The organism is Acinetobacter sp. CS-2 (genome assembly GCF_016599715.1).
Lineage (GTDB): Bacteria > Pseudomonadota > Gammaproteobacteria > Pseudomonadales > Moraxellaceae > Acinetobacter.
Genome location: NZ_CP067019.1, coordinates 288,356 through 749,728 on the forward strand (window position 1 = coordinate 288,356; position 461,373 = coordinate 749,728).

Genomic DNA, 461,373 nt, shown 5'->3' on the forward strand with positions numbered 1-461,373 from the left:
TCCGTATGCCTATTTAAGTGATGTGCTGAAAAGGCTGCCGACGCATAAAGTGACCCAAATAGAAGAATTACTGCCACACCGCTGGAAATCCGACCAAAATTAAAAAATAGGCATGGGATTCAGCGGACGCTTACTTAATTTTTTTCTTCTTTTAAAGTAATAGTAGTAATCCCAATTTTTCTTAGAGCATTCAATAAAGTTGATTCACCCTCTGACAAACCAGCAGATTTTGAGTGTCTAAAAACAAATAACTGGGTAACCATATTGGAGCCCAAGATGGTTGTTGTATAAGAGCCTTCTGATAAAGGCAGACTTTCCATGAGATCAGAAATATACTGTTCAAATTGTTCTAGGGTTCTTGACCTAAATATTACTCCAGCATGTCCACGTTCCTTTAGGACGCTTTCTCCATATACAGTTGAAACATAAGTCGCTGGTTGTATATCGAAAATATAAACTGGTGGGGAATTTACAAGAGATAATCGAATGACCAATGCCCCACGGAGTGCTGTCTTGGATGAATCAGCGTAACACCAGTTTATATGAGCTTGTTCTTCTGAACTTGTAATAAAGGCCATAAGAGTTGGTTTATCATCGTAATCAAATTCTTCCTCAAAAGTGTAATAGTGTACTGCATTGACAATACTGGGATTTAATCTGCGTGCTTTTAAGCAAGCATTCCAAAGGCCCATAATTCTTCCATGATCTGGAGCTTCAAACTCCGTTGCCTTATCTTCATCAGTAGTTGGCTTGATTTGGGAGTTAAGAACGTCTTTAGAGCTATCTGGTTGCCCTGTACCAATTGTATTTGTTTCCTTTGTATTTTTCTTTCTTTGTGGTTGGGTGATGGTTTTTTCATGTTTTGTTTTACTTTTCTCTCCTACTGGTCCTGTTCCTAACCAGGTGAATTCATGACCTAAAATAACTGATTGTGATAATGGTTTGCGCCCCCCTTGATCTTCAGATACGTTAATCTGACCAGGACCTAGTTGCAATTGAGGAGGATTAGGTGAGTTAACATCTACAGGTTTTTTAATGCGGTGAATTACTTTTGGAACGCGTCTGATGAGTGTTTGATCAGGTAATTCTATTCCAAGAATAGTCAAGGCTAAAAAGGCATTGGTGTTAGGGAGACAGAAACCTGAAACCCTAATTTTTCTCGTTTCCTCATGCCACGGCATTACTTTAGGATATATATGATTTCTTTGAGTAAAATCATCATGTTTTGCAATACTGCTAAATAAGATCCTTACGGCATCCTGGGTATATTCGCTGTATTTATAGTAGGCAATAAATACATGATCATCTAATGTGAGGCTATCACCTATAAGGATAGTCCAGATATTTTCCTCTTCTGGGTGAGGGGTGTAAAGCCGTTCATGTCTTTCGGCCTCATCATATGTCGTCAGAATTCTAGGAAGTTCTGTAGAGATACCATATCCTCTCACCAGAAATTCAAAACAAGGTACGAGAAGCTCCTTATATTCCTGATCCTTTAAAGAGAAAGAAATACAATTCTCACGTTGGCCTGGATTAATATAAAATTTATTCCTATCTGAGAAGAAATGATCTATTTTCCCTGTCTTTTCGTCTCGCTTATATGTTTGAACATAGGTATGTTTAAAATCCGTATGGTCAATATCAAATTCCCGTATTTCCAAGGGAATATATTTAACCAATCGTTCATGGTGCCAAACTGTGCCAATAGGCCAAGACACCAAATCTGTTATATTGGCATCAATAAAAATAAAATTATCTGTGGGTGTGTCATCTTCCAGAAGTTCCCTAAAAGCAACATGAACTTTAGGTTGAATAGTTCTACGATCAGCTTTTGCGTAAGCGTCCGCTGAATCCCATGCCTATTTTTTAATTTTGGTCGGATTTCCAGCGGTGTGGCAGTAATTCTTCTATTTGGGTCACTTTATGCGTCGGCAGCCTTTTCAGCACATCACTTAAATAGGCATACGGATCCAGTCCATTCAGCTTTGCTGACTGGATTAAAGTCATGATATTGGCAGCTCGTTGGCCGCTGCGCAGCGAACCTGCAAACAGCCAGTTCTTACGTCCCAACGCCCAGGGGCGCATCTGATTTTCAATCCAGTTATTGCAAATCGGTAGATTGCCATCATCCAAATAGCGGCTTAAAGCTGGCCAACGCTTCAGAGTGTAATTGATGGCCTTGGCGGTGGGAGAACTCGATGGCACCGTCAGATGATGTTGGTTGAGCCATTCATATAGTTGTTGCATCACCGGTTGGCTATGCTGTTGTCGGTATTCGCGGCGGTCTTCCGCTGTACCATCCGTCTTTTTCCTGAGTTCTGCTTCTATGGCATACAGTTTCTGAATCAGCACTAATGCCTGTTCAGCGACCTGACTTTTCCCGGTCACATGCAGTTCATGGAATTTACGACGTGCATGGGCCATGCAGCCCACCTCAATGACCTGGCCTGATTTAAAGCGTGCTTTATAACCACTGTAATCATCACAGACCAGATGACCCTGCCAGCCTTTCAGGAACTCTTCAGCATGCTGACCTGAACGACTATCCTGAAAGTCATAGATCACCGCTTGAACTGGATTGTACTGTGTGGTGGCATAGGCCCAGACATAACCTTTCTTCGGTTTTTTCTCATCATCACCCATCCGCATGATGGTGACCGGCGTTTCATCGGCATGGATCACCCGCTGTTGCAACACCACCTGTTTTAAGGCATTAGCCAGAGGTTCCAGTTCCACACCGCAGCGACCAATCCAGTCAGATAAAGTGGATCTGGACAGATCAATGCCAGCCCGCTGATAGATCAGGCGCTGACGGTACAGCGGTAAATGATCGGCATACTTCGATACCAGCACATGGCTGAGCAGTTCAGGTGAAGCAATGCCTTTATCAATCACATAGGCAGGCATCGCTTGCTGAGTCAGGGTGTCACACTGATCACAGACCCATTTGCCACGGACATGCTGTTCCTTGTAGAACTGTGCCGGTCTGAAATGCAGTTTTTCACTGATATCTTCGCCGATACGACGTAACTGGCAGCCACAACTGCATTGGGTTGATGCAGGTTCATGCTCAATACGGATGGTGTGTAGATGATCTGGCAGCAGTCGACGTTTAGGTTTGTTGACTGTGGCTTTCTGTGTCGCTGCATGGGTTTTATCTGCATTTAATCGTTCTAATTCCAGATCAACGGCTGCGATATCTTCTTCGACCGCCTCATCCCATAGATGGATTTGTTTTGCGGTGAGATGTTCGTTTTTACTGCCGAATTTATGCTTTTTAAACAGCGCCAGTTCATGCTCGTATTTTTGATTGAGAATAGAAAGATGCTGAACTTTGGCATCCAATTGCTGGTTTGATTTTTCTAATTCTTGATTTGATTGTGCCAGAGACTGATGCTGCATCGCCAACTGCCGGGTAAATTCCAGCAGTTGTTCATGGGTCAGTTGGCTTAAATCAGGCAGCGTATTCATGACCGCAGTATGCCTGAGGTCATGAAGAGAATGAAATAGAACGTTTGGAGGATGGCAGAATAGCCGAGCTTGGTTTAGAGCATCGTGACCACCTGCTGTCGTCCAATGCGCTGCCAAGGCAAACCCTGGATTAATGCCTGTAACTGTTCCGGGTTGAGAGCTACGTTTTCACCCTGGTGAACTTTAGCCCAGTGGAATTTTCCCTGTTCCAGCCGCCTGGCACACAGCCAGATGCCCAGTCCATCATGTACCAGCACTTTCATACGATGGCCACGTTTATTACAGAACAGGTAGGCGCAATGCGGTTTGATTGAGCCAAAGGCTTTCATAATCTGCGCCATGGCCGTATCCATTCCTGCACGCATATCCATGGGCTGAGTAGACAACCAGATTTCATCGATACGGATCATGTTGCCAGCACCTTGAGTAATTCTGCCAAGGCAGGTATTTCTGATACTTGCCATTTCAAGCCAATTTCTGCTTTTGAGTGGGGTAAAGTAATTTGAACTTTTAACATGTCAGTAGGAGTAGGATCTAATGGTGCAGAGCAAGATAAGGCAATAAATGCAGGTTTATTCGGTAGTGGTGAGCGATCACTCCCTGGCTTAGCATCAATTAAGCGAATCCATTTGGATACAAGATTTGTATTCAATCCATGTTGCAAAGCGACTGAAGCAATTGAAACGTCCGGTGCTTTACAAGCCTGAACGATCTGCTGTTTAAATTCAGCACTGTATGTTCTTCGTTTTTTCGCAAGAGGTGCGATGGATGTCTGATTATTTGTAGTCATAAATTTAAGTCCCCACTTGTTTCTAAGTGGGGACTAAATTAAGGCTTATAGGATGAATTCAGAAGGTGTGTTCAGCGGACGCTTACGCTTTTGCTAACGCCCCATACCACCAAACCATTAAGAACTTTTCAGCATTGGATTCAAGAACTTTGAATGCGGGTGATTTTTTTTTATCTGAAGAGTTATCCGTATTTTCTTCATTAGAATGATTGTTCATGATCAACCTCTCTATTGGTAATATTATCGACTAGTTAATTCTTCTTATAAGTTCAGTTCGGCTGTAGGGATGTATTGCCCATCTACCCAATCGTAAAGCTGGATATCACAAACACCATTCAAGCGATGTCCCAAGGCCATGGCAAAAACTGAGGGTGCTTTAATAAAGAGGTGTAATTTAGATAACTTATTTTCAGATTTGAATGAAACTAAAGCGGATTTTGCCTCTCTGATAGCAAGATTTAGAGTTTCCATATTATCAATGGCATGAGAGCTTTCTAAATTCAGTCTAGGTAAGCTCTTTACTTCATTAGTCGTAGAGTCAATGTCTTTACCTATCGCTGTAGGAAATCCAATAGTGACTATGGCTTCAGTTTCACTCTGTAGCTCAACAGAGTCGATTTTAGTAAAAAATTGTCCCTCTTTCTGTTTATGGTCATCAGTGCGATAAATGAGGCCATTATGTTCTATTTCGAGTAGGAAATTACGTGTGGCACTAAAAACATAGCCAAGCATACATGCAGTGGATATTCTTTGTTTGCCATCTATAAGGAGGGTTCTACGGTCACCACTATTATGAATGAAATCCCCAATCGATACTGCTTTTTTGATTAGGCTGTTCCAGTCGCTGGAGGTTTTTTGAGCACGATCAGGACCATTGAAATCACTAATATCTAAGTTTAAGTCTTGGTGCTGACTGGATGACGCTGAAAGATTAATTTTAATAGGATCTGATAGCCATTGGGTTCTATCTTCTTCAAGAGCATGGCAAATAAAATTTTCAAAGTCTTTGCGATGTATTGGACCAAAAGAAGAACGAGAAATCAGGTTTTTAAACTGATCTCTTAACTGTTTGGCTTTACGTGTAGTGAGTTCGATATTGGATAATTTCTCTTCTATTTCGCCTATAAATACAGAGTCGCTATCTTCCGCATTGAAAGACAGGAAATCAACATGATCAAGTGCAAACTCAGCAAGTGAGGTTTCGAATCCCTTATCGCTACACCACTGAAGAATATCCTGACGACTTTTTTGTAAAATCACAGAATCTGCACTGTATGAAGAGCCAACTCCTCTAATTCTTTCAATCTGGGCAAGAAATGGGTGAAGTGTAGAGGTATAGAGTGGGCATACTAAACCAAAGCGAGTAAATTCACTTGATGGAATATCAAACGCCTCCTTGAAGCGCTTAATTTCTTTCCAGAAGTCTGTAGAAGTCAGCGAATGATTTTTAGCTTCATACATGACACGCTGGAAATCTTTCTCTGAAGAGAAGTAGCAAACCTCAACATCACCTATTGATTCACTCACAATGTGACTAAAAGCACTTTCAGATAGCCATAGTGGCAAGTTCTTTAATACAAAAGCATCTTGATATTCAAACCCTACTCGTGCAATTGCACCACCAGTTGATTGTTTTTCTAACAGACTTGCACTCATTATTATCTCTCTAAATCTAGGTTGGATCGGTAACAGGAACCATCTGGTAGGTAGGTGTGGGCGCTGCCCTCAAGATGATTGTTTTTTAAATGGAAAATCAGTAAGACTACAAAATTTGCACCCACTTTTGGATCGGACACCAATTCCCTCATGGTGTGATGGTCTTTACTGCTGGGTTGTACACTAAAGAGAGGATGGCTATGCCATTCACCTAAATAGTTAAATTTTTGATAATTATTGTTTGTTGATTTATGAAAAAGGCGGATTGCTTTAATAGCATCCGTAATTCCACGTACAAAGGATGCTATTGTTCCACTCTTTTGAACAGTTAATGAGCTAACTCTAAAATGGTTTGTACCTATATGCTCACCCATTAAAACACCGCCACATTCGTGGGTTCCAGACTTCAAAAGGGCTTTTATCAGTAAAATTTGTATATCAGTAGGAATGGATATTGTCAGCATCAGTATTAACCTTTCATCGGTTCAGGTTCTTCAATAGAATTGCCATTTTCACTTTCAGATATCTGTTTATCCGTAGGAGATTCTGTTACTAACGCACCTGAACAATCGATAGGATGAGTATCAAAAGGACATTGAAATATCCAATATTTACGGAACCCTATTAAATATGCTGAATAGGGATAAGAGGATTGTTCATCAATTGTACATAAAGTATCTAATGTGAACTGCGTCATAGACGCTGCAAGAGCCGTTACATCTGCATCTGATGCAATATATGTTTGGCTTTGTGTTTGAAAACCGTAATTATTAACTTTGCCCTCTGGAATTGGTTCCAACGTTTGTAAGACACCATAAATATGATTGCGAAGTTCTAAGGGGGAGGCATCTAACGTTGGACGACTACGGGCCATCATTGCGCCACCACCGCCACCAAAGATTTCACCCCATACCATTGGAATGTGTTTTCTTTTAGCAATTGCAGCTAATGTTAAGAACGTATGTGTATTTGCTGTCGCATCAATAATCAGATCACATGTGGCAATGGCATTAGCGATATTGGAATTTAAATGAGGATTTTCCTGTCCACCAATTTGCATTTCATACGTTTCAACTTGCATGTCTAATACTGTTCGTTTTAATGCTCTTTCAACAGCATGGGTTTTAGCAAAGCCAACATCTAACCAGTTGAGTTCATTACGGACAAGATTGTGTGGGGCCAGAATATCATCATCAATAAGTAGAAAGTTTTTACAGCCCGACCGTGCCAGTGAAATTGCAATTTTACTTCCTAACGATCCAAGACCTACAATTGCTATCCTTGTATTATTGAGATGGCTAAATTGTGCTGGCAATCTTTGATTCTGATCATCATGTAGATTAATAGCAGGATAACTTACGAAAAGTGGTGCTGTATTATTAATCAAGAATAGTTCCAAGTTACCCTTTAAGTCATATAACAATATAGGCTGTATGGAATTTGTGAATTCCTCCTGAGCAGGCCATAAATTGCCTAAAAAGGATTCTAATGAAACTCGGTCATTTACGGATTCCTTTAATTGAGGAACAGAATCAATTCGTATTGCCCATCCAGACAATTCAAATCTTTCATTAGAAAACGATGGTACGATGTCAGGTAGAGGTTTGTTCTGAATATTTGTTGGAACAATAACGGTTTTGTCTCGAAAGCTTGAGATGGCAATCTTAAAGTCCATTTTCTCAGAATCACTACCCAAGAGTATGTGACGTAACATAGGTGTTTCAATGAACCTTTCTGAAACACCTCTTAATTTTTGACCTATTGTTTCAGAATGCCTAGATGGTACAGGTTCTACATTCATCTCCAATACAGTCATTGCATCTGTTAATAAAAGAAGCTGGGCACTTCTAACTAGATCCACTCCACTGATATTGGTATTCCAATTATCTGGGCCATATTCTAGACACAGCACTCCTGAACCACCATACTGGTGTAAGATACTCCATCTTTCACCAGATTTTTGTGGGCGTATATATGCTGGTAGCTCTGGGAAAAGCTCTGGATATACTAAAACACCATTAAAATCTATAGTTCCTATCTTTAGAGAGAAGTTCAAATGCAGTTCATTTGTGTCTGTTGAGTTCCACTCCTGAATCTTAAAACTATTTTTCTCTTTCTCAAGATCAGTCAATAACTGCCGTTCTTGAGCTAGGCGTTCTAATGGTGTTTTTAGCAGTTCCATTACGCAAAGCCTCCTGGTTTATTTGGATAAACAGGGGTTGATGGAAATGTTAATCCCGCACCTAGAGCAGAACGGATTAAAGAGCTGGCCATATCAGCAGAGTTTGCACTTTTGTGTGATGCCGAACGTGGAAAACGATTACCCAGAACCTGCCGCCATAGGGCTAATGCTTTATCATCATCTGTTTCATTTAAGGCGTTTCGTGCAATAGCAGCTTGTTCTTCTACCTTTTCATAAAAAGTTTTGAACTCATCTGCTGTGACCGCAGAAAAAACATTATTGCCTGCAACACCAGGATCTTCTAAATGTGGGATTATGCCAAGTGACGCATAAATTCTATAAGAATCCCTGATTGTTTCTAAAAGAGAAACAAACAACTTTTCATAATTGGATTCGTAGTAATTCATATGCTTGGCAACCAGGCATTCTAAAATGAATCCTTTTGGTCGTTTTAAATCAGATAAGTTCTCACGACGCCACCATTTAAATAGCTTCACAAGAGGCTTAAATCGACCATTTGCATTTTTATTCACCTCAACAGTCCACTCGGTATGGGCTGGAGGATTGGTAACTAGCCATTCTTCAAGATGAATGTCTGGAATCAGATAGCCACCATATCCGTCTGAAATGATAGGGACAACATCCATATCAACTTTTTTCAACTTAACATTTACTGAGCGACGATTAACTGTAAGATCGGTATATCCAATATCCTTTAATGCTGTATGGACTGTATCTAGGACAATTTGGGGATCATCGTTAATTGTATGGTTGGTGCGAGCAATAATATCTACATCTGGTCTTTGTGTAATCCCGCCTATGGTGGTCGGACGTACTGCCGTATTTCTTTTATAAGAACCTGATAAGAACGTATGCACATGTACTTTGCTGAATTCATTATGCACTTTTAAAGCATCACGAAGCGTATTATGTGCGCTTGAACAATCATTAACCGTTGTTGTAGATGGTTCAATATCGGAAAGTAGGTCAAGAAACTGCTGTTGAGTTGTCATAATTCTCTCTGAGCCCATGTATTAAAATGGGGCATAAAATTAAGTGCGATCAGAAAAATTAAGTAACCTACTACTGTGAACTTTGTTGCATAGCAGTAGGTTATTTAACCTTGTTTACGATATTGAGTTTGAGTTATCAGGATCATCCGATTTTTTATTACGGATAGTATCCTTTTCTTCTTTCAATGGCCGAGTTCTGGGAAATTTAAAATATCCAGTTGGATGGACAATAATTTTTCCAGATTTATGGCGATAAGATTTACAAAACACGAAGTCTTGATTTTCGGTAGGCATTGTTAGCCCTCCTATTTTGGCAGCTCGTTTTTCAGGGCGCATACCAAAATAAGCGGGTAAATCTTGAGATTTACGGGCCTAAATGTTAGAATGGGGTTCTGACAGCCAGATCTAACATGAGGTATGCGTAGGGCTTAGAGCCATATGCCTTTCCTGTGTGAAAATCTATCAAGCCGACTCTACCCAATAGAGTCGGCTTTTTAATTTATGAAACCATCTCAATAGTCTCCATTGAATCTAGGTCAAAATAATATAGTTTTTTAAAGTCATCTTCATATAAGTCAAATAATTGCGATAACTCACTAATGACAGATGTTGATGTTTTTTTTGCATCTATTGCGTAGTCAAAGAGCATTGAAGCTACTCTATATGTCGGTTCTCGATCTAATTCATTTGGTTCAACTTTACGATAACCACGCATAGCCATCTGCCGCCATAAATTGGCACTTTGACTTGAAGTTATAGTTCCTAACTCTGACGCCCTATAGATTAAGGCCGCCATTGAGGTTTTCCATTCCTTTTTAAGTCTTAGGTAATAAGCTAAATTGGTTGAACCTAATTGATCAATAATTTTTTCTTCTGGCATTAAGAATTCGGCAGCAAAGTCATTTGCTTCTTTTTCCATGAATTCAGATGGCTCTTCATGGAGGACCAAATGCCCAAGTTCATGTGCTAATGTGAAGCGTATTCTGTCATTTGGCTGGTTTGCATTTAGAAATACGCATGGAGATACACCATGCATTTTTAAGGATACGCCATCAACATTGTTATCTTTAAAGTCGCATAAAAAGACTAAAACCCCTGCATCTTCCACAGTGGCAGTTAGGTTTTCAAGAGGTTCATTTCCTAACGCCCACAATGATCTAAGCTTTTTAGCCGCTTCTTGAGGGGTGTTTACATCTAGACCAATTTTAAAAGTTGGTAAGGAGTTTTTTCTTTTTGGTACATTTGTGAACAATTCTAATGTTTGTACATGGCCCATTTTTAACATCATTTCAGCATTCATGCGGCTCAATGCTTTAGCTGTGGTAGAGCTTTTTTTTCTGTATGCATGCAAACTAATTGGCAGTGCATTTAGCTTTTCAATATGTTCGAAAAATCGTACAGGGAAATGTAGGGCATTGGATAGATTATGGATAACTTCATCGGAGGGTTTTAAGTCCCCACTTTCAATTTTAGATAATGAAGCCTGGGTAATAGACTGTCCCATTTCAGCAATTAGTTCAGTTTGACTAAGACCACGAAAATTTCGTGCAATACTAAGCATGTCAGGATTGAAATGAGTCATATTTACCTCCAAGATCATTGACTTACAGATCAAGTTAATCGAATGATAACTGAACAAAAAAGCTTATGCAAATTTTTCTTCAAATTATTCCTAAATTGTTTCTTTTTTATCTTGTGTTGCTTTATGTAGTGGTAATTTTGGTTTTTAGCACAACATATAGTGTTTTTGATTTTACATTTTATTTGAAAGATTTTAATTTCGCTATAGAATCTTATGTCAAAATTTGAGCATTAAAATATTTGGGTAAAGATAGAGGATGATCAGTGTTCTTATAAGGGGCAGTTTGACTTTCGATTATTTAGAAAATGTATTTTTATTAAATATTTGACCATTTGGAGGGAATTCTAAAGAGATTTATTCTTGCTAAAATTAGGTTTAAGGACGATTGCTTCCTTTTCTCCCAGAGTGTAATTAAATAAAGGATTTAAAATGAAGATGAATTTGAATAAGGATGGAAAAAAACGTATTCACTTTATAATCAGAGAGCTTGATAAGACTCAGAATGAAGTAAATAAAATTTCAGCTTCAGTTCAGATAGACGAGGATGATCAATATCAGCGTATTAATAGAGCATATTTTCAGTTGTTCCAAACACATTATCTTTCCTTTAAATTACTTATGAAAGAAGATCATTTTTCCTCCGCTGTCGTCGTAGCTCGTACGATGCTAGAAATATATGTTAGGTGTTTTTATTTAGAGTTTATAGAACAGCCTAAGGGGACAGATGTTGAAACGTTAATTACTCAACCAAAAGACTTTGCTAGTTTTTTTCAGATGAGTACAGCTTTAGATAATTTTGAAGACCCAGACAATGGAGATTTTCATAAACACTTCAAGCAATTCACAAAGCAAGGTAAAGCTTTGTACGAGAAGTATTCAACTTTCACACATGGTCGTGGTGAGCTACTGAATGTGCTATTTAAAGGTAAACAACCTGTCTGTGCCTATGAGGATATTGAAAGTATATTGCTGACCCTTAATGGCATGTTACAGGTGTTTGCAATGCAATTTCTACATATGAATGCTAATGAAGCATTGAAAAAAAGATTGCTTGATAGAATGCTTAAAACTGAAGAAACTTTTCTTAATCATGGTATAGGCCAACCAGACTATTATTCTAATTTAACCTCTTGGTGAACTAAATAGGAAATGAGAGAACAACAGTGCAAAACTGTTTTTCTCTCAATATACTATCGCTTCCATTTTCTAAGTCGCATAGTTGTTTGGAATGTCGCATAGTTGTTTGTAAATGACAACCCCCTCCCACCAAGGCAATTGCGGAAGCAGTATGATGTGGTGCACGAAAAGGGCGCTGCCCAAAAGGATGCGAGCTATTGGCAACCGAGTAAATACTGGCTACTTCCAGATTTTCCTGCATGTCCAGAGGGGGCAAAATACTGGCCAGCCGTGAAGCCAACAGTGTTTTTCCTGTACCTGGTGGGCCTTTAAACAATAGTGAATGTCCACCAGCGGCAGCAATTTCCAAAGCCCGTCGCGGGCGCAATTGACCTTTGATATCGGCTAAATCAAATTTGTACTGATTGATTGGATTGCTGCTAGGGGCTTGATATTGCTGAAGCGGATGTTGTCTGGATAAATGTTCACAGACATTTTTGAGATGGTGGGCAGCAAACACTTCAAAATTGGGCAGTTGCGAAGCATCTTGGGCATTCTGTTCTGGCAAAATCAGTTGATGTCCAGACTGCTGGCAGGCAATGGCAATGCTTAAAATACCGCTGATGGGACGAAGTTGACCATCCAGGGCCAGTTCACCAATAAATTCCAGCTGATCTGTCACATTTTCAGGTAGTTGGCCTGAAGCGATTAAAATTCCTAAAGCAATGGGCAAATCCAGACGCGAGCCATCTTTGGGTAAGTCTGCAGGCGCTAAATTGATGGTGAGACGTTTGGTGGGGAATTGGAAACCACTATTAATAATGGCAGAACGTACCCGGTCTTTACTTTCCCGAACTGCTGCTTCAGGCAACCCAACAATGGTTAAAGAAGGCAAGCCCTGACTGACATGAACTTCCACCTCAATTAAAGGTGCATGAAGTCCAAGCAGACCTCGAGTGTAAATTTTAGCAAAAGACATTTATTATTGTTCCATTGTGGTGCGTTATTTTTAATCGTTTTTGGTCTTTTTATGCACTAAACAAGTGCTTATTTATTGTTCTTGATTTTAATTTCTAAAGCTTCAACCTGTTTAAGCAGTTCATTCAAGCGTAGGTTGGCATTATTTAATGCAGTACGTTGACGTTCAATTTCTTCTTTGGAAACCAGATCCATCTTGCTGACTGCTTCGTTCAGTAAGGCACGTAAATTATGCTCAACATCTTTTTTCGGTTGATCGAGCTGTTCCATTATGGCTTGTAATAAGGTTTCAATCATTGCAGTACCCATATAAGGATGGAGAAGTGGTGCTAGTGTAACATTGCTGCTACCTGGACCATAGTCCCACTCAACCGGATATAGCTTTATCCGATGTTTAAAATCGTTAATTTTATAGTAAAAATGTCTAGTTTCTGGAATTCAGACTACATGTAAAAGGATAAAATAGGTTATAAAGAAAACTCGCGTCAAAGTTTCTATTTCCCCCAACCTTAGAATTTTTGGCACGGAATTTGAACATAAAACCTTACTGGTGAAAGAAGCCGAAGGAAAACAAACATGAAGCTCGTAACTGCAATTGTAAAACCCTTTAAATTGGATGATGTGCGTGAAGCACTCTCTGACATTGGTGTTCAAGGGATCACCGTAACTGAAGTCAAAGGCTTTGGTCGTCAAAAAGGTCATACTGAACTTTACCGTGGTGCAGAATATGTTGTTGATTTTTTGCCTAAAGTAAAAATTGAAATCGCGATTAGCGATGAAATGGTTGATTCAGTCATTGAATCGATTACCCGTGTAGCAAGCACAGGAAAAATTGGTGACGGTAAAATTTTCGTTACTAATTTAGAACAAGTCATCCGTATCCGTACCGGTGAAACAGGTGCAGATGCTGTTTAATTTGGCATGAAGTTTGCTGAGTAGCTAATAACTCACAAAACTAGGTTGGGGGATACGAATGAAAAAAATGCTTATTGCGCTGAGTTTATCTGGCGCACTTTTAGGTGGTTCTGTTGCATGGGCTGAAGAAGCACTAACAGCAGCATCCACTCCTGCTGAAAATGTCGCAGCGACTGAAACGGCTGCCTCGTCTTTAACAACAAATTCTGAATTAGCTGCGGCACCTACTCCAGCTGAACAAACAGCAGCGCCTGTCGAAGAAAAACCAAAATTAGATACAGGTGACACCTCATGGATTTTAGTGTCTACAGCACTGGTTCTATTGATGACCATTCCCGGACTTGCATTATTTTACGGCGGTATGGTTCGTAAGAAAAACGTACTTGGTACCATGGCACATAGCTTTGTTGCAGCAGCCATTGTCAGTATTACCTGGGTGGTGATTGGTTATAGCCTGGCCTTTGGCAGTGGCAATGCTTTCATTGGTAACCTGGATAAAATCATGCTATCCGGCATTACCACAGATGCCTTAACTGGAACGATTCCGGAAGTTCTGTTTGTGATTTTCCAAATGACTTTTGCCATCATTACTGTAGCTATTATTACTGGTTCGATTGCAGAACGTATGAAATTTGGAGCTTTCGTTGCATTCATTACACTTTGGAGTGTGATTGTGTACGCGCCAATTACTCACTGGGTATGGGGTGGCGGCTGGTTAGCGAATGATGGCGCATTAGACTTTGCTGGCGGCACGGTAGTTCATATTAACTCGGGTGTTGCAGGTCTGGTTGCTGCATACATGCTCGGTAAACGTATGGGCTTGGGCCGTGAATCAATGGCTCCCCATAACCTGACTTTAACCGTGGTGGGCGCAAGCCTGGTATGGGTAGGCTGGTTCGGTTTCAATGGTGGTTCTGCACTCGGTGCCAACGGTTCAGCCAGTTATGCACTTATTGCTACACAAGTTGCTGCTGCCGCTGCTGCAATTTCCTGGTTAATTACTGAAAAAGTGATTCGTGGTAAAGCTTCGGTATTGGGTGGTGCATCTGGTGCAGTTGCTGGCCTGGTGGTCATTACACCAGCAGCAGGTTTCGTGACTGTAGGCGGTGCTTTAGCTATGGGCTTGATCGGTGGTGTGGTGTGCTTCTGGGGTATTACTGCACTTAAACGTGCACTGAAAGCGGATGACTCTTTGGATGCTTTTGGTCTGCATGGTGTGGGTGGTATTGTCGGTGCAATTCTGACTGCGGTATTTGCCAGTGAATTTATTATGGGTGATAAAGTGCCGACAGACATGATGCATCAATTATGGGTGCAACTTGAAGGTGTACTGGCAACTATTGCTTACTCTGCAGTATTGACCTTTATCATTCTAAAAGTGATTGATCTGGTCATCGGTATCCGTGTTGCGAGTGATGACGAACGTATGGGTCTTGACCTAAGTCAACATGGCGAACGTGTAGAATAATATAAAAACCAATAATCAATATATTGTGTAAAACAGCCCGTCAGGGCTGTTTTTTTTCCATATCTTGCGTAAGTCTCTACAAAGGGCAGAATTTTTGCTACACTCTGAATCCGATTTGATTTGTTCAATTAAACCGCTATGCACTGTCCATTTTGCAACGCTGCAGATAGTAAAGTGATCGATTCGCGTTTGGCTGCCGAAGGCTGCCAGATTCGTCGACGTCGTGAATGTATCAGCTGCGGAGAACGTTTTACTACCTTTGAAACCTATGAAGTGGTGATGCCCCGGGTGATTAAATCTGATGGTAAGAGTGAACCGTTTGACGAAGCAAAAATGCGTCGTTCCCTGATGCATGCTTTGCAAAAAAGGCCGGTGACCCAGGAACAGATTGAAACCGTACTCAGCGATATCCAATTACAGATTCGCCGTTTAGGTGAGCGCGATGTAAAATCCCGCACCATTGGCGAAATTGTGATGCAGGCTTTATTTGCCCTGGATCATGTCGCTTATGTCCGTTTTGCTTCAGTCTATCAAGACTTTCAGGATGTTGAAGCCTTCCGTCGTCAAATTGAACAGATGCAGCAGCGCGAACACTAAATCGAACACTAAGATTTTATTTTTCCAAGAGTCATGCAATGTCCGAGTTAAAAGAAGATTCCATTCAGCCAGATCAGCTTTGGATGCAACGTGCAATCGAATTGGCACGACTTGGACAATATTCCACTAAACCCAATCCCAATGTCGGCTGTGTCATCGTCAAAAATGGTCAACTGGTCGGTGAGGGCTTTCATCCGAAGGCCGGGCAACCGCATGCCGAAGTGTTTGCCATGCGCCAGGCTGGTGAACAGGCACGTGGTGCAACAGCGTATGTCACTTTGGAGCCATGTGCACATTATGGCCGTACACCGCCGTGTGCCAAAGGTCTGGTCGAAGCTGGAATTGCAAAAGTGATTGTGGCCTGTCCGGACCCGAATCCCTTAGTGGCGGGTAAAGGTGTGCAGATTTTAAAAGAGGCCGGTATTGACGTCAGTGTTGGTATTTGCGAACAAGAAGCAGAAAAACTCAATCTGGGTTTTTTAAAAACCATGGCCACTGGCATGCCTTATGTGCGTTTAAAAGTCGCTTCCAGCCTGGATGGTCGAACTGCCATGGCATCGGGTGAATCGAAATGGATTACCGGAAGCGAGGCCCGTCAGGATGTACAGCACTGGCGTGCCATTTCCGGTGTGGTGATTACTGGCATTGAAACGGTACTTGCCGATGACTGCCAGCTGAATGTGCGTCAGCTGAATGGCATTGCCGATATCAGTACGATTGTTCAGCCCAAACGTCTGGTACTGGACCGTCAGGGGCGTTTACCTCTGACTGCAAAAATACTACAGCAGCCTGAAACAGTCATGGTGATGGGACCGTTTCGTCAGGAACTGGCCGATTTAGGCGTGTTACAATTGCCAGTACAGCCTTTAAAAGACCTGCTACAGACCTTATCTACCCAATATCAAATTTATGATGTGCTAGTGGAAGCAGGGGCAACATTATCCACAGCCTTTTTGCAGCAGCAACTGGTGGATGAAATGATCAGCTATGTTGCACCGACCTTTTTAGGTCAAACCGCTCGTGCGATGTTTAATGCGGAATTCGACCGTATGGCAGAGCAACTTCGATTTAAGCTCATCGACCTGGTTCAAGTCGGGAATGATGTGCGCTTAAGGTTAATCCCTTCTCAAGAGACAGTATGAATTCAGAGTCTTCAGTTTATCATAAACGTCGTCATTCAGCACGTACTACAGATGAATACCTTTTCAACCAGCTTGTTCCGTATTTAGGCAATAAGCGCCGGTTACTGCATCTGATTTTGGAAGCCCTTGAGAGTACGGGAACCTTAAATAGCCACAATGGCCGGGCGCCGATTTTTGCTGATTTTTTCGCCGGTTCCGGCGTGGTTTCGCGTCTGGCGCGACAAAATGGCTATCGGGTCATTGCCAATGACTGGGAACCCTACAGCCATGCGTTAAATAGCGCGATTTTGTCCTGTGTCGAAGCACCGGCATTTAAAGAGTTGGGCGGCTATCAAAAAGCGATTGATTATCTGAACCGTTTGCCGGAAGTCAAAGGCTGGGTGACGCATAACCTGTGCCCGCGTAATGACGAAATCTATGATCCGACTCGCGACCGTCTGTTCTTCAAACGTCGTAACGGGATGCGTATTGATGCCATCCGTCAGCAGATTGCCACTTGGCAGGCACAAGGTGCGATTGATGATGTAGAAATGTCGGCTTTGCTGGCACCCTTGCTGTATTCGGCCAGTTTCGTCAGTAATACCTCAGGGGTATTTAAAAGCTTCCACCATGGCTGGGGCGGTAAAACCCAAACTGCTCTGGAACGGATTGAATCCTTACTCTGGCTGACCCCAAGCCGTTTCTGTGAAATCGGCGACCCGAAAAAACCGGCCGCGGAAATGTGGTGTGTTGATGCACAGCATCTGGCCAACCAGATGAGTCATTTTGAAGTCGATATCGCTTATCTGGATCCGCCGTATAACCAGCATGCCTATAGCAGTAACTATCATGTATTGAATGCCTTGACGCTGTGGGATCAGGTCGATTTGCCGAGTCCAGACACCAAAGGCTTTAAAAGCGGGATTGACCGGGCATGGCGTAAAGAACGTCCGAGCCAGTACAATTCTTCCAAGCATGCCAAAGAAGCCTATGAAAAATTATTGGCAACCATTAATGCACGTTATATTCTGACCAGCTATTCGACCGATGGGAATATTGAAGCGGGCGATTTGCTGCAGGCTAACTTGAAGCGTGGTCGCGTCACCTTGCTGACCCAAGATGTACCGCGCTACCGGGTGAGCAAGCAGCGCCAGTCAGAACGTGCACGTGTGCTAGAATTTATTGTCATCACCGATACCCATGCCAAATCGGGTCCGCCACTGCGCCAGCTCTTGGGTCAGCTGTATCATTTTGCTGAACTGGGTGGAGTAGATACGACCGGTGTAAGTACGCAACTGGCATTGTGGTAAAACAACGACAGCATTAGAGAAAAAGTTATGTTTACAGGCATTATTGAAAGTCTAGGTAAAGTGGAAAGCTTGCAAAGTGTGGGTGGTGATGTGCGTCTGCGTATTGGCACCGACCTCGACATGTCTGATGTGCATTTGGGCGATTCGATTGCCACCAACGGGATCTGCCTGACTGTGATTGAATGGGGCGAAAACTGGTATGCCGCTGATGTTTCACGTGAAAGTCTGAATCGAACTACTTTAGGCACTTGGAAAGTGGGGCAGCCGGTCAATGTGGAAAAAGCCATGTTGCCAACCACCCGTTTTGGTGGACATATTGTCAGTGGTCATGTCGATGCGGTCGGTGAAATCACGCTGGTACGTGAAGATGCGCGTTCCATTTATTATGAGGTCACGGCTCCGGCGGAAATTGCCAAATATCTGGCAGAAAAAGGCTCGGTGACGGTAGATGGCATTAGTCTGACCATTAACCACCTGCGTGGCAATATTATCAGCCTGAACCTGATTCCGCATACGGCAGAACGAACCAATATTGGCACCTGGAAAACCGGGGCGAAAGTGAATCTGGAAGTCGATGTTTTAGCGCGTTATATCGAGCGTTTAATGCTGGGGGATAAAGCTGCTGAAGTCAAAGAGCAATCCAAATTAAGCATGGCATTTTTAGCAGAAAATGGCTTCTTGAAGTAAAACATCTTAGAATAGAAAACAGTCTGATTGAAAAGTCAGGCTGTTTTTTTTGTTTTTAGTTTTTATTTTTAATAAGTTATGAAAATAATGTGGTTAAAGTGAGTAGCTGAAGATGCTTGATTTTCTAATGCATATTGAACAATGGTTGCCTACTTTGCTGGATCAGTATGGTCTGTGGATCTATGCTATTTTATTTCTGATTATCTTTGCAGAAACTGGTTCCGTATTTATGTTCTTCTTGCCGGGAGACAGCCTGCTGATTGCGATTGGTGCCCTCTGCTCAACCACAGATGTGATCCATTTAAATACCATGGGACTGTTGCTGTTTAGTGCTGCGGTACTGGGTTATATTGTCAATTATTATACCGGGCAGATTTTGGGGTTTAAGTTTTTCCATGAACATTCACGTTACTTAAAACCGGCCTATATCGTAAAAACCAACCATTATTTTACCAAGCATGGTGGTAAAACCATTTTGATGGCTCGCTTTGTTCCATTTGTACGTTCATTTGCTCCCTTTGCTGCAGGGGCAGGGCATATGAATCTCTTGAGTTTTATGCTGTATAACGTAGCCGGTGGTTTAATCTGGATTGCGGTATTATTGAGTATAGGCTACGGTGCAGGGAATATACTGGGTCTAGCGGTGGACCTGTTTTAATTTTGAATACTTTGAATTTCAGCCTCATTCCATATGCTGAAGTCAAAAAAAAGTCCACCGAAATGGACTTTTTTTTTGTCATGGCAACGAAATTAAAAAATACCTGAAGTCGCCATGCTGAAACTCAAGTGCCAGGTTTTTCCGAAGATAAATTAGAGTTCTTTAAAATATAGTCAATTTCTTCCTGACTGGCTTGATGCAACTTGGCGCGAAATACAGTCACCGCTTGCTCAATCAGCGTTTCAGCTTCCAATTCCAGACGTAAACGCAGGCTTTCCAGCTCCGATAATATTTCATGGTCAGCAATCGAGAACATGCCCTTGGCAAAATTCAAGGCCGGGCCCGCAGGGTTCTTGTGATAACGTGCAGTATAGGTTTGCATTTCGTGCTCTATATTTTGACGTATAAAAGCCAAGGTATGAACCTGCTCGGCAAATTGTCTTTCTTCGTCTAGCTGTAATGCCTGTGCATAAGCCGCCTGTTCGGCACGCTTATTTTCCAGCGACTGTTCCAAGGCACGCTGCTTGCGCAAGCGCGCTTCTTCAATCAGCTGGGCCTTACGTTCGGCATAGGCATGTTCAATCTTTTCATAAGATTGCTGCTGGGCTTCTTTGTCTTTTTCTAGCCACTTCTGAATATTGGTTTCAGGTTTGAGGACATTGCAGACGCGGTGTAGGTCATCAATAAATGCCTGACGAACAGCCTCAGGTACGTTTAACCAGCGCTGTTTAAAATCTTGACCGACATTTAATGCCACCACATCTCTCCTTATTTCCATTGATCGGCTAAAGCTTGAATGTTCGCGGCTCAATACCTAAGCGTCGATATTGTTTAAATTTTTCACGACCCAGTTGTTTTGCCGATTCATTATTTTCGATGATTTCTATAATGTGACTAAATTTATCAATCTGTTCAAGGGCTTGATTGTTAAAATTAAACACAATCCAGTCAGACTCTTGCGGCAGGCGGGATGAAATGCAAATGCTGGCCTGTTCCTGATCAATACCATGCGGAATAAAACTGCCAGGATCAAAACTCCACAACTGTTCATCAAGCTGCTGCTGCAAGTCGGTATTTTCGCAATATAACCAGATCTGTGCCGGCTGTTTCAGAATCTTGCGGCACAAACGGCAAGTGCTTTGCACTTGCCGTTCATTGCTTTTTTCAAACAGATAAAAGCTGACTTTAGCCATTCGACTGCACACGATTGGCCAGGAACTGAACCAGTAATGGCACAGGACGACCGGTTGCATTTTTGGCTGTACCTGAGTTCCATGCTGTACCGGCAACATCCAGATGTGCCCAGCGGTATTCACGTGTGAAGCGTTGCAAGAAACAAGCAGCCGTCACAGAACCGGCTTTCGGTCCACCAATATTGGCAATATCGGCAAATGGTGAATCCAACTGTTCCTGATAGTCTTCAATCACCGGCATGCGCCATACCCGGTCAAATGAAGCCTGGCCTGCAGCGGTAATTTCAGTAGCCAATTCATCATCCGGGGTAAATAAACCTGACAACACTGAACCCAAGGCCACCACGCAGGCACCGGTCAAGGTTGCAATATCAATCACCAGCGCCGGATTGAAACGCTTGATGTAAGTCAGAGTGTCGCATAGTACCAAACGGCCTTCTGCATCGGTATTTAAAATTTCCACCGTTTGTCCACTCATGGTGGTTACGATATCACCTGGACGGGTGGCATGACCTGAAGGCATATTTTCAGCAGCGGCAATGGCACCGACCACATGAATTGGCAGTTTTGCTTCACATAGCGCACGCATGGTGCCTAGCACTGATGCCGCGCCGCACATGTCAAATTTCATCTCATCCATGCCCAGACCTGGTTTCAGTGAAATACCGCCTGTATCAAAGGTGACGCCTTTACCGACCAGTACCACAGGGGTCTGTTCAGTATGGGCTTTATATTCGAGGGTAATGACACGACCCGGACGGTCTGAACCTTTGCTCACCGCCAGGAAGGCATTCATGCCCAAGTCTGCCATTTGCTGTTCATTAATCACAGTGACTTTCAGCAAGTCCGGATACTGTGCTGCCAAAGCTTGAGCCTGTTCAGCCAGATATTCAGGGAAACAGATATTACCTGGACGGTTGCCTAAATCACGGGCCAGGTTTTGACCGGATTGCACGGCATGAATCAGAGACAATTGTTGCGGGTTTAATGTACTGTTTTCGGCAATCAGATGAATTTCTTCAAGCACAAATTCATTTTTCTTCGATTTGTACTCATCAAATGCATAATTTGCCTGAGTAAGCGCCAGTGCAAATAAATAATGCTGTTCAGGGGCTAGGGCAGAAATATCAATACTGATCTGTTTGAATTTTTTTTGTGACTCTTTGATAATATTTTGTGCGATTTTTGCTAATTTGGTTGGCTGAATTTCAGCTGCTTTATCTAGGCCAATCAGCGTGGTATTGGTACAGGCAGCCACTTTGCCGATCAGGGTTAAAGATTCGCATAGACTCGCCTTGAATTGTGCTGCTTCGAATAAACTATTTAAATCATTGATTTGATAAGTGGTCGAGGCCTGTTGCAGCTGCTCGGAATCTACTAATATCAATAAACATGGGCTAGATGCATTCTCTTGGAATGACGTATTAATGGTCAGTTTCATGTGTTGTATTCATGCCTTGGAAAGATTGCAAATCATTAAACCATTGAAACATTTCTATGAATAGGGTTTCAACGCGCAACAACAGTATAGGTTTTATATTTTCACCATTCGGGTAAACTAGCGCTAGTTTTATTTGTTTCTTTTTTGGGAAGAATTAATTTGATTATTCGGCGTTATCTGGTCAAGCAAGTGCTGTCTACCTCCCTGGTGGTCATTGCTTTATTGACCTTAATCATGATGGGTGGTCGGCTGATCAAGTTTTTTGGTGTGGCGGCACAAGGTCGTTTAGATACCAGTATTTTGTTTAGCATTATTGGTTATCGACTGCCAGAATTTTTAACATTAATTCTTCCGCTCGGCTTTTTCATTGGTCTGATGCTTGTGTTTGGCCGTCTCTACGTCGATCATGAGATGGCAGTCATGAATGGTAGTGGCATCAGCCGTAATCAGTTGGGACGTTTGCTGATTCCACTGACGGTGGTTTTTCTTGCGGTTCAAACAGTATTGATGGTGTGGATGTCCCCTTGGGGACTGCGTCACTTTGAAGAACTGATCACCAATCAGGCGGTGAGAACCGGTTTCGATTTGGTTCGCCCCAAAGAATTCATTTCCTCTGGTCCCTATACTATTTATGCTGGAGATTTGTCGGAAGATCGTCACAATTTAAAAGATGTGTTTTTCTATCAGCGTGCCGAAAAACCGGGCAAACCTGATGTCATGATTTTGGCGAAGGAAGCCACCCGTGTAGATGTTGCTAATGAAACCGCCAGTATTGTGGATTTGGTAGAAGGGCGCCGTTATGAAATTTTCCCGGGAACACCAAAATATACACAAGCAGAGTTTCAATCTTATCGTTTACGTTTAGAAAGTGATCAAGAAGCAAAATTTGAAAGCGCTGAAGTGGAAGCCTTACCAATTGCCAAACTTTGGAACAACCGCAATGATCCTGTCGTTGTGAGTGAATTGGGCTGGCGTCTCTTCGTACCATTTTCCATTGTGGTTGCCTTAATGCTGGCGATTGCACTGTGTGAAGTAAGCCCGCGTCAGGGACGTTATTTAAAACTGTTCCCGGCCTTACTGATTTTTGCCAGTCTGATTGTGGCCCTGATGGCGGTCAAAACGCGCATTAGTAAAGATGAAATGGGCATCTGGGCCTATCCTTTGGTGTTGCTGGCCTATGCTGTTGCCGCAGCACTGTTTTCCCGGAAACAGAAACTGGCACCAAAAATCAAGAAACGAATTCAGCAGGTGAGGTCTTAAAATGTTAGCACGTCGAATAGTCGCCAAACATGTGACCAAAACTACGGCACTTGCCATGCTGGGTGCAACCGCAGTGCTCTCTGTTTTACAGGTGCTGTTCACCTATTTGGGTGAATTGGGTTCGCTGAACGAAAACTATGGGGCCTGGCAGGCATTTCTCTATGTATTATGGGGTGCACCGCGTTATCTCTATGAAATTTTGCCGATCTCTGCCCTGATTGGGGCGGTGCTGGGTTTAGGTACTCTGGCTTCCAATAGTGAGCTGGTGGTGATGCGCTCGGTGGGCATCAGCCTGTGGCGTATTGTGGGCTGGGTGATTCGTTCAGCGCTGATTCTGGTGGTGTTATCCTTTGTCTTAAGTGAGTGGGTGATTCCGTATACTAATGAACAGGCCAAAAGTGTCAAAGATCACCGTAGCGCCAGTGCATTGGGTGAGGTGAGGGGTTACTGGACCCGTGAAGGTCAGCGTTTTATTTATATTGATTATGCCAATGCACAAGGCCAGCTTCAGCGTGTTCAGGTGGTTGACTTTGATGACAATTATTATCTGAAAGGTGTACTGAATGCAGAACAGGGCCAGTTCATTAAAGATGGTGACTGGAAGCTGCAGCAGGCAACCCAGATGGATATTTTGCCACAAGGAAATTCTACTCTGCTACAGAGCGCACAGCTACCGCTGGCTTTAGCCCTGCAACCGAAATATGTGCATATGGTCACCATTGATCCGGAAGATTTATCTCCAAGTCAGCTGGTGAGTTTTATGAGCTATATGCATGAATATAGCCAGGTGCCGAAAACCTACCAGCTGGCATTCTGGCAAAAAGTCGGTTCGCCATTTGCCTTGATTGCCTTGGTGCTCATTGCCTGTTCCTTTATTTTTGGTCCCTTACGTCAACAGTCGATGGGTTTCCGTCTGGTCATTGCCTTGTTTATTGGCTTGGGATTCTTCTATCTGCAGGACTTTCTGGGCTATGCCAGTCTGGTCTATTCACCATCACCAGCCTGGTTCGTGTTTGTGCCGATTGTGCTGATGCTGCTGGTCGGTGGTTATTTGCTGCGCCGTGCACGTTAAACTGCTCCGACAGTGATAAAAAGAATGTGCATGATCAGCTTTAGTCATGATCTGCACATAGAGTCTTGACCGAAAATTCGGTAAGATATGACGATGAAATTGTAAACAAAAGAGTGTTCATTATGACGGATGCAACTGCTGGCAAAATCCCTCACGTATTGGTAATTATGGATGGTGTGGGTCATCGCGAAGCGGTCGAAGACAATGCTTTCCTGGCAGCAAAACGACCTAACTTAACGGCTATGCAACAAAAGCATCCACATGGTTTGATTTCAGGTTCAGGTGAAGATGTCGGCCTGCCTGATGGTCAAATGGGCAACTCTGAAGTGGGTCATATGAACCTGGGTGCAGGTCGAGTGCTGTATCAGGATTTCACTCGCATTACCAAAGACATCCGTAGCGGTGCTTTTTTTGAGCACGAAGTGCTGGTCGATGCCGTTGAAAAAGCCAAAGCCGCAAATAGAGCAGTCCATATTTTGGGCTTGCTGTCGCAAGGTGGCGTGCATTCGCATGAAGACCATATTGTAGCCATGGCTGAACTGGCACTGAAACGTGGTGCAAAAGTTTATCTGCATGCTTTCCTGGACGGTCGTGATACACCGCCTAAAAGTGCACAGCCATCTCTAGAAAAACTCGATGCATTGTTTGCCCAATATCCGGGTCAAGGCCGTATCGCCACCCTGATCGGCCGTTACTTTGCCATGGACCGTGACAACCGTTGGGATCGTGTAGAACAGGCCTACCGTCTGCTGACTGAAGGTGAAGCAGTACGTACCGCTGCAACAGCCGTTGAAGGTCTGGAACAGGCTTATGCAGCTGAAGAAAGCGATGAATTTGTCAAAGCCACCCGTATCGGTGATGTGGCGAAAATTCAGGATGGCGACAGTGTAGTGTTTATGAACTTCCGTGCCGACCGTGCGCGTGAAATCACCAAGGCCTTTGTCGAAAAAGATTTTGCTGGTTTTGAACGTAAAGTGGTTCCAAACCTGTCTAAATTTGTGATGTTGACCCGTTACCAGGCGACCATTGATGCACCTGTGGCCTACATGCCTGAAGCGCTGAAAAACTCGATTGGCGAGTATTTATCAAGTCTGGGTAAAACACAGCTGCGTATTGCCGAAACAGAAAAATATGCCCATGTGACTTTCTTCTTCAGTGGTGGTCGTGAAGATGAATATCCAGGTGAAAAACGCATTTTGATTCCATCTCCAAGCGTTGCCACTTATGACCTGAAACCGGAAATGAGTGCTTTCGAGGTGACTGATGAACTGGTTGCTGCGATTAATTCGGGTGAATATGACTTATTGGTTGTGAACTATGCCAATGGTGATATGGTGGGGCATACCGGTGTATTCGATGCCGCAGTGAAAGCAGTGGAAGCAGTAGATACATGCCTCGGTCGTGTCTATGAAGCGGTGATGGCACAAAAAGGTCATATGCTGATCACCGCCGATCATGGTAATGTAGAGCAAATGCAGGACTACCAAAGTGGTCAGGTCCATACTCAACATACCACTGAACTGGTTCCGTTTATTTATGTCGGCCCAACTTCTGCAACCATTGCTGAAGGTGGTGTACTTGCAGATGTCGCACCGACATTGTTGAACCTCATGCAAATTCCTGTACCTGAAGAAATGAAAGGTCGTAATTTGATTACTTTAAAATCATAAAAAATTTCGTATAAACAGGTGGATGGATGGCTTTACAGCGCTGGAAAAAGGTTGTCATTTTAACAACGTTATTCATGTGTGTGAGCCATTCCGCTTTTGCTGCGGTAAAAGGCAAGGGCCAGCCTGTTTTAGATTTTGATGATGAAGCTGAACAGAACTATGCTGAAGTTCCGGTGGAATCGATTCAGCAGTTCGTGCAGATTTATAGCATTGTCAAAGAAAATTATGTCGATGAAAAAAATGATGAAGCCTTATTTCAACAGGCGATTAAAGGTCTGGTCAGTGGACTCGATCGTTATTCCCGTTATTTAAGTCCAGAAGAATATAAGCAGTTATTACAATACACTGAAGGGGATATCGCCTCTGTCGACTTTGAACTGACCTATGATCCGCAATTGCATCAATGGGTCATTCAAGGCTTAAAGGAAAATGCAGATTCAACCAAGCAAGGTTTGCACAATGGGGTCAGTGTATTCAAGATTGATGACCAGGAACTGAAAAAATTCAATCATGATCAGGTGAATAGCTTGCTGAATGGTTCGATTGGTTCGACCTTAAGCTTACAGCTGGCACAAAATAGCAAGCCGTTGATTTTAGTTCGTAATAAAAAAATAGAAACCGATATTCAGGCAACCTTATTGCATAATCAGGTGCTGGTGATCAAGGTCAGGGTGTTTCAGCAAGATACAGCCAATGAAATCAAACGCTTGATTGAAGAGTATTCTTCTTCACGCTTGAAAACGGTGTTATTGGATTTAAGAAATAACCCTGGCGGATTGTTGTCCGCTGCGGTTGAATCGGCTGATCTGTTTTTGAACCAGGGAATCATTGTTTCAACCAAAAGCCGTTCCGAAGGCGACCAGCAGTTTCAGGCCCTGCCCAGTTTTGAGTTTCAGAATTTAAAGTTGGGTATTTTAATCAATAACCGTTCTGCCTCTGCCGCTGAAGTCTTTACTGCCGCGATGAAAGATCATGGCCGTGCCTGGGTGATCGGGGATAAGAGTTACGGAAAAGGGGTGGTACAAAAACTGTTCCCACTTTCCAACGGTGCAGCTTTACAGATGACGGTATCGCATTACTACACTCCTAAAGGGCAGATGATTGAAGGGGTAGGTATTCAGCCCAATCAACACTATCTGCAACATGAAATGAAAGAAGAAAACTATCTAGAACATGTTGCAGAGATCATTTTAACTCATAAATAAAACGGCCTGATCCTTAAAAAATGGTCTAGTCCTCGTCGGTATCTAAACCAAATTTTTTCAGTCGATAACGCAAGGAACGGAAAGACATGCCCAGTTTCTTGGCAGCCAGTGTTCTGTTCCAATGGGTTAAATTTAATGCATTGAGTAAAATATCTTTTTCCTCTGTACACGACAAATTTCATAGGATCCTTGTCCTATCAGGCTTTTTCTTTCTTAAAATTGCTAGCACTTTCTTAAATTCTTCTTTTTTTCCAAAACCAATCAAACGTAGAATAGCCATTTGAACATAGTCCAAACCGTAGCGAAATAAACTTACTGAAAGTCGTCCATGCTTCTTTATTTTTATCGCTTTTTTCCGATCATGTTGCCATTCACCTGTTAAATAGCACCAACAGAAACCGATAGCTAGCACTGCTATCAATTTCTTGACTCGTCTAGGGTCTGTTAAACGAGTATTTTCAAGATTGAATCCACGTCCTTTGAGACAACTAAATAACGTTTCGATTTCCCAGCGTAATGCATAATCACGAATAGCAGAAGCATTAAACATAGGAGAAACAACAAGTAAAAGCTCTCCATCTTCTAATCGTAGCGCACTAATATACAGTTTCACTCGACCAACCCAAATACGTCGTTTACGACATTCAGTTTGACCAACTTGAAGATGACGAAATAAATCACTAATTTTATGATTCTTGGCTAAGTGATTGGTCACAATAAAGTTTTTTTAACACGTATACAGAAGTTAATGTCATTTTCAATTAACCATGTAAACCATTTCTCACCGATAAATTCTCTGTCTGCAAACACATTCACAATACGATCTTTACCAAAAATGGAGATAAAGCGTTGAATCAAAGCAATACGCTCTTTTGTATCTGAATTTCCACGTTTATTGAGCAATGTCCAAACAATAGGTATCGCTATTCCACGATAGACGATGGCTAACATCAAGATATTAATATCTCGTTTTCCCCATTTCCAATTAGTTCTATCCAAAGTTAATTGGACTTTATCGAATGAAAATATATTGAAAATTAACTGAGAAATTTGACGATAATCGAAATACTGATCTGCAAAGAAGCGTTGTATACGTCGATAAAATGATTGTGGTAAGCACTTGATGGGTAAGGCTTTAGATGCAGAAGAAAGATTACATGTCTGTTTTACAATTAATGCAAGCATAATCAGTGTAAAACATTTTGCATGTGACTTGTTCCACTTTAGATATTTGTTTAAGATGAGATGTAACTCATTGAAATGTGTCATCATATTCGTCGTCAGAAAACAAGTATTATGCCATTATTTCAATGAGTTATCTTTTTTTGTCGTGTACAAAGATCTTTTTCAATATTTTCCAGATAAAGCTCCAAACCTTCATCGGGTAATTTCTTGGAAGACATCACGATGTCACTGCGCAAGCTGTGCGGGTCTTCCGTTACCTCTGGCACTGCTACAGTAGGGTAGCGTAAAGGTGCGCTTTGCAGGTGTTGCAAATCGATTCTTTCATCATCGCTTAAGGTAATGGCGCGTTCAATAATATTGCGCAGTTCGCGGACATTGCCGGGATAATACTGACTCAGTAAAAAGCTTTTCGCACGATCAGTCAGCTGTTTTTGCGGAATATCCCATTCCTGACTAATTTTCTGAATAAAGTGATGCGCCAATAAAATAATATCGTCACCGCGGTCACGCAGTGGAGGCAAGACCAGATCCATGACATGGATACGGAAAAACAAGTCCTGTCTAAAGCGGCCTTGCTGAACCAGGGCTTCCAGATCCTGGTGGCTGGCACTAATCACCCGGAAATCGACATCAATTTCACCATCTGAGCCGACTGGACGAATCCGTTTTTCCTGTACGGCACGCAGCAGTTTAACCTGCATGTTTAAAGGCAGTTCGGCAATTTCATCCAGAAACAGACTGCCGCCGTGGGCAGACTGAATTAGACCCTGTTTGTCTTGTGTAGCGCCGGTAAAGCTGCCTTTTTTATGCCCGAACAGTTCGCTTTCCATCAATTCAGTCGGAATGGCGCCGCAGTTAATGGCAATAAAAGGACCTTCATTACGGTTACTGAGGCGATGCACCAGATTGGCAATGACTTCTTTTCCTGTTCCGGATTCACCGGTAATAAAAACAGGTGCCTGAGAGCGGGCAATTTTATTTAAGGTCACCCGTAACTGTTGAATTGGCAGTGACTGTCCAATTAACAGTTTTTGCTCCAGGCTATCTTCCTTGATCTGCAAATGATCTTGTGGTTTGTTAAAGGCTTTTTGCAGGAGCTGTTCCAGATGCTTCTGATTTACGGGTTTGCTGACAAAATCGAAGGCACCGGCTTTGAGTGCTGCGATGGCGATTTCCATATTACCATATGCCGTCAGTACCGCCACGGGTACGGATGGAAAGTGCTGGTTAATCCATTCCACCAGTTGCAGTCCATTGCCGTCCGGTAAATTTAAATCGGTTAGACAGGCATCATAGCGGTATTCGGACAAGAATTTTTTGGCCTGTTCCAGACGATAGGCAATATGGGTTTTAATTCCAATACGAGATAACGACATTTGCATGAGGGTACACAAATCTTCCTCATCATCCACCAATAAGACAAGTGGTTGTTGTTCCACAATACACCCCAGCAATTTTCATTTATAAAGCAACTTGCAGGCATTCTATCCGAAAGCATGCTCCCTGTTCTTGTTTTACATAGTTCAGTTTTGCCTGATTGGCTTCACAAAAACTATGTGATAAGTACAATCCTAAACCTGTTCCTGTGATTTCGGTACTAAAAAAAGGTTGAAATAAATAAGCCAAATCCTTGGATGCAACGCCCGCGCCAAAATCACGAACATCAATACGCACATTGTTGTCATGTAAGTAAACATTCAACTCGATATGTGAATGCTCTGGTGCATTATGTCGAATGGCATTGCGAATCAGGTTAATCAGCACTTGACGAAGTTGTGCCTCGTCAAAATGCACAAAAATTTTACTTTGAACAGTATATTTAATTTGGGGCGCAATATCAGCCAAATCTTCCAGAATTAGTAGGGGAATAAACTGTTTCAACTCAATGGTTGAGGGGTGGGTTTCTTTATTGCGCACCATATTCAGCGTGTCTTGTACAATCCGGTCAATACGCTGTGTCTGCTTGGCAATCATTCGGCTCAATACCGCCTGTTGATGCGGGTCGCTATCACTCAAAAGTTCATTAGCCTGAACAATCGCGGCTAAAGGATTGCGAATTTCATGAGCAATACTGGCGGACAGTTGCCCGAGTGCCGCGAGTTTTAATTGTTGTACACGTTGATTGAGCTTGGTGGCATCCTGCAATACCAATAATGTCAGGGTTTGTTGTGGCACCATGAGTTTTTGCACTTCAATATGCATATGATAATGGCTGAGCTGTGACTCAAACTGAAATTTTTCCCCATCCCGCAGTTGATCAAATTTAAGCAATTCAAATAAATCCGGCTGAGCCTTGTATAAGGGATATTTGTCATAAGCATAGAGTGGAGGAATGCCTAAAAGCAGGCAGGCAGCCGGGTTGCTCAGCACAATATGACAGTTTTCATCTAGAACCAGATACCCCAGTTCGATCTGTTCCAGAATATAGCGATTCAGGTTTTGCAGCCGGTTTAATTCCAAAGACTGCGAAAAATTTAAATTTTCAAGCAGTTGAAAGCGTTTTACTGCAATTTGCCCACTGCCATACACCACTAAAAACAGAAAAGCCAATATCGCACTGTTGCCAATATTATTCAGTGAAGAAAAATCAAAAATACTGCCTAAAAAAAGCTGATAAATCACACTGATCACGGCAATCAGGGTAATGATCAAAGCCTTTTGGGCATCAAGTAATAACGAGGCCGCGAAGATAGTAATCACAAACAGCAAACTCAATTGCAGGTTCGGGCCATCTACCGCGAGGGTGAGCAAGCTTAAAGCAATGACATCGACAACAAATAACAGCGGGAGTTGCTGGGCAGTTTTAAAGCGTATGCTTTTGAGTATGATTAACTGGATAAAACTTGCCGATACGTAGCCGATTAGCACGTAAAGATAAAGTTGCTGATAGTGGTAATCTAGACTTAAGCGCTGATACGTGAGTAAGAAAATCAGCAGAAGACTGGTCGCAATAATGAGTCTATAGGTGCTATACCAAATACCTAAATGATATTGGTTAAACTCTAAAGTATAGCTATTTTGCGTCATGCAAGTCTTCTAGCAAGCCAAAGGGCCTTAAGGTTTAATCAGGCCATAGCGAATGGCCAGATGAGTCAATTTGACATCACTATCCAGATTCAGCTTTTCGAAGATGCGGTAGCGGTAAGTATTCACCGTTTTGACACTGACAAAAAGTTTATCGGCAATTTCCTGGGCACTAATACAATTTACCACCATCATTGCGACCTGCATTTCGCGTTCCGACAAGGCATCGAAAGGAGATTGCTGTGTGTCGGAAAGGTAAGAACTGGCCAGTTGTTCGGCAATGTCGGCACTGAAATATTTTCCGCCTTGCATGACCTTGTTGATGGCACGTACCATTTCGGAAACCGGTGCACCTTTGGTGATATAGCCTTTCGCCCCGGCTTTCAGTAATAAGGAAGGATAGGGTTCCTCCGCCAGACCACTGACGGCCAGTACTTTGGTTTCAGGGGCTGTTTGCAATAGGCGTCGGGTAGTTTCTACCCCGCCAATGCCCGGCATGTTGACATCCAGCAAAACGACATTCGGATGATGATGACGGACTAAGTTAATCGCTTCTTCACCAGATTCAGCCTGACCAACCACTTGAACATCCGCATGGTCTTCGAGCATACGGCAAATTCCGGTACGTACCAATTCATGGTCATCTACCACTAAAACTGTGATCACCTAGTTCTCCCTCATCTCAAAAAAATGCATTTTTTTGTTACATAAAGCAAAATAAGCTTGCAATGAAATGACAAAATTAGCAATCCTATTCTTTATCTTTCCATTAAATGTTATACACAATGTTGTGAGTAACAAAAAGTGTTCATATTTGTATTTAAATGTAAGCATTTTTGAGGGAATATACAAATGTATATTGCCTTCTTGAGTTGAGTAAATCACCGTGAAAAATTCGAAAAAATCTTTAATGCATGTGCTAGGCATATCGATTCTGCTAGGCATAAGTTCAACCAGTTTTGCTGAGCTGGTGATGGATGCGTCTAAAGGGGCGGGACAAGCGACGTTAAACTGGTCCTCTGAAGATGTGAGTCAATTATTAAACGGTGATGCTTCAGCTGAAGAAGTCTCTCCACAAGGTTCAACAAAAGTAACCACTTCTGTACGCAGTTCAAATGCTGCAGCTACTCATTCTGCACCCAAGGCTGTACAGATTTTAAATAATTCCAGCTATGGCAATCAGCCTTCGGTGAATGCCCGTGCTGCTTTGGTGATGGATGGCCAGACAGGTGAGGTTTTATACAGTAAAAATAGTAATACTGCCTTTCCAATTGCCTCTCTAACCAAGCTGATGACTGCTGTGGTCATTGCTGATGCGCGTTTAAACATGTCTGAGACAATTACCTTACAACAGGCTGACTTTTCTTGTTCAGGCTGTAAGAGTTCAAGCTCAACGCTCCGTGCGGGTGATAGCATGAATCGTGCTGAAGCTTTACTGTTTGCTTTAATGAAGTCTGAGAATCCAGCTGCTTCTGCATTGGCACGTACTTATCCAGGGGGACGTTCGGCTTTCATCGCAGCGATGAACAAAAAAGCCAAAGCACTTGGAATGAATTCAACCCATTATCTGGAGTCAACAGGTTTGAACCCGGGCAATGTGTCTTCAGCACGTGACCTTGGTATTTTGGTCAATACTGCATCGCAATATGGTTTGATTCGCCAGTTCTCGACCACTCCAAGCTATGACTTTAACCTTGGTTACCGGGTATTGAAATCTAATAATACCAATGCGTTAGTCCGTAATGGTGGCTGGAATATCAATATTTCCAAAACCGGTTATATCAATGAAGCAGGACGTTGTGTAGCCATGCATACCACTTTAAATAACCGTCCGGCTGTGGTTGTACTGCTTGGAGCAGATTCTTCTGCCGCACGTACCAATGATGCCACCCGTTTAATGACTTGGGTTAGCCAGTTACCCAAGCGTATTTAAGGCTGAATTTGGAGAAGTCTTCAAATCTACTCAACGTTTGAATGCTTCTAAATGAAAAAACCCTGCGATTGCAGGGTTTTTTTTCTTCGGTCTAAATATGCATTACATATTAGAAAGAATAGAGTCTTTCACTTGATCCATAGAGGCATCGATAGACAACATTACGGCATCAGAACATTGTTTGATTGCTGTATCAGGGTCTTTCAGGCCATTACCGGTTACTGTACATACGATAACAGAACCTTCAGCAATTTTACCTGCTTTAATGTCACGAATCGCACCACCGATAGACGCTGCAGAAGCAGGTTCTACGAATACACCTTCATACATCGAAAGTAAGCGTTGCGCTTCTAAAATTTCCGTATCAGTCAGTTCATCGAACCAGCCTTTTGAATCACGTACCACCGCTTTGGCATGATGCCAGCTTTGCGGGTTACCAATACGAATCGCTGTAGCTACAGTTTCAGGGTTTTCAACCGGTGCACCACGCAGGAACGGCGCAGCACCAGATGCCTGGTAACCGACCATGGTTGGCAAGCCTTCAGGTTTAGGACCGGTGAACTGATCAGTTGCAGCATCATAAACCACCTGTTCAAACTGCTCTTTAGGCTGGTTGGCAACAGCTTCGGTATAACCCATCCAGTGAGCCGTGATGTTACCTGCATTACCCACTGGCAAGCAGTGGTAATCAGGCGCACGACCTAACTCATCCACGATTTCATAAGCAATGGTTTTTTGACCTTGCAAACGGTAAGGGTTGATTGAGTTTACAATCGTCACAGGTGCTTGGTCAGCCACTTCTTTGACCAGACGCATACCGTCGTCGAAGTTACCGCGGATTTGCATGGTGACAGCACCATACATCATCGCTTGTGCCATTTTGCCCATGGCAATTTTGCCTTCTGGAATGAGCACAAATGCTTTGATACCAGCACGGGCAGCATAAGCGGCTGCAGCAGCAGAAGTGTTACCGGTAGAAGCACAGATAATCGCTTTAGAGCCTTCTTCAACTGCTTTAGTAACCGCCATGGTCATACCACGGTCTTTAAATGAACCAGTCGGGTTTAAGCCCTCGTACTTCACATAAATTTCAACATTTTTGCCAATAATGCGTGGAATGTTCTCAAGCTTGATCAGTGGCGTATTCCCTTCGCCTAAAGAGATTGCGCGAGTAGTTGCAGACACTGGTAAACGGTCGCGATAGCGGTCAACTAAACCAGTATAACGATTGGCATTAGACATGATGATGTTCCAATTGTGTGTAGAGCTTGGCAAGGGGAATACTCCCCTCAACCCGATTAATTATCAAGCGATTCTAAACGAATTCGTACAATTTCGCCATGAATGACGGGCAATGCTTGAATTTGCTGAAGGGCTTCATCCATTTTTGATTCCTTGACTGGATCAGTCAGAATCACGATAGGAATAAGGTCTTTTAAGCGCGGCTGTTGCATGATCGCGTCAATGCTAATACCGGCACGGCTTAAAATGGTGGTGACATCTGCCAGAACACCTGTTTGATCTTCGGCATTAATGCGGATGTAATAGCCCGTGGTCATTTCTTCACGCGGCAGAATTGGCAAATCTGTCAAAGCTTCAAAAGCCAGCTGTGGAATGGTTCCGGCACCATCTTCGGTATAAATAATATCACGGACAATATCCACGATGTCTGCGACTACCGCAGAAGCAGTAGGGCCAGCACCTGCGCCAGCACCATAATACAGTGTTGGACCAACCGCATTGGCTTGAACCAAGACTGCATTTTTCACGCCATTAACATTGGCAATCAGTTGATCATCTGGAATTAAAGTAGGATGAACACGTAATTCAATACCAGATGCAGCACGACGGGCAATTCCCAGGTGCTTGATACGGAAGCCTAGGTCTTCGGCATATTTCACATCTTGGGCAGTCACTTTGCTGATGCCTTCAGTAAATACCTTGTCGAACTGTAGCGGAATACCAAAGGCACATGAAGCCAGAATCGTCAGTTTATGTGCAGCATCAATACCTTCAACGTCAAAGGTTGGATCTGCTTCGGCATAACCCAGCTCTTGCGCTTCTTTCAGCACGTCTGCAAAAGCACGCCCTTTTTCACGCATTTCACTTAAAATGAAGTTGCCTGTACCGTTGATGATGCCCGCTAGCCATTCAATCTTGTTGGCAGCCAAACCTTCACGAATGACTTTAATAATTGGAATACCACCAGCAACGGCGGCTTCATAGGCAATTTGCACGGCATGGTCTTCGGCTGCTTTAAACAGCTCATTGCCATGTTCAGCGAGCAGGGCCTTGTTAGCTGTCACAATGTGCTTGCCGTGTTTCATCGCTTCCATGATGACTTCATAAGCAGGGTGAATGCCGCCCATGACTTCTACCACGACATCGACATCCGGTTGACGAACAATATCGAGCAGATCAGCACTTTGTTTCACCGAAGCAGGCAAATCCAGATCAGGACGAGGGCGACGAGTACCGACATGGGTAATCTCAATTTCACGACCGGTGCGACGCTTAATCTCAGCAGCATTTTCTTTTAGTAGTTTAAGGGCACCACCACCCACAGTACCTAGACCGAGGATTGCCAGACGAACTGGTTTCACGTCACACTCCAAATATGTATTCAACTTTAAGCGAATCTAGATCATAGCTAAAAAAACGGCCAGACTCTAGGGCAGAAATCACTTTATCTCTACCTATTAAATTTAGTAGATGAACTGATAAAAATTAGTTATTTAAACGCTCTACCAATTCTTCAGGCGAGAGATATCCACCCAGATAAACGCCCTCGCTGTTATAAATGGCCGGAGTGCCGTTGACGCCCATATTTAGCCCCAGCTGATATTGATCTCTGACCGGATTCTTACAGGTCGCTGGAGCAAGCGGTGCCCCGGCAATCGCCTGATTAAAAGCCGCCTGACGGTCTGCACTACACCACACGCTTTCCATGGCTGGCATGAACTGTTCGCCACGTGGCCAAGCGATATAGCGTACTTCGATGCCCTTGGCATTAATTTCGCTCATATGCTCATGCAGTTTATGGCAATATGGGCAACTGGCATCGGTAAACACATACACGACATGTTTGGTTTCGCCTTGGGCTTTATAAACCAGCAAATCTTCGACTTTTAAGTTAGCCAGCAGCTTTTTATTAGCTTCAGATTGCAGGTTTTCACTGACATTGTGAATTTTACTGTCACCTAAACGCAGCACATCACCCTGAATAATGTATTTGCCGTCGGCTGTTGCATATACCGAAGGCATGCCTTCCAAGTTGACCCAATACAGATTGGGAACTTCAGTCGCTTTAATATTTAAAATCTTGGCATTGATATTGGCTTTCTTAAAATGCTGCTGCAGCGTGTTTACCAGACGTTGCTGTGCATTGCGTTCCGAAAGGTTCGAGGCCTGGCCGGTGGCTGGGGCACTCGCGGTTAAGGTATTTTGCTTTTTTTCATCGTTATTTGCATTGGAACAGGCAGTAATGGCTAAGCTGCTGGCCAAAGTACAGGCCAGAAAAACTTTTGAACGGGTAAATGACATAAATAACCCTTTTTGTAGGTATAAAGACAGGTGCCTAAGCATAACAAAAAAGCGTCTTGCTGGTTAAACTTCTTGGTCTTAGATATCGGATATCAAAAATTAGGCACGCGGGTGATAAGTGGCATGCAATTGCTGCATGCGAACCTGAGCCACATGGGTATAAATTTGTGTGGTCGATAAATCACTATGACCAAGCAGCATCTGCACCACACGCAAGTCGGCACCATGATTGAGCAAATGGGTGGCAAAGGCATGGCGTAGGGTATGCGGCGAAAGTTCGGTTTGAATACCTGCTTGCAAGGCATAGCGCTTAATGGCATACCAGAAATTCTGCCGGCTCATGATGCCGCCATGCTGGGTTAAAAAGACATAGTCAGTGGCAGTTTTATATAAATGGGAACGCGCTTCATTAAGATACTTTTCAATCCATTCGCAAGCGACTTGTCCCAAAGGCACCAGACGTTCCTTGTTACCTTTACCGACAATGCGCAAATAACCTTGTTTTAAATTAATCAGTTCCAGTCTTAAATTGAGTAATTCAGATACCCGCAAGCCGCAGGCATAGAGGACTTCAAACATGGCCCGGTCGCGTAAGCCCAGAGCCGTATTAATGTCTGGAGCGTTAATGAGGGCTTCAACATCGGCTTCAGATAAATCTTTAGGCAAGGCCCGGCCAATCTTAGGTGTTTTATGGGTTGCAACAGGATTATCGCTACGTAATTTTTGTTCACGTAAAAATTTATAAAAGGATCGCAGTGCAGAAAGTGAGCGGGCAATCGAGCGCGGACTTTTGCCCTGTTTGGTCAAATTCAATAAAACATCGGAGATGTCATCACTATTCCAGTCTGGCATTGAAACCGCATGACATTCACTACATTGAATTAAATCAGATAGATAAGCATTACGCGTATGCGGACTGACGGTTTGAGCAATTAAATAATCTCGAAACCCCTGTAAAAAACTTAAATGTTCAGGAATATTTACCGGTGCAGGAATACGAGGCTTTTTATTGAGCATGTCACTTCTACATTGAATGAAAAATCCAAGTTTTTCTTGGTGTTGATCAATGTAGACCAATTTTTTTGCAATGTCGAACGCTACAGACAAGATGAGAATTGGAATCAAACCTTACTTGGTAATTATTCTCATTTGTTTGTATACTGTAGCAAATATTTTAGGGTTAGATGCGGTGCGATTATCTGATTTGAAAGTGAAACAAACGGCCATCATTCGCAAAGTCAACCGTACTTTGAATGGTGATACAGCTCAGACTGATCTGGTGGCGAGTCGTTTGGAAACTTTGGGCTTTGTACCGGGAACAAAAGTTCAGGTCATTACCAAAGGTATTTTTGGTGGTGATCCTATCCTGATACAGGTGGGGTTTACCCGTTTCGCACTGCGCAAAGTTGAAGCTGAAAAAATTGAAATTGAAGAGGGGATCACTGCATGAGTGATGCGCTACGTATTGCCCTTGTAGGTAACCCGAACTGCGGTAAAACATCATTATTCAACCATTTAACCGGAACACGGCAGAAGGTTGGTAACTATGCTGGGGTCACGGTTGAACGTAAAGTAGGGCAGTTTATTTTACCTTCGGCTCGTGCGGTTCGTGTACTGGATTTACCTGGGACCTATAGTCTGAATGCCACTAGTCCGGACGAAGCCATTACCCGCGATGTGGTGCAAGGCAAAATTGCAGAAGAAGGTCAGCAAGATGCCTTTCTATGTGTAGTCGATGCAACTAACCTAAAATTGCATCTCGGTTTGGTTCTGGAAATGATTGAGCTGGGCCGTCCGATTTTACTGGTCTTAAATATGATGGACGAAGCACGCCGCCGTGGCATGCAGATCAACACGCAAAAACTATCGCAACGTTTAGGCATTCCTATGGTAGAAACCGTTGCAGTACGTAATGCAGGGATTGAAAACCTGATGGGTGCACTGGATGCGGAAACGTTTAGAACGCCCAATGCTGAACTGAGTGATGTCAAAATTTCGGGTTCAAATCATGAAAAAATTGCTCAGCTGCTAAAAGATGTGGTGGTTTTTGTTGACCATGAAGACAAACGCTCTGATTTTCTGGACAAGATATTTTTACATCCGGTGGGGGGGCTGGTCAGTCTGGCCGTGATGATGTTTATTGTGTTTCAGGCGGTATTTGCCTGGGCTGCACCATTCATGGATGGCATTGAACGCTTTTTTGGCTGGCTGGGTGAAGTGGTCAGTGCACAGATTTCTCATCCCTTACTCAACAGTCTGGTGGTGGATGGCATTATCGCCGGTGCCGGTGGTGTGGTGGTGTTTCTGCCCCAGATTTTAATCCTGTTCTTTTTCATTTTGGTGCTGGAAGAATCGGGTTACCTACCGCGTGCGGCATTTTTGCTGGATAAGCTGATGTTTAAAGCCGGTCTTTCAGGTCGTGCTTTTATTCCGCTATTGTCCAGCTTTGCCTGTGCGGTGCCGGGCATTATGGCAACCCGCAGCATCAGTGATCCGCGTGACCGTTTAACCACGATTTTTGTGGCACCGTTGATGACCTGCTCGGCCCGTTTGCCGGTCTATGCCTTGCTGATTGCCGCTTTCATTCCGGAAAAAATGGTTTGGGGTATATTCAATTTACAGGGTTTGGTGCTGTTTGGCTTATATATGGCCGGGATTGTTAGTGCCTTGATTGTGGCGACCGTGCTGAAATTTTTCCAGAAAGACAAGTCACAGCATATGTTGTTAATGGAGTTGCCAAGCTACCGTTTTCCTGATGTCAAAAGCGTTTGGATTGGTCTCCTGGATCGCGCCAAAATCTTCCTGAAACGTGTCGGTGGCATCATCTTCGCCCTGTCCATTTTACTGTGGTTCCTGTGTACATTCCCGCAAGCGCCGGACGGTGCAACTGCCCCGGCAATTGATTATTCCTTTGCCGGAATGCTGGGTCATGTGATGCAGCCAATTTTTGCCCCACTGGGCTTTAACTGGCAAATCTGTATTGCTTTAATTCCTGCAATGGCGGCTCGTGAAGTGGTGGTGGCAGCACTCGGTACCGTATATGCACTTTCTGCGGTAGATGAAGATGCCATGTCACAGGGTCTGGCTTCTATTATCGGTGGCACAGGTGAATTGGGCTGGTCATTGGCGACAGGTTTGTCATTGCTGGTGTGGTTTATCTATGCACCGCACTGTCTGGCCACTCTAGCGACGGTGCGCCGCGAAACGGGGTCGTGGAAAACCATGTCTTTAATGACCCTGTACCTGTTTGGTCTGGCATATCTGATGTCATTCCTGACCTATCAAATTGCTTCACATTACTTTGGATAGTGTGATTTAAGGCTGTGAAAGGAGACTGAAATGATTGAAATTCTGATTGTGGCTGCTTTGGTCCTTTGGAGTGCTGTCGTGGTGTTTAAGAAAGTTTTTCCCAGAACATCAAATTCAGTCTTCATGGCATTGTCTCAGCACTGTGAAAAGCAAGGCTGGGCAGCTTTGGCAAAGTGGTTAAAACCGGCGATGGTTTCAGGTTGCGGAGGAAGCTGTGGCTGTGCTGCAAATCCCGACCCGGTTCAGAAAAAACCTGAAGTGCAAGCGGTAAAATGGAAATAACTTTCAGGTCATATTTCCATCTTCAATAAGAATTTTGCAAAACCGTCATTTTTATGACGGTTTTTTTACGCGCTGACACAAAAAAGCCGAGATAAAGTCAAAACAGAAAAAGCATTCAAAACAGCAAAGTGCTAACATTTTGTCAGTTTTAAAAACAGACCATAAAATGGGGTAAAAATGTTAATACAGCGTGGTGGATTAAAAGTTGTTGCAGGACTCGGAATTTCAGGTGTTGCAGCAGTCAATTTCTTACATGAACATGGCTACCGCGTTGCAGTAACAGATTCTCGAAAGACACCTCCCGGACATGATCAGATTCCTGCCGATGTTCAGACCAGTTTTGGTCAGCTTGATCAAGATCTGTTATTACAAGCTGAAGAAATTGTGATTAGTCCGGGGCTTGATCCAAAGATTGCAGAAATTCAGGCAGCGATTGCCCAAGGCATTCCGGTAATCAGTGAAATTCAGGTTTTGCGCCGTGCCACCGATAAACCGATTGTTGCAATTACCGGTTCAAATGCCAAAAGTACCGTAACGACTCTGATTGGCCTAATGGCTAAAGATGCCGGCAAGAAAGTGGCGGTAGGCGGTAACCTGGGTCGTCCTGCACTGGATTTAACCAAAGATGACCCTGAACTGTATATTCTGGAATTGTCCAGCTTCCAGTTGGAAACTACCTCCAATTTAAATGCCGAAGTGGCAGTGGTACTCAACATGAGTGAAGATCATCTTGATCGTCATGGCGATATGTTTGGTTATCACACTGCAAAACATCGTATTTTCCAGGGCGTGAAAAAAGTCGTGTTTAACCGTGATGATTCACTTACTCGTCCACTGGTTCCAGATACGACACCCATGCAGAGCTTTGGTCTGAATGCACCGGATTTAAATCAGTACGGCATTTTAAAAGAAGATAATGGCACGATCTGGCTGGCACGTGGTCGTGAACGCCTGTTAAAAAGCACAGATATGTACATTCAAGGGACACATAATGTAGCCAATGCCTTGGCTTGCCTGGCTTTGGGTGAAGCGATCGGTTTGCCGCTGGACAGCATGCTGGAAACGCTGAAAAGCTTTAAAGGCCTAGAGCATCGCTGTGAATTTGTTAAAGAAGTCAATGGTGTTCGTTATTATAACGACTCTAAAGGCACCAATATTGGCGCAACCTTGGCGGCGATTGATGGTCTGGGTGCAGCAATTGAGCCACAACAGGGTAAAGTGGCGATCATTCTGGGCGGGCAGGGTAAAGGTCAGGATTTCACTGCTTTACGCGAGTCTTTAAGCAAATATGCCAAAGTCGTGGTGTTAATTGGTGAGGATCGTCCGATTATTGAAGCCGCCATTGAAGGAACCACGACATTGCTTCATGCCGAATCTTTAAAAGAAGCGGTGGAATTATGCCAGCAACATACCCAAGCCCATGATGTGGTGTTATTGTCACCTGCATGTGCAAGTTTTGATATGTTTAAAGGTTATAGTGAACGTGGGCACCAGTTTGTTGAATGTGTGAACACACTTGCTTAGAAGAACGATAAGGAAAGTTGTATGGCTGGGTTAGCTCAGACGACCATAAATAAAATTAATCAGGTCTACAATGAGTGGGGAGCGAAAATTCCCGCTGAAGTTACGCCACGTAATGTGCTGATTTTTTGTGTGATTACCTTGCTTTGTATCGGTTCAATCATGGTGGCATCGGCATCGATGCCCTATGCCGACCGCTTACATGAAAATGCATTTCATTATGTAATCCGACACGGCATTTCCATTTTTGTGGCAGGTGTAGCTGCATTTCTGGCTTATAAAGTATCGCTGAATGTTTGGTTTAACAATACCTTTCCCCTGTGGATTATGACCATTCTGCTGCTGGCTGTGGTGCTGGTTGCTGGCACCGAAGTCAACGGTTCCACCCGCTGGATTCGTATAGCCGGTTTTACCTTGCAGGCCTCGGAAGTGGCCAAGGTCATGATGGCCATCTTTACTGCGGATTATGTGGTACGACGGGCAAAAGAGGTGCGAAGCAGTGCATCCGGCCTATACCGCTTGGTCGGCGTGATGATCATCACTGTAGGCTTAATCCTGCTGGAACCCGATCTGGGTGCGACTGCGGTGATTGTCCTGATGATTTTAGGTGTTTTCTTCCTGGCTGGTGCACCGCCGATTCAGTTTATTTTCTTCCTGATCGCGATTATATTTGCTTTGGCCGCCGCAATTATTTTTGAGCCTTACCGTTTACAGCGTGCCTTATCATTTACCAATCCTTGGGCTGACCCCTTGGGTACCGGCTATCAGTTGTCTAATGCGCTGATGGCCTTTGGTCGGGGTGAATGGATGGGAGTCGGACTGGGTCATAGTATCCAGAAAATGTCTTATCTGCCTGAAGCGCATACTGACTTTATGCTGGCGATTTTAGGTGAGGAATTCGGCTTTTTCGGTATCAGCACCGTATTGATCCTGTCCTTCATGATGGTGGTCTGCTGTATCAAGATTGGGCACCGTGCCTTGCAGTATCAATATTTGCGTGCAGGTTATCTGGCTTATGGCATCAGTATTATTTTCTTGCTGCAAATCCTGGTGAATGCCGGGATGAATATGGGCATGTTACCGACCAAAGGTTTGACCTTGCCGTTTATCAGTTATGGTGGTTCATCGTTAATTATGTGTGCCGTGATGATCAGCCTGATTTTGAAAATTGATGCCACGACACAAAAAGCCAATCCAAGCAAAGAAGAATCAAGCTTCTAGTGTTGATTCGGACAATTATTCTGGCTGAGCATGGTTTAACACGGTGCTCGGCATTTCCGTTCCACAATGTAAGCATTGCACAAATTCTCCTTTCGCCTTGGAAAGGGGAATCAGTGGGATAAAAAATATAGAAAAAAACTGCGTTGTTGTTTCAATTCCTAAGCGCTGCGCGTTCTGCATACCGGGCATAGAAACTGATTTTTCTCGACCACTTTGGTTTTAGGGCCAATACCAAAGATAAAAAACATTTTAAGTCTGCCATGTCTGGTGTAGATGTTTTTAGCTTAACGATAATTTGAGTTTTATAAATAGCTGCCTTGTAGCTCAGTTGTATGTGGAATGAAGTCTGTATTCCACTGGACAATGGCCTGTTGCAGCATATTTTGGGGCGTGTCTAAATCGACTTCCGCTTGGTGCAAAGCGCGAATGGCTTGCTGTAATAATTCAGGAGCACGCTTGAGATCGAGTGCTTGAGCCAGATTCTGTTTAGAAAGTTTTTGTCCCTGAGCATTCATCGCTAAAGGCAGATGCATATAGTCAAGTTGCGGATAACCCAGCAGCGAACCGAGCCAGATTTGCCGTTCGGTATTGTCTAGCAGGTCTGCGCCACGCACCACATGAGTCATGCCTTGCAGATAATCATCAACCACTACGGCGAGCTGATAATTGATAATGCCATCACGGCGCTTCAGCACAAAATCGCCCAGGTCCTGTTGCAGGTTGGAACAATGCGTTCCTTGCAGGCGATCGGTAAAGCAGATCTGTTGATCTGATACTTTCAGACGAATGGCTTGCTGCTGAAAAGGCAGGTTTAAATCCCGGCAGGTTCCAGCGTAGATATGATTGGACCCGAGCATTTTACGGGTGCACTGGCAGGCATAGACCCAGCCTTGCTGATGCAGCTGTTCTATCACAGATTCATAAATATCGAGGCGGTCTTTCTGGAAAATGATCTCGGCATCGGGCTCAAACTGGAACGCTGCAATTGAACGCAGGATATGTTCTTCACTACCGGGATAAATACGCGGCATGTCAGTATCTTCAATCCGGATCAGCCATTGACCCTGATGGGCACGGGCATCGCAATAACTGGCTACCGCTGTAATAAGCGAGCCAAAATGCAAAGGGCCGGTTGGCGATGGCGCAAACCGACCCACGTAATTCTCTTCAGCTTTCCCTCCCTTTTTTAAAGGGAGGGTCAGGGAGGGATTACTTAACACAGTATTAACCGTTATTTTGCTTCTCTTTGATTTCTGCCAGGGTTTTGCAGTCAATACAAAGGGTAGCAGTTGGACGTGCTTCAAGACGACGCAGACCAATTTCAATACCACAGGTTTCACAGAAACCGTAATCGTCGTTTTTAATCGCTTCGATGGATTGCTCGATCTTGCGAATCAGCTTGCGTTCACGGTCACGGGTACGGAGTTCAATCGCAAACTCTTCTTCTTGTGTGGCACGGTCATTAACATCAGGCAATGCGGTATTTTCGTCTTGCATGGTGTTGAGGGTACGGTCTACTTCAGACATGAGCTCTGCTTTCCACGCCAATAAAATCTGGCGGAAATGCTCAAGCTGTCCTTCAGACATGTATTCTTCATTTTTTTTAGGCTGATAAGGTGCAATACCAAATAAGCTAGCAGTAGAACCACTTTCTGACGCTTTTGGCTTTGTTTTACGCACGCGTTTGGTAGATTTTTCATCTACCACATCAGTTTGTTCGTCCAAGACTTGATTTTGGTTGTCATTCGCCATATAGGGCATTCCTCATCATATGCGTATTATCTATACGCAAAAAATATGGTGATATGCAAGTGTTTTTATCCAACCCTAAGGAGATTCTCCTTCGAGGGTCGTCATCATATAGACTTTTTGTGCTTTTTGATAGTCTTTGATGCTTGGATTCTATCGATCATGCTTCCTTCGGAAGCCATAAAGTAATAGAAAAAAAGCAAAATGAAAAGTTAGTAACCTGAAATTTCGCTATTAATTTGTTGCCGTACTGTTTGGACACGCTGAATTCGGGTTTCAAGCTCACCATTGGCTTTCAGATGCAGGACACGAAACCCCGGGGCCTGGTCATCTAGGGCAAAATTTTCACTGAAAGGTTTGAACTGGACACAGGTCGACGGAGTTGAGAAAAACCGGATGTGCTGCCATTCATGACACGAATCCTGATGCACATGACCAAAAATAACCGCTTTAACATGACTATGCCTGGCTAAAACAGCGGTCAAGTTTTCAGGGTTTTTCAGTTTATGTTGATCGATCCATTTTGATTGCATGGCAAAAGGATGATGATGACATGCCACAATGACAAATTGCTGTTGCAGTTCTGCCAGTAGTTGATCTAGCTGTTGTAATTGCTCTGGTTCAATCCGGCCATCTATTCTGCCGTCTACGGCTGTGTTTAGCAGCAGCACGCTCCATCTGCCAAAATGAATGGCGTGTACCTGATTTTTATGCTGATAGAAAGGGAACAGATCAATATCATCATGATTGCCTGGAATTTGATAAAAGGGAATACCAAGATTCTGCATATAAGATAAATAACGTGTATACGTCTGTTTGACCGGTACTTGCGCCAGATCCCCAGTATGAATAATGGCATCGGTACTCGGATATTGCTGCTGAATCTGTTGCATCACAGCATGAAAGCTCTGTTCCGGATTCATCTCTACAAATTCCAGATCGTCCTGATCCATTAAATGCGTGTCTGAAATCTGAATAATGGTCCAGTCTTGCTGGTCTTCATTGGGTTGGTATAAAGTCATGTCCGACTCCCTAGACATTCCTTGTTGTTTTAATATGTTGTTGCAACCATTGCAAGGCCATAATGACTGGCGCATTCCTTAATCGGCCATTACTCAATAAGGTAGTGATTTCACTATAATCAATGATATGCAGCTGAATATTTTCCCCTTCATCCGGCATGCCAAACACTCCGCCATGTTCAGGAAGATGTGCTTGGGCACTATATAAATGAAACAGTTCAGAACAGGCCCCAGCCGAAGGATAAAAGCTGAATAAATGCTGTAACTGGTCAATCTCGCAGCCAGATTCTTCCATGCTCTCACGACGTATACAGCTTTCCGGCGATTCATCACCATCGAGTACACCGGCAATCACTTCTAGTTGCCAGGGGGATTCTGGATCATCCATTGCACCGACACGGAATTGTTCAATTAAGGCAAATTTTTGCTGGGTATCATCATAAATCAGTACACCGGCAGCTTCAGGGCGGTGAATCAGTTCACGCTGCATAACAGGAGTGAATTTGCTCTGGTTAAATAAACGATGGCAGAGATTGACTTTTTCAACCTGAATGAAGCCACGAAAAAGATATTCACGCGACTGAATTTTGACTTGGTCGTTGTTATATGTGGCTTGTTTAATAATATTCATATAGCTCAGTCAGGATGAAAAGCATACATTCATCCTAACTGAGAATTTTATGAAAATAAAAGATTTTTTTTTAAGAATTACAGCTTGTGGTACAATTTTTGACCATGTTCATGATAGCTGGTTTTCATGGCATTCAAACCTGCTTCAATCTCTGTATCCTGTCCCTCGTTAGTTTGATTTTTCGCATAATCCCTCACATTTTGAGTGATTTTCATGGAACAGAATTTAGGACCACACATGGAACAGAAATGCGCAGATTTGTGCGCTTCCTTCGGCATGGTTTCATCATGCATGCTACGTGCCGTATCCGGGTCCAGACTCAAATTGAACTGATCTTCCCAGCGGAATTCGAAACGCGCTTTGGATAGGGCATTATCACGCACTTGCGAACCCGGATGGCCTTTGGCCAGATCGGCGGCATGGGCTGCAATTTTATAGGTGATGATACCGTCTTTGACATCTTTCTTGTTCGGTAAGCCCAAATGCTCTTTTGGCGTGACATAGCACAGCATGGCGGTACCGTACCAGCCAATCATGGCAGCGCCAATTGCCGAGGTAATATGGTCATAACCGGGAGCGATATCGGTGGTTAAAGGCCCTAGGGTATAGAAAGGCGCTTCTTTACAGACTTCCAGTTGCAAGTCCATATTCTCTTTGACCATGTGCATCGGTACATGCCCCGGACCTTCAATCATCACCTGTACATCATGCTCCCAGGCACGATGGGTCAGTTCCCCCAAGGTACGCAGTTCACTAAACTGCGCTTCGTCATTGGCATCCTGAATACAGCCTGGACGTAAGCCATCCCCCAGACTAAAGGATACATCATAGGCCTTCATGATCTCGCAGATCTCATCAAAATGCGTATACAGGAAGTTTTCCTGATGATGCGCCAGACACCACTGTGCCATGATAGAGCCGCCGCGAGAAACAATTCCGGTTAAGCGGTTAGCCGTCAGCGGTACATATCTTAAAAGCACGCCGGCATGAATGGTGAAATAGTCCACGCCTTGTTCTGCCTGTTCAATCAGGGTGTCTTTAAAGATTTCCCAGGTCAGGTCTTCGGCAACACCATCAACTTTTTCCAGTGCCTGATAAATAGGAACCGTCCCAATTGGAACAGGAGAGTTGCGGATAATCCATTCACGGGTTTCATGAATATTTTTGCCGGTCGACAAATCCATAATGGTGTCAGCACCCCAGCGGGTGGCCCAGGTCATTTTCGCTACTTCTTCATCAATGCTGGAACCGAGTGCGGAGTTGCCGATATTGGCATTGATCTTGACCAGGAAATTACGTCCGATGATCATCGGTTCAATTTCAGGATGGTTAATATTGGCCGGAATAATGGCACGGCCTTCGGCTACTTCCTGACGCACAAATTCAGGGGTAATTTCCGTCAGATTCTTGGCCCCGAAGTTTTGACCGGCATGCTGGCGTGCATCAACACCTTCCTGCTGGCGCTGGTTTTCACGAATGGCGATATATTCCATTTCAGGAGTAATGATGCCCTGACGTGCATAGTGCATCTGGGTGACATTTTTGCCCGCTTTAGCACGGCGCGGCTTTTGAATATGGGCGAAACGGATTTCTGCCGTACGAATATCTTTCAGACGTTCCTGTCCAAAAGCAGAGCTCAGCGTCTCTAAACGTTCCGTATCCTGACGTTCCTCAATCCATGTTTCACGCACATTGGGCAAACCTTTATTCAGGTCAATGGCCACGTTCGGGTCGGTATAAACGCCTGAAGTGTCATAGACCATAATGGCCGGATTGTGTTCTCCACCCAGACCGGTTGGGGTCTCGGTCAGGGAAATTTCACGCATAGGCACCTGAATGTCACTCCGCGAACCTTGAATGTAGACTTTTCTGGAAGCGGGTAAAATTCGGGTGAGATCTTTGGCATCTTGCTCATGCTGAGCGGAAATATCTGTTGCAGAGCGATTCGTTAATTGGTCCATGGTAATGATCCTTGTGAATAACATCAACGAATCAAGCACGACCAAAAACGTGGCAGATTGATCTGATTGAATGATTTTAAAATCAACACAAATCAATTGAAGGCTTAGGTTTTTTGATGGCTTGATTCCTACGCAGGTCTTAACCTGATCAGGTTCAACGGTACTCACCCTCAAATGCCATATTTGCATATAGAATTTAGGCGATCTCAGCGAGTTGTTACTCGCGCTCCGTCAAGCTATGAATCAATACTACCATGTCCATGTACTAAAAAACATTCACATAAAACATCGCTTTTCGGCTGGCGTCCAGATCGGAGACAGACAGGCAGCTTAAACACAAACGGCATCACTAAAACAGTCACGCGGGTTGGAAAGGCTCAGATTTTGTAAACCCAAATATTCATCTAACTGTCTGAGTGCGAGCTGTTTTTCAGACATCGACAGTTGTTCTTTAAGGCTAAGCTGAACAGGAATTTCTTGTAAGCGCTGCTGTTCGGATAACTGTAGAAATTGCAGAAACTTGCTCGCTTGAACGGCTAAATGCGAGTTTTTGACCTGGGCTAATTTTTCAATTTCATCCATTGAACTGCTTTGTACTGCATATTTATCCAGGTAAGTATCCGAGACCGGCGAATCATGCATGCCTTTAAATAAAAACAGGCTATACATCTGTAAAAGATATTCCGCATCTTTACGATAGCTACTTTTCGGGTATTGATTTAAATATTCTTCCCAGAATAAAGCCCGGGTCACAATTTCATGCGGTTCAATCATCAAGATATGCTCTGAAAATACCGGCAGCGTATTTTGTGCCGCCAGATTTTCGATAAAGACCTGTTCGGCTTGCGGCATATAAGGCGCAAAAATTCTGGCTAAATATTCGGGGCTACGGCGATAATTGATCTGGCCTTTACCGCGATCATACAGCTCTATATAAGCTTGCCCTTTATGTTTTAATAAATATTGATCACGTAACGTCAGTTGTTCAAAACGGTTTTGTTGAATGGTCGGATGCTGCGATAAATCAAAAGCATACTCTTCGAAAGCAACTTGCTGTGGCGCTGTTCTATCCACGCTAAGGAAGTTGTTGTACATTTGATTGGACAGTTTTAATAAATGTTGTTGTTCTGCTAAGGTAGACAGCGGCAAGCATAACTTGAGATCCTGATTAATCTGTTCCAGGGCAAAAGTGGTGCGTTCCGCATTAATGGCCAGCATGTTTTTCTCAAGATTTTTGCATAATAGGTTTAAATCTACCGTTTCATCTTGTTGTGATTGTTTTTGTACCGGTTCTTGAATAGGTTGAGGTTCGGGTTTTTGACACCCGATAAGAAGGATAAAAATAAAGAAAGGGAAGTATTGCTTAACAGAAAATTTTGTTTTTAACGGCACAGTCATTCTATATCGGGTACATGCGGCAATGATTTGCAGGGTATGCGGGTATTGTATAACTGAAAAAGTCTTTGTCTGTGTAGTGTTGTGAAGGATTTTGGTTACGTGCTGTGATGATGGAGCAGTCATGTGGAGGTTGATGAATAACAGCTGAGCAGATGGCAAAAATTAATAAAAATCATACGGAAAATTGAGCAGATCATTTTAATATTGCATAGCTTTTATTATAAATATGCATGTCTATGGATGGTCGCAGGTCGGGATTTACGATAAAAAATGGATATTAAAATAGTCATTGGTGCATGTGTGTTGCTGTTCAGTCCCTGGAGTCATGCTCTGGATTTGGTGCAAGCCTATCAACGGGCGAAAAACAGCGATCCCAACTGGCAAGCCAATCTTTTACAGTATGAAGCAGATCAACTCAATCTGGGTATTGCCAAAGGGAATTTATTGCCAACGGTGACTGTTTCTGGAAATGTGATGCGTAAAAGCCAGCAGAGCAGTGATAGCAGTATTCCGGGTTTTCCGGCAGATGCATTTACGGCTTCCCCGTCTACTACTCGACAAATTGCCATTACTGCTCGTCAGCCACTATTTCGCTGGGATGCCTGGGAAGGTTTAAAGCAGATCAAAACTTCCGTTAATCTGAGTGAAATCACTTTACAATTACAGCGCCAGGAACACATTTTAAACGTCTCGGAAAGTTATTTTAATATATTGCGTCAGCAGAGTTTAACCCTAGCCAATCTGCAGGAAGAAAAAGCCCTGTTTGAACAGCTGAATGTGATGAATGCCAAATTAAAAGAAGGACTGGTAGCAAAAAGCGATGTCAGTGAGGCCAATGCGCAATATCAAAGTGCCCGGGCCAACCGGATTGCCACGCATGTACAACTGGTTTTGGCACAGGAACAGCTGACCCAGTTAATCGGGCCTTATCAAGAAAATTTGGCCGTACTCCGAGACGATTTTCAATTTCAAAAGCCTTATCCTGCTGATCTGGATGCCTGGACAGCGCTGGCACTGAGTCAGAATCTCTCTGTTCAGCAGGCACGTATCCAGCAGCGTTATGCAGAAGACCAGAAACGGGTAGAAAAAGCTGCCTTATATCCACAAATTGAGGCAGTAGGGACGTATGGATATATCAAGCAGTCCCCGCAAAATGTGGTATCCAGTGATGGCCAGTTTGACCAGATTGGCGTAGAGATGAACTGGAATGTTTATACCGGGGGCAGAACGCAAAAATCCATTCAAAAAGCCACGGTAAATGTGAAGAAAAGCGAATCCCAGCTGGAGGCTACAATTCGCAAAGCCAGTACCGATGTGAAAAAATCTTATATGCAGGTAGAAACTGATCAAGCCAAATTACAGGCACGAAAAGCCGCAATGGACTCTTCGGAAGTGGTTTCCCAAGCCTCTAAAGCACAATATCAGGAAGGTCTAAAAACCATGGTCGATGTGCTGCTGGCACAACGCAACGCTTTTTCTGCCAAACAGGATTATTTAAATGCAAAATATGATTATTTGATTAATGTGCTGCGTTTAAAAGCATCGGTCGGTAAATTGACCGAAAAAGACCTTGAAGAAATGAATACCTGGCTGGTTGACAAGTCGTTCAAGCCAGTCAGCTAATCTTGCAGTTTTTGTCATAAAAACTTCATAGTAGGTATGCTTTAATATTAAACAAGATCATTCATTTTAAAATCGCTGTTGTGGAGTACGTCCCTTGCCAAACAATCCGGTGTTAAATCACCATATTTCTTCGCAATTTAATGAAGATTTGCAAGATGTAAATACCAAGTTTATGACCATGGGGGGCTTGGTCGAGCAGCAAGTGGCCAACAGTATTCATGCCCTGTTAGACACTGATGCCGCTTTAGCGATTGAAGTGCAATTTCAGGATAATGTAGTCAATCGTATGGAAACCGAGATTGATGAAGCCTTGACCCTGATTCTGGCACGCCGTCATCCTGCGGCAATTGATTTACGTATGGTGATTGCCATGTCAAAGGCCAATACCGACCTGGAACGTATTGGCGATGAAGCTGCAAAAATTGCCCGTATTGCACAAAATTTATGTGAAGAAGGCAGTTCGCCACGTGGCTATATGGAAACCCGTCACATTGGTAATCAGGTTCGTGTGATGATTCATGATGCGCTGGATGCCTTTGCACGTCTGGATGTTGATCAGGCTTTACGAGTATTGCTTGCGGATGCCGATATTGACCGTGAATACCAGTCTGCGACCCGTACCTTAATGACTTATATGATTGAAGATCCGCGTCATATTTCACGGGTCATTAATGTGATGTGGGTGTTGCGTTCTTTGGAGCGGATTGGTGACCATGCACGTAATATTTCTGAACAGGTTATCTATATGGTCAAAGGGCTAGATGTTCGCCATACCAGCGTCGAAGAGATTGAACAGAAAGTTCAGCGTTAATTACTCTCATAATTAAATAAAAAGCCTGCAATTTGCAGGCTTTTTTTATTGCTCATGACTTCATGACTAGGTGGTTATCAGCTATGGTTTGGGAATGGAGCCAAGCGGAAAGACCATGTTTCTATGAATGATTTATTTTAAAATTTAATTTTGCCCTAAGAAGAAGTAAACGAGTTTCGCTCATAAAAGGGATCATGTGAGCACGCTGTTATAAAAATATTCATAATATAATCAACTATGCGTTTCTTGCTTCAGCATCCGCTAATACGCAGCTTTTCCCCATAAAATTGTTGCCCTAATTGCACTAAGGCATTGATGACTTCTTTAGCCAGTAAAATGGCAGAGATGGTGATCAGAATATGGCAGCCTTCAGGCAGCCCCAACCCCCGATTCAATCAGTCGATTAATACTATTAACCGCATATTGCAATTAGCGCCTTGACCTGAGCGGTGAAGGAAGCAATCAGGGTCAAATTCGATGACCAGTAAGCTGTAGGTTTGGACAAAAGGCTGAATTTTTTGAAATAAGTGTCATAAATTCATATGCAATTTTTTTGAGACTAAGCCTGATAGCCTATGTCACAAGCGCATACAATATTCTCAATTGTGAACAGAAATCATTCGTTAGAATAAAATGAATTTTAGATTTATTTTTGCCGATGAACTTTGAATTGTTTGAGCCTGAAGTCCGAGCCAATCTGTTGCCCTATGACGGCATTGTACAAGACTATGGCCTGATTTTAACGCCTCAGCAGAGCGAGCAATATTTGCAGTATTTTTTGACTCATCTGGCCTGGCAACATGATGAAGTGCTGTTGTATGGAAAACACTATAAAACTGCACGTAAAGTGGCCTGGTATGGCGATGAAAATTACCCATATCATTATTCCGGCACATTCAAGCAAGCCCATGTCTGGACACCCGGATTATTCCGTTTAAAGCAGCATATCGAAAATTTGGTCGGCTATGCGTTTAATTCATGTCTTGCTAATTTGTATGAAGATGGCACTCAAGCTATGGGCTGGCATAGTGATGATGAGTCTACATTGCAACCCAATACAGGTCAGGAAACCGTGATTGCCTCCTTAAGTTTTGGGGCAACCCGGAAATTCAGTTTTAAGCACAAGCAAAAGCCAGACAAAGTTGATGTGCTGTTACAGAGCGGTCAGCTGATTGTGATGCGTGGCAAGACTCAGCAGTACTGGAAGCATACTTTAAGGAAATCGGTGAAAATTATTGAGCCACGGGTGAATCTGACGTTCCGTTATTTTTATCCGCATGAGAAGCAATAGAATATTGGAAATAAGCGCATAAAAAAGCCCATCCTGTGATGAGCTTTTTTAATTTGGGGAGAGTTTTTAACCTGGCATCACGTTATCATGGAACACTGGATGCTGAAGAACGATAATCATATTATGAGAATATAATAATGAATTCAACATTTTTTAGATTAAAATGTATTGTTGTTCCTCAAGTTAAAATATGTCTTCCTGATGGGTCAAGGTCATAAATTTCTTTTCGATTAAACTGGCATTGTCGCGTAATATTTCGATCAACTTCTGGAAATTGGTAAATTCAAAGCGGTTTTTCGAGCCTAACAGGGTCAAGGCCAAAGGCGGTTCCTTAGTGGAAAATTTCACTGGAATAGAAAGACTGGCCAGATTGGGATCGACTTCTCCACTCGAGAAATAATAGCCCTGTTTTTTAATCTGTTTCATTTGCAACAGGAATTCTTCTTCGCTATGTGCAAAGCCAACTTCAGACAGTTCAGTCACAAAGCGCCGATAATAATCCAAAACGCGCTGTTTGGGTAAATGTGCCAAAATCACCTTGGCAGAAGAACCTTTATAGATTGGGCGAGGACAACCACGACCATAAATCAGCGTGGTCAGGTCTTTATATAGTTCGTGATGAATATCGATACATGAATCGTAATTTAAATGCGTGAGCAGACAGCCGAATTCGGTACGTTCTACAATTTGCTGCATAAAGGGAATGCTGATCTGTACCAAAGGGTCTGTGGTACGGGAAATGTAATCCAGTACGGCAATTTTAGAACCTAGTGTGTAGTCACCTGAAGTTCCACTGAGGCGTTGTAATAATTCTGCCGAAACCAATTCTTTTAAATAACGGTAACTTGTGGGTTTAGAGAGTCCTAATTCCTCACTAATGATATCGACATTAATGATCGGGCGAGACACTGAAAAGAGATCCAAAACGGTAAGAATTTTACCAAAACTAGAAAGTGCCATAAGTACCTGCTTGGTCAAAGCATATAAAAAGAAAAACGAATAAGTATTACTTTATAACAAAAAATTAGGTAGAGCAGGGCTTTTGTGAAGCTAATGTTGTATTTGTACCTCATCTAAAAATATTTTACGGTGAGCATGAGAAAATCAGGCAATATTCATTTAATAGGTCTTATTAATTTATGTTTAATTATCACAATAAGATATTATTATTGACTTTATGGGCTTTGTTTGAAAAAATAATCAAAATAAATGTCTAATGGTGAATTTTCAACCTTTCCAGGCTGACTGTTTTCCTGTGTTATTTCACATCAACAGGATGATGTGAAATCTTCTCCATTCGTTTTGAATGACGCTCATCTGAGGCATGTTTAAACCTCCCTATTTTTACACGATCCATCTTCCAGGTAGATCGTGCATTGTAGTCGTCATTCCAAAATCAGGCAGAGGAAGTAACCCCCTAATTTGAGATCAACCCATGCTGCTTACTAAACAAGTACTCGCATTTCGTCCCAACAAGATGGACTGGATTTTTGCGACTAAAACGTTTCTGGCAGGCATGCTTGCGCTGTATGTGGCTTTTGCACTGAATTTGGCCTATCCCATCTGGGCAATCGGGACCGTCTTTGTGATTGCCAATCCCTTTTCCGGGATGACTTCTTCCAAAAGTGTGTATCGTGCACTGGGCACCTTGTTGGGTGCGGTAGTTTCGGTGGCAGTGACTCCGCTACTAATCAACACACCGTGGCTGTTCACTTTATTTTTAGCTGCATGGGTAGGAGGTTGTTTATATATCTCGCTGCTCGACCGGACTCCGCGTAGTTATGTATTTATGCTGGCGGGATATACCACCGTCATTATCAGCTATAACATTATCTATAGCATTGACACGGCGTCGATGTTTGATATGGCCGTGGGCCGCTTCTTAGAAATTCTGGTTGGGGTGGTTTGTAGTGCTATTGTGACTACGACAATTTTTCCGCTGCATATTGGGCCAGCCGTGGCGGCACGTGTATCTAAAACCTTTAAAGACACCAAAACTTTATTTGACCAGATTTTACTCAATCCCTCCGAACTGGGAAATTACAGTACCGCACTCAGTCAGATTACCCGTGATATTGCTGAAATTCATGTCATGGCAGTGCACTTGTCCTATGAGAAATCGACCTTGCAGGGCATGACCAAACCCCTACAGGAAATGCTACATCAACTGAGCATGCTGGTAGCGAACCTGGTGGCGATGGCCGAACGGATCAAACAGCTGGATCAAATGGATCGCCAATACCGTGTCCAGCTTCAGGTGATTCATGATCATAGCGCCACATTTTTAAAAGATGATCAGGATATTCAGGAACAGACCCTAAATCTGTTGCCTGAAAATTTTGAGCAGGATTTTACCCGTTTAATGGCCACCGTATCTGCTGAACAGCAGGTGATTTTGGCCAGTCTGAAAATGGATATCCGTCATTTCATTCAAAATATTCGTGCCATTAGATTGATTTGGCAACGCATCCAACAGGGCGATGCTTCATTGCCAGAAAGCGTCACACCCCTGAGCACCACCTATCCCAATTTACACCGTGACCATGGGGTTGCGGTGCGGGGCGGAATTTCCGCTTTTATTGTGGTGATCATCGCGACAGGATTCTGGATACTCAGTGGTTGGAAAGCCGGTTTTATGATGGCTGAAATGGCAGCGATCAGCGCCTGTATTTTAACTGCCATAGATAACCCGGTACCGGCATTGAAGATGTTTGTGCGTGGCAATATTTATGCAGGGATGATGGTGTTTATTTATGCCTATGGCATTTTTCCGCACGTGACCTCGTTCTGGGAATTGGCACTGGTACTGGCCCCTTTTGTGATCTATTGCCTGATGATGTTTCCTCATCCGCCACTCACCGGGATTGCCTTGCCCTTATTGATGGGAACCATCATGGGCTTGAACTTGCAAAACCATTACACGCTGGATCAGGTTTTTTTCTTTGATGCCACCATCGGTTCGGTGCTGGGGCCGATTATTTCGATTTACATCATTCATCTGGTTCGGGCGATGTCTCCTGAAATTACGGTACAGCGGATTCTGTCGCTGCATTACAAGGCCATTCGTCAGGCTTTATATCTTCCTTATGGCGTGCCGTTTCGTATTCATTTACGCAGTATGCTGGACCGGATTGGAATATTGAATACCAAGATGGTGCAGTCGGAAAAATTAAAGACTCAGATTAATTTGGCCCTGGTGGAAACCAGTGCCGTGATTGACCTGACCCGTCTGCAAGAGTTGATGCATCGACTTGATTCAGAGCAAGCCATTTTGGTGAGTCTGGAAGATCTGCAACAAGGTCTGGATGACTATTTTCGTGCCAAAGAAAATGCGCAACAACAGCTGATTACAGAGCTTCATCAGCAGGTTATTTTAAAAATCAGCCAATTGAAAAAAGAGGCACAACAACTGGAACATGCTGAAACTTCCTGGCGAATACAGATGTCTTTAAACAATATTCGCAGCAGTTTATGTCATGAACCAGCGCAGCTTAAAGAAGAGATACAACTTGGAGAAGTTGTCCATGGGTGAGTTAAATGTCTATGGGGTATATGTCCCGATTCTGCTGATTCAGGCGGTTCTGGCCTACGTTGTACTGCGTGTAGTGATGCGCGTGCTTGACCGTGTTGTGGAACAGGGCTGGATTCCGCTGCCGAATATTTTTTATCTCTGTATTTATCTTGCGCTGCTGTGGTTAATGCATTGGGGTTTTATTGTCTGCTTGGGCTAAGCAGACATTTTTTGAAATGAATGAGGTTTTCCATGACATCTTTAGACTTGCGTAAAGTCGTCCGACCGGTGCTATTTACTATAGTCGCTGTCGTTGCAATTTTGGCGGTAAAACATATCTGGGATTATTACAATTCTGAGCCATGGACCCGTGATGGCCGAATACGCGGCGATGTGATTCAAGTCTCTTCAGATGTTGCGGGTTTGATCACCGAGGTCTTGGTGCAAGATAACCAGACTGTGAAAAAAGGGCAGGTGCTGTTTAAAATTGATGTGGCCCGTCAAGCCCTGGATGTGGAACAGGCCAGATCGGACCTGTCTAAAGCCAAGGCAGGCCTGGCTGCTGCCGAAGCAGAACTGGCTCAGGCCAAAGCCAATCTGGTGAAATCTCAAGCCAATATCAATCTGGCGGATAAAAATGCCAACCGCTATGCCAACCTTATGGAGGGTGCGATTTCAAAACAGGAACAGGACCAGATGTTTGCAACGCGAGATCAGTCACATGCCGAACATGAGCAAATGCTGGCTGCGATTGATCAGGCCAAAGCCAATATTGTGCAGCAAAAAGCCTTGATTGAAGTAGCCAACAGTAATCTGCACCTGTCCGAACTAAATTTAAACCGCTCTGAAGTGGTGGCACCGGCTGATGGCACCTTATCCAATTTTGAATTACAACAAGGCAACTATGTCAAAGTCGGGCAGGCAGTGGCTGCACTGTTAAACCGTCAGCAGCTGTATGTGGTGGGGTATTTTGAAGAAACTAAACTCGACAAGATTTATGTTGGTGCTCCTGCAACGGTCCAGCTGATGGGCGATTCACAAAAACTCAAAGGTCATGTTCAGGGCATTGCTTCCGGGATTGAAGACCGCGAACGTACATCCACTACGGGATTACTTGCCAATGTGAATCCAACCTTTAGCTGGGTGCGTCTGGCACAGCGTGTACCAGTAAAAATTATGATTGATGAATTGCCGAAGAACCAGCTGGCCTTTGTGGCAGGACGTACTGTAACCGTACATATCCTGAAAAAAGATCAGCCATAACTTAGCCCTTGTTCATTTCAAAAAAAGCATACGAGAGATTAATGCTGATCTAAGGAGTTGGTAACAACGCCTTAATTTTTTAAGTGGTTCACGACAGAGTCTTGCTTCCTTAAATCAAATTTTTGGAGCTCGTATGTTACTTTTGTTTTGGCAAAAGTAACCAAAACCATTTGTCATCCGCAAAACTCGTCCATTACCATCAACTAAAGAATGTATCGCAGAAACAACCACTTTTTTATGTAATCTTGCCTCAAACAATTGCGGATGACGTTTCCGTGTATCAAACAGAATGCTGAATTTATAATAAAAATGCCAGTCAATTATTGAACGGACTGGCATTATTCTAAAAGATATTTTTTATCTTTAAGGTGCTACCCCTTGTGGATTGCGATACCAGCTTTCGATGAATAGCGCAGCTGCAATGCTGTCAGCCGCCAGTTTTTTGCCACGACCTTGAGACTGATACTGGTCAAGTTCATCACGTGCTTCACGGGTAGTCAGACGCTCATCGACCATCAATGTTTCAATATTGGTCTGATGACGCAAGCGTCGGGCAAATTTGCGTGAACGCGCAGAAAGTTCAGATTCACTATCATCCATATTTAACGGTAAACCGACCAAAAATAAGCTCGGTTGATACTGTTTGACGATTTTCAGCAAAGCATCCCAGTTCGGGATGCCATCTTTCATCGGAAACAAGGCAAGCGGATTGGCACTTTCAATCAGCGATTGACCGACTGCCATGCCCATTTTCTGGGTACCGAAATCAAATGCCATAATCATGTGCGGTTTTGATAAATCAGGCATGTCCAATCTCTGATGATAGCCAGGTGCGGTCTAGGCCCATTTTTTTATAGGCAGCATCCCAGCGGTCATCATAAGGTAAGTTAAAAATCAAATCCATATCAGAATCACAGATCAGCCAATCACCACGTGCGATTTCCTGTTCTAACTGGTTTTTGCCCCAGCTGGCATAACCCAAAGCAATTTGGTAACGTCCAACGCCTTCATTGTGGGCGATGGCATCGAGGATATCTTTGGACGTGGTAATACAGACATTTTCGCCCACAGCAATGGATGAATGCCAGGTCGGTTGACCGGTATGCAGCACAAATCCGGCTTCAGGACGCAAAGGTCCCCCTTGCAAGACTGCATGAGGATTGACATTGTCCGCTTCAATTTCCAGATCATTCAACAATTCCTTGATTGAAAGACCGGATGGGCGGTTAATGATAATGCCTTGTGCACCATCTTCATCATGGCGTGCCAAATAAATTACCGTATTGGCAAAAAAGTCATCGGCTAAATCAGGAGGTGCAATGAGACAGCGATGTGTCAGATATTGTTTAGTCATCTAAGCCATTCCCCCTTAAAATCAAAAACTGATTAAATTAACTAAGCGCTTATGACCAAGTTACTAAACTAATTGGGTTTCGCCAATCATTTTTTGTGATTTAAACCTCAAACCTATACCTGTTGAAACTTAAGTTGACGTAACTGCTTGGCATGTTGCAGGGTCGTATCATTAATTTCGACGCCGCCGGTCATACGGGCCAGTTCATCAATGCGCTGTTCTTCTGCAAGATTAATGATGGTACTGCTGGCCGGATCGGTCTGACGCTTTTTCACCAGTAGATGCTGATCGGATTGTGCTGCCACCTGAGCCTGATGGGTAATACATAAGATCTGTACATGCTGGGCCAAATCAGCCAGCAAACGGCCGACCATTTCTGCAGTACCGCCACTAATCCCGACATCGATTTCATCGAAGACCAGCACTTCCGCTTCGGTTTTTTCCGCATTCATGACTTGCATCACTAGGGCAATACGCGACAGCTCACCTCCGGAAGCGACCCGTGCCAAAGGCTGTGGCGGAATACCCTTGTTCGCAGTAAACAGCAGTTGAATAAAGCTAAGCCCTTCGGCACCAACCTGTTCCAAAGGTTCAAACTTGAATTCAAAATAGGCCTCTGGCAAAGCCAGCTGCTTGACCTGTTCAGTCAGTTGTTTTGCCAAGGGGATTGCGGCTTCACGGCGAATTTCATCCAGATATTGTGCTTTGGCTAAAAATTCCTGATGCGATAACTCGACCTGTTCAGCCAGGGTTTCCGGGTCTTCCAGCTGATGCAATTGTTCCAATTCTGTCTGCCAGGCCTGGTATTCTTCTTTTAGTGTCTCTGGCTGAGTGCGGTATTTACGCGCTAAACGGTGGAAAATTTCCAGTTGTGAGTTCAATTCTTCCATCCGTTCAGGATCGAAGCTTTGGCGATCGATAAACTGACGCAAGTTTGCCGTTGCATCATCAATTTCACTTTGTGCATTGATCAGTGAATTATAGATTTCAGCAAGCTGCTCACTACGACCAGCATGTGATTCCAGACGACGAATAATTGAAGAAAGTTCCTGGGTCAGGTTTTGTTCGGCTTCATCCAGCACATTTAAGCTATAACTGCAGTCAAGCATGATATGTTCATGATGGCTTAAACGGTCAAATTCCTGTTCAATCTCTTTATAGTCAATCTGGGTAATGTATTCGAGTTCTTCCAGTTGCAACTCTAAAGTTTCGATCCGCTGTTTGCGGGTTGCTTGAGCATCCAAAGCGGCTTGATGCTGGCGAATGTCTTTTTGCCAGGTGCTATAGGCATTACGAACATCTTGCGCAGGCTGATAAAAGTTGCTGTAACGGTCGAGCCAGTGCTTGGGATAGGGCGGTTCTAACAGTTGCTGCTGACTGTGCTGACTATAGAGTTGTACCAGCAAACGCCCAATTTCTTTCAGCTCTGACAAGCTGCTTGGACGGCCATTAATCCAGGCTTTGCTACGACCTGTAGCAAAAATCACCCGACGTAAATGAATTTCGCCTGACTCATCATCCAACTCGTGTGCTTTTAACCATTGGGCTTCAGGGCTGTGTTCCTGATAACTAAAAATGGTCGTCACATCGGCTTTATCCGAACCGAAACGTACATAATTGGTATCGGTACGTTCACCCAGGCAGGCAGACAGGGCATCCAGTAATAACGATTTACCCGCCCCGGTTTCACCCGTCAGGACATTGAAACCTTTTTCAATATCAATGGCTAAGTGATCAGCTAAAGCAAAATTGATGAGAGTTAAATGTGTCAGCATAAACGCATCCAAGCTGCGAAAAGTTTTAATCTAAGATAGTGAAATTTTGTTTTGGTCACAAGACAGCTTTTATTTTAAAAGGATTTAAAACATCAATATCTTACCTTATCTGAGTGCAGAAAATAAAACGCGCAGTTGAAAATAGCCGATAAAATTTGCCATCGATCAATAGCCTCTTATTTTAGAAAAAAGATAAAAAACTGATGCGCAGCTCGATCCAGTCCCGCAAAACCTGAACCATATAATGCGGATGATTTGAAGGTAGGATTAATGCTGGGGAATATTATTCACCTTTGGTTGGGAAGAAATTGGCAATAATTTGAGCTTAGCATTTCATTTATGCAGAAGTTCGTGCATCACTCTCCAGCTTTTCTTTGAAGTTTATAGAAAAAATATTTGTAAAAATTTGAAAAATATTGATTTGACTGGAAGAAACAATGATTGATTAGTTTAATACTCGGCTTTAAACTAGCTCGGGCAAAAATTATAAATGCGCATTATCTGGAGAATACGCATGTCAAATCAGTTTGATCACGTTTCGGTTGTCAAAAAGTCGAATGTTTATTTCGATGGGTTGTGTATCAGTCATACCGTACAGTTTGAAGATGGCACCAAAAAGACCTTAGGGGTAATTTTGCCAACAGAACAGGCTTTGACCTTTCAAACACATGTACCTGAACGTATGGAAATTATTTCAGGTGAATGTCGTGTCCAAATTGGTGACAAAACTGAAAGTGAACTGTTCCGTGCCGGTCAGTCTTTCTATGTACCAGGCAATAGCCGTTTTAAAATCGAGACTGATGAAGTGCTCGATTATGTCTGTCATTTCGAAGGTTAAGCATTCGTCCCGGATAAGACAAAGAAATTTTAACCTGAATCGGTTAAACTAGATTCAAGCATCAATCCTGTAAAGCCTGCTTTGCAGGATTTTTCTTTTTGTATAATTACCCATAGTCACCATAGATTTTAGAGGCCGTTCATGGCAAAACCAGAATATTATTATGGCGTTCACTCAGTGGAGTCATTATTAGAACTCGAGCCTGAGCGCGTACTGACTTTATTTACCTTGAAAGGCCGTGATGACCAGCGTTTGAAAAACGTCTTGGCTCTGGCTGAACCTTTTGGTATTAGCGTGCAACAAGCCAGCCGTGACAAACTGGAAAAACTGGCAGGCCAACCTTTTCATCAGGGTGTAGTTGCGGCAGTGCGTCCGCATCCGGTATTGAATGAACAGGATCTGGATGCCGTGCTGAAGCAAAATCCTCAAGCGCTTTTGCTGGCACTGGACCAGGTCACCGATCCGCATAATTTGGGCGCATGTATCCGTACAGCTGCTGCCATGGGGGTTGAAGCCGTAGTGGTTTCGCGTGACCGTTCTGCAAGCCTAACGCCAACTGCGCGTAAGGTTGCTGCCGGTGGCGCAGAAAAAGTGAAGTTTATTCAGGTGACCAATCTGGCGCGTACTTTGGGCCATATCAAAGATGAATTTAATGTACGTGTAGTTGGAACCATGCTGGATGAAAAAGCCTTACCGATTGATCAATTTGATTTTACCGGTACGGCAGTGTGTGTCGTGATGGGGGCTGAAGATACAGGTCTGCGTCCAATTACCCAGTCACAATGTGATCAGAAGGTCTATATTCCAATGGCAGGGAACTTGCAAAGCTTAAATGTCAGTGTGGCGACGGGGATGGCACTGTATGAAGCCTGTCGTCAACGTAACCTGTAATTTTTTCTTTGCTATTTAAAAGTTGTTTGCTATGTCTCCCCGGTCTCAAGGTTATCTTTATGTCGCCATTACCATGTGTATTTGGGGTGGATTTACCATTACTTCTCGCCTGAATGCCCAGTGGGGAATTAGTGCTTGGGATATTACCGCCTTACGTTTTGCCTTGGCATTTTGTATTCTCATGCCCATTTTACTCTATAAAAAAGACACCGCTTTTTTATGGAAAAAAGAACCTTTTATTCTGGCAATGATCGGTGGGGTAGCGTATTGTCTGACCTCTTATAGTGCCTTTCATTATGTACCAGCAGCGCATGCAGCCATTTTCCTGAATGGCTGTATTCCGCTGTGTACAGCTTTAGCTGGATTGGTATTATTTAAACAGCCTTTAGATAAACACATCCGGATTAGTTTGGTGATTATGCTGAGTGCGATCACTGCAATGAGCTTCTTGATGTATCAGGAAACCGGTGTGGCCTTTGGTTTTGGTGACATGCTATTTTTCTTGAGTGCGATCTGGTGGGGTGTATTCACCGTATTGTTACGCCAATGGAAACTTTCTGCCTGGCATTCTATGGCAGGCGTTGCCATCTGGTCGGCGATTATCTATGTACCGATTTATCTGCTGTTTTTACCGAAAAATTTAACGGCACCTGAACCTGTGCATTTAATGGTACAGGTGATTTTTCACGGTATCTTTGTGGTCATTGTGGCAACACTGACTTATGTAGAAGCGATTAAGCGTTTGGGTGCATTCAAGACCGGAAGTATCGTGACTTTGGCCCCGTTTATGGCGGCCATTCTGGCTGTACCGCTATTGGGTGAACCATTAAGTCTGGCCATTATTTGTGGCTTGATCGGGATGGCGATTGGTGCATTACAGCCATGGCGCTGGATAGGTCATCAAGACAGTTTGCAGCAGCAACTTGATCAACAAAAAAAGCAGTCCTAATCGACTGTTTTTTTTAATTTCAGCGTTTCAAATAAGCTTCATGCAGCGGTCTTAAATGGCTGTATAAATGGTCAAGATGACCGTCATTCAGCACAATATCATCAGCCAAACGACGCTTTTGTTCACGTGGCATCTGGGACTGAATAATTTTTTCAATTTGTTCAATGGACTGGTGATCACGCATAGCAGCCCGCTGAATCTGCAAATCAATCGATGCATCAATCAGCAGGGTATGATCAGTCAGTTCATGTTGGTTGGTTTCAAACAGCAGGGGAGAGACCAATATTACATAAGGGCTGGTCGCAGCCTGCAGCTGTTGAATAATAGACTCTCGAATTGCAGGATGGGTAATACTTTCCAGCGTTTTACGTGCTTTAGGATATTTGAAAATATGTTCGCGTAAAGCCCGACGATTCAGCTCGCCATTGTCTAATAGAACCCAATCGCCAAAAGTCGTATGAATCTGTTGTAAGGCTGGCTGTCCTTTGGCTACTATCTCGCGCGCGACAATATCGGCATCGACCACAGTAATGCCCTGGGTTTCAAACCAGTTGCTGGCGGCCGATTTTCCACTGCCAATCCCTCCAGTTAAACCCAAGATAAAAGTCATATATATCCCTAAAAATTATTGTCCTAAATAGATTTTCATAATCTGCTCACCCCAAATAAAAGCAATCCATCCGGCAATGGCAATATAAGGACCAAATGCAAAAGGCTGGTTCTCTTTGCGTACTTTCAGCAGAATAATGCCAATCACGGCACCTACGAAAGAAGAAAGCAATACGATCAATGGGAGCATCAATGGCCCCATCCAGGCACCTAAGGCAGCCAGAAGTTTAAAGTCGCCATAGCCCATACCTTCTTTACCTGTAATCATCTTAAACAGATAATAGACAATCCACAAACACAGGAAACCAATAATATAGCCCCAGATGGCAGAGGTTGGACTGGTATAGATACTATAGCTATTGATTCCCAAACCTAAGGCGGCCAGAGTTAAGGTATAGCGGTCTGGGAGAAGCTGGGTATCAAAATCAATAAAGGTGAGTGCGATCAGTACCCAGGTGAGGATCAGGCCAAACAGCATCTGCAGGGTAGGGCCGAATACTGCCACAATAATCAGGGAACATGCTGCAGTTAACAATTCAATGAGCGGATAGCGAATACTGATCGGATTTTTGCAAGAACCGCATTTGCCCCGTAAAAACAGCCAGCTGATGACAGGAATATTCTGATACCAGCGAATGGGCGTTTGGCATTTCGGACAGGTAGAATCTGGCTTGCTGAGGGTGATTTTTGTTTCGTCAATAATGACCTGTTCAGAATGCAGCAATATTTGACAATCCTGCCGCCACTCTTGCTCCATCATTTTCGGCGTTCGATAAATCACGACATTGAGAAAACTGCCGATACAGAGACTAAAAAGCCCAACTGCAATATATAAAGCAGTTGGGTTGATCATAAAATAAGAAATGAAATCTTGCATTAAACCACAGAACCCATTTGGAAAATTGGAAGATACATGGCAATCACCAGACCACCAACCAGCACACCCAGCACGGCCATAATGAGGGGTTCCATCATGGAGGTTAAACCATCGACCGCATTGTCGACCTCATTTTCAAAGTGGGTGGCAACTTTATCCAGCATACTGTCGAGGGCACCCGATTCTTCACCAATCGCCACCATCTGTACAGCCATGGATGGAAATTTGTTGGTAACCCGCATGGCAAATTGTAGCTGTTGGCCTGTGGCTACATCATCACGGATTTTCATCACCGCTGCTTCATAAACACAATTGTTAGTTGCGCCTGCAGTGGATTCCAAGGCATCAATCAAGGGAACACCAGCAGCAAAGGTGGTTGCTAACGTACGACTATAACGGGCAATAATGGCTTTATAGACCAGGTCACCAAAAATAGGCGCTTTGAGGGCTGCTTTATCCAGAAAATCACGGAATTTTTTACTGCGTTTTTTTGCTTCAAGAAATCCGGCAATCATTGCACCAATGGCAATAATCAGAATAAACCAGTACTTTTGCATCCATTCCGACATATTTACCACCATTTTGGTAAAGGCAGGTAAATCGGCACCAAATGAACTAAAGAGGTCCTGGAACACAGGTACCACTTTAACCATCAAAATAATGGTCACGATCACGGCAACTACAATGACAGCTGCCGGATATTTCATGGCTTTTTTGATTTTTTGCTTTAAAAGTTCGCTTTTCTCTTTATAGATCGCGACACGATCTAGCATGGTTTCCAGCGCACCTGACTGTTCGCCAGATTCGACCAGTGAGCAAAATAAATTATCAAAATATTGAGGATATTTTTTAAGTGCACCAGCAAAGGTATTCCCGCCTTCAACTTCACCTTTAATACCAAGTACTACTTCACGCATCGCTGGGTTTTCCAAGCCTTCCGCAACAATTTCAAAGCTTTGCACAAGTGGTACACCGGCTTTCATCATGGTGGCCAGCTGGCGGGTAAAAATCGTGATATCCAAGGTGGACACTTTCTTTTTCATTAAACCTTCGAGAATATTTTTACGTTTTTCCCGAATATGTTTAATGGTGATCCCCTGCTTACGTAAAGTCACTTTAGCAAGTGCCATATTCCGCGCAGGAAGTTCCCCTTTAAGTTTTTCCCCTTTACGATCAACACCTTCATAACTGAAGACGGGCATCATCTGTGCTTTTTTGACAGCCATGCGCTTATCCTTATTTTAAATTTTCATTTATTCACTGGTTACACGATTGACTTCCTGAAGGGAAGTCACCCCCTGCATAACCTTAATTAATCCTGAACGGCGTAAATTATTAAACCCCGATTTTTCAGATGCTGCTGCAATTTCAAGTGCATTACCATCCTCCATAATGATTTTCGAAATTTCAGGGGTCACTTTCATGACCTCATAAATACCGACACGACCTTTATAACCTTCACGGCACTCGGAACAGCCTACCGGTTGATATACCTGAAAGTCTGGATGTTTCAAATCTTCTTCGGTAAAGCCCATTTCCAGCAGGCTGGGTCCAGGAATCTCTGCCGGAATTTTACACTGAGGACATAGACGACGTGCTAAACGTTGTGCAATCACTAGGTTGACAGAAGTTGCAATGTTAAAGGAAGGAACACCCATATTGCGTAAACGGGTTAAGGTTTCTGGTGCACTGTTGGTGTGCAGGGTCGACATCACCATATGACCGGTCTGGGCCGCTTTTACGGCAATTTCAGCTGTTTCCAGATCTCGAATCTCACCGACCATGACAATATCTGGATCTTGACGTAAAAATGATTTAAGCGCAGCAGAGAAGGTTAAACCGACTTTAGCATTAACATTGACCTGATTAATCCCTTCCAGGTTAATTTCTACCGGGTCTTCAGCTGTGGAAATATTGGTATCTTCACGATTCAGAATATTCAAACCCGTATAGAGAGATACGGTTTTACCGGAACCTGTCGGACCTGTAATCAGTAGCATGCCTTGAGGTTTTTCCAGCGCTTGCATAAACAGTTCTTTTTGCTCTGGTTCATAGCCCAATGCATCAATACCCAGCATGGCACTGGATGGATCCAGAATACGCAGGACCAGTTTTTCCCCAAATAGGGTAGGTAATGAGTTAACACGGAAGTCGATGGCTTTGGTTTTTGAAAGCTTAAGTTTAATCCGGCCATCCTGAGGTAAGCGTTTTTCAGAAATATCCATCTGCGACATGACTTTTAAACGTGAGGCTAAACGTGTGGACAGCTGTAACGGCGGATTGGCAATTTGACGCAGCACGCCATCAATACGATAACGCACCCGATATGACTTTTCATACGGTTCGAAATGTAAATCCGAAGCACCCATACGAATGGCATCAATTAACAGTTTATTGATGTACTTAACGATGGGAGCTTCATCCCCTTGAGGACCATCATCTTCATCTTCTTTTTGACTTAAATCATCTTGCTCTAGATTTAGATCGATATCTTCATCAGAAAACTCAAAACTGTCCGCCTGGGTAAAGTTTTGTTCAATCAGCTGGTGTAATTTCTGGTGCTCTACAATAATCGCTTCGATATTCATCTTACTGCTGAAGCGGATCGCATCCATGGCTTCTATATTGGTGGGATTACTGGTTGCGACGTAGAGTAAATTCCCGCGTTTAAAAATGGGCAGAATACAATGTTTGCTAATGATCTTTTCATCCAGCCCTTCTCGGATAATTTGAGCAGAGTCATAGGCACTCAAATCAAAAAGAGGTTCTCCAAATTCTTGAGAAATTTTTTCTGCAATAGCCAAGGAGGAAATTTTCAATTGATCAATTAAAAAAGGCACAATATCTTGATTGGCTTTTTTTGCATTCAATATTGCACTCTGCATATTTTCGGCAGAAACTAAGCCATCTTCGACTAAACATCGAATAAAACCCGTAAATCTTGGTGAACCTTGTAATGCTGCCATGCTCTAATATGCCTGCTTAATCAATTTGTTTATAATTGGTATCATTGAATTATACTTTTGTTATATAAAAATACCATATCTTAAAATGTTGTCATCTACTTAATATCAGATAAAACTTTGAACCAGTCGTATTACAGGGTGAAGTTTTTCTTGAGCGTAAAAAAGGGGATTGCAAAAAAATAAGAATCGCATAAAAAAGCCATGTGAAAATTTTCTGAAAAATCTTGAATTCCGTGTAGAATGTGCGCGGTTTAATGAATTGTTTTTAATAGGTTACTGTATGTCGGGTTCGGCTATTACTCCTTGGGTTGTCGGCAATTGGAAAATGAACCCAATGCAGGCAGATGCAAAAGCGTTGCTGCAAGATTTTAAAAAATTATTGCAAAATAATGAAATTAAAGAACAAGATTGTTATTTGGGTATTGCACCGACCATGCTGGCTTTGAGTAGTGTTCAGACAGAATTGGCAAGTTCAGTGCGCTCTATTTATACTGTTGCACAGGATGTTTCCCGTATTGCAGGTACAGGAGCATATACCGGTGAAGTGAGTGCCGAACTGCTCAAAGATCAGCAAATTGGTTTTGTATTGATTGGTCATTCAGAACGTCGTGAGATTTTTGCTGAAACTGCCCAAATTTTGAATGAAAAAGTTAAAAATGCTTTAAATGCAGGATTAACCATTATTTATTGCGTAGGTGAAAGTCTAGAGCAGCGTGAAAATGGTCAGGCCGAGCAGGTGGTGTTGCAACAAATTTGTGATATTGCCACAGTTGTTCAGGCTGAACAGTGGAAAAATATAGTGGTGGCTTATGAACCCATTTGGGCAATTGGTACGGGTAAAACAGCTTCACCTGAAGACGCACAGGCAATGCATGCCAAAATCCGTGCAGGTTTAACCCAAATTACCCCTTTGGGTACAGGCATGGCAATTTTATATGGTGGTAGTGTTAAGCCGGAAAATGCAGTAGAGTTGGCAGCCTGTCCAGACATTAATGGTGCGCTGGTTGGTGGTGCATCTTTAAATGCAGAGTCTTTTTATAAAATTGCCCAGGCTTTTGCAAATACAAAATAATTAGGAGTTCAGCATGCATGCATTTGTGCTGGTAGTACATATTATCTTAGCCATTTTAATGATTGTATTGATTCTGGTACAACATGGTAAGGGTGCCGATGCGGGTGCATCATTTGGTGGTGGTGGAGCAGCAACCGTCTTTGGTGCTTCAGGTTCGGCTAATTTTTTAACACGTTTAACGGCAATTTTAACAGCCTTGTTTTTTGTCACCAGCCTAAGTTTAGCGGTGTTTGCTAAAAAGCAAACTACTGATGCCTATAGCTTAAAATCGGTACAAACGACTGCTCCGGCACAAAGCCAATCGACTGAAACTTCACCAGTTGCACCAAAAACTAGCGAATAAATATATTTAGTTCTTTCTTTTTGGGTCTGATCCGACTAGAATGCGTCACAGCTGCGGTGGTGGTGGAATTGGTAGACACGCTACCTTGAGGTGGTAGTGCCTTCGGGCGTGGGGGTTCAAGTCCCCCCTTCCGCACCAACTTATAATCCAGAGCATAAGTTGGTGTAAGCAGCAAATCTGTTGATGCGGGATGGAGCAGTCTGGTAGCTCGTCGGGCTCATAACCCGAAGGTCGTTGGTTCAAATCCAGCTCCCGCTACCAATCTTATTTTAGATGCAAACTAAAATAAGCACTTTGATAATTTAAGGTGAGATTAATTTTTTGTAATGTTGTTGCGGGATGGAGCAGTCTGGTAGCTCGTCGGGCTCATAACCCGAAGGTCGTTGGTTCAAATCCAGCTCCCGCTACCAATCTTATTTTAGATGCAAACTAAAATAAGCACTTTGATAATTTAAGGTGAGATTAATTTTTTGTAATGTTGTTGCGGGATGGAGCAGTCTGGTAGCTCGTCGGGCTCATAACCCGAAGGTCGTTGGTTCAAATCCAGCTCCCGCTACCACTATTTGATTAGGGTGCAACTTAATCAAGCAATCACTGAACAGTTTTTGATTGAAAATGATCAGCAGATTGTATATAATTTTTGCACGTTGATGCGGGATGGAGCAGTCTGGTAGCTCGTCGGGCTCATAACCCGAAGGTCGTTGGTTCAAATCCAGCTCCCGCTACCAAGTTTCTAAAAGGCTCACAAAAAGGTGGGCCTTTTTGCACAGTGGACTTTGGTTTTTCTGTGTAAATAGGGGCGATTACGCCCTTTTTTATTGGCTATCGTGTAGTGTCCGACATTTATTGGTCAAATCGTCATGTTTCACTACTAATATAGTTGAGTTAGTCTGAACCGGTCACCGCGACCATTGAATCGCACCATAATGACGAGAGTAAATGAAGCTATCAAATAAAACTCAAGCACTCCAAGACCTAATCGCTCCTGCAGTGCAAGCATGCAATGTCGATCTTTGGGGAATTGAATTTCTTCCTCAGGGTAAACGTTCTTTATTGCGTATCTATATCGATAAAGCAGATGAAAATAACGAACAACCTGTCATGAATGAAGATGGCGAGCTTGAACAGGGTCGAGGTATAGGCGTACAAGACTGTGTTCGCGTAACACAGCAAGTGGGTGCTATGCTTGATGTACATGATCCAATTTCTGGTGAGTATTCACTTGAAGTTTCTTCTCCGGGTTGGGACCGTCCATTTTTCCAGCTTGAACAGATGGCTGGTTATATCGGACAAACCGTTGCGCTGCGTCTGATCAGTGCTGTAGATAACCGTCGTAAATTTCAAGCCAAACTGATTGCTGTTGATCTTGAAAATGAACTTATTCAAGTGGAAGTTGAAAAGCAACAAATCCTTGAAATTGATAGTCATAATATCGACAAAGCAAATTTGATTTACCAAGATTAATTTATCCAAATAAATAAGAATCTGAACGAATAGGTGACTTATGGCACGTGAAATTCTTACCGTAGTAGAAACGGTTAGTAACGAAAAAGGTGTACCTCGTGAAGCGATCTTTGAAGCGCTAGAACAAGCGCTTGTTGCTGCGACTAAAAAGAAATTTTATGAAGGCACAAACTCGGAAGAAGCACGTTTACGTGTGGAAATCGATCGTAAAACAGGTGATTACCGTACTTTCCGTCAATGGGAAGTGGTGGCTGATGAAGATCACGAAATGCCGGCATGTCAGGATGCAATTTCGGATGTGGATCCTGCCAAATGGTCTATTGGTGACATTCGTGAACTCGAAGTGGAATCGATCGACTTCGGCCGAATTGCTGCGCAAATTGCCAAACAGGTGATCGTGCAAAAAATTCGTGAAGCTGAACGTGCTCTGGTTGCTGATGCCTATGAATCTAAAGTCGGTGAACTCATCTACGGTGAAGTGAAAAAGCAAACCAAAGATGGCTTTATTATTGACTTGGGTGACAATGCGGAAGCTTATCTTGCCCGTGAAGAGATGATTCCTAAAGAAATTCTTCGTCCGAAGCAACGTGTAAACGCGATTTTATATAGCGTGAACCGTGAAGGTCGCGGTGCACAACTGTTATTGTCACGTGCACGTCCTGAAATGCTGATTGCATTGATGAAAAAAGAAATTCCTGAAATTTCTGAAGAAATCATCGAAATTAAAGCAGCTGCACGCCAGCCGGGTGTTCGTGCTAAAATTGCTGTGAAAACCAACGATCACCGTATTGATCCTGTAGGTGCATGTATTGGTATGCGTGGTACACGTATCCAGGCTGTACAGTCAGAACTCAATGGTGAACGTATTGATGTGGTGGTGTGGTCTGATGATCCGGCACAGTACATTGCTAGTGCGCTAGAACCTGCAGATGTATCCAGTATTGTGATTGATGAAGATGTTCACAGTGCAGATATCATTTTTGCGGCGAGCGATCAGTTGGCACGTGCTATTGGTTCACAAGGTCAAAATGTCCGTTTAGCCTCTGAATTGACTGGCTACAAATTGGATATGATGCTCGAAGAGGAATTCTACGCACGTCAACAAAATGAAGCTCAACAATATCTCGACATGTTTGTCACCCGTCTGGATATTGAAGAAGACTTGGCAATGGCTTTGGTTGAAATGGGCTTTACTTCTTTGGAAGAAATTGCTTATGTTCCAGCTGAAACATTTGATGAAATCGAACTGGATGCTGAAACAGTTGAATTATTGCAAAGCCGTGCGAAGGAAATTACCTTGGCTGATGCATTGAAACAACAAGAAAACATTCAAGAACCAAGTGCTGAACTTGTGGCAATGCAAGGGATGACACAGGAAATCGCATATGCCCTTGCGGCTCGCGGTGTGGTGACTGTAGATGATTTAGCTGACCAAGCCACTGACGATATTGAAGACATTGAAGGTTTAGGTACGGAAAAAGCGGGTCAACTTATTATGAAAGCGCGCGAATCATGGTTTAACTAGGAGGAAATATATGACGGACAAGTCGATTAAAGAGTTGGCTCTCAGCGTGGATCGCCCCGTTGAGAAGCTCCTAGAGCAGGTTCGTGACGCAGGTTTACCCCAACGTAAAGCTGAAGATATTATTTCCACTGAACAACAAAATACCCTCGTTAACCATTTGAAGAAAGTTCATGGTCAGGACGATGGGAATGCAGGAAAAATCACGTTGAAACGTAAAACAACCAGTACTGCTAAAGTGGCCAGTACATCAGGTAAGGCGAAAACAATTAATGTAGAAGTTCGTAAGAAGCATACATTTGTTAAGCCAGATCCGGAACAGATTAAAGCTGAAGCTTTAGCGAAGGCACAAGCCGAACAGAATTCGCGTGAAGTTGAGCAAAAGCCAGCAGCGAAAGCTGAAGAACCTAAGCAACAACCTGAATCTAAAGCAAAACAGGCTTTAGAAGCAATGCGTGCAGCAGCGAAGCAAGAAACTGCGAAGCAAGAAGTACCAAAAGCAGCGGTTGTGGTAAAACGCAAGTCAAACAACAAGCCGATTGTAAAACAGCCGGTTAAAGTGACTGAAACACCAGAACAGAAGAAAGCACGTGAAGCACAAGCTGCACAGTTAAAAGCAGTTGAAGAAGCAGCACGTCGTAAATCGGCTGAAGAAGCACAACAACGTACGCTTGAACAAATGCGTCAAATGGCTTCCAAGTATTCTTCTGAAGATGCCACGGCAACAATTCGTGTGATTGATGATTCTCCACTGGCTGCCGGTCTGGTTGGTCAGGCGTATGAAGATTCTTTTGCGAAAGAAGACCGTGAAATTAAACGTGGTGGCAATACCACCAATGCGCGTGCACCGAAAAAAGGTGGCCGTCGTGGCGAAGAGCAATCTTTCCGTGATAACTCGCATAAACGCGGTTTAAAATCAAGTCAGGCGAACAAGCATGGCTTTGAAAAACCAGTTAAAAAACAAATTTATGATGTTGAAATCGGCTCAACCATCATCGTAGCTGACTTAGCTGCGAAAATGGCAGTGAAGGTGCGTGAAGTTATCAAGGCACTCATGAAAATGGGTGAATTGGTTACTCAGAATCAGGCGATTGATCAAGAGATTGCAGCGCTTGTGGTGGAAGAAATGGGTCATAACCCAGTTCTAGTTTCTGATACTCAGGCTGAAGACAACTTGCTTGAAGCAGCTGAAGAAGCACGTGGTGCTCAAACGACTCGTGCTCCTGTCGTAACCATCATGGGCCACGTTGACCATGGTAAAACATCGCTGCTTGACCGTATCCGTCGTACCAAAGTGGCTGCAGGCGAAGCGGGTGGTATTACCCAGCATATCGGTGCTTATCACGTTAAAACGGATAAAGGCATTATCACTTTCTTGGATACCCCGGGACACGCAGCGTTTACCGCAATGCGTTCACGTGGTGCGAAAGCGACTGATATCGTGGTGCTGGTTGTTGCAGCGGATGATGGTGTAATGCCACAAACTGCGGAAGCGATTGACCATGCACGTGCTGCTGGTACGCCAATCATTGTTGCAATTAACAAGATGGATAAAGAGTCTGCCGATCCTGACCGTGTATTGAATGAATTGACCACGAAACAGATCGTACCTGAACAATGGGGCGGTGATGTACCTGTTGCCATGGTTTCAGCACACTCAGGTCAAGGTATTGATGAACTTCTAGACCTGATTTCAATTCAAGCAGAATTGCTAGAGTTGAAAGCATCTGAAGAAGGTGCTGCTCAAGGTGTGGTCATTGAAGCACGTGTAGACAACAGCCGTGGTGCGGTAACGTCTATCTTGGTTCAAAACGGTACATTGAATGTAGGTGATCTTGTCCTTGCAGGTTCATCTTACGGTCGCGTTCGTGCGATGGTGGATGAAAATGGTCAACGTATCAAATCTGCGGGTCCATCAATTCCTGTAGAGATCTTGGGTCTTCCGGAAGCACCAATGGCCGGTGACGAAGTTCTTGTTGTGAATGACGAGAAAAAAGCACGTGAAGTTGCCGATGCGCGTATGGATCGTGAACGTCAAAAACGTCTTGAACGTCAATCTGCAATGCGTCTTGAGAACATAATGGCATCGATGGGCAAGAAAGATGTGCCTATCGTGAACGTTGTACTCAAAACTGACGTGCGCGGTACTTTGGAAGCATTACACGTGGCACTTGCCGAACTGGCAACTGATGAAGTGAAAGTACGTATTATTGGTTCAGGTGTCGGTGCAATCACTGAGTCTGACGTAACGCTGGCTGAATCTTCTGAAGCGGTATTGCTTGGCTTTAACGTTCGTGCCGACAATACTGCGCGTCAAAAAGCCGATGAAGACGGTATCGACATTCGTTACTACAGCATCATCTATCAATTGATTGATGACGTGAAAGCAGCAATGAGCGGTAAACTTGCTCCTGAACACCGTGAAACAATTCTGGGTGTGGCTGAAGTGCGTGAAGTGTTCCACTCAAGCAAATTCGGTGCGGCTGCAGGTTGTATGGTACTTGAAGGTGTATTGCACCGTAATAAACCAATCCGTATTCTTCGTGATGACGTGGTGGTGTTCCAAGGTGAGCTTGAATCTCTTCGTCGCTATAAAGAAGTGGTGGAAGAAGTTCGTGCCGGTATGGAATGTGGTCTTGCAGTGAAAGGCTATAAAGACATCAAAGCACAAGACAAGATCGAAGTGTATGATGTTCAATTGATTAAACGGAGTCTTTAATGGCGGGTAGTCAACGTCTGAAGCGTATGGCCGATTCAGTTCAGCGCGAGTTGTCTGAACTGATTCGCCAAGAGCTGAAAGATCCACGCCTGGGTGGTCTGGTGACCATCTCTGCGGTGAAAGTTAGCCCAGATTTAGGATATGCCGAAGTTTATGTGACCGTGATGGGGCGTGAGCTGGGCGATGAGCAAAGTGAAGCGGCAAACAAGGAAACGTTAGATGTCTTGAATAAGGCATCCGGTTTCCTGCGTCACGAACTCAGTCGTCGTATCAAGACACGTATAACGCCTCGCTTGCGTTTCCATTACGACAAAACCAACGCGTATGGCAACTATATGTTTGGTCTGATTGCAGAAGCAGTGAAGGATTTACCTCCAGCTGATGATGCAAAAAAAGATGATGAATAATCGCTAAAAAGAAAAGCCACCTTCGGGTGGCTTTTTTGTGGCTGAAAATTCTGCTCAGAAGAATAAATTTGTGTAAAACGGTATAAAATTTTAAGTTAAGTTTAGAACAACAAGAACGGTTTTAGCTGACATCATTATGTGAATCATTTTCTGTTTTGGGATTGCGACGCCGGGTACGCTGCCAGGGTAAGGGACGTTCAAGTGCTTCAGGTACTTCACCACTGGTTGAGCGTAAACGTAAATGCAGTGCTGCCTGTGCCATAAGATTTGCAGACACGGGTGCAGTAATGAATGCCAGCAAAGTCAATAACAGTTCGGCAAAACCAACGCGTCCCTGAAAGGCTGAAAAGATCATGGCAGCAATCAGGAAACTGCCCAGACCCAGGGTACTGGATTTGGTCGGCGCATGCAGGCGCATAAATAAATCGGGCAGACGAACCATCCCAATGCCGCCCACCAGCATGAAGAATGAGCCAATCAACAAAAAAATTGAGACCAGGATTTCCATGAGAAGTTGCATCGCTGTTGCTCCTAGTCGACCACATGGCCAGTGGTAAAGTAGCGTGCCAGCGCTGCGGTAGACACAAATCCAAGCATGGCAACCAATAAGGCACCTTCAAATAAGGAGGTACTTGCCCAGTAGATACCCAGAATGACCACCAGACAGGTCGCATTCAGAAACAGGGTATCCAGTGCTAAAAGCCGGTCCACGATGGAAGGGCCGATTACCATACGGATCAGGCAAAGAAACATGGAAATGGTGATTGCGACCATACACAGACCAAGTGCATAAGGCAAAATACTCATGAATCTTCTCCTAATTCCACATCAAAAATTTCGATCAGTGCTTTTTCATAACGATTTTTAATTTCGATAATATCGATCTCGGCATTATCAGTACTCAGGGCGTGAACCAGAATATCACCACGATCGTGATCGATCCCTGCGGTCACGGTACCCGGCGTGGTGGTAATAATCAGGGCCAGTAAAACATTGACCTGTTCATGCTGGGTTTCCAGAGGCACACGAAACCATTTCGGATGCAGTTTATGGGTGGGACCAAGCACCTGTTTGGCTACTTTAATATTACAAACAATAATGTCCCATAACACCACAAAGAATAATTTTATGGCCAGAATCCAGTGAATATTTGGGGTGTTGCCAATAAACGGTTTGACTAGATATGGAATGGCAATGCCCAGCAATAAAGCCATCAGCAAGGTTGCCAGATCCAGACTATGCGCCAGCATGATCCAGCTTAAGGCCACAATCACGGAGACGAAGGGATGCGGCAGCCAGCGGTCCAAAAACGATGTTTTTTGCATGTTTAAGGCTCCATAGGCTTGAGTTTGGCATCATCCGGATCAGTGGCTTGCTGGTCTTGCTGCTGTCTGATCTGGCGTTGTTTATATTCTGAAATGTGCTCACCTTCTAAAGTCTTTTTCGAGATGATATACGGAATCAGATGTGCATTTGGATCGACGGTTTCACCGCCATATTTGGTTTCAGGTAAATTTTCAGGATTATAAGGCTGTACGCTAATCACCTGATTCAGGTCATCTTTGTGTAAAATGACATCTTCATACACAGCATTATTCTGGATCTGTTCAGCCGTTTTAAACATGTATTGCTGAATCGGATTTGCGCAAACCATATAGAGTACCAAGCCTGACAACAGCAAATAAATGGTTTTGTCATTGCGTATCGGGGCATGATTGGGTATGGCTTGATATGCTTTAAATGCTTCGGTTTCCGCTTGATCTTCAGGTTTGCTGGCACGCCAGAACAGAATGAATCCCACCCGGGTAAAGGCAATAATGCTGAGTAAACTCACCAGTAGCACCACCGCAATAATTACACCCTGATAAGGGGAATGTGAAGTCGCCTGCAAGATAAAAACCTTGCCTAAAAAGCCGCTAAAAGGCGGTAAACCCGCCATCATCAAGGCAATGAAAAAGAAGGTCAATGACACTGCTTTGTGCTGTTTCATTTTCGGAGCGATGTTGAAATGATCTTTGAATGTACTGCGCTGTGAGGTAATCCAGCCACAAAGCAGATAAAAGGCAGCGCCAATAATGGTGCTATGCACCAGATAGTACAGTCCTGCAGCCCAGGCCAAAGTATTAAATAATGAAATGGCAATCAGCAGCGTGCCAATCGAAGATAAAATCATAAAGCCGACAAAACGGCGTAAACGCTCCGCGCCAATGGCACCAATCACGCCATAAATCGAGGTGACCAAACCGATCGGAAGTAACCAGTTTGCCAGAATATCCTGACTGAAATCATCATCAAAAATCGTGCCATTGACTCGAAGAATGGCATAGATCCCCACTTTGGTCATAATGGTGAAAATGGCAGCGACCGGAGTGGTGGCTACGGCATAGGTTTTCGGTAGCCAAAAACCGACTGGTAACATTGCAGCCTTGATGCCAAAGACCACAAATAACAACAAGCCGCCTGCAACGGCCAGGATATGCTGATCTGGTTCTAGCAGCGGGATTAAACGTGCAATATCGGTCATGTTTAAACTGCCGATACTGCCGTAGATCATGCCTAGACCAATCAGGAACAGTGCAGAGGCCAACAGGTTTATAGTGACGTAGTGAATACCGAGTTGAAAACGGGCCTTGCCTTGTCCGTGTAGCAGCAGGACATAAGAGGCCATCAACAGGATTTCAAAGAATACGAATAAATTAAATAAATCCCCGGTCAGGAATGCACCGCACAAGCCCATGAGCAAAAAATGGAACATGGCATGGAAATAACGCCCTTGAGTATCCCATGCATGACTGGCAAACCATAAGATGGGTGTAGCCAGAGCGTAGGTCAGCACCAGCATCAGTGCGGAAAGCTGATCCAGAACCAGCACAATACCGAACGGGGCAGCCCATTCACCGAGGTTATAGGTACTGATTTGTCCGCTGCTGGCGAAGATTAAATACACGATGGCAGTGCTTAAGCCCAGGATTGACGAGACATAACTAATGCCACGACGCCAAGGTTGTCGCCAGTCGTGTGCTAATGAACCTTTGCCGGGATTGCCCAAAAGAACCAGTAAGAAACCGGTAAATGCCGGAATTAAAATGCTAAATATTGGGGTGTGTTCAGTCCAGAACTGGATGAATGCATTCATTAAGGCTCATCCTCGCGCGGGTCAATCGGGGTGATTTCTTCTTTTGAGTCGACATGGTCGGTACCGCTTTCATAACGGCTGCGTAAAGCCAGCTGGACAATAAAGGCCGTAGTGGCAAAACCGATCACAATGGCTGTCAAGACTAGCGCTTGAGGTAAAGGATCGGTCACTTTGCTGGTTTCAGTCAGTATAGCCGGGGCATTGACCTGAATCCGTCCCATGGCAAACAGGAACAGATTGACCGCATAGCCAATCATGGCCAGTCCTAAAACCACGGGAAAAGTACGTGCACGCAAGATCAGATAAATTCCCGTGGCAACCAGTAAACCAATGGCAGAGGCAACTAAAAACTCTAGACTAATCATTTTATTCCCCCTTCAATACTGGACCAGACATGCTGGAGTGGCGTGAGTCACCCAGGACGGAAATCATCAACATGGTGGCACCCACGACGGTGACATAGACCCCGACATCAAATAATGCAGCGGATGCCAAATGGATATCACCTAACAGGGGTGGAGCGATATGCACATGGGCACTGGTCAGGAATGGACGTCCCCAGAACCAGGCAGCGAGTCCGGTCAGTCCTGCAATGCTTAGACCTGAACCAATCCAGATTTCATATAAGCGGCCGGATTTGGCTCTGAGCATCTGTTCAGCCTGGTCTTGTCCTAAGGCAATGTACTGGATCACCAGGGCCAAAGCGGTAATCAGACCGGCAATAAAACCACCACCGGGCAAGTTGTGGCCACGCAGGAAGATATACAGGCTCACCACCAGCGCCAGAGGCAATACCCAGGATGCAGTAATACGAAACATCAGCGGAGAGGGATTAAAGCGGTAGGTCAGGCCCTGGGTAATGGTGGTGCCGTGCGCACGCATGCCATCCATTAAACACAGTGCGCCAATTGCAGCAATACCCAGTACGGTAATCTCCCCAAAGGTATCGAAACCACGGAAGTCGACCAGAATTACGTTGACCACATTGGAACCGCCACCGAGTGGCAGTGACTGCTGCAGAAAGAACCATGAAATCGAGTTGTGGTCACGGGTCAGCATTAGCCATGTAATCCAGCCAATCCCCAGACCACCACCCATGGCAATCAGGGCATCGCGCCAGCGCCGTGACACACTGGACTCATAAGGAGTGAGTTGTGGTAGTAAGGACAGGCTCATCAGCAGCAATACCGTAGTGACTACATCTACCGTGATTTGAGTCAATGCCAGATCAGGTGCAGACAAGGTCACAAACACTAGGGTCACGACAAGTCCGACAGCACCGCTAATCAGCACGGCCTTAATCCGTTCATGGTGAAACCACAGCATCATCCAGCAGGCTGAGAACAAGAGCAGCCACAACACAATGGCAATTGCTGGCGCATGGATGAGTTCACGTGTACCAGTGGTCAGGCCTTGATTGATAAAGGGCATAGTCAGCAAAGCACCACTAAACAGTACAATCCACATCAGATAGCTTTGCAGTGAACCATTTTCAGTTTGCCGTTTGAACTTGCGTGAACTCAGTAACAGATGTTTTAAAAATAAATCAAACAGCACTCTACCCTGGAATTTGCCCAAGATAGGATCAAGATCAATTTCCCGAATGCGACCGCCTTTGGCCAAAGCAAAATAGAAAATGATCCCGCCCAGCAGTGCCACAATACTCATCACTAAAGGCAGGTTAAAACCATGCCAGATGGCTAAATGGCTACCGGCAAAGTCAGACACTTGAGTGCTGGCACGTGCAGTTGCATTGACAATATTTTCCACCAGCAGCGCAGGTACAAGGCCGACCAGAATACATAAAACCGCCAGCAGTATGGCGGGTATACGCATGCCCAGCGGCGGCTCATGTGCTTGCCGGTTCGGGACCCCTGCACCAATTGGACCATCAAAAAATACCCCATGCACTAAACGGACCGAATAAGCCACGGCAAAAATTCCGGCCAGGGTTGCCAGAATGGCAGAAACAATAAGCACAGGACCTGAAAGACTGGCCAATAGTTCAGTAAAGAACATTTCCTTCGACAGGAAGCCATTGGTCAGTGGCACACCGGCCATAGAGGCGGCGGTGATCATGGTCAGGGTGGCAGTAAAGGGCAGGAGTTGCCAGATCCCACTAAGTTTACGCAAATCACGGGTTCCGGTTTCATGGTCAATGATCCCGGCAATCATGAACAAAGCCGCTTTAAAGGTGGCATGGTTAATAATATGGAAAATGGCAGCAGCAATTGCCAGTGGTGAACCTAATCCCAGTAAGCACACAATCAAGCCTAAATGACTGATGGTGGAGTAAGCCAATAAGCCTTTTAAGTCTTCCTTGAAAATGGCAAAGAAGGCAGCCATACATAAGGTGAACAAGCCCACGAAAGTCACGATATTGTGATACAGCGCTGCACCGACAAAAATTGGCGTAAAACGTGCCAGCAGGAAAATTCCGGCTTTGACCATGGTGGCAGAGTGCAAATAGGCTGAAACTGGCGTCGGAGCTGCCATGGCATTCGGCAGCCAGAAGTGAAACGGAAACTGTGCACTTTTAGTAAAGGCACCCAGTAAAATCAGCAGCAAGCTTGGAACAAATAATGAGTGACTTTGAATTTGATCCTTCATCGTCAAAATCTGGTCAATCTGATAGGTTCCGGTGATTTGGCCGAGCAGAATGAAACCGCCCAGCATGGCCAGACCGCCCATGCCGGTAATGGTCAGAGCCATACGTGAACCGCGCTGTGCCGCTTCGTAATTGCTCCAGTAACCGACCAGCAGAAAGGAGGAAATACTGGTCAGTTCCCAAAAAATAAGCAGTAAAATTAAATTGTTAGAAAGTGATATCCCGAGCATGGAGGCCATGAACAGCATCAGCAGAAGATAGAGTTTGCTCAGAGAATTTCTAGGATTTAAATAATAATAGGCATAAATATAAATGAGCGTTCCGATCCCGCTAATCAGCAAGCAAAACAACAGGCCTAAGGCATCCAGACGAAAGCTTAAGTCAATGCCTAACTGGGGTAACCAGGCCCAGGTTTGTGTGATGGTTACGCCATTAAACACATCTTTGGCTTCCAGCAGTAACAGGGTCAGACTACTCAGGCTGACCCCTAAGGCGGCTAAAGCCGTTAGCCCGCGTGAAAATTTCAGCCACGAGACAAGGGTTGTGCCTAGTACTAACGGTAGCAAAATAATAATCGGTAGCACACTCATATCCAAAGTCGTGAGTTAGGCTATAAACACCTAAGCGTGAATCTTATCTTCCAACGATTACAGGAATGCAAAGAACAATCCAAACTTCTCAATCTTGAAAGCCGGTTTGAGTTAAAAAATGAAAAACAAGCTGTGTTGCGCAACCTGTAAAAAAGTCATAGTAGAATCGGATTTTACTATTAAACTTTAAATATACATGATCTTATTGCATGAGTAAAACAACATCAATTATTTTTGCGCGCACACTTGGGTTTGTTAACATTTCATAAATACTTGCCTGACTTATTATACGCCCCTGCATGCTTGAGGGGCGTAGCGTGTTTAGCCAGATACAATGCTAAACAGGATTTTTTAAAGAGATACTGAGTATTTTCGAATACCATTCAAATTGTTGTGTCATGAGATAGGATGAGAGGAAGAGGTGTCATCCTGCTGTTGCATTAAGTGCAATAATTCTGTTTGTTGTTCGGGTGTTAAATATTGCTGGATCTGCTCTAACAGGCTTTGTGGGGTCATGCTTTCTGGTACAGGCTCGGTTAAGGCATCGGTTTCAATCACTTCCTCATTAAACACCAGATTTTCATAAATTGAATCAAATTCTTCCTTGAGCGGTTGCAATTGCATATCAAACAGCTGCTTATGTTCCAGTTTTAAACATTGATATTCCACTGCATGTTCTAGTAATTCCATGCGGTTGCCGGTGGCAATAATCTGCAGACGCGGAAACGCCTGATGCAGGCGTTGTAAAATTACTTGCGAGGTATTTTGATCCAGCTGGTGGTCAATGGCATCAATTAGCAAAATACCGTCGCCTTCCAGACAGGGATATAAACTTTTGGGATTTAGCAGGCACAAACGCCGTACAATATCTCCCACCAGGGCGATCCAGTTTTTAACACTGTTGGAAAGTTGCTGATAGAGCATGGTTTTTCCCGCATAACTCACCAGCAGTTGCAATTTAGGCTGATACTGCACATAAATATCTTCAAAATTGGGAAGAACGGTGCTCAAAACCTGTTTTAAAGCGTCCAGACTCGGCGCGTTCATTTGCTTTTGGGCATTGACCAATTGTTGTAAAAAATCTTTGTCTTTATTTTTCTGGATGGACGAATTGGTAATGAGCTGCTGAAACAGCTGCGCAATCTGGGCATTTTCAATATCGCTGATTTCACGAAACCATTCAAAGAAACGGCTAAAGGTGGTATAGGGAATGCTGGAAATTTCATAGGCATGTGAAGTCTGAAACACCACCGGATTATTTTTGCTCTGAATATTCATTTCATGGACAAAACGTTCTGCCGGGTAATAGGCAATCAAGGGCAAGCCTTGCTGCTGATCGTGCTTCAGCGCGTTATGATAGAGTTCCACCAGATTGTCCAATTGCTGGGTTTCGGCTTTGCTGGTGCCAATGCCATGACTATTTAAAGTTTTATAAATCTGCCAGTCACACGTCGTCAGGGTCTTGTCTGCAGCTTCGCTAGAGGCATTTAAAGTCCCAATATCGGGAGGAATCTGAACCCGAATATCAATTTTGGATTGCAGGCGGGTAAACATGATGTCCTGATCCTGCATGACCACACCGGCAGCACGCGAGTCTTTATAACGGGCTGCAAACCAGGTGAGTGCCTGATAGGTGAATTTTAAAATGCCAGTTTTACCGGAGCTTTGATCGCCCAGAATCAGGGTGATGGGCTTGTCATTAAAGTTCAGCTTGAGATCGGCAAAATGAAGCGCGTGTTTGAGTTGAATGGAGTCAATTTTCATAAAACACCTGCCTTGCAGCTAAAGCGAAACTTATTCTCCCACAGCTTTACGCAGCGAGACCGGCATTTGCTTTTTCAGCTGTTGTACCAGATCGTAAATGTGGTGAATATTTAAACTTACTTTAGCACGTGTACAAGCCACGTAAAGCAATCTTAACTCTTCGTCACTAATTTTATGGTCTTTTTCATTGACCTTAAACTGATAGTCATCTTCGATATGCACACGGTCCCATTCCAGGCCTTTGGCCTTGTGGGCGGTCGAGATAATGTAGTCGGCCTGTTCAATCGGGGTAATTTTGGCTAAGGCTCTTTTGAGTGGGTCGGTGCCGTGATCATCCACCAGTTTGACCAGCGGTTTAATGTCACTGCCATCATTGGTTTCACAGTATTCATGCACATCATGCCAGGAATTAAACCAAGCCAGTTCGGGTACATCGGTGACACGGCGGCCCTGTTTCAGCATACTGGCTGCATCGACAAAACGGTTTAGTCTGACATGATCGGCCTGCAAGCTGACTTTGTCGCCATGCACCAGTCCGGAAAGCAGCAATTCCATGGCGCGGGCATTGGTGCGGCACAAAATCGCATCACGCTGTTTGGTATGCGGTTTATTCACCACTTTAGAATTCAGTAACGGATTGCCGAGCAAGGGCACGGTTTCGTTTAATGCACCTAAAATAGCGTTGGCATTTAAGGCAATCTCTTCACCAAAACGGAACGAGGTGGTCAGGCGTGATTCAGGTAGCGGCAGCTGTTGCATGGCATTGACCGCACCACGCCAGGCATAAATCTGTTGATGGGCATCGCCGACATAAATCACCTGGGTATTTCTTTGACGTAGCAAAATTCCGAGCATCAGCGGGTCAGCATCTTGTGCTTCATCAAACAGCACATAGTCTGCAGGAATATTCGGTTCAGACAAGGCCCAAAGTTTCAGGTAAATATCATGCCCTATACCGGCTTGATGATTGGGATCAATCGACTCCAGCCAGCGCCGTTCAATGGCCGGATAAAGATGCTTCTGCAATTCTTCAATATCGTCCGGATGTAACCAGCTCGGTGCCTGCAGATGTCGCGGTGCCGGATACTGCGAACTGGTCGAGCAGAAATAGCTGACCGCATTGGCCACCAGACTGGCGAGACGCGACGGCATCATCACATATTTTTCATAACGGCCGCCCATCATCCGGCGCAGGGTAATCGGTTGTAGCCGGTATTCCTTGGCAATAAAGCTCGGACTTAAACGCGGCAAGCGCAGTTTGTCGGTGATACCACGCGGCACACTGCGAAAAGCCAGCGAGTGAAAGGTTCGACAGTCGACATTGCGATGAAATTTACTTTGTGCTTCTGCTGCAATGGCTTTGTTAAATGCCAGATACATGCCACGCCGTTCTGGCATGGCATCACTGATCATTTGCAGGGTGGTGGTTTTACCTGTGCCAGCATAGGCAATCACCTTGAAGGAATTGCCCAGACGCGCATTATCTATAGCAAGCGCTTGCTCGTAGGTGGGATTGGGCTTTTTAGATACTGACACGGTAAAGACTGAATTAATGCTGACGATTGGCTTTTTCCACCAAGCCAGACAGGCCTTGGCGACGCGCCAGCTCGTTTAATACCAGTTGTGGATCGAGGTCGAAATAACCCAGCATCACAATGGTATGGAACCATAAATCGGCAACTTCGTAAATCAGGTCGTTTTTATTGTCGGTATTGGCTTCAGATTTAAAATCTTTGGCTGCGATGATGGTTTCAACGCTTTCTTCACCGACTTTTTCCAGAATTTTGTTCAAGCCTTTGTGATACAGTTTGGCGACATAAGATGAATCCGGATCGGCTTTTTTGCGCTCTGCCATCATCTGGCCCAAATAATCCAGAACTTCGACCTGTTCAGACTGGGCAGTCGAGGCATTCATGGCTAGGGTATGTGGATTGGTTGATTTTTCAGCATAAATCTGGCTTGGATCTTTCAACTGTGCATCGACAATTTCCCAGCCATTTGCGGTCAATTTGCGATAAAAACACGATTCACGACCAGTGTGGCAGGCAATACCACCGTGCTGTTCAATCTGCAAAATAATCACGTCGGCATCACAGTCCAGACGGATTTCATGCACAGTCTGGAAATGACCGGATTCTTCACCCTTGTGCCATAACTTGTTGCGTGAACGGGAGAAATACACGGCCTGATTTTTCTCGGCAGTGAGCGCCAAAGCCTCCCGGTTCATCCAGGCCACCATCAGGACACGTCCGCTTTGATGATGCTGGGCAATGGCAGGGATCAGACCTTGTTCGTTAAATTTTACTTCATCGAGCCATTGCGCGTTGTTCATGAGAATTTCACCAAAAATATGTTCAAAATGGAAAACAGCGAATCAAAATCGCAGCTGTATAGTGTACGTGATTAGCGACTGTTTGAGAAAAAAATATACGTATGAACCTTTTGATTTCTGATTCAAGAGGTTCAGGTGCTTTATTCACCCAAGATTTTATAATATTCCAAGCATAGGAAAATAAACCGGTTCACTTAATCAAGCGCCTATAGTTTTTCCTCTACTTGATTTTATAAATCCTGCATCAGCTGCGGAAAATTCTGTTTTTCCACCATTTCCAAAAACTCATCCCCCATGCGCTGGCTTTCTGCTACAGACTGATTCCACATTTGAATCCGCTGTTTTTGGTCCAGCCCTTTTAGAGTGAAATCTTTACGATCCGGCAAGCGACCGAGCGGTAAGGACTGTAAATATTCGATTGAGGGGGAAAGTAGTAAAGTCCGTGCCTGATTTTCCGGATTGGCCTTGCGCTTTTTCAACATCTTGTCAAACCAGCCCGGAGTAATGCTGTCGCTAAAATGCGGATACAGCACAATGCCCTGGCTCTGAAACGGCAGATCAAGGTGATAATCAATTAAACCGCCATCACGGTAACTGCCTTTCGGGGCATCGGGAATATCTCGGATTGCCGCCATCACTCCGGGAATAGAAGCTGAAGCCATCAGCCAGGAGGTGACATTGCTGAGATTTAAAGGCTGATAATGCGTGGTAAAATCATCCTTGACTTTAAATTGTGTCCCCATTTCCGGTTGGCTGATTACCCTTTGCATAAACAGACGGTTGTGTTTACGTGCCACGGCATTACTGCCAATAATGCCGGCAACCGATGCCAGTAAAGGCAGGGATCTGTCACTCTGGAAAATGTGCTGGGCTTTGACCGAGATGACGGTCAGATGATAGTCCGGATGCTCAACCAGCTGCTGTTCTTTGCCTTGCATCAGATCGAGCAGCATGTTACGGCAAATTTGCCCTACTTCCTGCCGTGACATTTTTTTATGGAAATACAGGTTGGTATAAAGCTCCGCAAGGCGTTCGGTGCCTTCTTTTGCACCCCATGCAGCAATACTGGCAAAACGCCAGCTACCGATGGATGAACCAATCAGGGTTCTGCGCTGTGGCGCTTGTGCCAGAAAATCGCCAAAAATGGCTTGATCGAGGCCTTGAATGCCAAGGCCTTTGGGGCCACCTGCTGCACCGGGAACAATATCGACAAAATTCGCCTGCAAACCTTCTTTTTCAATGAGTTGGCGTGCCAACCGGCCAGCACGGACATTTAGAGAAGAAGGGCGTTTTTGCAAGATTTGCATCATGATCTATCATTCAATCTACAGGTGTACTGTTATTCTAATCTGTCTGGGGTACGCAACAATGGCGAGATCATTCAGTGAATGACTGATGAGTCAGTAAAAATAAAAATCCGCATCTTACGTAAAGCTGCGGATCGATAAACGGTTTTTTAAAAGGATTTTAAGCCTAGAACATACGGATATTGAGCCCTAAAGAAGCCAGTCCATAACGTTTATCTAGGCGTGATGCCGTGACCCCGTTATAGAGAAAGGGAATATTGCCAACAAAGTTGTTCTGATAGATTTCACCCTGCAAGAAAGCAGTGATCTGTGGAGTGAAATCGTAGCTGAATTTTACGCCAAGTGTATGGTTGTCTTTAATCGCGGTATTACCAAAATTACTCACGCGATCATCAATATCGTTACGCCATAAACGCTGATATTGATAGGCAATTTGGCTTTCAAACTGTTTATAGCGCCAGTTCCATGAGCCGCCTAGGCCTGCATAATAACTATCGTAATTCAGGTCTTTCTCGATATCAAAACCAAACTCGTTGGCATTACCTTGAATGTTCAACTCATTGATAGTAATACCATCTTTTGAGCAAGGCTGAGCCAACTGTGCATTATATTGATTACTGTCATTGACTGAGATGTCCATTAAGCAGCCTGCCAGCTTAGCCTGAAGGTCAACATTGCTGACTTTTACTTTGCTATAACCTACACTGGCAAAAGCATTGAGCTGGTTCATCGGATCAAGTTTACGCGAGAAGATGGCATCGAGCTGTAGCTGAAGGTCTTCTGGGCTGTGTACCTGAACCTGATTAAAGGTTTGCTGATTCACCAAGGTTGGACTGGATTTAGATAGGGTATCTGCAGTATTACCCCAGAGGCTGGCACGGAAACTTAATGCATCGCGCTTTTTCAGCTGTAGTTCCGGCGTGTAACGTAAGGCGAGCAAGGCACTGTCAATTTTGTTGCTATCCTGACGGTATTCAATTTCACGTTGCCAGTAGCTTGCTTCAATGGACCACTGGGGATTTAGTTCATACTGACCAGACAAATGAAAACCTTGGTAATCTCCAGCTGAGCTATCACTGACCCCTTCGCTTTCACGCATATTAAATATATCAATGCTGTCATTGACTGCGTCCACGGCAAGATCTATTTGCAGTGTAGAAGCAGGAGCATTAAAGTTTTTTGCATTTAGATACGGATCATTCGGAGCAGCGTAAGCAATAGCAGTACCACCTAAAAATAATCCCAGAATGGCAGATATTTTCTTCATATTTTTTCCAGATGATAAAAAAGAGCTGCTTTGCAGCAGCTCTTTAGTTTCAATTATTGCGTTACTTTAAATTTAGCCGATACACCTGATCCATCAATTGTACCTAAAGTATATTTAGATGCGAGGACTGGAGAACCATCAGCTTTAGTAATAGCGAAAACAGGTGTTGCTTTAAGGACTGCAGTCATGGTAACTGTGTCACCTTTTAAGCTAAAATTGTTGAGCTGAGTTGCTAAAGATGCTGACAATGAACCTAAAGTCGCTGTATTTAGCGCAATTTTACCGTTACTCAGTACATCTTTATCAGCGTTTATGGTGAAAGTAGTTTTTAAGCTATTGATTGTTGAATCAACCTTAATCTCTGTACCTGCTGGAATGGTAGCTGCAGTTAATGTACCTGCATTAAAGTTAAGATTTAACTTATTTGCAGAGATCGTTAATGTTTTAGTACCAGTATTAATGTTTAATGCAGCAGTAGCAACAATTGGGCTAGCCGTTGTTGCATATGTACCTTTAGGAGTGATACCCACCAAAAGGTTATTTAAACTTGCTACTTGAATCGGGTTAGTGAGAGAAGCATTTAGTGCTGTAATCGTTTGGTTTACACCCTGTACATTAAAGCCATTCAATTCTAAATAGTCTGCATAGAAATCATTTGCATTTTGAACAGATGTAGTTGTTTCAGCTGGAAGAGTCACTGTTGGAACGTTAGTTTGAATCTGCGTAATTGCATTCGCAATGGCAGTATTAGATGTTGGAGCAGTAGGATCGGCAACAGCTGTACTGATTGCTTTAAGTGAATCTTCAACTTGAGCAGGTGCTTGAGTTAGGACAGGTGCCAAAGCAGTGACAATTTTTTCCACAGCAATAGACTCTTTGGCTTCAACAACTACGGTTTCAGTCGCTGCCTTAATACTCTCAGTACCTTGACTGAATGTCGCAGCAGGTACATTTTGAATCGCAGTTTCTACAGATTGAACATTGCTTGAAATGACTTCTGCACTTAAAGCTGCGAGGTTGGTTTGTACATTTGCCAAGTTTGCCGCAGTTTCGGCTGGTAAATCTTCTTTTACTGCTTCTACAGTTGCCGAAATTGCAGCTGTAATTGTAGCTGTGCTTGTTAAGTTATTATCTGAGGTAGGAGCAGATAATGCAGTTTGTAATGCAGAAAATGCTACAGTATTTAAGTCCGCTTGAGTGGTGCTACCGCCTAGAGACGCGACAACGGTTTGAATCTGTTCAACCATTTGTTGTACTGCAACCGTCTTTGCATAGACAGCCTGATCTTTCATTGGATCTACTGAAAGTAAATCTTTACCTGCTAAGCCCAAAGCCGTTGCAATTTTTGTGGTTGCTTCTTCAGGTGTAGCACCCGCTGTGATACTGGCTTGAATGAGTGTAGTAATTGGCGAAACTACAATGGTGTTTTGCTCATTTGATGTACGTTTTGGCGCTTTAATTTCTCCAGTAAACGGTAAATCAGTCGCTGTGTCGATACCACCAGTGATGGTTACAGGACTTGATGTACAGCCTTGAGGGAAGGTGAATGTACCGTCACTTTTTGTTGTTGTGGTAGCATTATTACATTCAGTGAAAGTTACTGTAGCACCTGCTAGTGGCCCATCTACAGCCAGACCGCTAATAGTGGGTGCAGCAGGCGTAGACGAACTACTTCCCCCACCACCACAAGCCGCCAATAATGAAGTTGCAATTGCTAATGTTGTTAGTTTAAAAGTTCGATTGAACATAGTATTCCCTAAAGCCTAAGTTTTAGTTATGAGTGATGCTTAACTTTATAAGAACCTATCCAGAATATTTTCTATGCAAAAGTAGCCTTAAAAAGGCTAAATTAATGAACTGAAGGCTCGTATTTAGGTGCTTTTCACAGTTTTTCCAGAGCCTTCTGCATTTTTCTAACCAAGCAAATGATCTTTCCACAACCCAGCGTTGTGGAATGACTGCAAATTTATGTAATTCACTTCGTTTAGCAACTTCAACTCGGGCTCTGATTAAATTCTTAACAGCCAAATAAAAGGGTTCGCCTGTATAACCACCATCAACAAGTACAACCTCTACATTTTGTAAGGTATCTCTATGTATAGTTATGGCATCTAATGCACCTTGGCGATCCGTTTTATCTGCTGTCGTAACCAATATTCCATGCGGGAGACCTTGAGTATCAACAATAATATGTCTTTTAATGCCTGAAACTTTTTTACCAGCGTCATAGCCTTTATCACGTGCAGTATCTGTGTTTTTTACACTTTGTGAATCAATGATGATAAAGCTCGTTTGTTCTTTCCGTCCATTGCTGATACGGGCCTCGCCAACCACATTTTTTTAAAGCTTGCTCAAGTATGCTAGGTTCAGTTTCTGATGGTTTTTTATTCCAAATCGAGAAGTAATAATGCACAGTGCTTTTAGCTGGGAAGTCTCGAGGAAGCATACTCCATTGGCATCCACTTTTTAAAATATAGAGTAAGGCGCAAAATATTTCATAGACATCAACGACTCTTGGACGTGTTTGTTTTCTTCCGCTCAATAGTAACGGTTCAATTTCTTTAAAGGCTTCTCGACTAATGTCGCTGGGATATGGTTTTCTCATTGAATAATTTTAACAAATTCTTTTTTTAAGTGCTAAAAAAGAATGAAATTAATACTGGATAGGCTCTAACAAAAAAATGGTTAAAAAATAAGTGAAAAAAACACCTAAATTGAACTAAATGCAACAAATCATTATAAATAATAATTGAATAATCACTTTAGATATTATGAAAAAAATCAGCCCATTATAAACGGGCTGATATTATTTTTGAATAGAGAATCTTATTTCGCAATTCGCCAGACAGCCAGCAAGCTCACAAGTATGATCAGAATAATAGATACATACCATGGTGCAATAATCGCAATGGATAGCAAAATGGCCATAATGCTGCCAAAAATCCAGCTGCGTTTTTGCTGATGTTCCATTTGCAGACGCATGCTTTGCAGTTCATGCAATTGTTTGGAATGCCAGGCGGACTGGTTTTTTAAACCATTCAGGCTGTCAATCATCAGACTTGGTAAATCCTGTGCACCCAGCAGAAGGTCTGGAATTTGCTGACCAATTTCCTTCATGTTTTTCACTGGATTCATATTGACTTTAATCCAGTCAGTTAGAATCGGTTTCGCCAGTTTCCAGATATCAAGGTCCGGGTAGAGGTCGGTGCCCAAACCTTCTACATGAACCAGTGTTTTCAGCAATAACATCAGCTGCGGAGGAATTTCCAGATGGAAACGGCGGGCGATATCCATCACTTGAATCAGGATGCCGGCAAAGTCCAACTCGCTCATCGGTTTTGATACCATTGGACCTACGGTGCGACGCATTTCACGGGCCAGAGCATCCTGGTCGGTACCCGGTGGAATCCAGCCAGCTTGGTGCACAATCTGAATCAGCTGCATAAAGTTACTGTTCATGACCGCAAGTAACATGCGTGCTACGGTCATCTGGTCATGCTTGGAGAGCTCACCCATAATCGCACAGTCCAGTGCAATAAAGCGTGGATTAGCTGGATTAATGGTTTCGACAAACACGTTACCAGGATGCATGTCGGCATGGAAGAAGTTGTCACGGAACACTTGGGTAAAGAAAATGGTCAGGCCTTTTTCTGCCAGGTCCGCACGATTCATACCCATCTGGTCAAAAGTCGCGGTATCAGAAATCGGAACCCCGGTGATGCGTTCAGCAACCATGACATCTTTGCTGTCCATATACACTTCAGGCACATACATCATGCTAGAGCCGGTGAAGTAATGGCGCATGCGACGGGTATTGTCGGCTTCTAGGGTCAAATCCAGCTCATTTAAAATGATCTGACGATAGTCCTGAATAATTTCCGATAAATGCAGGGCACGTGCTGCTTCCAGACGTTTTTCCAGCGCTGCTCCCAGCCAGTCCAAAATTTCAAAATCTTGCAGAATTTGAGTGCGGATATTGGGGCGTGTAACTTTCACCACCACTTCGCGACCATCATGTAACGCTGCAGTATGTACTTGTGCAATCGAGGCAGCGGCCAAGGGTTGCGCATCGAAGCGGGCAAACAGCGTGTTGACATCGGCTTTGAGCGATTCTTGAATGCGGGTTTTGGCAACGCTATTGTCAAATGGTTTGACTCGGTCTTGCAGTAATACCAGCTGTTGTAACACTTCAGGTGGCATCAGGTCGCGACGAGTAGAAAGTAGCTGTCCCAATTTAATCGCCAGCGGTCCCATTTCCTCTAAAGCCTGTTTCAGCTTGAGGGGATTTTTACGTTCACGGCTTGACCATGCCGCAGGGTGCATGCGAATGAAACTTAAAGCATGGCGGGCTTTTTCCGGTAATTCTTCCGCAGGAAACAACGTGTCGAGTCTATAGTGCGCGGCAATGCGCCAAAGTTCGAGTAAACGTGAAACGTGCGGAATCATAAATGTAATTACCTAGTCTTGAGATGAAGCGGGTGTATCTGAATCAGCATCAATCTGTGCCTGAAGCTGTTGAATCTTGGCTTCAGCACGGTCTAAATTTTGATTGAAAATTCGGGTATCTTGTTGCAGATCGTCCATTTGCCAACGTGCAGCAAATAAACCTGTATCTTCTTTTAACGCATCTTCAGCAAAGAATAAATAACTTTCTAAGGAACGTTTTAAATGTTTTGGTGCCAGCTGGATTTTACCCAGTTCATGTGCAAGGGCAGGACCAATCCAGGGACTTAAATGGGCAGCAAGATCAGGTTCAGCTTGTTGCATGATGCGCTGAATATCCTGTAGCAGGTGATAGTCACCCTGTAGCGGAATATTGCCCACATTATCTGCCAGCAGCAGTTTGATCAGCTCAACCACATTTTTAACCTGTAAGGTTGCGGTGGCTGGCATAATAGATGTTTGTTGCGGGTCAAACGGGCGTTGCTCAAAAATGGACGGACGTTCTGCCTGACCGGTGACGGTCGGTTTTAGGCGCACTTTATTTTCGTCAAAAAACACATCAACAGAGAGTTGCGGTGAGTCAATCACCACCCGCAGCATCTTGCCTTGCAACTGATTCAGCTGGATGCGGGTAATGGCATCCAGATCAATCACATGATGAATTAACCGTTCAACTGCACCCAGTGCCAGAATCGACCACATAGTATAAAACCTTAAAGTTTAAAGCCGCGGTGAACCGCCACAATACCACCCGTCAGGTTGTGGTAATCACAGTTCTGGAAGCCGGCATTTTCCATCATCCCTTTTAATGTGCGTTGGTCTGGGTGCATACGGATGGATTCGGCTAAATATTTATAACTTTCAGAATCGTTGGCAATAATTTTACCCATAATCGGTAAAGCCGTGAATGAATACAGGTCATACAGTTTAGAGAATGGCTCAAACACCGGTTTAGAGAATTCAAGTACCAGCAAACGGCCACCTGGCTTAAGCACGCGGTACATGGCAGCCAGCGCAGCATCTTTATCGGTCACGTTACGTAAACCGAAGCTGATGGTCAACAAGTCAAAACTGTTGTCTGCAAAGGGTTCCAGTGTTTCAGCATTGGCCAAAACGAAGTCTACATTGGTACAGCCAGCATCAGTCAGGCGGTCACGACCGACGTTCAGCATAGACTCGTTAATGTCAGACAATACCACATGACCGGTAGGACCGACTTCACGGCTAAAGACTTTGGCCAGGTCCCCTGTACCGCCGGCAATATCCAGCACATGCTGACCACGGCGTACGCCTGACATATTAATGGCAAAACGTTTCCATAAGCGGTGAATACCGAATGACATCAGGTCATTCATGATGTCGTATTTGCTGGCGACTGAATGGAAAACTTCCGCCACTTTCTGGGCTTTATCTTCACTGCTGACGGTCTGGTAACCGAAGTGGGTAGTCGGACCGACATTACCAGTGTTGGCGCCACGAGGCAGATTGTATTTGGGTACTGAACCGGTCACTGGCGTATCGGTTAACTGTTGTTGTAAAGATTGTTGCTGACCTTGGGCAGTGCCTTGCGGAAGAGGCTCAGTTAAGAAAGGACTCACTTTGTCTGTATTTTGTGCCGACTCAGGGGTAGAGGGAGGCGTTTGCTTTTCGTTAGACATTAGAGTCACTCCTAACATAAAAATAGGGTTAATGTTGCAGTGCTTGCATGATGACAGATTCTAGGACGTTGTACAGCAATCCGCATGCAATTGTTATGAATAATATACATAAAATCTGCTCTGTGTTTTTATTCACTGCGCAATTTGTTATTTCCATCACAACATAATTTACTGAAACGGGTGAGGATCGCCTGCGTGAACCTTATGGATAATCTGACGTTCAACTGCGGTAAAATCCTTCACGAATTTCTCAGCTGACTTTAACGGTTTCATGGCCAAAAAGCCATCCTGCATAAATTCATACATGATGTTGAAATTATATTTGCTGGCTGCTCCCTTACACATTTTAAATGCAGCCTGAACCATAAACGAGCGCATGTATTTATCCAGGCTAAAACCCAGCTGGTCGAGTAAATCCAGCTGTTTTAAACGAGACTGCCCCTGATCGAGTTTAAGATAAGTCAAACGCATCATCTCATCATTTAAAGCTTCGTGCGGATGATAATCTTCAAGTAGCTGCATGGCCACTTGTTCATCCAGCTGTACCGCCAAAATGGCTAAAGATACCCCTGATGTGCCTGTTTTCACCGCATTTTCAGGAATCAGCTTTTCAGCCTTGTGTGCATATTTCATCAAGCGGGCAATCTGCTCAGCCAGTGCGTCAAAATCTGGACCGCCATAGAGACGGTTCAGAAAATACTCTGACATCAATACATTCTGCTTTTCAGCAAACTGTTTACTATGGGTGGCCTGCATGCGCTGTTTTTGCCAGGCCTGTACATCTTGCAGGCGCCGAAAAATGTCAGGATTTTGATGATAATTCAATTGATAATACAATTCTAAAAGATCATCCAATGCAGCCAGTTTAGACATGCTGTGTCTCTATTATTTTTTAGATGGCTAAATATTAGAGCGAGACGGGCAAAGTCGCTATGACAAACAGCAAGAAAAATGGTTTAAATTAAGTCAGTTTGCCGGGAATCGCAGCAATTCTGAGCAACATAAACACTATGTGGTCAAATTTAGTCTAGGATTATGCTTGAATAGACTGAAATTTAGAAAAAAGGATAGGGGAAAAGATGACACTGAAAAAAACAAAAAATCTGCTGCTGGATGAAGATGAACTTTCCCTGAATTTGATTGAAGCACAATATCAGTTAAGAAATACCCGTGGTCAGAGTAATGCCAAAAGCGTACTGGTGCTGGTCAATGGCATTGAACTGGCTGGAAAGGGCGAGGCGGTGAAGCAGCTGCGTGAATGGGTCGATCCGCGTTATTTACTGGTTAAGGCTGATGCCGCCAACATGTTCAATAACACACAGACCTACTGGCAGCCGTATGCAAGCTTTATTCCTGCCGAAGGCCAGCTCATGGTGTTGTTTGGCAACTGGTATAGTGATTTGCTGGCCACCGCCCTGCATGTATCCAAGCCTCTGGATGAATCGCAGTTTGATACCTATATTGCCAATATGCAGGCTTTTGAGCAGGACTTAAAAAATAATCATGTCGATGTGGTGAAGGTCTGGTTTGATCTGTCTTGGAAATCTTTGCAAAAGCGAATGGATAATCTGGATCCCCATGAAGTGCGCTGGCATAAATTACATGGTCTGGACTGGCGTAATAAAAAGCAGTACGACAGTTTGCAAAAGCTCAGCCAGCGTTTTACCAAGGATTGGAACATCATTGATTGCGAGGATGAAAAATTACGTAATCAACAATTTGCACAGATCATTTTGGCGGCTATGAAAAACTGTCCGGAGCATTTGAGCGAAGTAGAAACCGAATGGGAACAGGCGCCTGTTCCAGAGTTGTTGCTGCATCCAGAAAATCAGTCCACGACCAAAGAAGACTATAAAAAAGAGCTGAAAGAACTATCTGTAAAAGTGGCCGAGGCGCTACGTTTTGATGACCGTAAAGCCATTATTGTATTTGAAGGTATGGATGCGGCAGGCAAGGGCGGTACCATCAAACGGCTGGTGAAAAATCTTGATCCGCGGGAATATGACATTCATAGTATTTCGGCTCCTGAACGATATGAGATGCGTCATCCGTATTTGTGGCGTTTCTGGACCAAGTTGCAGACTGATGAAGACATCCGGATTTTTGACCGTTCCTGGTATGGACGGGTGCTGGTGGAACGCGTGGAGGGACTGGTCAGTGAGCATGCGTGGCAGCGGGCGTATGATGAAATTAACCGCTTTGAAAGGGATCTGGCCAATAGTCAAACTGTAGTGATCAAATTCTGGCTGGCGATTAGCAAGGATGAGCAGGCCGCCCGTTTTAAAGCCCGTGAAGAGACGCCAAACAAACGCTTTAAAATCACTCCAGAGGATTGGCGCAATCGGGAAAAATGGGATGCTTATTTGGATGCAGCTGCGGATATGTTCGAACATACCAGCACCACTTATGCACCGTGGCATATTATTGCCAACGATGACAAAAATACCGCACGTTTAGAAATATTAAGAACCATTTTAAAGCAGCTGAGAACCAATTAGGTTCTCAGCTGCAAGCGGAATTTTTTATTAATAGAGCGAGGGATGATTAACTCGCCGCTTGGGCTTGCTGTTTTTGTTGAATCCCTTTGGCAATTTTGTAACAGTCTTCTACGTGAGCTTCGGCGACTTTCTTCATCACAATGTAGCCTAAACTTGCAGCAACAAGTTGACCACCTAGCGGAATAAATTTAGTCACCTGTTTGGTGATGACCTTTGCTACCACATTGTTGAGGGATTTTTTCACTGCGGTACGTGCCACCACCAGGCCGGAAAATTCTACCCCCCGTTTACGCAGTTCATGCCAGTGTACTTTTTTGGTTTCAGGGTCATAGACACTGATTTGTTCCGGAGCCAAACCAAAACGTGCATTCACTTCCGGAATGAGTTGTGACAAAATTCCGACATCGATGACCACATCCAGAAATGGAACCGGAATGACGGCTGCACCTGCAGAACAGTAAGCACGTTTTTTGACAAGTTCCAGGCATTCTGCCCGAATGCTTTCCAAGTCTAACTGAGGATCGATTGCGTCTGGAATTTTATCTATTTTCATCATGTAAATACCTTAAATTTTGTGTTATTTGTTCTATTCAACCATCATTAAGGTGTGAATTTCAAAGCCTTTTTAAAGCTAATGTGCAGTTAAAACTGACATAGACAGACGCCGTTGTATAGTAAATAATCTTTATGCTTTTGTAGGCGTTTCATTTTTTAAAAAATATTGGGGTAATGCAGTCATGGCCATTCATGTGATTCAAAGTCAGCGTATAGACGTGCTGGTGCACGCCATGCTGACGACCGTGAATAAGCCTGCCACAACACCTTTTCAGCTGCTGCAAACTCAACACTTTATTGTGCCGTCGCATGCGGTTGAAGCCTGGCTGACCCAAAAGCTGGCAGAGCAAAAAGGCATCAGTGCCAATACCCAGTTTCATCACCGGATTCGTGGTTTCCAATGGTCAGCCTATCAATGGGTGCTGGTCGATCAAAAAGAGCAGGTGCGTAAAGCCAATATTCCACGAATTATTATCAAGTGGCGCGTGTTTCAGGCATTAAAAGCCTTTATTCAGGGCGAAAAAAATTCTTTACAGCTTGATCATCCTTTATATTCCATCGTACAGCGGATTTATGACAGCGCCGACCGTTTGGAACAGGGCATTGAAAAGCAGCTGAAAAAGCAGGGCATGCTGTATTGGGTGGCAGAGCAGGTATCACGCCTGTTTAGCCATTACATGGAATATCGCGGCCATTGCCAGAAAAATTGCCCTCCCAATATGTGCAGCTGTCCAACTAACTGGCTGCAGGCTTGGGGACAAAATAAAGAACTTCCGATTGAGGACATGTTCTTTAAAACCAATAGCGACATTTCTGAATTTACCCTGAATCAGGCGCGTGAACTGGAAGCCTGGCAGCGTTGGCTGTGGCAGGAAGTGTTTCATCAGGACTTTGAACAGATGCAGAGTATTGATGCTATGTTCTGGGAAACGCTGGATCATCCTGAGACCCGCAAGGCAGCATTAAAAAAATTGCCACAACAACTGGTAATTTTTACCCTGCTGGATTTGCCTCCCATGCAGCTGGAGTTTTTACGCCGTCTGGGGCAGTACCTTGATATTTATATTCTGCATTACAACCCTTCACAGGAATATTGGGCCGACAGTGTCGATCCGAACTGGAAAGCACGTTACGACCTCAGGGTCAAAGAACGCTTTATTGCGAAAAACCCCAAAGCCAGTGATGCCGACATTGAACAGTTTTTCCAGGAATTTACTTTAAATTTCAATGCAGAACAGCGCGAGTCGCGTCATCCTTTGTTGACCCGTTTTGGCAAGCAGGCGCGTGACCATTTCTCCCTGTTATCGAATTTATCTTCGGGGGAAGATGGGGTCTGGGCAGATGCCTTTATTGATGAATATAAAGCGAATTTACTCGGTAAAATCCAGTCTGATATTTTGTATCTGGTGGAGCCAGAGCAGCATCAATATGTACTGGATGAACAGGATGATTCGATACAAATTCATGTTTGCCATTCCAGTTTGCGCCAGCTGGAAGTGTTAAAAGAACAGCTGATTCACTGGCTGGCACAGGGCACCAAAGAAGCACCGCGTAGACCCAGTGATATTTTGGTGCTCAGCCCAAGCTTAAGCGAGCTTGAACCGCTGATCCGCAGCGTATTTGCACCGCCACCCAGCGAACGTGACCTGATTCAGCATAAAGCCGGCAGCAGTCATCAACTGTCCAAAGACAGTGTATATCTGCCCATTCAAATTGCCGGTGTGGCACAACTGGATGCGTTGAATGCTTGGCGAGCGGTACTGGGCCGGATTGAACTGATTCAGGGGCGTTTCAGTATTGAAGATTTTGCCGACTGGCTGAGTTTAAGCGCGACCCAGCAGCGTTACAGTCTGGACGTCAATGCCATTGAACGCATTACGGAATTGCTGATTGCTGCCGGTTTTAAACGCGGACTGGATGCCGAGCATTTAAAGCGTAGCCTGTGCGAAGGCGATGAAGACTATCGTTTTAGTTTTAAATTTGCGCTCGACCGTTTGGCCTTGGGGATTGCCATTCCTGAGCATCGCCTGTTTCAGGGCACGCTCAGTTTTGCCCAGGTCCTGCCCAGCGATTTTGAGCTGATTGGCAAGCTGATCCAGATTTATCAGGATTTTGACGCGCGCCGGGACTGGATGATTGCGCATGAGCAAGGACAAAATGTCCCTGTAGAGCAGTGGCTAAAACGCCTGATGCAGGATCTTGCCGAGTTTGAAGAAACTGGCGTCGAGTCATTATCGACCGTGTATAAAATCATTAAAAAACAGGAACGAATGCTGACACTGGCCAGTTTCTACGATGAGCACGATCATCATGCCTTGCGCAGTTTAAGCCTGCCTCTGCCTTATCTGTTGGCAGAAATTAATAACACCTTGGAAATGCAGCTGGACCATGCTGAACCGACCGGGCAGATTACTTTTAGCCAGATCGGGCAGATTCGTCCTGTGCCGTATAAGCTGATTGTGATGTTGGGACTGGACAGTGGTAAGTTTCCCAATCGTAGCCAGCATTTACCTTTTGATTTGATGGATTTGCTCAAACCGCAGCTCGGCGACCGTTCCCGTCTGGAAGATGATCAGGGGGCATTTTTAGATCACCTGCTATTGGCGCAGGACAACCTGTGGCTGTTTTATAATGGCTTCGACATTAACGATGGTGAAGTGCGTGATCCATCCACTGTGGTACAGGAACTGGTACAGCATCTGGCCTATATTGTGCAGAACAAAAGGCCCGATGCGGAAGCCGATGAAACGGTAATCATCGGCGGTGTAGAGGTGCCTGAACAACTACGCTCGCTGTATCATGTGCATCCCTTATTACCTTTTGATCCACTGGGCTTTGAATCGGCCCGACCGGTGCGTTATCAGGATCAGTGGTTTTGTATAGCGGGACAGATTCGGCATGCCACCGGACAGCGTTCATCTTGGGTGAATACGCCTTATCAGCATCTGCAGCAGGATGTCTTGGTGCTGGACAGTCATCAATGGATTCAGGATGTGACGTTTCCGGCACGTTTATATTTAAAAACCTTGGGGGTGGAAAACCTGCGCCCTGAAGATCTGCCTGCGGTACAGGAACCCTTGTTGCTGGATGGTTTGGGGCGTTATGCCGTGCGCCAGTTTCTGCAAAAACAGGAGGGGACTGCTCAACCTGAATTGTTGATGGATCAGCTGCCGATAGGCAAACTGCAACAAAGCAGCTGGCAAATGAGTCTGGTTGAACAGCAGCGTTTAAAAGACCGCTTGCTGAAATATGCCCCTGAAGTGACTCCGACCACACAGCAAGTGTGGAAGGTGAATGATCACATGTATATGAACATTCATTTGCCGAAAAATGGCGCAGAAAAATGGGTCAGTCTGGATGCTTCAAGCGCGCGTGCCAAGCGCCGTGCCAAAGTCTGGCTGGAATATCTGCTCTGGCTGGCTTATCTGAATCTGGGTGATGGTGGCGAAAAACTGGCGCGGATTGTGGTGTTTAGTGACCGGACCATCTTGTGTCATGGCGTGACATCCAATAAAGCCCGTGAATGGCTGGATCACTGGCTGGCGGCCTGGAAATATGGACAAAGCCAGCCGTTGGTGTTGCCTGCGGCCTTGCTGCTTAAAATTGCTGAGAAAGACAAACAGCATAACTGGCAAGCCAATGAGCAGAACCAGATGTGCATTGACGATATGGATGTGATCTATAAAGACTGGCATGAAGATGGCAAGTTCAGCGGCTTTTCTGTGGCGGATAATGAAGCCACCCAAATGCACCGCGACTGGCAGTTTATTTTACAGGAACAGGATGCAACTGCATTGCTGGAAGATGCCTGCGCACAATTTTCCTATCAGCTCTATCAACCGGTATTTATGCATCAACAGGCCATTGAAGAATAAAAAATAAGATGAATTCTCCCCAAATATTAACTCAAATGTCTTTTAACCCGATTGTCGACATGCAATTCCAGGGTTTGCACTGGATTGAGGCTTCGGCCGGTACCGGAAAGACCTTTACCCTGTCCAGTCTGATGGTGCGGATTTTTCTCGGGCCATATCTGCCTAATCAGGTGATTGCCACCACCTTTACCCGTGCCGCCGCTGCAGAACTGAAAAACCGTATTCGGGCACGTCTGGTGGAAACCTTGCGTTATTTTGAACGCTGTCAGACCCTGACCGAGACTGAAATTCAGGCCAAAATTGCCGCTGAAACAGATCCCTTATTTCAAAAGGTGCTGAGTGACTATGCTACGCGAGTGGATTTTGCCCGGGAACGTTTAAAACTGGTGATTGACCAGCTGGATGAAGTGTTTGTCGGTACATTGGATAGCTTTAGCCAAAAGCTGTTGCGCGAGTTTTCTTTTGAAAGCGGCAAAATTGAACGGGCCGATATTACCGATGATGCCAAAAGCTATACTTACCAGCTGATTCATGATGTGCTGCGTGAATGGATTCAGTTGCAGCCACAAAATGTGGTGGACTATTTGCTACTGAATCAAAAGCTGAAGTCACAGGAAGCTTATGTGCCAGTAGTGGAAAATAGCCTGAACTTTGCTTCGGCACAGTTTCAGGAAGTGCAGGCGCCCGAGCTGGATTTAAAGCAGTTTGAGCAGTTGGTGGATGAGTTTATCCAGCTGGATTTAAGCCTGATTGCCGGATTGAGTGAATATTATTCCGCAGATGGTCAGTATCATTCGGTCATTGGCAAAAAATGGCGCACTGATAGCATGATGCAGCGTACGCTGTGTGAGGATTTACCGGCTTTTATTCAGGCTTTGGCTGAACAGCGCAGCTATGCCTTATTTGCCCCGCATTTTGAAACGACCCTGAAAAATCTGACCGATCTGGCAACGAAAAAAGTCCTGAATAAATGTGCAGAAGAGGTATTGCATCAGTTTGAACAGCACTCAGTGATGCAAGCGCTAAAAAGTTTTTGCGAAGCTTTGTCCAAGCTCAATCTGGATCTGGATTTGCTGGATGCCTATCTGAAGTTTTATTTAAGTAAAGAAGTCAAAAAACGCTTGCCGCAAGTGCTGCAGCAAAAAAGCGAAACCACTTTTGCCCAGCAAATTCGTACTCTTTCAGAAGCCTTGCAAGGTGAGCAGGGACTACGCTTTGCCAAGTTTGTGCAGGCACGTTATCCCCTGATTTTAGTAGATGAATTTCAGGACACCAATCAGGATCAGGACAATATGTTGGCGCGGATCTGGCGCGACCAGAAGCGCTATATGCAAGGTTGCATGATCATGGTCGGTGACCCGAAACAGGCGATTTATGGTTTCCGTGGCGGCGACATGCTGACCTATAACAAAGCCCGTGCCGATGTGCTGTCCAAACAGGGACGGCAATACAGCCTGCGCCATAATCACCGTTCGGTTAAAGTGCTGGTGCAGGCGGTGGATGCCCTGTTTCAGCGGCAGATGGACTTTGGTGAAGAGGTGATTTATAGCCCAGTTGAAGCCGGCTCGCGTCCTCATCCGGCACTCATCGATGCAGAGGGTGAAAATCATCAACCGCTGCGCTGGCTGTTGCTGAATGATAAAAAGGACGAGCCGATTCAGGTCGCCTGGAAAATTCGTGATTTACTCAATCAGGGCATTGAAGAAAAACTCTATCTGGCGGAAAAAACTGGTCCCAGATATCTGATTGAAAATGACATCGCAATTTTATCGAAAAACCATGATGGTCTGGATAAAGCCCAGTATGAATTGGAGCGTCTGGGCATTCGGGTCAATCGTCCATCGAAACGCAGTGTGTTTGATCATGCTATTGCCAAAGATGTTGGGGCGGTACTGGCAGCCATTATGCATCCTTATGACGAAGGCAAAATCAAGCGGGCTTTACTCAGCCGTCTATTAGGCTTTAATTTGCAGCAATTGATACAGCTTGCAGCCCAGGCCGATGGTTTGAGCCAGTTCATTTACAACTTTGATTGCATTCGGGAAATGTGGCTGCAAAAAGGCTTTTTAACCGCGTGGCAATATTGTCTGAATTTATTTCAGGTCTGGAAAAACCTGGTGGCCACCCAGAGCCGCGATAATGAACGTAGCGTGGTTAATCTGCGTCATCTGACCGAATTATTATGTCAGCACAGTGAACAGTATCAGGGCGCGCAAAAGCTTTATCACTGGTATCTGAAACAGCTGCAATCTCCAGCGGAACGTGAGTGGGAACTGGAACGCAAACTGTCCAATGAGGCAGGGGTGCAACTGATGACCATTCACCAGTCTAAAGGACTGGAATTTAAAATTGTGTTCCTGCTTGGGGCAGATAAAGATTTTAGGGAAATGAACAAAACCCTAAACTTTTCCACGGTAGAACATGTTCATCCGGTGACCGGGAAAGTGGATATTCAGCGTGTGGTTGCGGTGAATGACAAGCATTTGCTCGATCAAAACGCAATTGATCAGCACAATGCCCGTGCTGTCGCAGAGCAGCATCGGCTTTGGTATGTGGCCCTGACCCGGGCCAGCCATCGGGTTTATGCCTTGTTACAGGATCAGGAAGGCAAGTCCAATCATGGTTTGGCTTTCTGGCGCGGGCAAGACTTTGAGCATCCCGCCAGTGCTGAAGAAGCATTACTGATTGAAAGACCGGTCAAGCTGCAAGCCAAGCAGCAGGAACTTTTGCCTTTACAGGCTTTGCAATTCCCTAGTCAGCGCTTTTATCCACGTTCCAAAACCAGTTTCAGTGCCTTGGCCCAGCATTTAAGCCGTAAACAGGCTATGGATGCGCTGGCGGTGAATACCGAGCAAATGCCAAGTGCCGCAGATGAAATCCATGTGATTGAAGTAATTGAGATTGTTGCCAACCAACCGTTGGCATGGATCAAACGCAATTTTCCGATGGGCACAGTGGCAGGAACATTCCTGCATGAAATTTTCGAACATATTGATTTTAAAGATCAGCAAGACTGGTCTTTGGAAATCCGACGCCGTTTTAAAAATGATTATCCTGCTTTGTGGCAAGAACTTTCGTTAAAATATGAGCAGGAGTTTCAGCAGGTCGATGAAGAACAGCTGATTGGCTGGATGAGTGAATGGCTAGCCGAGGTGTTAACGACACCCTTACATCAGGATTTTCAGCTCAATCAACTGAATGAACATGAATATCTGGCTGAATTTCCGTTTTATCTGTCCTTGTCAGATCATGTTTTGGCCATCCAGCGTATTCATCAGCTCTATGCAGAACATGGTATTGAGATGCTAGATTTTAACCCGGCCAATTCTGCACGCTATCTCACCGGTTCCATCGATTTGGTGTATTTTGATGGCCAGCATTATCACATCGCCGATTATAAAAGTAACTTTTTAGGCACCGATCAATCGCATTATGTTGAGATGGAAATTAAGCAGAGCATGTCGCATGCCAGCTATTGGCTACAGGCTGGTTTGTATCTGGTTGCATTGCATCGCTATTTAACGGTACAGCTGCAGGATTATGACATTGAAAAACATTTGGGTGGCGCAAGTTATCTGTATTTGCGCGGCATGAATGGGCAGGCGCAACAGGGCTTTTATCATTGGAAGCCGGAGGCCGAATTTATACTACGGCTTGATGCTATTTTAGGCAGTTTTACTGAAGATAAAAACAGCAAAATAGCCTGATTTATGAAAATTAATGGCTTTTAAACAATAGATTAATCTGTGGATAACTTTGAGGATAACTGTGTGGAAAATAAACAATATAAAGATGATCAAAGCGCTGCATGGATCAGCACTTGGAGTCAGTTTATTCGCCAGCAGCCGTTTAGCTATGTACCGCAGGACGAAGATAGCAGTGATATTATTGAACAGGTTCTGCAAGCGGTTCAACACGGTGACAGTTGTATTTCTGCAACTCGGCAGCAAGCGGATATGCTGCATGATTTAGTGGTTTTGGCTGAAAATGTCGAGCAAAATATCGCGCCTTTTGTTTTTGATCAGCAGCATCTGTATCTGTACCGTTACTGGGCGATGGAGCAGTCTCTGGCCCAGCAAGTGGTACGTCTTAAACAACAAACTATTCCCCCTGTTGATCTTGCAGCTTATCCCGATTTACTCACTGACCCCTATCAAATTCAGGCTTTGCAGATGGTGGCGAAGCAGGCACTGAATATCATTACTGGCGGACCGGGAACCGGAAAAACCTATACCTTGGCGCGAATTATTGCCGTGCTGAATCAGGCGATGCCGAATATCCGCATTGCCATGGCTGCGCCGACCGGTAAGGCTGCACAGCGCATGAAAGAAGCGCTGCAAAACTCGCTGAATGATGAAAAACTGCAAGACTTAGTAACGGATGAGTTAAAGCAGCTCAACCCCATCACCATTCACCGTTTATTGGGGCTAGGAAGTAGTTATCAGCCACGCTTTCATGTCCAGCAGCCTTTGCCCTATGACGTGATTGTGGTTGATGAAGCCTCGATGTTGGATCTCAGTTTGGCCAATATGTTGTTGTCTGCGGTGCCTGATCAGGCACGGTTAATTTTATTGGGCGATGCTGACCAGCTGGCTGCGGTGGACGTGGGCGCCGTACTGGCCGACTTACAGCAAGTCCCGGCTCTGGCTGAAAATCGGGTCAATTTGGTCAACAGTCGCCGTTTTAAAGCAGGAGCATTGATTGGGCAAATGGCACAATTCATTCAGACCCAGCAAGCTGTGCAAACCAGTGCAGCCTTACTCGACCAGTTTGCACAGCAAGTGGTTAATCCGGGTGAAATCCAGGCAGTGTCATTGCAGGCAAAAATGGCGGATCAGATCCAACTTGAGTATTTTCCTGCTCATTTGACCGGGCAATTTGACCGGACAACTTATTACGACAAGCTGATGTTGGGCTATCACCCCTATATTGAAGTGCTGAAAAGCTATTTAACCGCCGATGAACCTGAGCTTTGGGTAGCACCGGTGATCAAGACTTTTGATGATTACCGGATTTTGGCGGCAATTCGTCATGGTGCCTTCGGTTTAGACCAGCTGAATCAGCAGATTGAAAAGCGCTTACTGGAGGCTTTATCGCTACAGATGAGCAGGCAAGGTGATTGGTATGTTGGTCGACCAGTGATGATGACCTATAACGATTATCAACTGGGCTTGTCGAACGGGGATATCGGAATCTGCTTTAAGCGTAACCGCGATGGACAGTCACAGTTTGAAGTCTATTTCCCGAGTTTGGAAAAATGGGTACCTGCTACTCGCTTACCGAAAAGTATTGAAACGGCATTTGTACTGACCATTCATAAATCACAAGGTTCGGAATTTACCCATACCGCAGTGGTATTGGATGAGGCTGCGAAAAATTTACTCAGTAAAGAATTGCTGTATACCGCAATTACCCGCGCCAAAAAAGTAGTGAGTGTGCTGGCTGATCAAGAGGCTTTTGTACAAGCCTTAACCATTAAAACCATAAGAAAAAGCGGAGTATTAGATAAAATTAATAATTTGCTAAATTGTTAATCGTAAATAAATAATTTAAAGATTTGTACGAAATTGCTTACATCAATTCGAGAAATTGGCGCATAGAGCTTTAGGAATGTTTTTGAGATGATGGCTGCACATAAAAAGCTCAACACGGAAAGTTGGGTAAAATCGCCATAACATAATAATAATGCCGAAAGGCAGCGAACTTACAATGAAGTAAGTATAAAGAGGAAACTTACAGCCGCTAAGCCTTGTAGTTTTGGGAGAGACTACAGGGCTTTTTTATATGCACAATTAGGCGATTTATTACAAAAATGATTGGCTGAAATGACCACTATTGAACTCTGGTTGTAGCGCTAAAAATCAAATACGGTAGATAGAGGTGTTTTTGTATGAATTACATCTTTGGTTTGTATTAACATATTTGATTTTATTGGATATATTTAATTTTTTTGGTTACATGAAATATAAGAAATAATAATTAATGTACGAAAAGACTTACAAGGAGATACGAGAAAGTCGACTTTTTTACACAATGTTTTGTGGCAGAATCTACCACATAAGGAAGTAAAGCTTCACACAAGGAATGTTTATAACGATAAACGCGAAAAGCGTAAATTATGACTATAAATAAAAGAATAATAATTAAAACATAAGAAACTACAGCGCAAAAAAAGCCCAAGCCCAGCTTGGGCTTTTTTTTATCTTCAATCCGTAACGGGAAAATAAAAAGAGGCGCTTTTCATGGGTAACACAATTTTCCCAGTTTTTAGAATGAACGTTAAGCGTTAAGGTATCAATTCAAAGTGGAAGGGATAAAATAAAAAATGAATAATTTTCAATGAATTGATATAAAAAAATGAAAAGCGGTTTCTCTTTTTGCAATCCCCCGGATTTTCCCTTAAAATAACGCACTTGCTGTAGTGATGCACGGCAGTCAATTGAGAAATCAATTGATTTCTATCAAATGTAATTTTTAAGCATCTCGGAGAAATCGAATGGCTTTAACAAACGCAGATCGCGCAGAGATCGTTGCTAAATTTGCTCGCGCTGAAAACGACACTGGTTCACCTGAAGTTCAAGTAGCTCTTTTAACTGCCCAAATCAATGATTTGCAAGGTCACTTTAAAGAACACAAACACGACCACCATAGCCGTCGCGGTCTTATCCGTATGGTTAACCAACGTCGTAAGCTTCTTGACTACCTTAAAGGTAAAGACGCTACTCGTTACAGCGCTTTGATCGCTGCTTTAGGTTTACGTCGTTAATTCGATTAAACTTATTTTTTCGGACTATTGCATGTTAAATGCTGTATTGCTGAAAATTAAGAATATACCTGGCTTTGGTTAGGTAATGGGGAAGGGGCGATTGTTTCGCTCCTTCTTTGTGTTTAAAAATAGTGTATTCATACATTTTATAGTCTAGTGAGGTCGGCTTCTAAGCTTTGTCATTTATGCAGTTGATGTGAATGCCAAACCTTAGGGGTCTCCACTAGAATAACTGTTCAAAAGAACTAGGAAAGAAAAATACATGTCAATGTTTAATATTGTTCGTAAAGAATTTCAATTTGGTCAACATCAAGTTGTACTAGAAACAGGTCGTGTTGCGCGTCAAGCCAACACCGTTCTAATCACTATGGGCGGTGTAACCGTACTGGTTGCCGTGGTTGCTCAACCGACTGCTAAAGCAGGTCAGGACTTCTTCCCACTGACTGTTAACTATCAAGAAAAACAATATGCTGCTGGTCGTATCCCGGGTGGTTACGGTAAACGTGAAGGCCGTGCGTCTGAAGCTGAAACTTTAATTTCACGTCTGATCGACCGTCCAATCCGCCCATTGTTCCCAGAAGGTTATTACAACGAAATTCAGGTCACTGCGACTGTGGTATCTTCTGATAAAACCATGGAAGCTGATATTGCAGCAATGCTCGGTACTTCAGCAGCACTTGCCATTGCAGGTACGCCTTTCCGTGGTCCAATCGGTGGTGCGCGTGTTGGTTTAATCAACGGTGAATACGTTCTTAACCCGAACAATGAACAGTTAAAAGAATCTGACCTTGACCTTGTGGTTGCAGGTACGGAATCTGCAGTATTGATGGTTGAATCTGAAGCGAAAGAACTTTCTGAAGACCAAATGTTAGGCGCTGTGCTTTTCGGTCATGACGAAATGCAAATTGCAATCCAGGCCATTAAAGAATTCGCTGCAGCTGCGGGTGCAACAGAGTCTACTTGGACGGCTCCTGAGAAAAATGAAGACCTTCGTGTAAAATTAAAAGAAGCATTTGAAGCGAAAATTTCTGAAGCCTATACCATTGCAGTGAAACAAGACCGTTATGCGGCATTGGATGCACTTCAAGCTGAAGCAGTTGCTCAGTTCGTTCCAGAAAATGACGAAACTGGTATTGCAGATGACTTGAATGAATTGTTTGAAGACCTTAAATACCGTACCGTACGTGACAACATTTTGTCAGGTAAACCACGTATTGATGGTCGCGACACCAAAACAGTTCGTGCACTTGATGTACAAGTTGGCGTTCTAGACCGTGCTCACGGTTCTGCATTATTCACACGTGGTGAAACTCAGGCCTTGGTAACAACGACTTTGGGTAATACACGTGATGCGTTAATGGTAGATACATTAGCGGGTACTAAAACTGATAACTTCATGCTTCACTACAACTTCCCTGCATACTCGGTAGGTGAAACTGGTCGTGAATCTGGTCCTAAACGTCGTGAAATTGGTCACGGTCGTCTGGCGCGTCGTGGTGTTCAAGCCGTACTTCCTGCAGCTGACCGCTTCCCGTACGTGATCCGTATTGTATCTGACATCACAGAATCAAACGGTTCATCTTCAATGGCTTCTGTATGTGGTGCTTCATTATCACTTATGGATGCAGGTGTTCCACTTAAAGCACCAGTTGCCGGTATTGCAATGGGTCTAGTGAAAGAAGGCGAGCGTTTCGCAGTACTTTCTGACATCTTGGGTGACGAAGACCACCTTGGCGACATGGACTTTAAAGTTGCAGGTTCTGCAAACGGTATTACTGCACTTCAAATGGATATCAAGATTGAAGGTATCACTGAAGAGATCATGGAAGTTGCGTTAAATCAAGCATATGCAGGTCGTATGCACATCCTGAATGCGATGAACCAGGTGATTTCACGTGCCCGTCCTGAAATTTCTATGCACGCGCCGACATTCCAGGTGATCAGCATCAACCCTGACAAGATCCGTGACGTGATTGGTAAAGGTGGTGCGACCATCCGCGCAATTACTGAAGAAACCAAAGCAGCAATCGACATTGAAGACAACGGTACAGTTCGCGTATTTGGTGAAACTAAAGCTGCTGCGATGGCTGCAGTTGCGAAAATCCAGGCGCTTACTGCTGAAATCGAACCAGGTACAATCTACACAGGTAAAGTGATTCGTATCGTTGAATTCGGTGCATTCGTGAACATTCTTCCGGGTACTGACGGTTTGCTTCACATCTCTCAAATTTCGAACGAACGTATTGCCAACGTTTCAGACGTATTGTCTGAAGGTCAGGAAATCAAGGTTCAAGTGGCCGATGTTGACAACCGTGGTCGTATCAAACTGACCATGAAAGACATCGAACAAGCTTAATGGTTTGAATTTCACATGACTAAGCTCATGTGAATGAAAATGATTAAAAAAGCCTTGAGCTTCGTCAAAGCAATCACTTTGGCTGGCTCGGGGCTTTTTTGTGGGCAGCGAAAAAATTCGGTTTAAAATATGTAAATCCAGTTGTATGTTATTGCTTAACACTTTCGCACAGCTGATAATTTCATCGCAGATAGTATGATTAAATTATTGAAATTTCCATTAATTAAACAATAAAAAAGTACCCTAGAGAATTGTTGATATGCAGGTTTATTATTTCTACCAACATCCCACTGAACAGCATATTTTTGTACAGAAAACCCAAAATGTTACAGCTGAACCGGTCTTTTTGTGGATTGATTGTACTCGGGAAGATGTCGTGAATCGTGCGGATGAGTGGCAAAAAGAAATCTATCAATATACTCAGCTGATATTAAATGAATTTCATGTGAAAGATATTTTAAATCTGGAGCATCCTTGTAGTTTCGATACCCTGGAAGATTATGACCTGCTGATTTTCCGTAAACTGATTAGCCCGGATGATGATATAAAAACCGGAGCACAAGCGCTGGAACAGCATGAAAAGATGTTTGGTTTAGCCACCACACCGGTGAGTTTTATCATTACACCTCAGGCGCTGATTACGGTGCGTGAACAAGGCAATAGAGCAGTTGAAAATTATATTTCCCGGATTGAAATGAATTTCACCCGTTCTGTGCAAGATCAGAACAAATCGCGTAAGGCTTCTACCACACCTTTAGATTTAGCTTTACGCTTGCTAAATAGCATGATCGATGGTTATTTAGATTTGCGTGTACCTCTGACCCGACGTGTCGAGTTCTGGCAGCAAGAATTACTGCAAGGCCATCGCAGATTTGCCAAATGGAATCAGTTATTACAGGAAAGTATGTCTTTTCAACAAGTGGAGAATCTTTGCGAAGAACAAATAGATGTCTTACAAGAACTGCGGGACGAAATTGTCGATAATTACCCTCATTTAAAAGGCAAGAAGAAGTCTGAACGGCAGGATATTATGCTGGTACGGATGGACGATCTGGTTAGCCATGTGGGTCGAATTCAAAAACATACGGTTCGTCTTCGTGCTTCCATTCAGGCAGCCATCGATTTACATTTTTCTGCAATCGCCAACCAGACCAATGAAAACATGCGGATTCTGGCCATTATTACCGCGATATTTGCCCCTTTAACCTTATTGACCGGGGTTTACGGAATGAATTTTGAGTTTATTCCAGGCTTAAAATCTCCGACCGGGTTCTGGAGCATGCTGATCGTGATGCTGATCACGACGATACTGCTGGTTTATTATTTTTATCGTCGCCATCTGGTGGGTCGTGGGGAAAAGAGCGTCATTGATTTACTGGCCCAACAGCATCAGGATCAACGCGTGAACCTGTTCTGGTTTTTAAACTATGAGCCGATTAAGCACTCGGTCAAAGAAACCATGAAAGAAGTTGAAAAACTGACCAAGTTTAAATAAAGGTCAGTTTTCAGCAAATTTTTATCCATATTCACTGTGTTCGATGCACAATCAGCACAGTTCAATTAAATTCAAAAAATGCTCTCGGCCATTTTCTGTATGCTGCCAGATCAACTGACCTGAGCATTTTGAGTCAATATTCTATAAATTTCATCTTTCATTTTCAGCTTCTTGCGCTTCAATAAATCAATATCCTCATTAACTAAATTAACCGGATTAAGCTCAAGTTGAGCGATTTCTTTATCCAGTTCCTGATGACTCTCAAATATTTTTGCGAAATGAGGATCATCATGACGCAATTTGTGGATGAGTTCCTGATGCTCAGGAAACATGCGCTTCACTTTTTTATTACATTCTTTGGTTTTCATAAGCCTAGATTATTCTCCAGCATTGAATTTCAGAACAAAATAGTCAGTCATCACCTACCTATCTATAAAAGATAGCAGGGAGACTGAAAAGTACCTTTAAGCATTTTTGACATTCAAGTGTCTGACCTGTTTACGTAATTGCTGTACCTCATCAATTAAATCCAGCATCATTGCCACCGCAGAAAAACTGGCATCAAAGTCGCGCTGCAAACGGTAGGCCCGACGTGCACGCGAAACATCGTGACCAAAAAATTGATGAATTCTTTCTTCTGGGCGCGTGTCTAAAATATCGTATTCAAGTAGCTGTAAAACCCACTCCGGACTTTGTCCGCATGCATCCGCGAAGTGCTTTAAATCAAAACTGTAATGTTCATCAATGATATCTGCAGGATTAAATTCATCAGATATAATTTCACGATAATGAATGGTCGTCATGATGTTCTCCTTAATCATTGCGAGGCTTAAATTTGGTAAAGGCTTCGGAAAAAGCCTGGTAAGCCTGCTGTTCATGTTCAGTTTGCGCAGTTGGGTAAACAATATTTAAAACCAGATAGAGATGACCGGGTACTTTGCTTGGAACCCCTTGGTCCTTGAGTCGTAGCTGTTGACCGGTTTTGGCATTTTTAGGCACGTTTACCTGAATTTTTTTACCTTCAGGCGTAGATATTTCAATGCTTTGACCTAAGGCGGCTTCCCAAGGGGCAATATTCACATTGTAATAAATATCGGCACCTTCAACCCGTATCCGTGCAGTATCCTTATAGTGAATTTCAATGTACAAATCACCATTTTTACCGCCATTGATGCCACTTTGTCCTTGTCCAGAGAGACGGATATTTTGTCCTTCTTTCATGCCTTTAGGAATTTTGACCTGCAAAGTTTTGCGTTGAACCTCCGGCTCGCCATAGGCATTTAAGGTCGGAATCTGCAAGGTAATCTGCTGAGTGGCTCCCTGATAAGCAATTGCCGGATCAACCTCTATGCTGGCATGTTGATCTTCACCCTGATAACTGCGTTGTTGTTGGCGCTGTTGCTTTTGATATTGGTAGTTTGCTCCGCCAAAACCAGAACCAAAACGTCCAAAAAGGTCTTCAAAACCACTAAAATCGGACTGCTGCTGGTTAAAACCCTGACGGTAAAATTGGTTATGGTCAAAACCTCCTGTGCCAGTCTGTGCTCCAGATTGATAAAAAGCTTCAGGATGATCCAGCTGGAAATCGTATTCAGCTTTTTTCTCTTCATTGCTTAGCGTGTCATAAGCGACATTAATACTTTGCATTTTTGTTTCAGCATCGGTTTCTTTGCTGACATCGGGATGATATTTTCGAGCCAATTTCCGGTAGGCTTTCTTGATTTGATCTTGGGTGGCATTTCGGTTAATGCCAAGAACTTCATAATGATTTTGAGGCATATAATGGGAATCTGGGTTTGATCATGTTTTAATCATTATTATGCTTTTCATAGTTCTGAAACAGTATTGATCTGTGCCTTATTGTTTCAAATTATGACAAAAAAAGGCTCCGTAACCGGAACCTTGAAAAATGCTGAATGCGATTAATATTTAATCCAGGTCACACTACGCCCAATCACGGAAATTCCGACATAACCGCGCAGATTCAAATGCTTGCCACTGGCACTAAGACGTGCCTTGCCTTTATAGATTTTGCCGCCAACCGGATCAAGTACACGGCCATTGTTAAATTCACGAGGATTGTCCGAATTTTGGGTAAAGCCCCAAATAAAAGGTAAGCCAATAAAAGGCTTATTTTTTAAGTTGCCCGGGCAACTGGAACAGATGACCATTTTTTCTGTACCGGGTACATTGCGGGTTGCGACGATGATTCCTTCATAAGTGCCATCTGGCTTTTTACTGATTTCTACATCCGCACGAGAATAGCCGGTCCGGTCATCAATGGTTTTCCATTTGCCCACCAATGGATCATTTTCAGCAAAACTGAAAGATGAAACAGCAGCTAAAATTACCCCGGTCAAAATCCCTTTATATAAATTCTTCACTAATTTCCCCTGTTGAATGAACTATTTTTTAATTTTAGAGTAAAACGCCTAATTTATAGCGATAAGTATCTATAAAATCAAATGATTAAATTGATGAGTAAGTCACATAAATAATTAATAGTGCTAAGGGAGTTATTTTTTAATTTCTTTTTGATTAAAAAGTATTCGATTTAGATATTAAAAATTTAAATTTTTATTTAATTAATATTTTAGCTGAATGCCAAAATACAGTTTTTTATGAAGAAATTATTATTCTTATAATTTTTAGTAAGGGAGTTTATCTTTTAGTATATCCAAGTTATTAATAAAAAATAATTTATTTCATAGTTCATAAATGAGACTTGAACTGACTCTTAAGATTATAAATCTGGAGGATGCACAAGTTTTTAACAGGATGGAGATAAAAACTTGTGCTGAATGAAAAGCATGTTAATTCACTCTAATCCAGGACACGGTGCGGCCCAGCAGGCTAGTACCAATAAAGCCACGTAAGGTTAGGACATTGCCTCGTGTATTGAGACGTCCCTTACCTTGATAGACATGACCTGAAAGGGGATCAAGTACTTGACCATCAATAAATTCATCTGTCTTTTTAGGGTTTTGCTTAAAGCCTGACAAGATCGGTAAGCCAATCAGAGGCGCATTTTTGAGTGCTCCTTTGCATTTTTCACAATGATCAATAGCACTACGGTTTGGAATGGCATGGACTTGGATAATTGTTCCCCGATAAGCTCCATTTTCTTGCTTAGTGATGAGAACTTCAGCACGGGCATATCCTGTTTTATCATCAATCGTTTTCCATGTTCCCACCAAGTCAGGAGCTTTTGCATGAATAAAAGGACAGGTCAGCAGTAATAATAGACTAAGCATTATTTTTGTGTTCATGTGGTCAATATTTCCAATTATTAATTTATTTTTATGCATTAGAAATAAAGCATTATTTGAGATAGTTTTGCTTTATTTTAAAAGCGGATTTTACGCTAAAATATTTAAAATACAAGTGTAAAAAAACGCTATAAAATAAAGTAAAAAATGATGTATTTTATTTTGGAAAGATAAAAAAAGAGCAGTAATTATTATTGCTGCTCTGATTTTGTTTACTTGATCAAATTAACTTAAGTGTTTGCCAAATAAACCAAAGGCTTCTTCCGCAGTAAATGTGTAGCGGGTACTACAGAACTGGCAATCCATGGTAATGGGATTCTGGAACTCTAAAGTTTCACGTACTGCTTCCACACCAATTTGAATCAAGGCATTGGCGCAACGCTCTTTAGAACAGGTACAACCAAAGCTTAATTGTTCAGCTTCAGGTAAACGCACATCTTCTTCATTGTACAGACGGTAAAGAATTTCAGTCGGTTCCAGATCTGTGAGTTCCTCCGCTTTCAATGTCTCGGTCAGTATGGTCAGGCGTGGCCAGAGGTCTTCATCCACACGTTGCTGCTCTTCTTCACTATTGCGTGGCAAGAGCTGAATCAGCAGACCGCCAGAACGTTCAGCTGTGCTGGATAAAACGATTTTTGTTGGAATTTGTGCAGATAAATCATAGTACTGCATCAAACAGCCAGCCAAAGTATCATGCTCAAGCGCAATAATACCCTGATAGCGTTCACCGAATTCAGGCTCAATATTAATAAACAGTATCGGATTGACCAGGGCATTAAATACCGTGCTGCTGTTTTCTGCCTGAAAAAAGCGTGGATCTTCTTCATAATCGGCTGATGCACGTAGCTGGCCTAGATGGTTACATTCAGCCATAGCCCATTTAAAAGTGCCAGCTGCCTGAATTTGTAGGCTGATCCGGCCTTTAATTTTCAGGGTACTGGCTAACAATGCGGTAGCGCTGAGCATTTCCCCCAAAAGGATTTGAATGGCTTGCGGATAGTCACGTTGCGCGAGAATCGTTTGCAGAACGCTTTCCAGATGAACCACTTCACCACGAATCGGGCAATTTTCAATATAAAAGCGTTGACGTAATTCAGACATAAATTTCTCCAATAGCCCGTGTTAATGGTGTCTATATTGTAAAACACAAGCTAGTTACTATCATCTCTTGTGACATCAATACGCTGATGTGCTAAGCCGCGTTGTAAATTGACGCCAGTGGGTTCTTGACGAATTTGAGCATCACTTTCAAATAAATGCTCAAGTTCTGCCAGTGCATTACGATGGGTCTCATAAATTTTCTGTTCATCAGTATAAACCCGTTGCTGTTGAAGCAATAATTTCTCATCGTAATCACGAAACAGTTCAATACTCTTATACGCATCTTCTTCGCTAATCTCTAATTCGCGTAAAGCGCGATAAGCCATACCTAGCGATGATAAATAAGTTTCACGCCAGATCTGTTCGACACCTAAATCGCGCAGTAAATGCACATGATGACGGTCTCGGGCACGCACCAAAAGTTTCAGATTGGGATAGTTTAAACGAATATGACGTGCCACATTCATGGAGTCTTCAATATCATCAATCGCCAGAACAAAAACTTTGGCGTGTTCAATGCCTGCGGAACGTAAAATATCGGGTTGTGTCGCGTCCCCATAGTATACCGTGCCGCCATAGTTGCGTACGAAATCGACTTTTTCCAGGTTACTGTCAATCGCGGTAAAAGACTGGTGTTGTAAATGGGCAATACGAGCAATAATCTGTCCGAAACGGCCAAAACCGGCAATGATCATCGGGTTATGGATGTCTGGAATTTCATCATAAACTGGCGTTTTTTCTTTATCTATTAAAGGAATAATCCAGCGACTGATCAACCAGTAAAACATCGGGGTGAGCACCATGGAAAGGGTCACAATCAGGGTCAAAGGCTCAAGCATGGCTTGAGTAAGAACTTTTTCACTCGTCGCGACTTTCAGCACCACAAAGGCAAATTCACCGCCTTGGGCCAGGCAGGTCGCAAGTAGTAAGCTGTTACGCCATGAGTATTTTAAATAACGGGCAATCGCCGCCAGGGTGATACTTTTGACCAGCATTAAAATGAGGGCACCGCCAATAATCAACCAGGGCATATCTACCAGAAGGGATAATTGTGTGGTCATACCCACCGTCATGAAGAATAAGCCCAGCAGCAGTCCTTTAAACGGTGCAATACTAGCTTCCAGTTCGTGACGGAATTCAGAGTCGGCCAGCAACACCCCGGTTAGGAAAGCGCCCAGGGTGGTACTGATGCCGAGTACATCCATCAGCACCACGACACCCAGTACAATAAACAAGCCGACTGCGGTAATCAGTTCATGCGCCCCGCTTTTGGCCACAAAGCGGAAGAATGGCCGCATCATATAGCGGCTAAACAGGAACAAACCGCTAAAGGTGGCAATAATGGCGGCAAAGTAGGCCACTCCATGGTGGGTCGATTCAGTACCTGCCAGTAAGGGAATAATCGCCAGCAGCGGAATGGCCGCAATATCCTGAAACAGTAAAATGGAAAAAGATTGTTGCCCGAAGGTGGTGTTGAGTTGCTGCTTTTCTGAGAGCAGCTGTAACACAAAGGCAGTGGAGGATAGCGCCAGCGCCATACCAATCACAAAACTGGCGGCCAGGTTCTGCTGTAAGGCAAAAAAAGTCACGACTGCCAGAATAACTCCGGTAATGCCGACTTGTAAGCTGCCCATCAGAAAAATGGATTTACGCATTTCCCACAGCCGTTGCGGACGCAGCTCCAGACCAATAATGAACATCAGCAAGATGACACCAAATTCTGCCAGTTCCTGAATCGCCTCCGGGTCACTGGCCATATTCAATACGCTGGGACCGAGCAAAATACCTGTAAACAAATAGCCGAGTACTGTGGCAATGCCAAAACGCTTGGCGAGCGGCACCAAGAGCAGCGAAGCACCCAGAAAAATCGTAATTTGTAACAGTAGCGACATCAGTTTGTCCTGGAATTTATTTTAATGTCAAAAGAATTAAGCAACGTCTGACCTTTGATTTAGCTTAATTCCTGAGGATCTATATCGAGTGTCAGTTTCATGTTTGAGGGCTTTTCATGCAACATATTTTGCCACCAGGTACGGATATAAAAATGTAATCGGGCACGATCTTGTGACAGCAGCACCATATGCGCCTGATAACGCCCGGCCTTACGTTCCATCGGGGCAGGAATCGGTCCCCAGATATCAATCAGGTTTTCCGAAACCTGTCTTAACGCCTGAGCATGCTGCTGTAAAAATTCCTGGTTCTGTTCCTGACTTTTCGATTCACAGCGTATTAAGGCTGCATAACGAAAAGGCGGTAAAGCAGCGGCCTGACGTTCTTTTAAGGTCTGTCTGGCGAAATGCCGGTAATCTTTGTCAATTAAGGTATTTAATAGTGGATGATCCGGTCTCAGGGTTTGTAAATAGACTTCACCTTTGCGTTCACCGCGTCCGGCACGACCAGCGACCTGTACAATCAGTTGTGCCGTGCGTTCGGTGGCACGGAAATCGACACTGAGCAGGCCGGAATCAATATCTAAAATAGCCACTAAAGTGACATAGGGAAAATGATGTCCTTTGGCCAGCATCTGGGTGCCGAGCAAAATCACCGGTTCACTTTTCTGGATTTTGTCATAAATTTTTTGCCAGCTGCCGACCCGGCTGGTGGAATCGCGGTCGACCCGGATCACATCGAAATGGGGGAACAGTTGTTGCAGGTTTTCTTCCACTTTGGCGGTGCCCAGGCCAATCGGTTTTAATTCACTATGCTTGCACTGCGGGCATTGTTCCGGTAGACGGTGAATGCTGCCACAGTGGTGACAATGCAAATGCTGATAAGGCTGGCGATGCACGGTAAAGTTGGCATCACAATGCGGACATTTGGCTTGCCAGGCACAGCTTTCACAAATCAGTACCGGGGCATAACCGCGACGGTTTAAAAACACCAATACCTGTTCTTTTTTATCCAGACGTTTTTGAATTTCATCAATCAGGCTTTGGCTCATGCCATTCTGTTTTTGTGCAATTTTCAGGTCAATCAGATGAATTTTTGGCATCACGGCTGCACCGGCACGCTGATTCAGTTCTAAACGGGTCATTTTCCCCATTTCAACCAGTGCATAGCTGTCAATACTTGGGCTGGCTGAGCCTAAAATAATCGGACAATTTTCCAGATGGGCACGGTACATTGCGACATCACGGGCATGGTAGCGAAAGCCTTCCTGCTGTTTGAAAGACAGGTCGTGTTCCTCATCCAGAATGATCAGGCCCAGATTGGGCAGCGGCGTATAAATGGTTGAACGGGTCCCTAAAATAATCGAAGCTTTGCCAGTTTGTGCAGCCTGCCAGGCTTGCAGGCGCTTTGAATCGTTCAGTCCTGAATGCAGTAGTACAATGTTGCCATGAAAACGTGACTGGAACCGGCTGATGGTCTGCGGGGTCAGGCCAATTTCAGGCACTAAAACCAAGACCTGTTTACCCTGTTTCAGCACCTCTTGCATGATTTGCAAATACACTTCGGTTTTACCGCTCCCGGTCAAGCCATCCAGTAAAAAAGCCTGATATTTTTTCTGGGCTTTCAACACCTGTTGAATGGCTTTTTTCTGATCTTCATTTGCGGTTAAGGGCATTTGTGCCAGGGTGACCGGTTGAGGACTAAAGTCCTGATGTTCCAGAATGCATTGCACAATCGCCTTTTTTTCCAGTGCCTTGAGTGTCGCCGTTTCAATTCCGGCTAAATTTAAAATATTTTCTGTGGTGCCTTGAGGATGTAATTTCAGCACTTTATAGGCTTGTTGCTGTTTTTCAGAGCGCATCAGCTTGTCTTCAGCATGCAAATCCAGAACTTTCCACATGCGGGCCAATAAATTATAGGGTTTGCCCTGACGTAAAAATGTCGGCAGGGCACTCTGAAATACTTCACCAATCGGAAATTGATAATATTGCGCGGACCAGGTGAGCAAGCTTAAAATTTTTTGATCTAAAAGCGCTTGTTCATCCAGCAGTTCAGTGATGGCTTTGAGCTTAAAATGTGGATCAATCGGGGTATCGGCCGTTAATTTTTCAACAATAATGCCCACCAGATTTTGCCGTCCAAACGACACGGCCACACGTGCCCCAACTTCAGCTTGCTGATATTGTTCAGCCGTTAAAGTGTAGTCAAAACAGTCATAGAGATGTACAGGTACGGCAACACGAATGCGATAAATGTCGGCTGGAGTCGGTGGTGTATTTGGCATAAATAAAGGTCAAATGGTCCTGATCAAATTTCGTCGTGCTAAGGATAGAGTTATGTTAGAGTGAGCAAATCATTTATAGCTAAGAATATGAATGATTTTGGTGGTCAGACGCAACCGCGCTGAAGCAAATTTTAGAAAATTAGAGCATCACAATGCCTGCATATCAATTTACTGCCATTGATGCTTCAGGGAAGCAGCAAAAAGGCGTGTTAGAGGGTGATTCGGCACGTCAAATCCGTCAACAGCTCAGAGACAAAGCGCTTATTCCTGTGACGGTTGATCCTGTTGAGCAAAAAGACAAGCATAACTCAAAACGCTGGTTTCAGAAAAAAATCACGGCTTATGATTTAGCCCTGTTTACCCGTCAACTTTCAGTTCTGGTGGCAGCTGGAATTCCTTTGGAAGAAGCGCTGCGGGCGGTAGGCAAGCAAAATGAAAAGGCTCATGTGCAAAACCTGTTGATGTCAGTGCATTCCAAAGTAATGGAAGGTTATTCACTGGCCAATGCCTTGCAGCAGGCCGGACGCTTACCGGATTTATATATTGCCACCATTGCAGCGGGTGAACGCTCGGGACATCTGGATTTAATTCTGGATCAATTGGCCGATTACACCGAAAACCGCTTTGCCATGCAAAAGAAAGTGCAGGGCGCGATGATTTATCCGATTATTCTCATGCTGATGTCTTTTGCCATTGTGATGGGGCTGATGACCTATGTGGTTCCCGACATCGTCAAGACTTTTGATCAAAGTAAAGATGCCTTGCCGTGGATTACGGTTGTGCTGATGAAAGCCAGTGATTTCATCCGTGTGGCCTGGCCGTTTTTACTGATCGCCAGTGTACTGGGTTTCATCACTTTGGCACGTTTTTTAAGAACGTCTGCCGGGCATTATGCCTTTGATCGTTTAACGCTCAAATTGCCATTATTTGGTAAATTATCGCGTGGTATAAATGCAGCACGTTTTGCCAGCACCTTATCGATTTTGACCCAGTCTGGTGTACCTTTGGTTGATGCACTTAAAATTGGCGCCGCGGTAAGTAATAACTGGGTGATCCGTGACTCTGTTAACCAGGCAGCCGAGCGTGTCACTGAAGGTGGTAACCTGGCGACACAATTGGAACGCAGTGGTTATTTTCCAGCGATGATGGTACAAATGATCAAAAGTGGTGAAGCATCCGGCGAGCTTGATCGTATGCTGCAGCGCGCCTCGACCATGCAGGATCGGGAAGTGACTACACTGATTTCCACTTTACTGGCATTACTTGAGCCTTTAATGCTGGTCTTGATGGCAAGTATCGTGCTGGTAATCGTGATTGCTGTGATGATGCCAATTGTGAATATGAACAATATGATTTAACTGATTTTACATTTTATAAAGATAATGATTGTGCGAGAGAGTGAGATGCAAGGGAAACGATATCAAGTGAAGCAGTCTGGCTTTACCCTCATTGAAGTGATGGTGGTGATTGTAATTTTAGGTGTATTGGCTGCACTGATTGTTCCTAATGTGATGGGGCGTGGTGAAAAGGCCAAGGTTGATACCACTTCCATTACCTTAAAAGGCGTTGCTGGTGCTTTAGATCAATATAAACTGGATAATGGTAAATATCCGTCTATGCAAGATGGTGGTTTAGATGCACTGGTGAATCAGCCTGCTTCGGCTAAAAACTGGATGCCGGGCGGATATGTTAAAGGTGGTTATCCGAAAGACAGCTGGGACAATGATATTCAATATGTGATTCCAGGCGCTGAAGGCCGCCCATTTGATTTATATTCTTTTGGTGCTGATGGCAAAGAGGGTGGTGAAGATACGGATGCCGATATTTATTATCAGCCTTAATTAGAAATCACTATTTATTTTAATTTATCGAATATATCACTTCACTTCATCTGAATATTCAATAGAAGCTGAAGTGATAATAAATCTTAATTATAAAATATATATTAAAATATTGAATTTAAACAGAATATATAATAATCATTATTTGAGAGTTATAATAAGAATTATTCCCATATTTATTGATTACAAGAATTGTAAAATATGAATAAATATAGTCTTTTTATTTAATTAAAACTGAGCATAATATCCTTAATGGTATTTTTTAGCCAAGGAGAATGGAATGAAAGCATTAATAGTATCGGATGAAATTAACCAATTTCACTGGGCAATGCTCAAGTCTGTTCTTTTGATTTTGAGCTTGCTTCCCATTAGCCAGGGCATTCTAAGTTTATGGAATGCAACCGAAGGCAGTAGCCAGATCATGGTTGGCTTTTTTGCCATCAGTGTATTTAGCACATTATTTGTATTGTGTTTTTGGTCTGCATTAAAAGCCACTGTACTCAACTTAAAACAACAACAGTCTTCAACTTTAGAACAGGGTGTGGTGAAAGTTTATCGTTATATGCCGATGCTATTTTTAGCAGCCATGATGTCTTATTTGGTGACTCAGCTATAAATTAAAGGTAATAAAAAACCGAGGTATTGACCTCGGTTTTTAGTGCCTTTTTATTTCTTCTCCCTCTGGGATGAGGAATATATTCCGCAAGAGGATGAGGGTGATTAATCATAAATAATTAACCTCTCCCTAGCCCTCTCCTAGAAGGAGAGGGAACACTTAAAGCTAGCGCCGTGATTTAAACGACACATCCACCTTACGTGGACGGAAGCGCCAACCCAGTAGTAATAGCAATAATGACACAATCAATACTGGCCAATCACTTAAGCGCATATACAAGGTTTCGCCCTGCATGGCAGGTAGTTCACCACGAAGAATCGCAGTTTGATCGGTCGGTGCCTGTTTGACAATATGTCCGTGATGATCAATAAATGCCGTCACCCCGGTATTGGTAGCACGAATAAACCAGCGTCCATTTTCCTTGGCCCGCATCTGTACCATCTGCAAATGCTGCCAAGGTCCCGCCGTTCCGGTAAACCAGGCATCATTGGACACCGTAACCAAATAATCGCTTTGACTGGCATTACGACGGGTCAGGTTAGGATAAGCGACTTCATAGCAAATGGCCGCACCCAGCGCATGATTTTTCACATTTAACGGTTTCTGGTCGCGTGCTCCGCGAGAAAAACCGCTCATAGACGGGTCATTCTGTAATGCAGGCAGTACCCAGCTGAGCCAGCCCGATAAAGGTACATATTCGCCAAATGGAACCAGACGCTGTTTTTTATACAGACCATGCGACTCATCACCACTTGCCATAATGCTGTTGTAGTACATGGGGTGTTGTTCAACTTGTGATTCTTTTAAATCCCAGTAGGGGATACCCGTCACCCACGCTGTTCCGGTTTTATTGGCCTGAACTTTCATGGCATCCAGAAAGGGTTCAATATCAGTCTGGAACATTGGAATGGAAGATTCCGGCCAGACGATCAGATCCCGTCCCCATTCAGTCCGGCTTAAACTGGCGTAGATCATCAAGGTTTTGACCTGGTATTCGGTCAGCCATTTCAGGTCTTGCGGAATATTGCCCTGAATCAGGGAAACGGAAAGCGGTTTCTCACCTTTTTTTTCAACAAATTGAAGATAAGAAGCACCCCAGGCACCCAGCAGTAAGATGGCAGAGGGGATGATCCAAAACACACGTTTATTGATGATTTCCACCAGCGCACAGGCCAGTATAATCACCACAAACGATACACCGAAAATACCGAATAAGGGTGCATAGTTATCTAGGAAACGTTCGGTAAAGGCATAACCGACAAATAGCCATGGGAAACCGGTAAATACCCAGGTTTTAGCCCATTCGAAGAATATCCACAGCGGTGCAAAAGTCAGGGGTGTTTCCGGGAAAAAGCGGCGATAGATCCAGGTTTGCAGCGCGGTAAATAGTCCCATCACCAAGGCCATAAAGACAATCATCAGTACGCTTAGGAAAGCACTGGTATCGCCATAGACATGGATTGAGGTATACAGCCAGAAGGCACCGACAAACCACAAGCCAAAGCCATAAGCCCAGCCAATAAAAAAAGCCTGTGGAGCAGAGCGTTTACGCAGTGAAGCATAGAGCAAAGCTGGAGACAATATGGCCAGCCACCAGTAATAATAAGGTGCCAGTGCAAAACTGAATAAGGCACCTGAAAAAAGCGAAATGAAAAAGGGATAAATAAAAGGGAGCTGCTTGTGTTGTTGAGATGAATTTAACAGCTTATCAAAGTAAGTTCTCATTTACGGACAGCTCGAATCAGATGAATAGTACGTGCATCTGCTTCTAAAATGGTAAATTCCCAATTCTCAAGTTCAATCACTTGACCTTGTAAATCGCTGACTAGACCCATTTCTTGAAGCAATAAACCGCCGACAGTTTCTACTTCATCATCGGAAAAATCAGCATCTAAAACATTGTTAAAGTGTTCAATTGGTGTAAGTGCCTGAACCAGCCAGGTATTCGCCGTGTGTGGATCGTTATCGGGAATAATGTACTGGGCTTCTTCATCGACCTTGTCGTGTTCATCTTCAATTTCACCGACAATTTCTTCCAGAATATCTTCTAAAGTGACCAGACCTGAAGTGGTGCCATATTCATCAATCACTACTGCAATATGGGTCTGGGTGTTTTTCAACATCCGCATAACCTGATCGGAACGCGCACTTTCCGGTACAAACAGCGGTTGGCGCATGAGTGCGCGGATATCTACTTTAGAGGTGGGTTCGGTCAAAAAAGGCAGCAGGTCTTTGGCCAATAAAATGCCGACCACATTATCCGGTTGATCAGATGAAAAAACAGGAAAACGTGAATGTGCAGATTCCACCAGAACATGCAGAATATCGAGCAGCTGATCATCTTCTTGCAAGCTGATCATGGCGGTTCGTGGGGTCATGACCTCGCGAATTTTGGTTGCCGGAAGGTCAAGTACGCCTTCAAGCATGGCAACAGTATCGGGTTCTAAAAAACGACGTGAATCTTGTACTAATTTTAACAGTTCGTCGCGAGTTTCGGGTGCTGTACCCAGCCATTTGCGTAAGCCGCGCATGCCCCACGACGGGCCTGATTCCTCGTGCATGATCTTTCCTAAAGACGCTTAATATCTAAAAAATGTAATTTTAATCATACCGTAGAAAATACAGTTGTCTATCGCTAATCTTCATCTAAATCACAGGCAATTGAGTCAGAAAACCAGGCTATCTCCTTCATTTTCCTGTATATCACCGGACCTGTATGTTTATGCTAAAATAACCGCAGCTTTTAAACCTGAGTTTTCTGATGTCTGAACCCTCTGTTACGCCAAGCATTCAATTAAATACCCGTGGACTACGTTGCCCGGAACCGGTGATGATGCTGCATCAGGCCATTCGTAAATCCAAGTCTGGCGATGTGGTGGAAGTATTCGCAACGGATAATTCAACTTCTTGGGATATTCCAAAATTCTGTATGCATTTGGGACATGAGCTGTTATTACAAGAAGAACGTTTAGATGAAAATGGCAATAAAGAGTTTCATTATCTGGTACAGAAGGGTTAATGATTTTTTATTTAAAACACGTGATTAGAGATGTGTGATTGAAAGATTGATTCATCACTTACGACTTAAATTTTAAGTTGTTTTAATCTCTCAAAAATAAACCCGCTTTTTAGCGGGTTTATTTTTATCTTATATGAGGATTACATATTCGGGTAATTAGGACCACCGCCACCTTCTGGTGTTACCCAAGTGATGTTCTGTGAAGGATCCTTGATGTCGCAGGTCTTGCAGTGTACACAGTTGGCTGCATTGATCTGGAAGCGTTTAGAACCGTCATCATTTTCCATGATTTCGTATACACCCGCAGGGCAGTAGCGCTGCGCCGGTTCATCCCATTTTGGCAGGTTCACATTCACTGGAATTGAAGCATCGGTCAGTTTTAGGTGAGCAGGCTGGTTTTCTTCATGCACAGTGTTGGATACAAACACCGAAGACAAACGGTCAAAGGTCAACTTGCCATCCGGTTTTGGATAGTTCGGCTTAAAGTTCACCGCATCCACGGTTTTCAAGGCACTGAAGTCTGTTACCAGGTCGTGCAGGGTAAACGGTACTTTAAATACGTTCTGGTCGATAAAGTTAAACGCACCACCGATCCACTGGCCAAACTTGTGCATCGCGGGGCCAAAGTTACGCGAGTTATACAGCTCTTCTTTTAGCCAGCTGTTGTTGAACTTGTCGGTATAAGCCGTGAGTTCTTTGGCAAATAAGTCTTCACCTTCAGTCACACGCGCAACCGCCAGATCACCACCTTTTGCTACACCGGCAGCAATTGCTTCAAACACTGCTTCACCGCAGAGCATGCCGGATTTCATCGCGGTATGTGAGCCCTTGATTTTGGCAAAGTTCAGGAAGCCGGCATCGTCACCAATCAGCGATCCGCCCGGGAAGGTAAATTTCGGTAGCGAGTTAAAGCCGCCTTTGGTCACGGCACGCGCGCCATAAGAAATACGTTTGCCACCTTCCAGATACTGCTTGATCAGCGGATGGGTTTTCCAGCGCTGCATTTCCATAAAAGGATACATATGCGGGTTGGTATAGGATAGATCGACAATCATGCCTAAAGTCACCTGATTGTTTTCCGCATGATACAACCACCAGCCGCCTGAAGAGCCTGTTTCAGACAATGGCCAGCCTGCACCGTGCATCACCAGACCTGGCTTGTGTTTCGCAGGGTCGATTTCCCACAGCTCTTTGATCCCGATACCATAATGTTGTGGATCTGAATCTTTATCGAGGTTGTATTTGGCAATTAAACGCTTGCCGAGGTGGCCACGACAGCCTTCAGCAAACAGGGTGTATTTGGCATGCAGTTCATAGCCCGGAGTAAAGTTATGTGTCGGTTCGCCATCCTTGCCAATGCCCATGTCACCGGTTTGAATGCCTTTCACCGAACCATCTGCATGGTACAGAATTTCAGCAGCGGCAAAACCCGGGAAGATCGATACTTCCAGCTCTTCCGCTTTTTGACCCAACCAGCGCACCACGTTGCCGAGCGAGATAACATAGTTGCCATCGTTATGCATGGTTTTAGGCACCATCCAGTGTGGCGCTTCTTGTGATTTTTCATCCGAGAGCAGGAAATAGGTCTTGTCTTCGGTCACTGGAACATTTAAAGGTGCACCTTCTTCCTTCCAGTTCGGGAACAGCTCATTCATGGCACGTGGTTCCAGTATCGCACCGGACAAGATGTGCGCACCGACTTCAGAGCCTTTTTCCACCACACAAACCGACAGATCGTTCAGGTTGTTTTCAATTGCAAGTTGACGGATCTTGATCGCTGCAGAAAGACCGGCCGGTCCTGCACCTACGATGACGACGTCAAACTCCATCGATTCACGTTCGATGTGTTCCATGTAGGATTCCTCATATCATTAGAAGGTGGCGACCGTCATTATTCCGGTGCTGCCATGAGTGTTCTGTATGCCCAGACACAATTTTAGTATCGTGCCTTTTATATTGTGGGCTAGTATAGTTTTAAACCTTGATCTAGCCAATTGGCTGAATCATATTATTTTTCCGTCAGCAGGGTCTTTAGTCATGATTAATCAAAATAATTCACCAAATTCGACGAAAAAAGTAGCTATTGGCGATGATAAAAATTTAAAAGGCATTGCACAATACTTAAAAGATGCACAGGCCGGTCACAAAAGGTCAATCCCACCTCTGGATCAATTCAACCCAAAGCATTGTGGGGCAATGGATTTAAAGGTAAAAGCCAATGGAGAATGGTGGCACGAAGGTCAATTGATCAAACGACAAGCCCTGATTGACTTGTTCTCAACCGTGCTCTGGAAAGAACAGGGCAAAGTCTACTTAAAAACCCCGGTTGAGCAGGTTGAGATTGAGGTGGAAGATGAGCCTTTATTTGTCAATCAGGTCGACCAGATCGAGATTGATGGAAAGACCTATATTCAATTCACCACGACCACCCAGGATATAGTGATTGTCGATCAGGAGCATGCAGTTTTTATGCGTGAATATGAAAGTGAATTACGTCCTTATGTACACGTGCGTTTCGGGATTAACGCCTTAATTCAACGCTCTGCTTTTTTTCATTTAATTGAAATGGGAGAGCTGCTTGAAAATGACAAAAATGAAACCATTTTAAGCTTACAAAGTGGCGATTTTTACTTGCAATTAGGCACCTGAGGTTTAAGCTTTGATTTTCCGATTTCTTGAACTGCTGAAAGTGAAACCATGACAGCCATTCATCCTGTTTATCCTTTAATCGATCCAATGCCCAAGGCACAAGCTGATGCACCCATCGGGATTTTTGATTCTGGAATAGGTGGCTTGTCTGTAGCACAAGAAATTGCCAGACATTTACCCAAAGAACGTATTGTTTATTATGCCGATACTGCACATGTGCCGTATGGGCCGCGAAAAGATCAGGAAATTCGTGAGCTTACGGCGCATGCAATTGAATGGCTGTATCGGAAAGGATGTAAAGTCGCGGTGGTAGCCTGCAATACTGCTTCTGCATTCAGTCTGGATTATTTACGTGATCATTATGGAGAAAATTTTCCAATTATCGGTCTGGTACCAGCACTGAAACCGGCCGTTTTGCAAACTAAATCCAAAACCGTGGCGGTGCTTGCCACGCCTGCAACCTTTCGTGGTCAGCTGATTAAAGACGTCATCCAGCGTTTCGCAATTCCTGCTAATGTGAAGGTTATTCCTGTCACTTGTCTGGATTTGGTGCCCTTTGTGGAAAGTGGTGCACAGATGAGCCAGGCATGTTTAACCACCTTAAAAGAAATTTTGCAACCGGTGGTCGATCAGGGGGCCGACTATTTAGTTTTGGGGTGTACACATTATCCCTTCCTAAAACCTGCAATTCAGTCTATATTTGGTCAGAAACTGACATTAATTGACTCTGGGCTGGCAGTTGCGCGACAAACCGCCCGTATTTTGATTAAAAATCAATTGTTATTTGAGCAAGATCGAAATAATGGCTTAGCTATTGAGTGCTATGTGAGTGGCAATAATGCAGAACATTTAAAAACCGTGTTGCAGTTCCTCATTCCAGAAGATTTAACGTGGAATTTGAGCAATATGGGTGTTGAATAAGTAAAGAAATACAGCTAGTGTTCTGAAATATATTAGAAAAATATTTATATTGGGGTGTTGAATTATATTGTGATTGCTCAGAGATGAGTTTGTCAGGATATAATAAGCAATTGGAAGAGGATAACCAATGCTCGATAAGCGTTATCAGGTTTTTATTACCACTTCTGGTAGTGAAATGCAGCCGGAACGAATTGTTTTAGCTCAAACTTTAGTAGGCATGGGGTTCTTTTCCTGGGGCTTAGAACAACGGACACCTTTAAGCACCGCGTTTGCACGGCGTCAGATTGATGATTGTGACTATGTGATCCTGCTGCTGGGCAGTCAATATGGTGAACAGTCTGTGTCAGGTGTAGGTTATATGCATCTGGAATATATTTATGCAGTCACCAAACAGAAACCGATTATTGTGTTTATGCATGAAGATCCTGCCTCACGTGATGAGTCTTTGCATGACCAAAAACCTGAATTGCGCGAAAAATTTTTAGAATTCCGCAAATTATTACAGCAAGAAGTGGATCAGGTTTTTACTTACCGTAGCCTGCGTGATCTGGAAATGGCCGTGCGTTTGAACATGCCACAAATGCTGGAGCGTTATCCGGTATCGGGATGGGTTAGACCGCAAAACACCCAGGCTTTACATGATGAAATTGATCAACTGAAAGCTAAAATTGAGCAGCTTGAAACCGAAGTCGGAAAACGGGAAGTCGACCCGTTCCTGTCCTTGCCTAAAGTGTCCATGCAAGAAGTATTTTCTTTTGAATATCGTATGCATGCCTATCAAGATGGTAATTTTAAGGAACTGAAAATTCAGAAGAAGCTCACTTGGGCTCAGCTCCTGTCTATTTTGGGCAGCATGTTTGTCAATCCAACACCAGAAGAATATTTTTCCAAATGTATCAATGATTACTTGAATGATACTGGGCTGGCTGATGCCCGGGTGGAAATGCCACGTGCCCATGCCGTTGCCCGTGCACAAATTAATATTCGTGCCTTACACAGTATTAAACTGCAAATGCGTCAAAATGACTGGATTGTCCCGTCAGGCCGTGATGACCGTCAACGGATGCTCTGGCAGCTGACCCTCAAGGGACAAAAGCTACTTGAAAGTAATTTGCTTGATAATGATCGTGTTTTTCAATTTAAATCTGCATTTTAATCCATATAAAGAAAGTGCAGAAAGCTGTTAAAGTAAAGCAGTTCATTTCTATTGGAAAAAGGTCTGATGTCTTCTGCAGCTAAAACAAAAGTCACGATTATTTTGGCCAATTTGGGTACGCCGGATCAACCCACGGTCCCTGCAGTTCGTCGTTTTTTGAAGCAGTTTCTGTCCGACCAGCGTGTCATTGAAATCCCCAAGCCAATTTGGCAAATCATTTTACGGCTGTTTATTTTACCTTTTCGTCCCAAGCGTGTGGCCCATGCCTATGAAATGGTGTGGCAGAACGATTCTCCCATGCGTGAAATTTTGTTGGACCAAGTCATTGATGTAAAAAAAACATTAACAGAGCAATATCCTGAATTTGAACTCAATGTCATTCCAGCCATGACCTATGGCAATCCAGGCATTGATTCTGCCTTGAATCGCTTGTCACAGGATATTCCAGATCACATTATTTTATTGCCTTTATTTCCGCAGTATTCGGCCACCTCAACAGCACCTTTATATGATGCCCTCGCAAAATGGATTTTGACGCAGCGCAATTTGCCAGGTCTGTCCATCATTCGTGATTATTATCAGCATCCCGCATTTATTCAGGCACTGGCACACAGTGTCTGGGACTATCAGGCCGTACATGGCCAGCCAGAAAAACTATTGATGTCATTCCACGGCATCCCTCAGCCTTATGCAGATAAAGGCGATCCTTATGCCGATCGTTGCCGTATCACGGCACAATTATTGGCAGATGCATTAGGCTTATCCGAGGAGCAATGGGCCATCAGTTTCCAGTCGCGTTTTGGAAAACAGGAGTGGGTAAAACCCTATACTGATGCCTTGCTGGAAGAATGGGGCAAGCAAGGGGTGAAATCGGTTCAGGTGATGAGTCCTGCTTTCTCCGCAGATTGTCTGGAAACCCTGGAAGAATTAGCGCTGCAAAATGCTGAAATGTTCCAGTCGGCAGGTGGTGGAGAATATGCTTATATTCCGGCATTAAATTGTCGTCCAGATCATATCGCCTTGCTCAGCACACTGCTTCAGGCTAATCTTGATGGATTAAAGCATACATTCGCTCACTAATTTTTCCGAGGTTTCATTCTTATGCTGCAAGTCAAAATTGTGCCGGTCACCGCATTTCAGCAAAACTGTTCAATTGTTTGGGATGCAGAAAGCAAAGAAGCCATTTTGATTGATGCTGGTGGTGAAGCGGAAAAATTAAAAGCCGAGGTGGAAGCTTTGGGGCTAAAGGTAAAGGCCTTATGGTTGACGCATGGGCATCTGGATCATGCTGGTGCAGTCGGGGCTTTAAGCAAGGCTTGGAATGTACCGGTGATTGGTCCGCACAAGGAAGATGTCTTTTGGCTCGACATGATTCAGGAAGTATCGCAACGTTATGGTTTTCCTGTTCCTGAAAAGGTAGATGTGACTCAATGGCTTGAAGGCGGAGAAGTGTTAATGCTGGGAGAGGAAGAGTTTGAAGTTCGTTTTGCTCCAGGTCATACGCCGGGTCATGTGATGTTCTATAACAAAAACTATGGCCTGCTATGGACAGGAGACGTATTGTTTAAAGGGTCCATTGGACGTACCGATTTCCCGCGTGGCAACCACCAGCAGCTGCTTGATTCGATTCAACGTGAATGTTTTAGTTTGCCGGATGAAACCCAATTTATTTCCGGTCATGGTCCCTTAAGTACCATTGGTTTTGAAAAACAGCATAATCCTTTTGTAGCAGGTAAAGCAGGTTAATTTTTCCTGTAAGAGATTGATGAATTCATTTCATTAATCTCGATGAAAGGGTCCACTGCGCAGCTGTTTTAATTCCAAGGCAATAATAATGGCTGCAAGCATGAATAAAATGCCAATCGCAATAATAATGCCATCGTGGATATACAAGCCGAAAATCAGCCCCACAATACTGAAGCTGACAAACAGAAAAAATAGAATTTTTAAGCACCAAAGACCCATGGGGCTCTCCTTTTTATAGCTTTTAAAATTTATTGGTGTTCGTTTTTATCGTTATGAGGCTGTTATAGCCCAACTGTACTGTTTTTAAGTTTAGTTTTAAGTGTTCAATTAAGAAAAATTTTATTGCTATTCTTGTAGAAGGATTATAGTTTAAAAAGTGAGTACGGGTTATTCTTTTTATCGGTAAATGAGAGAAATTTAACAGTTGTAAAAAACTGTTTTTAAGTCGTTTTTGTGGGTAAATTTGAATTACGTAATGAAGAAAATAAGAAACAAATTTATAGGCACATGAACATTTCTCTATAAAAGGCTGACTTGTATCACGTAATTTATAGCTTATTATTTTGAGGGATGAATTGTGAAGCGACTATTGATAAAAATAGCCCTGTTTATATTTACTATTCTCATGTTGGCATGTTTGGGTTTGGGGATTTATAGTCAAGATTTGCTGATCACGGCGATTGGTATCCTTCTGATTTTTTGTATTATTCTTTTGGTTTTAGAATATAAAAATATGCTTTCCAATCCATTTGACTAAGGTGGATCAATCCATTTTATCCACCTTTAGACGAGTTTTCCTGCGGATCACGCAAGACGATTAAAATTCATCTTGTTCGCCACTGTTATCTGCTTGCGGTGCATCCTGAGTCGGCAGTTTATATTCATCACTGGCCCAGGCTCCCAGATCAATCATTTTGCAACGTTCTGAACAAAAAGGACGAAATTCATTGCCTTCCCAAGTGGATGGTTTGCCACAGAGGGGACACGGAAAAGTACGCGGCATGTTATTCTCCGAAGAAAAATAAGGATTCAATTAGGCAAATACAGTCGCTCTTGCTAGACTTGAGCGGATTTTTGTTAGTTTGATCTGATTATGCCAATTCGTCAATTTCAAGCACAGCGTATGCATGCGCCTCGTGATTTTCAAATGATTCGCCCAGATCCCGTTTGTGTGGAAATTGGTGCCGGTAAAGGTAAACATGCCTTACTGTTTTCAGCTCAAAATCCTGAAAAAAAATTGATCGCCATTGAGCGCACACGTGAAAAATACCTGGCCATGCAAAAACAGCATGCTCTGGAAGGACAAAAGAATTTACAGGCGATTCATGCCGATGCCATGCCGTGGATTGTGCATGCCTTATTGCCTGCTCAAGTACAGCAGTTTTTTATTCTCTATCCGAATCCCGAACCGCATAATCCGGCGCAACGCTGGTTAAACATGCCATTTTTTGAGTTTCTGCTGTCACGCTTACAGCCGGGTGGTACCGTCACATTGGCCAGTAATATTCCTGAATATATTGCAGAAGCACAGCAGCAGTTGATTGAAGTCTGGAAATTGCCTTTTGTCAAAGAAGTGATTCCAGCTACATCGGCGCGTACCCATTTTGAAATTAAGTATCTGCAGCGTGGTGAGTTGTGCCAGCAACTGATCATCAGCAAACCTGAAAGCTACCCGACACGTTTTGATGAGTTTATGCCTTTACAAGGGCAAAATTCGGTTCAAGCGGGAGCAGCAGAAGCTGATATTAAAAACGCTGAATGAGTTGGTTATGAAAAAGCGTGTTGCAATTATTGGAGCGGGCCCCGCCGGTTTAATGGCCGCGGAACTGTTAAGCCAATATGGTTATCAAATTCATGTCTATGAACAAAAGCCGTCTGCCGCACGCAAGTTTTTGATGGCGGGTAAAACCGGGCTGAATATTTCCCATGCTGAGCCAATCGAGCAATTTATCCAGCGCTACGATCAGGCAGAATGGCTCGCCTCTTGGGTAAAAAAATGGGATGCGAACTGGATTCAGCAATGGATGAAGGGTTTGGGGATTGAATCCTATATCGGCTCATCAGGACGGGTGTTCCCGGTAGAAATGAAGGCGGCCCCTTTACTGCGTGTCTGGTTGAAACGTCTTGCTGAACAGGGTGTGATATTTCACTATCGCCATCAGGTCTTGAATTTAAACGGTCAGCAATTGTGTATCCGGGATTTAACCACCCAGCAAGACAGCCAGCAGGTTTTTGATGCCATCATTATGGCTTGTGGCGCGGTATCCTGGTCGCAACTGGGTAGTGACGGCGCATGGCAGCAATGGCTGTCTCAGGGCGATATTGAAGCCTTTCAGGCCAGTAATGCCGGGGTAGAACGTATCTGGTCCAAGTTTATGCAGCCGGTCTTTGGCCAGCCTTTAAAACGTGTAGAAGCCTGGGTAGAGGGTCAAACTAAAAGTATGGGCGATATTGTGATTACCCATTATGGTCTGGAAAGCGGGTTGATCTATAAGCAAGGGCGTGCACTGCGTCAGCAAGTGAAAAATGGTCAGGTCATGCAACTGTATCTGGATTTGCTTCCCGATCAAGGTATTGAGCAATTGGCGACAAAATTACAGCCAAGTAAAAAGCAGTCGTTGAGCAATGTCTGGCGTAAGGCAGGACTGGATGCAGCCAAAGCCAATCTGGTACGTGAACTGGTTAAAAAAGACGTATGGAACGATCCGCTGGCTTTAGCCCAGCAGATCAAGCATTTGCCTGTTGTTTTAGTGGGATTCCGTCCGATCGAAGAAGCGATCAGCTGTGCGGGTGGCGTAAAACGCGATGTTCTATCGGAACAGTTGCAATTGAAGTCCAATCCGCATGTGTTTTGTTGCGGCGAAATGCTGGATTGGGATGCACCGACTGGAGGCTATTTGCTGACTGCCTGTTTTGCGACAGGTCGTGCTGCAGGCGAGGGTGTGCATGCCTATCTGGCTGCACAAAAATAACAGTGCATCATGCGGCCAGTTTTGAACTGTGATTTAAAACCTGCTAAGTTGCAGATTCAATCCTTATAAAAAATGCAGCAGTTATGTCAGAACAAAAGCGATATACAGGAAGTTGTTTGTGTGGCGGTTTGCGCTATGAAATTCGGGGCGAAATTGGCGACATCGTGCAATGTCATTGCCAACGTTGCCGTAAGGCCAATGGGACGGCCTTTGCCACCAACGCTCCAATTCAAAAAGCCGATTTTCACATTGTGCAAGGTGAACATTTACTGAAAAAATTTCAGTCCACCGAAACCACACAGCGCTGTTTCTGTAGCGATTGTGGCTCGCCGATTATCAGCATTAAAACTGATACGCCCGATCTGTATCGCCTGAGAATAGGCACGCTGGATACACCGTTGCAGCAAAAGCCGACGCAACATATTTTTGTGGCCTCCAAGGCCGAGTGGGATACCATCTGTGATGGTCTGCCACAATATGAAGAACGACCTTAGTCATACTGAAACTAGTGATTAAAAGATCAAGGGATTACAGTATCCCTTTTTTACACACAAAATTTTAATAGCCAGATTCAGTTGTCCCAGATTTGGCTACTTCAGCTTTTTTTGTTTCGGCTTGGTTCATGTCTGGATATTGTGATTGCCAGTGTTCCAGCTGTTCCTGAGCATGTAAAAATTCACCCAGGCCTTTGGCTTGATCTGCTGAATTTTTAATGGGTTCTGCTTTTTTATCTTTGTGCTCATCATAAAGCTTGGCTTGAGCTTGCCAGTATTCCGCCATCAGCCCCTGAATATAGCGTCCCTGTTGCGTTTTTAAATTCAGTTGTTTGAGCATGTTCAGGGCAGACTGGATATTGTCACGTTTACGGTTGTAGGCAAATTCCTCTGTTAGCGAACCGTTCTCCTGCATTTTCACCAGTTCATCTTCCATTTCATCGCTCATTTGGGTAAAACGCGTGTCAAAGTCAGTCAGCATGGCGATATCATGCGGATCATCCGGGGTTTTTTCAAAGGCTTTCACCGGTTCAGTAATCAGCTCCTGCATCACTTTATCTTCAGATTGAACTTTATCATTTGGAGATGGAGTACCGTCACGGTCATTACAGGCCGTCATCAGTACACTTGAGCACAGTAAAACAGGAAGAGCAAAATGTTTGAATTGACGTTGCATCATGATGGTTCCTTTATTTCTGATCGAGTGTTTTAAAGTCATAGGCATAGGTCACATAGGGGAATGCGATTTCATCTTGAGGATGCTTGCCTGTATACTCTAAAACGATCTGTTCAAATTCAGCTTTTAACTGCTGCTGTTCATGTGCTGACATGGCGGCAATAAAACTGGTAGAGAGCAGGCGTTTAGACACCACCTGTTCCACAGTGCCGACATGTTGCTGCTGAAACGTTTCGGTATTTTGTAATTGAAACAAGGCTTGCTGTTCAAAGACCTTTTTCCATTGACCGCTATGATAACGTGGCGTATTGCCTTCCAATGGCTCAATACGGTCTGCCAGTGCTTTGACCCAGTCGACCTCAACATCGCGCTGATTCCAGATCAGTGCCAGATGTCCGGCCGGTTTGAGCACTCGATGAATTTGTGTTAACGATTCAAGATTGGCAAACCAGTGAAAGGATTGTGCACAGACCACAGCATCTATACTATGGGCGGTTAAAGGCAGAGATTCACTCGACGCCTGTAGCGTTTTAATGTCGGGATAGGCGAGTTGCAATTGTGTCAGCATGGCCTGAATTGGCTCAATGGCAATGATGTGTGAGGTCAGCTGTTTTAAGTAAGGTAAGAATTTGCCAGTACCTGCACCCAGATCAACCACCTGCGACTGTTCACCCAGTTGGAGCTGATCACGTAGCCAATTGACGATGTCTTGTGGATAACTCGGACGAACTTGTTGATAAAGTTCAGCGGCAGAACTGAAGCCTTTTTGAGCAGCAGGATGAAGTGATTGTGTCATATTTTGCGCTTTTTAATCTTCATGGCATCTATAAAATAACATATTCGCTTTTCGTAAATAGGCAAGGTGTCTATTTGTAGCATTGATTCTGATAAAGGGCCGATTTGCTTCGGTGTGGAAATGGATAAACACATTATTTTTGAAGACGAACAAATTCGTGCAATCTTTCTGAAAGGCTCATCGGATGAACTGATTTTTTCTTTTGGCGATTTAATTACCCGCGCCAAAGGACTGTCGATTAATGCGGAAAAATCACTGCATAAGTATAACTTTAACGTGATTGGCATTATGCCGAAGCAGAAATCCTGGTTTCCTGAAAGTTCGATGCGCGAGATGTTTGCCCAAATTCAGGAACTGATTGCACCGTTTAAAACCCGGATTGGCTATGGTGGTTCCATGGGCGGGTATGCGGTTATCAAGTATTCCAATCTTCTGGATTTAAAGCGCGTAGTGGCGCTGGTGCCGCAGTATTCCATCAATCCTGAAGAAGTCGAAGACCCGCGCTATAACATGTTCTTTCATCCTGAACAGAATGCCTATATGCGCATTCAGCCTCAGGATGTTGCAGCGGAACGTGAATATATTGTGGTCTATGACCCTTACTGTCCAGAAGACCGTGCGCATTATTTAAAACTTGAACAGGTGCTGCCAAAAATTCAGACCCTGAACCTGCCTTTTACCGGACACGATGCCATTGCGGTACTGGCCAATTCAGAACTGCTGCATGACTTTTTATTGCATGAGTTTGATGCTAGCTATTTTTATCGCAAAATCCGTCAGGTGAAAAAGAACAGCAAGTTTTACTATCGTAAAGTCATTGAAAACCTGTTGCCCCGACACCGCAATGCCTTGGGTTCGATTTTGGTGAATAATGATTTGCAGCTGGACAGCCAGTTTTTTGATGCCAAGTTAAAGAATAATTTACTCAGGGAATTGCTGCGCAATAAACAGGTCAGTCAGCAAGATTTACTGAAATTGGGCATACAGGTCAATTTGCCGCAGGAAAATCGCAGTCAGTTACTGGACTGTTTTGGTCATGGTCTGGTATTTAATGTGATTAGCCAGAAGATTGAAAGCTATGCGGCCAGTGCCATCGCCCTGAATCATAAATTTCTGATGCCGATCTTTGCCAAGGGCAGTGGATTGGTACACATTTCAATGAATGACGAACGTTTTATCGTGGCCATGAATGACCGGCAAGTGATGAAACTGTTCAGGGAACAGGAAGCTTTAGCCGCTGGGATGCATCCCTTGGTCATTAAAAAATATAGTGATTTTTATCTGCTTAGTTATAAGCATTTAAACTTGAGCAATAACGAATATGGTAGTCATGAGTTTGTGGAAGATGCTCCTGAAACTGCGCAATTTGTGACCCAGCCTGACCCGTTATCTGCGCTATAGCCTATAGATTCAGGGTTTAGCATGCACCCCAATTTGTTTTAATTTTGATCACTTTCTTTATCTTTAAATCGGTCTAAGATAGAACGGTAAGGCAAGTTCTTATGACTCAAAATTAAACAATAAATAACGGGTGCTTCAGGATGAAACGTGATTTTATACCGGCTGTACTTTTAACCCTCATCTCTATATTCATACCTTGCTATGCTTTCGCAGACAGTCTAGATCCGACTTATATCATTATGGGCGGGGGAATGCTTGTGGTGTTTGCCCTGGCAATTTATGTATTTTATGAAATCTACAAGTCGATTCAGCTGCATATCAACAAACCCACTAAATAGTGGGTTTTGTATTTTTCATCTCTAAATTTGGTTGAAAAAGAATGTAAAACTGGCTTTTAATGTCTGGGCAATAATTTTTAGATATTCATCAAACTCAGCCAAGGGAAGCAGCATGAAAGCCGTATTTTTAGATTATGAATCGCTGGATAAAAATGATCTGGATTTCAGTCAGCTTGAAGCTGTATTTGATGAGCTGAAACTTTTTCCAACGACGACCCAGGCACAGCTGCTCGAACGTGTACAAGAGGCAGAGGTCATTATCAGTAATAAAGTCGTGGTCGATGCTGCTACCTTGCAACAATGTCCACAGTTAAAACTGATTTTAATTTCGGCAACGGGCACCAATAATATTGATCTGGTTCAGGCACGTAAACAAGGCATTGTGGTATGCAACTGTCAGGGTTATGGCACCGCGGCAGTGGCACAGCATACTTTAAGCTTGATGCTGGCTTTAGCAACTTCATTACTCAAATACGACCGTGCCGTAAAGCAAGGCGAGTGGAATAAGGCTTCACAGTTCTGTCTGCTGGATTTCCCGATTATCGAGTTGTCTGGCAAAACGCTGGGTATTGTCGGTTATGGTGAATTGGGACAGGCTGTGGCAAAGCTGGCTGAAGCTTTTGGCATGATGGTTTTGGTCGGATCATTGCCGAACCGTCCAACTGATGCGAGCCGCGTACCTTTTGCAGAACTGTTGCCGCAAGTGGATTTCCTGAGTCTGCATTGTCCCTTAACTGACGATACCCGTGATTTAATTGATGCCCAAGCTTTCGATGCCATGAAACCAAGCGCATTTTTAATTAACTGCGCACGCGGTGGAATCGTCAATGAAGCTGCGTTGGCTGATGCCTTGCGTCAGGGCAAAATTGCCGGGGCTGCCACCGATGTGCTCACGGTTGAGCCGCCTAAACAAGGTAATGTGCTGTTAGCCGATGATATTCCCAACCTGATCATTACTCCGCATAGTGCATGGGGCAGTGTCGATGCACGGCAACGGATTGTGCAGCAGATGCAGCAGAACGTACTGGCCTTTAAAGCAGGACAGCCGATTCGACAGGTCAATTAATTTATCTTTTCAATCAGTCTCTCACACAGAGGCTGATTGCTTATAATCAACTTGATTTATAAATCGGCGTTGGTTTTACCTATACAGCTTGTACTTGAGCAGCCAGTCATATGTAGGTGCAAATTAATTACTGGTTGAAGACTCACTCAGCGGATGCGAAATAATCGGTGCAGGCTGATCATTTGGACTGCCGATAATATGATCCTTAGTTTCAGTTATTTTTTGATTGACCGTGGCTGCTGCGTGTTGTGACTTTTCTTTGGCAATGGCTGATTTTTCAGTGGCAAAGTCCTTGGTTTCTTCCCAGGCATTTTCGACTTTGGGTTTGACTTTGGCCACACCTTTTTGCGCCGCTGTATCCACCTTTTCCGCCGTGTTCTGAACCTTCTGCTGGGCCTTATGACCGAGCACTTTAAAGATATTGGGGTTATCCCCATAAGGTGCAGGGTGGCTGTGTGCTGGAGCTGTAGTACTGGTTTGAGCCAAAACAGAGGTGGATGCCAAAATGGCACTTGTAATCAATACCGTTTTCATCATTTTCATTGTAAGGATAATTCCTGTTCGAGTAATGGCTGCAATCTAATTCAATTTTCTATTGGATTTTATTCTAAGAGTGAATGATGGGGAAAATGTGGAATGTGGCGAAATTAATACAGATTCATTACATTTAAGCTCAATCTTCCGATTGTTTTATCCAAGAAAAAAAGCCCGTGAAAATGAGCTTTTTATACAGTCATTTAAAAAGATACCTTATTTTTCAATTTCCTGAGTGGGATCGGCTGAAGCTGCTTTTTCAGAATATGGATTCAGTTCCGCATGGGTTTGACCGTTAATATCCATATTGCTGGGATGTGAATGGTTGCTATTTTTACTTGGGATAGCATTTTTAGCGGCAAAGTTCTGGATGTTTTCTGGGGAGTCTGGCTTTGCAGTTCGAGTTTTACTCATCTCTTCTTTACTGCTATGAACGATGTCAGCAGTATTTTGATCACTGTGTTTAACTTTTAGCTCTGAAGTTGCTTTGGTGTCCGGGTTAGCAAAAAGGGAAGTACAAGCTAAAAGTGCTGTGCTCATCACTATTATTCTGATTGTTTTCATAGCCCGATTTATCCTTACATGATAAAACTCGAGTGTTTACCGAGTTATAAGAGCACCATCATAACCAGTTTAATGCGGGAGTTCGGAATCAGAGATTAAATTCACACGTTTTTGCAACACCGAATAACAATCTGCCTCGATATGTGAAAATGATTTACAAACTAAATTATATACGTTTTTGATTTTTATTCTTTTATAAGAATCGTGCTGCTTTAAGCCATACACTTGGAAGTTTAGTTTCTCTATCGCTTTGACTGTATAAAAAGAAAGAATCACCAAGTCCCAATAGATTCAGTGATTCTGATGGGGAGAGTTAGTTACATTGGGCTAAGGCATCTTTATGGAAATGATGGCGCAGGGCAAGGAAGTTTTTTTGTACTTCTGGGCTATGCAGGTCAAAATTATTGGCGGTGCTTGAGCCATCTTGGGCAAAGGTGGTTGCACCACCCGAAATTAGGGTATTGCCTTTAAATGACCAGTGTTCTATGGATTTTCCTGCTTTGAGGTTGCCGGTAAATTCAATCACGCATTTATCAATAAATTTAGTCAGTTTGGCTTTGTTATCCACTGTGTCTGGATAGACTTCCAGATTCTGAACTTCTTGTAATACGCCGGTTTCAAGTTGTGGGATTTTAGGCGCAGTTGTACACGCCGTAACAGCAATACCCGCAAGACCAGTCAAAATAAGCATTTTAAATTTCATATGATTCTTTCTTGTTGAGTGTTGTTAGTTTGAGTATAGGGAATCGGATGAAAATTGGCTATAAAAACTAGTTTTCAATTACTTCGAATATAGCTTCATCATAATTTATTTGGATTAACATTTTTTCACCTTTTGAGGTCGGCTCAATCTTAAGTAAAAACAATCCACTATTCAGTAATAAGTCATTAAGATTTTTGAAGCCATACTCTGTTTTGATTTTCTTATTAGCATTAGGAAATTTTTTGTTAATTGATACGCCTACTGTTGTAAGTGAAATCCAACCGTCATTTTTTTTATTGTTAATGATTAATTTTTCAATCTCTTTGTAAATCTCATCTGAAGGAAAGATGAAACGTGCTTTGAACAAATCAGATTTTAAAAAATCAATTTGAGTCTCTAAGCTTTTTTGAGCATTCAAACAATATTGCTCAAATTGATCTAAAAAAGGTTTATGTTTTTTCTCCAGATTTAATAGAAAATCGACAGCTTCTTTAGATTCATCGAGATTAGATAAATTATATTTTTCTTGAAAGTGATGTGCTATAAAATTTCGATCAGTAACAAATTCTTGAAATTGACTGTTTAGTCTTTGATGGTTATGTTCGCATAAATTAAAAGATATTTTCATATCTAGACGAAGAGTATTGTTAGGTTCAGTAATGATTGTATCTTCTTCTAGGGGATTCACGAGAAATAATGAATTTAAGGCTTTTGTACTTAAGCCACCTAAAGTTTGATTTTGAACAGATGGTTCTATAACCAGAGGTGAATTATTGGGCTTAGAAATAATAGTTTTATTTATCTTCATGAGGGTTTTTAGCCTCATTTCTATTGTTTGAAAACGAATAAGATGTTTTCCAAGTAAGGAATAAATTCTCTCTCTAATTTCTTCAATATTTTGCATTCTAAAAAATCATAAAAAACCCCACTCATTTATAGCGGGGTTTTTTATGATTTACAACCAATTATAGCTTAGTGCTGAAGCACCGAAATATCCGCAACCGCAGTAAATAAACCACGAAGCTGAGCGAGCATACGTAAACGGTTAGCTTTCAGGTCAGCATCATCAGCCATCACCATTACGCCATCAAAAAATGCATCCACTGGTGCACGAAGCGCAGCTAAAGCTGACAATGCAGCAGTGTAGTCCTTGGCAGCAAATAACGGCTCAACCACAGGCGTGATTTTCGCAAGTTCAGCGAATAATGCTTTCTCAGCATCTTCAACCAGATTCGCTTCAACCACAGCACCCTCAGGTGTTGCTTCTTTAGCCAAAATGTTGGCAACACGCTTGTTGGCAGCAGCAAGCGCAGCCGCTTCAGGCAATGCACGGAAGTGATTTACCGCAGTTACGCGTTTGTCAAAATCAAGTGGAGATTTTGGCGACAATGCTTGAACAGCTTGAATCACATCAACAGCCACGCCCTGGTCTTCGTATTTCGCACGGTAACGACCTTCCAGGAATGCAACAGCATCTGCCAAAGTCTTGTCATGGTCTTTCAATACATCGCCATATGAAGCTAAAGCAAGTTTGATTAGGTCTTCAATCGACACATCCAGCTCATTTTCAGTCACAAGACGTAAGATACCAATTGCAGAACGACGCAGTGCAAACGGGTCTTTAGAACCTGTAGGCGCTTGACCAATACCGAAAATACCGGTCAAGGTATCCAAACGGTCGGCAAGGGCAATGGTTGTACCAGTCTTGGTTTTCGGTAACACGTCACCTGCGAATTTAGGCAAGTATTGCTCACCCAAAGATTCAGCAACTTCAGCATTTTCACCTTCAAGACGTGCGTAGTAAGTACCCGCAATCCCTTGAAGTTCCGGGAATTCCCCAACAAGCTCAGAAGTTAAGTCACATTTCGCAAGCAGGGCGGCTTTTTCAGCGTCAGCAGGGTTCGCACCTGTGATCGGCGCTAACGCTACAGCCAATTTTGCAATACGAGTCGATTTATCCCAAAGTGTACCCAATTCAGCTTGGAACACCATGTTGGCCAGTTTTTCTTTACGCGATGCCAGCGGTTGCTTTTGATCTTGCAGGAAGAAGAACTCAGCATCTGACAAACGTGGACGAACCACTTTCTCGTTACCTTCAATAATTTGTGTCGGATCTTTCGACTCAATGTTTGACACAGTAATGAAGTAAGGTTGCAGTTTGTTGTCAGCATTTACCAAACAGAAGTACTTCTGGTTGTCCTGCATCGTCGTGATTAATGCTTCTTGCGGAACAGCAAGGAAACGTTCTTCGAAGCTTGCACGTAACGCAACAGGCCATTCAACCAATGCAGTCACTTCATCACGAAGGTCAGCTGGAACAATGGCAATAGCATTCACTTCATCAGCCAATGCTTTGACTTGCTGATCAATGATGGCTTGGCGTTCTTCAAACGACGCTACAACGTGCGCTGCTTTTAATTTAGGTAGATATTCATCTGCATTGGCTAAGCTAATGGCTTCAGGCGCATGGAAACGGTGACCATAAGTCACGTTGCCTGCTTTGTGATCCTGAATAGTTGCATCAATCACGTCGTTGTCTTTAAGTAACACTACCCATTTAACTGGACGTACGAATTCGGTACGGCTAGCCGCAGAACGCATGCGTTTAGCAATTGGTAGGTTGTCTAAAGCAGTTTGTAAAATTTGTGGCAGTAAAACGTCAAGGCTTTGACCTTTCACGTCTTTTAAATAGCACACTTTTTCAACTTTACCGGCCTGGAAAGTCGATACTTGATCAACCGTAATGCCTTGACCACGCATAAAGCCTTCAAGTGCTTTGGTTGGTTTGCCTTCAGCATCAAACGCTGCTTGTTTAGCAGGGCCGTCAAAACGTTTTTGTGTATCTGCTTGTGCGCCTTCTACATTGACAATTTTCAATGCCAGGCGGCGTGGTGCTGCATAAGCTTCAATTGAGTCGAAAGCCAGACCAGCATCTTTTAAGCCTTTTTCGGTTTCGGCCTGAAGGGCATCACGTAATTTTTTTAAGCTTTTTGGTGGGAGTTCTTCACAGCCAAGTTCAAATAAAACAGTATGTTTAGACATTATTTGTTCTCCGCTGCTTTTTCTGCTTGAGCTGCTTCTGCTTCAACTTGTGCTTTTAACTGCGCCAATACTTCGTCACGTAAATGTGGTTCTGCCATTGGGAAACCCAGTTTCGCACGTGCTGCCACGTAACTTTGCGCAATGGCACGCGCCAATGTACGGACACGTAAAATATAACGCTGACGTTCAGTCACCGAAATCGCACCGCGAGCATCCAGCAGATTAAAGCTGTGTGATGCTTTAATCACCTGTTCATATGCAGGCAATGGCAGTTCAGCTTCCATTAAGCGCGTTGCTTCAGCTTCGTAGAAGTCGAACAGCTCGAACATTTTGTCGACTGGTGCATATTCAAAGTTGTAAGTGGATTGTTCCACTTCATTTTGATGGAATACATCACCGTAAGTTACCGTACCGAACTGGCCTTTGGTCCAGACCAGATCGTAAACCGAGTCTACACCTTGCAGGTACATCGCCAGACGTTCCAGACCGTAAGTGATTTCGCCTGTCACCGGGTAACATTCAACACCACCGACTTGCTGGAAGTAAGTGAACTGGGTCACTTCCATACCGTTCAGCCAAACTTCCCAGCCCAAGCCCCAAGCACCGAGAGTTGGTGATTCCCAGTTATCTTCCACAAAACGGATGTCGTGGGTCAGGGTATCAATACCAATGGCTTTTAACGAATCGAGATAAAGCTGCTGGATATTGTCCGGGTTGGGCTTAAGCACCACCTGGAACTGATAATAATGTTGTAAACGGTTCGGGTTTTCACCATAACGGCCATCTTTCGGACGGCGTGAAGGTTGTACGTAAGCCGCGTTCCATGTTTCTGGTCCTAACGCACGAAGGAAAGTTGCAGTGTGGAATGTCCCTGCACCCATTTCCATATCGTAAGGTTGTAACACTACACAACCTTGTTCAGCCCAGTAGTTTTGTAAGGCAAGAATTAAGCCTTGAAATGTATCAATATGCGATATGGCGCGACTCATGTAGCATCCATTAAAATTAGAGAAAAATTGGCTCTAAGTATAAGGATTTTGCAAAGGTGTGGCAAAGGTTTCAGGACAAGAAATCAGCTGTTTAAAAATGATTCACAGATTTATTGATAAATATAAGATATAAAATAAATACATCTTTAATCGTTAGCATTCTATAATTTGCAACTTCTTCCCCAAAACAATAAAAGGCGTGCTGTGTTTCATTCCCGACTCGAATGGCTAAATACCCTAAAACCCAATTTCAAGATTCTTCCTTTGAAAGATCGCCTGCTATGCGGTTTGGGTGCATTACTTGGACTGACACTTTCATCTTTCATAAGTTGGTGGGTGTTGGGAGATATCAATGCATGGTATATCGCGCCGATGGGTGCATCTTCAGTATTACTGTTTGCCGTGCCTGCCAGTCCTTTGGCACAGCCGTGGAATATGGTGGTTGGCAATATCATTGCAGGAGTTATTGGGGTGACTTGTGCGGCCTATATTCCAAACCTGACTGAAGCCTTTAGTGTGGCGGTGGCATTGTCTATTTTTCTGATGATGACCACGGATTCCTTACATCCCCCGAGTGGGGCGGTGGCGATTACTGCCGTTTTAGGTGGCGAAGCGGTCCATGAGCTGGGATATTACTTTATTTTTTATCCGGTTTTATTAAATTCGGTCCTGTTGATGTTTGTAGCGATTATCTTTAACCGTCTTTTAGGAAAACAGTATCCACAAGTAGCACAAATCAACCAGCGTTCCAAAGACCCAACGCCCACGCAAAAAGTCACCATTCAACCGCAAGATATTCAGGCCACATTGGATCAGCAGACCGAGCTGCTGGATATTAGTGAATATGACCTGCAAAAAATTATTTTGGCCGCTCAGGAGAAAGCCAATGCCCGGGGTGTGAGCCAGTTCAAGTGTCAGGACATCATGACCAAAGACGTGATTAGCCTGAATGCAAATGATGATATCCATTCTGCACTGGATAAATTCAAACATATGAATTTGATGAGTCTGCCTGTGATCAATGCCCAGCAGCAACTGGTCGGTACGCTGGCTTTATATGAAGTGGTGGAATGGTTTAAGCGCGCAACCGATTTAAGAACCACATGGCAGCGTCAGGTCAAGGATATTATGGTTCGCCAAGTGGTCACCGTAAAGCCGGAGCAACCGATTCAGGACCTGGTGCCTTACTTTGTTGAGCGTTCATTTAACTATATTCCAGTGGTGGAAAAACAGAAAATGGTCGGCATTATTAGCCGTGCCGATATAATTGCGGCATTGAACCAGCAGTTGAATGTAGCGGCATAAAGCAGAAATGAAGCAAAAAAAAAGCTACGACTGATTGGGGGAAAAGTCGTAGCATAAAACGAACTCAACTCATGGAGTTCAACGGGATGTTAGCTATTTTGATCCGGATTTACCGTGCGGATCGGGTTGTTATAGGCTGATGTCTGACCAAACATGGTATTGGGCTGTTTAGGAATCACCAGCCACAAAATTAAATACACCAGGATTCCCGGAAATGCTGCGCTCATGACAGAAACCAGAACGAAAATAATGCGCAGTAAAGTCACATTCCAACCAAAACGTTCAGCAATACCGCCCATTACACCTGCAATCATGTTCTGACGCTTAGAACGATATAAACCAACATTGGCCATCTAGGTCTCCTTAATAAAAATAACAAAGCAGTTAAAACAACATGCTTATAATAAAAAAATGGAGATGAACCCTTCTTTTTAAAGGGGCATGCCATAAAAAATAGTTAATTTATGTAAAGCTAAGGGCTTAATTGCGAGGTCGTCATTTAAGATATGTTTTGTTGAATAAGTTGATTTATATGAATAAAAATCAACAAAATATTCCCATATGTGTGAGGGTAAAATGATGATCCGTGCTTTAGTCTTTATTGTGTACATCGGCAAATATGGCTATGGAAAGCCAAACAAAATTTAACTCTCAGGAGGGAGAGCGGTGTTTCGAAAAGCGAATTATTGTGGTTTTTTCTTGGGGGTGATTTGTGCAGCTTTGGTGGGTTGCAATAAGCCTTTAGAAGACTCTGTCGCGCAACAAATAAAAAAAGAAACTCCAACGAATAGCGATGAGCAGGCTAGAAGCCTGACTGATGTTGCAGGGCGGGCGACTGTTCCGGTGGAACAGGCAGAATCTAGAATCAAAAAAGCCATTCCAGACTGTGCCGAGCCTTATATTGGCCGTTATCAAGCCACGATCAGTTGTGATGATCCTTTTGTCAGATGTAAAGATGGTACAGCAGATTATATTATTAATTTACAGGAGGATGGAATTGCCCATCGCACCCTGATCCATTCGGGGCAAATCAGCTTCGCTTCAAATCTGTATCACCGGCAAGATCGCTGGTCTTATGATAGGCAAAATCATCAGGTGATTTTGCATCGCTCAAATGGGGTGGAATTTTTCTATGATATTGATAAAGATCAAAATCTGGTCATGGATTTGGACAAGATTGCGCATGCTTCTGTCTTAAACGAGCAATATTTTGCCGAAGGCAATCCCTTTCCACAACAGGCATATCGTTTGGTTAAAGAGAAAGTCAGTTAAAGAAAAATTGGATGTTGTTTTCATTTAATCAGACTTGCAATTCAAAAGGGGAGAAATGCTGCAAATGTGGAGCACTTTTTATTATATGGGCGTGTAGATATAAGATGAATAATAAAAAATCTGGTGGGTTGTGAGGGGCTCGAACCCTCGACCAATAGATTAAGAGTCTACTGCTCTACCAACTGAGCTAACAACCCTGAGCAAGGATTAGTGAACTTAAAGCATCGCTTTTAGGGTTCACCCGAGTGCAAGAAAAAATCTATGATTTTTAAAGGCGCATTAAAACACCGTATTTTGCAACATCGGTACAGCAAAATTTCGAGAATGGCGAATCAACCGAAACGGTGTGGTTTGTCTTGGTCGGAATATTGCAGGTTTCGTTTCTATTGTAGTACAGAAAGAAGCCCTAAGAAAGAATGGTGGGTCGTCCGCGATTCGAACGCGGGACCAACGGATTAAAAGTCCGCTGCTCTACCAGCTGAGCTAACGACCCATTCAGAAAAGGTGCTTTAAAAGCTAAAAAAGCTTCATGTCAGAAGCCTTTAAGAAGATGGTGGGTCGTCCGCGATTCGAACGCGGGACCAACGGATTAAAAGTCCGCTGCTCTACCAGCTGAGCTAACGACCCATTCAGAAAAGGTGCTTTAAAAGCTAAAAAAGCTTCATGTCAGAAGCCTTTAAGAAGATGGTGGGTCGTCCGCGATTCGAACGCGGGACCAACGGATTAAAAGTCCGCTGCTCTACCAGCTGAGCTAACGACCCATCTCTAGATCAATCAAAATAAGTGGTGGGTCGTCCGCGATTCGAACGCGGGACCAACGGATTAAAAGTCCGCTGCTCTACCAGCTGAGCTAACGACCCTGAACCAACATTCAGAACTTGTCCGAATGTGCAGTGCAAGAAAATAAAGAGTTTTCTCAACACCACTTCGTTTTGATGGAGCGTATTGTAGCAAGTTATCAAACGAGCGCAAGTAAAAATTAGCAAACTTGTTGATGTTTGATTATAAATACAACAAATTTGCCTAATCTTATAAAAAAATAGCGGTTCTGCAATTAGAAACGGTATTGATAGGCTTGAATATTGCTGAAGATTTCCGCAGTTAAATCACAATATTCTATCGCATTTGGCAGCAGGACCAGTAAACGCTCATCGGTCTTGTTGGGGTCGAAAGCCTGTTCTTTGAGGGTATTTTTTTGATATTTAAATGTGCCAGTCGTTTCTACTTGAGACTGAACACGTAAAAATACCGGAACAGCATAAGCCGGCAAACATTTTTTGAACTCGCTTGCCATTTGCTTTAAGTCTTGGGCAGTTAATTCTGCACCCTCATTCAAGGTAACGGCTGCCATGCCGGCACGACCATTGGTATGGGGAATTTCTACCCCGTAAACCACTGCCTCAGCAATTTTTTCATATTCACTGACTACATTTTCAACTTCAGTGGTAGACACATTTTCGCCTTTCCAGCGGAAAGTATCCCCGAGGCGATCTACAAACTGGGCATGACGGAAACCGATATCGCGTACTAGATCACCGGTATTAAAGAAAGCATCTCCATGTTTAAATACATCTTTCATAATGACGGATTTATTTTTTTCCGGATCGGTATAGCCGTCAAAAGGTGAACGGCGGGTAATTTTGCCCACCAGTAAGCCGACTTCACCTTTTTTCACTTTTTTACACCAGCCTTTGGCATCTCTCACCGGCTGATTACTTTCCTTATCAAATTCAATAATCGCATAAGGTGTTGGAGAGAAGCCGACCGTGTTGTCAAAGTTAAACACGTTACTAAAGCCTACATTACCTTCACTGGATGCATACAGCTCCAGTACCTCTTCAATGCCGAAGCGTTCCTTGAATTTATCCCAGATATTCGGACGCATGCCATTACCGATCATTTTGGTGACACGGTGGCCTTTTTCCAGTTCAGACGGGGGAGCATCCATTAAATAGCGGCAGAGTTCACCGACATATCCAATGGCTGAGGCATCAAATTTTTTGACATCTTTCCAGAAGGCAGAGGTTGAGTATTTGCGGCGTAATGCAAATGTTGCACTGCTTGCAATCACGCCACACCAGCACACCACAATACCGGTGGCATGATACAGCGGCAGGGTGCAGTACATGACGTCATCATGTTTTAAATCCAGCACGTGACCATAGGTGCCATAAGCCAAAGTCCAGCGGCTATGGGTGAAAATGACCGCTTTAGGCAGGCCGGTTGTGCCTGAGGTATAGATGTAAAATAAGCCATCTTTACCTTGAATGGTGTGCGTGGTCGAAGTATTAAATTTTGGAAATTGGTCGGCTTTTTCCGCCAGGTTGGTCCAGCCCTGAGGTGCTTTGCCGGCATCCACCTGTGTAGCTTGATCGGCAAACCAGTGAAAACGGTCTGTTGCCAGTTCTAGATCCTGACGAACGTCTTCTACAGCTGCACGGCATTCTTCACCGGCAATTACGGCAATCGGCTTGACCAGATTGATACTGTGGGTCAGTGCTTTACCGCTTTGTGAAGTGTTGACCAAAGCAGAGGTGACGCCAATTTTTGCCAGGGCGATAACTGTAGCAATCAGTTCCGGACGGTTTTCTACCATCACCGCAATCACATCGCCTTTTTGTGCACCGAGTGATAAATAGAAGTGTCCAATTTGGTTGGCCCATTCATTCAGTTCCTGATAACTGAATTTCTGATCTTCAAATAATAAAGCCATGCCGTGCGGATTATGTTTTACCGCTTTTTCAAAGGCAATACCCAAGCCTGCTGGAGTATTGGATGTGCGCAAATAGGCTTGTTTGAGACCACTCAATAAATGAGGGACTTTGCTGATGAATTTAGGTATTTTTGCTGCAACATCCGCAATACCAATAAGATCGCTCGGTGTAGTGTGGTTCATATGAATCCTATTTATTTTTTCATAATCCAATACAGTCTATTTGTTCGCAATACGCTTGCTGTGATTTGTACACTTGTCTTTTAATCGTTTCAATCTAGTGCAATCAACCTAATCTGACAAAAGTATCAAAAAAAACCTAGTCACCGGAATGACTAGGTTTTTTTATTTCACTGCACTAGAGCTAATTTAAAACAAATTACGACTCATTTACAGGTGTTGCTTTCTTTGGTGGACGACCGCGAGGACGACGAGGACGGACAGGTTTATCTCCATCTTCCCCTTCGGTTTTTTCAGCTTCTGCGGTTGGCTCGACCTGAGTTTGTGCGTCCTGAGTAGCTTCTACCGCCAATTCAGCCTGTACGGGTTCAGCAGCCTGTACGGTTTCCTCTGTAGCAATTACCGTTTCAGCAGCAACAACAGTTTCTGCAGTAGGTTCAGCAACTACTTCAGTCACAACAGGCTCGGCCACTTCGGCTGGCGCTGTTTCTGCTTCTGTTACAGCAACAGTTTCTGTCGGCATTGCTTCAGTTGGAGCAGTTTCAGGTTGACTATGCGCCTGCTTTGCTTGCTCTAAAGCTTGTTCAGCAGCCTGTTTTGCCAGACGGCGACGTTCACGTGGATCATTTGCTACACGTTTGTCAGACACCGGTTTTGGTGGTGTCAAGTCCAACACTGGTGCAGGTTCTGCTTCAGGTGCGGCTTTGGTGACTGCTACATCGCGTGTTACCGGGTGTGCTGGTGCTTCAGTTGCCTGAGTCGCGATTGTTGCAGCATATTGCTCGGTAAATTTCACCAGGGCACGGTTGAACGTTGGAATTAAACCAAATTGTTCAATCAGTACTGAACAATCTTCACCATAGACATGGCGAATGAGACTGATCACGGTGTATTGACCCAAAGTTGGAACCTGAGAAGGGCTTAGCTTCGGTGCCTGAGCCTGTCTTGCCTGAGCTTCACGTTTTTGGCGACGACGCATACGCGGATCGTTGCTGGCACGTTTTTCTGCAGGACGTGGCTTGTGTGGTTCATGAGTTTCAGCTGCAGCAGGTTTTTCTTCCTGCGCGACCACTGGTTTCTCGATGACCGGCACTTGTGCTTCAACCGTTACAGGAGCAGCCTGAGTAATTGGTGCTTCAACTACAGCAGGTGCTGAGTTTAATGCAACAATTTCGGTTTTTGCCTCATCAACATTGACCAGCAATGCAGTTGGCAGAACTTCCTGACGAGGTGTATCAATCACTTCGACTTTAGGTTCCCGTTCATTTACGACTACAGCAGCTGCGGTTTGTTGCACTGACTGTTCGTTTAATACGCTCTGATCGCGGTGGCGATTTGGGCGTTCTGGACGTTGCTGGTTACGACGGTCACGGCGTGGTACAGCATTTTGCTCGGTTTGCTGGTCAGCATGTTGTTCAGCGTGTTGACGACGAGAAGGGCGCTTGTTTTCACGTGAATCCTGGCGCTGTTCCGGACGTTGTTCTTGACGTTGCTCATGACGGGAAACCTGAACAATTTCTTCATGCACTTGATTTTGCTGATTGTCGTACTGAACTTGTTCACGTTGCTCTTTAGGCTTGTTACGCTTTTTATTGTGACGTTGCGATTTTTCTTCCTTGTCAGAATATTTATCTGCAACTTCACGCTGTTCCTGTTTGTTACTGGCAGGAACATTTGGCGTTAAGTAAGCATTGCTGCTCGTTGCCGCAACAGGTACGGTCTCGACAGCTGTTGCCATCTGACCGAATTGACCGCGGCTCACGGCACCCGCATTGACCATTTGCTCGATGGCAGCAGCAGCGTTGTTAGCAGTGCGTGCTTGATCTACAGTGGTTGCCTGTTTTTGTACAAACAGGTTTTCTAACCAGGCACATGGACTTGTAGACGGTGCAGCAGGGGCAGCGGCTTGAGTTTGTTGCTGAATAGCAGGTTGCTGCTGTTTTTTCTTGTTGTTGCGCTCTGGCTGGCTTGAAGCTTGTTGAGCAGCTTGCTGGACTTGTTGCTCTTCACCTAAATGCCATTCAGATGCTTCATAACCCAACTCTTTTTCACTTGAACGGGTTGCTTCGGTACGTTCATAGCTGGTTGGGGCAAAACCTTCAGGATTATAGGAAATTTCGTAATGTGGTGTTTCCAGATGCGGGTGAGGCAATACGGTTACACGGACATTCGATGTTTGTTCTAAGTAAACCAGGCTGTGACGCTTTTCATTCAATAAGAATGCGGCAATTTCAACTGGAACTTCAACTTGAACTTCACCGTGGCGTTCACGTAGTGCAATTTCTTCCACTTTACGCATAATCGACAATGATAAAGAGCGTAAGTCACGTACCATGCCTGTACCATGACAGCGTGGGCAAACGTAACCGGTTGCTTCTTCCAGCGATGGACGCAAGCGTTGACGGCTCATTTCCATTAAGCCAAAACGTGACAATTGACCGAACTGGATGCGGGCACGGTCGCTTTGGGTGGCTTCACGCAGTTTCGCTTCCACCATGCGCTGGTTGCGGTCTTTGGTCATGTCGATGAAATCGATCACCACCAAGCCACCGATATCGCGTAAACGCAGTTGACGCGCAATTTCTTCTGCTGCTTCTAAGTTGGTGTTTAAAGCAGTGTCTTCAACGTCGTGACCACGGGTCGATTTAGCCGAGTTAATATCGATCGACACCAAAGCTTCGGTCTGGTCAATCACGATTGAACCGCCAGAAGGAAGTTTTACTTCACGTTCATAAGCGGTCTGAATCTGGCTTTCAATACCGAAATGGGCAAATAAAGGCTCATTTAAAGTATAGGTTTTGAGTTTGTCGATTTGACGTGGCATTACTGCTTTCACGAAGTTATAAGCTTCATTGTAGGCTTGTTCTGAGTCAATCAGGATTTCTGCAACATCATCACGTAAGTAGTCACGAATTGCGCGTGTTACCACACCGGCTTCTTGATGGACCAGCATGGGTGATGGGCCAGAACTTGCGGTGTTTTGGATTTGTGCCCAAAGATCCATCAAGTGCTGTAAATCAAGTTGCAATTCTTCTTGCGAGCGGCCAATACCTGCGGTACGCACAATCACGCTCATGCCACGCGGAATATTCAGTGAGGCCAACATTTCTTTCAGTTCTTCACGCACTGAACCGGAAATTTGACGGCTGATACCGCCACCTTTCGGGTTGTTTGGCATAAGCACCAAATAACGGCCAGCAAGCGAAATGAAGGTAGAAAGGGCAGCACCTTTATTACCACGTTCTTCTTTTTCCACCTGTACTAAAAGTTCGGTACCTTCAGTGATCAATTCGCGGATATTTGAAGTTTGGCGAGGATCTGCCTTGTAATACGAGTTTGCGATTTCACGCATGGACAGGAAGCCTTGACGGCCTGCACCATACTCTACAAAAACAGCTTCTAAAGAAGGTTCAACGCGAGTGACGTGACCTTTATAGATATTGGATTTTTTTTGTTCACGGGTACGATTTTCTAGATCGAAATCGTAAAGACGCTGACCAGTGACAAGTGCAACGCGAATCTCTTCGGCATGTGTTGCATTAATCAACATACGTTTCATGGGTGTAACACCTAATAGTGATACACAGCAGGACATCGCTATACACGTAGCGAACATCACACATTACGGATCAACACCCAGATCTCAAAATGACGCAATTGTGGTCTGAGCTTTTTTACCGGCCTTTTTTTGGGCTGCGGTTTTTTGATTCACGTATTGAAGATGGCAATACGGCTTCAATCTTATAAACGATTAAAGTCACCTGAACGATTCACTGGCGGACAAACGGTGCATTAGATGTGAGTAACTTTCACTGTCACGTAGCTTGAAGATCGTCCCTTCATTAATTCATGATCGGGCGTCTTGATACGGAATTATCATCGTATCTTTGCTTTATGTGCAGATCCAATGCATCAACGTTGTAGCCTGAATGCGACTTCAGGGTGCGACTAATCTGATGTGTATCAGTTTACGTTTAAAAACCAACTAGGTTGGCGACATATTTTTTAGGGCAAACTGATTTATGTACGAAGTACAATTAAACGCAACAGTTTGCTTTTTTGCCGATATAATAAGCCTTCGGCGTCGGCATATTCTTTAGGGACCTTTCCGTATTTAATGTGAATGGTGAAATTTAATATTGAGCTTCAAAAAAGATTGAAGTGATTAAATTTTTTCACACTAACGGTGGTATCCGTGCGCTGACTATATCAAACCTTGCATCATCTGCCTATGGGCTAAGCTTATCTTTCTTGTGTAAAGCATAGCCCAAGTGATCAGTTTTTAATCAATTTTAGTATTTTTTGGGTCATCGTAACTGTATGAATTCTACGCAAGAATGGCAAAGTGTCACCTGGTTTGAAGTGGACGAGCATCAATTGGGTCAACGCATCGACAATTTTTTATTTTCCAGACTCAAAGGTGTGCCAAAAAGTCGGATTTATCGTTTAATCCGTGAAGGACAGGTTCGGGTCAATAAAAAGCGCGTTAAGGCGGAAACCAAACTGAATATTGGCGACCAGATCCGCGTCGCACCGATTCGTTTTGAACCTAAAGATGAAACGGCGGCACCGGTATCGGACAAGGTGGCACAAAGCCTGCTTAGCCGTGTGGTCTATGAAGATGAAGGGCTGATGGTGATCAATAAGCCTTCAGGCATTGCTGTGCATGGTGGTAGCGGTGTGGCCTATGGGCTGATTGAAGGTCTGCGTGCAGCCACTGGTAAGAAATATCTGGAGCTGATTCACCGTATTGACCGCGACACGTCTGGTCTGGTAATGATCAGTAAAAAACGCAGTACCTTAAAAACGCTGCAAGATTTATTGCGTGAACACAAAATCAAAAAAACCTATGCCGCGATTGTGAAAGGACAGGTGAGTCTGGATCAGCAACTCATTGATCAGCCTTTGCATCGTTATGAGCTAGCCAATGGCGAACGTCGGGTCCGTGTTTCTAAAGAAGGCAAGGACAGTAAAACCCAGTGGAAGGTAGCAGAGCGTTTCATGCATGGCACATTGGTCTATGCTTCACCGCTATCAGGCCGTACTCATCAGATTCGTGTACATGGTTTAAGTATTGGTCATCCTTTAATTGGCGATGATAAATACGGTCATGAGACTGAATATAAGGGGCCAAAGCCGCGCCGTTTATGTTTACATGCCATGCGTCTGGAAATTCCGGGTTATCCGATCATTGAAGCACCTTTGCCTGAAGATATGCAGAGTTTGGTGGCGCAGTTAAGAGCGCAGAAAAAAGATAAACCGGTCGTTACTTTTGACGACTAGTAAGTTTTAATCCTCTCCCTGAGCAGCATTGCTGCGCAAGTCTCCTTTCTTGCACGTCGTTTAAAGCAGTGCTTTAAACTCGTTCAGGAGAGGGGACATCACCTAAAATATTCTGTCATTAACTCAGACTTTGTGTAGTCAGTATTTTGATTTAGTAAAAAATGAATGACTAAGCAAAAGGGTTTCCCTCTCCTTGTAGGAGAGGGCTAGGGAGAGGTGAACAATTAAATACTGAATCAAATACTAGGAAAACATTTATGAACACACCTGTAAAACTGGTCATTTTCGATTGGGATGGCACTTTATTTGATTCGGTCGGTCAAATCGTGGCGAGTTTGCAGTTCGCGGCACAACAATTCCAGCAACCTTTAACCGCTGAAGATGCCAAAAGTATTATCGGGCTAGGTTTACCGGAAGTCGCACAGCGTTTATTTCCGGCTGTGCCTAAGTTACATGCCGATATTTTACAGTCCTATTCAGAGCACTATGTTGCCAACTCAACTGGTGATCAATGGTTCGCTGGTGTTGCCGACATGTTAGAAGCATTGGCTCAAGCGGGGGTGAAACTCGCAGTCGCTACAGGCAAAAGCCGTAAAGGTCTGGATCGTGTTTTGAAGCAGACACAAAGCATGGAGCTGTTCGCGGCGACACGTGCGGCCAGTGAAACCCGATCTAAGCCACATCCTTTAATGCTGGAAGAAATTCTGACCCAAACTGGTGTCCAGGCTGAACATGCGATCATGGTTGGTGATACTTCCTATGATCTGGAAATGGCACAAAATATTGCCATGCCGCGTATAGGGGTAAGTTATGGGGTACATACTCCGGAAGTCCTTGCCCGCTATCATCCGCTGGCCATTGCAGATGAGGTCGCAGATTTGCATCAGCTTTTATTAAACCATGTGAATTTGAAACAGGCGGTTTGATCCAAGCTGAAGACTAAAAAGGGTGATGTAAAGTCACCTTTTTTTGAACTTCTTTCATAAGGGTCTTTTATTTACCCCGATGGAAGAAATAAAGAGGGTCTCGGTAGTGATGCAACAAGTTTCATCTTTATTTCATTCTAAATTTTTGTAGTTCCGGTTTGTGATTTCCCCAGCCAGTCCAGTAATCGGTAACAGTGACCGTTTTATTCTGAATACTCATGATTTTATAAATATAGTTACGGGGCGGTGAAATTTCATTGGGACGAATCACTTCAGTCATGACAAAAATTTCTGGTGCAATCCAGGTAATACGCCAGGCATCTTTATTATAGTAGCCGTGGCTGCAGTCCATTTCATTTTGCCATGCTGCAGCAGTCGCCTGGGCATTAAATTTTAAGCCTGCGCATTCAGCATCCGCTAAAACAAGGTATTTGCCTTTTAGTGACTGCTGATAATTCTGTGCGAAAGTTGAGCAGGAAAGGATGCTCAGTAAAATTGTACTGAAAATGGTTTTATGGTTCATAAAGTAGCTGTAGTTTGTTGATTTTAAAAAATATAAATAACATTTTTAGGTCTGCTGAAATAGGGTTTTTGTACTCAAAATAAGCATTCAATCTAGTCTTTTAGTCGTAGATCGATGGTTATTTCATGAATCTGACAATCTGACATTAAGTTCATATGGGAAAACAGTTTTTATATTTGGTTCATATGGCTGTTTTTTTTAAATAAAACCAAGTTAATTTATAGGAATTAGCTATTGTCATAAATAAAATAAGTATTGGCATAAAAAGCGCAATTTTCCGATTCTAAAACTGTTTATACATATACGCGTTTGCCAAGATGGGCAGCAGCCCTTTGCTGATGGCTTTGATCAGTTCACAGATTTCTTCTTGTTGTTCATCGCATTTCCATCGATAACGGTATAAGTCCAATTTTTGCAGTTTAAGGAAACATTGATGTCGAATTCTGCTGTTGTTGAATCAGTTGCGCAAGCATTACGTAACGCTGAATTATCAAAAACTGCGATTGCCCCTGTTCGCCCGCAACTTGGTGGCGAAAGTGCTGACGTGGATATCGCATACGCCGTTCAGGAAGTAAATACAGAGCGCGCATTATCTGAAGGTCGTCGTTTGGTTGGCCGTAAAATTGGTTTGACCTCTAAAGTTGTGCAAGCGCAGCTGGGTGTAGACCAACCGGACTTCGGTATGTTGTTTGCTGACATGGCTTATGGTGATGGCGAAGCGATTCCAGCGGGTCTATTGATTCAACCCAAAGTTGAAGCAGAAATCGCGTTAATCATCAACAAAGATTTAACCCAAGAAAAACACACTTATGCAGACATTATCAGTGCGACTGAATATGCACTGCCTGCTGTAGAAGTAGTCGATAGCCGGATTGAAAACTGGAAAATTTCATTGATTGATACGGTTGCAGATAACGCTTCTTCTGCGGCTTATGTTTTGGGTTCACGTCCTGTGAAACTTGAAAATCTTGATCTTGTAAATTGCAAAATGACCATGAAACGCGGTGAAGAAGTCGTGTCTCAAGGCGTTGGTAAAGCATGTCTGGCTAACCCGTTAAACGCTGCGGTTTGGCTGGCGGATGAAATGGTACGTCGTGGTCGTCCTTTACTTGCAGGCGACATCATCCTGACAGGTGCATTAGGTCCTATGGTTGTCGCTAACCCGGGTGATGAATTCGTGGTTGAAATTGAAGGTTTTGGTTCTGTAACTGCTGCATTCGCTGCTGAATAAGTCCAGATTTTAAGAGCGTTTTTTAAGAGAAATTGTTCATGAAGAAGATTAAATGTGCATTGATCGGTCCAGGCAACATTGGTACTGACTTGCTATATAAATTACAACGCAGTGAATTTCTAGAGCCAGTATGGATGGTGGGTATTGACCCAACTTCTGAAGGTTTGGCACGTGCTGCGAAAATGGGTTTAAAAACCACTGCTGACGGTGTAGACGGTTTACTTCCTCACGTTCTGGAAGACGACATCAAAATTGCATTCGATGCAACTTCTGCCTACGTTCACGCTGAAAACAGCCGCAAGTTGAATGAACTTGGCGTGTTGATGATTGACTTGACGCCTGCTGCGATCGGTCCATTCTGTGTACCACCAGTAAACCTGGAAGCTTTGTTAGACGCGGGCGAAGTACCAAACGTAAACATGGTAACTTGTGGTGGTCAGGCAACGATTCCTATGGTTGCAGCAATTTCACGTGTTCAAGCAGTTGAATATGGTGAAATCATTGCTACTGTATCGACTAAATCTGTAGGTCCAGGTACACGTAAAAACATCGACGAATTCACTCGTACTACAGCCGGTGCGATTGAAAAAGTTGGTGGTGCTAAAGCGGGTAAAGCGATCATCATTATTAACCCGGCAGAGCCACCACTGATGATGCGTGATACGGTTCACTGTCTGGTTGAAGGCGAACCAGATCAGGCGGCAATCACAGAATCTGTGCATGCGATGATCAAGGAAGTTCAAAAATACGTGCCAGGTTACAAACTGGTAAACGGTCCAGTATTTGATGGTAACCGTGTATCCATCTTCCTGGAAGTTGAAGGCCTGGGCGATTACCTGCCTAAATATGCCGGTAACCTCGACATTATGACTGCAGCAGCTGCGCGTACCGCAGAAATGTTTGCAGAACGTGTTTTAAACGCAGTTGAAGCATAAGGAGCATCTTCATGTCTAAGATTATTATTAATGATATGACTTTACGTGATGGCATGCATCCTATGCGCCATCAAACTACACCTGAGCAAATGGTTGCGATTGCAACTGCTCTGGATGATGCAGGTGTCCCTTTAATTGAAGTTACACACGGTGACGGCTTGGGCGGTAACTCTGTGAACTACGGTTTTGCAGCGGCAACCGATGAAGAATATTTGAAGGCAGTGATTCCAAACCTGAAACAGGCAAAAGTATCTGCACTTTTACTGCCGGGTATTGGTACGGTTGATCACTTGCAAATGGCGCATGATGTTGGTGTTTCTACCATTCGTGTGGCAACGCATTCAACTGAAGCTGACGTTTCTGAACAGCACATTACTGCTGCACGTAAACTCGGTATGGACACTGTGGGCTTCTTGATGATGGCACACATGGCTTCTCCAGAAAAACTGTTGGAAGAAGCACAAAAAATGGTGTCTTACGGTGCAAACTGTATCTATGTAACGGATTCTGCAGGTTACATGCTTCCTCAAGACGTGACTGACCGCGTAGGTATTTTACGTGCCAACCTGGGTTCAGACATCGAAATCGGTTTCCATGGTCACCATAACCTGGGTATGGGTGTTGCAAACTCTGTATCTGCTGTGACTGCTGGTGCAACGCGTGTTGACTTGGCTTCTGCTGGTTTAGGTGCAGGTGCAGGTAATACACCACTTGAACTGTTTGTTGCGGTTGCTAACCGTATGCAAATTGAAACCGGTGTAGACTTGTTTAAGGTTCAAGACGTTGCAGAAGATCTGATCATTCCAATGATGACCCATCAGATTCGTGCTGACCGTGACGCAGCGACTTTAGGTTATGCGGGCGTTTACTCTTCATTCCTGTTGTTTGCTAAACGTGCAGAAGCGAAATATGGAGTATCTGCGCGTGAAATCCTGATGGAACTGGGTCGCCGTGGTACTGTAGGTGGTCAGGAAGACATGATTGAAGACTTGGCATTGACCATGTCTAAAGCTAAAGAAGCTAATGCTTAATCTGCTTTAAGTTGAAGCAAAAAAAAAGCGTCCGAAAGGGCGCTTTTTTTATGGCTAGACCTTGATTTTACACTTGAGTTTATAGATAAAAAATATCATATCATAGGATAGTTATATTAATATAATCAATTATTTAAGTGGTTTTAGTTCTGGGTTAAACTTAAAAGCGATTAATCAATTTTTTTTTGCGGTCAAAAAGCCTAGGTTATTTAAAAATAAACACTGAAACAAAGGTTTAACAAAAATGAAATGAAAGGAAGATAAAATGACTTATTGTTTAAAGTTCTTAACGTGATTTGAATCACTAAAATAAAAAAAAGCAGAAATAGCCATAAAGGCAATAAATCTTAATACTCTGGTCGGATTTCGTTTTTTGTGATTGTTTAGCATGATGGCGTCATAGCTTAATTTGATTACTAGGGAATTCAGCCATGCGTCGTCAAAACTTATGGATAGCAATGCTTGCTGCGACAGCAACTTTAGGAACAACTGCATCGAATGCAGATTTTGTTGACGACAGTAATGTCCAATTAAAATTTAAAAACTTTTATTTAGACCGTCAGTATGCGGATCTTCCGCAAAACAACTGGGGTTCTTGGTCTCAAGGCATCACCCTGGATGCCAAATCGGGTTATCAGGACATTGGTGGCGGTATTCAAGTGGGTGCAGACCTTTTGGTGCAGCACGCATTTAAATTGAATGGCCGTGATAAAAATGCGGACTGGGTTTTGCCGCATGATGGTAAAGAGTCGAAAGACAATTTTGGTAAAGTTGGTGCAACTTTAAAAGCCAAAGTTTCACAAACTGAATTAAAAGTCGGTGAGTTATTACCGGTATCTCCAGTACTGGTATTCGATCCATCACGTCAGTTATTGACGACTTATAGCGGTGCATGGTTAGAGTCTAAAGAGATTAAAGATACCAAACTGACAGTGGCTTATATTGATAAGATCAATAACCGTTATGACAACCAGTTCCGTGACTTAACTTTGTTTGCACCTGCTAAGGGCAAAAAGTATTACGATAATGGTGATGCTTCTGATGGCATGTTGATTGCGGGTGTTGATCATCAGTTTACCCCTGAAATTGGCGGTAGCTACTGGTATGCAGATGTTGAAGATATTTATCAGCAGCATTATGTCGGTGCAAGTTACAAAACCAAGCTGGGTGAAAAAGCCAAGTTAGACAGCCATATCCGTTACTTTGATAACTCGGAGTCAGGTGACAAGCTGTATGGTGATATTGATAACCAGGCGTTGTCTGTAGGCGCTAAAGTCAATTATGGCGCACATACTGTTGGTTTGGGCTACCAGCAAATGTTTGGTGATTCTCCGTTCCCGACATTGGGTGGTTGGGTGCCGCAGCCGTACTTGGTCAACTGGGGTGTCGCAACCTTTACCAATACCAATGAAAAATCATGGGGCTTCACTTATGGCTATGATTTCTCTGGGTTGGGTGCCAAAGGTTTAAATGCTACGGCAGTATACTTCACCGGTTCAGATGCTGAGGTTAAAACCTCGGCAGGGATCTTAAAAGACCAGAAATCGGATGAGCTGAATTTGATTCTGAACTACACGGTTCCAGAAGGTAAACTTAAAGGCCTAGGCTTCCAGGCGATGTATATCGATACAGATTTCGACTGGAAATCAGACTTAAAAGAGTACCGTGTAGCGACAACTTATACCTACAAGTTCTAATTAAACAGTGTAATAAAAAAGCGACTTTCAATAAGTCGCTTTTTTTCTATGGAGAGCACTATTTTATTATTAAATGCCTTAATAAAAATAAGAGTTTTGATTTTAATAAAATTTTAAAAAACAAATAGTTAAATTATCGTTTTTTTATAGTATTTGATCGTAAATTTGTATCAGTTTGACTGCTTTGAACAGGTAATATAAGGCAGTAAAAAAGTAAATTTCACCGAGTCAACTTGACGTTAAATTCTGAATCAAGATGGAAACGCAAGCTAAAGACTGTACGAGGAGTATGTATGAGCACTGTTCAAATCCCTGAATATACAACAGATCCATTCTTTGGCTTAGAAGACAAATGGATTGAAACTGCAGAAGGTGAGTTGACTCACTATCACGAAGTGGGTGAAGGTACACCTATCCTGTTCTTGCACGGTTCAGGTACCGGTGTATCTGCTGCGGCAAACTGGTGGTTAAACTTGCCATCAATTGGTGAGCAGGCACGTTGTATCGCTATCGACACTATTGGTTATGGTCAAACTGTAGTTGCACCAAACACAGCTTACGGTATCCGTGCCTGGGTAGACCATGCAGTTCGTACTTTAGATGCATTGGGCATTGAAAAAACCTGGCTGGTGGGTAACTCACTGGGTGGCTGGTTGGCATTCCAATTGGCACTGGATTACCCTGAGCGTGTTCTCGGTATTGTATCTATGGGTACGGGTGGTGCAAAACAGACTGCTGCACTGAAAGCGCATGCGAATCCGGTATTGACGGAGGAAGGCATCAAGAAAACATTGTCTATGTTTGTAGTGAACAAAGACCTGATCACAGACGAACTGGTGAAAGTACGTTTTGCTTCTGCTGCAAATGACTATGCATCGAACCGTTTGATGGACGTAGTGGGCGCACGTGACCGTGACCGTTTCGAATTCCCATTAGACTTCGAAAAAATGAAAGACATCACTGTTCCTGTATTGTTAATTCACGGTACTCAAGATGTGGTGATTCCAGTTTCTCGTACCTGGGATATCCTTAACATTGTACCAAATGCTGATGCACACATTTTCAGCCAGTGTGGCCACTGGTCTCAAGTGGAAAAAGCGGAAGAGTTCAATACAGTGATTAAAAACTATTTAACTGCTCGTGGCGTTTAATCCCGCCGTCTAGCAAATAAAAAAGGACGACCGAAGTCATCCTTTTTTATGCTCTTGCTCAAGGACTGATAAAGTTCGCTGCCACATTGATCGTGATGGCCAGAATGGTGGTATTAAATCCGTAGGCCAGCAGCAGGTGCAGGGTGTTTAGAACCCGCATTGCGGAGTGGGTAATGGAAACATCCGCTGTTTGTGCGGAAGTACCGACGATGTAACTAAAATATAAAAAGTCGGGATAAGTCGGTCTAGGGGTTTTGGGAAACTCCAGCCCCCCTTCATTATTTTTGTCGAGTGCCAGATAAAAGTCATGCGCATAATGAATCGCAAAAATGGTATGCATCAGGAACCAGGCAGAGGTAATGGTCACCATGGATAAGATGACATGAGCGGTTTGAATGAGCGTATTGCTCGGCAAATTATTCACTTCAATAATAAGCGCAATGAAGCAGATGATTAAGGTCAGCAGGACCAGAAAAAGAATCAGCCATTTACTGGCATCTTGTTCCTTCGCACGTTGCAGGATATGCGCATGATCAATGCGCCAGAGTTTTTTCAGAGTGAAAAATAAATAAGCATAAATGACCAGATTCCAGCTCATTAACAGGCTGGTTGACCAGTTCCATGAGGTCATGAACTGAAAAGTAGCATACAGCACAGCAATAAACGGAAAGGTTAGAAAGAAATAAAGATGGTGCTGAATCCCTGTTTTTATACGGCGTAATAGATGCATGAGGGGGCAACCTTTTATCGTTATTGTTGTTTTTTAACATTTTAAAAAGTTTGTGGGAAATTTATTAGACTTAAGTTGTAATTCTCGATGATGAAATGTGATTTATAAATGGCTAAAGAAAAAGTTATGCGTTATTCCCTATAAATAGCGTGTTAATGATAAGAAAAAAGCGTAAGACTTAAGTCTAATCTGGACTAAAAATATAGGACTTACGCATTGACGGATTCAAAAAAGTATTAAAATACTTTATAAAGTATCTGTGATCAGACGAATTAAACATGCTTCTACAGCAACTTGTACATTACCCATTTATATGGGCTTTCTCATGACAGAACCGAACTCTATTAGCTGCACACAACTTGCCGAGACTTATAACATCTCGCATGATAGTGTAAATCGCTTTCTAGAACGTGAAGACTACACACCTCACGACCTATATCAAGAAGCAATTCAACATATTGATAATAATAAACTTATAGTCAGTATTGATGATACTGTTTTAGATAAACCCTATAGTCAACATATGGACTTGGTTAGCTATTTTTGGTCAGGCAAACACCACCGATCCGTCAAGGGTATTAATCTCATTACCTTGTATGCGACAGATCAGAATGGTCAAAATATTCCAATTAATTTCCGAATTTATGACAAATCTGAAAGTAAAACCAAGAATGATTACTTTATGGATATGTTAAGTGAAGTACTCAGTTGGGGTGCAAAGATTCAATTTATTACAGGTGATAGTTGGTATTCATCGACTGGAAATCTAAAAACCATAAGAAAATATGGTATTCGATTTATGTTTGGTATCGACTGTAACCGTAAGGTTTCCCCAGAAAAAGGACAATGGTTTCAACTGCGTTTATTGCCAAATTTCCATCAGGGTCAAGTGGTCTGGCTCAAAGATTTTGGCTTTGTACAATTATTTAAGACTCAGTTAAAAGAACAGCAGAGGTTTTATATTGTGCATCAAGATGAAGATGATTTATTGTCCTTTGAGGGTTTTCATGAATTACATTCAAGTCATTGGAAAATAGAGCAATATCACCGGGTGATTAAACAGGTTTGTCATATTGAAAAGTTTCAAGTAAGACGATCTAAACTGATTTTGAATCATATTTTTTCAGCCTTGATGGCCTACGTCGAGATACAAAAGAACCAGTTTGAGCGGATCTTTGAAAATGTATATCGTTGGCAGAAGAAATTATTTAGACCAGTTATCAAAAACTTCATTGATGACTTTATTCTCGATAAAAATCATCTGCTACCACAGAGAATCTATAAATAATAGTGCGTAAGTCCTAAAATACACAAATTGAAATAAAAAAAACCACCATTATTTATTAGCAAAATAATGGTGGCTTCAATCCGGTGCAAAAGCATAAAAATTTTTTTAAGTGCGGTTTATATTTAGATAGAACACATGGGTCAGCAATTCAATAAATTTCTTCACTGCGATAGAGCTGCTGTTTTTATGGTAACTCACATATAGGTCAAGGTAAGGCAGTTCTACATCTAGGGGGCGAATCACGGTATTTTCCATGGTCAGTGGCGCAACATAGCCCGGCAGAATGGTGCAGCCTAAACCCATCCCTACAGAATTGATGTTAAACAGGATGTTATCGGCCTTTTGTACAATATTGAATTCAATGCCATTGGCATGGGAAAAATCTATAATTGCATTATGTAATGTTAAGGACTGTTCTGCAGCAGGAATAATAAAGTCTATACCATTCAATTCTTTAACAGGAATTCGTTCATACTTAGCCAAGGGGTGGTCTTTCGGTAAAATAAAGATCAGTGGCTCACGTAACACAAATAGACTTTCAATTTCATCACTATTGAGATTGTGCCGGGTAAAGGTGACATCCAGTTCCCCTTTTTTCAGCAACTTCATTTGTTCACTGTTGTTTAAGCTGAGCAAATCGATTTTTAAATCAGGGTTTTGCACGCGTAGATTTGGTAGTACATAAGGGAAAATTTTCATTTCCGCCACTGGAACAAAGCCGATGCGCAGCATTTGCTGTTTAGCTTGCGAAACCTGGCGTGCCATGGCAATCGCTTTATCTGCCTGTGCTAGGGTTAAGCGCGCCTGCTCGAGAAATACGGCACCTTCTTCAGTCAGCTCAACCTTACGTTTGGTACGATAAAGTAGTTTTACCCCGACATCTTCTTCCAGATCTTTAATTTGCTGACTTAAAGAGGGCTGTGCGGTATAAAGCTTTAATGCAGCCTTACTGAAGTTAAGTTCTTCTGCAACGGTGATAAAATAGCGTAGGTGTCGTAATTCCATATAACTCGTCCAAAAGAGTAATCCAAAAAATGTCTTACTATATTTTTGTAGCAGTATAATCTATAAACAACTATTAGGTGAAGATTATTCTGCCATTTAGAAAATAAATGATCTTGTATTTTTCATTAGTGTTTAAATATATAAGCTACAGTTTTAAGTAATTCATAAAATATCTTAATTGAAACAAAAAAAATATTTCCCCAAAACTGGCTAAAAATCCATTATCGCTGAAAAGTTGAGTCTATTTACTTTGTGCCGTTACTGGTCACAGGAGAGCTTTTCATGAGTGGAAAAATTGATGTGCGCGAAATCGACGCTTTAGTCGATGCACAAAATGGACGTATCTCGCCATCTATCTATACAGACCCAGATCTATATGAACTAGAACTTGAACGCGTTTTTGGTCGTACATGGTTATTCCTTTGTCATGAAAGCCAGATTCCTAAGGCGGGTGACTTCTTCAATACCTACATGGGTGAAGATCCGATTATTGTGGCACGTCAAAAAGACGGTTCAATCAAAGCATTTTTAAACCAATGTCGTCACCGCTCTATGCGCGTAAGCTTCGCAGACTGTGGTAATACGCGTGCATTTACTTGCCCATACCACGGCTGGTCTTACGGTATTGACGGTTCTTTAAAAGACATCCCGCTTGAAGAGCGTGCTTACCCACAGGGTGCATGTAAAGAGCAATGGGGTCTGGTAGAAGTTAACCGTGTTAAATCTTACAAAGGCCTGGTATTTGGCTGCTGGGATGAAACAACACCTGACCTAGAAGAATACATGGGTGACATCGCTTGGTACCTGGATGGTGTTCTTGATCGTCGTCCTGGCGGTACTTGCATCGTTGGTGGTGTACACAAGTGGGAAATCGAGTGTAACTGGAAATTTGCTGCTGAACAGTTTGCATCTGACCAATACCATGCATTGTTCTCTCACGCATCTGCGGTACAAGTTCTTGGTGCAAAACCGGATGATGACGCGTCTAAACAGTTAGGTGCGGCACAAACGGCCCGTCCAGTTTGGGAAACAGCGAAAGATGCTCTTCAATACGGTCAACGTGGCCATGGTTCAGGCTTCTTCTTCACTGAAAAACCAGATGCAAACGTTTGGGTAGACGGTGAAGTAGCAAACTACTTCCGTGAAACTTATGAAGAAGTAAAAGACCGTTTAGGTGAAATCCGTGCGCTACGCCTTGCTGGTCACAACACCATGTTCCCGACATTGTCTTGGTTGAACGGTACTGCAACACTTCGTGTATGGCACCCACGTGGTCCAAACAAAACTGAAGTTTGGGCATTCTGTATCTGTGATGCTGACGCACCACAAGACGTAAAAGAAGCATTTGAACGTTCTGCAACCCGTGCTTTCGGTCCTGCTGGTTTCCTTGAGCAAGATGACTCTGAAAACTGGGTAGAAATTCAAAAAGTATTACGTGGTTATAAAGCGCGTCAAAACAAACTCATTATGGAAATGGGTAAAGGTAACGAAAAAGTACGTGAAGATGGTATTCCAGGTATTACCAACTACATCTTCTCTGAAACTGCTGCACGTGGCTTATACCGCCGTTGGGCAGACCTGCTGATCCATGAAAAATGGGAAGATGTTGAGAAAGCAGCTGAAGCATATGAGAAGGAGCTTGTGAAATGAGTCAAATCAGTTTAGAACTTCATCACGAAATCAGTCAGTTCCTTTATCGTGAAGCAAAATTGCTGGATGACTGGAAATTCCGCGAATGGCTGGACGTAATGGCGGAAGATATTTCGTACACGCTACGTACCACGCCAAACGCACAAACCCGTGACCGTCGTCGTTCAGTTGAGCCACCAACAACTTGGGTGTTCAACGACAACAAACATCTGTTAGAACGCCGTGTAGCGCGTCTGGAAACGGGTATGGCCTGGGCTGAAGAGCCTCCATCACGTACCACTCACATGGTGAGCAACGTGATTGTTGAACCAACTGAAGTTGCAGGCGAATACGATGTATACGTGACTTATCTGCTCTACCGTTCTCAAAAAGAGAAAGATATTACGATTTACTGTGGTAAACGTCACGACAAGATCCGTAAAGTCGAAGGTGGTTTAGGCTGGCAAATCTTTGACCGCAAAATCACCCTAGACCAAGTGACCTATACCTCACATAACCTGAGTGTGTTCTTCTGATGAATAAGATTTTTGTTTGCCAAGTTGACGAATTGGACGAAGGCGAAGCATTGAAAGTGGATTGCGGCGTGAACGGTATCGAAGCGCTTGCAGTTTTTAACAATGGCGGTGAGTTCTTTGCAATGAACGACCGTTGTTCACACGGTAATGCTTCTATGTCGGAAGGTTATCTTGAAGATGACGGCACTGTGGAATGTCCACTGCATTCAGCACGTTTCTGTTTGAAAACTGGTCAAGCATTATGCTTACCAGCAACTGATCCAATCCAGACTTTCCCGGTGATTGTGGAAGATGGTCAGTTATTTGTAGAGATGGCAGGAGAGTAATCATGGGTTGGCTACAAGGTGAAGTTGCACTTATTACGGGTGGTGGTTCAGGCTTAGGCTGGGCACTGGTCGAACGTTTCCTGGAAGAGGGTGCACAAGTTGCTGTTCTTCAACGTTCACAGGCAAAAGTTGATGCATTGAAAGCCCATTTCGGTGATCGAGTATTAGCAATTGCCGGTGATGTAGCCAGCTATGAAGACAACGTCCGTGCCGTAAACGCAACAGTTGAGCGCTTCGGCAAGCTTGACTGTTTCGTTGGCAATGCTGGTATCTGGGATCATTATGCAGATATCGTCAATACATCGGGTGAGCAACTGGAAAAAGCCTTTGATGAAATCATGGGTATTAACACCAAGTCTTTAATTCTTGGTGCCAAAGCTGCGCTGGATGCATTGATAGCTTCTGAAGGTTCTATCATATTTACTTTGTCTAACTCTGCACTGTACTCGGCAGGCGGAGGCCCTGTGTACACGGCATCCAAGCATGCTGGTGTGGGTATTATGAAAGAACTGGCTTACGAGCTTGCGCCTAAAGTACGAGTGAACGCCGTTGCACCGTCAGGTATGAATGTCAATATCAAAGGGGCAGCATCATTAGGTCAGGAAAATCTTGGCCTGCTGGATGCGCGTGATCCTGAGAAAATTGCACGTGGCATGCCACTGAACTTTTTGCCTGAACCGGAAGACATGACGGGTTCATACGTGCTGTTGGCATCTCGTCAAAATAACCGTCCTTTGACTGGTGTTCTGATCAATGCAGAATGTGGTCTGGGAATTCGCGGCTTACGTCAGCCTCGTGCCGGTTTCTTTGACGAATAAAAATCTAGTCTAAATCAAATGGACTTATCGGCAGCCTGTTCTGGCTGCCTTCCTTTTAAGGAGTCTCTCATGGCCGTTAAACTTATTTGTGCTTCGCACAGTCCGTTAATGGAATTTGCTTCACCACAAGATCAGTCTAAAGAGCAGAAAGTCCGTGCTGCTTTTGAGAAATTGTCTGCTGAAGTCAAAGCTTACGACCCAACCCTGATCATTACCTTTGGTCCAGACCATTTCAATGGTTTCTTCTATGACCTGATGCCAAGTTTCTGTGTGGGCATTCGTGCCAAAGCGGCAGGTGACTGGGATTATGGTAAGGACAATGATCATATTGATGTGCCTGAAGACAAGGCGCTGGCGCTGGTTCGCCGCGTATTGGACGAAGGTGTGGACGTTGCATACTCATACCGTATGCAGGCGGATCATGGTGTGACTCAGCCTTTACATTTCCTGTGTGAAGGTCAGCTTGATCGTTATCCAACGATTCCAGTTTTTATTAATGGCGCTGCAGCACCCATGCCAACCACCAAGCGTACCATCGCTTTAGGTCGTGCTGTAGGTCAGTTTATCAAGTCTTTAAACCTTGAAAATGAACGTGTTCTTGTACTGGGTACTGGTGGTTTGTCACATGATCCACCGACTCCGCAAATGGGTTCTGTTCCACCAGAAGTGGAAGAATTCCTGATCGCGGGCCGTAACCCAAGCCCTGAAGCACGTAATGCCCGTCAGGCCAAAGTGATTGCTGTAGGACAGAAGCTTGCTGCAGGGGATACCTCAGTTTCTGTACCATTAAGCCCGGAGTGGGATATTGCATTGCTGGAGAAATTCAAGAATGCAGATTTCGCTGCACTTGAAGCCATGACTGAAGCTGACATCCGCCGTGACGGTGGCCGTGGTGGTCAGGAAGTCCGTTCATGGATGGCTGCATTCGCTGCCCTGCATGAAATGGGTGAATATGACATGACGACACATTGCTACGAAGACATCAGTGAGTGGATCGCTGGTTTCGGCATCGTATCTGCAGAGTTAAAAGGTTAATGACATGAGCAACATCGAAACCATCGTAATTGTAGGTGCTGGACAGGCAGGTGCAAGTGCGATTTTAGAACTTCGTGCCAATAAGTACGAAGGCAAAATCATTTTGATTGGTGATGAAACGCATCTGCCTTATGAGCGTCCACCATTATCCAAGGATGTGATTCTAAAACCTGAAGAAACCAAGATTGAAATTCTGTCAGAACAGAAACTGGCTGAACTTGGTGTAACAACTATTCGTGGCAATGGCGTTGCTAAAATCAATGCCGAGGCTCATACAGTTGAACTTCAAAACGGTGACGTTGTTGCTTATGACAAGCTATTGCTTGCAACAGGCGGTGCAGCACGTCGTTTGCCAAACTTTGATGCGCTGGGTAAACATGTGTATACCCTGCGTAATCTTGAAGATTCACAAGCACTGGTACCTGTGCTTCAAGCCGGTCAACGTATTGTGTTGATTGGTGGTGGGGTGATTGGTCTTGAACTGGCATCATCTGCACGCTACAAAGAATGTGAAGTGACTGTGATTGAACAGGGTCCAATGGTGATGGGTCGTTCATCGCCACGTATCCTGAGCGAATTCTTGTTGGCACAGCAACGCCGTGCTGGTGTAGATGTGCGTCTGGAAACCAAGATTGCAGACTGCAAGCTAGACGGTGAAGAGGTTGTCGTGACCCTTGAGGGTGGTGAAGAGCTTCGTGCCGATGCAGTGATTTACGGTATTGGTATCGTACCGAATGCTCAGCTGGCGGTTGAGGCTGGCCTAGACGTTGATTTTGCGGTTAAAGTCAATGAAAACTGCCAAACTTCAAATGCTGACATTTATGCAGCAGGTGATGTCGCGACTCAGCTTCGTGAAGATGGTGAATACCGCCGTGTCGAAACCTGGGAAAATGCCAACCTTCAGGCAGGTATTTTCGCGCGTCATGTGATGGGTGTAGAGCATCCGAAAGCCAATCCGGCATGGTTCTGGACCGATCAACTCGACATTAACTACCAGTTCGTGGGCGATATGGCTGCAGCTGAATGGCATGTTCGTGGTGAAATGGATGCAGCCAAAGGTGCAGAGAATTCATTTGTGATGTATGGTGTGACTGACGGTCAAATCGTTGCCGGTATTACGGTCAATGCGGCCAAAGAAATGCGTCATTTGAAAAAAATGATCAGTAAAAATACCGCTTTTGAAGCGGAAAAACATCTTGATTTAAGCCTGGATTTACGCAAAGTGGCTTAAGTTTTATTGAGATATTTTTGGACAGACCTATGTTTTGCATAGGTCTGTTTTTTTATGTCTTTGCCTTCATTGTCATGACTTCATGTGTCAGTGTGATTTAATATATTTTCGTATAGGTGATTGTTATTTTTCAAAGAGGAAAAGTAACAAAAATCTTCTGTAGTGCTGAGGGGGATGTCTATATCCCCCAGTACCACAGGCGGCATCCATGCTGCCATCAGTGTTGTTGATTGCGGATTTGAACATAAATTTGGTTCGCTTCTTTTTGATAAATTTTAATTGAGCAATTTATGAGTTCAAATTCATCTTCCATGATGGTCATGGCAAGTATTTACGCTTTATTGGTATTCATCTGGGCAACTACGCCACTGGCAATTGTCTGGAGCGTGCAGGAAGTCCACCCGATGTGGGTGCTGATCATCCGTTATTTCGGCGCGTCGCTGATTGCCTTGTTCCTTTTAAAGCTGATGCGTGACCCGCTGCCTTTTGATCAGACTTCTTTAAAAAGTTATGTGGCGGGTAGTCTGAATTTAATTGGTGCGCAGCTGTTTATCTATCTTGCAGCCAATTATCTGACTTCCGGGTTAATGGCCCTGATCTTTGGTTTTTCACCGCTAATTGCAGGCTTGATCGGACATGTGATTTTAAAAACGCAAAAACTGATCTGGCTACAATGGCTGGGTATGGCGATTGCGGTTTCCGGTCTGAGCTTTGTCTTTGCCGATTCTGCCGACAGTAAAGTCAACCCGATTGGTGTAGTGTTGATGCTGATTAGCATGGTGTCTTATATCAGCTCGATTTTCTGGGTCAAACAGATTAATGCTCCACTCAAACCGATGTCACAAGCGACCGGTTCACTGATGGTCTCAGCCGTGGGTTCACTGCTGATCATTCCATTTATCTGGCAGCATTTTCCAACGGCGCTGCCAAGTGGACGAGCCATGATTGGTTTTATCTTTACCATGATCATGTCTTCCATTGTGGCCATGCTGTGTTATTTCTGGCTGATCAAGCGTTTGAATGCCTCGACCGTGTCGTTGAGTAATGTCATGACCCCGGTGATTGCCCTGATTTTAGGTGCCACCTTGAATAACGAACATATCAGTCCGAATGCCTTTTTTGGCATTGTGGTGGTGATGTTCGGCATTGTGATGTATTTCTGGAAAGAATGGCGCCAGCAGTATTTTTCTAAGCTGCGTTAATACAGCAGGATAAATAATATAAAAAAAGGAAGTTTAGGCTTCCTTTTTATGAGCTTGCAATCTGCGTGAATTGTGAAAATGCATTATATTTCATCACAGCGTTTCACATGAAACATCAATATACGCACTGGCGAAATAATCAACAGTTACGCTAAAAACAACAAAAGAATAAACCACGACAGCAACCACATTGAGTACTATGCAAAGAGCTATAAAAATCAAATAGATCTATTTGATAACAATAACGCTTAACAAAAAAACACCCGGGACAAATTTGAATGTCTGATTCGAATAAGATTGTGGTCTATGCAGCACTGGCAGGTAATCTGGCGATTGCGCTGGTCAAGTTTGTGGCTGCCTATATCACCAACAGTTCGGCCATGTTCAGTGAAGCTATTCACTCGGTGGTAGACACCTTGAATGAAATTTTGCTGCTGTATGGCATGAAAAAATCCCAGCAGCCTGCCAACTATAAGCATCCTTTTGGTTATGGCCGTGAGCTGTATTTTTGGGCCTTTATTGTGGCATTGATGGTTTTTGCACTGGGTGCGATTGTGTCGATTTATCAGGGCATACAACATGTACTTCATCCTGAAGCAATGCTGAATCCCACCATCAACTATATTGTGTTAAGCATCGCCATCTTGTGTGAAGGCACCTCGTGGTTGGTGGCCTTAAAAGCATTCCGTAAGGTGAAAGGCAAGCAAGGTTATTTCGAGGCTTTTCGGCACAGTAAAGATCCCACTACCTTTACCGTACTGTTTGAAGATACTGCCGCGTTATGTGGTCTGTTGATTGCCCTGATCGGGATATATCTGGCCCATGCCTTGAATATTCCTGAACTGGATGGCATGGCCTCGATCTTGATTGGTCTTGTATTGGCGGTTTCTGCTATTTTACTGGCACGTGAAACCAAGGGTTTATTGTTGGGGGAAACGGCCGATCCGCAACTGCGTAATGATATCTTGCTGATTGCCCAGGAAGATGAAGCGGTACAGTCAGCCAATGGCGTGCTGACCGAACAGATGGGCGCGCATCAGGTGCTGGCATCGTTAAGCCTGGAGTTTGAAGACAATTTAAGCTCGGATGACATTGAAGCTTGCGTCAATAGAATTGAAGCGAAAATCAAACAGATTCATCCGGAAATTGTGGCATTGTTTATCAAACCGCAAACTAAACAGGTGTGGTTGGAACGTATGCAAGGACGTTTAGAATAAAACGTGATATATATGTCAGTGCATTCAGAATACCGGATTTTGAATGTTGAGGTCAGACTAAGAAATTGAATCTACATGAAGCAGAAGCCTGAGCAATTACACTTTCAACTCCCGACCAAAGCATGCTGGTCACATACCTGGCGTCAGCCTTCATTTCAGTTTATGCATTCCAATCATCATGATGGTGAACGGTTCTTCAATGCCTTGCCCAGTCCTGCAGGGCGTGGACGGATCGAGCTGATCAAGTGGCTGCTTAGCCGCAAGTCATCGACCTGGAATGTCGATATAAACAAAGAACAAGCCGAATTCCATGCCAGCAAACGCACCATTCCCCAGAACCGTCCAAACGCCAGTATAGACGACTGGCAAGTGTGGTTTGTCGGGCATGCTACGGTACTGTTACAAATCGGGCCCTATAATCTGCTCACCGATCCGGTCTGGTGTGAACATGTCAGTCCCCAGCAGGGCAAAGGTCCGAAGCGGGTCATTCCGGCGGGAATTGCCCTGGAAGAATTACCGACCATTCATGCGGTGCTGCTGAGTCATAATCATTATGACCATATGGATCTGGCCAGCCTGGAATGGCTGCATGATCAATTTGCCATGCCGATTTATACCGGACTGGGCAATGCGTGGTATTTGCCGAAAATTTTTCATGTGCTGGAAATGGACTGGTGGCAATCTTCCTTATTGCAGGATTTAAAAATTATTTATACCCCGGCACAGCATTTTTCCGGTCGCGGCTTGCGCGATCACAACCGGGCACTGTGGGGTGGTTTTTCAGTGTTAGCCGGAAAAGATCATTGTTTCTTTGCCGGAGATAGCGGCTATTCACCGCATTTTAAAGAGATTCAAAACCGTTTGGGGGCACCGCGTATTTCATTGTTACCGATTGGCTCCTACCAGCCGCGTGAGCTGATGAACTATATGCATATGAACCCGCAGGAGGCTTTTCAGGCGCATCAGGATTTACATTCCAAATGTTCGCTGGCGATTCATTACCGAACCTTTCAGCTGACCGATGAAAGCCGGGAACAGCCCGAACTGGACTTAAAAGTGGCCATGAAAAATACCTCCAAATTAATGACCCCCTTTTACTGCATTCGCGAAGGACGGCGTCTGGTGGTTTGATCTTGTTTAAGATGTTTATTTCTTAAGATGACGCTTGGCTCAGCTTTAACAGTTGAATAGCAAGTATTGAAAGGCAAATCATCGCCATATTCATCACGACCGGGTTAAATGCGGAGCTGAGTTGCAAGGGACTGGTGAGTGCAATCAGCACTAATAATCCGGCTAAACCTAAAATATTCAGCTGATGGATGACGGCTGCTTTTTGCCAAATAAGGAAAGTACAGCCAAACATCATTTCAATTATGCCTGACAGGGTAACCGCCATTTTTGCCAGAGGGAGTTCTAAACCCATGCTTTGCCAAATGGCGATTTCTGCAGCTGACTGAAACAGAATTTTCGGAACCAACCCCTGATAAATCCAGAGTGCAGCAAGCGTGATCTGAATGAGCCGAAGCGGTTTTTCCAATAGAGGCTGATGATTCACGAATGGCAGGTTCCAGAAAATACGGTCTGTTCTCAGCAATAGCGATCATGCTTGATCGATATGATGTGAGGTATTCTTGCTTGTTACGACTTCACTATAGCACATTATTTTTAATCAGAAATATTGTCCAAAATCTCAAATCCTGATCGTCTTTATCACCAATTGATAAAGCAGTTCTAAAAATTTGATCTCTTGTTGTGAGGGTTGATAAATCCTGTTTTTAAGCCCGTTTTAGAATAGGCTTTTTCGATCGTTTTCATTCGTATAACTTGCTTTCTATTGTCATAAAAAACAGCTATTTTGATGATGAGTTAGAAATTTTTAACGGTTCATGACAATCGTCATTTTATGATTAATTTGGAGCTCAGATATGAATAATGATACGAAAACTGCAGGGAAATGCCCGTTCCACCAAGAAGGTGCGAATACCAATGCCGCCAGCTCAAATGCGGCTTGGTGGCCGAATGCTCTAAATCTTGACATTCTTGCTCAACACGATAAAAAAACCAATCCGATGGACCCGGATTTTGATTATGCCAAGGCATTCAATTCACTGGATTTAGAAGCAGTGAAACAGGATTTACGCGAACTGATTAACAGCAGCCAGGACTGGTGGCCATCGGACTATGGCAGCTACATTGGCATGTTCGTGCGTACTGCCTGGCATTTGGCAGGTTCTTACCGTAAGCAGGACGGTCGTGGCGGTGCCAATACCGGTAACCAGCGTTTTGCGCCACTCAACAGCTGGCCAGATAACGTTAACACCGATAAAGGCCGCCGTCTGCTTTGGCCGATTAAGCGTAAATATGGCAATAAAATTTCCTGGGGCGATCTGATCATCCTGGCCGGTACAGTGGCGTATGAAGAAGCCGGTCTGAAAACCTTTGGTTTCGGTGGCGGTCGTCAAGACATCTGGCATCCTGAAAAAGACGTCAATTGGGGTTCTGAAAAGAAATGGCTGGATGCCACCAAAAATCGTTATGAAAATGATCAGGACCGTAAGTCATTAGACAATTCGCTTGCTGCCGTGCAGATGGGCCTCATTTATGTCAACCCTGAAGGGGTAGATGGTGTACAGGATCCGCTGCGTACTGCACAGGATATGCGTGTAACCTTCGACCGTATGGGCATGAATGACGAAGAAACTGTGGCCTTGACTGCAGGTGGTCACACCATTGGTAAAGCACACGGTAACGGCAAGGCTGAATTGCTTGGTAAAGACGTTGAAGGTGCAGATGTCGAATTCCAGGGCCTAGGCTGGCATAACCCTGAAGGTACAGGTAACGGTGCCAATACCATGGTCAGTGGCCTGGAAGGGGCTTGGACCACGCATCCAACCAAATGGGACAATGAATTCTTCTATTTATTGTTCACCTATGAGTGGGAAAAAACCCTCAGCCCGGCAGGCGCGAAACAATGGGAACCGATCAACATCAAAGAGGAAGACAAACCTGTTGATGCACACAACCCGAATGTCCGCCGTAACCCGATGATGACCGATGCCGATATGGCACTGAAAATTGATCCTGAGTATCGTAAAATCTCTGAGCGTTTCTATAAAGACCCAGCTTATTTTGCTGAAGTGTTTGCGCGTGCATGGTACAAGCTGACTCACCGTGACATGGGGCCAAAATCGCGTTATTTAGGTGCCGATGTTCCTGCTGAGGATCTAATCTGGCAAGACCCGATTCCATCGGTGAACTACGTGTTGTCTGAAGCGGAAATTGAAGACCTCAAAGCGAAATTGCTGAACAGCGGTTTAAGCACAGCCGAGTTAATCAACACCTCTTGGGACAGCGCGCGTACTTTCCGTGGTTCCGACTATCGTGGTGGTGCGAACGGTGCGCGTATCCGTCTCGCTCCGCAAAAAGACTGGGTAGGTAACGAACCTGAACGTTTGGCGAAAGTGTTGGCGAAACTTGAAGAAATTCAGGCCGGTCTTGAGAAGAAAGTCAGCATTGCCGACCTGATTGTACTGGGCGGTACGGCTGCTGTTGAAAAAGCAGCTCAGGCTGCGGGTGTGGATATTCAAGTTCCATTCACGCCGGGACGAGGGGATGCCACCCAGGAACAAACTGATGTCTATTCATTTGAAGACTTGTTGCCGAAGCACGACGGTTTCCGTAACTGGCTAAAAGAAGACTACATTGCGCAACCTGAAGAATTGCTGTTAGACCGTGCCCAGTTATTGGGTTTAACTGCACCGGAAATGACGGTACTTGTTGGTGGTATGCGTGTACTTGGCACGAACTACGGTGGCGCGAAAGAGGGTGTATTCACGGATAAAGTTGGTGTGCTGAGCAATGACTTTTTCGTGAATTTAACTGACATGGCATACAACTGGAAACCGGTCGGTAAAAACCGTTATGAGATTGTAGACCGTGCAACGGGCACAGCGAAATGGACGGCAACACGTGTAGATTTGGTGTTTGGTTCGAACTCGATTCTTCGTTCCTATGCAGAAGTGTATGCGCAAGATGATAACAAAGAAAAATTCGTGACAGACTTTGTTGCTGCCTGGACCAAAGTGATGAATGCAGATCGTTTTGATGTGAAAAAATAATTTACATTGAGATGTAAAAAACCGCCTTGAGGGGCGGTTTTTTTGTGAAACATTGATACCTCATGTAAAACCTGAATTTTTAACCATTCAGCTTTTTATTGATTATAAGTTATTGATATTATTTAGTTGCTTTTGTATGAGGTGTATGATGTTAATTTTAGAAAAACTATAAGATGTTTACATAATTAGTAGCTATTCATTTATGGGTTTTTATTTCAATGATGTATTGTTCAACATAATTTTTCAGAATAAGAACTCTTATTCTGTTTAAGCTATATTTTCCCTAGGCAATTCTCAACTGTTTCTACTCTTAAGCTATTAATTTGTTGAAGTTTTAATTCATAGTTCTTAGGTTTAGGATATTGATAAACCTTATCAATAATATTATTACTTATTCTAATAAATTCTTGGGGATCAGGAAAATTCGGAGGGCAGAGTAAAACTTGAAGTGCGACATAAACCACCTAATTAATTTAAAGGGTTTATGGAGTATATAAAATTGTCATACCATCATCTTAACTTTGAAGATCGTACTGCATTAATGCTTGAGTCAAGAAAAGAAGGCTTTTCAGCCAGAAAATTTGCTGAACTCATTAAAAGACATCCTAGTACGATCTATCGTGAGCTTAAAAGAAATAGCATCAATGACGTTTATCAAGCTCAATATGCTTCTGATAACACCTTCGCTAGACGTAGACGTGGTCACAGAAAACTCAAAATCGATTCAATCCTCTGGAAATTTATTGTTGAAGCGATCCGTTGTTTATGGTCTCCTCAGCAAATAGCAAAGCGTTTAAAGACATTTCCTGATTTGGATCAAACAATGAATGTAAGCCATACAACGATTTATTCAACGATACGAGCATTACCAAAGGGTGAGTTGAAAAAAGACTTATTATCCTGTCTGCGTCATGAAAATAAAAAGCGAAAAGCTAACGGTGAACCTAAAAAAGATTCTATATTACAGGATATTAAAACTATTCATGAGCGCCCAGCCGAAGTTCAAGAAAGAAAAATACCGGGTCATTGGGAAGCTGATTTAATTAAAGGTAAAGACAATAAAAGTTCGATAACAACACTTATTGAACGAAATACACGGCTCTGTATCTTGGCAACATTACCTGATGCAAAGGCAGAATCAGTGCGCAAGGCTTTAACTGAAGCTCTGAAATATTTACCTGCAGAACTGCGTAAAACGTTGACCTATGACCGTGGACGCGAGATGGCAGAACATAAAATACTTGAAGAAGATTTAGGCATAGATGTATATTTCTGTGACCCACATTCACCCTGGCAAAAAGGCACATGCGAAAATATGAATGGTTTAATTAGGCAATATTTACCTAAAGGGATTGATTTAAATCAGGCAGATCAGCATTATTTAAATCAAGTTGCCATGTCACTGAATACTCGTCCTAGAAAAGCGTTAGATTGGCTTACACCATTAGAGAAATTTGCTCAGCTTGTTGATTATCATAAGACTTTTCAAACTGTCGCACCTCATGTTTGAATTCGCCAAGTGTTATTTATAAGACTGATAATTTTAGCTATTACTTCATCTTTTGATAATTTTTCTTCTATCCTAGATCTGTAGATGAGATCTGACATCTTTCCCATCCCTATACATTTTTTCGCAACTTGTTCACTATATATTATTTCAGCCTTAGCTATTGAAAAGGATAAAAAAATTACAGCTATTTTTATTATATTTTTCATATTTATAAAGTAAAAAAAATAATTTATCTGATTCTATTTTAATTAGTGTATAAAATAAACAGAAATCAGTTTTGTAAATGCTTTTTAATTAGATAAGGCTTGGAATAATCCATCCATTTAGCATTATAGATGTTATACGAAGTGTACTTTTATATTGATTTAAATATCAGTAACTTAAAAAATTAATACTGTACAAAAAACGTAAAAATCCGGCTTTGAAATAAGTCAGTTTTTTTATGAGCGGCTTTGATATGTTATTGCCAATAAAAAAGGATCTTTAACTTTAAAAAAGAACATTTCTACTAGATAGAAGTTAAGTTGATCAAAGTTTGGATAATATCCCCCTCCAACTCATTCCACTCCCCAAAATCAGGCTCCACCAACAAAGTCTGCGACACAAAGCCATAGCAGACTCGCTGCACATTTAAACTCATCCGTTTCAGCTGTTCAGTATCCTGAATAAAAGGTGTAAGAATGCTTTGCCACATCTGCACCATCATCTCATAACTCTTTCTATAACTCTCAATATTCGAAATCTGCCGTTCCAGAAAAAACGTCTGTGCCCATAAAAACTGCTGCGCCTGAATCTGCTCAAGTTGGTAATGAATCACCTGCTTTAAATAATACTGCAAAGCCAAATCTGTGGATAACTTGATCAGGCTGTGTGCATAAGTTTTTAAGTCCTCGGCATTGTTTTTTACGTGTCTGTGAATGGTCAGCGCAACCAAATCTTCCTTTTTAGAAAAATATTCATAAAACGTGCCCAAGCCTACACCGGCCAAATCGGTAATTTCCCGAATGGTAATGTCATGTGCAGCACGCTCATGCAAAAGCCGAACAAAACTGTCCTGCAAGGCTTCCTGTGTCAGCTTGGCTCTGGACTGACGCGGCTTACGCCGTACTTGAATCTGTGGATTTTTCATAAAAAGTTTGACCCAACAAAGCCGAACATCCCGTGGCTATTTTTTCTCTATACTGGAATGAAAAGCCCAGAACAACAAGCAGGAAATATAGACGATGCATATATCTAATCAGGCATGGATGACCCATCAAATCAGCAACCAGTTTGACGAACTGCAAGATTACAATTTATTTTCATCAGATACGGTTTTACATGAAATATTGAAGCGTTATGGCAGCCATGATCAAGCAACCTTGTGTGATATGGGTAAAGTGGTGGGATTAGCCGAATATTATCAATATGCCGATTTAGCCAATAAGCACACGCCTATTTTACATGCCTTCGATGCCCGTGGACGCCGTAAAGACTACATTGAGTTTCATCCTGCCTGGCACAAATGGATGGCTTTAAATCGCAAGTTCGACAGCCATGCCCATCCGTTTAACCATGCAGAATCATCTGCCAAATGGGTGGACTGGGCAGCACGTTTTTACCTAAGTGGGCAGGTTGAGTGTGGCAGTCTGTGCCCAACTTCAATGACCCTTGGCAGTATTCCCCTGATTCAGCGTGAACCTGAACTGTGGGCCAAGATTGGCGAGAAACTATTATCTACCGAATATGACGAACGTGACCTACCGATTGCACAGAAAAAGTCGATCTGGCTCGGTATGGGCATGACCGAAAAGCAGGGTGGTTCCGATGTGCGTGCCAATGAAACCTTTGCCGTACCCGTTAGGGAATCAGGTCGAGGGCAGGCTTATTTGCTGACCGGGCATAAATGGTTTTTCTCAGCTCCGATGTGTGATGCACATCTGGTGGTGGCGAAAACTGAGCAGGATGGCTTGGCCTGTTTCTTTGTCCCGCGCTGGCTGGAGGATGGAACCAAGAACCATATTCATGTGCAGCGCCTCAAAGAAAAAGTCGGCAACCGTAGCAACTCCAGTTCGGAAGTCGAATTTAAGGAAGCTTGGGGCATCATGATCGGTGAAGCAGGTCGTGGCATTCCGACTATTATTGAAATGGCGAATTATACCCGTCTGACCTGCTCTGTGGGCAGTACCGCCATGCTACGTCAGGCTTTGGTGCAATGCATTGCCTATACCCGTCAGCGCAAAGCTTTTGGTAAACATTTAGTCGAACAGCCGTTGATGCAAGCAGTACTCGCGGATTTAGCCCTGGAAACCGAAACCGCGATGCACTTAAGTTTTCATCTGGCACATTGTTATGAACGTGATGATGCTTTGTCTCTGGCATGGAAACGTATCATGACACCAGCCTCCAAATTCTGGATCTGCAAGCGTGCAGTCGAATTGACTGGCGAGATGATGGAAGTGTTTGGCGGCAATGGTTATGTCGATAACGGCATCATGGCGCGTATTTTTAAAGAAGCCCCGGTGAATACTATTTGGGAAGGTTCAGGTAATGTCATGTGCCTCGATGTATTGCGTGCCATTGGTCGTGAACCTGAATCCATTGAGTTATTGTTTAAATATCTGGCATCAATTGCAATGCAAGATGAAACCCTAAAACAGGAACTGCAAGAACTGTTTAAACTGTTTCAGCAGCCTGCAGATGAGCTGCAATTTATGGGACGCAGTCTGGTCAGCCGGTTAGTCATTTTAGCCCAAGCGGTCTTGTTGAAACGCTATTCACCTGATTTTGTCGCAAACGGATTTATCAAGTCCCGCTACAGCAAGTTTCATGGGAGAGTGGTGGGGATGATTGCCGCGAAGCAGGTGGATGTAGAGCGGGTGCTGGAAAGGGCTTTGGCAAGTTAAATTATTTTTATACCTCTCCCTTGCGTAGCCGTGCTACTCATCTCCTAAAAGGAGAGGGGATTTTCATTTTAAATTAGGGATTCATTTATATATTAGCCAGATCTCTATTCGCTTCTCTCAATTCTACTTTGCTCAGGCTTGCACAAGCATAAGGTTGAAACTGCAAAATTTATATTCATTTAAGAAAACTTATTTAACATGTCATTTATAAATTTTTGATTTTCAGTACCGGTATGTATCAAAAAATTAAACAATGGGCCAAAACCATTAAAAAAGACGTTCTGGTGGTTTGGCTGGTTGCTAAAGACCAGCGCACACCTGTCTGGATCAAAATACTGGCACTGATGATTGCGGCATATGCGCTATCGCCGATTGATCTGATTCCCGATTTTATTCCAGTGCTGGGCTATCTGGATGATCTTATTATTGTGCCCTTGGGACTGTTATTGGTGATGAAGCTGACACCAAAAGAAATCATCGAAGATTGCAGAATTCGTGCCTCGTTATTGGCAGAACGGCCGGTCAATCGCTGGGCGGCAGCTATGATCATTTTAATCTGGCTGCTTTTTCTGGGCTATTTGGCTATGCATTTTTTAAATATGCCGAAATTCTAATGCTGAGTCCGGGTAAGTACTTAAAATATGATATTAAGTATATGAAATAAATGATTTTTTAATAATTCTATCTAATCTGAAAAACTGCTTGAATTCTATACAAAAAAGCGTAATATCAGCTTGCTATCCAATCTGGATGGTGAATGAAAACAGGTGAGTAAAATGGCAAAGAAAAAAGCTCTGCCAGAGGTTGTGATTCACAACTTTGTGGCAAAACACATGCATGAGGTTAACAAAAGCCAGGTCTTTGTGGACCGCAAGAAAAATGCAAAACGTGGCTATGACAAGCACAAAAAAGGGAGATACTCAAATGACTATCTCCCTTTTTATTTCACTGTATTTTCTTACATCTGAATAGAATTAAGCACCCACAATACGGGTTGCCGATTTCACCATATCGCCCAGACCATGGGTCTTGAAATAATACTCCATCCAGCTTTTCACCATTAGTGGATTACTCATTTTTAATACACGTTCCAGTTGTTCCTGTGCATCGCTCATCGGCACATGACAAATGGCCTTACGCACCCGCAAAATATTGCTTGAACTCATCGACAGGGTATTAAAGCCCATCGCCATCAGCAGCACAGCCGCCAATGGGTCGCCAGCCATTTCTCCACAAATGCTCACCGGTTTGTCATATTTATGACATTCCTGAACCAAACGGCTTAAAGCGCGTAAGACGGCAGGGTGGAAGTGGGAGTAGACATTGGCAACCCGAGGATTATTACGGTCTACAGCAAGTAAATACTGGGTCAAGTCATTTGAACCCACCGAGAAGAAGTCCACCAGCTCAGAAAATTCTTCAATCTGTAATAGCACACTCGGTACTTCAACCATAATGCCAATTTTGGGTTTGGTAATTTTAACCTGTTCTTCTTCCTGCACTGCGGTCCAGTCACGATCCAGCAGATAGAGGGCTTCTTCCACTTCACTGACACTGGTGATCATGGGCAGCAAAATATGCAGGTTATTCAGACCAATACTGGCTTTCAGCATTGCACGAATCTGGGAAGAGAAAATTTCAGGATGATCCAGGGTAAAACGGATGCCACGCCAGCCCAGCGCCGAGTTTTCTTCTTCAATCGAGAAATACGGTAAATCTTTATCTGCACCAATGTCGAGGGTACGCATCACCACAGGTTTATTGGCAAAGTGACTGAGCTGCTGGCGGTAAATGGCACGCTGTTCTTCTTCGCCGGGGAAGCGATCACGTAGCATGAACGGAATTTCAGAGCGGTATAAACCTACGCCTTTAGCACCACGCTGTACGCCGCGAACGACATCAATCATTAAACCGGTATTCACATACAGTTTGACTGCCACACCATCAGGTGTAATGGCATCTTTGGTTTCGTATTGTTTTAAGTCTTTCGCCAGCTGTTCTTCTTCTTTTTGGATTTCTTTATAGCGTGTACGTAAACGGCGCGGCGGATTGATGAACACCCGTCCCTGATGGGCATCGACAATCATCTCCACATCATCCAGGGTATTGATTGGCAGTTCAGTCACACCGACCACGGTTGGAATGCCCAGTGCACGTGCCACAATCACCATATGTGAGTTCATGGCACCTTCGGTGGTGACAATCGCGGCAATTTTATCCACCGGTAATTCAACCAGTGCCGCGGTTGAAATGTCTTCCCCGATCAGAATGCTTTCATCGGTCAGTTCACGATGGCTGGCATCGGCTTCCTGTAAAAATGCCAGAATACGACGACCGAGATCTTTCAGGTCGGACACACGTTCGCGTAAATAGTCATCTTCCATTTGTGCGAACAGGGCAATGTGATTATCAATGACAATACGAACCGCACCCTGTGCCCAGTTACCATCGCGGATTTCAGCCTTAATTTCAGCAGGCAGGGAATTTTCATCCAGCATGCGCAAGAACACGCTAAATAAAGCTCGCTCTTCAGCCATTAAGGCATCCTGCATTTTTTCATCCAGTGCCTGAATTTCCTGACGCACTGCATTTAATGCGGCATCCAGAAGTTCTAGTTCTTCACTGATGTCATCTGCTTCACGATCAGGTACAGCCGCCAGATCTGCAGGCGGGTAGAGAATTACCGCACGCCCTAAAGCAATCCCGCCTGAACCGGAAACGCCCTGAAAGGTTTTATAAGCAGGCAGATTGCTTGGCTTGCGGAACACATCGATATTGCCGACGGCATGGGCATGAGCAATCACACCGGACAGCTGGGCACACAGGGTGACCAGGAACGATTCCGCTGCTTCGCTAAAATCTTGCGGTTCCTTATTTTGCACTACCAATACGCCCATAACCTTACGGCGGTACATCACCGGAACACCCAGGAAGGAATTATAAATTTCCTCTCCGGTTTCAGGCAGGTACATAAAGCGTTCGTGCTTCGGTGCATTATCCAGATTGACGATTTCTTCGCGTTGTCCCACCAGTCCCACCAGACCTTCGCTGGTATGTAAGGAAACATGCCCCACAGCTTCAGGATTTAACCCTTTAGATGCCATGAGCAGATAACGCTGGTTACGCTCATCGAGTAGATAAATGGAGCAGACATCCACGTGCATGGCTTCAGCAACCTGATTGACCATGATGTCGAGTGACTCATGCAAACTGGTGGACGCATTGATTTCTTGCACAATGCGTCTTAAGGTGTCCAGTTGCATATTCGACATAAAATCTGCTCCAAAATAAGTTTAAAACTGTTTTTATTTATAACAACATGCTACTAAAAAATCTGCATTTTCATGCAATTTTTTCGAGCTAGAGCGAGGGTAACTGCTGACACAATTCCACCATCGCCCTTCGGTATACATCGCGTTTAAAATTCACGACCTGACCTAATGGGTACCAGTAACTTACCCATTGCCACTGGTCAAACTCTGGTGGGTCTGACAGGTCCAGCTGAATATGCTTTGCTGGCGCTGTCAGCCTGAGTAAAAACCACTTCTGTTTTTGACCAATACACACCGGGTCCGAATCCGGGCGTATATATCTTTGCGGCAAACGATAACGCAGCCAACCTTTTGTTTGCGCTACAATTTGAACATGTTCGGGCAATAAGCCAACTTCTTCTCTCAGCTCACGATAAAGTGCCTGTTCGGGGGATTCTCCAAACTGGATTCCTCCTTGCGGAAATTGCCAAGCATTGTGTCCAATGCGTTTTGCCCATAAAACCTGTCCAATGTCGTTTGCCAAAATGATCCCGACATTCGGTCGGAAACCTTCTGAGTCGATCATTTGGCTACCTAAATCTTCTGTAATGTATGGCTTTTTGTTCGGGGATTGTTATTTCTATATCCATCTCGAAAAAAAGCACAGCTTAAATGTTAAAAATTGCTATGATCTTAACGAATTTCTATCGACTAGCGGAGATAGATTTACAATTTTTTTCTTAAATTTCAGTTTTTACGAGTATTTTCATGAAATTGGCTTTATTTGACCTCGACCACACCTTATTAAATACCGATTCAGATTATTCATGGGGTGAGTTTTTAGTAAACGAGGGTTTAGTCGATCCAATCCGACACCGTCAAATGAATGACAAGTTTTATGAAGACTATAAAGCAGGGCAACTTGACCCGATTGCCTATAACGAATTCGTCTTTGAATTTTTAACCCAGCATGATAATGATTATTTGACTGAATTACATGAATTATTCATGAAAAAAGTCATTCGTCCACAAATGCGCCCAGAAGGTTTTGCTGCCATTCAAAAACACCGCGATGCGGGACACGAGCTGGTCGGGATTACCGCAACATCCGATTTTATTACGGCACCGATTTTTCACGAGTTTGGTATTACTGAAATTATTGCCACCAATGCAGAAGTGGTGGATGGCAAATATACGGGTAAAGTCATCAATACTGCATGTTATCAAAAGGGTAAATTGATCCGTCTGGAACAATGGCTGCAAGGGCGCGATATTGATGAGTCATGGGCCTATTCGGATTCATTCAATGACCGTTTCTTGCTGGAATATGCCGATCATGCCATTGTAGTCAATCCGGATGAGCGTTTGGAGGCTTTGGCCAAAGCGCAAAACTGGGAAATTCAGGACTGGTCAATTTAGGCAATTTGTTTTGATGGAGGGGAGAGCTGTATGGAATATGGTTATTCTCTCTGCTTTAAAAGTTAAAAATAAAAAAGGATTGCACCGAAGTCCTTGCATGTTTGTAGATAGTGTCTACCGATCTACTAAACCGGATGGAATGTTTTATATCGACTAAGGGACGATAAAATAAGCCTTACTATGATTATGCCTTTACCGTATAGTAGACTGAAAGCAAAAGGGTAAAAGACAAAATTTATAGTTTGAAATTGAAGAAGAATGGGAGAGAAGAATGAGCCAAACACGTCCAAGAATGACCAATCTTTTTGAGCAGTTAGGGTTAGATTCCAGTGAAGAAGCGATTGCCCTGTTTATTGCCACGCATCAGCTCAATGCCCAGACCAAAATTACCGAAGCGGAATATTGGACTGAAGCACAGCGCCAGTTCCTGGCAGAAAAAATCAAGTCTGATGGTTCATGGGCCATTATTGTTGACCAGTTAAATGAATCCTTACATGAAGATTCAGTGATTCAATAAAGATCAAAGCGAAATAAAGCCAATCCTCAGATTGGCTTTTTTGATAAAGGGTTTATTTTACCCGTTTCCATAAGGTCACTTGAGACAGGCTATGTTGATATTTACGTGCGGTTTCACGAATCACAAATGCCACATCCTGCGGCTCTGCAAGCATTTCAAAGTGTTCTTTTAAAAGTTCAGTCATACCCTGTAGCGTATACAAGTTTTCCCCATCTTTCTTAAAGCCCCCGAGCCATTCACTGCGTGCAGTATGTTCCTCTAGCCAGGTATAGGGGGAGGCCAGCATTAAAATGCCACCCAGTTTTAAACGTTGATGGATTTCGGCTAAGAAATCTTTGGGATGATGCAGGCGGTCAATCAAATTCGCAGCCAGAATAAAATTGTAATCAGTAAAATGAGGTTTTAAATTGCAGGCATCGGCCTGGAAAAATTCGACCCGATCTGCATGGGTATCCAGACCCAACTCTTTTAAGTTACAGGCTTTATATTCCATCAGTTCACCTTCAATCGGCAGGGTATAACGTAGCGTTTCACCTTGTGCCAGCTGTACCGCCTGCTGAATAAAGCGCGCAGAAAAGTCCAGTCCTGTGACCTGATCAAAATAAGCTGCCAGTTCAAAGCTGGCCCGACCTGTGGCACAACCGATATCTAATGCCTTCTCGATAGCAATATTCTTAAAATAGGGGTGTGCAAGGTTAATCAGGATTTGGGCAAAATTGGGCACGTTAAAATATTCTGCACCGTACTGAAATTCCAGATATTGCGAGATCATCTGGTCAGTTTCATACTGCGATTGAAACTGTTGAAGTTCTTGGGAGGCAGCGACATAGCGGAATCCGGCATGCTGGAAAAAATGCCGACGGAAGGCATAACGAGAGCTGTGCAAAGCCTCATTGCCAGCCGAAATCCAGGAACCTCCTTTGATTAGATTGTGTTGCTCGTCAAAGGTTGGGGTGCTGAAATCATCATAGATCGGATGCACCTGAAAACCGTCAAAAGGGTAAATTGGGGTTTCAGTCCATTGCCAGACATTGCCCTGAATATCAAAAAAATCACCCTGCTGAAAATGATTGACCGGGCAGGGACTGCTGCCATATTTCAGTTCGATGTTGGCCTGTTCAGGACTGGGCAGGTCAGGATCCAAACCGGCCACATCATACAGCCGATACCACTCATCTTCTGTTGGCAAGCGAATGCTTTGACCGGTTTTTTCGGCTTTCCAGTTGCAGAAAGCTTTGGCTTCAAGATAATTCACTTCTACCGGCCAGTCCCAAGGCATGGGGATTTCCTCCAGCATCAGCCGCAGTGACCAGCCATCAAGGGTTCTTCTCCAGAAGCTGGGGTGCGTGGCTTGAGAGAATTTCAGCCAGGCTTGTCCTTCTGCTGTCCAGTAGCGGTCAGTTGTATAACCGCCATCTTCCACAAAACTGAAGAATTCCTGATTGGAAACCAGATATTGTGAAGCCTGAAAAGTGGGAATATCCGCCTGATGCCGGCCATATTCATTGTCCCAGCCATAAAAGCTACTCTCGAAAGTCTTGTGCAGACTTATTTGTCCTGCAGGCACAGCAAGCAGGACATTTTCTGGAGCAACTCCAGTCATAACCTTGGCACGCCATTGTGGAAGATTGTAGACATAGTCCAGCCGCTGCTGGCGAATCAGGACTGATGAGGTTTCAAGATGAATCTGTTCATGTTCAATACCCATGAGGATCGACCACCATGGATGATTCCAGTTCAAGGGTAACGTCAGAGGGGCATGCTCAATCAGATTCAGTACCAGTGCTCGTACCTGAGCACGATAAGCCCGTACTTTTTCTACACTCGGCCAGTCATAATGCTGGTCATTCAGGTCGTCCCAGCTCATTTCATCGACCCCGACAGCAAAAATGCTTTCCAGCTGTGGGTTCAAACGTGTACTAATCAGTTTGCTGAGCAGCAGTTTATTGATAAAAAAGGTTGCCGTATGACCAAAATAAAAAATCAGCGGATGACGTAAAGAAATGGGCTTAAGGTAATAGGCTGCATCATTTCTTAGACAGTCAAAGAGAAGTTCATAGCTATCAAAAGTATTGAGGAAATAATCATGCAAGCTACGCCGTGCCGTGGCTTCATCAGCAAAGTTTAAATCCGGCGTAGGCAGCAAAGAAATTTTAGCGCTTTGCCATATATGTGGAGCATCTATATCGGCTTTGACTGGGTTGGTTTTAGATTGGGTTGTTTCGGGTGAATTTGTTGTAGATATTGTTGGTGATGAATCCCTCAGCATAGCCCCATACTCCTTCGAATTCTTTTGCACATTTAAAACATCTTGTTTTATGTGTTTTATTTAAAAGTACTCGAAAGCTGTGCCGCTGTGCTGAGGATTAAGGTAACAAAATGCTGCATCCAGGCAGATGCAGCACTAGAGCTGGTTTTAGTTGAGATGGGAGTTTTTCATCATGGCCACCAGTTCCTGTACGGCACGTGACTGGGTACGCCCCGGATGCCAGACCATGCCCAGTTGACGTTGCATTTGCACATTAATATCCAGCATTTGCAGATCCTGATTCAGCAGGGTTTTCGGTAATACCGACCATCCCAAACCAATTGAAACCAGCATGCGGATGGATTCAAGCGGATTGTTGCTCATGGTGATTTTCGGTTTAACGCCTTGCTTTTCGAATTCTGCCAAGGTGATTTGCGTGGTATAGGTTTGCGAGGCTGGCAATAGGCTTGGATATTGAATCAAATCTTCCAGACTCAAATGCTTTTTTTGCGCCAGTGGATGAAAAGGTGCCACCACAAAGACCAGCGGATCATTCCAGATGGTCACATAACTCAGGCGTTCATCACCTTTCGGCGGGAGGGTTAAAAAGGCCAGCTCCAGGTCACCCGCCAGTACCTGTTCATGCGCCTGTTCCGAGTCAACAAAATGCACATCTAAAGTAACTTCAGGAAATTTTTGCACATAATTGCGCAGATGCTGCGGCAGGTGATGCAAGCCAATATGATGACTGGTGCCAATTTTAAGTTTGCCTTGCACCTGTTCCTGTTCGTGACTGAGGGTATGGTGAATATCACCCAGTTCATTGAGCCAGTTTTTCACTTTCGGTAATAAGGAATGGGCAGCATGCGTCGCCTGAACGCCACGACCGGCAGACTCAAACAGTTTTACGCCAAAGTATTCTTCCAGGCTATGAATTCGTTTGGTCACAGCAGGCTGGGTAATAAACAATAAATCGGCGGCCATAGAAATAGAACCGGTTTCCATGACTTTAATGAATGCTTCAAAGGCAGCAAGATTCATAGGGAGATATCTGGTTATATTAAAGTTAAATAATTATAAAATATTTTTATACCAAAGGGGTGTTTCATCTTAAAAAAGACCGTAAAAAAAATGTATACAGATGTGAACTTAAAAGGTAAAAATAAAAAAATCACCCCATATGAATGGAGTGATTATAAAGCGGAAGCGGGCAAGCCATGATCTCTAGTTTGGGCCGATGCAGCCTTTAGATGACTATATTATTATTGCTATTCTGTCTTTGAGCTGGCTTGGCTTCCCAGATTTTTTCATGGAAGAAGAATGCGATTGCCTGAATCGTCGGCTCAAGTAGGCTGAGGGTTACTGCCATCCAGATACTTCCTGTGACGAAATAACCGACCAACATGGCAATGGTGATGTGCATAATGTAATAGCTAAAGGTTTTCTTGAACATACGCTGGTTGTTATTAACAAATTTTTGAATATGAGCCATGGTTTGTTCCTCAATCTTTGCCTCGGGATATAGCTAAATGATAATCAGTCTTATTTAATTTGTAAAAACGAACATTCTTATATTTTTAATCGGTTTTGTGAATTACTTAACTGGCTAAACTGAACCATCAATACAACAACAGGGGAATGGTATCGTCTGGAGATATATGTCTAGATATACTTTTCTGGCAGGGTGAACATATGGATATTAAACACATCAAATACCTCCTTGATATTTTTGAGGAAGCGGTGGAAAAACGCAGTCAGGTCTATGAAATTGCCGATGATGAAAATGATGAAAATCAGGCTGCCGCCGAATGTGGTGCAGCGAAAGCAGAACTCATCCGGGCAATTGAACAGCTTATCGCAGTGAAAGAAAACCCGTCGGGCTAAATCCTATCTGTATCATTCCATGCACGGCGCTTTAAATATGCCTGATTTGTTAAGTCTGAGCATAAGGGAGATAGCCGTGTGGTTTAAAAACCAAGAGAGGAAATTTTGCCGAAATTCAGGGTTTTAATAAGGTTAAAATTAATTCCAAAAAGTTTTTAAACTAATAAAAATGATAAATTAGATTTATGTGAATACGTGGTTATAATCGAAGTTAATGAAAGCATTACCCAGTTCTATGGAGCGCGTCGACATGGCAGGCAATACCCCAAAAGCAAAGACTTTATACGATAAATTGTGGGATGACCATTTAGTAAAACAACGCGATGATGGCTCAGCCTTACTTTATATCGACCGTCATTTATTACATGAAGTAACGTCACCACAAGCTTTTGAAGGTTTGCAGCTTGCAGGTCGTCAACCTTGGCGTTTAAGTGCCAATGTAGCTACGCCAGACCATAATGTGCCAACTTCAAAAACCGAGCGTGAGCAGGGTATTGCCGGTATTGAAGATGATACTTCGCGTATTCAGGTGCAAACGCTGGATGACAACTGTAAAACTTTCAATATTGTTGAATTTGATATTAACGATATTCGCCAAGGGATCGCGCACGTGGTTGGGCCTGAGCAAGGTTTGACCTTGCCGGGTATGACTGTGGTGTGTGGTGACTCGCATACGGCAACTCATGGTGCATTTGGCTGTTTGGCGCACGGTATTGGGACTTCAGAAGTTGAACATGTATTGGCGACCCAGTGCCTGGTTCAAAAGAAAATGAAGAACATGTTGGTGCGTGTTGACGGTAAATTGGGTCAGGGTGTTACACCGAAAGATGTGGTCTTGGCGATTATCGGTAAAATCGGCACTGCAGGCGGTACTGGTCACGCGATTGAATTCGGTGGTCAAGTGTTCCGTGACATGTCGATCGAAGGCCGTATGACTGTGTGCAACATGGCGATTGAAGCCGGTGCCCGTGTCGGTATGGTCGCTGTCGATGAGAAAACCATTGAATACGTGAAAGGCCGCAACTATGCACCGAAAGCTGAGCAGTGGGATGCTGCTGTAGCCTACTGGAATACCTTGCATTCTGATGAAGGCGCGCATTTCGATACCGTCGTGGTGTTACAGGGTGAAGAAATTGAACCGCAAGTCTCTTGGGGGACTTCTCCTGAAATGGTGATTCCGGTGTCCCAAGCGGTTCCAACGTTGGAACAGGCCAAAGATGACGTGCAACGTAATGACTGGACCCGTGCTTATCAATATATGGGTTTAAATGCTGGTCAGGCATTGGCAGACATCCAGTTAGACCGCGTATTTATCGGTTCTTGCACCAACTCGCGTATTGAAGATATTCGTGCTGCTGCTGAAGTGATTAAAGGCCGTAAAGTGGCTGCTTCAATCAAACAGGCGATGGTGGTTCCGGGTTCTGGTTTGGTCAAACAGCAGGCTGAAGCTGAAGGCTTGGATAAAGTATTCTTGGAAGCTGGTTTTGAATGGCGTGAACCGGGCTGTTCAATGTGTTTGGCGATGAATGCTGACAAATTGCAACCGGGTGAGCACTGTGCCTCAACTTCTAATCGTAACTTCGAAGGTCGTCAGGGCAATGGCGGTCGTACGCACTTGGTGAGTCCAGCGATGGCAGCTGCTGCAGCAATTGCCGGTCATTTCGTTGACGTACGTACGTTTTAATTTCGGCTAAAGGAGCAAAGACATGAAAAAATATACCGTTGAACAAGGTATCGTTGCACCATTAGACCGTGCCAATGTCGATACAGATTTAATTATTCCAAAGCAGTTTTTGAAATCGATCAAACGTACCGGTTTTGGTGACAACTTATTTGATGAATTGCGTTATCTGGATGAAGGCTATCCGGGTCAGGACAATTCAAAACGTCCAAAGAATCCTGATTTCGTTTTGAATCAGCCGCATTATCAAGGTGCGACTGTGTTGATTTCTCGTGCCAACTTCGGTTGTGGTTCTAGCCGTGAGCATGCGCCATGGGCGTTGAATGAATACGGTTTCCGTACCGTGATTGCACCAAGCTATGCCGACATTTTCTTCAACAACAGCTTTAAAAATGGCATGTTGCCGGTGATTTTGTCTGAAGAGATCGTCGATCAGTTATTTAAGGAATGTGCTGCGAAAGAAGGTTATCAGTTAACCATCGACCTGGAAGCGCAGGAAGTGCGTACACCATCGGGTGAGAGCTTTAAATTTGAAGTCGATCCGTTCCGTAAACACTGCCTGTTAAATGGTTTGGATGATATTGGCTTAACTTTACAAGCTGCAGATGATATTCGTACTTATGAAGAAAAGACTAAACAGTCACGTCCGTGGGTATTTCAGGAAATTCACGGTTAGTTGCTTGAATTTTCAGCGCTAGTAGTATCAGAGCCTAACTCTTGCTAATATCGGATCCATAAAAATATTTAGTTGGCTTTATTTGGTGAGGGTTGGGCTCGAACAATGACAAAAGTTTACGGTCAGCTTGCTGTACTGGGTCTTATGGCCGCATCCTTAAGTGCATGCCAAAGTATTGATACAGTACGAATTAAACATGTAAAAGAAACTGAAAGTAGCAAAACAAATGCCTTAATTTACTGTGCGGGTACTGCAAACTGTGAATTTGAACGTTTAAACAAAATTCAAATTATTGATGCAGCACAGCGCCGTGTAAATAGTGCTGCGGTTGAATCGGGTATTTTACGTTTACAGGCGAATTCCTTAAGTCAGCCGAATGCGTTATATCTTTCAATCCCTCCCGGGCAACATGAACTGGTGATCCGCTTTTATCCGATTTCCAAGGATCGTGCAGAAACCCTTCATGTTTTTCACCAGTTTAAGCCGAAGCAGCGTTACATTTTTAAAATGTACCGTGAACGCAACAAACAGCAGGGCAGCTTGCTGAATGTATCTGCACCTGAACCCTTATGTGTAGATCTCCTGCAAGAACACAAGACAATCCGACGTTTCTGCAGACCCTATAATGCCTTGACCGGTCTGGGCGAGTTTGTGGAAAAGAAAATTTAAAATCCCGTCGATTTAATCTATCGACTTCATAAATGGAAACACTCATGTCAAAACATATTTTGATTTTACCAGGTGATGGTATTGGTCCTGAAATCGTAAAAGCAGCTGAACAGGTGCTTGCACGCGTGAATGAAAAATTCAATCTGGGTTTGACTTGGGAACAGGGTTTATTGGGTGGTGCAGCGATTGATGCACATGGCGAACCGTACCCTGCCGTTACGGCAGAACAGGCAAAACGTGCGGATGCAATCCTGCTCGGTGCTGTCGGTGGTCCAAAATGGGATACGATTGAACGTTCAATCCGTCCTGAACGTGGTTTATTGAAAATCCGTTCTGAATTGAATTTATTTGCAAACTTGCGTCCAGCCATTCTTTACCCACAACTTGCCGGTGCTTCAAGCTTAAAGCCTGAAATTGTTTCTGGTCTGGATATCCTGATTGTTCGTGAACTCACTGGTGGTATCTACTTCGGTCAGCCACGTGGTATCCGTGAACTGGAAAATGGCGAGAAGCAAGGTTTCAACACTGACATTTATAAAGAGTCTGAAATTAAACGCATTGCCAAAGTTGCATTTGAACTTGCCGGTCTTCGCGGTGGTAAAGTATGTTCAGTCGACAAAGCCAACGTCCTTGAAGTGACCGAGCTTTGGAAGCAAACCGTGACTGCACTGAAAGAAGAGCAGTACCCAGAGATCAACCTGTCACATATGTATGTCGACAATGCCGCAATGCAGCTGGTACGTGCGCCTAAGCAGTTTGATGTGATTGTGACCGGTAACCTGTTCGGTGACATCCTGTCTGATGAAGCAGCGATGCTTACAGGCTCTATCGGCATGTTGCCATCTGCATCACTGGATGAAAACGGTAAAGGCATGTATGAGCCATGTCATGGTTCAGCACCAGACATTGCAGGCCAAAACATTGCCAATCCGTTAGCGACCATTCTTTCTGTAGCAATGATGCTGCGTTATACCTTCCGTGAAGAAGCCGCAGCGCAAGCCATTGAAGATGCAGTCGGCAATGTACTGGATCAGGGTTTACGTACTGGCGATATCATGTCAGAAGGCAATACTCAGGTAGGTACAGTTGAAATGGGTCAAGCAGTGGTTACTGCATTGAACTAAGTTCGCCTGACAGAAAAAACGCAGCCATGAGCTGCGTTTTTTTATGGCTTTTCAGAGGGTTTTAACAGGTATGGCCAGTGTAATGAACCGATGTGGCAATGTTGTGTTCTAGGCGATAGATAATTTTACATTGCAAGTTGATATCATAACCTGAGTTCGATGAAATCCACTTAACCTTTTAGCATATTTTGGAAAGTTGGCTTATTGGGGTTCAAACAATAAGCCACTACAGCAGCCATGATATTCACCATGAAGTTATTTACCGAACGATGACGTGAATGTTCAAGTTGATGTAAATTTTTTAATTGATCATTCACTGTTTCGATCAATCCTCTTCTGCAAAGTAATTGTTTTTCTTCTTCAGTTTGGATGGGTTTATTTTTCATATTCCGACGTGATGGGGTCAATATTTTCAGTCCTCTTGCTGCTAAAGCTTCGGCTTTTGCTTTGCTCAAATAGCCTTTGTCTCCGAGTAGGATCCCTTTTAATTCTTGAGTTAAAGATTCTAATATAGCAACATCATGAACATTTCCCGATGTCAGCTTGAGATTAATAGGGTCTGTTGACACTTACTGTTCATAATTAACCCTATAACGGTAGCCATAAAAATATACAGGCTAAGGCAACAGAACTTTGATAATTTCTTTTGAGCTTGTCATATCGAGTAGCTATTCCTCTAAATTGCTTTAATCTACAAAACATATTTTCAACTAAATGCCTGATTTTATATAAATACCAGTCCATATGGTCATTGTTCGATTGGCTATTCGTTTTCTTTGGTATATTCGCTTTAGTCCCTGTTTTCCTGATCTGTTCACGCAGTGGTTCTGAATCATAGCCTTTATCTGCGCATACCACTTTTGTCTCTTTTAAATCTAATGTTGATATTAAATCAGGCGCAACTTTAACATCATGTGTGGTTCCATCGGTAATCATGAAATCAATAGGATTGCCATGTGCATCAACAATCAAATGTATTTTTGAGGAGTTTCCTCCTACACTTTTAGAAATAGATTGATTCGCTATGCCGGCAGAATGTTGATGAGCACGTACATGAGAGCCATCAATAAAAATCCATTCCATATCGGGGCATGAGGCTAGTAATTTGAATAATCTAAGTAACTTACCGCTGCTTGACCAACGATTAAAACGTTTGAAAATAGAGTTTGAATGACCAAAACAAGAAGGAATATCTCGCCACGGACAACCTGTTCTAATTCTATAGAGAATAGCTTCAATAAAATTGCGTAAATTTGAGTTGTGGTGAATGGATAAATTACGCAGAATAACTTTCAACTTTTGCCAGTGTTGATCTGTCAGCATGGTACGAGGCATAGCGAATAGTAAAATTGGGTTTGGTGATTTGATTTTACTACTTCGCTATTTTTTTAAGCTAAAAGTGTCAACACACCCTAATTTCACCTAAATTATTGATAACGAGATGTAATTTAAAACCATAAAACCAACCCGTACTACTTTTTCCACGACCGGCCAAGCCTTTAAATACACGATGCCTTTTAATCCGAAGATTATGGCAAACTACCAATTTAGTGGAGTCAATGATACTGATTCCCGTATCTTTTCCTTTCACCTGATGGAAGAAACTACTCAGAGCTTGCAAACAACGGGGCATGATTTCAATAAATCGGTTGTAGCTAAGCAGTTTAGGAAAAGCAGATTTCCAGAATGGAACGATCATTTGGCAATAAAAATATTTGAAGAATCTAAAACCGGATTGATGAAATAAAATGACAATGGTCATTGCTTCAGACAAGCTTAAAGCTGACTTTTTCAACCTGGTTTTTTGATTAGAAATTAAAGCTTTCTCTAAAGATTCATTAAATTTTTTGCAGAAATCATCCAAAATACAAAATAATTCGGTAATATGATCCATTGAGAAGCCTTGTTTTATAACATTTTGTCTTGAGAACCAATATGTTACAAAAACAGGGCTTTTTTTCTACTCTTTTTTTATATCGAACTCAGGTTATCATAGCTTTGTGCTCGGGGTGTAACTTGTATAGGGATATAACCTGCATCGATATCGGCAGGATTTTGTGCCATTGGTACCGGAATGGTGACGGGACGAATGACGGTATAAGTGAGCGTCTGATCATTTGCGACAGGTGCTAGCACCTGCTGGTAACCTATACTGGTCAAATCTAGCCTAGCCTGAATGTTTTGACTGGTCTGCCCGATAAACTGCTGTAAATAGGCATCACGCTGCATAGCGGTTGTCGTAGATGTTGTCGTGCATGCAGTGAGTAAACTAAAAACCGTACAGCATCCCAAAATCAGTGTGAATTTCATGAGTTGTCCTCACACCAAATAAAATCAGTTTAAGTTAAGCAAATTGCAGGCAGAAATACTGTTGTGATTTGATACACGGTACAGAGAGGTGTAGCCATGATGCTAAGCCCTTATTCAATCTGATATAGACCCTTAACTTATGCTCTTGGAAATTAGCAAGCTCTACCAGTATAGTGAATGGATTGAACTATTTCGTCTTTCAGGTTAAATCCTACCTGACATTCCATCTTGATATTGTAGCCACCATTTGAAGGGGTAGGCATCGGTGCACCCATCGAAATACTGTGACTAATATTGGGTGTACCTATTGGAATATTCATATCACGAACAATGGTATAGCTGAGCAATTCTGTTGTCTGAGTCGGCTCTTGAGTGGTTTTAAATCCCATTTTATTCAGGTCAAGCTAGCTACGAACTTGTGCTGCAGTTTGACCAACATATTGTTGTAGAGACTGGTTAAGACGATGAGAATCACCTGTTTCACATGCTGCGAGCATCAGGCAGGAAAATAGGGTTAAATATTTTATTTTCATTTTTTTTAGCATATCTGTTTAATTTTAATTAAATTATAGTCGTGAAATTATCAAACTGTGTCAAATTGTTTTATTGAATAATAAAAACTGAAGGTAATAAAAAAGCCACTCAAAGGTGGCTTTCATGCTTTCGCTAAAACTTAGCGTGCACGGTAAGTAATACGACCCTTGGTCAAATCGTAAGGCGTCATTTCTACTTTCACACTGTCGCCAGTTAAAATACGAATATAGTGCTTACGCATTTTACCAGAGATGTGGGCAATCACTTCGTGACCGTTCTCTAAACGTACACGGAACATAGTATTAGGAAGCGTCTCGGTGACAACGCCTTCGAACTCGATGAGTTCCTCTTTATTGGCCATAGCCTACCTGAATGAATAAATTGGAAAGGCGCAAATTATAGTCAATTTTTTTGCATAAAACAAGGCGCAATGCGGCTTTGCTCGTTCATCTGTCAGTTAAATAAGCGAACCCTCCGTATACAGATTTTCTGTAAAAAAGCCCATTGTCATGTTGTCAGTTTGGTCAATCGCAGTTAATCTAAAATCAATCTTTTTAAGTATAAATGAAGAACATACAAGGAAGGTCTTTGCGTGGGTCAGCTAACTGATGCATCAGTTGTTTTACGATTGGGTTATCAAGCCATCCGTCGTGCAGGTTTGCCAACTGAAGAAATTTTAATGAAAGCTGGTGTGGCCTTAAATCAGGTCGAAACCAATGACCGTACCCCGCTTAGTGCTCAATATGCGTTTTGGGTGGCTGCGGAAGAGGTCAGTAAAGATCCCGATATTGGTTTGCATTTGGGCGAACACCTGCCTTTATACCGGGGGCAGGTGATTGAGCACCTGTTTATTTCCAGTGAAAACTTTGGTGAGGGGCTAAAACGTGCACTGGCTTATCAGCGCCTGATCAGTGATGCCTTCCATGCCAAACTGGTGATTGAAGATGACCGTTGCTATTTGACCAATGGTGAGCAACCTTGGGGCGAAAATATTGTTAATCGGCATTTTTCCGAATGTGCACTATCCGGCGTATTGCGTTTTTTCAAGTTTATTACCGAAGGTCGTTTTCAGCCCATCTATATCGATTTTAATTTCAGTCAGGGTGCACCTGATGATGAATATTTCCGGGTCTATGAATGTCCAGTCAGCTTAGGGCAAAAAGAAACCCGTTTATATTTCGATCCTGCAATTTTAGATTACCAGTTATGGCAAGCAGAGCCAGAACTGTTACAGTTACATGAGCAACTGGCGATTGAAAAGCTGCAGGAACTGGCGCGTTATGATCTGGTCGGTGAAGTACGCCGTGCAATTGGTTCAACTCTAGAAAGTGGTGAAACGACCTTGGAAACCGTAGCCACACATTTAAATATCACGCCGCGCCGTTTACGTACCCAGCTGAGTGAAGCCAATACCAGTTTTCAGCAAATTCTGTCCGACTATCGTTGCCGGTTGGCAAAGAAATTATTGGCCAATACGGCAGAAAGCGTGGAACGGATTGTGTATCTGACTGGGTTTTCCGAACCCAGCACTTTTTATCGGGCTTTTAAGCGCTGGACCAATGAAACACCAGTGGAATATCGTAAAAGAAAGCAGCGGTAATTTTTGAATCCTCCCCTAACCCCTCCTTTAATAAAGGAGGGGAACTCCTCCCTTTAAAAAAGGGAGGTTGGGAGGGATTTCTTATTCCGGCATATTCAGCCAATGCGGGCCTAATGGCATTTTCGGCAGATCAAACTGTTCCGGATAATCAGCGTGGATAAAATACAAGCCATCCGGTGGTGCGGTAATTCCTGCTGCTTTACGATCTTCAGCGGCAAAAATATGGTCAATATGGTCAACTTCATACATGCCCTGACCGATTTCCAGTAAACAGCCCATAATGTTGCGTACCATATGGTGCAAGAAGCCATCTGCCTGAATATCTAACACCAGATAACAGCCATGTTGAATGAGGCGACAATGTTTGACATGCCGAACCGGCTGATTGGACTGGCAGGCTGCGGCACGGAAACTTTCAAAATTATGCGTGCCTTCAAACTTTTTCGCCGCTGCAATCATCTTCTCCACATCCAGCGGATAGTAGGCATGCGTGACCTGTTTATGCAGAAGTGCAGGGCGCTGCGGATTGTTATAGACGACATAGCGATAACGGCGTGCCTGAGCTTTAAAACGAGCATGGAAATCGCTGTCCATTTCCTTGATCCACTGGAAGGCGATATCTTTAGGAAGCTGACTGTTTGCCCCCATCAGCCAGCCACGAATCGGGCGAATAGCATTAGTATCAAAATGCGCGACCATATTGGTGGCATGGACCCCGGCATCGGTACGACCCGCACCATGTAAGATGATCGGTTCATCGGCAATTTTGCTCAGTACTTTTTCAATGGTTTCCTGCACGCTTGGTACGCCAGGCTGTTGAGTTTGCCAACCTCTATAACGAATGCCACAAAACTCAATACCGACTGCAAAACGTTGCATATTTACCTCAAATTACACGTGATCATGCCAATGTGCCTGCCATTGGTCTACAGTGTCGTATTGTAAATACATTTTCAGTGCTTTTGCATAAAGATCTGCATGTCCCAAACAGTCATTCAGAAGAATATGGGTTTGCTGGATCCATTGGCTGATGGCATAACGCTGATCAATACTCCCAAAAGGAACTTGAGTGGTGAGAATGACGACGCAGCCTGCTTGTTGTAATTTTTGAATGCAAGCAATGAATGGTTCATTCACTGCCAGGTTGCCTGTGCCGAAACCTTGCAAAATCAGGCAGTTTGGCGGTGCTTGGCAAATGGTTTGCAGATTGACAACTTGCTGAGCTAAATCCAGCGGTTGCATCATCAAGCTTAAAAAGTTAAACCTCGATGCCTTGTGGAGATCATTGTCATGAACTATATAGATGGAGCTGTGGGAAATGGGTTCCGCTGCGTTTTTACCGCTAAAGGCATCCAGTTCTGTTGTATGGATTTTTAATGCTGTCTGTGCATGTATTAAATGATGATGAAAGGCTAAATAAACTCCCACCGGGTATTTAACTACACAGTCCAGAGCAAAGTTTAAATTATCAATGGCATCGGTAAATTCACGGGTATTGTCTCCCGCAGTATTTAACAGGGGATACTGGCTGCCGGTCATGACTACATGCGAGGATTGACCCAGAAAGCGTGACAGCACGGCACTGGCATAACTCAAGGTATCAGTCCCATGAATAATTACAAAATGCTGAAACTGCTGTAGCTGAAGTTGTTGAATAGATTGAACCAGTTTCAGCCAGTCTGTGGCTGTGCAGGCACTGCTGTCCTGAATGACTGGTGCAACAAAACATTCGATCTGCTGATCGAGAGGGAGAACATGTTGCAGTTTCGGAATAAATTGCTCAGCTGGCATAGGGCTGAGTGGATCACCAATACAGCCAAATGTACCGCCCATATAGATTAACGCTATTTTTTTCATCATAAAAAAAGCAGCCAAGGATGACTGCTTTATAGTAGATCGAAATTGCTTAAGATGCTATTTGATTGCGTAAATGATCTGCCTGTTGGCGTTGTTCAGGTGTATAGCCAGCTTCTTGCTCTGCCAGTAATTCACGTGCCGATTCGAACGCACCAAGCTGGATATATTGCTGTGCCAGTTCTAGATTCAGGTTAATTTCATTGACTTCAATCAGTTCGGGGAAGGATTGAACCAATGGATCATTTTTATCTGCTTTGGCAGCAGATGAGCTGATATTGCTAATATCAAAGTTTAGGCCTGCGGCTTTTGCTGGCGCTACTTCTGCAGCTGGCTCTTCAACCGTGCTTGCTGACTCTAAATTAAAGTCCAGTTCCAGGCTTGGCGTAATTTCTTCAGTTGCAACTTTTGTTTCAGCTACTGGAGTTTCTGCAACGGAAAAATCAAAATTAAATTCAGGTTTTTCTTCTACAGTAGGTTCAATGCTAGCAGCTTTCTCTGTTTCTACTTGCCCGGTTGTTGCAGTGTCTAAACTAAATGAGAAATCCAGAGGCTGAATTTCTTGAACTGGGGCAGCTTCCGGCTTGGTTTCTGCCACAGGTACAGGATCAAGCTTAAAGTTAGTAAAATCTAAAGGCTTGATTTCTTCAGCTGGTGCAGTTGCTGCTTCTGCCGCTGAATCCAGAGATAGACTGCTGAAATCAAGGGGTTTGATTTCTTCCACCGGAGTAGCTGCTATTTCTGCTTTTGGTGCTGTATTTAAAGATGCAGAATTGAAATCAAGAGGTTTGATTTCCTTAATGACTTCCGGCTGAGCCGAACGCGATTCCTGCTGTAACTGATCAAAGGCAAGATCATTTTTTGTTGCAGCGGGTGCAGCATCACTCATTAAAGCATCAAAAGCAGCCGTATTTTTTGTTTCTGCAACCGCTGGTTCAGCTGCTTTAGCAACAGTTGATGATGGCTTAAACTCAATGGTATCTTTAGAACCTAGTGTTTGTTTTTCATGTGCTGCTTTTTTAGCAAGTGCCTGTTCTAAAAAATCATCCAGTTCTAATGAGCGCAGGTGATTAATCAGCTGGCTGATGGCAAATTCATCTTTTTGCAAGATGTGAATGTCCAGCAACAACAAATACAATTCATGCTGTGAATTGTCCTTATTTAAAGCCTGATTAATCTGTGCTTCGGCCGAGAAAAAGTTCTTTTCGTGAATCAGGGCTTCAATTTTACTGCGGACATCGGCAGCTAAAGGGGTGGTTTTTTTCTTTGCAACAACCGAGCTTTCCACAATTTGAGTTTTTTGCGGTGACTTTTTGGTTGAAGTGACTTTTTTACTTTTCGTCTTTGGTGTTTGTTCTGTTTGTTTACTTGCCTCGCGCTTTTTTAATACAACTGCGATCACTAATAACAATATAAACGGAATCACATAAAGCAGCATGTTGTTACCCCTTGCAGGATTGAGTTTTTATCCATGAAACCCATCCTAAAAAATCAAATTGTATAACACCCTTAGTGCGTTGGCTTTTTCTGTACTTGTTGTGCTTTCAATTGTTGCTGCAATTGGGCAAGACGAGTATTTAATAATTGAATTCTGTGATCCTTGTTACGCAATGCCAATTCTAACTGTGTTACGTTTCTCTGTAATTTAACGGTTTTTTCACGCGATGTCATAACTTTTAATGATAATTCATTTGAAGTTTGCCTTTTTTCTGTGTTCTTTTTGGCAGAACCGCTGGCTGAATCTTGTTCTTTCTCTGCAACCAAGCTCATTTCTGCCTGATTCAAGCGATATTTGGCTTTAGCCGACTGATTGGACGGTTTGGAAGGGGCTTGGGCTAAATGGGCAACTTTTGCTTTTTGCTCTTCTTTAGGGCTGGTCACAGTATTTAAATTCAAAGCAGCGCCACGGCGTAAACGGTTCACATCACCTTGAATAAATGCATGTTCATTATTGGCCTTGATTTGTTTCATGACTTCGCCAATTGGACAATTTTGTTCAGTGGCCACACGTGAGGCAATTGCCCACAGTGACTCATTCGATTGCACTACATGCTGGTTGGCTGGTGCTGTAGCCGCAGGCTGAGGTGATGGTGTAGGTGCTGTTTCTGATTTAGCTTTTGGTGCAGCGGCTGCTACAGGTTCTGCCGTTACTTTTGCTTTAGCCACATGTTGATGTGCAGATGCTGCATATTGTCTGACTAAAGGGTCTGTGGAGACATTGTTATTCGAGTTGTTTGAATTAGCTGAAATTTTCGCTTCATTTTTTATCAAACGTTGTGCCGCAAAGGAATTCTTGGTTTTGACTGGCTCATTTTGTGGAGTTTGAACCGGCTGGGCAGATGGTGTCGCCATTGCTGCAATGATGATGGGTGCAGCAGAGGTACTATTTAAAATCGGTGGTGCCGCTTTATGTACCATTAATGGTGCTTCAAATGATTGTGGTAGTGCCGTTTGTGGTTTTTCAATCCGAAATTGCGTACTTTCAGGCAGTTGTAAGGCAATATCTTTTTCATTCACAATGGTGATAGGCATTAAAGGTTTTTCATTGCCTGAGACCCGTGCCTGAGTATTTACCTGGCTGCGCTTCAGAGGGGTCTTGATATGCTGTAAACGTGTCGCATTACCTTCCTGAATTTTAACAATAATGTTTAATTCAGCATCCGTTAAGGGGCGTGATGAGGTAATGGTAATGACACCATTGCCCGAGCTATCGTGACGGGTAAAGAAATTAAGATGTCCGGGAGCATGATAGACAGCGCCTAAAGTTGCGATATCTTCTGCATCAGCCAGGCTGGCCTGGATTTGTGCATGAGGATCAGCATTGCGAAAATTCATTTCCGCATACAATAATTCACCTGCTGCAGATTGAACTTGAATAGGATCAATAGTAATCGCATGAATATTCTGCGAAGCAATAATGGCTAAAATGGCTATCTTTAATTTGTTATATACGGTCATCTTAATCTTTAGCTCGGTTTCTTATCGTATTGCGAAAGTTATACATTAACGAGGTGTTGAAGAATTGTAAAACATTTAACATAAAGGATACATAAAAAAGCCGATCAATTGTGATCGGCTTTTCTTTCATTTAGCACTTAAGCATTTTTGTAATCAATCAGGATACGTAACATACGGCGTAAAGGTTCTGCAGCACCCCATAGCAGCTGATCGCCGACAGTGAATGCGCCAAGGTATTCTTTACCCATATTCAGTTTACGCAAACGACCCACTGGAACAGACAGGGTACCTGTAACAGCCACTGGCGTCAGATCGGTCATCGATGCTTCACGGGTGTTGGGAACGACTTTTGCCCAATCGTTTGCATTACGGATAATGTCTTCGATTTCATCAAGCGGTACATCTTTCTTCAATTTCAATGTAAGTGCTTGAGAATGGCAGCGCATTGCACCGATACGCACACAGTGACCATCAATAGGAACAATCTGCGAGTTACCCAGAATCTTGTTGGTTTCAACCTGGCCTTTCCATTCTTCTTTCGACTGACCGCTTTCAAGCTGTTTGTCGATATACGGAATTAAAGAACCTGCTAAAGGCACACCAAAGTTTGCTGATGGGAAACCTTCGCTGCGTTGTAAAGCCGCAATTTTAGAATCGATCTCTAAAATTGGAGAGCGAGGGTCATCTAACAAATCTTTAGTATTGTTATACAAGTAACCCATACCGTTGATGAGTTCACGCATGTTTTGCGCGCCCGCACCAGAAGCGGCCTGATAAGTCATCGAAGTTGCCCATTCCACTAAATTGTTTTGGAACAGACCACCTAAGCCCATCAGCATCAAGGAAACGGTACAGTTACCACCAACGAATGTTTTAGTACCATTCACCAGGCCATCTTTAATCACGTTCATGTTGACCGGATCAAGCACGATGATGGCTTCATCATCCATACGTAAGGTAGAAGCTGCATCAATCCAGTAACCATTCCAGCCTTCAGCTTTCAGTTTCGGGAAAACGTCAGTGGTGTAATCACCACCCTGGCAGGTAATAATGACATCCATTTGCTTCAGACTGTTAACGTCTGTCGCATCCATAAGTGCTGGGGCAGTCTTACCGCCAAACGCAGGCGCTTCACCACCTGCATTACTGGTAGAAAAATAGAATGGCTCAAAATGAGCAAAATCATTCTCTTCAACCATACGTTGCATAAGGACGGAACCTACCATCCCGCGCCAACCGACCAGACCTACTTTCATGCCACTTCGCCTCGGTGCGTTAAAAAAAATCAAAAGGGATTCGAGTGTATCAAAAAGGGACGTGACTGCAAGTACTACATAATGAAAACATCAATATTATTGAGAGAAATCTCTTGTTTATGTTACATACAAAATTGATAAAGTTTTTCAACTGCAGATCGAATTACCAAGATAAACAGAGTAAAGCTGATGATTTGGGTGGAAATAATTGCAGTTTTAGTGATATGGCTGACATTCTGGTCACTGATTCCACGGGATGAGTGGTGGATTCGAGGTGCTGATTTTCCACGGCTACAAATTCTGGTTTTAGGACTGATTGCTTTTGTTCTGCTGCTGGTCTGGGAGCAACCCTGGAATTTAACACGGGAAATTATTTTTATCGGTCTGATTGCGGCACTGGCGTACCAGCTCAAAATGGTGCTGCCTTATACCTTTCTTTGGAAAAAGCAGGTTAAGCATGTCCGCAAACATCAGCTGAATCCGGACAAGCAAATTTCCCTGATCATTTCCAATGTACTAACGTCAAATACCCAATACCAGTTGTTGATTGAGCAGATTCAAAAGCATCAGCCAGATTTGCTGTTAACGTTAGAATCAGATCGGGTCTGGCAAAAAGCACTTTCCACGATTGAAAAAGATTATCCCTATCGGGTGCCTGTACCTCTGGATAATTTATACGGCATGCATCTGTATAGCCGTTTAGAGCTGAACAGTACCGAGGTCAAGTTCATTTTAAGTGATGAGATTCCTTCCATTCATACCACAGTCATTTTGCGTTCAGGTCAGCCGGTCCAGCTTTATTGCCTGCATCCCAAACCGCCGAGCCCTACTGAAGCGAAAGATTCGACGCTACGGGATGCGGAACTATTAATTGTGGGTGACCAGATCAAGGATCTGGATGAAAGCTGTATTGTGATGGGAGACTTGAATGATGTGGCTTGGTCGCGAACGACCCGACTGTTTCAGCGCATGAGTGGTTTGCTCGATCCACGGGTGGGACGTCACTTTGTCAATACCTTCCATGCCGATTATCCCTTATTGCGTTGGTCACTGGATCATATTTTTCACAGTACCGATTTTGCTTTGGTTCACATGAAACGGTTGCCTCATGTCGGTTCAGACCATTTTCCGGTTTATGTGGTTTTACAGACAGGACGTGTTTTTGAACGGGTGCAAGAAGAACTGGAGCAAACGGATGCTGATGAACAGCAGGCACAAGAAACAATAAAAGAAGGTATTGAAAAAGCTGAAAAAGAAGAAAAACCAGTCACCGATGAAATTGCCCAGAGCTATAAAAATGCAATCAAGCAGGCAGATTAAATAATAGAAAAGTGTACGAAATGGCTTACATTGATTTAGGTCAATTGCGAATGTTTCTTTTTTATAAACTAGCTTAATCTGTACTCATCAGCCAAGGAGCCGGGAAAGGAAAATCCCATTATGGAAGATCAAACACATGGCTGATAGAAAGTCATCATGGATATGATGCAGCAATGGATAGCAATAACAGAATAAAAATAACATTTGAAAGCACAACCTCATGTACCCGAGTTTTGCAGGATGCAGAACTCGGGTCTATGGTTTTATAGAACCTCTTGAAAATAAAATTTCAGCCATGTATTTATCAACATTTCAAGAACTTAAAATTTATGTTGTAAATTTTACTGAACTATCACGTGATGCTTTACATATTTATGCAGGGCTGACGCTATTTTTTATCGTGGCGTTTTTCTACCATCGTCAGTTGAAGTCGAAGTGGGCGATTTTGGCTGTGCTTATTGTTGCAATTGCTGCAGAGTTGTTGGATGCCCGTGATGATTTAATCAATTATGGGCTGTAGCGCATTGGTGCCAGTGTGCACGATATCATCAATACCATTTTCTGGCCGCTGCTCATTTGGCTCATGGCACGATTTCGGGTGTGGAGAGTTTAATACGTTATGGCTTTCGAAATATCAATGCCTGCCATCCTCATCATATATCCAATTATTCAATGTTTACGAAAATTTGCTTTTAATTTCGGTATTACTAACAGCTTGTCGCCATTGAAAAATGACTCATCAATGAAGTCTATTTCAAAACTTGCTTATATAAGTGAAGCGTTTGATCACACATCTCTTTCAAGCTAAACGTTGTGACTGGCTTTACTTGTTGCGGTTCATCCAGATGATTCTTGACTGCATTGAACAGTGCAGCGTGATCATCCACGGCAATTAAACCTTGTGGATACAGCTGCGATAAGATCTCCGCAACCCCGCCACGGTTCCAGCCAATCACCGGAGTGCCTACCGATAGTGCTTCTAAAGCAGTACGACCAAAGGTTTCTGCCTGATTGGAAAGGGAGAGCACCACATCGCTAAATGCCAGCCATTCACGAATATCTGAGCGATGACCAACGAAAGTGATTTTGTCAGTTAAGCCTTTGCCTTGAATGGTGTCCTGCATTTCTTTCAAATAAGCGGCTTTTTTCGGATCGGCTCCACCCACCACTACCGCATGCAAGTTGGGGTATTGTTGCTGTAATTTTTCGACCAATCCAATCAGGGTTTCATGACCTTTTAAACGGGTAATCCGTCCTGGAAGACAGAGTAAAAACTTGTTTTCCAGTTCAGGAAAGTCTTTAAAGGTTTGATTCAGCCATTGTACAGACGGTTGATAGCCATGCGGAAATGCTACAGGGTCTATACCACGGTAAATCCGCACGATATCTTGTGCTGGGCAATTTTTATAATTGTCGGTGATGTATTTGACCACACTGTCCGATACGGCAATGACTTTTTCAGCCTGGGTCATAATTTGACTATAACGGTTAATCGAATAGAAGCCATGCACGGTACTGATTAAATGTGGACGACGCGCAGCAGGAATGCCTTTTAAAGCAAAATGGGTCAGCCATGCAGGCACGCGGGAACGCACATGCACGATATCTGGTTGGTGCTGTTCAATCAGCTGACGTAGCGGACGAATTTGCCATAAGCTCGACAGGGCTTTTTTATGAATGGCTAGAGTCAAATGTGTTGAACCTTCCGCTTCAAGCTGGGTCACCAGCCGGCCACCATTCGACACCACCAAAGATTCATGACCTTCTGCAACCAAGGCACGGGCGATTTCTAAAGTACCGCGTTCTACGCCACCGCTATTCAGTTCAGGAAGAAGTTGCATCACTTTCATGGTTTTTTGCCTTTAGGGTTGTCGCAAAGCGGAGTTTTACCGTTCATTTATCCAATATTAGGAGTTTATTCTTTACTTTTGTTTCGGCAAAAGTAACAAAACCATCTGTTGGACTGATGATACATCCATGATATCGCAGTCCAACGGGCGACATCCTTGTCGCCTTTACACGATAGTAGATTCTGTGCGAGGTTTCTTAGTTATCTTAATTATCTTATTAATAGATTTTCTCAAAGCCTTCCGGACGAGTTTTAAAGCGACGATGGAACCACATATATTGGGTCGGGGCAATACGCAGCTGACGTTCAATAATCTGGTTGACACGGGCGGCATCATCTACTTCATCTTCACTGGGCAGATTATCCACCACAGGTTCAATCAGTACATGATAACGCGGATCTTTTAGATCACCGCTACGATAAAAATATAAAGGAATCGGTACGGCTTTGGATATTTTCAGTAAACGGCGATGTGCCGTTACCGTGGCAGCAGGAGTACCGAAAAACGGTGCCATCACACCCTGTTTTAAACCAAAATCCTGATCCGGGCTATACCAGATGGCATGACCCTCTTTCAGATTGCGGATCAGGCCGCGCATGTCGTCATGGTCAATCTGGTGGGCATAAATAGTGGCACGACAGCGGTAAATCAGCATATCGAGCAAAGGATTGTTCTGCGGACGATAAACCACATCCGGTTCGAAATACTGGGCACACAAGTAGCCACCGGCATCCAGCAAAGTAGAATGCGTACCAAGCAGTAAAACCCCTTTTCCTGCGGCTTGGGCATTTTGAATATGTTCCAGACCTTCAATCGTGACGCGGTCTTTAAACCACTGAGGGCAATACCAGGCATTTAAGGTTTCAAAAATACCAATCATCTGGTCGATAAAAACCTGACGTGCATTCTCCTGAACTTGCTGTGCAGACCATTCAGGAAAACAGACTTCCATGTTACGGACTGTGGTTTTGCGGCGCGATTTCAGCTTATCGAAGGCCAGATTGCCAATAAAAGTGGCCAGACGGTACTGAATCGCCCAAGGTAAGATCGCCAAAATCATCAGCAAGACAATCCCAATCCAGATGCCCCAATATTGAGGTAGCAGGAAAGACCATTGGAATTCTCCGGGAGTGTAATCTGGCTTTTTACTCATAGTGACCATTTTGAACAAAAGTTTTTTGCAAGTGTAACATGAAGTTATTTTTTAAATAAAAAAGCACCTGCAACGCCAATTACAGGTGCTTCAAGCATGAGGAAAATCAGTTGCCGTTAACCAGCTTTTCTAATTCTTCCCAACGCTCTAATTTTTCCAGTAACAGATCATCAATTTCAGTCAGGCGGTTGGAAAGTTTCATGGCTTTGTCTGCATCGCTCACAAACAGGGAACCATCGGCAAGTTGAGCGTTAATTTCAGCTTGCTCTTTTTCCAGCGCTTCCATTTCAGCAGGCAGTTGCTCTAAAGCACGCTGATCTTTATAGCTGAGTTTCACTTTCTTTGCCGGAGCAGGTTCAGCCGCTTTGGCTTCTGCTTTGGCCACGGCTTTTTTGACATCACTTTTCTGATCAACCACAGTCTGATCAGGACGTTGTTGCAAGTAATCCTGATAACCGCCGATGTATTCATCGATATTGCCTTTACCGTCAAATACCCAGGTGGATGTCACCACGTTGTCCATAAAGGCACGGTCATGCGAAATCAGTAACAGGGTACCTTTATAATCGCCGAGCATTTCTTCCAGTAGTTCAAGCGTCACCATATCCAGGTCATTAGTCGGTTCATCCATCACAATCAGGTTGGATGGTTTGAGCAATAGTTTGGCGAGCAGAATACGGTTACGTTCACCACCAGAAAGCGCTTTAACCGGTGTACGCGCACGTTCAGGTGAGAACAGGAAGTCCTGTAAATAGCTATAGATATGACGGCGGCCACCGTTGACATCGACAAAGTCCGAACCTTCAGAAACGTTGTCTTTAACCGATTTCTCTAAATCAAGTGCATTACGTAGCTGGTCAAAATAGGCAATTTCAAGCTGGGTGCCTGTTTTTACCGAACCACCGTGTTCAATCTCGCCTAGAATAGCTTTGATCAGCGTGGTTTTACCGACACCGTTATCACCGACCAGACCTATACGGTCGCCACGTAATACCAAGGCAGAGAAATCTTTGATAATCGGTTCCTGATTGCCAAAGGCCACACGTAAATGCTCAATTTCAAACACGACCTTGCCTGAGCGGTTGGCATCCTGAGTGGCCATGCTCACTTTGCCTTGCTGTGAGCGACGTGCTTTTGATTCTTCACGCAATTCTTTTAAGGCACGGACACGGCCTTCGTTACGGGTACGGCGTGCTTTAATGCCTTGACGAATCCAGACTTCTTCTTCAGCTAAACGTTTGTCGAATAAAGCATTTTGCTTTTCTTCTGCTTCCATTTGCTGAGCTTTTAAGTCAAGGTAACGTGAATAGTTGCCTTCAAAACTGCGCAATTGACCACGGTCCAACTCGACAATACGGGTGGCAATACTGTCGACAAATGAACGGTCATGCGAAATAAATAACAGGGTTAGATTATTTTGATCGAGCAGGAATTTTTCCAGCCATTCAATACTTTCAACGTCCAGATGGTTTGTCGGTTCGTCGAGTAAAAGTACATCGGGTTGAGTGAGTAGGGCACGTGCTAAAAGAACACGACGTTTACGACCACCGGACAAATCGGCTAAATCGGCATCCGGGTCTAAACCCATTTTGCTTAAAATTGAATTTACTTTGTTCTCTAAAGCCCAGCCATCGACTTGATCGAGTTTGTGCTGTAAGTTACCCATGCGGTCGCAGGCTTCCATATCTCCCAGTACGCAGGCATCACTGGCTTCATGATAAGCTTTCAGTACTGCTGCCGCTTCACCTGCACCATCGGCTACAATGTCGGCGACTTTGCCGGAATCCATCGGAACATCTTGGGCCAGCATGGAAATGGTGATGCCATTTTGTATAGAAACTTCACCACGATCTGGCAGCAAACTTCCTTCGATGAGTTTAAGTAAGGTAGACTTACCCTCACCATTACGGCCAATCAAACAGACTCGTTCACCGCGTTCCAGATTAAAGTTCGCGCCGTCGAGCAGGGACGGTCCGCCAAACGCAAGTTGGACATCCCTTAAAGTAATATAGGCCATACTGTTTCCTGAAATCCCCAATGAGGACTTAAAATGACTAAACAAAAAAATCTTAATGATCAGGCGTCATTTTCCGCACACTTGGAAGATTTGCAAGTCCGAATTACATTTTTAGATGATTTAGTTGAACAGTTGAATGAACAGGTAACACGTCAACATATTGAAATTATGGATTTAAAGAAGCAAATGCAGCTGCTTTATCAGCGTGTGGAATCTGCCGATTTATCGGAAGGCATTGCTGCCTTTGATCCGATGTCCAACCGGCCACCGCATTATTGAGCTGAACCCGTCCGTGTATTAAAGCCTTGGTGTTGATCAGGGCTTTTTTATTTGAAAAAGAACTTAACTTATCCTTTCCTTCGCTATTGAATAACCTTCTAAAATTAAAGCACTAGGTCGAGTCATGCCACTGAGTAAAAAACCAGAAGCATAAAGTATTTGACCTTTGCCATGGTTCCCGTTCTAATGCACCGCATCTGCCTAGCCGAACTGTTTATTCGAAGATATGAGTCATAAAGTCGTTCTTCTTGATCTTGAAAATAATATGCCGACTGCGCAATTGTTGCGTAACATCATTCCGCATTATGCAGCAATTTACCTGTTTAATTGCCAGGGAAAATTTGAATATTCTCTGCAAGATTTAACGGAATTTTCAAGTTGGGTCAGCAGTGGGCAAGTGGTCATTCTGGAAACGGCAGAAGTCGAGCACAAAGAGTTTGAGTATGCGGTTGTGGTTGGGCAACTGCTTGCGCTGCTAGATGCCGATGCTTCTATTGAACTCATATCTGCCATGCCAAGCAGTGAAATGCTGCTCGAAATGCTACAGTCTTCCAACCTGAACTGTAGTCTGATCCAGGTTCAGGCTGAAGAACCGGCGTTAAATACCAAGTACAAAATTCCCAGTGTCGAGACCATTCTGCAAAAACCGGATTTGTTGCTTGTCAAAAAGTATTGTGATGCTTTAGGGAAAATGAAGGGCAAACCGAATACGCTGGAGAAATTGAAGAACTCGCTGGCGAATATTTTGCAAGTCGAAAATGATCAGCTTCAGCATCTCACTGGCTTATTGATTAATCTAAAAATTGTGAAACGTTTTGACCAGCAAATCAGTTTCCGTAAAAAAGTCATTAAGCAATGGATGCAACTGGACTTGGAGCAGAAAACATCTTTAGAAAAATCGCAGAACATGTCCTCTGCTTTTGCGGAGTTATCCCCTGAATCTTCACAAGAAGTAGAAGAAGTGCAGGCCAAAACATTGCATCAGGCACAAAAAGAGTTATTTAAAAACTTTTCCAAAATTGATCCGGTACAGGTGATTGTGGCGCAAAAACTACGCGAATTAAAATCCGATAAACCCAAAGACATTTATGCTTTGCGCGATTTGCTGGAGCAGCTTTTCCCGAAATCGGATGTGCGGTTATTGCTTAAGGAATTGATTGAGAAAGGATATATTTACTGGAATGGTAGTGAAGTCCTGTATAGTCATGAGCTGTTCCTGAATTAATTTCATCGCTGTAACTTGCGTTTTATATTCAGCTTATGCAACTCTAATAAAGGAATAAAAAGGTTGTGCTATGGAAAATACTGGAATTTGGATTACAGTCTTCATTGTGCTGTTTGTACTCGGCTCAATTTTTGGGCTACGTGTCAGCCCAAGGGAGAAAGCATTAGGCCTAATGCGTGAAAAGGCGCGCAAGATGGCTTTACATCCGCGTTTAGTGGCTGCTCCCGATTGGACCAAAGTGCCCATGGCAACAGAAAAACGCGCCAGTATGGTGGCCTATTACAGTGTTTTAATTCCAGATGCCCGACTGCCATTGATGCGTGCACGTGTGGAAGATCAGAAACTCAAAGTTGTGCAAGGTGATGAGAAGTTTAACGATTTTCCCATTGCATTAAAGGGCATTTATGCTATTGATATGCAGGCAAACTGTGTAGGACTCTATTGGGATGAAGAATCAGACCTTCGAGCAACTCAGTTAGATGACATCAAAGCTTATTTAACATCTTTGGCTGAATTTTAATTTATAAACCCATCAAACAGGATTAACGGTTAACTATGGCGAACGCTCCTCGGTCCACATCCAAAAGCACCACAGCAAAATCACCGAGTGCTGCGAACAAACGTGCCTTAGTGATTGTGGAGTCGCCTGCAAAAGCGAAAACAATCAACAAATATCTGGGTCCAAATTACATCGTGAAATCATCGGTAGGTCATGTTCGTGACTTGCCGACTGGCGGTTCTAAAACGGCAGAAAAAAAACCGGCAACCCGTACCAAATTAACCGATGAACAAAAAGCGGAAAAAGCACAACAGGCTTTGGTCAACCGTATGGGGGTTGATCCTGAGCATGGTTGGAAAGCGCATTATGAAGTGCTTCCTGGCAAAGAAAATGTCGTGGCGGAATTGAAAAAACTGGCATCGCAAGTCGATGAAGTCTACCTCGCAACGGATTTGGACCGTGAAGGGGAAGCCATTGCCTGGCATTTAAAAGAAGTGATTGGTGGGGATGATTCACGTTACCAGCGTGTAGTCTTTAACGAAATTACCAAAAATGCCATTCAGGAAGCGTTTAAACAGCCGGCACGTCTAGATATCGATAAGGTCAATGCTCAACAAGCCCGCCGTTTCCTTGACCGTGTTGTGGGTTTTATGATCTCGCCATTACTTTGGGAAAAAATTGCCCGTGGTCTGTCGGCAGGTCGTGTGCAATCGGTTGCAGTTAAACTAGTGGTTGAGCGCGAACGTGACATTCGTGCATTTATTCCTGAAGAATACTGGCAAGTTTTTGCAGATACCAAATCTCAAAAAGATGACATCCGTCTTGAAGCAGTGAGACAGGGTGGTAAAACCCTCAAACTGCACAATAAAGCCGAAACCGATGCTTTATTAAACCTGATTAAAAATGCTGAATATAAAGTTGCCAGTCGTGAAGATAAACCGACCAAGGTCAACCCGAGTGCACCTTATATCACTTCAACCTTGCAACAGGCAGCAAGCACACGTCTAGGTTTCTCTGTGAAGAAAACCATGATGTTGGCCCAGCGCTTGTATGAAGCGGGTTTCATCACCTATATGCGTACTGACTCCACTTTCTTGAGTGATGATGCAGTCAATATGGTGCGTGGTCATATTGAAAATGAGTATGGCGCGAAATATTTGCCTGCCAAGCCTAACCGTTATGGTAACAAGGCGGGTGCACAAGAAGCCCACGAAGCGATTCGTCCTTCCAATGTGGCGCTGAAAGGCGATAGCCTTGCAGGTGTGGAACGTGATGCACAACGTTTGTATGACCTGATCTGGCGTCAGTTTGTAGCCTGTCAGATGACTCCAGCAGAGTACCTATCATCTACCATTTTAGTCGATGCCAATGGTGTGGAACTGAAAGCCAAAGGTCGTACTCTGGTCTTTGATGGTTTCACCAAAGTTCGCGGTGCAAATAAAGCGGATGACGATATTTTGCTACCTGCGGTAAAAGTCGGTGAAGTACTGAAACTGGAAAAACTCGATCCTTCTCAGCATTTTACCAAACCGCCTGCACGTTTCACTGAAGCATCTCTGGTAAAAGAACTGGAAAAACGTGGTATTGGTCGTCCATCGACCTATGCTGCGATTATTTCTACCATTCAGGACCGTGGTTATGTGAAACTGGAAAACCGTCGTCTCTTTGCCGAGAAGATGGGTGAAATCGTGACCGATCGTCTCGATGAAAGTTTTAACAACCTGATGAACTACGACTTTACTGCGGATCTTGAAGGTCAGCTGGATAAAGTGGCAGATGGTCAGCGTAACTGGAAAGAGTTGCTGGATAACTTTTATGGCGACTTTAAAAAACGCCTCACCACAGCCCAAGGCGAACACGGTATGCGCCGTAACCTGCCGGTGGAAGTGGAAGCGGTACATTGCCCTGAATGTTCACGTCCGATGCAGATTCGTACAGGAACCACAGGTGTGTTTCTGGGCTGTTCGGGCTATAACTTGCCGCCTAAAGAACGCTGTAAAGGTACCCTGAATTTAACACCGGTAGAATCCTTGGCAGCACTGTCTGATGATGATGCTGCAGAAACTGCAGACTTGATGTCGAAAAAACGTTGCCCGATTTGTGAAACGGCAATGGACAGTTATGTGATTGATGGTGGTCGTAAACTGCATATCTGTGGTAACAACCCGGATTGTGCCGGTTTTGAACTTGAAGAAGGTGAGTTCAAAATTAAAGGTTACGATGGTCCAACCATTCCATGCGATAAATGTGATGGCGAGATGCAGCTGAAGACTGGCCGTTTTGGACCTTATTTTGCCTGCACCAGCTGTGACAATACCCGTAAAGTGTTAAAGAATGGTCAGCCTGCACCTCCGCGTGTAGATCCAATTAAAATGGAACACTTGCGTTCAACCAAGCATGATGATTTCTTTGTACTTCGTGATGGTGCGGCAGGTTTATTCCTGGCAGCGAGCAAATTCCCGAAAGTGCGTGAAACACGAGCACCTAAAGTTGCTGAACTGCGTTCGGTGGCCGAGCAGCTGGATCCAAAATATCAGTTTATTTTGCAAGCTCCGGATGCTGACCCTGAAGGAAATCCAACTTTGGTGAAATTCAGCCGTAAGAACCAGGCGCAGTATATTGGTTCGGAAACGCCTGAAGGCAAGCAAACCAAGTGGAGTCTGGTGTTCCAAGATGGGAAATGGATTGAAGCTTAAGTTTTAAGTTCTGAAAAATGCTGACAAAAGTCGGCATTTTTTATGCCAAAATGATTTATATAAGAACTGAATCAAATATTTAATTGGGGTAATAGTGGAAATCCAAACAAAAAAGTTTGCAGTATTAATCGATGCAGATAATTCATCAATTAATGCCATTTCATCTGTACTCGAAGAAGTTGCTAAATATGGAATTGCAAGTGTAAAAAGAGTTTATGGAGATTGGAGTAGTGAGTCGTTAAAAAAATGGAGAGATGTTCTATTACCCCATGCAATAACTCCTGTTCAGCAATTTGCTTATACAAAAGGCAAAGATGCAACAGATATGATCTTAATTATTGATGCCATGGATTTATTATATGCAGGTGCATTAGATGGTTTTTGTATTGTATCAAGTGATAGTGATTTTACCCCTTTAGCTTCACGTATTCGTGAAAATGGTCTGAGTGTTTATGGTTTTGGTAAGAAATCGACTCCTGAAGCTTTTAAAAAGGCATGTGATAAATTTATTTATGTAGAAAATCTCCTAACGGATGCAGATGTTAAAAATGGTGAGGATGAAGAATTAGCATTAGTACAAGATAAAAAAATAGCAGAAACTGTAAAGACAATAGAATCTAAAGCTATCCAACAAACTAAAGAAAGTACTTTACCCGAAGCAATGGATAGGGCTACTTTAAATTTGATTTATAAAGCTGTTAAAGATAACGCTGATGAAAATGGCTGGGCAAATTTGGGTATGGTTGGACAATATATTAGTGCAGTAAAACCTGATTTTGATTCACGAAATTATGGTCGAGCTAAATTATCAGGTTTGATAAAAACGCTTAATTTATTTGAAACTAAAATTGAAATGAGTCAAATGTATTTAAGAAAAATAAAAAAGCAGAGCATTGGATAATATGTGGAAAAACATTCGGATACTGTGTTTACTTATCATTTTATTGATTGTGGCGGTGAATGCGTATCGTGACCAGAATCAGGACTGGTCCAAACCCATTATTGTCATGCTGCATCCCATCAATGCAGATGGGCGGGCGGCTACTCAAAATTATATTCAATCTTTGAATTTTTCTGAACTGAATGGGGCACAAGAATATCTGCAGCAAATGTCGGCGCAGTATCGTGGACAGCCGATTGCAATTTACTTTCAGTTGGGCCGTGAACTTAAACAAATTCCCCCTAAAGTACCTGAACAGGGAACCATGCTGGATACCATTTTATGGAGCCTGAAATTTCGTTTTTATGCCTGGAAACAGCATGAGGGTGCTGATGGTTCACCCAGTGTGACTTTATATTTAAATTATTATGATCCCCAAACAATTAAAGAATTAAAACATTCTACTGCTTTACAAAAGGGGCGGATTGGTTCAGTCAATTTATTTGCATCCAAAAAACAGTCAGAACAAAACAAGATTGTACTGGTGCATGAATTACTGCATAGCTTTGGCGCAAGTGATAAGTATGATTTGTCCACAGGACAGCCTGCCTATCCGATTGGATATGCTTATCCAAACCAGCAGCCTTTATTTCCTCAAGCCAAAGCAGAGTTGATGGCCGGACATATTCCACTGTCACAACAAAAAAGCAGGATGCCGGATTCATTGAAACAGACTTTGATTAATGAAATAACCGCAATTGAATTGGGCTGGAAAAAATAACCCTTGGGGATAACGATGCTTTTATCCACAGTTGCATATCGGGCTGTGGATTAAAATGCAGAGAAATAACAGACTTTTGACCGAAAATCAGCTAAAACTACAGGTATTCCTCAACAAAAGACTTGAGAAAAAACATGAGAACAGTAGGAAATGATTTAGTTCGACATCAGCTGCATGAAAATCGAAAGTGGTATTTAGGTCTGGGCATTGTGCTGACCTTGTTTGCTCTTGTACTGCTTGCTTCACTGCCTTTTGCTACGCTTTCTGTGGTATTCCTGTTTGGCATACTGATGATGATTGGCGGTATTCTGCACTTTATTGCTGCTTTCAAAATTTTTGAAGGGGGGACTCGCTGGCTATGGGCCCTGTTTGGCGTTCTGTATCTGGTCGCTGGTTATTATGCTTTTAGCACACCGGTAAAAACCGCGATTGTATTGACCAATCTGTTGGCAATTGTATTGATCGTGGCCGGTATCATCCGTATTTTTAGTGCCATTATTTTTAAAGTGTATCAAGGTTGGGGCTGGATCTTATTTTCGGGCCTGTTAACCTTGGTGACCGGGATTATGATTTTAAAATCACCTGATGCTCCGTTCTGGGTACTGGGTCTGTTTCTGGCGATAGATGTTTTATTTCAGGGGATTAATTATTTGACTTTAGCATCTTATATCAAACGTGAAGTACCGCAAAGTTCGGCAGATGTATAACAGTGAAGTAGGAGAAAAGGGCGCATAGAGCGCTCTTTTTTATTGTATAAAGATTTATTGCTTTCATTTTTTGTTGATTATGCCTAAAACCTTTGTGCTTGCCCCCGATTCCTTTAAAGAAAGTATGACCGCCGAACAGGCCTGTCAGGCGATGCAGCGTGGCATTCAAAATGTATATCCAGATGCGGTGTGTATTTCGGTGCCCATGGCAGATGGTGGTGAAGGTACTGTAGATGCCCTGATTGCTGCACAAGGTGGACAAAAGATTGAGTGTGAAGTGACTGGTCCATTAGCCTCGCAAAAAATCCAAACCTACTTCGGTTTAGTCGATGGGAGAAAAACAGCCATTATCGAAATGGCAAAAGCCAATGGCATCCATCTTTTAGAACCCGCCCAGCGCAATCCTTTACTCACGACTACCTTAGGTACAGGAGAAATGATTAAAGCAGCGCTGGATTTAGGCGTATCCAAGATCATTATCGGTTTGGGGGGCAGCGTGACCAATGATGCCGGTGCGGGTATGACACAGGCTTTGGGTGTAAAATTTCTCGATGCTACAGGCTGCGATGCTGCGGTAGGCGGTGGTCAGCTTGACCAGATTAAAAAGATTGATCTTTCCGGTTTGGATGCGCGTTTAGCACAAACAGAAATCATCATTGCCAGCGATGTGAATAATCCTTTGTGTGGTGCAAATGGTGCATCTTATGTTTTTGGTCCGCAGAAAGGGGCTACGCCTGAAATAGTGAAAACTCTGGATAACAACTTAAGTCATTTTGCTAAGCTTGTTGAGCAGCAACTTGGAATAGATTGTCGGGAGATTGCGGGTGCAGGTGCAGCAGGCGGTCTGGGCTTTGGTTTGATGGTGTTTACAGGTGCCAAGATTCGCTCAGGTGTAGAGCTGGTAATTGAACAGACCAAATTGGCAGACAAAATTGCTCAGGCTGATTATGTGTTGACGGGTGAAGGAAAAATTGATTTTCAAACAAAATTTGGCAAAACGCCGTTTGGGGTGGCGCAGGTCGCAAAGCAATTCAATAAGCCTGTGATTGCTTTTGCGGGTGTAGTTGGCGATGGTATTGATGAACTATATGACTTAGGTTTTAGTCAAATTATCGGGATTAATCCTCCTGAAATTTCAATGGAACATGCAATTGTGCATGCTTCAATGTATTTGGAAGAAGCAGTTGAGCAATATGTAAGAAACTATAATTTTAATGAACTTATTTAAATAATTAAGACATCATCAAATTTGTGAAGTTCCTTCTCCCTCAGGGAGAAGGCTAGGATGAGGGGAGTTTTAAATAGTAACCTCTCCCTAACCCTCTCCTTAAAAAGGAGAGGGAATAACGATGGGCATTTGATTGAGTAAACACAGTATTCAGTTTTTGAAAAAATGCTTAAGGAATAAAAAAATGAATCAAGGCGCATTACTCAGGTTTTACTAAAACCTCTGTTAAACTATTCATCTCCCTAGCACGATGAGACACCATGAGTTTAGCCACCCTGATTAATGAATTAAACCCGCAACAAAAACAGGCTGCCACGACTGAATCAAAGCACAGTCTGGTTCTTGCAGGGGCAGGTTGTGGCAAAACCAAAACCATTGTGGCTCGGGCAGCCTATCTGATTGATCAGGGCGTTCCAGCGAATCAGATTCAAATTCTGACCTTTACCCGTCGTTCCGCCAGTGAAATTGTGGCACGGGTCGAATTGGCTTTGGGTGAGCAGGCCAAAGGTTTACGCGCATCCACCTTTCATACTTTTTGTATGTATCTGCTGCGCCGTATTCCGAAAGCTTTTGGTCTGGAACAGTTTTCGATTATCGACCGGGATGATCAGTTGATGATGTTCCGTTTAATTCGTGGCAAGGATGATAAGAAAAATCCCAATGCCTTGCCCAAGCCGCAGCAGCTGTGTGACCTATATTCCTTTGCACGAAATACGCGGCAAAAACTAAGTCTGGCTCTAGAAAAGCAAATGCCAGAATTTCTGGAATATAAAGATCAGATTGCTGACATTATGAAAGAGTATGAGGCACGAAAACGTGTGCGCAGCTTTCTGGATTATGACGATATTCTGGCGGTGGTAGCATCGGCACTGGCTCAATCGGAAGGACTGAGTGATTATGTAGCTTCTATCTGTCAGCATATGCTGGTAGATGAAATGCAGGATACCAATCCCTTGCAATGGGCTTTGCTGGAACCTTTAAAAGATAAAGTCAGCCTGTTCTGTGTCGGGGATGATGCCCAGTCGATTTACGGTTTTCGTGGTGCAGACTTTGAAAATATCCATCATTTTAAAGAACGCGTACCGGATGCGCAGATTTTTAAACTGGAACAGAATTATCGTTCTACACAGCAAATTCTGGACCTGTCTAACTGGTTGCTTGATCAGAGCCCAATCAAATATGACAAGCGTCTGGATGCACATCGTGGCGAGGGCATTAAACCCAAACTGCATATCTTCCCGAACGAGTTTGATGAAGCCAAATGGATTGCCATTGATATTAAAGAGCGGCATTTTCTGGAAGGCACGCCGTGGCATGATCATATGGTGCTGGTGCGTTCCAGTTTTGCCGCACGTCACATCGAAGCGGCCTTTATTCAGGCCAATGTGCCTTACCGTTTTATCGGTGGCATGAAACTTCTGGAAACTGCACATGTCAAAGACCTGCTTAGTTTATTGCGGGTGATTGCCAATCCGCTGGATGATATTGCCTGGATGCGTTTTCTGACCTTATGGAATGGCGTGGGAGATGTTGGAGCCAGCAAGCTGGCGCAGCAATTATTGCAGCAGGACAATCCAGAACTGATTTTCGACAAACTGGAAAAATTTGGCCGTATTCCCGAGAAAACGCTGCTGATCATGAAGCAGATGTCGGTATTAAAAGATCAGGTGCAGGCTTGTGTCACTTTGGGGATAGAAGCACTGCTGGAGCAGCTTGAGGAAAACTACGCCAAGAAAGACTGGTCGAAACGCATGGGTGATTTTGATCTGGTCAAGCAGCTGGCCACCAAACATGATCAGCTGAGTGAATTTCTGGAAGAATATGTACTCGATCCGGTCTCGATCAGTGAAATTGAACGCCAGTCTGAAGATGATGTGGTGACGCTGATTACCATCCATTCGGCCAAAGGCACAGAACAGAAAATTTGTTATGTGGCCAATGTTTCTGCCGGACAGTATCCGCATGCACGTGCTCAGGGTAATTTTGACGAAGTTGAAGAGGAGCGTCGGGTTCTCTATGTAGCATTAACCCGCGCCAAAAATGAACTGATTTTAACCAAGCAAAATCTGAATCTCTGGGCGCGGGATCAGGTCGATGAACAGGGACGAAAAATTGAAAGCTATTTCCTGAATGACCTGACCCGCAACCTGTGCATGACCGAGACCCATTACAAGCCGCGTCAGCAAACCGTAAAAAGTGCCTTAATTGAGCGGCAATCGATTAATTTAGATTTTGGTATCGATCTCGATTAAACTATCTCAATATTGAAGTGCAAAAAGTAAGTAGGCGAGTGCTTTTTGGTTTTTTTAGCCTATTTAAAGGTCATCAGATGAAAATTTTAGTCCGTAATTTAGAACGTACAGTGACAGAAGCTGAATTGCTGGAATTGTTTAAGCAATATGGCACGGTAGATTCATGCACCTTGGTTTTAGATGCTGCCACAGGTAAATCAAAGGGTTTTGCTTTTGTGGAAATGCCACATGGCCGTGAAGCGGTGAAAGCGATTAAAGGCTTAAATACCCTGCGTTTGCATGGACAGGGTATTCGGGTCAAGCAGGCTGAAGACAAGTCAGCGGCAGAATAAAAACTAAAAGGAGCGATGCTCCTTTTTTTTATGGATAAAATAACCAGGCTTTGATCAGGTTGAATTGGTCTATTGAATCCCCATCTCTTGATCTGGAAGGATGTAAATTATTCTGGCTGAAATCATCCATGATCATTGAAGTGACACTCGATATCTCACTCATTGAAATTAATCTTCCACAATTTTTATTGTAATTTTTCTGAAAGACCGTTTAATCTTAACGGTGTAATCACGCCAAATCTTAGGAAATCACCATGTCTCGTGTTGCTCGCTTTCATGCCGATCGTACCAATCAGAAACTGTATTTTGCACGTCTTGCATGTCAACAAGCAGAACAAACCGACCATATTCAACAGGCTCAGGCACATCGTGAAGCGGCGGTATTTCATTTGCATGGTGCGGTATTGGCATTTTTGCAGGAACTGGTTCGTTACTACCGGTTAAATGACTTTGCTCCGACCTTGAAATCGATTGAAGAACATATGGCAGAAAAAGGACAGATTTCGCCTGAAGTGACTGTGATGCAGCAGTTGGCGAAACAGGGTTTTATTGCCGAGCTGAAACGTGCCTACCGTATGTGTCAATATGCACCGGAACCGAGTGCGCCGGAACCTGAAGATGAAACCTCTTCCAACCTGATTATTAAAGTGACCCAAACCCCTCAAGCCTGGTTGCCGGATACCAAAATTCTGCGTGAATGGCACCGCGACCTGACCCAGCTGATTGACGGTTTTCGTAATGAGATGGTTGAATTTTAAACTTTACGACCAGTGCTCTTGAAGTTTCTGTCATTGACCTTATATAAATAGTCTAAGTAATGCAAAGTGCAACAGCCCTTTGCCACCATGTTGAACATGGAGGATATATGTCTATAGAACATTTGAAAGAATTATTTGGTAGTCAAGAAGCGATTTTAGAACTTGTTCAACTTGAAGGTGGTGAGTTGGCATTGCGAAATGCAGGCTCTGAAAAAGAACCGCTGGTCAAGATTCAATTTAATGATCAGGTCAAAGCGTTACTTGGTGATCAAACACAGGTAATTGCCCAGCACATGATGCAGGCGGCTTTGTTTGCCATGATGGAAAAGCAGGTCAATGAGTGGCAGGCTGAAGTCATGGATGAACAGCCGAAGTATCTGAGCTAAACTTGTTTAAACCTAAAAAAGCGCACTTTGGTGCGCTTTTTTATAGGCTGCTGATTAGTGTGTTGGTGCTTGATGATGCGCAATCTGAATCTGATTTAAAATATGATTGGTCATGTTGATGGCCATTTCTTCTTTGGCAAAATAAACCTGACCAATATTTTCACGGCGAATCACTTCAGCTTCTTCCTTGCTTTCGGCACATACCAATACCTGAATTTGTGGATTCAAGGTTTTGGCAATGTCGACAATTTTATGGATATCCAGAATATCCATTGGAGACAGTACCAGCAGGCGTGCATGTTGGATATGCGCCTGAATGAGTACCCCTGCTTCGGTCGCGTGTCCCGATACCGCCGCAATGCCTTTGTCACGTAGGCTTTCAACGATCTCACGGTTTTCCTCGGCAATTACCACTTTAATTTCTTGCTGCATTAAGGCTTTGGTAATGCGGCGTCCCACCTCACCATGACCAACAATCACCACCTGATCACGCAAGTATTCTTGTGAGACTTCATCTGGCAACATCGATAGCGGGTCACCACTACGTTCAAGCAAGCGGGCCAAATGTGAGCGTTCACGAATCCAGTTTTGTACCGGTTCAATGGCAGAGAACACAAATGAATTTAAGGTAATGGAGGTAAGTGCACCGGCTAAAATCAGGTTTTGTCCTTCTAAAGACAATAGATTTAGTGAAACGCCTAAAGTTGCCAAAATAAAAGAAAACTCGCCAATTTGTGCAAGGCTGGCACCCACTGTTAAAGCGGTGTTAATTGGATAACGGAAGAACAGCACCAGTGCCATTGCCGCGATAGTCTTGCCAACCATAATAATGGCCACCACGGCAAGCACATGCCACGGTTGCTGCACTAAGATCATGGGATCAAACAGCATTCCCACCGAGACAAAGAATAAAATGGAAAAAATTTCGCGTAGTGGAAGCGTTTCTTCTTCGGCACGGTGGCTAAAATCGGACTCTTTGACCACCATCCCGGCGAAAAATGCACCCAGTGCCATCGACACCCCAAAAACCTTATAAGCACCAAAGGCTATAGAAACTGCAGCGGCCACTACGGTCAAGGTAAACAGTTCACGCGATCCCAGACGGGCAACGATCTGCATAATCCAGGGTACCAGACGTTTACCCACAATCAGCATAAAGGCAATAAAGCCGGCTACTTTAAGCAGGGTAATCGCTAAGGTCATCCAGATATTGGCATTTGGGTCTGAGCCGGAAATTGCTGTTCCACCCAGTAAAACTGCAGTGGCAGGGAGCAGTACCAGTACCAGTACCATGACTAGATCTTCAACCAATAACCAGCCCACGGCAATCTTGCCGTTTACAGAGTTAATCAGACCTTGGTCTCCCAAGGCTTTCAGGAGGACCACGGTACTGGCACAGGACAGGCTTAGACCAAACACCAGTGCCGAGCCAAAACTCCAGCCCCAGATCATCGTTACGCCTATACCAAGCAAGGTTGCTACAGCAATTTGCAGAACTGCACCTGGTAAGGCAATACGGCGTACCTGCATCAGGTCGGTTAAGGAAAAGTGCATCCCGACACCAAACATCAGGAACATGACCCCAAGTTCAGCCAGCTGGTTGGCAAGATGAATATCGCCCACAATGCCTGGTGTATTCGGGCTAATCACAATACCCGCAACTAAATAGCCAATTAGGGGAGGAAGACGAATACGTGCAGCAATATAGCCAAAAATGAGTGCCAGTCCAAAGCCAACGGCAAGTAATATAATCAGATCTACATCATGAGGCACTAAAGACTCCTTAAGCTTGAGCCAAAGTTAAGGGTAAAAAAGAATAAGCACAAAAAATGCCAAAAAAGAATGCCTAGAAGTGTAACAAGTCGAATAAAAAAAATGCAAAAAAAAACGACCCGGAAGGGCCGCTTTTTTCAAGAAGTCAAAATTATTTAATTTTAGCTTCTTTGAAGATTACGTGTTGACGGATTTTTGGATCAAATTTTTTGATTTCCATTTTTTCCGGCATAGTACGTTTGTTCTTAGTCGTAGTATAGAAATAACCTGTACCAGCTGAAGAAACTAGGCGAATTTTATCACGCATTGTACTGACTCCTTAGATCTTTTGACCTTGAGCACGAAGATCAGCAACAACCTTTTCAATGCCCAATTTGTCGATAATACGCATACCCTTAGTGGTTAAACGAATACGTACGAAACGTTTTTCGCTTTCTAACCAGAAACGGTGGTGATGCAGGTTCGGCTCGAACCGGCGTTTGGTTTTGTTATTGGCGTGCGAGACATTGTTTCCAACGACTGGACGCTTGCCGGTAACTTGGCAAACCTTAGACATGGTGAACTCCATTGCTAGACAGCACCGATTGTGCGGCTAGTCATTAAAAGTAAACGGATGAAATCATTCAAGGGGCGTTTTATACCAAAAATACGCTTAAAAGACAAGCGAATTTAAGAAAAACGCGGCATGATCATGTGTGATAGATCATGCCTTGATCAGTTAGCGAAGAAGGGTCTTGGAAATCAGTTTGTGAATCGGCTTGTTAAACGGTGGGAGAATGAATTTTAAGCTATACAGCTTTGGATTAGACATTACTGACCGTTCATGCGACAAACTGAAGAAACCTTCTGGACCATGATATTTGCCCATACCTGAAGCACCGACCCCACCAAAAGGTAAGTCATCCTGTGCTACATGGGTTAATACCATATTCTGTCCGAAATGCCCTGAATGAGTATGCTGTGCGACATAGTCGGCACGCGCCTGATCAAAGTCGAAATAGTATAATGCAAGTGGACGAGGACGGCTATTAATAAAGTCAATCACATCGTCAATTTGATCATATTCGAGAATAGGAAGGATCGGACCAAAAATTTCTTCTTTCATAATCCGCATTTCCGTTGTGACACCGGTCACGACAGTTGGCGCAATTTTTCGAACCTTGCTTAAATCTTCATGTGCCGGATTTAATTCAATAATTTTAGCCCCATGGGTACGGGCATCTTCCAGATAGCCCTGCAGGCGGTTGTATTGTTTGTCATTAATAATCGAGGTGTAATCCTGATTGTACTCAATACTCGGATACATCTCTTCCACACAGGCTTTAAAATGCTCAATAAATTCGGCGGTTTTACCTTTAGGCAGGAACATATAGTCCGGTGCCACACAGGTTTGACCTGAATTCCACAGTTTACCTGCAGCCAGGCGCTGTGCCACATCTTGCAAATCAATAGAAGGATGAACCAGTACCGGTGATTTTCCGCCCAGTTCTAAAATTACCGGCACCAGGTTTGCTGCGGCTGCTGCCATGACGGTTTTACCAATTTCGGTTGAACCGGTAAAAACAATTTTATCAAAGGCTAAATGGCTAAAAGCATCGGAAACTGGTCCGCCACCATTAATCACGGCAACCAGTTCGGTCGGAAATGCTTCACCTAATGCTTTTTCCAAGGCACGACCAAAATGGCTGGAGGCACTAGAAATCTTGATCATGGCATGGTTACCGGCGGCAATTGCACAAATCAGTGGACCAACCGACAACAATAATGGGTAGTTCCATGGAGCAATAATCCCGATCACACCCAAGGGTTGATATTGCACCCATGCTTTTGCCGGCTGATGGATAATTCCAACATGGCGCTTCGAAGGTTTCATCCAGCCGGTCAAATGCTTGCTATAATATCTGATCTGTTCAAGGCAGGTGAGTAGTTCACCGATTTTGGTTTCACCAATAGAACGGTTACCATAGTCCTGATTAATTGCTTCAGCAAATTGATCTTGATATTTAACTAAGATACGCTTGAGGCGTGCTAAACGGTCAATCCGCTCTTTTGCCGATGGAAAGGAATGACGCAGGTAAGCGTGCTTTTGCTGTTCTAGTACGTCGTGTAAGTGCTGAATATTAAACGAATGTGGTGTCATTGAAGTTGTTTTTGTCTGACTGTTCATGACCTGCTACCATTGAATAAAAAGCGATTAATTTAATTTTTAGAGTAAAAACTCTAAATAGTCAAGTTACTTTATGTGTTAGTTCGCTAACCTATTGAATGAATGGTTACTTTAGGATGTCTCACTCCAAAACGGTGAAAACCAAAGAACGTATTTTACAGCTCAGCTTACAGTTATTTAATGAACGCGGTGAGCGTTCGGTAACAACCAATCATATTGCAGCTGAACTAAATATGAGCCCGGGTAATTTGTATTACCATTTTCGCAATAAAAACGAAATCATCAAAGAGTTAATGGAGCAGTATCAAGGCGAAACTCTGGAGATGCTGGCATTGCCTGATGATCGTCCGCTTGATGCCAACGATAAAATTCGTTATTTTCAGGTGCTGAGCAGCCAGCTTTGGGCCTATCGCTTTTTGCATCGTGATGTCTATCATTTGGTTGAAAATAATGAAGATTTTAGAAAAATGTATCCACGCTTTGCCGGACAGGTGATGCAGCAGGGGCAAAAAATCTATAAAGCTTTCGTGAATGCGGGCTTAATGGAAATGACAGACTCAGAAATTGAAGCCCTGATTATTAACTTGTGGATTGTTTTGACCAACTGGACCAACTTCCTGTATATGTCAGGTCATATTACCGATTCGAACCATCTGGAAGAAAAGTGGGTCTGGCAGGCATTACGTCAAATGGTATTTCTGGAAGGGGCTTACCTGCGTGGTGAAAGCCGTCAAACCTATGAACATTTACTTGAAACGCTTGGCCCTTCAGAGCTTTTTGAAAGTTTATCGTCCAGTAAAAAACATGATGCAGGCTAGCCTATTTAGAAAGCCTAAAAAAAGCGTTAGAATACTCGGCTTGTTTTTCAATTTAACTGATTAGTGATATTAACCAACATGAATATGTCCACTGCTAACACGGCACGTTTACTGATTACTTGTGAAGATAAACCAGGTATCGTGCAAGCTGTTTCGAGCTTTTTGTATCATCAGGGAGCAAATATTACCGCACTTGATCAATACGCGACTGAAGCTCAGGGCGGACGTTATTTCATGCGTGTTGAATTTGAACTGGAAAATTTGCAAAGCCGTAAAGAAAGTTTAACCCAGACTTTTGCCACCAATGTGGCAGAACGCTATGACATGCACTGGCGTCTGGCACTGGTCAGTGATGTGAAAAAAGTCGGGATTCTGGTTTCTAAAGTCGATCATGCCTTGCTTGAGCTGTTATGGCGTCATGCGCGTGGCGGTTTACCATGTGAAATTACCAAAGTGGTTTCAAACCATGACACCTTGCGTGAAGCAGTAGAAAACTTTGGTATTCCATTTGAAGTGGTGCCGGTGAATAAAGAAAATAAACGTGAAGCCTATGCCAAAATTGATGAAATCATGCAGGGCAACGATTTACTGATTCTTGCGCGTTATATGCAAATTCTGGATGAAGAGTTTGTTAAAAACTGGGAAATGAAAATTATCAACATCCACCATTCTTTCTTGCCAGCCTTTGTTGGTGCGAACCCGTATAAACAGGCCTATGATAAAGGGGTGAAACTGATTGGTGCAACAGCGCATTATGTGACTGCTGACCTCGATCAGGGCCCGATCATTGAGCAAGATGTAGAACGAGTAAATCACGATTTTACCGTCGATCAGCTCCGTGAACTCGGACAAGATGTGGAACGTAATGTTTTGGCTCGTGCAGTGAAATGGTATCTGGAAGACCGTATTATTGTGGATGGCAACAAAACAGTTGTTTTTCAATAAATATTGCTAAAAATACCAGTTTAAAAGGCATGTTTTAGGCATGCCTTTTTCGTTTTCGATTCAAAAAACTCATCAAAACGGGCATTTTAATAGTTGCAAATGAAAACACTTCTCATTTATTATTGGCATGCTTTAATTGTACTAACCGATGAGCCTGATTGCTGCAATCTTTATAGATCTACAATCGCTTAAATTAGGTAACTGATTTTAATGAGTCAATCCTCCGCTCTAAAGATGCAAACTCCCAATCCAATGAAAAAGAAAATGATCACTGCTTTGCTTGCGGTGGTGGTGGGTCACATGGGCGTGTTGTGGGCGGTAGGGCACATGAAAACTCCGGAACTGAAACCGATTGAAAAAGAACCGTTAAAGGTGCGTTTTGTAAAAATTCAAGAGCCAGCAAAACCGCTACCACCAAAGCCTAAAGCGGAACCGAAAAAGGAACCCCCAAAACCGAAAGAAGTGAAACAGGTTGAAATTGTAAAAAAACAGCTTCCACCCCCACCGAAAAAGGTAGAAAAGGTTCAACAAGTTAAAAAAGCAGAAACACAGAAACCCGTGATCAAACCGGTGGAAGCACCATCCAAACCGACAGTAACGACCGCGATTTCTGAAACCAAAGTGGTGAAACCTGTTCCGGTGACACCTCCACCTGCGCCAGTTACACCGCCTGCACCGGTTGCGCCTCCTGCATTGCCATCACCAAAAAATGTTTCGATTGGTGGTTCAGGCGTGCAATGGAGTCGTTCTCCTAAACCATCCTATAGCAATAGCGACCTGCAAGGGCAAACGCGTACAGCCATGGTGTATATTGAAGCGAATGAAAAAGGGGTAATTACCTCAGTGCGTATGGTACGTTCGACCGGTGTTCCTGCTTTAGATGAAAAGATTTTACGCTCAGTGCGTAGTTCCAAATTCAAACCGTACAAAGAAAATGGCGTGGCTTATCCAATCAAGGCTAACCTCCCATTGGAATTGACAGTGAATCCACGCGGCTAACATTTATTAGGAGTTCGAGTATGAACTTTTCAGTTTATTGGCAACATGCTGATGCAGTGAGTAAAACCCTGTATTTCGTGTTATTGGCAATGTCGATTGCGACATGGACCATCTTCATTTTACGTATAATGGGGACTCGCCAACTGAAGCAACAAGCTTATGCTCAACTTTCTCAAGCGTTAAGCAAGTTAAAAGCAAAATTTGCAGCTTTGAATTTTGAACAACGTAAAGCGGTCGCTGAACAGGCGTTGTTGCGTCAAATTTCAGTTGAAAAATCCAATGCTGAAAAAGGTGTGGCAGTTTTGGGTACCATTGCTTCACTGGCACCGTTTGTGGGTTTGTTTGGTACGGTTTGGGGTATTTTCCACGCGCTGGTTGCAGTAGGTAAGAGTGGTCAGGCAGGTCTGGCACAAGTGGCGACACCTGTTGGTGAAGCCTTGATTATGACCGGTCTGGGTTTGGCTGTCGCGATTCCTGCGGTACTGGCTTATAACATGTGTACCCGTGCCAATCGAAGTTTGTCACATGAGTTACAAGATCAGGCACACAGTTTGTTGATTGATACCATGTTGCAACAGGACAGTGCAGCTCAGGTAGAAACTAAAGCAGCAACAAACAATCTGGTGGGAGGTCAGGCTTAATGGGCTTTCAATTGGGCGAAGACAACGATGTAGGTATGAATGAGATGAACCTCATTCCACTAATCGATATTATGTTGGTATTGATGATCATCTTCCTGGTGACAGCAACCGTTGCTAACCCGTCAATTCCATTAACCTTACCTAAAACAACAGCAGATATTACGGATTTGCCGCCTAAAAACGTCACCATCAGTATTAATGCCAGTGGAGAGGTTGCCTGGAATGGCAAGGTGCTCACGCTTGATGAATTGCAGACGAAATTTAACCAAGCGGGTCAGGAACAGCATCAGCCAACCATTATTCTGAAAGCAGATAAAGAATCACGTTATGACACGGTTGCTCAAGTGATGTCTCGTGCGAGCGAAGCCGGGCTCAGCGATATTGCCTTTGCGACTGATAACTAATTTGATCCTTAAAAAAAAGCGACCTTTAAGGTCGCTTTTTTTATGGCTAGAATTTTCTACACAGTCGCTTATTCCGGTTTCAGCAGGTCCTGAAACTTGCTGCGCAATTTCATTAATTTCGGAGGGATGGTGAAATTGCAATAGCCTTGCGCAGGATTGCGGGCAAAGAAATTCTGGTGATATTCTTCGGCAGGGTAGAACTGCGGTGCAGGGCTTAGCTCAGTCACAATATTGAGACCTTCTGCTTTCAGGGCATTAATTGTATGTTGTGCCTGCTGTTGCTGTTCATCATTAAAATAATAAATCACAGAACGATATTGAGTGCCGATGTCATTACCTTGACGGTTTAAGGTCGTTGGATCATGCGTGGTAAAAAAGACATCTAACAGCTGAACGAAGCTTATTTGCGTTTCATCATAATCAATCAGAATGACTTCGGCATGGTTGGTATCGCCACGGCAAATATCATCATAACTGGGATGTTCAGTATGGCCACCAGCATAACCACTGACCACTTTTTCCACACCTTTTAACTGTAAAAAAACGGCTTCGACACACCAGAAGCATCCACCACCGAATAAGGCCTGTTGCATAGTTTGATCCTGTATTTGCTTATTGTTTTTAATATAGAGGCTTTCTATGAAGCTAAAATGTATTGAAACATTTTAAACACAAAAGCCTGAGCTTTCAGGCTTTTATTTGAGCAGTTTAACGTAGTTGCACCGGACTGGTAAATTGCAGCAGTACGTTGCCGTAGCGATCAAGCAATTTAAGCGTTTTCCCGAAAACCTGATAGTGGGCTACTTTAGCCAAGGCTGCATTAAATTGTTCAGACGGATTGTTATTGTCCAGACAGGCCATTTTAGTCCCTGCCATTTGACTGAGCACCAGGGTATCTCGACCTGCTGCATAGCTGCCCATAATACGATTGCAGCCATCGGCACCGCTGACACGTTTAGTTATGGCATCAAATTGTAAACTTGGAATATTGTGTGCAGTCGGTGCTGTCTTGATTGCGGTATTGCCAATATGGGTGGCAATCCAGCTACGGTTTTGCAGTTGCACTAAATTGGCAGTTTCAATGGTAGCAGATGCACTTGGTGTGGTTTCACAACCCGTCAAAGCAATAGCAGTGCCCAGTATGCCAACAGCAAATATTTTTTTTAACATATTGGAGTTCTCATTCTTGGTTTAACTTGGAGTCTATATAAACAAAAAAACAGGCTTTTCACTAGGATTAAATGGATGTTTTTTATATTTTTAATTTTGAAATTCAGCTGATTCGTCTGTTATCGCTGCGGGGATGCCCTGACGAATCAGGCGTGAGTATTGTGTGCTGGAGATATTCTTTAACTGGTTGACGCGCGGGTTAATGTAGGCAATCTTATACCACTGTTTCATGCTTAAGTCATGGGAAATGGCATTCAAGTCATAGAGGTAATTAGGTAAATATCCTGAAGCCAGCAGGCGGTAATCTGTTGGAAAATGTCTTTTGGATATTGCCTGCACCATGTCAAATACCAGGGTGGTGCAGTTACTGGTTAGGCTGTTATACCATTTTGGCTGATGTTTTAATTCATTGGCTTTATGCAGATATTCTTCAAACAGGGCACGTATTTCACTTTTTGGCATATTAATTGGAAAAAAATAGACCTGTTCGCCACGAATATTGCTGCGGGTATAAATCAGATCCTTTTCATCTGCTGCAATCAGGCTGAGTTCATATTTTCTGAAAAAACCGCCATACGTGGAAAATTCTTCATTTTTCTGTTTGCGAATTTCAATTGAAAAGGTCAGCGGCGGGCTGTTGGCAAAATCGAAACTGACCAGCGTATGGGCAATGCGTGGTCCCATCCAGTACGATGTAATGATATTTACACTGTTAATCTGGTTTAAATCAAACTGCCGGGTTTCCCAACGTTCATCATAACTGCCATCCGCATGCCAGTTAAAATGACGCACATTGTGCAGTGTAACCAGATTATCCTGTTGCTCATAAGACAGTATCTGGGCAACTTCCGGATTCCACTCACGATCCTGTCTGGCTTGCAAACCAAAATACCAGGATAAGCCGACAAGAAAGAACAGAACATAGATCAGAACATCAGTCTGACGGTTCAAAACATATTGGGTGATATAAATACTGAGTATGCTTAAGGCAAAAGCGATCCAGATGCCGATCAGTACACGGGTGACTAAGCCGCCAAAGGGTTGCTGAAACCATAAGGCCAGACACAGCCAAATAGAGGACATAATAACGAACAGACCAAACGCAGTGTGGAGTAGCACCATGCCTAAGGCAAGAAGGAATTCTCTTGTTTCAGTATTATGCATATTTGACTGTTATCTATAATTATTGCCTTTATTTTCTGTAAGTTGCGAACTCAAAAGCAATCCCGGTTTTGTCGTCAATATGTTGTTCTGAGACGACTTTTTTAAATTCAGCTGGAATTTCCGGATAGTAGGCATCGCCTTGAACGTCCAGTTCAACATGGGTCAGCTCTAAACGGTCGGCAATGTTCATGGTTTGTTTAAAAATTTCACCGCCGCCAATCACAAAGATTGATTCAGGTTTCTCTGAAGCTTTGACATCGGCAAGCGCTTGAGCCAAGGCATCTTCAATCGAGTAGGCCACTTTGGTGCCTTCAAATGACCAGTTGCTGTCACGGGTGATAACCCAGTTGACCCGTTTAGGCAGAGTGCGACCCATAGACTCCAAGGTCTTGCGTCCCATGACCACCACACCGCCTTGGGTGATTTCCTTAAAGTGTTTCAGGTCAGCTGAAATGTGCCAAGGCAGGTCATTATTTTTGCCAATGCAGCGCTGTTGATCCATGGCCACAACATGCACAACTTCTAAATTTTGGAAGGTCATAATTTTTCCCTGTATTTTTTATACTCAGATAAGTTTTCCCCCTTTGGAAAAGGGGGAATTAAAGGGGGATTTTAGAAATTAAACTGCTACTGGCGCTTTAATGCCGGGATGCGATTCGTAACCGACAATTTCAATATCTTCAAATTTAAACGCGAAGATATCTTTAATTTCTGGATTCAGTTTCAATTGGCAAAGCGGCAAAGGTTCACGGCTAAGTTGTAATTGAGCCTGTTCAAAATGGTTCACATATAAGTGAGTATCGCCACCAGTCCAGACAAAGTCACCGACACCTAAACCGCAAACTTGCGCAATCATGTGCGTGAGCAGGGCATAGCTGGCGATATTAAATGGAACGCCTAGGAACACATCGGCACTACGTTGATAAAGCTGGCAGGATAGCTTGCCGTCCTGTACAAAAAACTGGAACAGGGTATGGCAAGGTGGTAGGGCAACTGTTCCCGCTTCTTTAGGGTTCCAGCCTGACACAATTAAACGGCGTGAATTGGGATTGGTTTTAATTTCGTTGATCAGCCATTTGATCTGGTCAAAACCATCCTGTTCATATAAACCATTTTCTTTTTTGCTTGCGCCAAAATTACGCCATTGATGACCATAAACTGGACCTAATTCACCTTCAGGACGACCAAAACGCGCCGTTTGTTCTGCAGTAGCCCATTCATCCCAAATCGTGACTTTGTTGTCTTGCAGATATTTAACGTTGGTATCACCTTTTAAAAACCACAACAGTTCAATCACGATGGAACGAAAATGCACTTTTTTGGTGGTCAATAAAGGAAAACCCTGAGAAAGATCAAAGCGCATTTGGTGACCGAATACTGAACGTGTACCTGTGCCCGTGCGGTCGCCTTTATCGCCACCGTTGTCAAGGATATGTTGTAAAAGGTCTAAATATTGACGCATGTCTCTCTCATAATATTGTGAATTTCTTGTGGCACATATTAGCCTTTTTTTACCGGGGAGGAAACTGTATCCATTGAGGGAGAAAGCAAGTTTAAATTATGGTGATAATTTTTATAAATAAATGATTTATATGTTTTTTTGTTGGTGTTTGCAAAGTGGTATAAATCCTAAGGCCTAATCTTGGCGGTGTTTGATTAAAAATTATAAGGGTAAGGAAAATGGATTACATTTTATTGAATATATTTTTCCCGAGCTTGATACAAAATCTGATAGGTCTGCCAATAGCCAAGAATAAAAACATGGGTTCATCACTTAAATGAAGTAAAGTAGGACTTACGCACTATCATTTATAGATTCTCTGTGGTAGCAGATGATTTTTATCGAGAATAAAGTCATCAATGAAGTCTTTGATGATTGGTCTAAATAATTTCTTCTGCCAACGATATACATTTTCAAAGATCCCCTCAAACTGGTTCTTTTGTATCTCGACGTAGGCCATCAAGGCTGAAAAAATATGATTCAAAATCAGTTTAGATCGTCTTACTTGAAACTTTTCAATATGACAAACCTGTTTAATCACTCGGTGATATTGTTCTATTTTCCAATGACTTGAATGTAATTCATGAAAACCCTCAAAGGACAATAAATCATCTTCATCTTGATGCACAATATAAAACCTCTGCTGTTCTTTTAACTGAGTCTTAAATAATTGTACAAAGCCAAAATCTTTGAGCCAGACCACTTGACCCTGATGGAAATCTGGCAATAAACGCAGTTGAAACCATTGTCCTTTTTCTGGGGAAACCTTACGGTTACAGTCGATACCAAACATAAATCGAATACCATATTTTCTTATGGTTTTTAGATTTCCAGTCGATGAATACCAACTATCACCTGTAATAAATTGAATCTTTGCACCCCAACTGAGTACTTCACTTAACATATCCATAAAGTAATCATTCTTGGTTTTACTTTCAGATTTGTCATAAATTCGGAAATTAATTGGAATATTTTGACCATTTTGATCTGTCGCATACAAGGTAATGAGATTAATACCCTTGACGGATCGGTGGTGTTTGCCTGACCAAAAATAGCTAACTAAGTCCATATGTTGACTATATGGTTTATCTAAAACAGTATCATCAATACTGACTATAAGTTTATTATTATCAATATGTTGAATTGCTTCTTGATATAGGTCGTGAGGTGTGTAGTCTTCACGCTCTAGAAAGCGATTTACACTATCATGCGAGATATTATAAGTCTCGGCAAGTTGTGTGCAGCTAATAGAGTTCGGTTCTGTCATGAGAAAGCCCATATAAATGGGTAGAGTACAAGTTGCTGTAGAAGCATTTTTAATTCGTCTGATCACAGATACTTTATAAAGTATTTTAATACTTTTTTGAATCCGTCAATGCGTAAGTCCTATAAAGCATGTGTGGAGAAAGCAATACACGATCTGCTAAATGCCAGATTGTGTATTTATTCTGTTCAATCCCAGCAATTTATCAATTGAAAATCCGGATTTCAATGACAGCGCAATGTGGATGGAGTGAGGATAAAATAAATTTATCAGCAGTATTGGATGATAAAAAACTACAAAAAATAGTCAGTTAACTCACTTATCGGTAATTTATTTATATTTAATTACATTTGTTATATGAAAAATCACATTTTAGGGGTTACCATCTTGCCGTCGAAATGAGTGAAAAGCCGGTAGTGTCAGGCTTAGGAGTGTTTGGTAAAGAATGGTTTATGATCATAATGTAAACATGAGTGAAGTTCATGCTCCTGTTCAGGCAAACATCATAATTCGTTCCCAATCGGGTAAAAATTCGAAAAAATCTTCAGAATTTCAGACTGGGCAGGCCATAGCTAAAAAGAATGTGCTTGCAAAGAATGGACAGCGAATTGATATCAGTAAATTCACCGATTTCTTGCAGTCCGTTTCTTCAACCAGCAGTTCACAAAAATGTGCCAAAAGTATCAGACTTGCTTTGGAGTCAGCGGGTGCAAGATTTCAAAGTCATCCCGTCGCTGCGGCAGACTGGGGAAATACCCTGATGAAAATTGGTTATCGAGAAATTAATCCTAAGTTCGATGCCCCGAAAGAAGGTGATATTTATATTATTGATCGAACCGGCAAACATGTGTATGGACATATTGCAGGATTTAACGGCAAGCAATGGGTATCTGACTTTAAGCAAAGAAGTTATGATGTTTATAATGAAAAAGGCCTGATCTATAAATATTACCGCCCGAGCTTTTAACTTTTTAAAAAGTTAAAAATAGCTAAACAGAACATTTTCTCAGAAATTTTTCTGAAATAAAAAAGATGCCCCAATGGCATCTTTTTTATTTCACCTTTAACTTAAGGCAACGGTTTGACTGGACTGCCGCCTAAAGCCTGCATCAAGGTGACATAGGCATTGTATTGGCTCTGTTTGGTCTGTACCAAAGACAAACGGGCGTTACGCGTGGTTTCCTGCGCATCGAGCAGGTTTTTCAGGGCAATGGCACCATTGCGGTAACGTACTTCAGTTAGATGCTCGGTTTTCTCTGCAAGCTGTACATTGCGTTCTTGCAGTGCCACCTGTTTGTTTAATTCGGTACGGGCAGATAAGGCATTTTCCACATCGGCAAAGGCCTGATAGAGGTTTTGACGGTACTGGACAATCGCTTTTTCATAATCCAGGTTACTGATCGCCAGATCTTTTTTCATATCGTTATATTGCAGGAACGGCAGGCTGAGATTGGCACCCAAAGTTAATACCGGATTTTGCAATAGACTGGTTAAAGATGTGCTGGAAGAGCCCAGGTTTCCGGTCAGGTTAATGGACGGATAATAGCTGGCTTTGGTGGCATCTTTGGTGGCAAGTGCCTTGCGTAAACGCAGTTCACTGGCTTGTAAATCCGGACGACGTGACAACAGCTCTGCTGGCAAACCTGCAGAAATAGCCGGTAGGGCAATACGCGGTAAACGTTGCGGTTCGGCAATATTGAGCTGCTGTATAGGTTGATGCATCAACGCTGCTAATGCTGTTCGGGTTTCGACTTTCTGCTGTTCAATCTGACTTAAGGTCGCTTTTTGGCTTTGCACCGATTGTTCCGCTGAGGTTAAGTCCAGACCGGAAACCGCGCCTGCACGATATTGGCTGCGCACCAGCTCAAAGATTTTTTGCGTACTGGCTAGGTTTTGTCCGGCAATTTGATAGCGTTCATTTAAGTAACCCAACTGCCAGTATAAATTTGCCGTAGTGGCAATTAGGCTTTGTGCGGTAGCTTGCAAGTCCTGTTCAGTCGCTAAAGCTTCCCATCTGCTGGCTTCGGTTTGACGAGCCAGCTTTCCGAATAGGTCCATTTCATAACTCACGCCGCCACTTAAAGACAGGCCACGTGAAGCATCATCACCGGAATTCAGATCAACGGTATGTCCAGCGGAAACACTGGAGTTGACCCGTGGACCTTGCTGGTTTTTCGCTAAACCGGCCTGTAAACGTGCCTGCTGCAAATTAATCCCTGCAACAGCCAGATCGCTATTGCTGGTTAAAACCTGATTGACCAGTTGGTTCAGCTGCGCATCGCCAAATAAGGTCCACCATTGATCGGCATAGACATCGGCATGCACCTGCTGACTGAGTGCTTTGCTATTCTGGAAGCTGCCTGGAATATTCACGGCAGGCTGTTCGTACGGTGTTTTAACCACCGCAGCACAACCCACCAATGATCCAGTTAAAATAAGGCTAGCAACAAGTTTGGTAAAATTCATTTGCATTCTAGGTATCCTTATTCGCGAGAAAGTGCATCGACAGGATTGAGCTGTGCTGCATTACGGGCAGGGATAAAGCCGAAGATAATCCCGATCATGCTTGAGCAGACAAAGGCCGCTACAATAGAGGTGGTGGAATAGGCCATCTGGAAGGTACCGCCAGCAAAATGGCTAAACAGCTGTCCAATCCCTAAAGATAAAAGCACCCCCAATATTCCGCCTAAAATACAGACCAGTACCGCCTCAATCAGGAACTGCTGCAAGATGTCACTTTGCCGTGCACCGACGGCCATACGCACGCCAATTTCCTGAGTACGTTCAGTTACAGAGACCAGCATGATGTTCATAACCCCAATACCGCCGACAATCAAGGAAATTACTGCAATTGCAGACACCAACAAGGTCATGGTTTGCGTGGTTTGCTGAATAGTTTCACGGATACTGTCTGCATTCTGGGTAAACACATCCTGTGCGCCGTGACGTTGTACCAATAAATTTAAAATGGCATTTTCAGCTGCCGCACTTGGGTATTCGTCTTTGACCCTGATAATGATGCTACGTACATTTGCCTGTCCTAACATACGGCTCATCACTGTGGAATAGGGTAGGTAAACATTCAGGCTGTCTGAATTACCCATCATCGATTTTTGTGCTTCAACTACGCCAATGATACGACTGGGAACACTGCCCAACAGAATGACCTGACCGACAGGGTCGGTACCATCACTAAAAAACGTCTTTTTGGTATTGTCATCAATCACCACGTCCTGAGCACGTTCAGTCACGCCTTCTTTGTCAAAAGGCTGTCCTGAGGCAAAGTTCATACCTTTTACATAAAAGAAGTCTTCACTGACACCATTCACTGTGGCAGAAGCTTCGGTATCTTTAAAACGGGCAGTGACGCTGCTATTGACTGAAGGACTGACCCCATCGACATAGGGCTGTTCGGCCAAGGCATCAGCATCGGCAGGAACCAGGGTTTTTGCCTGGGAAGTTTTGGAGTTATCCCCAAATCCACGACCCTGATAGACGGTAATGGTGTTGGTACCGAGGCTACTGATATTGTCCAGAATCTTTTTTTGTGAACCATTGCCCAGCGCGACCACGGATACCACCGAGGCAATCCCGATAATGATCCCGAGCATGGTCAGGAAGGTCCGCATACGGTGGGCGTTCATGGCCAGTAAGGCCATGTGGAAAGCTTCGCCTAGCCGGTCGGCAGCAGAGCGCCAAGAAGATGTTTTTTTCTGTGCAGTTTGTTCTAAGATCTGTTTTTCCAAAACTTCATCTGAGGCAACTTTAGGCACATTCAGTTTATCTGAAATAATGTTACCGTCACTAATTTCAATAATACGCGAGGCATTTTTGGCAACGTTATGATCGTGGGTAACAAGGATGATGGTATGACCTTTGGCATTCAGCTCGCGCAAAATACGCATCACCTCAATACCACTGTTTTTATCCAGTGCACCGGTCGGTTCATCGGCCAGAATCACGTCACCGCCGTTCATCAAGGCACGTGCGATGGAAACACGCTGCTGCTGGCCACCGGAAAGTTGACTGGGGCGGTTTTGGGTCTTTTCAGCCAATCCCAGGTCCGAAAGCAGCTGGGTTGAACGTTGCTGACGGGCAGAGGCATCGACACCTGCATAAATGGCCGGAACTTCTACGTTAGCTGCCGCGCTTAAATCGCCCAACAGGTGATAACGCTGGAAAATAAAACCGAAATATTCCCGGCGCAATTGTGCCAGTTCATCTGCTTCCAATTGACGTGTTTCACGCCCTTTGACCTGATAGCTACCTGAGGTGGGTTGATCCAGACATCCCAAAATATTCATCAGGGTGGATTTACCCGAACCGGACTGTCCGACAATGGCGACCAGTTCTCCCGGGTAAATCTCAAGATTAATGCCCTTTAAAATCTGAATGGTGCTTTCCCCGGCAGGGAATTCACGAGTCAGGTCTGTGACCTTGAGCAAAGGCTGTTGATCTTGACTCATCATTACATTCTCACTGGACCGGCACCACCACCTACACGGTTACTGCGTTTGGCAGCATCATTTGAGGTATCGGAAGCATCTGCAATTACGACTTTGTCACCTTGTTTCAAGCCTTTAATCACTTGAGCAGTGACACGGTTGTTCAGGCCGACCAAGACAGGTTGCGGTTTTGCAGTACCGTCAGCCTGCACTACACGGACCATCGAAATGGAGGCCTTGCCTTGTTCAATCAGTGATTTTTCTTTCGCAGACAGTTGCAAGCGTTTAGGGCGGTCAGTTTTAATTTGATCATGATCAGTCTGATTTTGTTGTTTTACCTGGTCTGCATTACGATCAGCACGTTTACCTTGCGGGCGATTTGAACTTTGCAAGGCTGCTGCTGGTACAGTCAATACATTTTTTGCTTCAGCCAGGACTATATACACTTGCGCAGTCATATCAATACGTAGTTTGCCATCTTCATTGGGTACATCAAACAGGGCGTTGTAATACACAGCCGTGTTTGAAGACGAAGTGGATGAGTTATTGCTTTCTGTATTGATAGAGTTCGGTGCCGGTTCTACCTGGCGTAGTTTGGCATAATGTTTTTTATCGCTATTGCCCAAGGTGGTGAAATATACGGTTTGACCTTCTTCAACTTTCATCACATCAGCTTCAGAAATTTCAGCTTTAATCGTCATGTTGTCGAGCTTGGCCAGTTTGACAATGGTCGGTGCGCTTTGATTGGCGTTAACGGTCTGACCTTCTTCAGTCACAATTGCCACGATGGTGCCATCCATAGGCGCAACAATCCGGGTATAGCCCAAATCTTCTTTGGCTGTTGCCAGGGTTAAGCGTGACTGTTCAATCTGTGCATTAATGGCCAAAATTTCCGCTTGGGCAGTTTTATAGCTGGCCAATGCAGCCTCAAGTTCTGCACGAGAAGTTGCATCTTGCGCATACATGGCTTGCTGGCGTTGATATTCAGCTTGGACTTTAGCCAAGTTTGCCTGTTTGACTGCCAGTTGAGCCTGCTGGTTTTTAATGCTTGCTTCAGCCGTTTTCAGGTCATTTTCCTGACGAATCGAATCAATTTGCGCAATCAGCTGACCCTGTTTCACCTGGTCACCCAATTGCACATACATTTTTTTCACCTGACCTGAAACCTGCGCCCCGACGCTGACCATTTTGGTGGCTTCAAGTACACCGGTTGCAAGTACAGAGTCTTCAATATCGCCACGAGTGACTTCACTGCTAATGTATTGCGGCGCTTGTTCTTTTGGTTTTAAAAAGAACCAGGCGGTGACCGCAATAACAAGAATACTGACTATGGCGACAACTATTTTAGACGGTTTTATTTTTGGCATAGTGAGCTGATAAATGAGGAAAATTGCAGCAATTATAAAAGCTAAATAAGGATAAAACGTGAACTTTTTAAAAACAAATGAGAATTATTTTCTTTTTGAAGTTCTCTTGAAAATTTACTAAACAGAGAGTTGATTCCTTTTTAACAAAACTTTTAGCATGAATGAATAGAGCAGAGAAATTTTATTAAATTTCGATTCCATCAATTTTCTAAAAGATGGTTTTCAGCCTGATGCTTGAGTTTTTCAAAACGCTACTGAGAAAGTGGAATGTCGTTCACTGAATCCGTGGTATCAAGATGCATTGGATTTTAGTCGAATGATAATGGATTTATTTAATGATTTTTATTTAAATAGCTTTTTCGTGCTGGAGATGTTGATTTCTTTTTTACCTTCCTCCCTCCTGAGTTTCCAACTGGTAGACATAATTTAAAAAATCTTTGTTTTATCTCTAGATTTAAATAAAAAAAGTTTGTAGTATTAAATCCATAAAATAATTATGGGTTTAATAATAAGAGCATTAATCCCCATAATTATGCGAAAAAGATCATAACTTTAATATTAAAATTTGTAAGAGGTAAGTGATGGAATGGAATCAAACCTATAATATTGGGATTGATGTGATTGATAATCAGCATCGTCAGATCTTGGATTATATTAATGCTTTGGAGCAGGTGAAAAACACGGGGCAGCGCGACAAAATTAAAGAGGTTTTGGAGGATTTAATTGACTACACCCAGTCGCATTTTAGCTTTGAAGAAAATTTGCTGGAACAAGTCAGTTATCAATACTTACCATCACATCGTGGTATCCATGACTTATTTGTAAAACGTCTGAATGATTACCGCCTGAAATTTGAAAAAGGTGAATCGATTGAAAAAGACTTGTATCGTCTGCTGTCCAAGTGGCTGATCAACCATATTCAGCATGATGATCAGGACTATGTCGATGCAGTGCGAGACAATATGTTGAGCTATCTACGTAAACAAGAAGAGAAAAAAGGCAAAAGCTGGTTTTCACGTTTCTTTAGTTAGGCACTTGGCGATAAAAATAAGGTTTGACCACACATACTGCTAATTGCTTGCAGAACCAGATGTTCGGGGGGTTCTTTGCCTAAACCTTTTATTGAAGCATCAATGCGTAACAACAGGGATGGCCAAGTCAGGAAACAGTTCGGATTGAGCCGTCTTAGAGCTTGTTGATATTGGCTAACTTTATTTTTCCAGATGCCCAACTGTAAGGCATTGTGTGGCTGTTCAAAAAGTTGCATCAGTAAACGCATTTCTTTGCTGATGCTCCACAAGATCAGGCTCATCGGTTCACCCGAGGCAATTAAATACTGGAAAATTTTAATTGCCTGAGCCAGATTGCCTGCAAGCAGGGCATCATTTAAATCATAAGTGGTGTAGCGCGACTGATCTTGTAGACATGAATACAAATGCTCAATCTGGATGATCTCCACATCGGCAAAAGTATCGCTGACGCGCATGAGGCTGTTTTTTGCAGCCAGCAGATTGTGCTCGTGGTGCTGTTCCAGCCAGGCCCAGGCATCAGGGGCCAGTTTAATGCCCAGCTTTTCGGCCTCAATACTTAAAATCCGTTGCCGGTCTTGCGGATAATTGGCCGCAAGTGCCACTGTCACGCCATTGGCATCCACCACCTGAAAAAAACTGGATTTTAGGCTGCTGCTGTCCTGTTTCGGCATTACCACCAATAGCAGGTTTTGTTCATTATGCTGGATATAGCTTTTCAGCTGCTTGATGCCATTGGCATCGGGCTTGATATTGCCATGTACTTCAACAGCCAGTTGTGTGGAAAACAAGGACAGGCTGTTTAAAGCATTAAAGACATTTTTCCAGTCACTGACATTGCCAATATCATAACGCTGACGTTCAATTTCCTGTTTTTGCCAACTCTGCCGGAAAGCATCAAGTAAATTTTGTTCGAGCAGAGGTTCCTGACCATACATAATCCAGGCACCGCGAGCTTCATCAACACGTTTGAGTGCTTGGGGATAGTCAAGTTTCATAGCGTTATTTTCTATATTTAAGGTTGGGTCGTAGAAACCGCTGGTTTGGTCACGACTTTGGGTAAACGATTGGATGAAATCTGACGCACAATTTGCTGTGCCACATCATCAACAATCACCTGATTGAGGTACTTCTGTTCCTGATCATCCGTGTTTACCGTAGCCACATCATATTGATAGCTGCGTGAAGCTATGATGGCACGCGGTTCAGTAACCGGATTACCTTGTGCATCTTCAATACGGAAAGTCACGGTTAAGCGCAATAGGGTTTCCACCAGTTTGCCATTCAATTCATGACGCTGTGGGGTGTAATCCAGTACACGCAACACATAAGCATCGGGACTATTGCTCAGCTGAATACCTGTTGCACCCAAATAAATTGCAAGTTTTTCATGCAATTGTCCTGCATTATCCGGCAATGCCAATTTCATTTTAGAATAAGCCACAGGAGCAGTTGTCGGGTTGGTCCCTTTTAAATGAAAGCCACAGCCCACTAAGCCTGCACTTAGACCACAAGTTAAAACAATTGCTGCTAAACGTTTGCCCAAATGCATCTGTTGTCCTCTGTATTGTTCTTCAAAGCAAAAAAGGAAGATCGAAAAATATGTAGTGATTGTATGTGCAAAGCCCGTTGATTGACAACGGGCTTTGTTTGGGAATTGTGAAATCTCCCCTAACCCCTCTTTGATAAAGAGGGGAAAGCCTCCCTTTTTCAAAGGGAGGTTTGGAGGGATTCTTAAACCACCAAGTTCACTAACTTATTCGGCACCACAATTTCTTTCTTGGTTGGACCGGTCAAGAATTGTTGTACTTCAGGCAATGCTTTGGCTTGTGCCAAGATGTCATCTTTAGATGCATCCACAGATACTTCGAGCTTGCCACGAAGTTTACCGTTGATTTGAACCACGATCGTTTGCGTATTACGTGTTAATGCAGCTGTATCCACTTCTGGGAAGGTCGCTTCAGTTAATTCAATACCAAACTGAGCCAATAAAGTCTGGCTTAAGTGTGGCGCAAATGGAGCCAATAAAGTCAGAAGTGTGGTGATGGATTCACGAGCAACAGCAACATCGTTGTCATCTTTCGCTTCGAACTTGTTGTTCGCATTTAACAATTCCATCATCGCTGCAATGGCAGTGTTGAAGGCATGACGACGTTCAATGTCATCACCCACTTTCTGGATAGTTTCATGCGTTTTACGGCGTAAGTCTTGCGCAGCCGTTGAAAGTGCCGCTTTGTCGATTGTTGTAGCCGCATTGCCTTGTTCAAGGAAACCTGTTGCCAAACGCCACACGCGTTTCAGGAAGCGGTTTGCACCTTCTACACCTGCATCCGACCATTCAAGTGATTGATCTGGTGGAGCAGCGAACATCATGAATACACGTGCAGTATCTGCGCCGTATTGGTCAATAATCGCTTGCGGGTCGATACCGTTGTTTTTCGATTTCGACATTTTTTCCTGACCGCCAACCACGACTTCTTGACCATCACCAGTGTATTTTGCAGACAGCACACGACCTTTTTCGTCTTTTTCCAGCTCGATATCCGCAGGGTTAAACCAGGTTTTCTTGCCTGATTCTGCTTCACGGTAGTAAGTATCAGCCAGTACCATACCTTGTGTTAACAAGTTGGTGAACGGTTCGTTGCCTTGTACCACGCCTTCATCACGCATCAATTTGTGGAAGAAGCGCGCATAAAGTAAATGCAGAATCGCGTGTTCAACACCACCGATGTATTGATTCACAGGCAGCCAAGTTTGACCCGCTTCTGGTTTGACCATGCCATCTGTAAAGTCAGGAGATGCATAACGTGCATAGTACCAAGATGATTCTACGAATGTATCCAAGGTATCTGTTTCACGACGCGCGTCGCCACCACAGCATGGACATTTGGTTTCGTAGAATTCAGGCATCTTGTTGAGTGGGTTACCTGAACCATCTGGAACGACGTCAGTTGGAAGAACCACAGGAAGTTGCTCTTCTGGCACTGGCACTTGACCACAGGTATCACAGTTGATCATCGGAATTGGACAGCCCCAATAACGCTGACGAGACACACCCCAGTCACGTAGACGGAATTGAACTTTAACGTTGGCAAGACCTTGTGGCTCAAGTTTTGCAAGGAAGGCATCAAATGCACCCTGGAAATCTAAACCGTCAAATTCGCCTGAATTAACCAGTTTACCTTCTTTAGAGCCGTACCATTCTTGCCATTGAGTTGCATCAAAGTCAGCATCATCTGCGCCTTTGGCATCAATCACTTGCTTGATGATCAAGCCGTACTTATTGGCAAATTCGAAGTCACGTTCATCGTGTGATGGAACTGCCATCACCGCCCCTGAGCCGTAAGACATCAGAACGTAGTTGGCAATCCAAACTGGAACTTCTTCACCCGTCACCGGGTGTTTTACAGAAAGACCGGTTGCCATGCCTTTCTTCTCGGCAGTCGCTAGATCTGCTTCTGCCACAGAACCCATACGGCATTCTTCGATGAATGCTTGTAATTCAGGGTTAGTTTCAGCTGCTTTCAGCGCCATAGGGTGTTCTGCTGCAACAGCAACATAAGTCACGCCCATTAAAGTGTCGGCACGAGTGGTAAATACAGTTAAACCATCTGCATAGACGTCTGGGCTCGCTGAAGGGAAGGTGATTTCCATCCCTTGTGAGCGACCGATCCAGTTACGTTGCATGGTTAAAACTTGTTGTGGCCAACCGTCTTTTAAAGTTTCTAAATCGTCAAGTAATTCTTGTGCATAGTCTGTGATGCGGAAGTAGTACATTGGAATATCGCGTTTTTCAACCAATGCACCTGAACGCCAGCCGCGGCCATTTTCAACTTGTTCGTTTGCTAAAACAGTCTGGTCGACTGGATCCCAGTTTACGGTTGAAAGCTTACGGTAGATCAGACCTTTCTTATAAAGCTGAACGAATAACCATTGTTCCCAGCGGTAGTATTCTGGTGTACATGTTGCAAATTCGCGATCCCAGTCAATCGACAGACCGAGTTTTTTCAACTGATTACGCATGTAATCGATGTTTTCAAAGGTCCATTTTGCAGGTGCAACCTGATGGGCAATCGCTGCGTTTTCAGCAGGTAGACCGAATGCATCCCAACCCATAGGTTGCAGCACGGTTTCACCTTTTAGACGGTGGAAACGGCTGATTACGTCACCAATCGTATAGTTACGCACATGACCCATATGCAGTTTGCCACTTGGGTAAGGGAACATCGAGAGGATATAACGACGTGGACCTTCTACAGTGTCGGCAACTTTAAAGGCTTTGCGAGATTCCCAATCCTGCTGGACTTGAGGCTCAATCGCACTGGCTTGGTATTCAGAGTCAATGTGAGTAGTCATATACGTAATACAAGAGAACGGTTAAAAAATTTAGCCCACAGCATAGCGCAAAATGCGATGCAATGTCAGTTTTCAGATCAGGATTTTATCTTCCTGGTCACCAGAAATGGAACTTTTAAACATATCCTTTAATGATCTAATGTTTTTGAATTTGTGAGTTTCTCTTTGTTTTTTAAATAAGCTGCTTCTATTGATGTGTGAATTTCTTGTTATGTGATCGTACCAAACATGCTTGCATAAGGATCTTGCTTATATGTTGTCTGGACAATGCTACTACTTTTTCAGCTTTTTCAGCTTTTTCAGTTTTGTGTTGAAAGGTTGATATAAGTCTGGTCTCTATGCACGTTTCGGCGGAGATGCTTTGCCAGCATGCGTTGAATCCTTGGTATCCAATCCTTTATAAAAATCTTCAGCATGCCTGGATGGGGAAAAATAATATGAGGGATAATATTATTTGCAGCATCAACAAGCAGAAGTACTCATCTATTCATTACAGCGAATAATGCTTAAGCATTTGTGACCCCTTTTTTCTAGGGTGAATATAGGGTTTTGTTATCGCTATTTTCATCTTTATAGTTTTTTAGATTATCTAGAGTGATTACCGGTTCGTAATCACTCCTGGGCACAATATAATATTATTGGACTTTAGGTGTTGCAGGAATGCTGCCTTCTGGAATTACAGGAATTGTAGGATTAACTGGCTTATTTTCTTGAACAGTATTCTTGGCCTCTTTCGAAGCATTATTTTCTTGAGTCGCAGGACTAGCAGAATGTGCCATGCCATAAGTCTCCACTTTCCCTTTCTTCTTTGCCGATTTTGGTGGTGGGGTGGTGGTGTAGTGCGTAGACCCTTTGGCATCCACCCATTTGTAATATTCTTTAGCAAAACTTGTGGTTGAGCTGAGACTGAAGCTCAGGCATGCAGCCATGAATGCAATTTTGATGAAAGATGATGCCATAATAATCAAGTCCTTATTGTCATAATCAGTTGGATAGAGTGTGGGATAAATAGAACTCCTGATTGCTTCAGTATTTTATATGATCTTGATCGTTTTGCAGAGAAAAAAGATAAACTGCCCCAAAATGCAGATAAATGAATGATTAGGCAATCGTACTATTTGATCCTCATTTAATTAGAAAGATACTCCTGATTCGCTACGGTGTTGTGAATCTGAATACAAAAATATATCCAGATACAAAATCAAAGTGTAAGAAATACATTTGAATTAATAAAAACATTTTTTAATAAAATAAATATTCATTCCATTTTATTATAATTTTTATATTTATTTTTTATGAAAATATTTTTTAATTATTTGAAAAATATAAAAAAGTTGATTTTTTTTGATTGTGGTGTGTACCGCTAAATACAAAACTGATGAATAAAAAATGAATAATTTAAAATTAAGCTATAAAAAGCTAATTTTTAAACTTGACTTTAATACTCGAAACCACAAAAATGCTGCTTTAGTTTTATATGCCTTAGATCGATCACCCTTCGAATAAGCGCCTTTTAGCAATGGACTTCTTCTCTAGCCGAGAAGCTGAACAAAGCCAACAAAATATGTTTATCCCAACATGTTTTAGACCTCATATTGCTCAAACAGCGACCAGGTCAGATTTTTTTCTTATTGCTATGAAAACTATGAAATTTGTGTGCTATAACAGAGCACACAGTGAATGAATGAATCACCACAAATGCCCTCCATTTGTGCGTGAAAAAAGATTAGGGTGAATCACGTTGGAACTTTTATCTGGTGGTGAAATGCTTGTTCGCGCATTGGCGGACGAAGGCGTTGAACATGTTTTTGGATATCCAGGCGGCGCAGTACTGCATATTTACGATGCGCTCTTTCAACAAGACAAAATTAATCATTACCTTGTACGTCATGAACAGGCTGCCGGTCATATGGCCGATGCTTATTCGCGTGTAACAGGTAAAACTGGTGTGGTGCTTGTCACGTCAGGTCCAGGCGCAACCAATACCGTAACGCCAATTGCAACGGCTTATATGGACTCAATCCCAATGGTGATTTTGTCTGGTCAGGTTGCAAGCCATCTTATCGGTGAGGATGCGTTCCAGGAAACCGATATGGTCGGTATTTCTCGTCCAATCGTAAAACACAGTTTCCAAGTGCGTCATGCCAGCGAAATTCCTGCGATTATTAAAAAAGCATTCTATATTGCTTCTTCAGGCCGTCCGGGTCCTGTGGTTGTCGATATTCCTAAAGATGCCACTAATCCTGCAGAAAAATTTGCCTACGAATATCCTGAAAAAGTGAAGATGCGTTCGTATCAGCCACCACATCGTGGTCATTCAGGCCAGATCCGTAAAGCAATTGACGAATTGATCAGTGCTAAACGTCCAGTGATTTACACTGGCGGTGGTGTGGTACAGGGTAATGCCTCAGCATTATTGACTGAATTGGCTCATTTATTGGGCTATCCGGTAACCAATACTTTGATGGGCTTGGGTGCATTCCCGGGCAATGACCCTCAATTTATCGGTATGTTGGGTATGCATGGTACTTATGAAGCTAACATGACCATGCACAATGCAGACTTGATCCTGTGTGTAGGTGCACGTTTTGATGACCGCGTGACCAATAATCCGGCAAAATTCTGTCCAAATGCCAAAGTGATTCATATTGATATTGATCCGGCAACCATTTCTAAAACCATCATGGCGCACATTCCAATTGTGGGTGCGGTAGAGCCGGTACTTCAAGAGATGCTGGTACAGTTGAAACAAATGAATGTTTCAAAACCGAACCCTGAAGATATTGCAGCATGGTGGAAGCAAATTGATGAGTGGCGTGCAGCACACGGCTTAAAAGTTGTAGCCCCAACTGATGGCACGATGAAGCCACAACAAGTCGTTGCCGCTTTAGATAAAATCACCAATAGCCAGGCCATTATTACTTCTGACGTGGGTCAGCATCAGATGTTTGGTGCGTTGTATTATAAATACACGCGTCCACGTCAATGGATTAACTCAGGTGGTTTGGGAACCATGGGGGTAGGCCTGCCTTATGCCATGGCTGCGAAATTGGCATTTCCGGACCAGCAAGTGGTATGTATTACCGGTGAAGCATCGATTCAGATGTGTATCCAGGAATTATCAACATGTAAGCAATATGGCCTAAATGTGAAAATTCTTTGCCTCAACAACCGTGCCTTGGGTATGGTGAAACAGTGGCAGGATATGAACTACGAAGGTCGCCATTCAAGCTCTTATGTTGAATCATTGCCTGACTTTGCCAAGTTGATGGAAGCTTATGGTCACGTGGGCATCCAGATTAATCATGCTGATGAACTTGAATCCAAGCTTGAAGAAGCCATGGCCATCAACGATAAATGCGTATTTATTAACGTTATGGTTGACCGTAGCGAGCATGTATATCCAATGCTGGTTGCGGGTCAGTCGATGCAAGATATGTGGTTAGGAAAAGGGGAGCGCACTCAATGAGACATATCATCTCTGTTCTCGTAGAAAACGAAGCGGGTGCACTTTCACGTCTGGTGGGATTGTTCTCTCAACGTGGTTATAACATTGAGACTTTGAACGTTGCACCAACCGAAGACCCAACCATGTCACGTTTGACGCTGACCACGTATGGTGATGATCATAAAATTGAACAAATCACCAAACAGCTGAATAAACTGGTTGAAGTGGTTAAAGTGGTTGATTTGTCTGAGGGTGCGCATATCGAGCGCGAACTGATGCTGATTAAAGTGAAATCACTTGGATCGGCACGTGCAGAAATCAAGCGTACTGCTGACATTTTCCGCGCACAAATTGTGGATGTGACCCCGACGACTTATACCATTCAAATTGCCGGTACAACTGAAAAGCTTGACGGTTTCATTGATGCACTTGCAGAAAATACCATTCTTGAAGTGGTGCGTTCAGGTGTATCGGGCATCGCACGTGGCGAAAAAGTTTTAACAGTCTAATTTTTTAACACATTCTACTCATCGTGGAGATGAGGATCCAGGTCAATGAATACCAATAACATCATTGACCTAGATAAAAGAAAACATAAGCATTTAAGCGGAGACAGCAATGCAAATTTTTTACGATAAAGACGCAGACTTATCGATCATCCAATCTAAGAAAGTAGCGATCATTGGTTATGGTTCACAAGGTCACGCGCATGCGCTTAACCTTAAAGACTCTGGCGTTGACGTAACTGTGGGTTTACGTGCTGGTTCGACTTCTTGGAAAAAAGCTGAAAATGCTGGTCTTAAAGTTTCAGAAGTTCCTGCTGCTGTTGCTCAAGCTGACTTAGTCATGATTTTGACTCCAGATGAGTTCCAATCTCAACTTTACCGTGACGTGATCGAGCCAAACATCAAACAAGGCGCGACTCTAGCATTTGCTCACGGTTTCTCTGTTCTTTACAATCAAGTTGTGCCACGTGCTGACTTAGACGTAATCATGATTGCGCCTAAAGCACCAGGTCACACTGTACGTTCTGAATTCCAACGTGGTTCAGGTGTTCCTGATTTAATCGCGATTCACCAAGATGCTTCTGGTAACGCGCGTAATGTAGCACTTTCTTACGCTTCAGGCGTAGGTGGCGGCCGTACTGGTATTATCGAAACTTCATTCCGTGAAGAAACTGAAACTGACTTATTCGGTGAGCAAGCGGTTCTTTGTGGTGGTGCTGTTGAACTGGTTAAAATGGGCTTCGAAACTTTGGTTGAAGCGGGTTATGCGCCTGAAATGGCTTACTTTGAATGTCTACACGAACTTAAATTGATCGTTGACTTGATGTTTGAAGGCGGTATCGCGGACATGAACTATTCAGTATCGAACAATGCTGAATATGGCGAATACGTAACTGGTGTTGAAGTGATCAACGAACAGTCTCGTGAAGCAATGCGTAATGCGCTTAAACGTATCCAATCTGGTGAATATGCGAAAATGTTCATCCAGGAAGGTGCGTTGAACTACCCATCTATGACTGCTCGCCGTCGTCAAAATGCTGCTCATGGTATCGAAGTAACAGGTAATAAGTTACGTGCAATGATGCCTTGGATTCAAGCGAACAAAATCGTTGACAAAGAGAAGAACTAATTTTTTAGTTTAATCTTTAAAAAACCCTTGTTGATACAAGGGTTTTTTATTGTCTAAAGTATTTTTAGTTTTTTGATGAAGATCAGTCTATTAATAATTCGCAACAAAACACAGCGGCTGAGGATAGATCAAATGTAATTTTAATTGTGATAGAGTAGACATAATTTATTGTTAAGTGTGGCTGAGTAATGAAAACTCAAATCCTGCTATGTCTTACCACTTTATCTTTTGCATGTTTAAGTTTTGCAGAAACAGTGCCTGTAACCAGGATTGATCACCTCAAATCTTTTACAAATGTTCGAGTCTCTATGCAGCGAATGTTGCGTTCAGATGATGGACGCTATTTTCTTGATTTATATGCAGGGATCTGGAATCCACACGGCAAATTCCATGATTTGAACGAGAAAAAAACGATTGCTTTTAAAGGCTTGCAAAAAGGAGATCAGCTTAATCTTAAATCGGTAAGTGTAGAGGGGGAGGCAACAGCATCTGAACAATATCAGTTAAATGGAAATTTAAATGCCAATACAGGACAGATGTCATCAGTTTTGATCACAGCAAAGAATAATGAAAGTATTCCAATTCAATTTGGGCCTGCATTTACAGCAGTAGAAAAGCCACTGTTCATATTTAAATTTTATGGTCTTGAAAATCCCCAACAGCCTTATGGACGAGCCTTAAAACAAGTGGATGTATGGAATAAAACGACCAATACAGTCGTTCAAAGTTTGTCAGGGTTTACTGCTTATCCCAAGAGTATTGGTTATATGGATATTAATCTTGATGGCTATTATGACATCGTGCTTTCAGATACTTCCAATGAACGAAAAATTGAAGATAAGCGCTTTATCTACTGGATGTATAACCCTAAAACCCATCAATTTCAACGCTCCCCCCAATTAGAAAATATTACTGGATTTCCAGCTATTCAGGGAGAAAAACAACAAATTGATTTCGGTTATGGGCAGGTCTATCAAGTAAAAGATGGCTTATTAAATCGGGTAGAAAATAATTGAAAAATATTTTATAAAATATTTTTTTAAAAAATATAAATAAAAAAATGAGTTTGCATTAATTATTATTAAAAGAAAAATATTTAATTGGATGAATGTTTATCTTATAAATTCCTTAAATATTCATATGAATAATATTTTTTACTAAATGGTTATATGTTAAATTTTTATAACCATAAAATATTACATGTTGTATTAAATAAAGTAAGATACATTACGGTTGAGAAAACATTGGTATTAAATAAAAACAAGACTAAAAATAATTTTTTCGCCTTCTCTTTTTTATAAAAATAATTTATATAATTTTTATTTCTGTTTAAATGGTTATTTTCTAAATGAATTTATTTTTTGATGGAATTTTGAATTAGATCTATTGTGCCTAAAGAACAGTATTAATGTTTGAAAAAGAAAGTAAAATTATCGATAAAATCATGCATATTCCTGCATAAACCTACCACCTATTCCTATTCGTTCCCTACCACTCATTCCTATTCCAAGTCGGCCACTTAGGGTTTATTCAGTAATAGAATTACAAGAAGAATGAACCTCATAAAAAGTATTCAAATGCCAATATTGCACAACAGCGCTACTTATATCATTTAGCGATGAACTGATTTACGATTACGTTCGATGATCGATTAAAAAATTGGGTGGTGTATCAAAAAGTATGCTAAAAAAAAGCAGGTTGAATTTTGCTAAAATAGAGAAATGCAAATAACTCTAGAAATCAAATGTCCAACCTGCCTCAGTGACAGTATAAAGAAAAATGGCATCAAAGTAGATGGGAAACAAAACTACCAATGCAAAGACTGCAAACGTCAGTTTATTGGTGACCATGCTCTGAGCTATCTAGGATGTAATTCTGGCATTACTCGTAAAATATTACAGTTAATGGTCAGAGGCAGCGGTATACGAGATATCGCTGAAGTTGATCGCATTAGTATCGGTAAAGTCTTCCGGACTTTAACTGAATCGGCCTATCAAATTCAGCCTAAACAAAGTCATTATGAATCTCTCGAAGTAGATGAATTCTGGACTTTTGTTGGAAATAAAAATAATAAACAATGGCTTATTTACGCCTACCATCGAGAAACAGGTGAGATTGTTGCTTATGTTTGGGGTAAGAGAGATTTAGCTACAGTCCAAAGGTTGAAGACAAAGCTTAAACAATTAGGTATTCACTACACCCGAATTGCAAGTGATCATTGGGACAGTTTCATCACTGCTTTTAAAAACTGCAAGCAAAGTATTGGTAAGTTGTTTACTGTAGGAATTGAAGGTAATAATTGCAAAATAAGGCATCGAATAAGGCGTGGTTTTAGAAGAAGTTGCAATTTCTCCAAAAAGCTTGAAAACCATTTTAAAGCCTTCGACTTAACCTTCTTTTACATCAATAATGGCTTCATTTAATGTCAGCATACTTTTTAAAACACCACCAAAAATCGAACTTACACAAAATAATTTACAGGCTCTAAAATACGTTTAGTACTTTTAGCAGTATCAATAACAATACCACCACCTTTCTTCGCAACCGTTACCATCCCTGTACTAATCGCTGCTGAAAGACCATTGAGTGCTGTTGTCATCTCCTAATTTTGGTGGGTATTTAGCCTTATCGACTACAGCCCCTTAATTAATTACTTCAAGAAAATCATCTATTAAATTGAGTAAATCTAGACTTTTACATTTAGAAAAAATTACCTTATTTACAATGTTATCTTTGTATTCAAAAAAATGATCTTCATATAAAAACCAAGTAAAATAAATAGTATTATTATTCCTTGCTGCCCTTTTACTGAAATCATCAAAGGTTTCTTCTAAAGTGATTCTGTAATTCTCAGATAATAAACCTTTAGGATAGAAAAATTTTTTACAATTTTCATCATTTATCACATTGCTATAATAGTAATTATCATTTAGTAAGTTTTTTAGTGAATTTATAAAGCTAGTCACATAAGTAGGAGAGTCTAAAGTTCCTAGATACTCCCCCTCAATACATAAACGCAATGGGATGAAATTACTATTCTGATAATTTCCATCAAACTCTATAAAAACTTGATCGTTTCCAATTCTATTCATTTGCTATCTACCATTTTTATCAAGTCAGAAGGGACATCAGAAATCTTGATATTTCGTTCCTTTCCTGAGGACGTAATACCTTTTGTCGAACCATTCCAATGGAAATTGCCATTACCATCATCTTGAAACCTATGATAAATGACCTTCCCATCTTTATTTTCAATTGCCCATCTATTTTTTGGATCACTATCAATTTTTACACTGTTTTCCCATAATTTTACATGATTGTCAGGAATTATTGCTTTAGTAGAGTTATAAGGCATATTTCCATCTTTCAAGTCATGATGTCCTGGATTTTCATAATATTGTGTTTCAACATTAATAACTTTATCTTTAGTTGATGGCTTGGTGCCTTCGACTATGTAATTACCAATAGTATTATTACTTTCGTCCTTATGTATGCCTAAAATCTGATGTCCAGTTATGGAATTATTATCCCCTATTTCAAATCCAGATTTAGAAACTTCAAGTTCTGAATCTTTCCCCTTAACAACACCTTTACCTATTCCAGCACCTACAACTCCAGCCACAGCATTAATTAAATATTCTGCACCTTGTTTATTCTTTTCAATTTCATTTGCAAATTTCAATTCATCTAATTTATTTTCAGACGTAGAGTTTTCAATTTCTTTAACTTTCTCTGGATTAGTCCAATTATTAATCGTATTTGAATTGGTAAGATGAGCGGCGGCAGTTAATGATGTTGCTAGAGCATCAAATCCTTGAGCTATTTCAGCTCCTGCTACATTATCTAAAGCTAAAGACTTTCCTGTCTCAATTACTAAACGAACTGGACCTGAAATCATTAAACCTACCGCAAGTTGAACAGTACCTAAATCAACACCTAAATCATCGCTAATCTGTTTTATATTATTCCCTAAATCTGCAATATTGCTTAAAATAGTCATACCAACTGTTGTTTGAGTCGTAACTTTTGTCTCAAAGTCAGTCCCTTTTGCATAAATTGTTTCTTGTTCGCTTACGCCTATTTTAGGTTGTTTAAAAATCGTTTCTAAATCAACACCAGATTGAGCTAATGTATCTAATTGATTCTGAATCTCACTAAATTCTTTTGCTGCATAGAAAAAATCTAATTTAGAAAATAATGCTTCTACTTCTTTGGGCTCTATCCCTCGTTTGAGTAATTCACTTGCAACTTTGTCACCAACTACGCCCGTTTCTTTATATTCACTTGGTAAATTATAAAGCCTTGCCTGAATATTATTTAGCGTTTGTAAAGCCTTATCTTTGTACTCACCCTCTGGTAATGCTTTCGCTAAATTTTCAGCACTTTGACGGAAATTTTCAGGTAGATCCTTTTGCTGCTGAATAATCTCCGCACGGCCACTTTCTGTCAGTAAACGATGATCAACCGTCACCGATCCATCAAGCATGCCTGTGGTTTGGTCTCGGGTAATTTCTTGCGCGTTGTTAATGTCTCGATTGGTCGTATCGGTCGTATTTTTTACAGTACCTTGTCCCATCGTTGCTTTGGTCAACTGTTCTGTTTCCTGTCCACTGCTGTTGAGGCCAATGGTCGTTGAACCTTTTGGTGCAGTAGAGGCTTCTGGTGTACCTTTTTGTGGAATACCGATATTGGTCGAGACATTAAAGCCGCTGCTACTGTTGTAGTTGTGGTCCTCAAGATCTTTCAGCTCAAGTTCGCCCGAGTAATTTAACTTACCATGATCACTTAATGAACCATCAGTTTTCTTTGTCGCATTCGCAATCACACCACCAATATTAGTGACATTTTTCACACCCATTGCATCCAAGTCTGCATCGTTTTGTGCATTACCTATCAGCAACTTACTGGTGTCATTCACCCATGCACTGTCACTATTACCTTTAGCTTGGTTGTAGCTGGCCGTAATATTCTTTGAACCCGAACCATAACCGCCGCCAATAGAACCGCCTTTACTGCTATTGCTGCTGGATGCTGTATCCTGCAAGCTTTCTACATGAATTTCCTTAACTTGCAGGCTACCTCGATCAGCAATGCTCACCGTACCGCCTTGAACATTCAATTTATCAATAGCACCTTCAGTACGATTCAGTACAACTTCACTATTTACGTGGGTGAGGCTTTCGTTTTGTGATTGGCTGGTTTGCTTGCCTATTGAAGCACTGCCGCCACCGCCATAGGTATAGCTCACACTTTGGCTATTGGTTTTACTATTACTGTCTTGTTTACTATGCTCGACGCCTGCAGTCACATTGAGGTCTTTGCTGCCATCAAAGGTCGTGGTGCCTGTTGCATTCACTCGGCTGCCTTGGATATTGATATCTTGACCTTCTGATTTAAGCTGAAGGTTGTTTAAATCTAAGTTGCTGCCTTGCCATTGGCTTTGTTCTGTATTCGTGGTGCTTGTGGTTTCTATCCGTTCACCATTAGCGCCAATGGTAAAGCCATAGGTTGCACTGCTTGCAGCCGCAGATGCGGCTGCTGCCCCTACAGCAATCTGTGCACTTGCCACATTGGCCGTTGCCATTGCGACATTGGCTTTGCTGTCATCTAAGGCTCCTTTGGTAATTCGGCCCGCTGCATAGTCACGTTGTGCTTGGCTATACTCATCTTTAGCTTTAGATAAGGCTTTAGTTGCATCTGCAACAGCTTCTACCGCTAAGATTGCATCTAAATAGGCATTGCGAATGCCGACTTCTGTACTCACAGTTTCAGTATGGGTCTTTTCTTCTGTGGCGGTTTTATTTTCATAACCGCCTATGTTGAGATTTCCTCGACCATGATCAATGATCGTATCACCTGCAGCCGTGATATTTTGGCCGAGGAGATCTACACCTTCAGCACCTTGAATCATTAAGTTTTCAGTATTGATGTTGCCTGACTTATGCGTTGTGGCTGTAGTTTTAACGGTATTCTCTGTGTCTTCAAGTACAAAGCCGCCCACTCGAATGCTGTCTTTATTCAGCTTTACCCCAAGACCTTGTACCGTTTCTTTGCTGTTTGAACTTACCGTTTTTTGTTGTTCTTCTGCTGCATCGAGCGTGACTTTTTTGCCCGCTAAGATCGTGTTCTGTGCATCAATGTTGCTGCTGGTCAGTGTCGTTTGACCTGCTGAACCCACATAGACATTATTGGCACCAAGATCGGTCCCTGTTTGTGTTCTTTTCTCAGTCCGTGTGCTCGATGATTCTCCGATCGTGATCTTCGGTGCTTTTAATCCCGGAGCTAAAGCCTCAATACCTGCTAAGCCAACAGCAGTCACTTTCATTAAGTCTTTGGCAATGCCTCGATAGCCCTTTTGTGTTTCATCCCATTGCTGATCATTGGTTTCTAATGTCGTCAGACTGACATTTTCGGGCAGGGCATTACCATCTTTGGATTTTAAACTGCCATCCGCTTGGCGTTCGAATTGGGTATTGCCAATATAAATATTGTCTTGAGCTTGTATATCATTGGCTTGCAGCTCGATATTTTTACCGGCATTGATATCAACATTTTTGCCAGCTTTGAGCTGTGTTTGTGCAACGTCTTCGTCGATATATCCTGATTGACGGTTTTTAAATTGAATTGTATTTTTCTTGGCTGTTTCCGTGCTCTTCATGTCAGTATCAATATCTGACAAAAGTTTGACATTACCTTGGTTTGCCGTAATTTGAATGCTGTCTTTCGCACCTGCTTGCAGGTGTGTGGCTTGAATATCTCCTGTTTGGCTATTGATCAGGATATTGCCACCCGATTGGATGTCGGTTGCAATCGATTGACTGGTCGAAGATTGGATTTTTTTATCTGTTGTAGAGAAGCCACCTTTTTCTTGGGCGGCAAGCTGAGAACTGCGTTCATCTCGTCCATTTTCGCTCAAGACATTTTGTCTAGCATCAATCACTACATTGCCCGACGTACTCTTCAATGTGCCGACTTTAATCTGAGTATTGGCAACGCTTTGCAGAGAGATATTACCTTTCGCCTGAATCTGCGTCCCTACATCTCGACTCGAAGCATTCAGAATCTGATCCTTGTCACCTGCTGAGCTTAAATCACTGCGACTGACATTCACCGTAGAAAGATTCAGGTCTTGTCCCGCTTTGATGGTAACACTGCCTTGGCTTTGTAGATCTGATGCAGTCAGATTGATATTATTCTTGGCATTAGCAACCAGCTGACCATCCGCCTCTTGTACATACAGCCCAGCAACACGGCCAATGTTTTCAGCGCTAAATTCACTTAAACCGTGCTTATTTTCAGTTTTAATCGTCGTGGTGATGTTGTTAATGTCTCGGCCCGCATCAAGGGCAAGGGTTTGATTGGCGGTCATTGTCCCACCAATATTATTGATATCGGTGTGTGCTGTCGCAAAGACGTCTCGACCTTGTATTAAGCCGCCCACGTTATTCATGTTATTGGCTTCAAGATTCACCAATTGGCGTCCAGCAATGCTGCCTTGGTTGTTTAAATCCCCACTCAGTTTTAAATTGACCGTCTCGCCTGCAATCAAGGTACCTTTGTTGTTTAAATCTCCCGGCTGTACTGCAACATACACTTTCGGTACCAAGACTTGGATTTTTTCGCCATCAACGGTAATGGTTTCTGTCACCAGCCACACCATATCACTGGTCAATCGAGCAATCTGTGCTTCTGAAAGTTTCACCCCAACACTTAAATTAAGATCTTTGGCGGCACTCACCCCAGAATCCATCAAGGCTTTGAATTGATCCTCGAAGTTCGTATAACCATCTAAATAAACTTGACCCGTCAGTTGTGCAATTTGGTCATTGACCAGTTTTTGCTCGTAATAACCATCCCCTAAACGTTTTTGCATGTTTTGCGGGTCGGTCGCGAACATTTGCAGCATGTAATCACTGCCTAACCATTTTTTATAATTAGTAAAGGCATCGCTGCTTTCAATCAAAGGGCGGTTATTATTTTCTTTATTCACGCTGTATAAGGATTGCAGCGGTAAGCTGAGTTCTGAGGTATCACCATTTAATCCACCTTGATGAGCACCATCATATTTCACCACATCAAGTTTGATCGGTGTCACAATGTCCGCAGGATTATAGGCACGAACACCATTCCATTCGCTTTTTTTGCTGGTACCTAAAGAGTTCCATCCTACATAGTGATACTGCGATGTCCCATTTTTAATCACACGATGCTCACCCTCAGCATCAATATTATTCACCTCATTTTGTTCAATAGTGATGCCTTTCGCCGCTAGAATCTGACTCTTGTCATTGGTCAGGCTTTGGCCTTTTAGCGTCAGTGCACCGCCTGAAATAATCTCCGCAGGTGCACTGGAATCCACATAATGTTTAGTTTCGTACTGGTTATAGATATATCTGGTATAGTCTTCATATTTTTGACCGTCCAGATAAATGGTGTCATGACCTCCATAACCTGTAATATGCGATGAATCAAGAATTTCAGCGCTTCCAGCACCTTGATAAGCGGTCACATCTTTGCGGGTTTCCGGTATTTCTTTAACACTTGAACTGAAGTGTAAATTTCGGTTGGTCAATGTATCCAAACCTAGGTACATGTCACCCACAGATTGAATACGTGCGCTGGCATTATCTAAGGATGCGGCAGAGCCCTCTGCCATATGGTTTACATTCAGTTGCCCACCAACGGTCAGCGTACCTTCACTGGCGATTAGGGCTTGTTCTCTATTTTCAATTTTTCCGCCTGCAATATCTAAGCGTTGACGTGCCGCAATCGTGCCTGCTTTGACACCTTCGCTGGTTTGTTGTTCCGCATTGAGAAGATGCGCGGTTTGCAGGGCAATATGGTCACCATAGATTTGACCTGTACCCACGTTTTGAATGCCTTGACTGGCATCAATACGCGTCAAACCTTGGCTATTAATGAGGCCAGTATTATTGACGTTTTCAGCCTGAATGCGTTGATCGCCCAGACTTAATATCTTGCCGGTATTGTTTAAATCTTTTGCTTGAAGATTTAAACTTGCTGGGGCGCTATCAACTTTATTTTCTGCAACGACTACACCGCTATTTTGCAGCTCACCATTGGCACTGATTTTAATATGCCCGGCTGAGGCAAACACTTGCCCCGCGTTGTTAATTCCAACCCCTTGTTCGGTACTGATTAAACTGATTTTGCCCGCATACATCCCGCCTAAGCTGCTGGTATCAATGGCAAACTGTGGCACAGTACCTGCCGATCCCGAAGCGGCCTGTATCGCACCAGCCTGCGGATTGCCTTCAATATCATTTTGTCCAGCAACCACCGTTAATTCTTTAGCCCAAACGCCTGCATTAATCTGTGCAGCACGGCTGAGCAGTTGGGTATAATCGGCTTTACTGGTATCCAAGCCCTGACCTGTGATGTTAATCACTCCGTCACGGACTTGATAACCCGTGACTTGTCCATTTTGAATATTCGGATTAGCGGTACTTAAAGTTACCCCACCTGCATTGATAAAACCGCCGCCATCGACATTAATCCCAGCTTGGTTGGCAATGATCACATCCGCTTTACGCCCACCGACCTCTACATAGCCATTTAAGTGACTAGGATTGCTGCTGTTGACCTGATTGACAATAACTTTGGCTTCACCGCCTGCAAGCCAAGGATTGGCTTGAATATACCCCCCAAGCTGCGTTTGAGTATTTTGGCGACTGTTATTTAAAATAACACCATTCTGATTCACATCAAATTGCTGGTAGTGATTCACCGATACCCCAGCTTTGCTTGGGGTTTGAATATTCACCTGTGTTGTGCCATTGGCGCTGTTCAATATCGTTGGGCGCTGATTGCCTGCCGCATTCGGGTCTGCAACAACATTACTGTGCGATACACCGATCGATGCACTGATCAAGGCAGTGCCTGTAATCAGCATCAATGAAAATGAAAGAACTTTTAAACCTAAACTTTTTTCAGAAGCAACGACTGCTGTTTCAAGATCAACCGCTTTATTATTCTGTGTTGAGGCTTGTCCTGCAGCTGAGGCATTTTCTGCAACGGCAATCATCTCACCACGGGTTTGACTAAAAATCGTTTTATAACAGTTCTTATTCATTTCTCTTTTACCAATGCTTTAAATGTTTCAATATTTTCAAATGTCTTTAAGGACTCAATATTTTTATTTTGAATGATCAAAATCAAAATGAGTAATTCAGGCTAATCCCATAATTCATATCGTAATTTTGGAAGTGGTCAGGTTTCTGCAGCGGCTTGCCTACAAAAAAGTCATAATAAAAGCTGCCGCCTGCCTGTACTTGGCCTCTAAAACCCATGGCTGCGCCAATTAAGGTTTGGCCCAATAGCCATTCTGCTGATTGTCCATCGACATGACCCGCATCTAAAGCAATATAGAATTGGTGTGTGGGGAAAATAGACATGGCTAAATCATTGCGCCAGTAAAATCCACGGTCTGCTGCTAAGGTTAGGTCACCGTCAAAACCGCGTACCGTATACCTTCCACCAATAGAAAGCCGGTCTTGAATGGTCAGTGGCGTGTCGTTATATTGCGCTCTAAAGGCACTTGAGTAGCTATATTGCTGATTTTCAAATTGGAACGGAACATTCAGATTGGCATCCAGCGTCCAGATCTTCATCCGTGATGTACCTTCGTTCAGCGCTTCCTCAACTGCAGGTAATGAATCGAATGCACCTGTGCCGCGCTTATACCCTAGGCTCAAATCCAGCACTGCAGATTGAATATATTCACGATGATCAAGATTGAATTGCCAACCCGCAACATCTCTGCGCTGTATGGTCAGTTCGGCATCATCAATATAGCTTTTAGATTCTCGATGCCAGCCTTTCAAGGTCGCTGAGGTTTTACGCTTTGCATCCCGATAAAGCAATCGGGTCAAACCTAAATCTTGAGTCTGACTTTCTCCATTATAGTTATAAACATTATTGGCACCAGCCACCGCTTGATCGTAGTTGTATCGACTCGCATTGGCGCTGATCAGCCAGTTTTTATAAGGAACAGAATAATGAAGGGCGTAGTTATGGGTTCCGCTCTTCACAGTGGTTCCATTTTGATCCGTGATCTCTTGCTGGTCTGCTAAGTTGCGGCCAACGGTGACGTAAAATAAGTCACTTCTAAATAAAGGGTTATCCACTGAAACGGTAATGTTCCCTTGATATTTACCAGTTTGACGGCTCCCAGCATCATCAGCACTTAAGGTCACGCGAATTGGAATTTTTCGCTGTTTCCATTTGACGATCACATCACTTTGATTGGGCGCATCTGCAGGGACAATTTGAATATCAGTTTCCGCTGTAGGCAACCTTTTTAAGTTTTCTAAGCCTTGCTCTAAATCTCGTAAATTGAGAATATCGCCACGTTCAATGGGAAAGATATTTTTGGCATATTGAATTCGGCCTGCTCGGGTATTTTCCTCATCCCTTAAATCGAGTTTGATTTCTCGAACCAGTCCCGGAATGACGGTGAGTTTTAATACACCTGTGCTTAAGTTTTGAGGTTCAGCCAGTATACGTGTCGTGGTAAAGCCTCGGCCAATGATGATGTTCTGTGCTTGCGTCATCAACAGATTAATTCGCTGCTCACCCATGCATAAACCTGAAGTAAAGCCTAAATCCTTTAACGCTTGTTGCACATCGTGATCAAATTGCTGCCTCATTTCTCCATGAAGTTCAACTGTTTTGATTTCAAAACAGTTCTGATCTTCAATGTCTGTGAGTTTTACAGCTTCTTTTTTTTGAACAACCTCTAAATTTACATCACGTTCAGGTTGTATAATTTTTTCTAATTCTGCTTGGCGCTGCTGGTTTCGAATCAAACCATCTATCGCTGGGTCAAATGTCTCTGCAAATGTAACAGGAGTAACAGCAAAACCACTCAAAGAAAGCAAAATGCTTTTTAATACTCTATTTTTTTTGAACATAAATTTATTGCATGCTAAATTTTGCGCAGAAATTAACAAAATCTCACCATATATTCAATGGTATTTTATTTTTCAATTTCTCCCATTAGATTTTACCCCTCAATAGACACTTAACTTTCAACTTTCATTCTGCAGGACACCCTCACTTGCCACATGTGTCGTTGATAGCCAATCTGACCATTGTTCCTGATATAACTGTGCCATATGAGCACTTGGCTGTTTTTTCCATATTTCTTCCCACCAAAAGGAGGTTTGGGTCGTGCGAAGAATAGATAAAGGATGAACATAAAGCTTGCGAAGCTGATTAAATTTTTCATCTTTGAGCAAATAACTATACACAGCATTGCGGTGTGGGCTGTTATAAAGATAACACCATAAACGTGCAAAATTTTGCAACATTCTTCGCCCACCATCGCCAATGACTGTTGAGATATGAGCTCTTGTTTGCAGAACATCTACTCGCTCGTCTTTGTATTCACGAACGATCAGGAGTTCGCCTTCAGGGGAAATATTTCGAACGAAATGAATTTTCTTAACTTCGCTCATAAAAATTTCATGATCTGTGATTCCTTGAGTTAAAAATAATTCAGGAATATCTTGTTCTGGAATACCAGACGCATCAAATGATGAATTGGGGGTTGGATAACCATCTCCGTGAACCAGCCAGTCTTGATTGAGCTTTAAAAAATCTGCAATACTTCGAAGTTGAGAAAATGTAGGTTCTTGCTTTCCTTGCACCCAATCGAGGAAGATTTCAGCGGTGTCATAACCCAGCCGCTCTGCAATATGTGAATACTTAAGCTCTTTTGCATTTGAGTAATTAGACCACTGAATCGCATGAACCAATCGATCTGACAATTCCTTCTTGCGGTCCATGAGCTGGTATGGGCCTAAAATAGTTTGTTCACTTCCTTCGATTTCCAGCTTTTTAAAATTAAAGCTATTTTCTAAGCGGGCAACCACTTCAGCATTCATGGACCGCTTTGAATCCTGCGCTTCAGCCTCTATTTTTTGTTTTAGCTCTGTCGGTAATCTTAATTTTATTTGAGAATCGCTTAAAAGACTCATCTTAGAGTACCTCATTATATTGACAATAAACCACTATGGTTTATCATTGCTAAACCATAGTGGTTTATTTGAGGTCGATATGAACCCCAATACTGAATTTGCTCAATTAAAAATACGCATCCCTGTATCGCTGAGAAAGCAGCTGCAAGCAGAATCTAATGCCCAACAGCGATCTTTAAATGCTCAAGTTAACTTTATTTTAAAGAAGTTTATGCAATTCTCGGACAATGTACAAATGAAAGATTAGTACAGTCATCGGCAGAAAAAAATAAAGGCTCATGATGGTGCATGAGCCTTTAAGAGTTGTCTTAATTTTGCGGTCAAGACAAGATCATTGTATTGAACATTGATTCTTTTATCAATGTTCAATGAGTGGTTTCTGCCTCTTTAAGTGAACCAAAGAGGTCTATAATTTATGCGTATCGAAACCGATAAGATTCGGCAGGCAGTCAGACTGCTCAATTTAGAATACAGTCAAAGGGAAACGGCTAAACAAGTCAGTATTTCCAGAGATTCTGTTAAAGTGATTTATGAAAAGTTAAAACTTTTTCCAATCCACAATAGTGAACTTAATTTATTTACTAACCTTGAATTGCTCGACTATTTTGAAATCTCTAGGGTCGCTAACTACCCAACAAGAAAAATATATCCAGATTTTGAGTATGTGAATCAAGAACTAAAAAAACGTGATATGACCCTTGAATTACTTTGGCAAGAATATATTGCTCAATATGCAAAGGGGCTTTCTTATTCACGTTTTTGTGAAGTATTTAGAAATTTCCAAAAAAAACGGCATTCATCCATGCGCCAAAGTTTTAAAAGTGGTGAAGCGCTGTTAGTGGATTTTTGCGGTCGTACAATGGAAATCACATCGCCATTAGATGGATCAAAAAGTTATGTTCAGGTATTTGTAGGTGTTTTAGGGGCATCCGCGTATACGTTCGCTTATGCAGTTCCGAGCCAAAAAGTGGAACATTGGCTCGAATGTTTTATTCAGGCATTTAAGCATATCGGCGGTGTACCAGACACAATTATCACTGACAATTTAAAGTCAGCCGTGATCAAGAACAATAAGTCGGGTTTAGAGTTTCAGAAGGACTTTGAAGATTTTGCTGCGCATTACGATTTTGCGATTATGCCAACTCGACCCCGTCATCCAAAGGATAAAGGGCTAGCGGAAGTCAGTGTACAAATTGTTCAGCGTTCAGTTCTTGCATCTTTACGCAATCAAAAATTTTTCTCTATTGACGAACTCAACCAAGCAATCCAACAAAAAATGGATATCATAAACCGTAAAACGACTCGCCGATTTACCATTAGTCGTTATGAACAGTTCTTGGCTTTGGATGGCAAAGACCTCAATCCATTACCTCTTTACCCATATGAATTGTGTACTTGGAAACGTTCGGTGCGGGTAAGTGAGTTCTATCGCGTTGAGTATCAATCTAACCAATATTCTGTTCCCTATACATATGCGCATTTACAAGTTGATATCAAGATCATGCAATCCGCCATTCACGTTTTTTATGAACGTGAAAAAATAGCTGAGCATACGATCAATCAGGGGATCCATCAGGATATGTGTTTAGATGAGCATATGTCACCAGAGCATCTTGCGCAAAAAGGCCTATCCAAAGACGAAATCATTTTTTGGGCAGATCGTATGGGGTCACATACTTCACAGTATGTTAATCATATCCTCAGTCAAAAAAGAGACCTTGCCAAAAATATTAAATCATTAAATAAATTCAGAGAATGGATCGTAGATAAACAAAAATCACATTGTTTGGAAGGCGCTTGTCAATTTGCAATGGAACGCCAGATTTTTACGCTTAAGCGGCTTGAAAGCATTATCACGAATAATGCTTTCCTCATTCAGAAAACGTCAGACATTCAACCTCGTCCACCAACGCCACATCAAAATATTCGTGGTGCAGATTATTATTTGCAGCATTCAGGAGTAACGGCACATGCTTAAAAAGTCAGTAAAAGATAAGCTGGAACAGCTTAAGCTCAAAGGTTTTCTTCGATCAGCAGAAAGCTCACTGGATCAAATGATCAGTCAGGAGGCAAGTATTGAAGAGTTCTTAGATTATTGTCTAGATGCTGAATTGAATGATCGAATAAATCGGAGAATTGAACGGTTATTTTCTCAAGCCAAATTCCGATATCCAAATGCAAGATTAGAACATATCGACTATGCAGCGGAACGGCAAATTAAAAAAGCAGATATTCATCGCTATGCGAGCTGTGAATGGATTAATGATGGTCGCGGACTTATTATTTCAGGCTCAACGGGTGTAGGAAAATCATGGCTAGCTTGCGCTTTTGGAGCAGAGGCTTGTCATCGCAGTTACAGCACGATGTATTTTAATGCGATTAGCTTATTTGATGAAATTGCCAATGCAATCACTTTAGGTGAAATCAAAGACTTCAAGAAAAAAGTATGTACTGCAAAATTGCTTATTATTGATGATTTTGGTTTAGGTGGATTTAATCAATCATTAGCACCAGCTTTTCTTGAAATTATCGATAAGCAATCTCAGAGCGGTGGACTTTTAATTACAAGCCAAGTTCCTAAAAAATTATGGTTTGAGCAGTTTCAAGATCCTACCATTGCAGATGCAGTCATGGATCGGATTTTACATAGATCTTATGAACTTGAGATTTTAGGCCGGTCGTACAGAGAGAAAATCTTTTCTCAAAAATAAAAGCTTATTTTTTTTAATTTGAGTGGCCGACTTGGAATAGGAATGAGTGGTAGACCACGAACAAGAATGGGTGGCCGACTTATCCAGTAATTTGCAAAATCACATATTTTTTAAATAATAAGCTGTAATTTACAAACTTTTGTAAATTATGTAACTTTATTTTAAGCTAGTGTAAGTTGAGATGATTTTAAAAATAATAATAAAATTAGTGATTTAGTTATTTTTATGTATTTTGAATATTATTTTATTGTTTTTATTTTGAAATAATTGGAAACATTTCTAAATTGTATCATTTTATTTTGTATCGTAACCTTATTATAAATATAGAATTAAAGTTGTAAAACAAATAAAAAACAAACATTAAAGTCGTGTATTGTGAATAATAACATTTTTGCATTTTTTAAAATTAAAGATAATAAGATAGGTCAACGGTTACGTAACCTTACTCACAATAAAAAGAGTTACATCGTAATCGTTAAAATAACTATACACACATATTCTTTTAAAAAAAGAAATGGAGAAAATCATGAATAAAATGACCCAAGCTGCATTAGCGGCATTAGTACTTGGCGTTTGTGCAACAGGCGTGTATGCAGAAGATGATTTGGCAAGAGGGATACCAACTCCACCACCACCTTCAGGTTGTGATGTAGATTGTAGTGGTAAAATTGATATTAAACTTAAAGTTGAACCGCATTGTGAACTACAAGTACTTACTCCTACTTTGACTTTACAAGATAAAGTGGGTGGCGATACTGCACAGGGCAGTTTCCGTGTTGGGGCAAATGCACAGTTTAAGATTGGTTTAACAACTGCAAATGGTTCTAAACTTAAAATGGGTGCTAATGAAATTCCTGTTACAATTACCACCAAACGTAATGGTACAACCACTATTCCTTTGAATGCGACAACAGCAGGTCAACCATTTACGCCAGGAGGGTGGACGCCTTATGATGTTACTGTTGTAAGTCCACAAGTTGGTGTATCTAAACCAGTAGGTACTTATACTGAAGAATTGCGAATTGCTGTTTCATTCTAATTTTTAATTAGAAATAAAAAAAGTTGGTATCACTTTATAGTGATGCCAACTTCACTATAAAAAGATCAAAATTTAAAAATAAAAAATAATAGGTAGGGGAAAATGAATAAGTTATTTTCGATGTTCGCTATTTCTATTGTGTTGGCATGTTCACAGACAATTTATGCAGGACTAAAAATTACGCCTATTCAACTATATATATCGGATGTTAAAAAACAGCGTAGTGCTACCGTTACATTAGATTATAGTGACTCTGATCAAGCTAAAATATTTGAAGTTTCTGCCGTTAAATGGGGACAAAATGCAGAAGGGGAAGATGTTCTAGAGCCTGATAATTCCGTAGTGATTAATCCTAAAAACTTTGTATTACAACCCAATAGTAAGCAGATTGTTCGGGTAGGGTTTACTCAAATGCAAGCCCCAAAAAAAGAAGAAACTTGGCGAATCATTTTTAATGAAATTGCACCTACTGTAAAAGAGTCAAAAGTTAATTTCCTGTTTAATATTTCTGTCCCACTATTCGTAGGGGTACAAGAAAAAGTGAAGCTAAATTTTAACCCGGTATATAATGGATCACAGCTTTCATTAAATGTGAAAAATAATACCAATACACATGTTCAAATTAAAAAAATAACCATTCTAGATGACAAGAAAAAAGAAGTTGCAGTCACTACAGATATGAAATATTTACTTAATAATCAGCAACAAAAATTTAATTTTGGTGAGATTAAGTTGGGGGATTTCAATAAATATAAGTTAATTATTGAAACAGATAGAAGTGAATTGCCGATGGAATTTAATTTGTCAGGGTGAGGGGTTATGCAAAAAATCATATTGTTTTTGCCATGTATATTTTTAAACATAGTCCTACCTATTCAGCGGGTAAATGCAGAGGAGAACAATGTTTTTTTTAGTAACGTCTGGTTAAATGGTATAGATAAAAATATAGAAACATTAGTATTTGAAGAAGATAAAAAAATATATATAGAGTGCCAATCTTTAAATGCTTTAGAGTTGAAAGGAGATTATTTTCCTGTCCATCCCATAAAAAAAGAGTTTTGTTTGGTTTCACTGAACCCAGCTCTTGCTGAAATAGATACACATGTACAGTCAGTAAAACTAACAGTACCCGCAGAGTATTTTCAAGCTAAAGAAATAGATCAAGAAAAATTGATTATGCCTAATAGGGCAGCTTTGGGTGCTTTTTTAAATTATGATCTTTTTTATGAGCAGACTTCACAGGATGACCAATTTAATTCATTAGCAGAATTAGGGGTGTTTAAAGATTATTGGTTATTTCAAAATTCTACGCTTATACGAAATTTAACTGAGAATGAACTGGCTCTGGCACCAGAAGAGGTAAAACAAGAAAAAATAGTTCGTCTAAGGTCCGCTTTTGATCTAGATTTTCCTGATAAGTTTTTAAGTTTAACCGTGGGTGATACCACCACTATTTCCAACCCCTTCGTTAATTCAGTACGTTATGGTGGTTTAAGTTTTGGAACAAATTTTACAGATCGGCCTGACTATATTTATTGGAATATGCCGACTTTAAAAGGAAGCGCTGTTTTACCCTCAACTGTGGATTTATATATTAATGGGGTGAGTATTTCTCAACAAAGAATTACTCCGGGGAATTATACTTTACAGCCTGGTGCATTGATTCAACAATCTGGAGATGCTCAGGTAGTGGTAGAAGATATTTTGGGTAATAAAACAGTCCAGAGTTTTCCTGTATATATTAATAATAAACTGCTTAAACCTGAGTTAAATGAATATAATATTTCTTTAGGTAAGATTAGATATAACTATGATCTTCAAAGTAATGATTATAGGGAATTTTTTTCTAATATCTATTTTAGGCGGGGGATAAGTAATTTAACTACCCTTGGGTTTAATGCTACATATAGTGAAGAAGTAAAGAATCTTGGTTTATTATGGACTCAAGCGATTAGTAAATATGCATTATTAGACGCTTTTATTGCAGGAAGTGATAGTAATGATGGATCTGGCTATTCGGTAGGTGGCTCGATTAGTCGTACTGTAAATAATATTTACTTGGGTTTTAGTGGGCAGTATTCCACTGATAATTATAAAACTTTGGGCTATAGCAATGAAGTACTTATTCCAAAATATGATTATATTTTTTATTTCAGTATGTATGATTTGCCAATAATAAATAATTTTAATTTAAATTATTTAGAACGAATTTATTATGAAAATGATAATTTTAATATTTCAGATAGCCGTATATTAAATCTAAGCATTTCTAAAATGCTGCGTTCAAATCTTTCATTCAGTATTTCAGGTTTTAAAGAGTTTGCTGGTGATAAAAATTCTGGTGCATATTTATCTTTAAACTATAGCTTAGGTAATAACAAGAATGCTTACTTCTCACATTCAACAGATAATGAAACAAGGGTGCAATTTGTTAAAGCATCTCCAGCACAAACTGGGTTTGATTATGTTTTGGGGGCAAATCAGCGTCGTGGAAATTTAGCTTATCAAGCTGCGGGTTTATTAAAATCAAATGTAGGTGATTTACGTGTTCAATTGGACCAATCTGATGAATATGAAAATAATCAGGTGATTTATCGCGGGGCTATTGTCTGGTTGGGTGGAAAAGTAGCATTAACAAAATCTGTTGATAATGCATTCGCTTTAGTTAAAGTTCAGGATTCTCCAGACATTGATGTTGCAAGGTCATTATCTCCTGTAGGAAGCACCAATAAAAATGGCTATGTGTTTGTACATAATATTATTCCTTATGTGCCCTATGATATTTCGTTTGACCAAAATCAGTTAGCAATTGAAGATGCTTTTGATTATTCGAGCCAAAAAATGATTGGCTTAAATCAACGGGGCTATATTCTAGATTTTCCTGTATATCATACCCAACAAGTCATTTTGCGTTTATTGGATCAAAATAATCAACAGATGCCTCGTACAAGCGAAGTATATATCAATGGTGAAGAGAGCCAGTATTTCCCTGTGGATGCCCAGGGTAGGGTGTATTTATATGGATTAAAACCGAATAAATATCGGTTTTTAGCGAAAGCCAAGGGTGGCGAGACATGTCAGGGTACTTTTGAGGTGTCAAATCAGAACCAAAAAACGCTAGAGCAGTCAGTTATGGATGTTATTTGTCGCTAGAAAGGGTTATTACAATGAAAAAAATTATCATGATCATTTTACTCTATGCAAATTGTGCTTTCGCTTATGCGGGACAATGCTATTTAAATGCTATATCAGAACCGGTCATGCATTTGGCAGATTATTATCATAGTTTTGCTGCAACTTCCTTTAAAGTCTTTTGTGACCAGTCCTATGCAATTAAATTTAGCAGTCAAAATTTGCGTAGCTCGGATGGTTCGAGTTATGTATCAAATGGTACTTACCGCTTGAAAACCCGAATGAATATTTCGGGTCCTGTGAGAAATCAATGGAATGTGCCTCTTTCTCAGTCGGGAAATTCAAAAGATAGTAAATATGTCATTGCGGTACGATTGGAAGAACAGCCTTCTATACGTACGCCAGTTGGCATATATAGCGATGTAATATACGTAAACCTATTATTTTAATTATTTTGTATGCTAGTGAAGGACTGGGCTGTAATTGAACGTAAAATTGAAAAGAGCTGTTTAAAATAGCTGGCTTTGGAAGAGGAGCGTGTTTTTTATTGGCTGTTAGCGTTATACAACGTTTCAATAAACAGTCATCTAAAAATCATCAAACTGAAAGAATTAACATCTAAGCTAAATCAAAAATAACGATATAGGTGCTGTATGGCAAATTTGTATGCGAGCAACCTGCTAAGACAACAAAATTTTCCAGAAAATTTCCAATTTTATTTTAAAAAAAATAAGCAAGACCGCATTTTTGATGATACAGCGACACTCAATGGGTTAATTCGCCCACGGCTGAAAATTGCCATTGTGACAGAAACCTGGTCTCCGGAAATTAATGGCGTGGCACTGTCTCTATTGCAACTCTGCAAGGGTTTGCAGAAACAGGGCCATAAAATTTTACTGATTCGGCCGGAACAAAAGCAGCTGTGTGATCAATTTTCGCCAAATCAGCAGTGTTTAGTCAAAGCCCAGGCTATTCCTCAATATCCAAGCTTGCAATTTGGTTGGCCACAATTTTTAAAAGTCTCTCAGGCATTGGATCAGTTTGCACCAAATGTTGTGCATATTGTTACAGAAGGACCATTGGGATTAAGCGTTTTGCAGGCAGCGAAGACAAAGGGCATACCTGTTTCAAGTGCTTTCCATTCACCTTTTCAAGAATTTAGTCGCTATTTCGATTTAGCCTTTTTAATTAAGCCCATTCAGCGTTATTTACGTTGGTTTCATAACAATACACAACTGACCTGTATTCCCAGTAAAGATACGGAATATATTTTAAGAGAATTTGGCATTTGTTGTCCTTTGGTTGTGGTGGGGCGTGGCGTGGATGTTACGCATTTTTCACCCCAACATTACTCCAGCATTTTACGTCAACAATGGCAGGCAACACCGAGTACTCAGGTCATGCTTTATGTGGGACGGTTGTCACCTGAAAAGGAGATAGATGTTCTGGTTCAAGCCTATCTCTCCATGAAGAAAAATAACCCGGATATCAAACTGGTGGTTGTTGGGGATGGTCCGGAGCGTGGTCGTCTCGAAACATTATGTCAAGGACATAATGTTATTTTTACAGGAAATTTATCAGGTCAGAAACTTGCCCAAGCTTATGCAAGTGCAAATGTTTTCGTATTTGCCAGTCAGGTTGAAACCTTTGGCAATGTGGTGCTGGAGGCCATGGCAAGCGGTTTGCCAGTGATTGCCTATAATTATGCCTGTGCACATTTGCATGTTAAACACGGCTTGACAGGTTGGTTGAGTTCTTTGGGTGATAAGACAGGTTTTATGCAGTCAATTTATCGCTTGCCGAGCAATCAGCAATTGAAACATATGGGACTGGAAGCTCGAAAGGCCGTGCAACATATAGGTTGGCAATATCCAGTGCAACAGTTTGAGCAAGCACTGTATACGGTAGCGATGGAGACAGCAATGACATCCTAAATTTTAAGCGACAGCTTAAAGGAGCATCATCATGGATTTAAAAAAAGCAAAAATAACGATGTTGGATCTGGATTTAAAAGGTTGCTTGTATTTGAATAATTTTTCACATTCACATACGGTAGCCCACTTTTTTAAAATAATCAGCCGTTTTGGCAATGGTTTGTTCTGGTTCATTATGCTGGCCAGTCTATGGGTGCTGGAAGGGGTATTTTATATTGTACAAGTGTTATATCTGCTGGTTAGCGGATCTATAGGTACCGTAATTTATAAAATCTTAAAACAAAAAACGGTACGTCCTCGACCTTATCAAGTACATCAGGTGATTCGATTGCAAGAACCGCCGCTCGACCATTTCAGTTTTCCTTCTGGTCATACCCTGCATGCTGTCATGGCCAGTACGGTCATGGGTTATATTCAGCCCATGCTATTGATTTTGATGTTGCCTTTTACCATTCTGGTGGCGATATCGCGGATGGTATTGGGGCTACATTATCCGAGTGACGTGCTGGTAGGCGCATTGATTGGTGTCGTGATTGCCGGTGGCATTATTGAGAGTGCGCCTTTTTTTAATATCATGTTATAAAAATGCATGCTGATCAATCAGGAAAATCACGCGATTTTCCAAAATTTGCTAAAGTATTGCCACTGATTTGAATATATTAGGAATAGCCATGGGTTTGCGTTGGACAGATACTATTGATATTGCGATTGAGCTTTCTGAAGCACATCCGGATGTTGATCCGCAATGGATTCGTTTTACCGATTTGCATGCCTGGGTATGCGCGTTACCAGACTTTAGCGATGACCCAACCAAATCGACTGAAGGTTTGCTGGAAGGAATTCAAATGGCCTGGATTGATGAAGTGCGTTAAGCGCTACATCGAAAAAAGCAATTTTTTTACATATCAAAAGCAGAAAAAAGCCCATTATTCGGTATAATGCGGCAAATTTTCATGTCAACAATTGACTTAAGGAGCCAATCAATGGCTATTGAACGTACTTTATCTATCGTTAAACCAGACGCAGTTGCTAAAAACCACATCGGCGACATCTTTGCTCGTTTCGAAAAAGCTGGTCTTCAAATCGTTGCAACTAAAATGAAACACTTGACTCAAGCTGAAGCTGAAGGCTTCTATGCTGAGCACAAAGAACGTGGTTTCTTTGGTGATTTAGTTGCGTTCATGACTTCTGGTCCAGTTGTTGTTTCAGTTCTTGAAGGCGAAAACGCAGTTCTTGCTCACCGTGAAATCCTTGGCGCAACTAACCCTAAAGAAGCTGCTCCTGGTACAATCCGTGCAGACTTCGCTGTAAGCATCGATGAAAACGCTGCTCACGGTTCTGACTCTGTAGCATCTGCTGACCGCGAAATTAACTATTTCTTCGCGCAAACTGAGATTGCTCCACGTACTCGTTAATACGCAGTATTCAAGCCAGATAAGTGTTATTATACTTATCTGGTTTTTTTATTCTCTGAATAATTCTCTGCTCAGATATTGAGCTTCTCCTTTCATCTTTAGGCATGGTTTAGGTAATACACATGAGTACTGAAGTAGTCGCTACATCAGCAATTTCTGATGCACAGCAACCATCTCCATCCGCTCCGACGCAGCAAAATTCTGTGGAAAAAGTGAACTTACTTGGCATGTCACGTCCGCAAATGGAAAAATTCTTCGAAGATATGGGAGAAAAGAAATTCCGTGCCGGGCAGGTGATGAAATGGATTCACCAATTTTTCGTAACAGATTTTGCTGAAATGACCAATATTTCCGGCAAACTGCGTGAAAAATTGGAAAAGATTTGTGAAATTAAAGCCCCGGAAGTGGTGCATAAAAACTATTCTAAAGACGGTACCCGTAAGTGGGTGTTCCGTGTCGGGGATGGAGATGGTTCTCTGGTTGAAACCGTGCTGATTCCGGCAGAAGACAAAACCGGTTCACGTAAAACCTTGTGTATTTCTTCACAGGTCGGCTGTGCACTGGACTGTTCATTCTGTTCTACCGGCAAACAGGGTTTCCAGCGTGATTTAAGCCAGGCTGAGATCATTGGTCAGCTGTGGATGGCAAATTATTCCTATATGGAAGATGTGCCTGTGGCAGAGCGTGAGCGTTCTGTGACCAATGTGGTGATGATGGGCATGGGTGAGCCATTATTGAACTACGATGCCGTGCTGAATTCAATGCGTATCATGCTCGATGATTTTGCATATGGCATGTCTAAACGCCGTGTGACCTTGTCGACTTCGGGCGTGGTGCCAAAAATTGACCAGTTGGCGCAAGATATTGATGTCGCCTTGGCGATTTCATTGCATGCCACCAATGATGAGCTGCGTAACGAGCTGGTGCCGATCAATAAAAAATATCCTTTAGAGCAGTTGATTGCAGCCTGTCAGCGCTATATTGCCAAAGATGGTAATGAAAGTTCACGTAAACACGTGACCATTGAATATGTGATGCTGGATGGCGTAAATGACCATCCTGAACATGCTCAGCAAATGATTAAGCTGCTTAAAAATTTACCCAGCAAAATTAACCTGATTCCATTTAATCCGTTCCCGCATGCACCCTATGGGCGTTCCAGCCGTAACCGGATTATTTCTTTCCAAAAAACTTTGTCTGATGCCGGTTTTGTGTGTACGATTCGTCAGACGCGTGGTGATGATATTGATGCCGCGTGTGGACAGTTGGTTGGACAAGTGGCTGACCGTACCCGTCGTGCGGAACAGTGGAAAAAGAAAGTGGCGCAGCAGAATGAGATTCTGCGCACTCAAGGATAATAAAGGGGATGTCAATTGAGAAAGCCCACATATAAATTAGCTTTTATTACAACAATTTGTATGTCCGCGATTTTTGTTGCCGGGTGTCAGACACCAGCAACAATCGGGAAAAAAGATCCTGAGAAGGCAGTGAAAGTTCGCACTCAATTGGCGGCAGAATATATTAAGTCGGGTGACCTGGATTCAGCAAAACGTACTTTGGATCAGGCACTGGAAGTAGATTCACGTGATTCAACAGCAAATATGATGATGGGGGTTTTACTGCAACAAGAGGGCAGTAAAATCAGCATGGACAAAGCAGAGAGCTATTTTAAGCGCGCAATTTCTGCTGATCCGAAAAATGCACAAGCGCGTAACAACTACGGTACTTATTTGTATCAAATTGAGCGTTATAATGACGCGCTTGAACAACTCAATGTGGCCGGAACTACGTTGGGCTATGAACAACGCTACAGAGCATTGGAAAATGCGGGACGGATTTATTTAAAGCAAGGCGATATGGTGAATGCTGAAAAAACATTCAAACAGGCTCTGCAAGTAAATCGTGACTCTTATGTTTCAATGTTAGAGTTGTCAGAAATTTTTTATCTCAAACAGCAGACCGCCGCTGCAACACAATTGTATGAACAGTTTGTGCGCAGTGTCGGTCAAAAGAATCAAGGTGCGCGTGCGCTTTGGATTGGTATCCGAATTGCGCGGGCAAATAGCGACCCAATGGGAACACAGGTGCTTGTCAATCAGTTGCGCGCGCTTTTCCCCGAGAGTCCGGAATACCAACGTTATCTGCAATTACAGTACAGTACTGAGGCCGTATGGAAGTAAATCCTAATTCACCGCAATCGAATGGTTCAAGCGTAGTACCCACTGCGTTAGGAAATGTTCAGCGTCCAGGCGAGTACTTACGTCAAGTTCGAATTGCACAAAAGCGTGAATTAAGTGAAGTTGTCAAAGATTTAAATATCCCTATAAAGACTTTGACTGCTTTAGAACAAGATGATTATAAGGCTTTGCCAGAAGCTACCTTTATTAAGGGTTATTATCGTACCTATGCGAAGTACCTGAAGGTGGATGCAAGTTCTATCATTCAACGTTTTGATGAAATTTATCAAAATGATACAGGATTGTTGCCCAATCATGCCTTAAACAATTCACCAATTAAAATCATGGGTAAGCTACCGGGTTCTAATCGTGATCGTAACAAGAAATGGTTAAAACGTATTCTACTTGCTTTGGTGGCATTGGTTGTCATCGCTGCTGTTGTGATGGCGATACAAAACTGGTCATCCAGCAAAGATGCCCAGAGCCCTGAAGCAGCACCTGCCGAATCCGATGTGCAGGTGCTGAATCTGGATAACTCGACTGTGGTTTCGGGCGACCAGCTTGAGTTAGAGTTTAGCCAGCCAACTTCTGTGCATATTGTAGATTCAACGGGTAAAGTGTTGGCAACAGGCCGTCAGGCATCTACCTTGAAGCTGAATGGTGAAACCCCTTTCCAGATTCGTCTGGATGATGCAGCAGCGGTAACGTTGAAGTTAAACAATGAAAATATTGCATTGTCACCTTATACCGTCAACGGAAAAGCAGATTTCCGTTTGTCACGTTAATGAGTCAAGAATAGAGCGATAGCAATGATTGAAAATCCGATTAAGCGCCGTCCCACTCGTAAAATTCGTGTCGGTTCTGTGTATGTAGGTGGTGATGCTCCAATCAGCATCCAGAGTATGACCAATACCGAAACCTGTGATGTTGCTGCAACTGTTGCACAAATTCAGCGTTGTGTGGATGCTGGTGCCGATATCATGCGTGTTTCCGTACCTAGTATGGAAGCAGCGGCAGCATTCGGTGAAATTCGTAAGCAGGTGAATGTTCCGCTGGTGGCTGACATTCACTTCGACTATAAAATTGCTTTAGCAGTGGCGGATGCGGGTGCAGACTGTTTACGGATTAATCCGGGCAATATTGGCTCGGAAGCAAAAATTCGTGAAGTGGTGGCTGCGGCGAAACATCATGACATTTCTATGCGGATCGGGGTGAATGCCGGTTCACTGGAAAAAGATATCCAGAAAAAATATGGCGAACCAACCGGTCAGGCACTGCTTGAATCGGCCATGCGTCATATCGATATTTTAGACCGCTTAGACTTCCATGAGTTTAAAGTGTCGGTGAAAGCTTCGAACGTATTCCTGACTATGGATGCATATCGTCTTTTATCTCAACAGATTGATAATCCACTGCATTTAGGCGTGACCGAAGCGGGTATCTACCGTACCGGTTCAGTGAAGTCGGCGATTGCTTTAGGTGGTCTACTGATGGAAGGCATTGGCGATACCATGCGTATTTCGCTGGCGGCCGAGCCTGAAGAAGAAATCAAGATCGGTTTTGATATTTTAAAATCACTGGGTCTTCGTTCTAACGGCATTAACTTCATTGCCTGCCCAAGCTGTTCACGCCAGGAATTTAACGTGATTAAAGTGATGCAGGCACTGGAAGAACGTCTGGAAGATATTCGTACTCCAATGGATGTATCCGTGATTGGCTGTAAAGTGAATGGTCCGGGTGAAGCCAAAGAAGCCGATATTGGCGTAGTAGGTGCAAGTCCGCGTTCACTGGTGTATCGTAATGGCGAGAAAAGCCATTTAATCGATACCAATCAATTGGTTGATGAAATCGAATCTATGGTTCGTCAACGTGTTTCCGAGCTTGAAGAAGCTAAATCCAAAGAGATTATTCGCACAGGTTTTTCTGAGTAGATCATGAGTTCAATTGTCGCAATCAAAGGTTTTAATGACATTCTTCCAACGCAAACGCCTGCGTGGAGACGTCTTGAGCAACATTTAGCATCACTTATGGATGCTTATGGTTACCAGCAAATCCGTTTGCCGATGGTTGAGCAGACCAATCTGTTCAAGCGTTCAATTGGTGATGCAACCGATATCGTCGAAAAAGAAATGTACACTTTTCTGGACAAAGGTAATCCACCTGAGTCTTTGACGCTGCGTCCAGAAGGCACTGTAGGCTGTGTACGTGCCATGCTTGAGCATAACTTGCTTCGCGGCGCCACTCCACGTGTGTGGTATATCGGGCCAATGTTCCGTTATGAAAAACCGCAAAAAGGCCGTTACCGCCAGTTCCACCAGTTTGGTGTGGAAACGTTTGGTGTGGCAACGCCAGATCAGGATGCTGAATTGATTCTGATGACGGCACGTTTGTGGAAACGTATGGGTGTGGCGGACAAAGTTCAACTTGAACTCAACACTTTAGGTGAGTCGGATGAGCGTGCAGCATACCGTGCAGCACTGGTTGAATTTCTGGAATCGCATAAAGCCGATCTGGATGAAGATTCTCAGCGCCGTTTAACCACGAATCCGCTCCGTATTCTTGATTCTAAAGATGCGAAGACACAGTCGATTCTGGAAAATGCGCCGAAACTGCATGATTTCATGGGTGAAGAAACCTTGGCGCATTTTGCTCAGCTTCAGCAATATTTGACTGATGCTGGCGTAAGCTTTGTCATTAACCAGAAGCTGGTACGTGGTCTGGACTACTATAACAAAACAGTCTTTGAATGGACTACGACGCATTTAGGTTCACAAGGCACCGTATGTGCCGGTGGCCGTTATGATGGTCTGGTGGGGCAATTGAAAGGCAAGGCTGATCAATCAGTACCCGCCGTTGGTTTTGCCATGGGTATGGAGCGTTTGTTGCTGCTACTTGAACAGGTGGAAGACAATACGCCCGTGCGTGACTGTGAAATGTTCCTGGTTTCAGACCCTGCAACTCAAGGTCAAGCCTTGGTGCTTGCCGAACAGATCCGTGACCAGCTTGAAGCAGCCAATAGCCGTATCCGTTTAAAAACCGGTTCACAAGGTTCAATGAAATCTCAGATGAAAAAAGCCGATCAGGCGGGTGCTGTTTATGCTTTAATCTTTGGTCAGCGTGAAGCTGAAGCGCAGCACATTCTGGTCAAGGAACTGGCAACAGCAGAACAGACTGAAATTGCAGTGACTGACTTTGTGCCATTTATCATTGAAAAATTTTCTTCAAAATAAGCCGAATAACATAAGGAAAAGGTAATCCCATGAACGCATTGAGTGATGCAGAACAACTTGATAGCTTAAAATCTTTTGCTAAAAAATATGGTTCTGCCATGATGAGCGGAATTTTAATTGCGTTGATTGCCTTTTTCGGATGGGAATATTGGCAGAAGAACAACCTGGCTGAGTCTCAAATGGAAACAGCCAAGGTTCAACAGTTGATGGATGATGCAAAAAGTGTCTCAGGCGATGCCAATGCATTTAATGCCTTATCTGCAACTGCGGACAAAATTGTTAAAGAAGCTCCGGATTCTGTGCAGGCCATTCAAACTCAATTGTTAATGGCCAAACTGGCTTATGACAAAGCCGATTATGCACATGCAGAACGTGCCTTGAAAAAAGTTGAAAATTCAAAAGTGGATGATGTCGGTCTGGTACAGGTGGTTAAGCTGCGTTTGGCTTATGCCCAGCTGGCACAAAAAAAATATGACGATGCCATTAAAACACTGGCTGCAGTGACCGATTCTGCCTTTAAGGCAACTGCTGATGAAGCACGCGGTGATGTCTATGTGGCTAAAAATGATATCGAAAATGCTAAAAAATCGTATATGAGCGCATGGGATGCGTTACTTAAACGTAAGCAAGAACGTCAAATTTTACAAATTAAACTCGAAAGTGTTGGCGTTTTAGTTGATGATCCTGATGTTGAACGCCCAATTTTAGAAACACAAGTGGATGAGTCGTAATGGATAGAAAATACAAAATACCGTTTGCACTAACAATTTTAACATTTGCACTTGCCGGTTGTTCGACCAATAAAATCAAGGTTGAAGAGGTTAAACCAAATCCATTGCCTAAATTGGTGCAAGCAAAGACTCTTGTTCCCGTATTTTCTCAAAGTGTTTCTTCGACCACCAAAGCAGACCCGTTACGTTTACGCTTAGATGCCGATAACGGCGTGATTTTTGCTGTCGATCCAAATGGTGAAGTTGCTGCCTATCAGGGCAAACAACGCTTGTGGCAGAAAAAAGTGTCTAAGCTGGGCTTAAGCTCGGGTATAGAAGCAGCCGAAGGCATGGTGGTGGTCGGTAATAAAAAAGGTCAACTATTTGCTCTGGATCAGGCCACAGGTGAGCAAAAGTGGACAGCCCAGTTATCGGGTGCCATTTTATCTGCGTCACTTATTCAGTCCGGTCGTGTCATTACGGTTAGCAATGATGACACTGTCTATGCGCATGATCTGGCTACTGGTCAGCAAGTCTGGACTTATAATCTGCCGAATGTACAGTTTAGCTTGCGTGGTGTTGCGACACCGGTTGCGCTTGATCCGCGTACTGTACTGATTGCTTCATCCAATGCCTATATTTATGCGCTGGATATCATTAGTGGTGTGCCGCGTATGCAGCGTCGTGTTGCTGTGAGTGATGGACGTTCGGATATTCAGCGTCTGAATGATCTGGATGGCGATCCTGTTGTGGCTGGACAATTTCTGGTAACAACCAGCTACCAAGGACAGGTAACGGTGATGGATCTGGCGAGCCAACAAGTGGTGTGGAGCGAAGATGCCAGCAGTATCCAACGCCCGGAAGTCTTTAATAACACCGTTTATGTGGCTCAAGCCGATGGAAAAATTACCGCTTATTCACTGACCGCCGGTGAACAATTGTGGCAAAATGACAGTTTACTGAATCGCCAGCTCAGCAATCCGGTAATTCTGGGTCAGGATCTGGTGGTGGGTGATCTGGATGGCGTATTGCATCTCATTGATCCGGCTACAGGCCAGCTGATTGGTCGTTCAAAAACCAGTGGTGAAGTGCGTACCCTGCGTGTAATTGATAACCAACTTTATGTAGCGACCCGTAAGGGGGCTTTAAGCATTTGGCAGAACCGTTAAATTTTTTTTCAGCCTTATGTTAAACTAAGCTAACCGTATTTTTTTTACACGGGGGATTGAGTGTTCAATGCCCCGTGTTTTATTTATTTTTGGCTAATTATTTCTTCCATTGTTTCTGATTGTTCAGACCAGACCTACTGGCTGATCTTGAATAAAGGTTAATCTATGAAACCCGTAATTGCGCTCATTGGTCGTCCGAACGTCGGAAAATCAACGTTGTTTAACCAGATCACCAAGAGCCGTGATGCGCTTGTTGCTGACTTTGCCGGTCTGACCCGTGACCGTAAGTATGGCGATGCGACATATCAAAATAAATCATTCATCGTTGTCGATACTGGCGGTATTGGTGAAACTGAAGGTGGAATTGACTCCTACATGGCTGAACAGTCCAAAACAGCCATTCATGAAGCCGACATAATCATCTTTGTGGTAGACGCGCGTGCCGGATTGCTGGCATCTGATGAGCAGATTGCACGTGATTTGCGTACCTTGGGCAAAAAAGTCTTCCTGGTTGCCAATAAAGTAGATGGTGTACATGCTGAAGCTGCACTGGGTGAATTCTACAAACTGGGTATGGGTGAGCCACTACAAGTTGCTGCCAGTCATGGCCGTGGCGTACAGCAAATGCTTGAAGAAGTATTGCAAGATGTGCCTGAAGATGAAAACCTTGATGAACATGACCGTGACACAGGCTTGCGTCTGGCAATTATTGGTCGTCCAAACGTGGGTAAATCGACACTGGTCAACCGTCTTCTAGGTGAAGAACGTGTGGTGGCATTTGACCAGCCTGGTACAACACGTGACTCGATTTATATTCCATTCGAACGTGATGGCCGTAAGTACACCCTGATTGATACTGCCGGTGTACGTCGTAAAGGTAAAGTTGATGAAATGATCGAGAAATTCTCGATTGTGAAAACTTTACAGGCCATGAAAGATGCACATGTTGTAGTGATTGTTGTCGATGCGCGTGAAGGGATTGTCGAGCAAGATTTGCATTTAATTGGTTATGCGATTGAAGCCGGTCGTGCGATGGTGATTGCGATCAACAAATGGGACAACATGTCCGAGTATGATCGTAAGCAATGCAAGCTGGATGTGGAACGACGCTTTGACTTTATTCCTTGGGCGAAGATTCACTTGATCTCTGCACTGCATGGTACGGGTGTCGGTGATCTTTATCCATCAATTCACCGAGCTTATGATTCTTCACATCTGAAAGTGTCACCGGCAAAAATCACGCAAATTTTGAATGATGCAACCGATGCACATCATCCACCGAAAGTTCAAGGTCGTGCCATCAAAATGCGTTATGCACATATTGGTGGTCAGAACCCGCCGACGATTGTCATTCATGGGAACAAGGTGGATAAAACCCCTGCGGATTATCGCCGTTATCTGGAAAACGTGTTCCGTAAAGTGTACAAGCTTGAAGGTACACCGGTGAAAATTGAGTTTAAAACCTCAGAAAACCCGTTTGAAGGGCGTAAATCTCAGCTTGATGAACGTACTGCAGCACGTAAGCGTCGTTATGTTCAGAAGTTTAAGAAAGCCGAGAAGAAATTTAAACGTGGTTAAAGACCAGCTTTAAATGGTATTCAAAAAGCCCAAAGTGATCTTTGGGCTTTTTTCTTTTAAAATATACTTCTATTTTTGACAGGTGATCTTGGTGAGCAGACGGATACGGTTAGAAGTAAATGCACTGGAGCAGATCGTTCATTTGGATCATGTACTTGATCGCAAGAGCAAAATTCAGTTGCAAAAACAGCAAATCCATCACTTTCGCAATCAATTACTTTCCGAGCAATTGCAGGTCACGATTCAGCAAGAGCAGTTGACGACTACTGAATATGGTAAACCGTATTTAATTAATTTTCCTGAATTTTATTTTAATCATAGTCATAGCCAAAAAAATTATGCTTTAGCCACCAGTCATACTATGCCTGATATCGGGGTGGATATTGAAGATCTGGATCGCAAGGTTAGATTTGAAGCGCTGGCGAATCATGCATTTCATCCTGATGAATTAAAATACTGGAACGAATCGCAACATGAGTCAGAATATTGGTTCAAAGTCTGGACCACCAAAGAAGCAGTATTGAAAGCTGCGGGACTGGGCGTGCGCTTAAATTTAAATGAGTTAAATACTTTCGTTCATCCAGTACATAATGGCGGATTGTGTAGTCATCCTTTAATTGGAACATTTGCTTATCAAAACTTTCATTTGGGGCATGTCATGCTTACGGTTGCCTGGCGTTCAGAAGCCTCCTGTAAGGGGTTTAGCTTTCCTGAAATAAAAATAATTTTGTCATCTTAAAATATGTGGTTCTTATTCATGCCGCTATAAGGTCATAACAGCTTTGAAGTCCAAGATTGATCTGGATAAACACAAATCAATAAAAATCGATAGTATAAAAAACAGCGACCTGTATAGCCTGTTTTAAAATCAAAACAGGCATTTTTATTTCAATGATCGATAGTGATGAATGTTTAGCGAGTGTGTGAAAAGATCCACGGATTATTGAAGGCCATCTTCGCTTTGATCCACTTCGATTCGATATAATTTGGTTCCATTATTGGCGTAGATTAAGCGTCCAGCCTCTTTATAGTAGGTTTCAATCCGAAATTGATCCTTGGAAAAAGCACCTGCGACAGGAATCCAGGCTTTCGCTGTCTGATAGCTTCTTTGATCTGTTGAAGCACCAACTAAATCTTCTACCTGACCTTTAGACATGCCAATTTTTAACTGGGAAAATTTAGAATTCTGGTAATCGCCAACAATTTCACCCGTATAGCTGCCATCAATCGAAACCTCTTTGGTGGCATTGCTATTCGGCTCCGAATTTAATGAGTTATTTTGAGTCTGTTTATTGGAAGGCATAGTCGAACAGGCCATTAAACTTAAGCTGCTGATTAAAATAAGAAGAGCATTTTTCATTTTCATTATTATCGCCTTATTCATGTTGAAGGATTCTAGGGATAATTTTAATCCCAGTTGCGATATTGCCAACAGCTATTTTTTAGCTAAAGTTTTACCAATTGTTAGGGATGTATGGGGTCTTGATTATGCTGCTTAAATCTTTAACCAAATCTTCAATTGATATTTTTTAGTATCTTCCTTTTTGCTCTTTTTAAATAAAGTTTATTGAAATTGTTTTTTAACCCATTAAAGTTCCATATCACCGGAATTGAGTATGGAAATGGCACTATGTCTGAAATGAGAGGGAGTAATTAAAACATGGATAAATTATTGGCAGTCATGCGTGAGCTACGTGAAAAATGTCCATGGGATCAGCAGCAAACACCGCAAAGCCTCACCCGATATACCATAGAAGAGGCGTATGAAGTCGAAGCGGCAGTCAGAGCAGGGAACGCAAATGAAGTGCGCGATGAACTGGGCGACTTGCTGTTACAAGTAGTATTTCAGTCACAGATGTACAGTGAACAAGGCGCTTTTGATTTCAATGATGTCGTCAATGCCATTACCGAAAAATTGATCCGCCGTCATCCTCATGTCTTTCAGGCAGAACAATATTCACAATTGAGTGCAGAAGATGTATCCGTACTGTGGAAGCAAATTAAACAGCAGGAAAAGCAGGGTAAGGTACAATCACGTTTAGATGAAATCAAACATGGACCTGCCATTCAGCAAGCACATGACATTCAAAAAAATGCTGCCCAAATAGGCTTTGATTTTCCTGATGTGGCAGGTGCATACGGTAAACTGAATGAAGAACTGGGTGAATTGCAACACGCTATACAAAAGCAAAATTCCGACGAAATATTCGACGAATTTGGCGATTGTTTATTTTCACTGATCAATGTTGGACGTAAACTAGGGCTTTCTAGTGAAATGGCACTGTTAAGTACCATTCATAAATTTAGAACACGTTTTGCTTTCATTGAAGATCAGGCTCAGCAACAACATAAAAATATTGAAGCCCTATCATTAGAAGAAATGGATCAACTGTGGGAGCAAGCGAAACAACAATTAAAATAATAGGTTTCCCAATGAAAAAAATAATACCTATCCTGAAGGGGATTTTTTATATTTTTAGTTTGCTGTCTTTGTTGAGTGTATCCAGTAGTTATGCTCAACAGTTTGACCAGCAGTATTTAAAATGGAAGGTTGAACAGGAGGCCCAGGATGCACGGTTAAAAATACCGCGCGTCTCAACACGGAATTATTATTTGGCTAGGCCTGCGTTAAACTCCGCGACTTCAGTGACCAACAAGATCAACCTGAATCAGGCCAATGCGGAACAGCTACAAGAACTTTCAGGGGTAGGACAGAAGAAAGCTGAAGCCATTATTTCCTATCGACAAAAAAATGGAAAATTTAAAAATATTGAAGAATTGCAACAGGTCAAGGGGATTGGACCTGCGCTATTTAGCAAGAATAAAGACCGTTTAGGCTTGTAGGGGAATGGCAATAGCCGCTTAGAATATCGAACAAAGTATGATGCATTAAGATAATCAAATTGCCCTTTGATTGTGTTAGAGATATGATTAGCGTCATCTTAGATATTTTACGTTCAGACGTAGGAGACAGCGTCTTTTGCAAACTTTGCGCGCGTCAAAATGTGGTTTATCAACCGCTCAATTACCTTCTTACATATTAGATGTTATTGATGCCTTAACCAAGGCAGGCTATGAAGCTTATATCGTCGGTGGCGGCGTCCGTGACTTAATTTTAGGGCTGAATCCTAAAGATTTCGATGCGGTCACCAACGCAACTCCGGCTCAGGTCAAAGAAGTATTCGGACGACGTTGCCGTATTATCGGACGACGTTTTGAGCTTGCTCATGTCTATGCCGGTCGAGAACTGGTCGAGGTGGCCACTTTCCGTGCCCCGCCTAAAAAAGCAGTCACTTCTGCCTCAGGCATGATTCTGCGCGACAATAACTGGGGCACAATTGAACAGGATTTTGTGCGTCGTGATTTTTCCATTAATGCGATGTATTACCAGCCGCGTAAAGGGATTGTGCTGGATTTCTGTCATGCCATTGATGATATAAAAAATAAAACCTTGCGCTTGTTGGGTGACCCGACCTTACGGTTCGAAGAAGATCCGGTACGGATGCTGCGTACTTTACGTTTTGCTGCAAAATTAAATTTTAGTATTGCACCTGAAATTCTAGAGATTTTTACCCCCGAGCTGACTCAGCTGTTGCGTGATATCTCTCCACACCGCTTATATGATGAATCACAGAAGCTGTTCACCATGGGACATTTGAACCGGGTGCTGCCAATGCTGATTGATTTCGGTATTTGGCATCAGCTGTTTGCGGACATCAGCCCGGATATCTCCACCTTTATCGAACGCGCTGCGATCAATACCGATCAGCGCATTCAAATGGGCAAGACCATCAATCCTGCATTCTTCTACGCGGTATTGTTATGGAAACCTTTTTTAGAGCGTTGTGAATTTTATTTAAGTAAAGGCGTTGTTCCGGCAGAGGCAAGAGCACAAGCCGGTTTGGATGTGTTAAAACGTCAGGCTATCCGGACCATCATTCCACGTTTTGCAGAAACTTTTATTCGTGAAGTCTGGGAAATGCAAACGCGTTTGCTCAATCCGAAGCCGCAGCAAATTCAGTCTTTATCGACTCATGCGCGTTTCCGTGCCGGATTTGACTTTCTGTTACTGCGCGAGAAATCGGGTGACGATACCACTCAAGGCATGGGTGTATGGTGGGATGCGTATCAACAGATGTCTACGGATGAAAAAGAACGTGCCATCAGTCAATATAACCGCCAGCGTGCAAAAAGCCGCCGTAAGGCAACTACAGACGATGTGGTGGAAACCAAACCGGTTGCTGCAATTACTGAAATTGAACCTTTGGTGAACGAGCCGGAACCGCGTAGTCGCCGTGAACGCAAGAGCCGGACAAAATCTGAAAGACCCGTTCAGTCCACTTCATCAAATGGCTCGGAAATTGGCTATGACCATCCAATTTTAAAACGCAAACGGGTCAAACGTGACTTAAGCCAGGTTATTTTTGGACCGACACAATGAGCACAGTAACCTACATCGGCCTAGGCAGTAATCTGGGTGATTCACGGCAAATTTTAGCAGAGGCAGTACAGAAGCTGGCGACGCTGGGAGCCGTGAAAACATCCAGATTGTATCAAAGCCCTCCAATGGGGCCACAAGACCAGCCCAATTATTTAAATGCGGCTGTACAGCTGGTTACAGATCTGGAACCCCTTGCATTGCTGGATGAATTGCAGCGTTTTGAGCAAGAATCCGGTCGAGTGCGACTGCGCCGTTGGGGTGAACGGACTTTGGACCTGGATCTCCTCATGTATGGCGCAGAACAGATTCATCATGAGCGTTTAACCGTGCCACATATTGGTGTTATGGAACGTGATTTCGTGCTGATGCCATTGCTTGATTTAGAGGCAAATTTACGACTCAAAGGACAATTATTAAAAGATTTACCGATATTGCAACATCCATCGCTTACCGTATTGGATGAGGGAAATTGGGCAAATATTTAATTTTTTGCATGACCGCTTGAGAAAGTCGTCATAAGAGGAATATCCGGATGATTAGTCTAAGTGACTTAAAAAAATTTAAAGCGCAAGGCCGCAAATTCTCCTGCCTGACTTGCTATGATGCGAGCATGGCGAAAGCAATGGAAGTTGCTGAAATTGATACAATTTTAGTCGGTGATTCTTTAGGAATGACCATTCAGGGCTGTGATTCTACCCTGCCTGTGACGGTACAGGATATGGCTTATCACACCGCAGCTGTTCGCCGTGGTAACCAGCATGCCTTTATTCTGACTGATTTACCGTTTATGAGTTATGCCACCCTCAATGAGGCATTATCGAGTTCAAAAACAGTCATGCAAGCTGGTGCGCACATGGTGAAAATTGAAGGCGGTGCATGGCTGGCTGAAACCGTTCAGGTCTTGACCCGCAACGGTATTCCTGTATGTGTGCATTTGGGCCTAACTCCACAATCTGTGCATGTGTTTGGCGGCTATAAAGTTCAGGCGCGTACCCGTGAAGCTGCCGATCAGCTGATTGCCGATTGTAAGGCAGTGGTGGAAGCCGGTGCTGCGGTACTGCTACTGGAATGTGTTCCGGCGCAGGTGGGTAAGGAAATTAGTGAGTTGTTTCCACATACGCCTGTGATTGGCATTGGGGCGGGGGCAGATACGGATGGCCAAGTGCTGGTTGTACAGGACATGCTTGGACTGACCGGTGGTCATGTGGCCAAATTTGTCCGTAATTTTATGAAAGAACAGGCAGGGGAAACTGCAATTCTGGATGCTTTTAAGGCTTACCATGCAGCGGTACAAGATCAATCTTTTCCTGCTAAAGAACAAACTTTTCAAGTTGAGCTGTAAACATGAAAACAGAAACTACCATTCAGGGATTAAGCGCTTCACTGAGTCCAGCTCGATCGGCACGAAAAATTATCGGTTTTGTTCCGACCATGGGGAATTTGCATGAAGGGCATTTAAACCTGGTGCGTGAAGCAAAAAAAATCTGTGATGTTGTTGTGGTCAGTATTTTTGTCAATCCGATTCAATTTGGGCCTAATGAAGACTTTGATAGCTATCCGCGTACTTTGGAGCAGGATAGTCATTTGTTGGCAGATGTCGGCTGTGACATTATTTTTGCCCCTAGCGTTGAGCAAATGTATGGCAACAAGCCGCGTTTAACCAACATTAGCGTGTCTGAGATTACCAATGACTTATGCGGGTTGCAGCGTCCGGGTCATTTTGATGGCGTGGCGGTAGTGGTTACTAAGCTGTTTAATATTGTGCAGCCAAATTTTGCCTTCTTCGGGCAAAAGGACTACCAGCAACTGGCGGTGATTCGTCAGTTTGTACGTGACCTGAATATTCCGCTAGAAGTGATTGGGGTGCCGATTACCCGTGCCAAAGATGGTTTGGCCCTTAGTTCGCGTAATGGTTATTTGAGTGCAGAACACCGTGCCATTGCTCCGACCATTTACCAGAGTTTAACCGCTGCCGAGCAGGAACTGCACAGTGGTGTCAGCCTTGCGGACGTGCTAGAAAATATAAAGCAAAAGTTGACACAAGCTGGTTTTATTGTGGATTATGTGGAAGCACGCACTCCGGAATTACAAAAAATAGAAGCCTTTGATCAGGATGTGGTGCTGTTTGTTGCCGCTAAATTGGGAACTACCAGACTGATTGATAACTTGCAGGTTAAGCATACTGCATAGACTTCACTATTAAGGACAGCCTTGCCATGAAGCGTATTTTAATCGTCACAGGACAATCTGGATCGGGAAAATCATCTGCCCTGCAGGTGCTTGAAGATTTGGGCTATTACTGTATTGATAATTTACCGCTGGCATTGCTGCCGGAAATTGTGGAAAAGCTGGATCGTGACAATAATCTTGAACAGCTGGCACTCGGCGTAGATGTACGCAGTACGCGTGCGGATTTGCAGGAATTTGATCATGTTTTTGAACAACTGCAGAAATCTGGTTCGGTGGATATCATTTATTTGACCACGCAAGATCAGGAACTGATTTCGCGTTTTAGTGCATCGCGGCGTCCGCATCCTTTAGCCGGTCGTTTTAAAAGCCTGACGGAATGTATACAGGAAGAAAAAACCTTATTGCTTCCGATACAGTTGCGTTCAACGGTACATATTGATACCACCGATAAAAGCGTACATGATCTGAAACATACCTTGTTGTCTAAACTTGGACAATCAGATAACCTCATTTTAATTTTACAATCATTTGGTTATAAACACGGTATTCCGCTTGATGCCGATTATGTCTTTGACGTACGTCATTTGCCGAATCCGCATTGGGATCTGGAATTACGCAAATATTCAGGTTTAGATTTACCTGTACAACAGTTTTTGCTACAAAGTGAACAAACCAATGAAATGTTCCAAGACATTTATCATTTTTTAGATAAGTGGTTGCCTGCCTTTGCAGAAGGGCATCGTCACTATATGACGGTATCCATTGGCTGTACCGGCGGGCAGCATCGTTCCGTATATATCGTAGATAGACTCAAAAAAGCCCTTGAGGAAAAATGGTCTATCCAAGTCCTCCACAGAGAAATGAAGCACTGGTCATGATTGACACAACTGTTGACGTAATTAATAAACTAGGTTTACATGCGCGTGCGTCTGGAAAGCTAATCGAAGTTACCACCAAATTTCGTTCATCGATTCAAATTGGTAAAGGCAACAAATTAGTAGATGCAAAAAATATTATGTCCTTGCTGATGCTCGGTGCAGGCAAAGGCACAACTTTACGTTTAGTGCTTGAAGGTACAGATGAAGAACAGGCTTTATCTGAAATTCAGGCATTATTTGCAGCAAAATTTTACGAGGCAGATTAATCGTGGCACGTCGACCGAACCGTTTTACTGAAGATGACTTTGAAAGTTTAGAAGGGCGGGCGAGTAAAACCGAACAGAAAAAAGCAGTTCAGCGTATGGCTGCTTTAGGTGAGCAACTGGCTCAGTTGAGTATCAAACAAATTAAAAACCTTCCGGTGGAAGAACGTTTGATTGATGCTTTACTGGATGTGCAAACCATTACTTCACATGAAGCACGTCGCCGTCAGTTTCAGCGTGTAGGAAAATTATTGCGTAATGAAGATGAAACCATGATTTTGTCTTACCTTACTCCACAGCAAGGCGCGAAAAAAACTGCGCAGTTGCAACGTTGGGTCGATCGTATGATCGCGCAAGGTGATCCGGTGATTAAAGAATTCATGAAAGCACATAATGCTGCCGAGCATCATGCGATTCGTCAGCATATTTTGCGTATCCATCGTGATATCAAAAATCAGGTGACGGAAGAAGAGCTGGCTGCATCCAAGTTAAAACTGTTCAACTATATTCAGCAAGTGGCTTTGATTTCAGATAACTGATTTCTTATTTCTATACTCAAACTAAAAAAGCGACTCAATCGAGTCGCTTTTTTATGCCTTAAGATTGCTCTCTTGCGCTTTGCGACAAAGCAGTGCGTTGTCGCTTGCTCAGGGAGAGAGTTAGAGAGAGGGCTGGTGAGGGAGAGTTACTGAAACTCGCCTGTAGCACGTTCTTTGGCCCAGTCACGTAAGATGAATTTTTGCAGTTTGCCTGTAGATGTCTTTGGAATTTCGGTAATCACCACATCTTTCGGTACTTTAAAACGGGCCAAATGCTGTTTACAGTATTCAATCAGTTCTTCAGCTGTTGCAGTTTTACCTTGTTTGAGTTCCACAAAGGCACATGGAACTTCCTGCCAGCGTGGATCAGGTTTTGCCACTACCGCTGCCGTCAGGACTGCAGGGTGCTGATACAGCACTTCTTCCACTTCGAGTGAAGAAATATTTTCACCGCCGGAAATAATCACATCTTTAGAGCGGTCGGTAATTTTGGCATAGCCATCCGGTTGGCAAACGGCAAGGTCACCAGTATGGAACCAGCCACCAGCAAAGGCTTCGGCGGTTGCTTCCGGATTCTTTAAATAGCCTTTCATGACGATATTGCCGCGGAACATAATCTCGCCCATGGTTTTACCATCATGCGGCACTTCGTGCATGGTCTCCGGATCAAGTACTTTCATGCCATCTTGCAGTGGATATGGAACTCCTTGACGAGAGTGCAAGTGTGCCTGTTCCTGAATCGATAGATCGCTCCAGCCCGCTTGTGATGCACACAGTGCAGAAGGGCCGTAAGTTTCAGTTAAACCATAGACGTGAGTGACATTAATGCCAATATTACGCATGCCTTCAATAATCGCCGCAGGAGGCGCGGCACCGGCCACCATCACTTCAACACGGTGCTCAATCTGGGTCTTTTTCTCTTCAGGGGTATTGATCAGCATCGACAGGACAATCGGTGCGCCACAGAAGTAGTCGACTTTATGTTCGGCAATCAATTTGAAAATCTGTTCTGCATCAACTTTGCGCAAGCAGACGTTGGTACCGCCATTGGCAGCCATGGTCCAGGCAAAGCACCAGCCATTGCAGTGGAACAATGGCAGGGTCCATAAATAGGTCGCGCGAGGCATCATGCCGCAAGCAATGATGTTACTGGCTGCATTAATGTAGGCCCCCCGGTGATGATAGACCACGCCTTTCGGGTTACCCGTGGTGCCCGAGGTGTAGCTTAAGCTGATGGCATCCCATTCATCTGTGGGTAAATGCCACTCAAAATTGGTATCACCTTGTGCAATCCAGTCTTCATATTCAATCTGGCCAATACGGGTATCCTCACCCTCATATTCTTCATCGGCGACATCAATGACATAGATTTCTTGCGGGATCAGCGCCAAGGCTTCTGTAGCAAGCTGGCTGAATTCGGGGTCAACCAGTAATACCTTGCTTTCGGCGTGTTCCAGCATGAAGGCAACTGTTTTTGCATCCAGACGGGTATTTAAGGTATTCAGTACGGCACCTGCCATTGGTACGGCAAAATGTGCTTCAATCATTGCCGGCACATTAGGCAGCAGTACCGAAACGGTATCATTTTTACCGATCCCGAGTTTTTGGAGTTGGTGGGCAAACTGGCGGCAACGATTATATTTTTCACGCCAGGTAATACGACGTTTACCATGAATAATTGCATTTTGATTCGGGTAAATATAAGCAGCCCGATCCAGATAGCGTAAAGGTGACAACGCTACAAAATTTGCGGGGGTACGCGGTAATTCATCATATGCGCTAACCATGTTAAAACTCCATTCTATATTTGTTTTCATATCCTTTTGAAAAAGATATGCATTTATCAGAAATCTTGCAGTTATGCTTTAGTCGAGTGCTATTTGGTAATTTTTAACATATTGAAAATTAAAAAATTATTTTATGACGTGGATTTTTTTTGAACGCACGGGTTCCCATATTTGCTTTTTTAGGTATTTTACTCTAAACAGGCAATTTAAATAACATTAGCCAGGAAATAATAATGAAAATACAACAGGCGGATAAAGGATAGCAGAACTGGTCTGGAAGCTAGCAGGCACATCCAGAAATTTTTCAACCTCAGCATGTCAATGAATTACAAAAATGAGTCAAATCCTCTGCTCATATTCGTGTCGTCGTGCAGGGCATTCATTTAGTGCGTTGGCCAAGACGGATGAAACTTTGCTTAATTTTGATCAATTAAAAGGCATGCTGGCCTTTGATGAAGATAGAAGTTAATGCACAGTTCAATCAGATACACGCTTATATGACCTGGGGAAATATCTTGCTCCGATCAATCAGTCTTTAGCCAATCAGCGCGATTCAGTCTCCATTTCCATTCACCAGTTTTATAAACAGGATTATCAGGCGATATTTGATTTGGTCGAACCCATTTTACAGAAATATTAGGGCAGACTGCATCGAGGTACGCTGTATTACACGAGCTCTATCCGAAATGGGGTGATTATGTATTTTTAAGACTCATCCAGAGCTAAGCTGTGATTCCGCAATTTGCTCAGCTTTATTCCTATGCTTAGTGAAAGTTCCAAGCATGGAATAACTTTAGAGCATAAAAAGGGAAGTGGAAATTCCTTGATTGAGCTAGAGCTAAGGCATTGGCAAATAAATTCAAAATGTGCCAAATTGCGAATTTTCTAGGCTAAAAGGTTTAATCCTGTGGATAAGACGTGTAAAATTCGAATCGATTTTTATTTATCCACCGTTTTTATCTTTTGAGGTTCTGCCTCGATCATAATCTCGCGGTGACATGCCCTATGGTACGGGGCATCACTCCTTAAGGATTTTTTTATGCCAATTATCACTTTGCCAAATGGCGATCAAAAACAGTTTGATCAAGCCGTATCTGTGATGGACGTTGCACTGAGCATTGGTCCGGGTCTTGCGAAAAATACAGTTGCGGGTCGCGTAAACGACCGTTTGGTTGATGCGTCTGATCTCATCACCGAAGATGCAACTTTACAAATTATTACGCCTAAAGATGAAGATGGTATTCACATCATTCGTCACTCTTGTGCACATCTGGTCGGCCATGCGGTGAAGCAATTGTTCCCAGAAGCAAAGATGGTGATTGGTCCGGTCATTGAAGAAGGTTTCTACTATGACATCTGGATGCCACGTCCGTTTACTTTAGACGACTTGGCGGCGATTGAAGAGCGTATGAAAAAGCTCATCGATCAGGACTATGATGTCATCAAAAAAATGACCCCACGCGATGAAGTGATTGCAGAATTCACTGCGCGTGGTGAAGAATACAAACTCCGCTTGATTGAAGACATGCCTGAAGAAACGCAAATGGGTTTGTACTATCATCAAGACTATCTGGATATGTGCCGTGGTCCGCACGTACCAAACACCAAATTCTTAAAATCGTTCAAGCTCACTAAAATCTCTGGTGCTTACTGGAGAGGGGACGCGAAAAACGAACAGCTACAACGTATTTACGGTACAGCCTGGGCTGACAAGAAACAGCTCGCTGCGTACATCAAACGTATTGAAGAAGCAGAAAAGCGTGATCACCGTAAAATCGGTAAAGCGCTTGATTTGTTCCATATGCAGGAAGAAGCACCGGGTATGGTGTTCTGGCATCCGAATGGCTGGACCATTTATCAGGTACTGGAACAGTACATGCGTAAAGTTCAGCAAGATAATGGTTATCTTGAGATTCGTACCCCGCAAGTGGTGGACTTCACGCTTTGGGAAAAATCGGGTCATGCGGCAAACTATGCAGACAACATGTTTACGACTCATTCAGAGAACCGTAACTATGCAGTGAAGCCAATGAACTGTCCATGTCACGTACAGGTATTCAACCAGGGGTTGAAATCTTACCGTGATCTTCCGATCCGTCTGGCTGAGTTTGGTTCATGTCACCGTAACGAGCCATCAGGTTCATTGCACGGCATTATGCGTGTTCGTGGCTTTACCCAAGATGATGCACACATTTTCTGTACCAAAGAACAGATTGGAACTGAAGTTGCAGATTTCATTAAATTGACTTTAGATGTGTACAAAGACTTCGGTTTTGAAGACGTTCAAATGAAACTCTCTACACGTCCGGAAAAACGTGTCGGTGATGATGCACTTTGGGACATGGCGGAAAAATCTTTGGCTGATGCTTTAGATGCTGCTGGTCTGGAATGGGAACTGCAACCGGGTGAAGGCGCATTCTACGGTCCGAAGATCGAATTCTCATTAAAAGACTGCTTAGGTCGTGTATGGCAGTGCGGTACTATTCAGTGTGACTTCAACCTGCCAGAGCGTCTGGATGCATCTTACGTAACAGAAGATAACGACCGTGATCAGCCTGTTATGTTACATCGTGCAATTCTTGGTAGTTTCGAACGTTTTATTGGTATACTGATTGAACACTACGCAGGCTTTATGCCACCTTGGTTGGCACCTACACAAGCATGTGTAATGAACATTACCGATTCTCAAGCGGAAGCATGTGAGTCAGTCGTCGCTAAACTTAAAGAAAACGGTATTCGTGCCATTTCCGACTTGAGAAATGAGAAAATCGGCTTTAAGATTCGTGAACGTACTTTAGAGCGTATTCCTTACTTACTGGTACTTGGCGACCGTGAAGTAGAGGAAGGTACAGTGAATGTGCGTACCCGCTCAGGAAAAAATTTGGGTACTATGTCAATCGATGCTTTCGTTGACCTAGTAAAAGCAGCCGTTGCCGAACGCGGCCGGTATATTGTGGAGTAAAAGCGATTAAACAGCCTGACCGTAATCAACAGGGCGGTAACAAATCAAACCGTCCTGCTTTGAATGATGAAATTCGTGCAAAAGAAGTCCGTCTTGTAGACGAAAATGGCGAGCAAAAAGGCATCGTAAACTTAAATGATGCTTTACGTGCAGCTGAAGCTGTCGATCTTGACCTGGTTGAGATTGTTGCAAATGCTGAGCCACCCGTGTGTAAAATCATGGACTTCAACAAGCATTTGTTTGATCTGAAACAAAAGCAGAAAGAAGCGAAGAAAAAACAGCATCAAGTACAGGTGAAAGAAATCAAGCTCCGCCCTGCGACTGATGTTGGTGATTACAACGTAAAATTACGTGCCATTATCAAGTTCCTTGAAGAAGGCAACAAGGTAAAAATCACTTTACGCTTCCGTGGTCGTGAAATGGCTCACCAACAGCTGGGTCTGGCTCAATTGCAAAAAGTTGAAGCAGATGTGGCTGAATTCGGTGTAGTTGAACAAGCACCAAAAATGGAAGGTCGTCAAATGGGTATGCTGCTTGGTCCTAAAAAGAAAAAGTAAGCCTCTATTGATGAAGAAAGCCCTGCAAAAGCAGGGCTTTTTTATAGCGATAATTTTTTGAATTGGTTTTTTAAGAGATCGTTTCAATCATTCAAAAGACACCAGTCATTGACCAGTCTTTTGGGGCGTTATTTTGCTGTTTCCTGTTGAGGTGAAGCGAGCTTTTGCGTAGTTTTACTGCCAATTGGAATCTGGCGAGGTAGTTTTTCTTCTGGAACATTGCGCTGTAACTCGATTTTTAACAAACCGTTTGCAAAGTCAGCTTGTTGTACTTCTACATGTTCATCTAGACGTAAAGACAGTTTAAAGGAACGGTGGGCGATACCTTTGTGTAAAAATTCTACCGTAGTATCCGATTTTTCTTCAACCGCTTTGCCGCTAATAGTCAGAACTTGATTTTCCAGGTTGATCTCGAGTTGGTCTTCATTAAATCCGGCTGCAGAGACGACAATGCGGTAATTATTATCGCCGGTTTTTTCAATATTGTAATGTGGATAATTCGGTGTTTCACTTTGCATTGCATAGTCAAACAGGTCATTAAAACGGTCAAAACCGATGCTACGTCGGAACAGTGGGGTAAGACTGGAATTGCTCATGGATAGAACCTCCGGTTCTCAGAAAAGTTATAGAAGCATGATGATAATTCTGTAATGGATGGCATAAGTAATGTGAAGCAATATCCTGAATGGATGATTGCTTCATGTCTAATATAAGATTGGGTGGAGGCTTTTCAAGCATCAATATGTAACAACATCCGGGGCTGATTTTTGCCTGAAAATAATGCTTTGTATTTAGTGGTTTTACTGATGAATCTATAATTAAATATACGGATGTATGGCACTAAATCATGCTATAACTGGAATAAATTTTAAGCATGTCATGTAAAACGAAAAAGGCAAAAGGTAGCAAACATGATTGATCTCTATTATTGGGGAACACCCAATGGTCATAAAATTACAATAGCATTAGAAGAAATGGGTTTGGAATACCAAATTTTTCCCATCAATATTTTAGAAAATGATCAGTTTCAGCCTGACTTTTTACGTATTTCACCTAACAATAAAATTCCCGCGATTGTCGATCAGGACGGACCGCATGGTGAAGCCATTTCAGTATTTGAGTCTGGGGCAATTTTGCAGTATTTGGGTCGTAAAACCGGATTATATTATCCAGTAGATGAGCAACAGCGCGTTGAAGTCGAGCAATGGCTGATGTGGCAAATGGGTGGTTTCGGGCCGATGCTGGGACAGAACCATCATTTTGGCCGCTTTGCACCGGAAAAAATTCCCTATGCCATAGACCGTTATGTCAATGAAACCAAGCGTCTGTACGGTGTGCTGAATAAGCAGCTGATTGGGCAAAAGTATGTGGCGGGTGAATATTCAATTGCCGATATGGCGATTTTACCGTGGATCTTACGCCATGAATGGCAGCAAATTCAGCTGGAAGATTATCCATACGTGAAAGAATATGTAGATCGCCTGACTGCACGTCCTGCCATTCAGAAAGCATTGTCGATTCAGGTCTCTTGCTAAAATGACTTGAAGCGCAGTTGTGTTAAGATGACGATAGAGCAAAATAAACCACCCGTGCGGTGGTTTTTTACTGGATCAGCATCTTATGAAAGCATTCTTTTTAAATTCAACGCGTATTCTGGAACACAATGCCAAAATATACTGGAGCATTATTTTTGGTATTGCTGCTTGTTTAATCCTTTTTATTGCCGAAGCCGTGCACATCCAGAATTTTATGGCAACTTTAAATACGCAGGACGAAAATGCCTTATACGCAGCCATCCAGCCTTTGACACAGCGCTATAGCTATAGCCGTTATCTGGTCCTGGTTCTGTCTGTGCTTTGGATGGTTTATGAATATACTTCAACCAAGAGAAAACTTGGGCTTTAAACTGGTAGCAGCATGATGCCGGCTTACCTGTTACTGTTTATTTCTGCCTTTGGAGCGGCAACTTTATTACCGCTACAGTCTGAAGCCGTTTTATTGGCTTTTTTGGCGGAGGGTAGTCATTCAGTTCCTTGGCTACTGTTTGTTGCAAGCTTGGGAAATATTTTGGGATCCTGCGTGAACTGGTGGCTCGGTTTTAAGATTGAACATTACAAAGACAAAAAATGGTTTCCTGTTTCACAGCAGCAAATGGTGAAAGCACAGGCGAAATATCACAAATATGGCTACTGGTCATTATTGTTGAGCTGGGTACCCATCATTGGCGATCCCATTACCCTTATTGCCGGTCTGCTAAAAGAAAATTTTGCCCGATTTTTATTGATGGTTGCAATTGCTAAAATAGGGCGCTACTTGTTTATCTATCTGGCTTTTAGCCTGTTTTAAAAAACGAGATGCTTCGGCATCTCGTTTTTAATTTTGCTTATTCACAGTGATTTAGATCGAACTTAATTTCATCTTTAAAGCTGGATTTTTTATACATCCATAAAGTGCTGGCTGTGCGTTTTACATTAATTTGGCTATTTGATACGGCTTGAACAACTTTCTGGTCTAAAGCATAAATCCCCGAGCCCTGAGTAACTTTGACCTTTTTAACATCACCATGTTTATTCACTTTAAAGTTAAATTTAACCGCGCGATTGTGTCCAGCCAGTAAGTCAGAATCAAGCTCTAGCTGGGGCTGGGTACGGTATGAAAAGGCTGTTTTTCTGTTCTGTTGTTGAGCTTGCCAGTTTTTCGATTCAAACTGATAGGGACAGGCGTCAACATCCTCTTGGTCTAACTTTAAACTAAAGGTTTGATAGCCAATGAGAGGTGTTGCCGTGTCATTTTCGATATGGGGTTTGACATGTGCTTCATGCACGGCTTGAACCAGCAGGTTATCCAGATGGCTTAAGCCAGTACTTTCCTGTACGCTGGCCTTGATGACATTACCGGTTTCATCTGCATAAATGCGAATAATGGCACTGCGGTTTTGCTCTTTTAAATCTTCATTTTTATAGTTTGGATGCGGAAATTTGGTCCATTGAATGCGTGTGGTCAAATGCGCGGGAAGGGCTGCGCTTTTCTGAACGGCAAGCTGTTTAGTTGCTTTAGATTCAGCACTGTAAACAGTACTTAACGGTAAGCACATGAGTAGAGAAAAACACAGTATTTGCTTCATAAATATTTATTTCTTAGTCAAACCAGATGTTGCGGCGGTAGCGGATAAAGTTAGTGCAAAGTATTTCCTGAATTGGAAATACTGGCAAGTCTAAAAATACAATTAATGTTCTTGATCATGCACTTTGGTAATATCGACGCCAAATAAATCATGGGTTTTTGCCCAGCTTATTGCCACCACTACCATGGTCATGCAGCCACCAAAGACCGTTGCCATAATGGTGCCCATATATTTCGCAGCCAGACCGGATTCAAAAGCACCCAGTTCATTACTGGATGAGACAAACATGCCATTCACCGCGGCGACACGGCCACGCATATTTTCTGGCGGATAAATTTGCAGAATGGTCTGGCGAATGACCACTGAAATACTGTCACAGGCACCAGTCATGGCCAAAGCGAACAGCGATAGCCACAGGTTATTCGAGAAGGCAAACAACAGGGTAAACAGGCCAAAACCGGCAACGGCGAGCAACATATTACGCCAGGCATTTTGGGTTGGTGGAAATCTGGTTAAGGCAATCATGGTAATGAGAGCACCAATCGATGGCGCTGCACGCAAGTAACCCAAACCTTCAGGCCCGACTTTTAAAATATCTTCGGCAAAGATGGGCAGTAAGGCAATGACCCCGCCAAACAGCACCGAAACCAGATCCAGCGAAATGGCCCAGAGTACGATTTTGGTTTTCCAGATAAAGCGGAAACCATCTCCCAAACTTTCCAGCAGGTTGTTAGTTTCAATTTTGGGAAAACTCCGCTTTTGTAGAAGGTTAATCAGGATAAAGCAGACGGACAATAATCCGGTTACCGCCCATAAACTGTTTTCACGACCTAAAAAAGCCAGCATAAAACCGCCCAGCATGGGTCCGATAATCACGCCGCTTTGCCAGCCGATGGTGGTCCAGGTGGCACCATTGGCATAAAGCTTGCGCGGGATTAAAAAAGGCTTGAGTGAAGTAGCGGAAGGATTATAGAAGCCACGGATAGTCCCTAGGGTAAAAATAACCGCATAAATCCCCCAAGACAGTGTAGTAACGTCGATCTGTCCTAATCCATAGGAATGGAATAGCCACCATAAAACCACAGGCAAGGGCACGGCAAAAAACAGACATATTTTCATGATGGTCTGTTTGTTAAAGCGGTCGGCAAAATAACCGCCCCACAAGGACAAGGCAATAAAAGGAATGGCTTCGGCCAGACCAATTAAACCTAGTGTTAAAGGATCTTTGGTAATCTGATACAGTGAATACGCGACAATAATTTCTTGAATTAAAATGGCGAGCGTTAGGCAGAACTGGTTTATCGTGACAATGGAAAAGTCACGATAACGCAGGGCGGCAAAAGCATCCTGTGCAGGGTTCATAGCAGTCCAGTATTCTTATGGGCTGATAATTATAATGCCGAATAGTGGATTTATTAATAAAAACATCCCGCTTTTGATAGTGAAAATAAGATTAAGAGAATCTGATCATTGGTGTGCAATTTTCAGTATCTCTGCTTTTGTTTTGAGCAAAGATGCTTTAGAATATTTCCTCCCTTACCTGCAGGTCGTTTTTGCAATGGTGCAGACGTGCTGAACAGGTGTTTAAAGAGGTTGTTATGGCTAAGTTAAAAACTCGCCGTGGTGCAGCTAAACGTTTCAAAGCGACTGCTAACGGTTTCAAGCGTAAACAAGCGTTCAAACGCCACATTTTGACCAAAAAATCTGCTAAACGTATCCGTCAATTGCGCGGCTGTGTGATGGTTCACGTAAGTGACGTTGCTTCAGTTCGTGCTATGTGCCCATACATCTAAGGAGATTTATAAATGGCTCGTGTAAAACGTGGTGTACAGGCTCATCGCCGTCATAAAAAAATTCTTGCTCGTGCTAAAGGTTACTATGGCGCTCGCTCACGCGTTTACCGCGTTGCGTTCCAAGCAGTAATCAAAGCAGGTCAATACGCTTACCGTGACCGTCGTCAAAAGAAACGTCAATTCCGCGCTTTGTGGATTGCACGTATCAACGCTGGTGCTCGTCAAAATGGTTTGTCGTACAGCCGTATGATCGATGGCTTGAAAAAAGCTCAAGTGATCATCGACCGTCGCGTACTTGCTGACATCGCTATGCATGACGCAGTTGCATTTGCTGCTTTAGCTGAAAAAGCTAAAGGCGCATTAGCTGCTTAATCATCTCTCGATGATTGAAAAAGACCGCTTTTTAGCGGTCTTTTTTATTTTGGCTTTTTAAAATACATTCAATATGGGTTTCGGCTTATTTAAGGGTGGAAATACACGAGAAGCTAATTCAGTTCAATCTAATCAAACTTGCGCTTTGGAAAGCCCGATAATATAAATAGGCCAATGGCAGCAAAGCCAATCGCCTGAATGGCGAGCATTAGCTTATGTTGTGCGGGCAACACAGAAATTAAGGTAATGAATGCCATCAGCGGCATGATGAACACAAGAATCTCAAAACCTTTCTTATAAGGGTTATTTGCCGCAATTTTTAAGCTTAATGCTCTTAATACATGTATGCTCAGACCGATACCCACACTTATTCCTGTCAATATGGGGGAAAGTTGCTGTAGCGTAGAGCAGAGATAAATGATCACGCAGGTTGCAATACAGACCATCAGTTTCAGCTGGCGGCTACATTTGTCGGAATACCAGAACTCCAGCATTATTTTTGCTCATCCAAGGGGGCATTTTTATTCAATAAAGACAAGGGTGAAAACAGGCAAATGGCCAAAGCCATAAAACCAATGCCTTGGGCACCAGGGATGAGAATTTCACCATTCTGCATATGCATGAAAATCAGGGCTAGCAGCAAGGCAAGCGGAATCCAGGCCAAGAGTCGATAGAACAGACCGGTCGGGTTTTTAGCAGCAAAATGAATTTTACAGTAACGGCAAATCAGGAAAATAATACCTGTACCCATGAACATCAGGATAGCATCCGGTTTTAAAGGTTCCATCCAGTACAGTCCGCCCGTGGCAATTGCGATGACCACAAAGATCAGCAGTTTATGAAGGATGGAAGCTTTAGGATTAAACCAAAATTCGAGCATGTTTTTCTATTGGATGAATAAGAACTAAGGGCACTTTAGCATACGAGTGAGAGGGAAGCACAGATTCAACCTACCTGTAGATTATTTTAAATCTCTTTCTTAAGAGCACATAACCAGAGAGATAAAAAAAAGGAGACATTTTTTGTCTCCCTCATCCTAACCTTATACCAAAGGGAGAAGGAATTTTATTTAGCTATTTTTCTGTGGACCCCAGTCATAGATTTTCTTTTGATAGGCATACCACATCATCCAGAGGCCAATCAAAATCATCGGTACAGTCAGGAACTGGCCTTTACTCATCCAGCCAATAAATAGCTGGCCATTATCGGGTTCACGGAAGAATTCCACCACAAAACGGGCAATACCATAACCGATCAGGAACAGGGCAGAAACTGCCATACGTGGACGCGGCTTGGAGCTGAACCACCACAATACAATAAACAGGATTAAACCTTCGCCCAAAGCCTGATAAAGCTGTGAGGGATGACGGACCAATTGCAATGGATCGGTAGGAAAAATCATCCCCAGTGCAAAGTTTGGATCAGAAACCGGGCGGCCATAAAGTTCACCACCAATGAAATTGCCGATACGACCGAACATCAGGCCAGTCGGGACACAAGGGGCAATAAAGTCCAGCGTTTGAAACCAGGTTTTCTGGTATTTTTTGCACCAGAACAGCATGGCAAGCATCACACCCAGGAATCCGCCATGGAAGCTCATGCCGCCGGTCCAGACCTGAAATAACCACAGTGGATTGGCCATGAACTGTTCAAAGCCATAAAAGAATACGTAGCCTACACGACCACCCACCACGACCCCTAAGGCACCGTAGAAGATCAGGTCAGAGACCATGTCAGGTGTCCAGCCATCACGCTGTTTGGTCCTATAGGTGGCAAGTCCCCAGGCAAATAAAAATGCCAGTAAATACATCAATCCATACCAGTGGACTTGTAATGGTCCCAGCGATACCGCAACCGGGTCTATATTTGGATAGGTCAGCATTCCTGTTCCTTGTCATTATGTTTTGCACAGATTTTAGCTGAAACCTGGGAAAAATGTTGTACATTCAATGTGTAAAGATGAAGAGCATGAATTATGTGTATTGTCGCTTTAGCCTGGCAAGTTTTGCCGGATACTCCACTATGTCTGATTTCCAATCGGGATGAGTTTTATCAGCGGCCGAGTGCAGCATTACACGCTTGGGAAAACAGTCGGATTATTGCCGGAAAAGACTTGCAGTCAGGCGGCACATGGATGGGCATTACTGCATCAGGCCGCTGGGCTGTACTGACCAATTTCAGGGATGCGAGCGATAAAACACAGTATCCGACTTCACGCGGTCATTTGATACAGGCTTTTCTGGAATCCGATTTAACCCCGATCCGCTTTGCTCAAGCCTTGGAAAAACACCAGTGTGATTATGCCGGCTTTAATTTATTTTTAGGTGATTCAAATCAGGCGGTTTATATGAGTAACCGTGGTGAGGCACCGCAGGTGTTAGCCCAAGGCGTGTATGTGGTGTCCAATGGTTTAATGACCGAGCATTGGGAAAAGACCCGACATCTGCGTAAACGTTTTACCCAGGAATTTTTGCCCATGCTCCAGCAGGCAGCGACACCCGAAGCAGATCTGGAATTTGCGGTTTGGGACATTCTGGAAGATGAACGGAAAATTATTCCCGAGCTTTTGCCTCAAACCGGCATTAGTCTGGAGATGGAGGAATTACTCTCTTCGACCTTTATTCAAAGCCCGGTCTATGGTACGCGTTGTTCCAATTTTCTACGGATGAAAAATCAGCAATGGCAATGGCAGGAAAAATCCCAGCAAGGGACAACCCAGGGTAATATTATTCAGATAGATTTACCTTTAAGTAAATAAAAAATGCCGACACGAGGTCGGCATTTTTAGAAGGCAGTTTATTTACTTGGTATTGCTTTCTTTTGCATTGATGGAGCGATTGGGTCAGCCGTAATATAACCCACCGCCGCAGCGAACTTTTTGTTGTAGTTTGCATCAATTGCAGTGTCAATTTGCATCAGTAGATCTGCGCTTAAGCCGCTACGTGCACCAGTTACAGCATCGATTTTATAGAAACGATTCCATTCATCACCTGGGTGCTGGAAGTTACTCATGATGTAGGTCCAACCATTCACTTCATCTACTGCATGCAAACCTGTTGATTCTGCACCCGCTGGGGTAGATAAGATACGGTCCAATGTTTTTGTATCAACATTATATGCCCATAGATAGTTATTTAAATGGTTGCCTGAATCTTCACCGATGAACAAAGTGCGTAGTTTTTCTGAGAACTTTAAGTTATCTGGACTAGCAATTTTTTCTGGATTTGCCGTATTACCAAAAGTATCAATGCTAATATCTTCACCCATTAGTAACATATGACTTTGTGCAGGTATCCATTCACTTTGAATAAGCGTTCCTGTGCTATCAATCTGATTACCTTTAAGGTCATGTGCAAGCACGCCACCGGCTTTTAATGCTTTTGCGAATTTAATATTATGCGTAGCAACGTAACTGCTTGTATTTACAACCATTGAGTCTTGTATGTTGGCAAGTGCCGAGTAAGCCACTTTATCCTTGATATTTACCGTTGTGCCTTCCATTTTGGTAAATGCCATGCTCGCACCCATCAGGGCCGCATAACGATGGGTTTCCAGGAAAGCGGCTGCTTTTTCCATACCTGGTTTGAGTTTGACCCAAAGCTTTTTCTTCGCCAATGTGATTTCAGTATAGCTGGCATCATTTGGATTTACGTTTAAGCTTTCCATGATGTCTGTTGGTTGAATATTCTGAACATTGACCAGATCTTCAATTTCTTTGCTGGTTGCAGAACCAAGCTTAATCCACTCAATACGTGCTGTAGAGGTTTCATTTAATTCATCTTTGTATTTAGCAGCATAGAGTGTTCCCGCAGAAAGGTCTTTCTCTTTATCTGCAATGAACATAAAGAAACCGCCATTGGTATAGTCATCACCCATGATGACGGTTTTATTGTCAGGCATGACCTGAACCAGTTCATGTGAAATACGACCTAAACAATAATGCTTCTTGATGCTACCTGTACCATCTAAGTTCACGATCACTTCGGGTAAATGGCCATAGTTATATGGTTTTACTTTGGTCATATCATTATTAAAGAAATATTTTCCAAATCCAGTTGGAGCTGGACCACCAATGCCTTGGCCGAAAGCATCAGGTTCATATTCTTCACTTGAAAGATGGGTATTCCACGGAGAAAGACTTGCACCACAAGTAATCCATAAACCGTGCACCGGTGCAGTATTCACGTTGAAATATTTTTTAAGTTCTAGATGACCTGTTTTTTGATCTTGGTCAAGTGTAAGAATAGCAATTGGAGAAGGCAATTGACCGTAGGTATCTGCACCTGACTGGTCTTTTGAATTATATTCAAACTGAACCACATGGAATATTGGGGTCGTCACACCGTCTACTTTTGCATCTTTCAAATGAATTAAAGATGAACCATCTGGAGCATCAGAAAAGAATTGACGTTCTTGTCCTACGACGGATTTATCCATAATTGGGTTGCCATTCACATCAAAATAGCCACCGGCAACAATTGTTCCACCACCATGTTTTGGCACAGTTTGACCTGTAACAAAGAAGGGTTTATATGCAAGCTGATATTCTGTATTTGTTGCATCATCCCAAGTAATTTGTAGTTTTGATTTAACCGATGTCGTCGCCATGTCAGCAACCGTGTTCGGTGCAGCCATTGGGGTAAATTTAGCACTTTTAAAATTGACAGGTTTTGTCGGTGGAGTGGTAATGACGTCTGAATCACTATTATTACACCCCGTTAATGCTGCTGTTGTGGCCATTGCCCCAAGGGGTAAAAAAGGAATTCCCGCAAACCATTTTAAAAGATCACGACGAGTTGGCTGATGAGAAGTGGTTGTCATATTAAATCCGTAAAGTGTAATTAAGTTATTGTTTAGTTGGTTATCATGAGCGATTGTATAAACGGGTGATGACAGTTTTTTTACACTTTTTGGTCAATTTAAAGATAATTTATTTTATTTAAAAATAATAAAATCAATATTTTAATTAGTATAAATGAAAGATCCAAACTTGCGTTTCATGTTTGGAGCCGGGTAAAAGCAGTGTGATTATGGTTTGAATGCATGGCGCTTTTCTAACATCTTTCCAAGAAATAATCCTATTTCAAATAATAACCACATGGGAATGGCAAGCATCACCATGGAAAGTGCATCCGGTGGCGTCACAAACATGGCGACAAAGAAACAGCCCACCACAATGAAGCGGCGTTTTTCTGCCAGACTTTGCGTGCTGACCACACCAATCAGAATCAGGACTAAAGTGATAATTGGAATTTCAAAGGTTAATCCAAACACCAAAAACAGTTTTAAACAAAAGCCTAAATAACTGTTGATGTCGGTCATTGGTGCAACGCTCTCCGGCGACACACTGATAAAGAAATGCAAAATTGCCGGCAAGGTAATGAAGTAGGCAAAAGCTATGCCTAAGTAAAATAAAGAAATACTACCAGCTAAAAGTGGAATAGCGAGGTGACGCTCTTTTTCATACAGGGCCGGGCGTACAAATGACCATAGGAAGTATATGATGAGCGGTATCGCCAGCATCAAGGCCACAAATAAGTTCAGCTTAAACGGTGCCATAAAGGTTGCAGTAACATCGGTGGCAATCATGGTGGAACTGACAGGCAGTTGTTGTCTGAGCGGTTCTGACAAAAGCTGATAAGTATAATTGCGAAATGGCAATAAGCAGAAAAACAGCAGCAGGGTAATAGCAACGATTTTAAATAGATACTGACGCAGAACGATTAAATGCTGCATCACAGGCATTTGTTCTAGATTTTCAGTCTCTGATTTGACTTCAGCAGCAGGCAATTGACTTTGGCTCATACGGCAATCTTCAATGTAGAGGGGAGATAAGAGCGTGAAACCTTGACTGCATCAGCGCCATGTAACTGAACAAAATTCGCTGAAAAGGGTGTCAAACGACACGGACTGAGCCAGGTATAACGGGGGGAAGATGGCTCTTGAGTCTTTTCTTGTTGTGTTGACTGGGTTAAATGATCCAGCTGCTTTTGCAAGCGTTGTTCTATTTCTGTCATGCGGTCAATTTCTTTCTGAATTTCTTCACGAAACTCTGAAAGTTTCAGTTCCCGATCGACTTCGGTTTGCACACTATGAATAAAGCGCTTTGCTTTACCATACCATTTCGCGGCAAAACGCGCAGCTTCGGGCAGTTTTTCAGGACCCAAAACCAGCAGTGCAATAATGGCAAAGCACAGCAGTTCAGTCATACCGATATTTAGCATGGCTGCACTCGCTTAGCTTTTTACAGTATTTTCAGTGTTTTTAACCTGAGCATCAATGGTGCGGGGCTCTTGCAGTTGAGCATGTTCAGCATCATCATCTTTAATCGATTTTTTAAAATCCTTAACGGCACCACCGACATCTTTACCCAGATTTTTCAGTTTGGATGTGCCAAACAATAAAATCACTACAATTGCAAAAATGACAACGTGCCAAATTGATAATCCTGCCATGAAAATATCCTCATTTTTATTGAGAACTATCTCAACAGGTCTGTATGACATTGCCGTGACGTTTCTGTTTCGGTTTTAAGACAAAGCGATTCATGGCTAGATGAATATGAAAAATGAGCCCTGCAAGATCATGTTTGAATATCAGCTGTGCTAGGATGGACTTCTTCAGTAAAAAACCAAGTTTGCACCCTCATGGCACTGATTCTTCCTCTTATTTCTTTTCTTGCCGGATATTGGGGAGTGCATGTTTTAAAGCCGATCCGGCCATTACTGGCAGCTTTGCTGGCTCGTCTCTTTATACCGCTGCTGATCATTTACAATATGGTGTTTTATAAAGAAGGCAGTCTGTGGCTGATCTGTTTCAGCTTGTTCAGTTCGATTATTTTCTTCAGTGGTTTTTATTATTTTCAACAAGACAAATTACGTGCCCTGTGTTTTAGTTATTTGAATGGTGCATGGCTAGGTCTGCCTTTTGCTTTAGCCATCTTTGGACCGGAAGCCAGCAGCACCATTGTGGCCTTATATATCGGCGGTTCTTTGTTTGGCAATATCTGTGCAGTGATGGCGGTGAGTGAAACCCGGCAGGATAGGGGATTTATTATTAAAAATGTAATGCTTTCGCCCCCTGTCATTGCCTTGACCACGGCTGCTGTTTTGTCATTCTGGGACTTTAGCAGCTACGAATCTCATCCCGTAATACAGCTGATTTACCAGGCCAATAAAGTCTTGGTGACCTTTGCCGGTATGTGTGTTTTGGGTATGTGGCTGAGTAAGGTCAGGATTGGCTGGAGTGATTTGAAACGTAGCTTATTGATCATCAGTAGCCGTATGTTATTGTCTGTTTTATTGTGTGCAGCAGCTTATCTGTTTTTGCCTATTCCGCATCAAATACTGACCTATGCCGTTATGTTGATGTTCTTTCTATTGCCGCCGGCGGCCAATATTGTAGCGCTAGAAACGCATTATCAGGGGACGGGTTATTCAGCAAAATATATTGCGTCGGGTACTGTGGCCAGTGCGATATTGATTGGGATTTATGGATTAGTGTTGCATAGTTTCGTGCCGAATCTATGATTTATGACATGTTTAGAAGAGTTTTGAAAGTTCTCTCTCCCTTTGGGAGATAGTTAGAGAGAGGGTTTTGAAAGATTAACCTCCCTTGCGAAGCTGAGCTTCTCATCCCTCCTAAAAGGAGGGAGAATAAATAATGAAATTACTTCTCTAGGCTCGCTTTAAACAACTGCATCGCCTGACCACGATGGCTGATTTTATTTTTATCTTCCTTACTCATCTCTGCACTAGAAATACCCAGTTCAGGCAACCAGAATAGCGGGTCATAACCAAAACCGTTTTTGCCACGAGGCGCTTCCAGCACTTCACCTGTCCAGATGCCTTGAAAAATTTGAGGCAGCGGATCTTCAGCATGTTGAACCAGGGCAAGCACGCAGACAAACATGCCTTCAATAGTTTCGCCTTCTTTACGCAGCGGTTTAAGTCGGGTTAAGAGCTTTTCATTGTTTGCGGCATCATTGCCATGTTCACCGGCAAAGCGTGCAGAATAAATGCCCGGCGCACCACCGAGGACTGGAACACAAATTCCAGAATCATCGGCAATCGCCGGTTTGCCTGAAATTTTAGATGCATGACGGGCTTTAATAATGGCATTTTCAACAAAGCTCAAACCATCTTCAATCGCATCTTCAATATTCAGTTTGCCTTGAGGAATCACTTCAACAGGTAGATTTAACTCTGCAAACATTTTTTCAAATTCGGCAATTTTTCCTTTGTTGTTGCTTGCCAGTACCAGTGTTCCTTGCGATAACCAATCTTGAGATGCCATTGTTGAGCTCTTTGTATCAATAAATATGAGCTTAGTTTAACGGATTTTTAATCTGTGATTGACATCAGCAAGGCTTATTGTCAGTTTTAATCAAATAATAATAAATGCAGGAAAAATCATGATTAGAGTAGCCAAATTAAAAGATGGTGCAGAGATACAGCAGCTGATTCAACCTTATATTGCTGATTTTGCAATGAATGCAGAAGGCGAGCAGAAATTTAGTCGGGCTGCTTTAGAAGATTTATTGCAACAAGCAGCAGTTCATTATTTTGTTTATGAAAGAGCTGACAGACTGATTGCAGTGATTGCTTATAGAGAACCAGCGCACATCCTCCATTTTTTTGTAGATCGAGCTTATCAGGGGCAGGGGATTGGGCGAATGTTATGGAATCATCTGTTACAGCAATTTGAATTTGGGAATAGGCCACAATTTAGTGTCAATTCGAGTTGCTATGCTGTGCCCATCTATCAAAAATTTGGTTTTCAATGTATTTCGGATATTTGTGAATATAGCGGTTTGCGTTTTATTAAAATGATTCATATTGAATCGGAGATTACATAAAAAAAGCACCCGAAGGTGCTTTATAGAATTAGGCAGAATTACTGTGCCTGAATCCACTTGTCCGCACGGTCACGTGCCTGACGAATCTGTTCTTGGCTCAAGTTGGCAGCCAAAGCGGTTTTCTTACCTTCAGACAGTGAAATCACTTTATTGTCGAGCATACCGTCACGGGTAGACAATTCATACCACTGATATGCGCCAACATAGTTTTTCTTTTGTTCTTCCATCATCGCCAAGTTAAAGCTGGCACGGTTATCGCCACGGCTTGCTGCTTTTTCAAAATATTTACGTGCCAAAGCTTCATCTTTTTTGGTGCCAATACCATCAGCCAGCATGCGACCGACATTCAATTGTGCAGCAGTCAGACCTTGATCGGCAGCAGCTTTGTACCAGGAAAAAGCTTGCTGCTCATCTCTCTGAACATCCTTGCCGTATTGATATTTGGTACCAAGATAGAATTGTGCAGCGGGTTGACCGGCTTTGGCAGCTTTGGTCAGATTGTTGATATCCATAACTGAATATTGCGCAGCCTGGCTCGAAACCGATGCCGTAGGTGCAACATATTCTGCATGGGCTTGAATGCTAAACAGTCCAGCCAATAGTGTGCTTAATAATATTTTTTTCATAGTGCGCTCACTCGATAAATAGCGACTTCACCAAACAGATTCGGGATATGTTTACTGAGTAAACTACCTTGCTGATCCCCATTCACGGCAAGTCGATTAATAATCCGGATATCATTTTCCGCACACAGTGCTTCAAAATCACGGAAAGTACATAAATGAATATTTGGCGTGTTATACCACATATACGGTAAAGCTTCCGAAACCGGCATCCTTCCTTTTAATGCCAAGAAAGACCGGGTCTTCCAGTGGGCAAAGTTAGGAAAGGTGATAATCGCCTGTTTCCCCACACGCACCATATCACGCAATAATACGTCTGGTGCATCTACAGCTTGCAAGGCCTGTGCCATCACCACATAGTCGAAGGACTGGTCTGCAAAGCGGCTTAAACCGAGGTTTAAGTCTTGTTGGATAATATTTAACCCCCGACTTACCGCAATTGCAATCTTTTCCTGATCAATTTCTAGGCCATATGCACGAATATTGTGCTTTTTGCTCATATGGGCCAGCAGTTCGCCATCGCCACAGCCTAAATCCAGTACGCTGGAATCGGGCTTAATCCATTTTTCTGCCAGTTGATGATCGATACGCATTACACAGTCTCCTTAGGTGTGGCTTCGAGGTGTTCTGCACCACCTAAAAATGCACGTAATGATTTAACGTAAAGCGGAATCGGGAACAGGAACGAGTCGTGACCCTGTTCTGCATCAATATCGACATAGCTGACAGGTTTATGGTTGCTGATCAGTGCATCGACAATTTCTTGTGAACGCTGTGGGGTAAAACGCCAGTCGGTGGTAAAGGACACCACCAGAAACTTGCATTGGGTATTGGCCATGGCTTTTTTCAATGACTGCTCATACTCGCGTGATGGGTCAAAGTAGTCCAGCGCCTTGGTCATAATCAGGTAAGTGTTGGCATCAAAGTTACGGCTGAACTGCTCGCCCTGATAACGCAAATAACTTTCGACCTGGAACTCAACGTCAAAACCGTACATAAATTTACCCGACTTCAAGTCACGGCCAAATTTCTGTTTCATGGCTTCTTCAGACAGATAGGTAATATGACCGACCATACGTGCCAGAATCAGCCCGCGTTTAGGATAGCTGTCATTTTCCAGATAACGACCATTATGGAAGTCGGGATCAGACAGAATTGACTGACGTGCCACTTCGTTAAAGGCAATATTCTGTGCCGATAGTTTTGGAGCACTGGCAATGATCACGCATTTTTTTAAACGCTCTGGATAATCCACCGACCATTGCAAAGCCTGCATGCCGCCCAGAGAACCGCCAATAATGGCATACCAGACATCAATGCCCATACGGTCAGAGAGCAGGGCCTGGGTTTTGACCCAGTCACGCACGGTGACCAGAGGAAAATCCGGTCCATAAGGACGGTTGTCATTTTCCGGATTGGGCGAAATCGGGCCGGTTGAACCGCTGCAACCGCCAATATTATTCAGGGCGACGACAAAGAATTTAGAGGTATCAATGGCTTTACATGGTCCAATACATGCATCCCACCAACCCGGTTTGCGGTCATCTTCATGATGATAACCTGCCGCATGGTGATGGCCAGACAAGGCATGACAAATCAGAATGGCATTGGATTTGTCGGCATTGAGTTCGCCATAAGTTTCGACCATGAGCTCAAAACGTGGAAGAATTCGGTCACATTCGAGCTCTAACGGCTCTTCGAAAATAAACTTTTGCGGGGTAACTAAGCCCACTGAGTCAGCTGGAAAAGACACAGGAAATTTTCGCCTTAAATCTTTAGGATGAATAACAAAAGGATACCACTTGAGGGTATCCTTTCTAAAGTTTTTTATTTGATAAAGCTTATACTGCAGCAGCAATGACCTGATCGGTACTTAATACACCCTGGTCAATCAAGCGGTTGGTGCAGGCAATAATCGCTTCGATAGATGAGGTCACGATGTTGTCATGCACTCCAGCACCAAAGGCTGATTTACCGGCACCTTTGACCTGAAGCTCAACCAAGGCCAAGGCTTTGGCATTTGCACCAGAACCGATACTGCGTTCTTCATAGTTCAACACATCAATTGGCAACTGTAATGCATTCAAGATGGCAGAAATCGGTCCATTGCCTTCACCACGCAAGTGCTGAACTTCGCCGTTTACTTCAATATCTAACTCAATGACTTGATTGCCATTTTCATCGGACAATTTGTAGTTTTTGGCAGAGTAATGGGAATCTTTCACGGCCACATAAGTATCTTTAAACAATGCCCATATGTCTTGTGCAGAAACTTCTTTGGCTTGCTCGTCAGTCACCTGTTGAACCACTTGCGAAAATTCAATCTGTAAACGACGCGGCAACACCACGTTGTAATTGGATTCTAACAAGTAGGCAATACCGCCTTTACCAGATTGTGAGTTGACACGAATCACGGCATCGTAATCACGGCCCAAGTCTTTAGGATCGATTGGCAAGTAAGGCATATCCCAGATTTCTTCATTTTTCTGGAATTCAAAACCTTTCTTGATGGCATCCTGATGTGAACCGGAGAATGCAGTGAACACCAAGTCGCCTGCATATGGATGGCGAGGGTGAACTGGCAAGCCTGTGCATTCTTCAACAGTGGCAATAATTTCGTTAATGTTGGAGAAATCTAGGTGCGGTGCAACACCCTGGGTATACATGTTCAAGGCCACAGCTGCCACATCGACGTTACCGGTACGTTCGCCATTGCCAAAGACACAACCTTCGACACGGTCTGCACCCGCCATAATCGCCAATTCAGTCGCTGCGATACCACAACCACGGTCATTGTGGCAGTGTACGGAAATAATCACACCATCACGACGCTCGATATTGCGGTGCATCCACTCCACCTGGTCGGCATAGATATTCGGGCTAGATACCTCTACTGTTGCAGGTAAGTTTAAAATCACTTTATTTTCAGGTGATGCTTCCCAGATTTCAGTCACGGCATCACAGGCCGCTTTCGCCACTTCCAATTCGGTTGCAGAGAAACATTCTGGACTGTACTGGAATACAAATTCAGTTTCAGGATATTGTGCTGCGTATTGTTTCACTTTTTGAGCAGCATTAATTGCTAACTGACGTGCACCTTCCACATCCACATTCAAAACTTTTTGACGGAAAGTCGGAGAGTTTGAGTTGTAGATATGCACGATGGCACGTTTTGCACCGACCAAGGATTCGAAAGTACGCTGAATCAAGTGATCACGCGCCTGCACTAAAACTTCAATGTACACATCATCCGGAATATGACCTTCTTCAATCAATTTGCGGGTGAAGTCAAAGTCAATTTGCGATGCAGACGGGAAGCCAATTTCAATATGCTTGAAACCAATTTTCACCAACATCTGGAACATCTTGAATTTTTGATCCATATCCATCGGTTCAAAAATGGCTTGGTTACCATCACGTAAGTCGGTACTCATCCAAATTGGCGCTTTGGTAATTTCGTTATTTGGCCATTGACGGTCTGGCAAGTCGACACGCTGGTACATGCGACGATATTTTTTACTTGGATCAGCCAACATCATGAGGTAACTCCTTGGGTAGCAACGGTTGCTTTCAGTGGTAGATCACGGCAACGTACTACGAATATAGATTGTGTCTATTCTAGCAATTTACAAGTCTGACCTTGGAAGACATTAGTCGAAAGTTGTAATAAAACCAATGCTTTCTTATAAGTTAGTTTTACCACAGACTTTGTAAATCTATAACTTAATATTAATCCATTTATTCCGAAAATATTTTTCTATTTTTGCATCCAAAACATGACTTAAGAAAATATTTTTCAATAATTTTGTTTTTTGTGGAAAATGTACTCATCAGTGATGTCATTTAGCGTGGCTGTTCCCATTAATGCCATGGTAATCTCAAATTCTTCCTTCAGTATTTTAATCACATGTGCCACACCCAGTGCTCCCGCAGTTGCCAGTCCATAAATATAAGGACGCCCGATGAAAACTGCCGCAGCGCCCAGGGCAATGGCTTTAAACACATCTGAACCACGGCGAATTCCGCCATCGTATAGCAGCGGAAAATCGGCCGGCAGCACTTTTTTAATCAACTGCAATGCAGTCAGTGGAGGAATGCAAGTATCTAATACACGACCGCCATGATTGGATACAATCAGGCCTTGTACGCCGTGCTGTATGGCCAGCAGCGCATCCTGCGGATTGACGATTCCTTTTAAAATAACCGGTAATGAGGTCTGCTGAACCATCCAGGCAATATCCTCCCAAGTCGGTGCAATTTTCATCAAACCATTAAATACGGGATGATCCCCCTTATGCAGTTCAGGTAAGGGGATATGCGCCGGGGTATGCGGATGTTGCATACCTTCCGGTAAATGGAAAAATACCCGGCGTTCACGGTCACGGATGCCAGTATGCGGTGAATCTACGGTAATCACCAGGGCTTGAAAATTTTGTTGCTCGGCCAGTTTCACCAAAGCAAGCGATTTTTCCCGGTCACCTTGCCAGTACAGCTGAAACCACTTGTATGGATTGTCCTGTTTCAGTTGGCGCATGTCGGTATTGCTAAAGGTACTGAGTACCATATTACTGCCCAGCACTTCTGCTGCCAGCGCGGTTGCTGCTTCAGCTTCAGGATGGAACTGCTGCTGGTGTCCAATCGGGGCCAGAAAAATCGGGTGCGGATATTCCTGCCCTAAAATTTTACAGCGGGTATGACCTTGAGTCAGGTCTTTGAGCATTCGGGGCAATAAGTGAATCTGTTGAAACTGATCCAGATTGTCGCGAACACTGACCTCATCCATAGAGCCGCCTTGCAAGTACTGCCAGACCATATCAGACAGATGCTTTTGTGCTTCAATTTCATAATCGGCAAGGGTTTGTAAATAAGCCGGAATCTGCGAGAGGGGAGCAGGGGGTACAACAGTTTTCATAGGTCTCCCCATTGGCGTAATAGGTTATGGTAATGACTGGTCAAACCCAGAATTTCTTCGCTATCGCCAATCTGCTGGCGTAACTTAATAATGTTCATATCCAGGTTAAACAGCATACTGCGTTGCCAGTCATCTTTGACCATGCTTTGTATCCAGGTACATGCCGCAATCCGCTTGCCTTGGGTCACTGGTTCCACCCGATGTAAGCTGGTGGCCGGGTAGAGTATGGCATCTCCCGCATCGAGCTTGACTTCATGACTGCCATAATTGTCTTCAACAATCAGTTCACCGCCTGCATATTCATCCGGTTCAGATAAAAATACGGTGATGGAAACGTCAGTCCGAATGGCTTGTCCAATGCTGCTGGAATATTGCACGGCATTATCGACATGATTGCCATAATGCCCCTGATCCTGATAGCAGTTAAATAAAGGCGGAAGAATATGCTTGGGCAATGCCGCAGATTTGAGCAGGAGGTTGTGTTGTAAGGCCTGAAGAATTTTGGCCGCAAAGGATTGATAAGCAATGCTGTTGGGATCAATCTGTAGATTATTTTTTATTTTTTGTGCCTGAAAGCCGGCACTGTGCTGACCCTGAATCCAGGCCTGACTGTTATCTAATTGTTGTCGTAGCTCGACAACCTGCTGTTTGCTTAGAATTTCAGGAATATGTAACATCATCAGCTTGATCTGCATCCCTAACATTAATTGGATTCAAAAATAAATAATGTAGTGCATTAGATATAACACACTACATCTGGTCTAAAGTGGGCAGAATGAACTGTTTTGCTTAAAACTTCTTTGTACACGACAAAAAAAGATAACTCATTGAAATAATGGCATAATACTTGTTTTCTGACGACGAATATGATGACACATTTCAATGAGTTACATCTCATCTTAAACAAATATCTAAAGTGGAACAAGTCACATGCAAAATGTTTTACACTGATTATGCTTGCATTAATTGTAAAACAGACATGTAATCTTTCTTCTGCATCTAAAGCCTTACCCATCAAGTGCTTACCACAATCATTTTATCGACGTATACAACGCTTCTTTGCAGATCAGTATTTCGATTATCGTCAAATTTCTCAGTTAATTTTCAATATATTTTCATTCGATAAAGTCCAATTAACTTTGGATAGAACTAATTGGAAATGGGGAAAACGAGATATTAATATCTTGATGTTAGCCATCGTCTATCGTGGAATAGCGATACCTATTGTTTGGACATTGCTCAATAAACGTGGAAATTCAGATACAAAAGAGCGTATTGCTTTGATTCAACGCTTTATCTCCATTTTTGGTAAAGATCGTATTGTGAATGTGTTTGCAGACAGAGAATTTATCGGTGAGAAATGGTTTACATGGTTAATTGAAAATGACATTAACTTCTGTATACGTGTTAAAAAAACTTTATTGTGACCAATCACTTAGCCAAGAATCATAAAATTAGTGATTTATTTCGTCATCTTCAAGTTGGTCAAACTGAATGTCGTAAACGACGTATTTGGGTTGGTCGAGTGAAACTGTATATTAGTGCGCTACGATTAGAAGATGGAGAGCTTTTACTTGTTGTTTCTCCTATGTTTAATGCTTCTGCTATTCGTGATTATGCATTACGCTGGGAAATCGAAACGTTATTTAGTTGTCTCAAAGGACGTGGATTCAATCTTGAAAATACTCGTTTAACAGACCCTAGACGAGTCAAGAAATTGATAGCAGTGCTAGCTATCGGTTTCTGTTGGTGCTATTTAACAGGTGAATGGCAACATGATCGGAAAAAAGCGATAAAAATAAAGAAGCATGGACGACTTTCAGTAAGTTTATTTCGCTACGGTTTGGACTATGTTCAAATGGCTATTCTACGTTTGATTGGTTTTGGAAAAAAAGAAGAATTTAAGAAAGTGCTAGCAATTTTAAGAAAGAAAAAGCCTGATAGGACAAGGATCCTATGAAATTTGTCGTGTACAGAGTTAAAACTTATAATTAAAGGTCAGTGCTGCAGAACGCGGTTGTCCTAATATCACACGGCCACCGCCATTATTGAGGGTACTGATGTATTCCTTGTCTGCCAGATTATAGACATTCAAGTTGACCGAAGCGTTCTTATTCAAGCTGTAGCCCGCCATGGCATCAAATACCACATAGCCTGGAATGTTAGGCATATTCGCCGCTGCCGTGCTGTCGGTAATGACACGTTTTTGCTCATCGACATAACGTGCACCCAAGCCCAGTTTAAAGCCGGCAACATCATAAGTAGACCATAAGCTTGCTGTCCATTCCGGTGACCAGCGCACATTGTTGGTTCGAGTAATTGCTCCAGTGGTTGCATTCACGCTGAGCTGGTCTTCTTGTTCAGTTTTCATATGAGCCACGCCGGCAGATACATTCCATGCATCCGTGATTTTACCCACAGCACTGAGTTCAACCCCTTTGACGGTCGTTTTACCTTGTTGAATGGATTCTTGGGTAATGGCATCCTGGGTAAACTGGTTTTCATTTTCAGTGTAATAAGCAGCAGCATTGAGTGCCAGTTGGTCATTCAACACATCCCACTTGGTGCCAATTTCATAGTGATGGGTTTCTTGCGGTTTGGCCGCAGCACTGTTAATTCCGGTTGCTGAAAGGCTAAAGTTGGCGCTTCCCGGAGGAGTCAGGGATTTGGCATAAGAAGCATATACGCTACTTTTAGCCGTAGGTTTAAATAGGCCTCCCAGTTTCCAGCTGACCAAGGTGTCATGTGCACCAAAATTAGCAGGGACCAAGCTGCTGCTACCCGATGGCAAGGTCAAAGCATCATATTCGGTGTCGTAATAGTCGACCCGTACTCCACCATTCAGCTGGAAGCGCTCACCAAATTTAAGCGTATCGAATAAATAGGCAGCAGCTGTATCGGTTTCACCATGGGTATAGCCCCCGTTATACATCAGGCCGGGCATTGCTTCATTGCGATTTGGATCATAAAGATTGGCCCAAGATGTGGCTACCGTCGCTTGACCCGGCATTTGTGTAGCCATAGTTTTTGTATGTTGCTGTTCTTTTAAAAATTCCAGACCGGCAACCACATCATGCTCAATGGCACCGGTTGTTAAATTCAGGTTCAACGTCGTTTGGTTAGCCAGAATCTTATTTTCCTGATCGACACCCTGACGTGAACGGTTAACTTCCCAATCTTTTGGATTAGTTGAACCATTGGTTCTTAAACCGGCTGAACCGGTATTTATCCCGGTTAAAACACGGTTCATACTGGTTTTACCCAGACGGGTGATGTTGGTCAGTTTGACGTTTTCAGCCAGATCACTTTCAATTTTTGCCGTATACATATCTGCATCGACATCTTCATGGTCATCGACGTGACCATAATAATTTTCACGGTTGACTTTAGCTGCTGAAGCTAAAGCAGAATCAGCATTGTAGAAACCCTTCATGCCAATAGTTGGGATACCGCCATCCGGAATATTGCGTTGACGAATATGCTGTGAATAGAGATACAGGCGGGTATCGCTATCTAGGCCAAAAGCAATCGAGGGTGCAATGGCCCAGCCGTTGTTTTCAATAAAGTCGCGGCCTTCAACGCCGCCGTCCTGTCCCATGGCATTTAAACGAACTGCAATGCCATCATTAATCACCTGATTGATATCAGCAGTCAGACGGGCATGTTCTGCAGTATTGTAAGTGGCAGAAACTTCACGGCTATTTTCAGTTTGAGGCAGTTTGCTGGCCAGGTTGATATACCCTGATGCTGCACCACGACCAGCTTCCGCACCAGAAGGGCCTTTGACCACTTCAATCTGTTCCAGGTTAAAGACATCGCGGGTGACTGCACCTAAATCACGGATACCATCGACATAGGTAGAGGTTTGCGTAGAAAAGCCACGCATTTGAAAGGCATCGCCGGCACTGGTATTACCATTTTCACCCAGTTGCAGGGTAATTCCCGGTGTGTTCCTTAAGGCTTCAACCAAAGACGTTGCACCTTGTTCTTTTAATAGTTCTTTTTTTATTACGGAAACGGTTTGCGGGGTATCGACCAGTGGCTGGGTATATTTTGGGGAGCTGACGCTATCGGCTTTATATTTATTTTCCGCTTTAGATTCCACGGTAATGGTTGGCAGCTGAGTGACACCATTGCTTGCTGCTGCATGAGTCATGAGCGGAAACGAGGCCGCTAAGGCAACCAGTTGAGCATTTCTGTGGTGTTTACGGCTTTTGATTTGTGCCATGGTCAGTCATCCCTAGTTTCGTATATGACGGAATTCCAATACTGTTTTGCAACTTTTGTGGTCAGTAATCTGGAACTAAAAGTGGATAGATTGTTATAGATTGTAACAATGATGCAAATATTAATGATAATAATTATTATTTGCAATAAATTTATAGAAGATTATTCGTTTTTATTTAAAATGCTGTTTAAAAAAGCGCAGTGGATGTGCTGAATTCATTGCGCTAATGAAAAAGAATGATGATTAGGCTGGGATTTTTATACTGACTTGCAATGAAATGCTTAACTCTGCTGCTCAGTTTTAGGAAAATTAAAATCATCCTCAACATTCATGCAGCACTTGAACCATGCGCTTTTCATGATTTTAAGCTTAGAGTTCAGCCCATTTGCGCATTAAATTATGATAAAGATTGGTCAGCTTGATCACTTCATCATGTTGATCACCCAATTGCATACGCAAGTTCTGAATGGACTGATCCAGATTAAACAACATATGGCGTTCCGCATCATCACGGATCATGCTTTGTACCCAAAAGAAAGACGCGAGACGGCAGCCGGAGGTTACTGGCGTGACTTCATGCACACTGGTGGAAGGGTAGAGGATCATATCGCCCGCGGGTAGTTTAACCTCATGATAGCCATAGGTGTCTTCAACCACCAGGTCGCCACCTTCATATTCTTCCGGGTCGCTTAAAAAAACCGTGCAGGACAAGTCCGTGCGTAAACGGTCATTGCTGCTACGGATACGGCGGATGGAATTGTCGACATGAAAACCAAAAGCTTCGTTGTTTTCATAACGGTTAAACAGTGGCGGAATAATGTCGAGGGGAATGGCCGCAGATAAAAACAAAGGATGCTGACCCAATGATTCTAAAATGATGGTACTTAAGTAATGAGTCAGGGGATGATCTTCAGGCAGTTGCTGGTTTTGTTTGACTGTGGCAGACAGTGTACCGGCAGTGACTTTACCATTGACCCATTCAATTTTTGCCATTTCTTCACGGAAATATTGAACTTGTTCTTTACTCAGGACGTTAGGAATATGATGGATCACGACAATACACCTTTGGAAGAATGAATTCTTTTAGCCTATAAAAATAGCCTCATGAGGAGGCTATTTTCAATTGAATCCTATAATTTATTTATGGGATTATAAAAGTCAATTTTAGTATTTAAAGTTTAGTGACAATACTGCACTACGACCTTCTGCTTCAGTGGCGTAGTGAGAGGCATACGCTTTAGTGAAATAGCGTTCATCAGACAGGTTATTGACATTCAATTGCAGGTCAACATTTTCGTTAACGTTGTAACGTGCCATGGCATCGTAACGTACATAACCTGGAACGTATTTGGTATTGGCTAGGTCGCCATAGACTTTGTCCATTGCAGTTGCACCAGCACCAAGTTGAAGTTGCGGAAGAACCTGATATGTTGTCCAAAGTGTAGCGCTGTTTTTAGGAACATTCGGCATTTGGTTGCCGTTAAATACCGTTTGGTCAGTACAGGTGGTACCGCGACAGCTGACGCCATTCTTGGTCGCTTCACTATCAAGATAGGTATAGCCTGCGCTGATCTCCCATTGATCTGTAATTTTACCGTTCAAGCCCAGCTCGATACCATCAACTTTGCTTTCGCCAATATTACTATAAGTAGTAGGACTCAACTGGATACGTGCATTCTGCTTTTCAGTACGGAAAATAGCGGCAGTTAAATTCAAGCGATCTTGTAAAAGGTCCCATTTGGTCCCAATTTCGAAAGTCTGGCTTTCTTCAGGATCCAAGTTGCTATAATTTGCACCAATACCTTCAGAACCGTCACCGGCATCTACACCCACAGGGTTTGCAGATGTTGCATAGCTGGCATAGATTGAAGCATTTTCAACCGGTTTAAAAGTAAGGCCTGCTTGATAAGTGAAGAAATCAGTATCACTTTCTGTTGTTACTTTGTCGCCAGCTTGAGCTGTAGGGGTTGTTGCAGTCACAGCACTATTTCGTGCACCATAGGTCATGGTTTGTTCAGTATCAAACTTGTCCCAACGCACGCCCAAATCTAAAATCCATTGTGGATTGAACTCAATGCTGTCCAGGAAGTAAACAGAAGTGGACTTGGTTTGTGTATTGTATTGGTCTGCACCTTCAGTACTGATACTTCCTGTCCATGGTCCCCGATTAGGGTTTTGAACAGCAGTACACCAGCCCGAAGCAATATCGGCAGGGCTGCATTTGTTGTATTCTGCACCTGTGGCAGACAAGCCATTAATAATATATTGGGTACGGTCAGTTTCTTGATCTGAATATTCAGCACCTAAGTTAAAACTATGCTTGAGCGCACCAGTATTGAATTTACCGGTTAATGCTAATTGGTCGGTAAAGGTATCTGTATCGGCAACACGAGAGTTTACACGTGCCCATATATTACCGGTTTTATAAATGTTCCCTTGAGAATCATCTGGGTTGGTCCACAGATAATCATTTTTAGAGCTGTTATAAACCGCGGTATTTGAAATGGTTAGATTGTCAGTCAGGTCATGTTCTAACTTGATTGTACCCACCTGATTTTCCTGTTTTTGGAAATCACGGTCTTCCCAACCGTAGTAAATGCCTTGTTTGACATCAATTGGTTTTCCTGAATATTGGGAATATCCAGTTGGGTTGTTGTAGGGTACACCTGAATCAGGGGTATCATCTGTTTTTAGGTAGTAATAACTTAAAGTTGCACGGGTAGGGGTGTCTAAACCAAAAGTAATACTTGGAGCGATCCCGGCACGTTTGTATTCAGTCCCATCGGCTTGACCTGCTTTTTCATTATGGTGGCCCATTACTGCCACACGGGCAGCAATACCATTACCAAAATCTTTGTTGCCATCTAGGGTAATACGTTGGTAATTATCGGTACCTGTACCAACAGAACCTTCTAATGAGTCGCCTTTTTTGGCAACTTTAGAAATCATGTTAACGCTACCACCAGTCGTACCTGCACCGCCCATTGCAGATGCAGAACCTTTGGTTACTTCAACCTGTTCTACAGCAAACATTTCACGGTTTTGTGAAGTGGCATTACGCACACCATCGACATACATGGAACTTTCTGAGTTATAACCACGAATAAATGGACGGTCGCCATTCGGGTTACCCCCTTCACCAGCCCCTAAAGTAATACCAGGTACTGTACGCAAAGCATCGCTTAAAGTTGTCACTTGAGTATCTTCAATCAATTGCTTTGAAATTACAGAAACTGATTTAGGCGTATCCAGTAAAGGAGCAACAAACTTGGAGTTGGCAGATTGGTCTACTTTTAAACCTTGAGTTGTTTCTGCTTCCGCCTGAGCATGAATAGTTTCAAGTTGAGCAACTTGATCTTGTGCAAATGCATTCGCTGCCATCACTGAAAGTGAGGAAACAATCGCAGAAGATACGATTTTTTTGCGTGTTTTAATGAAGGCCATTTCGAACTCAAAAGGGTACTGTGAAAACGTATGAGAATAATAATGATTCTTATTTTTTATCACTATGAGTTGCAATTGTAATTGGTAATCATTTTTAAGTTATTGATTTGTTTTTTGAATCAAATGATGTGGCTATTCTAAGTTAATTATTTAATTTATATATATATTTTATATTACTATGGTTTTTTTATTTCTAATTGGGAATATTGATGCTAATTTTTTTAACAGTGATATGGCAAATCACCAACAAAAATTTCATTTTGTACTTAATGTTTATGCTGAGTCCAAGCGTGTAATTCGACTTTTAAAGGCTATTCTTGGTTTTAAGTACATAATCTTTTCCGTAAAAATTAAAAATAGGGAACGTGATCATGAAATTTCTACTCAAAAGAGCTTTTTGCAGGAAGAACAGGGAATTTAGACAAAAATTATGAACTGTGGCTAAAATAGGGCTGAATGAGAACCACAAAAGATAGCCAGAAAAAATACTGAAATAAAAAGTATCAAACAGCGAAAAATAGGCGAAAGCGGTAAAAAAATATAGAAAATGGCGATGTTTATACACTACAGATGTTCAAAGTTGTAATTAAGCCAGACTTTTATGACCAGAATACTTAAAATTTAATGGTTAAAACATCCGGTTTTGTATATCTTTCAATGTTGTCATATAATGTGGCACTTTCAAAATTGCAATTACTATTTCTATATCGAGGAAGCCATGCAAGTAACTTCTGAAGCGGTTTCGGGCGTTGCCCGTCGTTTAAATGTATCTGTACCGACGAGCCGTGTGAACGAGCAATTTGAAGCCCGTTTAAAACGCACTGCTAAAACTGTGAAGATCAACGGCTTCCGTCCAGGTAAAGTGCCTTTAAATGTAGTACGTCGTGAATATGGCGCAGGCATTTATCAAGAAGTTGTGAACGATGTAATTCGTGACACAGTATTCGAAGCGATTCAACAAGAGAAAATCAATGCTGTTGGCATGCCAAACATTGAAAAAGTTGAAAATAAAGAAGACGCTCTTGTTTATGAAGCAACTGTAGAAGTTTATCCAGAAGTTGAAGTGAAATTTGACGGCTTGGAAGTTGAACGTAAAGCAACTGAAGTCAACGACAAAGACGTCGATCAAATGATCGAAAACCTTCAAAAGCAACGTGCAAGCTGGACTGAAACCAAAGGCATGGCTAAAAAAGACATGCAAGTTACTTTCGACTTTGAAGGTTCAGTTGATGGCGAAAAATTTGAAGGCGGTTCTGCAACTGACTTTAAACTGGTGTTAGGTTCTGGTCGTATGATCCCTGGCTTCGAAGACGGTATCGTTGGTATGAAGAAAGGCGAAGAGAAAGTGATTGATGTTACTTTCCCTGAAGATTACCAGGCTGAAAACCTTGCGGGTAAAGCTGCTCAATTCAAAATCACTGTGAAGCTAGTTGAAAAACAAAAACTTCCAGAAGTTGATGCTGAATTCTTGAAAATCTTTGGTTTAACTGAAGAAGAAGGCGTGGAAAAATTAAAAGCTGACGTTCGTAAAAACATGGAACGTGAAGTGAAAAACGGTCTTCGTAACCAGGTAAAAGGTGCGACTTTTGATGCACTTGTAGCTGCAAACGAAGTTGAAGTTCCTGCTTCTATGTTGTCTCAAGAAATTGACCGTCAACGTCAACAAATGATTCAACAGTTCACTCAACAGTTTGGTGCTCAAGGTGCGAAAGCATTTGACAGCAGCATGCTTCCAGATGACCTGTTCAAAGAACAAGCTGAAAAATCTGTAAAACTTGGCGTATTGGTTAGCAAGGTTTTAGCGGACGCTAAAATTGAAGTTGATGCTGCTCGCGTTGAAGCTTACATCGAAGACATGGCTTCTTCTTACGAAGACCCAACTGAAGTGATTGAATACTTCAAAAATGACAAACAGCAACGTGCTCAAATCGAAGCTGTTGTATTAGAAGATCAAGTAGTTGATCACATCTTGGCATCTGCTAAAGTGACTGACAAAAAAGTAAGCTATGAAGACTTATTGAAAGAGCAACAAGCTCGTCAACAAGGCTAAGCTTAGCTGACCGAAAAAAGGCGCATGATGCGCCTTTTTTTATGTACAGGCTGATCGTGACCTGTCCTGAATTCACAATGCTTATATAAAAAATATCTGTTATTTAATTGGGAATATTTTGCATTTTCGGCAATTATCCCTCATATTGTGACTATGAGTTTAGTAACAAAAAATTTAGGAATAAATAACGTATGTATGTTCCAACAATTGATAACGCTTTAGTGCCAGTGGTGGTTGAACAGTCTTCTCGTGGTGAGCGTTCTTTCGATATTTTCTCACGTCTTTTGCGTGAACGCGTCATCTTCTTAACCGGTGAAGTTGAAGACAACATGGCAAATTTAATTGTTGCGCAAATGTTGTTTTTAGAAGCAGAGAACCCAGATAAAGATATACACCTCTATATTAATTCACCAGGAGGTTCAGTGACTGCAGGTATGGCTATTTACGATACCATGCAATTCATTAAACCGGATGTCGTGACCTATTGTATGGGACAGGCAGCCTCTATGGGTGCATTCCTGCTTAATGCAGGTGCTAAGGGTAAACGTTATTGCTTGGAAAATGCCCGTGTGATGATTCACCAGCCACTTGGTGGTTTCCGTGGTCAGGCATCGGATATTGAAATTCACGCGCGTGAAATTCTATTTATTAAAGAACGTTTAAACCGTTTAATGGCAGAGCATAGTGGTCAAGACTATGAAACTGTTGCCAGAGATACTGACCGTGATAACTTTATGACAGCACAGGCTGCTAAAGAATACGGTCTCGTGGATGAAGTACTTACTAAACGTCCATAATTTTCAGATTTTTATATTGGAGTGAATATGTCCGATCATCCTCAAGGACAAAAGCATTGTTCATTTTGCGGTAAAACGCAGTCTGAAGTCGGGAAACTGATTGCAGGTGAGGACGCTTACATCTGTAATGAGTGTGTGGACGTATGCCTAGATTTAGTCCAAACCAGCCAGCAAGTTGAATCGGGCGATTGGGCGAGCAAACCGTTGCCTAAGCCACACGAAATTCGTGCCGCACTTGATCAATATGTCATTGGTCAGGATGTTGCCAAGAAAACGCTTTCAGTTGCAGTGTATAACCATTACAAGCGTCTAAAAGTGACCCATAGCGGCCATAAGCATGATGATGCAGTTGAACTGGCAAAAAGTAATATTTTACTGGTTGGACCAACAGGTTCAGGTAAAACTTTGCTGGCACAAACTTTAGCGCGTTTGCTTGATGTTCCATTTGCCATGGCCGATGCGACCACTTTGACCGAAGCGGGTTATGTTGGTGAAGATGTGGAAAACATCGTACAGAAGCTGTTGCAAAAAGCCGACTATGATGTAGAAAAAGCGCAAAAGGGTATTATCTAACCTGAGTTCGACTTAATTTGATTGATAATTAAGCATGTTTTTAAATGTTGGTTTATTTGGTGATAAACAATAAGCGATGATTGCTGCCATTAGATTGACCATAAAATTGTTAACCGAGCGATGTCGGGTATGGTCAATCTGATGCAAGTTTTTTAGCTGATCATTCACGGTTTCAATCAATCCCCGTTTTGAAAGAAGCTGCTTCTCCATCTCATTATATTGAGGCAGGTTCTTCATATTCTTACGTCCAGTCGTTAAAATCTTAAGCCCTCGCTGTGATAAAACTTCGGCTTTAGCTTTACTGATATATCCCTTATCTGCGAGTAAAACTCCACTTAAGCCTTGACCTAACACATCCAGCATTTTGACATCGTGAACATTTCCTGATGTAAATGCAATATTAATAATTTCACCTAATTGATTGATAACCATGTGTAATTTAAAACCATAAAACCAACCCGTACTGCTTTTTCCTCGTCCTGCCAGGCCCTTAAAAACCTTATTCCTTGCAATACGACGATTATGGCAAACGATCAGTTTAGTTGAATCAATTAAGCTAATTCCTGTACATTGACCTTTAATTTGATGAAAGAAACACGTTAATGCTGTCAGACATTGAGGTAATAATTCAATCATTCTGTTATAGCTGGGCAGTGTAGGAAATGCTTCTTTCCAGAAGGGTCGAATCATATGGTTGTAATAATATTTGAAGAATCTAAAACCTGATTGATGGAACAGTACCGTGATGGTCATGATTTCAGATAAACACAGGGCTTTAGCTCTCTGTCGTCTTGGTTGTTGGTCGGAAATGAGAGCCGTTTTTAATGTTGATTCAAAATCTTTGCAAAAGTCATCTATTAAACAGAATATTTCAGTAATATAATCCACGGGAAAGCCTTTGTTGTTGCAGTTTTTTGTCTTTAGAACCAAAATCTTACAACTTCAAAGGCTTTTTCTTTGTTTCTTTTTTATGTCGAACTCAGGTTATCTATATCGACGAGATCGACAAGATTACCCGTAAATCTGAAAATCCGTCGATTACCCGTGATGTATCTGGTGAAGGTGTTCAGCAGGCGCTGTTAAAAATGATCGAAGGTACGGTTGCTTCCATTCCTCCGCAAGGTGGTCGTAAGCATCCGCAGCAAGAGTTCATTCAGATTGATACCTCGAATATCCTGTTTATCTGTGGCGGTGCCTTCTCTGGCCTAGAGAAAATCGTACAACAGCGTCAGGAAAAAGGCGGGATCGGTTTCACTGCTGAAGTGAAGAACAAAAATGAAACCCGAAAGTTGTCTGATTTGTTCCGTCAGGTTGAAGCAACAGACTTGGTGAAATTTGGCTTGATTCCAGAATTTATTGGTCGTTTGCCGGTCATCGCAACTCTGGATGAGCTGGATGAAGAAGCCTTGATGCAGATTCTGACTGAGCCAAAAAATGCCTTAACCCGTCAATATCAATATTTGTTTGATATGGAGCATGTGGATCTGGTATTTGAAGATTCAGCATTACGTGCCGTGGCAAAAAAAGCTTTGGAACGTAATACCGGTGCACGTGGTCTGCGTTCAATCCTAGAAAATGCATTACTTGAAACCATGTATGATTTACCAAGCCGTACCGATGTCGGGACTGTGATTGTGAATGATGCAGTGATTGCAGGTGAAGCAAAACCAGTGTTAAAAGCAGAACGTCAGCCTAAATCAGAGACTGAAAATGAGGCTAAAGTAGATTTAAAAGTGATAAATTCTAAATCTGCTTAATTCGCTATTCGTCAGAAACGCGCGGAAAACTTGTGTTTTCGCGCGTTTTTTATTTCCAAAAATAAAACCTAATGTTAATCTCAAGAACTCGGCGTGGACGCCGAAATAAAATCAATATATAGCAAACAATGAAGTGCTTAATTCAGTTTAGTACAAAAATAAAAAATACGCGGTGAGGGAAAATCATGCGTGGAGTCTGTATTGCAGTCTGTGCAAGCTTTATTTTATTGGGATGCCATGGCAAATCTGCTATGGAGCACACTCAAGCGACATCGACCTTAAAACCTGTCAATACTGAACATGAACCGGGATTGTTGGAACAGTACCGTTTTGGCATGTTTAGCATTGGTGCTTGGGTTAATCAAAAGATAGGACAGCGCTTTCAGCCAGTTCAGGCACAGAACGATCAGGCTGCGATTGTTTATTTATACCGTCCTGATAGTAAGTGGAACCGTCAGGAAATTGTGGCATCCAGCTTGTTTATCAATAGTGAACGTATTCCAAGTTTATTAAACAATCATTATTACTGGGTAGAACTACCTGCCGGAACCTATCGCATATCCACCAGCCGCCCTGTGGGGGTACAGCATTTCCAAAAACCCAAATATCTGGATTTTACCGTGCAGGCAGGACAGTCTTATTTTATTAAGTATGATGAAGAAAACTTAACTACCCGTCGTGAAGTTTCGGGGCCTTTAATCTTGATGCCGGAAAAAATGGGCTTAAATGAAATCGCCTATACTCAGCTGAAGTCAGAAAGTTATAACTTTGTTGCGTTAGATCAAAATAGTGGGAAGTTGCGTAAGAAAGCGCAAAAGCTGAAACCTGCAAAATATGATCCAGCAGAAGATGTGCAACTGACTCAGCCGTTTAAGATTTGGAATCCACTGACATGGTAATCATCTTAATATAAAAAAAGCACCCATTAGGGTGCTTTTTTTAGCTTGGAATGATTAGTTCGCAGCAGCGTCAACTACTGGAATTTTACCAATTTTTGCTTGCCAGATTTTAGGTGCAGTTGCGTGAATAGATGTACCATTGACATCAACCGCTACAGAAACAGGCATATCTTCAACTTTGAATTTGTAGATTGCTTCCATACCCAAGTCAGCAAAAGCCACAACTTCAGCTTCACGAACAGCTTTAGATACTAGGTAAGCAGCTCCACCTACGGCCATCAGGTAAGTCGCTTTGTTGTCTTTAATAGCTTCAACAGCAGCCGGACCACGATCAGCTTTACCAATCATGCCATACAGGCCAGTTGCTTCAAGCACTTGACGAGTAAATTTGTCCATACGTGTTGCAGTCGTCGGACCAGCAGGGCCAACCACTTCGTCGCCTACAGGATCGACAGGGCCAACGTAATAAATGAACTTGCCTTTAAGGTCTACAGGAAGTTCTTCACCGTTATTCAACATGTCAACCATACGTTTGTGCGCAGCGTCACGACCGGTATAGATTGTACCGTTAAGCAATAAAGTATCGCCTGGTTTCCAAGAGTTCATTTCTTCTTGTGTGATGTTGTCTAGGTCAACACGTTTAGAAGATGAAGAATCCCAAGTTACAGCCGGGTAGTCTTCAAGTTTAGGTGCTTGAATATGTGCAACACCGCTACCGTCTAACTGGAAATGTGCGTGACGAGTTGCAGCACAGTTCGGAATCATACCGACTGGTTTGCCTGCAGCGTGACATGGGTAATCTTTAATTTTGATATCAAGAACAGTGGTTAAGCCGCCAAGACCTTGCGCGCCAATACCCAAAGCATTTACTTTTTCGAAGATCTCAATACGGAGTTCTTCCATTTTGCTTTGTGGACCACGACGAAGTAATTCGTCCATGTTGATTTCTTCCATCAATGCTTCTTTGGCAAGCATCATGGCTTTTTCAGCAGTACCACCAATACCGATACCGAGCATACCTGGAGGACACCAGCCTGCACCCATGGTTGGAACAGTTTTCAGTACCCAGTCCACGATTGAGTCAGATGGGTTCAACATGGCAAGTTTAGATTTGTTTTCTGAACCGCCACCTTTAGCAGCAACAGTAATGTCGACTTTGTTGCCCGGTACGAGTTTGTAATGGATTACTGCAGGCGTGTTGTCTTTGGTGTTTTTACGGCCAAATGCAGGATCAGCTAAAACTGATGCGCGAAGTACGTTAGAGCTTTCCAGGTAACCTTGACGTACACCTTCATTGATTGCATCGTCCAGGCTCATGGTTAAATCAAATTTAACGTCTAAACCCACTTCAAGAAATACGTTCACAATCCCGGTATCTTGACAGATAGGACGGTGGCCTTCTGCACACATACGAGAGTTAATTAAGATTTGTGCAATAGCATCTTTTGCGGCTTTGTTCTCTTCACGATCATAGGCACGGCTCATCGCTTGGATGAAGTCTTGTGGATGATAGTAAGAAATAAACTGAAGCGCATCTTTTACCGATGTGATCAAGTCATCTTGCTTGATAATAGTTGTCATATCAAATATCTCTTGAGCGGGCTGTTAGCTAGCGGGCTAAATTATAAGATAAAAAGCAGGTTTTGTGGGCATTTTGAATGCTTTTTGGCCGAAAGTTTAATGGTGAATTTCAGCACAAATGAATGGTCGTTTTTTGAGTAATTTTTGTCATAGAGATGACAAAGGTAATCCTTGTCCCGGGTAAAAATGACATTTAAAATATTGATTGACATGGTTTTAATTTATTTTTTATCTGGAGTTATTGAAAAGTAAAATTTAATTTTTCTGTTTTCTTAGTAGGGTTAAATGTGGTCAAGTTGTCATAAATTTCTCCTAAAATTTTTACATCATAAGTGCATCAAATCTCATCTGATAAATACAGACGTCCTTCAATTGCTCCCGTCATGAATTTTTCTTTATATCGTGCAGTGATAGGGTTGCGGTCAGCAAGAAGATTAGGCACAGGCTTTATCTTCTTTTTTTGCTTTAAATTTTCTCCAAATAAAAAACATGCTAAATCTTCAAATCTTCAAATCTTCAAATCTTCAAATCTTCAAATCTTCAAATCTTCAAATCTTCAAATCTTCAAATCTTCAAATCTTCAAATCTGGATCTAAATCTGCCTATACTCTTGAGAATAACATTTAGAAAAACTGCTCATGAAAGATCAGTCTGAGTTTGCGAAAAATATCATTAAAATTTATAAGAAACATGCACGTGCATGGACAGAATTACGCGGCCAGTTTCTGTATGAAAAAACCTGGCTCGATCATTTTCTTTCGTTGATTCCTGAACATGTTCAAATACTGGATTTGGGCTGTGGCTCGGGAAAACCAGTTGCGGCTTATTTAATTGAACAAGGTCATGCCGTGACGGGTGTGGATAGCTCAGATACGATGATTGAAATGGCAAAGCACAACTTTCCTGAACAGCGCTGGATTGAGGCAGATATGCGTCAGCTGGATTTAGGGCAAAAGTTTCAGGGGATTTTAGCGTGGGACAGTTTTTTTCATTTGACTCAAGATGATCAGCGCAAGATGTTTGCTCAGTTTTCCAAGTTGGCTGAAACAGGGGCAGCTTTGATGTTCACCAGTGGGCCAAGTCATGGAGAGGCTCTTGGGGATCTGTTTGGTGATGTACTGTATCATGCCAGTTTGTCGCAAGATGAATATCGCCAATTATTGAAAGATCACGGTTTTGAAGTGGTAAAGATGGTCGCGGAAGATCAGGACTGTACAGGGCATACGGTGTGGTTGGCGCAAAAGTTTTGATTAAGCCATGCTTAATAAAATGTCGGTGAATAGATAAGTTAAATTTTAAAATATCAAAAAAAAACCACCCAATTTTTCAATCAGATGGTTTGGAAAACTTAAATTTACGAATTATTGAGCCGCTTGTTGCTCAGCCTGAATGGCAGTCAATGCAATCGTGAACACGATGTCATCGACCAATGCACCACGTGATAAGTCATTCACAGGTTTGTTCAGGCCTTGTAACATTGGACCAACACTCACCACATTGGCAGAACGTTGCACTGCTTTATAGGTAGTGTTACCTGTGTTCAAGTCAGGGAAAATAAATACATTCGCGCGACCTGCAACTGGCGAGCCTGGTGCTTTAGACTGACCTACGCTTTCAACCGAAGCTGCGTCATATTGCAATGGACCATCAATCAGTAAGTCTGGACGGCGTTGCTTGGCAATCTCAGTCGCTTTGGCTACTTTTTCTACATCCGCCCCTGCACCTGAAGTACCGGTTGAATAAGAAATCATCGCGATGCGCGGATCAATACCAAACGCTTTAGCAGAGTCTGCAGATTGAATGGCAATTTCAGCCAGTTGTTCTGCATCTGGATCAGGATTAATCGCACAGTCACCATAAACATAAACTTCATCTGGCAACAGCATAAAGAATACTGAAGATACCAGTGAGTAATCCGGTGCAGTCTTGATTAACTGGAATGCAGGACGAACCGTATTGGCTGTCGTGTGGACTGCGCCAGATACCAAGCCATCAACCTGATCAAGAGCCAGCATCATGGTGCCTAAAACTACCGTGTCTTGTAGCTGTTCACGCGCTTGTAACTCGTTGAGTTTGCCTTTACGTAAATCAACCATTTTTCCGACATAATTCTCGCGAATCAGGTCTGGGTCAAGAATTTCTAAATCATGCGGTAATTCAATTCCACGTGCTTTTGCTACTTCAACCACAGCTTCAGGTTTTGCCAGCAGAATACAGTGGGCAATTCCACGAGATTGACAAATTGCTGCGGCCTGAATGGTACGTGGTTCATCCCCTTCAGGAAGAACAATGCGCTTTTTCGCGGCAATTGATTTTTGCACCAGTTCATGACGGAATGCAGAAGGAGATAAACGTGGTTTATGTGTATCGCTGATTAACTGCGTTAACCAGTCTGCATTGATGTGGCTGGCCACGAAACGGGTCACCTGCTCAGCACGCTCGGTATCATCTACCGGAATTTCATTGCTTAAATTCAGCAATTGTTGTGCTGTGTCAAAAGTGCTCAATTTGGTGTGTAAAATTGGCAAGCCATTTTTGATTGCTGTTTGACAGAATTCTAAAGCTTGAGTGCTTGGTGCCTGATGTTCAGTTAAAACCAAACCTGCCAGTGGAATGCCATTAGTGCTTGCCAAGCTACTTGCAAGCAAGACATCAATACGATCAGAACCGCTGATGATGAGTTCACCTGCCACGAATTTATGCATTTCGTGTTCAATATTTGATGCAATTAAGCTGCTGTGTAATACACGGCGTTGCGCTGCTTCACCTTGATTAATCCATTCTGCAGAAATATGCACAGCCAAGTCAGATATGCGTGGCACACTTAAAGTGTTGCTGAATGGAACTAAGCCAATGACTGGCATACAGTCTTTACCAATCATTGGGTGCGTGCTTTGAATCGCACTCACAAATCGGTTGGTATCGCTAATTAAACGCAGGTTTGGATCAAGCGTCACAGGAATCTGTGCAGAATCTTCCGGCAAGCCTTTGGTACGCATGAACAATACGCCTGCAGTACGCTCGCAAGTCGCACCACCAAAGAAGCGTAATTGATTGTCAACTTTTGCCGCGGTTTTTGCCGCGTTGTTAATGTCGGCATTGCTGATAATAATCACTTTGGCATCAAGCGCTTTCGCCAGAGTGGCATTGAGCTCTGTCGCAAAAGGATCACGTCCGTTTGGTAGCACGCCTTCTACAATAATGACATCGTGATGTTTGGAAATTTCACGGTGTAAACGTACTGCATCTTCAAGCAGCTCGTCATTTTCATCATTTTTTAAACGTTCAGTCAGGGCCGCATAGGAAATCGGTTCAACGGTTTCATGCTTGAACAGGTGACGATACAGTGCAGTGGTGCGGTCTGCTTCAGGCTGTAATTCTTGAGAGAAAGGCTTTAGAAAACCTGCTTTTACACCTTGGCATTCCAATGCATAAATTAAACCAAGACATGCAGACGTTAAGCCAACACCAATTTCTGTAGGAACCAAAAGTATTGTTTTCATAATTTTTTCTAAATCATAAAGGGATTTATTGAAAGCATACGTAGACTACGATTGCTTAAGCAATCGTAGCCTCACATTCAGGCTTTTTTGCAGCTGACTGATTTACCTCGCCTTCTACAACGTGTGCTGTTTCTTTGGCAATACGGCCTTCTTCATCGGTTGGAATGACCCAGATTTGAGGACCTGTGCCAGCATCAATACGACCTTCTGTACCGCGTTTTAAATTATTGTTTTGTTCTTTGCTTAAGTTGAAACCGAAGTGAGGTAAGTAAGCCATGGTCTTTTCACGGATATAAGCCGAGTTTTCGCCAATACCGCCGGTAAAGAACAGACCATCAAGACGTGGCAGGCCACAGCTTAAAGCAGCCAGAGATTTAGCCAAACGGTAGCAGAATACTTCAATGGCCAGCGTTGCATCTTCATTGCCTTGTTCTGATGCTTCAATCAAGGTACGCATGTCATTTGAAAGATTGTCTGATAGACCGAGCAAACCACTTTCTTTGTTCAGCATTCTGTCAATTTTATACACATCCCAGCCCAGGTTGGCAGCCAGGAAGCTGTGCAAACTTGGATCGACATCACCACTACGGGTGCCCATGACAATGCCTTCAAGCGGAGTTAAGCCCATTGACGTATCAACACTTTGACCATTCCAGATGGCGCAGGTCGAGCTACCATTGCCTAAATGTGCAGTTAACCAGCCGCCTTGTTTTAAGCTGCCTGCCAATTCTGAACCGCGTTCAGACACGTAAGCATGGCTGGTACCGTGGAAGCCATAACGACGTACGTTGTGCTCTGTATATAAGAATTTTGGTACGGCATAACGGTAAGCATGCGCTGGCATGGTTTGGTGGAATGCTGTATCGAATACTGCCACTTGTGGAAGGTCCGGGAACAAACGCATGGTCGCGTCAATTCCTACAAGGTGAGCAGGGTTGTGAAGTGGGGCAAGTGGCGTCGCTTCACGAATACGATCAATGATTTCTGGTGTTAATAACTCAGCTTTGGTCAATGTGCCACCATGTACGACACGGTGCCCAATCGCTTGAGGATTATAATGAGAAAGACGTTCTAAAATGGTTTCCAAAGCCTTTTCATGATCGGCATGTGGAATAGACAGTTCGAGTGGCGCGCCACCAACAGTGACACCCTTAATGCGTGCTTCAGCAGAACCTAAATTTTCTGCTAAACCAAAAATACGATCTTCACGACGTTCTGAAACGAGTGCATATTTAATAGAAGATGAGCCGCAGTTAATAACTAATACTGATGTAGACACGTTTTAATACCCGAATTTTAATTGAAATAAGTCGTCCCTAAAGTGATCTTTATGCAGTACATTTCAATGCAATTCAGATCAGTCTGCATGTTGTATCATGTGTTGATTTTCTGTCCTAGATAGACTTTAGGAGATTAGACTTAAGCACTATCGACCAGTGAAATAATAATAAATAGAATTTATTGGTTGATGGTTTTCATTTATTAATGAAATAGTACTCAAGCATAAACGCTCCTTCCTGTACGCCTTTAACCCTAGCATGAGAAATGAATTTTGAGCAGGAGCTAAGTGTTGTTTTTATGCTTAGTTTTGATACTTGATTTCTGACCAGCGTACAATGACATAGGCAATCAATGCCACCATAAAAAACACCAGCATCATCCAGGCCAGACCTTGCAAGGTTTCAATAATTGTCCGGTAAATTTCCAGTACCCAGCGCTCTTGAGTCAGTTCAATCACAATTTTCTTGTCATTCTCAGTATAAGTCAGCGGCGTGATGTATTTTTCCATATCGTAAATACGAATGCCTGAAGATGTTCCGACCACCATGCCGGCAAATTTGGTATATTTTGCCCAGGCTTCATGAATCGGGTCGTGAATAATACGTGCCAGAATGGCATTAATCGAATTGGAAAAAATTTTCATCACTGTAAAAGAAACCAGTAATGCCAGTAAAAAGGTACAAATGATCAAATAATAAAACATGTGATTTCCCTTTTATCTTTTTCAATTTTTTTATCATGTTACAAAATTTAGGGCAGGGATAGTGTAGTCGCTGTGTTCAGCTTCATGGTTGAAACTGAACACTTAAAGATACTTTAGATAGAGGAATTATTGGCGAATTTGACCATCCCCAAATACCACCCATTTTTGCGAAGTCAGACCTTCTAGACCGACTGGGCCACGCGCATGAATCTTGTCGGTGGAAATGCCGATTTCAGCACCCAGACCATATTCAAAACCGTCGGCAAAACGGGTAGAGGCATTGATCATCACTGAGCTTGAGTCGACACGGGCCAGGAACTGACGCGCAAGACTAAAGTTCTCGGTAATGATGGCATCGGTATGGTGTGAACCATATTTGTTAATATGATCAATGGCTTCATCAATTCCGCTCACCACTTTAACTGCCAAAATTGGACCTAAATATTCAGTGTACCAATCTTCTTCGCTGGCCGGTTTGACGCTTGAACCGAGAATGCGCTGGGTTTCACGGCAGCCACGCAGTTCTACCTGCTTTTCTGCATACAGTTCAGCAATGCTTGGCAAGAAATCTTCTGCAATTTTCTCATCCACCAGCAAGGTTTCCATTGCATTACATACGCCATAACGATGGGTCTTGGCATTGAGTGCAATGGGCAGGGCTTTTTGTAAATCGGCCTGTGCTTCAACAAAGACATGGCAATTTCCATCCAGATGCTTGATCACCGGAATACGTGCTTCATTGCTGATCCGTTCAATCAGCCCTTTGCCTCCACGTGGAACAATGACATCCACATATTCAGACATGGTAATCAGGTGGCCGACTGCTGCACGATCAGCCGTATTGATCACCTGTACCGAAGTTTCAGGCAAGCCTGAAGTCTTTAAACCGTGCTGAATTGCTTCAGCAATCGCCTTGTTGGATTGCAACGCTTCCGAACCGCCACGCAAAATAATGGCATTGCCTGATTTTAAGGCAAGTGAAGCGGCTTCCAGAGTCACGTTCGGACGCGATTCGTAAATCATACCGACCACACCTAAAGGCACGCGCATTTTTCCGAGCTGGATGCCTGAAGGACGATAGGCAAGGTCAGTGATTTCGCCAATCGGGTCAACCAGGTTCATCACATCTTTCAAGCCATGCAGCATGTCTTTAAAGCGGCTGGGGGTAAGTTCTAAGCGATCAAGTAATGCACTGTCCAAATGATTGTTACGACCATTGGTCATATCGATTTGGTTGGCAGCCAGAATTGCAGCTTCACTGTCTTGTAATGCAGTGTAAATTGCAGATAAGGCATTGTTTTTGGTTTGGGTAGAAGCGCTTGCTAACACGCGAGAAGCTTGGCGTGCCTGTTGTCCTACCGTTTGCATATATTGTTCAATCGAATCTTGCATAGCGGTTTGATCACTTAGAAATTACATCTTCGATAGTAACAGCCTGGAACCAGACAATGAAGCATTTGCTCAGAAAAAAGTCCCTGAAACTTTCGGTCTGTTAATATTTTGAAATCCTTTTCTAGCTAAATTTAGATAAGTGGTTATGGAATCAGTTGCTTGCGCAAGCGTCCTCTGTATATTATGAAAAGATAAAGACAGTGAAGTCTGATAATTACAGCGAAGAATGGACGCAGCATGACGCAGAAATTCTATATTTATTTTCTTGCAAAATAACAATAAGGCAAGAATGGAGGAAGGGATATGAATTCCATGATCCAAATGGACTCGGAAGTAGAAGAATCAAACTCAAATTCTGGTTTTTTTGATCTTTACCATAGGAACAGCTTTAAACAACCGGCACGTACCACCTGGATTGATGGCTGGAAAATAGAATATATGGCCATTGCCCAGCCAGAAACCATCCACAACACTCCAATTGTTATTATTGGCGGTGCTTTTCAAAATTTTAATTCTTATAAATATTGTGTGGAGCAATTGCTCAGTGCAGGCCCGATCATTCTAATTGACCTGCCTTCCATGGGCGCCAATCAGCAAATTACCAATCGCGATACCGGTATTTCTGCGGGAACACTGGAATTACCTGATTTGGCTCGAATGTTGGGTGAGTGGGTCGATATCGAAAATTTATCCAAAGTTTCAGTCATGGGTATGTCGCTCGGTTCGGTTGTGGCTTCAAGTTTTGCCGTGCAACGTCCGGAACTGGTCGATCGCATGATTCTGATGGGCGTGATGCAAAAGACGCGTAAAAGCTGGCGTATGTTGCTGGAAGAATCTTTGCATTTAATGAATGAACAGCGCATGGATGAGTTTGGTCAGGCGGTGATTTTGTATCTGGTCAATCATGCCAAAATCGATCAAACCCGCATGTCACCGACAGCAAAACGTTTATTCTTTAAACAGATGGCTGAATTTACCGCAACCGAGCAAGACCGTTATGAAATTAACTGTAGCCGTTTGCTACGTTTAACTGATGTCCCTATTCCACAATGTAAGGTACTGGTGGCATGTGGGCAATATGACAGTTTTACCTTGCCACATGAAAATGCCAATTTTGCTTTGCAATGTCCGGATATGGAATTTGCCATGATTGCCAATGCCGACCATGTACCTCAATTACAGCGCCGTAAGGAAACCATGGGCCTGTTCGCAACATTCCTGCAGGGACAATCCATTCAAAATGTAGAAGGGATTATTCCCATGAGCCGTGCCCAGTTGTCGACTTTGGAACGCCGTGCTGAAGAACGTATTGCGGTACAAAAACCGATGACTGTATTAATGCATCGTCATTCAGATTTGCACTTTTCCACGCATATTGTCGATTTAAACTTTTTTGGCGTTTTACTCGAGTTTACTCCTGGGGTAACTGACAAAGTTGCACAGTATCCACGTGATTTGGCCCTGCATCTGGAAGATGAAGAAGGTCAATTTAAAATTGAGTGCTTAATTTTTGAAGTTTATCCAACACGAGTTCGGGCTTTATTCAAGCATGGCAGTTTTGATGTGGCAGAACGTTTATTGCGTTATGTACAACGACAAAAAGAAGTGATGACGGTTTTAGAATCGGTCAGTTAATTTGTGATCCATCCCAAATAGAAACAGCGTTATATAACGCTGTTTTTTTTGCTTGCATGAATCATCCAGACCAGATCACCTAGATGCTCCTCCTTAGAGGTGAGGGGCACAGCTGAATTTTGCAAGTACTGCTGTGGCTGTACAATACTGACCTGTTCAAAACCGGCTTGCTGGAAAAACTCCTGCGCCTGCTGGGGATTAATAAAATGGAAACTAAATGCACTCTTGGACATCCATTTCAGTAATTTACTGCTGGCCCAAATAAAATTAGCCAGTTTATTTTTCACCGGTTCTGGATAGATGTCGGTAAGGTAATGCAGTTCTTTGAAATTCTGACCGTAATGTCTAATGGCTTGCAGTAGTTGTAATAACATGTCTTTGTTAAAATAGTTGATCAGACCTTCACTAATCACCACTAAGGGGCGCTTGGGATCAAATACATGAAAAGCCTGTTCAAAATCTGCAGTGAATAAGTCTATCGATAAAACGTCTGGACTATGGGCATCAATCTGTTTTAAAGCTTGGGTTTTGATTTTTGCCATATCGGGTAAATCCAGTTCACGATAATCAATATCAGGAAATTTCTGCCGGAAATTCCAGCCACGCGGAGAAAGCCCGCTGGCAATTTCAAGCACCTGTAAATCTGGATGCTGTTCAATCAGTTGCGTGAGATGCTGATCAATCATGCGGTGACGTTGTTTTAAGGTGGTACGCATACTGCCGCCCACAAATTTTTCTGCCCAGCTTTCTAAAGGATGCAGCAGTTTGGCCAGCATTTTTCCTTTCGAAGTTGCAAAAACCGGATGAGAAATTCCCATGGTATACCAGATGTAACCGGTGTAATGGGCAGTAAATGAAATATGTCGATGTTCTGAAAGTTGTTGTGTCATGTCATCCTGACCTTATCTGTTTTTTTTAGTTTTTAACGTTGGTTATTTATTGGTCGAGTCTCTTACGTTGCCCGTTTTGCTTATTTTTAGTTTTGATGCAAAGCAAAATGAGCTGAATTAAGCATACTTTTATTTTTGTTTATCATAAAGAAAAAGGAACACCTTGTCGTGTTCCTTTTGTCGTATTAATTCAATGATTTTTTAAAGTTTTCTATAGTATCGCGAACTTTTTGCCATTCTGCTCCCAAGTCCAGCGCTTGCCCAACACTAATCTCTGGAATTTTACCGCGCATACGCTCCAGACGTGCTTGATTCGGTAAAGGTAGATCACGAATCCCTTCTAGGGCAGTACATGCTGCTGAGCGATCATTACAGACCAGACCCATGTCACAACCGGCTTTGAGTGCAGCCTGAATACGGGCATCGGCACCGCCGGCAACACAGGCGGCCTGCATGGTTAAGTCATCGGAGAACAGCACGCCGTCAAAGTTGAGTTGCTGACGTAAAATGTTCTGAATCCAGTAGGGTGAGAAACCAGCAGGGTTCGGATCGACCTGATCATAAATCACATGTGCGGGCATCAAGGCATCCAGCTGCGGCATCAGCTGGATAAAAGTTTGCATATCCTTTTGATAAATTTCTTCATAGGAACGTGAATCTACTGGTGCGGCTACATGTGAATCGGCCTTAACCGAACCATGGCCCGGGAAATGTTTACCAGTATTGGCCATGCCTGCACGTTTCATGCCTTTGATGAAAGCACGGGCAAGGGGAACGATATCATCAATATTTTTGGCAAAACCGCGATCACCAATTACATCACTGACATCATTTAAATCCAGTACAGGGGCAAAACTGAAATCAATCCCAACAGCAAGCACTTCTGTGGCCATCAGCCAGCCACATTGTTCAGCCAATTCAACAGCACGTTCAGGTTCAGTCAGATAAAGTTCGCCTAAGCGACCCATGGCAGGCAGCAAGGTAAAGCCCTGTTTCAATCGCTGCACCCGACCGCCTTCCTGATCGACGGCAATTAAAATATCGGGTCTGATACGACGCATATGATCGGTTAAAGCACGAACCTGCTCAGGTGATTGTATATTTCGTGAAAATAAAATCATGCCACCTACTTGCGGTGCCTGTAATAGTTCAATATCTTCTTGAGTAAGTTCTGTGCCAGCGATGTCTAGCATCAATGCGCCAATCATATCGGTGTCCGTGTTGGAATTTTATAAAGAAAAACAATACCCGAATTCTGCAATGATTTGCTACATTTTGACAGTACAGAATATGATAAAACTACACGACATACACATATTAAGTTGTTTAAGATTTTGAATATACTGCGTTCATGTCGAAAAACGACGTTGTAATATTGGTCCAAGACCAAGGAAGTACGAATTATTTATGAAACTTCAATCATTAGCTTGTGCAGTTGCAATTGCGACTGGAGGGTTTTTCTTTACTCATGTAGTAAATGAGGCAATTGCTGCAAACAATACCGTTGCAGTTTCTCAAAGCATTCAGCCAACGCAGGAACAAGCCCTTGTATCACGCCAATTGGCTACTCTGGTTGACCGTCAGCATTATTTAAATCAGCGTTTAGATGCGGCAACTTCCAATCGTATTCTTGACTTTTATCTAGATAGTCTGGATGCAGACCATTCATTATTTTTGGTACCTGAAGTAGAACAATATAAGAAAAAGTATGGTGCAAATTTTGGGGCGGCTTTAAAAGCTGGGGATTTGTCGGGTCCGTATTTAATTCATGCACAGTATCGTGAACGCTTGAAACAGTTTTATGAGTTCATGCTGGCGGAATTGAAAAAGCCGCAAAACCTGAAACAAACCAATGTCTATATTGATACTGATCGTGAAAAAGCGCCTTATTTCAAGTCCGCAGCAGAGCAGCGCGCACATTGGCAAAAAATGCTGGTATCGCAACTCATCAACTTAAACATTAGTAAAGAAGAAGAGTCTGCGAAGCAAAAAGCCTTAAAAGATGATCCGACACTGGCCAATGGTCAGGATCTAGCTAGCCCTGAAGATTTAACTCCAGTTCAAACCCTGACCAAGCGTTATACCCGTCAGCTTGAACGCGTTAGCCGTGTAAAGAGCGATGATGTCCTCGACAAGACTTTGAATGCGATGATGCTGACCTATGATCCGCATAGTAACTATTTCCCACCGGTTGATGCGATGGAATTGAACCGTCAGACGACCTTGCAACTAGAAGGGATCGGCGTTTCGATTCGTCCTGAACGTGGCAATGAAGATTACACCAAGATTGAAACCATTGTTGAAGGTGGGCCGGCCAGCAAATCAGGTCAGATTAAACCGGGAGACCGTATTATTGGCGTAGCACAAGACGGCGATAAAATGGTCGATGTCATCGGTTGGGCCAGTAATGAAGTGGTCGGCCTGATCCGTGGTAAGCGTGGAACCAAGGTCACCCTGCGTTTGTTGGGTGCGGGTGCATCAATGGGGCAGGCACGTACAGTCAGCCTGGTGCGTGATGTCATTCAGGAAGAAGATGCGGGTGTTCGTTCACGTACCGTAGAGATCAAACGGGATGGCAAAAATCATACCTTTGGTGTGATTGAAATTCCGTCATTTTATTTGAATTATCGTGCGCGCCGTGCAGGTGCGGACTATCGTTCGGTTTCTGAAGATACCAACAATGCTTTAAAAAGCCTTGCAGCCAAGAATGTAGAAGGGATTATTATCGATTTGCGTAATAACCCGGGCGGCTCACTTGAAGAAGTTGCACGTATGTTGGGACAAGTCATCAAATCTGGTCCAGTGGTGCAAATTCGCGACGGTAATGGCAATGTCAGCGTATTTGAGGATGATGACGGTGGTGCACAAACCTATGCCGGTCCACTGGCGGTCATGGTCAACCTGGCTTCAGCATCGGCCAGTGAAATTTATTCTGCTGCTATTCAGGATTATGAGCGTGGTATCGTGATTGGCAGTACCACCACAGGTAAAGGTACAGCCCAGGTTCAACTGGATACTTTGGCCTATGGTCAGGCAACCTTGACCCAGCGTAAGTTCTATCGTGTTACGGGTGGAAGTACCCAAAATAAAGGGGTAGTACCTGACATCAAGCTGGTTGATATCTACAATGAAGAGTTTGGTGAGCGTAAGGCGAAGAATGCCTTGAAATGGGATACCATTCCAACCGCACCATTTAAGCGTGAAGGTTCGGTACAACCTTATGTGCAAAATCTGGCACAAATGTCACAACAGCGTGTAAGTGTTGATCCGCAATTTAAATATCTGGAGCAACGTAAAGCAATTGCGAAAAAAACCGATGAGCAAAAGCGTGTAGTGCTGGATATTGATCAGCGCAAAGCCGAGCTGAATGCACTTGAGCAGAAAACTTTAGAAGCGGAAAATCAGCGCCGCAGCCTGACGGGGCAAAAGCCTTATGCTAATTGGGAAAGTTATCAAGCCTCAATGGATGCTTTAATCGAGTCGCGTGCCAAAATGAAAGCAACACAACGACCTGCTTTGCCCGAAGAAGAAAGCTTTGTTATGGAATCTGCCAATATTTTATTAGATTATGCAAAATTACAATCCACTAAGGCTGCTGGCCAGTAGGCGCTGTTATTTTGTATTTTTCATTTAAATTTTCCGAAAAAGCCAGTTAGTTGATCTGACTGGCTTTTTATTGATGCATGAGCAAACAGAGGCATTAGTTTTAAAATGATTTTAAAAATATGAACGGTGTGAGGATAATGATAAAAATGTTGAACTATGTTTCTATTGTAAAATAAATACATTAGAAATAAAAAAGAATAGAGCAATTATCACTTGACCAAAATGGAATAGTATTAGATTCTTGTTTTAATTGATTGTTTTTATAACCACTCTTTAAAGATAAAAATTTTCTTGCTTGTATGAAAAGTATCAATCACGTGGATTAAAACAAGAAAGATACCTTATACGGAACTGAATATGGTTCATATACATTATGATTTTAGTCTGGTGATTGCTTCGATAGTTGTTACTATTTTGGTCTGTTATTTTACTGTTTCATTCGAACAATTATTATTCCGTGGCCTGCGTCAGAAATATGAAAAAATGCTTCTCGTCATCAGTGGTCTGATGCTTGGAGCTGCAATTTGGTGTATGCACTTTGCTGGTGTGCTCGCTTGTCATTTACCGGCAGATTACTCTTTTGATTATAGTCTTACTTTTGTTTCCTATCTTATTGCGTTCATTGCATCTACTTTTGCCATTTGGTTAACTACACGAGAAACCTTACCCTTTGGCCGGCTTGTTTTAGGTGCCGTACTCATGGGAATAGGTAGTGCCGGAATGCACTATACTGGCATGATGGCGCTGATCGTCAATCAGCATCGGATTTATTATGATCCTTTGCTGACAATTTTTTCTGTTTTAATTGCAATCGCGGGTTCAGGTTTAACGTTCTGGCTTATCTTTAAATATAAAAATGCAGTACAGCAAAAGCTGATGATCAAGATTTTTCTGGTAGTGATGATGGCGCTAACCATTGTCGCGATGCACTATGTCGGTATGTGGGCAATCGCTTTTTATGAAGTCTCTGCAGATCAACAGATTGCACCTTATCAAATTGGCCAAGGATTAATTTTATTAAGTGTGATTTTAGTCACCAGTTTAATTTTTCTCGCTGCATTTTGTGTTGCTGTGCTGGAACAAAGACTGGAAATCCGAAATATACAGCTTTCTAAAGCCAATCGTGAACTGGCCAATCAGGCTGTGCAGGACAATTTAACTAAGTTGCCCAATCGTTTATTCCTGGCGGAATATTCACATTTTTTATTTACCGATCATCGTTACAGGGATGATAAAATTGCCTTTCTCTATATCGACTTAGATCGTTTTAAAGCAGTCAATGATGTATTTGGGCATCATATCGGTGATCAGTTGCTGGTGCAACTGGCGACCCGCATTCAGCAGAATCTGAAACCAAACGAAAAACTGCTTCGTCTAGGTGGAGATGAGTTTTTGATGGTGCTGGAACAGGCTACCCTCGAACATGCAGTTGAAAAGGCCGAGCAGTTATTGGAACAAATCCAGGACAGCTTTTTGATTGCTGGTAAAGAAATTAATATTTCTAGCAGCATTGGCATCGCCCTGTATCCCGATCATGGTAATAATTTGCAGGATCTGCTGATTAATGCGGATGCAGCTATGTTGACGTCGAAATATCAAGGGAGAAATACCTATTCCCTGTTTAGTTACAGTGCTGATCAGCAGGAGACTAAAAGTCAGACCAAGCTGATTAATGATTTATATAAAGCAGTTGAAGAACAACAATTTGTTCTGTTTTATCAGCCCAAATTTACCACTGGGGATTATGCCATTTGCGGCGTAGAAGCCCTGATCCGCTGGAATCATCCAAGCTTGGGAATGTTGACGCCAAACATGTTTATCGCGGGGGCTGAAAAAACCGGGCTGATTATTCAAATGGGCTATTGGGCACTCGAGCAAGCCTGTAAGCAAATTCAAATCTGGGAACAGACCGATTCCAACTATTTTCCAGTCGCAGTGAATTTATCCGCCGTACAATTTGAACATAAACATCTGTTTACAACACTAGAAAAATTATTTGCTCAATATCAGATTAATCCTAATCATTTAGCCATCGAAATTACAGAATCGACAGCTATGCATCACGTGGACTCTACCATTCGGAGTTTTGAGCGGTTACGTCAGATGGGGATTAAACTGGCGATTGATGATTTTGGAACCGGGCATTCCAGCTTTTTATATTTGAAGAACCTGCCTGTGGATGAGTTGAAGATAGACCGGGAATTTATCCGGGATCTGGCAGTCGGCTCAAAAGATGAAATCATTCTGGCAAGTATTATCCAGCTGGCCATAAAACTGGGTTTGGTGGTCACTGCAGAAGGGGTGGAAACACCTTTGCAGGCAGATATCCTGACCCGTTTAGGCTGTCAGCAATTGCAGGGTTTTCTGCTGGGGATGCCAATGGATGTGAACCGTCTGGAAACAATGGACAAGGCAATATTTACCTAAACTTGATGCGGGTTGAACAGGTTTAGTTTATTTCAAAAGTTTTATGATCTGTTGCAATAGGGTCAATTTTTCATATTGATCGTATTTGATCTTGAGCACTCTGGTTCTGTAGTAAGTATTTTCCATAAGTTTTAAAAATGAGTTAGCGGCGCAGGTCGCTCAGCGACGTACATTCGCCATTATTTCCCACCTAGGGTGAATAATATCATTAAGTTTATTTGATAAATTCATAGTCTGGCTGAAGAGTAGTTTGAAAATACACTTTATATTTCAACTATATTCAGCTGCTTTTGATTTGGTCTAGTTACAATGGAATAAAATGTCAGCATTACAAATATAAGATAAAAATAATAATGATTGCTTTTACCAGTTCCAATCATCTTTAAAGAGTTATTTTTTAATTAAGTTATTGATATAAATAAATATAATTATTTTTTATTCAATGGGCTTTTTTGTGCAACTTTAGTCGAAGATAATATATATGGTTGAAATTTATACATTTTATAAAAATTTAAAGTATTGTTTCCGATTTAGGTGGCTTAGATGATTTTGTCTAAAAATGATACAAAAAGCCATATTTGTGTTGTTGGAAAAGTTCTAAATTGTAAACATTATGAATAAAAAGTGAAGGAAACACTTTAGTAATCTTTAAATGTATTTTCACGAAATCATTAACTTTTAAATAAAACGTTTCAATTTAAGAAAAAAAGGATGCTGGTCAAAGGCATCTAATTTCCACCTCATTTTGTTGAGAGGACTAGATTATGAATAAGATTTATCGTTGTATATATAATGAAGCATTAGGTACATGGGTGGCTGTTAGTGAGCTAGCACAGGCAAAGGGCAAGCGCAGCCGGGGACGTTTAGCAAAAACCATTTTGGCGACCAGCCTTGCTGTGGCGGGAACCGTAGGCAGCTCTGCAGCTTTTGCAGTTGATTTACCAGCAGCCAGTTATTCACAAATTATTGTAGATGGAAGTGATGCGAGCGTTACTCTGACTTCTGCAACAACGCCTGTTGTTGTAGGACCGATTGATGCTGAAATTGGATCTTATCCTGAAACTTTGCCAGATCCTCAGCCAGATTCAACCATTGTCGTGGCCAATGGTGCACAGTTTAATTATTCATCGCTGGAAGCTACCAATAACTATGCATCAACTGCTTTCAATTTATTGGGAGATGGAAGCGGTACATTAACGCAAGCACAGCAGGCCTATTTGGATAAGAATGCCACCGATATGGCCAAGACCACCAAAGGCAAGCATGGTGAATTAGAGCTTGCCGCTGTTCCTGCCGGTGTTGTACAGATTGTTGGCAATGGTACATTTGGAACTGTCGGGCAAGCTGCCGATGCAGGCAATACTTTAATTCATTTAGGTGCTGAAAGTAGTTTGACTGCTACAGGTACTGCACATGGTATTTATGCAGCCAACCAGACCGGTAATGTGAACGTAACCATTGCGGGAGATATTACTACCCCTGATCGTGTGTTTGGTGCCACGTATACCGGAAATGTATTAGGCCCTGCTGTGGATGGAAACGGCAATCCTATCTATGTTCAGCAAACTGATGGAAATGGTGAATTAGTTGTTGATGAGTTCAATAATCCTGTCTATGTCCAGTTAATTGAACACGACAAACCTGTATTTGATGAAAATGGTGATCCTGTTTATCTTCAGGTCATGGAGCCTACCGGGGATACCCGCGAAGTAGCTGTAGTGACTGCCGGTGGTGGTCATGGTGTTTATGTCGATACTCTATCACCAACAGGAATTTATCCTGAAACGCCACAAGCCATTTCTATCACACAGCTGTCTACGAGTACCATTGCGGCTGGCGGTGCTGGAATTAAGGGAGTTGCAGGTGGCTTGGGCACCGTGAGTATTAGTCAGGATGCGGGTGCCGTCATTGGTGCTGGTGATGGTGGTATCGCTGCAGAAGGTGAAGCCGGTGATGTCACTGTAGCGATGGCTGGCACGATTAATTCTGGCGGTAACGGTATTCATGCGCATGCGGGCGCAGGCGATGTAACAGTGAATCTGGCTTCAACTGCGCAAATTGTTGCTGGTGAAAGTGGTCTTCATGCCCATACTAGCAACTATAAAGGCGAAGATGGATTAGCATCGGGAAATAAAAGCGTTGTCACTGTCGTGACCGCTGATGGTAGCTCGATTCAAGCTGCTGAATCCGGCATTCATGCCCATTCCGGTGGTGGTAACGTGATTGTCAATAATGCTGCTGATATTGTGGCTGCAACGCTTGAGCCTATCAATAATGAAGTGGTTTATGCCAATAGTTCAACCGCCATGCAGGATATTAGCAATGGTGGACGTGCGATTCATGCCCATTCTGGCGGTGGAACCGTTACAGTAAATTCTTCAGGTGATTTGTTGGCCTATGAAGATGGAATCTATGCTCACTCAGGTGGTCATAATGACGATGGCACTGAGTTTGTGAATGCCAACAAAGTTGTCGTCAATACATCTGGAAATATAATCAGTGCTATTGGCAATGGTATTCGTGTCAATACTTCAGGTGCTGCTGAAATTACCAATACTGCAAATATTACGGCTGCTTTTAGAGATTATGTCCCAGTTGAAGGTGATTTACCTTTCCCTAACGAACCAGAAAATCCTGCGAATTGGGAGTTGGCAGATATGTACGCCATTTTAGGTGGCGCTGGTGACGAAACGGTTAATCAGCAAGGTGGTACGCTAATCGGTGGTATTAATCTGAAAGCAGGTGACGATACGCTGATTGCAACTGGCGGTAAAATAGTCGGTGATATCTGGATGGAAGCTGGTTCAGATACCCTGAGCCTGAAAGCAGGAACTGATGTTTCAGAACTTAGCTATCTGGACGGCGGTTCGCAAGCGGATACCTTAAATATTGGTGTCGATTTGACTGGTCGTTCTGAAGCCGAGCCAGTAGAGACCATCTACCCTGAATTCCCAATATTGCCAGGTGCAGCGGGTAATGTCGCACTGGTAGGCTGGGAAACCGTTAATGTGCAGGATGGTGCAGTCTTTAGCCTGAGTGGTGATCTTAATTTATCAGGTGATTCTGAGCCTGTGCCAACAATCATGATGCTCGCGCCAACTACAACAGGTACATTGAATATTGAAGAGGGTAGTACGCTCGCGTTGGCACCAGGCACCCTTGCATCGACAGTAACTGCGAATGTGAACAATTTTGGTACTATCGACTTGCATCGTGGTGATGCAGCACCTGTCAACACGTTAACCGTTGAAGGGAATTATGCTGCTGGTTCAGATTTAATTGTGGATGTGAATCTGGCTACAGGTGCAACAGACCAACTTGTGATTAATGGGACTGCAACAGGGAATACCCATGTGACCGCGATTAACGGTTTAGGCGATGTCACTGCGGCAGATCAGATCACTCAACTTCCGACGGTCATTGTTACAGATCCAACAGGTGGTGGTACATTTACTGGAATGGCAGGAACGTCAAATGCTGGTGAAGGTCAACTAATATCAAATGAACTAGGAACGGAATATAGCTGGACGCTGAATGCCTTGAATGCTGAAGGCACACCAATCTATAAAGCGGAAGTATCGGGCTATACCCAAATGCCATATGCCAACACCTTACTGGGCTATGACATGCTGGGTACCTTGCATGATCGTGTCGGTGAGCAGCAGACTTGGGCTTGGGACAAGTGTGGTGAATGCCAGGAAACTCAGGGCAATCAGGTATGGGTACGAGTACGTGGCGGCAATACCGAGTTAACGGGTGATAACCGTCTGGATATGGAAATGGATAACTTCGTAGCGCAACTGGGCTATGATTTTTCAGTCAACTACAATCCGGACAATGGTTCACGTCGTCATACTGGTTTCATGCTGGGCTATGGCCAAAGCAAGATCGACTTCTTTGACCAATACCGTGCCGAAAATGCACAGATCGTTGCAGATAAATTTACCGGTGAAGGCACTACCGATGCAGCAAGTGTAGGATTGTACTCGACTTATTACGACAAAAATGGCAGCTATCTGGATTTAGTTGGTCAAGTGTCTTATTTGCAAAACGAATATAAAGCTCGTGATGGTCATAATGCTGATCAGGACGGTTGGGGTGCTGGCTTATCCGCTGAGGTGGGTCGTCCGTACAAATTGGGCAACAGCCACTGGCTGATTGAACCGCAGGCTCAATTGTCTTATCAGTTTGTTAGCCTGGAAGACTTCAATGATGGCAGTGCACATGTAGATCAGGATGATCAACACAGCCTGAGAGGCCGTATTGGTACACGTTTGGCCTATAACGCACCGACTGCAGACTACCGTACCAAAACTTTCTATGCAGTTGCCAATGTACTGAGCGACTTTATTGAACCGACCGATGTCAATATTGGCCGTGACAAGTTGAATGAAGACTATAGCCGTACTTGGGGTGAGGTTGGTTTAGGGATGCAGTTGCCGATTGCCACATCTGCCTATGTTTATGCAGATGCACGCTATCAGCAAGAGCTGTCTGGTGAAGACCGTAATGGCTACACCGGCACGATTGGTCTGAAACACAGCTGGTAATTCTGAAGCAGGTCATTCCCGGCATATGCCATGCCGGGGATGATCATTCAAGCATGAAATAGAAGGAAATCGTGATGAAACAAAAACTGATAATGACATGTGTGGCTTCAGCTTTGCTTAGTTTGACAGCGTGTGCCAGCCTGCAGAATGTTGATAATAAATGGTGTCCGCCGGTAGAAGCGGCTCCGGCACCAGTTGTGGTTCCACCAGCACCTGTACAGATGGAGCGTGTGGAACTGTCTGCGGATGCCCTATTTAAGTTCGACCGTTCCACTGTTGCGGATCTGTTACCTGAAGGACGCCGTCAGCTGGATGAACTGGCGAGCCGCATCAGTAATGGTTATGTACGGATTGAACAGATTCGTATTACTGGTCATACTGACCGTCTTGGTTCGGAAAGCTACAACCAGCGTCTCGGCCTGGCCCGGGCAACTACGGTCAAAGACTATTTGATGAGCCAAGGCGTGAATGTGGCGATGGAAGTGGCAAGTGCCGGTGAAAGTCAGCCTAAAACCACCAATTGTGTGGGTAATAAGGCAACTGCAACACTGATTGCCTGTTTGCAGCCGGATCGTCGGGTTGAAGTTGATGTCACTGGTGTGAAGAAAGCAGAATAGTTTAAGTGTTAATTGGGCCCGGGTGAAATCATCCGGGCTTTTGTTTATCTACAGCTTTTATTGTTGTGTAGAATCATTCCCTCATGCTGATGATGTTCATGTATGAACAGCAGTTTTATTCCTACAGCAATTTTTCTTAATTTTCACTGAATAGATAGCTAGGGGATAGAATGATGCTATCTATAGATATGAACCGTCTATCAGTGGTGATCAAAGTGCTTTAATCGTGAACACCCCGATACAATAACTATAAATCTGCTACAATTGCGCCAATTTTAAGTTATCACTTCACTGGCTTGATACACATTGATACGTGTGTACAAAGCGGTGTACATATTGAAGATTTTCCCTATGTTTAAAGAGCAACTCGCTAGAGAAGTCGCGACTCGCAGGACGTTCGCCATTATTTCCCACCCCGATGCCGGTAAAACCACCATGACAGAAAAGCTGCTGTTATGGGGTCAGGCGATTCAGGTTGCAGGGATGGTGAAAAGCCGTAAATCGGACCGTGCCGCCACCTCTGACTGGATGGAAATGGAAAAGGAACGTGGTATTTCGATCACCACCTCGGTAATGCAGTTCCCGTTTAAAGACAAGATGATCAACCTGCTGGACACTCCGGGACACGAAGACTTTTCGGAAGATACTTACCGTACCCTGACTGCTGTGGATTCAGCGTTGATGGTGATTGATGGTGCAAAAGGTGTCGAGGACCGTACCATTAAATTGATGGAAGTGTGTCGTATGCGTGACACGCCGATCATCTCTTTCGTCAACAAAATGGACCGTGAAATCCGTGAGCCTTTAGAGCTTTTGGATGAAATTGAAAACGTCCTGAAAATCAAATGTGTGCCATTAACCTGGCCACTCGGTACCGGCCGTGATTTTGCCGGTGTTTATAATCTTCTGGAAGAAAAATTCTACGTTTACAAAGCCGGTTTTGGTTCAGTAATTACCGACATCGAAGTGCGTGATGGTTATGACCATGCAGACCTGCGTGAAAAAGTCGGTGAGCTGGCATGGGCAGCATTTGAGGAATCTCTGGAACTGGTTCAAATGGCCAATGAACCATTAGACCGTGAAGAATTCCTGGCGGGTCGTCAAACACCTGTTTTATTTGGTACGGCGCTGGGTAACTTTGGTGTCGACCATGTACTGGAGGCTTTCAGTAACTATGCACCTGAACCTAAAGCCCATCCGACCCAAGACCGTAAAGTAGACTCCACTGAAGAAGGTTTCACCGGCTTTGTCTTCAAGATTCAGGCCAATATGGATCCGAAACACCGTGACCGTATTGCCTTCATGCGAATCTGTTCAGGCAAGTACGAAAAAGGTATGAAAATGAAGCATGTACGTATTGATAAAGACGTGCGCATCAGTGATGCCTTGACTTTCCTGGCCGGTGATCGTCAGCACCTGGAAGAAGCATGGCCGGGCGATATTATTGGTTTACACAACCACGGTACCATCCAGATTGGCGACACCTTTACTTCAGGTGAAAAACTGCAGTTTACCGGTATTCCACACTTTGCTCCGGAAATGTTCCGCCGTGTGCGTCTGAAAGATCCATTGAAGTCGAAACAGCTGCAAAAAGGTCTGAAAGAGCTTTCAGAAGAAGGTGCAACCCAGGTATTCATGCCGCAAAACAGCAATGACCTGATTGTGGGTGCAGTCGGTGTGCTGCAGTTTGAAGTGGTCGCATACCGTCTGAAAGAAGAGTATAAAGTAGACTGCGTCTACGAGCCGGTCAGCATCAATACCGTTCGTTGGGTATCTTGTGAAGATGAGAAGAAATTCAACGAATTCAAGAAAAAAGCCCATGACCAGTTGTCAGTCGATGGGGGTGGTCACCTGACTTATCTGGCACCAAGCCGGGTGAATTTGCAGCTCATGCAGGAGCGTTATCCGGATATCGTGTTCCGTAATACCCGTGAACACTAAGACAACCAAAAAAACAGCTTCTTTATGAAGCTGTTTTATTATGTAGAATCATTAAGATAAATGAATTGCTTGAGAAAAAGAGTGGTCGGCATGAATGGAAAACTCGGGGCTGTATCCGTAATCATCATGGGGCTGATGCTCAGTGCCTGTGATGCTTCAAAACAAGAATCCAAACAACCTGATCAGGAACAGTCGCCAGCTTCAGTCTTTAAAACCGAAAAAGCAGAGGTCTTGCCGTATTTAAATATTCAGGAGCAAGAGGCAAAAATTGCCTTGCCTTTTTGTGAAACAAAGAACTGTATTGACCTGAGTATTCAAACGGTACATACCGAAGATGCCTGGTTAAATGACTGGATTGCCAAGAGTCAAGCCAAGGTTATTCAAGATCAAATTGGTTTAAAACAGGACATGAGCCTGCAGCAGGCCGTAAATGCCTATGTGAAAAAGTCGGATACCTGGCAGGCAGAATTTGCCAAAAATAAGCCCTATGAACTGTCAATGTATACCCGAATTGCCTATCAGCGTAATCAATATGTGCTGATACAATTAGGCGTCGACACGACGCAGGAAGAAGTAAAAGTAAAAGAGCGCTATTATTTCTTTGTAGCTGACCGTAAAAAACACAAAGCGGTGACGTTGCTGGATATTCTGGAACCTCAGCAGCAAACCGCCATGAATAGTATTGTGCAGCAGGCTTATCAAAAATGGTTAAAGCAACAAAAGGCTGAAGTCAGACAGAAAGCGCCAAAGAAACTGTACTGGGGACAGGCAGACTGGTTCTTTGATCAGGAAGGGATCGGTTTGCATTATCGCACCCATGAAATTGTTAAAGATGGTGCCCAGCTGGATATTTATTTAACCAAAGAACAAACCAAGCAGATATTGAAAGCTGACGCTTATCAGCATATGTTTTAGTCATCGGTAATCAATTCAGACATTGAGTGAACGTCCATTTACCAGATTTAAGTTTATAGGTCAGATGATGCTAAAAAATAAAACGATCTTTACTCTCAGTGTTGTTGCGGCGGCAATTGCCTTGAGTGCATGCCAACCTAAACAGCCTGAGCCTAAAAAAGAGGACAAAGTAGCCCAATCGCAAGCTGCTCAAGCCAAAGCTTTAACATTGGCAGGCGACACGGAAAAGCTGACTTTAAATTTGCCTGAATGTGATGGGAATAGTTGTCCTGAAATAAATGTCGAGCGTCTTTCCAGTAACCAGGCATTTATTGATGAATTTATTGATCAACAAGTTTTAAAGCAGCTGGATCAAATTTTAGATATTTCGCCGAAATTGTTGAAGACAGAGCAGCAGGCGACTACAGCAAGTGGAAATTCGAAAGATTTAAATCCAGCTCAGGCATCTGAAGCTGCTGCATCGGAAACTATTGAAACACCGAAACAGAAACTGGAAAAACAGGTGGCGCCTTATCTACAGACCTTTTTATCGCTGGATAAAGAACTAAAAGCCTTAAGTGCCAATCATCAGATCAGCCTGATGATCAAGCCGAAGATTCTCAATGCAGGCCAACCTTTGGCAACTGTGGTGTTAAATTCCAGCAGTTATCTGGGTGGTGCACATGGTTCATCCTCACAGTATTATTATAACTTTGATTTGAAAAAGAAAAAATTGGTCGAGTTGGATGATATTCTGGCGCCAAAACAGAAAGCTGTACTGGAACAGAAAGCTCATGAAGAGTTTAAACGTTGGGTTATTGATTCCAAGTTGGCAAATAGCGTTGAAGAATACGAACAGGCGTGGAAATTTACTTTATCGGACAATTTTTACCTATCCACTCAAGGTCTGATTTTGCAATATGGCGAATATGAAATTGGGCCTTATGTGGTGGGATTGCCACGTTTGACCATTCCTTATGAGCAGTTGCAAACCGTACTGAAGAAAGAGTACTTGCCTCAGGCTGAAGTCAAAAATGATGCTGCATCGGCAAGTACACCTATTGCAAATAAAGCCCAATCTTAATGTCTTATTCACTGTTTGATACCCATACCCATTTTGATGTTCCCGATTTCGATGCAGATCGGGAGCAACTGGCGCATGCGGCCAAAGCAGTTGGAGTAGAACGCTTGATTTTGATTGGTTTTGTTCAGTCGCGTTTTCAGGATCTGCTCTACATTCAGCATTTTCTCAATCAATTAAAAGATGCTCCTCAAAGTTATTTAGCACCGGGATTGCATCCTGTTTATATTGAACAGCATCAAAATGCACATTTGGCCGATTTAGAATCATTATTGAAAAATGAAGATTGTGTCGCAGTTGGAGAAATTGGTTTAGATAGCTTTTTAGCACAGCACAAGCAGCCAGACATGTTTCAGAAACAAAAAGATTTTTTTGCTGCACAATTGGAATTGGCGCAACAGTTTAATAAGCCGGTGTTATTGCATATCCGCAAATCACATGCAGAAACACTGGCGATATTAAAACAGCAGCAATTTAGCTTGGGGGGAATTGCCCATGCCTTTAGTGGTGGGATAGAAGAGGCCAAGGCCTTTATTCAACTGGGCTTTAAAATTGGCATCACTGGGCAAATTACCAATCCCAATGCCAAAAAACTGCATCGCGTGGTTCAGGCGATTGGTGCTGAACATCTGGTTCTGGAAACCGATTGTCCGGATATGACACCCTTATGCTGTCAAAGTTCCACTGAACATCGAACCCGCAATACGCCAGTCAATTTACCTTATGTTCTGGATGGATTGGCACAATCGCTGAATCTGGACCAGGCTTTTCTTGCCGCACAACTCTGGCAAAACTCCCTGGATGCTTTAAAGTTGGCATCTTGAAAAACATTGTAAAATCATATTTTATCCATCAATATGGGTTTTTAGGGTATGTTGTGCCATGAATCGGCTTGCTTGTCTGAGCGATATTTTATGCAAAGTTGCAAAGATTCATTTTCTGTTCTTAAATGCGTTTTATACTAATTCAAAAATCGGTGGTGTTTCAAAAAGTATGCTGACATTAAATGAAGCCATTATTGATGTAAAAAAAGGTTAAGTCGAAAGCTTTAAAATGGTTTTCAATCTTTTTTGAAAAATTACAACTCCTTCTAAAACCGCGCCTAATTCGATGCCTTATTTTGCAATTATTACCTTCAATACCTACAGTAAAAAATTTACCAATACTTTGCTTGCAGTTTTTAAAAGCAGTTATGAAACTGTCCCAATGATCACTTGCAATTCGGGTGTAGTGAATACCTAATTGTTTAAGCTTTGTCTTCAATCGTTGAACTGTAGCTAAGTCTCTTTTACCCCAAACATAAGCAACAATCTCACCTGTTTCTCGATGGTAGGCGTAAATAAGCCATTGTTTATTATTTTTATTTCCCACAAAAGTCCAAAACTCATCAACTTCAAGAGACTCATAATGACTTTGTTTAGGCTGAATTTGGTAGGTCGATTCGGTTAAAGTACGTAAAACTTTACCGATACTGATTCGCTCAACTTCAGCGATATCTCGTATACCACTACCTCTGACCATCAACTGTAATATTTTTCGAGTAATGCCTGAATTACATCCTAGATAGCTCAGAGCATGGTCACCAATAAACTGACGTTTACAGTCTTTGCACTGATAGTTTTGTTTCCCATCTACTTTGATGCCATTTTTCTTTATACTGTCACTGAGGCAGGTTGGACATTTGATTTCTAGAGTTATTCGCATTTCTCTATTTTATCAAAATTCAACCTGCTTTGTTTCAGCATACTTTTTGAAACACCACCCAAAAATCTAAATGACAATAATGAGGGAATTATGCAAAGTAATAATCCTATTTTAACCCGGGTCGAAACCCAGAGTGATTTTAACCATGCCATGACGGTGCAAGGTGCCATTCAAAAGTCGGTGATATTGACGGTAATTGCTGCTGTAGTCGGTATATCACTCTTTTTATATAGCTTTCTGACCCTGAATATATCGATGGCTTATGCTGCCGCAATGGTGGGAGCGATTGGTGGATTTATCCTGGCACTCATCGTCACATTCAAGCCGAATACCGCCCCCACATTAGCCATTCCTTATGCACTGTTTGAAGGGGCATTTTTAGGGGGAATTTCGGTTGTATTTCAGCTGAAATTTCCAGGTGTACCTTTACAAGCCTTGCTGGCAACCTTTGTTACCACATTGGTCATGTTTGGGTTATACCGCTTCCAGATTATTCGTGCCACAGAAAAATTTAAAGCTGTAGTGATGTCCGCTTCGATTGCCATTGCCATTGTATTTGTAGTGCAAATGGTTATGGGGTTGGCTTTTGGTTCTAGTATTCCCTATATTTTTGAAAGCAACTGGCTGGGGATTGGCTTTGCTGCATTTGTCGCAGTCATTGCTTCTTTAAACCTGATACTCGATTTTGACCTGATCGAATCATCTGCTGCACAGTATGCGCCAAAAGCGATGGAATGGTTGTGTGGTATTGCCTTGTTGGCGACCTTGGTCTGGATGTATTATTCCTTCCTGCGCTTGCTGGGCTTATTACAAGGGGATGATTAATCCTTTTAACCAGGACAGCGAGCTAGATAGTACGATCAGTTCAGAAATGCTCCGCAATGGCGGAGCATTTTTTTGATTTTTACACAACATGTTAAAAAAAGGCGCATTATGCAATTTCGCAAATGCTTCAGACTTGGCATTATGCTGCTAAATTATTTTGAGTGAGATTCACATGGCACAAGGACTATTGGCGGGTAAGCGTTTTCTCATCGCGGGTATTGCAAGTAAATTATCCATTGCATTTGGTATTGCTCAAGCCTTGCATCGTGAAGGTGCTGAACTGGCATTTACCTATCCGAATGAAAAATTAAAAAAACGTGTTGATGAGTTTGCTGCACAATTCGGTTCAACACTGGTTTTCCCTTGTGACGTGGCGGTAGATGCTGAAATTGACCAGACTTTTGCAGAATTGGCAAAACATTGGGATGGTCTGGATGGCGTGGTTCATTCAATCGGTTTTGCACCAGCACATACTTTAGATGGTGACTTTACCGATGTTACCGACCGTGAAGGTTTTAACATTGCCCACGACATTAGTGCATACAGTTTTATTGCCATGGCACGTGCTGCAAAACCTTTATTAAAAGTTCGCCAAGGCTGCTTGCTGACTTTGACTTATCAAGGTTCTGAACGTGTAATGCCGAATTACAATGTTATGGGTATGGCGAAGGCATCATTGGAAGCGGGTGTACGTTATTTGGCATCAAGCCTTGGCGCAGAAGGCATTCGTGTAAATGCTATTTCAGCAGGTCCAATCCGTACTCTTGCAGCTTCAGGTATCAAGTCTTTCCGTAAAATGCTCGACCTGAATGAAAAAGTTGCGCCACTGAAACGTAATGTGACCATTGAAGATGTCGGTAATGCGGCATTGTTCCTGTGCTCACCTTGGGCTAATGGTATTACTGGCGAAATTATGTATGTTGATGCCGGCTTTAATACTGTGGGTATGAGCGCTGATTTAATGATGGATGGTGAATAAATTCATCTAAAAGCTCCTCCCTTTTTTAAAGGGAGGTTGGGAGGGATTCTGTAATCTCCCCCAACCCCTCTTTGATAAAGAGGGGCTTTCTCCTCTCAGGAGAGGGAAATATGGCAATAAAAAAGACCGCAAATGCGGTCTTTTTTATATTGAAGCTTAAGCGATTAAGCTTGACCTTCAGCAGCGGCTGCTTGCGCACGTTGCATATTTGCTTCGAATTCAGCATCGAAGTTAATTGGTGTAAGCAGCAATTGCGGGAAGCTTCCTTTGGTGACCATATCATTCACTGCTTCGCGTAAGAACGGGAACAGGATATTTGGACAATAAGCACCCAGAATATATGGCAGGCGTTCTTCTTCAACACCGTCAATCAGGAAAATACCGGCTTGAGTTACATCCACGATAAATGCAGTATCACCTGCATTGTTCGCTTGAACCACGACTTGTAATGACACTTCGTAATGCGTCGCATCAATTTTTTCTGCAGAAGAAGACAGGTTGATATTTAATTCAGGCTGCCATTCTTTAGTAAATACTTGTGCCCCAGGTACTTCAAAAGAAATATCTTTAGTGTAAATACGTTCTAGTGCTAATTGTGGTTGAGCTTGTTGTTCACTCATTCTTTAATCCTTAATATGAAGAGCTGACTTAATATAGGGTTAAGCCAATAGTTCGTTTAGTTTTCCTTCACGCTCTAAAGCATAAAGTTGATCAAAACCACCAATAAACTGGTCGTTAATAAAAATTTGTGGAACAGTACGATGATTGGTGCGTTGCATCAGTTCCACACGTACTTCAGGCGCTTCGTTAGATAAGTTAATTTCTTTATAAGCCACGCCTTTACGCTCAAGAAGTTGTTTTGCGCGAATGCAATATGGGCATACGGTGGTGGAATAAATAATTACTTCAGCCATTCAAAATCTCCAAGCGTATTATTTGCTTTTAATCAGGGGTAAGCCTTGCACTTTCCAGTTGTTGATTCCACCGTCTAGACGGTAACTGTCGGCATGTCCCACTTGTTGTAAGGCAGTTCCTGCGATTTGACCCAGGTTACAAATGAACACTAGTGGTCGATCGGCAGATTTTAACTCTTCAATATGACTGGTAATCTGGCTATAGGGAATATTACGGCTACCGCTGATATGACCTTCACGGAAATCTTTAGCATCACGTAAATCAATCAGCATGGCATTTTTAGCTTTGACTAAAATACCTAAAGATTGTGGTGAAATTTTACGGCCATTGCGTTGTCCTTCTAAAATAAAGAACAAAACAACCAACACCCCGAGTGTTCCAAACAAGAAGGGGTGATTCCCCATAAATTCGAACCAACGTTCCACAAGTCACCTAATTACAATTTCAAAATTGCGTAGAGTATAGCCTATAAATATGGCGATCAAAATCACTGCTTCAAGGGCTAAGGGTTAAGAAAAATTAATTTTTTTGCTGCGCTTCAGTAATTTCATCGATTAAACGCAAATAACTGTCTAAACGGCGTTGCAAGATTTCACTAGATTCCACAGCCTGACGCAAAGCACATTGCTTTTCATGCTTATGGGTACAGTTACGGAACTGGCAATGTCCCAGCAAATTTTCAATTTCAGGAAAGCCATGCTGCACTTTGGCCAGGTCCAGATGCCATAAACCAAATTCACGGATTCCCGGAGAGTCAATCAGTGCAGCGCCTTCACCAAAGGCAATTAAACGGGTAGAAGTGGTCGTGTGCTGACCCAGCGCCGAGTTTTCCGAAATGATATTGGTTTTTTGCGCCGCTTCGGGAACCATGGCATTAATCAGCGAGCTTTTGCCGACACCAGACTGACCGACAAAGGCGACCGTTTCACCGGCCAGGCGTTTTGCCAGTTCAGTTAAATCGCCATCAGATTGAGTTTGCATCACTTCATAACCCAAGACCTGATATTCTTTGACCAAGTCTAGAATCGGGTCATTTTCCTGAATTAAATCTGCTTTATTCAATACCAGTAAAGCTGGAATTTCAGCATCAGCACAGGCCACCAGATAACGGTCAATCAGGCTGGGGGCAACTTCTGGAAAAGAGGCAAACACAATCACAATCAGGCTGACATTGGCAGCAACAGGTTTAACCTTGTGATAACGGTCAGGACGGGTTAGCAGCGATTTACGTGGATGAATGGCGGTAATGATGCCAAGTCCGGTATTCGGATCGGCCTGCCATTTGACCCGGTCACCTGTGACTAGTGCTTCCAGATTGGTTCGGGTATGACAGCGCCATACACTGCCGACTTCAATCGGCTTCCAGAACGGTTCGGGTTCACCTGCTGCAACGACAGGTTTACTCGGGTGATTTTCGGGCGTTGATAAGGCTTGCACTTCAAGTTGACGACCATAATGTTGAACCACCAGGCCTTCTAAATCATTTGAAGTGTCGGGTTCTTCTTGACGTGTTTGATGTTGTTTCTGAATGCGACGTTGCTGCTGTTCAGTTAAACGACGTTTACGAATTAAAGCCATTCATATCCTAAAAAAAAGCATGGACTAAGAATGGCAAAAATAGCATGAAGCGGGGTAGGAGTTACAGCCAAGTTGCAATAAATTTGCTACTATAGCCATTTTTAAGCCCAATAAGATTGCACATTTATGAGCAGCACCCCTGATACTCGCCTGATTTGGATTGACCTTGAAATGACAGGTCTGGATACGGATAACGACCAAATTATTGAAGTTGCAACGATTGTGACTGACGATAACCTGAATATTCTGGCGGAAGGTCCAGTGCTGGCTGTGCATCAGTCGGATCGCGTACTGAATGCGATGGATGAATGGAATACGCGTCAGCATGGTCAATCGGGGCTGATCGAACGGGTACGCCGCAGTAAATTGACTGCACAAGATGCCGAACAGCAAACCCTGGAATTCCTGAAAAAATGGGTTAATCCAAAATCATCCCCGATGTGTGGTAACTCCATTTGTCAGGATCGCCGTTTCTTGCACCGTTTAATGCCGGAAATGGAACAGTACTTCCATTACCGTAATCTGGATGTATCTTCAGTGAAAGAGCTGGCAAAACGCTGGCGTCCGGAAATTATGAGTGGCTTGAAGAAAAATGCCTCACATTTAGCGATGGATGACATCCGTGATTCGATTGCCGAACTGAAATATTATCGTGAATATTTCTTTATCATGAATAAATAAAGTAGTATTGATAAATGGATAGAAAAGGGGCGAAAGCCTCTTTTTTTATGTCTGCTACAGTTATTGAATGATGAGAAAGAGATAGATTATCGAATTGAGCCGGAATTTGATAAAATGCGTCGGTGTTTTTTAGCTGTTAGATGACGAATGACTGATCTTCCTGAAGATGATGAATATGAACGCCGCTTTGCCGGGGTAGAAAAAATTTATGGAGATGAGGCGTTTTGTCAATACGAACACAGCCATGTGATGGTCATCGGCATTGGCGGCGTGGGTTCCTGGGCGGTTGAAGCCTTGGCACGTACCGGCATTGCTGAGCTGACCCTGATTGATATGGATGTGGTCGCTGCATCGAATATTAACCGTCAATTGCCGGCCATGAGTTCGACCCTGGGACGGGAAAAAATTGAAGTGATGGCCGAGCGCTGTTATTCAATTAATCCACGGATCAAAATTAACGTGGTGGATGACTATCTAACCCCAGACAATGTCAAAGAACTGTTAGAAAAAGCCCCTGATGTGGTTCTGGACTGTATTGATGATGTCAAAGCCAAGCTGGCGTTAATGCTGCATTGCCGTTTTAATAAAATTCCGCTGATTGTCTCGGGTGGGGCCGGTGGTAAGCTGGACCCTTTAAAAATCCGTGTTGCCGATTTGTCCAAAACTGAACAGGACCCGATGCTGGCGAAACTGCGCAGTCAGTTACGTGCCAAAGGTATTTGCAAAAAGCCGAAAGAAAAATTTGGCATTACTTGCGTGTATTCCATTGATAATCCGTTTTCTGGCGCAGAAGTCTGTGCCAGTGCAGGCTTACGTTGTGGCGGTTATGGCTCGGCAGTGGTGGTGACCTCAAGTTTTGCTATGGTAGCGGTATCAGAAGTGTTAAAAAAACTGGTACTAAAAAAGCCTAAAAAATTGCAATGACCTCATCACGATAAAAATTAGAAGCTTATAAAAAGGATGAATCCGATGTGATGTGATCGGGTTCATCCAGATTTTGAAAGCTTATAAAAATTAAAGTCCAAAATAATAAGCCAATACACAAATGACAATAGTCAGCAGAATCAGTTTGATGACGCCTGATGTCCCGACCTTGTGCGAGGCATGTGCAGGATGGCTTTTTACTTGTGGAGCGCTATGTGGAGTGCTGGGTGCATCATCCAGAGGATTGGCGACTTCAACTTTGGTTAAGCGTGCGGATTGATAATGATTGGCAACTTTAACTATAAATTTTGCAGTTAAATCATCCAGCTTTTGCGAGAAATGGCGTAGATTCAGCTGCTCTTCTGCTGTCAGTTCACTGCCATCCGCATGATAGGGATGTTGCTGTTTTTGCTGAATATAACTAGCTAGTGCTTCTAAACGATGCAGTGTGGTATGCGCATAATCCGCCTGATAATCGCTTGGCAGTAAAGGCAGATATTTACTCTCGGATAATGGGGAGCCATCGGCATTTTCCGTTGCAGTTTGCGGCATTCCATAATATGGAAAATCCCGCTGGGCAGGCTCGATAAAGCCTTGGGCAAACTTGCTGTCAAATAATTCGTTATTAGTATAAATCTGAATGTCATCCCACTTCGGCTGTTGCAGATCGGCATCGATACGCTTTGCCAGTTTTGAATTCAACTCGAAACGCCAGAAGGTTTCCTGACGACACTGTTCCTGTTGTGGCTTGGGCGCTGCATAGTCATGATCTGCGTTATACCACTCGGCCAACTCCTTGCCAAAAATCCATGCCGTTTTCTTATTTTGTTCATGGCTGACAATAAAATGCGGAATGGCCAGCAGTTCCACATTGGCATTTGGATTTTGTTCATCATTGAGCAGACTGGAACTGTGCAGGCTGATGCGCAGCGTTCCCTGTTTTTTTAGACCTTCCAGCCAGATTTGAAAATGTTGTGCCAATAAATGTTGTGACAGCAGATCTCGGAAACGCAAATTGTGCTGGTTAAAAATGGCATGTTGTACCCAATGATTAAAGCTCAGATTCTGGCTGAGATATTCATTGCCATAGGTCACCAAAGTAAGCTGCTGTTTCCAAATCTGATCGAGTGCCATTGTTATTGATCTCATAAATATTGGCTTTATCTTATACTTTTTCTAAATATGGTTGCCAATCTAATTTTTCCTCTATAGGGAACTTCATCAATGCGCTTAAAAACTGTTAGAATATGGGGTTTTATTATATTTTTAAATTGTTGCTTTGAGAGTTACTATGTCACTGGAAGCCCTGACCACTGAAGCGCTCGCTGCGATTGCAGCAGCAGAGGACCTTGTTACACTCGATCAAGTACGAGTGCAATTTACAGGGAAGAAAAGCCAGCTCGCGGAACAATCCAAGGCACTGGGTAAAATGGACCCTGAAGAACGTAAAGTTTTCGGGGCAAAAATTCATGCTGTGCGTGAAGCCATCACTGGTGCATTAACCACACGCCAGGCCGAATTACAAAAAGCTGCACTAGAACAAAAACTTGCCAGCGAAACGATTGATATTACATTGCCGGGTCGTGGTCAAAGCGTAGGCAGTATTCATCCTGTGACCCAAGTGCAGGAACGTATTTGCCAGTTCTTTACCAAAGCCGGTTTCACGGTTGCGACAGGTCCTGAAGTTGAAGATGATTATCACAACTTTGAAGCGTTGAATATTCCGGGTCATCACCCTGCACGTGCAATGCATGATACTTTCTATTTTGATGCCAACCACTTGCTTCGTACCCACACTTCAGGTGTGCAAGTGCGTACTATGGAAAAGAATCAGCCGCCAATTCGTATTGTCTGCCCGGGTCGCGTATATCGCTGTGACTCGGATCAGACGCATTCGCCAATGTTCCATCAAATTGAAGGTTTATACGTGGCTGAGAACACCAGCTTTGCAGAACTGAAAGGTTTGCTGGTGAACTTGCTGAACGAATTCTTTGAAAAAGATTTAACCGTACGTTTCCGTCCATCTTACTTCCCGTTCACTGAACCAAGTGCCGAAGTGGATATTATGGATGAACGCGGTCGTTGGTTAGAAGTTTTAGGTTGCGGTATGGTGCATCCGAACGTGCTTCAAGCAGCCGGCATTGATCCTGAAAAATATAAAGGCTTTGCATTTGGTTTAGGTGTAGAGCGTTTTGCCATGCTGCGTTATGGCATTAATGATTTGCGTATGTTCTACCAGAATGATGTGCGTTTCTTACGCCAATTTGCTTAAACAGATTATTGATGACTTCTCCCTCAATTGAGGTGAGTGTTAAAACAGAAATTGAATTTTTAGATTTAAAAAAATCCCCCTAAATCCCCCTTTGAAAAAGGGGGCTTACGCGAAGAAAAATAACGTGTGAGAGTTCCCCTCTTTGAAAAAGAGGGGTTAGGGGAGATTCAGGAAAATGAATTTATGAAAATTAGCGAAAATTGGTTACGCACCTGGGTCAACCCAGCAATTGACAGCGATACCTTATCTGACCAACTCACCATGCTCGGTTTGGAAGTGGATGAACTGGCGCCAGCGGCAAAACCATTTACAGGTGTGGTTGTGGGTGAAGTACTCACTGTAGAACAGCATCCGGATGCAGACCGTTTACGTGTGACTACAGTCAACATCGGTTCAGGTGAGCCTTTACAGATTGTCTGCGGTGCACCGAATGTACGTGCAGGCATGAAAGCACCTGTAGCCACCATTGGTGCAGTTTTACCGGGTGATTTCAAAATCAAGAAAGGTAAGCTTCGTGGCATCGAATCCCAAGGTATGCTGTGTGGTGCTTCTGAAATTGATCTTGAAGATAAAATTGATGGCCTTCTAGAACTACCTGCGGATGCATCGGTGGGCATGAATATCCGTGAATATCTAGACCTTGATGACAATGTCATTGATATCAGTATCACGCCTAACCGTGGTGACTGTTTCAGTATTCGTGGTATCGCACGTGAAATTGGTGTCATTAACCAGCTTGCTGTGACTGCACCGGAAATCAAGGAAGTAGCTGCGACTATTGCTGATGAGAAGCAAGTAGTTGTAGAAACTGAAGGCTGCCCACGTTACTTGGGTCGTGTGATTAAAAACGTCAATACCAAAGCCGCGACCCCGGTATGGATGGAACGTGCACTTGCCCGTTCAGGTATCCGTCAGCACAGCATTTTGGTCGATATCACCAACTATGTCTTAATTGAATTGGGTCAACCATTACACGCATTTGATGGTGGCAAAGTTCAAGGTTCAGTGCATGTACGTCAAGCCACTGCTGCTGAAAAACTGGTGTTGCTCAATGAACAAGAAGTTGAGTTATCTGATGATGTAATGGTGATTGCTGATGATGTGAAAGCATTGGCAATTGCCGGCATCATGGGTGGTTTATCTTCTTCTGTTACCGATGAAACCACGGAAATCTTCCTGGAATCTGCTTTCTTTGCACCTTTACATATTGCGGGTCGTGCACGTAGCTTTGGTTTACATACCGATGCATCTCAGCGCTATGAACGTGGCGTAGATTTTGAATTACCACTTATCGCCATGCACCGCGCATCACAGCTGATTGCTGATCTTGCTGGTGGTGAGTTTGGTCCAATTACTGTTGCAGAAAAAACTGAGCTTTTACCAAAACGTGAAGCGATTGAGCTGAATCAAGCTCAAGTGGATCAGTTATTGGGTTACAAAGTTGAAAGTGACTTTATTACCGATGCACTGCAACGCTTAGGTTGTGTTGTGACTGTAAAAGCACAAGGTGAGTGGACTGTAGTTCCTCCATCACATCGCTACGACATGGCGATTTACCAAGACCTGATTGAAGAAGTTGCCCGTATTCATGGTTATGACAACATTCAGATCAGCTTGCCAGTGATTGATGTAAAACTTGCCAAACATCAAGATCAGTTTGAATTGCCACAACTTCGTCAAACCCTGGTGACTTTAGGTTATCAGGAAGCGATCAGTTTCAGCTTTGCCGATGCTAAACTTGAAAAACAGTTGAATCCTGCGGTCAATCCGTTGATGTTGGCCAACCCGATTTCAAGCGAACTGGCTGCAATGCGTTCGACTTTGTTATCCAGCTTGATTCCATGTGTGCAATACAATATTAACCGTCAGCAAAACCGCGTACGTTTCTTTGAACTGGGTTTACGTTTTGATTATCAGGATGCACAAAGCATTCATGATCTAAAACAGATTCCGACTTTGGCTTTAATTGCAGTCGGTGCTAAAACAACTGAATCTTGGCATGGCAAGGCTCTACCGATGGATTTCTTTGACTTAAAAGGTGAAGTTGAGGAAATTCTGGCAGCTGGACGGGTTCAAGTGGAATATGTTCGTTCAGAGCGTAGCTGGTTGCATCCTGGACAATCAGCTGAAATTCTGGTTGATGGTCAGTCTGTTGGTTATCTGGGTCGTTTACATCCCTCTTTGGAAGACGAACTTGATTTGGGCATGACTTGGGTTGCCGAACTTGATCAAAAGGCTGTTTTGCAAACTTATGTATCTAATTTTACAGAATTATCACGTTTTCCATCAGTAAGACGTGATATTGCGCTTTTAATTAGTGATAAGATTAATGTTAGCGAAATTCAGAGACTTATCGAAAAAACAGGTGGGGAGCTGCTAGACTCGACATGGTTATTCGATGTGTATACTGGACAAGGGGTAGAAGAAGGGAAACGCTCACTGGCATTTGCCCTTCTCTGGCAGCATCCAAGCCGTACATTGGAAGATGCTGAAATTAAATCAGGTATGGATAATATCCTTCAAGTGTTGGAAAACACTTACCAAGCGACATTGAGGGCTTCATGACAGCACTAACAAAAGCAGAAATGGCTGATCATTTAAGTGAGCTCACGAGTTTAAACCGTCGTGAAGCTAAACAAATGGTCGAATTGTTCTTTGATGAGATTAGCCAAGCGCTAATCTCGGGCGAACAGGTTAAACTTTCGGGGTTCGGTAACTTTGAGTTGCGTGACAAGCGTGAACGTCCAGGCCGTAACCCGAAAACTGGCGAGGAAATTCCAATTTCAGCACGCCGTGTAGTCACATTCCGCGCAGGGCAGAAATTCCGCCAGCGTGTAGGAAATGAGCAGATCGATTGATCTGCTCTTTTTTTGCTATAAGATTTGTATATAAAAGCGTTATTTGTGGAGTAGAGCCTAAGTATTTGAGAGATTCAGCCCTTTGTAATTTAATTGACAATCGGGATTAGAAATCAATTCTGTACTTGGAATAGGGAGAGGTACAATTGTTTTTATAGAATTGAACTTTATTTTAGTCATAAAAAAAGAGAGCCAATGGCTCTCTTTTTTGTACTGAATAATCGTAAAGATTATTTAGCAGCAGAAGCAGCAGCTTCAGAAGCTGGAGCAGCGTCAACAGCAGAAGCAGCAGCGTCAGTAGCAGCAGAAGCTTCAACAGTAGCAGCAGAAGCAGCAGCAGTAGCTTCAGAAGCAGCTACAGTAGCTTGAGATGCAGCAGCATCAGCAGCAGGAGCTTCTTCAGTTTTTTTAGCACAACCAACGAAAGCTAAAGTAGTAGCAACTGCAGCAGCAATAGCGATTTTTTTGAATAACATGGCATCACTCTCTAAAATATGAGATTAAAAAAAACCTATGTTAGCCTGTTGAGTGCTTTTATTCTTCCTAAAATCTGTTAGGCAGTAACAATGCAGAGGCAGTCTAACTGGTCTGCGAATATGCTATCACTGCGCATTTTGAATTGCTACTAGGAGGCTAGTAAAAAATGCAAAAAAAGATAAAAAATGAGCATTTTTTTAACAGAAAATAACAATCAATCGGAGAGTTTATATTGGATAAATACTAAATAACTCGCTAAAAATTATGGTTTTTTAAAGTTAATATTTTTAACAGGTATGAACTAGTCCCTTAAGTTTACAAAGAAAAGACTTGATTGTAGCTTTATGTAAATAAAGTCAACCAAATAAAAAGGCTATCGTTAGAGATAGCCTTTTTATAGAAAAAAAGAATAATACCGTGTTTAGTTGGTCGCTTTACGCTTCATTTGATCGAAGAAATCATCATTGGTTTTGGTTTCTTTCATACGATCCAGCAAGAATTCCATGGCAGCCAGTTCATCTTGAGTATGCAACAATTTACGCAAAATCCATACTTTACGTAAGTTGTCTTCAGACATCAGGCGTTCTTCACGGCGAGTACCAGATTTTTTGATATTCATTGCAGGGAATACACGTTTTTCGGCAATGCGGCGATCAAGCGTAATTTCCTGGTTACCGGTTCCTTTGAATTCTTCGTAAATCACTTCATCCATCTTACTACCGGTTTCAATCAGGGCAGTAGAGATGATGGTCAATGAGCCGCCTTCTTCAATGTTACGTGCAGCACCGAAGAAACGTTTTGGGCGCTCTAAGGCATGCGCATCCACACCACCAGTCAACACCTTACCTGATGAAGGGATGACAGTGTTATAGGCACGCGCTAAACGAGTAATCGAGTCCAGCAGAATTACCACATCTTTCTTGTGTTCTACCAGACGTTTTGCTTTTTCAATGACCATTTCAGCCACTTGTACGTGACGTGCTGGGGATTCATCAAAAGTTGAAGCAATCACTTCACCACGAACGGTACGTTCCATTTCGGTTACTTCTTCAGGACGTTCGTCAATCAGAAGCACGATCAGAAAACATTCAGGATTGTTACGTACAATTGACTGTGCGATGTTTTGTAACAACATGGTTTTACCCGCTTTTGGCGGCGCAACGATAATAGAACGTTGGCCTTTACCAATAGGGGCCACCAAGTCCACTACACGTGCAGTCAAATCTTCAGTGGTACCGTTACCCAGTTCCATCACCAATTGTTCAGTCGGGAACAATGGGGTCAAGTTTTCAAACAGGATTTTGTTGCGCGAGTTTTCCGGCGTGTCGTAGTTAATTTGATTAACTTTTAAAAGCGCAAAATAGCGTTCGCCTTCTTTGGGTGGGCGAATTGTGCCAGTAATGGTATCACCGGTGCGTAAGTTGAAACGGCGAATTTGTGATGGGCTGACATAAATGTCATCTGGGCCTGCAAGATAAGAGCCCGCTGCTGAGCGGAGGAAACCAAAACCATCAGACAGAATTTCCAGAACACCATCACCAAAAATCTCTTCGCCATTCATTGCATGGCGTTTTAAGATGGCAAAAATGATGTCTTGCTTGCGGTTACGAGCCATTCCTTCCAGGCCCATAAACTCGGCAATCTTGATGAGTTCGCCAATCGGTTTTTTCTTGAGTTCAGTTAAATTCATAGGGGGTCAGATAGAATTAAAATTCTGGGATAGAGATGAGAAAAGGGAGCAACATTCAGCCGCTTACACGCAATAAACGTAACGCAATTGTATTTGCACAATAACAATTCAGAGGTCTGATTCATTGTTTCGAAGAGAAAAGTGTAAAAACAATTTCTGTTGCCGAGCGGCGATCTTATGTGTTGTGTCTTGTAAGAAAATGACGGATTAGAAATCCTTTATTCCTTGAACAAGCAATATAAGAGCTAATCAAGTTTTTGTCAATTTATAGACGAAAAAAATACGCTATCTGATGATAGCGCATTGGATTCAATTACACTGTTTTTAAATTAGATATTTTCTTCAATAAAAGCAGTCAATTTAGATTTTGGCGCAGCACCAACTTGTTGAGCGACAACTTCACCATTTTTAAACATCAATAGTGCAGGAATGTTGCGGATATTGTAGTTTACGGCAGTCGCTTCACAAGCAGTTACGTCAACTTTAACAACTTTAACTTTGCCTTCGAATTCTGTAGATAATACTTCAAGTACAGGTGCAATAGCTTTACAAGGTGCACACCAGCCTGCCCAGAAATCGACAAGTACAGGAATGTCAGATTGTAAAACGTCAGCTTCGAAGTTCGCATCAGTTGTGTTTACGATATTGCCAGACATGGAATGCTCCAAATAAATTTTAAGTTAGTTCTATAACTATAAGTATTACATAGCCTCGTTTAACTATGTAGAGGGATATGTAAATTTTCAATCATTATATTGAGTTTGTCTAATTGATGCTCACGATATTGATTATCGTGTCCTACAATTGTTTAAGCGATTAAAAAAATTAAAAACTGCTTCAGTTGAACTGATAAATGGCTTTTAAATTGCATGTATGTGAATTACTCTAAGCACAATTCTTATAGGTTTGTTTGAATAATGTCTGATTTTTTGATTGATGAAGAGTTACTTGCTGCCATCGATATGGGGTCGAACAGCTTTCACCTGGCGATTGCACGTGTAGATCATGGCGAAGTAAAAAAAGTGGCTTCAATGTCAGAAAAAGTACAATTGGCCGCGGGTTTAGATGAAAACAAAAATTTGACTGAGGCGGCACAGCAACGGGGTCTAGCCTGTCTGGCACGCTTTGTCGGGCGTTTAAGTTCTGTACAGGCCAACCGGTTGCGTATTGTAGCTACCAATGCTTTACGTCAGGCAAAAAATGGTCATGAATTTATTCAAAAAGCCGCAGAAATTTTACCTAAACCGATCGAAATTATTGCCGGTCGTGAAGAAGCCCGTCTGATTTATTTAGGTGTATCGCATACCATGGCCAATAGTGGCCGCCGCCTGGTGATTGACATTGGTGGTGGATCAACTGAACTGATTATCGGAGAGGCATTCGAGCCAATCCATACTGAATCAGTACAAATGGGATGTGTGGCCTTCACCAAAGCCTATTTTATGGAGGGTGAGATCAATCAGAAAAGTTTCGATAAAGCGGTGACCGCTGCCCGTAAGGAAATTTCAGGGATTGCCAATACCTATAAAGCCGCTGGTTGGGATACTGTGGTGGGTTCAAGCGGAACAATTAAAGCCTGTCGACAGATTACCGTGAATATGGGCTGGAGCAATGAAAAAGAAGAGCTCACCCGTGAAGGTCTGGAAAAACTCAAAGACAAGCTGCTCAAATACAAGCACGTGACCGAAATGGAATTTGATGGCCTGAAAGAAGACCGCCGAGCAGTTTTGCCAGCAGGGATTGCCATTTTATATGCGGTATTTGATGTGCTGGGGCTGGACAAACTGGTTTATTCAGATGGTGCGTTACGTGAAGGTGTCATGTATGACCTGCTTGGTCGTTTCCAGCATGAAGACGTTCGCGACCGTTCTGTACATGCTTTAATGGGACGCTATAACGCAGATAGCAAACAGGCTGAGCGTGTAGTCAATACGGCACAGCAACTATTTAATGGCGTTGCACAATCACTAAATTTAACTAATGATGACAGTGACTTACTGCGTCGTGCTGCATATTTGCATGAGATTGGCCTGGCGATTAGTCACAGTGGTTATCATCGCCATGGGGCTTATTTATTGCAGCATTCGGATATTCCCGGTTTCTCACAAATTGACCAAAACCATTTGTCACATTTGGTCGCTCATCACCGTCGTAAACTTCGTGGCGATGCACGGGTTGATGTTGCTAAAGTCGGTGGTAGCAAACTTGTGTACTTATGTCTATTGCTGCGTTTAGCAGTTTTACTGAATCATAGTCGTAGTGATGAGATGCTTCCTGCCATTGAATTAAGTATCATCAATGAGCAACAATGGCAGCTCAGCGTTTCTGGCGATGCCAAACAATGGCCTTTGCTTGTAGCAGACTTGCATGATGAACAGATGCAGTTCAAGCATTGGGATATTGAATTGAATATTCAGTCGGAACAATTTATCTATTAACAAGTGATTGGTTAACAAGGTATTGTTAATTTAGGGATAATGGTCGACCTATGAAAAATAAAGCTGCTCAATCTAAAGCATGGACAACGGTTCAAATTGCGCGTCATCCAGAACGTCCGCAATTCCTGGATTATGTTGGTGAAATCTTCACTGAATTCGATGCTTTACATGGAGATCGGGTATTTGGTGACGATGGTGCGATGATCGGTGGCTTGGCACGTTTTAATGGTCAGCCAGTGATGATTGTTGGGCAACATCGTGGTCGCAGCACTCGTGAAAAATTGCAACACAACTTCGGTATGAGTAATCCCGAAGGTTACCGTAAAGCACAGCGTTTACTCGACATGGCTGAACGTTTTAAACTGCCGGTATTCACTTTTATCGATACCATGGGTGCATATCCTGGGGTCGGTGCGGAAGAACGTGGTCAGGCAGAAGCGATTGCCACTAGCCTTGCACAGCTTTCAAGCCTGAAAGTTCCGGTGGTTGCGACCGTTTTAGGTGAAGGCGGTTCAGGTGGTGCACTCGGTATTGGTGTGGCGGATCGCGTGGTGATGTTGTCTCACAGTATCTATTCGGTGATTTCTCCTGAAGGTTGTGCATCCATTTTATGGAAAACAGCAGAGAAAGCGGAACAAGCCAGCGAAGCCTTGGCATTAACTGCAGAGAAATTAAAACAACTTGGTATTGTTGAATATGTGGTTGATGAAGGTGAAGGCGCGCATTTGCAGCCTGAAAAAGTGATGCAAGATCTTAAAGATGTGTTACAACAGGCTTTAGAAGAATTGCAATCGATGGATGCGAATGAGAGATGCGAAGCACGTTACCAGCGTTTAATGAAGTTTGGCAGCGACAATTCCGGTCTGGCATCTTAAAACAAATCCAGTGCTTTCCTCCTGAAAGCACTTTCTTGATTGGATGTAGTGGCGGCATGGATTCCATGCTGCTATTGCGTTTAATGTCTGATTTATTTCCTGAAAAAATCCGTGCGATCTATGTCGATCACCAGTTGCAAAAAATTAGTGCAGACTGGGGGCAATTTGTATCTGATCAATGTGCAGCGCTGCATGTACCGTGTATTGTTGAAGCCGTTGAAGTGCAAGATGGCAACCTGGAACATCAGGCACGTAACGCACGTTATCAGGCCTATGCAAAGCATTTAAAAGCCAATGAAATCTTGGTCTTGGCGCATCATCAGCAGGATCAGGCCGAAACCTTGATGCTACGCTTGCTTTCGGGTGCCGGCGTACATGGTTTATCCGCCATGAAGCAGGTCGATGTACGAAAGCAATTCAGCATTTGGCGACCGCTGCTGGATATCTCACGTGAGCAGATTTGCCAATGGGTAATTCAGCTGGGTGTGCAAAATATTGAAGATCCCACCAATTTAGATACTCATTATGATCGGGCCTGGTGCCGTCATGAATTGTGGCCGCTGTTGCAACAACGTTATCCAAAAATGCAACAGGCACTCAGCCGCACCAGTTATCTCATGCAGGATGCGGAAGATATTTTGCTGGACGTATTACAGCAGGATTTAAACCATTGCGGATCGGCCACTGAACTGGATTTAGAAAAGTTATCCCAATTATCAAGTGCACGGCAAAGGCAATTGCTCTCTGCCTGGATGAAAGGACAGGATACCTATCGCCCCAGTTTTGAAATGGTGCAACGCTTGTTGCTTGAAGTGATTGGCTCCAAATCTGATGCACAGGCGGCATTGCACTGGAATCAATATTATTATGTGCGTTATCAGCAAAAACTTTTCCGCTTAAGTGCCACAGAATATTTGGCTGAAAAAAATCAATCGATTGCTAATAAACAGGCAATCTTTGTCGAGTTAGGACAAAAGCTTGAAATACTGTCAGGAAATTATCTTGCTGAAACTGCAAAAGTAGGCCTGTCAGCAGCATTGCTGGGTCAAAAACTGGATTTAGTGATGCGCCAAGGCGGCGAAAAAATTCATTTGTATGGACGAGTGGGGGCTTGGCCGTTAAAAAAAGCCATTCAGGAAGCACAAATTTTTCCCTGGCAGCGTTATAGAATTCAAATATTAAGCATAGATAATGTTATGCTTGGTGTTTTTACACCAAAAGGGTTTTGGTTAGCCCAATCTGAATATTGTGAAATCGGTGGATGGCAACCAAATTTGATCTCTTAGTTAAAAAATTCTAAGTCGAGTATGAATCCATGAGTGCAGCTTTAAATTGTAATATTAGTTTTATTGGTGGCGGTAATATGGCCCAAGCCTTGATTGGCGGGCTGATTTCGCGTGGCTTGCCGCCAACACGTATTACAGTTTCTGATCCGGTCGAAAAAGTCCGTCTTTTATTAACAGAAAAAGATGTACATGTGACGGATGACAATATTGCTGCCATTCGTGATGCCGATATCGTACTTTTTGCAGTGAAGCCGCAAGTACTGGCCAGCGTATTAAAACCGCTTAAAGGTTTGTTTGAAGGCAAACTGGTGATGTCGATTGTGGCTGGAGCTGAAATCGCGACTATTGCCAACCTGCTAGAAACCAATCGAATTGTTCGTGTTATGCCCAATACACCTGCTTTGGTGCAAACAGGAGCACATGGCCTGTATGCAACGGAAGCTGTGAATGCACAGGATCGTGAGTTGGCCAGTCAGGTTTTGGCTGCAACCGGTTTAACCCTTTGGGTCAATTCAGAAGCACAAATTGATGCTGTAACGGCAGTATCGGGCTCTGGTCCGGCTTATTTCTTCTATATGATGGAAAGCATGATTCGTGCAGGCAAAAACCTAGGGCTGGATGAAAAAGTGGCGACTGCATTGACGTTGCAAACAGCATTGGGTGCCGCACAAATGGCGATTACCAGTTCAAATACACCTGCAGAATTGCGCAAAAATGTGACCTCTCCAAATGGTACAACTCAAGCTGCACTGGAAGTATTCGATCGTGCGCAAATCTCTCAAAATATTCAGGCCGCTTTGGCTGCCGCGCAAAAGCGCAGTCAAGAACTTGCTCAAGAGCTAAGTGAAAGTAGCAAATAACTCGTTTTTATTTAGGAAAGTTCCAGTATGGGTGCAAATTCTGCGCTGATTTTTGGCATTATTATTAACGTAGCGATTTTGCTCGTATTCTTTCGTTTTCTGATGCAGCTTGCAGCGGTGAATCCTTATAATCCTGTCGTCATGTCTACTGTGAAAGCGACAAAAATCGTCGATCTGTTTGGGCGTATTTTTCCCACCTTGGCAAAAGGTCGTGTCAATTCTGCAGCCTTGGCTTTGGTGGTACTTTTATATTTACTCAAGATTTTTGGGGTAATGTACCTTTCAGGTGCTATGCCGAACAGTCCGGTACATCTGGTGATTTTGACCTTTGTCACCATGATTCAGGACCTGATCCGCTTCTGTCGTTACCTGATTTTTGCAACGATTATTTTAAGCTGGGTGGTGATGTTTACCCAATCTCGCTCACCGTATATTGAAGTCATTCAAGAGCTGGCAGAACCATTGTTGGCTCCGTTCCGCCGTATTTTGCCGAATATGGGTATGATTGACCTGTCGCCAATTGTTGCCTTTTTGGCATTGTATATTGCCGAAATTATTATGAATGAAGTGGCTATTGTACTTTTGACTGGACTTTAAAATTCAGATAGTAAAATCTGGATAATAAAAAAGGACTCGATGGAGTCCTTTTTTATTGGAAAAATTCCTCTCCCTCTGGGAGAGGTGAGGAGAGGGTAAATTATCAGATAGATAATCAATTATTTGTCTGAAAATTCCACTTGTCTTATAAACAGATTTAATTCTAGGTTTATTTAGAAAACCCTCATCCCAGCCTTCTCCCTGAGCCATATATGGCGTAAGAGAAGGAGCTTTAAAAGCGAGAAGGATCTTAATATAAGATTAGTGTGCCTCATCCCAGTTATTGCCTTTACCCACTTCGACAATCAGCGGTACTGAAAGCTGGATCACCGATTGCATCACTTCTGCCAGTTTTGGTGCCAGTGTATCGGCAATGTCGGCATCGACTTCAAACACCAATTCATCGTGGACTTGCAGTAACATTTTGGCTTGATCTTTAGGCAGCATTTTATCCACTTCAATCATGGCTATTTTAATGATGTCAGCAGCGCTTCCTTGTAGCGGGGCATTGATGGCCGCACGTTCGGCACCTTTACGTACCATCATGTTACGGGCATCAATATCCGGCGTATATAAACGGCGACCTAGAATGGTTTCGACAAAACCTTGTTCCAAAGCCACCTGACGCGTACGTTGCATGTACTCATAAATGCCCGGATAACGATGGAAATATTGCTTGATATAGTTTTGCGATTCTTCACGGGTAAAGCCCAATTGACGAATCAGACCAAATTCGGACATGCCATATAAGAGACCGAAGTTAACGGCTTTGGCCTGACGACGCTGGTCATTGGTGACATCTTCCAGTGCAATACCCAGAACCTCAGCTGCAGTACGGCGGTGTACATCCTGACCATGCTTAAAAGCATCAACCAAAGCTTCATCCTGGGAAAGATGCGCCATTAAACGCAGTTCAATCTGTGAATAATCGGCAGCCAGCAAAACCCGACCTTCAGGTGCAATAAAGGCTTTACGAATCTGACGGCCAATTTCTTCACGCACTGGAATGTTTTGCAGGTTGGGATCTGTTGAGGACAAACGCCCTGTTGCTGTTAAAGCCTGATGATAACTGGTATGCACACGCCCGCTGTCATTGTTGGCCTGTTTTTGCAAGCCATCGGTATAGGTGCTTTTCAGTTTGGAAAGACCGCGATACTGCAAAATTAAATCAGTAATCGGGTGGTCGATTTTTTCCAGAATACTTTCACTGGTGCTGTATTGACCGGTTGCTGTTTTTTTGCCGCCTTTCAGACCGAGTTTGTCAAACAGGATTTCACCGACCTGTTTCGGCGAGCTGACATTAAACGGCTGACCGGCCATTTCAACAATCTGGTTTTCCAGGTCTTGAATGGTATTGGAAAAGTCTACACTCAACTGATCTAAAAATTTCAGGTCCAGCTCGATGCCGTTTTCTTCCATAATGGTCAGCACACGCGCCACCGGCATTTCAATATTGTGTAAAATATTGTTCAGCTCAGGAATGGCCTGCAACTTTTTCGACAGGACTTCATACAGGCGATAGGTGACATGTGCATCTTCCGCCGCATAATGTGCCGCTGTTTCAATGTCGATCTGGTTAAAGGTCTTCTGTTTAACGCCTTTGCCTGCAATTTGTTCAAAGGTGGTGGTCAAATGACTCAAATACACACGAGCAACATCATCCATACCGTGACGGGTCGCCACAGAATTTAAAACATAGGATGCCAGCATGGTATCGAAATACCAGCCTTGCAGTTCAATGCCGTGATTTTGCAGGATGTGGGCATCATATTTTAAATGATGGCCAATTTTTTCAACCGATGCATCTTCTAAAATCGATTTGATTTGTGCAAGGATAGTTTCACGATTCAGCTGTTCCGGTGCACCTTCATAGTCGTGGGTCAGCGGAATGTAATAGGCATCGTTGGCATCAAAAGCCAGTGAAAAGCCAACCATTTCCGCTACGCGATAATCCAGACTGGTGGTTTCGGTGTCAAAGGCAAAGCGTTTTTCAGTGCTTAAACGCTGGAACAGTTTGTCCCAGTCCGCTTGAGTCAAAATGGTGTGATAAGTGGCTTTGCCTAGTTGATCATCCACACTTGTCAGCTCTGCCTCATCTTCAGTATTAATGACAGCAGTGGTATTGATCTCAGTTTCAATACTCTTGGCCGCCTGTTTATAAACTGAATTGTTTGGATTATTTGGATGATCGAGGGACTGTAACTGGTTACGGAACTCAAGTTCGGTATAGAGCCGGCACAGTTCTTCCACATTCGGATCACCGAGTTTCAGGTCTTCATAACAAAGACCCATATCCAGGTCGCAAACGATACTGGCCAACTGATGATCTAGGGTAATGCCTTCAACATTATCCTTAATGCTTTGACCGACTTTGCCTTTAATTTTATCGACATTTTCCAGAATGCCGCCAATAGAACCGTATTCGGTCAACAGTTTGGCAGCAGTTTTTGCACCGACGCCGGGTACGCCACGGATGCCATCGGAAGCATCACCCATCAAGGTTAAATAGTCGATAATCTGATTCGGCCATACACCGAACTTTTCAAAGACAGCATTCACATCCATCGGCTTGTCTTTAAAGCTGTCTTCCAAAGTCACTTTGTCGGTGACTAGCTGGGCCATGTCTTTATCACCAGTCGAGATCAGCACCTGATAACCTTTGGCTTCAGCACGTTTAGCCAAAGTACCAATCACGTCATCTGCTTCAGCGCCGGGAAGGGTGTGTAAAGGAATGCCCAAAGCACGAATCAGGTTATGAAGATAGGGAATTTGCTGCGACAGTTCATCCGGCATGCTTGGGCGGTCACCTTTATAAATCGGTGAAAGCTGATGACGGAACGTCGGTTCAGGGGTATCAAAAATCACAGCCATATGCGTTGGCTGAATACGACGCATCAACTTTTGAATCGCAGAAATGGCACCACGAATTGCGTTGGTCTGTAAACCAGTCGAAGTGGTTAGTGGTGGCAGTGCATGATATGCACGAAATAAAAAATATGAGCCATCGACCAAAACAAATGGTGTCATTGAAGGATTCCTAATTCAAATATCGGCCTTATTGTACGTGATTTTGCCCATGAGCATAGACACATCATTCAAGATGCGTGTTACCGAATATCTGATGAATGCTTAAAAATCAAAGTCACAGCTGTTGTATGATCAAATCAATAAGGATTGAGATAAAGAAAAAATGGGGAAAGGACAGAGCGAAATCCGGATGATTTGGCTGATGGTATTGATTATTGTCGGGGTGGGGTCTTGGTTTTTGGATGTACGCATCTTCACCTATTTATGTGGTTTGGCCTTTGTCATGAGCCTGATGCAATATGTCGATGCCATCCAGACACCGGCAGCACAAATTGCTGCAGAAACAAATCTTTCAGTTCAGGAAAGCTCTAAAGTTCCTTTATATCTTTGTTCAATTGTTGCCATTGTCGGCGGCATTCTGGATTGGGAGTTTGCCGTCGGGTTGGGTATCACAGCGTGGATTTTTTTCTTTTTAAGATGGTTACGCCGTTTAGAGGGCTTATTGAGCCTGTTGCAAATGCGGTTGCATCAGGGGCAAATGGTCACTGAGGAGAAGATTGAAAAGCCACCCATTCAGGTATTCGAATCAGCTCCCGTATCACAGCCCATCGGCTTGATTGAACAGTTAAAGCAGTGGATTTTTCAAGGTAATCCAGTTTTAAAAGTGGCTATCTTGGTACTGGTCATTGGCATCATCTTGTTGCTACGTTTTGCCACCGAACATTGGCAACTCAGTTTGGCGATGAAACTGGCGATTGTTGCAGGCGTCAGTGGCGCTGTAACGGCCCTCGGTTACTGGATGCAGAGTAAAAACCGCAGTTTTTCCCTAGCCCTGGAAGGATTGGGTTTAGCGGCCTTATTTTTGACACTTTTCTTTGCCTATTACAATGCCGTGATTCCGACGCTCGCCATCGCTGGATTATGTTTTGCCCTGATCATGGGGGTGACCCTGATTCTCAGCTTAAAACAGCAATCCATTGAACTGGCGCTGATGGCGATGATCATTGCCTATATTGCACCTTTTACCTTGCCGGTCCGCAACGCGACAGCAATTGAACTGACTGCTTATTATGTGGTGATCAATCTTGCTGTTGCGATCCTCAGTACCTTACGTCCCTGGAAGATGCTGAATCAAATTGCCTTTTTAATGACCGTGATTGTGGGGGGAGGCTATGCCTTCTATCAGGGCAAAGAATTTGAAAAAAATACCTTAACGTTCTTGGTGGCGGTGCATACGGCAATTTTTGTCTGGTTAAGTTTTCGTTTTAGTCAGCTACTGGCCAAAGAAGATCTGGTTCAGTTCAAACTGAAACCGGCTTTGGATATTGCCCTGATTTTTGGTGCGCCTCTGGTCGGTTATATTTTTATTTATTTAATGCATTTTGAAGAAACGCGCTGGCAGGCTGGAGTGAGTCTGGCCTTTGCTGCCGTGTATGCAGGCTTGTATCAACTATCAAAACGCCATCAGGCGGTGCAACTGATTTCACAAAGTTATTTCAGTTTAATGCTGATTTTTCTGGCCCTGATTCCTCCAATTCTGTTGCATAAGCAATGGAGCGTGATTGGCTGGGCTGTGGAAGGGCTGATCATTTTTAGTTATGCCCTATATCGTCAGTCGGATATCAGTCGCTATCTGGCTATGGGTCTAATGATTGTTGCTGGCTTATCCAGTTTGTATTATCTGGTGGAGCTAAATGAATTTCCTAATCAAATGTATTGGGGTTTATGCTTGAGCTATTTTGCTGTGGTTGTGGTAGCAAATAGCCGGGAGTCCTTTAGGCAGCAACTGAGCAGTTCCACGATAGCCTTTCACTGTTTGCAGATGCTGTCTGCAACTACCATGTTGATTGTATTGTTGCTGGATGAAATTGACGGTCCTCAACAGCTGGTGATGAGCCTGTTGATTGTCAGTGGATTCTATCTGCTGATGAATGAGTTGATGCTGCGTTGCAAAGCTACCTGGACTTGGCTGTTTCCGAAATGGCTCGGCCTCATTCCTGTCTTTGTTTTTGCCCTGATTATTGTGATTGATCAAAGTCAGCAGGGCATCATTATTTGGCCGACCATGTTTGACCGTCTGAGTTTTGCACTTTCCGGATTGATGTTGACTGCATTGTGGCTGCGCCCGATGTTGGGTGTGCGAACTGAAAAAGAGTGGGTCAGTTTTGGCACCCTGACCAGTCTGGCCATGACCAGCTTAACCCTGCTTCCAAGTACGCCTTATATCAGTGTGGTGATTCTGCCTTTACTGTTCTGTGCCTGGTGTTATTGGCAGCTGGATAATCCGGACTGGAAAATGTTCTGGCAAGCCCGTAGCAGTTTGGTACTGATGGCAACCTGGATTGTCTGTTCGCAACTTTTTACCCAGCAAGCCTTTCAGGCTTATATCCTGCCAGTCATCAATCCTTTTGATCTGGTTAGTATTGCAATGTTGGCAGGTTTTATCTGGATGTTGTCCTTACAGCTGAAATCAGGTTTAGATAAAGGCATCGTTGCCGTGCTGATGGTACTCAGTCTGCTTTGGTTTAGCAGTTATATTGTGCTGCGTGCATTACATGTTTATTGGGGTACGCCGTTTAATGAGCTGGCTGTATGGGGAAATGCAACCGTTCAACTCAGTCTGACTTTGTTGTGGGTCAGTTTGGCCTTTATGACCATGAGTCTGGCCAGTCGCAAACAGTTGCGTTCAGTCTGGATTTTAGGGGGCAGTATTTTGGTGATTGTGACTTTGAAACTGGTACTTTTTGACCTGTCACATATTGGCACTTTAACCCGGGTGATTTCATTTCTGGGGGCTGGTTTTGTGATGTTGCTGATTGCCTATATTGCGCCGATTCCTGAAGGGGAAACAATTTAACATTTTTACCTCTTCCTAACCCTCTCCTAATAGGAGAGGGAATTGTTTCCTTCTCCCTTTGGGATGGGGAATATATTCCGCAAGGGAATGAGGGGGTTATAAAAACTATTTCAATCCCGCCTCATGCTTTACTTCTTTGGCATTGGCATACTGATCAATATCTTCCTCATTTAAAGGCTGAACAGCTGTAGGGCGATCAACAAAGCCCATTTTCGGTACTGGAATTTCAATCTGATTGGCGACAAAACCGTTGCGGATACGTTCCTGCATTTCATCACGCACTTTTAAAAAGTTTTCACGGTTACACCAGATGGCAAATAACAGTTCAATGGAAGACTCACGGAAGGCTGTAACCGTAACCGCCGGTTTAGGGTCAGCCAGAACCAGTGGATATTTATTGGCTACATCCAGCAGTACTTCCCGAACTTTAATGATGTCCTCATGAAAGTTAATGGCTAAAGTGATTGGAATCCGCCGAATCGGGAATTTGGACAGGTTATAGACGGGAGCACGAATCAGCTGTTCGTTCGGTACGCGCACATAGACATTGTCCTGAGTCAGCAGTTTTACCGAAAGCAGGTCAATTGAAATCACTTCACCTTCAATGGTGTGACCACGAATCAGGGTCATTTGTACCGTATCCCCAATTTCAAAAGAACCTTCCCCAATCAGGAATAAACCGCTGATCAGGTTGGAAGCAGAGGTTTGTGAAGCAAAACCCAGCGCCACAGTTAAAATGCCGGCCGCACCTAAAAACACGCTCAGTTTAAAACCGGCTTCTTTTAGGCTGGCCATCACAAAAATCAGGAAGATAAAATAAAAAATACCACGGCGCCAAACCAGACTTTGGTGGGCATTAAAGCGTGAGCCAACAGTGCGGATAAAGGTATTGGAGACAAAACGTGCAATTAAAAAACCAATAAGACATAGTACGACGGCAACGATAATTTCAGTCAGGCGTTCTGTGTTGATATTGGTAAAAATACTTTTGAGGCTGCTGGTAATTTCTTTTGGGATATTCGAATCTGCCATATTGCCGCCCTAGAAAAATGAATCAAACATGTTGAACAAAGCACTTGCCTGTTCACGTGGTGGATGGACATACATCACTTCACCCGCATGAGGAGGGGTACGGTTTTCAATTCGAATTCGTGGTGGTTTATCCAACCCTTCATGCAAAACTTTAATCTGTGACGTCCATAAGCGACCGGTGCTTTCACTGTAGAATAGGGGAAGTGCAGAAACCGGCACGTTCATCCGGTCAAAGCGTAATTGCTGATGACTGGTATTATGAAATTCAATCGGAGTCACCGCGCGAAAAGCACGTGGCTTGAGCTGATGCAGTTCAGTACGGCCATCAACCGCGGTGGCATAACAAATTTCACCGATACGATGATTGGGTCCGAACCAGGTATCTTTGGGCAGAATCACCGGAATATCAAACAGCGGGTCTTTTTGGCTTTCGACAAAGCCTGCAATCCATAAAGGGGTGCTGATATACAGCGTACCGCGCTGTCCTGCCGGAATATAAATCGGATCGACCGGTTTAATCACCACGGAACGATCGGCCAGGCGCGGCATCAGCTGTAATTTATTGTGAGTGGACTTGAACATATAACGTTCAACTTTCAGCGGTTGCGGAAAAGCAAAATTCGGATCTTCAATCGCATGCCACTTTTGTTCATAGTCGTACTGCACCTGTGGACGATGATATTCCATGCGCCATTCTTGCAGACCACGAGTCAGACGAAATAACAGTGAACCAAACTGCCAGGCCTTAGGCTGATTCAATTCAAAGCTTTGTTCGCCCCACCATTTGATTAAATTGGGCTGCTCTGCATCTATCAGTTCATCGTTTTTAGACAACGGCATATTTCCTTTATAGCTTAATCATTAAAAACAGACTTCACGCTGTCTTATGCTTAGAGTACACTCAAATCAATTTATTCATCATTATAAACTTTGATGCAAGTACTTAAACAATTACAAATACCATATAGTTTTGCCAAGCGTCATGGCGTATTGCTGCGCTACGAGGGCAATCAGGCTTTTATTGTACGCCGTGAAAATACGCCCTTGCTGGCGATACAGGAAGCACGTCGCTATTTGGGGCATCCGGCACAGCACCAGTTGTGTTCTGAGCAGGAATTTCATCAGTTACTCAGTTCCAGTTTTGCTGGTGATACCGGAGAATCGCAACAGGTAGCAGCTGGTCTGGAAGATCATCCCGATTTACTCAGTTTGGCAGATTCGGTGCCAGAAGCTGAAGATTTAATGGATCAGGAAGATGATGCACCGATTGTCCGGCTGATCAATGCCTTGCTGTCTGAAGCCATCCGCGTGGGGGCTTCCGATATTCATATTGAATCCTTTGAGAAAAAACTGTCGGTACGTTTACGTGTCGATGGACAGTTGCGCGAAATTGTACAACCGCGTCGTGAACTGGCACCATTGTTGGTGTCACGTATTAAAGTCATGGCCAAACTGGATATTGCCGAAAAGCGGATTCCGCAAGATGGCCGTATTTCGTTACGTCTTGCTGGACGAGAAGTGGATGTGCGGGTTTCGACGCTGCCTTCATCACATGGTGAGCGTGTGGTCATGCGTTTACTGGACAAGCAGGCCGGACGTCTGAATATGACCCATCTGGGCCTGATGCAACCGGATTATGAATGCTTAACCCATCTGGTGCATCGTCCACACGGCATTATTCTGGTGACTGGACCAACCGGTTCGGGTAAAACCACCACCTTATATGCAGCCTTGTCTGACCTGAATGATGGCTCAAAAAATATTCTGACGGCTGAAGATCCAATTGAATATCAACTGGAAGGTATCGGACAAACTCAGGTCAACAGTAAAGTAGACATGACCTTTGCCCGTGCTTTAAAAGCCATGCTGCGTCAGGACCCGGATGTGGTGATGGTCGGGGAAATCCGTGATCTGGAAACGGCTGAAATTGCCGTTCAGGCATCTCTTACCGGTCACTTGGTTTTATCTACACTACATACCAATACGGCAATTGGTGCAGTCACCCGTTTAAAAGATATGGGCATTGAACCATTCTTGCTGGCCAGCTCCCTGATTGGAGTGATTGCCCAGCGTTTGGTTCGAACCTTATGTCCACGCTGTGCCACATGGCATGACGCTGATGCGTTTGAAACCGAAATTTTCAAACATTTACAAACAGATGCTGTATTTAAATTACCGAAACCGAAAGGTTGTGATCACTGTTCGCATAGCGGTTTTATGGGGCGTACCGCCATTTATGAAATTGTCCCTGTGGATGAACCCATGCGCCGTTTGATTCATGGCAATGCTGCGGAATATGAGCTGGAAAGCTATGCGCGTAAACAGTCTGGTTCAATCCGCGATGATGGTTTACGTAAAGTACTGGCAGGAAAAACCACTTTGGAGGAAGTACTGCGTGTGACCAATGAAGCTGCCGAATAAGTGGGATCATGACTGATCATCTGTACTTGTAAATAAAAAAACATAGCTTTAAAGCTTTGCGGCACTGTACTTAAAAGTAAAAAGGTTGATCGTATTTGTTGATCAACCTTTTTTATGGGTATTAAAAATCTAAGTTTAGAATTGCAGCAAACGACGGTGCTGCATCAAAGGCATTGACTCACGGATTTTGGTTTGTTCGGCTAAATCAAACGGTACGGTAATTAGTTGAGCGCCTTCATTTTCTACCATTGCCAACAACTGCCCGCGTGAATTGGCAGCGCCTGCATGCCCCCAAGTTTGGCGTTTTTCACCATGCCAGCCTTGTTGAGCTGCACCTAAAATCTGGCATTGGCTGTCCATCGCACGGGCTTGTAGTAGTAATTGCCAGTGCATTTGGCCGGTAGTGTAGGTAAAGGCGGATGGTGCGGTAAGTATGTTTGCACCTTGACTGCGTAAGGTTAAAGCCAGTTCTGGAAAACGCAAGTCATAACACACCATTAAGCCAATATTACCAAACGGAGTTTTGGCAATCACTACATCAGTACCCGGTTCAAAGAATCGAGATTCCTGATAGCCACCCACAACATCACCCACTTGTACATCAAACAGGTGAATCTTGTCATAACGTGCTTCAGTACCTTCAGGACTAATACATAAACTGACGGTACGTACACGGCCATCACTCATGATGGAACCATCTGGGCGGAATGGGCAGGGAAGTGTTCCTGCTACAATCCAGATTTGATATTGATGTGCCAGTTGTTCCAGACGTTTCTGAAGGCTTTCAAACTGTGCTGCGGTCTCGCGTTGTTTTCCACCTGCAAAACAGATGAAGTTTTCAGGGAAAACAATCAGCTCTGCACCATCGGCTTTACTTTGTTGTATCAATGACTCGATTACGATGAAATTGGCTTCAATATCATCCTGGGAATTCATTTGTACAACAGAGAGTAAAGTCATGGTGTAAGCTCTAAATCATCATTTTTATACGTTTTGCTGCGACACTTGTTCTAAGGTGTCTTGTTCTTTTTGTAATTGTTTCACCAAAGGTTCAAACATGTTTTGGTTACTTTCATTTAACTTCATCAATGTTTTATGCGCATCTAGAACAGTGGTTAACATGGCGTTATGGGTAATGTGCTCTTCGATTAGCTCGCGAGTACATACTTTCGGATCACCACAGTAATTTAAAATCACGAATACCTGTCCCAAGCCCATGCTATTGGCCAAGGTAGTAATATCCGGATTGGTGGATAACATGACTGCCTGAATTTGATGGACCTGTTTCAGCTTTAAACCCAGCTTGGCCAGTACACCTAAAACAGTGCTGTCAATAAATGTGGTTTGGGTTAAATCTACGATTGCCCCAACGACATTTGATTGCTGTTCAATTTTACTAAGAAGTTTGTCTAGACTAATACAAGATTGAGCACGCACTTCGCCAATAAGCTTAAAAATATGCGTTCCATTCAAGCTTGCATATTCAACATGACCTGTTGACATATAAATGCCATTTGCAGAGAAGGATATTAAAATTATCACATAGGGCCACTATAGACTCAAGTAGCCTAGAGTCGTATATCGCTTAGTTGAAAGTTAACATATTGATTATACGATTAATTCATTCGGCGTAAACTTAAGATGGCGATGTCGTCTGCCACATGTTCAGGGGCCTGAAAGGATTGATTCTGCAAATGAAAGACTAATTTTTCAAATTGTTCATTCAGTCCGCCATCAAACGGTTCCAGTGCACCATCTGAACAAATAATAAACCGGGCATGTCGATTTAGCACACATTCAAATTCTTCCACTTCCAGGTCTTCAGTCAGTCCCAAAGGGAAACTGCTGGTGTTTAAAATTTTAGGCGGCTGATTGGGTTCAAAGATAATGGCAGGAGGATAATGTCCGGCACTGGACCAGCGTAATTGATGGGTTTCTAAATTAAGAACGCCTGCAATCATGGTAATGTGCTTTTCGATATTTTCCTGAACCAGCATGCCATTCAGCTTTTTAATCAATTCACGGGGTGTTTTGGATCGGCCATGAAAAGCCGCCATCCAGGATGTCAGTAGACTGCTGGTGACACCATGTCCGGAAACATCGGCCAGATAAAACATGATTTCTTTATCGCTGATTTTCCAGTAATCGTACCAGTCACCAGACAAATAGGCAGAAGGTTGAAACAGAGTTTCAACCTTATAGTTGATTAATTCTAGAGGGTTGGGCAGTAAACGTTTTTGTAATTCTGCTGCTGAAGGCAGGTCACGACTATCCTGATTACGCTTGTATTGGGCATCAATTTTTAATAAGGAAGCTTCCGGATCACGTGGCAGCTTGTTCCAGATCCAGCCGGCTAAAGCACCCAATTCCCATGCCTGAGCCAATGCCATCCCTTCATTTTCAAAAGCCAGGACGATGGTCGGGAGTGACCATTGGTGAGTCAGATAGTCTTGTACATCAGCAATCGCTAAAATGGTCGGATCATATAAATTAATATCATCTATGTGAATCATTTGCACACCGGGAAGTGCACTGAGTACCTGATCTAAATAAGGAATATTGCGAGTCGGTTGAATGAAATACATAAAGAAATTGTATGACCCTTAAATTGATATCATCTAGAGTTGTACTATAACAATCTAATGATCAGCAAAGGAAGATGCTGTGCTGATCATATTGCTATTAAATAGATACGACTTATTTGGTTGTAGTGTCTACGTCATCTTCTTGGATTTCATCATTGGATGAATCAGGATTACTTTGTTGATCTTGATCTTGATCTTCATTGCTGTCCTGATCATCTTCAATGAACATGGTTTCAGGTTCTAGACCTCTCTTTTCAGCAATGGAAAAACTTTTACGCTGTAAATAAATATCACGGATTGCCGCATATTTATCACCTTGTAAAACATCTTCAATGTCTAAAAGCTGGGAGCGGGCATCAATACCGCCTAACATTTGCTCACTCCAGTACACTCCATCACGATCTTCTAAAATATACTTTTGGGGACGGGCTTGACCATCGACAATCAGACCTAAAGTATCACGGAAAGTGCTAGGGCCAAACACAGGCAGGACTAGATAAGGACCAGAAGAAATACCGTAATAACCTAGCGTAGTGCCAAAATTTTCTTCTTCGACATATAAGCCGATACGACGAGCAGGGTCGGCAAAGCCTAGGGTGGTTAGAGTGTTAACGGTAAAGCGACCTAAAGATTCCGCAGCACGAAGTGGACGGCCTTGAATTAACTGGTTTACTGCATTCCATGGTTCCCCTAAATTTTTACGAAACTGGCGATAAGAGCCACGTACTTCATTAGGAACTTTTTCCTTATATTGAATCGCAAGAGGGCGGGCAACCTTGCGATCTAATACCTCATTAAAAGCAAATATCTGTCTATTTAAGGGTTGTAATGGATCTTTCTGGTTTTCAGGTTGAGTTGCACTTGCATCCACTTTCAAATCTTTGGCTTTAATGTTTTTTAATTCTTTCAATACTTCAAGTCTGGAGTTGGTATGTTGAGCAGATTGAGTTTGTGCTGTAGCAGATTCTAGCTCTGAAGTATTCTGTGCTTCAGAAGGAGCAACTAAATCCTGCGCAAATACAGGAGAAATTAACCCTAAAGATAAAAAGCTAGCCCAAATATAATGAAAGTGACGCATAAAAAATCCTAGAGCTCTATTAAGTAAGCTGGTACTTAAAGTAAGTAAGCTGGTACTTAAAGCAAAATACGTAATTGAATATATTAACAGGTCTTTGAACAGGCGTATTAAAACAAATTTGATCAAAATATGTAGGAAAAAATACTAAAATGGCTAAAAAATGTCCTTATGGCGTGAAAAGTTAAAAAAAGGAGTTGCATTGGATAAGGGATGGTGTAGAATGCACATCCATCGGCGGTGATGAAGATTAAAACTTCTGATAAAACAGTAACTTAGTTAAAATTGATTGAGTTGGGTTTTAGAAAGAAAGTTTAAAATAATTTGAATTACTAATTGACACTGAGAATATCTAGTGTAATATACCCGACCTAGCTTGCTGGTGACGAACCAGTAAGAAGATCATTAAGAGATTATGAAGAACAACTTGTGTGGATTTTTACTGGTTGATTGATCGAAATTATTTTCATTGATTGATGGTAGAAATTACTCGAAGTTTATTTGAGAAATATTTGTCAGAAAATTGATGAGCCAGATTTGGTGTTTTGAATAAAGCACTATTGATTTTAAACTGAAGAGTTTGATCATGGCTCAGATTGAACGCTGGCGGCAGGCTTAACACATGCAAGTCGAGCGGAGTATTGGTGCTTGCACCAATACTTAGCGGCGGACGGGTGAGTAATGCTTAGGAATCTGCCTATTAGTGGGGGACAACATCTCGAAAGGGATGCTAATACCGCATACGCCCTACGGGGGAAAGCAGGGGATCTTCGGACCTTGCGCTAATAGATGAGCCTAAGTCGGATTAGCTAGTTGGTGGGGTAAAGGCCTACCAAGGCGACGATCTGTAGCGGGTCTGAGAGGATGATCCGCCACACTGGGACTGAGACACGGCCCAGACTCCTACGGGAGGCAGCAGTGGGGAATATTGGACAATGGGGGGAACCCTGATCCAGCCATGCCGCGTGTGTGAAGAAGGCCTTTTGGTTGTAAAGCACTTTAAGCGAGGAGGAGGCTACTCTAGTTAATACCTAGGGATAGTGGACGTTACTCGCAGAATAAGCACCGGCTAACTCTGTGCCAGCAGCCGCGGTAATACAGAGGGTGCGAGCGTTAATCGGATTTACTGGGCGTAAAGCGTGCGTAGGCGGCTTTTTAAGTCGGATGTGAAATCCCTGAGCTTAACTTAGGAATTGCATTCGATACTGGGAAGCTAGAGTATGGGAGAGGATGGTAGAATTCCAGGTGTAGCGGTGAAATGCGTAGAGATCTGGAGGAATACCGATGGCGAAGGCAGCCATCTGGCCTAATACTGACGCTGAGGTACGAAAGCATGGGGAGCAAACAGGATTAGATACCCTGGTAGTCCATGCCGTAAACGATGTCTACTAGCCGTTGGGGCCTTTGAGGCTTTAGTGGCGCAGCTAACGCGATAAGTAGACCGCCTGGGGAGTACGGTCGCAAGACTAAAACTCAAATGAATTGACGGGGGCCCGCACAAGCGGTGGAGCATGTGGTTTAATTCGATGCAACGCGAAGAACCTTACCTGGTCTTGACATAGTAAGAACTTTCCAGAGATGGATTGGTGCCTTCGGGAACTTACATACAGGTGCTGCATGGCTGTCGTCAGCTCGTGTCGTGAGATGTTGGGTTAAGTCCCGCAACGAGCGCAACCCTTTTCCTTATTTGCCAGCGGGTTAAGCCGGGAACTTTAAGGATACTGCCAGTGACAAACTGGAGGAAGGCGGGGACGACGTCAAGTCATCATGGCCCTTACGACCAGGGCTACACACGTGCTACAATGGTCGGTACAAAGGGTTGCTACCTAGCGATAGGATGCTAATCTCAAAAAGCCGATCGTAGTCCGGATTGGAGTCTGCAACTCGACTCCATGAAGTCGGAATCGCTAGTAATCGCGGATCAGAATGCCGCGGTGAATACGTTCCCGGGCCTTGTACACACCGCCCGTCACACCATGGGAGTTTGTTGCACCAGAAGTAGGTAGTCTAACCGTAAGGAGGACGCTTACCACGGTGTGGCCGATGACTGGGGTGAAGTCGTAACAAGGTAGCCGTAGGGGAACCTGCGGCTGGATCACCTCCTTAACGAAAGATTGACGATCGGTAAGAATCCACAACAAGTTGTTCTTCATGACGATGTATCTGAGGGTCTGTAGCTCAGTTGGTTAGAGCACACGCTTGATAAGCGTGGGGTCACAAGTTCAAGTCTTGTCAGACCCACCACTACTGACGAAGTACGGAAAATCAGAAACATTGACTTATTGATAAGCTGGGGACTTAGCTTAGTTGGTAGAGCGCCTGCTTTGCACGCAGGAGGTCAGGAGTTCGACTCTCCTAGTCTCCACCATGTATCTTCGGATGCATAATAAGCAAACGGTTAGATAGCTTATAGAGCTTAGTAAGAAAGCGGCGTATAATGCGCGGCATTGTTATTAACCTCTGTGATTTATCACAGTTTCTCGATCTGACGAAGACGAGAAAAATCATTAACAGAATATATTTGAGTTGAAATAAATTGTTCATACTCGTTTTAAACAACCTAGCAAGTAATTGTGAAAGTTGGATGAAATAAGTTACTAGCGATTAAACTGAATCAAGCGTTTTGGTATATGAATCTAATTGAAGCTGTACAGTGCTTAAGTGCACAAACGCCAACTGTAAGAAAGTGATGAGAAATCATCATAATCTGTTGCTTATCCTACTTGTAGGGATAAACGACTGTTTGGGGTTGTATAGTCAAGTAATTAAGTGCATGTGGTGGATGCCTTGGCAGTCAGAGGCGATGAAAGACGTAATAGCCTGCGATAAGCTCCGGGGAGGCGGCAAATATCCTGTGATCCGGAGATTTCTGAATGGGGAAACCCACTTACCATAAGGTAGGTATCGCAACATGAATACATAGTGTTGCGAGGCGAACGAGGGGAAGTGAAACATCTCAGTACCCTTAGGAAAAGAAATCAATTGAGATTCCCTCAGTAGCGGCGAGCGAACGGGGAAAAGCCCATTAAGTCATATAAGCTTTAGTGGAATGCTCTGGGAAGTGCAACCATAGTAGGTGATAGTCCTGTACACGAAAGGGCTTATATGATGATGTCGAGTAGGGCGAGGCACGTGAAACCTTGTCTGAATATGGGGGGACCATCCTCCAAGGCTAAATACTCCTGACTGACCGATAGTGAACCAGTACCGTGAGGGAAAGGCGAAAAGAACCCCTGTGAGGGGAGTGAAATAGATCCTGAAACCGCATGCATACAAGCAGTGGGAGCCGACTTGTTCGGTGACTGCGTACCTTTTGTATAATGGGTCAGCGACTTATATTCAGTAGCGAGGTTAACCGAATAGGGGAGCCGTAGAGAAATCGAGTCTTAATAGGGCGTTTAGTTGCTGGGTATAGACCCGAAACCGGGTGATCTATCCATGAGCAGGTTGAAGGTTAGGTAACACTGACTGGAGGACCGAACCCACTGTCGTTGAAAAGCCAGGGGATGACTTGTGGATAGGGGTGAAAGGCTAATCAAACTCGGTGATAGCTGGTTCTCCCCGAAAGCTATTTAGGTAGCGCCTCGGACGAATACCATTGGGGGTAGAGCACTGTTTCGGCTAGGGGGTCATCCCGACTTACCAAACCGATGCAAACTCCGAATACCAATGAGTACTATCCGGGAGACAGACTGCGGGTGCTAACGTCCGTAGTCAAGAGGAAAACAATCCAGACCGCCAGCTAAGGCCCCAAAATCATAGTTAAGTGGGAAACGATGTGGGAAGGCATAGACAGCTAGGAGGTTGGCTTAGAAGCAGCCACCCTTTAAAGAAAGCGTAATAGCTCACTAGTCGAGTCGGCCTGCGCGGAAGATGTAACGGGGCTAAAACTATGTGCCGAAGCTGCGGATGTATACTTTGTATACGTGGTAGGGGAGCGTTCTGTAAGCCGATGAAGGTGGATTGAGAAGTCTGCTGGAGGTATCAGAAGTGCGAATGCTGACGTGAGTAACGACAAAGCGGGTGAAAAACCCGCTCGCTGAAAGACCAAGGGTTCCAGTCCAACGTTAATCGGGGCTGGGTGAGTCGACCCCTAAGGCGAGGCCGAAAGGCGTAGTCGATGGGAAATTGGTTAATATTCCAATACTTCAGTGTAATGCGATGAGAGGACGGAGAAGGTTAAGTCAGCCTGGCGTTGGTTGTCCAGGTGGAAGGAAGTAGGCATGCATCTTAGGCAAATCCGGGGTGCTCTATGCTGAGATCTGATAGCAAGCTGTACTTGTACAGTGAAGTGGCTGATACCATACTTCCAGGAAAAGTCTCTAAGCTTCAGTTACACTGGAATCGTACCCGAAACCGACACAGGTGGTCAGGTCGAGTAGACCAAAGCGCTTGAGAGAACTCTGCTGAAGGAACTAGGCAAAATGGTACCGTAACTTCGGGAGAAGGTACGCTGCTTTTGGTGATGGAACTTGCTTCCTGAGCTGAGAGCAGCCACAGAAACCAGGCCCCTGCAACTGTTTATTAAAAACATAGCACTCTGCAAACACGAAAGTGGACGTATAGGGTGTGATGCCTGCCCGGTGCTGGAAGGTTAATTGATGGGGTTAGCGTAAGCGAAGCTCTTGATCGAAGCCCCAGTAAACGGCGGCCGTAACTATAACGGTCCTAAGGTAGCGAAATTCCTTGTCGGGTAAGTTCCGACCTGCACGAATGGCATAATGATGGGGGCGCTGTCTCCAGCAGAGGCTCAGTGAAATCGAAATCGCCGTGAAGATGCGGTGTACCCGCGGCTAGACGGAAAGACCCCGTGAACCTTTACTGCAGCTTGACATTGAACTTTGATCTTACTTGTGTAGGATAGGTGGGAGGCTTTGAAGCTGGGACGCTAGTCCTAGTGGAGCCAATCTTGAAATACCACCCTGGTAATATTGAGGTTCTAACTCTGTCCCGTTATCCGGGACGAGGACCATGTCTGGTGGGTAGTTTGACTGGGGCGGTCTCCTCCTAAAGAGTAACGGAGGAGTACGAAGGTGCGCTCAGCGTGGTCGGAAATCACGCGTAGAGTATAAAGGCAAAAGCGCGCTTAACTGCGAGACCCACAAGTCGAGCAGGTACGAAAGTAGGTCTTAGTGATCCGGTGGTTCTGTATGGAAGGGCCATCGCTCAACGGATAAAAGGTACTCTGGGGATAACAGGCTGATACCGCCCAAGAGTTCATATCGACGGCGGTGTTTGGCACCTCGATGTCGGCTCATCTCATCCTGGGGCTGAAGCAGGTCCCAAGGGTATGGCTGTTCGCCATTTAAAGAGGTACGCGAGCTGGGTTTAGAACGTCGTGAGACAGTTCGGTCCCTATCTACCGTGGGCGTTGGAAATTTGAGAGGATCTGCTCCTAGTACGAGAGGACCAGAGTGGACGAACCTCTGGTGTACCGGTTGTGACGCCAGTCGCATCGCCGGGTAGCTATGTTCGGAAGGGATAACCGCTGAAAGCATCTAAGCGGGAAGCCTACCTCAAGATAAGATTTCCCCGAGACTTTATGTCTCCTAAAGAGCCGTTGAAGACTACGACGTTGATAGGTTGGATGTGGAAGCATAGTGATATGTGAAGCTGACCAATACTAATTGCTCGTGAGGCTTGACTATACAACACCCAAACAGTTGTTGTATAAAGCATCAATTGATTCGATATTAAGCAAAACAGCTTGATTTAGTGAACGCTAAAGAACAAAATATGACAGCTCAGATATACCTGTTAATGAATTCTATTTGACCAAGCATTGGCATCTAAATAAGACCAAACGCAAAGTCATAAACAGTTGTGCTGGCGACCATAGCAAGAGTGAACCACCTGATCCCTTCCCGAACTCAGAAGTGAAACCTCTTAGCGCTGATGGTAGTGTGGGATTACCCATGTGAGAGTAAGTCATCGCCAGCTCATTATTCCTAAAAAGCCCCTGCCAAGTGCAGGGGCTTTTTTTATGCGGGGAAAGATAAGTAATAAAAAAACCAGCATTTGCTGGTTTTAAGATTGGAATTTTTGCAAATTTTAAGCAAAAATATTACATGCTGCAGAGGTCAGTACCCAGAGAATTGCGATTGCAACGACAGGCTCAACAATCTTTGCCCAGGTTGGGGGGCTTACAACAGTAACTTCTTCAACATCATGCTGCTGGATATTCTGGTGAACCATTTGACTAAACTCCTTCATTGTTGAGTCTAATGATATCTCTTCTTGCTCAATTGGTTTAGAGCCTTTTAATTCTGTTAGATCATTTGTTGACCAAACCCAATCAGAAGCCTGCCCAGATAAGTGTTCAATCTGTCCTAAGATCAGTTCACGTAAACCTCTGATATTCAGGTTTCCAATATCATTAAGCTGTTTTAATTCTGTCAGTTGTAATTTTAATATTTCAGTTACTGTTGATTCTAATTCATTTTTAGGCAGGGTAGACCGATTTTTTGAAGATGTTGTAAGGTGTCGCGCAACCTCTTGAATAAAAAGATCATCGGGTGAAGAAATCTCCTGATAAACTTTTTTATCGTCAGTTCGCCAAAGTGAAATGAGTTTACCTAATACCAGTGCATTAATTTCTAACAGATATGTTTTTCGATCTTCTCTAGAATAGTGTTCGAGAAGCTGAAGCTTTTGATTGTTAATCTGCTCAGCAAAATATTGTACTAAATCAAAAGCCATTCACTTGCTCCATATTATTTTAATCTAATAACCGTAGGCTTGGTTTTTTCTTAGGTTGTTCAGTTTCTTCTGATGTTGTGGTTGATTTTAAAGTATCTTCAGTAATTTGGATACCTTCATATTCATTTGGATCAAAGAACAAACCTTGTCCATTCTCGCGTGCATAAATCCCCAATACTGCATTTAAGGGTACATAGATGTCACGTGAAACGCCACCAAAACGCGCAGAGAAGGTGATTGCATCATTGCTCATATGTAGTTTATGCACTGCATGAGGAACGATATTTAAAACAATTTGACCATCTTGAATAAACTGTTCTGGCACCATGGTATTAGGCTGGGTGGCATCAACCAATAAATATGGAGTCAGGTTGTTGTCACAAATCCATTCATAAATAGCGCGTGCTAAATAAGGTCGGGTAGGCGTGAGATTCAATTCTTGTTCAGACATGGTTGTACTCGATTAATTTGCTAAAAATTCGCTGTAGCGGTTTTTTTCCTGCATGGTTAAAGATTTGATGAATGCAGGTCGACTAAAAATTCGTTGACAATATAAGTGAATAGGACGGCAATGCTGTTTAGGCAATTCGATACCCATCGCCTTTAACCGTATAAAAATAGGTGCTAGCATACAATCTAAAATTGTAAAATTTTCAGACATAAAATAGGGGAAATGCTGAAAAAGAGGTGTAAGAGAAATCAGGGTATCTCTAAGTTGCTTTTGAGCTTTCTCTTTAGCTTTCTGATTCAGGGTATCTGAATGACATAGCATAATATCTGCCAGCCTTAACCAGTCTTGCTCAAAACGCCAGATATATTGACGTTGCTCTGCTCGTGGCATTGGTGCATCGGCATAGAGTTTGTTCTGACGGTAGCGATCGTCTAGATATTCAGAAATAATGCTGGAATTAAATAATTTTAAATCATTTTCGATCAGCATGGGGAGCTGATTATAGGGATTGAGACTGGCCAGATCCTCATCGTCTTCATCTACAATAATTAGATTATATTTGATTTGCTTCTCTGCAAGTACATAGCGTATCCAGTGGGAGCGAAAATCATCCGCATGACTGTAAAGCGTAATTCCTTGTAGATGTGCATTTTCGATTGACATAATCCGAAACAGTGATAAATGAATGGAATAGGATACTAAAATTCAAGCTAAAAAGCACGAAGCATAAAAGCACAATTGGGGTTAAGATAAAAAGATGATAAGAAAAAATAACTGGAGGAAAACAAGATGCTGATTAAACTGGCGATAATCTTACTGTTTATTTTGATTGGTCTTGCGAATTATTATCTCACCAAATCTTTCTGGTGTCATGAAGGCGTGTGGGGTAAGGATGTGCATGAACAGTAAGATGAAATATTTATCCAGATTAAAATTTAAGTCCCATAAAAAAACCCTGGATAATCCAGGGTTTTTTGTCCAATTCGGTAAACGAATTAACGTTTAGAGAATTGAGGACGTTTACGAGCTTTACGTAAACCAAGTTTCTTACGTTCAACTTCACGAGCATCACGAGTAACGAAACCAGCTTGACGAAGAGCAGGTTTTAAAGTTTCGTCAGCAGCGATCAATGCACGAGTAATACCGTGACGGATAGCGCCAGCTTGACCACCAATACCACCACCAGCAACAGTGATGTAAAGGTCATATTTTTCAGTAGCTTCTAGAAGCTCTAAAGGTTGACGAACAACCATACGAGCAGTTTCACGACCGAAGTACTGTTCAAGAGTACGGTTGTTGATTACGAGTTTACCAGTACCAGCTGATAGGAAAACACGTGCAGTTGCGGTCTTACGGCGACCTGTACCATAGTTAGTAGCCATGTGCTGTATCCCTTAGATGTCCAAAACTTGTGGCTGTTGAGCAGTATGTGGATGCTCAGTACCAGCGTACACTTTCATTTTTTTGATCATTGCATAACCAAGAGGACCTTTTGGCAACATGCCTTTTACAGCGCGTTGGAAAATTTCTTCTGGTTTGTGAGCAACTAATTTCTCGAAATTAGTTTCACGAATACCACCAGGGAAACCAGTATGGCGATAATATTTTTTATCAAGTGATTTTTTACCAGTCACTTGAACTTGTTCAGCATTGATCACAACGATGTAATCGCCAGTGTCAACGTGAGGAGTATAAGAAGTTTTATGCTTACCGCGTAAACGACGAGCGATTTCAGTCGCAAGACGACCTAAAGTTTTGCCAGAAGCATCAACAACGTACCAGTCGTGTTGAACTTCAGCTGGCTTAGCGCTGAGAGTTTTCATTAAACCACTACCTATTATAGTTGGTTTGGACGGTGGAATCTGTCCAAACAAAAGGAGACAGAATTCTACCTGAAAGTCAGTAGAACCACAATGAAAATATAAAATTTCAAGCGCTATATTTTAAAAGAACAAGGATGAAAATGGAAGTGTTGGGAAATCTAAAACGGGTGATCGGTAAATGAGGATAAAAATATTGGCTTGTAGTTCTGCAACTGTGAATTTTGCATGTTCTGCTTAAAAGCAATAGATATGATTTTATCGACTTGAGTACTTGTGCCATTCAGTATTTGGGATAAGCGATGATGAAAATTTAAAATTTTGTTTTTATTGAAATATTAGATACCTTTCATAAATTAAAATATGTTCAATCTGATTTTTAAAATCAGCACGGCCTCAGCTTATGGATTTGATTTTGATGCCTTTGCGTAGGCAATATGTCTACTTTTGAAAGGTCAAAAGTAGACAAAAACCTTTTGTTCCCCATACACGACTTCCTTGTCGTGATGGGAAACGTGGTGGCATCCATGCCACACTCATGAATCGAATACCGGCTAAAAAAAATTAAATTTTTGTTTTCGTATTATGAACAACTTATAGTCATTAAAAACGATTTATGAAAGAAATCTATTAAAGTGAAAAATATCGATGTATTGCTAATTACGAGTTGTTTTGTTGATTAAAGTAGTTGATCTATATGTTGTTTTGCGCAGCTTCAGCTTTCTTGTTTAGCATTCGCGTTATAATGTTGAATATTGAACTTCTTGGATAAATTATGCTTCCTTTATATGTTACGAGTGGTGAACCTGCTGGTATTGGTCCAGATATTTGTTTAAGTTTGGCGGATCGTGTTGATGAACGTCCGATTGTGGTACTAGCCGATATTCATTTATTAAAGCAACGTGCCGAATTATTAAAGAAAGAGATTGAACTAATTGAATATCAAGGACAATTAGAATCTGCAGCTCAAGGACAGCTTTATGTCGAACATGTGCCCTTAAATACAGAAGTGGTTTTGGGGCAACTGAATGCCCAAAACGCAGCATATGTGCTGGAACAATTACGTCGTTCTGCAGATTACGCCATGACAGGCAAAAGTGTCGGTGTAGCCACTGCGCCCGTACAGAAATCCATTATCAATGAAGCGGGTATCCATTTTAGTGGTCATACTGAGTATTATCAGGAATTTGCTGGTGTCGATCGGGTGGTGATGATGCTGGCCACCAAGACTTTAAGGGTGGCACTGGTGACTACGCATCTGGCTTTACGTGATGTGCCTGATGCGATTACGACTGAGCGCCTGCATCAGGTGATTGATATCTTAATCCACGATTTAAAAACCAAATTCAGGATTGATCATCCGCATATTCTGGTGTGTGGTTTAAATCCGCATGCTGGGGAGGATGGTTATTTGGGAATGGAAGAAATTGAGTTGATTAATCCTGTGCTGGAAACTTATCGTGCGCAAGGCATCAATATGAGTCTGAGTTTGCCAGCAGATACCTTATTTACCCCGGAAAATTTAAAAGATGCCGATGCTGTATTGGCGATGTATCACGATCAGGGCTTACCTGTGTTAAAATCTCAAGGATTTGGTGAAGCCATCAATATTACTTTGGGCTTGCCGTTTATCCGTACATCTGTCGATCATGGCACAGCACTCTCCCTTGCAGGTACAGGTCTTGCGAAAAGCTCGAGCTTACATGTGGCTGTGGATTTGGCGCTCGAACTTGCGCGTCAGTGATCTTGTCTTTATTACACGTTGGAAATGTTTATGTATCAGATTAATGCCTTAAACCCCAAAGATGAAGGGCATCACACGCGTAAGCGTTTTGGGCAAAACTTCTTACATGACCAACGTGTCATTGCCAAAATTGTCCGTTCAGTGAATCCTCGTTCTGGCGATAACATTGTTGAAATTGGTCCCGGTCTTGCAGCATTAACTTCACCTTTAATTGGTGAATGTGATGCCTTAACTGTAGTTGAACTTGACCGTGACTTGGCGGCAGGTTTACCAGGCCGTGTGCCGCATCCTGAGCGTTTAACCATTGTTGAAACGGATGCCTTGAAATATGACTTTACTGAGTTGTTTCAAGAAGGCCGTCCGCTACGTGTGGTTGGTAACCTGCCATACAACATTTCAACGCCATTGTTATTCCATCTCTTGGAATTTGGTGACAAAGTTAAAGATATGCACTTCATGCTGCAAAAGGAAGTGGTTGACCGTATTACCGCCTCACCCAATACCAAAGAATATGGCCGTTTGTCGGTGATGATCCAGTATTACTGCAAACCGACTTTCCTGTTTGAAGTGCCACCGGGATCATTTAATCCACCCCCAAAAGTCACTTCTGCCGTCTTTCGTCTGGAGCCTTATGCTGTTAAACCGATTGTGGCCAAGAATGAAAAAGCCTTGGCCCGTCTGGTGTCCCATGTCTTTACCCAGCGTCGTAAAACTTTACGCAATAGTTTAAAAGGTATGCTGGTTGAAGAGGGATTTGAGAAAGCAGGTGTTGATCCGATGGCGCGCCCCGAGACTTTAACGCTGGCTCAATTTGTAGCATTAGCAGATCAAATGGTGGATTAAATGGCAGCTTCGAATATTCGATACAATTATGTGATTGGTGATATTCAGGGCTGTTTTGAAGCTTTGAAAATATTACTTAAAACGATTCAGTTTGATGCAGATCAAGATTTTCTTTGGTTTGCGGGTGACTTGGTTGCACGTGGTGAAAATTCGATTGGGGCTTTACGTTTTATCAAAAAGCTGGTTGATAAGGGTGTTGCTGCAACGGTTTTAGGTAATCATGACCTTAATTTATTGGCTGTGGCACGTGGGACTAAAGAGATTAATCCCAAAGACAATATTGATGATGTCATTCATGCTTTGGAAAGTGATGACTTGATCGAATGGCTGCGTAAACAGCCTTTATGTTTATTTCCGAATGAATATACGGTTTTGACCCATGCAGGGATCCCGCTGAATTGGACAGTAGAACAAACAGCGGTTTTAGCTAAGGAAGTTGAGGTAGTAATTGGTCATGATGACTTTGACGTGGTCGATGCTTTTTTGGCTAACATGTATGGCAAAGAGCCAAATTGTTGGTCGGATGATTTGCAGGGTCATGCCCGTTTACGTTGCATTACTAACTACTTGACCCGTATGCGTTTAACCAATGCAGAAGGGCGAATGGAATTCAGTTTTAAAGATTCTCTGGATGATCCTATGCCTGAAGGCTTTCAGCCATGGTTTGACTTTGAGTCCAAAGCGGCTAAAACCCATCAAATTATCTTTGGACACTGGGCTGGATTACAAGGGAAAACCATTACGCCCCAGATTCAGAATGTGGATGGGGGGTGTGTTTGGGGCAATCAACTGATTGCTTATCGATTAGAAGATCGACAATTGTTTAAAGTCGATAATCCTATGATGTCATCCTCAAGCTAAGCCATAATAAAAAAGCCACATCATGTGGCTTTTTTATATTTAAACTTGCTTAGTCAAGTCTGATCCAGGTCTGGCTTCGTCCCAAGGTGGAAATACCCATATAGGCTCTTAATGTTAAACGCTTGCCTGTTGCATTCAGTCTGATTTTGGCATCATAAACTTTACCCGCTAGTGGATCTATAACACGGCCTTTTTCGTAGTTATTGGTTCCAGATACATGTTTTAAGCCCTTCAGGATTTCCATACCTAAAATAGGCTGATTGGTATATGGTGCTGGGCAATTATTACATGTCTCTCGTGGAGTATAACCTGGGCGAGGAGTAACTTTAATAATTTTCCCGGTAAATGTATTATTGTTTTCTTTATTAATTTTAATAATCGCTTTCGCAGCACCGGTCTTATCATCAATTTGTTGCCATGTTCCAGAAATGTCTTCTGCGAAAACATTTCCACTGAAAAGTGCAGCAGCAAAAGCAGCCAGCAATAGATTCTTTTGCATATATAAGACTCTCACTTAATCTTTCATTTTCTAATTAACGGATATATTAGATAGATAAAGTAATTAGTCAATATACTCTAGAGTCAAGCAAACAGTTTTAAGCTGATTTGGATAAAAAGCCACAATATTGTGCAATGCTGTTCACTTAAGAGGAGCAGCATTGTGATCTACCGGATAACGGGTTTTTGACATCTTAACCGTTCGGGGTGTTGTTGGCCTCGAACGCCTTTCCAGAAACAGGCTACCCATCCCTGATCTCAGCTCCGATAGCCGCCTGCCAGTCCCTGACAAAGGGTTGGCATTCGCCATCACAATCAGCTGAACGGCTATGTACTGGCATGCAGGCTTAAAACGGATATCCGAAGGTGAACGCCCAAAGGCTACCGCTGCAAATGCCGCTTCTCGCCGAATAATATTGTAGCTCAGCAACAGACCCCACAACTCCTGATAAACCAGCTCTACCGTCTTGCTGCGAAGCGTGATGGCATTATGCTGCATCGAGCTTTTGATATCCCGAAAACCCAATTCGATTTCCCAACGCTCTTGATAGAGCCTGGCGATATCCTTTGCAGGATATTGATCGGCCGGCAGCGAGGTCAGAACTGTCTTTATTCGTCCGCCCCGCACAGCATAACTCACTTGCCTGACTTCCCAGTATTCGGGGAGCATCGGGTTTTTCTTTCTTGCCTGGGGTGACACTTTCATCCGTACCCGCACGTCACCTTCTGCATACGTCTCGATCACATCACTTTTCAGATTTTTGCGCTCCGGAATCAGCCAGTGACGACCTTGACCTTGCATCGAGAGTGAAAGCAATAAATCCGCACTCCAAAAACCCTTGTCAAACAAGGTGATCGAGTTATTCGGAATCTGGGAGATAAACTTTGCAGCCAAAGGAATCTCGCCCCGGCGATAGGGACTGATCTGTGCATCGACCAGTGTATGTGAGCGCACATTCATCAGCGCGACGAGCCGTAGCATCGGAAATGGCGTCTGGCGCTGTGTAGAAGTATTGCCTGAGCCAAAGTGCTCACGAAGATCAGTCGTATCCTGGGTTCGGAAGAGTGCACCATCGACAGCAAAGACCTGAAGCCCCTGCCATTGATCATCTGGATATCGCTCATGTCCCCAGTATTGACCCGTCTGGCGAAATAGCCACTCTACAGGATCTGCACCCAAACGCTTACGGGCTTCAGTTACCCCACTACGTGCCAGCAGGTCAAGAGAGGCTAACCCCTGAGCGCAAATATTCAGTCTTCTTGCCACTTCATGGATGGGCTCATCCCGAAAAATTGCCATCCCAAGAACCAGCCAGAGGACTTGATCTGCAGGCAAGCGTCGCCTGCGGATAGTAGCTGAACTGCTCAACTTGAGTGCGGATTCGACCCACTCAATGGGGATATTGTGAGTAAAGGTACTCAGATCCGAGAAGTTAAATAGACCGTTGAGGTCGAGAAGATCCTGCTGAAACACCATAAAAAATCCGATGCCAAACCTGACATCGGATTCTCTAATAAATTTCGCGAGGCTTCAAATGCTTAAGTGAACAGCATTGCACAATATTGTGGCTTTTTAATTAAAAACAGGGATTTGAATTAATCGACCCGTAACCAGGTCTGACTGCGACCTAATGCTGAAATACCGATGTAGCCACGTAAAGTGAGACGTTTTCCGCTCGTATTTAGTCGAACTTTGGCATCATAAATTTTACCTGCTAAAGGATCGATGACCCGACCTTTTTCATAGTTATTTGTACCTTCCACATGCTTTAATCCGGTGAGTACATCCATACCTAAAATAGGCTGATTGGTATAGGGGGCAGGGCATTTGTTGCATGTCTTTTGCGGTATATAACCTGGACGAGGGGTTACTTTGACGATCTTACCGGTATAAATATCATTTGTATCTTTACTAATTTCGATAATTGCTTTGGGTGAACCGGTTTTATCATCAATTTGTTGCCAAGTACCTGATAGATCTTGTGCCAATACATTCCCACTAAAAACTACAATGGCAAGAGCAGCAAGTAAGATATTTTTTTTCATATATATTCCTGCGGTTGTGGTGAATAATTTTTTTAATTTAAAAACTATATTAGGATTGTTTATAAAATAGTCAATATAGTGGTTCATGAAAATGAAGAATAATGTGAATTATTTAAAATTCATTGAATAATAAAGCCAGATAGTACAGCTTTTTGTCATATTTAGTCGTTTCTAATCCAGATTTGAGTTCGACCCAGAGCCATAATTCCTACATATCCACATAATATAAAACGTTTAGCATTCAGTGTAATTCATCCTTTCAAGTTATTATTTTTCCTGTTAAAGAGTCTAGTACACGACCATGTGTATCATTTAATCTTGTTTAATCCAGGTCTGGCTACGACCAAGTGCGGATACACCGACATAACCGCGTAGAGTGAGACGTTTACCATTCGGACTTAATTTTGCTTTGCCGCTATAGATTTTACCGTTCAGTGGATCAAGAACTTTGGCATTTACAAACTGATTATCACCGATAGATTTTAATCCCGTTAAAACATCTAATCCTAAGATAGGTTTGTCGGTATAAGGTGCTGGACAATTTACACAGGTCTCTTTCGGGGTATAACCTGGACGAGGAGTGACTTTTACAATTTTTGCCGTATAAGTTCCATTGCTTTCTTGGCGCATTTCTAGAATGGATTTTGATGAGCCTGTTTTATCGTCAATGGTTTTCCATGTTCCGCTAAGATCATTTGCCAATACGTTCCCACTACAAACTAAACTGGCAAAAGCAGCAAATAATAGATTTTTCTTCATATCAATTCCTGTGAGTGTGGAAAATATTTTTTTAATTTATATAAAGATATAGTTATCGTTTAAAAAATAGTCAACCCACTGTTTCATAAAAATGAAATATAATGTGAATTATTTAAATATCAGTGAAGAAAAAAGCCACATAGTGTGGCTTTTTGTCATATTTAGTCATTTCTAATCCAGGTCTGACTACGGCCTAATGCTGAAACCCCAACATAACCACGCAGGGTTAAGCGTTTACCATTTGGACTTAATTTCGCTTTCATGCTGTAGATATGACCAGATAGCGGATCGATAATTTTACCATTCGCATAGTTGGGTCCTTCTATATGTTTTAAACCTTTCAAGACATCCATGCCTAGAATGGGCTGATTGGTATAAGGTGCCGGGCATTTGACGCAAATTTCTTTGGGAGTATAGCCAGGACGCGGAGTGACTTTGACCACTTGTGCGGTATAAGTGCCATTATTTTCCTGGCGAATTTCAAGAATGGCTTTTGATGAACCGGTTTTATCATCAATATTTTTCCACGTTCCTGTAAGGTCTTGAGCTAGAGCAAAACTCGCTAAAGTTGAGCAAATTAATGCAATAGTAAGTTTCATCTTGACCATTTTGAATGTTCCTTCATTCCACTGACAGTACTCCTGATACTAGGAGTATTTTTGACAAGCAACAATCATTATCAATGCAAATGACTGTTTGGTCACATTTTTTGTAAATAAAGTATAAAAGTAGGCAGCCATATGGCAGTAAATACAGCATTCACTGCCATGCCAAATGCAGCATAGCGTCCTGCTACGCTGCCTCTTTGCCATGCCTGTGCTGTTCCAATGGCATGTGCAGCCAAACCTAATGCCAGACCTGAAGCTCGTTCATCGTTAATATGACGCAGGATCAAGGGAGAAAAGGCTGCTCCAATCACGCCGGATAAAATCACAATAAGAATGACCATACTCATAGGTGCATGTAACAGGGTGGCAATATTAATTGCGATGGGGGTAGTCACGGCGCGTGTAGCAAAAGCCATAATGCTGGAATCAGTCATATGCAGTAAATAGGCAAGTCCCATCGGTAGTGCGACCGCACTGATACTGGCAAACACCAGAATTCCGAGCATGGCTTTCAGCGGCAGATCATCATAACGCATGGCCGCGAGAGGAATGGCCAATGCAACGGTGACATAGCCCAAGAGGCGATTAAAAAGCGGATTGACCTGTGCCATATAAGATTCATAACGAATCCCGAATGACAACAACAGTCCAATAATCAAAAACATGCCAATCACAATGACCGGAATTTGCGGCAGGCGTTTATTGATCGGTTTTGCGACCAGATAGGCGATCAGGGTGATAAAAAAACCCGAGAGTACTGTGAACATATAATTTCCCTATAACCAGCGCTTGGACATTTTTGCATAGACCCACAAAGGAATCAGAGTGCTGACAAACATCACCAGTAAAAAAGCCGGCATTTCCTTGCCCATTTGAGTCAGCATAATCAAGGACCCTGCGCTAATTGGCAAAAAGGCAAAGGCACTTTCTTTCATGATCTTGTTATTGGTATCGACCAAGCGACTGGGTAATTTCTTGAAACTTCTCCAGATAAATAAAGTCACCAATAGGCTGATCAAGCCCACCAGATTACCCAGTTCAGGATGATGAAATTGTGTGGTTAACCATACGGCTCCTTCACGGAAACAGATGATTAATGCCACGGTGCCAATCCAGGCTGGCCAGTCCGTTGTTTTTATCCAGTCCATTTTTACCAACAATTATAATTACACTTGTCACGTTTTAACCGATTTATCTTTTTATTTCAAATTCCTCAAGCGGCCGTTTAAATTGTGCAGCCTTGTGTCCTAGAATTTCATCTATAGGCAAATGTGCCTGTTTAATCAGCTGTTCCAGCTTTTGCGGTGCCATAATCACATGCAAATGCAGATTACCGACATCATCATAATTTTCAGATTGAATGACATTCAATGCATAGAGTTGGGTGCGCAATTTGCCATAGGCAGGCTTTAACATTAGCTCAAAGCTTTGAATTTGGCCCATCAAACATTCTTGTACCGCTTGACGCAGCAGGTCTAAACCCTGGCCTGAGTGTGCGGATACATACACCCGATCGGGCATATGCGGTTTAGCATAAACAATTTTGGCATCTTCACCACTGACATCAATTTTGTTATAGACGCGCAGTACTGGCACATTGGCACCAATTTCCTTGAGTACCGATTCTACCGCTTCAATCTGTTCCAGCATATCCGGGCTGCTGGAATCAATCACATGCAGCAGTAAGGTGGCTTCCAGCGTTTCTTCCAACGTTGCCTTAAAGGACTCGACCAAGGAATGCGAGAGATTACGCACGAAACCCACGGTATCTGCCAGCACCAAACGTCCAATACCATCCCATTCCAGGCGGCGCAGTGTAGGGTCTAATGTTGCAAACAGCTGATCTGCCGCGTAAACATTGCTGTTGGCCAAAATATTAAACAGGGTGGATTTGCCGGCATTGGTATAACCGACTAAAGAGACAGTCGGAACAGCAGCCTTTTGCCGTGCAACACGACCTTGCATGCGGGTCTGGCGGACTTTATCCAGTTTGGTTTTGAGTTGTCCCATGCGGATACGCAGTAGACGGCGGTCTGTTTCCAGCAGGGTTTCACCCGGGCCACGCAAGCCAATCCCGCCTTTTTGACTATCAAGATTACTGTGGCTGCGCACTAAACGTGAGGAGAGGTGCTGTAACTGTGCCAACTCAACCTGCAATTTACCTTCATAGGTCCGGGCACGTTGCGCAAAAATATCTAAAATCAGTTCGGTACGGTCCACCACACGGCAGAGCATGATTTTTTCTAAATTACGGGCTTGAGCGGGTGTTAGCGAATGATCGAAAATGACCAGATTAGCTTCAAGCTCCTGTACCAGAGCGGCAATTTCTTCTGCCTTGCCAGAGCCGATAAACAGTTTGGGATCGGGTTTAATACGTTGAGCGTTAATATGGTTTAAAATTTCAGCGCCTGCAGATTTTGCCAGTAAACGAAATTCTTCTGCATCAAGGTCATCTAATAGCTGTACCGATACACTCACTAAGATTGTTCGTTCACCACCCTGATGTTGCTCAAAATATTCCACTAAAGATGATCTCTACTGCATTAAAATTTTATTTTAGTTGAAAATGAACAGGCAAAGGGAAAAATAGCAAAAACTTAACAAAGCATCGTAACAAGATATTCAGTCCAGGGCGTGTTTTTATGAGCAGGGATCTCTAGAAAGCAGTCATTAAAAGCAGAAAATCACGGAGATGTATCTGAGTCTTGTTTTTAATTTCCAGCGTATGATTCAAGCTCTTTATTGGTGATAAAAATAAATGATTTACTGGCTTTATTGGCTGATTTAGGTTTTTATGATCAATGCAAGTTCAAAATGAACAGTATAGAATGGCAGCAAATAAATGATTAAACGCTGCAGCTAATAATTAGTGATCCATCTATGACTCAATCCTCCGTAACTGAAAGTTCATCGTTAAATGGCTTGTCTAAATTTTTTTTATATAACAAAAAGTTATTGGCTGTTTTAGCGGCAATTATTCAAGGGTTTTATCTGGTTTTCCGTCATCGCTTATATAAAGATCCGAACAACCCATGTAATACGCGTTATGTACAGCATTTTTGCCGCGAGTTATGCAAGGTATTTAACCTTGAGATTCAAGTACATGGAGTAATTCCACGTGAGCCGGCGCTGTGGGTGAGTAACCATGTTTCGTGGTTGGATATTGCAGTGTTGGGTTCAAGTGCCCGGGTATTCTTTTTGGCCAAAGCTGAAATTGAAAAATGGCCTTTATTTGGCAAACTGGCCAAGGGCGGTGGCACATTATTTATTAAACGTGGCTCGGGTGATTCGATTAAAATTAAAGAGCAAATTACCACATTTCTAAAACGTGATATCCCGGTATTATTTTTTCCAGAAGCCACCACTTCGGATGGCAGCAAAATTAAAAAAATCTATGGCCGTATTTTGGGTGCCGCCATTGACGCAAATCGTCCGGTGCAAATTTGTCTGATTTGTTATGTGAATCAAGAGGGAGAGCTGGATACAGTGGCACCGTTCATCGGTGATATTAGTTTTGCGGACCATGTTAAAAACGTTTTGGAAATGCCAAAGGTGATGGTTCATCTCATGGCTTTACCGGCAATCGCCGTGGAAGGACATGATGTTGAAAGTTTAACAGAAGCCGTACATACCCAGATGATTGCCGGTTTAGCACAGTTACAGCAGAAAGCACTGAAAAAGCCGCCTGAGTCTTTGCATGACTAGTGAATACCATTGCAGCTTACATAAAACCTTCAACTGGTAACCATGAAATCATTTTGACACCGGCCTTTTGCCACCATTTCATCTTGGGTTCTTTCTGGTAAGTTTTAATGCTGCCATCATGACCTTTAATTTGCCAGTTGATTTTATTGTTGGCATCTAACACCAGTTTGTAGGCATATTTAGACAGGTTCTGATCCATGGTGGAGTGGACCGCTTTGGCCAGGTTTGGGCTGTCCAGCAATACTCCAATTTCGGTATTCAAATAGGCGGAACGTGGGTCAAGATTAAAAGAACCAATAAACACCTGTTTTTCATCAATAGCCATCAGTTTGGCATGCAGGCTGGAACGGCTTAAACCTTTGATGCTGACTTTGGCTTTTTCTGCAATTTCCTGGGTATGGGCATTCAGGTTTTCGCTTTCCGGAACAGACAGAAACTCGTAAAGCTGGACATTATTCTGAAGTAAATCCTTGCGATATTTGCCATAGAAAGCATGAACCAAAGCCACGTCATTGGCTTTAAAGGAATTGGTCAGTACCCGAACATTAATATTATTTTGCGCCAGATCACTCAGCATTTTCTCGCCTTTTTTTTCCGGGACAAAATAGGCTGAAATAATATCGACGCTGTGTTCGGGTTTTTCTAAACGGTTAATCAGCTGAAAATTCAGATGTTGTTCTTTTTTGGCTTTTGCCCGGATTTTACTGGGTGAATCACTGACGACTTCTGCCTTGACCCAGTCAAATTGAATACTGTTATTCAGCCAGTTTTCAAAAGCATGCGATCGGGTGGCTAAATCGAGATAATTCTGTACGGTAATGTTTTGGGAGTGTTCCTCAAGCTGTTTTTTCAGGCTGTCAAAACGCAAGGAATAATGTCGGGGATTGACAATTTGCTTGACCGGAAAAGCATAATCGTCATTCCAGTATTCATCGAAGGAATGAATAATTTCATCCGATGCAGCGCCGACCAGCATCACATCGACATCGGAAAACTGATAATTGTCGCTAACGTTATAATACTGGTTACTCATATTGCGACCGCCAATCAATGCAATCTGGTTGTCGGCAATAAAGCTTTTGTTATGCATGCGACGGTTAATCCGTTTTAAGTCCAGTACCATGTCCATGGCACGATAATGTCTAAAACGGTAAGGATTATACAGGCGCACATCAATATTCTGATGCTGATCGAGGGCTAGATAAATGCCTTCCATCTTTTTGGCATTATTGTCATCCATCAATAAACGGACCTTTACACCTCGGTCCGCTGCCTGAATGATGGAGTGCAGGGCCAGCGCGCCAATTTTATCGTTGTCCCAAATGTAGTATTGTAAATCTAAAGTTTTTTCTGCTTTATCAATTAAATGGATACGTGCTGCCAATGCCTCAAGCGGGTCGTACAGCACATGATAACCGGTCAGGTTCGGGTTTTGTTCCCTTAAGGGCACAATGATTTTAGCCAGTGAAGTCTGTTCGGCTTTGGTATCAAATGAATATTCAACAGGCTGTGGTATTTGTTTGGGAAGGGTGGAACATGCCGGAATTCCGAGCAGCAGACTACAACTTAATAATACGGTGGTTTTATAGCTAGCTGTGCTAGGGGATTGACCACTGTTTAAGTGTGTGAGCTGATGAGAAGATCGCGTCATAGGGTGTAAACAATACCAAAAATTGGTTTGAGTATAATTGTGAGCTGTGAAAAGATAAATATCAGAATAGATGAATGATGTAATATCATCGTAATGATTAGAGACGATAATATGTGGGATTCGCACGCAGTTGCTTTTTATTTTTATATTTGTTTCGCTCTGCTTGCGGTGTGGGGTATCGCACATGCTTGGTTAAGCCAGACACGGACAGAAACTATTCATCCCTTTAAGGCCTTTGTACATTTATTGGCCTTTTATTTATCTTATTTACTTTTCCCATTATTTTTCTTTAGCCTGTTTGCCGGTTGGAGTGGTTATTACTCGATTCACCAAGCCGTGTTTATTTTCTTGCTGAGCTGCGTGCTGATTTATGCCCGTTTTATCGAACCTCAGCATGTCATGGTTAAAACCCTGCAATATCAGCTCCATCCGGAGCAAAATCTGCAAAGCCCCGTCAAAATTGCCTTGATTGCCGATTTGCATATTGGTCTGTTTTCCGGGCACGAACGCCAACTGAAAATTATTGTCGATAAAATTAATCGGCAGAATCCTGATCTAGTGATGGTGGCAGGGGACTGGACCTATGAACCTGAAAACAAACTGGCCGATGAACTGGCCATTTTGCAAGACATTAATGCGCCGGTGTATTCGGTGAATGGCAATCATGATGAACAGTATCCCGGACCGCCGATTCTAAACCTGTTGCGGCATGCGTTAAAAGTCAATAACGTGATTGATATTGAAGGTCAGATGATTGAATTCGATGAATTTCGGTTGCTGGGCGTAGGGGATTTATGGGCCGGAAAAACCGATATGCGCTACATGCCGGATTTGCCGCAAGACAAACCCTGGGTGATTTTGTCGCATAACCCGGATACGGTGGATATGGTGCCGCAATTGCCAACCCGTCCTCTGATGCTGTCGGGGCATACTCATGGTGGGCAGGTGGAACTGCCTTGGCTGACCAACTACATCATGAAAAAAGTTTCCATCTTGGGACATAAAAAGGGTTTGTACCAGCATGAAAATGCAGATGTCTTTGTGACTGTAGGCACAGGAATGGTCGGTGTGCCCTTTCGTTTTCGCGTACCGCCGACCATTGATATTATTGAATTGGTTTAAATCTTGAAGATCGGTTTTAGGAACAATTTTTGACATACCGTAAAACAAGATTGTTTTATAACAATGAGAACAAAATAGGAGAAGAGCATGTCTTTTTTAGAAGAGGTTGGTCAGTTTTTTGCTTTAACAGAACCTCAATCGGCACAGCTTGAAGCGGGTTTAATTGCCTTAGAAACGTATTTTCAGCAAGCAGAGGCGGATGTAGTGAACACGCAAGAATTTGCGCGCACATTTTATCAAAAGTTTCAGCAACTGATGACGCGATTCGGTATTGATGAAAATAATGTGGAAGCTTTGCTGGATCATTTATATGGCACAGAGCGATATCGCCAGCTGGTGACTTACATTGTTCCGAGTTATTACAATGCCGGTGGCGATCGAGCGGTGTTTGAAGAGCTATATCAAGAAATGCTCAGTGATGAACAGATCTGAAGTAGTGAGAAAAGACACATAAAAAAACCAGCATGATCACGCTGGTTTTTTTATGTCTAGATGAGATTAAACCTGGTTGTTTACATCATCATGTTTAGTTTCACGAATGGCCAGGAAGGCAAGCAGTGAAAGGATAGAAGCTGCAGTTAAATAATAACCTACAGCATATAAACCATAAGTCGTTGCAAGCTTGGTTGCAATTAAAGGTGCAAAAGATGCGCCAAAAATACCAGCGAGGTTAAAGGTTAATGCTGAACCGGTATAACGTACTGAAGTCGGGAAAATTTCAGACAGTACCGTACCAATCGGGCCATAGGTTAAGCCCATGATCGCCAGACCAATACATAAGAATAGGAAAACGACAACAGGGCTGCCAGATTCAAGCATGCTTGAGAACACCAGGCCAAACAATGCTGAAACAATACATACGCCAATTGAAGTGGCTTTACGACCAAATTTTTCCGCAAAAACGGCAGAAAGTGGAATGAATGCCGCAAAGCATAAAGTGGCAACCAGTTGCAGTTGCAGAAATTCGGAACGTGTGTAACCGAGTTTGGTGGTTCCCCAGTTTAAGGCGAACACTGTGGTTAAGTAGAACACCACAAAGGTACAGATGGCAGCGATAGTACCCAGAATCAGCATGCCCCAGTGTTTGGTCAACACTTCTTTAAATGGAATATTTACTTCTTTCTGTTTATCCAATACTTTTTGGAAGGCAGGCGTTTCATGCAGTTTCAGGCGAATCCATAAACCCACAATCACCAGTAAAGCACTTGAAATAAACGGAATACGCCAGCCCCATTGCATAAATTCCTGTTCCGACATGAATGCACCAAGGGTGATGAAAGAACCTGTCGCCAGGATAAAGCCGATTGGGGCTCCAAGTTGAGGGAACATACCGTACCAGGCACGTTTACCTTCAGGCGCATTTTCAGTGGCCAGAAGAACAGCACCACTCCATTCACCTCCCAAGCCCAGTCCTTGACCTAAACGGCAAAGCGCAAGCAATAAGGGTGCAGCAAGACCCACTTGTGCATAAGTGGGCAGTAAGCCAATACAGACGGTCGAAATACCCATCGTCAGTAAGGCTGCGACCAGGGTTGCCTTACGGCCAATCCGGTCACCCAAATGTCCAAACAGGGCAGCGCCAATCGGACGTGCAATAAAGGCAATCGCAAAGGTGGCCAAAGACTGAATGGTTGCTGTGGTTGGGTCCGTACTTGCCGGAAAGAACAGATGGGGAAAAATAATGACTGCCGCTGTTGCATAAATATAAAAATCGAAGAACTCGATTGTTGTACCTACAAGGCTCGCAGTAAGAACGCGGAATTTTGAATTGGTTGCAACTTCTGCTGAAGCAGCAATAGAATCTGATGACGCCATGGATGACCTTACACTTACTAAAAATAAAAAAAACTTAGTTTTAAAAGCGTAATCTTTTTAAAAAAGGCGTAATTTCTTAAAAAAACAACGAAGAATCTTCTCTACTCAACTCGCTCAGGGTCACTGAAATGAAGAATGAGAGGATTAAATCACGTAAAGATAGATAGACAGAAAATGTGATCCTGCACCGATCAATACAAAAATATGCCAGATAGCGTGGGTGTATCTTACCTTTTTTAACGCATAAAACAATGCACCCACAGTGTATGCAAGTCCGCCAACGATCAAATAGGTTAACGCCTCGGCACTTAAATAGCGTTGCATATCATCCATAACTAGTAAGGCCAGCCATCCCATGAGCAAATAGGCGATGAGTGAAATTTTCTGGAAACGATGAATGAAAACCAATTTGAATAATGTGCCAATCAGCGCAATCAGCCAAAGGGCAATTAATAAATAATGTGCTTTAGCCGTAGGCAGGGCGATGGACAGGAAAGGGGTATAGGTTCCTGCAATCAGATAATAAATGGCAGTATGGTCCAGTTTTTTGTACCAGCCACGTCGTTGTGGTGATTCGGCAAAATGATACAGGCTGGAGGCAGAAAAAAGTAAAATCATACTGAGTGCGTACACACACAAGCTGACAAATTGCCCGAGCGGTAAATCACTGCCTTTGATCAGCATAAAAATACTGGCAATAAGCGCTAATAATGCGCCAAGTGCATGACTGATCGCATTAATTTTTTCTTCATGTGGATCATAAGCCTGCAGTTGAGAAGTCGTCATTATTTATTTTCTATAATTAAAAATACACTTGTATAGTAATGCAATTTTACCTTTAAAGTAAGAAGTTTTAAACTGATGACCTAATTTATTCGAGTGATATGTATGTCTCAAGCGGCTTCTCCTTTTATTCAGGAACAAAAATTCTTAGATGCTTTTCAGCAAGCCATTGAAACACATAGTTTTGATCGAATGATTATTAGCCAGTATAAAGGTGAGCTGGAACATCTGGAGAAAATGATCTTAAGAGTCATTTCACTGCAAAACCAGCCTGTGCTCAGTTGTCTGTATCGTTATAAGACTCAAGATGTCACTAAAAATTACCCTTTGGCTGAAGCCGTGCCCTTGGTGCAGTCATTGTTGGCACAATCGAAGCAGGCCAATCTGTTTACCGCGAGTGAAGAACTGCAACTGAAAAAAAACAAGAAGAAAGCCATGCTGAGCAGCAGTAAAAAGGCGATTACGATAGTGAATCCTGCAGAGACCCAGCAAGGCCATGACCGTACCAAGCATCGCTATGTCGATCAAGACAGCTATTTTCTACAGCCGCTGGGCATTACCGACCATAAAGCACAGATTATTCCGAGCATGGCACGTAAATGGAAACAGATTAATAAATTTGTCGAAATTTTCTCGGGTGCTCTGGATCAGATTAACCAACACGATCATGCACTGCGTGTGGTTGATTTTGGTTCAGGCAAAGGCTATCTGACTTTTGCTTTATATGACTATCTGGCTAAACATAGGCAGATGCCTTTTGTTACAGGCGTGGAGCTCAATCCGAAAATGGTGGAGTTTTGTCAGGATGTTGCGCAGCGTTCCGATTTTCAGCAACTGGATTTTTTTCAGGGTGATGTGCGTACCTATCAGCCTGAACATCTCGACGTCATGATTGCGCTGCATGCCTGCGATGTGGCAACCGATTTTGCCATTCATACCGGGATTCGCTTAAATGCGCAAATGATCATGTGTGCGCCGTGTTGTCATAAAGAATTGCGTCCACAGCTGAAAAGCCCTGAAGTGCTGAAACCGATGTTGCAATTTGGCATTCATGCCGGACAGCAGGCGGAAATGCTGACAGATACCATTCGTGCTTTATTGCTTAAAGCATACGGCTATGAAACCAAAGTGTTTGAATTTGTGGCGCTGGAACATACCAGTAAAAACAAGATGATTCTGGCCACCAAACGTAAAGATTATAGTGAACCAGATCAGCAGGTTTTGGCGCAGATTCAGGCCTTAAAACAGATGTATGGCATTCAAAAACATTCCTTGGAACTGTTGCTGAATGATCAGTGGGATCAGCAGGATATAGGCTGTAAGTGTTAATCGAAGAATGAATAAAGCAGTTTTAAAGATGTTTTTATTTTTAGGAAGATGATGGTTGATGCCCCCATTTACGATACGCACAGGCAGTTGGAATAAATTGCAACATGATGCAAAACTGATTCGTGAGCAGGTTTTTATTCAGGAACAAAACATTGCTGCTGCCGATGAATGGGATGCGCAAGATGCCATCTCATTACATTTTGTGGTTTATGATCAGGCAAAGCCTATTGCGACAGCGCGCCTGCTGCCAAATCACAGCATTGGCCGGGTTGCGGTTTTAAAGGCTTATCGTAGACAGGGCATTGGCAAGCTGTTGATGCTGGAGATTATTCAGCAGGCTAAACATGAGCAGCGCAAATTTTTGAAACTCTCTTCTCAAGTACATGCCGTGCAGTTTTATGCAGGACTGGGCTTTACTGTGGAAGGAGAGCAATATCCGGATTGCGGCATTGCGCATATTGATATGTATTTAAAATTGCAGTAATTCAATAGCCATTAAAGTAGGTGTAAAAAAGCGGGATACCTCATCCCGCTTTTTTATTTTCTATAATCAGTGACCATGGGCAGCAGAGGCATCGTGCTCTGCCATATTGGCATGTTCTTGTTCTGTCATATTCATCTCAGCCGCAGTAGGTTCGGAAGCCGAAGATTGCTGCTGGTGTGCAGTATGCGTCTGATTGCGCTTTTGACTTGGCATATAGTCTGGTTCGTTGCTCACGGCAAGATAAAAGATGCCCATAAATAAGGCACCTAAAATACACACAATAATGACGGCTTTCCAACCCCAAGATGATTTTTCAGGAGAAGAGTTATTTGTCATAAGAGGACTACCCACTGGATAAATAAAAAATTTAGAACTTATGTAACTTTATAACATAAAAGCCCTGTAAAAGCAGATGAGATTCTGTGGTTTAAAAAAGCATCATGCTCGAGTAAAAGAAGAGAAGCATTTCGCTTCTCTTCTTTTACAATATTTTTGCACAATAAGATTTAAATTTTTTCGCCTTGGGCAATCTTGTCTTTGAGCAATTGCGGTGCCTTAAAACGTTCGCCATATTTGGCTTCAAGCGTATTGGCACGAAGCAGGGCTTTTTCTAAACCATATTGATTTAAAAACTGCAAAGCACCACCGGTCCACGGGGCAAAACCAATTCCGAAAATAGAGCCGACATTGCCATCAACCGTCGATTCCAGCACACCTTCTTCCAGACAGCGTAAAGTATCCAGAGATTGCACAAACAGAAAACGGTCAATCATTTCCTGTTCAGAAATATCCGTATCTTTCTGCCATTTTTTCAGGCCCTCCCAAAGCTGTTTTTTAGCACCTTCCGGATAGTCATAGAAGCCTGCACCAGCAGCTTTGCCTTTACGGTTAAACTCGTGAATCATGCTGTGAATTACATCATCTGCCCCTGAACGTGGCAGTTCTTTACCTTCTGCTTGCAGGGCTTTACGTGTTTCAGTCGCGACATGTTCTGAAAGCGTCAGCGAGACTTCATCCTGAATGGCCAGTGGACCCACAGGCATACCGGCTTTCAGAGCAGCCATTTCAATACGGGCTGGATGTATACCTTCGGCCAGCAGGCGCAGACCTTCCTGAACAAAGGTGTCAAACACGCGACTGGTAAAGAAACCGCGGCTGTCATTCACCACAATCGGGGTTTTGCCAATTTGCTGCACAAAATCATAGGCTTTGGCCAAGGTTTCACTGGATGTGTTTTGCCCTTTGATGATTTCAACCAGCTGCATTTTATCGACCGGACTAAAGAAATGCAGGCCAATAAAATTCGCCGCATTTTTAGAAGCCTGTGCCAAAGCGGTAATTGGCAAGGTCGAGGTGTTGGATGCCATCACGCCACCATCGACCAGATAGGGTTCAGCTTCTTGCGTGACTTTGGCTTTCAGCTCGGGATTTTCAAATACCGCTTCAATGATCAGGTCGCAACCTTGCAAGTCCGCAGCATCCACCGTTGTCTTAATAACGGCTAAAATTTGATCTCTTTTCTCTGCGCTTAAATGACCCTGTGAGACTTTCTTGTCTAAAAGCTTTTGGCTATAGGCTTTGCCTTTTTCTGCAGCCTCTATAGATATATCTTTTAGAACCACCTGAATGCCTTTCGATGCCGTCGCATAAGCAATCCCTGCACCCATCATCCCGGCACCTAAAATGCCGACTTTAGACGCTTTCCATTTGGCGATGTCTTTTGGACGGCTGGCACCAGATTTAATCGCATTTAAACCATGCCAGAAGGTGCCGATCATGTTTTTGGAAATTTGACCGGTGGCGAGGTAAGTAAAGTAACGCGATTCAATGGTTAGCGCAGTATCGACATCAACCTGAGCACCTTCTACCGCAGCCGCCATAATCGCTTCAGGTGCAGGGTAGCAGCCTTTGGTTTTGTCACGCAGCATGGCAGGCGCAATCGCCAGCATTTGTGCCACAGCAGGAGAAGATGGCGTACCACCTGGAATTTTATATCCTTTTACATCGAAAGGTTGTGCAGACTGCGGATGGGTTTTTACCCAGACGATGGCTTTGTCTAAAAGCTCCTGTTCAGAATCGGTTGTGTCGTGAATCAGCCCTAAAGATTTGGCTTTATCAACAGCAAATTGCTTGCCTTCCATCAGCAAAGGAAAAGCATTTTGCAGACCGAGCAGGCGCACCATGCGTACAATACCGCCACCGCCAGGCAACAAGCCTAAAGTTACTTCAGGCAGGCCGAATTTGGCTTTGGCATCATTCAGAGCAATACGATGATGACAGCACAATGCCAGTTCCCAACCGCCACCCAGTGCCGTGCCATTTAAGGCTGCAACGACAGGAATACCGCGGGTTTCGATATAACGCAGCTGGGCTTTCATCTCTTCAATCATGTTGAAGAATTCAGTGGCATGTTCAGGTGTGGCTTGAATCAGCTCATCCAAGTCACCGCCAGCAAAGAAGGTCTTTTTTGCGGAACGGAAAATAATCCCTGCGATATGGTCATCGGCTTTTAGCTTCTCTACAGTTTCTGTTAAAGCGTCACGAAAATCTGCATTCATGGTATTGGCAGACTGGTTTGGAGAATCTAAGGTTAAAATGACGATATTGTCGGCATTTTTTTCAAATTGAATTGCGCTCATTTTTGTTCTCCTTATACCAATTCAATAATGGTTGCGATGCCCATACCGCCACCGACGCACAGGGTTGCAAGACCACGTTTCTTGCCTTGACGCTCTAATTCATCCAAAAGTGTGCCCAAAATCATTGCGCCTGTTGCACCCAGTGGATGTCCCATCGCGATCGCGCCACCGTTGACATTGACTTTGGCCGGATCAACATTGAGTTCATTAATGAAACGCATCACCACGGCAGCAAAGGCTTCATTCACTTCAAACAGGTCTATATCATCAATCGTCAAACCGGCTTTTTCTAAGGCTTTACGTGCAGCTGGAGCAGGGCCAGTCAACATGATGGTCGGGTCGGTACCTACAAGTGCAGTCGATAGCACTTTGGCTCGTGGCTTTAAGCCCTGTTCTTGCACGGCTTTTTCCGATGCTACCAGCACGACAGCAGCACCATCGACGATGCCTGATGAATTTCCCGCATGGTGTACATGATTGACTGCACCCACTTCTGGATATTTTTGCAGGGCAATGGCATCAAAGCCCATCTGTCCCATCATGGCAAAGCTTGGATTGAGTTTGCCCAGACTTTCTGCTGTAGTGGTTGGCTTGATGAATTCATCTTTATCCAAAATCACTACACCGGCTTTATCTTTTACCGGCACAACTGATTTGTCGAAATAGCCATGGGCTTGTGCAGATGCCGCTTTTTTCTGTGAATCGGCAGCAAAAGTATCGACATCTGAACGCGTATAACCATCAATGGTGGCAATCAGGTCGGCACCAATGCCTTGCGGAATAAAGTCACAGGCCATATTGGTTTCAGGGTCCAGTGCCCAAGGGCCGCCATCTGAACCCATTGGTACGCGCGACATAGATTCAACGCCACCAGCAACCACTATATCTTCCCAGCCTGAACGGACTTTTTGCGCAGCCAGATTCACGGCTTCCAGACCTGAGGCACAGAAGCGGTTGATCTGTACTCCAGCTACATCATTATCCCAACCTGCAGCAATGGCGGCTGTTTTGGCAATATCAGCACCCTGGTCGCCAATCGGTGTGACACAGCCCAGGACAATATCATCAACCTTTGAAGTATCGAGTTGATGACGGTCTTTTAATTCATTGAGTAATGTGGTGAGTAGGGTAATCGGTTTCACTTCATACAGTGAACCATCCTTTTTTCCTTTTCCGCGTGGTGTGCGAATGGCATCAATGATATAAGCCTCGCTCATGGCATTTCCCTTTTATGATTTTAAAATTTTTATACTTTTTTGAGTGTAATGATTAATTTTCGAAGTGCAATGACGAGAACGGATCAGGTCAGATGATGTTTTTGGTCAATAAAAAAGCCCAAGTCGAAACTTGGGCATAGAGAGAAACTGAAAAGATTAAGGGTTGATCAGTGATAACCATGCAACTGACGATATAACCCCGGTGTTACGCCGGTCCATTTTTTAAAGGCACGGTGGAAAGTACTGGTTTCACTAAAGCCGACCTGCTGCGCGACATCTTCGAGGGTCAAACCTGGATTTAGCAGCAGATGAATGGCGGCATCACGGCGCAAGGCATCTTTCACGCCCTGATAGCTTTTTCCTTCCGCAGCCAGACGGCGACGCAAAGTTTGTGGAGAAAGATACAACATCGAAGCGACATCGTTGAGTGTTGGCATTTCTTCACCAATCTGGCTCTTTAACACTTCACGGATACGAGAAGTCAGCGAGTTGGTGTTTTTGAATTTAACCAGCAACTGTGCAGGGGCCGCTTTGAGGAATTCTTCCAGCGTTTCTTCATTTTGACGCAGCGGAAGATCCAGATAGTCTGCGGCAAAGGTAATTTCGGTACGTGGCGCATCGAATTGCATCACCGGTGCGAAGAACAAGGCATCATATTCATCGGCATGTGCAGGACGTGGGTAGCCAAAATGAACGCGTTCAAGTGGCAGACGGCGTTCGATGAGCCAGGAGGCCAGACCGTGCCAGATCATCAGCATGCTTTCGGTAATGAAGTGATCGGAGTCCATGCTTTTAGGAATAAGCGGAACTAGGCGTGCTTCATGTTTGTCCCGTTCCAGAGTCACAGACCATTCATCGCCAAACAGTTTATAGAACTGGGAAGAAAGCTCTAAGGCATCTCCTAGCGTTTTCGCATGAATAATCAACTGACACATAATGGCAAAAGTGCCCAGACGACGTGGCTGTATATCAAAGCCGACATGTTCGTCCTGGGTCACCATCCAGAGCATTTGAATAAATCGGGTATATTGTTCCGGAGAAATACGGGCTTTAGGTTGACGTAATAATTCCGCTTCAATGCCGACATGTGACAATAAAGTTTCGACATCCATGCCCAGACGTTTTACGCCGGTTAAAGCCGCATTGACGAAGTGGATACTAATCGTATCGCGACTCATATTAAATCCTTCAGTCTCTTTCTCTTTTATATTCACTTGCAGTTGACCTAAATGACGCTAAAAATTGTTTGGGTGGCAATTTACAATAGTTGTTGCACCCTATTTACATCTTAAATTGCCGAAATGATCAAGGTAAATGGCTGAACATGACATTGTTTTATGAGTTTTATATTTCTAATATGCATATAAAATCAACATAAAAAGAGAAAAAACGGACATGACTACGGCTTTAAAAGGATTAAAAGTACTTGATTTTTCAACTTTACTCCCGGGTCCATTTGCCACTTTGTATCTGGCAGACCTCGGTGCAGAAGTGATCCACATTGAATCACCTACACGGCCAGACCTGATTCGGTTATTGCCGCCTTATGCCCATGGACAGGCAACGGCGCACAGTTATTTAAACCGTAATAAACAGTCGGTTGCTCTGGATTTAAAAGATCCGCACAACATTGAACTGATTAAACAGAAGATTACTGAATACGATATTGTGGTCGAGCAGTTTCGGCCGGGGGTGATGCAGCGCCTGGGCCTAGACTACGCCACGCTTGCAGCATTGAACCCTCGACTGATTTATTGCTCCATTACCGGTTATGGACAAACCGGAAGTTATAAAGATAAGGCCGGACACGATATAAATTATTTGGCCTTGGCTGGAATTGCTGGACATAGTGGCCGGCAAGAGGGTGGACCACCGGCATTAGGGATACAGGTCGCCGATGTGGCTGGAGGCTCCTTACATGCGGTCATTGGGATTTTGGCTGCCGTGGTGGAACGTGAGCACAGCGGTTTGGGACAATATATTGATATTTCGATGACCGATTGTGTAGCCACTTTAAATAATATGGCAGCGGCTGCCACATTGGCAGGAAATACCAAACAATTTCCCGAACAGTCGTATTTAAATGGCGGCAGTTTTTATGACTATTACCAGACTCAGGATGGCCGTTATTTATCGATTGGGAGTTTGGAGCCACAGTTTATGTCGGGCTTGGCACACATTTTGGATCTTCCCATCCTTGGTGAAAAAGGGGCTTCGTTTGACCCGGCAGATCAGCACGTAGTCAAGCGGGCGCTTCAGGAAAAGATTCAATCGAAAACTTGGCAAGAGTGGCAAGTGATCTTTGCCGATCAGGATGTGTGTGTAGAGCCTGTTTTAACTCTGGATGAAGCCTTGGATTCTCGTTTGGCTCAAGAACGAAAATGGGCAGTTGAAGTGCCGCTGGCTCCGGACAGCAAGCAGACGGAAACCCAGTTGGCCTGTCCGATTAAATTTTCCCGCTCTCAGGCAGAATATTTATATATAGGACAGCATTTAGGCGCCGGAAACTGGTAGTTTTCACATAGATTAAAAACATTAACATTGAAAAACAATGTATTCACAATTTGCGCCCAATGTTAAATAAAAAACAGGAGTAGCATCAGTATTAGAAAAAATAATATAAAGGTGAGCGGCTGTGAAGCAGTTATGGAGCACGTTCGGTGTCGGTGTGGGCCTGATCTCTCTCAGCGCTGTATTAAACACCGCAAATGCAGGCAATGCATTTGATTCACAAAGCCAGTGGATGTTCGGTGACTGGAATGGTCAACGTACAGCATTACAACAAAAAGGATATGACTTCAGTCTGGGTTATACCGGTGAAATTGCGACTTTACTGGACTCAGACCATCATTCCAGTCATGGCACTGAATATGCAGATCAGTTTGCAATCGGTGCCCACTTCGATTTAAACAAAATTCTAGGTTGGCAAGGCACTGAAGTGCAAATAACCGTTACCGAACGTAATGGCCGTAATCTGTCGAATAGTTCAGCTGCCTTAAATGGTCATCTCAGTTCGGTACAAGAAGTTTGGGGCCGGGGGCAAACCTGGCGTTTAACGGACTTCTGGATCAAGAAAAAATTCCTAGAGCAAAAACTGGATCTCAAAGTGGGGCACTTTGGTGAGGGTGAAGATTTCAACAGTTTTGATTGTGATTTCCAGAATCTGGCGCTTTGCGGTTCTCAAGTGGGGAACTGGGTCGGTGATCAGTGGTACAACTGGCCAGTGAGTCAATGGGCTGCCCGAGCGAAATATAACTTCACTCCTGACGTCTATGCCCAGGTCGGTGCCTATGAATATAACCCTGAAAACCTTGAACGAGGCAAAGGCTTCAACTTAAGTACCGATGGTTCTCATGGGACGATTATTCCTGCTGAAGTGGTCTGGACACCGAAAATCGGCGCGGCAAAACTTCCGGGTGAATACCGTGCCGGTTATTACTACAGCAGCGCCGATGCTGCAGAAATTAAAGATGTATCGCAAACTGAGCACAAACAAGGTGTCTGGGTCGTGACCAAACAGCAACTGACAGCACATAACGGTGATTCATCTCGCGGTCTGAGTGCTTTTGTAAACTTAACTGTACATGATCGTGACACAAACAAAGTCAGTGACATGCAAAATATGGGTCTGGTTTATAAAGGTTTAATGGACTTTCGTCCTCAGGACGAGATTGCGATCGGTATAGCCCGCATCAAGATCAATGACGGTGTAAATGATGCGAACATTCGCAATAACAGTGTGGATGCCCGTGGCCTACAGAGCGAAGAATACGATACGGAAATTTACTATGGTATTCATGCAACAAACTGGCTCACTATCCGTCCAAATATTCAATATATCCAACAGGTTGGTGCATATAAAAATGGTGAGAATACCTGGGTTGGCGGTATTAAGCTACAAACAGCGTTCTAGTTTCTAGATGATAAGTACTTGGGTTTTATCATTCGATGCTTGGAGCACAACTTTCTTTTGCAGATCGGTTTAATCCAGATATTTAAAATCTAAAAATTAAAAAGGTGCTCATATTTAACTTTAGGTATGAGCTTTAAAAGAATTCTAAAAATAGGTGGTCAATATGAGTACTCCATCTTCAGGTTCAGGGCTAAAAACGATTTTGGCTGTTGTGGCCATCATTTTCGGTTTAGTACTGCTGATTGGAGGAATATATCTTGCAGTGCTTGGTGGGTCTTGGTACTACATCATCGCAGGTCTATTCTTCATTGCTACTGCAGTTTTATTACACAAATTAAAAAGCTCGGCACTGCTGATTTACGCGGCGCTGCTATTAGGGACTGTGGTGTGGGGGCTTTGGGAAGTGGGCTCTGACTTCTTTGCGCTGGCACCTCGTCTGGACATTTTAGGACTATTTGGTCTTTTATTACTTATTCCTGCGGTGACTCGCGGATTTGAACATCCCAAAGGGGCACAACTGGCTCTTGCAGGCACATTGGTCATCACCATTGCCGTGATGATTTACTCGGTATTTAATGATCCACAGGAAATTCGTGGCGAGTTAAGCACTAAACAGCCTGCAACATCGCAGCCCATTCCGGGTGTGGCCGATGGGGACTGGCCGGCTTATGGCAGGACACAGTCCGGTTTACGCTATTCTCCGTTAAAGCAAATTAATTCTGAAAACGTAAAAGACTTGCAAGTGGCCTGGGAATATCACACTGGTGAATTCAAAACTGAAAATGACTCGGGTGAAACCACCAATCAGGTCACGCCGATTAAAGTGGGTGACAATATGTACATTTGTACAACTCACCAGAAATTGACCGCACTTGATCCGGCAACAGGTCAAGCCAAATGGACTTATGACCCTAAATTACGTGCTGATAATACCTATCAACATTTAACTTGCCGTGGTGTGTCTTATTATGATGCCAATAACACGGCAGGCTTCGAAGCCAGTCTTGCTGCCAAAACAACAGCTTCAGCCGATTGCTCTAAGAAAGTGATTTTGCCGGTGAATGATGGCCGTCTTGTCGCGATCAATGCCGACACGGGCAAGGCGTGTACTAACTTTGGTAAAAATGGCGAAGTCGATCTGCAAAAAGACATGCCATTCCCATACCCGGACGGTTATATCCCGACCTCTCCGCCAGTGGTTACAGGTACAACCATTATTATTGGCGGTTCAACCACCGATAACTATTCGACTGAAGAACCATCGGGTGTGATCCGCGGTTATGACGTCAATACTGGTGAACTGCTGTGGGTATTTGATACCGGTGCTGAAGATCCAAATGCCATTCCTGCGCCAGGCCAGAAATTTGTTCATAACTCCCCCAATGCCTGGGCACCTTTGGCCTATGACGCGAAACTGGATATGGTCTATGTACCTACAGGTGTAAGTACACCAGATATTTATGGCGGGCACCGTACCGAGCTGGATGAGCGCTATGCCAACTCCATGCTGGCTTTAAATGCATCTACCGGTAAGCTGGTCTGGAATTTCCAAACCACCCATCATGACTTATGGGATATGGATGTACCAGCACAGCAGACTTTAGCGGACATTAAAGATAAATCTGGCAATCTTGTTCCTGCAATCTATGTGCTGACGAAAACAGGGAATGCTTTTGTGCTGGACCGTCGTACGGGTAAGGCAATCGTTCCGATTACAGAGAGGCCGGTGCCGCAAACGGTAAAACGCGGCGCACAAACCAAAGGCGAACTTTATTCACCAACTCAACCATTCTCTGATTTTGACCTGGCGCCTAAAGAAAAATTAACCGACAAGCAAATGTGGGGTGCCACCATGTTTGACCAGTTAATCTGCCGTGTAGCGTTCAAGAAATTAAACTATGATGGCATTTATACGCCACCTTCTGAAAATGGCACGCTGGTGTTCCCGGGTAACCTGGGTGTGTTTGAATGGGGCGGGATGTCGGTCAACCCCGACCGGCAAATTGCAGTAATGAACCCGATTGGCTTGCCATTTGTGTCCAGACTGATCCCTGAAGATCCCAAGCGTAAGCAAACAGCCAAAGGCGCGGGGACTGAACAAGGTGTTCAGCCCATGTACGGTGTGCCTTATGGGGTAGAAATCAGTGCCTTTCTGTCTCCCTTCGGGCTGCCGTGTAAACAGCCGGCCTGGGGCTATGTGGCGGGTGTCGATTTAAACACCCATGAAGTGGCCTGGAAACGTCGGATCGGTACCATTCGTGACAGTATGCCGGGTATTCCATTACCGCCATTTAAAATGGGGGTGCCAATGCTGGGCGGTCCAATCTCGACTGCAGGTAATCTCATGTTTGTTGCTGCGACACAGGATAACTATATCCGTGCCATTAATGTGACCAATGGTGATGAGCTTTGGAAAGGCCGTCTACCGGCTGGTGGTCAGGCAACGCCAATGACATATGAAGCCAATGGTAAACAATATGTAGTCATTATGGCCGGTGGTCATGGTTCATTTGGCACCAAAATGGGCGACTCTATCGTGGCTTATGCCTTACCCGATAAAAAATAAGCTACCTATTTATTCGGTTAAATTTGAAAAGTCCGATTCGTCGGGCTTTTTTATGAAAATAAATGCTAAAGAATAAATAAAATAAGCAATATCGTTGAAAATGAATCAAAAAAGGCTGAAAGGCTTTATATCTGTGACGGTCTGATACACTTATCAATAAAACCGCTATTAAATATGTAAAAAACGCATTTTGTTGATAGATCAAATCTCGTTATGCTGTCCGCCGTTATAATAGAAACTACTAGCTGTACACCATGTATTTATATACTGATTTTGACCAGCAACTGGTCAATGAACGTGTTGCACAATTCCGTGACCAAACGGAACGTTATTTAGCCGGTAAATTGACGGAAGATGAATATCGTCCGCTTCGTCTGCAAAACGGCCTTTATGTACAACGTTATGCGCCAATGTTGCGTGTTGCAGTGCCTTACGGTCTGATGAATTCAAAACAATTGCGTAAAATTGCGCAATTGGCTCAACACTATGACCGTGGTTATGCACACGTATCAACACGTCAAAACATTCAGTTTAACTGGCCTGCACTAGAAAATGTACCGGACATGCTGCAAGAGCTGGCATCTGTACAAATGCATGCCATCCAGACTTCTGGTAACTGTATCCGTAATACCACCACTGACCAGTATGCCGGGGTGGTTGCCGGTGAAATTGCAGATCCACGTCCGACCTGTGAGTTGATCCGTCAGTGGTCAACCTTCCACCCTGAATTTGCCTTCTTGCCACGTAAGTTCAAAATTGCGGTTTCTGCATTAGAAGAGACTGACCGTGCGGCAACTTCATTCCACGATATCGGTGTTTACATCGTACGTAATGAAGCAGGCGAGATGGGCTATAAAATCAAAGTGGGTGGTGGTTTGGGCCGTACCCCGGTGATTGGTAGCTTTATTCGTGATTTCTTGCCACGTGAAGATTTGATTGCGTATTTGGAAGCAGTGCTTCGTGTCTATAACTTGCATGGTCGCCGTGACAACAAATATAAAGCCCGTATCAAGATTTTGGTAAAAGCGTTAACGCCAGCCGTATTTGCAGAAAAAGTGGAAGCTGAATTTGCACATACCATCAAGACTCTAAAAATCGATGCAGACACCTTGGCAAAAATGGATGATAACTTCACGCCATTTGCTTACCAAGATTATGCCGATGAAGACTTTACAGAACAGTTTGCAGCGCATCCGAAGTTCAAGCAGTGGTTCAACATCAACACCAATGCCCACAAAGTGCAGGGTTACCGTATTGTTACGATTTCTCTGAAACGTGCCGGTATCGCACCAGGTGACATGACGGTTGAAGAGATGAACCTGATTGCAGACCTTGCTGATAAATATACTTTTGGCGAGTTCCGTACCACCCACGAACAAAATATTGCTTTGGTGGATGTGCCGCAAAAAGACCTGTTTGAATTGTGGCAGATCCTTGATCAGCACAATCTGGCTCGTGCGCACATTGGTTTCTTGACCGATATCATCTGCTGCCCAGGCGGTGACTTCTGCTCGCTTGCAAACGCAAAATCTATTCCTATTTCAGAAGCCATTTCACGCCGTTTTGATGATCTGGATACTATTTACAACTTAGGTAAACTCGACCTGAACATTTCAGGTTGTATGAATGCCTGCGGTCACCACCATGTCGGTAATATCGGTATTTTGGGCGTAGACAAAAAAGGTGCTGAATTCTACCAAATTACACTTGGTGGTAATGCCGACCATGATGCATCAATTGGCGACATTCTTGGGCCATCATTTGCAGCAGACCGTATTCCAGATGTAGTGGAAGAAATTCTAAATACCTATCTTGACCTTCGAAATGACGGTGAAGAGTTTATTGATACTTACCGCCGTGTTGGCATTCAACCATTTAAGGAGCGTGCATATGCTTAATACCGCACTACAAGTGCTCTCTAAAGATGGCACGATTGCAGACAATATGTATCAATTAATTGGTGAAGATGACGTATTACCACAGGGTGACGTGGTTTTAACGGTTGAACAGTTAGACCAGATTGCCAATATTTCAGGTAAAAAAGCACTTTACATTACTGTAGATGCCTCTCCTGAAACGCATGAGTTTCCGCTTGACCAGTTAGATGCAATCTTTATCGAATTTGCAGGCTTTAACGATGGTCGTGGCTATTCATTCGCTGCATTGTTACGTCGTCAAGGTTTTGCAGGTGAGTTACGGGCTACTGGTGATGTATTTAAAGACGTGTTGAACTATATGAAGCGCTCAGGTTTCGATACTTTCGTGATTAAAGAAGGTAAAGATATTGCTGAAGCTGCTGCAGGTTTGGGTGATTTCACCAATCCTTATCAAGCTTCAACTGCAGTGCCAAAAGCACATTATCAAACAGGTGCTTGATTGTTTTAAGCAAATGTTAAAAAGCCGGATTGATTCCGGCTTTTTTATGCATGTTTAAATAAAAAACCGTGATTACATGGCTTCTAATTGGCAATTGACCATCCATTTAATCCCAAACTGATCGGTAAATGTGCCATAGAGCGCTCCCCAAAATGTCTTTTCTAAAGGCATTTCTATTTGTCCATTCACAGATAAAGCATCAAATAAGCGTTGTGCTTCTGCCTGCTCATGGGCATTCAGATTAATTGAAATATAGTGATTATTCCCTTTAGTGAAAACGGTATTGTTTTGCGCACAGAATTGATCATTGGCATCAGATCCCATCAATTCCGTAAATGCATTAATCGGTAAGGATACATGCAGAATAAGATTTTTATCTGCCTCAGATAGCGTGACACCTTCTTGCGCTGGCAATTCACCATAACGGGTCAGATTGGAAAACTCGCCACCAAAAACAGATTTATAAAAGTTAAATGCTGCTTCGGTTTCGCCTTGGAAATTAAGATAATGATTAAGTTGCATGAAAAGCCTTTGTTGTTGTTTTGATGCTTCTAATCTAGCAGGCTTAAGCTTAAATTTAGATGATGAAAATATAAAAAAGTGTAAGCATAAAAAATCCCTCAACAGAGGGATTTTTTTATCTTCTCTCCCTAAGGGAGAGAGTTAGAGAGAGGGGGAATATACTTGATTTTCTCTTTAACGAAGGGAAATTTTTTACAAAAGCTCAATCGCTACAGCAGTTGCTTCACCACCACCAATACACAGGGTAGCAATCCCTTTTTTACCACCAGTACGTTTTAAAGCATGAATGAGCGTCAAAATAATACGCGAACCGCTAGAGCCAACCGGATGACCAAGGGCACAAGCACCACCATTGATGTTGACCTTAGCTGGATCAAGTTTGAAGTCATCCATTGGACACATGGTCACCATGGCAAAAGCTTCGTTAATCTCCCAAAGATCGACGTCTTGAGCATTCCAACCGGTTTTATTTAAAACTTTCTGAATGGCACCGACCGGAGCAATGGTGAACTCAGATGGATGTTGAGAATTTGTAGCATAGGCCACAATTTTAGCCAGAGGTTTTAAACCTTTTGCTGCTGCATTATCCGCCGATGTTAATACCAATGCAGATGCACCGTCTGAAATCGAGCTGGCATTCGCTGCAGTAATGGTGCCGTCTTTGGCAAATGCAGGGCGAAGTGTTGGAATTTTTGCAATATTGGCATTGAACGGTTGTTCATCTTTATCAACCACTATATCGCCTTTGCGGCTCGATACGGTTACAGGCACGATTTCATCGGCAAAGTAACCTTCATTCACGGCTTTTTGTGCGCGTTCTAAAGAGCGAATCGCAAAGTCATCCATTTGTTCGCGAGTGTAGCCACGGGTATTTGCCATGTCTTGTGCAAAAGAACCCATTAAACGGCCTGTTTCCGCATCTTCTAAACCGTCAAGGAACATATGATCTTTGATTTCGCCATGTCCCATGCGCAAACCACCACGCGCTTTAGGCAATACATAAGGAGCATTAGTCATAGACTCCATGCCACCTGCAACCACAATTTCAGCAGAACCGGCTTTTATCATGTCAGCCGCTTGCATCACTGCTTTCATGCCTGAACCGCATAGTTTGTTAATGGTGACTGCACCTGTTGAATCGGGCAGTCCAGCTTGACGCATTGCCTGACGGGCTGGTCCTTGCTTTAACCCGGCAGGCAACACGCAGCCCATAATCACTTCTTCGACATCAGTTGCTTGTAATCCTGCACGTGCAATCGCTTCTTTGATACATGCTGCGCCAAGTTCTGGGGCTGTTACACTGGCCAAGCTACCTTGGAAGCCGCCCATTGCAGTACGTGCCCCATTTACAATTACGATGTCTGTCATTGTTCTTTCTCCGAGATTGATTTTTTTAGGGAATTACTTTCCAAGCTTAAGCAGTATATTGAAAAATGAGCCGGAATAAACAAAGATTGTAGGATGTCTTTAGACTGATAAGTTTTTTAGCAGCTCGATAGGTTTTCTATCCGCATATGTCCCATCGCACTTAGAACCAGCTTCCGGTGATGATCAGAAACCATTGAACAATAATAAAAACTACCATTTGAACCTATAGGCAGGCCATTTTCAGCTTGAAAAGTTAAACTGGGAACACTCAAAGTTCCTCTCCAGTCTAAGTGCCCATATTTTAAATCGGTAGATTCTGTATAGATAATTTTTTCACCTGTATCAATTTGTCTATTTTTATTACTGTCGAGAAAAACCAGTAAACCAGCAGTCCATTGGCTTGTTTGACAATTCACTTTATTTTGACTTGGACATAACACTACATTGGTATGATAGAGCGTAGCTTGAGATTTAGCTAAATAAATCGTTGAAATCAGTTTATTAGTGGTGGCGTTGACTTCCTGTTTGGCTTTCATGTCTTGAAAATAAGGTAAAGCGATTGTTGCCAGAATTGCAAAAATAGCCAAAGTAACGATGAGTTCAACTAATGTGAAGCCATTTTTTTGTTGAAAAAGCATTGAAAGTAATCCTGTAATATATTTTTTTTTAATTATGTATGTTATTAATGTTTTGTTTTTTAATTGTTTTTTAATTGTTTTTTTGCAGGTAATATTTATTTCTCAACTTTATAAGAAAGCTGTTAAAATAATTTGCAAGTGACAATAAGCTATTCATCAGAATAAATTGAGTAAAAAATTACCGAATTACAACGGAAATTGTAAGTAATTTTGTCAATAATTTACTTGATTAAAATTATCAAGCACTTGGAAAAAAAATAAAGTGTTTGTATGATTCAAAGTGAATAGCTTAAGAATAAGACTGGGGTATAAAAAAGCCTATCTCAGAATAGCCAAATTCTAGGCTTGAGCTTGAACAACAATTGTTATCTCTGGAGGATAAATCCATGAAAATGAGTCGTATTGCTTTAGCAATGCTCGTTGCTGCACCTTTAGCTGCTGCAAACGCTGGCGTAACTGTTACTCCATTAATGGTCGGTTATACATGGCAAGATACTCAACACAACAATGGCGCAGATCATTTAACTGATGGTCCTGAGCTTCAAGACGATTTATTCGTTGGTGCAGCACTTGGTGTTGAATTAACGCCTTGGTTAGGTTTTGAAGCTGAATATAACCAAGTGAAAGGTGATGTAGAAGGTCTTAATGTACCTGCTGGTGCAGAGTATAAACAAACTCAAATCAATGGTAACTTCTATGCGACTTCTGATTTGATCACTAAAAACTATGACAGCAAAATCAAACCTTATGTATTGTTAGGTGCTGGTCATTACAAATATAAAGCTGCAGGTTCAATTGCAGATGGTGAGTCTGAAGAAGGTACTTTGGGTAATGCTGGTCTAGGTGCTTTCTGGCGCTTAAACGATGCTTTATCTCTACGTACTGAAGCTCGTGCTACTTATAATATCGACGAAGATTTCTGGAACTATACAGCTTTAGCGGGTCTTAACGTAGTTCTTGGTGGTCACTTGAAACCTGCTGCTCCTGTAGTAGAAGTTGCTCCAGTTGAGCCTGTAGCTCCAGTTCAACCTGCTCCACAAGAGTTGACTGAAGACCTTAACATGGAACTTCGTGTGTTCTTTGATACCAACAAATCAAACATCAAAGACCAATACAAACCAGAAATCGCTAAAGTTGCTGAGAAGTTAGTTGAATATCCAAACGCTACTGCTCGCATCGAAGGTCACACAGATAACACCGGTCCACGTGCATTGAACGAACGTTTATCTTTAGCTCGTGCTAACTCTGTTAAATCTTCACTTGTAAATGAATACAATGTAGATCCAGCTCGTTTGTCTACTCAAGGTTTCGCTTGGGATCAACCGATTGCTGACAACAACACTAAAGAAGGCCGTGCTATGAACCGTCGTGTATTCGCGACTATTTCTGGTAGCCGTACTGTTGTTGCAGAACCTGCTCAACAAGCTCCTGCAGCTCAATAATAAATTATTGAACTGAGTTAAAAAAGCAGCCGTAAGGCTGCTTTTTTTTGTGTGCTACATAAGCATAACTTGTTTAATACACAGTTTCATTTTGATCTTGTTCTAATAAACATCCATATAGACAATAAAAAGAGGGTGAAAAAATGACGCAGATGTTAACGACAACAGATGGAACCTCGATTTATTATAAGGACTGGGGAGAGGGGCCGATTGTGGTCTTTTCCCATGGATGGCCTTTATCTAGTGATGCTTTTGAAGATCAGATGTTATTTCTTGCAGAACATGGCTATCGGGTGATTGCATTTGATCGACGTGGTCATGGACGCTCGAGTCAGCCTTGGGCTGGACATAACATTGATCAATATGCGCAAGATATGCATCAACTCATTGAGCATCTTGGATTAACCGAGTTCGCTTTAGTCGGACATTCTACCGGTGGGGCAGTCGTGACCCGTTATACGGCAAAATATGGTCAGCATAAAGTCACTAAACTTGCACTTATTGCAGCCGTAACTCCACTCATGATTAAACGAGATGATTATCCAGACGGTGTAGATTCGGACGTGTTTGATGAGATGCGCGCAAATTTATTGGCCAATAGAGCTGATTTTTATCTGGATTTTGCTAAAGCATTCTATGGATATGACAAGCTGTTAAATAAAACTTCGGAAGGGGTAATACAAAATTTCTGGCGTATTGCAATGCAGGGTTCAATCAAGGCGCATTATGATTGTATCCATGCATTTTCAGAAACCGATTTACGTGATGATTTAACCCAGATTACAGTACCGACCTTGGTGCTTTATGGAACAGCAGATGACATTGTTCCGCCAGGAATTTGCAGTCAGCAGACCGTTAAACTCTTAAAACATGGTGTCGAAGAGCAAATTAAGGGAGCACCGCACGGGTTGTGTACCACTCATAAAAATGAAGTCAGTTTTGCCTTGAAGGAATTTTTGGCACATCATTGATATAAGTTAAATAAAAAAACAGCCTAAAGGCTGTTTTTTTATTTGAATACCCGATTTAGTCCTGATCAGGATTCATCGGTTTAACATCCATATCTTGATAAGAAACCAACTTGGTTTTGTTTTTCCATTTATAACCCAGCCAGATTGCTAGAAATAATGGAATACTGATATAGGTGGACAATACACCGAGCCAATCACCCGTAATAAAGGCTTGATAGTTCTGTCCAAGTACGACAATCGTACAAAGAATAAAGGCAAACCAAGGGGCAAATGGGAAAAACTTGGCTTTATACGCTAAATCTTCCAGTTTATAACCTTGTGCCAAATAACCTTTACGGAAACGGTAGTGTGAAATGGCAATACCCAGCCATACAATGAATCCGCACATTCCCGACATATTCAGCAACCAGTTAAATACTTGTTGTTCCCCAATAAAAGTGGTGAGAAAGCAAAGTGCGGCAATTGCTGTGGTGGCATACAGTGCATTCATGGGTACACCACGCGAATCCAGTTTACCAAAAATTTTTGGTGCACTGCCTTTGCGTGCCATGTCAAACAGCATACGGGTGGATGAATACATGCCTGAGTTACCTGCGGACAGGATTGCAGTTAGAATCACTGCATTCATTAAACCTGCGGCGAAAGCAAAACCGACTTTTTCATACAATAAGGTAAAAGGTGAAAGGGTAATATTTTCACTTGCTGCCGCTTGTAAAAGGCGTGGATCATCATAAGCCACTAGCGTACCAATAATGAAAATACATACCACATAGAACAATAAAATACGCCAGAAAATTTGCTTGATGGCTACTGGAATGGTCTTTTTAGGATCTTTCGATTCACCCGCAGCAACTCCCACCATCTCTGTGCCCTGGAAGGAGAATCCGGCAATCATGGCGACACCAATCATGGCCTGTAAACCACCAACAAAAGGTGCATCACCTTTAGTCCAGTTGGCAAAGGTCACCATATTCGGCGTCAGCATGATCTTAGCAATCATGGCAATACCAATAATGATAAAGACAATAATGGCAATGACTTTAACCAAAGAGAATAGAAATTCACTTTCACCAAAGCCTTTTACAGAGAGTGAGTTAATGGCAAAAATAACGCTCAGAAAAATGGCACTCCAGTAGAATCCGGGAATATCAGGAAACCAGAATTTCATAATAAACTGGACTGCAACCAGTTCAAAAGCAACCGTAATGGCCCAGTTGTACCAATAGTTCCAGCCCAAAGCAAAGCCAAAACCGCCTTCTACATATTTTGTACCGTAGGTAAAGAAAGCACCTGAGGTCGGGTTATGTGTTGCAAGCTCGCCCAGACTGGTCATCAGGAAATAAATCATGATTCCAATCAGGCAGTAAGCCAATAAAGCACCGCCCGGACCTGCATTGGCAATGGTTGCACCAGAAGCCAGGAATAAGCCTGTGCCGATAGAACCACCAATGGCGATCATATTCAAATGACGTGCACCCAGCTTACGCTGTAAATGTGCAGATTGAGTTTCGCTCATCGTTGTTCCTTAAGATTTCTTTTCAGTGCTAGCGAACAGCACTTTAAAGCCTTGTTGATCGGCTTTGGTTGTACATTTTCCAAAGCTTTGTTCAATGAGTAATGGATAATTTAAAAAGCGGTTTGCCACAATCCAGAGTTCACCACCCGATTTCAAATGACGGCGTGAAGTCTTGCACAAGCTTTCGCTGGCATCATAATTTGTCTGAATGCCTTGATGGAAAGGTGGATTACTGACGATGGCATGCAAGAAAAGCGGCGCATCTTCAATACCGGTCACAGCAGTTATCTCAAGCTGTTCGGGAGAAAGACTATTTTTCTCAAAAGTCATGCGGGTAGAGGCCAATGCAAAAGCATCAACATCCAGCGCAAAAATACGGTTTTTCGGATTCAATTTGGCCAGATAAGCGCTGATAATACCGGCACCACAGCCAAAGTCTGCAATTTTACCTGAAGTGACCTGTGATAAAAACGGTAAGAATACTGCTGTGCCGACATCTAAACGATTTTGGCTGAATACACCGGGCAGGGCACAAATAGTGAGATCACCTTTTGGTGTTGCTACCGTATATTCTTGGGCCCAATTTGCCAAAGTCTTTTCTTTAACCGTCGATTCAATCTTGAGTTGCCAGAGCTGGCAATGACGTGCACTGTCCAGTTTAAAGGCTTTACCATAAGGCTGTAGCTGTTTGGCTGCACGTTCAACGCCGCCTTTTTTCTCACCCACCAGGAAGATGGAAGCCCCTAAACCTAGACGGCTGACGACATTATGCAGGACATAATTTAACAGTTCTTTGGACTTCGGTACAAAGATAATGGCCTGGTCAAAACTGCCTTCAGGAAGCTCTACGCCAAAATGTACAGCGGCCTGTTGTGACTGAAAATATTGAAATTCATTATAATTCCATGTCCACAAACAAGGGCTGATGTCTTTCTCTAGATTGGAAAGTAAATCATCAGTCGGTGCATTGACTAAAAGCACACGTCCAGAAAGGTATTCATGCTGCCGAATGACAACTTCACTTCTTGGATCCATTTTTTATCTCGCCATTGAAAAACTCTGCCCAGACAATGCTGGGCAGAGTTGATGCTGAAATGAAATTATTGCTTCGATTCAGGAAGAATAATATTTAAAAGCAATGCTGCAATACCACCAGTCGCCACACCGGAACTGAAGATGTTACGGAATAATTCAGGAAGATGTTCCAAAATTTGTGGGACTTGTGCAACCCCCAAACCGAGTGCCAGTGAAATGGCAATAATTAACAGGGCACGACGGTCAAGATGAATCCCTGACAGGATATTAATACCAGAAGCCGCCACAGCACCAAACATCACCATGACTGCACCGCCAAGCACGGCTTGAGGAACTGCTTGAATCACGCCAGCAACCGCAGGTAACAAGCCTAAAATTACCAGTAATGCTGCAATCCAAATACCGACATAACGGCTTGCAACACCGGTAAGTTGAATGACGCCATTATTTTGTGCGAACACCGAACTTGGGAAAGTATTGAATAAGCCGGCGAGCAGAGAGTTGGCACCATTCACCAGCACACCACCTTTAATACGCTCCATCCATACTGGACCATCGACTGGCTGATTGGAAATCTTTGAAGTTGCGGTAATGTCACCAATCGCTTCTAAAGATGTGACCAAATAAATAAAGGCCATTGGAATAAACAAGCTCCAAGAGAAGCTTAAACCAAAATGCATCGGTGTTGGAATCTGAACCATTGGCGCATCTTTCATGCCTGAAAAATCAAGGTGGCCCATGAAACCGGCAAGGGCATAACCAATAATCAGGGCAATCAGAATGGCGGAGCTTTTGATCCAGGTAATACGGACACGGTTCAGGACAATAATAATCGCCAGTACTGTACAGGACATAATCAGGTTATCGGCGTTGGCAAAGGTTTTATCGCCCATGGCCTGATAACCACCCCCCATACTGATTAAACCTTCCTTAATTAAGGTCAAACCAATCAGCAGGACGACAATACCTGTAACAAGGGGAGTGATCAGTTGTTTTACCCAAGGTAAAATACGTGATACACCCATTTCAATAAATGAGCCGGCAATTACTACACCAAAAATAGAAGCCATCACTGCTTCAACAGGGGTGCCTGCCGCGACCATGGCTGAACCAATGCCGATAATCGGACCAATAAAGTTAAAACTGGTGCCTTGTACAATTAAAAGACCCGCGCCCAAAGGGCCAACTTTTTTACATTGTAAAAAGGTTGCAATCCCGGAGATTACCAAAGACATGGAAAGAATCATGTTGGTGTCTTCTTTTGAAACGCCTAAAGCAAGACAGATCAAAAGACCAGGGGTGACAATCGGGACAATAATCGCAAGTAAATGTTGCAGGGCAGCGAGAAAAGCGATAAATGGTTTGGGGCGATCGTTTAATCCGTAGACCAAATCAAGACGATCTTGTTGTTTGGGAGAGTTTTGTAAATCAGACATGTAAGAAAGGTACAACAGCAATTTGGCGTTATTCTAATCGAGTTACAGGAGTTTACAAACGAAAAAAAGGACGAATAGTCAAAAAAACTTGTAACTGTCAATAAACTGTCACTACTAAAAGTTTAGTTTTTTCTGTATAATTTGCCCTCAAATTTAAAGTTTAAAGCGTATCGAATTTACATGTCAGATATTAAAACTCTCCGCAACATTGCCATTATTGCGCACGTTGACCACGGTAAAACAACTCTTGTAGACAAACTTTTACAACAATCAGGTGCACTCGGTGAACGAGCGGGCGAGATTGAGCGTGTCATGGATTCAGGCGCTATTGAAAGTGAACGTGGTATTACCATTCTTGCAAAAAACACTGCAATCAAATGGTTAGATGAACGTACTAATACTGAATACCGCATTAACATCGTGGACACCCCGGGGCACGCCGACTTCGGTGGTGAAGTAGAACGTGTATTGTCGATGGTAGACTGTGTATTGCTACTTGTGGACGCACAAGAAGGTCCAATGCCACAAACACGCTTCGTAACACAAAAAGCCTTTGCACGTGGTTTGAAACCAATCGTGATTATCAACAAAGTCGACAAGCCAAGTGCACGTTGTGACTGGGTGATCGATCAAGTTTTTGATCTGTTTGATAATCTTGGTGGTACTGACGAACAGTTAGACTTCCCGATCGTTTATGCTTCAGGTCTTCGTGGTGTTGCTGGTCCTTCTCCAGAAGAACTTGCTGAAGATATGACACCGTTGTTCCAAACAATCGTTGACATCGTTGAGCCACCAGCAGTTGATGTTGATGGTCCATTCCAAATGCAGATTTCTTCACTTGACTATAACAGCTTCGTTGGTGTGATCGGTGTTGGTCGTATCCAGCGCGGTTCAGTGAAATTAAATACGCAAGTGACTGTGATTGATAAAGATGGTAAGACGCGTAACGGCCGTATCTTAAAAATCATGGGTTACCATGGTCTAGATCGTGTTGACGTTGAAGAAGCTTCTGCAGGCGATATCGTTTGTGTAACGGGTATTGATGCACTCAACATTTCTGACACAATCTGTGATCCGAAAGCTGTTGAAGCTTTACCGCCATTGTCTGTAGATGAACCTACCGTATCGATGACGTTCCAGGTCAACAACTCACCGTTTGCTGGTAAAGAAGGTAAATTCGTGACTTCACGTAACATCCGTGAACGTCTAGATCGCGAATTGATCCATAACGTAGCACTTCGCGTTGAAGATACTGACAGTCCAGACCGTTTTAAAGTGTCTGGCCGTGGTGAACTTCACCTTTCAGTTTTGATCGAAAACATGCGTCGTGAAGGCTTCGAGATGGGTGTATCTCGTCCGCAAGTAATCTTGAAAGAAATCGACGGCCAAATGCAAGAGCCGTACGAAAACGTAACTTTTGACGTTGAAGAACAGCATCAAGGTGCTGTAATGGAACAAATGGGTCACCGTAAAGGCGAGATGACCAATATGGAAGTTGACGGTAAAGGCCGTATCCGTATTGAAGCAACTGTTCCTTCACGTGGCTTGATCGGTTTCCGTTCTGAATTCTTGACCATGACTTCTGGTACAGGGATCATGACATCAAGCTTCTCTCACTACGGTCCAATGAAACAAGGTACTGTTGCTAAACGTCAAAACGGTGTGTTGATTTCTATGGTTCAAGGTACTTGCCTGGGCTATGCATTGTTCACACTACAAGACCGTGGCCGTCTATTTGCTAAACCACAGTTGGAAGTTTATGAAGGAATGATCGTGGGTATTAACTCTCGTTCAGACGACATGGTGGTTAACCCGACTAAAGCGAAACAGCTCACTAACGTACGTGCATCAGGTACTGATGATGCCTTAACACTTGTACCTAATATTGAATACACGCTTGAACAGGCGCTTGAATTCATCGAAGACGACGAGTTGGTTGAAGTAACACCGAAATCAATTCGTATCCGTAAACGTTACTTGACTGAAAACGAACGTAAGCGTAACCGCGGTAAATAATTTTTCTGTTTAGCAGATATAAAAAACCGCTAACTAAGGTTAGCGGTTTTTTTGTGAGCATAAGTTACAAAATGAAACTGCTCTGTGAGCGAAAATTGCTAAAGTACCCCTAACAACAGATTAATTATCACCCTATAAAAACACTGAAAATGGTCTAAGGAGTCAAGTATGAGTATTGTTCAAGAATTTAAAGAGTTTGCCATCAAGGGCAACATGATGGATTTGGCTATCGGGGTTATCATTGGCGGGGCATTCGGTAAAATTGTCGACTCATTGGTGAAAGATATCATCATGCCCATCATTACCCTGATTACGGGTGGAGGCGTTGATTTTACCCAGAAATTTATCGTCCTCGGGGATAATCCGGAGAATCTGCAATCTTTGGATGCATTGACCAAAGCCGGAATTAACGTGCTGACCTATGGTAATTTCCTCACGATTTTAATTAACTTTATCATTTTGGCTTGGGTGGTGTTCCTGATGGTAAAAATGTTAAACCGTATGCGCCGTACAAAAGAGGAAGTGCCGGCAGCACCTGCCCCAACACCGGAAGATATTCAGTTACTGCGTGAAATCCGTGATGAATTGAAGAAAAAGGTTTAAGGATTTTCTGCTTGAAAAAAATGGTGCTGAATGTCCCTTTTTTTATAAAATCCCTCCCAACCTCCCTTTGATAAAGGGAGGAGTAGTCCACCTTTGGAAAAGGTGAGAAGCACTGCTTCGCAAGGAGGGGATTACATCCGAAACTTGATTTCTAACAAATGCCAGCCAAACTGACTCTTAATCGGGCCATGTAATTCACGCTCAGGCAAGCTAAACACGGCTTTATCAATCGGACTGACTAACTGACCTTTTTTAATATCACCCAGTTCGCCACCTTTTTTGCCCGAAGGGCAGGTGGAATGCTGTTTGGCAATTTTTGCAAAATCAGCCCCATCCTTAATTTTCTTTTTCAGCTGTTCAGCAAGCACTTTATCTTTGACCAAGATATGTCGAACGATGGCAGATTTCATACTTTGCTTCCTTTAATGGCTTTCTGGTGGGCTATTTTAACTTTTTTTAGGGGCTGACACTCTGGACAAAATACCGATGCACGCTGTCCGAGTTTTAAATTTTCCAACGTGGTTTCACAGTTCACGCACATTTCACCGGCACGACCATAAGCCAGCAGGGTTTGCTGGAAATAGCCGTTTTCACCCATGGCATTGGTATAGTCACGTAAAGTCGAGCCACCGAGATCAATCGCCTGTTTTAAAATACGTTTAATTTCTATAACTAACTGTTCAATTTGCTGAAAACTCAGGCTAGAAGCAGGTTGAGCGGGGTGAATGCCTAAATTGAACAGGCTTTCGGTAGCATAAATATTGCCCACTCCCACCACCATGTGGTTATCCATAATCGCTACTTTCGCTGCTACATTTTTCTTTTTAAATTTGTCAAACAGATATTCAGCACTAAATGCTTCACTCAAAGGTTCAGGCCCTAAAGTATCAATCAGTTTGCTTTGCGAGTTTTGATCGAGCCATAAAATACAGCCAAAACGGCGCGGGTCATGATAACGCAGTTCAATATCTTCAAATTGAATGATCAGATGATCGTGTTTGCGCAGTTCATCTGTTGCTGCACATAATCTGAAACTGCCCGACATGCCCAAATGCCACAGCATACTGTCTTGTTCAAACTCTGCCAAAATATATTTGGAACGGCGGGTGAGTTTCAGCAATTTTTGACCCACCAACTTTTGTATATTTTCAGGAATAGGCCAACGTAAGCTCGGCTGACGGACCTCTACCTTTAAGACAGTTTGATCCAACAGTGGCAAGAGACTGGTTTTGGTGGTTTCAACTTCAGGTAATTCAGGCATAGGATCAAGTGTATCAAGAAAACTTTGTGCTTAATATTGGACTGCTAAGAGGGGATTGCAAGGGAATCTCAAAAAATCTATATGCTTGTTGCAATTCGTTAATCGATGTAATCGACTGATTCTAGCAGTCATTTTAATTCACCGATTGCTTAATGATTCATCTTAATTTGAATGAGTCATTAACCTTGGTACTACAAATAAACTTAAACGCTATGCAGGTAGTTCGTTTAAGCTTTTAAGCAGTATTTTAATAAGATATAGAGCAAGCTATGCTAGGTAAATATAACGAGATTCTCTTCCCTAAGACTTTGCTTTACCTGACAACATGCCTCTGCCAGCATCTTTATGCTGCTCCTGATTCTACGAACCCGGTTTTGCTTCCTGTCATTAAAATAGAAGCGACACGTAGCGATACTGACGGGCTGCAAACACCTGCTTCAGTATATCGAATCGAACAAAATAAGCATACGAATCACCTGGGTGTAAATCTTTCTGAAACTTTAAAAGGTGTACCTGGCTTACAGCTGAATAACCGTGAAAATTATGCCCAGGATTTACAGATTTCCATGCGTGGCTTTGGTGCACGTTCAACTTTTGGTGTGCGTGGTATCCGTTTATATGTCGATGGTATTCCTGCGAGCATGCCGGATGGACAAGGCCAGACCTCAAATATTGATTTAAGCAGTCTAGACCATATTGAAGTACTGGGTGGGCCATTTTCTACGCTTTATGGCAATTCCTCTGGCGGAACGATTTTGACTACGACCAAACAGGGAGAAGGCAAAGATTCCATTGAATTGGGCTATTCTGCTGGCAGTCAGTATAAAAGCCGTGCCAATGTGATATTGCAAGGTGGTGCAGATCGGGCCGGTGAGCCGAGTTATGTGCTCAGTTCCTCTTATTTTGATACTGATGGCTACCGTGACCACAGTGCTGCGCATAAAGTACTGAGTAATGCCAAACTGACCTGGGATCTGGATGACGGCTCTAAACTGAACTGGATTATGAATCAGGTTGATATAAATGCCGATGATCCGCAAGGTTTGACCCGCCAGCAGTGGCAAGCCAATCCCAAACAGGTCAATGATGCGAACAATATCTATGACGTGCGCAAGGAAATTAATCAAACCCAGACCGGTCTGACCTGGTCAAAACCGATCAATGATCAGTATGAACTGTATGCTATGGCTTATCTGGGACATCGTGAAGTGACCCAGTATCAGTCGATTCCTTCGGCAGCGCAAATAAACCCACGCCATGCCGGCGGTGTGATTGATTTCAGCCGTGATTATTACGGCACTGATATTCGCTGGACTGGAAAGAATCTTTTACCCAATACGCGTCTGACCGCGGGTCTGGCCTTTGATTATATGGATGAAGACCGCCAGGGTTATGAAAACTTTGATGCCAATCGGCAGTTTGGCGTAAAAGGGAATCTACGTCGTGATGAACAGAATTTTTTATGGAATTTAGATCCCTATCTTCAAGCCGCGTGGGATTTTTTACCCAATTGGACCTTGGACACAGGGCTGCGTTATAGCAATGTACATTACCAGTCCAACGATCACTATATTGTCACAGGCAATGGCGACGATAGCGGCAAGACCGACTATAACCAGATGCTACCTTCAGTGGCTTTAAGCTGGAAAATGAATGACCGGTTCAATGCTTATGCCAGTTATGCCAAAGGTTTCGAAACACCGACCTTTACTGAAATGGCCTATTCTGCAAATGATGGCATGAATTTCAATTTAAAGCCCGCCAGCAGTAATAATTATGAGCTGGGTGTGAAAGCACAAAATATGTGGGGCAATTTCACGGCTGCAGTCTTCCAAAGCAAAACACAAAAAGATATTGTTTCTGCTGGAACAGTGGATGGCCGTGCGACCTATAAGAATGCGGATAAAACGCTGCGTGAAGGGCTGGAACTGTCCTGGAACAAAAATCTATGGCGTGATTTAACTGCTCAGGCCAGCTACAGCTATATTGATGCTACATTTGATGCAGCAATTCCGGACAGTACGGTGCAGAAAGGCAACAAGATTCCGGGCATCGCTAAAAATCAGGCCTTTGCCTCTTTAGGCTGGCAGCCGGAAACCGGTTTTAATATGGGTGTTGATGTCCGCTATATGGATCAGGTCTATGTAGATGATACAAATAGCGATGCCGCACCAAGTTATAGCATCATTTCGGCCAATGCCGGTTATGTCTGGAAACAGGCCGACTGGAAAGTCCGGACTTTTACGCGAGTCGATAATCTGTTTGATAAAGACTATGTCGGTTCAGTGATTGTAAATGAGGGTAATGGACGCTTCTTTGAACCCGCGGACGGTTTGAACTGGAGTGCGGGATTAAGTGTGAGCAAGGTATTCTAACAGGGGCTAAACGTGGCGTTATTATTTCAACCAATTCAATTTGGTTCGTTAAAACTGAGCAATAAAATCGTAATTGCTCCAATGTGTCAGTATTCGGCAACTGAACAAGGGGAAGTGACCTATTGGCATGAGCAGCAATGGGCCAATTATGCCTTGTCTGGTGCCGGTTTATGTATTGTTGAAGCCACCGCAGTGCAAGCGGAAGGGCGGATCAGTTATGCCGATTTGGGACTGTGGAATGATACACAGCGTGATCAGATTAAGGCATTACTGACAAAAATAAAGACACTTTCGCCTATGCCATTTGCTGTGCAATTGGCACATGCAGGGCGTAAAGCCTCAACCGATAAGCCTTGGAATGGAAGAGGTCAATTTAAGCCGGCAGAGACTCATGGCTGGCAAACAGTTTCTGCCAGTGATATTCCCTTTAATCCAGCCGATCATGCACCGCATGCACTGAGTAAAGATGAAATCCAGCAAGTGATTCAAGACTTTGCTGATGCTGCCAAGCGTGCCGTGGATGCCGGTTTTGACTTAATTGAAGTGCATGCAGCACATGGTTATTTGCTGCATCAATTTATGTCACCATTATCGAATCAGCGTCAGGACGAATATGGCGGCAGTTTCGAGAACCGCATTCGCTTAACGCTGCAAGTTTTTCAGGCCATGAAAAATGCGGTACCAGAAGGCTACCCTATAGGCGTGCGTATTTCTGCAACAGACTGGATGGAGGGGCAGGCTAGCTGGGATGTCGAATCTTCGGTCGGTTTGGCCAAAGCTTTAGAGCAATTGGGGGCGGTATATATCCATGTGTCGAGTGGTGGCTTGCATATCGATCAGAATATCCATCTGGAAGCCAATTATCAGGTTCCGTTTGCTCATGCTGTTAAGCAGGTCGTCAGTATTCCCGTGATTGCTGTGGGTTTAATTACTGAAGCCATGCAGGCCGAAGGAATTTTGCATTATCAGCAAGCTGATGCAATTGCTTTAGCTCGTGCTATGCTGTATGACCCGCGCTGGCCATGGCATGCTGCCGCAGAGTTGGGTGAAAATATTCAAATTGCACCACAATATTTGCGCTGTCAGCCGCGTGGATTAAAAGCGTTGTTTAGCGCTTTTTAATACTTCATCCCGATATTTCGCTTGAATGTTTTAAGACTCCGACTCTAAAGAGTCGGAGTCTGGGCAAGTAGTTTTATTTATTGAAAGGACGAATTCCATATGGTCTTTACGGTCATCGTGCCGATCTTTTTTTTATTAGCTTTAGGTTATTTTTCGGTAAAGTTTCAGCTTTTAACAAAAGAGCAAGTTAATGCTGTTGGGGCCTTTGTCATTAAAATTGCGCTACCTGCTTTATTTTTCCAATCCTTGGCCGCAAAAGATTTGCATGAAATCTGGTATCCCGAATACTTTCTTGTCTATAGCGGCGTGACTTTTATTTTATATGCTGCGGCATTTTTTATTGTTTCACATTACTTTAAAAATGACCGTTCACAGTCTTCAGTTTTGTCGCTAGGTGCGGCCATGTCGAATACCGGGCTTATTGGTACGGCGGTATTATCCTTGCTGCTGGGACAAAAGGCGATGACCTATACCTCTTTGGTGGTAATCATTGAAAGTGTGCTGCTCATTCCGGCAGTACTGATTCTGGCGGAACTGGGAAATTCACAAAAGGCCAGTTTTGCCCAAATCCTCCAGAGCACAGTAGTTACTTTATTGAAAAATCCCTTGTTTATGGGCGTCATGCTGGGGATAGCCTGCGCCATCTTTCAGATTCATATTCCTAAACAGCTGGATCAGGTCTTGGCCCTGCTTGGACAAACTGCATCGCCTTTGGCCTTATTCTCGATTGGTGGTGGGATTGTGGGATTGACGCTGAAATATGTGAATCTGCAAAGCTTTTATCTGGTGATTTCCAGTAACCTGATCATGCCTTTGCTGATGTTTCTGGGTTTGAATTATTTAACCAATGTGAGTCAGGAAATGGTCTATGCTGGAACGCTTATTGCCGCTTTGCCGATGCCGACCATTTTTGCTATGTTAGGTCAAGCGTATGGTTTAAATGAAAAAACTTTAACTCCTTTATTGATGAGTACCATTTTAGGATTTATTGTGGTGAGTGTGTTAATTAGTGTCTGGTGGGCTTAAAATTTTACGGTCAGCATGAATAGCAACAAAATAACAGCTATAAAAAAAGCCCCTGGAATGAGGCTTTTAATCATCTCTGCAGTAATTAGCTTTTCTTTTCAGCAGTAGCTTTAGGCGGGTTTTTGGCCTGTTCGGCAATCATTTTATCCACCACAGCTAAAGATTGTTTGGCTTGCGGGATATTTTCTTTGGCTAAAGCCTCAAAAATCTTTTTCGCTTCAGGCAGGTTTTGCGGAACGATTTTACCGTTGGCAAACATGTTACCTACAGCCATTAAAGCGGGAATATAGCCTTTTTGTGCCAGATCCTGAATGCTTTTTAAGCCTTGCTTAATTGGCGCTTCGTTTTTGTTTTTGAAACCCTGACTGATGTCATATAACGCTTTGGCATGAATGGCCTGATAATTGCCTTTTTTGATCAGCGGGTCCAATTTTTGTAAAGCCAGTTTATCTGATGCTGGTGTACCTTCAGAAAACAGTAATACGGCCAAATCTACGCTGGCATCATCAAAACCTTGCTTGGCAGCCTTTTCTAAATACTGTTTGGCCTTTTTAGTGTCTTGGGGCAGACCTAAAGTACCGGTCATGTAGTTTTTACCTAGGACATAGTTGGCTACCGGATAGCCTTTGTTTGCAGACTCTTGATACAGCTGGATGGCTTTTTTCTCATCTTTGGTGGTGCCCTGACCGGTTTGAGTCAGGTAGGCTAAATTATAAAGTGCCTGTGCATTTCCTGTTTTTGCTAATTTATCCAGCTCCTGATAAGCGCCTTTCATATCGTTGGCTTTGACCAGTGTTTCTACTTTGGCAAATGCAGGATCAACAGAAGTGGTTGTCATTTCAGCCATCGCAAAACTTGAAGACAAAGCGATCAGGCTGGCAAGTATAATTCTTTTCATATTTTTAAAAAACCTTTTATAAACATAATCTTAATTCCATTTATGTGCTTAAAAATGAATATGGAACCCTTCCTTTAACATCATAAGTTTATTTATGTGAATGTAAATACATGAGGGGTGCATTACCATAATATTTCATAGATATTTACATAATTTCTACTGGCTCGATTTTGGGTAGAAAATCTTAAAGCAAGCTTAAATAGGATGAGGACTTTGTAGATGAATTGTTTTATGCTTAAAATTTAAAACCATCAAGCACAAGGATCAGAGAAAAATACTCAGCAGCGAAACGGCACTTTGTTTTTCAGCCAATCTTTGTTTAAATCGCGGCTGAATTAATGTGTGAGTAGATAAATGTTCATTAAAGCCATTAAACGCGCCTATGATCGGGTCAATTTGGACAGCAATATTCCTGAAGAAGAAAAAATGGATGTTTTGCTGATGAAACTGGGGGCTGAATATTTGGTCAGTAAAGATGACCGTGTCTATATTTTTAAAAAAGGTGAGCTTGAAGCAAAATTTGATGCCAAGCATGCGCGTGATTATTCATTTAAAGAATATGTCTGCAAAGACATGAACAAGCTGTTTCATGGTTTTTAATCCGGAAATGTGATCGGTTTAGTATCCCTTCAAATGCATAAAAAAGCCTCCAAAGATGGAGGCTCAGTGCAGCATATATCTAAAGCTTAAATATCTAAAGTTTCAATATTTACTGTGGACGTGCTACATCACCATTTAAGGCTTCAGGCAAATCTAGAACTTGTAATCCCAGCTCTTCAAGCGCAGCAGGTTTTGCCACGACCAGGGCTTTATAACCGCCATCCACAGTAATGCTGTTGACCACTTCAACATCATTGTTTAACTGGGTTGCAGCAGCAGGAGCATCACCGCTACCTTGCACCAAATGCAGCCAGTGTTTCGGTTTGGCCTTGAACCAGAGGCGTGCAATAATTTCCTGACCCAAATAGCAGCCCTTGTCATAATGTACACCTTCACGCTGATGTAAACGCAGTTCTTGCGGCTGGAATTCTTGTGCCGTTGTCGCTTCAATCCAGGCCTGACCGGCTTCAATCGCTTGAAGCTGCCAAGCAGCGATATCGGTTTCAGTGCTAGAAAAATCGGTGCTATCGCCATTGAGCGTAGGGAAAACTCGGCCGACTTGTTCCAGTTTCATTTTCGAAAAAGCGCCAAACTTTTTAATATGTTTGGCAAATTCTTCGGCCTGATCGTCGGTGACCACAATTTCAAAACTTTCCGGATTAATTTTTTTCAGCCATAAGCCAAACTGGATTCGTCCTTTTAAACTACAGATCGCGGTATAGCGAGTCAGGTTTTCGGCTAATGCCTCAGCATTTAAAGTCACTTGGCCCTGAAGGAATTTTTGTGCATCTACCCCATTTAAAGTGAATAGTGTAAAAGCAGTAGACGTTGACATGACTAGCCTCTGGATATATTTCACAAATCATTAGTGCAGATATTTTGCAGCATGCAGGGCAGATAGGCAAACAAAAAGCCCAGATTGCTATAGCTTTACTGAAATTCAGAAATATGTAGTTTTATTTAAATGAATGCGGTTAAGCGACAAAATCATCAGCGTTAAAATCGCTGCTCTAACGCAAAAATGGCGACTAAAATTTTTTACCCCTGATCAATTTTTGTAAGGTGAAGATCTTTTCTAACCTAATGGGATAAATATTACAGAACAAGATTGTTTATTATTCGCTTAGGCACATCTAATACTAAAGAATGAGGCCTATTTCCCGCTATTTTTCGAAAAAAAGCACGATTAGAGCAAATATCCCAAAAATTATGTAACAATATGTTTCTAAAACACCTGTTTTTATACCTAAATATATGAAATATAAAAGATTTGGGAAATGGCTTTTCGGCGGTGTACTATGCCGTTGAACCGATTGTAACTCGCAACAACAATTACGTAGTAAAGAAAAAATGATTCAAGAGGCAGGTAAGCTATGAACAACAACTACCGCAAACCACTGCAAGGTACCCAGCTCGAATATTATGACGTACGCCAAGCCGTAGAAGATATTCAGCCAGGCGCATATGCAAAACTTCCTTATACCTCGAAAGTACTGGCCGAACAGCTGGTACGCCGTTGTGATCCTGCTATTTTGGAACAGTCTTTACGTCAGCTGATTGAACGTAAGCAAGATCACGATTTCCCTTGGTATCCGGCACGTGTGGTGTGTCATGACATCCTGGGGCAAACCGCACTGGTTGACCTTGCAGGTTTGCGTGATGCCATTGCCGATCAGGGCGGCGATCCGTCTAAAGTCAACCCGGTTGTTCCAACCCAGCTGATCGTTGACCATTCATTGGCTGTGGAATACGGCGGTTTTGATCCGGATGCCTTCGCTAAAAACCGTGCGGTGGAAGACCGTCGTAACGAAGACCGTTTCCATTTTATTGAATGGACCAAAACCGCATTTGAAAATGTCGATGTGATTCCTGCGGGCAACGGCATCATGCATCAGATCAACCTGGAAAAAATGTCTCCGGTGATTCAAAAGCGTGAAGGTGTGGCATTCCCGGATACCTGTGTGGGTACAGATTCACATACGCCGCATACCGATGCTTTGGGTGTGATTTCTGTCGGCGTGGGTGGCTTGGAAGCTGAAAACGTGATGCTAGGCCGTGCGTCTTGGATGCGTCTGCCGGACATCATTGGTGTAGAGCTGGTAGGTCAGCGCAAGCCGGGCATTACTGCAACCGATATCGTGTTGGCGTTAACGGAGTTCTTGCGTAAAGAACGCGTCGTGGGTGCGTACCTGGAATTCTTTGGTGAAGGTGCTGACAGCATGTCTGTGGGTGATCGCGCAACGATTTCCAACATGACGCCTGAATATGGCGCGACTGCGGCGATGTTCTATATTGACCAAAACACCATTGATTATCTGACTTTAACCGGTCGTGAAGCAGACCAGGTGAAACTGGTTGAGCAATATGCCAAAGAAATTGGTCTTTGGGCTTCAGACATGAAACAGGCGGAATATCCACGCGTACTGCGTTTCGACCTATCGACTGTAACTCGTAACATTGCCGGACCATCGAACCCGCATGCACGTGTATCAACGGCTGACTTAAAAGAAAAAGGGATTGCAGGTAATTTAGAAGCTGCTCGCGCACAAGAAGCAGAAGGTTTAATGCCGGATGGCGCGGTGATTATCGCGGCGATTACTTCTTGTACCAATACCTCTAACCCGCGTAATACAGTGGCAGCCGGTTTATTGGCACGTAAGGCAAACGAGTTGGGCTTAACCCGTAAGCCTTGGGTGAAATCATCTTTTGCTCCGGGTTCTAAAGCAGCTGCACTTTACCTTGAAGAAGCAGGTGTACTGCACGATCTGGAAAAACTCGGTTTTGGTATTGTCGCTTATGCATGTACGACTTGTAACGGTATGTCGGGTGCGCTAGATCCAAAAATTCAGCAAGAAATTATTGACCGTGACCTGTATGCCACTGCGGTACTTTCAGGTAACCGTAACTTCGATGGTCGTATCCATCCTTATGCGAAACAGGCTTTCCTGGCTTCTCCGCCTTTAGTTGTGGCTTATGCAATTGCCGGTACCATCCGTTTTGATATCGAAAAAGATGCTTTAGGTACAGACAAAGACGGTAACCCGATTTACTTAAAAGACATTTGGCCATCGGATGAAGAAATTGATGCCTTGGTGAAAGTTGCTGTAAAACCTGAGCAATTTAAGAAAGTGTATATCCCGATGTTTGATTTGGGCGAGCGTGAAAAAGCGGCAAGTCCACTGTATGACTGGCGTCCGCAAAGTACCTATATCCGCCGTCCGCCATATTGGGAAGGGGCTTTGGCTGCACCGCGTACCTTGACAAATATGCGTCCACTGGCGATCTTGCCGGATAACATCACCACCGACCACTTATCGCCATCAAATGCGATTATTATGGATTCGGCTGCGGGTGAATATCTGCATAAAATGGGTGTGCCTGAGGAAGACTTTAACTCTTATGCAACGCACCGTGGTGACCACTTGACTGCACAGCGTGCAACGCTAGCCAACCCGAAACTGTTCAATGAAATGGTGGTGCGTGCTGACGGTACCATCAAACAGGGTTCGAAAGCGCGTGTGGAGCCGGAAGGTGAAGTGATGCGTATGTGGGAAGCGATTGAAACTTACATGAACCGTAAGCAGCCGTTGATTATTATTGCGGGTGCGGACTATGGTCAGGGTTCTAGCCGTGACTGGGCAGCTAAAGGTGTGCGTCTTGCTGGTGTGGAAGCCATTGTAGCAGAAGGTTTTGAGCGTATTCACCGTACAAACCTGGTGGGTATGGGCGTATTACCGCTGGAGTTTAAACCGGGTACAGACCGTAAAACGTTGAAGCTGGATGGTACGGAACTGTATAGCGTAGTAGGTAATATTGCGCCACGTTCGACCTTGACTTTAGTGATTGAGCGTTCAACTGATGATGGTAAAAACCAGATTGTTGAAGTGCCTGTAACCTGCCGTCTGGATACCGAAGAAGAAGTTTCTGTGTATGAGGCGGGTGGGGTATTGCAACGCTTTGCGCAGGACTTCTTGGAAGGGAATGTGGCTTGATTTAAGTTACTTCTTTTTAATCCACCCCAACCCTCCTTTAAGAAAGGAGGGAGCTATGCGTATCAAACTTCAATTTGATTAGTAATGGATTTTTCCCCTCTTTTAAAAGATGAGAAGCATTGCTTCGCAAGTGGGGAGGTTAAAGTTATTGATATTGTTGTAAAAAGATCCTACTGTTAAGTGGGATTTTTTTATTTGAGAAATTTTTATGCAATTTGAAAAAGAGGTACAGAATAAATTAAATATTATATTTAAGGATTTTACGTATGTTGATTGTATAGCTGAAGAGTTGCTTGATGATAAGACTCAAATTTCTATTTCTCGTGAGGATTTTCCAGTTGAGGCAATTCTTTTATTTACTCTTCATAAAATATGTAAGTTTAGCCCCATTTATAGATGGGATAAAATGCATTGGGGAATAATTTTTAAATATAAAGGGATTGTGAATTTAATAAGTTCTCATAAATTTGGTATGAGAATGTATAGTCAAAAAGTAGAGGGGGAAGCAAAATATCAAGTTGAAATTATCAATAAATTAAAGAAAAATATTAAATATATTGAAAAAGATATTTTAACAAAATATGGCGAAGATCAAATTTTATCAAGTAACTTTACGATTCAAAATAATTTTCATAAATTAAATAATCAGTACTTATATTTTCGCAAACAAGCTCAAGATCTATTTAGTGAAAAACCTTTTTGTAATAAAAAAAATGCTGATTTTAATGAAATTATGAATCTGTATTTAAGCAAAAAAGAATTTGATATACATGCTGTTTATAATGCATTGGCAATGATTGACTCCTATTTTAGTAGATTGGAACATTTATTAGTCTTATCTTTACCATTTGTAAAATCAAATCAATCATACGATATGAAAAAATTCATAGGTGAAATATGGTCGAAAAAATATGTGGAAGTTTTAGGATTAAAAGGTGAAGCTAAAAGAATATTTGATGAATTGAATACTATCAAGGAGCGATATAGAAATACCTTTGCACATGGTGGTTTTGAGAAAAAAGGGCATTCATTTCATTTTCATTTAGAAAACTATGGTGCTATTCCAGCAACAATGTCGGACTATAAAAATAGTGTTCATTTTAGATCAACCCCTTTAGATAAAAAAAAATTTCAACAAATTTGTAAGTTACTGGATGATCTTGATAACTTTTTTAGTGAGAATTTTGAATCAGTTTGGATGTTTTGTTTAAGTGGTTTGGATTTAATTATGGATAATAAATCACTTTCACTTATGCTATATAAGGCTATGGATTTAGAAATTTTTGAAGATTGGCTAGAAAATGAAAATGAGCGTTTATGTAATTATATCAACGCTGATTACTAAAAATTAAGTTAATTGATAAGTATGCTTCGCCGAAATGCCATTATCAATTGTCGAAATGACCAATAGACAATCATCACGATAGGGGTATACTAGGTTCACCATTTCTAAAACCTATGGAGAACAAAAATGGTTACTGCTGGCTCTAAACCCGGAACAGGCTTCTATTTTTGTGTCAAATGCGGACACCGCACCTACTTAGAAATTGGTACTGATCGTCTACCACCGTGTACCAAATGCCTTGGCAATCAATTTAACAACAAAATTGCCTAAGCAGCACCTATCAAACAGTTATCCTCTGTTTTGAACAAAAGCCCTATTCATCTATAGGGCTTTTTTGTTGGCTGGGCATTCTATAGCAGTCTATCAAACGCGGCTACAGGCGGAATTACAAATTCTATGATTTCCACAGCTGAATGAATTGGGGTGACTCTGCTATCCATTCTGTCTCTGCTTTGCCTGTGCCCCGATGTGTCAGGATGCTGATTATTATGCTGATATTTTGGGTGGGCTTTGGACAAGAACATCACAGGAAAAACCTGCTTTTAAATGTAAATAAAATATATGTTTATGCAAAATTTTTAAGAAATATTTATTTAAAGAATGTCACGGATATTTCATGTAAAACCGCTTGATTTTTACCCAATAAAGGCATAATTATATTATGGAATTAAATCCATAAATTTTATATGGGTTTATTGTGGTTCAACTTTATAAAAATTATTCGGGGAACTATCAATGATCAAATTTATTGTAGATGAACAACCTGCAGCTAAAGGCATACACTATATACACAATGCGACACTGGGCTGCGAAAACCTGCCAAAATCGGATGACCAGATTTTGATTGGATACTTTGCAAATTATGAACTCGCCTATAAACGCGCAAGAATGAACTGGCCAACAGAAAGAGTAGAAGGCTGTAGCAAGTGCTGTAAGGAATAATTTAAATCTGAAAATGAAAAACTCTGCCTGACTGGCGGAGTTTTTTATTGGGCGGCTTATTAATTTGGCTAAGGAACACTAAAATGTTTCAATCTTAGATCAGGTTTTGAATAAATATAAATAGATAGGAATAACTGGCGAATAGAAATCGCTTCCCATTCATCTATGGACTGATTATTGTAAATTGTTTGAAAAATACTCAACACACCCTCATCTTAAACTCTATATTCACGGTATTTAGGGCGCCCAATTGCAACATTATCTTGATCTGAACCACGACTCTGGTGTGGCCAGCTATGAAATTGGCAATCAGTTTATTCATGTTCAATTTAAGAAAAAATCAAAAATTTATACCTATAGCTATGCCAGTGCCGGCTATCAGCATATTGAAAATATGAAACAGCTGGCGCAATATGGCGATGGCTTAAATGTCTATATCAATCAGAATGTTAAACAGCTCTATGTGCGATAAAGGGCAGTGGAATTCACAGCTTGGCTTTGGTTTAAATTTTTGTTTATAAACGAATAAACAACATAAGGGCTCACTGCTATAGGCCTATAGTATCTGGCATATTTATCTTTAAAGTTGCTGGATTATTGCTTTAAAATTAGCCTAAAAATATGGAAGGGATAAAGTTAAAACCAAGCTTGTCCTGGCAAAATATGACCAGAAACAAGTGTTTATTTAAGTCTGGAAATGATCAACATTACGGCATATTGAAGTA

Annotated in this window: 403 protein-coding genes, 12 tRNA genes, 3 rRNA genes, 15 pseudogenes and 1 riboswitch (1 of these 434 running past the window's edge); of the genes and pseudogenes, 220 read left to right on the forward strand and 213 right to left on the reverse strand. The window is 43.0% G+C overall.

Translation table 11 applies throughout. The features are described from left to right. Window positions 1–103, forward strand: partial view of an IS66 family transposase gene (gene tnpC / locus JFY49_RS01305; RefSeq protein WP_200223515.1) — the end only. The gene continues 1,544 nt to the left of window position 1, outside the view; the window shows 103 of its 1,647 coding nt (coding positions 1,545–1,647); its start codon lies off the left edge, out of view; it ends in the stop codon at window positions 101–103. 31 nt (window positions 104–134) lie between these two features. Here tnpC (JFY49_RS01305) and JFY49_RS01310 read toward each other — a convergent pair. The 11 genes and pseudogenes from JFY49_RS01310 to JFY49_RS01355 all read right to left on the reverse strand — a co-directional run. Further along, window positions 135–1,841: pseudogene (locus JFY49_RS01310) on the reverse strand (hypothetical protein); the annotation flags it as partial. Between the two features lie 25 nt (window positions 1,842–1,866). Further along, the gene (gene tnpC / locus JFY49_RS01315; protein WP_200222996.1) at window positions 1,867–3,471 is read right to left on the reverse strand and encodes an IS66 family transposase; all 1,605 of its coding nucleotides are present in this window, start codon (window positions 3,469–3,471) and stop codon (window positions 1,867–1,869) included. Window positions 3,472–3,545: 74 nt separating this feature from the next. Beyond that, a complete protein-coding gene (tnpB, locus tag JFY49_RS01320; RefSeq protein WP_162689812.1) occupies window positions 3,546–3,881 on the reverse strand; it encodes an IS66 family insertion sequence element accessory protein TnpB in 336 nt (111 codons plus the stop codon). Continuing rightward, window positions 3,878–4,261, reverse strand: a complete 384-nt coding sequence (gene tnpA / locus JFY49_RS01325) for an IS66-like element accessory protein TnpA (protein WP_200223207.1) — start codon at window positions 4,259–4,261, stop codon at window positions 3,878–3,880. Before tnpA ends, tnpB begins: the two co-directional genes overlap by 4 nt. An 82-nt stretch (window positions 4,262–4,343) precedes the next feature. Next, the gene (locus JFY49_RS17610; protein ID WP_265092672.1) at window positions 4,344–4,478 is read right to left on the reverse strand and encodes a hypothetical protein; all 135 of its coding nucleotides are present in this window, start codon (window positions 4,476–4,478) and stop codon (window positions 4,344–4,346) included. 44 nt (window positions 4,479–4,522) lie between these two features. After that, a complete protein-coding gene (locus JFY49_RS01330) occupies window positions 4,523–5,917 on the reverse strand; it encodes a dsDNA nuclease domain-containing protein (RefSeq protein WP_200223517.1) in 1,395 nt (464 codons plus the stop codon). Between the two features lie 2 nt (window positions 5,918–5,919). Continuing rightward, window positions 5,920–6,381: a Mov34/MPN/PAD-1 family protein gene (locus tag JFY49_RS01335; RefSeq protein ID WP_200223518.1), complete on the reverse strand. Its 462-nt coding sequence runs from the start codon at window positions 6,379–6,381 to the stop codon at window positions 5,920–5,922. Window positions 6,382–6,386: 5 nt separating this feature from the next. Next, window positions 6,387–8,099, reverse strand: coding sequence for a ThiF family adenylyltransferase (locus JFY49_RS01340; protein WP_200223521.1), 1,713 nt, complete (start codon window positions 8,097–8,099; stop codon window positions 6,387–6,389). Then, complete coding sequence (locus JFY49_RS01345; protein WP_200223527.1) at window positions 8,099–9,112, reverse strand: SMODS domain-containing nucleotidyltransferase; 1,014 nt, start codon at window positions 9,110–9,112, stop codon at window positions 8,099–8,101. The genes JFY49_RS01340 and JFY49_RS01345 overlap by 1 nt, the downstream gene beginning before the upstream one ends. A gap of 114 nt (window positions 9,113–9,226) precedes the next feature. After that, on the reverse strand, window positions 9,227–9,406 hold the full coding sequence (locus JFY49_RS01350) for a hypothetical protein (RefSeq protein WP_001141891.1): 180 nt from the start codon (window positions 9,404–9,406) through the stop codon (window positions 9,227–9,229). Window positions 9,407–9,611: 205 nt separating this feature from the next. Continuing rightward, window positions 9,612–10,694 carry a helix-turn-helix domain-containing protein gene (locus JFY49_RS01355; protein ID WP_200223529.1) on the reverse strand — a complete coding sequence of 361 codons (1,083 nt, stop codon included), beginning with the start codon at window positions 10,692–10,694 and terminating at the stop codon, window positions 9,612–9,614. A 429-nt stretch (window positions 10,695–11,123) separates the two neighbouring features. Here JFY49_RS01355 and JFY49_RS01360 point away from each other — a divergent pair, with 429 nt between their 5' ends. Beyond that, on the forward strand, window positions 11,124–11,831 hold the full coding sequence (locus JFY49_RS01360; RefSeq protein WP_200223531.1) for a hypothetical protein: 708 nt from the start codon (window positions 11,124–11,126) through the stop codon (window positions 11,829–11,831). 112 nt (window positions 11,832–11,943) lie between these two features. Here JFY49_RS01360 and JFY49_RS01365 read toward each other — a convergent pair. Beyond that, window positions 11,944–12,789 (reverse strand): annotated as a pseudogene (locus JFY49_RS01365) (YifB family Mg chelatase-like AAA ATPase); the annotation flags it as partial. Between the two features lie 68 nt (window positions 12,790–12,857). Then, window positions 12,858–13,085, reverse strand: coding sequence for an accessory factor UbiK family protein (locus tag JFY49_RS01370; RefSeq protein ID WP_086195417.1), 228 nt, complete (start codon window positions 13,083–13,085; stop codon window positions 12,858–12,860). A 279-nt stretch (window positions 13,086–13,364) separates the two neighbouring features. Here JFY49_RS01370 and glnK point away from each other — a divergent pair, with 279 nt between their 5' ends. From glnK to JFY49_RS01405, 7 genes are all read left to right on the forward strand, one after another. Next, on the forward strand, window positions 13,365–13,703 hold the full coding sequence (gene glnK / locus JFY49_RS01375; RefSeq protein WP_086174160.1) for a P-II family nitrogen regulator: 339 nt from the start codon (window positions 13,365–13,367) through the stop codon (window positions 13,701–13,703). A 58-nt stretch (window positions 13,704–13,761) separates the two neighbouring features. Beyond that, a complete protein-coding gene (gene amt, locus JFY49_RS01380; protein ID WP_086195164.1) occupies window positions 13,762–15,171 on the forward strand; it encodes an ammonium transporter in 1,410 nt (469 codons plus the stop codon). 138 nt (window positions 15,172–15,309) lie between these two features. After that, entirely contained in the window at window positions 15,310–15,768 is a 459-nt protein-coding gene (gene nrdR / locus JFY49_RS01385) for a transcriptional regulator NrdR (protein ID WP_086174158.1), read from the forward strand. 38 nt (window positions 15,769–15,806) lie between these two features. After that, window positions 15,807–16,910, forward strand: a complete 1,104-nt coding sequence (gene ribD / locus JFY49_RS01390; protein WP_086195165.1) for a bifunctional diaminohydroxyphosphoribosylaminopyrimidine deaminase/5-amino-6-(5-phosphoribosylamino)uracil reductase RibD — start codon at window positions 15,807–15,809, stop codon at window positions 16,908–16,910. Further along, on the forward strand, window positions 16,907–18,199 hold the full coding sequence (locus JFY49_RS01395) for a DNA adenine methylase (RefSeq protein WP_086195166.1): 1,293 nt from the start codon (window positions 16,907–16,909) through the stop codon (window positions 18,197–18,199). The genes ribD and JFY49_RS01395 overlap by 4 nt, the downstream gene beginning before the upstream one ends. Before the next feature lie 27 nt (window positions 18,200–18,226). Next, on the forward strand, window positions 18,227–18,886 hold the full coding sequence (locus JFY49_RS01400) for a riboflavin synthase (RefSeq protein WP_086195167.1): 660 nt from the start codon (window positions 18,227–18,229) through the stop codon (window positions 18,884–18,886). Window positions 18,887–18,998: 112 nt separating this feature from the next. Then, window positions 18,999–19,544, forward strand: coding sequence for a VTT domain-containing protein (locus tag JFY49_RS01405; protein WP_086195168.1), 546 nt, complete (start codon window positions 18,999–19,001; stop codon window positions 19,542–19,544). A 124-nt stretch (window positions 19,545–19,668) separates the two neighbouring features. On the opposite strand, the gene JFY49_RS01410 is transcribed toward JFY49_RS01405, so the two are convergent. From JFY49_RS01410 to JFY49_RS01420, 3 genes are read right to left on the reverse strand one after another with little or no spacing between them, the layout of a single operon-like run. After that, window positions 19,669–20,304, reverse strand: coding sequence for a hypothetical protein (locus JFY49_RS01410; protein ID WP_227609515.1), 636 nt, complete (start codon window positions 20,302–20,304; stop codon window positions 19,669–19,671). Between the two features lie 25 nt (window positions 20,305–20,329). Continuing rightward, window positions 20,330–20,737 carry a DNA polymerase III subunit chi gene (locus tag JFY49_RS01415; protein WP_086195170.1) on the reverse strand — a complete coding sequence of 136 codons (408 nt, stop codon included), beginning with the start codon at window positions 20,735–20,737 and terminating at the stop codon, window positions 20,330–20,332. Then, a complete protein-coding gene (locus tag JFY49_RS01420; RefSeq protein WP_200223533.1) occupies window positions 20,730–22,178 on the reverse strand; it encodes a leucyl aminopeptidase in 1,449 nt (482 codons plus the stop codon). Before JFY49_RS01420 ends, JFY49_RS01415 begins: the two co-directional genes overlap by 8 nt. 159 nt (window positions 22,179–22,337) lie before the next feature. Between JFY49_RS01420 and lptF the strand changes: the two genes are divergently transcribed. The 4 genes from lptF to JFY49_RS01440 all read left to right on the forward strand — a co-directional run bounded on the left by lptF (window position 22,338) and on the right by JFY49_RS01440 (window position 27,385). Beyond that, window positions 22,338–23,438 (forward strand): LPS export ABC transporter permease LptF, encoded by a 1,101-nt coding sequence (gene lptF / locus JFY49_RS01425; protein WP_086195172.1) that lies wholly within the window; start codon window positions 22,338–22,340, stop codon window positions 23,436–23,438. A 1-nt stretch (window position 23,439) separates the two neighbouring features. Beyond that, window positions 23,440–24,510: an LPS export ABC transporter permease LptG gene (gene lptG / locus JFY49_RS01430; protein ID WP_086195173.1), complete on the forward strand. Its 1,071-nt coding sequence runs from the start codon at window positions 23,440–23,442 to the stop codon at window positions 24,508–24,510. 122 nt (window positions 24,511–24,632) lie between these two features. Then, a complete protein-coding gene (gene gpmI / locus JFY49_RS01435) occupies window positions 24,633–26,180 on the forward strand; it encodes a 2,3-bisphosphoglycerate-independent phosphoglycerate mutase (protein WP_086195174.1) in 1,548 nt (515 codons plus the stop codon). 26 nt (window positions 26,181–26,206) lie between these two features. After that, window positions 26,207–27,385 (forward strand): S41 family peptidase, encoded by a 1,179-nt coding sequence (locus tag JFY49_RS01440; protein WP_200223534.1) that lies wholly within the window; start codon window positions 26,207–26,209, stop codon window positions 27,383–27,385. Window positions 27,386–27,410: 25 nt separating this feature from the next. On the opposite strand, the pseudogene JFY49_RS01445 reads toward JFY49_RS01440, so the two are convergent. From JFY49_RS01445 to JFY49_RS01465, 5 genes and pseudogenes are all read right to left on the reverse strand, one after another. Continuing rightward, a pseudogene (locus JFY49_RS01445) lies at window positions 27,411–27,545 on the reverse strand (helix-turn-helix domain-containing protein); the annotation flags it as partial. A gap of 18 nt (window positions 27,546–27,563) precedes the next feature. Next, window positions 27,564–28,654, reverse strand: a protein-coding gene (locus JFY49_RS01450) for an IS4-like element ISAba33 family transposase (protein ID WP_107010211.1) whose coding sequence is annotated in 2 segments (ribosomal slippage) — window positions 27,564–28,114 and window positions 28,114–28,654 — 1,092 coding nt in all. Because the reading frame shifts where the segments join, the coding sequence is not laid out codon by codon here. Between the two features lie 41 nt (window positions 28,655–28,695). Then, window positions 28,696–30,012: pseudogene (locus JFY49_RS01455) on the reverse strand (sigma-54-dependent transcriptional regulator); the annotation flags it as partial. A gap of 19 nt (window positions 30,013–30,031) precedes the next feature. Continuing rightward, a complete protein-coding gene (locus JFY49_RS01460) occupies window positions 30,032–31,597 on the reverse strand; it encodes a sensor histidine kinase (protein ID WP_086195177.1) in 1,566 nt (521 codons plus the stop codon). Between the two features lie 27 nt (window positions 31,598–31,624). Continuing rightward, entirely contained in the window at window positions 31,625–32,260 is a 636-nt protein-coding gene (locus tag JFY49_RS01465; RefSeq protein WP_086195178.1) for a response regulator, read from the reverse strand. A 220-nt stretch (window positions 32,261–32,480) separates the two neighbouring features. On the opposite strand from JFY49_RS01465, the gene JFY49_RS01470 reads away from it, so the two are divergent. Continuing rightward, the gene (locus JFY49_RS01470; RefSeq protein WP_143222643.1) at window positions 32,481–33,527 is read left to right on the forward strand and encodes a serine hydrolase; all 1,047 of its coding nucleotides are present in this window, start codon (window positions 32,481–32,483) and stop codon (window positions 33,525–33,527) included. A 102-nt stretch (window positions 33,528–33,629) separates the two neighbouring features. On the opposite strand, the gene thrC is transcribed toward JFY49_RS01470, so the two are convergent. From thrC to xerD, 4 genes are all read right to left on the reverse strand, one after another. Continuing rightward, a complete protein-coding gene (thrC, locus tag JFY49_RS01475) occupies window positions 33,630–34,769 on the reverse strand; it encodes a threonine synthase (protein WP_086195181.1) in 1,140 nt (379 codons plus the stop codon). 56 nt (window positions 34,770–34,825) lie between these two features. Beyond that, on the reverse strand, window positions 34,826–36,130 hold the full coding sequence (locus tag JFY49_RS01480) for a homoserine dehydrogenase (protein ID WP_086195182.1): 1,305 nt from the start codon (window positions 36,128–36,130) through the stop codon (window positions 34,826–34,828). 124 nt (window positions 36,131–36,254) lie between these two features. Then, window positions 36,255–37,070, reverse strand: coding sequence for a DsbC family protein (locus JFY49_RS01485; protein WP_086195183.1), 816 nt, complete (start codon window positions 37,068–37,070; stop codon window positions 36,255–36,257). A gap of 99 nt (window positions 37,071–37,169) precedes the next feature. Next, window positions 37,170–38,087, reverse strand: a complete 918-nt coding sequence (gene xerD, locus JFY49_RS01490) for a site-specific tyrosine recombinase XerD (RefSeq protein ID WP_086195418.1) — start codon at window positions 38,085–38,087, stop codon at window positions 37,170–37,172. A gap of 172 nt (window positions 38,088–38,259) precedes the next feature. On the opposite strand from xerD, the gene JFY49_RS01495 reads away from it, so the two are divergent. The 5 genes from JFY49_RS01495 to ftsW all read left to right on the forward strand — a co-directional run bounded on the left by JFY49_RS01495 (window position 38,260) and on the right by ftsW (window position 43,403). After that, the gene (locus JFY49_RS01495; protein WP_086195419.1) at window positions 38,260–38,520 is read left to right on the forward strand and encodes a FeoA family protein; all 261 of its coding nucleotides are present in this window, start codon (window positions 38,260–38,262) and stop codon (window positions 38,518–38,520) included. After that, window positions 38,517–40,379, forward strand: a complete 1,863-nt coding sequence (gene feoB / locus JFY49_RS01500) for a ferrous iron transporter B (RefSeq protein WP_086195184.1) — start codon at window positions 38,517–38,519, stop codon at window positions 40,377–40,379. Before JFY49_RS01495 ends, feoB begins: the two co-directional genes overlap by 4 nt. A gap of 30 nt (window positions 40,380–40,409) precedes the next feature. Beyond that, complete coding sequence (locus JFY49_RS01505; RefSeq protein ID WP_086195185.1) at window positions 40,410–40,661, forward strand: DUF6587 family protein; 252 nt, start codon at window positions 40,410–40,412, stop codon at window positions 40,659–40,661. 177 nt (window positions 40,662–40,838) lie between these two features. Beyond that, complete coding sequence (murD, locus tag JFY49_RS01510; RefSeq protein ID WP_086195186.1) at window positions 40,839–42,185, forward strand: UDP-N-acetylmuramoyl-L-alanine--D-glutamate ligase; 1,347 nt, start codon at window positions 40,839–40,841, stop codon at window positions 42,183–42,185. A 21-nt stretch (window positions 42,186–42,206) separates the two neighbouring features. After that, on the forward strand, window positions 42,207–43,403 hold the full coding sequence (ftsW, locus tag JFY49_RS01515; protein WP_086195187.1) for a putative lipid II flippase FtsW: 1,197 nt from the start codon (window positions 42,207–42,209) through the stop codon (window positions 43,401–43,403). Window positions 43,404–43,418: 15 nt separating this feature from the next. On the opposite strand, the pseudogene JFY49_RS17460 reads toward ftsW, so the two are convergent. The 7 genes and pseudogenes from JFY49_RS17460 to JFY49_RS01545 all read right to left on the reverse strand — a co-directional run bounded on the left by JFY49_RS17460 (window position 43,419) and on the right by JFY49_RS01545 (window position 50,164). Beyond that, window positions 43,419–43,651: pseudogene (locus JFY49_RS17460) on the reverse strand (zinc-ribbon domain-containing protein). Window positions 43,652–43,705: 54 nt separating this feature from the next. Next, window positions 43,706–44,623: a tRNA glutamyl-Q(34) synthetase GluQRS gene (gene gluQRS / locus JFY49_RS01520; protein ID WP_086195188.1), complete on the reverse strand. Its 918-nt coding sequence runs from the start codon at window positions 44,621–44,623 to the stop codon at window positions 43,706–43,708. Between the two features lie 4 nt (window positions 44,624–44,627). Beyond that, the gene (dksA, locus tag JFY49_RS01525; protein WP_086174133.1) at window positions 44,628–45,155 is read right to left on the reverse strand and encodes an RNA polymerase-binding protein DksA; all 528 of its coding nucleotides are present in this window, start codon (window positions 45,153–45,155) and stop codon (window positions 44,628–44,630) included. A 209-nt stretch (window positions 45,156–45,364) separates the two neighbouring features. Next, window positions 45,365–46,174 (reverse strand): 3',5'-cyclic-AMP phosphodiesterase, encoded by an 810-nt coding sequence (cpdA, locus tag JFY49_RS01530; protein ID WP_086195189.1) that lies wholly within the window; start codon window positions 46,172–46,174, stop codon window positions 45,365–45,367. 10 nt (window positions 46,175–46,184) lie between these two features. Next, on the reverse strand, window positions 46,185–46,805 hold the full coding sequence (locus JFY49_RS01535) for an NUDIX domain-containing protein (protein ID WP_086195190.1): 621 nt from the start codon (window positions 46,803–46,805) through the stop codon (window positions 46,185–46,187). A gap of 77 nt (window positions 46,806–46,882) precedes the next feature. After that, a complete protein-coding gene (gene thiC / locus JFY49_RS01540; protein ID WP_086195420.1) occupies window positions 46,883–48,766 on the reverse strand; it encodes a phosphomethylpyrimidine synthase ThiC in 1,884 nt (627 codons plus the stop codon). Window positions 48,767–48,874: 108 nt separating this feature from the next. Then, a riboswitch (TPP riboswitch) is annotated at window positions 48,875–49,007 on the reverse strand. An 89-nt stretch (window positions 49,008–49,096) separates the two neighbouring features. Then, window positions 49,097–50,164, reverse strand: a complete 1,068-nt coding sequence (locus JFY49_RS01545; protein ID WP_086195191.1) for a hypothetical protein — start codon at window positions 50,162–50,164, stop codon at window positions 49,097–49,099. A gap of 270 nt (window positions 50,165–50,434) precedes the next feature. On the opposite strand from JFY49_RS01545, the gene JFY49_RS01550 reads away from it, so the two are divergent. Both JFY49_RS01550 and phoU read left to right on the forward strand, forming a co-directional pair. Beyond that, entirely contained in the window at window positions 50,435–51,787 is a 1,353-nt protein-coding gene (locus JFY49_RS01550; protein ID WP_086195192.1) for a TolC family outer membrane protein, read from the forward strand. A 94-nt stretch (window positions 51,788–51,881) separates the two neighbouring features. Next, entirely contained in the window at window positions 51,882–52,598 is a 717-nt protein-coding gene (gene phoU, locus JFY49_RS01555; protein WP_086195193.1) for a phosphate signaling complex protein PhoU, read from the forward strand. Between the two features lie 263 nt (window positions 52,599–52,861). On the opposite strand, the pseudogene JFY49_RS01560 reads toward phoU, so the two are convergent. Beyond that, a pseudogene (locus JFY49_RS01560) lies at window positions 52,862–53,113 on the reverse strand (ABC transporter); the annotation flags it as partial. 143 nt (window positions 53,114–53,256) lie between these two features. On the opposite strand from JFY49_RS01560, the gene JFY49_RS01565 reads away from it, so the two are divergent. Beyond that, on the forward strand, window positions 53,257–53,889 hold the full coding sequence (locus tag JFY49_RS01565; protein WP_180042620.1) for an alpha-ketoglutarate-dependent dioxygenase AlkB family protein: 633 nt from the start codon (window positions 53,257–53,259) through the stop codon (window positions 53,887–53,889). Window positions 53,890–54,072: 183 nt separating this feature from the next. Here the strand turns inward: JFY49_RS01565 and JFY49_RS01570 are convergent, their stop codons facing one another. Further along, a complete protein-coding gene (locus JFY49_RS01570; RefSeq protein WP_086195194.1) occupies window positions 54,073–54,849 on the reverse strand; it encodes an IclR family transcriptional regulator in 777 nt (258 codons plus the stop codon). A 475-nt stretch (window positions 54,850–55,324) separates the two neighbouring features. Between JFY49_RS01570 and JFY49_RS01575 the strand changes: the two genes are divergently transcribed. Genes JFY49_RS01575 through JFY49_RS01585 form a run of 3 tightly spaced genes read left to right on the forward strand, consistent with a single transcriptional unit; the run spans window position 55,325 to window position 58,663 of the window. Then, window positions 55,325–57,421 (forward strand): FUSC family protein, encoded by a 2,097-nt coding sequence (locus JFY49_RS01575; protein WP_086195195.1) that lies wholly within the window; start codon window positions 55,325–55,327, stop codon window positions 57,419–57,421. Then, window positions 57,414–57,620: a DUF1656 domain-containing protein gene (locus JFY49_RS01580; RefSeq protein WP_086195196.1), complete on the forward strand. Its 207-nt coding sequence runs from the start codon at window positions 57,414–57,416 to the stop codon at window positions 57,618–57,620. The genes JFY49_RS01575 and JFY49_RS01580 overlap by 8 nt, the downstream gene beginning before the upstream one ends. Window positions 57,621–57,652: 32 nt before the next feature. Next, window positions 57,653–58,663 (forward strand): HlyD family secretion protein, encoded by a 1,011-nt coding sequence (locus JFY49_RS01585; RefSeq protein ID WP_086195197.1) that lies wholly within the window; start codon window positions 57,653–57,655, stop codon window positions 58,661–58,663. Window positions 58,664–59,026: 363 nt separating this feature from the next. Here the strand turns inward: JFY49_RS01585 and ruvX are convergent, their stop codons facing one another. The 3 genes from ruvX to recN all read right to left on the reverse strand — a co-directional run bounded on the left by ruvX (window position 59,027) and on the right by recN (window position 61,792). Then, window positions 59,027–59,470 (reverse strand): Holliday junction resolvase RuvX, encoded by a 444-nt coding sequence (gene ruvX, locus JFY49_RS01590; protein WP_086195198.1) that lies wholly within the window; start codon window positions 59,468–59,470, stop codon window positions 59,027–59,029. Next, entirely contained in the window at window positions 59,463–60,017 is a 555-nt protein-coding gene (locus tag JFY49_RS01595; RefSeq protein WP_086195199.1) for a YqgE/AlgH family protein, read from the reverse strand. The genes ruvX and JFY49_RS01595 overlap by 8 nt, the downstream gene beginning before the upstream one ends. 113 nt (window positions 60,018–60,130) lie before the next feature. Beyond that, on the reverse strand, window positions 60,131–61,792 hold the full coding sequence (gene recN / locus JFY49_RS01600) for a DNA repair protein RecN (protein WP_086195200.1): 1,662 nt from the start codon (window positions 61,790–61,792) through the stop codon (window positions 60,131–60,133). Window positions 61,793–62,306: 514 nt separating this feature from the next. Here recN and JFY49_RS01605 point away from each other — a divergent pair. From JFY49_RS01605 to JFY49_RS01615, 3 genes are all read left to right on the forward strand, one after another. Further along, window positions 62,307–62,630: a pyrimidine/purine nucleoside phosphorylase gene (locus tag JFY49_RS01605; RefSeq protein WP_086195201.1), complete on the forward strand. Its 324-nt coding sequence runs from the start codon at window positions 62,307–62,309 to the stop codon at window positions 62,628–62,630. Between the two features lie 141 nt (window positions 62,631–62,771). Beyond that, window positions 62,772–63,521, forward strand: coding sequence for a 23S rRNA (guanosine(2251)-2'-O)-methyltransferase RlmB (gene rlmB, locus JFY49_RS01610; protein ID WP_086195202.1), 750 nt, complete (start codon window positions 62,772–62,774; stop codon window positions 63,519–63,521). Between the two features lie 31 nt (window positions 63,522–63,552). Next, window positions 63,553–64,470, forward strand: coding sequence for a DMT family transporter (locus JFY49_RS01615; protein WP_086195203.1), 918 nt, complete (start codon window positions 63,553–63,555; stop codon window positions 64,468–64,470). A 19-nt stretch (window positions 64,471–64,489) separates the two neighbouring features. On the opposite strand, the gene coaE is transcribed toward JFY49_RS01615, so the two are convergent. From coaE to pilB, 4 genes are read right to left on the reverse strand one after another with little or no spacing between them, the layout of a single operon-like run. Next, window positions 64,490–65,080 carry a dephospho-CoA kinase gene (gene coaE / locus JFY49_RS01620; RefSeq protein ID WP_086195204.1) on the reverse strand — a complete coding sequence of 197 codons (591 nt, stop codon included), beginning with the start codon at window positions 65,078–65,080 and terminating at the stop codon, window positions 64,490–64,492. Window positions 65,081–65,095: 15 nt separating this feature from the next. Next, window positions 65,096–65,956: a prepilin peptidase gene (locus JFY49_RS17615; RefSeq protein WP_086195205.1), complete on the reverse strand. Its 861-nt coding sequence runs from the start codon at window positions 65,954–65,956 to the stop codon at window positions 65,096–65,098. After that, entirely contained in the window at window positions 65,956–67,182 is a 1,227-nt protein-coding gene (locus tag JFY49_RS01630; protein ID WP_086195206.1) for a type II secretion system F family protein, read from the reverse strand. Before JFY49_RS01630 ends, JFY49_RS17615 begins: the two co-directional genes overlap by 1 nt. Before the next feature lie 27 nt (window positions 67,183–67,209). Continuing rightward, a complete protein-coding gene (gene pilB, locus JFY49_RS01635; protein WP_086195207.1) occupies window positions 67,210–68,922 on the reverse strand; it encodes a type IV-A pilus assembly ATPase PilB in 1,713 nt (570 codons plus the stop codon). A 280-nt stretch (window positions 68,923–69,202) separates the two neighbouring features. Here pilB and tpiA point away from each other — a divergent pair, with 280 nt between their 5' ends. The 11 genes from tpiA (at window position 69,203) to JFY49_RS01690 (ending at window position 76,449) form a co-directional block, all read left to right on the forward strand. Then, the gene (gene tpiA, locus JFY49_RS01640; protein WP_086195208.1) at window positions 69,203–69,994 is read left to right on the forward strand and encodes a triose-phosphate isomerase; all 792 of its coding nucleotides are present in this window, start codon (window positions 69,203–69,205) and stop codon (window positions 69,992–69,994) included. Window positions 69,995–70,007: 13 nt separating this feature from the next. Continuing rightward, on the forward strand, window positions 70,008–70,337 hold the full coding sequence (gene secG / locus JFY49_RS01645; protein WP_086195209.1) for a preprotein translocase subunit SecG: 330 nt from the start codon (window positions 70,008–70,010) through the stop codon (window positions 70,335–70,337). Between the two features lie 53 nt (window positions 70,338–70,390). Then, window positions 70,391–70,475: transfer RNA gene (locus JFY49_RS01650), tRNA-Leu, on the forward strand. 46 nt (window positions 70,476–70,521) lie between these two features. Further along, window positions 70,522–70,598 (forward strand) — tRNA-Met (locus JFY49_RS01655). A 72-nt stretch (window positions 70,599–70,670) separates the two neighbouring features. Then, window positions 70,671–70,747, forward strand: a tRNA-Met gene (locus JFY49_RS01660). A 72-nt stretch (window positions 70,748–70,819) separates the two neighbouring features. Beyond that, window positions 70,820–70,896: transfer RNA gene (locus JFY49_RS01665), tRNA-Met, on the forward strand. A 92-nt stretch (window positions 70,897–70,988) separates the two neighbouring features. After that, window positions 70,989–71,065 (forward strand) — tRNA-Met (locus tag JFY49_RS01670). A gap of 211 nt (window positions 71,066–71,276) precedes the next feature. Then, a complete protein-coding gene (gene rimP / locus JFY49_RS01675) occupies window positions 71,277–71,801 on the forward strand; it encodes a ribosome maturation factor RimP (protein WP_086195210.1) in 525 nt (174 codons plus the stop codon). A gap of 40 nt (window positions 71,802–71,841) precedes the next feature. After that, window positions 71,842–73,326: a transcription termination factor NusA gene (gene nusA / locus JFY49_RS01680; RefSeq protein WP_086195211.1), complete on the forward strand. Its 1,485-nt coding sequence runs from the start codon at window positions 71,842–71,844 to the stop codon at window positions 73,324–73,326. A 10-nt stretch (window positions 73,327–73,336) separates the two neighbouring features. Beyond that, entirely contained in the window at window positions 73,337–76,042 is a 2,706-nt protein-coding gene (gene infB, locus JFY49_RS01685; RefSeq protein ID WP_086195212.1) for a translation initiation factor IF-2, read from the forward strand. Beyond that, on the forward strand, window positions 76,042–76,449 hold the full coding sequence (locus JFY49_RS01690; protein WP_086195213.1) for a ribosome-binding factor A: 408 nt from the start codon (window positions 76,042–76,044) through the stop codon (window positions 76,447–76,449). Before infB ends, JFY49_RS01690 begins: the two co-directional genes overlap by 1 nt. Before the next feature lie 121 nt (window positions 76,450–76,570). Here JFY49_RS01690 and JFY49_RS01695 read toward each other — a convergent pair whose 3' ends face one another. The 17 genes from JFY49_RS01695 to JFY49_RS01775 form a co-directional block, all read right to left on the reverse strand. Then, window positions 76,571–76,969, reverse strand: a complete 399-nt coding sequence (locus JFY49_RS01695; RefSeq protein ID WP_086195214.1) for a Na+/H+ antiporter subunit G — start codon at window positions 76,967–76,969, stop codon at window positions 76,571–76,573. Window positions 76,970–76,980: 11 nt separating this feature from the next. After that, window positions 76,981–77,256 carry a monovalent cation/H+ antiporter subunit F gene (locus JFY49_RS01700; RefSeq protein ID WP_086195215.1) on the reverse strand — a complete coding sequence of 92 codons (276 nt, stop codon included), beginning with the start codon at window positions 77,254–77,256 and terminating at the stop codon, window positions 76,981–76,983. Beyond that, window positions 77,253–77,774, reverse strand: a complete 522-nt coding sequence (locus JFY49_RS01705; RefSeq protein WP_086195216.1) for a Na+/H+ antiporter subunit E — start codon at window positions 77,772–77,774, stop codon at window positions 77,253–77,255. The genes JFY49_RS01700 and JFY49_RS01705 overlap by 4 nt, the downstream gene beginning before the upstream one ends. A 2-nt stretch (window positions 77,775–77,776) precedes the next feature. Further along, window positions 77,777–79,585 carry a monovalent cation/H+ antiporter subunit D gene (locus JFY49_RS01710; protein ID WP_086195217.1) on the reverse strand — a complete coding sequence of 603 codons (1,809 nt, stop codon included), beginning with the start codon at window positions 79,583–79,585 and terminating at the stop codon, window positions 77,777–77,779. Next, window positions 79,585–79,950: a Na+/H+ antiporter subunit C gene (locus JFY49_RS01715; RefSeq protein WP_086195218.1), complete on the reverse strand. Its 366-nt coding sequence runs from the start codon at window positions 79,948–79,950 to the stop codon at window positions 79,585–79,587. Before JFY49_RS01715 ends, JFY49_RS01710 begins: the two co-directional genes overlap by 1 nt. Window position 79,951: 1 nt before the next feature. Next, window positions 79,952–82,789, reverse strand: coding sequence for a monovalent cation/H+ antiporter subunit A (locus JFY49_RS01720; RefSeq protein ID WP_086195219.1), 2,838 nt, complete (start codon window positions 82,787–82,789; stop codon window positions 79,952–79,954). Window positions 82,790–83,179: 390 nt separating this feature from the next. Further along, window positions 83,180–84,547 carry an ATP-binding protein gene (locus tag JFY49_RS01725; RefSeq protein ID WP_086195220.1) on the reverse strand — a complete coding sequence of 456 codons (1,368 nt, stop codon included), beginning with the start codon at window positions 84,545–84,547 and terminating at the stop codon, window positions 83,180–83,182. 30 nt (window positions 84,548–84,577) lie between these two features. Beyond that, on the reverse strand, window positions 84,578–86,083 hold the full coding sequence (locus JFY49_RS01730) for a UvrD-helicase domain-containing protein (protein WP_200223536.1): 1,506 nt from the start codon (window positions 86,081–86,083) through the stop codon (window positions 84,578–84,580). Between the two features lie 13 nt (window positions 86,084–86,096). Then, window positions 86,097–86,879, reverse strand: a complete 783-nt coding sequence (hisIE, locus tag JFY49_RS01735; RefSeq protein WP_086195222.1) for a bifunctional phosphoribosyl-AMP cyclohydrolase/phosphoribosyl-ATP diphosphatase HisIE — start codon at window positions 86,877–86,879, stop codon at window positions 86,097–86,099. A 230-nt stretch (window positions 86,880–87,109) separates the two neighbouring features. Further along, window positions 87,110–88,189 carry a patatin-like phospholipase family protein gene (locus tag JFY49_RS01740; protein ID WP_086195223.1) on the reverse strand — a complete coding sequence of 360 codons (1,080 nt, stop codon included), beginning with the start codon at window positions 88,187–88,189 and terminating at the stop codon, window positions 87,110–87,112. 163 nt (window positions 88,190–88,352) lie between these two features. Next, window positions 88,353–89,453, reverse strand: coding sequence for an autotransporter outer membrane beta-barrel domain-containing protein (locus tag JFY49_RS01745; protein WP_086195224.1), 1,101 nt, complete (start codon window positions 89,451–89,453; stop codon window positions 88,353–88,355). Between the two features lie 53 nt (window positions 89,454–89,506). Then, complete coding sequence (locus JFY49_RS01750) at window positions 89,507–91,201, reverse strand: hypothetical protein (RefSeq protein WP_086195225.1); 1,695 nt, start codon at window positions 91,199–91,201, stop codon at window positions 89,507–89,509. Between the two features lie 55 nt (window positions 91,202–91,256). Next, window positions 91,257–92,058, reverse strand: a protein-coding gene (locus JFY49_RS01755) for an IS5-like element ISAba37 family transposase (protein WP_180082508.1) whose coding sequence is annotated in 2 segments (ribosomal slippage) — window positions 91,257–91,793 and window positions 91,795–92,058 — 801 coding nt in all. Because the reading frame shifts where the segments join, the coding sequence is not laid out codon by codon here. Window positions 92,059–92,279: 221 nt separating this feature from the next. Beyond that, on the reverse strand, window positions 92,280–93,899 hold the full coding sequence (locus JFY49_RS01760; protein ID WP_086195226.1) for an ABC1 kinase family protein: 1,620 nt from the start codon (window positions 93,897–93,899) through the stop codon (window positions 92,280–92,282). Window positions 93,900–93,911: 12 nt separating this feature from the next. Further along, a complete protein-coding gene (locus JFY49_RS01765) occupies window positions 93,912–94,598 on the reverse strand; it encodes an SCP2 domain-containing protein (protein ID WP_086195227.1) in 687 nt (228 codons plus the stop codon). A gap of 11 nt (window positions 94,599–94,609) precedes the next feature. After that, window positions 94,610–95,554 (reverse strand): bifunctional demethylmenaquinone methyltransferase/2-methoxy-6-polyprenyl-1,4-benzoquinol methylase UbiE, encoded by a 945-nt coding sequence (gene ubiE / locus JFY49_RS01770; protein ID WP_086195228.1) that lies wholly within the window; start codon window positions 95,552–95,554, stop codon window positions 94,610–94,612. Window positions 95,555–95,722: 168 nt separating this feature from the next. Next, the gene (locus JFY49_RS01775) at window positions 95,723–96,427 is read right to left on the reverse strand and encodes an FFLEELY motif protein (RefSeq protein WP_086195229.1); all 705 of its coding nucleotides are present in this window, start codon (window positions 96,425–96,427) and stop codon (window positions 95,723–95,725) included. A 206-nt stretch (window positions 96,428–96,633) separates the two neighbouring features. Between JFY49_RS01775 and JFY49_RS01780 the strand changes: the two genes are divergently transcribed. Then, entirely contained in the window at window positions 96,634–98,052 is a 1,419-nt protein-coding gene (locus JFY49_RS01780) for a phosphate--AMP phosphotransferase (protein WP_086195230.1), read from the forward strand. A 46-nt stretch (window positions 98,053–98,098) separates the two neighbouring features. On the opposite strand, the gene JFY49_RS01785 is transcribed toward JFY49_RS01780, so the two are convergent. Next, the gene (locus JFY49_RS01785) at window positions 98,099–98,605 is read right to left on the reverse strand and encodes a hypothetical protein (protein ID WP_086195421.1); all 507 of its coding nucleotides are present in this window, start codon (window positions 98,603–98,605) and stop codon (window positions 98,099–98,101) included. A gap of 184 nt (window positions 98,606–98,789) precedes the next feature. Between JFY49_RS01785 and JFY49_RS01790 the strand changes: the two genes are divergently transcribed. The 6 genes from JFY49_RS01790 to JFY49_RS01815 all read left to right on the forward strand — a co-directional run bounded on the left by JFY49_RS01790 (window position 98,790) and on the right by JFY49_RS01815 (window position 113,099). Further along, window positions 98,790–102,482 (forward strand): exodeoxyribonuclease V subunit gamma, encoded by a 3,693-nt coding sequence (locus JFY49_RS01790; RefSeq protein ID WP_086195231.1) that lies wholly within the window; start codon window positions 98,790–98,792, stop codon window positions 102,480–102,482. A gap of 8 nt (window positions 102,483–102,490) precedes the next feature. After that, window positions 102,491–106,189 (forward strand): UvrD-helicase domain-containing protein, encoded by a 3,699-nt coding sequence (locus JFY49_RS01795; protein WP_180176186.1) that lies wholly within the window; start codon window positions 102,491–102,493, stop codon window positions 106,187–106,189. 63 nt (window positions 106,190–106,252) lie between these two features. Next, window positions 106,253–108,016 carry an exodeoxyribonuclease V subunit alpha gene (gene recD, locus JFY49_RS01800; protein ID WP_180176185.1) on the forward strand — a complete coding sequence of 588 codons (1,764 nt, stop codon included), beginning with the start codon at window positions 106,253–106,255 and terminating at the stop codon, window positions 108,014–108,016. Window positions 108,017–108,978: 962 nt separating this feature from the next. Continuing rightward, on the forward strand, window positions 108,979–109,248 hold the full coding sequence (gene rpsO, locus JFY49_RS01805) for a 30S ribosomal protein S15 (RefSeq protein WP_005007057.1): 270 nt from the start codon (window positions 108,979–108,981) through the stop codon (window positions 109,246–109,248). Window positions 109,249–109,516: 268 nt separating this feature from the next. After that, the gene (pnp, locus tag JFY49_RS01810; protein WP_171263155.1) at window positions 109,517–111,604 is read left to right on the forward strand and encodes a polyribonucleotide nucleotidyltransferase; all 2,088 of its coding nucleotides are present in this window, start codon (window positions 109,517–109,519) and stop codon (window positions 111,602–111,604) included. 259 nt (window positions 111,605–111,863) lie between these two features. Continuing rightward, on the forward strand, window positions 111,864–113,099 hold the full coding sequence (locus JFY49_RS01815; RefSeq protein ID WP_086195235.1) for a magnesium transporter CorA family protein: 1,236 nt from the start codon (window positions 111,864–111,866) through the stop codon (window positions 113,097–113,099). A gap of 110 nt (window positions 113,100–113,209) precedes the next feature. On the opposite strand, the gene JFY49_RS01820 is transcribed toward JFY49_RS01815, so the two are convergent. The 8 genes from JFY49_RS01820 to JFY49_RS01855 form a co-directional block, all read right to left on the reverse strand. Further along, the gene (locus JFY49_RS01820; protein ID WP_086195236.1) at window positions 113,210–113,467 is read right to left on the reverse strand and encodes a YdcH family protein; all 258 of its coding nucleotides are present in this window, start codon (window positions 113,465–113,467) and stop codon (window positions 113,210–113,212) included. A 96-nt stretch (window positions 113,468–113,563) separates the two neighbouring features. Then, a complete protein-coding gene (locus JFY49_RS01825) occupies window positions 113,564–113,902 on the reverse strand; it encodes a chaperone modulator CbpM (protein ID WP_086195237.1) in 339 nt (112 codons plus the stop codon). A gap of 10 nt (window positions 113,903–113,912) precedes the next feature. Then, window positions 113,913–114,878, reverse strand: coding sequence for a DnaJ C-terminal domain-containing protein (locus tag JFY49_RS01830; RefSeq protein WP_086195238.1), 966 nt, complete (start codon window positions 114,876–114,878; stop codon window positions 113,913–113,915). Window positions 114,879–115,021: 143 nt separating this feature from the next. Next, complete coding sequence (locus JFY49_RS01835; RefSeq protein ID WP_086195239.1) at window positions 115,022–115,483, reverse strand: DUF2147 domain-containing protein; 462 nt, start codon at window positions 115,481–115,483, stop codon at window positions 115,022–115,024. Between the two features lie 429 nt (window positions 115,484–115,912). Next, window positions 115,913–116,353 carry a DUF2147 domain-containing protein gene (locus JFY49_RS01840; RefSeq protein WP_227609520.1) on the reverse strand — a complete coding sequence of 147 codons (441 nt, stop codon included), beginning with the start codon at window positions 116,351–116,353 and terminating at the stop codon, window positions 115,913–115,915. A 240-nt stretch (window positions 116,354–116,593) separates the two neighbouring features. Next, a complete protein-coding gene (locus JFY49_RS01845; protein ID WP_086195241.1) occupies window positions 116,594–117,469 on the reverse strand; it encodes an Hsp33 family molecular chaperone HslO in 876 nt (291 codons plus the stop codon). Between the two features lie 50 nt (window positions 117,470–117,519). Then, complete coding sequence (locus JFY49_RS01850) at window positions 117,520–119,361, reverse strand: monovalent cation:proton antiporter-2 (CPA2) family protein (protein ID WP_086195242.1); 1,842 nt, start codon at window positions 119,359–119,361, stop codon at window positions 117,520–117,522. A 59-nt stretch (window positions 119,362–119,420) separates the two neighbouring features. Next, complete coding sequence (locus JFY49_RS01855; RefSeq protein ID WP_086195243.1) at window positions 119,421–121,643, reverse strand: primosomal protein N'; 2,223 nt, start codon at window positions 121,641–121,643, stop codon at window positions 119,421–119,423. Window positions 121,644–121,795: 152 nt separating this feature from the next. Between JFY49_RS01855 and gspF the strand changes: the two genes are divergently transcribed. From gspF to JFY49_RS01870, 3 genes are all read left to right on the forward strand, one after another. Beyond that, window positions 121,796–123,001, forward strand: a complete 1,206-nt coding sequence (gene gspF, locus JFY49_RS01860) for a type II secretion system inner membrane protein GspF (protein WP_086195244.1) — start codon at window positions 121,796–121,798, stop codon at window positions 122,999–123,001. A 45-nt stretch (window positions 123,002–123,046) separates the two neighbouring features. Beyond that, window positions 123,047–123,484: a type II secretion system major pseudopilin GspG gene (gene gspG / locus JFY49_RS01865; protein ID WP_086195245.1), complete on the forward strand. Its 438-nt coding sequence runs from the start codon at window positions 123,047–123,049 to the stop codon at window positions 123,482–123,484. A 280-nt stretch (window positions 123,485–123,764) separates the two neighbouring features. After that, window positions 123,765–124,100: a hypothetical protein gene (locus JFY49_RS01870; protein WP_086195246.1), complete on the forward strand. Its 336-nt coding sequence runs from the start codon at window positions 123,765–123,767 to the stop codon at window positions 124,098–124,100. 165 nt (window positions 124,101–124,265) lie between these two features. Here JFY49_RS01870 and lnt read toward each other — a convergent pair whose 3' ends face one another. Continuing rightward, window positions 124,266–125,825, reverse strand: a complete 1,560-nt coding sequence (gene lnt, locus JFY49_RS01875) for an apolipoprotein N-acyltransferase (protein WP_086195247.1) — start codon at window positions 125,823–125,825, stop codon at window positions 124,266–124,268. Next, a complete protein-coding gene (locus tag JFY49_RS01880; protein WP_086195248.1) occupies window positions 125,822–126,661 on the reverse strand; it encodes an HlyC/CorC family transporter in 840 nt (279 codons plus the stop codon). The genes lnt and JFY49_RS01880 overlap by 4 nt, the downstream gene beginning before the upstream one ends. Before the next feature lie 200 nt (window positions 126,662–126,861). On the opposite strand from JFY49_RS01880, the gene tusA reads away from it, so the two are divergent. Further along, on the forward strand, window positions 126,862–127,119 hold the full coding sequence (tusA, locus tag JFY49_RS01885; RefSeq protein WP_086195249.1) for a sulfurtransferase TusA: 258 nt from the start codon (window positions 126,862–126,864) through the stop codon (window positions 127,117–127,119). Between the two features lie 140 nt (window positions 127,120–127,259). Here tusA and JFY49_RS01890 read toward each other — a convergent pair whose 3' ends face one another. After that, window positions 127,260–128,972: an electron transfer flavoprotein-ubiquinone oxidoreductase gene (locus JFY49_RS01890; RefSeq protein ID WP_086195250.1), complete on the reverse strand. Its 1,713-nt coding sequence runs from the start codon at window positions 128,970–128,972 to the stop codon at window positions 127,260–127,262. A 184-nt stretch (window positions 128,973–129,156) separates the two neighbouring features. Between JFY49_RS01890 and JFY49_RS01895 the strand changes: the two genes are divergently transcribed. The 5 genes from JFY49_RS01895 to JFY49_RS01915 all read left to right on the forward strand — a co-directional run bounded on the left by JFY49_RS01895 (window position 129,157) and on the right by JFY49_RS01915 (window position 133,591). After that, the gene (locus tag JFY49_RS01895) at window positions 129,157–129,768 is read left to right on the forward strand and encodes a DUF1285 domain-containing protein (RefSeq protein ID WP_086195251.1); all 612 of its coding nucleotides are present in this window, start codon (window positions 129,157–129,159) and stop codon (window positions 129,766–129,768) included. Window positions 129,769–129,816: 48 nt separating this feature from the next. Beyond that, window positions 129,817–130,689 carry a glutamate racemase gene (gene murI / locus JFY49_RS01900; protein WP_086195252.1) on the forward strand — a complete coding sequence of 291 codons (873 nt, stop codon included), beginning with the start codon at window positions 129,817–129,819 and terminating at the stop codon, window positions 130,687–130,689. 127 nt (window positions 130,690–130,816) lie between these two features. After that, a complete protein-coding gene (locus tag JFY49_RS01905) occupies window positions 130,817–131,845 on the forward strand; it encodes a DUF4062 domain-containing protein (protein ID WP_180176748.1) in 1,029 nt (342 codons plus the stop codon). 66 nt (window positions 131,846–131,911) lie between these two features. Further along, the gene (gene hemH / locus JFY49_RS01910) at window positions 131,912–132,925 is read left to right on the forward strand and encodes a ferrochelatase (protein WP_086195254.1); all 1,014 of its coding nucleotides are present in this window, start codon (window positions 131,912–131,914) and stop codon (window positions 132,923–132,925) included. A 21-nt stretch (window positions 132,926–132,946) separates the two neighbouring features. Further along, the gene (locus JFY49_RS01915; protein WP_086195255.1) at window positions 132,947–133,591 is read left to right on the forward strand and encodes an MBL fold metallo-hydrolase; all 645 of its coding nucleotides are present in this window, start codon (window positions 132,947–132,949) and stop codon (window positions 133,589–133,591) included. Window positions 133,592–133,624: 33 nt separating this feature from the next. On the opposite strand, the gene JFY49_RS01920 is transcribed toward JFY49_RS01915, so the two are convergent. After that, on the reverse strand, window positions 133,625–133,810 hold the full coding sequence (locus JFY49_RS01920; RefSeq protein ID WP_086195256.1) for a hypothetical protein: 186 nt from the start codon (window positions 133,808–133,810) through the stop codon (window positions 133,625–133,627). Between the two features lie 598 nt (window positions 133,811–134,408). Continuing rightward, window positions 134,409–134,594 carry a DNA gyrase inhibitor YacG gene (locus tag JFY49_RS01925; protein WP_200223537.1) on the reverse strand — a complete coding sequence of 62 codons (186 nt, stop codon included), beginning with the start codon at window positions 134,592–134,594 and terminating at the stop codon, window positions 134,409–134,411. Between the two features lie 84 nt (window positions 134,595–134,678). Between JFY49_RS01925 and JFY49_RS01930 the strand changes: the two genes are divergently transcribed. The 3 genes from JFY49_RS01930 to JFY49_RS01940 all read left to right on the forward strand — a co-directional run bounded on the left by JFY49_RS01930 (window position 134,679) and on the right by JFY49_RS01940 (window position 137,057). After that, window positions 134,679–135,353 carry an SAM-dependent methyltransferase gene (locus JFY49_RS01930; RefSeq protein WP_171263157.1) on the forward strand — a complete coding sequence of 225 codons (675 nt, stop codon included), beginning with the start codon at window positions 134,679–134,681 and terminating at the stop codon, window positions 135,351–135,353. Window positions 135,354–135,360: 7 nt separating this feature from the next. After that, window positions 135,361–136,563, forward strand: coding sequence for a TIGR03862 family flavoprotein (locus tag JFY49_RS01935; RefSeq protein ID WP_086195259.1), 1,203 nt, complete (start codon window positions 135,361–135,363; stop codon window positions 136,561–136,563). Between the two features lie 83 nt (window positions 136,564–136,646). Beyond that, a complete protein-coding gene (locus JFY49_RS01940) occupies window positions 136,647–137,057 on the forward strand; it encodes a GFA family protein (RefSeq protein WP_086195260.1) in 411 nt (136 codons plus the stop codon). A gap of 64 nt (window positions 137,058–137,121) precedes the next feature. On the opposite strand, the gene JFY49_RS01945 is transcribed toward JFY49_RS01940, so the two are convergent. Both JFY49_RS01945 and JFY49_RS01950 read right to left on the reverse strand, forming a co-directional pair. Beyond that, on the reverse strand, window positions 137,122–137,736 hold the full coding sequence (locus JFY49_RS01945) for a hypothetical protein (RefSeq protein WP_086195261.1): 615 nt from the start codon (window positions 137,734–137,736) through the stop codon (window positions 137,122–137,124). Window positions 137,737–137,746: 10 nt separating this feature from the next. After that, the gene (locus tag JFY49_RS01950) at window positions 137,747–138,529 is read right to left on the reverse strand and encodes a class I SAM-dependent methyltransferase (protein ID WP_086195262.1); all 783 of its coding nucleotides are present in this window, start codon (window positions 138,527–138,529) and stop codon (window positions 137,747–137,749) included. A gap of 120 nt (window positions 138,530–138,649) precedes the next feature. Here JFY49_RS01950 and JFY49_RS01955 point away from each other — a divergent pair, with 120 nt between their 5' ends. Both JFY49_RS01955 and JFY49_RS01960 read left to right on the forward strand, forming a co-directional pair. Beyond that, window positions 138,650–139,930: a hypothetical protein gene (locus JFY49_RS01955; protein ID WP_086195422.1), complete on the forward strand. Its 1,281-nt coding sequence runs from the start codon at window positions 138,650–138,652 to the stop codon at window positions 139,928–139,930. A gap of 450 nt (window positions 139,931–140,380) precedes the next feature. Continuing rightward, the gene (locus JFY49_RS01960) at window positions 140,381–141,334 is read left to right on the forward strand and encodes a 2-hydroxyacid dehydrogenase (protein WP_180043070.1); all 954 of its coding nucleotides are present in this window, start codon (window positions 140,381–140,383) and stop codon (window positions 141,332–141,334) included. A gap of 123 nt (window positions 141,335–141,457) precedes the next feature. Here JFY49_RS01960 and JFY49_RS01965 read toward each other — a convergent pair whose 3' ends face one another. From JFY49_RS01965 to glyQ, 6 genes are all read right to left on the reverse strand, one after another. Beyond that, the gene (locus JFY49_RS01965) at window positions 141,458–141,877 is read right to left on the reverse strand and encodes a hypothetical protein (protein WP_086195264.1); all 420 of its coding nucleotides are present in this window, start codon (window positions 141,875–141,877) and stop codon (window positions 141,458–141,460) included. 207 nt (window positions 141,878–142,084) lie between these two features. Further along, window positions 142,085–142,432 carry a hypothetical protein gene (locus JFY49_RS01970; protein ID WP_143222648.1) on the reverse strand — a complete coding sequence of 116 codons (348 nt, stop codon included), beginning with the start codon at window positions 142,430–142,432 and terminating at the stop codon, window positions 142,085–142,087. A 313-nt stretch (window positions 142,433–142,745) separates the two neighbouring features. Then, window positions 142,746–143,135, reverse strand: a complete 390-nt coding sequence (locus JFY49_RS01975) for a hypothetical protein (RefSeq protein WP_086195266.1) — start codon at window positions 143,133–143,135, stop codon at window positions 142,746–142,748. Between the two features lie 67 nt (window positions 143,136–143,202). Beyond that, window positions 143,203–144,039: an OST-HTH/LOTUS domain-containing protein gene (locus tag JFY49_RS01980; RefSeq protein ID WP_086195267.1), complete on the reverse strand. Its 837-nt coding sequence runs from the start codon at window positions 144,037–144,039 to the stop codon at window positions 143,203–143,205. Between the two features lie 68 nt (window positions 144,040–144,107). Further along, window positions 144,108–146,177: a glycine--tRNA ligase subunit beta gene (glyS, locus tag JFY49_RS01985; RefSeq protein WP_086195268.1), complete on the reverse strand. Its 2,070-nt coding sequence runs from the start codon at window positions 146,175–146,177 to the stop codon at window positions 144,108–144,110. Then, complete coding sequence (glyQ, locus tag JFY49_RS01990) at window positions 146,177–147,166, reverse strand: glycine--tRNA ligase subunit alpha (RefSeq protein ID WP_086195269.1); 990 nt, start codon at window positions 147,164–147,166, stop codon at window positions 146,177–146,179. The genes glyS and glyQ overlap by 1 nt, the downstream gene beginning before the upstream one ends. Window positions 147,167–147,370: 204 nt before the next feature. Here glyQ and JFY49_RS01995 point away from each other — a divergent pair, with 204 nt between their 5' ends. Further along, window positions 147,371–148,471 (forward strand): HPP family protein, encoded by a 1,101-nt coding sequence (locus tag JFY49_RS01995; RefSeq protein WP_086195270.1) that lies wholly within the window; start codon window positions 147,371–147,373, stop codon window positions 148,469–148,471. An 89-nt stretch (window positions 148,472–148,560) separates the two neighbouring features. On the opposite strand, the gene JFY49_RS02000 is transcribed toward JFY49_RS01995, so the two are convergent. Then, window positions 148,561–148,824, reverse strand: coding sequence for a PspC domain-containing protein (locus tag JFY49_RS02000; protein WP_086195271.1), 264 nt, complete (start codon window positions 148,822–148,824; stop codon window positions 148,561–148,563). Window positions 148,825–149,137: 313 nt separating this feature from the next. On the opposite strand from JFY49_RS02000, the gene JFY49_RS02005 reads away from it, so the two are divergent. Next, entirely contained in the window at window positions 149,138–149,743 is a 606-nt protein-coding gene (locus tag JFY49_RS02005) for a hypothetical protein (protein WP_086195272.1), read from the forward strand. A gap of 121 nt (window positions 149,744–149,864) precedes the next feature. On the opposite strand, the gene JFY49_RS02010 is transcribed toward JFY49_RS02005, so the two are convergent. The 7 genes from JFY49_RS02010 to JFY49_RS02040 form a co-directional block, all read right to left on the reverse strand. Next, window positions 149,865–149,940 (reverse strand) — tRNA-Lys (locus JFY49_RS02010). A gap of 220 nt (window positions 149,941–150,160) precedes the next feature. Beyond that, window positions 150,161–150,236: transfer RNA gene (locus tag JFY49_RS02015), tRNA-Lys, on the reverse strand. A 58-nt stretch (window positions 150,237–150,294) separates the two neighbouring features. Continuing rightward, window positions 150,295–150,370: transfer RNA gene (locus JFY49_RS02020), tRNA-Lys, on the reverse strand. A gap of 58 nt (window positions 150,371–150,428) precedes the next feature. Then, a tRNA-Lys gene (locus JFY49_RS02025) sits at window positions 150,429–150,504 on the reverse strand. Window positions 150,505–150,527: 23 nt separating this feature from the next. Then, window positions 150,528–150,603: transfer RNA gene (locus JFY49_RS02030), tRNA-Lys, on the reverse strand. A 194-nt stretch (window positions 150,604–150,797) separates the two neighbouring features. Then, the gene (locus tag JFY49_RS02035) at window positions 150,798–152,639 is read right to left on the reverse strand and encodes a long-chain-acyl-CoA synthetase (protein ID WP_086195273.1); all 1,842 of its coding nucleotides are present in this window, start codon (window positions 152,637–152,639) and stop codon (window positions 150,798–150,800) included. A gap of 196 nt (window positions 152,640–152,835) precedes the next feature. Beyond that, window positions 152,836–156,195, reverse strand: a complete 3,360-nt coding sequence (locus JFY49_RS02040) for an Rne/Rng family ribonuclease (RefSeq protein WP_200223538.1) — start codon at window positions 156,193–156,195, stop codon at window positions 152,836–152,838. A gap of 761 nt (window positions 156,196–156,956) precedes the next feature. Between JFY49_RS02040 and JFY49_RS02045 the strand changes: the two genes are divergently transcribed. Both JFY49_RS02045 and JFY49_RS02050 read left to right on the forward strand, forming a co-directional pair. After that, window positions 156,957–157,919, forward strand: a complete 963-nt coding sequence (locus JFY49_RS02045; protein WP_086195275.1) for an RluA family pseudouridine synthase — start codon at window positions 156,957–156,959, stop codon at window positions 157,917–157,919. A 257-nt stretch (window positions 157,920–158,176) separates the two neighbouring features. Then, entirely contained in the window at window positions 158,177–158,845 is a 669-nt protein-coding gene (locus tag JFY49_RS02050) for an HAD-IA family hydrolase (protein ID WP_086195276.1), read from the forward strand. Window positions 158,846–158,972: 127 nt separating this feature from the next. Here JFY49_RS02050 and JFY49_RS02055 read toward each other — a convergent pair whose 3' ends face one another. Further along, complete coding sequence (locus JFY49_RS02055) at window positions 158,973–159,368, reverse strand: hypothetical protein (RefSeq protein WP_086195277.1); 396 nt, start codon at window positions 159,366–159,368, stop codon at window positions 158,973–158,975. A gap of 433 nt (window positions 159,369–159,801) precedes the next feature. Here JFY49_RS02055 and mhpD point away from each other — a divergent pair, with 433 nt between their 5' ends. The 5 genes from mhpD to JFY49_RS02080 all read left to right on the forward strand — a co-directional run bounded on the left by mhpD (window position 159,802) and on the right by JFY49_RS02080 (window position 165,413). After that, window positions 159,802–160,599 carry a 2-keto-4-pentenoate hydratase gene (mhpD, locus tag JFY49_RS02060; protein ID WP_086195278.1) on the forward strand — a complete coding sequence of 266 codons (798 nt, stop codon included), beginning with the start codon at window positions 159,802–159,804 and terminating at the stop codon, window positions 160,597–160,599. 38 nt (window positions 160,600–160,637) lie between these two features. After that, window positions 160,638–161,534 carry an acetaldehyde dehydrogenase (acetylating) gene (locus tag JFY49_RS02065; protein ID WP_086195279.1) on the forward strand — a complete coding sequence of 299 codons (897 nt, stop codon included), beginning with the start codon at window positions 160,638–160,640 and terminating at the stop codon, window positions 161,532–161,534. An 11-nt stretch (window positions 161,535–161,545) separates the two neighbouring features. Further along, window positions 161,546–162,565: a 4-hydroxy-2-oxovalerate aldolase gene (dmpG, locus tag JFY49_RS02070; protein ID WP_086195280.1), complete on the forward strand. Its 1,020-nt coding sequence runs from the start codon at window positions 161,546–161,548 to the stop codon at window positions 162,563–162,565. Between the two features lie 431 nt (window positions 162,566–162,996). After that, on the forward strand, window positions 162,997–164,262 hold the full coding sequence (locus JFY49_RS02075; protein WP_086195281.1) for an OprD family outer membrane porin: 1,266 nt from the start codon (window positions 162,997–162,999) through the stop codon (window positions 164,260–164,262). A 293-nt stretch (window positions 164,263–164,555) separates the two neighbouring features. Then, on the forward strand, window positions 164,556–165,413 hold the full coding sequence (locus tag JFY49_RS02080) for an alpha/beta fold hydrolase (RefSeq protein WP_180043082.1): 858 nt from the start codon (window positions 164,556–164,558) through the stop codon (window positions 165,411–165,413). Between the two features lie 58 nt (window positions 165,414–165,471). Here the strand turns inward: JFY49_RS02080 and JFY49_RS02085 are convergent, their stop codons facing one another. Further along, window positions 165,472–166,143, reverse strand: coding sequence for a DUF1345 domain-containing protein (locus tag JFY49_RS02085; protein ID WP_180043083.1), 672 nt, complete (start codon window positions 166,141–166,143; stop codon window positions 165,472–165,474). Window positions 166,144–166,402: 259 nt separating this feature from the next. Between JFY49_RS02085 and JFY49_RS02090 the strand changes: the two genes are divergently transcribed. Continuing rightward, entirely contained in the window at window positions 166,403–167,431 is a 1,029-nt protein-coding gene (locus JFY49_RS02090) for an IS701 family transposase (protein WP_007116247.1), read from the forward strand. Window positions 167,432–167,536: 105 nt separating this feature from the next. On the opposite strand, the gene hcaR is transcribed toward JFY49_RS02090, so the two are convergent. Further along, complete coding sequence (gene hcaR, locus JFY49_RS02095) at window positions 167,537–168,436, reverse strand: DNA-binding transcriptional regulator HcaR (RefSeq protein ID WP_086195284.1); 900 nt, start codon at window positions 168,434–168,436, stop codon at window positions 167,537–167,539. A 282-nt stretch (window positions 168,437–168,718) separates the two neighbouring features. On the opposite strand from hcaR, the gene hcaE reads away from it, so the two are divergent. The 9 genes from hcaE (at window position 168,719) to JFY49_RS02140 (ending at window position 177,561) form a co-directional block, all read left to right on the forward strand. Next, window positions 168,719–170,086 carry a 3-phenylpropionate/cinnamic acid dioxygenase subunit alpha gene (gene hcaE, locus JFY49_RS02100; RefSeq protein WP_086195285.1) on the forward strand — a complete coding sequence of 456 codons (1,368 nt, stop codon included), beginning with the start codon at window positions 168,719–168,721 and terminating at the stop codon, window positions 170,084–170,086. Further along, entirely contained in the window at window positions 170,083–170,601 is a 519-nt protein-coding gene (gene hcaF / locus JFY49_RS02105; protein ID WP_086195286.1) for a 3-phenylpropionate/cinnamic acid dioxygenase subunit beta, read from the forward strand. The genes hcaE and hcaF overlap by 4 nt, the downstream gene beginning before the upstream one ends. Then, the gene (gene hcaC / locus JFY49_RS02110) at window positions 170,601–170,927 is read left to right on the forward strand and encodes a 3-phenylpropionate/cinnamic acid dioxygenase ferredoxin subunit (protein ID WP_076752998.1); all 327 of its coding nucleotides are present in this window, start codon (window positions 170,601–170,603) and stop codon (window positions 170,925–170,927) included. Before hcaF ends, hcaC begins: the two co-directional genes overlap by 1 nt. A 2-nt stretch (window positions 170,928–170,929) precedes the next feature. Further along, window positions 170,930–171,745, forward strand: coding sequence for a 3-phenylpropionate-dihydrodiol/cinnamic acid-dihydrodiol dehydrogenase (gene hcaB, locus JFY49_RS02115; protein WP_086195287.1), 816 nt, complete (start codon window positions 170,930–170,932; stop codon window positions 171,743–171,745). 69 nt (window positions 171,746–171,814) lie between these two features. After that, a complete protein-coding gene (locus tag JFY49_RS02120; RefSeq protein WP_086195288.1) occupies window positions 171,815–172,780 on the forward strand; it encodes a 3-carboxyethylcatechol 2,3-dioxygenase in 966 nt (321 codons plus the stop codon). A 4-nt stretch (window positions 172,781–172,784) separates the two neighbouring features. Beyond that, complete coding sequence (gene hcaD / locus JFY49_RS02125) at window positions 172,785–174,011, forward strand: 3-phenylpropionate/cinnamic acid dioxygenase ferredoxin--NAD(+) reductase subunit (RefSeq protein WP_200223539.1); 1,227 nt, start codon at window positions 172,785–172,787, stop codon at window positions 174,009–174,011. A 290-nt stretch (window positions 174,012–174,301) separates the two neighbouring features. Then, window positions 174,302–175,213, forward strand: a complete 912-nt coding sequence (locus tag JFY49_RS02130) for a DMT family transporter (RefSeq protein ID WP_086195290.1) — start codon at window positions 174,302–174,304, stop codon at window positions 175,211–175,213. A 278-nt stretch (window positions 175,214–175,491) separates the two neighbouring features. Beyond that, window positions 175,492–176,430: a cation diffusion facilitator family transporter gene (locus tag JFY49_RS02135; protein ID WP_086195291.1), complete on the forward strand. Its 939-nt coding sequence runs from the start codon at window positions 175,492–175,494 to the stop codon at window positions 176,428–176,430. 75 nt (window positions 176,431–176,505) lie between these two features. Beyond that, window positions 176,506–177,561 carry an MBL fold metallo-hydrolase gene (locus tag JFY49_RS02140; RefSeq protein ID WP_086195292.1) on the forward strand — a complete coding sequence of 352 codons (1,056 nt, stop codon included), beginning with the start codon at window positions 176,506–176,508 and terminating at the stop codon, window positions 177,559–177,561. 22 nt (window positions 177,562–177,583) lie between these two features. Here the strand turns inward: JFY49_RS02140 and JFY49_RS02145 are convergent, their stop codons facing one another. Then, complete coding sequence (locus JFY49_RS02145; protein WP_180176488.1) at window positions 177,584–177,985, reverse strand: DoxX-like family protein; 402 nt, start codon at window positions 177,983–177,985, stop codon at window positions 177,584–177,586. A gap of 370 nt (window positions 177,986–178,355) precedes the next feature. Between JFY49_RS02145 and katG the strand changes: the two genes are divergently transcribed. Both katG and JFY49_RS02155 read left to right on the forward strand, forming a co-directional pair. Next, window positions 178,356–180,548, forward strand: coding sequence for a catalase/peroxidase HPI (gene katG, locus JFY49_RS02150; protein ID WP_200223544.1), 2,193 nt, complete (start codon window positions 178,356–178,358; stop codon window positions 180,546–180,548). A 541-nt stretch (window positions 180,549–181,089) separates the two neighbouring features. After that, the gene (locus JFY49_RS02155; RefSeq protein WP_230245703.1) at window positions 181,090–182,058 is read left to right on the forward strand and encodes an IS30 family transposase; all 969 of its coding nucleotides are present in this window, start codon (window positions 181,090–181,092) and stop codon (window positions 182,056–182,058) included. Here the strand turns inward: JFY49_RS02155 and JFY49_RS02160 are convergent. Together JFY49_RS02160 and JFY49_RS02165 are read right to left on the reverse strand one after the other, a co-directional pair. After that, complete coding sequence (locus tag JFY49_RS02160) at window positions 182,049–182,264, reverse strand: hypothetical protein (RefSeq protein WP_200223546.1); 216 nt, start codon at window positions 182,262–182,264, stop codon at window positions 182,049–182,051. The genes JFY49_RS02155 and JFY49_RS02160 overlap by 10 nt on opposite strands. 302 nt (window positions 182,265–182,566) lie before the next feature. Then, window positions 182,567–183,187, reverse strand: a complete 621-nt coding sequence (locus JFY49_RS02165) for a TetR/AcrR family transcriptional regulator (RefSeq protein ID WP_086195295.1) — start codon at window positions 183,185–183,187, stop codon at window positions 182,567–182,569. 94 nt (window positions 183,188–183,281) lie between these two features. On the opposite strand from JFY49_RS02165, the gene JFY49_RS02170 reads away from it, so the two are divergent. From JFY49_RS02170 to JFY49_RS02180, 3 genes are all read left to right on the forward strand, one after another. After that, entirely contained in the window at window positions 183,282–184,943 is a 1,662-nt protein-coding gene (locus JFY49_RS02170; protein ID WP_086195296.1) for an acyl-CoA dehydrogenase family protein, read from the forward strand. 233 nt (window positions 184,944–185,176) lie between these two features. Then, the gene (locus JFY49_RS02175) at window positions 185,177–185,557 is read left to right on the forward strand and encodes a YkvA family protein (protein ID WP_086195297.1); all 381 of its coding nucleotides are present in this window, start codon (window positions 185,177–185,179) and stop codon (window positions 185,555–185,557) included. A gap of 162 nt (window positions 185,558–185,719) precedes the next feature. Continuing rightward, window positions 185,720–185,911, forward strand: coding sequence for a hypothetical protein (locus tag JFY49_RS02180; protein ID WP_086195298.1), 192 nt, complete (start codon window positions 185,720–185,722; stop codon window positions 185,909–185,911). Window positions 185,912–185,917: 6 nt separating this feature from the next. Here the strand turns inward: JFY49_RS02180 and ptsP are convergent, their stop codons facing one another. Then, window positions 185,918–188,215: a phosphoenolpyruvate--protein phosphotransferase gene (gene ptsP, locus JFY49_RS02185; protein ID WP_086195299.1), complete on the reverse strand. Its 2,298-nt coding sequence runs from the start codon at window positions 188,213–188,215 to the stop codon at window positions 185,918–185,920. Between the two features lie 88 nt (window positions 188,216–188,303). Continuing rightward, window positions 188,304–188,780 (reverse strand): RNA pyrophosphohydrolase, encoded by a 477-nt coding sequence (locus tag JFY49_RS02190; RefSeq protein ID WP_086195300.1) that lies wholly within the window; start codon window positions 188,778–188,780, stop codon window positions 188,304–188,306. A gap of 182 nt (window positions 188,781–188,962) precedes the next feature. Here JFY49_RS02190 and JFY49_RS02195 point away from each other — a divergent pair, with 182 nt between their 5' ends. Both JFY49_RS02195 and JFY49_RS02200 read left to right on the forward strand, forming a co-directional pair. Beyond that, entirely contained in the window at window positions 188,963–189,613 is a 651-nt protein-coding gene (locus JFY49_RS02195) for an HAD family hydrolase (protein ID WP_086195301.1), read from the forward strand. 271 nt (window positions 189,614–189,884) lie between these two features. After that, window positions 189,885–190,130 carry a DUF2789 domain-containing protein gene (locus JFY49_RS02200; protein ID WP_086195302.1) on the forward strand — a complete coding sequence of 82 codons (246 nt, stop codon included), beginning with the start codon at window positions 189,885–189,887 and terminating at the stop codon, window positions 190,128–190,130. Between the two features lie 52 nt (window positions 190,131–190,182). Here the strand turns inward: JFY49_RS02200 and ovoA are convergent, their stop codons facing one another. From ovoA to JFY49_RS02215, 3 genes are all read right to left on the reverse strand, one after another. After that, window positions 190,183–192,399 (reverse strand): 5-histidylcysteine sulfoxide synthase, encoded by a 2,217-nt coding sequence (gene ovoA, locus JFY49_RS02205; protein ID WP_200223547.1) that lies wholly within the window; start codon window positions 192,397–192,399, stop codon window positions 190,183–190,185. A gap of 147 nt (window positions 192,400–192,546) precedes the next feature. Next, on the reverse strand, window positions 192,547–193,419 hold the full coding sequence (locus tag JFY49_RS02210; RefSeq protein ID WP_166169129.1) for a LysR family transcriptional regulator: 873 nt from the start codon (window positions 193,417–193,419) through the stop codon (window positions 192,547–192,549). Window positions 193,420–193,624: 205 nt separating this feature from the next. Beyond that, window positions 193,625–193,870 carry a DUF2061 domain-containing protein gene (locus JFY49_RS02215; protein WP_086195305.1) on the reverse strand — a complete coding sequence of 82 codons (246 nt, stop codon included), beginning with the start codon at window positions 193,868–193,870 and terminating at the stop codon, window positions 193,625–193,627. A 200-nt stretch (window positions 193,871–194,070) separates the two neighbouring features. On the opposite strand from JFY49_RS02215, the gene JFY49_RS02220 reads away from it, so the two are divergent. The 5 genes from JFY49_RS02220 (at window position 194,071) to leuB (ending at window position 198,412) form a co-directional block, all read left to right on the forward strand. After that, entirely contained in the window at window positions 194,071–194,262 is a 192-nt protein-coding gene (locus tag JFY49_RS02220) for a hypothetical protein (RefSeq protein WP_200223548.1), read from the forward strand. 250 nt (window positions 194,263–194,512) lie between these two features. Continuing rightward, window positions 194,513–195,946: a 3-isopropylmalate dehydratase large subunit gene (gene leuC / locus JFY49_RS02225; RefSeq protein WP_200223549.1), complete on the forward strand. Its 1,434-nt coding sequence runs from the start codon at window positions 194,513–194,515 to the stop codon at window positions 195,944–195,946. Window positions 195,947–195,968: 22 nt separating this feature from the next. Further along, complete coding sequence (leuD, locus tag JFY49_RS02230; protein WP_200223550.1) at window positions 195,969–196,619, forward strand: 3-isopropylmalate dehydratase small subunit; 651 nt, start codon at window positions 195,969–195,971, stop codon at window positions 196,617–196,619. Window positions 196,620–196,724: 105 nt separating this feature from the next. Then, the gene (locus tag JFY49_RS02235) at window positions 196,725–197,288 is read left to right on the forward strand and encodes a hypothetical protein (protein WP_166169135.1); all 564 of its coding nucleotides are present in this window, start codon (window positions 196,725–196,727) and stop codon (window positions 197,286–197,288) included. Between the two features lie 44 nt (window positions 197,289–197,332). Beyond that, a complete protein-coding gene (gene leuB / locus JFY49_RS02240; protein ID WP_200223552.1) occupies window positions 197,333–198,412 on the forward strand; it encodes a 3-isopropylmalate dehydrogenase in 1,080 nt (359 codons plus the stop codon). A 170-nt stretch (window positions 198,413–198,582) separates the two neighbouring features. On the opposite strand, the pseudogene JFY49_RS02245 reads toward leuB, so the two are convergent. The 6 genes and pseudogenes from JFY49_RS02245 to infA form a co-directional block, all read right to left on the reverse strand. Further along, a pseudogene (locus JFY49_RS02245) lies at window positions 198,583–198,966 on the reverse strand (transposase); the annotation flags it as partial. A gap of 34 nt (window positions 198,967–199,000) precedes the next feature. Then, window positions 199,001–199,747: an IS5-like element ISAba31 family transposase gene (locus JFY49_RS02250; RefSeq protein ID WP_005262957.1), complete on the reverse strand. Its 747-nt coding sequence runs from the start codon at window positions 199,745–199,747 to the stop codon at window positions 199,001–199,003. A 79-nt stretch (window positions 199,748–199,826) separates the two neighbouring features. Beyond that, window positions 199,827–200,306, reverse strand: a pseudogene (locus JFY49_RS02255) (transposase); the annotation flags it as partial. A gap of 77 nt (window positions 200,307–200,383) precedes the next feature. Continuing rightward, window positions 200,384–200,722 carry a hypothetical protein gene (locus tag JFY49_RS02260; RefSeq protein WP_200223555.1) on the reverse strand — a complete coding sequence of 113 codons (339 nt, stop codon included), beginning with the start codon at window positions 200,720–200,722 and terminating at the stop codon, window positions 200,384–200,386. A gap of 152 nt (window positions 200,723–200,874) precedes the next feature. Further along, window positions 200,875–201,255, reverse strand: a pseudogene (locus JFY49_RS17690) (hypothetical protein). A 140-nt stretch (window positions 201,256–201,395) separates the two neighbouring features. Further along, entirely contained in the window at window positions 201,396–201,617 is a 222-nt protein-coding gene (gene infA / locus JFY49_RS02270) for a translation initiation factor IF-1 (protein WP_001284370.1), read from the reverse strand. A 231-nt stretch (window positions 201,618–201,848) separates the two neighbouring features. Between infA and JFY49_RS02275 the strand changes: the two genes are divergently transcribed. Next, a complete protein-coding gene (locus tag JFY49_RS02275) occupies window positions 201,849–202,856 on the forward strand; it encodes an AraC family transcriptional regulator (RefSeq protein ID WP_086195313.1) in 1,008 nt (335 codons plus the stop codon). An 81-nt stretch (window positions 202,857–202,937) separates the two neighbouring features. On the opposite strand, the gene truA is transcribed toward JFY49_RS02275, so the two are convergent. The 5 genes from truA to asd all read right to left on the reverse strand — a co-directional run bounded on the left by truA (window position 202,938) and on the right by asd (window position 208,924). After that, window positions 202,938–203,735, reverse strand: a complete 798-nt coding sequence (gene truA, locus JFY49_RS02280; protein ID WP_086195314.1) for a tRNA pseudouridine(38-40) synthase TruA — start codon at window positions 203,733–203,735, stop codon at window positions 202,938–202,940. A gap of 12 nt (window positions 203,736–203,747) precedes the next feature. After that, window positions 203,748–204,716 carry an asparaginase domain-containing protein gene (locus JFY49_RS02285; RefSeq protein ID WP_200223557.1) on the reverse strand — a complete coding sequence of 323 codons (969 nt, stop codon included), beginning with the start codon at window positions 204,714–204,716 and terminating at the stop codon, window positions 203,748–203,750. 46 nt (window positions 204,717–204,762) lie between these two features. Continuing rightward, a complete protein-coding gene (locus tag JFY49_RS02290) occupies window positions 204,763–206,148 on the reverse strand; it encodes a hypothetical protein (RefSeq protein WP_200223559.1) in 1,386 nt (461 codons plus the stop codon). A gap of 71 nt (window positions 206,149–206,219) precedes the next feature. Further along, window positions 206,220–207,668, reverse strand: coding sequence for a FimV family protein (locus tag JFY49_RS02295; RefSeq protein WP_200223561.1), 1,449 nt, complete (start codon window positions 207,666–207,668; stop codon window positions 206,220–206,222). 137 nt (window positions 207,669–207,805) lie between these two features. Further along, entirely contained in the window at window positions 207,806–208,924 is a 1,119-nt protein-coding gene (gene asd, locus JFY49_RS02300) for an aspartate-semialdehyde dehydrogenase (RefSeq protein WP_200223563.1), read from the reverse strand. A gap of 189 nt (window positions 208,925–209,113) precedes the next feature. On the opposite strand from asd, the gene JFY49_RS02305 reads away from it, so the two are divergent. Together JFY49_RS02305 and JFY49_RS02310 are read left to right on the forward strand one after the other, a co-directional pair. Continuing rightward, on the forward strand, window positions 209,114–210,244 hold the full coding sequence (locus tag JFY49_RS02305; protein WP_200223567.1) for an endonuclease/exonuclease/phosphatase family protein: 1,131 nt from the start codon (window positions 209,114–209,116) through the stop codon (window positions 210,242–210,244). Between the two features lie 220 nt (window positions 210,245–210,464). Then, entirely contained in the window at window positions 210,465–210,764 is a 300-nt protein-coding gene (locus JFY49_RS02310; protein ID WP_227609525.1) for a hypothetical protein, read from the forward strand. Window positions 210,765–210,993: 229 nt separating this feature from the next. Here JFY49_RS02310 and JFY49_RS02315 read toward each other — a convergent pair whose 3' ends face one another. From JFY49_RS02315 to JFY49_RS02325, 3 genes are all read right to left on the reverse strand, one after another. Next, the gene (locus JFY49_RS02315) at window positions 210,994–212,094 is read right to left on the reverse strand and encodes a glycosyltransferase family 4 protein (RefSeq protein WP_200223568.1); all 1,101 of its coding nucleotides are present in this window, start codon (window positions 212,092–212,094) and stop codon (window positions 210,994–210,996) included. Between the two features lie 217 nt (window positions 212,095–212,311). Beyond that, window positions 212,312–213,247 (reverse strand): lauroyl acyltransferase, encoded by a 936-nt coding sequence (locus JFY49_RS02320; protein ID WP_200223569.1) that lies wholly within the window; start codon window positions 213,245–213,247, stop codon window positions 212,312–212,314. Between the two features lie 106 nt (window positions 213,248–213,353). Next, window positions 213,354–215,264 (reverse strand): ATP-binding cassette domain-containing protein, encoded by a 1,911-nt coding sequence (locus JFY49_RS02325; RefSeq protein ID WP_200223574.1) that lies wholly within the window; start codon window positions 215,262–215,264, stop codon window positions 213,354–213,356. Window positions 215,265–215,297: 33 nt separating this feature from the next. Between JFY49_RS02325 and JFY49_RS02330 the strand changes: the two genes are divergently transcribed. The 10 genes from JFY49_RS02330 to JFY49_RS02375 all read left to right on the forward strand — a co-directional run bounded on the left by JFY49_RS02330 (window position 215,298) and on the right by JFY49_RS02375 (window position 226,143). After that, window positions 215,298–215,543 (forward strand): SlyX family protein, encoded by a 246-nt coding sequence (locus tag JFY49_RS02330; protein WP_086195322.1) that lies wholly within the window; start codon window positions 215,298–215,300, stop codon window positions 215,541–215,543. Window positions 215,544–215,769: 226 nt separating this feature from the next. Further along, entirely contained in the window at window positions 215,770–216,768 is a 999-nt protein-coding gene (locus JFY49_RS02335) for a hypothetical protein (RefSeq protein WP_200223576.1), read from the forward strand. Window positions 216,769–216,838: 70 nt separating this feature from the next. Beyond that, window positions 216,839–217,288, forward strand: coding sequence for an ammonium transporter (locus tag JFY49_RS02340; protein WP_086195324.1), 450 nt, complete (start codon window positions 216,839–216,841; stop codon window positions 217,286–217,288). A gap of 35 nt (window positions 217,289–217,323) precedes the next feature. Further along, window positions 217,324–219,963 (forward strand): type I DNA topoisomerase, encoded by a 2,640-nt coding sequence (gene topA, locus JFY49_RS02345; RefSeq protein ID WP_200223578.1) that lies wholly within the window; start codon window positions 217,324–217,326, stop codon window positions 219,961–219,963. 94 nt (window positions 219,964–220,057) lie between these two features. Then, window positions 220,058–220,864: an NYN domain-containing protein gene (locus tag JFY49_RS02350; protein WP_200223580.1), complete on the forward strand. Its 807-nt coding sequence runs from the start codon at window positions 220,058–220,060 to the stop codon at window positions 220,862–220,864. Between the two features lies 1 nt (window position 220,865). Beyond that, window positions 220,866–221,624: a hypothetical protein gene (locus JFY49_RS02355; protein WP_200223581.1), complete on the forward strand. Its 759-nt coding sequence runs from the start codon at window positions 220,866–220,868 to the stop codon at window positions 221,622–221,624. A gap of 134 nt (window positions 221,625–221,758) precedes the next feature. Further along, window positions 221,759–222,331 (forward strand): HdeD family acid-resistance protein, encoded by a 573-nt coding sequence (locus JFY49_RS02360; RefSeq protein WP_086195328.1) that lies wholly within the window; start codon window positions 221,759–221,761, stop codon window positions 222,329–222,331. Window positions 222,332–222,410: 79 nt separating this feature from the next. Further along, window positions 222,411–223,559, forward strand: a complete 1,149-nt coding sequence (locus JFY49_RS02365) for a glycerate kinase (RefSeq protein ID WP_086195329.1) — start codon at window positions 222,411–222,413, stop codon at window positions 223,557–223,559. 260 nt (window positions 223,560–223,819) lie between these two features. Then, on the forward strand, window positions 223,820–225,811 hold the full coding sequence (locus JFY49_RS02370) for an ATP-dependent helicase (protein ID WP_200223582.1): 1,992 nt from the start codon (window positions 223,820–223,822) through the stop codon (window positions 225,809–225,811). 77 nt (window positions 225,812–225,888) lie between these two features. Continuing rightward, complete coding sequence (locus JFY49_RS02375) at window positions 225,889–226,143, forward strand: RNA recognition motif domain-containing protein (RefSeq protein WP_200223583.1); 255 nt, start codon at window positions 225,889–225,891, stop codon at window positions 226,141–226,143. 28 nt (window positions 226,144–226,171) lie between these two features. Here JFY49_RS02375 and JFY49_RS17625 read toward each other — a convergent pair whose 3' ends face one another. Then, on the reverse strand, window positions 226,172–226,306 hold the full coding sequence (locus tag JFY49_RS17625; RefSeq protein ID WP_265092674.1) for a hypothetical protein: 135 nt from the start codon (window positions 226,304–226,306) through the stop codon (window positions 226,172–226,174). Between the two features lie 91 nt (window positions 226,307–226,397). Between JFY49_RS17625 and JFY49_RS02380 the strand changes: the two genes are divergently transcribed. Together JFY49_RS02380 and JFY49_RS02385 are read left to right on the forward strand one after the other, a co-directional pair. Further along, complete coding sequence (locus tag JFY49_RS02380) at window positions 226,398–226,901, forward strand: DUF6586 family protein (protein ID WP_086195331.1); 504 nt, start codon at window positions 226,398–226,400, stop codon at window positions 226,899–226,901. Between the two features lie 107 nt (window positions 226,902–227,008). Continuing rightward, on the forward strand, window positions 227,009–227,287 hold the full coding sequence (locus JFY49_RS02385; RefSeq protein WP_180082121.1) for a hypothetical protein: 279 nt from the start codon (window positions 227,009–227,011) through the stop codon (window positions 227,285–227,287). 54 nt (window positions 227,288–227,341) lie between these two features. Here JFY49_RS02385 and JFY49_RS02390 read toward each other — a convergent pair whose 3' ends face one another. The 4 genes from JFY49_RS02390 to JFY49_RS02405 form a co-directional block, all read right to left on the reverse strand. Continuing rightward, on the reverse strand, window positions 227,342–229,060 hold the full coding sequence (locus JFY49_RS02390; protein WP_200223584.1) for a cation:proton antiporter: 1,719 nt from the start codon (window positions 229,058–229,060) through the stop codon (window positions 227,342–227,344). 151 nt (window positions 229,061–229,211) lie between these two features. Continuing rightward, window positions 229,212–229,367, reverse strand: coding sequence for a 50S ribosomal protein L33 (gene rpmG, locus JFY49_RS02395; protein WP_001205031.1), 156 nt, complete (start codon window positions 229,365–229,367; stop codon window positions 229,212–229,214). Window positions 229,368–229,379: 12 nt separating this feature from the next. Further along, window positions 229,380–229,616: a 50S ribosomal protein L28 gene (rpmB, locus tag JFY49_RS02400; RefSeq protein WP_086195334.1), complete on the reverse strand. Its 237-nt coding sequence runs from the start codon at window positions 229,614–229,616 to the stop codon at window positions 229,380–229,382. Window positions 229,617–229,778: 162 nt separating this feature from the next. Beyond that, a complete protein-coding gene (locus JFY49_RS02405) occupies window positions 229,779–231,227 on the reverse strand; it encodes a coniferyl aldehyde dehydrogenase (RefSeq protein WP_200223585.1) in 1,449 nt (482 codons plus the stop codon). 116 nt (window positions 231,228–231,343) lie between these two features. On the opposite strand from JFY49_RS02405, the gene JFY49_RS02410 reads away from it, so the two are divergent. The 5 genes from JFY49_RS02410 (at window position 231,344) to JFY49_RS02430 (ending at window position 235,034) form a co-directional block, all read left to right on the forward strand. Further along, window positions 231,344–232,045 carry a TetR/AcrR family transcriptional regulator gene (locus JFY49_RS02410; RefSeq protein ID WP_086195336.1) on the forward strand — a complete coding sequence of 234 codons (702 nt, stop codon included), beginning with the start codon at window positions 231,344–231,346 and terminating at the stop codon, window positions 232,043–232,045. 78 nt (window positions 232,046–232,123) lie between these two features. Continuing rightward, window positions 232,124–232,990 (forward strand): formyltetrahydrofolate deformylase, encoded by an 867-nt coding sequence (purU, locus tag JFY49_RS02415; protein ID WP_180082124.1) that lies wholly within the window; start codon window positions 232,124–232,126, stop codon window positions 232,988–232,990. Between the two features lie 210 nt (window positions 232,991–233,200). Then, window positions 233,201–233,989 (forward strand): energy transducer TonB, encoded by a 789-nt coding sequence (locus JFY49_RS02420; protein WP_180082125.1) that lies wholly within the window; start codon window positions 233,201–233,203, stop codon window positions 233,987–233,989. A gap of 20 nt (window positions 233,990–234,009) precedes the next feature. After that, window positions 234,010–234,630: a MotA/TolQ/ExbB proton channel family protein gene (locus JFY49_RS02425; RefSeq protein WP_200223586.1), complete on the forward strand. Its 621-nt coding sequence runs from the start codon at window positions 234,010–234,012 to the stop codon at window positions 234,628–234,630. After that, window positions 234,630–235,034 carry an ExbD/TolR family protein gene (locus JFY49_RS02430; protein ID WP_180082127.1) on the forward strand — a complete coding sequence of 135 codons (405 nt, stop codon included), beginning with the start codon at window positions 234,630–234,632 and terminating at the stop codon, window positions 235,032–235,034. Before JFY49_RS02425 ends, JFY49_RS02430 begins: the two co-directional genes overlap by 1 nt. 68 nt (window positions 235,035–235,102) lie before the next feature. Here JFY49_RS02430 and msrA read toward each other — a convergent pair whose 3' ends face one another. The 6 genes from msrA to JFY49_RS02460 form a co-directional block, all read right to left on the reverse strand. After that, complete coding sequence (gene msrA, locus JFY49_RS02435) at window positions 235,103–235,627, reverse strand: peptide-methionine (S)-S-oxide reductase MsrA (protein ID WP_180082128.1); 525 nt, start codon at window positions 235,625–235,627, stop codon at window positions 235,103–235,105. 115 nt (window positions 235,628–235,742) lie between these two features. Beyond that, complete coding sequence (locus JFY49_RS02440) at window positions 235,743–236,204, reverse strand: META domain-containing protein (RefSeq protein ID WP_200223587.1); 462 nt, start codon at window positions 236,202–236,204, stop codon at window positions 235,743–235,745. A gap of 90 nt (window positions 236,205–236,294) precedes the next feature. Beyond that, on the reverse strand, window positions 236,295–237,368 hold the full coding sequence (locus JFY49_RS02445) for a DUF4105 domain-containing protein (RefSeq protein WP_200223589.1): 1,074 nt from the start codon (window positions 237,366–237,368) through the stop codon (window positions 236,295–236,297). A 28-nt stretch (window positions 237,369–237,396) separates the two neighbouring features. Further along, entirely contained in the window at window positions 237,397–237,909 is a 513-nt protein-coding gene (locus tag JFY49_RS02450; protein ID WP_200223591.1) for a dihydrofolate reductase, read from the reverse strand. Window positions 237,910–237,987: 78 nt separating this feature from the next. Next, on the reverse strand, window positions 237,988–238,830 hold the full coding sequence (gene thyA, locus JFY49_RS02455; protein WP_200223592.1) for a thymidylate synthase: 843 nt from the start codon (window positions 238,828–238,830) through the stop codon (window positions 237,988–237,990). Between the two features lie 343 nt (window positions 238,831–239,173). After that, window positions 239,174–240,202 carry an IS701-like element ISAba11 family transposase gene (locus tag JFY49_RS02460; protein ID WP_200223593.1) on the reverse strand — a complete coding sequence of 343 codons (1,029 nt, stop codon included), beginning with the start codon at window positions 240,200–240,202 and terminating at the stop codon, window positions 239,174–239,176. Window positions 240,203–240,578: 376 nt separating this feature from the next. On the opposite strand from JFY49_RS02460, the gene JFY49_RS02465 reads away from it, so the two are divergent. Next, on the forward strand, window positions 240,579–241,100 hold the full coding sequence (locus tag JFY49_RS02465) for a CHAP domain-containing protein (protein WP_200223594.1): 522 nt from the start codon (window positions 240,579–240,581) through the stop codon (window positions 241,098–241,100). A 101-nt stretch (window positions 241,101–241,201) separates the two neighbouring features. Here the strand turns inward: JFY49_RS02465 and JFY49_RS02470 are convergent, their stop codons facing one another. The 3 genes from JFY49_RS02470 to JFY49_RS02480 are packed head-to-tail and all read right to left on the reverse strand — an operon-like array spanning window position 241,202 to window position 245,945. Then, entirely contained in the window at window positions 241,202–242,605 is a 1,404-nt protein-coding gene (locus JFY49_RS02470) for an efflux transporter outer membrane subunit (RefSeq protein ID WP_200223595.1), read from the reverse strand. Between the two features lie 11 nt (window positions 242,606–242,616). Then, entirely contained in the window at window positions 242,617–244,599 is a 1,983-nt protein-coding gene (locus JFY49_RS02475) for a MacB family efflux pump subunit (protein WP_200223596.1), read from the reverse strand. A gap of 2 nt (window positions 244,600–244,601) precedes the next feature. Then, window positions 244,602–245,945 (reverse strand): MacA family efflux pump subunit, encoded by a 1,344-nt coding sequence (locus JFY49_RS02480; protein WP_200223597.1) that lies wholly within the window; start codon window positions 245,943–245,945, stop codon window positions 244,602–244,604. 581 nt (window positions 245,946–246,526) lie between these two features. On the opposite strand from JFY49_RS02480, the gene JFY49_RS02485 reads away from it, so the two are divergent. Next, window positions 246,527–246,976: a bacteriohemerythrin gene (locus JFY49_RS02485; protein ID WP_086195350.1), complete on the forward strand. Its 450-nt coding sequence runs from the start codon at window positions 246,527–246,529 to the stop codon at window positions 246,974–246,976. Here JFY49_RS02485 and holA read toward each other — a convergent pair. The 4 genes from holA to JFY49_RS02505 form a co-directional block, all read right to left on the reverse strand. After that, window positions 246,973–247,971, reverse strand: coding sequence for a DNA polymerase III subunit delta (holA, locus tag JFY49_RS02490; protein ID WP_200223598.1), 999 nt, complete (start codon window positions 247,969–247,971; stop codon window positions 246,973–246,975). The genes JFY49_RS02485 and holA overlap by 4 nt on opposite strands. A 17-nt stretch (window positions 247,972–247,988) precedes the next feature. Next, a complete protein-coding gene (gene lptE, locus JFY49_RS02495) occupies window positions 247,989–248,525 on the reverse strand; it encodes an LPS assembly lipoprotein LptE (protein WP_166169215.1) in 537 nt (178 codons plus the stop codon). A gap of 182 nt (window positions 248,526–248,707) precedes the next feature. Next, window positions 248,708–251,329, reverse strand: a complete 2,622-nt coding sequence (gene leuS / locus JFY49_RS02500) for a leucine--tRNA ligase (RefSeq protein WP_200223601.1) — start codon at window positions 251,327–251,329, stop codon at window positions 248,708–248,710. Between the two features lie 635 nt (window positions 251,330–251,964). After that, window positions 251,965–252,288 carry a DUF4124 domain-containing protein gene (locus JFY49_RS02505; protein WP_200223602.1) on the reverse strand — a complete coding sequence of 108 codons (324 nt, stop codon included), beginning with the start codon at window positions 252,286–252,288 and terminating at the stop codon, window positions 251,965–251,967. A 782-nt stretch (window positions 252,289–253,070) separates the two neighbouring features. On the opposite strand from JFY49_RS02505, the gene JFY49_RS02510 reads away from it, so the two are divergent. From JFY49_RS02510 to JFY49_RS02530, 5 genes are all read left to right on the forward strand, one after another. Continuing rightward, complete coding sequence (locus JFY49_RS02510) at window positions 253,071–254,798, forward strand: acetolactate synthase 3 large subunit (protein WP_086195355.1); 1,728 nt, start codon at window positions 253,071–253,073, stop codon at window positions 254,796–254,798. Continuing rightward, on the forward strand, window positions 254,795–255,286 hold the full coding sequence (ilvN, locus tag JFY49_RS02515; protein ID WP_086195356.1) for an acetolactate synthase small subunit: 492 nt from the start codon (window positions 254,795–254,797) through the stop codon (window positions 255,284–255,286). The genes JFY49_RS02510 and ilvN overlap by 4 nt, the downstream gene beginning before the upstream one ends. Before the next feature lie 109 nt (window positions 255,287–255,395). Further along, window positions 255,396–256,412, forward strand: a complete 1,017-nt coding sequence (ilvC, locus tag JFY49_RS02520) for a ketol-acid reductoisomerase (RefSeq protein ID WP_086195357.1) — start codon at window positions 255,396–255,398, stop codon at window positions 256,410–256,412. Between the two features lie 188 nt (window positions 256,413–256,600). Beyond that, on the forward strand, window positions 256,601–257,428 hold the full coding sequence (locus JFY49_RS02525; RefSeq protein ID WP_200223603.1) for an XAC2610-related protein: 828 nt from the start codon (window positions 256,601–256,603) through the stop codon (window positions 257,426–257,428). 705 nt (window positions 257,429–258,133) lie between these two features. Then, window positions 258,134–258,835, forward strand: coding sequence for an IS1 family transposase (locus tag JFY49_RS02530; RefSeq protein WP_176537817.1), 702 nt, complete (start codon window positions 258,134–258,136; stop codon window positions 258,833–258,835). 38 nt (window positions 258,836–258,873) lie between these two features. Here JFY49_RS02530 and JFY49_RS02535 read toward each other — a convergent pair whose 3' ends face one another. The 6 genes and pseudogenes from JFY49_RS02535 to JFY49_RS02555 form a co-directional block, all read right to left on the reverse strand. Beyond that, a complete protein-coding gene (locus JFY49_RS02535; protein WP_158660382.1) occupies window positions 258,874–259,011 on the reverse strand; it encodes a hypothetical protein in 138 nt (45 codons plus the stop codon). Between the two features lie 43 nt (window positions 259,012–259,054). After that, a complete protein-coding gene (locus JFY49_RS02540) occupies window positions 259,055–259,504 on the reverse strand; it encodes a hypothetical protein (protein WP_096901592.1) in 450 nt (149 codons plus the stop codon). Next, a pseudogene (locus tag JFY49_RS17730) lies at window positions 259,501–263,481 on the reverse strand (hemagglutinin repeat-containing protein); the annotation flags it as partial. The gene JFY49_RS02540 and the pseudogene JFY49_RS17730, both read right to left, overlap by 4 nt. A 2,058-nt stretch (window positions 263,482–265,539) precedes the next feature. Continuing rightward, window positions 265,540–266,505, reverse strand: a pseudogene (locus JFY49_RS17735) (filamentous hemagglutinin N-terminal domain-containing protein); the annotation flags it as partial. Window positions 266,506–266,587: 82 nt separating this feature from the next. Next, window positions 266,588–268,345, reverse strand: a complete 1,758-nt coding sequence (locus JFY49_RS02550) for a ShlB/FhaC/HecB family hemolysin secretion/activation protein (RefSeq protein ID WP_200223607.1) — start codon at window positions 268,343–268,345, stop codon at window positions 266,588–266,590. A 117-nt stretch (window positions 268,346–268,462) separates the two neighbouring features. Beyond that, window positions 268,463–269,413, reverse strand: coding sequence for an Arc family DNA-binding protein (locus tag JFY49_RS02555; protein WP_200223473.1), 951 nt, complete (start codon window positions 269,411–269,413; stop codon window positions 268,463–268,465). A gap of 415 nt (window positions 269,414–269,828) precedes the next feature. Here JFY49_RS02555 and istA point away from each other — a divergent pair, with 415 nt between their 5' ends. From istA to JFY49_RS02650, 19 genes are all read left to right on the forward strand, one after another. Continuing rightward, a complete protein-coding gene (gene istA / locus JFY49_RS02560) occupies window positions 269,829–271,391 on the forward strand; it encodes an IS21 family transposase (RefSeq protein WP_200223474.1) in 1,563 nt (520 codons plus the stop codon). Next, a complete protein-coding gene (gene istB, locus JFY49_RS02565) occupies window positions 271,384–272,124 on the forward strand; it encodes an IS21-like element helper ATPase IstB (RefSeq protein WP_200223475.1) in 741 nt (246 codons plus the stop codon). Before istA ends, istB begins: the two co-directional genes overlap by 8 nt. Before the next feature lie 526 nt (window positions 272,125–272,650). After that, window positions 272,651–273,163: a hypothetical protein gene (locus tag JFY49_RS02570; RefSeq protein ID WP_086195359.1), complete on the forward strand. Its 513-nt coding sequence runs from the start codon at window positions 272,651–272,653 to the stop codon at window positions 273,161–273,163. Window positions 273,164–273,265: 102 nt separating this feature from the next. Beyond that, window positions 273,266–273,976 (forward strand): molecular chaperone, encoded by a 711-nt coding sequence (locus JFY49_RS02575; RefSeq protein ID WP_200223608.1) that lies wholly within the window; start codon window positions 273,266–273,268, stop codon window positions 273,974–273,976. Between the two features lie 6 nt (window positions 273,977–273,982). Then, window positions 273,983–276,316, forward strand: coding sequence for a fimbria/pilus outer membrane usher protein (locus JFY49_RS02580; protein ID WP_200223609.1), 2,334 nt, complete (start codon window positions 273,983–273,985; stop codon window positions 276,314–276,316). Window positions 276,317–276,330: 14 nt separating this feature from the next. Next, window positions 276,331–276,744, forward strand: a complete 414-nt coding sequence (locus JFY49_RS02585; protein WP_180044625.1) for a hypothetical protein — start codon at window positions 276,331–276,333, stop codon at window positions 276,742–276,744. 204 nt (window positions 276,745–276,948) lie between these two features. Next, a complete protein-coding gene (locus JFY49_RS02590; RefSeq protein WP_200223610.1) occupies window positions 276,949–278,229 on the forward strand; it encodes a glycosyltransferase family 4 protein in 1,281 nt (426 codons plus the stop codon). A gap of 31 nt (window positions 278,230–278,260) precedes the next feature. Further along, window positions 278,261–278,812 (forward strand): phosphatase PAP2 family protein, encoded by a 552-nt coding sequence (locus tag JFY49_RS02595; protein ID WP_200223611.1) that lies wholly within the window; start codon window positions 278,261–278,263, stop codon window positions 278,810–278,812. Window positions 278,813–278,900: 88 nt separating this feature from the next. Then, window positions 278,901–279,101: a Fe-S cluster assembly protein IscX gene (gene iscX / locus JFY49_RS02600; RefSeq protein WP_092819025.1), complete on the forward strand. Its 201-nt coding sequence runs from the start codon at window positions 278,901–278,903 to the stop codon at window positions 279,099–279,101. A 111-nt stretch (window positions 279,102–279,212) separates the two neighbouring features. Continuing rightward, a complete protein-coding gene (gene ndk, locus JFY49_RS02605) occupies window positions 279,213–279,644 on the forward strand; it encodes a nucleoside-diphosphate kinase (protein ID WP_086195365.1) in 432 nt (143 codons plus the stop codon). A gap of 122 nt (window positions 279,645–279,766) precedes the next feature. After that, on the forward strand, window positions 279,767–281,002 hold the full coding sequence (rlmN, locus tag JFY49_RS02610) for a 23S rRNA (adenine(2503)-C(2))-methyltransferase RlmN (RefSeq protein WP_200223612.1): 1,236 nt from the start codon (window positions 279,767–279,769) through the stop codon (window positions 281,000–281,002). A gap of 60 nt (window positions 281,003–281,062) precedes the next feature. Next, window positions 281,063–281,824: a type IV pilus biogenesis/stability protein PilW gene (gene pilW / locus JFY49_RS02615; RefSeq protein ID WP_180044364.1), complete on the forward strand. Its 762-nt coding sequence runs from the start codon at window positions 281,063–281,065 to the stop codon at window positions 281,822–281,824. After that, complete coding sequence (locus JFY49_RS02620; protein WP_200223613.1) at window positions 281,815–282,606, forward strand: helix-turn-helix domain-containing protein; 792 nt, start codon at window positions 281,815–281,817, stop codon at window positions 282,604–282,606. The genes pilW and JFY49_RS02620 overlap by 10 nt, the downstream gene beginning before the upstream one ends. 24 nt (window positions 282,607–282,630) lie before the next feature. Further along, on the forward strand, window positions 282,631–283,752 hold the full coding sequence (gene ispG, locus JFY49_RS02625) for a flavodoxin-dependent (E)-4-hydroxy-3-methylbut-2-enyl-diphosphate synthase (RefSeq protein ID WP_086195369.1): 1,122 nt from the start codon (window positions 282,631–282,633) through the stop codon (window positions 283,750–283,752). 3 nt (window positions 283,753–283,755) lie between these two features. Further along, window positions 283,756–285,051 carry a histidine--tRNA ligase gene (gene hisS / locus JFY49_RS02630; protein WP_200223615.1) on the forward strand — a complete coding sequence of 432 codons (1,296 nt, stop codon included), beginning with the start codon at window positions 283,756–283,758 and terminating at the stop codon, window positions 285,049–285,051. A gap of 29 nt (window positions 285,052–285,080) precedes the next feature. Next, on the forward strand, window positions 285,081–285,782 hold the full coding sequence (locus tag JFY49_RS02635) for a YfgM family protein (RefSeq protein WP_200223616.1): 702 nt from the start codon (window positions 285,081–285,083) through the stop codon (window positions 285,780–285,782). Continuing rightward, entirely contained in the window at window positions 285,782–286,930 is a 1,149-nt protein-coding gene (gene bamB / locus JFY49_RS02640; protein ID WP_200223617.1) for an outer membrane protein assembly factor BamB, read from the forward strand. Before JFY49_RS02635 ends, bamB begins: the two co-directional genes overlap by 1 nt. A gap of 165 nt (window positions 286,931–287,095) precedes the next feature. Continuing rightward, window positions 287,096–288,508, forward strand: coding sequence for a ribosome biogenesis GTPase Der (gene der, locus JFY49_RS02645; RefSeq protein WP_166169258.1), 1,413 nt, complete (start codon window positions 287,096–287,098; stop codon window positions 288,506–288,508). 91 nt (window positions 288,509–288,599) lie between these two features. Further along, complete coding sequence (locus JFY49_RS02650; RefSeq protein WP_200223619.1) at window positions 288,600–289,247, forward strand: 4'-phosphopantetheinyl transferase family protein; 648 nt, start codon at window positions 288,600–288,602, stop codon at window positions 289,245–289,247. Window positions 289,248–289,448: 201 nt separating this feature from the next. Here JFY49_RS02650 and JFY49_RS02655 read toward each other — a convergent pair whose 3' ends face one another. Next, a complete protein-coding gene (locus JFY49_RS02655; RefSeq protein WP_180174240.1) occupies window positions 289,449–289,874 on the reverse strand; it encodes a hypothetical protein in 426 nt (141 codons plus the stop codon). A 294-nt stretch (window positions 289,875–290,168) separates the two neighbouring features. Here JFY49_RS02655 and mazG point away from each other — a divergent pair, with 294 nt between their 5' ends. The 9 genes from mazG to yjgA all read left to right on the forward strand — a co-directional run bounded on the left by mazG (window position 290,169) and on the right by yjgA (window position 296,819). Beyond that, window positions 290,169–290,930: a nucleoside triphosphate pyrophosphohydrolase gene (gene mazG, locus JFY49_RS02660; protein WP_200223621.1), complete on the forward strand. Its 762-nt coding sequence runs from the start codon at window positions 290,169–290,171 to the stop codon at window positions 290,928–290,930. 11 nt (window positions 290,931–290,941) lie between these two features. Continuing rightward, a complete protein-coding gene (locus JFY49_RS02665; protein WP_200223623.1) occupies window positions 290,942–291,352 on the forward strand; it encodes a ComEA family DNA-binding protein in 411 nt (136 codons plus the stop codon). Between the two features lie 136 nt (window positions 291,353–291,488). After that, window positions 291,489–292,949: a polynucleotide adenylyltransferase PcnB gene (pcnB, locus tag JFY49_RS02670; RefSeq protein ID WP_200223626.1), complete on the forward strand. Its 1,461-nt coding sequence runs from the start codon at window positions 291,489–291,491 to the stop codon at window positions 292,947–292,949. Beyond that, window positions 292,946–293,434, forward strand: a complete 489-nt coding sequence (folK, locus tag JFY49_RS02675; protein WP_200223627.1) for a 2-amino-4-hydroxy-6-hydroxymethyldihydropteridine diphosphokinase — start codon at window positions 292,946–292,948, stop codon at window positions 293,432–293,434. The genes pcnB and folK overlap by 4 nt, the downstream gene beginning before the upstream one ends. Before the next feature lie 47 nt (window positions 293,435–293,481). After that, window positions 293,482–294,291 (forward strand): 3-methyl-2-oxobutanoate hydroxymethyltransferase, encoded by an 810-nt coding sequence (gene panB / locus JFY49_RS02680; protein ID WP_200223628.1) that lies wholly within the window; start codon window positions 293,482–293,484, stop codon window positions 294,289–294,291. 2 nt (window positions 294,292–294,293) lie between these two features. Beyond that, complete coding sequence (gene panC / locus JFY49_RS02685; protein ID WP_200223629.1) at window positions 294,294–295,139, forward strand: pantoate--beta-alanine ligase; 846 nt, start codon at window positions 294,294–294,296, stop codon at window positions 295,137–295,139. A 26-nt stretch (window positions 295,140–295,165) separates the two neighbouring features. Further along, entirely contained in the window at window positions 295,166–296,017 is an 852-nt protein-coding gene (gene rapZ, locus JFY49_RS02690; RefSeq protein WP_180043685.1) for an RNase adapter RapZ, read from the forward strand. Continuing rightward, entirely contained in the window at window positions 296,014–296,283 is a 270-nt protein-coding gene (locus tag JFY49_RS02695; protein WP_086195384.1) for an HPr family phosphocarrier protein, read from the forward strand. Before rapZ ends, JFY49_RS02695 begins: the two co-directional genes overlap by 4 nt. A 2-nt stretch (window positions 296,284–296,285) precedes the next feature. Then, window positions 296,286–296,819 carry a ribosome biogenesis factor YjgA gene (yjgA, locus tag JFY49_RS02700; protein WP_086195385.1) on the forward strand — a complete coding sequence of 178 codons (534 nt, stop codon included), beginning with the start codon at window positions 296,286–296,288 and terminating at the stop codon, window positions 296,817–296,819. A gap of 146 nt (window positions 296,820–296,965) precedes the next feature. Here yjgA and JFY49_RS02705 read toward each other — a convergent pair whose 3' ends face one another. After that, on the reverse strand, window positions 296,966–298,606 hold the full coding sequence (locus JFY49_RS02705) for an acyl-CoA synthetase (protein ID WP_200223631.1): 1,641 nt from the start codon (window positions 298,604–298,606) through the stop codon (window positions 296,966–296,968). Between the two features lie 334 nt (window positions 298,607–298,940). On the opposite strand from JFY49_RS02705, the gene JFY49_RS17630 reads away from it, so the two are divergent. The 4 genes and pseudogenes from JFY49_RS17630 (at window position 298,941) to infC (ending at window position 302,125) form a co-directional block, all read left to right on the forward strand. Then, window positions 298,941–299,075 carry a hypothetical protein gene (locus tag JFY49_RS17630; protein ID WP_265092675.1) on the forward strand — a complete coding sequence of 45 codons (135 nt, stop codon included), beginning with the start codon at window positions 298,941–298,943 and terminating at the stop codon, window positions 299,073–299,075. Window positions 299,076–299,150: 75 nt separating this feature from the next. Beyond that, window positions 299,151–299,332, forward strand: a pseudogene (locus JFY49_RS17740) (FAD-linked oxidoreductase); the annotation flags it as partial. Window positions 299,333–299,645: 313 nt separating this feature from the next. After that, entirely contained in the window at window positions 299,646–301,568 is a 1,923-nt protein-coding gene (gene thrS / locus JFY49_RS02710; protein ID WP_200223633.1) for a threonine--tRNA ligase, read from the forward strand. A 59-nt stretch (window positions 301,569–301,627) separates the two neighbouring features. After that, window positions 301,628–302,125 carry a translation initiation factor IF-3 gene (gene infC, locus JFY49_RS02715; RefSeq protein WP_413784589.1) on the forward strand — a complete coding sequence of 166 codons (498 nt, stop codon included), beginning with the start codon at window positions 301,628–301,630 and terminating at the stop codon, window positions 302,123–302,125. 128 nt (window positions 302,126–302,253) lie between these two features. Here infC and JFY49_RS02720 read toward each other — a convergent pair whose 3' ends face one another. Further along, window positions 302,254–302,721: an Hsp20 family protein gene (locus JFY49_RS02720; RefSeq protein WP_200223634.1), complete on the reverse strand. Its 468-nt coding sequence runs from the start codon at window positions 302,719–302,721 to the stop codon at window positions 302,254–302,256. 315 nt (window positions 302,722–303,036) lie between these two features. Here JFY49_RS02720 and JFY49_RS02725 point away from each other — a divergent pair, with 315 nt between their 5' ends. The 3 genes from JFY49_RS02725 (at window position 303,037) to JFY49_RS02735 (ending at window position 304,471) form a co-directional block, all read left to right on the forward strand. Continuing rightward, window positions 303,037–303,660 carry a glutathione S-transferase N-terminal domain-containing protein gene (locus tag JFY49_RS02725; RefSeq protein ID WP_200223636.1) on the forward strand — a complete coding sequence of 208 codons (624 nt, stop codon included), beginning with the start codon at window positions 303,037–303,039 and terminating at the stop codon, window positions 303,658–303,660. A gap of 85 nt (window positions 303,661–303,745) precedes the next feature. After that, window positions 303,746–304,030 carry a hypothetical protein gene (locus JFY49_RS02730; RefSeq protein ID WP_200223638.1) on the forward strand — a complete coding sequence of 95 codons (285 nt, stop codon included), beginning with the start codon at window positions 303,746–303,748 and terminating at the stop codon, window positions 304,028–304,030. A gap of 12 nt (window positions 304,031–304,042) precedes the next feature. Then, on the forward strand, window positions 304,043–304,471 hold the full coding sequence (locus JFY49_RS02735; RefSeq protein ID WP_200223640.1) for a YqaA family protein: 429 nt from the start codon (window positions 304,043–304,045) through the stop codon (window positions 304,469–304,471). Window positions 304,472–304,508: 37 nt separating this feature from the next. Here JFY49_RS02735 and JFY49_RS02740 read toward each other — a convergent pair whose 3' ends face one another. Continuing rightward, entirely contained in the window at window positions 304,509–305,249 is a 741-nt protein-coding gene (locus JFY49_RS02740) for an energy transducer TonB (protein ID WP_200223642.1), read from the reverse strand. Between the two features lie 102 nt (window positions 305,250–305,351). Then, a complete protein-coding gene (locus tag JFY49_RS02745) occupies window positions 305,352–306,611 on the reverse strand; it encodes an MFS transporter (protein ID WP_200223644.1) in 1,260 nt (419 codons plus the stop codon). Window positions 306,612–306,847: 236 nt separating this feature from the next. On the opposite strand from JFY49_RS02745, the gene rpmI reads away from it, so the two are divergent. Together rpmI and rplT are read left to right on the forward strand one after the other, a co-directional pair. Then, window positions 306,848–307,042, forward strand: a complete 195-nt coding sequence (gene rpmI, locus JFY49_RS02750; protein ID WP_004637967.1) for a 50S ribosomal protein L35 — start codon at window positions 306,848–306,850, stop codon at window positions 307,040–307,042. 12 nt (window positions 307,043–307,054) lie between these two features. Next, window positions 307,055–307,414 (forward strand): 50S ribosomal protein L20, encoded by a 360-nt coding sequence (gene rplT / locus JFY49_RS02755; protein WP_004867327.1) that lies wholly within the window; start codon window positions 307,055–307,057, stop codon window positions 307,412–307,414. A gap of 128 nt (window positions 307,415–307,542) precedes the next feature. Here the strand turns inward: rplT and JFY49_RS02760 are convergent, their stop codons facing one another. The 3 genes from JFY49_RS02760 to lgt all read right to left on the reverse strand — a co-directional run bounded on the left by JFY49_RS02760 (window position 307,543) and on the right by lgt (window position 309,296). Beyond that, on the reverse strand, window positions 307,543–307,908 hold the full coding sequence (locus JFY49_RS02760) for a hypothetical protein (protein ID WP_200223645.1): 366 nt from the start codon (window positions 307,906–307,908) through the stop codon (window positions 307,543–307,545). Continuing rightward, window positions 307,908–308,294 (reverse strand): hypothetical protein, encoded by a 387-nt coding sequence (locus JFY49_RS02765; RefSeq protein ID WP_200223646.1) that lies wholly within the window; start codon window positions 308,292–308,294, stop codon window positions 307,908–307,910. Before JFY49_RS02765 ends, JFY49_RS02760 begins: the two co-directional genes overlap by 1 nt. A gap of 189 nt (window positions 308,295–308,483) precedes the next feature. Beyond that, window positions 308,484–309,296, reverse strand: coding sequence for a prolipoprotein diacylglyceryl transferase (gene lgt, locus JFY49_RS02770; RefSeq protein WP_180043702.1), 813 nt, complete (start codon window positions 309,294–309,296; stop codon window positions 308,484–308,486). Window positions 309,297–309,389: 93 nt separating this feature from the next. On the opposite strand from lgt, the gene JFY49_RS02775 reads away from it, so the two are divergent. Next, window positions 309,390–310,172 (forward strand): NRDE family protein, encoded by a 783-nt coding sequence (locus tag JFY49_RS02775; RefSeq protein ID WP_200223648.1) that lies wholly within the window; start codon window positions 309,390–309,392, stop codon window positions 310,170–310,172. 38 nt (window positions 310,173–310,210) lie between these two features. On the opposite strand, the gene JFY49_RS02780 is transcribed toward JFY49_RS02775, so the two are convergent. The 4 genes from JFY49_RS02780 to tatA form a co-directional block, all read right to left on the reverse strand. Next, window positions 310,211–312,235, reverse strand: a complete 2,025-nt coding sequence (locus tag JFY49_RS02780; protein WP_200223650.1) for a PhoX family protein — start codon at window positions 312,233–312,235, stop codon at window positions 310,211–310,213. 207 nt (window positions 312,236–312,442) lie between these two features. Beyond that, on the reverse strand, window positions 312,443–313,219 hold the full coding sequence (tatC, locus tag JFY49_RS02785) for a twin-arginine translocase subunit TatC (RefSeq protein ID WP_200223653.1): 777 nt from the start codon (window positions 313,217–313,219) through the stop codon (window positions 312,443–312,445). After that, the gene (tatB, locus tag JFY49_RS02790) at window positions 313,216–313,638 is read right to left on the reverse strand and encodes a Sec-independent protein translocase protein TatB (RefSeq protein ID WP_200223655.1); all 423 of its coding nucleotides are present in this window, start codon (window positions 313,636–313,638) and stop codon (window positions 313,216–313,218) included. Before tatB ends, tatC begins: the two co-directional genes overlap by 4 nt. Before the next feature lie 12 nt (window positions 313,639–313,650). Further along, window positions 313,651–313,869, reverse strand: coding sequence for a Sec-independent protein translocase subunit TatA (gene tatA, locus JFY49_RS02795; protein WP_200223657.1), 219 nt, complete (start codon window positions 313,867–313,869; stop codon window positions 313,651–313,653). 192 nt (window positions 313,870–314,061) lie between these two features. Here tatA and JFY49_RS02800 point away from each other — a divergent pair, with 192 nt between their 5' ends. Then, entirely contained in the window at window positions 314,062–314,943 is an 882-nt protein-coding gene (locus JFY49_RS02800; RefSeq protein WP_200223659.1) for a permease, read from the forward strand. Between the two features lie 139 nt (window positions 314,944–315,082). On the opposite strand, the gene rdgB is transcribed toward JFY49_RS02800, so the two are convergent. Next, on the reverse strand, window positions 315,083–315,709 hold the full coding sequence (gene rdgB / locus JFY49_RS02805) for an RdgB/HAM1 family non-canonical purine NTP pyrophosphatase (RefSeq protein ID WP_200223662.1): 627 nt from the start codon (window positions 315,707–315,709) through the stop codon (window positions 315,083–315,085). Window positions 315,710–315,767: 58 nt separating this feature from the next. On the opposite strand from rdgB, the gene JFY49_RS02810 reads away from it, so the two are divergent. Beyond that, on the forward strand, window positions 315,768–316,271 hold the full coding sequence (locus tag JFY49_RS02810) for a GNAT family N-acetyltransferase (protein ID WP_227609528.1): 504 nt from the start codon (window positions 315,768–315,770) through the stop codon (window positions 316,269–316,271). 38 nt (window positions 316,272–316,309) lie between these two features. On the opposite strand, the gene JFY49_RS02815 is transcribed toward JFY49_RS02810, so the two are convergent. The 6 genes from JFY49_RS02815 to JFY49_RS02840 all read right to left on the reverse strand — a co-directional run bounded on the left by JFY49_RS02815 (window position 316,310) and on the right by JFY49_RS02840 (window position 322,486). Further along, a complete protein-coding gene (locus JFY49_RS02815) occupies window positions 316,310–316,897 on the reverse strand; it encodes a tetratricopeptide repeat protein (protein WP_200223664.1) in 588 nt (195 codons plus the stop codon). After that, window positions 316,894–317,487 (reverse strand): methionine biosynthesis protein MetW, encoded by a 594-nt coding sequence (metW, locus tag JFY49_RS02820; protein WP_086175817.1) that lies wholly within the window; start codon window positions 317,485–317,487, stop codon window positions 316,894–316,896. Before metW ends, JFY49_RS02815 begins: the two co-directional genes overlap by 4 nt. Then, complete coding sequence (gene metX, locus JFY49_RS02825) at window positions 317,487–318,647, reverse strand: homoserine O-succinyltransferase MetX (RefSeq protein ID WP_200223665.1); 1,161 nt, start codon at window positions 318,645–318,647, stop codon at window positions 317,487–317,489. The genes metW and metX overlap by 1 nt, the downstream gene beginning before the upstream one ends. Window positions 318,648–318,735: 88 nt before the next feature. After that, complete coding sequence (gene leuA / locus JFY49_RS02830; RefSeq protein WP_086195407.1) at window positions 318,736–320,433, reverse strand: 2-isopropylmalate synthase; 1,698 nt, start codon at window positions 320,431–320,433, stop codon at window positions 318,736–318,738. 257 nt (window positions 320,434–320,690) lie between these two features. After that, the gene (locus JFY49_RS02835; RefSeq protein WP_227609530.1) at window positions 320,691–321,806 is read right to left on the reverse strand and encodes an alpha-hydroxy acid oxidase; all 1,116 of its coding nucleotides are present in this window, start codon (window positions 321,804–321,806) and stop codon (window positions 320,691–320,693) included. Then, window positions 321,803–322,486, reverse strand: a complete 684-nt coding sequence (locus JFY49_RS02840; RefSeq protein ID WP_200224781.1) for a Fe2+-dependent dioxygenase — start codon at window positions 322,484–322,486, stop codon at window positions 321,803–321,805. Before JFY49_RS02840 ends, JFY49_RS02835 begins: the two co-directional genes overlap by 4 nt. A 189-nt stretch (window positions 322,487–322,675) precedes the next feature. On the opposite strand from JFY49_RS02840, the gene JFY49_RS02845 reads away from it, so the two are divergent. Beyond that, window positions 322,676–323,766, forward strand: a protein-coding gene (locus JFY49_RS02845) for an IS4-like element ISAba33 family transposase (protein WP_107010211.1) whose coding sequence is annotated in 2 segments (ribosomal slippage) — window positions 322,676–323,216 and window positions 323,216–323,766 — 1,092 coding nt in all. Because the reading frame shifts where the segments join, the coding sequence is not laid out codon by codon here. Between the two features lie 18 nt (window positions 323,767–323,784). Here JFY49_RS02845 and JFY49_RS02850 read toward each other — a convergent pair. From JFY49_RS02850 to JFY49_RS02860, 3 genes are all read right to left on the reverse strand, one after another. Then, a complete protein-coding gene (locus JFY49_RS02850) occupies window positions 323,785–326,034 on the reverse strand; it encodes a catecholate siderophore receptor Fiu (protein WP_200223672.1) in 2,250 nt (749 codons plus the stop codon). Between the two features lie 369 nt (window positions 326,035–326,403). Beyond that, a complete protein-coding gene (locus JFY49_RS02855; protein WP_200223674.1) occupies window positions 326,404–327,087 on the reverse strand; it encodes a Fe2+-dependent dioxygenase in 684 nt (227 codons plus the stop codon). Between the two features lie 111 nt (window positions 327,088–327,198). Beyond that, complete coding sequence (locus JFY49_RS02860; RefSeq protein ID WP_200223679.1) at window positions 327,199–329,478, reverse strand: TonB-dependent receptor; 2,280 nt, start codon at window positions 329,476–329,478, stop codon at window positions 327,199–327,201. 718 nt (window positions 329,479–330,196) lie between these two features. Here JFY49_RS02860 and tig point away from each other — a divergent pair. The 3 genes and pseudogenes from tig to JFY49_RS02875 form a co-directional block, all read left to right on the forward strand. Further along, window positions 330,197–331,528, forward strand: a complete 1,332-nt coding sequence (gene tig, locus JFY49_RS02865) for a trigger factor (RefSeq protein WP_166169318.1) — start codon at window positions 330,197–330,199, stop codon at window positions 331,526–331,528. Between the two features lie 191 nt (window positions 331,529–331,719). Next, window positions 331,720–332,325, forward strand: coding sequence for an ATP-dependent Clp endopeptidase proteolytic subunit ClpP (clpP, locus tag JFY49_RS02870; RefSeq protein ID WP_086175809.1), 606 nt, complete (start codon window positions 331,720–331,722; stop codon window positions 332,323–332,325). Between the two features lie 27 nt (window positions 332,326–332,352). Further along, window positions 332,353–332,895, forward strand: a pseudogene (locus tag JFY49_RS02875) (ClpX C4-type zinc finger protein); the annotation flags it as partial. Between the two features lie 15 nt (window positions 332,896–332,910). Here the strand turns inward: JFY49_RS02875 and JFY49_RS02880 are convergent. Next, on the reverse strand, window positions 332,911–333,786 hold the full coding sequence (locus JFY49_RS02880) for an IS982 family transposase (RefSeq protein ID WP_200222939.1): 876 nt from the start codon (window positions 333,784–333,786) through the stop codon (window positions 332,911–332,913). A 95-nt stretch (window positions 333,787–333,881) separates the two neighbouring features. Between JFY49_RS02880 and clpX the strand changes: the two are divergent. Beyond that, window positions 333,882–334,655: pseudogene (clpX, locus tag JFY49_RS02885) on the forward strand (ATP-dependent protease ATP-binding subunit ClpX); the annotation flags it as partial. A 185-nt stretch (window positions 334,656–334,840) separates the two neighbouring features. Then, window positions 334,841–335,554: a DUF2846 domain-containing protein gene (locus JFY49_RS02890; protein ID WP_200223680.1), complete on the forward strand. Its 714-nt coding sequence runs from the start codon at window positions 334,841–334,843 to the stop codon at window positions 335,552–335,554. 54 nt (window positions 335,555–335,608) lie between these two features. Here the strand turns inward: JFY49_RS02890 and JFY49_RS02895 are convergent, their stop codons facing one another. Continuing rightward, complete coding sequence (locus JFY49_RS02895) at window positions 335,609–337,135, reverse strand: fumarate hydratase (protein ID WP_092820830.1); 1,527 nt, start codon at window positions 337,133–337,135, stop codon at window positions 335,609–335,611. A gap of 638 nt (window positions 337,136–337,773) precedes the next feature. Between JFY49_RS02895 and JFY49_RS02900 the strand changes: the two genes are divergently transcribed. After that, on the forward strand, window positions 337,774–338,385 hold the full coding sequence (locus tag JFY49_RS02900; protein ID WP_200223681.1) for a class I SAM-dependent methyltransferase: 612 nt from the start codon (window positions 337,774–337,776) through the stop codon (window positions 338,383–338,385). A 111-nt stretch (window positions 338,386–338,496) separates the two neighbouring features. On the opposite strand, the gene pta is transcribed toward JFY49_RS02900, so the two are convergent. The 4 genes from pta to JFY49_RS02920 all read right to left on the reverse strand — a co-directional run bounded on the left by pta (window position 338,497) and on the right by JFY49_RS02920 (window position 344,014). After that, the gene (gene pta, locus JFY49_RS02905) at window positions 338,497–340,638 is read right to left on the reverse strand and encodes a phosphate acetyltransferase (RefSeq protein ID WP_200223682.1); all 2,142 of its coding nucleotides are present in this window, start codon (window positions 340,636–340,638) and stop codon (window positions 338,497–338,499) included. Window positions 340,639–340,693: 55 nt separating this feature from the next. Continuing rightward, a complete protein-coding gene (locus JFY49_RS02910) occupies window positions 340,694–341,917 on the reverse strand; it encodes an acetate/propionate family kinase (RefSeq protein ID WP_166169328.1) in 1,224 nt (407 codons plus the stop codon). A 303-nt stretch (window positions 341,918–342,220) separates the two neighbouring features. Further along, a complete protein-coding gene (locus JFY49_RS02915; RefSeq protein ID WP_016168218.1) occupies window positions 342,221–342,622 on the reverse strand; it encodes a hypothetical protein in 402 nt (133 codons plus the stop codon). Between the two features lie 126 nt (window positions 342,623–342,748). Beyond that, window positions 342,749–344,014: a glutamate-5-semialdehyde dehydrogenase gene (locus JFY49_RS02920; protein ID WP_200223684.1), complete on the reverse strand. Its 1,266-nt coding sequence runs from the start codon at window positions 344,012–344,014 to the stop codon at window positions 342,749–342,751. Window positions 344,015–344,317: 303 nt separating this feature from the next. Between JFY49_RS02920 and JFY49_RS02925 the strand changes: the two genes are divergently transcribed. Beyond that, window positions 344,318–345,649, forward strand: a complete 1,332-nt coding sequence (locus JFY49_RS02925; protein WP_200223686.1) for an alpha/beta fold hydrolase — start codon at window positions 344,318–344,320, stop codon at window positions 345,647–345,649. A 29-nt stretch (window positions 345,650–345,678) separates the two neighbouring features. On the opposite strand, the gene JFY49_RS02930 is transcribed toward JFY49_RS02925, so the two are convergent. Both JFY49_RS02930 and nagZ read right to left on the reverse strand, forming a co-directional pair. Then, entirely contained in the window at window positions 345,679–346,539 is an 861-nt protein-coding gene (locus JFY49_RS02930; RefSeq protein ID WP_200223687.1) for a class I SAM-dependent methyltransferase, read from the reverse strand. Window positions 346,540–346,724: 185 nt separating this feature from the next. Then, on the reverse strand, window positions 346,725–347,747 hold the full coding sequence (gene nagZ, locus JFY49_RS02935) for a beta-N-acetylhexosaminidase (protein ID WP_200223688.1): 1,023 nt from the start codon (window positions 347,745–347,747) through the stop codon (window positions 346,725–346,727). A 199-nt stretch (window positions 347,748–347,946) separates the two neighbouring features. Here nagZ and JFY49_RS02940 point away from each other — a divergent pair, with 199 nt between their 5' ends. From JFY49_RS02940 to JFY49_RS02975, 9 genes and pseudogenes are all read left to right on the forward strand, one after another. Then, window positions 347,947–350,145, forward strand: coding sequence for a carboxy terminal-processing peptidase (locus JFY49_RS02940; protein WP_200223689.1), 2,199 nt, complete (start codon window positions 347,947–347,949; stop codon window positions 350,143–350,145). Between the two features lie 357 nt (window positions 350,146–350,502). Further along, on the forward strand, window positions 350,503–352,572 hold the full coding sequence (locus JFY49_RS02945) for a putative bifunctional diguanylate cyclase/phosphodiesterase (protein WP_200223690.1): 2,070 nt from the start codon (window positions 350,503–350,505) through the stop codon (window positions 352,570–352,572). Window positions 352,573–352,696: 124 nt separating this feature from the next. Further along, window positions 352,697–352,762 (forward strand): annotated as a pseudogene (locus JFY49_RS17745) (hypothetical protein); the annotation flags it as partial. A gap of 574 nt (window positions 352,763–353,336) precedes the next feature. Beyond that, the gene (locus JFY49_RS02950) at window positions 353,337–357,122 is read left to right on the forward strand and encodes an autotransporter outer membrane beta-barrel domain-containing protein (protein WP_200223691.1); all 3,786 of its coding nucleotides are present in this window, start codon (window positions 353,337–353,339) and stop codon (window positions 357,120–357,122) included. 74 nt (window positions 357,123–357,196) lie between these two features. Then, on the forward strand, window positions 357,197–357,739 hold the full coding sequence (locus JFY49_RS02955) for an OmpA family protein (protein WP_200223692.1): 543 nt from the start codon (window positions 357,197–357,199) through the stop codon (window positions 357,737–357,739). A 351-nt stretch (window positions 357,740–358,090) separates the two neighbouring features. Further along, window positions 358,091–359,680, forward strand: coding sequence for a peptide chain release factor 3 (locus JFY49_RS02960; protein ID WP_200223693.1), 1,590 nt, complete (start codon window positions 358,091–358,093; stop codon window positions 359,678–359,680). 90 nt (window positions 359,681–359,770) lie between these two features. Next, window positions 359,771–360,595 (forward strand): hypothetical protein, encoded by an 825-nt coding sequence (locus tag JFY49_RS02965; protein WP_200223695.1) that lies wholly within the window; start codon window positions 359,771–359,773, stop codon window positions 360,593–360,595. A 67-nt stretch (window positions 360,596–360,662) separates the two neighbouring features. Continuing rightward, entirely contained in the window at window positions 360,663–361,658 is a 996-nt protein-coding gene (locus JFY49_RS02970; protein WP_200223696.1) for an RsiV family protein, read from the forward strand. After that, window positions 361,658–362,479 (forward strand): TatD family hydrolase, encoded by an 822-nt coding sequence (locus JFY49_RS02975; RefSeq protein ID WP_200223697.1) that lies wholly within the window; start codon window positions 361,658–361,660, stop codon window positions 362,477–362,479. The genes JFY49_RS02970 and JFY49_RS02975 overlap by 1 nt, the downstream gene beginning before the upstream one ends. Before the next feature lie 178 nt (window positions 362,480–362,657). On the opposite strand, the gene JFY49_RS02980 is transcribed toward JFY49_RS02975, so the two are convergent. Further along, window positions 362,658–363,359, reverse strand: a complete 702-nt coding sequence (locus tag JFY49_RS02980) for an IS1-like element ISPa14 family transposase (protein ID WP_001223318.1) — start codon at window positions 363,357–363,359, stop codon at window positions 362,658–362,660. A gap of 90 nt (window positions 363,360–363,449) precedes the next feature. Between JFY49_RS02980 and JFY49_RS02985 the strand changes: the two genes are divergently transcribed. Continuing rightward, on the forward strand, window positions 363,450–364,184 hold the full coding sequence (locus JFY49_RS02985) for a Bax inhibitor-1/YccA family membrane protein (protein WP_200223698.1): 735 nt from the start codon (window positions 363,450–363,452) through the stop codon (window positions 364,182–364,184). A 172-nt stretch (window positions 364,185–364,356) separates the two neighbouring features. Continuing rightward, window positions 364,357–365,163, forward strand: a complete 807-nt coding sequence (locus tag JFY49_RS02990) for an enoyl-ACP reductase (protein ID WP_200223699.1) — start codon at window positions 364,357–364,359, stop codon at window positions 365,161–365,163. Window positions 365,164–365,327: 164 nt separating this feature from the next. Here the strand turns inward: JFY49_RS02990 and secB are convergent, their stop codons facing one another. The 4 genes from secB to rsgA all read right to left on the reverse strand — a co-directional run bounded on the left by secB (window position 365,328) and on the right by rsgA (window position 367,656). Further along, a complete protein-coding gene (gene secB / locus JFY49_RS02995; protein WP_166169354.1) occupies window positions 365,328–365,783 on the reverse strand; it encodes a protein-export chaperone SecB in 456 nt (151 codons plus the stop codon). Between the two features lie 39 nt (window positions 365,784–365,822). Beyond that, entirely contained in the window at window positions 365,823–366,077 is a 255-nt protein-coding gene (grxC, locus tag JFY49_RS03000) for a glutaredoxin 3 (protein WP_086197473.1), read from the reverse strand. A gap of 18 nt (window positions 366,078–366,095) precedes the next feature. After that, window positions 366,096–366,503 carry a rhodanese-like domain-containing protein gene (locus tag JFY49_RS03005; RefSeq protein WP_086197472.1) on the reverse strand — a complete coding sequence of 136 codons (408 nt, stop codon included), beginning with the start codon at window positions 366,501–366,503 and terminating at the stop codon, window positions 366,096–366,098. A 94-nt stretch (window positions 366,504–366,597) separates the two neighbouring features. After that, on the reverse strand, window positions 366,598–367,656 hold the full coding sequence (gene rsgA / locus JFY49_RS03010) for a small ribosomal subunit biogenesis GTPase RsgA (RefSeq protein ID WP_200223705.1): 1,059 nt from the start codon (window positions 367,654–367,656) through the stop codon (window positions 366,598–366,600). 126 nt (window positions 367,657–367,782) lie between these two features. On the opposite strand from rsgA, the gene orn reads away from it, so the two are divergent. Next, entirely contained in the window at window positions 367,783–368,337 is a 555-nt protein-coding gene (orn, locus tag JFY49_RS03015; RefSeq protein ID WP_086197470.1) for an oligoribonuclease, read from the forward strand. Window positions 368,338–368,484: 147 nt separating this feature from the next. Further along, on the forward strand, window positions 368,485–369,261 hold the full coding sequence (locus JFY49_RS03020; protein ID WP_200223707.1) for a ThiF family adenylyltransferase: 777 nt from the start codon (window positions 368,485–368,487) through the stop codon (window positions 369,259–369,261). A gap of 90 nt (window positions 369,262–369,351) precedes the next feature. Here JFY49_RS03020 and JFY49_RS03025 read toward each other — a convergent pair whose 3' ends face one another. Continuing rightward, on the reverse strand, window positions 369,352–370,395 hold the full coding sequence (locus JFY49_RS03025) for a hypothetical protein (RefSeq protein ID WP_200224782.1): 1,044 nt from the start codon (window positions 370,393–370,395) through the stop codon (window positions 369,352–369,354). A gap of 157 nt (window positions 370,396–370,552) precedes the next feature. On the opposite strand from JFY49_RS03025, the gene pheS reads away from it, so the two are divergent. The 3 genes from pheS (at window position 370,553) to JFY49_RS03040 (ending at window position 374,391) form a co-directional block, all read left to right on the forward strand. Further along, entirely contained in the window at window positions 370,553–371,533 is a 981-nt protein-coding gene (pheS, locus tag JFY49_RS03030; protein WP_200223709.1) for a phenylalanine--tRNA ligase subunit alpha, read from the forward strand. 183 nt (window positions 371,534–371,716) lie between these two features. Next, window positions 371,717–374,098 carry a phenylalanine--tRNA ligase subunit beta gene (pheT, locus tag JFY49_RS03035; protein WP_200223711.1) on the forward strand — a complete coding sequence of 794 codons (2,382 nt, stop codon included), beginning with the start codon at window positions 371,717–371,719 and terminating at the stop codon, window positions 374,096–374,098. Next, window positions 374,095–374,391: an integration host factor subunit alpha gene (locus JFY49_RS03040; RefSeq protein WP_086197465.1), complete on the forward strand. Its 297-nt coding sequence runs from the start codon at window positions 374,095–374,097 to the stop codon at window positions 374,389–374,391. Before pheT ends, JFY49_RS03040 begins: the two co-directional genes overlap by 4 nt. Window positions 374,392–374,621: 230 nt before the next feature. Here JFY49_RS03040 and JFY49_RS03045 read toward each other — a convergent pair whose 3' ends face one another. From JFY49_RS03045 to trxA, 3 genes are all read right to left on the reverse strand, one after another. Continuing rightward, window positions 374,622–374,867: a hypothetical protein gene (locus JFY49_RS03045; protein ID WP_200223712.1), complete on the reverse strand. Its 246-nt coding sequence runs from the start codon at window positions 374,865–374,867 to the stop codon at window positions 374,622–374,624. Between the two features lie 422 nt (window positions 374,868–375,289). Then, complete coding sequence (rho, locus tag JFY49_RS03050; RefSeq protein ID WP_005007569.1) at window positions 375,290–376,558, reverse strand: transcription termination factor Rho; 1,269 nt, start codon at window positions 376,556–376,558, stop codon at window positions 375,290–375,292. A gap of 329 nt (window positions 376,559–376,887) precedes the next feature. Further along, a complete protein-coding gene (gene trxA / locus JFY49_RS03055; protein WP_092820879.1) occupies window positions 376,888–377,214 on the reverse strand; it encodes a thioredoxin in 327 nt (108 codons plus the stop codon). Window positions 377,215–377,475: 261 nt separating this feature from the next. Between trxA and ppx the strand changes: the two genes are divergently transcribed. From ppx to JFY49_RS03080, 5 genes are read left to right on the forward strand one after another with little or no spacing between them, the layout of a single operon-like run. Then, complete coding sequence (gene ppx, locus JFY49_RS03060) at window positions 377,476–378,996, forward strand: exopolyphosphatase (RefSeq protein WP_086197462.1); 1,521 nt, start codon at window positions 377,476–377,478, stop codon at window positions 378,994–378,996. Window positions 378,997–379,046: 50 nt separating this feature from the next. Next, window positions 379,047–379,871, forward strand: a complete 825-nt coding sequence (locus tag JFY49_RS03065; RefSeq protein WP_086197461.1) for an acetyl-CoA carboxylase carboxyltransferase subunit alpha — start codon at window positions 379,047–379,049, stop codon at window positions 379,869–379,871. Then, a complete protein-coding gene (tilS, locus tag JFY49_RS03070) occupies window positions 379,808–381,157 on the forward strand; it encodes a tRNA lysidine(34) synthetase TilS (protein WP_200223715.1) in 1,350 nt (449 codons plus the stop codon). The genes JFY49_RS03065 and tilS overlap by 64 nt, the downstream gene beginning before the upstream one ends. A 29-nt stretch (window positions 381,158–381,186) precedes the next feature. Further along, window positions 381,187–382,017, forward strand: coding sequence for a pyrroline-5-carboxylate reductase (gene proC, locus JFY49_RS03075; protein ID WP_200223716.1), 831 nt, complete (start codon window positions 381,187–381,189; stop codon window positions 382,015–382,017). A gap of 27 nt (window positions 382,018–382,044) precedes the next feature. Continuing rightward, entirely contained in the window at window positions 382,045–382,614 is a 570-nt protein-coding gene (locus JFY49_RS03080; RefSeq protein WP_200223717.1) for a YggT family protein, read from the forward strand. A 261-nt stretch (window positions 382,615–382,875) separates the two neighbouring features. On the opposite strand, the gene polA is transcribed toward JFY49_RS03080, so the two are convergent. Further along, window positions 382,876–385,641 carry a DNA polymerase I gene (gene polA, locus JFY49_RS03085; RefSeq protein ID WP_200223718.1) on the reverse strand — a complete coding sequence of 922 codons (2,766 nt, stop codon included), beginning with the start codon at window positions 385,639–385,641 and terminating at the stop codon, window positions 382,876–382,878. Window positions 385,642–385,804: 163 nt separating this feature from the next. On the opposite strand from polA, the gene JFY49_RS03090 reads away from it, so the two are divergent. Continuing rightward, a complete protein-coding gene (locus JFY49_RS03090; protein WP_200223719.1) occupies window positions 385,805–388,498 on the forward strand; it encodes a DUF2339 domain-containing protein in 2,694 nt (897 codons plus the stop codon). Between the two features lie 105 nt (window positions 388,499–388,603). Here JFY49_RS03090 and JFY49_RS03095 read toward each other — a convergent pair whose 3' ends face one another. Continuing rightward, on the reverse strand, window positions 388,604–389,530 hold the full coding sequence (locus tag JFY49_RS03095) for a mechanosensitive ion channel family protein (protein ID WP_200223721.1): 927 nt from the start codon (window positions 389,528–389,530) through the stop codon (window positions 388,604–388,606). A 9-nt stretch (window positions 389,531–389,539) separates the two neighbouring features. Further along, window positions 389,540–390,370, reverse strand: a complete 831-nt coding sequence (locus tag JFY49_RS03100) for a hypothetical protein (protein ID WP_086197453.1) — start codon at window positions 390,368–390,370, stop codon at window positions 389,540–389,542. Between the two features lie 93 nt (window positions 390,371–390,463). On the opposite strand from JFY49_RS03100, the gene gspE reads away from it, so the two are divergent. Next, complete coding sequence (gspE, locus tag JFY49_RS03105) at window positions 390,464–391,951, forward strand: type II secretion system ATPase GspE (protein ID WP_200223729.1); 1,488 nt, start codon at window positions 390,464–390,466, stop codon at window positions 391,949–391,951. A gap of 135 nt (window positions 391,952–392,086) precedes the next feature. Here gspE and JFY49_RS03110 read toward each other — a convergent pair whose 3' ends face one another. The 4 genes from JFY49_RS03110 to JFY49_RS03125 all read right to left on the reverse strand — a co-directional run bounded on the left by JFY49_RS03110 (window position 392,087) and on the right by JFY49_RS03125 (window position 395,614). Continuing rightward, on the reverse strand, window positions 392,087–392,911 hold the full coding sequence (locus JFY49_RS03110; protein ID WP_200223731.1) for a carbon-nitrogen hydrolase family protein: 825 nt from the start codon (window positions 392,909–392,911) through the stop codon (window positions 392,087–392,089). Window positions 392,912–392,935: 24 nt separating this feature from the next. After that, the gene (gene gigB / locus JFY49_RS03115) at window positions 392,936–393,454 is read right to left on the reverse strand and encodes an anti-anti-sigma factor GigB (RefSeq protein ID WP_086197450.1); all 519 of its coding nucleotides are present in this window, start codon (window positions 393,452–393,454) and stop codon (window positions 392,936–392,938) included. Window positions 393,455–393,567: 113 nt separating this feature from the next. After that, window positions 393,568–394,536 (reverse strand): RsbU family protein phosphatase GigA, encoded by a 969-nt coding sequence (gigA, locus tag JFY49_RS03120; protein WP_086197449.1) that lies wholly within the window; start codon window positions 394,534–394,536, stop codon window positions 393,568–393,570. Between the two features lie 112 nt (window positions 394,537–394,648). Further along, window positions 394,649–395,614, reverse strand: a complete 966-nt coding sequence (locus JFY49_RS03125; RefSeq protein WP_200223732.1) for a VacJ family lipoprotein — start codon at window positions 395,612–395,614, stop codon at window positions 394,649–394,651. A 565-nt stretch (window positions 395,615–396,179) separates the two neighbouring features. Here JFY49_RS03125 and JFY49_RS03130 point away from each other — a divergent pair. From JFY49_RS03130 to rrf, 5 genes are all read left to right on the forward strand, one after another. Next, window positions 396,180–397,717: ribosomal RNA gene (locus JFY49_RS03130) — 16S ribosomal RNA — on the forward strand. A gap of 61 nt (window positions 397,718–397,778) precedes the next feature. Beyond that, window positions 397,779–397,855 (forward strand) — tRNA-Ile (locus tag JFY49_RS03135). 48 nt (window positions 397,856–397,903) lie between these two features. Further along, window positions 397,904–397,979 (forward strand) — tRNA-Ala (locus JFY49_RS03140). A 387-nt stretch (window positions 397,980–398,366) separates the two neighbouring features. Then, window positions 398,367–401,259 (forward strand): 23S ribosomal RNA (locus tag JFY49_RS03145). Between the two features lie 177 nt (window positions 401,260–401,436). Continuing rightward, window positions 401,437–401,551: ribosomal RNA gene (gene rrf / locus JFY49_RS03150) — 5S ribosomal RNA — on the forward strand. Together the 16S, 23S and 5S rRNA genes with 2 tRNA genes alongside form the textbook arrangement of a ribosomal RNA operon. Before the next feature lie 111 nt (window positions 401,552–401,662). Here rrf and JFY49_RS03155 read toward each other — a convergent pair. The 5 genes from JFY49_RS03155 to rplM form a co-directional block, all read right to left on the reverse strand. Beyond that, complete coding sequence (locus tag JFY49_RS03155; RefSeq protein WP_200223733.1) at window positions 401,663–402,310, reverse strand: hypothetical protein; 648 nt, start codon at window positions 402,308–402,310, stop codon at window positions 401,663–401,665. Between the two features lie 19 nt (window positions 402,311–402,329). Next, complete coding sequence (locus JFY49_RS03160; RefSeq protein WP_180176580.1) at window positions 402,330–402,761, reverse strand: ClpXP protease specificity-enhancing factor; 432 nt, start codon at window positions 402,759–402,761, stop codon at window positions 402,330–402,332. A 12-nt stretch (window positions 402,762–402,773) separates the two neighbouring features. Further along, window positions 402,774–403,424 carry a glutathione S-transferase N-terminal domain-containing protein gene (locus JFY49_RS03165; RefSeq protein ID WP_200223734.1) on the reverse strand — a complete coding sequence of 217 codons (651 nt, stop codon included), beginning with the start codon at window positions 403,422–403,424 and terminating at the stop codon, window positions 402,774–402,776. Window positions 403,425–403,756: 332 nt separating this feature from the next. Beyond that, window positions 403,757–404,143, reverse strand: coding sequence for a 30S ribosomal protein S9 (gene rpsI, locus JFY49_RS03170; protein ID WP_068974925.1), 387 nt, complete (start codon window positions 404,141–404,143; stop codon window positions 403,757–403,759). Window positions 404,144–404,155: 12 nt separating this feature from the next. Then, entirely contained in the window at window positions 404,156–404,584 is a 429-nt protein-coding gene (gene rplM / locus JFY49_RS03175; protein WP_004811299.1) for a 50S ribosomal protein L13, read from the reverse strand. A gap of 772 nt (window positions 404,585–405,356) precedes the next feature. Between rplM and pdxA the strand changes: the two genes are divergently transcribed. The 3 genes from pdxA to JFY49_RS03190 are packed head-to-tail and all read left to right on the forward strand — an operon-like array spanning window position 405,357 to window position 408,029. Then, a complete protein-coding gene (gene pdxA, locus JFY49_RS03180; RefSeq protein ID WP_200223735.1) occupies window positions 405,357–406,325 on the forward strand; it encodes a 4-hydroxythreonine-4-phosphate dehydrogenase PdxA in 969 nt (322 codons plus the stop codon). Window positions 406,326–406,355: 30 nt separating this feature from the next. Beyond that, the gene (rsmA, locus tag JFY49_RS03185) at window positions 406,356–407,168 is read left to right on the forward strand and encodes a 16S rRNA (adenine(1518)-N(6)/adenine(1519)-N(6))-dimethyltransferase RsmA (protein ID WP_086195719.1); all 813 of its coding nucleotides are present in this window, start codon (window positions 406,356–406,358) and stop codon (window positions 407,166–407,168) included. Further along, entirely contained in the window at window positions 407,169–408,029 is an 861-nt protein-coding gene (locus tag JFY49_RS03190; protein ID WP_200223736.1) for a symmetrical bis(5'-nucleosyl)-tetraphosphatase, read from the forward strand. A gap of 49 nt (window positions 408,030–408,078) precedes the next feature. Here JFY49_RS03190 and JFY49_RS03195 read toward each other — a convergent pair whose 3' ends face one another. From JFY49_RS03195 to hflX, 8 genes are all read right to left on the reverse strand, one after another. Beyond that, window positions 408,079–408,528, reverse strand: a complete 450-nt coding sequence (locus JFY49_RS03195) for a DUF2147 domain-containing protein (protein WP_086195717.1) — start codon at window positions 408,526–408,528, stop codon at window positions 408,079–408,081. 141 nt (window positions 408,529–408,669) lie between these two features. Next, window positions 408,670–410,004, reverse strand: a complete 1,335-nt coding sequence (locus JFY49_RS03200) for an IS4 family transposase (RefSeq protein ID WP_200223737.1) — start codon at window positions 410,002–410,004, stop codon at window positions 408,670–408,672. A 119-nt stretch (window positions 410,005–410,123) separates the two neighbouring features. Beyond that, on the reverse strand, window positions 410,124–410,573 hold the full coding sequence (locus JFY49_RS03205; protein WP_200223738.1) for a DUF2147 domain-containing protein: 450 nt from the start codon (window positions 410,571–410,573) through the stop codon (window positions 410,124–410,126). 312 nt (window positions 410,574–410,885) lie between these two features. After that, window positions 410,886–411,332, reverse strand: coding sequence for a DUF2147 domain-containing protein (locus JFY49_RS03210; protein WP_200223739.1), 447 nt, complete (start codon window positions 411,330–411,332; stop codon window positions 410,886–410,888). Between the two features lie 161 nt (window positions 411,333–411,493). After that, window positions 411,494–411,940 (reverse strand): DUF2147 domain-containing protein, encoded by a 447-nt coding sequence (locus JFY49_RS03215; RefSeq protein WP_086195714.1) that lies wholly within the window; start codon window positions 411,938–411,940, stop codon window positions 411,494–411,496. 92 nt (window positions 411,941–412,032) lie between these two features. Further along, entirely contained in the window at window positions 412,033–412,707 is a 675-nt protein-coding gene (locus tag JFY49_RS03220; protein WP_166170899.1) for an LrgB family protein, read from the reverse strand. Between the two features lie 9 nt (window positions 412,708–412,716). After that, the gene (locus tag JFY49_RS03225) at window positions 412,717–413,088 is read right to left on the reverse strand and encodes a hypothetical protein (protein ID WP_166170898.1); all 372 of its coding nucleotides are present in this window, start codon (window positions 413,086–413,088) and stop codon (window positions 412,717–412,719) included. A gap of 43 nt (window positions 413,089–413,131) precedes the next feature. After that, the gene (gene hflX, locus JFY49_RS03230; protein ID WP_200223747.1) at window positions 413,132–414,463 is read right to left on the reverse strand and encodes a ribosome rescue GTPase HflX; all 1,332 of its coding nucleotides are present in this window, start codon (window positions 414,461–414,463) and stop codon (window positions 413,132–413,134) included. A 357-nt stretch (window positions 414,464–414,820) separates the two neighbouring features. Between hflX and JFY49_RS03235 the strand changes: the two genes are divergently transcribed. Next, complete coding sequence (locus JFY49_RS03235; RefSeq protein ID WP_200223748.1) at window positions 414,821–415,645, forward strand: lysophospholipid acyltransferase family protein; 825 nt, start codon at window positions 414,821–414,823, stop codon at window positions 415,643–415,645. Window positions 415,646–415,661: 16 nt separating this feature from the next. On the opposite strand, the gene JFY49_RS03240 is transcribed toward JFY49_RS03235, so the two are convergent. Further along, complete coding sequence (locus JFY49_RS03240) at window positions 415,662–417,296, reverse strand: phospholipase D family protein (RefSeq protein WP_200223750.1); 1,635 nt, start codon at window positions 417,294–417,296, stop codon at window positions 415,662–415,664. 111 nt (window positions 417,297–417,407) lie between these two features. Between JFY49_RS03240 and JFY49_RS03245 the strand changes: the two genes are divergently transcribed. Beyond that, the gene (locus JFY49_RS03245) at window positions 417,408–418,418 is read left to right on the forward strand and encodes a metallophosphoesterase (protein ID WP_200223751.1); all 1,011 of its coding nucleotides are present in this window, start codon (window positions 417,408–417,410) and stop codon (window positions 418,416–418,418) included. Window positions 418,419–418,505: 87 nt separating this feature from the next. After that, window positions 418,506–418,850 carry a hypothetical protein gene (locus JFY49_RS03250; protein WP_200223752.1) on the forward strand — a complete coding sequence of 115 codons (345 nt, stop codon included), beginning with the start codon at window positions 418,506–418,508 and terminating at the stop codon, window positions 418,848–418,850. 66 nt (window positions 418,851–418,916) lie between these two features. Here the strand turns inward: JFY49_RS03250 and JFY49_RS03255 are convergent, their stop codons facing one another. Continuing rightward, complete coding sequence (locus JFY49_RS03255; protein WP_200223754.1) at window positions 418,917–420,233, reverse strand: MFS transporter; 1,317 nt, start codon at window positions 420,231–420,233, stop codon at window positions 418,917–418,919. Window positions 420,234–420,377: 144 nt separating this feature from the next. Further along, entirely contained in the window at window positions 420,378–421,019 is a 642-nt protein-coding gene (trhA, locus tag JFY49_RS03260) for a PAQR family membrane homeostasis protein TrhA (protein WP_200223757.1), read from the reverse strand. Window positions 421,020–421,121: 102 nt separating this feature from the next. On the opposite strand from trhA, the gene JFY49_RS03265 reads away from it, so the two are divergent. Together JFY49_RS03265 and JFY49_RS03270 are read left to right on the forward strand one after the other, a co-directional pair. Continuing rightward, window positions 421,122–422,345 carry a class I SAM-dependent methyltransferase gene (locus tag JFY49_RS03265; protein ID WP_200223758.1) on the forward strand — a complete coding sequence of 408 codons (1,224 nt, stop codon included), beginning with the start codon at window positions 421,122–421,124 and terminating at the stop codon, window positions 422,343–422,345. Between the two features lie 58 nt (window positions 422,346–422,403). Beyond that, complete coding sequence (locus tag JFY49_RS03270; protein ID WP_200223759.1) at window positions 422,404–422,829, forward strand: GNAT family N-acetyltransferase; 426 nt, start codon at window positions 422,404–422,406, stop codon at window positions 422,827–422,829. 66 nt (window positions 422,830–422,895) lie between these two features. Here JFY49_RS03270 and JFY49_RS03275 read toward each other — a convergent pair whose 3' ends face one another. The 4 genes from JFY49_RS03275 to JFY49_RS03290 all read right to left on the reverse strand — a co-directional run bounded on the left by JFY49_RS03275 (window position 422,896) and on the right by JFY49_RS03290 (window position 427,863). Next, window positions 422,896–423,165, reverse strand: a complete 270-nt coding sequence (locus tag JFY49_RS03275) for a DUF4199 domain-containing protein (RefSeq protein WP_200223760.1) — start codon at window positions 423,163–423,165, stop codon at window positions 422,896–422,898. A gap of 170 nt (window positions 423,166–423,335) precedes the next feature. Beyond that, on the reverse strand, window positions 423,336–425,468 hold the full coding sequence (locus JFY49_RS03280; RefSeq protein ID WP_200223762.1) for a 3-hydroxyacyl-CoA dehydrogenase NAD-binding domain-containing protein: 2,133 nt from the start codon (window positions 425,466–425,468) through the stop codon (window positions 423,336–423,338). A gap of 11 nt (window positions 425,469–425,479) precedes the next feature. Next, window positions 425,480–426,685 carry an acetyl-CoA C-acetyltransferase gene (locus tag JFY49_RS03285; protein WP_200223763.1) on the reverse strand — a complete coding sequence of 402 codons (1,206 nt, stop codon included), beginning with the start codon at window positions 426,683–426,685 and terminating at the stop codon, window positions 425,480–425,482. A gap of 167 nt (window positions 426,686–426,852) precedes the next feature. After that, window positions 426,853–427,863 (reverse strand): AraC family transcriptional regulator, encoded by a 1,011-nt coding sequence (locus tag JFY49_RS03290; protein ID WP_200223765.1) that lies wholly within the window; start codon window positions 427,861–427,863, stop codon window positions 426,853–426,855. A gap of 217 nt (window positions 427,864–428,080) precedes the next feature. On the opposite strand from JFY49_RS03290, the gene JFY49_RS03295 reads away from it, so the two are divergent. From JFY49_RS03295 to JFY49_RS03315, 5 genes are all read left to right on the forward strand, one after another. Then, on the forward strand, window positions 428,081–429,199 hold the full coding sequence (locus JFY49_RS03295) for a CaiB/BaiF CoA transferase family protein (protein WP_200223766.1): 1,119 nt from the start codon (window positions 428,081–428,083) through the stop codon (window positions 429,197–429,199). A gap of 154 nt (window positions 429,200–429,353) precedes the next feature. After that, window positions 429,354–430,598 carry a carbohydrate porin gene (locus JFY49_RS03300; RefSeq protein WP_227609586.1) on the forward strand — a complete coding sequence of 415 codons (1,245 nt, stop codon included), beginning with the start codon at window positions 429,354–429,356 and terminating at the stop codon, window positions 430,596–430,598. A gap of 163 nt (window positions 430,599–430,761) precedes the next feature. Then, on the forward strand, window positions 430,762–433,164 hold the full coding sequence (locus JFY49_RS03305; RefSeq protein WP_200223767.1) for a glucose/quinate/shikimate family membrane-bound PQQ-dependent dehydrogenase: 2,403 nt from the start codon (window positions 430,762–430,764) through the stop codon (window positions 433,162–433,164). Window positions 433,165–433,418: 254 nt separating this feature from the next. Next, window positions 433,419–435,062, forward strand: coding sequence for a nitrite/sulfite reductase (locus JFY49_RS03310; protein ID WP_200223768.1), 1,644 nt, complete (start codon window positions 433,419–433,421; stop codon window positions 435,060–435,062). After that, the gene (locus tag JFY49_RS03315; RefSeq protein ID WP_200223769.1) at window positions 435,055–435,540 is read left to right on the forward strand and encodes a DUF934 domain-containing protein; all 486 of its coding nucleotides are present in this window, start codon (window positions 435,055–435,057) and stop codon (window positions 435,538–435,540) included. Before JFY49_RS03310 ends, JFY49_RS03315 begins: the two co-directional genes overlap by 8 nt. Before the next feature lie 72 nt (window positions 435,541–435,612). Here the strand turns inward: JFY49_RS03315 and JFY49_RS03320 are convergent, their stop codons facing one another. From JFY49_RS03320 to JFY49_RS03330, 3 genes are all read right to left on the reverse strand, one after another. Beyond that, window positions 435,613–436,062, reverse strand: a complete 450-nt coding sequence (locus tag JFY49_RS03320; protein WP_200223770.1) for a VOC family protein — start codon at window positions 436,060–436,062, stop codon at window positions 435,613–435,615. 192 nt (window positions 436,063–436,254) lie between these two features. Then, window positions 436,255–437,430 (reverse strand): thiolase family protein, encoded by a 1,176-nt coding sequence (locus tag JFY49_RS03325; protein ID WP_200223771.1) that lies wholly within the window; start codon window positions 437,428–437,430, stop codon window positions 436,255–436,257. 116 nt (window positions 437,431–437,546) lie between these two features. After that, complete coding sequence (locus JFY49_RS03330) at window positions 437,547–438,068, reverse strand: GspH/FimT family pseudopilin (protein WP_200223772.1); 522 nt, start codon at window positions 438,066–438,068, stop codon at window positions 437,547–437,549. Between the two features lie 386 nt (window positions 438,069–438,454). Between JFY49_RS03330 and omp38 the strand changes: the two genes are divergently transcribed. Both omp38 and JFY49_RS03340 read left to right on the forward strand, forming a co-directional pair. After that, window positions 438,455–439,510, forward strand: coding sequence for an outer membrane protein Omp38 (omp38, locus tag JFY49_RS03335; protein ID WP_166170865.1), 1,056 nt, complete (start codon window positions 438,455–438,457; stop codon window positions 439,508–439,510). A 143-nt stretch (window positions 439,511–439,653) separates the two neighbouring features. Next, window positions 439,654–440,481 (forward strand): alpha/beta fold hydrolase, encoded by an 828-nt coding sequence (locus JFY49_RS03340; RefSeq protein WP_200223774.1) that lies wholly within the window; start codon window positions 439,654–439,656, stop codon window positions 440,479–440,481. Between the two features lie 55 nt (window positions 440,482–440,536). Here the strand turns inward: JFY49_RS03340 and JFY49_RS03345 are convergent, their stop codons facing one another. From JFY49_RS03345 to JFY49_RS03355, 3 genes are all read right to left on the reverse strand, one after another. Then, entirely contained in the window at window positions 440,537–441,997 is a 1,461-nt protein-coding gene (locus tag JFY49_RS03345; RefSeq protein ID WP_200223776.1) for an amino acid permease, read from the reverse strand. Between the two features lie 9 nt (window positions 441,998–442,006). Next, window positions 442,007–443,032: a methyltransferase gene (locus tag JFY49_RS03350; RefSeq protein WP_200223778.1), complete on the reverse strand. Its 1,026-nt coding sequence runs from the start codon at window positions 443,030–443,032 to the stop codon at window positions 442,007–442,009. Between the two features lie 65 nt (window positions 443,033–443,097). Continuing rightward, entirely contained in the window at window positions 443,098–444,468 is a 1,371-nt protein-coding gene (locus JFY49_RS03355) for a uracil-xanthine permease family protein (protein ID WP_086195686.1), read from the reverse strand. A 180-nt stretch (window positions 444,469–444,648) separates the two neighbouring features. Here JFY49_RS03355 and typA point away from each other — a divergent pair, with 180 nt between their 5' ends. Together typA and mscL are read left to right on the forward strand one after the other, a co-directional pair. After that, window positions 444,649–446,484, forward strand: a complete 1,836-nt coding sequence (gene typA, locus JFY49_RS03360; RefSeq protein WP_166170857.1) for a translational GTPase TypA — start codon at window positions 444,649–444,651, stop codon at window positions 446,482–446,484. 168 nt (window positions 446,485–446,652) lie between these two features. Beyond that, a complete protein-coding gene (gene mscL / locus JFY49_RS03365; RefSeq protein ID WP_166170855.1) occupies window positions 446,653–447,087 on the forward strand; it encodes a large conductance mechanosensitive channel protein MscL in 435 nt (144 codons plus the stop codon). Between the two features lie 131 nt (window positions 447,088–447,218). Here mscL and JFY49_RS03370 read toward each other — a convergent pair whose 3' ends face one another. Both JFY49_RS03370 and mutM read right to left on the reverse strand, forming a co-directional pair. Beyond that, the gene (locus JFY49_RS03370) at window positions 447,219–447,497 is read right to left on the reverse strand and encodes a peptidylprolyl isomerase (RefSeq protein WP_200223780.1); all 279 of its coding nucleotides are present in this window, start codon (window positions 447,495–447,497) and stop codon (window positions 447,219–447,221) included. Then, window positions 447,494–448,348, reverse strand: a complete 855-nt coding sequence (mutM, locus tag JFY49_RS03375) for a bifunctional DNA-formamidopyrimidine glycosylase/DNA-(apurinic or apyrimidinic site) lyase (protein ID WP_200223782.1) — start codon at window positions 448,346–448,348, stop codon at window positions 447,494–447,496. The genes JFY49_RS03370 and mutM overlap by 4 nt, the downstream gene beginning before the upstream one ends. Window positions 448,349–448,617: 269 nt before the next feature. Here mutM and JFY49_RS03380 point away from each other — a divergent pair, with 269 nt between their 5' ends. The 3 genes from JFY49_RS03380 to JFY49_RS03390 all read left to right on the forward strand — a co-directional run bounded on the left by JFY49_RS03380 (window position 448,618) and on the right by JFY49_RS03390 (window position 452,871). Then, complete coding sequence (locus tag JFY49_RS03380; RefSeq protein WP_200223784.1) at window positions 448,618–450,723, forward strand: TonB-dependent receptor; 2,106 nt, start codon at window positions 448,618–448,620, stop codon at window positions 450,721–450,723. 12 nt (window positions 450,724–450,735) lie between these two features. Then, on the forward strand, window positions 450,736–451,845 hold the full coding sequence (locus tag JFY49_RS03385; RefSeq protein WP_200223786.1) for an NADH:flavin oxidoreductase/NADH oxidase: 1,110 nt from the start codon (window positions 450,736–450,738) through the stop codon (window positions 451,843–451,845). A gap of 99 nt (window positions 451,846–451,944) precedes the next feature. Next, window positions 451,945–452,871: an AEC family transporter gene (locus JFY49_RS03390; RefSeq protein WP_166170845.1), complete on the forward strand. Its 927-nt coding sequence runs from the start codon at window positions 451,945–451,947 to the stop codon at window positions 452,869–452,871. An 85-nt stretch (window positions 452,872–452,956) separates the two neighbouring features. Here JFY49_RS03390 and JFY49_RS03395 read toward each other — a convergent pair whose 3' ends face one another. Continuing rightward, the gene (locus JFY49_RS03395) at window positions 452,957–453,769 is read right to left on the reverse strand and encodes a tetratricopeptide repeat protein (RefSeq protein ID WP_200223788.1); all 813 of its coding nucleotides are present in this window, start codon (window positions 453,767–453,769) and stop codon (window positions 452,957–452,959) included. 354 nt (window positions 453,770–454,123) lie between these two features. On the opposite strand from JFY49_RS03395, the gene JFY49_RS03400 reads away from it, so the two are divergent. After that, window positions 454,124–454,369, forward strand: coding sequence for a hypothetical protein (locus JFY49_RS03400; RefSeq protein WP_200223789.1), 246 nt, complete (start codon window positions 454,124–454,126; stop codon window positions 454,367–454,369). Window positions 454,370–454,478: 109 nt separating this feature from the next. On the opposite strand, the gene JFY49_RS03405 is transcribed toward JFY49_RS03400, so the two are convergent. Continuing rightward, on the reverse strand, window positions 454,479–455,204 hold the full coding sequence (locus tag JFY49_RS03405; protein ID WP_200223791.1) for a YgfZ/GcvT domain-containing protein: 726 nt from the start codon (window positions 455,202–455,204) through the stop codon (window positions 454,479–454,481). Window positions 455,205–455,742: 538 nt separating this feature from the next. On the opposite strand from JFY49_RS03405, the gene acnD reads away from it, so the two are divergent. The 5 genes from acnD to JFY49_RS03430 all read left to right on the forward strand — a co-directional run bounded on the left by acnD (window position 455,743) and on the right by JFY49_RS03430 (window position 461,120). Further along, window positions 455,743–458,361: a Fe/S-dependent 2-methylisocitrate dehydratase AcnD gene (acnD, locus tag JFY49_RS03410; RefSeq protein WP_200223792.1), complete on the forward strand. Its 2,619-nt coding sequence runs from the start codon at window positions 455,743–455,745 to the stop codon at window positions 458,359–458,361. 208 nt (window positions 458,362–458,569) lie between these two features. Continuing rightward, a complete protein-coding gene (locus JFY49_RS17480; protein ID WP_227609533.1) occupies window positions 458,570–459,706 on the forward strand; it encodes a hypothetical protein in 1,137 nt (378 codons plus the stop codon). 126 nt (window positions 459,707–459,832) lie between these two features. Next, window positions 459,833–459,976 (forward strand): zinc ribbon-containing protein, encoded by a 144-nt coding sequence (locus tag JFY49_RS03420; RefSeq protein ID WP_086197667.1) that lies wholly within the window; start codon window positions 459,833–459,835, stop codon window positions 459,974–459,976. 465 nt (window positions 459,977–460,441) lie between these two features. Then, complete coding sequence (locus JFY49_RS03425; RefSeq protein ID WP_200223794.1) at window positions 460,442–460,648, forward strand: hypothetical protein; 207 nt, start codon at window positions 460,442–460,444, stop codon at window positions 460,646–460,648. Window positions 460,649–460,898: 250 nt separating this feature from the next. Continuing rightward, window positions 460,899–461,120, forward strand: a complete 222-nt coding sequence (locus JFY49_RS03430) for a hypothetical protein (protein WP_200223796.1) — start codon at window positions 460,899–460,901, stop codon at window positions 461,118–461,120. The last annotated feature ends 253 nt before the right edge of the window (window positions 461,121–461,373 follow it).

What these genes read in the sequence shown, in the direction of transcription:
- JFY49_RS02470 (WP_200223595.1), bottom strand. Translation starts at nt 242,605, where the DNA reads ATGCAAATGAATTTTACCAAACTTGTTGCTAGCCTTATTTTAACTGGA.
- glyS (WP_086195268.1), bottom strand. Translation starts at nt 146,177, where the DNA reads ATGTCTAAACATACTGTTTTATTTGAACTTGGCTGTGAAGAACTCCCA.
- iscX (WP_092819025.1), top strand. Translation starts at nt 278,901, where the DNA reads ATGGGTTTGCGTTGGACAGATACTATTGATATTGCGATTGAGCTTTCT.
- rdgB (WP_200223662.1), bottom strand. Translation starts at nt 315,709, where the DNA reads ATGGCATCTCAAGATTGGTTATCGCAAGGAACACTGGTACTGGCAAGC.
- JFY49_RS01505 (WP_086195185.1), top strand. Translation starts at nt 40,410, where the DNA reads ATGATTGAAATTCTGATTGTGGCTGCTTTGGTCCTTTGGAGTGCTGTC.
- nagZ (WP_200223688.1), bottom strand. Translation starts at nt 347,747, where the DNA reads ATGATTGGCGCATTGATGCTAGACATCGCTGGCACAGAACTTACTCAA.
- ilvC (WP_086195357.1), top strand. Translation starts at nt 255,396, where the DNA reads ATGCAAATTTTTTACGATAAAGACGCAGACTTATCGATCATCCAATCT.
- JFY49_RS02965 (WP_200223695.1), top strand. Translation starts at nt 359,771, where the DNA reads ATGAATGGAAAACTCGGGGCTGTATCCGTAATCATCATGGGGCTGATG.
- coaE (WP_086195204.1), bottom strand. Translation starts at nt 65,080, where the DNA reads ATGACTTTTATCTTGGGTTTAACTGGAGGGATTGGCAGTGGAAAATCG.
- JFY49_RS01775 (WP_086195229.1), bottom strand. Translation starts at nt 96,427, where the DNA reads ATGTCTAAACTGGCTGCATTGGATGATCTTTTAGAATTGTATTATCAA.
- JFY49_RS02370 (WP_200223582.1), top strand. Translation starts at nt 223,820, where the DNA reads ATGAGTTTAGCCACCCTGATTAATGAATTAAACCCGCAACAAAAACAG.
- JFY49_RS01780 (WP_086195230.1), top strand. Translation starts at nt 96,634, where the DNA reads ATGACACTGAAAAAAACAAAAAATCTGCTGCTGGATGAAGATGAACTT.
- rplT (WP_004867327.1), top strand. Translation starts at nt 307,055, where the DNA reads ATGGCTCGTGTAAAACGTGGTGTACAGGCTCATCGCCGTCATAAAAAA.
- ruvX (WP_086195198.1), bottom strand. Translation starts at nt 59,470, where the DNA reads ATGCCTGATTTATCAAAACCGCACATGATTATGGCATTTGATTTCGGT.
- JFY49_RS02595 (WP_200223611.1), top strand. Translation starts at nt 278,261, where the DNA reads ATGGATTTAAAAAAAGCAAAAATAACGATGTTGGATCTGGATTTAAAA.
- tnpA (WP_200223207.1), bottom strand. Translation starts at nt 4,261, where the DNA reads ATGACTACAAATAATCAGACATCCATCGCACCTCTTGCGAAAAAACGA.
- JFY49_RS03270 (WP_200223759.1), top strand. Translation starts at nt 422,404, where the DNA reads ATGCCCCCATTTACGATACGCACAGGCAGTTGGAATAAATTGCAACAT.
- leuA (WP_086195407.1), bottom strand. Translation starts at nt 320,433, where the DNA reads ATGATGTTGGCTGATCCAAGTAAAAAATATCGTCGCATGTACCAGCGT.
- JFY49_RS02410 (WP_086195336.1), top strand. Translation starts at nt 231,344, where the DNA reads ATGTCTCACTCCAAAACGGTGAAAACCAAAGAACGTATTTTACAGCTC.
- JFY49_RS01360 (WP_200223531.1), top strand. Translation starts at nt 11,124, where the DNA reads ATGAAGATGAATTTGAATAAGGATGGAAAAAAACGTATTCACTTTATA.
- amt (WP_086195164.1), top strand. Translation starts at nt 13,762, where the DNA reads ATGAAAAAAATGCTTATTGCGCTGAGTTTATCTGGCGCACTTTTAGGT.
- panB (WP_200223628.1), top strand. Translation starts at nt 293,482, where the DNA reads ATGATTAGTCTAAGTGACTTAAAAAAATTTAAAGCGCAAGGCCGCAAA.
- folK (WP_200223627.1), top strand. Translation starts at nt 292,946, where the DNA reads ATGAGCACAGTAACCTACATCGGCCTAGGCAGTAATCTGGGTGATTCA.
- tilS (WP_200223715.1), top strand. Translation starts at nt 379,808, where the DNA reads ATGCGAAGCACGTTACCAGCGTTTAATGAAGTTTGGCAGCGACAATTC.
- JFY49_RS02585 (WP_180044625.1), top strand. Translation starts at nt 276,331, where the DNA reads ATGAAAAAAATTATCATGATCATTTTACTCTATGCAAATTGTGCTTTC.
- JFY49_RS02740 (WP_200223642.1), bottom strand. Translation starts at nt 305,249, where the DNA reads ATGAAGCAAATACTGTGTTTTTCTCTACTCATGTGCTTACCGTTAAGT.
- JFY49_RS02355 (WP_200223581.1), top strand. Translation starts at nt 220,866, where the DNA reads ATGTGGAAAAACATTCGGATACTGTGTTTACTTATCATTTTATTGATT.
- orn (WP_086197470.1), top strand. Translation starts at nt 367,783, where the DNA reads ATGAGCAGCACCCCTGATACTCGCCTGATTTGGATTGACCTTGAAATG.
- nrdR (WP_086174158.1), top strand. Translation starts at nt 15,310, where the DNA reads ATGCACTGTCCATTTTGCAACGCTGCAGATAGTAAAGTGATCGATTCG.
- panC (WP_200223629.1), top strand. Translation starts at nt 294,294, where the DNA reads ATGAAAACAGAAACTACCATTCAGGGATTAAGCGCTTCACTGAGTCCA.
- thrC (WP_086195181.1), bottom strand. Translation starts at nt 34,769, where the DNA reads ATGTCTAATGCCAATCGTTATACTGGTTTAGTTGACCGCTATCGCGAC.
- JFY49_RS03235 (WP_200223748.1), top strand. Translation starts at nt 414,821, where the DNA reads ATGACTCAATCCTCCGTAACTGAAAGTTCATCGTTAAATGGCTTGTCT.
- JFY49_RS02780 (WP_200223650.1), bottom strand. Translation starts at nt 312,235, where the DNA reads ATGACAACCACTTCTCATCAGCCAACTCGTCGTGATCTTTTAAAATGG.
- rpmI (WP_004637967.1), top strand. Translation starts at nt 306,848, where the DNA reads ATGGCTAAGTTAAAAACTCGCCGTGGTGCAGCTAAACGTTTCAAAGCG.
- rpmB (WP_086195334.1), bottom strand. Translation starts at nt 229,616, where the DNA reads ATGTCTAAGGTTTGCCAAGTTACCGGCAAGCGTCCAGTCGTTGGAAAC.
- feoB (WP_086195184.1), top strand. Translation starts at nt 38,517, where the DNA reads ATGAGTGATGCGCTACGTATTGCCCTTGTAGGTAACCCGAACTGCGGT.
- proC (WP_200223716.1), top strand. Translation starts at nt 381,187, where the DNA reads ATGAGTGCAGCTTTAAATTGTAATATTAGTTTTATTGGTGGCGGTAAT.
- grxC (WP_086197473.1), bottom strand. Translation starts at nt 366,077, where the DNA reads ATGGCTGAAGTAATTATTTATTCCACCACCGTATGCCCATATTGCATT.
- JFY49_RS02835 (WP_227609530.1), bottom strand. Translation starts at nt 321,806, where the DNA reads ATGAAAACTGTTGTACCCCCTGCTCCCCTCTCGCAGATTCCGGCTTAT.
- JFY49_RS02180 (WP_086195298.1), top strand. Translation starts at nt 185,720, where the DNA reads ATGGCAAAGAAAAAAGCTCTGCCAGAGGTTGTGATTCACAACTTTGTG.
- JFY49_RS02360 (WP_086195328.1), top strand. Translation starts at nt 221,759, where the DNA reads ATGAGAACAGTAGGAAATGATTTAGTTCGACATCAGCTGCATGAAAAT.
- lnt (WP_086195247.1), bottom strand. Translation starts at nt 125,825, where the DNA reads ATGAGAACTTACTTTGATAAGCTGTTAAATTCATCTCAACAACACAAG.
- gpmI (WP_086195174.1), top strand. Translation starts at nt 24,633, where the DNA reads ATGACGGATGCAACTGCTGGCAAAATCCCTCACGTATTGGTAATTATG.
- JFY49_RS02195 (WP_086195301.1), top strand. Translation starts at nt 188,963, where the DNA reads ATGAAATTGGCTTTATTTGACCTCGACCACACCTTATTAAATACCGAT.
- JFY49_RS02260 (WP_200223555.1), bottom strand. Translation starts at nt 200,722, where the DNA reads ATGAAATTCACACTGATTTTGGGATGCTGTACGGTTTTTAGTTTACTC.
- JFY49_RS02165 (WP_086195295.1), bottom strand. Translation starts at nt 183,187, where the DNA reads ATGAAAAATCCACAGATTCAAGTACGGCGTAAGCCGCGTCAGTCCAGA.
- JFY49_RS03200 (WP_200223737.1), bottom strand. Translation starts at nt 410,004, where the DNA reads ATGGTGTTTCAGCAGGATCTTCTCGACCTCAACGGTCTATTTAACTTC.
- JFY49_RS02530 (WP_176537817.1), top strand. Translation starts at nt 258,134, where the DNA reads ATGCAAATAACTCTAGAAATCAAATGTCCAACCTGCCTCAGTGACAGT.
- JFY49_RS02200 (WP_086195302.1), top strand. Translation starts at nt 189,885, where the DNA reads ATGAGCCAAACACGTCCAAGAATGACCAATCTTTTTGAGCAGTTAGGG.
- JFY49_RS02465 (WP_200223594.1), top strand. Translation starts at nt 240,579, where the DNA reads ATGGTTTATGATCATAATGTAAACATGAGTGAAGTTCATGCTCCTGTT.
- JFY49_RS02665 (WP_200223623.1), top strand. Translation starts at nt 290,942, where the DNA reads ATGAAAAAAATAATACCTATCCTGAAGGGGATTTTTTATATTTTTAGT.
- JFY49_RS02295 (WP_200223561.1), bottom strand. Translation starts at nt 207,668, where the DNA reads ATGACCGTATATAACAAATTAAAGATAGCCATTTTAGCCATTATTGCT.
- JFY49_RS02945 (WP_200223690.1), top strand. Translation starts at nt 350,503, where the DNA reads ATGGTTCATATACATTATGATTTTAGTCTGGTGATTGCTTCGATAGTT.
- JFY49_RS02135 (WP_086195291.1), top strand. Translation starts at nt 175,492, where the DNA reads ATGTCTGATTCGAATAAGATTGTGGTCTATGCAGCACTGGCAGGTAAT.
- JFY49_RS02580 (WP_200223609.1), top strand. Translation starts at nt 273,983, where the DNA reads ATGCAAAAAATCATATTGTTTTTGCCATGTATATTTTTAAACATAGTC.
- JFY49_RS03310 (WP_200223768.1), top strand. Translation starts at nt 433,419, where the DNA reads ATGTATTTATATACTGATTTTGACCAGCAACTGGTCAATGAACGTGTT.
- JFY49_RS03245 (WP_200223751.1), top strand. Translation starts at nt 417,408, where the DNA reads ATGTGGGATTCGCACGCAGTTGCTTTTTATTTTTATATTTGTTTCGCT.
- JFY49_RS02525 (WP_200223603.1), top strand. Translation starts at nt 256,601, where the DNA reads ATGAAAACTCAAATCCTGCTATGTCTTACCACTTTATCTTTTGCATGT.
- JFY49_RS03205 (WP_200223738.1), bottom strand. Translation starts at nt 410,573, where the DNA reads ATGAAAAAAAATATCTTACTTGCTGCTCTTGCCATTGTAGTTTTTAGT.
- JFY49_RS02540 (WP_096901592.1), bottom strand. Translation starts at nt 259,504, where the DNA reads ATGAATAGAATTGGAAACGATCAAGTTTTTATAGAGTTTGATGGAAAT.
- JFY49_RS02235 (WP_166169135.1), top strand. Translation starts at nt 196,725, where the DNA reads ATGACAAAAGTTTACGGTCAGCTTGCTGTACTGGGTCTTATGGCCGCA.
- JFY49_RS02725 (WP_200223636.1), top strand. Translation starts at nt 303,037, where the DNA reads ATGATTGATCTCTATTATTGGGGAACACCCAATGGTCATAAAATTACA.
- JFY49_RS01355 (WP_200223529.1), bottom strand. Translation starts at nt 10,694, where the DNA reads ATGACTCATTTCAATCCTGACATGCTTAGTATTGCACGAAATTTTCGT.
- JFY49_RS02050 (WP_086195276.1), top strand. Translation starts at nt 158,177, where the DNA reads ATGAACACACCTGTAAAACTGGTCATTTTCGATTGGGATGGCACTTTA.
- JFY49_RS03045 (WP_200223712.1), bottom strand. Translation starts at nt 374,867, where the DNA reads ATGTTATTCAAAAAAATCGCTATTGCTGCTGCAGTTGCTACTACTTTA.
- JFY49_RS01340 (WP_200223521.1), bottom strand. Translation starts at nt 8,099, where the DNA reads ATGGAACTGCTAAAAACACCATTAGAACGCCTAGCTCAAGAACGGCAG.
- JFY49_RS03090 (WP_200223719.1), top strand. Translation starts at nt 385,805, where the DNA reads ATGGGGAAAGGACAGAGCGAAATCCGGATGATTTGGCTGATGGTATTG.
- JFY49_RS02325 (WP_200223574.1), bottom strand. Translation starts at nt 215,264, where the DNA reads ATGGCCTATATTACTTTAAGGGATGTCCAACTTGCGTTTGGCGGACCG.
- JFY49_RS02800 (WP_200223659.1), top strand. Translation starts at nt 314,062, where the DNA reads ATGGCACTGATTCTTCCTCTTATTTCTTTTCTTGCCGGATATTGGGGA.
- hcaR (WP_086195284.1), bottom strand. Translation starts at nt 168,436, where the DNA reads ATGGAATTACGACACCTACGCTATTTTATCACCGTTGCAGAAGAACTT.
- pilB (WP_086195207.1), bottom strand. Translation starts at nt 68,922, where the DNA reads ATGGCAGCATTACAAGGTTCACCAAGATTTACGGGTTTTATTCGATGT.
- JFY49_RS01370 (WP_086195417.1), bottom strand. Translation starts at nt 13,085, where the DNA reads ATGATTGAAACCTTATTACAAGCCATAATGGAACAGCTCGATCAACCG.
- mscL (WP_166170855.1), top strand. Translation starts at nt 446,653, where the DNA reads ATGAGTATTGTTCAAGAATTTAAAGAGTTTGCCATCAAGGGCAACATG.
- JFY49_RS01550 (WP_086195192.1), top strand. Translation starts at nt 50,435, where the DNA reads ATGGATATTAAAATAGTCATTGGTGCATGTGTGTTGCTGTTCAGTCCC.
- dmpG (WP_086195280.1), top strand. Translation starts at nt 161,546, where the DNA reads ATGTCTAAGATTATTATTAATGATATGACTTTACGTGATGGCATGCAT.
- JFY49_RS02555 (WP_200223473.1), bottom strand. Translation starts at nt 269,413, where the DNA reads ATGAGTCTTTTAAGCGATTCTCAAATAAAATTAAGATTACCGACAGAG.
- leuB (WP_200223552.1), top strand. Translation starts at nt 197,333, where the DNA reads ATGTCAAAACATATTTTGATTTTACCAGGTGATGGTATTGGTCCTGAA.
- der (WP_166169258.1), top strand. Translation starts at nt 287,096, where the DNA reads ATGAAACCCGTAATTGCGCTCATTGGTCGTCCGAACGTCGGAAAATCA.
- lptG (WP_086195173.1), top strand. Translation starts at nt 23,440, where the DNA reads ATGTTAGCACGTCGAATAGTCGCCAAACATGTGACCAAAACTACGGCA.
- JFY49_RS03425 (WP_200223794.1), top strand. Translation starts at nt 460,442, where the DNA reads ATGATCAAATTTATTGTAGATGAACAACCTGCAGCTAAAGGCATACAC.
- JFY49_RS03350 (WP_200223778.1), bottom strand. Translation starts at nt 443,032, where the DNA reads ATGGATCCAAGAAGTGAAGTTGTCATTCGGCAGCATGAATACCTTTCT.
- JFY49_RS02635 (WP_200223616.1), top strand. Translation starts at nt 285,081, where the DNA reads ATGAACGCATTGAGTGATGCAGAACAACTTGATAGCTTAAAATCTTTT.
- JFY49_RS02120 (WP_086195288.1), top strand. Translation starts at nt 171,815, where the DNA reads ATGGCCGTTAAACTTATTTGTGCTTCGCACAGTCCGTTAATGGAATTT.
- JFY49_RS02840 (WP_200224781.1), bottom strand. Translation starts at nt 322,486, where the DNA reads ATGATGTTACATATTCCTGAAATTCTAAGCAAACAGCAGGTTGTCGAG.
- JFY49_RS02320 (WP_200223569.1), bottom strand. Translation starts at nt 213,247, where the DNA reads ATGAGTAAAAAGCCAGATTACACTCCCGGAGAATTCCAATGGTCTTTC.
- JFY49_RS01595 (WP_086195199.1), bottom strand. Translation starts at nt 60,017, where the DNA reads ATGACTAAACAATATCTGACACATCGCTGTCTCATTGCACCTCCTGAT.
- JFY49_RS01700 (WP_086195215.1), bottom strand. Translation starts at nt 77,256, where the DNA reads ATGAGTATTTTGCCTTATGCACTTGGTCTGTGTATGGTCGCAATCACC.
- tnpC (WP_200222996.1), bottom strand. Translation starts at nt 3,471, where the DNA reads ATGAATACGCTGCCTGATTTAAGCCAACTGACCCATGAACAACTGCTG.
- JFY49_RS02405 (WP_200223585.1), bottom strand. Translation starts at nt 231,227, where the DNA reads ATGAACAGTCAGACAAAAACAACTTCAATGACACCACATTCGTTTAAT.
- JFY49_RS03110 (WP_200223731.1), bottom strand. Translation starts at nt 392,911, where the DNA reads ATGACTTTACTCTCTGTTGTACAAATGAATTCCCAGGATGATATTGAA.
- lptE (WP_166169215.1), bottom strand. Translation starts at nt 248,525, where the DNA reads ATGCATTTGGGCAAACGTTTAGCAGCAATTGTTTTAACTTGTGGTCTA.
- JFY49_RS03155 (WP_200223733.1), bottom strand. Translation starts at nt 402,310, where the DNA reads ATGGCTTTTGATTTAGTACAATATTTTGCTGAGCAGATTAACAATCAA.
- pta (WP_200223682.1), bottom strand. Translation starts at nt 340,638, where the DNA reads ATGAAAACAATACTTTTGGTTCCTACAGAAATTGGTGTTGGCTTAACG.
- dksA (WP_086174133.1), bottom strand. Translation starts at nt 45,155, where the DNA reads ATGGCGAATGACAACCAAAATCAAGTCTTGGACGAACAAACTGATGTG.
- ribD (WP_086195165.1), top strand. Translation starts at nt 15,807, where the DNA reads ATGTCCGAGTTAAAAGAAGATTCCATTCAGCCAGATCAGCTTTGGATG.
- glnK (WP_086174160.1), top strand. Translation starts at nt 13,365, where the DNA reads ATGAAGCTCGTAACTGCAATTGTAAAACCCTTTAAATTGGATGATGTG.
- JFY49_RS02915 (WP_016168218.1), bottom strand. Translation starts at nt 342,622, where the DNA reads ATGTTTTATTATTTGATCATTTGTACCTTTTTACTGGCATTACTGGTT.
- JFY49_RS03370 (WP_200223780.1), bottom strand. Translation starts at nt 447,497, where the DNA reads ATGAAATCTGCCATCGTTCGACATATCTTGGTCAAAGATAAAGTGCTT.
- JFY49_RS02080 (WP_180043082.1), top strand. Translation starts at nt 164,556, where the DNA reads ATGAGCACTGTTCAAATCCCTGAATATACAACAGATCCATTCTTTGGC.
- JFY49_RS01545 (WP_086195191.1), bottom strand. Translation starts at nt 50,164, where the DNA reads ATGACTGTGCCGTTAAAAACAAAATTTTCTGTTAAGCAATACTTCCCT.
- JFY49_RS02365 (WP_086195329.1), top strand. Translation starts at nt 222,411, where the DNA reads ATGCCTAAAACCTTTGTGCTTGCCCCCGATTCCTTTAAAGAAAGTATG.
- JFY49_RS03395 (WP_200223788.1), bottom strand. Translation starts at nt 453,769, where the DNA reads ATGAAAAGAATTATACTTGCCAGCCTGATCGCTTTGTCTTCAAGTTTT.
- gspG (WP_086195245.1), top strand. Translation starts at nt 123,047, where the DNA reads ATGCAAGGGAAACGATATCAAGTGAAGCAGTCTGGCTTTACCCTCATT.
- JFY49_RS02815 (WP_200223664.1), bottom strand. Translation starts at nt 316,897, where the DNA reads ATGAAAAAAATATTATTAAGCACACTATTGGCTGGACTGTTTAGCATT.
- JFY49_RS17480 (WP_227609533.1), top strand. Translation starts at nt 458,570, where the DNA reads ATGCAATTTGAAAAAGAGGTACAGAATAAATTAAATATTATATTTAAG.
- hemH (WP_086195254.1), top strand. Translation starts at nt 131,912, where the DNA reads ATGTCTTCTGCAGCTAAAACAAAAGTCACGATTATTTTGGCCAATTTG.
- JFY49_RS02450 (WP_200223591.1), bottom strand. Translation starts at nt 237,909, where the DNA reads ATGACCTTCCAAAATTTAGAAGTTGTGCATGTTGTGGCCATGGATCAA.
- JFY49_RS01935 (WP_086195259.1), top strand. Translation starts at nt 135,361, where the DNA reads ATGAAAAAGCGTGTTGCAATTATTGGAGCGGGCCCCGCCGGTTTAATG.
- JFY49_RS01905 (WP_180176748.1), top strand. Translation starts at nt 130,817, where the DNA reads ATGCTCGATAAGCGTTATCAGGTTTTTATTACCACTTCTGGTAGTGAA.
- istB (WP_200223475.1), top strand. Translation starts at nt 271,384, where the DNA reads ATGCTTAAAAAGTCAGTAAAAGATAAGCTGGAACAGCTTAAGCTCAAA.
- JFY49_RS02705 (WP_200223631.1), bottom strand. Translation starts at nt 298,606, where the DNA reads ATGGTTAGCGCATATGATGAATTACCGCGTACCCCCGCAAATTTTGTA.
- JFY49_RS02190 (WP_086195300.1), bottom strand. Translation starts at nt 188,780, where the DNA reads ATGATCGACTCAGAAGGTTTCCGACCGAATGTCGGGATCATTTTGGCA.
- JFY49_RS01615 (WP_086195203.1), top strand. Translation starts at nt 63,553, where the DNA reads ATGTCTCCCCGGTCTCAAGGTTATCTTTATGTCGCCATTACCATGTGT.
- JFY49_RS02170 (WP_086195296.1), top strand. Translation starts at nt 183,282, where the DNA reads ATGCATATATCTAATCAGGCATGGATGACCCATCAAATCAGCAACCAG.
- JFY49_RS02535 (WP_158660382.1), bottom strand. Translation starts at nt 259,011, where the DNA reads ATGACAACAGCACTCAATGGTCTTTCAGCAGCGATTAGTACAGGGATG.
- hcaE (WP_086195285.1), top strand. Translation starts at nt 168,719, where the DNA reads ATGAGTGGAAAAATTGATGTGCGCGAAATCGACGCTTTAGTCGATGCA.
- JFY49_RS02890 (WP_200223680.1), top strand. Translation starts at nt 334,841, where the DNA reads ATGCGTGGAGTCTGTATTGCAGTCTGTGCAAGCTTTATTTTATTGGGA.
- thrS (WP_200223633.1), top strand. Translation starts at nt 299,646, where the DNA reads ATGCCAATTATCACTTTGCCAAATGGCGATCAAAAACAGTTTGATCAA.
- JFY49_RS02290 (WP_200223559.1), bottom strand. Translation starts at nt 206,148, where the DNA reads ATGCTGCTTTATGTGATTCCGTTTATATTGTTATTAGTGATCGCAGTT.
- JFY49_RS02970 (WP_200223696.1), top strand. Translation starts at nt 360,663, where the DNA reads ATGCTAAAAAATAAAACGATCTTTACTCTCAGTGTTGTTGCGGCGGCA.
- JFY49_RS03225 (WP_166170898.1), bottom strand. Translation starts at nt 413,088, where the DNA reads ATGGACTGGATAAAAACAACGGACTGGCCAGCCTGGATTGGCACCGTG.
- JFY49_RS02590 (WP_200223610.1), top strand. Translation starts at nt 276,949, where the DNA reads ATGGCAAATTTGTATGCGAGCAACCTGCTAAGACAACAAAATTTTCCA.
- JFY49_RS02220 (WP_200223548.1), top strand. Translation starts at nt 194,071, where the DNA reads ATGGATATTAAACACATCAAATACCTCCTTGATATTTTTGAGGAAGCG.
- JFY49_RS02940 (WP_200223689.1), top strand. Translation starts at nt 347,947, where the DNA reads ATGAAACTTCAATCATTAGCTTGTGCAGTTGCAATTGCGACTGGAGGG.
- JFY49_RS02310 (WP_227609525.1), top strand. Translation starts at nt 210,465, where the DNA reads ATGTACCCGAGTTTTGCAGGATGCAGAACTCGGGTCTATGGTTTTATA.
- JFY49_RS03255 (WP_200223754.1), bottom strand. Translation starts at nt 420,233, where the DNA reads ATGGCGTCATCAGATTCTATTGCTGCTTCAGCAGAAGTTGCAACCAAT.
- JFY49_RS02620 (WP_200223613.1), top strand. Translation starts at nt 281,815, where the DNA reads ATGGAAGTAAATCCTAATTCACCGCAATCGAATGGTTCAAGCGTAGTA.
- tatC (WP_200223653.1), bottom strand. Translation starts at nt 313,219, where the DNA reads ATGAGCCAAAGTCAATTGCCTGCTGCTGAAGTCAAATCAGAGACTGAA.
- clpP (WP_086175809.1), top strand. Translation starts at nt 331,720, where the DNA reads ATGTATGTTCCAACAATTGATAACGCTTTAGTGCCAGTGGTGGTTGAA.
- JFY49_RS02175 (WP_086195297.1), top strand. Translation starts at nt 185,177, where the DNA reads ATGTATCAAAAAATTAAACAATGGGCCAAAACCATTAAAAAAGACGTT.
- lgt (WP_180043702.1), bottom strand. Translation starts at nt 309,296, where the DNA reads ATGCTGACCTATCCAAATATAGACCCGGTTGCGGTATCGCTGGGACCA.
- JFY49_RS02900 (WP_200223681.1), top strand. Translation starts at nt 337,774, where the DNA reads ATGAAAGATCAGTCTGAGTTTGCGAAAAATATCATTAAAATTTATAAG.
- JFY49_RS02215 (WP_086195305.1), bottom strand. Translation starts at nt 193,870, where the DNA reads ATGGCTCATATTCAAAAATTTGTTAATAACAACCAGCGTATGTTCAAG.
- rplM (WP_004811299.1), bottom strand. Translation starts at nt 404,584, where the DNA reads ATGAAAACTCTCAGCGCTAAGCCAGCTGAAGTTCAACACGACTGGTAC.
- JFY49_RS03165 (WP_200223734.1), bottom strand. Translation starts at nt 403,424, where the DNA reads ATGTCAATCGAAAATGCACATCTACAAGGAATTACGCTTTACAGTCAT.
- JFY49_RS03080 (WP_200223717.1), top strand. Translation starts at nt 382,045, where the DNA reads ATGGGTGCAAATTCTGCGCTGATTTTTGGCATTATTATTAACGTAGCG.
- pheT (WP_200223711.1), top strand. Translation starts at nt 371,717, where the DNA reads ATGAAAATTAGCGAAAATTGGTTACGCACCTGGGTCAACCCAGCAATT.
- JFY49_RS02745 (WP_200223644.1), bottom strand. Translation starts at nt 306,611, where the DNA reads ATGAACCCTGCACAGGATGCTTTTGCCGCCCTGCGTTATCGTGACTTT.
- JFY49_RS02305 (WP_200223567.1), top strand. Translation starts at nt 209,114, where the DNA reads ATGATTTGGGTGGAAATAATTGCAGTTTTAGTGATATGGCTGACATTC.
- rpmG (WP_001205031.1), bottom strand. Translation starts at nt 229,367, where the DNA reads ATGCGTGATAAAATTCGCCTAGTTTCTTCAGCTGGTACAGGTTATTTC.
- JFY49_RS02040 (WP_200223538.1), bottom strand. Translation starts at nt 156,195, where the DNA reads ATGAAACGTATGTTGATTAATGCAACACATGCCGAAGAGATTCGCGTT.
- JFY49_RS03210 (WP_200223739.1), bottom strand. Translation starts at nt 411,332, where the DNA reads ATGAAGAAAAATCTATTATTTGCTGCTTTTGCCAGTTTAGTTTGTAGT.
- JFY49_RS01980 (WP_086195267.1), bottom strand. Translation starts at nt 144,039, where the DNA reads ATGCAAAATATTGAAGAAATTAGAGAGAGAATTTATTCCTTACTTGGA.
- JFY49_RS01890 (WP_086195250.1), bottom strand. Translation starts at nt 128,972, where the DNA reads ATGGAACACATCGAACGTGAATCGATGGAGTTTGACGTCGTCATCGTA.
- JFY49_RS01395 (WP_086195166.1), top strand. Translation starts at nt 16,907, where the DNA reads ATGAATTCAGAGTCTTCAGTTTATCATAAACGTCGTCATTCAGCACGT.
- rsgA (WP_200223705.1), bottom strand. Translation starts at nt 367,656, where the DNA reads ATGGCTTTAATTCGTAAACGTCGTTTAACTGAACAGCAGCAACGTCGC.
- pilW (WP_180044364.1), top strand. Translation starts at nt 281,063, where the DNA reads ATGTCCGCGATTTTTGTTGCCGGGTGTCAGACACCAGCAACAATCGGG.
- JFY49_RS03325 (WP_200223771.1), bottom strand. Translation starts at nt 437,430, where the DNA reads ATGACAGACATCGTAATTGTAAATGGGGCACGTACTGCAATGGGCGGC.
- JFY49_RS03320 (WP_200223770.1), bottom strand. Translation starts at nt 436,062, where the DNA reads ATGCAACTTAATCATTATCTTAATTTCCAAGGCGAAACCGAAGCAGCA.
- JFY49_RS03250 (WP_200223752.1), top strand. Translation starts at nt 418,506, where the DNA reads ATGTCTTTTTTAGAAGAGGTTGGTCAGTTTTTTGCTTTAACAGAACCT.
- JFY49_RS01440 (WP_200223534.1), top strand. Translation starts at nt 26,207, where the DNA reads ATGGCTTTACAGCGCTGGAAAAAGGTTGTCATTTTAACAACGTTATTC.
- ubiE (WP_086195228.1), bottom strand. Translation starts at nt 95,554, where the DNA reads ATGTCTAACGAAAAGCAAACGCCTCCCTCTACCCCTGAGTCGGCACAA.
- JFY49_RS03330 (WP_200223772.1), bottom strand. Translation starts at nt 438,068, where the DNA reads ATGCTTTTTCAACAAAAAAATGGCTTCACATTAGTTGAACTCATCGTT.
- JFY49_RS01940 (WP_086195260.1), top strand. Translation starts at nt 136,647, where the DNA reads ATGTCAGAACAAAAGCGATATACAGGAAGTTGTTTGTGTGGCGGTTTG.
- bamB (WP_200223617.1), top strand. Translation starts at nt 285,782, where the DNA reads ATGGATAGAAAATACAAAATACCGTTTGCACTAACAATTTTAACATTT.
- polA (WP_200223718.1), bottom strand. Translation starts at nt 385,641, where the DNA reads ATGACACCATTTGTTTTGGTCGATGGCTCATATTTTTTATTTCGTGCA.
- JFY49_RS17610 (WP_265092672.1), bottom strand. Translation starts at nt 4,478, where the DNA reads ATGAACAATCATTCTAATGAAGAAAATACGGATAACTCTTCAGATAAA.
- murD (WP_086195186.1), top strand. Translation starts at nt 40,839, where the DNA reads ATGTTAATACAGCGTGGTGGATTAAAAGTTGTTGCAGGACTCGGAATT.
- JFY49_RS01855 (WP_086195243.1), bottom strand. Translation starts at nt 121,643, where the DNA reads ATGCCAAATACACCACCGACTCCAGCCGACATTTATCGCATTCGTGTT.
- JFY49_RS02315 (WP_200223568.1), bottom strand. Translation starts at nt 212,094, where the DNA reads ATGAAAGTGATGCAACTTCTTCCTGAACTGAATAGCGGTGGCGTAGAA.
- cpdA (WP_086195189.1), bottom strand. Translation starts at nt 46,174, where the DNA reads ATGACTTTATACCAACCCAATGAAGACCAGCAAGACTGGACCATTATT.
- glyQ (WP_086195269.1), bottom strand. Translation starts at nt 147,166, where the DNA reads ATGAGTCGCGCCATATCGCATATTGATACATTTCAAGGCTTAATTCTT.
- JFY49_RS02655 (WP_180174240.1), bottom strand. Translation starts at nt 289,874, where the DNA reads ATGAAAATGAAAAATGCTCTTCTTATTTTAATCAGCAGCTTAAGTTTA.
- tatA (WP_200223657.1), bottom strand. Translation starts at nt 313,869, where the DNA reads ATGGCAGGATTATCAATTTGGCACGTTGTCATTTTTGCAATTGTAGTG.
- leuC (WP_200223549.1), top strand. Translation starts at nt 194,513, where the DNA reads ATGGCAGGCAATACCCCAAAAGCAAAGACTTTATACGATAAATTGTGG.
- JFY49_RS01850 (WP_086195242.1), bottom strand. Translation starts at nt 119,361, where the DNA reads ATGTCGCTACTGTTACAAATTACGATTTTTCTGGGTGCTTCGCTGCTC.
- JFY49_RS02895 (WP_092820830.1), bottom strand. Translation starts at nt 337,135, where the DNA reads ATGACAACTATTATCAAGCAAGATGACTTGATCACATCGGTAAAAGAT.
- JFY49_RS01345 (WP_200223527.1), bottom strand. Translation starts at nt 9,112, where the DNA reads ATGACAACTCAACAGCAGTTTCTTGACCTACTTTCCGATATTGAACCA.
- JFY49_RS01690 (WP_086195213.1), top strand. Translation starts at nt 76,042, where the DNA reads ATGGCGGGTAGTCAACGTCTGAAGCGTATGGCCGATTCAGTTCAGCGC.
- JFY49_RS01750 (WP_086195225.1), bottom strand. Translation starts at nt 91,201, where the DNA reads ATGTTCAATCGAACTTTTAAACTAACAACATTAGCAATTGCAACTTCA.
- JFY49_RS01970 (WP_143222648.1), bottom strand. Translation starts at nt 142,432, where the DNA reads ATGAAAACAATCAGAATAATAGTGATGAGCACAGCACTTTTAGCTTGT.
- JFY49_RS01460 (WP_086195177.1), bottom strand. Translation starts at nt 31,597, where the DNA reads ATGACGCAAAATAGCTATACTTTAGAGTTTAACCAATATCATTTAGGT.
- typA (WP_166170857.1), top strand. Translation starts at nt 444,649, where the DNA reads ATGTCAGATATTAAAACTCTCCGCAACATTGCCATTATTGCGCACGTT.
- JFY49_RS02990 (WP_200223699.1), top strand. Translation starts at nt 364,357, where the DNA reads ATGGCACAAGGACTATTGGCGGGTAAGCGTTTTCTCATCGCGGGTATT.
- gigB (WP_086197450.1), bottom strand. Translation starts at nt 393,454, where the DNA reads ATGTCAACAGGTCATGTTGAATATGCAAGCTTGAATGGAACGCATATT.
- JFY49_RS01955 (WP_086195422.1), top strand. Translation starts at nt 138,650, where the DNA reads ATGGATAAACACATTATTTTTGAAGACGAACAAATTCGTGCAATCTTT.
- katG (WP_200223544.1), top strand. Translation starts at nt 178,356, where the DNA reads ATGAATAATGATACGAAAACTGCAGGGAAATGCCCGTTCCACCAAGAA.
- JFY49_RS03125 (WP_200223732.1), bottom strand. Translation starts at nt 395,614, where the DNA reads ATGCGTCACTTTCATTATATTTGGGCTAGCTTTTTATCTTTAGGGTTA.
- JFY49_RS03275 (WP_200223760.1), bottom strand. Translation starts at nt 423,165, where the DNA reads ATGACAAATAACTCTTCTCCTGAAAAATCATCTTGGGGTTGGAAAGCC.
- JFY49_RS02045 (WP_086195275.1), top strand. Translation starts at nt 156,957, where the DNA reads ATGAATTCTACGCAAGAATGGCAAAGTGTCACCTGGTTTGAAGTGGAC.
- JFY49_RS02085 (WP_180043083.1), bottom strand. Translation starts at nt 166,143, where the DNA reads ATGCATCTATTACGCCGTATAAAAACAGGGATTCAGCACCATCTTTAT.
- JFY49_RS03340 (WP_200223774.1), top strand. Translation starts at nt 439,654, where the DNA reads ATGACGCAGATGTTAACGACAACAGATGGAACCTCGATTTATTATAAG.
- JFY49_RS02420 (WP_180082125.1), top strand. Translation starts at nt 233,201, where the DNA reads ATGAGTCAATCCTCCGCTCTAAAGATGCAAACTCCCAATCCAATGAAA.
- JFY49_RS01870 (WP_086195246.1), top strand. Translation starts at nt 123,765, where the DNA reads ATGAAAGCATTAATAGTATCGGATGAAATTAACCAATTTCACTGGGCA.
- metW (WP_086175817.1), bottom strand. Translation starts at nt 317,487, where the DNA reads ATGCGTATCGATCATCAACTGGCAGAAAAATGGATTAAGCCCGATTCC.
- tpiA (WP_086195208.1), top strand. Translation starts at nt 69,203, where the DNA reads ATGTCGGGTTCGGCTATTACTCCTTGGGTTGTCGGCAATTGGAAAATG.
- JFY49_RS02475 (WP_200223596.1), bottom strand. Translation starts at nt 244,599, where the DNA reads ATGAGTCAAGATCAACAGCCTTTGCTCAAGGTCACAGACCTGACTCGT.
- JFY49_RS03190 (WP_200223736.1), top strand. Translation starts at nt 407,169, where the DNA reads ATGGCAGCTTCGAATATTCGATACAATTATGTGATTGGTGATATTCAG.
- hcaC (WP_076752998.1), top strand. Translation starts at nt 170,601, where the DNA reads ATGAATAAGATTTTTGTTTGCCAAGTTGACGAATTGGACGAAGGCGAA.
- JFY49_RS01565 (WP_180042620.1), top strand. Translation starts at nt 53,257, where the DNA reads ATGAACTTTGAATTGTTTGAGCCTGAAGTCCGAGCCAATCTGTTGCCC.
- JFY49_RS02385 (WP_180082121.1), top strand. Translation starts at nt 227,009, where the DNA reads ATGTCTATAGAACATTTGAAAGAATTATTTGGTAGTCAAGAAGCGATT.
- JFY49_RS03160 (WP_180176580.1), bottom strand. Translation starts at nt 402,761, where the DNA reads ATGTCTGAACAAGAATTGAATCTCACGCCTACCCGACCTTATTTAGCA.
- pheS (WP_200223709.1), top strand. Translation starts at nt 370,553, where the DNA reads ATGTCACTGGAAGCCCTGACCACTGAAGCGCTCGCTGCGATTGCAGCA.
- JFY49_RS02955 (WP_200223692.1), top strand. Translation starts at nt 357,197, where the DNA reads ATGAAACAAAAACTGATAATGACATGTGTGGCTTCAGCTTTGCTTAGT.
- JFY49_RS02980 (WP_001223318.1), bottom strand. Translation starts at nt 363,359, where the DNA reads ATGCGAATAACTCTAGAAATCAAATGTCCAACCTGCCTCAGTGACAGT.
- JFY49_RS01705 (WP_086195216.1), bottom strand. Translation starts at nt 77,774, where the DNA reads ATGCAAAAAACATCGTTTTTGGACCGCTGGCTGCCGCATCCCTTCGTC.
- JFY49_RS01825 (WP_086195237.1), bottom strand. Translation starts at nt 113,902, where the DNA reads ATGACGACCATTCATTATCGTGAAATTATATCTGATGAATTTAATCCT.
- JFY49_RS01880 (WP_086195248.1), bottom strand. Translation starts at nt 126,661, where the DNA reads ATGCACGAGGAATCAGGCCCGTCGTGGGGCATGCGCGGCTTACGCAAA.
- JFY49_RS02575 (WP_200223608.1), top strand. Translation starts at nt 273,266, where the DNA reads ATGAATAAGTTATTTTCGATGTTCGCTATTTCTATTGTGTTGGCATGT.
- JFY49_RS01925 (WP_200223537.1), bottom strand. Translation starts at nt 134,594, where the DNA reads ATGCCGCGTACTTTTCCGTGTCCCCTCTGTGGCAAACCATCCACTTGG.
- JFY49_RS02380 (WP_086195331.1), top strand. Translation starts at nt 226,398, where the DNA reads ATGTCTCGTGTTGCTCGCTTTCATGCCGATCGTACCAATCAGAAACTG.
- rapZ (WP_180043685.1), top strand. Translation starts at nt 295,166, where the DNA reads ATGAAGCGTATTTTAATCGTCACAGGACAATCTGGATCGGGAAAATCA.
- JFY49_RS01575 (WP_086195195.1), top strand. Translation starts at nt 55,325, where the DNA reads ATGCTGCTTACTAAACAAGTACTCGCATTTCGTCCCAACAAGATGGAC.
- JFY49_RS03220 (WP_166170899.1), bottom strand. Translation starts at nt 412,707, where the DNA reads ATGTTCACAGTACTCTCGGGTTTTTTTATCACCCTGATCGCCTATCTG.
- JFY49_RS03345 (WP_200223776.1), bottom strand. Translation starts at nt 441,997, where the DNA reads ATGAGCGAAACTCAATCTGCACATTTACAGCGTAAGCTGGGTGCACGT.
- rpsO (WP_005007057.1), top strand. Translation starts at nt 108,979, where the DNA reads ATGGCTTTAACAAACGCAGATCGCGCAGAGATCGTTGCTAAATTTGCT.
- JFY49_RS01920 (WP_086195256.1), bottom strand. Translation starts at nt 133,810, where the DNA reads ATGGGTCTTTGGTGCTTAAAAATTCTATTTTTTCTGTTTGTCAGCTTC.
- ilvN (WP_086195356.1), top strand. Translation starts at nt 254,795, where the DNA reads ATGAGACATATCATCTCTGTTCTCGTAGAAAACGAAGCGGGTGCACTT.
- ndk (WP_086195365.1), top strand. Translation starts at nt 279,213, where the DNA reads ATGGCTATTGAACGTACTTTATCTATCGTTAAACCAGACGCAGTTGCT.
- JFY49_RS02065 (WP_086195279.1), top strand. Translation starts at nt 160,638, where the DNA reads ATGAAGAAGATTAAATGTGCATTGATCGGTCCAGGCAACATTGGTACT.
- JFY49_RS02695 (WP_086195384.1), top strand. Translation starts at nt 296,014, where the DNA reads ATGATTGACACAACTGTTGACGTAATTAATAAACTAGGTTTACATGCG.
- JFY49_RS01585 (WP_086195197.1), top strand. Translation starts at nt 57,653, where the DNA reads ATGACATCTTTAGACTTGCGTAAAGTCGTCCGACCGGTGCTATTTACT.
- JFY49_RS02210 (WP_166169129.1), bottom strand. Translation starts at nt 193,419, where the DNA reads ATGAATCTTGCTGCCTTTGAAGCATTCATTAAAGTCATGGAAACCGGT.
- leuS (WP_200223601.1), bottom strand. Translation starts at nt 251,329, where the DNA reads ATGACTACTCACATTGACTCTGAATACCAAGCCAGTGCGATTGAGCCT.
- JFY49_RS01795 (WP_180176186.1), top strand. Translation starts at nt 102,491, where the DNA reads ATGAATTCTCCCCAAATATTAACTCAAATGTCTTTTAACCCGATTGTC.
- JFY49_RS02485 (WP_086195350.1), top strand. Translation starts at nt 246,527, where the DNA reads ATGGAATGGAATCAAACCTATAATATTGGGATTGATGTGATTGATAAT.
- rpsI (WP_068974925.1), bottom strand. Translation starts at nt 404,143, where the DNA reads ATGGCTACTAACTATGGTACAGGTCGCCGTAAGACCGCAACTGCACGT.
- JFY49_RS03095 (WP_200223721.1), bottom strand. Translation starts at nt 389,530, where the DNA reads ATGGCAGATTCGAATATCCCAAAAGAAATTACCAGCAGCCTCAAAAGT.
- JFY49_RS17630 (WP_265092675.1), top strand. Translation starts at nt 298,941, where the DNA reads ATGAGTCAAATCCTCTGCTCATATTCGTGTCGTCGTGCAGGGCATTCA.
- JFY49_RS02075 (WP_086195281.1), top strand. Translation starts at nt 162,997, where the DNA reads ATGCGTCGTCAAAACTTATGGATAGCAATGCTTGCTGCGACAGCAACT.
- JFY49_RS02775 (WP_200223648.1), top strand. Translation starts at nt 309,390, where the DNA reads ATGTGTATTGTCGCTTTAGCCTGGCAAGTTTTGCCGGATACTCCACTA.
- trxA (WP_092820879.1), bottom strand. Translation starts at nt 377,214, where the DNA reads ATGTCTGGCAATATCGTAAACACAACTGATGCGAACTTCGAAGCTGAC.
- mazG (WP_200223621.1), top strand. Translation starts at nt 290,169, where the DNA reads ATGGATAAATTATTGGCAGTCATGCGTGAGCTACGTGAAAAATGTCCA.
- JFY49_RS03405 (WP_200223791.1), bottom strand. Translation starts at nt 455,204, where the DNA reads ATGTCAACGTCTACTGCTTTTACACTATTCACTTTAAATGGGGTAGAT.
- hcaD (WP_200223539.1), top strand. Translation starts at nt 172,785, where the DNA reads ATGAGCAACATCGAAACCATCGTAATTGTAGGTGCTGGACAGGCAGGT.
- JFY49_RS02140 (WP_086195292.1), top strand. Translation starts at nt 176,506, where the DNA reads ATGAAGCAGAAGCCTGAGCAATTACACTTTCAACTCCCGACCAAAGCA.
- JFY49_RS02445 (WP_200223589.1), bottom strand. Translation starts at nt 237,368, where the DNA reads ATGCATAATACTGAAACAAGAGAATTCCTTCTTGCCTTAGGCATGGTG.
- JFY49_RS17615 (WP_086195205.1), bottom strand. Translation starts at nt 65,956, where the DNA reads ATGCAAGATTTCATTTCTTATTTTATGATCAACCCAACTGCTTTATAT.
- JFY49_RS03215 (WP_086195714.1), bottom strand. Translation starts at nt 411,940, where the DNA reads ATGGTCAAGATGAAACTTACTATTGCATTAATTTGCTCAACTTTAGCG.
- JFY49_RS03025 (WP_200224782.1), bottom strand. Translation starts at nt 370,395, where the DNA reads ATGGCACTCGATCAGATTTGGAAACAGCAGCTTACTTTGGTGACCTAT.
- JFY49_RS03305 (WP_200223767.1), top strand. Translation starts at nt 430,762, where the DNA reads ATGAGTACTCCATCTTCAGGTTCAGGGCTAAAAACGATTTTGGCTGTT.
- JFY49_RS02860 (WP_200223679.1), bottom strand. Translation starts at nt 329,478, where the DNA reads ATGGCCTTCATTAAAACACGCAAAAAAATCGTATCTTCTGCGATTGTT.
- JFY49_RS01895 (WP_086195251.1), top strand. Translation starts at nt 129,157, where the DNA reads ATGATTAATCAAAATAATTCACCAAATTCGACGAAAAAAGTAGCTATT.
- JFY49_RS03195 (WP_086195717.1), bottom strand. Translation starts at nt 408,528, where the DNA reads ATGCAAAAGAATCTATTGCTGGCTGCTTTTGCTGCTGCACTTTTCAGT.
- gspF (WP_086195244.1), top strand. Translation starts at nt 121,796, where the DNA reads ATGCCTGCATATCAATTTACTGCCATTGATGCTTCAGGGAAGCAGCAA.
- JFY49_RS01745 (WP_086195224.1), bottom strand. Translation starts at nt 89,453, where the DNA reads ATGAAGAAAATATCTGCCATTCTGGGATTATTTTTAGGTGGTACTGCT.
- JFY49_RS01740 (WP_086195223.1), bottom strand. Translation starts at nt 88,189, where the DNA reads ATGATGCAAATCTTGCAAAAACGCCCTTCTTCTCTAAATGTCCGTGCT.
- mhpD (WP_086195278.1), top strand. Translation starts at nt 159,802, where the DNA reads ATGTCGAATTCTGCTGTTGTTGAATCAGTTGCGCAAGCATTACGTAAC.
- hcaB (WP_086195287.1), top strand. Translation starts at nt 170,930, where the DNA reads ATGGGTTGGCTACAAGGTGAAGTTGCACTTATTACGGGTGGTGGTTCA.
- ispG (WP_086195369.1), top strand. Translation starts at nt 282,631, where the DNA reads ATGATTGAAAATCCGATTAAGCGCCGTCCCACTCGTAAAATTCGTGTC.
- JFY49_RS01960 (WP_180043070.1), top strand. Translation starts at nt 140,381, where the DNA reads ATGAAAGCCGTATTTTTAGATTATGAATCGCTGGATAAAAATGATCTG.
- JFY49_RS03420 (WP_086197667.1), top strand. Translation starts at nt 459,833, where the DNA reads ATGGTTACTGCTGGCTCTAAACCCGGAACAGGCTTCTATTTTTGTGTC.
- msrA (WP_180082128.1), bottom strand. Translation starts at nt 235,627, where the DNA reads ATGCAACAGGCCTTATTCGGTGGTGGATGCTTCTGGTGTGTCGAAGCC.
- JFY49_RS01405 (WP_086195168.1), top strand. Translation starts at nt 18,999, where the DNA reads ATGCTTGATTTTCTAATGCATATTGAACAATGGTTGCCTACTTTGCTG.
- JFY49_RS01820 (WP_086195236.1), bottom strand. Translation starts at nt 113,467, where the DNA reads ATGAAAACCAAAGAATGTAATAAAAAAGTGAAGCGCATGTTTCCTGAG.
- holA (WP_200223598.1), bottom strand. Translation starts at nt 247,971, where the DNA reads ATGAAACTTGACTATCCCCAAGCACTCAAACGTGTTGATGAAGCTCGC.
- truA (WP_086195314.1), bottom strand. Translation starts at nt 203,735, where the DNA reads ATGCAACGTTTTGCAGTCGGTATTGAGTTTTGTGGCATTCGTTATAGA.
- JFY49_RS01350 (WP_001141891.1), bottom strand. Translation starts at nt 9,406, where the DNA reads ATGCCTACCGAAAATCAAGACTTCGTGTTTTGTAAATCTTATCGCCAT.
- JFY49_RS01760 (WP_086195226.1), bottom strand. Translation starts at nt 93,899, where the DNA reads ATGATTCCGCACGTTTCACGTTTACTCGAACTTTGGCGCATTGCCGCG.
- rlmB (WP_086195202.1), top strand. Translation starts at nt 62,772, where the DNA reads ATGGCAAAACCAGAATATTATTATGGCGTTCACTCAGTGGAGTCATTA.
- secB (WP_166169354.1), bottom strand. Translation starts at nt 365,783, where the DNA reads ATGAGTGAACAACAAGCTCAACCACAATTAGCACTAGAACGTATTTAC.
- recN (WP_086195200.1), bottom strand. Translation starts at nt 61,792, where the DNA reads ATGCTGACACATTTAACTCTCATCAATTTTGCTTTAGCTGATCACTTA.
- rimP (WP_086195210.1), top strand. Translation starts at nt 71,277, where the DNA reads ATGAAGCTATCAAATAAAACTCAAGCACTCCAAGACCTAATCGCTCCT.
- JFY49_RS02570 (WP_086195359.1), top strand. Translation starts at nt 272,651, where the DNA reads ATGAATAAAATGACCCAAGCTGCATTAGCGGCATTAGTACTTGGCGTT.
- JFY49_RS01335 (WP_200223518.1), bottom strand. Translation starts at nt 6,381, where the DNA reads ATGCTGACAATATCCATTCCTACTGATATACAAATTTTACTGATAAAA.
- JFY49_RS03355 (WP_086195686.1), bottom strand. Translation starts at nt 444,468, where the DNA reads ATGTCTGATTTACAAAACTCTCCCAAACAACAAGATCGTCTTGATTTG.
- JFY49_RS01830 (WP_086195238.1), bottom strand. Translation starts at nt 114,878, where the DNA reads ATGCCTCAAAATCATTATGAAGTTCTTGGCATTAACCGAAATGCCACC.
- JFY49_RS01630 (WP_086195206.1), bottom strand. Translation starts at nt 67,182, where the DNA reads ATGGCTGTCAAAAAAGCACAGATGATGCCCGTCTTCAGTTATGAAGGT.
- JFY49_RS03380 (WP_200223784.1), top strand. Translation starts at nt 448,618, where the DNA reads ATGCTAGGTAAATATAACGAGATTCTCTTCCCTAAGACTTTGCTTTAC.
- JFY49_RS01485 (WP_086195183.1), bottom strand. Translation starts at nt 37,070, where the DNA reads ATGTCATTTACCCGTTCAAAAGTTTTTCTGGCCTGTACTTTGGCCAGC.
- trhA (WP_200223757.1), bottom strand. Translation starts at nt 421,019, where the DNA reads ATGACGACTTCTCAACTGCAGGCTTATGATCCACATGAAGAAAAAATT.
- gigA (WP_086197449.1), bottom strand. Translation starts at nt 394,536, where the DNA reads ATGTATTTCATTCAACCGACTCGCAATATTCCTTATTTAGATCAGGTA.
- leuD (WP_200223550.1), top strand. Translation starts at nt 195,969, where the DNA reads ATGAAAAAATATACCGTTGAACAAGGTATCGTTGCACCATTAGACCGT.
- JFY49_RS02925 (WP_200223686.1), top strand. Translation starts at nt 344,318, where the DNA reads ATGAATTCCATGATCCAAATGGACTCGGAAGTAGAAGAATCAAACTCA.
- JFY49_RS01725 (WP_086195220.1), bottom strand. Translation starts at nt 84,547, where the DNA reads ATGAAAATTGACTCCATTCAACTCAAACACGCGCTTCATTTTGCCGAT.
- pnp (WP_171263155.1), top strand. Translation starts at nt 109,517, where the DNA reads ATGTTTAATATTGTTCGTAAAGAATTTCAATTTGGTCAACATCAAGTT.
- JFY49_RS01915 (WP_086195255.1), top strand. Translation starts at nt 132,947, where the DNA reads ATGCTGCAAGTCAAAATTGTGCCGGTCACCGCATTTCAGCAAAACTGT.
- tatB (WP_200223655.1), bottom strand. Translation starts at nt 313,638, where the DNA reads ATGCTAAATATCGGTATGACTGAACTGCTGTGCTTTGCCATTATTGCA.
- gspE (WP_200223729.1), top strand. Translation starts at nt 390,464, where the DNA reads ATGCAAGTACTTAAACAATTACAAATACCATATAGTTTTGCCAAGCGT.
- JFY49_RS02330 (WP_086195322.1), top strand. Translation starts at nt 215,298, where the DNA reads ATGACTAAACAAAAAAATCTTAATGATCAGGCGTCATTTTCCGCACAC.
- JFY49_RS02430 (WP_180082127.1), top strand. Translation starts at nt 234,630, where the DNA reads ATGGGCTTTCAATTGGGCGAAGACAACGATGTAGGTATGAATGAGATG.
- JFY49_RS02735 (WP_200223640.1), top strand. Translation starts at nt 304,043, where the DNA reads ATGATGCCGGCTTACCTGTTACTGTTTATTTCTGCCTTTGGAGCGGCA.
- JFY49_RS17625 (WP_265092674.1), bottom strand. Translation starts at nt 226,306, where the DNA reads ATGAGTGAGATATCGAGTGTCACTTCAATGATCATGGATGATTTCAGC.
- JFY49_RS01605 (WP_086195201.1), top strand. Translation starts at nt 62,307, where the DNA reads ATGTCAAATCAGTTTGATCACGTTTCGGTTGTCAAAAAGTCGAATGTT.
- JFY49_RS02960 (WP_200223693.1), top strand. Translation starts at nt 358,091, where the DNA reads ATGTTTAAAGAGCAACTCGCTAGAGAAGTCGCGACTCGCAGGACGTTC.
- JFY49_RS02550 (WP_200223607.1), bottom strand. Translation starts at nt 268,345, where the DNA reads ATGTTCAAAAAAAATAGAGTATTAAAAAGCATTTTGCTTTCTTTGAGT.
- infB (WP_086195212.1), top strand. Translation starts at nt 73,337, where the DNA reads ATGACGGACAAGTCGATTAAAGAGTTGGCTCTCAGCGTGGATCGCCCC.
- JFY49_RS03280 (WP_200223762.1), bottom strand. Translation starts at nt 425,468, where the DNA reads ATGAGCGCAATTCAATTTGAAAAAAATGCCGACAATATCGTCATTTTA.
- JFY49_RS01415 (WP_086195170.1), bottom strand. Translation starts at nt 20,737, where the DNA reads ATGGCTAAAGTCAGCTTTTATCTGTTTGAAAAAAGCAATGAACGGCAA.
- JFY49_RS01790 (WP_086195231.1), top strand. Translation starts at nt 98,790, where the DNA reads ATGGCCATTCATGTGATTCAAAGTCAGCGTATAGACGTGCTGGTGCAC.
- JFY49_RS02425 (WP_200223586.1), top strand. Translation starts at nt 234,010, where the DNA reads ATGAACTTTTCAGTTTATTGGCAACATGCTGATGCAGTGAGTAAAACC.
- JFY49_RS01580 (WP_086195196.1), top strand. Translation starts at nt 57,414, where the DNA reads ATGGGTGAGTTAAATGTCTATGGGGTATATGTCCCGATTCTGCTGATT.
- nusA (WP_086195211.1), top strand. Translation starts at nt 71,842, where the DNA reads ATGGCACGTGAAATTCTTACCGTAGTAGAAACGGTTAGTAACGAAAAA.
- ppx (WP_086197462.1), top strand. Translation starts at nt 377,476, where the DNA reads ATGTCTGATTTTTTGATTGATGAAGAGTTACTTGCTGCCATCGATATG.
- JFY49_RS02155 (WP_230245703.1), top strand. Translation starts at nt 181,090, where the DNA reads ATGCTTGAGTCAAGAAAAGAAGGCTTTTCAGCCAGAAAATTTGCTGAA.
- rsmA (WP_086195719.1), top strand. Translation starts at nt 406,356, where the DNA reads ATGTATCAGATTAATGCCTTAAACCCCAAAGATGAAGGGCATCACACG.
- ftsW (WP_086195187.1), top strand. Translation starts at nt 42,207, where the DNA reads ATGGCTGGGTTAGCTCAGACGACCATAAATAAAATTAATCAGGTCTAC.
- JFY49_RS03315 (WP_200223769.1), top strand. Translation starts at nt 435,055, where the DNA reads ATGCTTAATACCGCACTACAAGTGCTCTCTAAAGATGGCACGATTGCA.
- xerD (WP_086195418.1), bottom strand. Translation starts at nt 38,087, where the DNA reads ATGCTCAATAAAAAGCCTCGTATTCCTGCACCGGTAAATATTCCTGAA.
- JFY49_RS03290 (WP_200223765.1), bottom strand. Translation starts at nt 427,863, where the DNA reads ATGAGTCGCGATACGATTAGTATCCACTTCGTCAATGCGGCTTTAACC.
- JFY49_RS02375 (WP_200223583.1), top strand. Translation starts at nt 225,889, where the DNA reads ATGAAAATTTTAGTCCGTAATTTAGAACGTACAGTGACAGAAGCTGAA.
- JFY49_RS03100 (WP_086197453.1), bottom strand. Translation starts at nt 390,370, where the DNA reads ATGCCGTTGTCTAAAAACGATGAACTGATAGATGCAGAGCAGCCCAAT.
- JFY49_RS02720 (WP_200223634.1), bottom strand. Translation starts at nt 302,721, where the DNA reads ATGAGCAATTCCAGTCTTACCCCACTGTTCCGACGTAGCATCGGTTTT.
- tnpB (WP_162689812.1), bottom strand. Translation starts at nt 3,881, where the DNA reads ATGATCCGTATCGATGAAATCTGGTTGTCTACTCAGCCCATGGATATG.
- JFY49_RS02730 (WP_200223638.1), top strand. Translation starts at nt 303,746, where the DNA reads ATGAAAGCATTCTTTTTAAATTCAACGCGTATTCTGGAACACAATGCC.
- istA (WP_200223474.1), top strand. Translation starts at nt 269,829, where the DNA reads ATGCGTATCGAAACCGATAAGATTCGGCAGGCAGTCAGACTGCTCAAT.
- JFY49_RS02850 (WP_200223672.1), bottom strand. Translation starts at nt 326,034, where the DNA reads ATGGCACAAATCAAAAGCCGTAAACACCACAGAAATGCTCAACTGGTT.
- topA (WP_200223578.1), top strand. Translation starts at nt 217,324, where the DNA reads ATGGCGAACGCTCCTCGGTCCACATCCAAAAGCACCACAGCAAAATCA.
- JFY49_RS02335 (WP_200223576.1), top strand. Translation starts at nt 215,770, where the DNA reads ATGAGTCATAAAGTCGTTCTTCTTGATCTTGAAAATAATATGCCGACT.
- ovoA (WP_200223547.1), bottom strand. Translation starts at nt 192,399, where the DNA reads ATGCTGAGGGATTCATCACCAACAATATCTACAACAAATTCACCCGAA.
- JFY49_RS02285 (WP_200223557.1), bottom strand. Translation starts at nt 204,716, where the DNA reads ATGATGAAAAAAATAGCGTTAATCTATATGGGCGGTACATTTGGCTGT.
- hisIE (WP_086195222.1), bottom strand. Translation starts at nt 86,879, where the DNA reads ATGAACAACGCGCAATGGCTCGATGAAGTAAAATTTAACGAACAAGGT.
- JFY49_RS02480 (WP_200223597.1), bottom strand. Translation starts at nt 245,945, where the DNA reads ATGCCAAAAATAAAACCGTCTAAAATAGTTGTCGCCATAGTCAGTATT.
- JFY49_RS01840 (WP_227609520.1), bottom strand. Translation starts at nt 116,353, where the DNA reads ATGCTTAGTCTATTATTACTGCTGACCTGTCCTTTTATTCATGCAAAA.
- JFY49_RS02035 (WP_086195273.1), bottom strand. Translation starts at nt 152,639, where the DNA reads ATGAACCACACTACACCGAGCGATCTTATTGGTATTGCGGATGTTGCA.
- JFY49_RS03240 (WP_200223750.1), bottom strand. Translation starts at nt 417,296, where the DNA reads ATGACGCGATCTTCTCATCAGCTCACACACTTAAACAGTGGTCAATCC.
- JFY49_RS02930 (WP_200223687.1), bottom strand. Translation starts at nt 346,539, where the DNA reads ATGACACAACAACTTTCAGAACATCGACATATTTCATTTACTGCCCAT.
- infA (WP_001284370.1), bottom strand. Translation starts at nt 201,617, where the DNA reads ATGGCCAATAAAGAGGAACTCATCGAGTTCGAAGGCGTTGTCACCGAG.
- rho (WP_005007569.1), bottom strand. Translation starts at nt 376,558, where the DNA reads ATGAATTTAACTGAACTCAAGAAAAAACCGATTGGCGAACTCATCAAG.
- JFY49_RS03065 (WP_086197461.1), top strand. Translation starts at nt 379,047, where the DNA reads ATGAAAAATAAAGCTGCTCAATCTAAAGCATGGACAACGGTTCAAATT.
- secG (WP_086195209.1), top strand. Translation starts at nt 70,008, where the DNA reads ATGCATGCATTTGTGCTGGTAGTACATATTATCTTAGCCATTTTAATG.
- tig (WP_166169318.1), top strand. Translation starts at nt 330,197, where the DNA reads ATGCAAGTAACTTCTGAAGCGGTTTCGGGCGTTGCCCGTCGTTTAAAT.
- acnD (WP_200223792.1), top strand. Translation starts at nt 455,743, where the DNA reads ATGAACAACAACTACCGCAAACCACTGCAAGGTACCCAGCTCGAATAT.
- JFY49_RS03285 (WP_200223763.1), bottom strand. Translation starts at nt 426,685, where the DNA reads ATGAGCGAGGCTTATATCATTGATGCCATTCGCACACCACGCGGAAAA.
- ptsP (WP_086195299.1), bottom strand. Translation starts at nt 188,215, where the DNA reads ATGTCGAATATGCAACTGGACACCTTAAGACGCATTGTGCAAGAAATC.
- JFY49_RS02975 (WP_200223697.1), top strand. Translation starts at nt 361,658, where the DNA reads ATGTCTTATTCACTGTTTGATACCCATACCCATTTTGATGTTCCCGAT.
- JFY49_RS02000 (WP_086195271.1), bottom strand. Translation starts at nt 148,824, where the DNA reads ATGGCCAATGTTGGTTTATATCGTTCTAAGCGTCAGAACATGATTGCA.
- rlmN (WP_200223612.1), top strand. Translation starts at nt 279,767, where the DNA reads ATGAGTACTGAAGTAGTCGCTACATCAGCAATTTCTGATGCACAGCAA.
- JFY49_RS02505 (WP_200223602.1), bottom strand. Translation starts at nt 252,288, where the DNA reads ATGGCATCATCTTTCATCAAAATTGCATTCATGGCTGCATGCCTGAGC.
- JFY49_RS01975 (WP_086195266.1), bottom strand. Translation starts at nt 143,135, where the DNA reads ATGAAATTTAAAATGCTTATTTTGACTGGTCTTGCGGGTATTGCTGTT.
- JFY49_RS01945 (WP_086195261.1), bottom strand. Translation starts at nt 137,736, where the DNA reads ATGATGCAACGTCAATTCAAACATTTTGCTCTTCCTGTTTTACTGTGC.
- pdxA (WP_200223735.1), top strand. Translation starts at nt 405,357, where the DNA reads ATGCTTCCTTTATATGTTACGAGTGGTGAACCTGCTGGTATTGGTCCA.
- hisS (WP_200223615.1), top strand. Translation starts at nt 283,756, where the DNA reads ATGAGTTCAATTGTCGCAATCAAAGGTTTTAATGACATTCTTCCAACG.
- JFY49_RS01785 (WP_086195421.1), bottom strand. Translation starts at nt 98,605, where the DNA reads ATGAAAATAGATAAAATTCCAGACGCAATCGATCCTCAGTTAGACTTG.
- JFY49_RS02985 (WP_200223698.1), top strand. Translation starts at nt 363,450, where the DNA reads ATGCAAAGTAATAATCCTATTTTAACCCGGGTCGAAACCCAGAGTGAT.
- murI (WP_086195252.1), top strand. Translation starts at nt 129,817, where the DNA reads ATGACAGCCATTCATCCTGTTTATCCTTTAATCGATCCAATGCCCAAG.
- JFY49_RS03040 (WP_086197465.1), top strand. Translation starts at nt 374,095, where the DNA reads ATGACAGCACTAACAAAAGCAGAAATGGCTGATCATTTAAGTGAGCTC.
- JFY49_RS01950 (WP_086195262.1), bottom strand. Translation starts at nt 138,529, where the DNA reads ATGACACAATCACTTCATCCTGCTGCTCAAAAAGGCTTCAGTTCTGCC.
- JFY49_RS03390 (WP_166170845.1), top strand. Translation starts at nt 451,945, where the DNA reads ATGGTCTTTACGGTCATCGTGCCGATCTTTTTTTTATTAGCTTTAGGT.
- JFY49_RS01400 (WP_086195167.1), top strand. Translation starts at nt 18,227, where the DNA reads ATGTTTACAGGCATTATTGAAAGTCTAGGTAAAGTGGAAAGCTTGCAA.
- JFY49_RS01420 (WP_200223533.1), bottom strand. Translation starts at nt 22,178, where the DNA reads ATGAAACTGACCATTAATACGTCATTCCAAGAGAATGCATCTAGCCCA.
- JFY49_RS03265 (WP_200223758.1), top strand. Translation starts at nt 421,122, where the DNA reads ATGTCTCAAGCGGCTTCTCCTTTTATTCAGGAACAAAAATTCTTAGAT.
- JFY49_RS01715 (WP_086195218.1), bottom strand. Translation starts at nt 79,950, where the DNA reads ATGATTAGTCTAGAGTTTTTAGTTGCCTCTGCCATTGGTTTACTGGTT.
- purU (WP_180082124.1), top strand. Translation starts at nt 232,124, where the DNA reads ATGAATATGTCCACTGCTAACACGGCACGTTTACTGATTACTTGTGAA.
- JFY49_RS01695 (WP_086195214.1), bottom strand. Translation starts at nt 76,969, where the DNA reads ATGCAACTTCTCATGGAAATCCTGGTCTCAATTTTTTTGTTGATTGGC.
- JFY49_RS02440 (WP_200223587.1), bottom strand. Translation starts at nt 236,204, where the DNA reads ATGTTAAAAAAAATATTTGCTGTTGGCATACTGGGCACTGCTATTGCT.
- JFY49_RS02950 (WP_200223691.1), top strand. Translation starts at nt 353,337, where the DNA reads ATGAATAAGATTTATCGTTGTATATATAATGAAGCATTAGGTACATGG.
- thiC (WP_086195420.1), bottom strand. Translation starts at nt 48,766, where the DNA reads ATGGACCAATTAACGAATCGCTCTGCAACAGATATTTCCGCTCAGCAT.
- JFY49_RS01765 (WP_086195227.1), bottom strand. Translation starts at nt 94,598, where the DNA reads ATGTGGTCGATTCTGGCACTGGGTGCAGTTGAACGGTTAATTCATCAT.
- JFY49_RS01330 (WP_200223517.1), bottom strand. Translation starts at nt 5,917, where the DNA reads ATGAGTGCAAGTCTGTTAGAAAAACAATCAACTGGTGGTGCAATTGCA.
- JFY49_RS03295 (WP_200223766.1), top strand. Translation starts at nt 428,081, where the DNA reads ATGACTACGGCTTTAAAAGGATTAAAAGTACTTGATTTTTCAACTTTA.
- JFY49_RS02765 (WP_200223646.1), bottom strand. Translation starts at nt 308,294, where the DNA reads ATGCTCGAATTTTGGTTTAATCCTAAAGCTTCCATCCTTCATAAACTG.
- JFY49_RS02130 (WP_086195290.1), top strand. Translation starts at nt 174,302, where the DNA reads ATGAGTTCAAATTCATCTTCCATGATGGTCATGGCAAGTATTTACGCT.
- JFY49_RS02920 (WP_200223684.1), bottom strand. Translation starts at nt 344,014, where the DNA reads ATGCAAGATTCGATTGAACAATATATGCAAACGGTAGGACAACAGGCA.
- asd (WP_200223563.1), bottom strand. Translation starts at nt 208,924, where the DNA reads ATGAAAGTAGGTCTGGTCGGTTGGCGCGGGATGGTAGGTTCCGTCCTT.
- hcaF (WP_086195286.1), top strand. Translation starts at nt 170,083, where the DNA reads ATGAGTCAAATCAGTTTAGAACTTCATCACGAAATCAGTCAGTTCCTT.
- JFY49_RS02760 (WP_200223645.1), bottom strand. Translation starts at nt 307,908, where the DNA reads ATGCTGGAGTTCTGGTATTCCGACAAATGTAGCCGCCAGCTGAAACTG.
- tusA (WP_086195249.1), top strand. Translation starts at nt 126,862, where the DNA reads ATGTCTGAACCCTCTGTTACGCCAAGCATTCAATTAAATACCCGTGGA.
- thyA (WP_200223592.1), bottom strand. Translation starts at nt 238,830, where the DNA reads ATGCGTCAATATTTAGACCTTTTACAACATATCCTTGACAACGGTGGC.
- JFY49_RS02160 (WP_200223546.1), bottom strand. Translation starts at nt 182,264, where the DNA reads ATGAAAAATATAATAAAAATAGCTGTAATTTTTTTATCCTTTTCAATA.
- JFY49_RS01710 (WP_086195217.1), bottom strand. Translation starts at nt 79,585, where the DNA reads ATGAATGCATTCATCCAGTTCTGGACTGAACACACCCCAATATTTAGC.
- omp38 (WP_166170865.1), top strand. Translation starts at nt 438,455, where the DNA reads ATGAAAATGAGTCGTATTGCTTTAGCAATGCTCGTTGCTGCACCTTTA.
- mutM (WP_200223782.1), bottom strand. Translation starts at nt 448,348, where the DNA reads ATGCCTGAATTACCTGAAGTTGAAACCACCAAAACCAGTCTCTTGCCA.
- JFY49_RS01535 (WP_086195190.1), bottom strand. Translation starts at nt 46,805, where the DNA reads ATGAATATTATTAAACAAGCCACATATAACAACGACCAAGTCAAAATT.
- JFY49_RS01570 (WP_086195194.1), bottom strand. Translation starts at nt 54,849, where the DNA reads ATGGCACTTTCTAGTTTTGGTAAAATTCTTACCGTTTTGGATCTCTTT.
- JFY49_RS02340 (WP_086195324.1), top strand. Translation starts at nt 216,839, where the DNA reads ATGGAAAATACTGGAATTTGGATTACAGTCTTCATTGTGCTGTTTGTA.
- JFY49_RS01965 (WP_086195264.1), bottom strand. Translation starts at nt 141,877, where the DNA reads ATGAAAATGATGAAAACGGTATTGATTACAAGTGCCATTTTGGCATCC.
- JFY49_RS02250 (WP_005262957.1), bottom strand. Translation starts at nt 199,747, where the DNA reads ATGCCTCGTACCATGCTGACAGATCAACACTGGCAAAAGTTGAAAGTT.
- JFY49_RS03020 (WP_200223707.1), top strand. Translation starts at nt 368,485, where the DNA reads ATGACTGATCTTCCTGAAGATGATGAATATGAACGCCGCTTTGCCGGG.
- JFY49_RS01815 (WP_086195235.1), top strand. Translation starts at nt 111,864, where the DNA reads ATGCAGGTTTATTATTTCTACCAACATCCCACTGAACAGCATATTTTT.
- JFY49_RS03400 (WP_200223789.1), top strand. Translation starts at nt 454,124, where the DNA reads ATGTTCATTAAAGCCATTAAACGCGCCTATGATCGGGTCAATTTGGAC.
- JFY49_RS01845 (WP_086195241.1), bottom strand. Translation starts at nt 117,469, where the DNA reads ATGTCTGAATTACGTCAACGCTTTTATATTGAAAATTGCCCGATTCGT.
- JFY49_RS02055 (WP_086195277.1), bottom strand. Translation starts at nt 159,368, where the DNA reads ATGAACCATAAAACCATTTTCAGTACAATTTTACTGAGCATCCTTTCC.